Here is a 461,373-nt window from a genome sequence, read left to right as displayed (position 1 = left end):
TCGAAGGCCAGGTGGAGCGCTGCCGCACGATCCTGCGCGAGATGGTCGCCTTCGGTAAGGCGCAGCTGTCGCAGGTGCCCGAATGCACCACGCTGGACGGCTTCGTTCACGGTGCGCTGGAACGCTTCCAGCTGCTGCGCCCGGAAGCCGACCTGGAACTGCAGATGGACGACGACGCCGGCGAGATCGTGCTGCGCACGCCGCCGGGCCTGCGCCACGCGCTGCTGAACCTGCTCAACAACGCCTTCGAGGCGTCCGCGCTCAACCAGTCGCAGGCGGTGGACCTGATCGCCCACCGCGAAGGCGGCTGGCTGGAGTTCGTGGTGCGCGACCACGGCCCCGGCTTCACGCCCACCGGCGCGCCGGCGGTGGTGGGCCAGTCGCACAAACCCACCGGCCTGGGCATCGGCATCGCCCTGGCCGAAGCCACCGCCGAACGCCTGCACGGCGAGCTGACCGCCGCCAACACCCCCGACGGCGGCGCGGAAATGCGCCTGCGCCTGCCGCTGGCGGTGGTGGAGGCCAAGGACGGCTGACGGGACACTTCGCCGCGCCCCCGGCCCCGCCGGTCAGGCTTGCGCGACAATACGTGCGGCCAATCCCCCGGGAACCGCATTCATGACCGACCAGCAGCCCCTGCTCATCATCGACGACGACGCGACCTTCGCGCGCGTGCTGGCCCGGGCGCTGAGCTCGCGCGGCTTCGAGGTGCTCACCGCCGGCAACGCCGACGAGGCGCGCGCCCTCACCCGCCGCCACCATCCGCGCTACTGCGTGCTGGACCTGAAGCTGGGCGACGAAAACGGCCTGCGCCTGATTCCCGAACTGCGCGCCCTGGTGCCGGAGATGCGCGTGCTACTGCTCACCGGCTACGCCTCGATCGCCACCGCGGTGGAGGCGATCAAGCGCGGCGCCCACGACTACCTGGCCAAGCCGGTCGATGCCGACGCCGTGGTGCGCGCCCTGCTGGAAGGCGACGCCCCGAGCGCCGACGACGAACTGCTGGACGCCCCGGAAGCCCCGCTGGCCCTGCGCCGGCTGGAGTGGGAGCACATCCAGCGGGTGCTGACCGAGTGCGACGGCAACATCTCCGAGACGGCACGCCGGCTGGGCATGCACCGGCGCACTCTGCAGCGCAAGCTGAGCAAGCATCCGGTGCGGGAACGCCCGGACCAGGAATAAGCCGGGCGACAACCGGGTAAACGGAAACACGGCCTGCGACAACGCGCCGCCTTTTTCCTCACGGGAGCGCGGCTATCCTCGCAACCCTTGACCTGGGTCCAGGGTACGACTTTGAACCGACCGCTCCGCCTCCGCGTCCTCCCCCTGGCCCTGTTCGCCGCGCCTGCCTTCGCGCAGCAGGCCAGCACGCTGGAAGCCGTGCACGTGCACGCCAGCGACACCCAGGTGACCGAAACGCCCGGCGTGCAGGTGCGCGTCAGCCGCGAGCAGTTGCAGAAGCACAACGTCACCGACAGCTCCGACGCGCTGAAGTACGCGCCGAACCTGCAGGTGCGCAAGCGCTATATCGGCGACCCCAACGCGGTGATCAGCGGCCGCAACGCCGGCACCCTGCAGAGCGCGCGCAGCCTGGTCTATGCGGACGGCCTGCTGCTGTCCAACCTGATGACCAACGGCTACGACGGCGCGCCGCGCTGGGGCATGGTGGCGCCGGAGGAAATCGGCGCGGTCGACGTGCTGTACGGGCCTTATTCGGCGCTGTATCCCGGCAATTCGATGGGCACCACGGTGCTGATCCACACCCGCCTGCCGCAGACCTTCGTGGCCAGCGCCAGCGCCCAGGTGATGAGCCAGCATTTCACCGACCACTACGGCGCCGGCGGCCATTACAACGGCCGCAACTTCAACGCCACGCTCGGCAACAAGCAGGGCCGCTGGAGCTGGATGCTCGCGCTCAACAAGCTCGACAACGACGGCCAGCCGATGCAGTACGCCACCGCCACCGCGGGCGGCAATGCGGCGCGCGCGGTGCCGGTGCAGGGCGCCACGCTGGACCGCAACCCCAACGGTTCGCCGCGCCTGGTCTACGGCGCCAACACCATCGAGCACACCGAGCAGACGCAGGCGAAGCTGAAGGTCGGCGTGGATGTCACCGACAAGATCTCGGCGCTGTTCACCCTCGGCTACTGGCACAACCATGCGGACGACCGCACGCGCAGCCTGATCCGCGATCTCTCCGGCCAGCCGGTCTACAGCGGCGCGATCAGCGCCTACGGCCGCACCTGGAGCTTGCCGGCCAGCGGCCTGGCGCCTTCCGCCACGCGCGAGACGCATGCGCTGTACGGCGTGGAGTTGAACGGCCGCTTCGACAACGGCTGGCGCTGGACCGCGGTGGGCAGCAAGTACGACTTCGTGCGCTCGCAGACGCATACCGCCAGCCTCGCCCCGCCGGTCGGCCCGCTCGGCGGCCCGGGCACGGTGGCGGACCTCGGCGGCTCCGGCTGGGAAACCGCGGACCTGCGCAGTTCCGGCCCGCTGGGCGAACACCACACGCTGTACGCCGGCCTGCACGGCGACCGCTACGTGCTCGATTCGCGCGTGCGCCAGGCCAGCGACTGGCGCGGCGACGCCAACGGCGCGCAGACCAGCGCCTTCGGCGGCCGCACCCGCACTTACGCGGCGTATCTGCAGGACGTGTGGGGCTTCGCGCCGGCGTGGACGCTCACGCTCGGCGGCCGCTGGGAACAATGGCGCGCTTACGACGGCCTGCGCGCCAACGCCACCACCACGCTGCGCTACGCCGAACGCCAGCGCACCGACTTCTCGCCCAAGGCGGCGCTGGCCTGGGACTTCGCGGACGACTGGCAGCTGCGCCTGGCCGGCGGCAAGGCGGTGCGCTACCCCACGGTGAACGAGTTGTTCCAGGGCAGCATCTCGGCCAACGCCATCGTCAACAGCAATCCGAACCTGCGGCCGGAGCGCGACTGGTCCACCGACCTGACCCTGCTGCGCACGCTGGCCAATGGCCACTGGCGCGTGTCGCTGTTCCAGGACCGCATCGCCGATTCGCTGTATTCGCAGACCGACATCACGGTCACGCCGACGGTCACCAATATCCAGAACGTGGACAAGGTACGCGTGCGCGGCATCGAGGGCGAGCTGGCGCTGAAAGACGTGTGGATCGCCGGACTGGATCTGCAGGCCAGCGTCGCGTTCAACCACGCCAAGACGCTGAGCGATCGCCAGTATCCGCTGGCCGACGGCAAGTGGTTCCCGCGCATCCCGAAGGTGCGCGCCACCTTCGTCGCCGATTACCGCATCACGCCGGAATGGGACGCCTCGCTGGCCATACGCCATTCCGGCCGCCAGTACGGCTCGCTCGACAACAGCGATTTCGTGAATACCTACGGCGCGGTCAGCCGCTTCACCGTGGCCGACGCCAGGCTGCGCTGGAAATTCGCGCCGCAATGGACGGCTTCGGCCGGCGTGGACAACCTCACCAACGAGCATTACTGGGTCTACCATCCCTATCCCGGCCGCACCTTCTTCGGCGAAGTGCGCTGGGACTACTGATACCGGAGCCGCGCCATGCGCCTAGCCCTCACCCTGTTGTTCGGCCTTGCCGCGAGCGCCGCCGCGGCGCATGACATGGCGGGCATGCCGATGCCCAAGGGGCCGGACCTGGGCGCCAGCGCAGCGCTCGACGGCAAGGGCCGGCTGTGGGTGGTGGATGCGGCGGACGGCCACGTGCGCCTGCGCCATTCGGACGATTTCGGCCGCACGCTGAGCGCGCCGGTGCCGGTCAACGCGCAGGCCGAGCCGATCTACGCGGAAGGCGAGAACCGGCCCAAGATCGCCTTCGGCGCCAAGGGCGAGCTGTATGTGAGCTGGTCGCAGCCGCACGCCAGGCCGTGGACCGGCTTCGTGCGCTTCGCGCGTTCCACCGATAACGGCGAGCATTTCTCCGCACCGCTCACCGTGCATCACGACCGCGCCGAGATCACCCATCGCTTCGATGCGATGGCGGTGGACAGCAAGGGCCGCATCGTGATGGCGTGGATCGACAAGCGCGATCTGGAAGCCGCCACCGCCAAGGGCAAGCCGTACCGGGGCGCGGCGATCTACACCAGCGTTTCCAGCGACGGCGGCAACAGCTTCTCCGCCGAACGCAAGCTCGCCGACGAAACCTGCGAGTGCTGCCGCATCGCGTTGGCCAGCACGCCGCAGGGCGAGATCGCCGCGTTCTACCGCAGCATCTTCGGCGACAACATCCGCGACCACGCGTATGCAGTGCTGCATGCGGATGGCCGTCCGCTCGAACCGCAGCGCGCGACCTTCGATGACTGGCATATCGCCGGCTGTCCGCATCACGGCCCGGGGCTGGCGATCGGCGCCGATGGCGTGCGCCATGCGGTCTGGTACGAGGCGAAGGACAAGCCGGCCATCCATTACGGCCAGCTCGATCCGGGCAAGGCGCCGGCGCATCTGCAGACCATCGCCACCGCCGGCGCCAGCCATGCCGACGTGGCGGCGAGCGGCAAGCAGGTGTGGGTGGTGTGGAACCAGGTCAATGCGCAGGGCTTCGCGCTGATGCTGCGCGAATCGCAGGACGGCGGCGCCAGCTTCGGCGAGGCGCGCGAGATCGCGAACCAGAAGGGCGCCGTTGCCGCGCCGCAGCTGCTGCTGTGGCAGCACCGCGCGTTCGTCGCCTGGAATACCGCCGGCGGCTTCCGCGTGGTGCCGACGGAGGCGTTGTGATCCGGCGCGCGCTGCTCGCCCTGTGCCTGGCCTTGCCGTTCGCGGCGCAGGCCGGCGCACCGGTCGCCTTGACCGCGGAAGACGTGCCCGCCCTGCTGAAGCCGCCCGCTCATGGCGTGCGCGTGCTGGCGCTGTGGGGGCTGGATTGCGCGTATTGCGAATCGAATCTGCAGGCGTTGCAGAAGCTGCAGCGGGCGCATCCGCGCGAGATCGAACTGATCGCCGTCGCGACCGACAGCGTGGCCGAAAACGCCGCGCTGGAACAGCGCCTGCACGCGGCCGGCGTCGATATGCTTCCCTCGCGCGCTTATGCCGATGCCACGCCCGAGCGCATCAACTACCTGATCGATCCGAACTGGGGCGGCGAGCTGCCGCGCACCTTGATCATCCGCGCGGACGGCTCGCGCAAGGGCATCAGCGGGCAGCTGACGCCGGAAAAGCTCGCCACGATTCCGTAGGTTGGGGTGAGCCGCAGGCGAACCCCAACATCGCCAGCGCCAAACGCCGCGTCTTGTTGGGGTTTGCCTGCGGCTCACCCCAACCTACGCCAGGCGGTGCGCTTTACTCCGCGCTGCTCTCCGATGCCGGCAGCGGATCGTGCGTGCCGTCATCCTCATCGCCATAAATGGCCACGTGCGGCTTCCCATCCTCGCCGATCCACCCGCGGAACATCCCGTCCGTATTGAACGGCATCGCCACATTCCCCTGGGCGTCCAGCGCGATCGCGCCGCCATTGCCGCCCATCGAGGGAATCTCCTGGTTGATCACCTCGGCCGCCGCGCGCTTCAGCGGCACGCGCATCTGCGTCACGCGCATGCAGATCTCGTGCGCCGCCACCGTGCGGATATAGAACTCGCCCCAGCCGGTGCCCGACACCGCGCAGCCGTTGTTGGCATAGGTGCCCGCGCCGATCAGCGGCGAATCGCCGATGCGGCCCCAGCGCTTGTTGGTCATGCCGCCGGTGGAAGTGCCCGCGGCGAGGCGGCCCTGCGTATCCAGCGCTACCGCGCCGACCGTGCCGAAATGCCTGGCGGTTTCCATGTCCTCGTGCTGGCGATGCTCGGCGTCTTCCTTCAGCGCCTTCTGCAACTGCTGCCAGCGCTCCTCGGTGCGGAAGTACGAAGGATCGACCAGTTCCACGCCCACTTCTTTGGCGAAGGCCTCGGCGCCGTCGCCGGCGAGCATCACATGCGGGCTCTTGTCCATCACCGCGCGCGCCAGCAGGATCGGGTTCTTTACGCGGTGCACGCCGGCGATCGCGCCGGCCTTGAGGGTGAAGCCGTCCATCACCGCGGCATCGAGTTCGTTCTTGCCGTCGTGGGTGAACACGGCGCCCTTGCCGGCGTTGAAGTTGGGGTCGTTCTCCAGCACGGTGATCGCCGCCGTCACCGCATCCATCGCCGGCTTGCCGGCCTTGAGCTGGCCGTAGCCGTTCTGCAGGGCCTGGGCCAGCGCGGCGCGCACGGCCTTCTCGCGGGCGGGATTCATATCGCGCTTGATCACGCCGGCGCCGCCGTGGATGACCAGCACCGGGGTCGTGGCATGGCTCATGGCGGACGCTCCCAGCAGCGCAAAGGCGGCAAGCAGGCAAGGCAACTTCACGGTCGTTCTCCCCGAATGGTCGGGGCGAGTATAGCCAGCGGAATGGCCGTACTCAGCCGAATGTGCCCTGTCCGCGGGCATGTCGCGGCCGCCGCCGCAAGCGTCCTGGACCTTGGTACAGCATGAGCCGGCGCCGATCCGTCGTATCCTTGGCAGCTGGCTCTCCCTGCTAGAAGGCATCGCAATGGACAAGGTTTATGCAAGCGCGGCGCAGGCCCTGGACGGTCTGCTGTTCGACGACATGACCATCGCCGCCGGCGGCTTCGGCCTGTGCGGCATCCCCGAGAACCTGATCGCCGCCCTGCTCGCCAAGGGCACCAAGGGGCTGACCATCGTCGGCAACAACGCGGGCGTGGACGATTTCGGCATGGGTCCGCTGCTGAAGACCCGCCAGGTCAAGCGCGTGTATGCCTCGTACGTGGGCGAGAACAAGGAATTCGAGCGCCAGGTGCTGGCCGGCGAACTGGAACTGCACCTGGTGCCGCAGGGCACCCTGGCCGAGAAGCTGCGCGCCGGCGGCGCCGGCATCCCCGGCTTCTACACGCGCACCGCGTTCGGCACCAAGCTGGCCGAAGGCAAGGAAACCAAGATCTTCGACGGCAAGGAATACGTGCTGGAAGAAGCCATCCACGCCGACCTTTCCATCGTCAAGGCGTGGAAGGGCGACCGCCTGGGCAACCTGGTGTTCCGCAAGACCGCGCGCAACTTCAATCCGATGATCGCCACCTGCGGCAAGATCTGCGTGGCCGAGGTGGAAGAGCTGGTCGAAGTCGGCATGCTGGAGCCGGACCAGATCCACGTGCCGGGCATCTACGTCGACCGCATCATCCAGGGCCCCTCGTACGAGAAGCGCATCGAGTTCCGCACCGTCGCCGGCGCCAACACCGGCAAGGAAAGCCCGCTGCGCACCGCCATGGCGCAGCGCGCGGCGAAGGAACTGCGCGACGGCTTCTACGTGAACCTGGGCATCGGCATTCCCACCCTCGTCGCCAACTTCATTCCGGAAGGCATCGACGTCACCCTGCAGTCGGAGAACGGCCTGCTCGGCATCGGCCCGTTCCCGGACGACGCGCACGTCGACCCCGACCTGATCAACGCCGGCAAGCAGACCATCACCACCCTGCCCGGCTCGAGCTTCTTCTCCAGCGCCGAATCGTTCGCGATGATCCGCGGCGGCCATATCGACCTGTCGATCCTGGGCGGCCTGGAAGTCTCCTGCACCGGCGACCTGGCCAACTGGATGGTGCCGGGCAAGATGGTCAAGGGCCCCGGCGGCGCCATGGACCTGGTCAGCGGCGTCAAGCGCGTGGTGGTGCTGATGGAGCACACCGCGAAGGACGGCACGCCGAAGATCAAGAACGAATGCGATCTGCCGCTCACCGGCAAGCAGGTGGTGGACCTGATCATCACCGACCTGTGCGTGTTCGAAGTGGAGAAAGGCAAGGGCCTGACCCTGATCGAACTGCAGGAAGGCGTGACGGTGGAAGAGGTGAAGGCGAAGACGGGCTGCGATTTCGCGGTGGCGTCGACCTTGGGCTGATGCTCCGCCGGCGTAGGTTGGGGTGAGCCGCAGGCGAACCCCAACGATACGCAACGCACCGATATACCGATGTCGGGGTTCGCCTGCGGCTCACCCCAGCCTACGCGGCGCTCGCCGGCAGCGGCTGCGGAAAGCGGATGCGCGCCACGTGCTGGTTGCCGTCGCGCGTCTGCAGTTCCAGCGGCCAGGCGAAGCGCTCGCTGATGCGCTGCGCGATGGCCAGTTCGAAACCGTGGCGGTCCACGCCATCCGGCCCCATCTCCACGCGGTTGGTCACCGTCACCGCGCCGGGATGCACGGTGATCACGATGGTGCCTTCCTCCGCCTGCTGGCAGGCATTGCGGATCAGCTGCCAGCACAGCACGGCGAACACGCGCGGCGAACCGTGCAGGGCGAAGCGCGCGGGCTCGTCCAGGCGCAGCGTCACCGGGCGGCCTTCCAGCAGTTCGCGCACGTCGCGCAGTTCGCGTTCCAGCACGTCGTTGACCACGAAGTCTTCTTCGGTCAGGCCCTTGTCGGACTCGCGCGCCAGGATCAGCAGGGCTTCCACCAGCGCTTCCATCTCGCGCGTGGCGCGCTTGATGCGCTGCACGGAGCGCTGGCCGAACTCGCCCAGGGTGGGTTCGTCCGCCAGCATGTCGGCCGACATCTTGATCACCGTGAGCGGGCTGCGCAGCTCGTGGCTGGCGTCGCGGGTGAAGTTGCGCTCGCGCTGGTTGTAGCCGGCGATGCGGTGGGCGAAGCCATACAGGCCTTCGGCCAGCGCCGCCACGTCCGCATCCGCGCGGCTAGGCAGTTCGCCCGGCGTCCATTCGCCGATATCGGCCTTGCGCTCGTCCCAGCTGCTCACCGCCTTGGCCAGCCGCCGCACCTGGCGCCACTGGCGCCGCGCGATCAGCCAGCCCAGCGCGCCAAGCACCACGATCAGGCCCAGCACCGCCAGCGCCGGCAGAACCTGGGTCACGCCCAGCACGCACAGTGCGGCCACCGCCACCGTCTGCAGGCCGAAAAGCCAGGCCATGCGGCGATGGAAGGCGCCGCGGCGGGAGCCTTCCGTCGCCGGTGGTGAAAACGATGCGGCCATCGGGTTACTTCAGGAAGGCCACCTGGTTCTTGGACGAATGCCCTTCCGCATCCAGCGGCGAACGCGGCAGGTCCAGGCCGGACTTCGAGCCCGGGGTTTCCGCATCCAGGTCGGCCAGGCGATAGCCGGCGGAGTGGATGGTGTGCAGCAGCGCGCGGTCGAAGGGTTTGTCGATCACCCGGCGCAGGTTGTACAGGTGCGAGCGCAGCGTGTCCGAATCGGGCAGCGTGTCGCCCCAGATCTCGCGCTCGATGTCGCGGCGGCTCACCACGCGCGGCGATTCGCGCATCAGGATCGCCAGCAGCTTCAGGCCGATCGGCGAGACGGTCAGTTCCTTGCCCGCGCGGGTCAGGCGCAGCGTGGCGGTGTCCAGCGTCATGTCGCCGACGGTGAGCACTTCGGTGGAAACCTGGCGGCGGTCGCGGCGGATCAGGGCGCGCAGGCGCGCTTCCAGTTCGCGCACTTCGAAGGGTTTGACCAGGTAATCGTCGGCGCCGGATTCCAGGCCGACCAGCTTGTCCTCGAGGGTGTCGCGCGCGGTCAGCATCAGCACCGGCGTCGACTTCTTCGCTTCCTTGCGCAGCTTGCGGCACACCTCCAGGCCATCCATGCCCGGCAGCATCAGATCCAGCACCACCACGTCGTAGCTGTTGGTCACCGCCAGATGCAGGGCGCTGACGCCGTCGGAGGCGTAGTCGACCGAGTAGCCACGGCGCTCCAGGAATTCGCCGACCATTTCGGCGATCTGCCGGTTGTCCTCTACCAACAGGATCAGACCAGATTGTTCGTCGCGAGAACTCATCCTTTACCTCCTAGCACTTCACATTGGTGAAAGCTAACTTCGCGGCCGGTGAGTAGGGTGTGAAACGTTTTCGTATTCGTTCAGCGAATGACGCAAAAAGGCTACAGGTTCACTTTTTGGGACTTCCCTGCAGCAGCGGATGCAAGGCTTTCCAGACGTTGTCCAGCACCTTCGGCTCGCCGGCGGCGGTGGGATGCAGGCCGTCATCCTGCATCAGCGACGGATCGAGGGCCACGCCTTCGAGCAGGAAAGGCACCAGGGCGGTGTGCTTGTCCCGGGCCAGGTCCGCATAGATCGCACGCAGCCCGTCGCGGTACTGCGGCCCATAGTTCACCGGCAGCTCGATGCCCAGCAGCAGTACGCGGGCGCCGGACTTCTGCGCCGCGTCGACCATCGCCGCCAGGTTTTCCCGCAGCGCCGGCAGCGGCAGGCCGCGCAGGCCGTCGTTGGCGCCCAGTTCCAGCACCACCACGCCCGGGTGGTATTTCTCCAGCAGGGCCGGCAGGCGGTTGCGGCCGCTGAGCGAGGTTTCGCCGCTGATGCTGGCATTGATCGCCGTCCAGCCCGGCTCCATGTCGCCCAGACGTACTTCCAGCAGATGCACCCAGCCCTGGGCCGCCGCAATGTTGTGCGCGGCGGAGAGCGAATCGCCCAGGACCAGCACCGTACCGGGCTTGTCTGCCGCCATTGCGGCGCCCGCGCAGCCCAGCCACAGCAGCACCAGCCATAGGATCCGACGCATGAGCGAAATTTCCCGTCCGCTTCTCGAAGCCCGCGATGTTAGCAAGTCGGTGCGCGGCCCCGAGGGGCAGCTGGACATCCTGCGCGGGGTCAGCCTGCAGGTGCGCGGCGGCGAGAGCTTCGCCATCGTCGGCGCCTCCGGCTCCGGCAAGACCACCCTGCTGGGCCTGCTGGCCGGCCTGGACGTGCCCAGCAGCGGCCACGTCGGCCTGGACGGCAACGCGCTGGAAAGCCTGGACGAGGAAGCCCGCGCCGACCTGCGCCGGCGCCTGGTCGGCTTCGTGTTCCAGTCGTTCCACCTGCTGCCGGCGCTGACCGCCGAGGAAAACGTGATGCTGCCGCTGGAGCTGGAAGGCCGCGATGACGCCCGCCCGCGCGCCCGCGAGGCGCTGGAAGCCGTCGGCCTGTCGGCGCGCCGCCGGCATTACCCGGCGCAGCTCTCCGGCGGCGAGCAGCAGCGCGTGGCGATCGCCCGCGCCTTCGTGCACGGCCCGCGCCTGCTGTTCGCCGACGAACCCACCGGCAACCTGGACCAGCGCACCGGCCACCACGTCAGCGACCTGCTGTTCGCGCTCAATCGCGACCACCGCACCACCCTGGTGCTGGTCACCCACGACCCGCTGCTGGCCGAACGCTGCCAGCGCCGGGTGGAACTGCACGAAGGCCGGGTGATCGCCCGCGGCCCGGCGGAGCTCACCGCATGAGGCTGCTGCGCCTGGCCCTGCGCAGCCTGGTGCGCGAATGGCATCTGCCGGAACTGCGCACGCTGGCCGCTTCGCTCACCCTGGCAGTGGTGGCGCTCGGCGTGGTGGCCACCCTGGCCACGCGCATCGAGCGCGGCATGCTGGCCAATGCGGCCGAGCTGATCGGCGGCGACCTGGGCATCGGCTCGCCGCAGCACCTGCCGGAAACTTACGCCGCGCAGGCCCGCGACGAGGGCCTGTCGATCACCCAGGGCGCCGGCTTCCCCAGCGTGGCCTTCGCCCACGAACAAAGCCAATTGCTCGATGTGCAGGCCGCCGATGCGGCCTATCCGCTGCGCGGCCAGCTGGAACTGCGCGCCGCCCGCGGCGACTACATCGGCCACGGGCCGGCGCCGGGCGAGGTGTACCTGGATCACCGCGCCCTGGTCGCGCTCAGCCTGAAGCCCGGCGACAGCGTGCAGGTCGGCGGGCGCGACCTGCGCATCGCCGCCGAACTGCTGCGCCAGCCCGACGGCGGCGAGCTGTTCGCGCTGGCTCCGCGCGCCATCATGAATCTGGCCGATGCCGAACAGGCCGGCCTGCTCGGCGCCGGCAGCCGCGCGCGGCATCGCCTGCTGGTGGCCGGCGAACCCTCCCAGGTGGCGCGCTGGCGCAGCTGGGCGCAGGCGCAGAAGCTGCCGCAGGGCGCCGAGCTGATCACCCCGGAGCAGACCCAGGAACGCATGCGCAGCGCGTTCGACCGCGCCAGCGCCTTCCTGCGCCTGACCGCCTTGCTCTCGGCTCTGCTGGCCGGCGTGGCGATCGCGCTGGCCGCGCAGCGCTATGCGCGGCGCAAGACCACTGAAGTCGCCCTGCTGCGCGCCCTGGGCACGCCGCGCCGGCGCGTGCTCGGCCTGCTGCTGGGCACGCTGGGCGCGCTGGCGGTGCCGGCTTCGCTGCTGGGCGTGACGCTGGCGCTGGGCATCGCGCAGGCGGCGTGGTCGTTCGCCAGCACGCTGTTCACCAGCGTGCCGGTGGAACTGCCGCTGGGTCCGGCCTTCGCCGCCGCGGCGATGGGCGTGGCGGTGCTGGCCGGCTTCGCCCTGCCGCCGCTGGCGCGGCTGGCCGAAGTGCCGCCGGTGGCGGTGTTCCGCGAGAGCATGGCGCGCCGCGTGCGCCGCTTCGACGCGCTGTATTTCATCCCCGTGCTGGTGGCGCTGGCGCTGATCTGGAGCCAGAGCGGCTCGGCGCGCATGGCCGGCATCCTCGCCGCCAGCCTGGCCGGCGTGGCCGCGGTGGCCGCGCTGCTGGCGGCGGCGCTGCTGTGGTTCGCGCGGCGCGTCGCGCCCGGCGCGCATCCGGCCCTGCGCCTGGGCCTGGCCGCGCTGGCGCGCCGCCGCGGCATGAGCCTGCTGCAGGCCACGGCGCTGAGCCTGGGCCTGGTCGCGCTGCTGCTGCTGGCGATCGTGGCGCCCGCGCTGCTGGAAGGCTGGCGCCGCGAGCTGCCGTCCGACACGCCGAACTGGTTCGTACTGAACCTGCAGGACGACCAGCGCCCTGGCTTCGAGCAGGCGCTGGGCAAGCTCGGCGCGCAGCAGCTCAACATGCTGCCGCTGGCGGTGGGCAAGCTCACCGCCATCAACGGCCGCCCGATCGACCAGCTGAAATTCCAGGACGAGCGCGCCAAGGACTGGAGCGACCGCCAGCTGCGCCTGTCATGGACCGACGAGCTGCCGCCTTCCAACCGCGTGGTGGCCGGCGCGTGGAACGGCCCCAGTCCCGCGGTGGCCGAAGTCTCCGTCGACACCATGTGGCGTGACATGTTCGGCCTGAAGATCGGCGACACCATGAGCTTCAACGTCGGCGAAGGCACGGTGCAGGCGCGCGTGGCCAGCGTGCGGCAGGTGGACTGGAGTTCGTTCCGCGTGAACTTCTTCCTGCTGCTCGACCCCGCGCACGCAAAGGAGCTGCCGCACACCTGGATCGCCAGCTTCTACGTGCCGCGCGGCAACACGGAAGCGATGGCCCGGCTGTCGCGTGATTTCGGCAACCTCAGCCTGATCGACGTGGACGCCCTGCTCGACCGCGTGCGCGACATCGTCGACCGCGTGAGCCACGCGGTGCGCTGGGTGCTGGCCTTCAGCCTGCTGGCCGGCGCGCTGGTGCTGGCCGCAGCCCTGGCCGCCAGCGCGGCGGAGCGGCGCCACGAAGCGGCGCTGCTGCGCACCCTGGGCGCGCGCCGCGGACAGCTGCGCGCGGCGGCGGCCTGCGAGTTCGCCCTGCTCGGCCTGGTCGCCGGCCTCACCGCGGCGTTCGGCGCTGCCGGCGCGGGCTGGTGGATGGGGCGCGCGGTGTTCCGCATCGAAGGCTTCGTGCCGCCACTGGGGCCGCTGCTGCTGGCGGCGCTGGCCGCCGCCATCGCGGTGATGCTGCTGGGGCTGGCCGGCACGCGCAAAGTCACGCGTACCTCGCCGATGCAGCTGCTGCGGGAGTCGTGACGGCGCATGACGTAGGTTGGGGTGAGCCGCAGGCGAACCCCAACATGCGATGCGTCCCAGCGTGGCCATGTTGGGGTTCGCCTTTGGCTCACCCCAACCTACGGTGAGCGCTGGCGGCTAAGATCGCAGGGTCCACATCAGGGCCTTCCCATGTACACGCTCTACTACTCCCCCGGCACCGCCAGCATGGTCGTGCATCTGGCCCTGCTGGAAATCGGCGCGCCGTACCATCTGGAGCTGGTCGATTTCGAGCGCGACGCGCAGCACTCGCCCGAATACCTCAAGCTCAATCCCGGCGGCACCGTGCCGGCGCTGACCATCGACGGCACCGTGCGCTTCGAATCCGGCGCGCTGCTGCTGATGCTGGCCGAGCGCCACCCGGAAGCGAACCTGATCCCGCCAGCCGGTACGCCCGAGCGCGAGGCCTGGCAGCAGTGGGTGGTGTATCTGAGCAATACGCTGATGTCGGCCTACCGGCTGTGGTTCTACCCGCACGAACTGGGCTACGACGAACACCCGGCGGCGATCCGCGCGGCGATCCAGCGGCGCATCGAAAGCGTGTGGGACCGCCTTGACGCACAGCTCGCGGCGCACGGGCCGTATCTGCTCGGCGAGCAGTTCAGCGGCGCCGACCTGATGCTGACCATGCTGCTGCGCTGGTCGCGCAACATGCCGCGGCCGGCCACCGGATGGCCCGCGCTCAAGCGCCTGGCCGACCTGGTGCGCGCGCGTCCGAGCTGGAAAAAACTCTACGAGCTGGAAGGCCTCACCGAATGGCAGTAAGCGCCGGCAAAACCTGGCGCCAGCGCCTCAAGGACGAATGGCTGCTCGTCGCCTTCACTCTGCTGGCGCTGCTGCTGGCGCTGGCCGATCCGCAGCCGTGGAGCAAGTACGAACGCTGGCTGCAGCTGCCCACCATCGCCGGCCTGCTGGGTTTGATGATTGCGATTCAGGGCATCCGCGACAGCGGCCTGGTGCAGCACCTGGCCGGCCTGCTGGTGGCGCGCATGCATTCGCAGCGTGCACTGGGCCTGCTGCTGGTGAGCATCACCGCGCTGCTGTCGATGGTGCTGACCAACGACGTGAGCCTGTTCCTGATCGTGCCGCTCACGGTGGCGGCCGGCGGCATCTCCAACCTGCCGGTGCTGCGGCTGGTGATCCTGGAAGCGCTGGCGGTCAACGCCGGCTCCACGCTCAGCCCGATCGGCAATCCGCAGAACCTGCTGGTATGGCAATACCTGCGCCTGCCCTTTATGCAGTTCGTCGGCAGCATGCTGCCGGCCGCGGCCGCCATGTTCGCCCTGGTGGCGCTGCTGGCCTGGTGCTGGCTGCCGCGCGAAAAGGTGGAACTGCACGCCGAGCAGGTCGACGGCCATGCCGTGTCCGCCACGCAGGCGGGGCTGTCGATCGTGGCGCTGGCGATGATGGTGCTGATGATGGAGCACGGCCACGCCACCATCGGCGCCTTGTTGCTGCTGATTCCGTTCGCGCTGCTGGACTGGCGCCTGCTGCTGCGCATCGACTGGCTGCTGCTGGCCACCTTCGCCGCGATCTTCCTGGGCCTGGGCCATTTCGCCGCGCTGCCCTGGGTGGGGCAGCTGATGAGTGCGGTGGACTTGAACCAGCCGTTGCATCTCTACGCCAGCGGCATCCTCGCTTCGCAGCTGATCAGCAACGTGCCCGCCACGGTGCTGCTGCTGGAACGCGCACCGGATGCCATGGCGCTGGCGGTGGCGGCGAACGTGGGCGGCTTCGGCGTGGCGATCGGTTCGCTGGCGAACCTGATCGCCCTGCGCCTGGCGAAACAGCCGCAGGGGCTGCGGCTGTTCCATCGGGTGTCGATCCCGTTTCTGCTGGTGTGCGCGCCGCTGGTTTACCTCGCGGCGCGCTGGTTCAGCTGACGCGCTGATTCAGCTGACGCGCCGGTTCAGCTGATCAGTCGTCGCCGCGATCGCGCGGCACGTTGACCTTGCCGCGCACGCCCGAGTAGTTCACGTCGCCGCTGCCCTTGGCGCCCAGCGAGAGATCGCCACCCACGTTGCGCGCGGTGAGGTCGCCGGAGCCGATCGTGTCCACGCGCACGCTGCCGCCGACGTTGTTCACCGACACGTCGCCGGAGCCGATGCTGCCCACGCGCACGTCGCCCTTGATGTCCTCGCCCTTGAAGTCGCCCGAACCCACGGCGCCCAGTTCGATGCTGCCGACGTGGCTGGCATCCAGGTCGCCCGAGCCGATGCTGGCGCTGAGCGGGCCGTCCAGATCCTTCACGTGCAGGTCGCCCGAACCGACGTGGGCGTCGAGCCGCTTCATCCCTTCGACCCAGGCGTCGCCGGAACCGCCGTTCAAGGTGACCGGGATGGCCGGCGGCAGCTTCAGGTTGACCTCGAGGTTGGAGTAGCTGTGGCCGATGCTCCAATGCGTGTGCTCGCGGCCCAGCTCCACGATCAGCACGTCGCCCTGGCGGCGCTGGCTGACCACCAGGTCGTCCAGCAGCTCCTGGCTGGACGCGCAGGCGCGGCCGGTGAGTTCGCCGCCGCGCGCGCCGCTGTCGCCGCGCAGATGCAGGTCGTGGCTGCGCAGGTCGATCTGTACCGAGCGCACGCCGCCCAGGTCGAGCTGGAGATTGCGCGGGGCCTGGAATTTGCAGTCGTCGGCCTGCGCGGCGAGCGGCAGCAGCAGGAGGCAGGCTAGGAAGAGGTGACGCATGGGGTGGCTCCTTGATGGACGTTCGGCCTTCTGATGCGGCCGCCGGCCAAAAGGTTGCAAGGGCGCCCCGGCGGGTCAACCGCCAGTTGGCATGGGCGTTCTGCCAGCGCAATAACAACGAAAACGCAAGAACCGCTGTTTGCCCAGCGAGATGGAACTTGAGGCGCGAGGACCCCAGAACCTCGCGCCTCTTTATTTTGCGGACCCGGCCGCCCGGGCGCAGGTTGGGGTGAGCCGCAGGCGAACCCCAACGATACGGGGCGCTGCCATGTTGGGGTTCGCCTGCGGCTCACCCCAACCTACGCGGTGCTTTCGCCAGCCTTTACGCGTTGCCAAAGCGCCTCTTGCGCATCCAGGTCACGCCCCGCCAGCGGCACGCCTTCGTCGCGCGCGAGATCTTCCATGGCGCGGAAGCGCCGCTCGAACTTCGCGTTCGCATGCCGCAGCGCCTGCGAGAAATCGACATCCGCATGCCGCGCCAGATTCACCAGCACGAAGGCCACGTCGCCGATTTCATCCTGCAGGCGCGCCTTGTCCGCGCCGGCGGCGAATTCCGCCCGCACTTCCTCGATTTCTTCGGCCAGCTTGTCCAGCACCGGCTGCTCGTCCGGCCAGTCGAAGCCGACCTTGGCCGCGCGCTGCTGCAGCTTCAGCGCGCGCTTCCATTCCGGCAGGCCGCGCGACACGCCGGCCAGCGCACTGTCGTCGTGCGACTCGCCCTTGGCCGCGCGCTCCTCGGCCTTGATCGCTTCCCACGCGTCCTTCTGCGCTTCGACGTCTGCATAGCTCACGTCGCCGAACACGTGCGGATGGCGGCGGATCATCTTGTCGCTGATCGCATGCGCCACGTCGGCGAAATCGAACAGCCCCTGCTCCTGCGCCATGCGCGCATGGAACACCACCTGCAGCAGCAGGTCGCCGAGCTCGTCGCGCAAGTCGTGCCAGTCCTTGCGGTCGATCGCGTCGGCCACTTCGTAGGCCTCTTCGATGGTGTACGGCGCGATGGTGGCGAAGTCCTGCTGCACGTCCCACGGGCAGCCGGTCTGCGGGTCGCGCAGGCGGGCCATGATGGCGAGCAGGTCGTCGAGGCTGTGGCGCTTGGCTGTGTTCATGCGGTCAGACGTCCGCCGCGCGCAGGCGCGCGGTCCAGTCGATGGCCGTGTCGCCCACGGCGAGGAATTCGGGATTGAGCAGGGAATCCTTGCGGTTGTAGCGCAGCGGCTGGCCGGCCAGGTCCAGCACCGCGCCGCCGGCCGCCTCCAGCACGCATTGTGCGGCGGCGGTGTCCCACTCGCTGGTGGCGCCACGGCGCAGATAGACGTCCGCCGTGCCGCGCGCGAGCAGGCAGAATTTCAGCGAGGAACCCATCGGCGTTTCCACGAAATCGGCGCCGAGCAGTTCGCGCAGCAGCGGGGCGCCGTGGCCGCCATGCGAGCGGCTGCCGGCCACCACGGGCGGCTCCGTGATGGCGCGCGTGGCGATGGATGTCCAGGCGGCGTCCGCGCTTTCCTGCCGCCACGCGCCGCCGCCTTGTTCGGCGGCGTAGAGATCGCCGGTCACCGGTGCCAGCACCACGCCGAGCACCGGCTGGTGCCCGTCGATGAGCGCGATGTTCACGGTGAACTCGCCGTTGCGCTTGACGAACTCGCGCGTGCCGTCGAGCGGATCGACCAGCCAGTAGCGTGGCCAGCGCTGGCGTTCGCTCCACGGCGCGATGCGCGATTCCTCGGACAGCACCGGCAGTTTTTCTTCCAGCGCGTCGAGCCCGGCCACGATCACGCGCTGCGCGGCGAGGTCCGCATCCGTTACCGGCGAGTGATCGGCCTTGCGCTGGACTTCGAACTCCTGCGCGTACACGGCGAGGATCGCCGCCGCCGCATCGCGCGCGATCGCCGCGACCTGCCGCAGCAGCGGGGAAACCAGCTCGCTCATGCGGGCTTGAACCGGCCGGCGAGATACTCGCGGGCCATGAACAACGCGGCGATGGAGCGGCCTTCGGTAACGTCGTCGCGCACGATCAGCTCGTGCAGGTTGGACAGCTTCCACGGCACCACTTCGAGCTCTTCCGGCTCGTCGCCTTGCAGGCGCTCCGGATAGAGCTCCTGCGCCAGCACCACGTGCGCCATATGCGTCATGTACGAAGGCGACAGCGACAGGTTGTGCAGGATCTTCAGCTTGCGCGCGCCGAAGCCGATTTCTTCCTTCAGCTCGCGGTCGGCGCCCTGCTCCACCGTCTCGTCCTGGTCCAGGCGGCCCTTGGGCAGGCTCAATTCGTAGCGGCCGACGCCGGCGCCGTATTCGCGTACCAGCAGCACGGTGTCGTCGTCCTGCATCGGCACGATGATCACCGCGCCCAGGCCGCTGCCTTTCAGGCGCTCGTAGGTGCGGCGCTCGCCGTTGGAGAATTCGAGGTCCAGCTGTTCGACGCGCAGGAAATGGCTGTCGTGGACGTCGCGGGTGGCATGGATGATGGGTGGCTTGGGCATCGTTCGATTCTAGCGCTCTGAGGTTGCACGGAACCGCGCCAGCACCGGCGCATGCAGGGCCGGCGTGCCGGCCAGCACGCTGCGCGTGTCCAGCGTGAGCGGCTGGCCGTCCAGGTCGGTGAACACGCCGCCGGCCTCGCGCACGATCGCGGCCAGCGCGGCCACGTCCAGGATGTTCACGTCCGACTCGATCACCAGATCCAGCCCGCCGCGCGCCAGCAGGTGGTAGTGGCAGAAATCGCCGTAGCCGCGGATGCGGTTGCTGTCGCGGATCAGCGCGCCGAGTTCCGTCCAGCGCGCATCCATCGTCAGCGTCTTGATGTTGCCGGTGGAGATCGAGGCCTGCGCGATGCTGTCGGTGGCGGCCACCTGCACGCGCTCGGGTCCCTCCTCACCCTGGAACCAGGCGCCATGGCCGGCGCTGGCCCACAGGGTTTCGCCGTAGATCGGCGCGCTGGACACGCCCAGCACCAGTTCGCCGCGGTACATCAGCGCGATCTGGGTGGAGAAGAACGGCGTGCGCCGCACGAAGCTCTTGGTGCCGTCCAGCGGGTCGACCAGCCACAGCAGCTGTCGCGCGCTGTCGTCCAGGCCGAATTCCTCGCCATAGATCGCCGCTTCCGGCAGCGCCGCCTGCAGCACCTTGCGGATGGCCAGTTCCGCTTCGCGGTCGGCGATGGTGACCGGAGTGGCGTCGCTCTTGATCTCCACGTCCACGCCGCGCCGCCAGTAGTGGCGGATCACTTCCGCCGCCGCTTCCGCCGCTTCGCGCGCCGCGGACAGGGCCCGCGCCAGATCGGGTGCAGTCATTGTTTCCCCTTGCCCATGATGGCGGCCAGGCCGCCGCTGCGTTGCAGATGCATGCTGCCGTCGGCCGCGAGGCGGCCGAAGCCCGAAAGCCAGTCGCGCAATGCCGGATCGGGCTCGCGCGGTCTGGCCTTGATGTCGTATTTCCAGCCCAGCGGACTCAGCGCCAGATGGCCGGCCAGCTGCAGCGGGCCGTTGCCGTCGTCTTCCAGCGTGGCGTTGACCACGCCGGCCGTGCCGCTGGCGCGCAGCTGGAGATTGCCGAAGACGAGCTCGCGCTGCGCGCCCTGCAGGCGCGCGCCGGTCCACTGCGCGGCGGCGTCCAGCTCCACCGGCCAGCGGCCTTGCAGCACGATGCGGGCGTTGTCGATGCTGAGGCGGCCATCGAGCCGGTCGGCCTGCGGCGCCAGGCGGGCGGACAGCGTGGCGAGGTCGCCGTCCAGCTGCACCTGGCTCCATTCCTCGCGCTTGCCTTCGAGCTGGCGCAGCTGGCCGCTGAGATGGCCCCACGGACCGCGGAAGGCGACGCCCAGCCGGGTCTCGCCCAGCAAGGCGCGGCGCGACAGCTGCCAGTCGAACTGGCCGAGGTCGCCGCCGCTCGGGGCCAGCACGCGCTCGGCATGGCCGTCCCACAAGGTGCCGCTCAGCCCTTCCAGGCGCAGGCCGTGCAGGCGCGCCTCCAGCTGCGGCCGCACCCAGCTTGCCGGCAGGTACGCCACCAGCCAGGCCAGGGCACACAGCAGCAACAGGAACAACAGAACGGTGCGCAACCGGATCAACAAATCTGACTCCAGGGGGAGCTCCAACGGACAGGCGGGCTTGAGGCAGCCGGCGCCGAACCCCGATCATACCCGGATGAGCCCGAACGAAAGCCGCAACCAGACCCTCGCCGCGCGCGACCTCCGCCATCTGTGGCACCCCTGCACCCAGATGCACGACCACGCCGGCGCCGTGCCGCTGCTGCCCATCGTCCGCGGCGAAGGGCCGTGGCTGGTGGATGCGGACGGGCGGCGCTATCTGGATGGCATCAGCTCGTGGTGGACCAACCTGTTCGGGCATGCGAACCCGCGCATCGGCGCGGCGCTGAAGGAACAGCTGGATACGCTGGAGCACGTGATTTTCGCCGGATTCACGCATGAGCCGGCGATTGAACTGGCGGAACGGCTGGCGGCGATCACACCCGCCGGATTGGAGCGGGTGTTTCTGGCCGATAACGGTTCGGCGGCGATCGAAGTCGCGCTGAAAATGAGTTTCCATTACTGGCTGAATCAGGGCCGCGGGCAGAAAACGCGGTTTATTGCGTTGAGCGGGAGTTATCACGGCGAGACGCTGGGGGCTTTGTCGGTCAGCGACGTGGCGCTTTATCGGAAGACCTATGCGCCGCTGTTGCTGACGCCGATCCTGGCGCCTTCGCCGGATGCTTACGAAGCGGAAGCCGGGGAAAGCGCGGAAGCTTATGCGGCGCGGCGGCTGGGCGATCTGCGGGCGTTGCTGGAACAGCATGCGCATGAAACTTGCGCGGTGATCGTGGAGCCGCTGGTGCAATGCGCGGGTGGCATGCGGACGTATCACCCGTCGTATCTCACCGGGCTGCGTGCACTGTGCGATGAGTTCGGGGTGCATTTCATCGCGGATGAAATCGCGGTGGGTTTTGGGCGTACCGGCACCTTGTTCGCGTGCGAACAAGCCGGGGTGTCGCCGGATTTCATGTGCTTGTCAAAAGGGCTTACCGGCGGTTTTCTGCCGCTGTCGGCCGTGCTCACCACGGAGCCGGTATACGAGGCGTTCTACGCCGAATACAACGCCGGCAAGGCGTTCCTGCATTCGCATAGCTATACCGGCAATCCGCTGGCCTGCCGTGCGGCCTTGGCGACGCTGGATATTTTCCGCGATGAGCCGGTGCTGGAGCGCAACCGGGTGCTGGCGGCACAACTGGCGCGCCGACTGGCGCCGCTGCGCGAGCATGCGCATGTGGCCGACGTGCGGCAGACCGGGATGATTGCGGCGGTGGAGCTGGTGCGGGACAAGGCAACGCGCGCGCCCTATCCGTCAGAGGAACGGCGCGGCCTGCGGGTGTACCTGCACGGACTGGAGCATGGCGCGCTGCTGCGGCCGCTGGGCAACGTCGTCTACTTCATGCCGCCTTATGTGGTGAGCACGGACGAGCTGGATCACCTGGTCGACGTGGCCATCGCCGGCATCGAGCGCGCCATCGCCCAGCCTTAGTGTCCGCCCACGCTCGGATCCAGCTTCCGCAGCGCCGGCCCAAGCTTCTGTTCGCCCGTGCGGTCGATGTCCTGCTTGTTGTAAGTCCGGCCCGGCGCGGGAATGCACTGGCCCTGCTTCGGCGGGATATGGCTGCCGGTCTGGCGCAGGCAGTTGTGATCGGTACCTACCTGCTGGCCGCCATGGGCGCTGCTCGCCGGTGTCGGATACGGCATGGTTTCCAGACCCTCGATGCGCCGGGTGCGGGCATCCTGGGTGGGCACCTTGGCGTCCTGCGCCGAGGCTGAACTTGCCAGCATGGCCAGCAAGGCGGCGATAAGCAGGGGGGACTTGGACATGACTCGGCCCTCAGGAAGCCGTGGGTTCAACGATGCTGCGCCTGCCGGACGCCATCGGCAACCGCCTGGAGCCGGAGGCGATACCGTCGTTCAGCTCCATCGTCGTGGGTAAAATAGCGCTTTCCCGAAAGCTTCCCGCCATGCGCACCATCCGCATCCACGTCGACCAGCCCCTCGCCATCGATACCGAATTCGCCCTGCCCGCCCAGGCTGGCGAACACGTGGCGCGCGTTCTGCGCATGACGGTTGGCGACGCGCTGGTGCTGTTCAATGGCGATGGGCAGGACTATGCGGCCGTCATCGTTGCGGTGGGCAAGCGCGAAGTGAGCGTTCGCGTGGCGTCCAGCGAGCGCGTGGATAACGAATCGCCGTTGCGGCTGACGCTGGCCCAGGGCATTGCGCGTGGCGAGAAGATGGATCTGATCGTGCAGAAGGCCACGGAACTGGGCGTGGCGCGCATCGTGCCGCTGCATACGGAGCGGTCGGAGGTGAAGCTCGATGCTGCGCGGGCGGAGAAGCGCCTGGCGCATTGGCGGGCGGTGGCGCAGAGCGCATGCGAGCAGAGTGGGCGCGCGGTGGTGCCGGAGATTGTGCCGGCGTTGTCGCTGGAAGCCTGGTTGCGGGATCTGCCGGCGGATGATGGGGCCTTGCGTCTGGCGTTGTTGCCAGAAGGTACGGTGCAGGCGCGGGCGTTGGATTTTCCGGCGAGTGGTGGGGTGTTGGTGGTTGGGCCGGAAGGTGGGTTGGGGGGAGCGGGATGGGGGGGGCGCTAAGTACGGCGGCGTTTCAGGGGTTGCGGTTGGGGCCGAGGATTTTGCGGACTGAGACGGCGGGGTTGGCGGCGTTGGCGGCGTTGCAGGCGTTGCATGGGGATATTTGAAGCGGCTCAAGGTAGTCCAGCGAGAAGTTCCTTTGCGTCTTCATCACCCAACTTCTCGGCGATGAGCAGCCAATAACGCGCCCATCTGAAGTTATCGCGATTCAAATAGCTTATGCCGAGGTTGTAGGCGGCTTCGGGGCTTCCTTGGTCGATGGCGCGTTTGTACCAATAGCGCGCAGCTTCGAAATCTCGTTTAACGCCGTCTCCAGCATCGTAGATATTGGCGAGATTGACCTGCGCCTCGATCACTCCATCGGAGGCCGCCTGTCTGAATAATTTGATGGAGCGGCGCCGCTCTCCGCTTTCATAAAGATCGCAAGCTGCTTCCAGGACCTTCCGCGGATCGCTCTCGCGCGAGGTGGCAATGCGTGCTTTCGACATGATGTTCCTATCACCGCACGAGATATCTGCAATACAGACCATGGCATGCCATCGTGGCGCTCCGCGGCCCAAGCTTTGGACAGGTAGTGGCGCTTACCTTATGTAGCGGCACCTGGCTTCGCCTCGGCGGAGCCGTGTGACCATGTCTTGGACGACTTCGCGATCCGATTGGGCGAAGGCTGGCATGGCGGCGACGGAGAGAACCAGCAGGACGGCGGTGGATATCCTTTGCATATGTCTTTCTCCTTGGCTGTTGGCCGGGGCGAGAGTAGCAAGGGTGTGTTAACACTTGGTGATCCCGTTAGCGCTCAGCCCCGACGTGATAGTTGCTGAGTACAACAGCAACGCCGAAGTCCGCGAGATCGCCCAGCAACGCAGGCGAGAGAGTGGGACCTCCATCAAACGATTGCTGGAAGTGACCGCACCACCAGCAAACGTCGAAGCGCTCCGCATACGATGCGATAAGCGCCTTCTTCGGACGAAGAATCTCCATCAAGCTCACCAGCCCAGCTTCAAGCGAGGACCATTCATCCGCATGAGTGCCCGCATATGACCAGACGCCGCTCTCGAATGTGCTCGATGCACCTCGCCGCTCTCCCTTGCTTCTTACATGCGTGGGCTGGATGTCCATCGCCTTCGTGATCTCAGAAGGCGACAGTTCCATTCCGGAAATGCGAAGTTCCACTGTGTAGCGATCTGCAGTATGCGGCATGGAAAATTACTCACGCGGATCGTGCGGATTTGCAAGCCGGCCACGGCCTCATATCGGGCGAAACGATAAGTCAGTACACCCTTCCCTGTCGCCCGCGCCCCGTATTGAACTCCATGGCGAACGAATCATCCCGCCCTTCGACCAGTGCCACCAACCCCTCCGCCAATGTGGACAGCTGCGCGTAGTCGGTGGCTATTTCAACGAAGGTATAGCTGCGAATGGTCTTCCCATCATCCGACGGCTCAGCCACCGCCGCCCGCAAGCCGATTTCACCCAGGAATCCCGTGGAGCGCACCGATAGATCGACGTGCCGCCACCTCAGTTTCGTCAGATCATTCGCATCCAGATACCCGCCGAAAAATTCCACCCCATGCTCCGGCAGAGGATAAACCGCCATTTCCTTGGCCTTTTCCAGAAGGAACCTGGGGTCGAAATACGCAGAGCCACGCCCCGCATAGAGACCGGATTGAAGTTCCATGCACAACTGACACGAGCCATCGTCGTCATGCTTTATCTCGAAACCGATTAATTCCCTCATAAAGCCCTCAAATTTCCAAATGTCAGGTCTACGGCGCGAGAGATCGCGTCGCTCGAAGTAGCAGCGGCCGTCCGGTTCCGCGCGCAGGACTTTGCATGCTGCATATGCCTGCATAGCCGTGGTTGTAACAGCAACCAGGCCGTGCTCGTAGTGTTCTACGACGGCATGATTATCAGATGTGACGAAGCGCCCAATCGTCGTCGGCACCGTATAGGCGCAGTCTGAAAATTAAAGAGCAGGGAGTGACCGGGTAGTTGGCGACTGATTGAGGAGCAGAAATTTTGTCGCGTAGAAGACTTTCAAGAGTTCTATCCAAGGGTGCGCAACAGGCGCGCGCACCTATTGCGAGGCTTCGGACTTTTCTAGCGTCTCCAAGGAGAACGGTTCCGACGGAATATTGCACTTGGCAATATCCACAAGGATTAGTCTGAATAACTGAGTTCGGCTCGCACCGCTGCCGATCACTTCATCCAGTAAATAGAGGAACTGCCACTCGTCAGTGGTGTGAATGATGACCGTCTTGCTGGGCCTAGCGTACTCGGATAGCGATCCGACGTAGTCCTTCCACTCTCCATCCACATCCCGCTGCAGCACGATGGAATTGGGATGGACCATCCAATACTTCTCCGCCCTGACATCCGCATACAGACTGACAGGCTTACTTGCCCCGTTCGATATGACGAAGACGCCATAGGAGAACTTGCCTCCTTCAATGTCCAGCTCTTGCCGGGCGACAGGCTTGATGCTTACTCGCGATTCGCGATCCGCGCAGTCAACAGCGCTCGATGGAGCAGCAACCGCGGATCCGCAGGCCAGAAGGACGAGGCCAATAAAGGAGGATGGCAAGATTGCTCTCATAGACTCAGCCATAAAGGTGAGAGGCCGACAGAGGCGACAAGAAACTTGTCCCGCCCCCATCCATAGCGCATCTAGCATTCTTAATTCTTAACTCTTCATTCTTCTTTCTGAAGAGCTACATCATTCTCCTCCAGATGAACTAACCCAATTTCTACCGTTTCTATGAGAACTCCATGCTTCAAGTATGAAGCCCATTGATCTCTCGGATACTTTTCCATGTACTCGCTCGTATCCACAGAGCAAACTACGACTCCAGTGAGATTAGGTTCAAATCTCACTCGATCACCGAGTCTAACCATGCTCCCGTCTGCGTACTTCATGCGATGTCCTAAGGCAATACGAACGGTTTCGCCTCTATCGCCCCAGCCGGTGGCGGGGTCTCGATGACCCTTTCACTCTTAGGCTTTAGCGGCTGCCACATACATTGACAATTATTGGGATTTTGCTTTGCCACAAAAAGATGGTAGTGGCTGCCTGTAAAAGGCCAGTGAGGTTCACTTGGAGGCACTTGATCATAGCGGTAACCAATTGTGCCGACGGCTACTTGGGTTCCATCAACCATCATGCAAGGCGAACAAGGCTTGTTGTCGTCGCACATTTTATCGGCGATAGCATTACCAACTATGCCGCCACCGATTGCACCAGCTACACCCCCGGTCGTTGAACCTGCCCCTGCCCCCACCACACTACCCGCAATGGTGCCACCAGGCCCAACAGCGCTGCCAACGAGAGCACCTCCTCCGGCGCCCAAGGCTCCGCCGACCTCAGAGCCTGCTAGACCGCCACAGATAGTACCAGCGGTCGTTAGTACAGCCCGGCACACCGAAGTTAGCCCAAGGGGATCAACAAGACCAAGGGGATCTCCACCCACATACGCATAGCTATTGAGTCCGCCCCGAAGCCCCGCGGGATCACTCTGCGCATATCTTCCAGTGAGAGGGTCGTAGTACCTGTTTATGTTGTAACTCAACCCAGACTCCACGTCGAAATACTGCCCTGGCAATCGCAGGTTGAAGATCAATGCCCCCGGAGCAGCCAACTCGCCAAAGGGGTTGCCCTGATAAGGCCATTGCCAAATAGTTGCTCCCGCGCCATTGGTGACGACGCGCGGAGTACCAAGCCCGTCCGCGTGTACATAGCTCATTGAAACTACCGCTCCACTGCTATCGAGCACAGCGACTGGCATGCTGTTCAACCAAATATAGCTGCGATTCGCCGCCCCATACTCACCCAATAGCTGATTGTCCTCGTCATAGGCAAATCGCTGTGTGCCCCTTGCATCTTTATATGTTCGCTGCCCCATCGCGTTATAGATGAAGCTCGCAACAGTCTGCTCGTTACGCTGCACCACCGTCATGCGATTGCGGTCGTTGTAGCCGTAGCCAAACGTGTCACCACCCGTCCCATTACCCGTGGTGTTGCCGTTGGCGTCGTAAGTGCGAGCGCTGCTGCCGATGCTTGTCAGCCAGTGCGTACCCGCCTGATAACCATAAGCACCGGTAGCCAACCCGTTGCTTGCTTTGCTTAGGCGGTCGCCCGTCTTGTTATAGGTGTAGGTCTCGATGGCCTGACCTTGGGCATCCTTGAGTCCCAGCAAACGATAGAGCGGGTCGTAGCTATAGGTCTCGATCGCCGGATTGGCGCCTGGCGCATTACCCAGCGCCGTGATGTTGCCCATCGCATCGCGCGCGAAGTGCAGATTCAGTGCCGGGCTGACGACATCCGTTACGGCGTAGTTAGCGTCATAGCTACGCGTGATCGTCTGGCCATTACCCAATGTGTAACTGGCAATTGGACCGAACGGCAGGTAGCTGACATTGGTTACCACGTTGCCGGCGCTGCCCGCACCCGGCAGCTGCGCAGTGACCACGTTGATGCGCCCTAAGCTGTCGCGGCCGTATTGGATGAGGGTTCCATCAGGCGTGCGAGTACTAGCGAGGCGATCCGCCGCGGTATAGGTGTAGCTGACCGTATCGACGTTGGTGCCTTGGGTCTGGCGCTTCTGCACCACATTGCCACGGAGGTCATAGCAGTAGACCGTGGTGACTGCTGTTTCCACCATGCTGGTCAAACGGCCGGCCGGATAGGAGCCTGTGCAACCGGTAACGCTATCGGCTTCGTCATAGCGATAGCTGACATTGGCCGAGCTGGTCGGATAGGTGGTCCCGGTAATGCGGTTCAACGCATCGTAGGTGCTATGGCTGACCACGCCCCTCGCATCCGTGGCCTGAATGCGATTACCCGCCGCGTCGTAAACATAGGTGGATGTACCGGTGTCCGGACTGTGCAGACCGGTGGCATTGCCCAGCCCGTCGTAGTCGTACGTCGTATTCAGGCTATCCGGATCGCTCACGCCCTGCAGCTCATCGCGCGGGCCATAGGCGAACACGCTCTGGGTGTTCTGCGTGGCGGTGTCGGTGCCGTTGTAGTTGTCGATCGTGCTGACCAGGCGGTTCAGCGCGTCGTAGCCTTGCTTGCGCTGGATGCCCAGCGCATCGGCGCTACGCACGAGATTGCCGTTGCCGTCGTAGCTGTCGCTGAAGCTCGCGTCGAAGACCGTGCGATTGAGGCCATCCTTGATACCAGTCAATTGGCCCAGCGTGTTGTAGCTGCGGGCCAGCGAGCGGCGCAGGGTGTTGCTGGCGTCGAAGGTCTCTTCCTTGGTCTTGTTGCCGGCGGCATCCAGCGTGTAGTGGATGCGGTTGCCCAAGGCGTCCGTGATGTCGGTGAGGCGATGGGCGGCGTCATAGGTGTAGGTCACCTGCACGCCGTCCGGGTCCTTGATCGAGGCGACGGCACCGTAAGGCGTGTAGCCGATCTGCGTGACGGCATCGTTCGGCGAGGTACTGCCGTCCGCGTTCGCGCGGACGGTGCGAGTCGACAGCCAGCCGCGCGGCGTATAGATCGAATCGGTCAGGACGCCATTGGCGTCGCGCTGACGGACGACGCGGCCGTTCTTGTCATAGGCCACCATGGTGGTGACTTGCCCAATGGCATTGGTGACCTGATAAAGATCGCCCGCCCGGTGGCAGGCGCCGCCGGCCGCACCGCAGCCCGACTCATCGGCACTCATGTAGTAGCTGTACTGCACGGTGCTGGCGACGTTGGTGCGCGGTCCGGTCGCACTCAATAACAAGCCAACGACAGGGCATCGCACGCCATCGACAGCTGTGCAGTAGCTATAAGTCCAGCGGCTGATTCCGGCAGGGGCCGCGCCAGTTGTTGCGCAGGTATAGGACACTGCCCCGGCCACCCCGGGGTCAGCCTTACAACTGGCCAGCAGCTGACCGGCGGCGTTGTATAACCAACTGGTCCTGGCCACCAGATTGCCATTGCTGTCCAGCACGGAGCGGCTCATTGGCTTCCGCAGCGAAGCGTCCCAAGTAATGTTCGTCGTACGCTGATTGGCTTGCCCCTGAGCCTCGACGAGCTGAGTGCGAAGGCCATTCGAGTCGTAAGCGCTCGATGCGACAGCTCCTTGGCCATCGGTGCTCGTCGAAACTCTTCCATTGGTCCCGAAGGTGTAGTACTTCGACATCGACACGCAGCCTGCGCAGCTGGCCACAGATTGTGTCGGTCGATTTACCCCCAGACTCGACTGGAAGTTGAAGCTTTTTGTTGCACCAAGAGGATCGGTGACCACAGCGCTAGCTACATCAAATTTTGATTCGGAAACCTGGACAGTGGTGTATGCAACGGCATAGGACGCGACGCCACCGGCCATATAGTTAGTGATGACGCGGCCCTGCGGATCATAGAAAGTCTTGGAATAAACGATGCCATCTTCATCAATGACACTCGTGAGTGCATTCGGGAGACTCGCGCCTGACGTATTGGCGGTCTCGCCATAGTTGTACTGAATGGTCTTTCCGTCAGGGTACGTGACGATCTGCAAATTATTATTTGCGTCGTACACGAAGCCGATAGTACCGCCATCGGGTTGCACCAGGGTTTTGATGCGCCCGTTGTCGTCATAAGCGAATGACAGCGCACGTCCAGAGCCGTCCTGCACGGAAGCCAACTGACCAGCACCATTCCAGCTCAGCGTCTGTAGATGACCACTACGGTCAACAATCGACTGGAGATGCCCGATGGCATCGTACGTTTCCGTCTCGCCGTTGGCGTTGAGAAAGGTCAGCGAGGTGAAATTTCCGCTCGAATCCTGCGTTGACGTCAGTACACCATCAACATCAGCCTCGAGGGCCCACACGCCGTTGACAAGATCCGCAATGTAGGTCTTGCCGTCCTCTCGCAAGAGGTATGCGGAAGTCGCGCTGCCATCCGGCACTCGATACACACGAGCTAACTTTAGATAGTTGGCTGTCCGATTCGCGCCCAGCACGTTTTCTGCAGGCGAGGAAATACCGCTAAAACCTAAACTGTTATAAACCCAGCTGAAGCTCAGCGGGAAGGCATCGCCACCAGCATATTCGGTCTTTACCTCGAAGACATTGCCTGTGGCGACATTAATCGGATCACCGCAGACGACGCACGGGCTCGTCGGCGCGCCACGACTCTTGTCTGGACTCACGCCAGGGAGTGCCTGACATGGACCGCCTGCATAACGACCTACCGGACCTGGAGCAGAGGAACACGACGACCATTGCTCCATAACGGAATGGATATTGTATCCCGGGCCGTTCAGTACCTCATTGCTGCCGCACCACAATTCCTCGCTATATGGCGTCCATATAGCGCCGTCCGTATACCCGTCCACATGCTCTATTTTTGCGCCAAGCAAGACTCCGTACCACGTATGATTGGAGCCCGGAAAGCAGCCATTGGTAACGCCCCAGCCAGCCTGCAATGCCGACATGGCACTCGGATACCGAACCTTCGTGGCATCTTGGTCGTAATTTGCGCTAGCAAAAAAATTGATTGGCGCATGATCCGCTGAAGCCTTCATCGCGATTCCCGCCATTACTATGAATAGCAGGCATAGCAACCATCTGTTCATGCGCCAACTCCCTTTTGATGCCGCCATGAAAAAAGGCCGACCCCGCCAAGGTGTCGACCTTTCATATATTGCCACCCGGCTTATGACAACTTGGGCGGTAGAAAGTACTAGCGAGTAGACGCGACGTTAGCTCGCCAACTCCAACATCTCCGTCAACTGCTCCTCAATCCCCTCAAGATCCGGAATCACCGCCACGTCATCGCGCACCAGCACCTGCGCTTTCACACCCGGCGGCAACTCCGTCCCATCGTGGGTCGGAATGATCAGCTCCGCGTTCAACGTCGTCAGTCGCGGAAAACCCTGCGTGACCACCGCCAAGAACGGCAGCTTCGGATTGCCGCCCAGCGCCTTCAGCACGGCCACGCGCATCGCCAGCGACGGGTCGCCCTCTTCCGCGCCGGCCAGCTTGGTGAACGACACCAGCGGTACGCGCCAGCCGCGCCAGGCAATGCGCCCGAGCAGCCACTCCGGCGCGCCGTCCACCGTCTCCGGCGTCGGCAAGGTGATCACTTCGGCCACGGTCGCGTTGGGCAGCAACAGGCGCAGATGGCCTACCGGCACCAGTACGCAACGGATCTCGCGCGGCAACGGCTGCTCGCTCATCGCTGGACTTCCTCTTCGATCAAACGTGCCGCCAGTTCGAACGGCGTTCCGGTGAAACTTGCCAGGCGTTCGGCTTCCACGCCGTGCACCATGTCGGCGTAATGGTCGCCGGAGGCCCGCTCGACCCACACGCGGCCGCCGCGGTCGTGCACGGCCTGCGCGCCCGCTACCGCATCGGTGCCGGGGCCGGCGAAGACGATGGCCACGGCATCGCGGCCAAACACATTGGCCGCCGTGGTGAACGCGCTGTCGATGGACGGGTTCTGGAACGAAGCCACATCCACCGCCTCGCATTCGATACGGCCATCGCGCAGCAAGCGCACCTGGCGGTTGGCAGGCACCAGCAGCACTTCGCCGGCGCGGGCGCGCTGGCCGTGGCTGGCGATGCGCACGGGCAGTGCGGAATGCTTGGACAGGCGCTCGGACAACATATCGACCGAAGCGGCGCCCTGATGCTGTGTCAGCAGCACGGCCATGCGCAGGCTGGACGGCAAGGCGGCAAGGAACGCGCAAACCGAATCCGTGCTGTCCACCGTCGCGCCCAGCAGCAGCACGCGGCCCAGCGCGCTGTCGAGTTCGCCCAGGTGCACTTCGTGCGAGTACTCCTCGCGCGGCGCGATGGCTTCCTCGATGGAGACCAGCTCCAGCGTCATGCCCGGTTCGATCAGCGGCGCCTCGTCCACCAGCTCCACGTCGGGCGCGAGGAAGTCGGCGGCGCTCACTTTCTCGATGGCGAACTCCGGCGCGGGCGCCTCGGCCAGCGGGGCGTCCTCGTCGACCAGCGACCAGCTCGCATGCAACGCTTCGGCGGTGGACATCTTCTCCACCTTGATCGGCGTGTCGGCCGGCATGAAGCTGTCGTCCAGCGGCGCCAGCGCGAGATGGTCGAGCTGGAACGACGGACGCGGCGCGCTCGGCGGCGCAGCCAGCGGCTCGTCGGGAAGGCTGGCGGTGAGTTCTTCGCGCACCGGCGGCGGCACCGCGGCGACGAGGCCCTCGTGTACGGGCGGCAGCGGCGCATGGCCTTGCGTGTCGGCGAGGAAGTCCGCGCCGAAGTCGGCGCCGAACATGCCGTCGTGCAGCGGCGGCGCGTCTTCGGCGATGGGCTTCAGGCCGCTGCCGAAGTCGTCGTCGGCCGGCTCGTCCGTATCGGCGGCGAGCAGTGCTTCGAGTTCGGCGGCGAGCGATTCGGAAACGTCGGCGGCTTCGCCGACCACCGGCGAAAGCAGGATCTCCGGCGCTTCGTCGATCAGCGTGAGGTCGGCCACCGGCTCGATCTCGGCCAGCGTGGCCGGCTCGGCTTCGGCTGCCGGTTCTTCAAACGTTTCTGCCAACGCTACGGCAGCGACCGGAGCCACAGCAGCCACCGCTACCGGCTCCTGCACCACCGGCGTTTCGACCGCCAGGGCATCGGCCGGACGCGGCGGATCGATATCGCCGTCCGCCAGCACTTTCACCGCCAGATGGCGGGCCCAGCGCGCGCGGTCCCAGCCGTCCAGGCCGCGGCTGGCCTGGGCGTCGTTGAACACCACGCGTGGATGGTCGCCGTCGATCACGTCGTAGAGGCGGTCGATGCCGTCGGCCGCTTCGTCGTCGAGGTTCACCACCACCACCTGGGCGCCGGTGCCGTGGATCACTTCGCGGCTCAGCGTACCCAGCGCGCCTTCGTGCACGATGCGTGCACCGCGCTCGCGCAAGGCTTCGCGCAGATGCGCCCCGAGTTCCGCGTCGTCGAACAGCAGAGCGACTGCCGGGGCTTCAGCCATGGGCGGACTCCGTGGCCTGGTCCTGCAGCGCACGCTGCTCCAGCACTTCGCTGATCTGCGCCAGCAGCTCGATTTCCTGGTACGGCTTGCCGAGGTAGCGGTCCACGCCGATGTCGAACGCGCGCTGGCGATGCTTATCGCCGGTACGCGAGGTGATCATGATGATCGGCACGTTGCGCAGGCGCGGGTCGGCCTTCATCTGCTCGGCCAGCTCGAAGCCGTCCATGCGCGGCATTTCGATGTCGAGCAGCATCAGGTCGGGCACGCGCTCGTGCAGTTTTTCCAGCGCATCGAGGCCGTCCTTCGCGGTGTGCACTTCGTATTCGTGGCGTTCCAGCACGCGGCCGGTGACCTTGCGCATGGTGATGGAGTCGTCGACCACCATCACCAGCGGACGCACGCGCTCTTCTTCCACCACCGGCATTTCGACGGCGCTGAGGCCTTCGGCCAGGCGCTCCTGGCGGCGCACGATACCGTGGCGCACCAGCGGCGGCAGATCGAGAATGATCAGCACCGAGCCATCGCCCATGATGGTGGCGCCGAGGATACCCGGCACCGAACTCACCTGCGGGCCGACCGACTTCACCACGATCTCGCGCGAGCCGATCACGGCGTCGATGCGGATCGCCGCGCGCAGGTCGCCGGCGCGGGTCAGCAGCAGCGGCAGCTGCTCGTCGCCCGGATGGCCGGCGGGAATGCCCAGGAGTTCCGCCAGGTCGTGGATGCCGTACTGCTCGCCCGAATACGGGAAGCTCGGCTCGTACGCGGCCAGGCGTTCGGTAAGGTCGGCCGGACTGATGCGGGCCACGCCCTGCACCGAAGTCATCGGGATGGCGAAGTTGGATTCGCCGATGCGCACCAGGATCGCCTGCGTCACCGCCAGGGTGAACGGCAGGCGCAGCACGAAGGTGGTGCCCTGGCCGGCCTGCGATTCCACCGCGATGGAGCCGCCGAGCTGCTTGATCTCGTTGGCCACCACGTCCATGCCCACGCCGCGTCCGGCCAGCTGGGTGACGCTGCTGGCGGTGGAGAAGCCCGGCTGGGTGATCAGGGCCAGCAGCTGGTCGTCGCTGGGCTTGGCGTCGGCGCGCAGCAGGCCGCGCTCGATGCCGCGCTTGCGCACGGCCTCGCGGTCCAGGCCGCGGCCATCGTCGGTCACGCGCACCACCACCTCGGTGGCTTCGCGCGCCACGCGGATGCGCACCGCGCCTTCGGCCGGCTTGCCCGCCTTGCGGCGTTCTTCCGGCGACTCGATGCCGTGCGCTACGGCGTTGCGCAGCATGTGCTCGAACGGCGCCTTCAGGCGGTCCAGCAGGGTGCGGTCCATTTCGCCGTGCGCGCCTTCCACGAACAGCTGCGCGCTCTTGCCCTGCTCCTGCGCGGCCTGGCGCAGGGTGCGGCGCAGGTTCGGCACCATGGTGTCGAACGGCAGCATGCGCGTGCGCAGCAGGCCGTCCTGCAGTTCGGAGCTGACGCGCGACTGCTGGATCAGCAGCGTTTCGGCCTGGCGGGTCAGTTCGTCCAGCATGCTCTGGATGGAGACAAGGTCGGATACCGACTCGGCCAGCGCACGCGAGTACTGCTGCAACTGCGAGTAGCGGTCCAGCTCGAGCGGATCGAACACGCTCATGCCCGCTTCGCGGTGCTCGCGCTGGAAGCGCGCGATGATCTGCGCTTCGGTTTCGATTTCCAGCATGCGCAGCTGGCTGCGCAGGCGCTGCACGGTCTGGTCCAGCTCGACCAGGTTGAAGCGGTAGCCGGCCACCTGCTGTTCCAGGCGCGAACGGTAGATCGCCACCTCGCCGGCATGGTTGACCAGGGTGTCGAGCAGTTCGGAACGGACGCGGATCTGTTCCTGCGGACCGCGCATTTCGTCGAACTGGCCTTCTTCCGGCAGCAGCTCGGGCAGATGGGCGCGATCGGCCGGTTCGGCGGCGAGGCCGGCCGGTTCGGCGTGTGCGGCCGAGGGCTTCGCTTCGCCGGCCAGGCCGAGGAAGCGGTCGATCATCGCCTGCGGGTATTCCACGCCGCGGCCCTGCGACACGCGCTGCACCAGTCCGTGCAGGGCGTCGAAGCCGGCTTCGAGCGCGCGGATCAGCTCGCCCTGGCGCGCCGGATCGTGGCCGGCCGGGCTTTCCAGCAAGGTTTCGATGGCGTGGGTGAGATCGCCCACCGGCACCATGCCGGCGATGCGCGCACCGCCCTTCAGCGTGTGCAGGTCGCGCTGCAGGCTGGCCATGTGTTCCGGCTCGGCCGGCTCGGCACGCCACTGCGCCAGCACGCTGTCGGAGTGGTCGAGGATCTCGCGCGCCTCCTCGGCGAAGATCTCCAGCAGGTCCGGGTCGATCTGGTCGTTGGTCCAGCTGCCGGCGTATTCGGTGCTGAGGTCGTGCTGCGGCGCGCGGGTTGCTTCGGGCGCAGGCTCTTCGATCTCTTCGGCCTTGAACGGCTCCGCCTCAATGTGCGCCGCCTCGATGCGCTCCGCCTCGATATGTTCCGGCTCGACATGAGCGGGCTCGGCGTGCACGGCCTCGACGTGCTCGTGTTCGACCACCGGCCCGGCATCGGCCAGCGAGGTCTCTTCGACGTGCGCCGCTGCGGCCGCCGGCTCGTCGGCCAGCCCCGCGACCGGCTCGGCGAGATTCGCCAGCGGCTCGGAACTGCCGAGGAAATCGGCCAGCTCGCTCTCGATCACGTCGCCGACTTCGATCTCTTCGATCTCGCCTTCGGCCAGCGCCGGTTCCAGCGTCGCATGCGTGAAGGCTTCGGCCGACTGCTCCGTCCCGACCAGCGCGTGGGCATCGACCAGGTGCGCTTCGGCCGGCTCGACGGCGTCGAGCGAGAGTTCGATGTGTTCGGCGGCGCCCGGATGCGCGCCGGAAAGACCGATCGGTTCGATCGCGTGGCCATCGAAGGACAGCGTGTTCTCGACCACGATCTCGTTCGGGTCTTCCACCGCTTCCGCGTGCTGCGGCTCCTCGGCGGTGAGGTCGCCGTAGAGCGCGGCGAAATCGTCTTCTTCCGCCACCGGCGCGGCGACGTGGTGCGTCGTGCCGGCTTCGTGCACCGGCAGTTCGGCGTCGAAGCTGCCCAGCGCGGCCATCAGCTCGGCGGTGAATGCGTCCACCGGCGCTTCGGCCGCCGGCGCGGCGTCGTGCGGCGCGTGCGTCTCGCCCGGCTGCACCGGCATGGCGGCGTCCAGCGCGGCGGCGAGCGCGCCTTCGTCGGCCTCGCCTTCCGCGGCGAGGTCGTCGGCCAGCGGCTCGAACAGCACGTGGGCCACCTGCGGCTCCGGCTGCGCGTCGCGCAGCTCGCACAGGCGGCGGATCAGCGCGTCGAGCTCCGGCAGCTGCGGCTGCTCGGCGTCGAACTGGCCCATGATGTAGTCGACTGCATCGGCGCTCTTGCCCAGCAGGTTCACGCCCTCGGCGGAGAGCGGATGGCCGGCCGCGCGCAGGCGCTTGAGCAGGCTTTCCAGCGGCGACAGCAGCTGGGTCAGCAGCGGGATGTCGACCATCGCGATGGCGCCATGCAGCGTGTGCACGGCGCGCAGCAGGCCGTCGTCCACGCGCAGTTCGGCGTCGACGCGGTTGATCGCGTGGCGGATGGTCTGCAGGTACTGGGCGACTTCGCTGCGCAGGATTTCCAGCAGCACCGGGTCGACCGGCGGCAGCACCGGCGCGGCGATGGTCTCGTGCACCGGCGTGTGCACCACCGGTTCCGGCGCCGGCTCGACGTGCGCGAGCGTGGCCGGCGGGATCGCCTCGGCGGCGAGCTGCGAACGCGGCACGCGGCGGCGCACGGTGCGGCGCACCGTCTCGGTGCCGGCGGGCTTGAAGTCCTCGATGCTGGCGTGTTCGCTGCCGCCGGAGAGGCGGTCGGCGGTTTCCATGATCGCGGCCAACGGCGCGGTCGGCGCGCCCTCGCCCATCAGCGCGGAGCGCAGCTGCGGCAGCGCCTCGATGGCGTGGCGGATCAGCGCCTGCACATTGGCATTGGCGGGAATCGACTGATCGAGCACGCGGTTGAGCATGTTCTCGATCTTCCACGCGTACTCGCCCAGCGCCGAGGCGCCGACCAGGCGGCCGGAACCCTTCAGCGTGTGGAAGGAGCGGCGGATCGGGGTGAGCGCCTCGAGGCGCTCCGGATCGGCCAGCCACTTCTGCTCGGCGTCGCGCAGGTTGTCGATCTCTTCCTGCATTTCCTCCAGGAAGATCTCGCGGATCTCGTCGTCGATGCCGTCCGCGCTGACCTGGAAGCCGGCGTGGGCATTGATGGCGTCGGCGGAGGGCACCTGCTCCAGCACTTCTTCTTCGATCTCGACCCAGTCGTCGTCGTCGTTGGCGCCGGACGCGGCGAGCGCGGGCACGTGCTCGGTATCGACCAGGCGCAGGCCGGCCAGCTCGTGCGCCGACGGCATCGGGGTGACAGCTTCGCCGATCACCAGGCCGCCGAGGTCGTTGCCGGTGGCGAGGCTGACGGTTTCGGTGAGTTCGTGGTCGGTGCCCAGGTCCGGCGTGAACGCGGCGGGCGCCGCTGCCGGCGCGGGCGCGGCGGCTTCCGGCTCGGCGTCGGCCAGCACGGTGCGCACCGGCGGCGGCGGCCAGTAGCCGAGCGTGCTGAGGCTGTGCTCGGCCACGTCCAGGATGTGTTCCAGGCCGCCGCGGTGTTCGCGCGCCGCTTCCAGGTAGTACTCCAGCGCGGCCAGCGCGTCGGCCAGGTGGTCCATCTGCGCGCTGGTGGGCACGCGGCGGTCGCTGAGCAGTTCGTTGCCTACGAAGCGGCCGATGCCTTCGGCCAGTTCCGCCGGGCGCGGCGCGGTGAGCATGCGCATGGCGCCGGACACTTCGTCCATCAGGCCCGGCACGTCGGTCAGTTCCTGATGGCGCCAGCCGGATTCGATGAAGGCGACGATGGCGTCCTTCACCTTGCCGGTGTTGGCGGTGGCTTCCTGCATCAGGGTGGACAGGATGTGCCGCGCCTCGCTGCGCGGGAGCATGTTCACCGGCGCTTCGGCCGAGGGTTCCTCGTCGGCGCCCAGGCTCTCGATGTGGTCGTCGAGCGAGGCTTCCACGTAGAGCAGCGCGCCGGCCACGTCGAGCAGCAGCTCTTCGTCCGGGGCGCGCATGCGGTTGGCGATGTCTTCCAGCACGCGGCGCTGTTCGGTCACCACGCGGCGCGGCACGCCCAGGGCGAGCATGCCGAGGGTGTCGCCGACGCGTTCGAGCACGCCGGTCTGTTCGCTGAGCTGGGCGGGATCGGCGTTGGCCTGGCGCAGGAACAGGTCCAGCGCCTCCTTCACGCGCAGCAGGTCTTCCTTGATGGCCTTGGCCACCGAATCCAGCAGGGCGCGGTTGTGGCCGGACATGGAGCCGCGGGCGTGTTCCAGCTCGCCCTCGTCGGGCAGCAGGCGGTCCAGGCCGTAGGTGCGCACCAGCAGGTCCATGCGCGCGCTGCGCTGCCTGGACTGGGCCACCACGTAGAGCAGCTTGCGCGCCAGCTCGTCGGCGTCGCCGCCGCGCATGGACGCTTCGCCCTGTTCGATCAGCTGGCGGATGCTGCGATCGACCTTGCCGATCAGCTGGCGCACTTCGCCCGCCTGGTTCTTCAGCACGCCCTGCTGCAGGCCTTCCAGCACGCCGGCGGTGATCCACCACAGGCGGCGGCCCGGCACGCTGTAGCAGCGCGCGGCGATCGCATCGAGGGTCTGCACCATGGCGCCGAGCTGCTGCTCGGCCGACTGGCCGCGGAACCACGCCAGCAGCTGCTGCTGGAAACGCAGGCGCAGTTCGGCGATGCGGCCGTGCATGCGCTCGGCCTCTTCCTGGTTGAGCGCGGCCGGCGCGCTGTCGGGCAGCGCGGCTTCGAGGTTGGGCGCGAACAGCGCCGACTCGTGCAGCGCCTGCTGCCCGCGGCTGGCGCGCAGCTCGTTGAGCAGCGGCAGCAGCACTACCGGCACGTCGCGATGGCCGCCCGAAAGGCGTTCCAGGTAGTCCGGCAGCTGCATCAGGCCGCGCATCATCGCGGCATAGGCTTCCTCGCGCTGGGTGACGTGGCCTTCGAGCAGGGCGATGGCGAGGTTTTCCATTTCCTCGGCCACCAGCGCGGCGCCGTACAGCTCGACCATGCGCAGGGTGCCCTGCACCTGGTGCAGGCTGTCGGCGCACGAGCGCATGACGGCGCGGTCGCCCGGATTTTCGACGTAGGACTCCAGCGCCTCACGGGCGATGGCCAGCGTCTCGTCAAGCTCGGGCTTGACCCACTGCAGGGTGGTGAAATCGATGTGGTCTTGAAGTCTCATGCGCCCCTCTCAGCGGCCGCGCAACGCGTGTCACGCAACCGTCGAGGTTGCCCCCCTGTCCTCGGACGCGCTCATGGGAATGCGCGCGCCCGTACCTGTTTCTTGTCGTCAGCCCGGCAGCTTGAAGTGCGCCACCGAGCGCCGCAGATCGCTGGCCAGCTGGGCCAGGTAGCCGATCGACTCGGCCGTCTGGCTCGCGCCCTGCGAGGTCTGCGAAGTGATTTCCTGGATCGCGTTCATCGACTGCGAGATGTCCGTCGCCGCGATGGACTGCTCGCGCGCCGCGGCCGAGATGTTCTGAATCAGCGCGGACAGATCGTGCGACACGCGTTCGATGTCGCCCAGCGCGCTGCCCGCGTCCTCGGCCTTGCGGGCGCCGGCCACCACTTCCGCGGTGGTCTGCTCCATGGAGTTGACCGCTTCGTTGGTGTCGGACTGAATCGCCTGCACCAGCGTTTCGATTCGCTTGGTCGCGCTGGCCGAGCGTTCGGCCAGTCGCTGCACTTCGTCCGCCACCACCGCGAAGCCGCGGCCCGCCTCGCCCGCCGAGGCCGCCTGGATGGCGGCGTTCAGCGCGAGGATGTTGGTCTGCTCGGCAATGTCGTTGATCAGTTCCACGATCGAGCCGATTTCCTGGGAGGACTCGCCCAGGCGCTTGATGCGCTTGGAGGTTTCCTGGATCTGGTCGCGGATCGAGTCCATCCCGGAGATGGTTTCGCGCACCACTTCGGCGCCGCGCGAGGCGATGCGCACCGAGCGTTCGGCCACGTCGGCCGATTCGGCGGAGTCCTTCGACACGTTGTCCATCAGGCTGGCGATCTGGTTGATCGCCGAGGTGGCCGTGCTGATGCGCGCCGCCTGGCTCTGCGCCGCGTCGGCCAGGTGGCGCGCGGTGGTCTGGGTTTCCTGCGCCGACGACGACACCTGCTCGGAGGTCTCGTTGATGGTGGTCACCAGGGTGCGCAGCTCGTCGATGGCGTAGTTCACCGAGTCGGCGATGGCGCCGGTGATGTCCTCGGTGACGGTGGTCTTCACCGTCAGGTCGCCTTCCGCGAGCGAGCCCATTTCATCCAGCAGGCGCATGATCGCCTCCTGGTTGCGCTGGTTCAGCTCGGCCGATTCCTGGAAGCGGCGGCGCTGGTCGCGGACCAGGGTGAACACCAGCAGCACGGCGAAGGCGGCGGCGCCGCCGGCGCCCAGCACGCCCCACCACACGTTCGGGAACAGGCGGCGCAGCGGCAGCTTGCCGATCTGCTCCGAGAGTTCGTTCGCGCGCAGCAGCACGTTCTGCGAATCCAGCGAAGCCTGGTTGCCCGCGCGCTTCACTTCGGACAGGTTGCCGGCCGCGCCGACCAGCTTGGTCACCGGGTCCTGCAGGCTGTCCCACTTGATCTGCATGTCGCCCAGGATCTTGCGGGCGTTGGCGTCGTTCATCGAACGCACGCCGACTTCGGCGTTGCCTTCCTGCAGGCCCTTGAGCACGCCGCCGTAGAGCTGGCCGTCGCGGGCCAGGCCGTCGGCCGCCGGCTGCGAGGCGTCGCCGCCCTGCAGGATCTCCTGCACGCGGCGGATCATGCGGTCGGCCAGCAGCATCTGGCGCGCCGAGGTGTAGGTCTGCTCGGCGCTGCCGCCGCGCTGCTGCAGGATGTTCACCACCTGCTCCATGCTGGAGTTCAGCACGGGCAGTTCGCGCGACAGGGTGCCGGCGCGCTGGGCCGAATCCAGCACCAGGGCCTTGTTCGACAGGATCTTGCCGATGTCCGCGTCCAGCTGCTTCCAGGCATTGCTCAGCGCGGCCACCGCGCGGCCGGCCGGGGAGGCGCTGTTGTCGGCATAGGCCTTCATGCCGCTCTTGGTGTCGCCGGCATTCAGGCGCTGGACCGCGGAATCGATCGCGTTGCGATTGGTTTCCAGCTCCTTGAAGGAGTCGACGTTGCCGTCCGACGCCTCCAGCGCGTACTTGGCGGTCTGCTGCGACAACACCTGGATCTGCGTGGTCAGGCCGATGGCCTGGCGGTCCTCGCCGTTCTTCGCGTTAAGCATGAAGAAGTCCAGCGCCGCGAAGCCGATCGCGACCACCAGCAAGACGATGAGGCCGGTATAGCCCCGCTCCTTGCCGACGCCCCCTGTAGTGCTCATGTGCGTTACCTCACCCGTCTACGCCACGCCGTCGTTGCGGCATCGGTTGGGAATTTCAAAGCCCGTCAATCCGGCCGCGACCCGGCACCGGTCCTACTCACTACCGGTTACTGCCTCAGGCCGCGGCCTGGCGGAAGTCCGGGGCACGCACCAGGCGTCCCATGCTGAAAACCGCCAGCCGGGGTTCTCCTACCCTTTCCTCGACGAAGCGCGACAGGCGCGGATCGTCTTCCTGCTCGGCCGCCCGGCGCGCTTCGGTATCCACCGTGCGCTGGCCGAACACCTCGTCCACCAGCAGCGCCACGCTGCCGGCGCCCTGGCGCACCACCAGCAGGCGGCTGCGCTCGGTGTGCAGGGTGCGCTCGGCGAACAGGAAGCGCCCCAGGTCCACCACCGGCACCAGGTTGCCGCGCACGTTGGCCACGCCCAGCAGCCAGGCCTGGGTGCCGGGCACGGGGGTCAGCGAAGGCACGGCGAGCAGTTCGCTGATCTCGTCGATGCCGCTGACGAACAGGCGCGAACCCACGCGGTAGCCGATGCCGCGCCACAGGCCGGGCGCTTCCAGCTTTTCGGGCGTATCCGAAGCATGGGTCAGCGACAGCCGCTCGTAGCGCGCGAGGATCTCGAACGGGGACAAGGTCTGGCTCATCGGGTAGACCTCAGGCCGCGTTGGGCAGCAGATCGTTGATGCACGCCAGCAGCTCCTTCTCGTTCACCGGCTTGGTGATGAAGGCGCGGGCGCCCTGGCGCAAACCCCACACGCGGTCGGTCTCCATGGACTTGGTGGTGATCATCACGATCGGCACATCCTTGGTCACAGGGTCGCGCGTCAGCGTGCGCGTGGCCTGGAACCCGTTCATGCCGGGCATGATCACGTCCATGATGACCAGGGCGGGCAGTTCCGAGCGCACGCGCTCGATGCCCTCCTCGGCGTTGTTGACGGAATCGACCGTATGCCCGGCGCGCTCCAGCAGCGTGGTGAACACGCGCACGTCGGTCGGCGAGTCGTCGATGATGAGAATATTGGCCACAGGTCCCCCTCAGCCCCTGTAGTCGATGGTGGTCTTACACCGTGACATGGCGATGGATGGCTCCAAGCAGTTCGTCGCGCGTGAACGGCTTGGTCAGATACTGCTCAGCGCCGACGATGCGGCCGCGGGCCTTGTCGAACAGGCCATCCTTCGAGCTCAGCATGATCACGGGCGTCGACCGGAATTGCGGATTGTTCTTGATGAGCGCGCAGGTTTGGTAACCGTCAAGGCGCGGCATCATGATGTCGACGAAGATGATGGCGGGCTTCTGGTCCGAGATCTTGGCGAGCGCTTCAAACCCGTCGACGGCCGTGAGCACGTCGCAACCTTCCTTCTTCAGCAAGGTTTCCGCCGTGCGACGGATCGTTTTCGAGTCGTCGATCACCATGACCTTCAGACCGGCCAGGCCATTTCCACTTATGTTCAAGTTCACACACCCCCCTGTGACCCGCCCCAGGCTCAGGTAGACACGAAGCCGACAGCGCCAGGGCCGTCGGCTCCATGTGGACGAAAAGAATCCCGCAAGATTGCCCACCTATTCATCCGCTCGTGGGCGGACGATTGTCCGTGCTGTTTACCGCCTGCCCGCCGTGGCGTCAAGCCAAATTCCTCGCGGTTGAGCCGTGCGGCACGACTTCACATAGCTTGCCGGCCGTGACGCGGCTCGGCGAACATGCGCGTCTTCCCACCCGATCGACCTGGTGCGCCGCCGGCCCGGCAAGAACGCGCCAGTCTACGGGGCACCCACTACCGGAGAATGACGATGGCCCTTTCGGTCGCCGTGCTGATGGACCCCATCCGCGCCATCAAGATCGCCAAGGACACCACCTTCGCCATGCTGCTGGAAGCCCAGCGCCGCGGCCATGCGCTGCTGTACATGGAACAGGGCGACCTGGCCGTGCGCGACGGCCGCGCCTGGGCCCGGCTGGCCCCGCTGACCGTGAAGGACGACCCGTCCGGCTGGTTCAGCCTGGGCGAGGCGCGCTGGCAGGAGCTGGCCGGGGTGGACGTGGTGCTGATGCGCAAGGACCCGCCGGTCGACTCCCAGTTCATCTACGACACCATGGTGCTGTCGCTGGCCCAGCGCGCCGGCGTGATGGTGGTGAACGACCCGCAGGCGCTGCGCGACTGCAACGAGAAGATGTACGCGCTGGACTTCGGCCAGTGCATGGCCCCCACCCTGCTGTCCCGCGACAAGGCCGACCTGCGCCGCTTCGTGGCCGAGCACGGCGAGGTGGTGCTCAAGCCGCTGGACGGCATGGGCGGGCGCGGCATCTTCCGCGTGCGCGCCGGCGACAGCAATCTCAATTCGATGCTGGAAACCCTGCTCAGCGGCGGCCTGCACAGTGCCCAGGCGCAGTTCGTGATGGCGCAGAAGTTCATTCCGCAGATCAGCGCGGGCGACAAGCGCATCCTGGTGGTGGACGGCGAGGCGGTGCCCTATGCGCTCGCACGCATTCCCCAGGGCGACGAATTCCGCGGCAACCTGGCCGCCGGCGGCCGCGGCGAGGGCGTGCCGCTGACCGAGCGCGACCGCTGGATCGTCGCGCAGGTGGCGCCGGAGCTGCGCAGGCGCGGCCTGTGGTTCGTGGGGCTGGACGTGATCGGCGACTACCTCACTGAGATCAACGTCACATCGCCAACCTGCGCGCGCGAACTGGACAAGCAGTTCGGGCTTAATATCTGCGGCCAGCTGTTCGACGTCATCGAACACCACATCCACGGAAAGCGTTCCGCGTGAGTCAACCCGCACCCCGGGGCGCCGACCTGATCGGCGCCACCCTGCTGTTCTCGCTGTTGCTGCACGGCGTGCTGCTGCTGGGCATCACCTTCGGCTACGTGAAGCCGAAGCCGGCCCTGCCCACGCTGGACGTGACCCTGGTGGACGTGGCCAACCGCGAGAAGCCCGAGCAGGCCGACTTCCTGGCCCAGGCCAGCAACCGCGGCGGCGGCGAGCAGGACAAGGCGGCGCGCCCGTCGCAGCCGTTCTCCGGCCCGCTGCCCAAGCCGGACCCCGGCGTGGCCGAGCGCGCCCAGCAGGCCACCGCGGCGCGCCCGCAGGACGCCACCCAGGACCGCCTGCTCACCACTACCGGCAACAGCCGCTTCAGCGTGAACTCCGACAGCGCCCAGCCGCAGCGCAGCGACAGCGCGCTGCCGGCCTCCGACGCCGACCGCGTGCAGATGGAAGCCGCCCAGCTGGCGGCCGAGAAGCGGCGCATCCAGGAGGCCTACGCCAAGCGCCCCAAGAAGAAGTTCATCTCCTCCAACACCAGCGAGTACGCCTACGCCGGCTACATGCGCAACTGGGTGGACCGGATCGAGCGCGTGGGCAATCTCAACTATCCGGACGCCGCGCGCCGCCAGAAGCTGCACGGCGACGTGCTGCTCACGGTGACCCTGGACCGCGACGGCAAGGTGATGGACATCGAAGTGATCAGCAGCTCCGGCCAGGAACTGCTGGACAAGGCCGCCGAGCGCATCGTGCGCCTGGCCGCGCCGTTCCCGCCGCTGCCGCAGGGCGGCGAGCGCGTGGACGAACTGCACATCACGCGCACCTGGCAGTTCCAGGAAGACAACGTGCTGCATACGCGCTGAAACGGCCCCGCCTGTCCGCGGCTGCACGTTCCGCCAACCTCGTCCTCACCCTACCGGCACCCCCTGCGCTTACAATGCGGGGCATGAGCGCCGTCCCTCCCTCGTCTCTCGCCGGTCATTTCCTGATCGCCATGCCCAGCCTGGCCGAACCGCCGTTCTCGCGCGGCGTGGCCTTCATCTGCCAGCACGACGAAGATGGCGCGGTGGGGCTGCTGGTCAACCAGCTCTCCGAGTACCGCCTGGGCGACGTGCTCCGGCAGATGAAGCTCGAATGCGACGACCCGGAAGTCTCCGACCTGCCCGTGCTGATCGGCGGCCCCGTGCAGCAGGAGCGCGGCTTCGTGCTGCATCGCGAGGAAGGCCACTGGGAATCCAGCTACCGCATCAACGACCACTGGTCGGTGACCACCTCGCGCGACATCCTCATCGCCATCGCGGCGGGCACCGGTCCGCGCCAGGCGCTGATGGCGCTGGGCTACGCCGGCTGGAGCGCCGGCCAGCTGGAGCAGGAGCTGAAAGACAACAGCTGGCTCACCGTGGAGGCGAGCGAGCGCATCGTGTTCGACACCCCGCTGGAGGAACGCTGGAGCGCCGCCGCCGGCCTGGTCGGGGTCAATCCGCTGCAGTTGCCGGGCTACGTGGGTCACGCATGAGCTGTGTGTTCGGTTTCGACTACGGCAGCCGGCTGCTCGGCGTCGCGGTCGGCAACCGTTTCACCGGCCTGGCCCGCGCCCTGGCCGTGGTGCCGGTGCGCGACGGCGAACCGGACTGGAACAAGCTCGACGCCCTGCGCCGCGAATGGCAGCCCGACACCCTGGTGATCGGCCTGCCGCTGACGCTCGAAGGCGACGAACAGGCCGCCAGCCGCGGCGCGCGCCGCCTGGCCGAGCGGCTGGGCCGGCGCTATGCGCTGCCGGTCGCGCTGATCGACGAACGCCACAGCTCGCAGGAAGCGGCCCGCCGCTTCGCCGGCGCCCGCGCCGCGGGCCTGAAGAAACGCCGCGACGCCAGCGCCATCGACGCCGAAGCCGCCGCGGTGATCCTGGAGCGCTGGCTGGCCCAGCCAGCCGACGCCACTTCCACCCTTGCCGATCCGCCCCCGCCATGACACCTCGCCTGCGCCACCTCACCACGCTCGAAAACATGCCGCGCGCCACCATCGAGCGCCTGCTCGACCGCGCCGTCGCCATGCGCGACGCCTGCGCGCACGGCACGCGCAAGCTGGACCTGCTGGGCGGGCGCACCATCCTGAACCTGTTCTTCGAGCCGTCCACGCGCACGCGCACCTCGTTCGAGCTGGCCGCGCGCCGGCTCGGCGCCGACGTCATCAACTTCGACATCGGCTTCTCCTCCACCAGCAAGGGCGAGGAGCTGTACGACACCCTGCACACGCTGGAAGCCATGCACCTGGACGCGATCATCGTGCGCCACAAGATCTCCGGCACGCCGGACGAGCTGGTGCGCCACGCCATGAGCGGCGTGTCGGTGGTCAATGCCGGCGACGGCAACCGCGCCCACCCCACCCAGGGCCTGCTGGACATGCTGACCATCCGCCAGCACCGGCCGGAGTTCGAGAACCTGGGCGTGGTGATCTGCGGCGACGTGAAGCACTCGCGCGTGGCGCGCTCGGACGTGCACGCGCTGGCCGCGCTGGGCGTGCGCGACATCCGCCTGTGCGCCCCGGCCGCGCTCATGCCCACCGAGCACGAGATGCCGCACTGCCAGCGCTTCACCGATTTCGACCAGGCGGTGGAAGGCGCCGACGTGGTGATCATGCTGCGCCTGCAGAAGGAGCGCATGGCCGCCACCGACCTGCAGGACGAGGCCGACTACTTCAAGCGCTACGGCCTGGACGCGCGCCGCCTGGCGCGCGCCGCGCGCAATGCCCTGGTGATGCACCCGGGCCCGCTCAACCGCGGCATCGAGATCAGCTCCGAGGTGGCCGACGGGGCGCAGTCGCGCATCCTGGAGCAGGTCGGCAACGGCGTGTTCGTGCGCATGGCCGTGCTGGCCGAGATGCTGGCGCGCCCGTAAGCCCCGCGTAGGGCGCCGCCCCTCCCCGAACGCCCGGGAATGCCCACTGTTTCGCCCGCAAGTGCCGAGCGAAACGGGCATAATGCGCGGCGCTACACCTTCTTCTATCTATCTCAGGGAATCGACATGCGAGTGAGTAAGCGCTACCTGGCGCTGGCTGTCGCCGGCGTGCTGCTGGCGGCCTGCGGCCACAAGGACAAGGACGCCCCGCTGGCCTTCGTACCGGCGGATACGCCGTACGTGGTGGCCAACCTGGAGGTGCTGGACGAGGACACCCGCAATGCGCTGATCGCGCAGGCCGACGCCCAGCTGCCGGGCCAGCTGGCCCAGCTGAAGGCTGCCGCCGAGGACCTGAAGGAGAAGGACGCCGACACGGCCAACCTGCTCAAGGCCTTCATCGCCGAACTCGACGGCAAGAGCATCGGGGCGTTCGCGCAAAACGTGGGCGTGAACATGAAGGGCCATTCGGCCATCTACGGCTTGGGGCTGGCCCCGGTGATGCGCTTCGAGCTGGCCGACGGCAAGGCCTTCGACGCCTTCATCGGCCGCCTGGAAACCGCCTACGGCAAGAAGCTCGACACCGCCACCGAAGGCGGCGTCACCTACCGCAAGCATGCCTCCGCCGAGGCCGGCACCCAGGTGATCCTGGCCGTGGTCGGCAAGCAGGCGGTGGCCGCGGTGCTGCCGGCCGACGCGCCGCAGCCGCTGCTGCGCCAGGCGCTGGGCCTGGACCGCCCGGCCAAGAACCTGCAGGACGACGGCCGCCTGGAACAGCTGGCCAAGGACAAGGGCTACAAGCCCTGGGCCGTGGGCCAGGTCGATCTCGCCCGCCTGCTGCCGCTGGCCGCCAGCGGCAAGGACCCGCTGTTCGCCGCCATGTACAAGGCGCACCAGCAGGCCGAATCGGCCAAGACCGGCGAGCCGGTGGCGACCCAGCCGGGCATCTCGCCGGCCTGCGAAGCCGACGCCGTGCGCATCGCCGGCCGTGTGCCGGCGATGAGCTTCGGCTACACCAAGCTCGATCCCAAGCACCAGGACCTGCGCTGGGACGTGGCCCTGGCCGACGACGTGACCAAGGCCTTCACCGGCCTCAAGGTCGAGCTGCCGGGCCTGGGCGTGGCCGCCGACGCGCCGATGGACATGAGCCTGGCCCTGCCGGTCGGCACGCTGCGCACGTTCTGGGCCGCCCAGGCCGAGGCCGTGGCGGCCAAGCCGTTCGGCTGCGCCTCGCTGGCCAACCTCAACGAAGGCTTCGCCAAGCTGGGCCAGGTGGCGCAGCAGGCCGCGATGCCGCCGTTCGGCGACCTGCTGGGCCTGCGCGTGTCGCTGGACAGCTTCGACGCCAGCAGCGCCACGCCGAAGTTCACCGGCCGCGTGCTGGTCGGCACCACCAATCCGGCCGGCCTGGCCGCGATGGGCAGCATGGCCTCGCCGGCCCTGGCCCAGCTCAAGCTCACGCCCGACGGCAAGCCGGTGGCGCTGCCGCCGGACATGACCGCCGCGCTCGGCCAGCCGGTATGGCTGGCGATGGGCGACAAGGCCCTGGCCATGGCCATCGGCGAAGGCCAGGACGCCAAGCTCGGCGCCATGCTCAAGGCCCCCACCGGCGACGCCGGCCAGATGGGCCGCGTGCACCTGAGCGGCGACATGTACGTGTCCTGGATCAAGGCCATGGAAGAGAAGTCGGACCGCCTCAAGGAGCTGACCGATTCCATGAACCACGAGGACGGCGACGACGCCAACAAGGAAGAGACCGCCAAGGCCCAGGCCGCGGCCGAACGCGCCAAGGCGCAGTTCGAGACCATGCGCCAGCAGGCCGAGCGCATCAAGTCGATCAGCGGCGAGGTGCACGTGGAAGCCGGCGGCATGGTGATGACCACGCAGACCGAGCTGAAGTAATTCGCCATCCACCGGCGATTCGAGAACAAACGGGGCGCCTTGGCGCCCCGTTTCTGTTGGAACGCCGGCGTGCCTTGACACCCCGTTTCATTTTTCTCCGGCCGGGCGTATTTTCACCGCCATTCAACATTTGGCCCCCATAGAATCGCCGGGGCATCGCATCCACAGGGGGCGCGATCGCCACGGCAGACCAGCGCAGTTCGTCCCGGTCCATTGCACAGGAGGTGTCAGATGGTCATCGCTTTGTGGAACGACGCTCCGCCCCGCTACACCTCGCCGCACTGAACCTTACCGGCTGATTCCAGCCACCCCCTTTCACGCGCACCGCAGCGACCGCCGGCCCGTCCGGCACCGTCCGCGAATGCGCGTGCTGCACGTCCGGGGCTCATAGGAGAGCCCCGTCAACACGCAGTACAGCCGCCCGGCACCGGCTCACTCGACAGGGGTACAACATGAATCGCATTTACCGGCTCGTCTGGAACCGTACGCTGTGTGTGGTTTTCGATGGTCACGGTCAAGTCGCCTCCGAACTGGCTGATGCACCATGCACCGCGGTTCCGCCGGGAGGAACGCGCCGCCTGCCCGCGCGCCGCCTGCTCGCGCTGTCCTGCCTCGCCGCATGCGCCGCCGTGCCGCCGCCATCGGCCATGGCCGCCTGCTCGCCGATCAATCCCACCAACGGCGCCACCGTCACCTGCTCGGGCGCGGCCAATCCGCTGGCGCCTTCGTACGCCAGCAGCGCCGACAACCTCACCGTCAACGTCAACGCCGGCGGTTCCACCGGCGTGCTGCTCGGCCTGGGCGGCACCGCGATGTCGCTGACCGGCAACGGCACCACGCTCAACAACGCCGGCACCATCGATCCGTCCCTGCTCGGACTGCTCAGCCTCTTGTCTTCGGGCACGGTGATCGGCAATCCGAATCTCGGCGCCTCCATTCCGGGCAGCACCGTGACCGTGAGCAACCAGGGCACGATGAAGGGCACCACCGGGCTGCTCGGCCTGAACCTGGCCGACCTCACCGGCATGGCGCTGGCCGTGCGCAATGGCGGTGGCGGCACCACCACCATCACCAACTCCGGCAGCATCGGTTCCTCCGCCCTGCTCGGCGTCACCTTGCTCGGCTCCGATGCACCGGTGGTGGCTGCCTACGGCGGCGCGCAGGTCAACTTCACCAACACCGGCACCGTCACCGGCCGCACCGCGTTCGAAAGCTCCGCCGCGGGCAACACGTACATCAACGCCGGCACCATCAGCGGCAGCGTGTCGATGGGCACCAACAGCACCAATACCTTCACCGCGGTGACCGGCTCCAACGTCAACGCCGGCGGCAGCCTGGGCCTGAACCTGCTCGGCGTGCTCGGCATCAATCTCAACTTCGCGCCCACCGGGCAGATCGACGGCGGCGCTGGCGGCAACAACACGCTGACCTTGCAGAACGTGGTGGCCGGGCCGGGTTCCGGCGCCACCGGCACGGGTAGCGCCGCCTCCGGCACCTACGTCAATTTCCAGCACCTGATCGTGAACAGCGGCACCTGGAGCCTGTCCGGCGCCCTGGTCAGCGGCGACGCCGTGCTCAATGGCGGCGTGGCCCAGTTCGACGCCGACGCCAACTTCGGCAGCGCCGCCAGCATCGCTTCCAATGGCGGCGGCCTCGCCGCCAGCACCGCCGGCTCGACGCTGAGCAAGGCGGTGCTGCTCAACGCCGGCGGCCTCACCGTCACCGGCGGCAACGACTTCACCTTGTCCGGCGTGCTGTCCGGCACCGGTGCGCTGACCAAGAGCGGCACGGGCACGGTGAGCCTGAGCGCCGCCGAGACCTACACCGGCGGCACCACCATCAACGCCGGCACGCTCGCGCTCAGCGGCAACGGCGCGCTGGTGGCCGGCGGCGCGGTCAATCTGCAGAACGCGGGTTCCGGCTTCGATATCTCCGGTGCCAGCGGCAATCGCACCATCGGCATGCTGAGCGGCGGCACCGGCACCACGATCGCACTGGGCGCGCGCACGCTCACGCTCGGCGACAGCGCCAACAGCACGTTCGCCGGCGCGATCGGCGGCACCGGCGGCATCGCCAAGCAAGGCGCAGGCACGCTGACCCTGGCCGGCGCCAACACCTTTACCGGCGGCACCGCGATCAATGCGGGCACGCTGGCGCTCAGCGGGACCGGCACGCTCGCCGCCACCGGCGCGGTGGCGCTCAACAATGCCGGCAGCGGCTTCGACATCAGCGGCGCCACCTCCAGCCGGACCATCGGCGCGCTGTCCGGTGTGGCCGGCACCCAGGTCGCGCTGGGTGCGAACACGCTGACCCTGGGCGATGCGACCGGCAGCAGCTTCGCCGGCACCATCGGCGGCACCGGCGGCATCCTCAAGCTAGGCGCCGGCACGCTGACCCTGAGCGGCGTGAACACCTACACCGGCGGCACCACCGTCGGCGCCGGCACGCTGGCGCTGGGCGCCGGCGGCGCGCTTGCGCCCAGCGGCGCGGTCAGCCTGGCAGCACCGGGCGCCACGCTCGATCTCTCCGCCGCCGGCGCGCAGAGCCTTGCCAATCTCTCCGGCGTGGCCGGCAGTTCGGTGGCGCTGGGCGCGAACGCGTTGACTCTCGCACCCGCCGGCAGCAGCAGCTTCGCCGGCACCATCAGCGGCACCGGCTCGGTGACGATCAACGGCAGCGGCACGCAAACCCTCACCGGCGCCAACACCTATAGCGGCGGCACCAGCATCCTCAATGGCACGCTGGCGCTGGGCGTGGGCGGCGCGCTCGCCGGCGGCAGCGCGCTGACGCTGGGCGCGGGCGGCACCTTCGATATCTCCGCCGGCGGCAACAAGACCATCGGCGCGCTGGCCGGCGCCGGCGGCACCGTCAATCTCGGCGCCAACACGCTCAGCGTGGGCGGCAGCGGCGGCGGCAGTTTCGATGGCGTGATCCAGGGCACCGGCGGCCTGACCAATACCGCCAACGCACTCGTGCTCAACGGCGTGAACACCTACACCGGCCTGACCACCGTGCAGGGCGGCAGCCTGACGGTCGGCGATGCCGCGCATGCCGGTGCCTCCATCGGCGGCGACGTGAGCGTGGCCAGCGGCGCTTCGCTCGGCGGCTTCGGCACCGTCGCCGGCAGCGTCACCGTGCAGAACGGCGGCCATCTCGCGCCGGGCAATCCCACCGGTTCGCTGACGGTGAACAGCAACCTCACCCTGGCGCAAGGCAGCGTGCTCGACTTCTCCTTCGGCGCACCCGGCCCGGACTTCACCACGCCCGGCACCGGCCACAACGTGGTGGTCAACGGCAACCTCGCCATCAACGGCGCCACGCTCAATCCCATCGATGCCGGCGGCTTCGGCCCCGGCCTGTACAACCTGTTCACCTACGGCGGCACGCTGACCGAAACCAATGGCGGCATCGCGCCGCCCTCGGGCTTCACCATCCAGAACCTCACCGCCAGCAAGCAGATCAACCTGATCAACACCAACGGCCTGACCTTGAATTTCTGGAACGCCAACGGCCTGGCCAACAGCACGCGCATGGGCGGCGGCAGCGGCATCTGGTCGGTTCCGCAGGCGAACTGGACGGATGCCGTGGGCGCGGTGACTTCCTCGCGCCAACCGGCCGATGCCTTCGCCATCTTCGGCGGCGACGCCGGCACGGTCACGGTCGACAACACCGGCGGCGCGGTGACGGCGCTGGGCATGCAGTTCGCCAACGACGGCTTCCACCTGGTCGGCGACGCGCTCGGCCTGGTCGCGCCGACGCCCGGTGCGCTCAGCGAGATCCGCGTCGGCGACGGCAGCGCGGCAAGTACCGCATGGGTGGCCACGGTCGACAACACACTGACGGGCCTGGGCTTCAACAAGACCGGCGCCGGCACCCTGGTGCTCGGCGGCAGCAACACCTACACGCAAGGCACCATGCTGAGCGCGGGCACCTTGTCGGTCAGCACCGATGCCAACCTCGGTGCCGCCAGTGCGGGCCTGGATTTCGAAGGCGGCATCCTGCAGGTGACCGGCACGGCATTCCAGTCGACCGCGCGCGCGATCACGCTCAGCGCGCCGGGCGGCGGTTTCGATATCGCCGATGCCGCCAACGTGTTCACCGTCAACCAGGCGCTCGGCGGCACCGGTGGCCTGAGCAAGCTCGGCGCGGGCACGCTGGTGCTGACCGGCGCGAACACCTACAGCGGCGGCACCACGGTCAGCGCGGGCACGCTGCAGGGCGATGCGGCCAGCCTGCAGGGCAATATCCTCGACAACGCGGCGCTGGTGTTCGATCAGGGTGCGAACGGCACGTTCGCCGGCAGCCTCTCCGGCACCGGCACGGTGACCAAGCTCGGTGCGGGAACGCTGACGCTCAGCGGTGCCAGCAGCTACACCGGCGGTACGACGATCAGCGCGGGTGCGCTGCAAGGCGATACGAGCAGCCTGCAGGGCAACATCACCGACAACGCGTCGCTGATCTTCAACCAGGGCACGGACGGCACCTTCACCGGCGCCATCGCCGGCAGCGGTTCGCTCACCAAACTCGGCACCGGCACGGTCACGCTGAGCGGCGCGAACAGCTACAGCGGCGGCACCACCATCAGCGCCGGCGCGCTGCAGGGCGATACCACCAGCCTGCAGGGCAACATCACCGACAACGCTTCGCTGATCTTCAACCAGGGCACGGATGGCAGCTTCGCCGGCATCGTCAGCGGCAGCGGCTCACTGACCAAGCTCGGCGCCGGCACGGTGACGCTGAGCGGTGCGAATACCTATAGCGGCGGCACCACCATCAGCGCCGGCGCGCTGCAGGGCGACACCATCAGCCTGCAGGGCAACATCACCGACAACGCCTCGCTGATCTTCAACCAGGGTGCGGACGGCACCTTCGCCGGCACTGTCAGCGGCAGCGGCTCGCTGACCAAGCTCGGCGCCGGCACGCTTACCTTGAGCGGCGCGAACAGCTACAGCGGCGGCACCACCATCGGCGCGGGCGCGCTGCAGGGCGACAGCACCAGCCTGCAGGGCAACATCACCGATAACGCCTCGCTGATCTTCAACCAGGGCGCCGCCGGCAGCTTCGGCGGCGTCATCAGCGGCACCGGCTCGGTGACCAAGCTCGGCGCCGGCACGCTCACGCTGAGCGGCGCGAACAGCTACAGCGGCGGCACCACCATCAGCGCGGGCGCACTGCAGGGCGACAGCACCAGCCTGCAGGGCAATATCACCGACAACGCCGCGCTGATCTTCAACCAGGGCACGGACGGCACGTTCAACGGCACGCTGTCCGGCAGCGGTACGCTGCTGAAATCCGGGGCCGGCATGCTCACGCTGGACACGGTCAATCCATTGTCGGGCGCCACCACGGTCGCCGCCGGCACGCTGATCGTCGGCGACAACAGCCATCCCGGCGCCACTCTGGGCAGCAACGTCACGGTGAACGGCGGCGCCACGCTCGGCGGCATCGGCACCATCGGCGGGCTGGACCTGTCCGGCACGGTGATTCCCGGCAACACCACCGGCACGCTCACGGTGACCGGCAATGCGGTGTTCCATCCCGGCTCCAGCTACCAGGTGGGTGCCACGCCGCAGGGCCAGAGCAGCCGCATCGTGGTCGGCGGCACGGCCTCCATCCTCGGCGGCAGCGTGCTGGTACTGGCGCAGCCGGGCAATTACGCGCCGCGCACCGACTACACCATCCTCACCGCCGCACAGGGCGTGAGCGGGCAGTTCGGCGCGGTCAGCGCCAACCTGACCTTCCTCACGCCGCTGCTCAGCTACACCGCCAATGCAGTGAATCTCTCGCTGCAGCGCAACGACGTCAGCTTCGAAAGCGTGGCGGACACCAAGAACCAGAAGAGCACCGCCGGCGCGCTCGATCATCTGGACCCGAGCTCGCCGCTGATCGACGCCCTGCTCGGCCTGGACCCCGACAGCGCACGCCACGCCTTCGATCAGCTCTCCGGCGAGATGCACGGCAGCATCACCACCGCGCTGTTCGACGACAGCCACTACGTGCGCGACGCCATCAACAACCATCTGCTGGGCGCGAACTACGGCGGCCAGAGTGCCGAAGGCGCGACGGGCGCCGGCAACATGGTGTGGAGCTCGCTGTGGGGCCACTGGGGCAACCATGACAGCGACGGCAATGCGCACGACATGAACGCCAACGGCAGCGGCCTGCTGATCGGCGCGGATACGGAAGTCGGCGACGTGCGCCTGGGCGGTGTGCTCGGCCACGGGCAGAACAGCCTCAACGTGCGCGAACTCGGTTCGACGGCGCATGCGAAGGCCAACTATGCCGGTGTCTACGCCAGCTGGAACCTGGGCAATTTCCGCCTGCGCGGCGGCGCGGCCTATGCGTGGCAGAAGATCTACACCACGCGGCGCATGGCCTTCGGCCCGTTCTCCGGCACGGCGCAGGCCAGCTACGACGCCAACACCGCGCAGGCCTACGTGGACGGCGGCTACGTGTTCCAGTTCGGCCGCGGCACGCTGGAGCCCTACGTCAACCTGAGCCAGGTGCACGTGCGCACCGATGCGTTCACCGAGCACGGCACCATTGCCGCACTCAGCGTCGACGGCAGCTCGTCCAATCTCACCGCCGCCATCGGCGGCGTGCGCGGCTCGCTGCAGCTGGGGCCGGGCGGCCTGCACGCCTATGCCGGCGTGGGCTACCAGCACGCCTGGGGCGACACGGTGCCGGAGCGCCGCCAGCGCTTCGTCGCCGGTGCGGACAGCTTCAACGTGTATGGATTGCCGGTGGCGAACAACGCGGGCGTGCTGGATCTTGGGTTGCGCTTCCCGCTCGGCCACGCGGTGACGGTGGATCTCGGGTATCACGGGCAGTTTGCGAGCGATGCGCGGGATCAGTCGGCGCGACTGACGGTGAACGTCGCCTTCTGAGAAACACCGGCCAGGACGGATGAGGGGTGGGTGCTCGCGACGACGCTTCCGCGAAGAGAAGAAAAGCTTTTGAGCTTTCTCGCCCCTCCGCGCATCGCTCCGCCCGCCCCCTCACCCCGGCCCTCTCCCCGGAGGGGAGAGGGGGATGCAGGGCGCGGCGAAAATCGAGCGAAGAGCTCGCGGCGCAGCCGCGGCGTTCCGCTGGTGCGCTTCTGCTCTTGATCTACCGGGTCCCCTTGGCGCCGGCGGTGAGGGCTGGACGAAAAGGCCCCGCAGGGGGCGGGGACACGATGTCCCCGCCTTTTTGATCAGGGCATGGATGCCCTGTCAAAAAGCCCGGCCAGCCCTCACGGACCCTCAGCAGCGCAGCTGCTGAGGGCGCCAAGCAGGGTGCCCTTTCTTCTTGGTTACTTCTTCTTTGGGCAACCACATGAGATCCAATATAGACTTCGTAGCTTGCTCAGGGATCGATGCTTCACGTGGACACAAACATCAAGGTCTATAGCTATTTACGCTTCAGTGATGCTCGACAGTCCGCCGGCAGCAGTGCCGATCGCCAGACCGAGTATGCGGCCAACTGGGCCAAGCGCCGGCAGTTGCAGCTCGATGCTTCGCTCTCCCTCCGCGACGAAGGATTGAGCGCCTACCACCAGCGCCATGTGAAACAAGGAGCCCTGGGCACCTTCCTCAGCGCCGTGGATGAGGGCCGGATTGCCGCGGGGTCCGTGCTAGTCGTGGAAGGCCTGGATCGACTGAGCCGCGCCGAACCTCTCCTGGCCCAGACACAGCTCGCCCAGATCATCCATGCAGGCATCACCGTAGTGACGGCCAGCGATGGGCGGGAATACAACCGGGAACGACTGAAAGCCAATCCCATGGAGCTGATCCACAGCTTGCTGGTGATGATTCGGGCCTATGAGGAAAGCGACACCAAGAGCAAGCGGGTCAAGGCCGCCATTCGTCGTCAGTGCGAGCGGTGGCTGGACGGCGCTTACCGCGGTCGCATCCGCAATGGCAAGGATCCCCAATGGCTGAAATGGCAGTCGGATGGCTGGCACCTTATCCCGGAACGGGTCGACGCCGTCCGGATGGCCATCGACTTGTTCCGGGCCGGGCATGGGGCGGTGGCCATTGTGGATCGCCTCAATGCCGCGGGACTTTCAGTCTCGAACAAAGGGACTCGGGCGACGCATCTATATAAGGTGTTCCGCCTGCCCGCCCTGCGCGGTACCAAAACCCTGTCGGTCGATGGGGTCGACTACGACCTACTCGATTACTATCCGGCCATCCTGAGCCCGGCCGCGTTCGACGAGCTGCAGGGCCAGATCCGGCAGTCGGGCCGGCGCAAGGGCAAGGGTGAACTGCCGGGCATCATCACCGGCCTGCGCCTCACCCAGTGCGGGTACTGCGGGTCGGCCATGGTGGCCCAGAATCTCATGAGTCGAAAAAAGGACGATGACGGCCGGCTCCATGACACCTATCGTCGCCTGTCGTGCGGTTCCGGACAGGCCTATCGTCGTTGTTCAGTGGGTGGCAGCACGAGCATTGTCCCGATCGAGCGGGCACTGTTGGACTTCTGTTCGGACCAGATCAATCTCGATGCCCTGCTGGAACGCGGCACTGTAGATCCCCCGGCTCGCCAGAAACTCGCCGCCGCCAAAGCACGCGTTGCCGACGTGGAGATGCAGCTCAAGCGCTTGACCGACGCGCTGATGCAAGATGACGGGGCAGCGCCCGCGATCATCCTGCGCAAAGTCCGCGAACTTGAGGAAGAACTGGAGCGACTGCGGCGCGAGGTGGCCGACGCCGACGCGGAATGGGCCGCCGTGTCCCGGAAGGCGCCGACGACCGCCGAAGCTTGGCGCGAGCTGGTGCTCGGGGTGAAGAGTCAGGATTACGATGCGCGGCTGAAAGCCCGACAACTGGTGGCCGACACCTTTGCCCGCATCGTGGTGTACCGCGTGGGTGTCGAGCCTGGCGAGCCTGCTAACTCCGCACTAGACCTGGTCCTGGTGCCACATGGTGGTCACCCGCGGGCGCTACGCATTCACCGCAAGACGGGGCAATGGCTTGGCGCAGAAGAGGTGAGTACCCAACCTTTAGCCGGCTGATCCGCATATATCCCTGCGTCGCGAACTGCAGTCGACTCGAAATCAGGCGTACGTGCACTGGGTTCGAATCCCACTCTCTCCGCCAGAAATGTAAATAAGCCCATGAATTAATGGGCTTTTTTATTGCCCACTATCCACCGTCCCGACTTTCGTCCCTACTTCACAACCCGATTGTGCGCGGACGGCTAAGGATACAGATGGCCGCGACGTATGCGGTGATTTCGCAGTGCGATGACTGCGGGACAGTAGGTAGGTACTGCCCTCCCCGTGCGACACGTTCCTGCACATGCCTGCATGGGTTACGCGCAGCCTATAAAGATCGAACGCGCCCAAGCGTAGGCCATTGCCTCCACGTCAGCATCGCCAGCACGATCTTTCATGCGCTCGATACCGCCGCTATGCTTCGGGTACACCGAACCGGGATGCGGGCTCTCTATGGCGAAGCAAGGTGCATTCAAGCTCGGCGATATCGTCAAGCTCAAATCAGGCGGCCCGGACATGACGGTGAATGAGATTATTCTCAGCTATCCGGCGAAGCAGCCGACGGGTGAATACCGTTGTCAATGGTTTGCTGGGAAGAAGCTAGACACGGGAGTTTTCCCTGTTGAATCTCTCGAACCAGTTCAAGCACATAAATAATGAGCGCCACCGACGCCGCGCAGTGGATGCAGGCACAGGTCGACATTCACGGCTGCCTCTACCAAGATGATGTTGTCGATTATTTGGTTAAATCAGGTCAAGAAGACCTGTTGCATGAAAACGCAGACGGCAACCTTGTGGTGGGAACTGCACTGCTGAATGCGTTTCGCAAGCTAAACGCGGAAACCGTCGTCTGGGTCAAGCCAGATTTCTATTGGCGAACACGCGTTGCTGAGGACGAGCCAGGACGTGAGGCGCGCGGCTAAAGCAGTATTTTAGGCACTCAAGCTGCACGCAATGCAAAAGATTCAGCCGTCATAGGGGAAACGACGTGGCGCAAGCAAAAAGAAAGGGTGGGAAACCCGCCGCCAAATCTGCAAAAGTCACCAAGGTTGCGAGAAAGCAGCAATCAGCCAAGCCTGACGAGAAGCGTGTCTATTTCAGGCAAGCAGACTTTCCGCTAACGACGCTCCAGCAAGCTCAGAAAATTGCTTCGACCCTAGTGGATAATTTCGCGGGTGACTCTGCCTCGCCGCCCGACGTTGCGCTCGCACTTGGTATCAGCCCAACGAGCAGCAGTTGGCCGAACCTCACAGGCGCATCCATTGCTTATGGGTTAACAGATGGCGGAGTAAATGCGAACGTTATCAAACTTACCGCATTGGGAAAACGCCTCGTTGCCCCGGAAGAAGAAGGGCAGGATGTGGCTGCCCGCCGCGAGGCTATTTTGAAACCTCGCATTTTGAAAGAATTTTTTGAGAAATATCGCCGCGCAAAATTGCCGAATGAGACAATTGCAATCAATGTCCTGAAATCGCTCGGCATTCCAGATGATCGAGCACAAACTGCGTTCGAAATCATAAAGGCAAACGGAAGCTATGCTGGCATCATTCGTGAAACTCCTACCGGCCCGTTCATAAACCTTGATTCTCCCGGCGTTCCTTCGCCAGCGACCACTCAAGATATAGACGGCCGCCAGCAAGATCATGCAGCGGACGTGGTGACGACTGATACAGGGGTAGAAGTTGGTCATCATTCGCCAGTAACACCTGCGACCAAGGCGAACGTTCAGCCTGACGCCAAGGCGAATCGCGTATTCATCACTCATGGGAAGCAGCGCGCGATTGTTGGCCAAATCAAAGAGCTTCTGACGTTCGGAAACTTCGAGCCAATCGTATCGGTTGAGCGCGAAGCGACAGCTATCCCAGTACCAGAGAAAGTATTCGAAGACATGCGTTCGTGTGGAGCGGGTGTGCTTCACGTTGGAGCTGAAGGCAAGTATCTGGATAGAGATGGGAACGAGCACGTCAAGATTAATGACAACGTGCTGATCGAAATTGGCGCGGCCATGGCGCTTTACGGAAAACGCGTCATCCTGCTGGTGGAGAAAGGAGTTGTTCTTCCATCGAATCTCCAAGGTCTCTATAGGTGCGAGTTCGAGGGCGATAAGCTCGACTACGACTCGACCATGAAGCTTCTTAAAACCTTCAGTCAGTTTCGCTAGTGGTGACAGTGGGGCGGCGCATGCCGCCCTTCATATTTCACTTCCACCGCGTAGCCGCCTCGATGCGCAGCGGATGCCGCACTGGCTCGATCATGATGATGTGGCCTGCCAGGTTGGCTAACCTGGGCTCACTAAAGGGCCGGAATAGACCGCTCCGACTTACCACGCTAATCTGATGTCCTTCATGGCAGCGGCCAATTGCCTCAAGCGCTATGCCTTCTCAGATCGGCTCAGTTCGATACCATAAATCTCCCCTTCAGGCGGCGCAGGCTCTGAGGGAGTCCTTCGCTTGGGGCCAGTTCATTCGCTACATCGAGCTTGGTGACGATGGCTTTGCATCGAGGCAAGTTGACGAGTACGCGAACGGTTATCTCACACGGTATGACCGCAAGCACTGGGACGATCAGTTTGGCACGCTGGCCGATTTCCGGTTCGGTGAGACTTGGCGCAAACATTGGGGCGAGCCAGTCGTCATTAGCCAAAACATGTTTCAGAAGCTATGGACGCGGGCGGCTATCTCTCCGCCATTTCGCCTTAGAGCAGCCTCTCCCAGCCAGCAAGCTCCTTGGCTCATGCTGTTCGAGGCGGGGCGATGGCGAGGGCAGCCATAACTGTTCGCTCAAACAGGCCGTCCGCAGGATTGACGAGTCCTTTTCTGCAAAAGGAAGTTATGGCACGGCGTTGCGCAATGTCCGCTATGGGTCGGAAGCGGACATGCCTTCAGTGATTTTAAGCAGACAATTTATTGGATTCCTTGACGGGAAATTCAGCAGCTTGGCGGGGAAGAGACGCTACGTGGATCTGGCCGATCAATCACGATATGGGTCAAACCACTATCACTTACATCGATCAATAATGCATGAAGGGCTTTTGTTCCGGCCTGAGTCTCGATACCACCTTCAACAAATATGCGTAAAACTGGCTCGGGCACTTGCAGGGCCGCGATGGTGAGTCTGGCGCGGACTCCCTGCTCATCTTGCACGTCTCCGCAAAATCGGTAAGAGCCCTCCTTAGTGACCGTTACCACCAGACCCTGCTCAGGCCTTCCACTGACTACATGATCGGTAGCCTGAGCCACCGGCAATCCCAAAGCGAGGCTCATTGCCGCCGCCACCATCAAAGAAATATTCTGTTTCATCCCTGGCTCCAGTGAATTTCGAACAGGTTGCAATGAGCGCATCTAAGTCCGCATGGGGTTGCGACTTCAGCCAAGATGATTCAGGACTGATGGAGCGCGCTTAAAGGCCCCCTCTGGTGGCAAGCCTTTCTTCTGCCTCTTCCAAGCGATCCGATAGAGGAGGATAGGATCCCGCAACTTCAAACTCACCAGTTGCCTTGGACACAAGGTAGGGTCCATTTCCAGCGAGTGCGTGAGAAACGTTACGTGTGACCGCCCAAAGTTTTGTTTGATAATAAACAACCCACGTGCGCTCACGCTCGTCCACCCGCACCACTACAAACTCTGGCTTATCAGGCCAGTCCGGTCTTGGTAGATTGATGTTCCGATAGCAAATTTCGCTAGCCTGTTTTTCGCTTATCAAATCCATGGGCTCTCCTTAGCCGAAAAATAAGCTTTGTACAGGCCACCTATGTGCCTACTAGCGAAATGATCGCACCTATCCAGAGAAGAGCCAGCACAAATCAGCATCTACTCATCCTCCCACGGCAAACTCGCAGCCTACATGTCAGAGCGTCCGCTTCGGGTCGAAAGCAGACATGCGGAGTGTTCCAGGGCCACCCCAATCACAGCAAGTCCCTTCGTGCTGAAGGTGCACCTGTGTGTGCCTTCTCACATAGTTTGGCCGCACGTGTCTCGCGTAGTTTGGCCGCTCGAGATGTGTTTAAGGCTGCTACGCACCAGGCCTCCTACACGCATAACGAAGGATGGCTAATTGGTGTCAGAAAAGAGTGACCGCTGAAAGCCCAGGGTTCGCTGGGGCGCGGCCGAGCCTCTTAGCTCAATCATCCCGGTCATCCAGTCTTCTCTCGTCTGCGCCGCACACACATCGCGATACTTCGATAGAGAGCTACCAGTGAGAAGAACTGGCAAGGCAAGGCGAACAAAAGCTTGCCCAACTAACTGAGCACGGAACAAGACCGGATAGCTTGCCTCAATGGATTCCGAATAGCTGTAACGAACGACCGAAGTAACTTGAGATGCGCCAACCGGATTGCTGCTGACCAAGTTGCGCGCTGCGCGATGATCAATCGCCTCATTGTGCCGCTGCGACATCAGTGAATGCGACGACTTGCAGATTAAAGCGTAGTGTGAGCGCTTCTGTAGCCCAAGTTCGGATTGCCCTCTACTGGTCACTAGCATGTGAGGAGGCAGCAGCTCTGTCTCTCCTTGTTCGGACACAAATCCCAGCCACATAACGATGGATGTCGGGGCCACATCTATGGACTTTGGTGCGGCCTTCATCGGCGTGAATAGCGTCTCGAGGTCCGGGACGCTCTTAGTGGACCGTGCATATCGAATTGCAGGCCCGACGGAATTGCCGATACCCCAGGCAAAGATGCCTTCTCCACACTCCCGCTCGAGTTCCTTCCGTCGGATGATGTCGGTTAGCTGCTGACCAGCCTCGGCGCCCATTTTCGTCCAGCAAAACACCGAAGGAACCCGGGCCTGGCGGGCTTTGGACGCTGGTGATTGAACCAGGGATCTAGTCGGCGAAGACATGGTTGGCTAAGGGATTGAACGTTGTTTAGTATAGTGAAAAGATAGCGGCAAAATTCGCGCGGGGTCACCCCTCGAGCGTCGAAGGACTTCTTGGGGCCTGTTTTTTTGGCCCCTCCACGGCAGCTTTTCCGCATGCCCGGTCGTTTTGTTGAGATCGTTAGATTTTGTACTCCGCAGCAGAATTGAAGACTACGGGTACTCGCTCCGAGTTCGCCCGGTGCGAGTGCGCGGCAACGCGGAAACTGTGGGGCACGTCGTTTACGTCGCATACCACGGTAAGAATGTGTGGTAGTGCATTGGTGAAGGGGGTGCGCCGTGACGGAGAACGCCGCTGACTTCAAGGCAAGACTGATTCGCAAGGCTGGCCTCAGCGAGGCCGCCGTGAATGCTGCGTGGCCCGAGTGGTGGAGTGATGCTGCTGAAGCGTCACCATCCGCCAGCGCTGAACTTCGCTTTAGCGGACTCGCCACGGGTATGTATAGCTACTACCAATATCCCCATAACTGGCTGAGTTACATCGGCAGTGCCGCCCGCGCGTATGACAACAACGGCAACACGACCGCCAGCTCGGTGGGTGGCGAATCGTTTGGGTTCGGCTACAACGGCCGGAATCGGATGACCATTGCGCAGCGCAATGGCAGCACCGTCGGCACCTATACCTATAACGCCCTTGGCGAGCGCGTCGCAAAGGTGGCCACACTGCCGGCGTCGCTGAGCCAGCGCTTTGCTTATGACGAGAGCAGTCAGCTCATCGGCGAGTACGGTGGGACCACCCGCGATTACATATGGCTAGAAGATCTCCCGCTGGCCGTCATCGATACGCAAGGCACGGTGAGCACCACCAACTACGTGCATGCCGATGGCCTCAACACGCCGCGAGCGATCACTGACAGCACTGGCGCAACGATATGGCAATGGGCGTACCAGTCCAATCCGTTCGGTGAGAACCAGCCTACCTCGACCAGCGGATACACCTTCAATCTGCGCTTTGCAGGGCAGTATTACGACTCCGAGTCGCGCATTGCGTACAACGTCAATCGTCACTACGAGGCCGCAACCGGTCGTTACCTTCAAAGCGACCCAAAGGGACTGGATGGCGGACCCAGCACATATGGCTATGCTTACCTAAGTCCCTTCATCTACAGCGATCAGCTTGGATTGCTTCCGAAGCCGCTTCCTCCTTCAAGACAGAAGACCGACAAGTGCAACAACGCCGAGCTTGCAGAATGCGAAGCGCGCTGCCAGGAGACCGGCATGCAAAGCTGCCGTGTGAATCAAGTATTCAGAACCACCAGGTTGACCGGTGAGCTTGAACTCAAGGAATGGGCCGATCGCCGACTGAGTTGCTCGTGCAACGACCCAGATGGGCATAATCCGTTTGTCGTCCCCGAGACCGAAACATCAAGCAAGCGATCAGTATCCCCTGGATGCAATTGCACCGACCCTATTGAATGCACGACCCACTAGGAAGTTCGCAGATGCTTACCTTTGAGAAACGCGAGTTACAGCAAAATGCCCAACATGTTGATAGCGATCAGTTAATCGCTGGCACCGACTACTACATGGTCAGCTACGCGGCTGATGACTTTAGTATTCCAGTCATGGAGTCGCTAATCTTTCTCGGCGTTAATATTGTTGGCGAAGAAGAAAAGGACATGTCGTATCTTTACTTTCAGGATGCAGAATCCTACCGGGATGGGGTCCGCATGAACGAGAAGCCCGAATCCGGCACCTACAATCTGTATCGCTTCACACCAGATCAGCTTGACATGATCTACGAGTTTGAGAGAGCACTAGATGAACTCCTGAAGTGCTCTATTCAGAGAAATAAAAATAAGCGATAGAAACATCTCGCGCCGATAAAGATTATATCGGCGCGAGCTATCGCGATTGCTTCAAGTGAAAGGCGGCCAAATGGCCGCCTTCTTTGCTAATGCCATTAACATCAATGGCACAACAAGGAAACCCATGCCATGCTCAAGTTCGATCAACGAGAAATCCCACCCTACGCACGACCGATTCCGAGTGACAAGCTCATAGAAGGCGAAACCTATTTTCATGTCCTATACGCTGATAAGGGCATGAAAATTCCAACGATCAGCTCACTTGTCTACGTCGGAAAGAACTTCGGTGACGACGAAGTAAGCACCCTATATTTTCAGGATGTTCGTTCCTATCTAGCCGGCGTGCGCATCACAGATGAGAACCCCGACCCAGATAGTGCCAGGTTTGAAAGCGGGTCTGTCCTAGATTTTGTGTAAACGGGCCTTTGGCAGGAAACTGCCATCTGACCCGGAGACACCATGAGTCCACGCAAACACGAAGTGCCCGACGAGCTTCTTAGCAGCCTGTTGGCCAACTATCAGAAGCCCGAAGATCTCGTCGGCGAGAACGGCCTGCTTAAGCAGCTGACCAAGATGCTGGTCGAGAAAGCGCTAAATGCCGAGATGACCGAGCATCTGGGGCATCAAAAGCACGAGCCGGTGGCAAACGCCTCGGGCAATACGCGCAACGGCCACAGCCGGAAAGTTCTGAAGGGAGATTTCGGTGAGTTGCCTATCGAGATCCCGCGCGACCGTGATGGCACGTTCGAACCTCGGCTCGTCGCCAAGCACCAGACACGCTGGAGTGGCTTCGACGATAAAATCATCTCTTTGTATGCCCGAGGCATGACCGTTCGCGAGATCCAGGCCCATCTAGAAGAGATGTACGGTGCCGAGGTGTCCCCAAGCCTGATCTCCTCGATCACCGACACCGTGATTGATGAGGTCAAGACCTGGCAGAGCCGTCCACTGGATGCGGTTTATCCGATCGTCTATATGGATTGCCTGCATGTCAAAGTCCGAGAAGGCAGCGTGCGAGTAAAAGCGGTTTATCTCGCCATCGGCATCACGATGAACGGCGACAAGGAGGTCCTCGGCCTATGGCTTGCGCAGACCGAAGGCGCCAAATTCTGGCTGAGCGTTGTCACGGAACTTCGTAATCGTGGCGTGCAAGACATTTTCATTGCGTGCGTCGACGGCTTGAAAGGCTTTCCCGACGCGATCGAAACGGTCTTTCCTCAGGCAACGGTGCAGCTATGCATCGTGCACATGGTGCGACACAGTCTGAACTATGTTTCCTGGAAGCGGCGCCCCGAAGTGGCTGCGGATTTGAAGCGTATCTACACCAGCGCAACCGTCGACGAAGCCGAGCTTCAACTCACGGAGTTCGAGGACCGGTGGGGCAAGGAGTATCCGCCCATTGGTCAATCGTGGCGCCGAAACTGGACGCACCTGGTGCCATTTTTTGATTACCCGCCCGAGATTCGCAAAGTGATCTACACGACCAATGCCATCGAATCGGTGAATATGAGCTTGCGGAAGTTGACCAAGTATCGAGGCGCCTTTCCAACGGACGAGTCGCTCATCAAGCTCCTCTACTTAGGGCTGCGCAACATCAGCAAAAAATGGACGCTTCCCATCCACGATTGGAAGGCAGCGCTCAACCGCTTTACCATCCAGTTCGAAGGCCGCTTCCCTCAGCTTTAAAACGATCCCGTTTACACAAAAGTCTGTACAAGCCCTCCATGGGTGCGCCCCTTCGCATCCACGGCGCTCATCATCAACGGGCCCTCGCATTACCTACCGTTGGAAAGCCGAGCCTATCGTGGGTTGGCAAATACGGGACAGAGATGGGACCATCGGCGATCATCACGAAGGGATGCTCCCATTGCTTCAGTCCCTCATCTGGCGCCCGATCCAGCGGATCTTGGACTTCGTCTCAGGCTCGGCTTCTGGAGGATTTGCCCTTATGGGGGCAGCGGCCTGTGCCCTCGCCATCGCCAACTCTCCTTGGCGAACCGAGTATGAAATCCTCCTCGCCAAGGAGCTTGGCCCCCTCAGTATCCTGCAATGGATCAACGACGGTCTTATGGCCGTCTTCTTCCTGCTTGTCGGCCTCGAAATTAAGCGCGAAGTGATCGATGGAGAGCTCGCGGACAACCGTCGTCGAATCCTACCTGGGCTCGCTGCCGTTGGCGGGATGGTCGTGCCGGCGCTGATCTACGTATTGTTCAATGGCATCACCAGTGAGGCGTTCAATGGCTGGGCTATTCCCTCGGCCACCGACATCGCGTTCGCCCTAAGTGTCGCCACTCTTCTGGGCGAGGGTGTCCCCGCATCCCTCAAGGCGTTCCTCGCCGCCCTTGCCATCATCGATGATCTTGGCGCCGTCGTCATCATCGCCACGTTCTACACACCTCACCTCGACATCACCTACCTTGGAGGCGCGCTCATCGTTGTTGGCGCGATGGTCATACTCAACCTGAGTGGGGTACGTAAGCTCTGGCCGTACCTGGCGCTGAGCGTTGCTCTCTGGCTATTGACTCACGCCTCCGGGGTTCACGCCACGCTAGCTGGCGTCGCCACGGCGTTCTGCATCCCACTGCGCGATGAGCAGGGCCGCCCGCCGTCAAATGGTGATTGCACGCATTCCCCCCTTTTGCGATTAGAGCATGCTCTCCACCGCTTTGTGCCACTCACCGTGATGCCACTCTTCGGCTTCGCCAATGCGGGGATTGGCCTTACCAATATCGGCCTCTCACATTGGATTGCCCCGGTAACCTTGGGCGTGGGCCTTGGCCTCGCTCTCGGTAAAGTTATCGGGGTATTCTCTGCGACAATGATCACCATTCACCTCGGCTGGGCACCCATGCCGCGCGATGCCGGGCGACGTGAACTGCTCGGCACAGCAATGCTATGCGGGATCGGCTTTACCATGTCGTTGTTCATAAGCATGCTGGCCTTTCCTGGCCACGTGACGCTGCAGAACGAAGCTAAACTTGGCATTCTCGCCGGCTCGATCACTTCGGGTATCGCCGGCTGGCTTTGCCTGCGACGTAACAATCGAATCGCGTCTTCGGCCCACTAGACGACATCACGTCACAGCCAGCCTATGGCCTCCAATCGCGAAGCAATAGGCCGATGATCAGATCAAGCCCTAAGACCAGTATTCGCTAAAGTTACATCGCCCATCGACCAAGGTCATCGCTCAACCGCTGCTCAAAAGGTATCTTTCCGCGCTGTTTATCGCACGGGTGACTTCACGACAGTTACGCATGACTCATGCAGGTCGGAACGTGATCGCACTTGCCAAGACGTTGGGCGCGGAGCGTTCAATCAATCGTCGCCAATCGCCCGGCGCCATGATTGAGTTCGCAGAAAACCCTCTACCGAGGGTCGATCGCCGCGCATCTTCCACGTAGATAGGTGAGGCCCCCTCTGAACGCGGAGCAAAGCGGCCCGTAATCGGTTCAGCACATTTGCATCCAGAAGCCCCCTTTGGCACTCTCCGCATGCTCGTTGGCCAAAACGAGAGACTTGACATGCCAACGCAGATTTGGCGCATTGCGTGGCCTGCAACTGCCACGCTCGCCCCGTAATCAGCGGCACGCCGAGCTAGGGGGAGTTTTGAAACAGTGGTATTTCCTGGCATTGCTAACAGCCCTGCTGATCGTTGCGTGCTCCGACCGAACGGCCGAGCGTCAAAGACTAGAGCAGGCGCATCGTGTGCGAAGAGCTGGTTACGTCATCGCCGAAGCAAAAATTCTGTGCAACGTGCCAGAAAAGCGATTGAGTGCGTTCAAGGCCTCGGCAGCAGAGGGCGCTAGTGGCGACCTCATGCTAGAGGCACAGTTTATGGCGGGATGGACGAAGGCCGAGGATGACTACAACATCCTCCTACGCAAAGGGGACATTCCTAGCGTGAGAGAAAGGGCTTGCCCGAGACTGCTCCGAGCCATTGATGGCTATGGATCCTCCAATACCCTTGACCTTCTCGATTGTGGCAATCGTTGCGCGGAGCTATCGTCAGCTAGATAGTTGGCCTACAGGTGAGGTGCGCGTTGACCATGCGCTTCCGATGCTCTCTAGTTTTCGGCGGCGCAGCTGCACACCGAGTCGCGCAAGGTTGACAGGTAGGCAAACATTTCCCTTCGAATAGCAGACTGATCAGCAAATATTTTATCGTAGCGCCCGATCGATCGAGCCTGCATCGCATATCTCAACGCCTCATTAAGTGCGTTAACGCCAAATTCGCAGTCTCCATGCTCGTCAGACGTCCTTACCAGGATCGGGCCGCAGCGAGAACAAATGCGGACGACGCCAGCCTCGACCGCCAATGTTCTCACCGCCGTAGTCCTTGCATAGAACATCACTACCTCAGCTTCTCATTGCGAAAACTTCAGTAACTAGAGTCATCCTTGACCAATCAAGTACAAGTCATGGAAGAGGCTGGTATCCCGCTATCGGTCGCTTGGTGACGGATACTTCCCCTCCTTCAAGCCCGCTTAAGCGGGTCGATTCGAGACGGCGTCGACCATATCATCAACGGGGCGTCAGACCAGGACAGCAAGACCTCTCCATCCTTTAATTGGCCGATGATTCAGTGCCGGAAGCTATTATGCAGGACTGTGCGGCGGCCATTACGGAAGCCAGTGTTGTCAGACGATAGGGCTTTTGCAGAAAAAGGTTATAACTTGCTCGATGCACCGGAAGTTCCAATTCGGGCATAGCGCTGCAAAGGATGATGCCCCCTGCATACTGAGCATCGCGCGCCCGCCCAATCATTTCTAATCCGGACATCACCGGCATCATGAAGTCGGTGATCACCAATGCTGGGCGCTGATGCAAGATGCACTGGAGACCGATGTCGCCACGATGGGCCAGGCTCACCTCGAATCCAAGATACTCGAGCATGGCCTTAGATACCTCCGCGACTTCAAGACTGTCCTCCACCAAAAGGACGTGCATGAGCCTGCCCTCACCTCACCATATGGAATGAGGATAGCACTCTCAAAACGAAGCCTTGATTGTCGAATAGACGTCGTGACAATCAGCGCCAGGGATATCCAGTCCCGCCGAACTGGGCTTGTACAGACTTTTGTGTAAACGGGATCGTTTTAAAGCTGAGGGAAGCGGCCTTCGAACTGGATGGTAAAGCGGTTGAGCGCTGCCTTCCAATCGTGGATGGGAAGCGTCCATTTTTTGCTGATGTTGCGCAGCCCTAAGTAGAGGAGCTTGATGAGCGACTCGTCCGTTGGAAAGGCGCCTCGATACTTGGTCAACTTCCGCAAGCTCATATTCACCGATTCGATGGCATTGGTCGTGTAGATCACTTTGCGAATCTCGGGCGGGTAATCAAAAAATGGCACCAGGTGCGTCCAGTTTCGGCGCCACGATTGACCAATGGGCGGATACTCCTTGCCCCACCGGTCCTCGAACTCCGTGAGTTGAAGCTCGGCTTCGTCGACGGTTGCGCTGGTGTAGATACGCTTCAAATCCGCAGCCACTTCGGGGCGCCGCTTCCAGGAAACATAGTTCAGACTGTGTCGCACCATGTGCACGATGCATAGCTGCACCGTTGCCTGAGGAAAGACCGTTTCGATCGCGTCGGGAAAGCCTTTCAAGCCGTCGACGCACGCAATGAAAATGTCTTGCACGCCACGATTACGAAGTTCCGTGACAACGCTCAGCCAGAATTTGGCGCCTTCGGTCTGCGCAAGCCATAGGCCGAGGACCTCCTTGTCGCCGTTCATCGTGATGCCGATGGCGAGATAAACCGCTTTTACTCGCACGCTGCCTTCTCGGACTTTGACATGCAGGCAATCCATATAGACGATCGGATAAACCGCATCCAGTGGACGGCTCTGCCAGGTCTTGACCTCATCAATCACGGTGTCGGTGATCGAGGAGATCAGGCTTGGGGACACCTCGGCACCGTACATCTCTTCTAGATGGGCCTGGATCTCGCGAACGGTCATGCCTCGGGCATACAAAGAGATGATTTTATCGTCGAAGCCACTCCAGCGTGTCTGGTGCTTGGCGACGAGCCGAGGTTCGAACGTGCCATCACGGTCGCGCGGGATCTCGATAGGCAACTCACCGAAATCTCCCTTCAGAACTTTCCGGCTGTGGCCGTTGCGCGTATTGCCCGAGGCGTTTGCCACCGGCTCGTGCTTTTGATGCCCCAGATGCTCGGTCATCTCGGCATTTAGCGCTTTCTCGACCAGCATCTTGGTCAGCTGCTTAAGCAGGCCGTTCTCGCCGACGAGATCTTCGGGCTTCTGATAGTTGGCCAACAGGCTGCTAAGAAGCTCGTCGGGCACTTCGTGTTTGCGTGGACTCATGGTGTCTCCGGGTCAGATGGCAGTTTCCTGCCAAAGGCCCGTTTACACAAAATCTAGGACAGACCCGCCGAACTTCGAATAGCAAGCGTACCGTACAGTGGCGACGCAGAGGGACGCACCTGATCGCACACTTACGTTTCCGCGAACGCTTCCCAAGCTCCCAGTCGCGACGAACTAGCAGCGCAACAACACGTCATTTTTTCGCACAGTCTAGGGGCCTAAGCGAAGCGCATTAAGCGATATCATATCCCGGCATACCATTCATAACCCTGATCTTCCCAGTATCCACCCTTACCGTCCCCAATATCCTCGAATGAACTGACCACTTCGATGCGGGCGAGGTATTTCGCTTGCTTGTAGCCGAGCTGGCGCCCGATCCGTAGGCGCAGCGGGGCGCCATTCGCCACGGGCAGCGGCTTGTCGTTCAAGGCAAATGCCAGCAGAGTTTGCGGGTGCATGGCCTCCGTGAGGTCAATGCTTTCGTAGTAAGGCGTGTCCTCTTCCATGTCGTCAAAGCAGTGGAATACGACGAAGCGCGCCCGCGGGTCGACGCCGACCTGATCGAGCACCGCGGAAAGCGCTGTTCCCTGCCATTTGCCGATGGCGCTCCAGCCCTCCACGCAATCATGCCGCGTAATCTGCGTGCGTACATCGAGACGCATCAGGTCATCGATCGAGAGCATGGCCGGCTGCCGCACCAATCCGTCCACCTGCAGTTTGTAACCGCGGAAGTTATCGGCCATCAGGGCCTGATAGGCAGGTGTGGCGGGCATGGTGGTGCCATTGGGATGGAACACCGGCGATATGTCGGCTTCGGTGTATTCCTTCGCCATGCTGCTCGAAGGCGACAGCAGCGTCTGCACGCGGCGATTCAAGCCTTCTGCCTTGCCCATGACGTCAGGTCCCCACATCGTCTGGGAGATGCGATCGCAGCCGACGACGAGTACGCCCGCCGCGCCCACCATCGTCATGCGAAGGAACGATCGGCGATCAGCCATGGGGGCGATCCTCTGCTGGCGCGGGCCCACTCGGCGGCTCCGGAGGCTGCACATCGGCTGGCCGGACATGGATCACGTAATACCCGGTGATCATGCCGCGCAACTGGTTGAACACACCGGTGATCAGCACTTCGAACAGGTGAATCAACACGAAGGCCACGAAACCCCAGGCGATGATGAAGTGGATTGTCCGGGCCGACTGCCGGCCGCCGACGGCCTCGACCATGGGCGAAAGCACGGCATCCATGCGCGGCGACATGGCCAGGCCCATGAGCACGATGCCGGCGCCGAAGATGAAGACGACGACCAAGTACGCTAGCCGCTGCAGGATGTTGTAGCGCATCGCCTCTTCGCCATGGGGATGTTTGAAGCGCAGATGATCGACGATGGATCGGCCGATGCCACGCCAATCCGATCGCGTGGGCCACAAGTCGCGCTGCAGGTGTCGCGTGGCCATCGCGTAGCTGACGTAGCACAACCCATTCAGCACGAATACCCAAGCAAAGAAGAAATGCCAGCGCCGCCCCATCGCCAGCCATTGTGGGCCAGGCACGGTGAGCCATGACGGGAACCCGCGGACCTGCGGACTACCGTCTCCTCCGCTCGATACCCCAAGCACGCCGGTCGTCGTGAACGCATGCTTTCCGATACGGGTGACGCCTTGGAGTTTCCCCGCGGCGTCATGACGAGCATCCAGGGCGAAGATGGCCGTGCCCTCGTCAGATCGATTGCCCCAGTAAAGACGTGGATGCGCGTTGAATATCTGCAGCCCGCTCAGAAACATCAGCGTCAGCGCAAGAACATTGACCCAATGCATGATCCGGATTGGCAGCGGGTGCCGATAGACCACTTTGCGCGATTTGGAGCCCACCATAGGCGTCGACGAAGATGCGGGGGCATTCAGACTTTCCGTACTCATGGCCATACCCCACAAAGCGGAACGCGTGGATCGGCATATTTGTCAGTCTACTCGCCCCCCACAGCCATTGCGCTAGCTGCTAATGATTTCCAGGCAGGGCATAGGGGAGATCGATGGAGTCAGGCCGCGCAAACTCATCTAATCGGCCAGACAAGCTCCCCCGGTTTATGAGCGAACGTCTGCTTTGCTTGACGACAACCATCAAGAACGCTCATCCCTCCGGGCGCGCGTCATAACTCGATAGGTCAAACGAGGAGCGTGAGACCGGCGGGCAAGGCCGCCGGCGTAGGCTCTATGCCCAAGACAACAGCAACCCGGTTACACCAAGTTGTGTTCGGCCCGGGAGTGTGTTGAGGGCAGCCCCCCCTCGAATAGCCAAAGAGGTTGCCCTTGCACGAGAGCTGGCAAGCCCCTGAAATACGCGGTTACCCCCGCCGCACCCGCGCACCCTTTGGAGGTCGATTTCGACGAAGCTGCCCACCGAGGGCGGAAGGTCCTACGACGCCTACGATGCCCCCTTAACCTGTGCGACGCGCGACGCGATATGACGCAGCTGAGGGGACGTAGTCATCAAAAGTGAGCGTGGCGGGGCTGACCACTCGACACCACATGCTTTTGTCTCGATTTCGCACTATCTCGAACGCCAAGCAGATGCCCAGGGGATCATACAGAGCTTGCCCAGGCTTAGCTGTCGAGCACGCGAAGCTCACATGTAGGCTCGTAGTGTGAGCATCTGTGCGGCCTCAAGTGATGAGGGGGTGGACTCTTCGAGACCTCGGCCTATGTGGGCGCATGTCATGTCGGAGGCGTTCGCCGCCGGAGTAGCCCATGAACGAAATGCCCCTGCGCCACCCGGTCGGCATCCCCTGGTTCACCAGCGACGACTACGACGCATTCCGCCTGCTTGTTCCCCAGCGCAGTTGGCACGCGACGTTCGACCATTGGGAGATAGCTGCCACCAAGGTTCTAGATCAGCAGCGGCGTGCCGGTGTCATCGTATTCAAGGTGGAGGTGCAGTCCGGCGCCTTCGCCCTTTGGTGCTTGAATACTGGGCGCGAGGCCGATCGCCAGGCACTCTCAGTGTACGCTAGCGAGTTCGCGCACAGGCTGCTTGCTTCGAATGACAACGACTGAAACGTCATCTCAGCCCACCCCTTCCATGTGCAACCGCTGCTCGCCTGAGGCAGGCAGCATTTATCGCGACCATCCGCGAGGCATGTGGACCAGCTAGACAGCAATCGAGCACCTGGCCGACATGAGTCATCAATTCATGACATAGTGGAGGAGGCGCAACTGCACGCCATCAACCTCACTGGCCTCCGGAGTTACTTCATGCCTACTAGGGCCAGCTCGATCGAGATCATTGATGAGTGGGGGCTTCGGGACGTCGCTTGGTCGCTCACACTGATGATTCGCGTCGGAACCGTTGCCGATCCGGATGCCATGGAAGAAGGTCCCGTCGGATACCAGCTCTCGGACGGCACCGTGCTTAATGTCATCGACGGCGGTTTCGAGGCCCCTGATGGCAAACGCCGCTTCAAACGCGCATAGCGATCGAAGCCTCAGTTACCGCACACCTGCCTATCGGTATCGTAAAGCGGCATCCATCGATACCTACCGCGAGACCTCACCCTGTCCAATGAATGCCTTGCCAGCCGCCCACGCCTCCGCTTTGGACAGAAACCCGCGCGCGTGATCGCCGATCTCGCTGTTGAAGCGACCGCCGCCAAGGGACATACGAGCGCCAAATCGATATGTAGTAACTCTCGGGCTGGTGGAGTGCCTGATCTCAGTAAGAGATAGCTCCCAGTCTCCAATCATCTCGCGACGAATAACGCCGTTCATAGCGTCGCCCCTGTGAGCTGGACTATGACCCAAGTCACGGCCGCTGAACGAAACTGTCTATGAAAGTTGCGCCTCACACCTTCGGTGCAACTCGCTACCCCTCAATGACGACGTATGGGCAAGCATATGCCGCCATCCAAACCTAACTTCTGAGTTCAACCCGTAGCCGGAGCAAGATCGCTCGAAGCAAGGAACAGGCATGACAGCAGGCTCGGTCGGCAATGACGCCACTCATACCCCCTCAACACGAAGGGGTATTCACTGAATCACTTATGCAAGAGCCTAAGACCCTGCCGCAGGGCAGCCTCTGTACTCAAACTAACCAACTGCCTGCGCGTATATTCACCCCGGGTGTCGGCGCGATGCATCAACGCTGCAAGTTCTTGGCAAGCAAAATCCAATGCGATACGTAGTGAACTGCATTCGCTGACCAGTGCCGCGTACTCGGCGTTATCCATTAGCCTTCCAATCTCCGCTCGCACCTTATCTGGGTCGTCTCGGTTCATGGGCAGCCACCCCTGGTAGTTGATCGCCTGATGATCGTAGCACTCCACCAGGAGCATCAGCGCAACCGGTGAATCAAAGACAACTCGCGGAATCAATCTGCGACCTGCGCGTTAGGAAATCAACTTCCATTCTTCCACGCCGGTTCACGCCCCATCAGTTGAAGGACTGGTACGCCCCCGATTCCGTAGACACCTGATAGTGCTTATTGAAGATCGGAGGATCTACGGCCAGCAAAGCGCTACAAATGACGCTGATGCCGCGCCAGCCAAGCGAGGAACTGATGACCAAGACATGCATGCAGGCCTGCCAGTAGCAACTGGGCGGAGCTGGCCTTCTGGCCAGCATGCGCCGCAAGGGCATGCCCCCTGCGCAGCCCCCACCCTTGGCGATCGGCCTGTGGTCCGGGAGTGGGGGCGCCCAACCGTATCGACATCACCGTGCTAGCACCTGCGCCAAATAACGCAGGTGCTAAGCGGAGATTTCCGCTCGCCGCCCCCCCTAAACAAGATTTTCACTTTCTAAGCCGCGATCGTGGACAAGACTCCCTTGTGACAGTTTTCTAGAGCCCTGCCCGGGACCTAAAATCGCACTGCCGAACGGCAGTGGAGGAGCCTATGCCCTCAGCTAATGACCCGCGACAGAATCGGCTACTCGCCGCATTACCAGAAGCAGAATTGGCGCATTGGCTGCCGCATCTTGAGGCGGTGGAAATGCCACTCGGCAAAGTGCTCTATGAATCTGGTAGCCGATTGACTCATGTGTACTTTCCAACCACCTCGATTGTGTCGTTGCTATACGTGATGGAAGACGGAGCCTCGGCGGAGATTGCTGTCGTCGGCAACGAGGGCATTGTCGGCATTTCGCTCTTCATGGGAGGGGAGTCGACACCGAGTCGCGCCTTAGTACAAAGCGCTGGTCAGGGATATCGGCTTAAGGCTGCTCTCATGCTGCAGGAATTCAGTCGAGCCGGTGCTGTCATGCATCTCCTGCTTCGCTACACCCAGGCCCTTATAACGCAGATGGCGCAGACGGCAGTATGCAATCGCCATCACTCCCTGGATCAACAGCTGTGCCGATGGCTCCTTCTGAGTCTAGACCGACTGCACTCCAAAGAGCTGGTGATGACGCAGGAACTGATTGCCAATATGCTGGGCGTTCGTCGTGAAGGTGTCACGGAGGCCGCTGGCAACCTGCAGCAAGCTGGGCTGATCCAGTATCAGCGCGGCCATATCACGGTGCTCGATCGCGAAAAACTGGAGCGGCGAACCTGTGAATGCTATGCCGTGGTCAAGAAGGAGTACGACCGCCTTCTCCCTCCTCCGACAGCGATGTAAGTGATGCTACGGAATCAACTTCTCGTGCACAGGAAGATCGTGGCGCTACTCAATAGTGGGCGCGCAGTGATCCCGCAAACGTCATGGCGGTAGGCGGCGCGCCAGGCAGCAAAGGCCAGGGGGAGGGCATGACACCGATCATGGCCGCCTCAAACGATCGCAACCTCCAGATATCACGCCGCGCTTCGGCATGCGATGCAATTAGCGAGCCACGGCAAGGATGACAAAGAGCGCAGAACGATCCATGACAACCAAGCGTAAGCTTTGCCTCATTTGCTGAGGCCTTTCCAAGGCAGCTCACCGGCGACTGACAATCCCATGTGATTCTGTGGAATCGATTTGCCGATAAGCTCGCCCCAAAGAGCGTTCCACGGATCGAATCTGCAAGGCACCGGACGGATGCTGTAACAACTCACGCCTCAGTAGCTCGTTCTCTTGCATGATGCGCTGGTTCTGGTCAAGAAGGGTATCAAAACGCTTCTCCAGGCCAGTGAAACCAGCTTCTTTGGAGATCGTCATAGCTGTCCTCGGCGGATTCGATCGACGAACCAACTTGAGCGCCAGCACAGGCTGGCTCACCCAAGGGCCGTACTCTGCGGCGCCGCGGCGATAATGTCGGTGCGCTAGCGTACCTTGCATGTGGGAGCCAGTCTGCGATCGTGCCACTCTTAGGGATGCCGCACCGATCGCGAATGACTGAAATCCACATGGTTCTGCTAATCGCGATCTTTGCCTCTATCCTGCCTGTCGTTACGACGCCCCCTCTTATCAATGTTCGAAGCCGCACATTGCCACTCTGGTGTGCGCTGCCGCACCGATGCGAAGCTCTCGGCGCGCGTACTGTTCCCGCGTCGGGAGGAAAAGGGACTTTCCTTCCGGCCTGCGATCATTGCGATTGTCAAGGTGCCCGCCGGAGAGATGCTGTATAGCAGCGTTGCCAGTGCCATCAAAAGCCGGCTCTACGCCCGCGCTGAGACGCCTTATCTACTGCAAGAGTTGTCATCGTGCTTTACTACGCACTCATATTCTTTGCTGTTGCACTGGTATCCGGAACCCTTGGCTTCACAGGCATCGCCGGCGCCACCGCTGGCGTCGCCCAGTTCATCTTCTTCGGATCCTTGGCTTTGTGCGTCACTTTATTCATTTTCAATAGGCACGGGCATTCCGTTACGGTCAGCTGGCATGACACTGACGACAAGTCATAGCCCCCATCTACTTCTCGCGGATAGCACTTATGGGGCTGACCAGTAAGTCTCGCTCTATAAATGGCACGACGCCAGGCGATGATGTGATCGCCGAACAAAGGCGGCAATGCCATGCCCACCCCGGGAAGCCGCTTACAGCTAGCGCTTGAAAGTACGCAACTAGGCAGCTCAGGCACGCCGTGCAAGCGATGAGAAGTGCGTCGATAGCTACTGCATCAAGCCTTGCTGACCCAGGCACACTCAATGCTGTCCTTGATGACCTGCTGCAGATCAGCTATCGACAGTTCAGAGACGTCGAAGACTCTCCCATGCCGTGCCCCCCTATAGCCACCGTCAAGGCGAAACGTCGCCGCCCAGACAACGCTGTTCAAGACAGCTGCGACATACATGGCTGTGTAGTCGAAACCGTCGCTCGTCACCCCTGCAATATCAGACATGGTTGCAACCTCTCCGGGTGAGATGCTGATAGGTAGCCTTGCCGCCTTACAGGTTTGGCTCACTAACTGCGATGCTGGCTTAAGGCATCGATTCCCAAACCTCCGCGTGCGTAGCAGCCTGGGCGCCGATCCGCTTTCGTGTAATGCCCGCCCCGTGGCTCTTCATGCCGATCGACCTGGGATCATCAAGTGTGCCGAGCAGCTCAAATGGCGGCCTGACCAGGCTGCGCACATCATTCGATCTGCCCTCGCCGTGAACATGTTGGTTAGCTTGCCCTGGCTAGTATGCCGAGCTGAACTTTGTTGGCCAGCATCGTCGCGCAGCACACCCCGAAAGTAATGCTTTGGCTAGGCACGGTGTGTGGTTGCGAGATACGTTGGCCGGCGAAAGACAGAGCGTCTTCCAGTCATTGTCGCTATGGCAAGCTGGGCGCCGAAGCAGGCTGCTTGCCAGCCATACGTACCGTGCATATCAGGGCCGCTTGGAAGAAACCGCTATCCTTGTTTAGTGGGCATCTGGCTTGGCATGGACGGTGTCATTTCATCGTCAGAAGCAAGCGCATGGCCACCCTCTGACACAAGGTCATTCAGCGCATGAGCCAAGCTCCACTCCGCTGCCTTAACAGACCTACGGTTATCTTCGGCCCTGGTGTCGGTAGGGGCATGGATTAAAGTCGATTCGCCGGCGTCGCCATGGTTCTCATCCACACGCACGGTTGCGCCACGCGCGCCTAGCGCCCATGCGAGCGCTGATACCGGGTTCATGCTATCGACCATTGAACTAGGAATGAGGATGGTGGTACCGCGCTCCTTAGTCGTCTCATAGATGATATTCATAGCGCGCAACTGGAGTGCCGTCGGCTGATCGGAATAGACCTTCGCCGCGCTGACGAACTTGCTCGCAATCTCGGCCTCGGCTGACCCAAGGATAATGCGAGCCTGCTTCTCTCGTTCGGCTTGAGCCTGCCTCGACATAGCGTCTTGCAGCGCCACAGGAATAGCTACGTCGCGTATTTCCACTGAGCGCACCGTCACCCCCCATTCGGTGGTCTTGTTCCCGATTTCAGTGCATAGCGCCAGATCGGCGGATTGGCGGTCCGAAAGCAGAGATGCCAGCATCGACGAACCAATCATCTCGCGCAGTGACGTTTGAGCCACACGGGCGATGGCCTTCTGATAGTCCGTAATGGCTAACGCGGCTTTTCTGGCGTCATGCACGTGCCAGAAGATGATGGCATCCACGTTTACAGGTACCGTGTCGCGCGTGAGCGCCTGCTCAGCGTTGAAGGCCGTCGTCTGGATGCGCTCATCAATGACCGCTACCACCCGATCGATCACTGGGATGATGAGGAATAAGCCAGGCCCACGCACCCCCAGTAGTTTTCCTGCTCGCAGAACGACAAACTTCTCCCAAGTGTTGGCCATCTTTAGCGATTGCGAAACGATTGCGGCGAAGCCCAAGAAACCAATAGCCATGCCCACATTGCCGCGATACATGAACAGGCCGCCCATGGCGGTCAAGACGGCAACGATGAATAGGGTAATGGTGTTCACGACGTCACCTCGCTTGCCAGTGGCGAGTGAATGGCAGTGACTTACGTTGCCGTCGAAGTGGTCGCCTGTCGGTGCGCTGGCGCACGCACACGCTCTTCCTTACATCGATTCAAATGAATTGGGTCATGGCCTCGGGCCATCGCGCCCTCCCGGCCTTTGCGATTATCCGATGCATCGAGCCCGACGACTGCATCGACCGCCCAGGGTGAGGCATCGCTCAGACCACGTTGACAGATACGTGGTTCTTTAAGGGGCGCTGAGTGCCTCGCTATAAACCACACTCATTCAGCCAGCCCATGCAGCTGAGGACGCGAACGTCCACATTAACCGCTGAGGAGAATCAATAACGTTCGATGGGCAGGATCGTACAATCGACGCACCGCGTGGCTTTGTGCTTCGCCTAGCTGGATCGTTCCCAGACAAGCTCAATGTCGTCCATAACGGCTTCTCGAAGCTCGCTAAGCGATATCCCTAGAAGTTCATTGATGCCACCATGTCGCATGCCAAAGAAGATTCCATCACGCCGGTAGGTGGCGCTCCACCTGACACGATCCGAGTGGGTGAGCTCGTATTCGCCGTCGTACGTAAAGCCATTCGTAGTTTTGCCAGATACATTGGTCATGACGACTTCCTTCGACAGTGATCATCCCTGCACCCAGGGCCTCTCGACAGACACGGGCGCAAAGATCAACCATCGTATAGCGACGCGGGCGCCCATCGATCACGATGAGCCACGGGTTGTACTGGGTGCTCCATCGTCGTCCATGCGATCCGAATCGATACGATCTCGGGCCCTGGCCGATGCCAACTGGTCGAGCTTGGGTGCGCCGCCATCTTGTTGGCGTGGCGGCAGAGGTGTCGCCGGGGAGGGTGCCGTCCACACTGAATGGCCCGAAAATCGCTGTGTGCGGCGATCATTATTCGCAACGTCCATGATCGGCGAGAAGTGCATCTTGTGAGGGTAAAAGTAGAGCAAATTAAGTTGATTGAGGATGTACATGGAAAGGCCTCGAGTGCGGACCTGCGTCCTGCAGGGCGTGCGCATGCATCAGCCACAACTCCGATCAGGGCGGAGGAGGCTCAGAGACCTTGGAAGAAAAATCACGGGCAGTCTGAGGTGCCGGAGGCATGACAGCCTGAGCCGCGGCGCGTCTTCAACATGCGCTTTCTTTCGTTACGCCGCCGTAACGTGTCGTCAAGCCCCTTGCGCCCCCGGGCTTCGACAGGCATCCAAGGCGATCGCGTCAGATAGCACGTTTGCCTCGCCCCTCGCGTTACCCCCACCTAACAACGACAGGAGCATGCTGCGTTGGCGCCAGGTAGACAGCCTCCTCCTTGGCAGGCGCCTCAGTCACGCGGTCCTATCCCTAACGCCATCTGAGTACTTCTCCGATCCTTATCGGAGTTGCGGTTTCGGCCGCTCCAGATCCGCCACTCGGATCACCACTCAAGGCACATGTATGTCCAACCCTGACTTCAATACCGCTCAAGCCCCTGGCAAGAACATCGTCGAGACAGCTGCCGCAAATGGATCCTTCCATACGCTGGGCAAAGCTCTCGAAGCTGCGGAACTCACCCAGACCCTGAAGGAATCAGGCCCCTATACCTTTTTTGCGCCAACGGATGCGGCGTTCAAGAAGCTGCCGGAAGGCACCCTGGAGAACTGGCTAAAGCCAGAGAACAAGGCGGAGCTTATCTCCGTGCTGAAGTACCACGTGCTACCTGGAAGGGTATCGTCTACCGACGTCGAGAAACTGACCACACCGAAGATGATGCAAGGCCAGACGGCAGCGATCACGAAAGACGGCGATAAGCTCCGCATCGGTGGTGCGACCATCACTGGGCGAGACATCACCTCAAGCAACGGCATCATCCATGCCATCGATGCGGTGAACGTACCCGCCAAGAAGTAACCACCAGGAACTGGTGGTGGGGCCTGCCTCACTACCAGTTTCATCACGCACCGGCCCACTACCTGACTTCGACTGCTGTTTCGACTTGGAGAGGTTCATCCATTGAGGCGACCGCCATGACCACTCATATTTCACGCACCGCCCATCGTCCCATGTCACTGCTTGGCAAATGGGTCACACACCTGGGTGATCTGTTCGATCATCTGACCAAGACACCTCCTTTGAAACCTTTGCCGGTGATGTCTCGAAGGCAAAAGCTCGCTGCAGTGGTAGACGCCGCGAAGCGGATCAAACGAGGCAGCCATCGATGATTCTGGGCACATTTGCGAGATTCACCTACTTCTTCCGCCCTTTCCGACGGGGCGCATACCGTCACGCGCCATCGATTGAAGAGTTGGCCAGGATGCGCCAAAAGCACACAGGATGGATGCGGCAGGCAATTCGCCTGTATCAATCGCCATGGCGCCGGTCAACCTTAGAGCCCGCGCGCGTCGTGAAGTCGCGTCGCGAATAGGAACAAAGGAAGGTCTCGTTCGGCTGAAGGCGCTTCAAGGGTAAGGACGTCGCGACGGCGACTCATTTCTACTCAATGCCACCCAACCGAATTGTCATAGTTCTTCCGGCCGATGTCTGCACTTGACCGGCCTGTCATGCGCCATCTTTTATGATACTCGGGTGTCCAGGTCGTTAGCCGACTCGCCCCCGAGTCACGACGGATGGAGGCCTCTATGAATGGCAATCCACTGATTGATTGGTGTGAAAAAGTGGCAGCACCGGCCCTGGAGGCGGCGGCGGCCGGGCAGCCGATCAGCTTTGCAGCGAAGCAAGCACTTCTTCGCCTATCGGACATACTGGCATCGCAAGATATAAGCGAAGGCGGATCATCCGCCGAAAGCGGTCGTCACCCGCTTGATCAGTTCGGCGTTCTAGAACGGTTATCTGGCACCCGCAAAAGCTGAGTGCCCACTGGAATTAACGCGCTACACATGTCGATAGGACTACACCAAGGAAGGCCTTGGTGCTTATAGGCCACCTGTCACGTGCATGGTCAACGATTGGTATGCCTGACTCGCCTTTGCTTCAGTCGCTGGAGATCTCGATCATGACAGGCATTCAAGGCTCATACCGAGGCTTGATCTACATCGCCATCTACCGCCGTAAAAGGGACGCCGTGAGCTGGTCGGCGAGTCTTGAAGACGACGACGGGGAAGTGACGTTTGTCGCAAACCGCTTCCTCTGCAGCCTTGGAACAGTCGACTGCGAAAGTGCAGTTCGCCAGCGAATTCTGACCAGCATCGACGACTACCATCGCCGCCACGAGACACCGATTCTCCACTAATGCCAGGAGAAGAAGGCCGTTAACGCTTCGGGGTGGCGGCGACATCACCAACCCGATTCTTGCGGACGACATGACAGACAACGCCTTGCCTCAAGGTAGCCACTGGGTCATCCATCTTCCGACAGACACCACAACCTACAGTGGTGTCATTTCCAGTACGAGAACGCTCATCGTCGAATCGCGCAGCTGCCTCCATTCTTGCGGAGCCATAGCGCGTCCACGATGGGGTTCGTGGCACCGCCCCAGAAATGAAGCTCCGTGCAGACAAAGCCCACGCCCCGCTGAGCATCAGACTCGAAGCGGCGCGTCAAGAGGGCGCGGATAGAGCAGTTGGGAGGGCGCTTCGACGCGCGCAGGAGAACATGCTCCTGGCCTGCGCGGTTACCCCCGCCGCACCCGCGCACCCTTTAGAGGTCGATTTCGACGAAGCTATCCACAGCCCGCCGGAACCGGCCTGCTGCGGCATGTAGGGTATGAAGTGCGAGACCGTGGCGACGCACTTTGACGCACGCGATAGACGCCGATGCCACCGCACGATCATTCCTGACGGTGAATGCGCAGGTTAGGCACGTGCCAACGAAAACGATCCGCGTCGAGGGGAGTTCCGACAACCCGAGGATCCCGCAGCGGCCGCCTTCTGCCCTGCTTCGGCGAGGCTTTCTAGGCCATCCGTCGCAACGCTTTCCCGCGGGGACCCTGGCTGCACCGGAAACAGGTAATCGAGGTAATCCGCCGCTTTTTGGCGCTCAAACCATTGATTCCACGCAGATCAATGATTACCTCCAAGAGGTAATTCGAGGTGACCCCAAAGGTAATCACTTTCTAAGTGATTGATCTTTCGTGGCCAGCCCCATCTGCATGATTACCTTTTAAGGAGGTAATCCATCACCTTCTAATTACCTCAAAGATTACCGTTCAGACCCGCCTTTATCGCATTGATCTCACGCGAAAAACCTATCTACGAAAAAGCATGATCACCTTGATTACCTTTTTCCGATGGAGTCACACATTTTCCAACTCATGAAAGAGCGACGCGTCCCCATCCATCGTGATCGACGACAATCTCCACGAGCGCGCAGTCGCACGCCGCCGGTGGTACTCGGGTGGCACTCATCAGAACGCCACCGCCCTTTGTCCCATAGCACGCTCCTACCGATAGCGTCGCGTCGTCGCCTCCCTCGCCGCGCCATCGCTTGTGTACAAGTCCACTCATACACCTCAACGAGCTTGCCCAGGTGGCTCGCCGTGCCGACGATTGTGGCCTCATCCACCACGCTTCCCCCCCTATGCCGCACACCCATGGTTCTGGGAGACCTCATTCAGAACGGCCTCTCCTTGCCCAACTTCGCGACGACCGTAATGCTGCTTGTCATCACCATGACCGCGCTCGTGGATGTCACCGCACCTCCCCGGTGACGTCCGCCGAAGCGCTCGTATTCCGTCCCTTCCCCTTGCTGGAGCGTGCATGATCGGCATCCCCTCAACCGGCAGTCTGACTCAGGCTGTCCTTACCGCGGTCTGCTTCGAAGGCCTTTCTGCTGAGACCCGGGAGGGACGTAAAGCGACACTCGCCATCATCGACGAGAACGGAAAGGTCATCGAAAGAGGCCCCGCCGTTGCGCGGGAGGCCTGGAATGTCACGCTTGCCTGCTACAAGAATTTCCTGGTGGGACAAGGACACCTTCGGGTGTTCTCTGGTCCACCGAGCGCTGCAAACTGAGACACTACAAAGCGGCCTGATGGCCGCTTTTTTTCGCACTTGCGAAAAGTTTATATAGACTTGACTTTGGGCACGCAAAGAAGAAGTAACTCGCCCCGCGGCAGCGGGGCGAAACCCTCGCCAAAGGCGAGACCCACCAGCGCCAACGCGACAACCAAGCGATACCGCCACTGGATCCCGGCCTACGCCGGGATGACGAAAATGAGACGGCGAGGCAAGACCGTTGCCCCCTCCCCGGAGGAGAGAGGGTCACGGAAGCATGTCAGCCGCCGCGTGCCGCACGCAGTTGCGGCCATCCGACTTCGCGCGATACAGCGCCCGGTCCGCCGACGACACGAGCTGCTCAAAGCTCGCGCCACCCGCCCCGACGGCAACCCCGATACTCGTAGTCACCCGAAGGCGCTGCCCGTTCACGATCACCGACGAACCATCCAGCGCCGCGCGCAACCGCTCCGCCAGCTCGCTCGCCGCCCGCAGGTCCGCGCCCGGCAAGGTCAGCAGGAATTCCTCGCCGCCGTAACGGCCCGACGCGTGCCCCGGCCATGCCACCACCTCGCGCAGTACCGCCGCGGCATGCACCAGCACCGCATCGCCGCCCTCGTGCCCCCAGCGGTCGTTGATCTGCTTGAAGCGGTCCAGGTCCAGCGCCAGCACCGCGAAGGGCTGGCCGTGCAGCCCGCTCGCGGCCAAGGCGCGGCGGCCTTCCGCCAGCATGGCGCCGCGGTTGAGCAGGCCGGTCAGCGCATCGATCGAGGCCGCGCGGCGCAGGTCGACCATCAGGCGCTCGGTGATCAGCAGCAGCAGCGCGAAATAGGCGGCGAGGCTGATCACGATGCCGGCGACATAGGTCATGGTCACCGGCGCGCCGCCGCGCAGCAGGTCCTGCCCCGCGTCCGGACTCAGCGGCACGAACGGGCGGATCATGAACAGCACGGCGTCCGCCGCCAGGATCAGCGCCAGGATGCGGCAGCTCAGGCGGATCTCGCGCGGCGCATGACGCAGCAGCAGATAGATGGACCAGAGATTCCAGATCAGCGCCTGCACGCTCGCCAGCACGATGCGCACATGCAGGTCCGGCTGCGCATAGGCGAACCAGGCGATCCCGGCGGCATAGGCCAGCACGATCGCCAGCGGCGCGCGCCAGCGCAGGCGCCGCTGCATATGCACGGCCAGGCCCTTCACCATCAGGGCGCCGGCCAGCGCGATGGCGCCGTTGGCCAGCACGATCGAGATGAAGTCCGGAATCTGTCCGCGCAGCGAGATCAGCGCGATGCCCGCGGTGGACACCCACAGGCTGGCCACCCAAACCCGCAGCGCCGCCTGTCCGCGCAGCACCAGCATCAGCGACGTGAAGCCGATCGCCGCGCTGATGGCGGCGAGGAAGCTGACGAAGATCAGGGTGGGAAGGTCCAGGTGCATGAGAGCCTCGCTCCGTCTGGCGCTTGCAGGTCGGCCGCTGTAGCGGCGGCATCGGCGGGAACTTAAAGGGAAGCGCGGCCGCTGCGCAAAAAAAAACCACCGGCGGCTGCCGGTGGCTTCGTGCTTCGGTCTGCCGAAACCGGCCCGGAGCCTTGCGGCGCCGGGCCGTTCCGTCCGCTTAGAAGTCGTAGCGGGCGGTCACGCGGAAGTAGCGCGGATCGGTGTAGTTCAGCTCACGGCCGTACAGCGGGTTCACCGTGGTGCGGTTCAGCGCGTAGCGATAGTTGTACATCGTCGCCGTCTGGCGGTTCAGCACATTGATCACGTCGAGCTGCAGGGTCAGCTTGTTGTCCAGCCAGCCCGGCGTGTAGGCCGCATTGAGGTTCAGCTGGTAGGTCCACGGCGTGGTGCCCTTGGAGCCGCGCGGCGAGATCGCATAGCCAGGCTGGCCCGGCAGGCCGCAGAACCAGTACGTGGAGCTGTTGTACAGGCCGGCGTCGGCGGTCGGGTAGAAGCTGGTGCAGTTCTTCGGGCGGCCCGAAGCAGCGACCAGGGTCGCGCCGAAGCGCCATTCCTGGTTCAGCTGGTAATAGCCGAACGCCTTCACCTGGTGCGCGCGGTGGTTCGGCAGGGTGCCGTTGGAACCGACCATCAGCTGCGGCAGGTCCCAGTCCTGGGTGCGCGACACGTCGGTCTGGCCGCCCGCGCCGGTATCCAGGTCGGAGGCCAGCTGGCCTTCGGTGTTGCCGTAGTTGCGCGAGAAGGTGTACTCGACCTTGCCGTACCAGCTGTCGGCGAACGGATGTTCGACGAACAGATCCACCGCGTAGTACTTACGCTTCAGGTCCGGCAGGTTCAGGTCCTTCTGGCTCAGGTGCACTTCCTTCAGGCTGCCGTCCGCCTGCGCCACCATGAAGGTGTTGCCGCGGCCCGGGTTGAAGGTGAGGCACTTGTTGCCGAGCGCCTGGATGCAGGTGTCGTCGATCGCGCTCATCAGCTTGCGATAGGTCAGCTTCGCGCCCCAATTGAAGGTCGGGGAGATCTGCTGCTCCATGCCCAGGATGTACTCGTCCTGGAAGTGCGCGCGCAGGCCCTTGGCGGCCACGGTGCGCGGATCCGGCGCCTGGCCGCATTCCTTGTTGGACGACACGCCGCCGGTGCTGGCGCAGATGAACGGGCTGGCCGGGTTCACCGCGATCGGGTTCAGGCCGAGCGGCACGCCGCTGACCGGGTCCACGCCGGTGTAGGTGAAGTACTGGTTGCTGATCAGCGAACCGGACACGCTGCGCACGGCGGCGTTGTTCGGCACGGCCAGGTGGTAGCGGCCGGCATTGGCGAACACCTTCAGGCTGGAATCGCCGAACACGTCCCAGGACGCGCCCAGGCGCGGCGCCAGCTGGTGGCGCTGCTTGATGTAGGCGTCGCCGTTCTTGTTGTAGTTGGTGAACTGCTCGTTGCGCAGGCCGATGGAGAGCAGCCAGCGATCGTTGACCTGCCAGCGGTCTTCGATGAACTGCGCCGCCTGGTCGGTTTCCACGCCGGCACGCTGGGTGTTGTACGCCTTGTAGACGTAGTAGCCCTGCGCGCCCAGGCCGCCCGCCGAAGCCGGCGAACCGGTCACGCCCAGGCCCGGGTCGATCGCGGTGGCCGGGTTGGTCTGCTTGGCGTACACCCAGGCGTAGCCGCCGGCGTATTCCTTGCCGGTGAACGACTTCGCGTTCTGCGCGTCGTAGCCGAAGCGGATGTCGTGGTCACCGAGGCGGTACTCGATGTCCAGGCGCCAGCCCTTGGTCTTGTCGTTCGCGCCGTCCAGCGGCAGGGTCGAGGTGACCGCGGTCTGGCAGCTGTTGTAGGTGACGCCCGGGGCCTGCGCGTTCGAGCCGACCGAGATGTACGGGCAGGCCGGATTGAAGCCGTAGTTGGTCTGGACGTGGTTGATCTTCTGCGTGCCGTACAGCGCCGACACGGTCAGGTCGTCGGTGATGTAGCCGGTGTACTTGGCGATGTAGAGGTCGCCGCCGTCCTTGGTGTAGACGCCGCCGGTCTGCGTGTTGCCGTGGCTGAGCGTCTTGTAGTCGTACGCGTAGCGATCCGAGGTGTACTCGGTCTTGTCCGACACGCCCGTGAATTCGAGGATGTGGTTGTCGGTGATGTTCCAGTCGATCTTCGCGGTCCAGCGCGGCATCTTGTACTGGTAGTCGCTGTAGCCGATCTTCGAGGCCGAGGCCGCGGAGTTCGAGAACGAACCGACGCTGGCGCCTTCCTGGCGGTTCACTTCGGCGTCGATGTAGTAGAACAGGCGGTCCTTGATCAGCGCGCCGCTGATGTACGCGCCGACGGTGGACTTCCAGTACTGGTTGCGGTTGCGGTACTGGTACAGCTTGCCGTCGGTGGCGGCGTTGGTGGCCGCGCCGGTCTGCGGGAAGTAGTTGTTGCGCGGGCTGGCGCGCAGCGCTTCCGGTTCCCAGATGGTGTAGATGCCGCCCTTGGTCTGGTTCGAGCCGCGCTTGGTGACGATGTTGATCACGCCGCCGGTGGAACGGCCGAACTCGGCGCCGTAGCCGCCGGTCAGCACCTGCTGCTGGTCGATCGCGTCGAACGGCAGCTTGGTGAAGCCGATCGAGGTCAGCGGGTTGGTCACGGCGTAGCCGTTGATGAAGTACGCGTTCTCCGACGAGGCCGCGCCGCCGAAGCTGGGCACGCCGTAGCTGGAGTTGGCGACCACGCTCGGCGCCAGCATGGCGGCGGCGGCGATGTCGCGGTCGATCGGCAGCTTGGCCAGCTGCTCGGAGGTCAGCACGGTGCGGGTGTCGACCGAGGACACGTCGATGGCCGGCAGGGCCGAGGCCACCACCGAGACGCCGTCCAGGTTCTTCGCGTCGGTCGCGGCCGCGGCGGAGGCGCCGAAGGACACTTCCGTGCCGCCGGCGATGCTCAGCTCGACGTTGTCGCGGGTGCTGACGGCGGCGCCGTTGTTCTTCAGCGTCACGCTGTAGCGGCCGGTCGGCAGCGAGCTGAAGCGGTAGCGGCCCTGCTCGTCGACGGTGACCGAACGGGTCAGGCCGGTGTCGACGCTCTTGATCTCGACGGTATTGCCCGACTGCGGGGCGACCTGGCCGAAGATCGAGCCGGTGATGTTGGACTGAGCCAGGGCGCCGGTGCCGGCCAGAGCCAGGGCAACGGCCAGGGCCAGGGACGAACGTCCCTTAGGCCGCTTGGTGAAAGCAGCGAGGTAACTCACAGGTTGTACTCCCATCAACTTGTTAGCAACGCAAGATCCGCAAGCGGGTGCGGACCGGGGATGTGGGTCGTGCGAGCCCGGGGAAGGGCCCTGCTCCGAGGAATGAAACGTGCCCCCGGATGGCTAACCAGATGCGGCTCGACGAGCCCCCCTCTCGTATCCATCCAGCCCCGAAGAGCAGCGGGCTGTATAGCGCAACAAAGTACGATTCTCAACGAATTTGTAACGCGATTTTTTTCACCCGGTCACTAATTCCGCCGCATGCGCGGGCCGGAAAACCCCGTAAATCGCTGTAGAAAATGAGAATTCGCACGTGCTGCGGCGCGACATGCAAGCTTCGTGAAAGCTTGCGATTCAGCTCGCACAAGCGCACGAAACCTTCGCATTGGCGATCGCGCCCTGAACGTCTCCACGCGCTTTCGAAGCGCTGTTCACACCCGACCTGCTGGTATCGATGACGGACGTTCGAAACACCGCGTCCGGCTGTCTCCCCCGGACAGCGTCCCCTTTCTCAGGAGAGTTGCCATGCAGACTTCCAACCTGTTCCGTAAGACCCTTCCTGCCGCCGCCCTGGTCGCGCTGCTCGCCGCCTCGCCGCTGGCCCAGGTCGCCGCGCAGGATGCAGGCGCCACGCAGAAACCGACCAGCAACCAGACCGTGCCGGACAAGGCCGCCGACGGCTGGATCACCACCAAGGTGAAATCGGAGCTGGCCACCACCAAGGGCATCAAGAGCGGCGACCTGTCGGTGAACACCACCGACGGCGTGGTCACCATCACCGGCACCGCCGCCACCTCGGGCGAGAAAGCCAAGATCGAGGCGATCGCCAAGAAGGTCAAAGGCGTGAAGAGCGTAGACACCGGCGGGGTCACCGTCAGCGACAACGCGAAGTAAGCGCCGCGCCCCGCTCCCTGCCAGCGCGGGGCGCGCGGAAACGAGAAAGGAGCCCGCGGGCTCCTTTCTTTTTGCAGCGACCGGTAACGCGCCGCGTCAGCGATACAGCATGCCGCCGCCCAGCTGGTTGGTGTCGCGCGTCTCTTCCAGCTCCACGCCATCCAGGCCCTGCGACAGCGTGTGCGCGTCGCCGCCCTGGGCCAGCTTGATGCGCAGGCGCACTTCGTTGGAGCTGTCGGCGTGGCGCAGCGCGTCCTCGTAGGAGATCTCGCCGGCGTGATAGAGCTCGACCAGGCTCTGGTCGAAGGTCTTCATGCCGAGGTTGGTCGATTCCTTCATCACTTCCTTGAGCTTGTGGATCTCGCCCTGGCGGATGTAGTCCTGCACCAGCGGCGTGCCCAGCAGGATCTCCACCGCCACGCGGCGCGCCTTGCCGTCCGGCGTGGGAATGAGCTGCTGCGCGACCACGCCCTTGAGGTTCAGCGACAGGTCCATGAACAGCTGCGAGCGCCGGTCTTCCGGGAAGAAGTGCAGGATGCGGTCCATCGCCTGGTTGGCGTTGTTGGCGTGCAGGGTGCACAGGCACAGGTGGCCGGTTTCGGAGAAGTTGATGGCGTGTTCCATCGTTTCGCGCGTACGCACCTCGCCGATCATGATCACGTCCGGCGCCTGGCGCAGGGTGTTCTTCAGCGCGTTGTCCCAGCTATCGGTGTCGATGCCCAGCTCGCGCTGCGTGATGATGCAGCCCTCGTGCTTGTGCACGTATTCGATCGGGTCCTCGATGGTGATGATGTGCCCGGTCGAGTTGGCGTTGCGGTAGCCGATCATCGAGGCCAGCGAGGTGGACTTACCGGTGCCGGTGCCGCCGACGAAGATGATGATGCCGCGCTTGGTCATGGCCAGCTGCTTGATCACCGGCGGCAGGCTCAGTTCCTCGATGGTCGGGATCTTGGACTCGATCCGGCGCAGCACCATGCCGACGCAGTTGCGCTGGTAGAAGCACGACACGCGGAAGCGGCCCACGCCCTGCGCCGAGATGGCGAACTGGCATTCGTGGGTCTTTTCGAACTCCTCGCGCTGCGAGGGCGTCATCACGTTGAGCACCATGTCGCGCGACTGCTGCGCCGACAGCGGGCTCTGCGTGATCGGCACGATGCGGCCCTGCACCTTCATCGACGGCGCGACGCCGGCGGTGATGAACAGGTCCGAGGCCTTCTTGTGGACCATCAGCTTGAGGAAGGAGGTGAAGTCGAAGTCGCTCATGGCGTGGCTCCCTTGGAGCGGGGAACGGGGAACGGGGAACGGGGAACTTGAAGGGCATCACGGAGCGCGGCGCACTGCTTCAACCGCACCTCACGGCGCGCGCGTGCCAAGGCTCGCGACAAGCACCATGTTCCCCGCTCCCCGTTCCCCGTTCCCGTTTTCACTTGAAAACCTCTTTGTTCCTGGCGTACGCCGCGGCCTGCTGGCGCGTGATCAGGCCGCGCTTGACCAGGTCCTGCAGGTTCTGGTCGAGGGTCTGCATGCCGTACTGCTGGCCGGTCTGGATGGAGGAGTACATCTGCGCCACCTTGTCCTCGCGGATCAGGTTGCGGATGGCCGGGATGCCGACCATGATCTCGTGCGCCGCCATGCGGCCGCCGCCCACCTTCTTCAGCAGCGACTGCGAGATCACCGCGCGCAGCGATTCGGACAGCATCGAGCGCACCATCGGCTTCTCGCCGGCGGGGAACACGTCGATGATGCGGTCGATGGTCTTGGCCGCCGAGCTGGTATGCAGGGTGCCGAACACCAGGTGGCCGGTTTCCGCGGCGGTCAGCGCCAGGCGGATGGTTTCCAGGTCGCGCAGCTCGCCCACCAGGATGAAGTCCGGGTCTTCGCGCAGCGCCGAGCGCAGCGCCTCGTTGAAGCCGTGGGTGTCGCGGTGCACCTCGCGCTGGTTGACCAGGCACTTCTGCGAGGTGTGCACGAATTCGATCGGGTCCTCGATGGTGAGGATGTGGCCGTATTCGTTCTTGTTGATGTGGTCGACCATCGCCGCCAGCGTGGTGGACTTGCCCGAACCGGTCGGGCCGGTGACCAGGATCAGGCCCTGCGGCTGCTCGATCAGCTCGCGGAAGATGCGCGGGGCGCCGAGGTCTTCCAGGGTCAGCACTTCGGACGGAATGGTACGGAACACGCTGCCGGCGCCGCGGTTCTGGTTGAACGCGTTGACGCGGAAGCGGGCCAGGCCGGGAATCTCGAAGGAGAAGTCGACCTCGAGGAATTCCTCGTAGTCGCGGCGCTGCTTGTCCGACATGATGTCGTAGATCAGCGCGTGCACCTGCTTGTGCTCCAGCGCCGGGATGTTGATGCGCCTGACGTCGCCGTCCACGCGGATCATCGGCGGCAGGCCGGCGGACAGGTGCAAGTCCGACGCCTTGTTCTTCACCGAGAAGGCCAGTAGTTCGGCGATATCCATGCGTTCCCCTTCGAGCGTTCACTTTGGGCGGTACGGCGTGGGGAACGGTCGCGGGCGGCCTGGCTCGGCCTGAGCGCTGCCACCCTGGCGGGTCCCCCTCGCAGCGGCCCGATACTACTCGCGGCGCGGCGACAGGAGCCAGTCTTTCGGGTGGCCGATGTTTGAAAGTGATAACCCCGTAATGGCGCCGTAGGCTGGGGTGAGCCGCAGGCGAACCCCAACGCAGCCAGGACCCGAACCCGGATGATCCGGCGGCGTCCGTTGGGGTTCGCTGCGCTCACCCCAACCTACGGGTAAGGTATGGCCCCCACGTCCCCCAAGGAACCCGCATGACCCGCATCGCTTTCATCGGCGGAGGCAACATGGCGCGCAGCCTGATCGGCGGCCTGCTCAAGACCGGGATCGCGGCCTCCTCCGTCAGCGTGGCCGAGCCGCGCGCCGAGGCGCGCCAGGAGCTGGGCCGCGAATTCGGCGTGGCCTGCTATGCCGATGCCCGGCCCGCCGCGGCCGAGGCCGACGTGGTGCTGCTGGCGGTGAAGCCGCAGGTGATGCCGGCGCTGCGCGCCGAACTGCAGGACGTGCTGCGCCAGCATCGCCCGCTGCTGATCTCGATCGCCGCCGGCGTGCGCATCGACCAGCTCGAACGCTGGTTCGGCGCCCTGCCGATCGTGCGCTGCATGCCCAATACGCCGGCCCTGATCGGCGCCGGCGCCACCGGCCTGTGCGCCAACAGCCGGGTCAGCCCGCCGCAGCGTGCCGTGGCGCAGCGCATCCTGGACGCCGCCGGCCTCACCCGCTGGCTGGAAGACGAGTCGCTGATGGATACGGTGACCGCGCTGTCCGGTTCCGGCCCGGCCTATTTCTTCGCCCTGGTCGAAGCGCTGGAAGACGCCGCCGTGGCCCAGGGCATGCCGCGCGAAACCGCGCGTGCGCTGGCCGCGCAGACCTGCCTGGGCGCCGGCCGCATGCTGGCCGAAAGCGGCGAGGACCCGTCCGAGCTGCGCCGCCGGGTGACCTCGCCCAACGGCACCACCCAGGCCGCGCTGGAAAGCTTCAGCGCCGACGGGCTGCCGCGCATGGTGGCGCGCGCCGTCGCCGCCGCTACCCGCCGCGGCGAGGAACTGGCCGCCGCCCTGGATGACGCCCCGTGAGCTATCTGCTGAATGCCGTTTCCTTCCTGGTCGACCTCGTCTTCGGCGCGGTCTGCACGCTGTTCCTGCTGCGCCTGCTGGCCGAGGCCACGCGCGCGGACTTCAACAATCCGCTGAGCCAGTTCCTCTACCGCTACACCAATCCGGTGCTGGCGCCGCTGCGCCGCGTGCTGCCGAACTGGCGCCGCATCAACCTGGCCTGCGTGCTGCTGCTGTGGGTGCTGATGCTGCTGCAGCGGCTGGTGACGTTCGCGCTCTACGGGCAGGCGCCCGATCCGCTCGGCCTGCTGGTGCTGGGCCTGGCCGACCTGCTCGACTTCGTGCTGCTCACCTACCTGGTGCTGATCTTCATCTGGTCGCTGCTGAGCCTGTTCCCGATGGACCAGCGCCACCCCGCGCTGCGCCTGGTCGGCAACCTGGTGGCGCCGGTGCTGCGTCCGCTGCGCGGCAAGCTGGTGGCCGGCGGACTGGATTTCTCGCCGTGGATCGCGGTGATCGTGCTGGTGCTGCTGCGCATCCTGGTGGCCGCGCCGCTTACCGCGCTGGGCGTGCAGCTCGCGCTGGGGCGCTGACGCCATCGGCGCAGGTTGGGGTAAGCGCAGCGCACCCCAACGTGGCGATGGCGTTGGAGTGCGCTGCGCTTACCCCAACCTACGCCGCTATTTCGCGGCCCAGGCGGCGATATGCCGATGCATTTCGCTGAGCCCGTCGAACAGCGCGGCCGGCCCCGGCTGCAGGATGAGCGGCGACTTGATCTCCACCACGTCGCCGCTGCGCACCGCCGGGATCGCGTCCCAGCCTGGCCTTGCGGCCACATGCTCGGGCCGGAAGCGCTTGCCGCACCACGAGCCGAAGATCACCTCCGGCGCCGCGCGCACCACCTCGCCGGGATCGGCCAGGATGCGGTGCTTGGCCAGCGACTCGCCGGATTGATGCGGAAACACGTCCTCGCCACCGGCGATGCGCACCAGCTCGGCCACCCAGCGGATGCCGGTGATCAGCGGCTCGTCCCACTCCTCGAAATAGACGCGCGGATGCTTCGGCAGCGCTTCGGCGGCCGCGCGGATCTTCGCGATATGGCGTTCGGCTTCCTGCGCATAGGCCTCGGCCTTGGCGCCCGCGCCCACCATCGCGCCGAGCCGGCGGATATAGGCCAGGATGCCGTCCACGCTGCGATGGTTGCTGATCCACACTTCCACGCCGGCCTTGATCAGCTCGCGCGCGATGTCGGCCTGCATGTCGGAGAAACCGATCACCAGGTCCGGCTCCAGCTTCAGGATCTCGCCGATCTTGGCGCTGGTGAAAGCCGACACCTTCGGCTTCTCCTTACGCGCCCGCGCCGGCCGCACGGTAAAGCCGGAGATGCCGACGATGCGGTGCTCCTCGCCCAGCGCGTAGAGGACTTCGGTGGGTTCTTCGGTGAGGCAGACGATGCGGTGCGGAAATGCGTCGGTGGGCATGGTCTCGGCGAAAAAAGCGCGGGGTGAAAGCGCAGGTGCGGCTCAGTGACCCAGCACGGTCACGGTGACCTTGCGCTGGTGCGGATCGTGCCGGTGCTCCCACAGGTACACGCCCTGCCAGGTGCCCAGCAGCAGCTTGCCGCCGTGCACCGGCAAGGTGAGGCTGACGCCGGTGAGGATGGAGCGCACGTGCGCCGGCATGTCGTCCGGGCCTTCGGCGTCGTGCCGGAAGATCGCGTCGCCGTCGGGCACGGCGCGGGCAAACCAGCGCTCCAGGTCGTCGCGCACCGCGGGGTCGGCGTTCTCGCTGATCAGCAGCGAGCAGCTGGTGTGCGTGGTAAAGACGTGGGCGATGCCGGTATGCACGCCCGCCGCCATGACCGCCTCGGTCACCTTGTCGGTGATCTCGCTGAAACCGCGGCCGCGCGTATGCACGGTGAAGCCTTGCTGGGCGACGTGTCCGGCGGGCGCGGCTCGGGTCATGGCTGCAGTCTCCTCCAGGGATAAAGCTTGCGGCGCAAGCTTCAGGGATAAAGCATGCGGTGCGTCCAGGTCTGGCCGTGGCGGCTCCAGCGGACGCGTTCGTGCAGGCGGTATTGCGCGCCGTACCAGAACTCGATCATGTCCGGCTCCACCACATAGCCGCCCCAGTGCGGCGGACGCGTGACGTCGCGGCCATCGAACTCCTGCTCGTAGCGCGCCACGCGCTGCTCGAAGGTGTCGCGGTCCGGCAGGGTCTGCGACTGCAGCGAGGCCCAGGCACCGATCTGGCTCAGGCGCGGCCGGCTGGCGAAGTAGGCATCCGACTCCTCTTCCATCAGCTTGCGCGCGGCGCCTTCGATGCGCACCTGCACACCGTCGCGCAGCAGCTTCCAGTGGAAGCACAGCGCCACCTGCGGATGCGCTTCGAGCTCGCTGCCCTTGTCGCTCTGGTAGTTGGTGAAGAAACGGAAGCCGCGCTCGTCGGCGCCCTTGAGCAGCACCACCCGCGAGCTCACGCGGCCGCCGGCATCGGCGGTGGCGAGCGTCATGGCGGTGGGCTCGGGGTCGCCGCTGGCCCGGGCACCCTCCAGCAGCTGTTGGAAGGTCTCGAGGATTTCGGGTTTCAGCATGGGTCTTGAATCGTGGCCGGCGCGCGTCATCATGCGCGGATGGTTAACGATGCTATCACGCAGAATTCGACCCTGGCGGGACTCCTGCTGGATCAGTACGCCGGCCGCATCGCCCGCTCGCGGCGACCCTACCTGCTGGGCATCTCCGGCCTGCAGGGCAGCGGCAAGAGCACCCTGGCGCGGGAGGTGAAGGCCCAGGCCGAGGCGCGCGGCCTGGCCACCGAGGTGCTGGCGCTGGACGACTTCTATTACAGCCGCAGCGAGCGCGAATCGCTCGCCCACCAGATCCATCCGCTGCTGAAGACCCGCGGCGTGCCCGGCACGCATGAGATCGAATTGCTGATGTCGGTGCTGGCCGCCCTGCCGCATGCGTCGGAGAAGCTGCCGGTCACCTATCCGCGCTTCGACAAGGGCCGCGACACGCGCATGCCGCCCTCGCGCTGGCCCCGGATCACCCGCCCGCCCAAGCTCATTGTGCTGGAAGGCTGGGCGCTGGGCATCAAGCCGCAGCTGCAGTCGGCGCTGGACGAGCCCGTCAATGCCATGGAACGCGACGAAGACCCCGACGGCACCTGGCGCCACTGGGTCAACAAGCAGCTGCGCGGCTACCAGCCGCTATGGCGCAAGCTGGACGCGCTGGTGGTGCTGCAGGCGCCGAACTGGGAAGTGGTGCGCCAGTGGCGCAGCCAGCAGGAAGAGGAACTGCTCGCCCGCCATGCGCCGCTGGCCATGGACGCGAACGCGATGGAACACTTCCTCGCCCACTTCGAACGCCTGAGCCGCCACGCCCTGGCCATCCTGCCCGCACTGGCCGACACCTGCGTGGAGTACGACACGCAGCGGCACGTCACCGGGCTCAGCCATTTCTGAAGCCGGCGGCGCGCGGGCCCGGCATGGCCCGCGCATCCGGCTCAGGACAAGGGTTCGACCATCACGGCGGTGCCGTAAGCCAGCACCTCGGTCACCCCGGCCATGACCTCGTTGGCGTCATAGCGCATCGCCACCACGGCGTTGGCACCCAAGTCCCCAGCATGTCGAAGCATCGACTCGAATGCTTCCCTGCGCGCCTTCTCGCACAGATCGGCATACAGCGAAATATTGCCGCCGATCAGCGTCTGCAGGCTCGCGCCCAAAGTACCGACAATGCTGCGCGAGCGCACGGTAAGTCCGCGCGCGATGCCCAAGGGGCGGACGACGCGGTAGCCCGGCAGATCATTGCCGGTGCTGATCAGATGCAAGCGGATATGAGACATGCGCACTCCTTTTCGATGAATGGAGCGCGGATGCTTTCATGGCCTCCAGCCGCGGGACGTATGCCAGAAGATTTTTGAACCCGGCATCCGGTCGACAGGCGACGCTTTCCGGTCGCCTGCGAACCCCGCGCGGCACCGCAGCCTCAGGTGAGCGGCTCGACCAGCACCGCCGTCCCATACGCCAGCACCTCGGTAACGCCTTCCGCCACGTCGTTGGCGTCATACCGCATCGCCACCACCGCATTGGCACCGTGCTGTCCCGCATGCTGCAGCATCAGCTCGAACGCTTCCTCGCGCGCCTTCTCGCACAACTCGGTATAAATCGAGATATTGCCGCCGACCAGCGTCTGCAGCGCCGCCCCCAGATTCCCGACGATGCTGCGCGACCGCACGGTAATCCCCCGCACGATACCCATCGGCCGCACGACGCGATAACCCGGCAGCTCGTTGCCGGTGGTGACCATATTCGGAGAAACGTGTGCCATGGATCGCTCCTTGGTGGTGGTGAAGCGCCGATGTTCCCATAGCCTCGGAGCCTCGGGATGTGCCACCTGACGAGGGCCGGATTTCTATGAAAGCAGGCGGAAAAGCTTTCAGCACACCGCGACCTGCAACACCCCGCTCCGCCCGGCCCCTCACCCCGACCCTCTCCCCGGAGGGGAGAGGGAGAAGTGCGGTGGTGGGGCATACAGGGGCGAAGAGCAAAAGCTGGCCTCGGTTCTTGAACGTCCTCTCGGCAACGGCACGTTGAAGCACGCGTTACGTAAACGCACTGCCGTTTCGTGTAGACCCAGGTTAATCAGGTTACCGCGGCCGCCCACCGCTCCTTCTAGTCGCGTCGCGAGCCTTTGCTCTGAGGCTATTTCTCTTTGGTTACTTTCTCTTTGAGCCAGCAAAGAGAAAGTGACTCGGGCGCCGGCAGGCGTCCGAAATGCCCGCTGCATAAGCGGCCCATTCGCGATAACGCGAAAACCAAGCGATACCGTTACTGGATCCCGGCCTACGCCGGGATGACGAGCCCCCTCATCACGATCCCCGCAGCAACGCGCGATACCCCTCCCGCGCATCCGGCCACCCAACCACAAACCCACTCCCCCGCAACCGCGCATTACTCAACCGCTTGCTGCCAACCCCCAGCGGCGCCCCCCCACCCGCCGGACACGGCGCCCCCATCAACCCTGCAAGGTGCTCATACAACACATGCATCGGCAACGGCGCATCGTCCACGCCGACATACACGCGCTCAGGCGCAGCCACACCCAGCAAATGCACGACCGCCCCCGCCGCATCATCCACATGAATGCGATTCGACCAATGCGGCGGATCCCGCGGCACCCGCGCCTCGCCCGCGCGCAAGCGTTCGAGCAACTGCATGCGCCCCGGCCCATAGATCCCCGCCAGGCGCAGGCTGATCGACGGCACGCTCTGCGCGGCGAGCCACCGCTCCGCTTCCAGCAACACGCGGCCATTGAAACCCGGCGGCGACGGCGGCGTCTCTTCGTCCACCCAGGCATCGCCATGCTCGCCATAGACCGCGCTGGAAGAAACAAACAGCACGCGTTCCAGCGGCGCGGCGGACAGCGCCCCGAGCAGACCCTTCAAGCCATCGACGAAGACCGCGCGATACGCGGCCTCCTCGCGCACCCCGGGCGTCGGCGCATACACCACCCGGGTGATCCCCTCCGGCAGCGCGCGCAGACTCTCCGGCTGCGTCAGATCGCCGCGCACCCAGCGCACACCATGCTCGCCGTCACGCACAGGTGAACGCCGCAGCGCCCATACCTCGTCGCCGCGCGCCAGCAGACGCTGCGCCACGCGCAGCCCAAGATCGCCGCATCCGGCCAGCAGCACCCGTCCGGTCATGCGTGGCCTGCTGTTAAAGTCGGCATATGAATCCCTCGTGCAACCTGTTCATGGTCGGTCCGACCGGCGCCGGCAAGACGTCGATCGGCCGGCGGCTGGCCGCGCATTATGGGCTGGAGTTCCTGGATCTCGACCAGGAAATCGAGCGCCATTGCGGCACCACCGTGAGCACCGTGTTCGAACTGGAAGGCGAGGCCGGCTTCCGCCGCCGCGAAAGCACCCTGCTGGAAGCGTGCAGCGCGCGCCGCGGCGTGCTGCTGGCCACCGGCGCCGGCGCCGTGCTGGACCCGGCCAACCGCCGGCTGCTGGCCGAGCGCGGCTACGTGCTGTGGCTGCAGGCCACGGTGGAGCAGCAGCTCGAACGCCTGGCCCGCGACCGCAGCCGCCCGCTGCTGGCCGGCGAGGACCGCCGCGCGAAGCTTGAATCCATGGCGGGCATCCGCACGCCGCTGTATGCCGATGTCGCCGACCTGGTGATCCCCGGCGAGCACGAACTCGTGCTCGCCGCCAGCGAACGCAGCATCGCCCTGATCGACCAGCACTGGCAGCGCCAGCAGGCCGCATGAGCATGAACCACCACACCTCTTCCCCGCGCAGCATCGACGTCGCCCTCGGCGAGCGCGCGTATCCCGTATGGATCGGCCCCGGCCTGCTCGGCGACCGCGCGCGCTGGCGCGCCATGCTGCGCGGCCGCCATGCGCTGGTGATCAGCAACACCACGGTGGCGCCGCTGTATCTGGAGCGCGTGGCCGCGGGGCTGGAAGGCCTGCAGTGGTCGGCCTTCCTGCTCGACGACGGCGAGGCGCACAAGACCTTCGACAACGTGGGCCGCGCACTGGACGCACTGGCCCGGCTGGGCGCCACCCGCGACGCCTGCGTGGTGGCGCTGGGCGGCGGCGTGGTCGGCGACCTCGCCGGCTTCAGCGCGGCCTGCTGGATGCGCGGCATCGACTTCATCCAGATGCCGACCACCCTGCTGGCCATGGTCGATTCCTCCGTCGGCGGCAAGACCGGCGTGAACCTGCCGGCCGGCAAGAACCTGGTCGGCGCCTTCCACCAGCCGCGCGCGGTGGTGGCCGACATCGACACCCTCGCCACCCTGCCGCAGCGCGAATACCGCGCCGGCCTGGCCGAGGTGGTGAAGGGCGCGGCGATCGGCGACCTGCCGTTCTTCGAGTGGCTGGAACAGCAGGCCGACGCACTGGCCGCGCGCGACACCGCACCGCTGGTCGAGGCGATCGCGCGCAAGGTGCAGTACAAGGCCGGCGTGGTGGCCCGCGACGAAACCGAGCAAGGCGAACGTGCATTGCTCAACCTGGGCCACACCTTCGGCCACGCGCTGGAAACCGCCGGCAAGTACACCGCCCTGCTGCATGGCGAAGGCGTGGCGGTCGGCATGCTGCTGGCCGCGCGCCTGTCCGAGCGGCTGGGCATGAGCGTCGCGGCGGATACCGCGCGCCTGCAGCGCCTGCTGGAACGGCTGGGCCTGCCCACCGCGATTCCCGCCGGCATGGACCCGCAGGCCCTGCTCGCCCTGATGCGCCTGGACAAGAAGAACACCGCCGGCACGCTGCGGCTGATCCTGTGGCGCGGCATCGGGCGGGCGGAGATCGTCGGCGGGGTGGACGAAGGCGAAGTACTGGCCACGCTGCGCGAGGCGACTTCGGCCTGAGGCCCGCCTTCTGGCTAGAATGCCCAACTCGCGGCCCACCGCCCCCTATCCACCATGCAGCCTTCCATGCGCCTCTACCTGCAAACCGCGCCCAGCTCCGGCGAAGCGCCCCGCTACGTCCAGATCGTGCTGGAGCAGGATCTGCTCGGCGGCTGGACGCTGTACCGCGAGACCGGCGTGCAGGGCGGCAAGGCCAGCCTCAAGCGCGAGCAATTCCTGGAGCGCGACGACGCCATCGCGGCGTTCGAGAAGGCGCGCGACGCGCAGCTCAAGCGCGGCTACCGCCTGATGTTCAGCCAGGGCATGGACGGCCCGTACGGACGTTGAAATGAGCGAACCCCTGAAGAACGACCGCTTCCTGCGCGCCCTGCGCCGCGAACCCACCGACACCACCCCGATCTGGGTGATGCGCCAGGCCGGCCGCTACCTGCCGGAATACCGCGCCACCCGCGCCCGCGCCGGCAGCTTCATGGCGCTGGCGCAGTCGCCGGAACTGGCCTGCGAAGTGACCCTGCAGCCGCTGGAGCGCTTCGACCTGGATGCGGCGATCCTGTTCTCCGACATCCTCACCATTCCCGACGCGATGGGCCTGGGGCTCAGCTTCGCGCAGGGCGAGGGTCCGCAGTTCGCGCATCCGGTGCGCACGCGGGCCGACGTCGACAAGCTCGGCGTGCCCGACATGGACGGCGAGCTGCGCTACGTGATGGATGCGGTGCGCACGATCCGCCGCGAGCTGCACGGCCGCGTGCCGCTGATCGGCTTCTCCGGCAGCCCCTGGACGCTGGCCTGCTACATGGTCGAAGGCGAAGGCTCGCGCGATTTCGCCACGCTCAAGGCCATGTGCTGGAACGAGCCGAAGCTCGCGCACCAGTTGCTCGACACGCTGGCCCGCTCGGTGGCCGCCTATCTCGCCGCGCAGGCCGCGGCCGGCGCGCAGGCGCTGATGGTGTTCGACACCTGGGGCGGCATGCTCGGCCCCGCGCCGTACCGCGAGTTCTCGCTGCGCTACATGGCCCAGGTGGTCGATGCGCTGAAGGCCGACGCGCATGCGCGCGAGCTGCCGGTGATCCTGTTCTCCAAGGGCGCCCACCGCCACCTGTCGGCGATGGCCGACACCGGCTGCGCCGCCCTGGGCGTGGACTGGACCATCGACCTGGCCGACGCCCGCGCCGCCGTCGGCGGCCGCGTGGCCCTGCAGGGCAACCTCGACCCCGCCGTGCTGCGTTCCAACCCCGAGACCATCCGCCGCGAGGCGCGCGCCGTGCTGGACAGCTTCGGCAACCACCCGGGCCATGTGTTCAACCTGGGGCATGGGATTACGCCGGAGGTGGATCCGGAGCGCGTGAAGGTGCTGGTGGATGAAGTGCATGCCTATGGCCGCGTAGTACGCGCCAGGGCCTGAAGACGTACCCCCTCTCCCCTGCGGGGAGAGGGCCGGGGTGAGGGGTCGGCCGGAGCGTAGAAGCGGGAGCAGCAAGCAAGCCTCGCCCTGTCGATCCTCCATCGCGAGCCCCGCCCCTCATCCCGCTGCCGCCACCTTCCTCGCTCCTCGGAGCCGGGCACATCCCTGTGCCCTCCCCTCGTACTCCCCGGCAGGGAGAAGGGTTCGCATCCGGACAGGTCCGCCCCAGCCTGTTTTTGGCAGCCCCCAGCCCCCACCCTTACAATCCAGGGTCTTTATCCCGTTTCCACCCACGCGCCCGCCCCGGCGCGCCATGACGAGCCCCCGATGGACAAGAGTTTCGAGCCCCGCCAGATCGAGTCGAAGTGGTATGCGCGCTGGGAAGCCAGCGGCGACTTCCAGCCTTCGGGACACGGCGAGCCGTACTGCATCCTGCTGCCGCCACCGAACGTCACCGGCACCCTGCACATGGGCCATGCGTTCCAGCAGACCGTGATGGACATGCTGATCCGCTACCAGCGCATGCGCGGCCTCAACACGCTGTGGCAAGTAGGCACCGACCACGCCGGCATCGCCACGCAGAAGATCGTGGAGAACCAGCTTGCCGCCGCCGGACAGACCCGCCACGACCTGGGCCGCGAGGCCTTCGTCGAGCGCGTGTGGCAGTGGAAGGAGGAATCCGGCTCCACCATCACCAACCAGATGCGCCGCCTGGGCGTCGCCGCCGACTGGTCGCGCGAGCGCTTCACCATGGACGAGGGGCTGTCGTCCGCGGTGCGCAAGGTGTTCGTGGAGTGGTTCCGCGCGGGGCTGATCTATCGCGGCAACCGCCTGGTGAACTGGGACCCGGCGCTGGGCACCGCCGTGTCGGACCTGGAAGTGAACAACGTGGAGCGCGACGGCCACCTGTGGTCGATCCGCTATTACACCGTGGACAACAGCGACAGCGTCGTCGTCGCCACCACGCGTCCGGAAACCATGCTCGGCGACGTCGCCGTGGCGGTGCATCCGGAAGACGAGCGCTACGCGCACCTGGTCGGCAAGATGCTGCGCCTGCCGCTGTCGAACCGCGAGATTCCGGTGATCGCCGACGACTACGTCGACCGCGAATTCGGCACCGGCTTCGTCAAGATCACGCCGGCGCACGACTTCAACGACTACGCCATCGGCCAGCGCCACAACCTGGCGCCGATCAACATCTTCACGCTGGACGCGAAGGTCAACGAGAACGCGCCGGAACAGTACCGCGGCCTCGACCGCTTCGAAGCGCGCAAGCGCGTGCTGGCCGACCTGGAAACCGAAGGCCTGCTGGTCGAAACCAAACCGCACAAGCTGCAGGTGCCGGTGAGCCAGCGCTCGGACGCGGTGATCGAGCCGATGCTCACCGACCAGTGGTTCGTCGACCTCACCAGCGACAACGGCCGCAAGGCGATCACCGAGCCGGCGCTGGACGCCGTGCGCTCGGGCGAGATCAAGTTCGTGCCGGAGAACTGGAGCACCACCTACACGCAGTGGCTGGAGAACATCCAGGACTGGTGCATCAGCCGCCAGCTGTGGTGGGGCCATCGCATTCCGGCGTGGTACGACGAGGCCGGCAACATCTTCGTGGGCGAGAACGAAGCCGACGCGCGCGCACATGCCGCGGTGCCGCCGGTCGGCGCGCTGCGCCAGGACGAGGACGTGCTCGATACCTGGTTCAGTTCCGCGCTGTGGCCGTTCTCCACGCTCGGCTGGCCGGCGGACGGCCCGGTGAAGAACGAGCGCGGCGAAGTGGTGGCCGACTGGCAGGCGGACAAGATCTTCCTGCCCAGCGCGGTGCTGGTCACCGGCTTCGACATCATCTTCTTCTGGGTCGCGCGCATGGTGATGGCGACCAAATACTTCACCGGCCAGGTGCCGTTCCGCGAGGTGTACATCAATGCCATCGTGCGCGACGCCGAAGGCCAGAAGATGTCCAAGTCCAAGGGCAATACGCTGGACCCGCTGGACCTGATCGACGGCATCGAGCTGGAGCCGCTGGTGGAGAAGTCCACCAAGTCGCTGCTGATTCCGCAGGTGCGCGAGAAAGTGGAAAAGCGCATCCGCAAGGATTACCCGGCCGGCATTCCCGCGATCGGCACCGACTCGCTGCGCTTCACCTTCGCCGCGCTGGCCAGCTACAGCCGCACCATCAATTTCGACATCAAGCGCGCCGAAGGCTACAAGGCGTTCTGCAACAAGCTGTGGAACGCCGCGCGCTTCGTGCTGATGAACGTGGAGAACGGCGCCATCGCCGCGGCCGGCACGCCGCCGGCGACGGAAGCGGAGCGCTGGATCCTCACGCGCCTCAAGCAAACGCTGGGCGACGTCGAACAGCACTTCCTTACCTACCGCTTCGACCTGCTCGCGCAGGAGCTGTACGAGTTCGTCTGGAACGAGTACTGCGACTGGTTCCTGGAACTGTCCAAGCCGGCGCTCAACGGCGACGACGCGGCCGCCGCCGCTTCCACCCGCCGCACCCTGCTGGTGGTGCTGGAGACGGTGCTGCGCGCGCTGCATCCGATCGTGCCGTTCATTACCGAGGAGATCTGGCAGTCGGTGGCGCCGCTGCTGGGCCTCACCGAGGCGGCCCTGCTGCGCCGGCCGTGGCCGAAGGCCGGCGACATCGCGGCCGACGAGGCGGCCACCGCCGAAGTCGAGTGGTTCAAGAACGTGCTGAGCGGCATCCGCCGCATCCGCTCGGAAATGAATATCGCGCCGGGCAAGACCATCCCGCTGCTGCTGGCCGACGGCGACGCCGCCGATCGCGCGCGCGCCGCGAAGTTCGCCGCGCAGATCGCCTTCCTGGCGCGCGTGGATGCGCCGCAGTGGATCGACGCCGGCGCGGACGAGCCGGCCGCCGCGGCCGCGGTGGTGGGTTCGATGCGCGTGCTGATTCCGCTGGCCGGACTGATCGACGTGGGCGCGGAGAAGACGCGCCTGGGCAAGGAGATCGGCCGTATCGAAGGCGAGATCAGGAAGTGCGAGGGCAAGCTGGGCAATGCCAACTTCGTGGCGAATGCGCCGGCGGACGTGGTGGCGCAGGAGCGTCAGCGCATTGCGGATTGGGGCACGCAGTTGAGTGCGTTGCGGGAGCAGTTGTTGAAGCTTGGCTAAGTGAACTCTTCTCCCCTTCGGGGAGAAGATGCCGGCAGGCAGATGAGGGGCGGGTGCTCGCGATAACGCTTCTACGGAGTGAGCAAAAGCTTTTTGGGCTTGTAATGACCCTCAGCTCAACGCTCCGCCCGGCCCCTCACCCCAACCCTCTCCCCGGAGGGGAGAGGGAGCAAGAAGCGCGTCAGGGCGCGGCGAAATCCAGCGCCATGACGATCGCGTCTTCCCTGCCCTGCTTCGCCGGGTAGTAATTCGGGCGGCGGCCGATCTCCTCGAAGCCGATCGAGCGGTACAAGGTCTGCGCCACCGGATTCGACGGGCGTACTTCCAGGAACACCCGCTCGGCGCCGTTCCAGCGCGCCACGTCCAGCAGGCGGCGCAGCAGGTGCCGGCCCAGGCCCAGGCCGCGGTGGTTCTGGCTGATGCACAGGTTGAGCACGTGGGCCTCGCCGGCGGCGACGGAGAGCACGCCGTAGCCGGCCATCTCGCCTTCCACCCATAGCACCCAGGCCGGATGCCCGGCTTTCAGGCAGTCGCCGAAGATGCCTTCGCTCCACGGGAAGTCGTAGGCAGCGCGTTCCAGCGCGGCGACGCCGGGCAGGTCTTCGCGGCGCATGGCGCGGACTTCGGCATGGGGCCGTGCGACCGCGACCATGGCCTCAGCCCGCGGTCTCGGCCAGGGCGCGGCGCAGGCTGCGCAGCGCCGTCCATAAGCGCCGCTTGCCGGCGCCGGAACCGTGCACCGCGCCGGGCTCGTCGGCCAGCACGATATGCGCCTGCTGCAGCATCGCCGCGGGCAATTCGCGGCCCAGCGCATGCGCCTGGGCCTCGCCGAACACCAGGTAGGCCTTGGCCAGCGGCACGGCGGCGAGGCGCCCGTCGCGCACCTCGATGCGCGCGGCACGGGCCAGCGCCGGGCCGAAGGCGGTCAGCGCGCGGCCGAGCAGGTCCAGCGCGCGCGGCTCGCAGCCGGCGGGCAGCAGCACCACGCAATGGCCGGCGGCGGTTTCCGCGGCGGGCGCATCATCCGTGGGCGTGGACGGCATCGACGGCGCGTCGCGCCGCACCCACGGGGTGACGCCCAGCGCGCGCAGCACGCGCGAACGATGCATGGAACCGGACGGCGCCATCGCGCTCATGCCGCTCCGCGGCGGCGGCGGGTGGCGCGGCCCCACAAGGTGAGGGCCGGGCCGGACAGCAGGTACAGGGTGAACACCACGAACAGCACGCGCGGCGGATCGACCAGGAACGGGATCAGGATCAGCACGCCCACGATGATCCACAGGAACGGCACGCGGTCGCGCTCGCCCATCGGCAGCGACTTGAAGCTGTAGTAGCGGAAGCGGCTGACCATCAGCAGGCCCACCAGCACCGCCATGAACGGGGTGAAGAAGCACAGCTCGTCGCCGCCCACGCCGAACTTGTCCATGCTCCACACGAAGGACATGCATACCGCGGCGGCGGCCGGGCTGGCCAGGCCCTGGAAATAGCGCTTGTCGGCCACGCCCACCTGGGTGTTGAAGCGGGCCAGGCGCAGCGCCGCGCAGGCGGCATAGATGAAGGCGGCGGCCCAGCCCAGCTTGCCCCACAGCGGGCCATAGGCTTTGAGCGTGGACAGCGACCAGGTGTACATCACCAGCGCGGGCGCCAGGCCGAAGCTGACCAGGTCGGACAGCGAGTCGTACTGCACGCCGAACTCGCTCTGCGTGCCGGTGAGGCGCGCCACGCGGCCGTCCATGCCGTCCAGCACGGCGGCCACGAACACCGCGATGGCCGCGTCGCTGTAGCTGCCGCCGATGCTGGCCACGATCGCGTAGAAGCCGGCGAACATGGCTCCCGTGGTGAACAGGTTGGGCAGCAGGTAGATGCCCCGGTGGCGCGGCGGGCGGACGGGCGTGGTCTCGCTCATGGATCAATCCGTGACGGAATGCGCGCAGTGTAAACCATCGCTTGAGTCCTATCCGTGCGGGTGCTAACAAGGGCGCCGAGCGTTTTTCCGCCCTGTCCCGCCTTCCAGTTTCCCCGGAGAAGACCATGCGTCGCCCGCTGATCGCCGCCGCCCTGCTGCTCGCCCCCCTGGCCTTCGCCCTGCCGGCCGCGGCCCAGCAGGTCTACAAATGGACCGACGCCAGCGGCTCCGTGCACTACTCCGACACCCCGCCGCCGAAGGGCGGCACGTCCAAGAAGATCACCCTGTCCGGCATTCCGCAGTCCTCGTCGTCCGCGCCGGCCCAGCCGGCCAAGGAAGGCAGCGGCCGCGAACAGACCACCGGCTCCGCCGAGGGGCCGGCCCAGGCGCCGGTGGCCGACACCCCGGAAAACCGCAAGAAGCTCTGCAGCACGCTCAAGGGCAACCTGGACATCCTGCGCGACAAGAAGCCGGTGGTGGTGCAGGAAGGCAACCAGGCCAAGGTGCTGGACGACGCGCAGCGCAAGCAGCAGCAGTCCACCGCCGAGGCGCAGTACAAGCAGTACTGCCCGAACGAGTAAGCCGCGCATCGATCGCCGCGACGTTGAACCCCTCTCCCCCTGGCGACCCGTAGGTAGTCCCTGTGGGAGAGAGGGGTTGGGGTGTGGGTGCGGGCGGAGCGCGAGATTGATGTGCACCGCTCCGCCCGCACCCTCATCCGGCTGCCGCCACCTTCTCCCGAAGGGAGAAGGGTTCGCCTTGGGAAGATCGAGGAAATCAGGCCAATCGGGAATCGCTATACTCGGCTTCTTTACCCGCCGGAACGCCCCCCGCATGCGCCTCAGCCAATACCACCTGGCCACCGTCAAGGAAGTGCCCGCCGACGCCGAGATCGCCAGCCATCAGCTGATGCTGCGCACCGGCATGATCCGCAAGCTCGCCGCCGGCCTGTACACCTGGGCGCCGCTGGGCCTGCGCGTGATGCGCAAGGTCGAGCAGGTGGTGCGCGAGGAAATGGACCGCGCCGGCGCGATCGAGCTGCTGATGCCGACCATCCAGCCGCGCGAGCTGTGGGAAGAAACCGGCCGCTGGCAGAAGTTCGGCGGCCAGCTGCTGAAGATCAAGGACCGCAAGGAGCAGGAGTTCTGCTACGCGCCCACCGCCGAAGAGGTGATCACCGACTTCGCGCGCAACGAGCTGAAGAGCTACAAGCAGCTGCCGGTCAACTTCTATCAGATCCAGACCAAGTTCCGCGACGAGATCCGCCCGCGCTTCGGCGTGATGCGCGCGCGCGAGTTCGTGATGAAGGACGCCTACTCCTTCCACCTCACGCAGGAATCCCTGGGCCAGACCTACCAGGCCATGTACGACGCCTACGCGCGCATCTTCACCCGCCTGGGCCTGAAGTTCCGCGCGGTGCAGGCCGACACCGGCGCCATCGGCGGCAATGCCAGCCACGAATTCCAGGTGCTGGCCGATTCCGGCGAGGATGCCCTGGTGTTCTCGGATGGTTCCGATTACGCAGCGAATATCGAGAAGGCCGAGGCGCTGGCGCCCGTCGCCGCGCGTCCGGCGCCTTCCGCCGAACTCAAGCGCGTGGACACGCCTGCGCAGAAGACCATCGACGAAGTGGCCGCCTTCCTCAAGGTCGAGCCCAGCCAGTGCGTCAAGACCATCCTGGTCCAGGGCAGCAAGGGCCTGGTCGCGCTGTGCGTGCGCGGCGACCACGAGGTCAACGAAGTGAAGGCCGGCAAGCTGGCCGAGATGCCGGGCGAATCGGTGCTGGCCACCGAGGCGGAGATTCTCGCCGTTACCGGCACCCGCCCCGGCTTTATCGGCCCGGCCGGCCTGCCGGCGGAGATCCCCGTGATCGTCGACCGCAGCGCCGCCGTGCTGGCGGACTTCGTCTGCGGCGGCAACCAGGACGGCACCCACTACACCGGCGCGAACTGGGAGCGCGATGCCCGCGTCACCCGTGTCGAAGACATCCGCAAGGTGGTCGACGGCGATCCTTCGCCGGACGGCAAGGGCAGCCTGCGCATGGGCCGCGGCATCGAGGTCGGCCATGTATTCCAGCTCGGCGGCAAGTACGCCGAAGCGCTCAAGGCCACCGTGCTGGACGAGAACGGCAAGGCCCAGGTGATGCTGATGGGCTGCTACGGCATCGGCATCAGCCGCATCGTGGCCGCCGCCATCGAGCAGTGCCACGACGAGGCCGGCATCATCTGGCCAGAAGCCATGGCGCCGTGGCGCGTGGCCGTGTGCATGATCAATCCCAAGGGCCTGCCCGAGGTCACCCAGGCCGCGGAGGCGCTGTACGCGCAGCTGCGGCAGCGCGGCATCGAGGTGCTGCTGGACGACCGCGGCCTGCGCCCCGGCGCGATGTTCGCCGACATGGAGCTGATCGGCATTCCGCACCGCGTGGTGGTCAGCGAGCGCGGCATCGCCGCCGGCACGCTGGAATACCGGGCGCGCCATGAGGCGGAAGCCCGGGCGATTAATACCGAGGAATTGTTCTCCCTGCTCGGCTGATTCTTTCCGGGTGAAGTGTGCGCAGAACGGCCGCCTTGTGCGGCCGTTCTCAATTTTGTGACGCGCAAGGCATGAAAAACGGCAGCCAAGCCAGGCCGTCCCGCCCAATTACGGGTTAATCATCCGCTTCCGAATTAGGAATCGGATGAATAATGCCCCGTTAAGCTGGCGCGAGTGCATTACCGGGGAATAACTCCGGTATTTTGCAATTCCCGAACGGATCATCCAGAATCCCCCGCGCAATACCGATTCGATCCATTGCACCTAAAACAACCATAATGCCGTTAATGGCTCATCACCCGGGAGTAGTCATGGCTGTCGATATCAAGAATCTCAACCATAACCAGCTCAACGACCTGATCGCCAAGGCGCAGTCGCGCCAGACCGAACTGCGCAAGGACAAGGTCGTCAAGCTGCGTGAAAAGATCCACGCCCTGATCAAGGCCGAAGGCTTCGCGTTCGACGACGTGTTCGGCCAGGGCCGCGCGGCCAAGGGCCCGCGCAAGAGCGGCGGCATCGTGCCGCCGAAGTACCGCAACCCGGCCGATCCGGAACAGACCTGGTCCGGCCGCGGCAAGCGTCCGCGCTGGTTCAACGACGCGCTGAAGGCGGGCAAGAAGGAAAAGGACCTGGCGATCTGATCGCCGCGCTCCGCGTAAAAGAAAACGCCGGCCTTGCGCCGGCGTTTTCTTTTCCATTCGCGTCATTCGAAGTGCATCGTTTATGCAACATGGAACATCTGCAACGCGTCACCGCATCCGGCATTAACCCGGCGCACCCGGCAGGTTAATCGCGGCGGCTACAGCGAACGCCGCGGCGCCACCAGCAGGTCGCCGAACAGCAAGCCGGCCACCAGCGAAATCAGCAGGGTCACCAGCAATACGCCGGTATCGAAACCCAGCACCGTATCGCGCTCCAGCAGATACGACACGCTGCGGAAACTTACGCTGCCGGGCACCAGCAGGATAATCCCCGGCTCGCGCACGACCGCGCCCGGCCGGTGCGCAAAGCGCGCATAAACATTGGACAGCGCGCCCAGCAGAAAGCCACCGAGAAACACGCCGAACGGCGCCGCCGGCAGATGCCCCGCGACCAGGCCGCCCCAGCGCGTGGACGCATAGCCCACCACCACCGCACCCATCACCACCAGCCAGTCGCGCCGCGCCGCGCGGAACGCCATGGCGAAGGCGATCGCGGCCACCAGCAGCGCGGGCAGCTCGGTCCAGGCGGGCAGCGGCGGCAAGGAGAAGTCGCGCGGATAGATACCGACCGCGGCACACAGCTGCGCGCCGGCCACGGTGCCGAAGGTCAGCTTGAGCAAGGTGGCGAGCGCGCCGCCCATCCTGGCCATGCCGGCCACCAGATGCTGGCTGGAGATCTCGCGCACCGCGGTGGTCAGCGCCATGCCGGGCATCAGCATGATCAGGCCGGCCAGGATCACCGACTTGATCGCCAGCGGCACCACCAGCGCGCTGACCAGGATCGCGAACACCGTGCCGACCAGCGCGCAGATCGCCTCGCTCGCCACCGCCAGGCGCGGGCGCGTGGCCGACAGCACGCTGATGGTGCCGATCATCAGGCCGATCACCGCGGTGGTCAGCAGGTCGGCCCAGGAGCTGTGCAGCAGCAGCGCGACGATGCTGGCGGCGGCGAGGCCATAGCTGGCGATCACGCCGGCCTGCGCGCGGCGCGTATCCGGCCGGCCCAGTTCGCGCAGCAGGCGGAAGCCTTCGCGCAATTCGATCTGGCCGGCGATCACCTGGTCGGCGATCAGGTCGGCCTGGCACAGGCGCGCGAGATTCACGTCGCCCGGCGGCAAGCGCATCACCTGGGTCACCTGGGCCACGCCGTCGTCGCCCTGCGCCTGGTCGGAGAAGGAAATGATGATGGCGGTCGGGCTGGACCACACTTCCGCCGCCAGCCCCAGCCGCGCCGCCGAACCGGCGATGGCCATTTCCAGGCGCGGCGCCGAGGTGCCGTACTGGTGCAGGCGCCGCGCCAGCTCCACCAGGAAGGCGATGCGCGTGTTCAGCGCCGCGGTGGCGAAGTTCAGCGTGGGCGCGGCGAAGCCGGCGGGCGAGGAAGGCGGGAAGCTCATGCCCGCATTCTCACCCGGAAGGCGTCGGCTTGAATACGTTTGGCCGTCCGAATGGCGGCCTCACGCGGCCGGCTTCACCTGCAGCGTATTGCCCTCCACCGCCACCACTTCCACGGTGGCGCCGGCCGGCAGGTCCGGTCCGCTCACCAGCCACAGGCCGTCGCCCACGCGTGCCTTGCCGCGGCCGTTGACGATGGCCTCGGCCAGCACGTACTGCCGGCCGATGTTCTGCTCGCCGCGGCGGTTGAGCCGCGACTCGCTCTGGTCGGTGCGCCGCATGCGCGGGCGCACCTGGTACCAGTAGATCGCGCAGGACAGAAAGGCCAGCACCACGAAGGCGATCGCCTGCGCCAGCATCGGCAGCGGCGCCACCAGCACCAGCAGGCCGGTGGCCGCCGCGCCGATGCCGATCCACAGCAGGAAATAGCCCGGCAGCAGCACCTCGGCGCCGATCAGCACCAGGGCGACGATCCACCACAGGTAATGCGTTGCGATATCCGGAAACATGGCCAACCCCCTTCGACGATGCGGCGCTTCAGACCGGCGGCGGCGTGCGGCGCACCGTGTTCTTCTCCTGCTGCTGGCCCAGCGACTCCTTGGCCAGCTCCGCGATGCCGGCCAGCGAGCCGATGATGCCGGTGGCTTCGACCGGCAGCAGCAGCATCTTCTGGTTCGGCGAATGCGCCATCTCCTTCAGCGCCTCCACGTACTTGTTGGCGACGAAGTAGTTCAGCGCATTGACGTCGCCGTTGGCGATCGCGTTGGAAACCAGCGTGGTCGCCTGCGCCTCGGCCTCGGCCAGGCGGATGCGCGCCTCGGCTTCGCGGAACGCGGCTTCCTTTTTGCCTTCCGCGGAAAGGATCGCCGACTGCTTCTCGCCCTCGGCCTTGAGGATCGCCGACTGGCGCAGGCCCTCGGCCTCCAGGATCTGCGCGCGCTTCTCGCGCTCGGCCTTCATCTGGCGCGCCATCGAATCGACCAGGTCGCGCGGCGGCGCGATGTCCTTGATCTCGATGCGGTTGACCTTGACTCCCCACGGATGGGTGGCCTCGTCGACCACGCGCAGCAGCTGCGCGTTGATCGCATCGCGCTGGCTCAGCGATTCGTCCAGATCCATCGAGCCCAGCACCGTGCGGATATTGGTCATGATCAGCGCCAGCGCAGCCTGTTCCAGATTGGACACTTCATAGGCTGCCTTGGCCGCGTCCAGCACCTGGTAGAACACCACGCCGTCCACGCGCACCACCGCGTTATCTTTGGTGATGACGTCCTGCGAGGGCACGTCGAGCACCTGCTCCATCATGTTCACCTTGCGGCCGACGCTGTACATGATGGGAATCAGGAAATGCAGGCCCGGCGTGAGCGTATGCGTGTACTTGCCGAACTGCTCCACCGTCCATTCGTAGCCCTGCGGCACGATGCGTACCAGCTTGGCGATCATGATGACCGCAACCACCACGACCACCAGCGCTAAAAGCGAACCCATGGCCCAACCTCCTGTCCGTGACGATGGCGCGGAGTATAGGGGAGGTCCAGGCAGGGGGCGGTTACGTTATGACGTCACTATGCGCGCGGGCCTCAGGCCAGCTTCAACGGCAACAACAAACTAACGCGCAGCCCGCCTTGCTCGCGATTGGCGAGGGTGATGCGCCCGCCATGCGCCTCGACGATTTCGCGCGCCAGGGCCAGCCCCAGGCCGGTGCCGGAACGCTTGGTGGAATAGAACGGCAGCAGCGCCTGCGCCAGCACGGTCTCGCTCATGCCGGGGCCGCGGTCGGCCACTTCGATGCGCACGTCGCGGCCGATCACCGTCAGCGACACGCTGACGCCGTCTTCGGCACTGCCGGATTCGTGCGCGTTCTTCACCAGGTTGATCAGCACCTGCTCGATCTGCGCCGCATCGAACCAGCCTTCCTGCTCGGGCAGGCTGCCCTCGACGCGGAACTTGCAGTGCAGGGCCAGGCTGTCCAGGAACGGCCGCCACGGAATCGACACCGGCTGCGGCGCCGGCAGCTTGGCGAAATTGGCATAGCCGGCGATAAAGCCATGCAGGTGCCGCGCGCGCTCGCCGATGGTGGCGAACACGCCGGGCAGGCGTTCGGTCTGGCCGCGGCGCGCCAGCTCGGCGCCGGAATGCGCCAGCGAGGAAATCGGCGCCAGCGAGTTGTTCAACTCGTGGCTGATCACGCGGATCACGCGCTTCCACGTCGCCACTTCCTGTCGCGACAGCTCGCGCGTCATGCGGCGGAACAGCTGCAGCCGGTGCGGGCGCCCCTGCAGGCGGAAGCTGCGCTGCGACAGATGGAACGTTTCTTCGCTGCCATCCATCTCCACCGTCAGCAGCGCGTCCTCGCCGCCTTCCACCGCGCGGCGCAGCGCATCGGGCGCATCGGCCAGCAGCTCGAGGAAATCCAGCCCGTGCAGCGTGCGCCCTTCGTTGAACAGATGGCGCGCGGCGATATTGGCGTAGGTGACGCGGCCGATGCTGTCGGTCAGCACCAGCGCCACCGGCGTGTTCTGCACCACCGTGTCCAGCAGCAGTTCGCGCTGGGCCAGGTTCTGGCGCTGCTCGCGCAGGGTCTGGCCCAGCGCGTTGTGCATGCGGATCAGGTCGCCGAGTTCGTCATGGCGCCGCGCCGCGATGGAGAAACTGAAATCGCCGTCGCGATAGCTGGCCACCGCGCCTTCCAGCGCGCGCAGCAGGCGGTTGAGCGGATGCATCACCCGTCCCGCCAGCCAGATCGACAGCGGAATCGCCACGCCCGCGCTCACCGCCAGCCCGCCCCACACGCCCAGGTGCGAAGGCGGCTGCACGGTCACGCCGAGATCGTGCTTCATCCACTGCAGCAGCTGCGGCAGCGGCCATTGGGTAATGCCGATATACAACAGCGCGCCCGACACATAGGCCAGGCCCAGCAGCAGCGCCAGGCGGGTCTGCAGGGTGTCGAGGCGCCGCAGCACTCAGCGGCCCTGGCCGGAACCCAGCGACCGTTCCTGCTTGCAGGCGGCGTTGGCGGAATCGCAGACCGATTGCGGGCCGCGACTGTTGCGCTGCGACGACCCTTCGACCTTGAAGCGCGACTCGCCGGGCTTGTCGTCCTTGAAACGGAAGGCGCTCTGGCCATCGCGCGTACCGGCGGCCGGGCTGCTGCCATAGGCCACGCTGGACGGCGGCGCCGGCCGCTGCCAGCTGTCGCTCGCCTGTGGCGCGGATTGCGCGTGCGCCGCGAAGGTTGCCGCGATGAAGCCCAACATCATCCATCGACGCATGCTCGTTCCCCAGGAGGCTCAGGATCGCGGCATCTTGATATGCGGCGGGTGCGGCGGGCAACCATCTTTAGGCATGGCCACGCTTCTGCCCCCTCTCCCCTCCGGGGAGAGGGTTGGGGTGAGGGGCCGGGCGGAGCAGTGAGCAGAAGGTCGCGAAAACCAAAAGCTTCTGTTCTCTTCGTAGAAGTGCTGTCGCGAGCACCCGCCCCTCATCTGCCTGCCGGCATCTTCTCCCCGGAGGGGAGAAGAGCTTCGTCTTCAGGTGCCCTGAGTCGCCAGGCCATACCGCTCCATCCGCCGATACAGCGCCTGCCGCGACAGCCCCAGCGCCTGCGCCGCTCGGCTCACCACGCCGTCGGCCTTGTCCAGTGCCGCCTCCACCGCTTCGCGGCTGGGCTCGTCCAGATTGCGGTTGGCGGCCGGTGCGGCCTGCGGCAGGTTGAGCAGTTCGGGCTGGATGCGGCCGTCGGCCGCGAGCAGTGCGGCGCGCTCGATCGCATTCTTCAGCTCACGCACATTGCCCGGCCACGGATAGCCGAGCAGCGCCTCGCGCGCGGCATCGGTGAGTTCCGCGCGGCCGTCCAGGAAATGCTCGGCCAGCGGCAGGATGTCGTCGACACGATCGGCCAGCGCCGGCAGGTTCACCTCGATCACGTTGAGGCGGTAGTAGAGATCTTCGCGGAAGGTGCCGGCGCGGATCATCGCCTTCAGGTCCGCGTTGGTGGCGCTGAGCACGCGCACCTTCACCTGGCGCGTGCGGCCGGAGCCCAAGCGTTCGAACTGCCCGGTCTCCAGCACGCGCAGCAGCTTCACCTGGCCGGACAGCGGCAGGTTGCCGATCTCGTCCAGGAACAAGGTGCCGCCGTCGGCCAGCTCGAAACGGCCTTCGCGCGCCTTGTTGGCGCCGGTATAGGCGCCGGCCTCGGCGCCGAACAGCTCGGCCTCGATCAGCTCGCCCGGCAAGGCGCCGCAGTTGACCGCCACGAAGGCACCGCGCTTCACCGCCGAGTTGGCATGCACGATCGCCGCGATGCGCTCCTTGCCCGCGCCATTGGGGCCGGTGATCAGCACCGGCACTTCCGAGCGGGCCACCTGGCAGGCCAGTTCCAGCGTGCGCGCCATTGCCTCGGAGGAGAACACCAGGCCGGTGAGGTCGTAGCGGCGCTCCAGGTCCTCGCGGCGGCGGCGGCGCTCGTTGCGGGCGCGGTTCACCTCGCGGGTGGATTCCGACAGCTCCAGCAGGTTCTCCACCGTGGCCAGCAGCTTGGCATCGTCCCAGGGCTTGGCCAGGTAATCCGCGGCGCCGGCCTTGACCAGCTCCACCGCGGTTTCCAGGTGGGTCCAGGCGGTGAGCAGGATCACCGGCAGGTCGGTGTGGCGCTGGCGCAGGGCGCGGAACAGCGCGATGCCTTCCTCGCCGGAGGTGGTGTCCGCCGTGAAGTTCATGTCCTGGATGACCACGTCGATGCGTTCGCGCTCGAGCAGCTCCAGGCCCTGCTCCGGCGTCAGCGCGGTCAGCGGGCGGATTTCGTGCAGGGACAGCGCCAGCGAGAGCGCCTCCCCCACGGCGGGGTTGTCGTCGATGATCAGGACGGTACGCATGTGGCTCTTGGGCATGCCGGAACAGATGCATCCTGCCGGCAAAACGTTGTAATGACCATTGGCCTATTCAGCCGTCAAGGCGCCGCGGTGGGGTGGGCCGGCGCCTTGCCGGACTTCACCGCGGCGATCCAGGCGTCGGTGCGGGCCTCCAGCACGTCCAGCGGCAGCGCGCCGCCGCCCAGGATCTGGTCGTGGAAGGCGCGGATGTCGAAGCGCTCGCCCAGTTCCTTCCTGGCCCGCTCGCGCAGCTCCAGGATCTTCAGCTGGCCCATCTTGTAGCCCAGCGCCTGGCCCGGCCAGGTGATGTAGCGGTCGGTTTCGGCCTGGATGTCCGGCTCGTCCTGGCTGGAATGGGCGTGGAAGAAATCCACCATCTGCTGGCGCGTCCAGTGCTTGTAGTGCACGCCGGTATCCAGCACCAGGCGGTCGGCGCGCAGCAGTTCGTCGGACAGGCGGCCGTAGTCGGAGAGCGGGTCCTGGTAGAAGCCGATGTCCTTGCCCAGCCGCTCGGCGTACAGCGCCCAGCCTTCCACGTACGCGTTGTAGCCGGCCTGCTGGCGGAACGGCGGCAGCTTGGGCAGCGCCTGCGCGATCGAGATCTGCATGTGATGGCCGGGAATCGCCTCGTGATACGCGGTCGATTCGATGGTCAGCGTGGTGCGGTCGGCGAAGTCGCCGGTGTTCACGTAGACCTGGCCGGGACGCGAACCGTCCGGCGTGCCCTGGTGGTATTCGGCGCCGGGGGCTTCCTTCTCGCGGTACTGCTCCACCGCCATCACCTGCACCTTCGTCTTCGGCAGCAGGCCGAACAGCTTGGGCAGTTCCGGCTGCATCTGCGCGATAAAGCCGCGATAGCGGTTGAGGATGTCCTCGCGCGACGTCGGATGCAGCTTGGCGTCATGCTTCAGCGCCTCGCGGAAGCTGGCCAGGTCCTTATAGCCCTGCCCCTTGGCGATCGCCGTCATCTCCTCCTCGATGCGCTTCACCTCGGCCAGGCCGATCTCGTGGATGCGCTGCGGGGTCTCCCTGGTGGTGGTCATCTGCTCCACGTCGAAGCGGTAGATCGCCTCGCCATTGGCCAACTGCCACACGCCCGGCTCGGTGCGCCCGTGCGGTGCATAGTCCTTGGCCACGAACTCGCCGAGCTTGCGGTAGGCCGGGCGCACTTCGTTGTCGATGGCGGCGACGATGGCGTCGTGCAGGCGCTTCCGGTCGGCGGCGGATACCGTCTTGGGGAAATGCTTCAGCGGCTCGGCGAAGGAGTTTTCCTCACCCGCCGGCTTGGCGATGCTGTCGATCTGCCCGACCACTTTTTCCAGCAGATAGCGCGGCGGCATCATGCCGTCCTGCAAACCCCGGCGCGCCACCTCGGTCACCTGCGCCAGCACGCGCGGCACGGCGTGCAGGCGCGCGAGATAGTCCTCGTACTGCCTGGCGTTGTCGAACGGAATGGAGCTGACGAAGCCCGGCAGCTGCAGGTGCATGCCGTTCATCTGGTCCAGCGGCATCTCGTTGAGCTTCAGGTCGTAGCTCTGCAGCCCGTCGCGCAGCTGGCGCACCATCAGCTGCAGATTGAGCTTGTCCTCGTCGGAGAAGCCGGTGGTGTCGATCGCCTCGAAGCGCTTGAGGAAATCCGCATTGACCTTGCGCTCGGCCGCCTGGTGCGCCAGCGAGAGATCGCTCCAGCGATCGTTGTAGCGCAGGTCGCCCAGGATGGTGGCGAACTCCGGCGCGTTCTGCAGCGAGTGCTGCCACTGTTCGGCCAGCAGCTTGTTGAGCGCATCCACCCGGGCGGTAACGCTGGCGGGCGTGGCGGCGGCCACCGGCGCGGCCACGGTCACCGAGCCCAGCAGGCTCGCGCAGATCATCCAGGACACCAGCTTCATGCAAACCCCTCAGGCGGCAAAGCGATCCACGCACTGTAGCCGGTTGCGACCAGCGTGGCAGCTCTCGCCAGCCAGCTCACGCCGCGCTTATCGCGGGATAACCGCAAGTTCCGTCAGAGGCGGGGGACGGCCGCACGCTCCGCACAGTGCCGTACCGGCTGCCCGATGCGACGGCAAAGGTGCCCTTCCCGCCTCATGGTCCGGACAGTCCCGGCCTATGCCTGTCTGTTGGGGCCGATCCCATCGAGGCATCACCCTGATGACCAGACCCATCCCGATCTCCATGGCTGCACGGGCCGCCGGTGCGGCGGCCCTGCTGGCGGCCTCGCCTTGTTTTGCGTCGCTGCAGCCGGCGAAAGACGCGCCCTTGGCGCTGAAGTACACAGCATCCTGCCGTGTCCATGCCGACCTCAGCGAAGACTGCACCAGTACATCGCACTACGACATCCTGACCGCGGCGGGCCGGGACGCGCTCTCGCAGGTCAGCCTGCCCTCGTTGGACAACCAGACGATGTCCGGCCTCCAGGCCTATGTGATCAAGCGCAATGGCACGCGCGTCCGCCTGCCGGACAGCCAGATCGTCAGGAAATCCGGCACCGGCTCCGATCAGGGCATCGACAACAGCACGAACACGATCCTGCTGTTCCAGGGCCTGGAAGTAGGCGACGCCATCGAATACAGCACCAGGGACGTCAGCAAGGCATCGAAGGGCGCGGCCGATTTCTACCGAGCCATAAGCCTCCAGCCTGCGGCTCTGCGCTATGAGAGCTTCCATCTCCAATACAGCGCGGACAGGCCGATCATCTGGCGCGGCGAAGAACTGGAAGCCTTCAACGTAAAGCCTTCGGAAGACGGCAGGAAGGTCACCATCGACCTGGCCAAGCCGCGTTATTTCAACACCGTGAACGAAGACGGCTTCATCATGCGCAGGTTCCCGCGCATCGAGCTCGCCTTCAGCGACAAGCTCGATGATCACTACGGCAAGCTGGTCGGCATCTACAACAAGATCCTGTCCGCGCCGTTGCCGCCTCAGGCGGCCAAGGAGGTGGAGCGGCTCAAGCACAAGCCGCAACAGGAACAGGTCCAGTCCCTGATCCGGTTTCTCGGCACGCACTATCGCTACCTGGCCGATTACCGCCTCGACAGCCGCGGCCTCATACCGCTGGACCTGGCGCAGATAGAAAAGAACGGCTACGGCGACTGCAAGGACCTCGCGATGCTGCTGGCAGCCATGCTGCGCGGCCTGGACATGGCCGCGGAACCCGCCTTCGTGGTGCGGGGCGACTATGCGCCTGCCCTGCGGATACCCGGCATAGGCGCTCCCGATCATGCCATCGTGCGCGCGGTCGTCGACGGCAAGACCTGGTGGATCGATGCCACCCATCCGGTGCTGCTGCCCGGCTACACGCCGGCGGATCTGCAGGATCGCTGGGCCATCGTGGCCGGCAAAGACGGCAAGCCACGGCTGGATACCATCCCCCTCGCCGAAGCCGCCGTGGCGGAGGACACCACTCAGCAGAACCGCTTCCATCCCGACGGAACGTCGGACACGGATGCCAGCGGCCTGTTCGACGGCGCGAAGCTCCTCACGATGATGCTGCTCGAGCACAACCAGGGCGCGAATGCGCTCGACCGGGCTCTCTGCGCAGGCAATGAGGATTGCAGCGTGACACGGCCCGCCATGGATCAGATGAAGGCGCCCTACGCGGTGAAGATCCATTCCCCGGGACAACCCGCGTCCGCACGGCATGAAGGAAAGTACGCGGGCAACCTGGGCGACTACTTCAACCTCGACCTCGAAGAGCTGAAAAATTATCGCCGGACGGGTGGCATGGGCGACTTCAACATCGGTGTCCCCATGGTCCGCCAGATGTCGATCAAGATCAGCGGCATCGCACTCAGCCGGCCCATGAAGACCTGCCACGTGCGTTCCCGCTGGTTCGACTATGACGCCGAGGCCCGGCGGGAAGCCGACGGCATGCCGGCCTACCGGACTCGCTCCGTCGAAAAAGTGTCCTGGATCAGCCATGCCGAACTGGTGAGCGATGAATTCGGCAAATTCCTGAAGGAGGCCGAGGCTTGCTTCGAAGGCCTCACCTATTCCTACACCACCGCTCCCGCCGCATCGCGGGCCGGCAAATAGTCAATCCGAAGAGCCTGCCTCGCGCAGGCTCTTCGCTTTTTTCCTCAGCCCGACCGCGTCGCCACCACCGGCGGCACCGCCGCCGCGCGCAGGGCCGGGCCCAGCACCGCGATCTGGCCCAGTGTCCACAGCGCGGCTGCGCCGATCGGCAGGTAACGCAGCGGCAGGTGCGGCAGTTCGTAGAACTTCATCAGCGCCAGGTTGAGCCCGAAGGCCATGACCATGCCCAAGCCGATGCCGCCGCTGACGATCAGGAAGTTCTCGGTCTGGAAGTAGCGCAGGATGTCGCCGCGGGTGGCGCCGATCGCGCGGCGGATGCCGATCTGCTTGCGCCGCTGCTGCACCCAGAAACTGGCCAGGCCGACGATGCCCAGCGCGGTGACCAGCAGCAGGGCGACGATCACGCCGACCAGCATGAAGGCCATGATGCGGTCCTGCTGGAAGAACTGCGCGCGCAGGTCGCCTATGGTCTGCGAACCTTCCTGGTCGAGCACCGTGTCCGGCGCCACCTTGGCGACCAGCGCGCGCGCATCGCGCAGCACGCGGTCGATGTCCGCCGGCGGCGCCTTGATCAGATAGCTGCCGGCCAGGCTCGGCCCCGGCTGCGCCGGCACGAAGGCCGACCAGCCCGGCGCGCTGCGCCCGGCCCAGTCCGGCGCGGGCGTGGCCAGGTGGTCGACGATGCCGACCACGCGGTACGACCACTTGTCCACCCAGATCACCTTGCCCAGCGGATCGGCGCCCGGCCACAGGTGCTCGGCCAGTTCGCGCGCCATCAGCACCGGCGCGGAGCTGGGAAACACCCCGGTGAACGGCTGGTAGTCGTCCGCCTGCAGGGCGCGGCCGGCCACCAGCTTCAGGCCCATCGCCTCCGCGCTGCCGGGGCCGCCGAGGTACAGCTCGATCACGCCGCCGAACTGCTTGCCTTCCGGGTCGGTGGTGATGCCGACGCGGCCGCGGTGCTCGCCGAACGGAATCGAGTTGAGCACGCTGGCCGACTGCACGCCGGGAATCGTGCGCAGTCCGGCCAGCATGCGCGCGTTGACGTCGCTGGCCTGCTTCTCGTCGAAGCCGCTGATCTGCAGCGTGGCCAATGACGCCTCTTCCACGCCGCTGTTCACCCGCATCGCGTCCATGCGGTTGGCGATCAGGAAGCAGGCGTTGCACAGCACCGCGCAGGCCAGCGCGATCTCCAGCGCGATCAGCAAGGTGGCGAGGCGGTGCTTGCGCAGCGCGGCCAGGATGGGTTGGATCTCCATGCGCACCTCAGAGCGTCTTCAGTTGGAGGCCGGGCGCCACCCGGCTCGCCCGCAGCGCCGGCAGGAGGCCGGCCAGCAGGCTGGTGGCGATCGCCAGCGCGAAGGTCAGCGCGAACATGCGCGCATCCAGATGCACCATGTCGGCGAACGCCACCGGCTGCCGCCGCACCAGGCTCAGGCCCAGCAAGGTGAGCAAGAGGCCGCCCAGGCCGCCGATCAGGCCGATCATCCCGGCCTCCACCAGGCACTGCTGGAAGATCGCGCCGCGGCTCGCGCCCAGCGCGCGGCGCACGCCGATCTCGCCGCCGCGGCGCAGGAACTTCGCCAGCAGCAGGCCGATGGTGTTGAACAGGCAGATCGCCAGGAAGCCGAACGCCAGCCAGGCCTGCAGGCGCACGTCGCTGGGCACCACGCCCTGGTAATCCAGCCATTCGACCAGGTTGCGCAGCCGCGTGTTCTGCGGCCGGGCGATGCGCCCCAGCGCCTGCTGCTGGGCCGCGTAACCGTCGAGGAAACGGCGGAACGAGGCGACCTTGGCGGGGCTGTCCAGCTGCACCCACACGGCCAGCCACACGCAGGGCGCGTTCTGCAGATGCCCCGGCGATGGCGGCAGCTGCCAGCAGCTGTACTGGTAGAAGTTGCCGTCGTTGATCTCCAGCGCGCTGCTGAAGGGAGTGAACACGTCCTGCGGCCTGCCGTAGTAGTCCGCGGTCTTGCCGCCGGAGAAGCGCCCGCCGGCGATGTTGTAGAAGCGCGGCGACGGCCGCCACGGCGCCAGCACGCCGACGATGCGCACGTCGGTCTCGCGCAGGCGCAAGGTGCGCCCGACGCTGTTGGCGCCGCCGAACAGCTTGTCGTTGAGATCGCTGGAGATGATCGCCACCCGCGAGCGCGCCGCGTCGTCCTCCGCGCGCCAGGGGCCGCCGTAGCGGAACGGCACGTCGAACATGGCGAAGAAATCCGCGGTGGTCGACAGCATCGACGGCATCAGCGGCGGCAAGGTGGTGTCGGGCGCGCGCAGTTTCACCGGGCTGTCCACGATGATGGTCTGGCGGTCGGCCTGGTGGGCGCTCCACAGGTCCATGGCCGACTGGTAGGTCATCACGTCCATCGGCTCGGTCTGTTTTTCCGGCAGCGGGTTGTCGTCCACCTGCGCGTAGAACAGCTTGTCGCTGCGCCCCGGCAGCGGATCGCCGGACAGCAGGTGCATCACCGTCAGCGTGGTCATGCTGGCGCCGATGCCGACGGCGATCGCCAGCACCATCAGCGCGGTCAGCACCTTGTTGCGCTTGAGGCTGCGCAGGGCAAGGTCGAGGTAGTAAGCGAACATCCTTCTCTCCTGGAAAGCGTCAGACCGAACGCGTCGCCACCACCGGCGGCACCGCCGCGGCGCGCATCGCCGGCCCCAGCACCGCGGCCTGCCCGATCAGCCACAGCGCCAGCGCGCCGATGGGGAAATACACCGCCGGCAGCCGCGGCAATTCGTAATGCACCATCAGGAACAGGTTGATGCCGTAGGCCAGCACCATGCCCAGCGCAATGCCGATCGTGGCGAGCAGGAAGTTCTCGGTCTGGAAGTAGCGCAGGATGTGCCCGCGCGTGGCGCCCAGCGCGCGGCGCACGCCGATCTGCCGGCGCCGCTGCGCCACCCAGAAGCTGCCCAGGCCGACGATGCCCAGCGCGGTCACCACCAGCAGCGCCACGCACACGCCGATCAGCAGGCCGGTCATCGAGCGGTCGCCGTCGAAGAAGCGCTGGCGCACTTCGTCCCAGGTGCGCTTCTGCCAGAAGATGCGGTGCGGGTTGTTTTTCTTCATCGCCGCGATCGCCGCGGCCAGCACGCGTTCGCGTTCGCCCGGCGCGGTGCGGATCAGGTATTGGTTATCTTCCACCTGCATCGGCACCATCATGCTGTACTGCGCCTCGGCGTCGTTCCAGATCGACGGGCGCACCAGGTGCTTCACCACGCCGACGATCTGCAGCGGCACTTCCGAACCCAGCCAGATCGTCTTGCCCAGCGCCGGCTGCCCCGGGAACAGACGCTGCGCCATCGGCTCGGTGATCACCACCAGGCGCGGCAGGCCTTCGAGCTTGCCTTCCTTGAAGGCCTTGGAGGCGTCCTTGATGCTGACGTAGTCCTCCGGCTGCAGCAGACGTCCGGCCACCAGCTGCACGCCGAGGGTCTGGCCGATGTTCTCGCCGAAATAATTGGTGGCGTTGAGCGTGGGCTTGTTCTGCTTGGGGTCCAGCTTGATGCCGCTGTTGTTGGACGAACGGCCGAACGGAATCTGGTTGACCGAAGCCACCTCGGTCACGCCGGGAATCGCGCGCAGCGCGGCCAGGTCGGTGAGCGTGCGCGCGTGTTCGTCGGGCTTGGCGCCGATCTCGGCCAGGGCGACCTGGATCAGCTCGTGCTCGGCCACGCCGCTGGGCATGTGGATGCGCTCGATGCGCTGGCTGACCAGGAACACTGCGTTGCACACGATGGCGCAGGTCAGCGCGATCTCCAGCACCACCAGCAAGGCCGTGGTCTTGTGCCGGCGCAGGGTCGACAGAATGGGGCGGATGGCCATGGCGTCTCCTTACTGGCTCTTCAGTTGCAGGGCGGGCGCGACCTGGCAGGCGCGCAGCGCGGGCAGCAGGCCCGCAGCGACGCTGGAGCCGACGGCAAGCGCAAAGGTTGCCCCGAGCATGGCCAGGTCCAGCCGGGCCAGCGAGGCGTAGTCCGCCGGCTGCTGGCGCACCAGCCACAGGCCGAGGAAGGCCAGCACCAGTCCGCACACGCCGCCGGCCAGGCCGACCACGCCGGCTTCGATCAGCAACTGCTTGAAGATCTCGCGCTTGGACGCGCCCAGCGCGCGGCGCACGCCGAGCTCGCCGGCGCGGCGCAGGAACTTGGCCAGCATCAGGCCCACCGTATTGACCAGGCACACCACGAGAAAGCCGATCGCCAGCCAGCTCTGCAGGCGCACGTCGCTGGGCACCACTTTCTCCTGGTCCAGCCATTCCATGACGTTGCGCAGGCGCACGTTCACCGGGCGCTGGAAGCGGCCCAGGGTCTTCTGCTCGCGCGAGTAGTTCTCCAGGAAGGCCTTGTACGCCGGCGCGTCGGCGGCGCTGGCCAGCTCCACCCAGAACTGCATCCACACGCAGGTGGCGTTTTCCATGTGGTCGCCGTCGTTGCCGCCGCCGCGGCCCCAGCAGTCGGTGCTGCCGTTGCGCGGCAAGGTGAGGTCGCGCGAGGTGGACAGTGGCACGAACACTTCTTCCGACTCGGTGTAGTTGCCCACGTTGAGGTCGTAGAAGTGCGGATTCGGGCGCCAGTCGTCGAGCACGCCGACCACGCGGAACGGCGTGTCCTTCAGGCGCACCACCTGGCCGCGGCTGTCCTTGCCGCCGAACAGTTTCTCGTTGAGCTTGCGCGTGATCACCGCCACGCGCGCCTTGCTGTCGTCGTCGGCTTCGTTCCAGCCCTGGCCGTACAGGAAGGGCGCGTCGAACATGGCGAAGAAATCGGCGGTGGTGTAGCGCGAGTCGCTGAAGAACGGCTCCACGTCGGCCTGCGCCGGCTGCACCGGCACGGCACCGCCGGTCATCAGGGCCTGGCGCCTGGCGCGCTTGGCCTTGAGCAGGTTCATGCCGTCCACCCAGGTGAGCTGCTCGGGCGGCTCCTCGCCTTCGCGGTAGCCGTCCATGTCCTGCGGGTCGAGCTGCGGATAGAACAGCCGCGCGCTCTTGGACGGAATCGGATCGCCCGACAGCACGTGCAGCACGGTCAGCGTGGTCATGCAGGCGCCGATGCCCAGCGCGATGGCGACCACCATCAGCGCGGTAAGCACCTTGTTGCGCCGGAGGCTGCGCAGCGCCAGCTCCAGGTAATACGTGAACATGCCCTCTCCCCTTTGCTTCCCTTAAGGCACCGCGCGCTCAGACCGAGCGCGTGGCCTCCACCGGCGATACCTTGGACGCGCGGATCGCCGGCGCCAGTACCGCCCCTTGTCCCAGCAACAGCAGCAGCAGCACGCCCGCCAGCACGTAGAACAGCGACAGGCGGTGCATCTCGAAACGCGTGACCAGCCACAGGTTCATGGCGATCGCCAGCAGCGCGCCGGCGACGGCGCCACCCACGCTGATCAGCAGGTTCTCGGTCATGAAATAACCGAGGATGTCGCCGCGCGTGGCGCCCAGCGCGCGGCGCACGCCGATCTGCCGGCGCCGCTGCCCCACCCAGAAGCTGGTGAGGCCGACGATGCCGGCGGCGGTGATGGCCAGCAGCACCAGGCTGATGATGCCCATCAGCACGGCCATGCCGCGGTCGCTTTCATAGGCGGCCGAGCGCACCTCGGCGAAACTCAGGATGCCCTCGCGCTCGTCCCACACGCGGCGCGGATTGTCCGCGAACAAGGCCTTGCGCGCGGCCCGCATGGCCGGCTCCAGCTGGCCGGGCTGGGTGCGCACGATATAGAACGCGCCTTCGGCGATCGCCATGCGGCGCGGCACGATCACCGAGCGGTAGGCGAAGTTCGAGGCCCAGCGCGCCACGCTCTGCGCCTGCAGCAGGTCGACCACGCCGACGATGGTGGCGGGACCGCCGACCAGATACACCGTCTTGCCCAGCGCGCTTCCATTCGGAAACAGTTTGTCGGCCAGCGCGCGGGTCACCATGATCACCGGCGGCGCCAGGCGGTCGCGCGTGCTCATGGGTTGGATCTCGTCGGCGCGGAAGTTGCGGCCGGCGGTCAGCTTCAGGCCGAGCGTGTCGAGGAAGCGTTCGTCCGCGAAGTAGATCGTCGCATCCGAGGTGTCCTCGATCTGCTCGGCGCTGAGCCGCACGCCATCGTCCCAGCCGCCGCCGCGCAGCGGATAGGAGTTGCTGGTGGTGGCGTCCTGCACGCCCGGCACCCGGCGCAGCACGTCGAGATCGGTGCGCAGTTTCGCGTCCGCCTCGGCGCTGGTGACCTTGCCGACCCACTCGTTCTGGATCACGAAGATGTTCGGCTCGTCGATGCCGGTGGGTTCGGACAGATGCGCGACGCGCTGCTGGATGATGAAGAGCGCGTTGCACACGATCGCCAGGGTCAGCGCGATCTGCATCGCGATGAGAATGGTGCCGGCCTTGTGCTGGCGCAACGCGGCGAGAATGGGCTTGATTTCCATGGCCTGGTCTCTCCGCCTCAGTTGGACTTCAGCTGCCAGGCGGGCTGCACCTGCGCCGCCCGCCAGGTCGGATAGAACGCGGCCAGCACCGTCGCGGCGATCGCCACCAGCAGGGCGAGCGACACCAGCGACACGTCCAGCCGCGCCAGGTGGGCGATCTCCGGCGCGAAGACCAGGCCCACGCCCAGCATGCCCACGCCGGTGAGCACCACGCCGAGCAGGCCGCCGGCGAGGCCGACCATGCCGGCCTCGGCGAGGAACTGCCGATAGATGTCCCCGCGCGAAGCACCCAGCGCGCGGCGCACGCCGATCTCCGACGAACGGCGCATGAACTTCGCCAGCAGCAGGCCAATGGTGTTGACCAGGCAGATCACGAAGAAGCCCACCGCCACCACCAGCGCGATGCGGCTTTCCGGCGGCACCGCATGCTTGTACCCGAGCCAGCTGGGCACATCGCGCAGGCGCACGTTCGGCGCCCAGTTGAAGCGTCCGGCGCGGCGCTGGTCGTCCGCATACGAGGTCAGGAACTGCCGGTAGCGCGCCACGTCGGCCGCGCCGTCGAGCTCGACCCAGGGACTGATCCAGACGCACTGGCCGTGCAGCCAGCCTTCGCGGTCGTCGCCGCGCTTGCCGCCACCGCCGCAGTTGTTGTTGCCGGCGGTCTCGATCTTCAGGTCCATCGCGCGGTTGAACGGAACGTAGACCTGCGACGGCTCGGAATAGGCATTGCCGCTGAACATGTCGAAGAAGCGCGGCTTGGGATCCCACTGATCGGCGACGCCTACGATGCGGTACTGCTGGTCGTCCAGCACGATCTCCCTGCCCACGCTGTTGGCGCCGCCGAACAGCTTCTGGTTGAGGCTGCGGCTGATCACGATCACCGGGGCATGCGCTTCGTCGTCCGCGGCGCTCCACCCCGAGCCGTACTGGAACGGAACGTCGAACATCGGGAAGAAATCGCCCGTGGCCGCATAGCCCGGCACCTTGAACGGCGCCTTCTGCGCGTCCTCCGGCATCACCGACAGGCGCACCGCGAACAGCACCGTCTGCCGCTTCGCCTGGTGCGCCTTCATCAGCGCCACGGCGTCGGTGTAGTTGAGCGCATCCGGCGGCTCGCCGGCGTTGTTGTACTGCGGCCCGCGGTTGTCGATCATCGGCACGAACAGCCGCGAGGATTTCTGCGGGATCGGATCGCCCGACACGGCGCGGAACACCGCGTAGGTGATCATCGACGCCGCCACGCCGAAGCCGATCGCCATCACCATCAGTGCGGTCAGCACCGGGTTCTTGCGCAGGCTGCGCGCGCCGAGCCGCAGGTTGTGGGCAAACATTCCGCTCATGATTCTCTCTGCAGGGGAAGCTTCAGGGTCCACGCGCTCACACGGAGCGCGTGGCCTCCACCGGCGGCACCTTGGCCGCGCGCATCGCCGGCGCCAGCACCGCGGCCTGGCCGAGCAGCAGCAGGGCCACCACGCCGACCACCACGTAGAGCATCGACAGGCGCGCCATCTCGAACTGCGAGACCATCCACAGGTTCATGCCGATCGCCAGGCCCACGCCGATCACCACGCCGGCCACGCCGATCATCAGGTTCTCGGTGAGGAAGTAGCTGAGGATGTCGCGCTTGGTCGCGCCCAGCGCGCGGCGCACGCCGATCTGCTTGCGGCGCTGGCCGACCCAGAAGCTGGTCAGGCCGACGATGCCGGCGGCGGTGATGGCCAGCAGGATCACGCAGATCACGCCCATCAGGATCGCCATGCCGCGGTCGTTCTTGTAGGCATCGCCGCGCACCTGGTCGTAGGTGCGCACGGCGCGCTCGCCGGAGATCACGCGCATGCGGCTGGTCTTGAGCAAGGTGGCCGGCGCGCTCTTCACCACGTCGGCCAGCTGGCCCGGCTTGGCGCGGATCAGGTAGATGGTGTAGTTGCTGGTCAGCTGCACCGGCAGCAGCATGGCGTTGTCGTTGAAGTTGTCGGACCAGGTACCGTTCCACGGCACCTGCAGGCGCGCCACGATGCCGATGATGGTGCTGGGCGGGATGTCCTTGCCGCCGAGATACAGCTGCTTGCCCAGCGCATCGCCCTTCGGATACAGCTTGTCGGCCAGCGCCTTGGTGATGATCACCTGCGGCGTGGACTTGATGTCCTTCGGGTCGGCGGTGATCACTTCGTCCGCGGTGAAGTTGCGGCCGGCGATCAGCTGCGCGCCGTAGGTGGCCAGCGCATGTTCGTCGACGAAGTACAGCGTGGTCTGCGCCGCCGACTTGCCTTCGTTCTTCGGCGCCAGGTTCACTCCGGTGGACCAGCCGCCGCCGCGCAGCGGGAACGAGTTGGTGGCGAAGGCATCCTGCACGCCGGGGGTCTGGCGCAGCGCCTGCACGTCGGCCTTGATCAGCGGCGCGGTGTCCTTGCCGTCCACCGAGACCCAGCGGTTCTGGATCGCCAGCACGTTGTTCTCGTCCATGCCGGTAGGCCGCGAGATGCGGTCCACGCGCTGCTGGATGATGAACAGCGCGTTGCACACGATGGCCAGGGTGAGCGCGATCTGCATCGCGATCAGCAAGGTGCCGGCCTTGTGCCGCTTCAGGGCGGCGAGAATGGGCTTGATCTGCAGCATGGTCGTCGCCTTGGGTCAATTGGGCTTGGATTAATTGGACTTGAGCTGCCACGCCGGCTGCACCTGAGCGGCGCGCCAGGTCGGATAGAACGCCGCGATCACCGTGGCCAGGATCGCCACCAGCATGGTCAGCAGCACCAGCGGGAAATCGAGCTTGGCCAGGCGCGCCACCTGCGGGTCGAAGATCAGCGAGATGCCGTACACGCCGACGCCGGTGAGCAGCAGGCCGAGCACGCCGCCGGCCAGGCCGACCGCGCCCGCTTCCATCAGGAACTGCGTGTAGATCTCCTTGCGCGAGGCGCCCAGGGCGCGGCGCACGCCGATCTCGGAGGAGCGGCGCAGGAATTTCGCCAGCAGCAGGCCGATGGTGTTGACCAGGCAGATCACCAGGAAGCCCAGCGCGACCAGCAGCGAGATCTTCGCCTCCGGCGGCACCACCTTCTGGTAGTCCAGCCACTCCACCACGTTGCGCAGGCGGGTGTTCGGCGCCCACTTGAAGCGGCCGGCGCGCTGCTGCTCGGCGCAGTAGCCGTTGAGATAGTTGCGGTAGGCATCGGCCTCGGCCTTGGTCGGCAGTTCCGCCCAGAAGCCCAGCCAGATGCATTCGGAATGCAGCCAGTTGTCCCAGCCGGTGCCGGGGTCCTTGTTGCAGTTGTTGTTGCCGTTGGTGCTGACCTTCAGCTCGATCATGCGGGTGAACGGCACGAACAGCTGGGTCGGGTCGTCGAAGCCGCCGGTGTTCACTGCGTCGAAGAACAGCGGCTGTGGATCCCAGTGATCCATCACGCCGACGATGCGGTAAGCGCGGCCGTCGAGGTTGATCTCGCGGCCGACGCTGTTCTCGCCGCGGAACAGCTTCTCGTTGAGCTGCTGGCCGATCACCGCGACCTGCGCGTGCGCGTCGTCGTCGGCCTGGGTCCAGCCGCGGCCGTACTTGAACGGGATGTCGAACATCGGGAACGCGTCGGCGTACACGCCGTAGGTGTTCTCGCGGAACGGCAGCTGGCTGGCGTCGGCCGGCACGATGGACAGGCCGGCCGGGTACAGCGCGGTCTGGCGCGCGGCCTTGCGGTCGCGCATCAGGCCGATGGCGTCGGTGTAGCTCATCGCCCGCGGCGGTTCGCCCTGGTTCTGCTGCGCGTCTTCCGGACCCCAGTTGTCGATCTGCGGCACGTAGAGCTGCGAGGACTTGTGCGGAATGGGGTTGTTGGAGGTGGCGCGGAACACCGAGTAGGTGGTCATCGACGCCGCCACGCCGAAACCGATCGCCATCACCATCAGCGCGGTGAGCAACGGGTTCTTGCGGAGACTGCGCAGGCCGAGCTGGAAGTAGTAGGCGAACATGGAGGCGTCCGATGAGTGATGCAGTGTCCGGGTTCCGATCCCTTCTCCCCTCCGGGGAGAAGGTGCCGGCAGGCGGATGAGGGGCGGGGCTTGCGGGAAAGGCTCTACAAAGCGCGACCTGCTTCAGGTCGATCCTTCACCGCTCCGCCCGTCCCCTCACCCCAACCCCTCTCCCCGGAGGGGAGAGGGGCTTCAAAAGCTTTACGCCGGCGCGCCAGCGCGCGACTGGTGCTGGTGGAAGCGCGGGTCTTCCGCCAGATCCACCACCTGGCCGTCGATCACGTGCACGTTGCGCTGAGCGCGGGTGGCCAGTTCCGGATCGTGGGTGACCATCACGATGGTGGCGCCCTCGCGGTGGATCTCTTCCAGCAGCTCCATCACGCCGCGGGCCATCTGCGTATCGAGGTTGCCGGTCGGTTCGTCGGCGAGCAGCAGGCGCGGCGAGCCGGCCAGCGCGCGCGCGATCGCCACGCGCTGCTGCTGGCCGCCGGACAGTTCGGCCGGGTAGTGCTTGGCGCGCGAAGCCAGGCCCACGCGCTCCAGCGCGTCCATGATGCGCTGCTTGCGTTCCGGCGCCTTCATGCCGCGATAGCGCAGCGGCACTTCGACGTTGTCGAACACGTTGAGGTCGGGGATCAGGTTGAAGGCCTGGAAGATGAAGCCGATCTTCTCGTTGCGGATCTTGGAGCGCGCGTTGTCGTTGAGGTTGCTCACCTCCACGCCGTCCAGGTGGTACTCGCCGCCGGTGAAGGTTTCCAGCAGGCCCGCGATGGTGAGGAAGGTGGTCTTGCCGGAACCGGACGGGCCGGTCACCGCGACGAACTCGCCTTCCTTCACGTCGATGTTGAAGTCGCGCAGCGCGTAGGTCTCCACCACTTCGGTGCGGTAGACCTTGGACAGGTGGGTCATCTTGAGCATGGAATGGCTCCTTCGGGCCAGGGAATAGGGAACAGGGAACAGAGAATCGGTGTGGACGTCGCGGTGAGCTTTGGGCTCTTCACTATTTCCTATTCCCGATTCCCGATTCCCTCGCAATCAGCGGCTGATGGCGACGCGCGCCGCGTTCTTGAAGCTGTCGGTACCTGAGATCACGATGCGGTCGCCTTCCTTCAGGCCGTCCAGGATCTCCACCTTGTCGATGCTGCTGGCGCCGACGCGGATCGGGTGCTTCTCGGCGATGCCGTCGTGCACGATGTAGGCGTAGGCGCCGCCGGATTCGTCGACGAAGGAGCCGCGCTGCACGGCCAGCACGTTGTCGCGGCGGTCCAGCAGGATGCGCACGGACAGGCGCTGGTTCTGGCGCAGCTGCTTGGGCGTGTCGCCGTCGAAGCGCAGGCGGGCGGCCACTTCGCCGTTCACCACTTCGGGCGAAATGGCGCTGACCAGGCCCTTCCAGGTATTGCCGTTGCCGCTGATCTCGCCGCCCATGCCGATGCCGAGGTCGCGGGCGAAGCTTTCCGGCACCTTCATTTCCACTTCCAGCCTGCTCAGGTCGATCACGCTGAGCAGCTGCGCGTCCTTGGCCACGGTGGCGCGTTCGGCGATGAACAGCTGGCCGACCTGGCCGTCCACCGGCGACTTCACGTTGAGTTCGTCGACCTGGCGCTGCAGGTCCTTCACCAGCAGCACCTGGCGGTCGTGGGCGAGCTTCTTGGACTTGATGTCGAAGTCCAGGCTGGCGCCATCGTTGGCGAGGTCGGCCTTGGCGTGCTCGACGGTGATGCGCGCCTTCTCGACGTCGTCCTTGGCCTTGTCCACGTTCATGCTGGGCACCGCGCCCTGCGAGAACGCCTTCTGGTAGCGCTGCAGGTCGCGCTGCGCGCTGGTCTGGTCGATCTGCGCGTTGTCGAACGCTTTCTGGAGTTCGCCGCGCTTCTTCTTGGCGTCGATCTGCGAACGCAGGAAGTCGACTTCCATCGCGTCGGCCGCGCTCTGTTCCTGCGCCAGCTTGTTGGTGAGTTCGGGGCTGACGATGGTGGCCAGCACCTGGCCCTGCTTCACCACGTCGCCGGCGTGCACCTTCAAGGTGACCGCGCCGCCGGAAGTGGCGTACAGCGTCGGGCTGACCGCCGCCACCACCTTGCCCTCGGCGGCGATGTCGCGCACGAACAGCCCGCGCTCGACCGTGCCGAAGGCAAGGCGCGAGCCGCTGACCGAGGCGTCGGCGGAAAACAGGCGGCTGGCCTGCGGCAGCACCAGGGCCAGCACGGCCACGGCGGCCACGCCGGCACCGATGAAGACGAGCCGGCGCTTGCGGCTGGGCTTGACCTCGACCAGGCGGTCTTGAGCGGAGGTATCGCGAATCATGATCGGTCCTAAGGCCACGGACATGAGTGGCCCCTGGACCTGTATCAGCAAGCGCTATGCCAACCGCTCAGGCGATCGATTCGGTTTGTTTATCAGGTAGTTGGAGGAGCCGTCCGCAGAAGACAGGCTGTCCGCGGACAGATCGACGGACAGGCGGACAAGTGTCCGGACGCCGCGGACGGACGAACCTACAGCGCCTCGGCGCGCAGCACTTCCTGGGCGATGTCGCGGCCGAGCGCGGAGAGTTGCGCGGCGTCCCTGCCGCCCAGCACGTCCATATTGCCCAGGCGCCGCTGCGTGAAATGCAGCAGGCGCGCGCCCGCGGCGCGGAACGGCCGCTGCACGCGGCGGAACGCGGGGGCGCCGGCCGGCACGGCGGCGGACAGCAGCACGTCCCAGGCCAGGTAGTCGGTATCCGGCAGCAGATGCAGGCGAGCGCGCAGGCGGCCGGCGGCGTCCACGCATTCCAGCCATTCGCGCGGGCCGTCGGCGCCGATCACGCAGGAGGCGAGCAGCCATTGGGTATGCAGCAGCGGGGCGAGGTCTTCGCCTTCGGCCAGCCAGCCGCGCGCGGGGTGGTCGGGCGAGGCATCGCCGCGCATCGGCAGATACAGCACGGTGCCGAGCAATGGCAGGCGCGCGGCCAGCGCGGCGGGGGCCACGCGCAGCCAGCGCGGCGGGCAGGACGGCGCCTGCGAATGCGGACAGACCGCGGCAAGGGTATGGGCCAGCCAGCCGAACATGGCGCGCTCCTGGAAAGAGGAGACCCGGCTGGCGCGCTGCGGGGAGGGCAACGCGGCGCTGGCGATAGGCCTGAAGGGAAAACCGGCGAGGCGCCGGACGTGCGGGCTTACTTGGTGAGGATCAGCTTGTCGTTGCGGGTGAGCCGCAGGTGGTACTCGCTGCCCTGGTGGGTGATCACCAGTTCGCGCTCGCCGGCCAGCAGGTTCTGGCTGGAGATGCGGCGTGCGCCGGGTTCCGGCGTCACCGCCTGGGGCTTCAGGCGCAGCAAGCCGAGCGGGCGCGACAGCAGGTCGGCGGGGGTGGGCAGTACGGCGGTGGTGGACATGGGCAGGCTCCGCGTTGGTCAGAGGCGGAGTTGATGATAATCGTTCTCATTTACCTGTCAACGGCCGAAGTGTGAATCCGGCCGGGGCAGAACGCCGCGCCCTGCCCCGCGCCGCTCAGGCCACCGCCTGCTCGATCCGCGCCAGCACATCCGGCGTCAGCCGCGGCAGCAGGCGCAGCACGTCGAGGTTGTGTTCCAGCTGTTCCAGTCGGCTGGCGCCCAGCATCACCGTGGACACGTGCGGATTGACCAGGCACCAGCCGATCGCGAGCTGCGCCTGGCTCACGCCGAGCTCGGTGGCGATCGGCGCCAGCCGCCGCACCTTGGCGATGCGCTCGCCGCCCTGCTCCAGCACCGCCTGGCGCAGCCATTCGTAGCCGGGCTGGGCCAGGCGCGCGTCGTTCGGCACGCCATCGTTGTACTTGCCGGTGAGCAGGCCCGAGGCCAGCGGCGACCAGATCGTGGTGCCCATGCCGAAGTCGCGGTACAGCGGCGCGTATTCCTGCTCCACCCGCTCGCGGTGCAGCAGGTTGTATTCGGGCTGCTCCATCGTGGGTGCATACATGTGGTTCTCGCGCGCCACGCGGTGCGCCTCGGCGATCAGCGCGGCCGGCCATTCGCTGGTGCCCCAGTAGAGCACCTTGCCCTGGCGCACCAGGGTGTCCATCGCGGCGACGGTTTCCTCCACCGGCGTATCCGGATCGGGGCGATGGCAGAAGTACAGGTCCAGGTGATCCACGCGCAGCCGCTGCAGCGCCTGGTGGCAGGCTTCGAGCACGTGCTTGCGCGACAGCCCGCGCTGGGTCGGCGCGGGATTCGCCCGCGCGCCGAAGAACACCTTGCTCGACACGCAATAGCTGTCGCGCGGAAAGCGCAGATCCGCCAGCACGTCGCCCATCAGCGTCTCCGCCACACCGTGGTTGTACACCTCGGCGTTGTCGAAGAAATTCACGCCGTGGTCGTGCGCCATCGCCAGCATGTCGCGCGCCAGCGAACGCCCCACCTGCTGGCCGAAGGTGACCCAGGCGCCGAAGGACAAGGCCGACAGCTGCAGGCCGCTTTTGCCGAGACGACGGTATTGCATGGGGAAGCTCCTTGGGGGGAAAGCGAACCGCGCGAGCATGCCAACTCGCCCGTGCAGCGTCCAACCGGCCTATTGACAGCGGAATTGTTTCGTTCCTACTGTACTAGTACACACAGTACAGTCAGGAGCCACCGATGGCCCGCCAGCAAGCCTTGATGATCGACATCGCCACCGGCGACGTGCGCCCCATCAGCAAGCAGATCGTCGACGCCGTGCGCCTGAAAGTGGCCACCGGCGAACTCACCCCCGGCTGGCAGCTGCCCAGCGTGCGCGGCCTGGCGCAGCAGCTCACCATCAATCCCAACACGGTGGCCAAGGCCTACGCCGAGCTCACCGCCGAAGGCTGGCTGGAATCGCGCCCCGGCCTGGGCCTGTTCGTGGCCACGCCGCGCCAGCGGCTGAGCCCGCGCGAACGCGAGCGCCGCCTCGACGACGCCATCCAGCGTTTCGTGCACGACGTGGTCTCGCTCGACTACCCCGCCGACACCGTGCTGGCGCGGCTGGGCGACGAACTGCGCGCGCTCGCCACGCGCAAGAGCGCCTGAGGCCCCGCCATGAGCGACTACGTCATCGAAACCGAGCAGCTCAGCCGCAGCTTCGGCCGCAAGCGCGCGCTCAACGCCTTGAGCCTGCGCGTGCCGCGCGGACGCATCCACGCCATCGTCGGCGCCAATGGCGCCGGCAAGTCCACGCTGTTCCGCGTACTGCTGGGCTTCCTGCCGCCCAGCGACGGCGCCTCGCGCGTGCTCGGCCGCGACAGCCAGGCGCTGACGCCCGAACACCGCGGCCGCATCGGCTTCGTCAACGAAGAACACACCCTGCCCGGCTGGATGAGCGCCGAAGCGGTCACCGCCATGCAACGACGCCACTACCCGCGCTGGAACGAAGCGATGTACCGCCACGTGCTCGGCCACTACCACGTGCTGCCCCACCAGAAAATTTCGCAACTGTCGCGTGGCGAACGCGCCGGCCTCAATCTCGCCCTGGCCCTGGCGCAGTCGCCGGAGCTGCTGATCCTGGACGAACCCACGCTGGGCCTGGACGTGGTGGCCAAACGCGCGTTCCTGCAGGCGCTGCTGGATTCCAATGCCACCGAGCACTGCACCGTCATCTACTGCTCGCACCAGATGGAAGAGATCGAACGCTTGGCGGACAACCTGATCATCCTCGAGCGCGGCGAGCTGCGGCACATGTCCTCGCCGGAGGATTTCTGCGAACGCATCCGCCACTGGGTGGCCGACATCCCGTTCCGCGCACCCGACCAGGCCGACGTTCCCGGCCTGCTGCTGGCGCAGAAGATCGACCAGCTCTACCACTACACGGTGCTCGACCAGGCCGAGGACTTCGGCGCCTTCCTGCGTGCGCAGGGCGCGCGCTACGTGCAAAGCATGCCGGTCAGCCTGGACAGCGCGGTCAACGGCTTCCTGGCCAAGAACCATATCGCCCCGGCGGCCTGAAGGAGCCCTCCGTGAACGAACTCTTCAAAGCCGAACTCGGCCGCTTCCTCAAGGCGGGCCTGCTCTACGGCATGCTGCACCTGTTGCTGCTGGCCTTCATGACGCGGCTGGTCGACCTGCTGCAGCAGCCGCTGCTGGTCTATCGCGTGGCCGCGCTGGTGTTCGCCTTTACCGGCCTGCTGCTGGCCGCGTATCAGATGAGCCAGCACCGCAAGCCGGGCGCCTGGGTGTATCTGCTGCATCGCCCGCTGCATCCGGCGCGCATCGCCATGGCGCTGGCCGGCGCCGCGGCGGTGCTGCTGTTCATCGCCGTCGCGCTGCCGCTGCTGCTGGACATCGGCGGCGTGGCGCTGTTCTCCGCGCGCATCGTCGACACGCGCCACTGGCTGCTGCCGCTGTGCGCCTGGGCCATCGCCTTCGGCGTCTATCTATGCGGCGCCTGCGCCATGCTCGCGCCGCGCCGCGGCATGGCGCTGCTGCTGTGCCTGCCCCTGCTGAGCCTGGCCGCGCCGGCCAGCGGCGGCGGCGCACTGGCGGTGCAGCTGCTGGCAGTGCTGCTCGCGGCCGGCCTGCTGCTGACCTTGTTCCATCCGGACCTGACCAGCCTGCCGCGCGCCGCGGCTGCGCGCGTGGCGATCGTGCTGGTGATGCAGGTCGGCCTGTCGTTCGCGCTGTACTGGGTGCTGACGCTGGGCGTGGAGTTCGGCCTGATGGCACTGGGGCGCCATCCCTTGAACGGCATTCCTCCCGCCGGCGGCTATGCGGAAGCCGAACGCGCCGACAGCGCCGCGCTGCTGCGGGCGGGGCTCGGCAACGACGCGCGCTTCGCCCTGCTGCGCGAACAGGCCGGCGTGGCGGAACAGGCCGCGTGGGGGCCGGGCGCCGCGGATTATCCGCGCTACGGGCAGCTGACCAGCCCGATGCCGCTCGAATTCGACGACGCCACCCGGCACCTGCGCTGGAGCTTCAGCCATGACCGCGGCCTGTTCCATGGCGTGGACCTGGCCACGCGCAAAGACGCCGGCTGGCTCGGCCGGCGCGGCATCGTGCAGGGCGCGGCCGCCGCGGCGGACCGTTTCGAACAGCCGCCGCTGGTGTTCGACGAACGCTACCTGGTCACGCCGCACCGCCTGTACCAGTTCAACGCGATCGACCAGAGCGTGCACCTGCGCATCGCGCTGCCGGAGGACGAGTACTTCACCGCCGCGCCGCGCAAGCTCGGCACGCGCGTGCTGGTACTGGGTTCGCGCCGCCTGCACGTCTACAACGGCAGCGAATTCCTCGCCGGCACCAGCCAGGTCAAGGACCTCCACACGCTGCCGCTGGACGGCGCCATCGACAACATCGGTCGCATCGATGCCGCCGAGCTTCTGGACGGCTATCTGGTTTCGCTGCTGCACGGCCGCCAGAGCTATCACCAGGACGTGCCCGCCTGGCAATCGGTATTCCGCCTGCACGAGGATGGCCGCGTCGAAGCGCTCGCCCGGCGCGAAATCGGCCGCGATTACCCGCTGCTGTTCCGCCACCTCGGCTGGGTGGTGACGCCGTTGTGGTACGCGCTGCAGTACCGCCTGGGCTGGATCGTCTCGGGCGATGCCGAAGGCCTGCCGCGCGCGGTCTGGCTCGCCATCGCGGCATTGGCCGTCGCCTGCATGCTGGTCACCGCGTGGCAGGCCAGGCGCGCCGGCCTGCGTCCGCGCGAACGCCTGCTGTGGATCCTTGCCAACGGCGTCACCGGCCTGCCCGGGCTGCTGAGCTTCCTGTTGCTTTATCCGCCCGCCGTGCAGCGGCGCGAACGCGGCATGACGGTGCTGCACACCACCGCCTGATCCTCCACGCACCGGCACCGCCGGTGCCTTTTCGAGAAACAACATGCGCAAGCAACCGACCTCCCGGAGGGCGGCGGCCTCGCTCGCCCTGGTGCTGCTGACGCTCACCGCGGCGGCGCGCGGCGACGATACCTTCCGCTCCCGCGTCGCCGCCTCAGAACGCGCGGCCGCCGCACCGCTGCTGCCGCGCGACGATTTCCAGACCCGCACCGGCGTGCGCGCCATGCGCCTGGCGCTCGACGGCAGACACCTGGCATGGCTGTGGGTGCAGCCGGAGCGCACCAGCCTGTGGCTGCTCGACATCGCCAGCGGCGAACGCAGGCAGGCGCTCGCCGCCATCCAGGCCACCTCGCTGGACTGGAGCAGCGACGGCCGCTGGCTGCTGATCGAACAGCGCAGCCGCATCGCCGCGCTGCCCCTGGATGGCGGCGAAGCGCGCCTGCTGGCGGCGCTGGACGAAGCGCGCGGGCAAGCCTACCTCGGTGCCGATCCGCTGTTGCCCGCGCGTTACCTGCTGCGGGACAAAGATCCGGCGAGCCACCGCTTCCGCCTGCTGCGCAAACGCATCGATGGGGCGGACGAACTGCTGTACGAAGGCGATGCCGCTCCCACCGACGTGGCCTTCGACCGCCAGGGCCAGGCGCGTTTCATCGGCACCGCCGGCAAGGGCGGCCGCGATCTGCTGCAGCGGCGCGATGGCCGATGGCAACTGTTCCAGCACTGCGGCGCGCTGATCCACTGCACGCCGCTGGCGGTGCACGACGATGGCCGCCTGGTGATGCGCGGCGGCGGCGCCAATCTGCAGCAACTGGTCGCCATCGACCCGGCGACACACACCACGCAGACCTTGCATGCCGACCCCGAAGGCATCGCCGATCTCGCCGACGCCCTGCTCGATCCGCGCACCGCGCAAGCGCTGCTGGCCGCCTACGACACCGACCGCCACCACGTCTATGCCGTCGATCCCGCCCTGCGCGCGCCGGTAGCCTGGCTCGACCGGCGCTTCGCCAACGCCAACCTGGACCTGGACGTCGCCAACAACGGCCTGATCCTCGTCACCGAGCGCAGCGATCGCCTGCAACGCGAACGCTACTGGCTGCTCGATCCACGCAAGCTTCCCGGCGCCGATGCACTGAGCGGCATTGCCGAAGACCAGCAGGCTCCTTCGCGCAGGCTTCCCGAGAGCATGCTGGCCCAACGCATCCCCGTCAGCTGGCGCGCCAGCGACGGCATGCGCCTGTACGGCTTTCTCAGCCTGCCGCCGGGACGCGACGCGGCAAAGCTGCCGCTGGTGCTGCGCCCGCACGGCGGCCCCAAGGCGCAGACACGGCCCGGCTACGACATGCTCACGCAGTTCCTGGTCAATCGCGGCTATGCGGTGTTCGAACCGAACTACCGCACGTCCACCGGCTACGGCCGCGCCTATCTGTTCGCGGCCAGGGGCGACTATGCGCACGGCCGCGTCTATCGCGACATGCTCGACGGCATGGACTGGCTGCTCGCGCACGGCGTCGGCGATGCCGCGCGGCAAGCCATCACCGGCCATTCCTACGGCGGCTTCGCCACCCTGCTCGGGCTCACCTACGACAGCGCGCGCTTTCGCGTCGGCGTGGGCATGGCCTCGCCGCCCGATCTTGCGCTGGCGTTTGAAACGATTGCCGACAACCCGGTGCAAGATGCCACCGTGCCGGTAGCGGAAGAACTGGCCGCGTTGCACGCCAACGATGCGGCCACCCTGGCGCGCCTGCGCGAGCAGGCGCCCGCGCGCATGCCGCAACGCATCGCGCAGCCGCTGGTGCTGATCGCCGGCGCCAAGGACGAACGGGTGCCGGTCCGCAGCGTCGCCAGCTATGCGGCTTCGCTCAAGGCACTGGGCAAGCCGGTCAGCTTGCTGGTCGATCCGGACTCCGGCCACCAGCTCGAAGCGCCGATGGCGCGCCTGGCCACGCTGTATCTGCTGGAGACCGCGCTGCAAGGTCCGCTCGGCGGCCGCGCGGACGCTACGCGCAGCGCCGAGTTGCAAAGCTATCTGCAGCGCAACCTGCGCCTGGATACGATGCAATCACCCGGCGCTGCGCAATAATCGCCGCGCCTCCGCCACGAGACCTTGCCCATGAGCCACCCTCGCAGCCCGCTCGCGATCTGGCAGAAGCTTTCCGCCCGCCCCGGCGGCGCCTGGCTGTTCTCGCGCCTGATCTGCCTGAAGGCGCCGTACTTCGGCAGCATCAAGCCGCGCTTCGAGGAACTGCGCCCCGGCTATTGCCGCATCCGCATCGCCAAGCGGCGCGCGGTGCTCAACCATATCGGCACGGTGCACGCCATCGCGATGTGCAACCTGGCGGAGCTGGCCGGCGGCACCATGACCGAAGTGACGATCCCGCCGACGCACCGCTGGATCCCCAAGGGCATGACGGTGGAATACCTGAAGAAGGCGACTACCGGTGTGGTCGGCATCGCCGAACCGGTGGCGCCTGAAATAAGCAGCGAGGCGGCGGATTATCCGGTGCGGGTGACGGTGGCCGATGCGAACGGCGAAGCCGTGTTCCGCGCCGTCATCACCATGTGGGTCAGCCCCAGGCGGTAAGGCTTAGCCCGACGCCGAGCACGATGGCGGCGAACACCCCCGCCACCACGTCGTCGACCATCACCCCGGGACCGCCCTTCAGGCGGCGGTCCAGCCAGCCGATCGGCCAGGGCTTGGCCACGTCGAACAGGCGGAACAGCACGAAGCCCGCCAGCACCGCCCACCACGGCGCGAACAGGGCGGGCACCAGGGCGATCCATTGCCCGACGAATTCGTCCCACACCAGGCTGCGATGATCGTCCACGCCCAGCGCGCGCCCGGCGACATTGCACGCCCATACGCCCAGCGCGAACGCCAGCACGATCACCAGCGCATACAGCGGCAGCGGCAGCTGGCGCAGCAGCAGCCACGGCAGCAGCGCCGCCAGCGAACCGAAGGTGCCCTGCGCCTTGGGCGCCAGGCCGGAGCCGAAGCCGCAGGCGATCCAGCCGGCGAAGGAAGACGTCAGCACGCGGCGCTGTTCGGGGGTAAGGATTTTTTTGTCGCTCATGCGGCGAAATGATCCCAGCCCTGGTGCGCCGGTTCCAGCCAGGTGCCGTCTTCCGCGCGCACCTGCACGCCCTCGCCTTCCACGATGCGGCCGATGCGCGTCGCGCCGCAGCCCAGGCGCGCGAGATCGGCCTGCACTTCGGCGGCGCGCGCGGCGGGCACGGTGAAGCACAGTTCGTAATCGTCGCCGCCGCTCAGCGCGAAGTCGCGGGCGGAGGCGTCGTCGAACAGGTCGAGCAAGGCTGGCGAACGCGGCAGCAACGCGCTTTCGATTTCCGCGCCGACGCCGCTGGATGCGCAGATATGGCCGAGATCCGCGGCCAGGCCATCGGATACGTCCAGGCATGCGCTGGCCCGTTCGCGCAACGCCAGGCCCGCGGCTATCCGCGGCGTGGGTCGATGCAATCGCTCCACCAGATACGCCGCCTGCGCACCGTCCACGCCGCCACGCTGCAGCAGATGCAACCCTGCCGCGGCGTCGCCGAGCGTGCCGGTGACCATCACCACGTCGCCCGGCTTCGCTCCCGCGCGGCGCAAGGCCTTGCCCGGCGGCACGAAGCCATGCACCGCCACGCTGATCGTGAGCGGGCCGCCGGTGGTATCGCCGCCCACCAGCGCCAGCCGATGCGGCTGCGCCAGCTGCGCAAAACCTTCGGCGAATGCGTCGACGAAACGCTGCCGCGCCTCCGCCGCGCCGCTGCGCGGCAAGGTCAAGGCGAGCAAGGCCCACGCGGGCGTGGCGCCCATCGCGGCCAGATCGGAAAGATTCACCGCCAAGGCTTTCCAGCCCAGGTCCGCCGGCGCGGTATCGCGCGGAAAATGCACGCCCTCGACCATGGTATCGATCGCCACCGCCAGCTCCTGCCCTTCGGGCACGGCCAGCAGCGCGGCATCGTCGCCGATGCCTAAGCGCACATCGTCGCGCCCCTGCGCGGTGCGCTCGCGGATGCGGTCGATCAGGCGGAATTCCATGGCGTTCCTGCGGCGGGCGGCAGCGGCAAGCAGACCATCCGTGGACGCGTCATGCAAGGTCGGGCCACATGCAAGCGCCGCCCCTGCCGCCAGTCATGCGGGCGGCCGCGGCATGCGTGGCTAGAATCGGCGGACTACAGCCCACGGAGGTCCGTTCATGCACGTCCGCCGATCCTCGCTGTTCCTCGCTGCCTGCGCCGTGCTGGCTATGGCCCCGGTACACGCCGCGACTCCCGAAGAGAAAGCCGTGCTCGCCCCGTTCCAGACCCTGCTCGACGGCATCGGCAAGCGCGACCACGACATGATGCGCTCCGCCCTGCTGCCCGGCGGCATGATCACGCTCACCCGCGCCGACAAGACCCAGCAGCTGCACTACGACGCGTTCATCGAGCACATTCCCGCCACCGGCACGCAGAAGCTGGAAGAGCGCATCCACGATCCGCTGGTGAAGATCGACGACAACATCGCGATCATCTGGGCGCCGTATGAGTTCCTGGTCGACGGCAAGGTCGACCATTGCGGGACGGATATCGCGCATCTGGTGAAGCAGAACGGGAAGTGGTTGATCGCGGGGATTGCGGACAATGGGCGGAAGGAGTGTGGGGCGAGCAAGTAGCGTCTCGCTTCGCCCGGCCCCTCATCTGCCTGCCGGCATCTTCTCCCCGGCGGGGAGAAGAGTTCGAACTGGGAAGCTCACCCTCACGATCACCTCAACGTACCCCCTCTCCCCTCCGGGGAGAGGGCTGGGGTGAGGGGCCGGGCGAAGCGAAACCTCCACGCCCGAAAAACCCCGCTCTTACCCTTCGCGCCTGAACACAATCGTCGGCTCACCGTGATAAACGCTGCGCTTCCATTCGCGGAATCCAGCTCTCTCGGCAACTCGGATCGACGCCAGATTCCCCGGCGCAATGATGCATACCGAGCGCATCCCGGGCAGCTGCTCCGCCGCCCATGCCGTGGCCGCCGCCACCGCCTCGCTCGCATAACCCTTGCCATGCGCCGACGGCGCCAGGATCCAGCCGAATTCCAGCATGCCGCGCAGCGAAGGATCGAGCTCGCGGCGGAAATCGGCAAAACCGATATCGCCGACATAGCGCCCGCCGTCCTTCTCTTCCACCGCCCAGAAGCCGTAGCCGAGCATGCTCCACAGCCCGCGCCACGACAGCATGCGCCGCCAGACTTCCTCGCTGGTAAACGCACGCCCGCCGAGAAAACGCGTGACCTCCGCATCGCCCCACACCGCCGCGCAGGCGGCGTGGTCGTCCGGGCGATGGCCGCGCAGCCGCAGCCGCGCGGTTTCCAGCACCGGCACGTCATGGGCCGGCGCGGCGGCCATCAGCCTTTCTTCTCCACCGCGCGCAGCTGCATGGCCAGCTTGTCCAGCACGCCGTTGACGTAGCTGTGGCCGTGGTCGGCGCCGAAGCGCTTGGTCACTTCGATGGCCTCGTTGATGATCACGCGGTACGGCACGTCCGGGCGGTACTTCAGCTCGTAGGCGGCCATGCGCAGCGCGGCGCGCTCGATCGGGTCGATCTGCTCGATCTCGCGGTCGACGTAGGGCTTCAGGCTCTCGTCGATGGCGGCGAGGTTGCGCTCCACGCCGTGCAGCAGGTCCTCGAAGTAATCGAGGTCGGCCACTTCCATGTCCTGCTCGTGCTGGAACTGCTGGATCACCGCGTTCATGCCGCTGCCGCTGACCTGCCAGGCGTACAGCGCCTGCAGCGCGCGGCGGCGGGCGCGCGAGCGCGCGGCCAGGTCGATGCCGTCGGGACGCGGGCTCATCACAGCTTTCCGTACAGGTTGACCATCTCCAGCGCGGCGATGGCGGCGTCGGCGCCCTTGTTGCCGGCCTTGGTGCCGGAACGCTCGATCGCCTGCTCGATGCTGTCGGTGGTCAGCACGCCGAACGACACCGGCACGCCGGAGCCATAGGCCGCGCCGGCCAGGCCCTTGGCGCATTCGCCGGCGACGAAGTCGAAGTGCGGGGTGGAACCGCGGATCACCGCGCCCAGCGCGATGACGGCGGCGTACTTGCCGGAATGGGCCAGCTTGTGGCCGGCCAGCGCGATCTCCCAGGCGCCCGGCACGCGGATCAGGTCGATCGCCTCGTCCTGCACGCCGTGGCGCACCAGGGCGTCGCGCGCGCCGGCCACCAGGGCCTCGACCACGAAGCCGTTGAAGCGGCCGGCGACGATGGCAAAGCGGCCCTTGGGCGTGGAGAAATCGCCTTCGATGATGTTCATGGGTATGCGGTTCCTGGGGCGTGCGGCCCATGTGGGCCGGTCATTTTACGGGATTTGGGGCAGCGTGCCCGGATCCGGCCGCGGCTGGGGCCCGGCCAGGTGGGGATAAGCGCCGAACGACAGCTCGGCCGTGCCGCCGGCCACGCGCAGGCGGGCCGCGGCGCCGAACGGCAGGGTGAACTTGTCCGGCTCGTGGCCGAACGGCAGCCCGCGCACCACCGGCACGCGCGCCACCCGGCCGATCTGCTCGAACGCGGCGGGGACGTCGTAGCCGTTGTCGTAGGCGGCCGGGCGGCAATGGGTGAAATGGCCCAGCACCAAGGCGCGCTGGCGGTCCAGCACGCCGGCCAGGTGCAGCTGGTACAGCAGGCGCTCGATCCGGTACGGCGGCTCGCCCACGTCCTCGACGAACAGGATGCCGCCGTCGATGCGCGGAAAATACGGCGTGCCCAGCAGGCTGCACAGCACGGCGAGATTGCCGCCCCACAGCGGGCCTTCGACGTCCAGCTCGCCCTCGGTGGGCGTGGACCAGGCCGCGGTCGACCGCGGCGCGGCCACCGTGCGCCAGAAGTGTTCCCACATCAGCGGGTTCAGTTCCGGCGCGCCGAAATCCGGCCCCAGCATGGGGCCGCCGAAAGTCAGCAGCCCGCACCGGGCGTAGAGCGCCAGCTGCAGCGCGGTGAAGTCGCTGTGCCCGACCAGCACGGTGGCGCTGCCGGCCAGGCGCTCGCGCAGCGCGCCGTAGTCCAGCTGCTCCAGCAGGCGCGTGGCGCCATAGCCGCCGCGGATGGCCAGCACGATCTCCGGCAGCGTGTCCGCATGGGCCAGCGCATTGAGCTCGGCCGCGCGCTGCGCGTCGGAACCCGCATAGCGCAGCTCGGTGCGCTCGAGGGCTTCGAGGCCGTCCAACGTGCAGCCGGCGGCGTGCAGGCGCGCCACGCCGCGCTGCATGGCGGCGCGGTCGTGGGGGTAGCCGGAGGGAGCGATCAGGCGGATCGAAGTCATGGCGTCGGTTAAGGAGTTGAGCGAAGCCGGCAGTATGCCGCGCGCGCCCTGGCCGCCAGAGGGCGGCGCCCGGGCGCGCGGCGGATCACACGTGCTCGACCACCTCCAGCCCGAAGCCGCCCAGGCCGACCAGCTTGCGCGGCGTACCCAGCACGCGCAGGCGCTGCACGCCCAGGTCCGCCAGCATCTGCGCACCCAGGCCCAGCTGGCGCCATTCCTGCTGCTGCGCTTCTTCCGGCGCCTGCGCCGAGGGCTGGCGGTTGAGGCGGCGCAGCAGGGCGTCGGCGGTGTCCTCGCCGGACAGCACCAGCAGCACGCCGCGGCCTTCGTCGGCGATGCGGCGCAGCGCGGAGGTCACCGTCAGGCCCAGGTCGTCGCGCTGCAGATGCAGCACGTCGGACAGCGTGTTGCGCACGTGCACGCGCGTCAGCACCGGCGCGCCGTCGTCGACCTTGCCGCGGGTCAGCGCGAAATGCAGGCCGTGGTGGATGGCATCGCGGTAGGCGACCAGATGGAACGGACCGAACTCGGTGTCCACCTGTTCCTCGTGCACGCGCTGCACCGTCTTCTCGGTTTCCAGGCGGTAGCGGATCAGGTCGGCGATGGTGCCGATCTTCAGGCCGTGCTTCTGCGCGAATACTTCCAGCTCCGGCCGGCGCGCCATCGAGCCGTCCTCGTGCAGGATCTCGATCAGCACCGCCGACGGCTCCAGCCCCGCCAGCGCGGCGAGATCGCAGCCCGCCTCGGTATGGCCGGCACGCGTCAGCACGCCGCCCGGCTGCGCGGTGAGCGGGAAGATATGGCCGGGCTGCGACAGATCCTGCGGCCTGGCATCCGACTTCACCGCCACCTGGATGGTGCGCGCGCGGTCGTGCGCCGAGATGCCGGTGGTGACGCCTTCGGCCGCCTCGATCGAGACGGTGAAGTTGGTGTGGTACGGCGAGGTGTTGTCGCTGACCATCGGGCGCAGGCCGAGCTGGCGCGTGCGCTGCTCGGTCAGCGTGAGGCAGACCAGGCCGCGCGCCTCGCGCACCATGAAGTTGATGTCCTCCGGCCGCACCATCTGCGCGGCCATGATCAGGTCGCCTTCGTTCTCGCGGTCCTCGTCGTCGAGGATCACGACCATGCGGCCGGCGCGGATGTCTTGGAGGATTTCGGGGATGGTGTTGAAGCTCATGGGGAATCCAGATAGCTCGAGAGTGTGGTTTTTAACCGTCATGCCGGCGCAGGCCGGCATCCAGTAGCGACAGCGCACGAAATCACCGCCAACCAAAAGCGATGTGCGCTCTCGCTCGACCATGCCTTACCGTCACTGGATGCCGGCCTGCGCCGGCATGACGGCCTTGTGGGGTCACGCGAAGCCGTGCTTCTTCAGGAAATCCTCATCCAGCCGCGGCGAACCGCCACCGCCGCCCATCAGCCTTTCCACATAGCGCGCCACCACGTCCACCTCCAGGTTCACCGCATCGCCCGGGCGGCGCGCGTGGAATACTGTGTGTTCCACCGTGTGGGGGATAAGGTTCACGCCGAAACGCAGCCCGTCGACCTCGTTCACGGTGAGGCTGGTGCCTTCGATGCAGATCGAGCCCTTGGCGGCGATATAGCGCGCCAGGTTGGCCGGCACTTCGAAGGTCCAGCGCTGCGAGCGGCCGTCGGGCGCGATCGAGACCACCTTGCCCACGCCGTCGACGTGGCCGGAGACCAGGTGCCCGCCGAGGCGGTCGGCCAGGCGCAGCGCCTTTTCCAGGTTCACCGGGTCGCCGGCCTTGAGCTTGCCCAGGGTGGTGAGCGACAGGGTCTCGTTGGAGACGTCCGCGCTGAAGCCGCGCGGTTCCAGCGTGACGGCAGTGAGGCAGACGCCGGAGACGGCGATGCTGTCGCCCAGCTGCACGTCGGCGAGATCGAGTTGGGCGGTGTCGACATACAGGCGCACGTCGCCGCCGCGCGGTTCGAGCCGCGCGATGCGGCCCACGCTCTGGATGATCCCGGTGAACATCAGCGCACCTCCGGCACGGAGGCGGCGTTGGAACGGTCGAGGTTTTTCATGAAACGTTTCCCGCATCGAAGGTCAGCGAAAAACGCCCCAAGGCGCATGGCAGGCGCACACCGCGAGGGCGCACGCCGTACCGTCTTCTCTCATCCGGACTTTCCGGAGATGTCGCTGCAAAAAAGCAGGAAATCCCCGACCGTCGGCTCCGGCATCGGACCGGATCTGCTGACCTTCCGCACTGGGAGCGGAAGCGCTCGCGGGCTTGTCTCGGAGACCCTCGCAGGCCTCGTCCACCTACCGCCGGTGGGGAATCGCACCCCGCCCTGAAGACGTCGTAATGGTTGTCGCCGGGTCGCCCCGACCGCGGAAGTCTAGCACCGGCCGGCGTTTCCCGTGGCGCACGCTGCGTGCGCTTTTCGGAGGCAACCTAGAGTTCGGACGACAGGAAATCGATCAATGCGCGCAGTGCGGGCGCCCGGTCCGCGCCCGGCAGCCAGACCAGCTGGATCGGCGAGGTGCTCAGTTCCCACTCCGGCAGCACGCGCACCAGCTTGCCGCGTTCCACCAGCGGGTCGGCCATGTAGTCGCCCTGGATGCCGATGCCCACGCCGGCCAGCAGCGCATCGCGGGTGGCCATGGAATCGTTGCAGGTCAGCACCGGGTCGATGCGCACCGAGCGGCGGCGGCGGCCCTGGCTGAACTGCCACAGCGTGCCGGTGCGCAGCCCGCTGAAGGCGACGCAGCGGTGCGCTTTCAGCCCGGCCGGATCGGCCAGCGCCGGCGCGGAGGCCAGATACCCCGGCGCCGCGCACAGATAGCGCCGCATGCTGCCCACGCGCCGCGCCACCAGCTGCGCATCGGCCAGGCGGCCCACGCGCAGGGCCAGGTCGATGCGGCCGGCGACCAGGTCCGCATAAGCGTCGTCGTATACCGCCTCGATGCGGATCTGCGGATGCCTGGCCATGAAGCGCGCCAGCACCGGCGCCACCCGCAGCCGCCCGTACGAACCCGGCAGATGCACGCACAGGCGCCCCGCCGGCTCGCCGCCCCGCGGCCGCAGTTCCGCCGCCATCGCCAGCATCACCGCGTCCAGCCGCTCGCAATGCGCCAGCAGCTGCTCGCCGCGCGGCGTCAGCGTCACCCGCCGCGTGGTGCGCAGGAACAGCTTGCCGCCCACGGCCTGCTCCAGCGCCGCGATGCGCCGGCTCAGCACCGACGGCGTGCAGCCGGCCTCGTGCGCCGCGCGCGAGAAGTTCAGCAGCCGCGCCGCGATGGCGAAGCCGCGCAGCTCGCGCAGGCGGTTCGGGGTGAGCTCGAAGGATTGATTCATGGGACGAACAAAAGATATGCGATATCGATGGATTATCGCCACTGCATCCGCGGCCCACCATGGCACCCATCACCCATCACCCATCACCCGCCTCCATCCAGGAACCCGCCATGCGCGCCTACCAGCTCAACCAGTTCGGCACCGAGCATCTCGCCATCGTCGACCAGCCCGCCCCGCACCCCGGCCCCGGCCAGGTGCTGGTGAAGATGGAAGCGGCCTCGCTCAACTTCCGCGACCACCTGATGGTCAACGGCCAGCTCTACCGCGACGTGGCGCTGCCGATGACGCCGGTGTCAGACGGTGCCGGCACTGTGCTTGAGGTCGGCGAAGGCGTCACCCGCTTCAAGCCGGGCGATCGCGTCAGCACCTTCTACAAGGCGCGCTGGCTGGCCGGCGGCATGCGGCCCGAATGGGAAGGCGCCGACCTGGGCGGCCCCGGCCCCGGCGCGATGCGCGAGCTGGCCTGCTACGACGCCTATGCGCTGGCCCATGCGCCCGCGCATATGAGCGCCGTGCAGGCGGCCACGCTGCCGATCGCCGCGCTTACCGCATGGACGGCGCTGGAGCAGGCCCGGCTCACCACCGGGCAGAGCGTGCTGCTGCTCGGCACCGGCGGCGTGTCGCTGTTCGCGCTGCAGCTGGCGAAAGCGCGCGGGGCGAAGGCGATCCTGCTGTCGTCCAGCGACGAGAAGCTGGAGCGCGCCAAGGCGCTGGGCGCCGATATCGGCATCAACTACGCGAAGCTGCCGGAGTGGGGCGCGGCGGTGCGCGAAGCCAATGGCGGGCGCGGCGTGGATGCGGTGATCGAAACGGTGGGCGCGTCGACGTTCGCGCAGTCGGTGGACGCGGTGGCGATGCATGGCTTTATCGGCATCGTCGGTTTCATGGGCGGCCGCGAGGCGGCGCTGCCGCTGGTGCCGGCGATTCTCAAGCGCGTGCATCTGCAGGGGATTTCCGTCGCCTCGCTGGAGGAGCACGAACGGATGGTGCGGGCGCTGGAGGCGATGCGGCTGGAGCCGGTGGTCGATGCGGTATATGGGTTTGGGGAGTTGCGCGAGGCGTTCGAGGAGATGGCCGGAGGGAAGCACTTCGGCAAGATTGCGATCGATTTCGCGAGGTGATCCTCAACCTGCACGGAGGAATCCTTCTCCCTCCGGGAGAAGGTGCCGGCAGGCGGATGAGGGTTCGGCCGAAGCGGTGCACATCACTCTTGCGCTCCGCCCGTACCCTCACCCCAACCCCTCTCCCAAGGGGAGAGGGGCTTCAGCACTAGGCACCGATCGCCTGCCCCGTCTTCCGCCGATACGCCCGCAACACCTGATCCATCACCCACGTCGTGCGCGCGCCGCTCTCGGCAGTCGAAGGACACACGCCCTTCTCCCCCAGCAACTCCCGCACGATCGTCTCGATCAACGGCTGCTGGATATGCGCAGGATTCGCTACGCGATACTCGCGCACACCCTCCTTCGTCTCCACCACGATCGGCCCGTCGCCGAAGGTGGCAAAGCGCATGCTGCCCTTGTCGCCGATCACCTCGATGCAGTCGTGGTGCTTGTAGCTGTCGAAATTCCACAGCCCCGTGCCCAGCACGCCGCTGTCGAAGGCGAACGACATCGCCACCGTATCCTCCGGCGGATACGCGCCCAGCTGGTTGCCCGCATGCCCTTCGGCCGACACGATCGGCCCGAACAGCCAATCGAGGATGTCCAGCGTGTGGCAGCCGATATCCATGAACACGCCGCCGCCGGAAATCGAAGGCACCACGTGCCAGGGCAGGTTCGCGCCGTCGTGGTAGCGCGGATGGTGCGGCTCGTACAGCACGGTGTTGACCACGCGCGGCGCGCCGATGGCCTGCTCGCCGAACAGCAGCTCGCGCACCCGGTGGAAGCGCGGCAGCATGCGGCGGTAATAGGCGACGAACACCGGCACCTTCGCTTCCGCACCGGCGCGCAGGATCGCCTCGCACTCCGCGTGATCCAGCGCCATCGGCTTTTCCACATACACCGGCTTGCCCGCGGCGATGCTCATCAGCGCGTACTGCTTGTGCGTCGACGGCGGCGTGGCGACATAGACCGCATCCACTTCCGGATCGGCTATCAGCGCCGCCGCATCGTCATACCAGCGCGGCACGGCATGGCGCTGCGCATAATCCCTGGCCTTGGCGCCATCGCGGCGCATCACCGCCACCAGCGCGGAATGCGGCGCCTGCTGAAAACCGGGGCCGCTCTTGACCTCGGTGACGTTGCCGCAGCCGATGATGCCCCAACGGATCATGTTTGCTTCGCCGCTCATCGGATCTCGAATTCCTTGCTGATGAATTGCTGGTGCCAGGCGTGGTACTGGTCCACTTCCGGATGGCGCGCGCGTTCGGCGATATGCGCTTCCAAGGCGGCGCGCACATCCGGCGCCAGGCTCGCCAGGTAATCCGGCGTGTACTGGCGATGGTCGAGCACGCCGAAGTGGCAGGTCGGCGCATGCGCGCTGGAATGGAAGCCCAGGTGGATGGTGATGCGCCGCTGCCGCAGCACGCCGGCATAGCCGCGATGCACGGCGTAGTTGTTGTAGAACGCCGCCTGCCCGGGCTGCAGCACCAGCTGCATGCCCTGCGCCAGTTCCGGCTGCGCATCGACCGGCGCGATGCGCGGATCGCCGCCGAAGATGCGCCGCTCCGCTTCGTCGTACGGGCGGCGATGGCTGCCGGGCACGATCCACAGGCAGGGGTCGCAGGTGAGCGGGATATTCACCTGCACGTAGTTGTAGCGGTACGCGTCGCTGAACCAGCGCGGGTCGATCTGCTCGTCCGGCACCTGCATCAGGTCGCGGTGCCAGCCCTGGCGGTAGTCCACGCCCGCATCGGCGTAGAACAGCGAAGCGCCGTCGATCACGATGCCGTCGCCGAGCAGGTCCGCCGCGATGGCGCGCAGGGCCGGATGGCAGATCACGTCCTGGATCGCGCGCACGTCCTTACCCGGCTGCAGGAACTGCAGGTTCATCATGCGGCCGCGCTCGCCGCGTTCGGCGCGGGCGCGTTCCACGCCGCCGACGTAGCGCGCGACGTCGTCCGCGCTCAAGGCGTCGCGGATCAGATAACCCTGGCGATGGAACTGTTCGCGCTCCGCCGCGGTGAGCATGCAGCGCACTCCTGGAAAGACTTGCTGGGCGCCTCGGCGCCGTACTGGCCGGCGATTCTGGGCGCGGGCTCTCGCAGGGTCAATCGCGCAGCGGTCAATCGCGCGCCGGACGCAGGCGCAGGCGCAGGTCCTGGCCCAGCATGCGCTGGTCCTGCACGCGCAGGTTCCAGCGCGCGCCCATGTCCTGCAGCGTGGGCAGGTGCAGCAGCGGACGCGCGCTGTCGCCCAGCAGCATTGGCGCGACATAGAGCAGCAGCTCGTCCGCCAGGCCCGCCGCGAGCAGCGCGCCGCACAAGGTGGGGCCCGCTTCGACATGCACCTCGTTGCAGCCGCGCGCGGCGAGCAGGGCCAGGGCGGCGGACAGGTCCAGGCCGCCATCGGCTGCCGGCACGGCGGCCAGATCCACGTTCTGCAGATGCGCCGGCACCACGGCGCCTTCCGCATGCAGCAGCAGGGTCGGCGCACTGCCGTCCAGCACGTGGCTGCCGGCCGGCGTGCGCAGGCTGCGGTCCAGCACCACGCGCAGCGGCGGCGCGAACGGTGCGTCGATGCGCGCGGTGAGGCGCGGATCGTCCGCCAGCACGGTGCCGCTGCCGGCCAGGATGGCCGAGCTGCGCGCGCGCCAGCGCTGCACGTCGGCGCGCGCGGCTTCGCCGGTGATCCACTTCGATGCGCCGTTGGCCAGCGCGGTGCGGCCGTCCAGGCTCATCGCCAGCTTCACGCGCACCCACGGGCGTCCCCGCTCGATGCGGCTGAAAAAGCCGACGTTCAATTCGCGCGCAGCCTCGCGCATCAGGCCGAGTTCGATCGCGATGCCGGCATCGCGCAGCTTGCCGATGCCGCGGCCGGCCACCTGCGGGAACGGATCCTCGGCCGCCACCACCACGCGCGCCACGCCGGCGGCCACCAGCGCATCCGCGCAGGGCGGCGTGCGGCCATGGTGGGCGCAGGGTTCCAGGGTGACGTAGGCGGTGGCGCCGCGGGCGCGTTCACCGGCGGCGCGCAGCGCGAACACTTCGGCATGCGGCTCGCCGGCGCGCGGGTGAAAGCCCTCGCCCACCACCGTGTCGCCATGGGCGATCACGCAGCCCACGCGCGGATTCGGCTGGGTGGTGAACAGGCCGCGCTCCGCCAGCCGCAGGGCCTGCGCCATCAGGGTGTGATCGGTGGGGGTGAAGCTGGACATGGCGTCCCCTTGTGCGTGGGACGAAAGAGTCTATGCGAAGCCGCGCCGGCGCCGCGCCGTCATTTCTTGCCGCGGCGCACGCCCGCCTCACCCAGCAGCGAGAGCTGCAGGCTTTCCAGCCCCGGCAGGTCGCGCTCGAGCTTTTCGATTTCCTCGCGGAAGGCCTGCACGTCCTCGAACTTGCGGTAGACCGAGGCGAAGCGCACGTAGGCCACCTGGTCGAGCTTCTTGAGCTCGCGCATCACCAGCTCGCCCACCTGGCGCGAAGGCACTTCGCGCTCGCCGCTCTTGCGCAGGTCGTTGACGATGGTGCGTACCGCCACGTCCACCGCGTCGCTGGCCACCGGCCGCTTCTGCAGGGCGCGCTCGAAGCTCACGCGCAGCTTGCGTTCGTCGAAGGTCTCGCGGCGCTCGCCGCTCTTGACGATGGCGGGCAGCTTCAGCTCGGCGGTTTCGAAGGTGTTGAAGCGCTCGCCGCACTGGGGGCATTCGCGTCGCCGGCGCACCGTGGTGCCGTCGTCGGCCAGACGCGAATCGATCACACGGGTGTCTTCATGCTGACAAAAAGGGCAATGCATGGGGCGCCATTAGACGTTCAGTTGAGCCGCCGTACAACCCGGCGTGCTTCCGGCGAGGCCGGAAGCGCGCGGGATGCGGGGACTTTTACGACGATCGGCCCCTTTTCCGGATCGTCGCAACGCGCCCGCTGGCGGCGAGGATGTCAGCCGTAAACCGGGAACTTACGGCACTGCGCCGTCACCTGCTCGCGCACCTTGGCCAGCACCGCCTCGTCGTTCGGCGCGTCCAGCACGTCGCAGATCCAGCCGGCCAGCGCGGCCACGTCGGCCTCCTGGTAGCCGCGCGTGGTGACCGCCGGCGTGCCGATGCGCAGGCCCGAAGTGACAAACGGCTTGCGCGGGTCGTTCGGCACGGCGTTCTTGTTCACCGTGATGTGCGCCTTGCCCAGCGCTTCTTCCGCGTCCTTGCCGGTGACGTCGCGGCCGATCAGGTCGACCAGCATCAGGTGGTTCTCGGTGCCGCCGGACACGATCTTGTAGCCGCGCTCGATAAAGGTGCGCGCCATGGCCTTGGCGTTCTTCACCACCTGCTGCTGGTAGCTCTTGAACGACGGGTCCAGCGCCTCCTTGAAGGCCACCGCCTTGGCGGCGATCACGTGCATCAGCGGGCCGCCCTGGATGCCGGGGAATACGATCGACTGCAGCTTCTTTTCGATTTCCTCACCCGCGTCCTTCGCCACGATGATGCCGCCGCGCGGGCCGCGCAGGGTCTTGTGGGTGGTGGAGGTGACCACGTGGGCGTGCGGCAGCGGGCTGGGATACACGCCCGCGGCGATCAGGCCGGCGACGTGGGCCATGTCCACGAACAGGTAGGCGCCGACCTTGTCGGCGATGGCGCGGAAGCGCGCCCAGTCCATCACCTGCGAGTAGGCGCTGAAGCCGGCCACGATCATCTTCGGCTTGTGCTCCAGGGCCAGGCGCTCGACTTCGTCGTAGTCGACCAGGCCGTGCTCGTTCACGCCGTACTGCACGGCGTTGAGGATCTTGCCGGACAGATTGACCTTGGCGCCGTGGGTAAGGTGGCCGCCGTGGGCCAGGCTCATGCCGAGGATGGTGTCGCCCGGGTTGAGCAGGGCGAAGTACACCGCCTGGTTGGCCTGCGAGCCGGAATGCGGCTGCACGTTGGCGTAGGTGGCGCCGAACAGCTCCTTCAGGCGCTCGATGGCGAGGCGCTCGGCCACGTCCACGTATTCGCAGCCGCCGTAGTAGCGCTTGCCCGGGTAGCCTTCGGCGTACTTGTTGGTCAGCACGCTGCCCTGGGCCTCCAGCACGCGCGGGCTGGCGTAGTTCTCGGAGGCGATCAGCTCGACGTGGTCCTCCTGCCGGCGCGCCTCGTCGGCCATGGCCTGGGCCAGCTCATCGTCGAAGCCGGCGATCGTCTCGTTCTTGGCAAACATCCTGACCTCTGCGGGTGGCGGCGGGGAGTGGAAGCCAGAAATTGTAGCGCCCGGGGGGTTGGGGGGCCACCTTGGGAAGGCTCCGAAACCGCATACCGGCGCCAACCTCCGGGGGGAATCCTTCTCCCTCCGCGAGCACGCGGGGAGGGCACAGGGATGTGCCCGGCTTTGAGGAGCGAGGAAGGTGGCGGTAGCCGGATGAGGTTACGGGCGGAGCGGTGCACATCACTCTTGCGCTCCGCCCGCACCCTCAACCCAACCCCCTCCCAGGGGGAGAGGGGCTTTACGGCGGGCCACCGCCGACACCATCACGTAGCTGATGATCATCAGCAGCAGCCAGGAGCCGAGCTTGCTAAGCGGGACCACGCTCCAGCCGTCCCGCTGAGCCGGATAGCGCCAGGCCGCGGCGAAGGTGCCCACGTTCTCGGCCAGCCAGATGAACGCGGCCACCAGCACGAAGCCCAGCAGCAGCGGCATGCGCCGGTGCTCATGGCGCACGCGGAAATGCACCCAGGTGCGCCCGAACAGCACCGCCACCGCGCCGAACAGCAGCCAGCGCAGATCCGCCGCGAAGTGGTGGGTAAAGAAATTGACGTAGATCGCCAGCGCCAGCCACGCCGTCGCCGCGAACGGCGGATGCCGCACGAAGCGGAACTCGAACAGCCGCCAGGCCCGCGCGATATAGCTGCCGACCGCCGCGTACATGAAGCCGGTGAACAGCGGCACGCCGCCGATGCGCAGCAGCGAGGGCTCCGGGTATTCCCACGAGCCCATGGCGGTCTTGAACACTTCCATGGCGGTGCCGGTGAGGTGGAACAGCAGGATGACGGCCGCTTCCTCGCGCGTCTCCAGCCGCAGCGCCAGCAGCAGGCACTGCAGGGCGAACGCGGCCAGCACCAGGAAGTCGTAGCGGGCCAGCCAGGCGCCGGCCGGGTAGCACGCCCAGGTCAGCAGCAGCAAGGCCAGCATGCAAGCACCGAACAGGCAGGCCCAGGCCTGCTTGAGGCCGAAGCAGACCAATTCGTGCAGCGCCAGCGCCCAGGCGCCGCGCGGCGCGGCCCAGCCCTGCGCCCAGGCGTCCAGCCGCCACAGGCCGCGGGGTGCGGCCGATACCAGGGAATCCATGCGGGCGCGCTCCATAGCGGGTGATGGCGCGCCAGCCTGCGGGCCGGGCATGGCCCTGGTGCGCCAAGGCATGGCGCGGGCCGGGCGCGGCGCGGGCCGTCACCGGGACGACGCGCCGACCGGCTATAATCCCGGGTTTCACCCAACGCCCTAGCGCCTCCGTCCGCCTCGCGGGCCGGCGGCGCACGCCTCCGGAGGCTCCATGCAGTACATCTACACCATGAACGGGGTCAGCAAGATCGTTCCCCCGAAGCGCCAGATCATCAAGGACATCTCCCTCTCGTTCTTCCCCGGCGCCAAGATCGGCCTGCTGGGCCTCAACGGCGCGGGCAAGTCCACGGTGCTGCGCATCATGGCCGGCGTCGACACCGATTTTCAGGGCGAGGCCCGCCCGCAGCCGGGCATCAAGGTCGGCTACCTGGCGCAGGAGCCGCAGCTGGACGCCGAGAAAACCGTGCGCGAGGCGGTGGAAGAAGGCGTGTCGGTGATCATGGACGCGCAGAAGCGCCTGGAAGAGGTCTACGCGGCCTATGCCGAGGAAGGCGCCGACTTCGACAAGCTCGCCGCCGAGCAGCAGGAGCTGGAGAACATCCTGGCGGTGAACGACGCCCACGCGCTGGAGCGCCAGCTCGAAGTGGCCGCCGACGCGCTGCGCCTGCCGCCGTGGGACGCCAAGATCGGCCCGCTGTCGGGCGGCGAGAAGCGCCGCGTGGCGCTGTGCCGCCTGCTGCTGTCCAAGCCCGACATGCTGCTGCTGGACGAGCCTACCAACCACCTGGACGCCGAGTCGGTGGACTGGCTGGAGCAGTTCCTGCAGAACTACCCCGGCACCGTGGTGGCGGTCACCCATGACCGCTACTTCCTGGACAACGCCGCCGAGTGGATTCTCGAGCTGGACCGCGGCCGCGGCATTCCGTGGAAGGGCAACTACACCGAGTGGCTGGAGCAGAAGGACGCCCGCCTGAAGCAGGAAGCCAGCCAGGAGAAGTCGCGCCAGAAGGCGATCGAGAAGGAGCTGGAGTGGGTGCGCTCGGCCGCCAAGGGCCGCCAGTCCAAGGGCAAGGCGCGCCTCAACCGCTTCGAGGAGCTGAACTCGGTCGAGTACCAGCACCGCAACGAAACCAACGAGATCTTCATCCCGCCGGGCGAGCGCCTGGGCCAGGAAGTGATCGAGTTCAAGAACGTCTCCAAGGCCTTCGGCGACCGCCTGCTGATCGACGACCTGTCGTTCAAGGTGCCGCCGGGCGCCATCGTCGGCGTGATCGGCCCGAACGGCGCCGGCAAGTCCACGCTGATGAAGCTGATCACCGGCAAGGAGCAGCCCGACTCCGGCGAAGTGAAGCTCGGCCACACCGTCAAGCTGGCCTACGTCGACCAGTCGCGCGGCATGCTCGATGCCAAGAACAACGTATGGCAGGAAGTGTCCGGCGGCCTGGACATCCTCAGCATCGGCAACTTCGAGATCCAGTCGCGCGCCTATATCGGCCGCTTCAACTTCAAGGGCACCGACCAGCAGAAGATCGTCGGCAACCTGTCGGGCGGCGAACGCGGCCGCCTGCACCTGGCCAAGACCCTGCTGCAGGGCGGCAACGTGCTGCTGCTCGACGAGCCGTCCAACGACCTGGACGTGGAAACCCTGCGCGCGCTGGAAGACGCGCTGCTGGAATTCCCCGGCTGCGCGATGGTGATCTCGCATGACCGCTGGTTCCTGGACCGCATCGCCACGCACATCCTGGCGTTCGAGGGCGACTCGCACGTGGAGTTCTTCCCTGGCAACTACAACGAGTACGAGGCGGACAAGAAGCGCCGCCTGGGCGACGAGGCGGCCAAGCCGCATCGTGTGAAGTACAAGAAGCTGGCGTAAGCACTCCGACTCCCTCTCCCCTCCGGGGAGAGGGTTGGGGTGAGGGGCTGGGCGGAGCGTAGAAGCAGAAGCAGCAAGCAAGCCGCACCCTGCTTATCCTTCCCAACAAGCCCATACCCTCAAAAAGAGCCACGCTCCAAACACCCGTTACCGCAAGACCCGCCCCTCACCCTGCCCTCTCCCCGGAGGGGAGAGGGGTGAGAGGATGAGGCAAGGGAGTAAAGACATGCACTTCATGCAATCCCTGCAAGCCGCATGGCATCGCCACCGCTCCCTGGTCTGCGTCGGCCTCGACCCCGAGCCGGCAAAATTCCCCGCCCATCTGCGCGGCGACGCCGACGCCGTCTTCAAGTTCTGCGCCGCCATCGTCGACGCCACCGCCGACCTGGCCTGCAGCTTCAAGCCGCAGATCGCGCACTTCGCCGCTCTCCGTGCGGAAGACGCGCTGGAACGCCTGATCGCGCACATCCACGCCAAGCACCCCGGCGTGCCGGTGATCCTCGACGCCAAGCGCGGCGACATCGGCAGCACCGCGCAGCATTACGTCACTGAGGCGTTCGAGCGCTACGGCGCCGATGCGGTGACGATCAACCCGTACATGGGCCGCGATTCGGCGCAGCCGTTCCTGGACCGCGCCGACAAGGGCGTGATCCTGCTCTGCCACACCTCCAATCCCGGCGCGTCGGACCTGCAGGATCTCGACGTCGGCGGCCGCCCGCTGTACCAGCGCGTCGCCGAAATGGTCGCGCGCGAGTGGAATACGCACGGCAACTGCGCCCTGGTCACCGGCGCCACCTGGCCGGAGCAGCTGGCCGAAGTGCGCGCGCTGGTGGGCGACGTGCCGCTGCTGGTGCCGGGCATCGGTGCGCAGGGCGGCGACGTGGAGGCGGTGGTCAAGCATGGCCGCAGCGCCGACGGCACGGGCCTGATGATCAGCTCCTCGCGCGCCATCCTGTATGCCGGCCAGGGCGAGGATTTCGCCGACGCCGCGCGCAAGGCCGCGCAGGAACTGCGCGACGGCATCAACCGCTACCGCTGAGCGCTTTTCCCGCCGCGCGCCGCGCGGCATAGTCGGGTCTTTCTTTTCGCAGGGAAAAACGCATGCGCGCTTTCGATCCGAACCGGCGCCAGTGGCTGCGCGCCGCCGGCTTCGGCCTCGCCGCCACCGCCGTCGGCGCCCTGCCCTTCGCCGCTCGCGCCGCCGCGCGCTCCCGCCTGATCCTGCTCGGCACCGCCGGCGGCCCCACGCCGAAGCCCGACCGCGCCGCGCCCGCCAGCGCCGTGGTGGTGGACGGCGTCATCTACGTAGTCGACTGCGGCAACGGCGTGGCGCGGCAGATGGTGCAGGCGAAGCTCGACCTCGGCGCGATCCGCCACGTCTTCCTCACCCACCAGCATTCCGACCACGACGCCGACTACGGCAACCTGCTGTGGCTGGCCTGGGCCGCGCGCCTGCATACGCGCGTGGACACCTGGGGACCGCCGCCGCTGGCGGCGATGACGCGCGACTTCCTGCGCATGAACGACGTCGACATCCAGATCCGCATCAAGGACGAGGGCCGCCCGCCGCTGGCGCCGCTGATCGTGCCGCATGAACTGAATAAGGGCGGCGTGGTGCTGCAGGACGAGCGCGTCAAGGTCACCGCCGCGCTGGTGGCGCATCCGCCGGTGGTGCCGGCGTTCGCCTATCGCTTCGACTGCCCGGATCGCTCGATCGTGTTCTCTGGCGATACGCGCCCCACGTCCGCGCTGATCGAACTCGCACGCAACGCCGACGTACTGGTGCACGAGGTGATGTATCAACCGGCGCTGGAAAAGCTGATCGCCTCCGAACCGAACGCCGCCCGCCTGCGCGAACACCTGCTGGCCAGCCACACCACCACCGAGCAGGTGGGACGCGTCGCCACCGAAGCCGGCGTCAAGACGCTGGTGCTGAATCACTTCGTGCCGGGTGGCGATGCGTCGCTCACCGATGAGGTCTGGCGCGACGCCGTGGCCCCGCACTTCAAGGGCCGGCTGGTGGTGGGCCGCGACCTGATGGAGCTGTAAGTCAGTCCGTCGCGGCCACGGCCGCACCGATAGCCGGGCGGGGACGCTGCAGCCGCGCACGCAACCACCGCTCGCACGGCGCCGACAGATAACGCTCCACCGCCACGCCGAGCAGCCAGCACAGCAGCAGCGCGGGCACATACCACAGCCACCCGCGCGACATGTCGCCGCCACTGGCGCGGAACAGCCGCACCGCGCCGTACACCACGAACATATGGGTGAGGTAGATCTCGTAGCTCAGCTGCCCCCAGCGGCGCAGCCAGCCGAAGCCCGGCAGCGGCCGCGCCGCCCCGCGCTGGCGGCAGGCCACCAGCACGCACAGCGTGGAGAAGGTAAGCAGCAGCATCACGCCGTCCTGCAGCAGCGGCCACCAGAACGGCATGGCGATAAACACCGCGAACAGCCCGCTGGCACCGAGGATGCCCAGCGCCAGCGTGGCCCAGCGCGGCGCCTTCCAATGCGCCACCGCCAGCGCGCCGAGCACGCCGGTGCCGATCGCGGACATGCCGGGCAGATAGGCCTTCTCTTTCCATATCTCGCTGGCGTCGTCCAGCGACGACAGCAGCCACGGCAGCGCCATGGCCAGCGCGCACAGCAGCAGCGCCATCAGCGCATCGCGGCGCAGCAGCAGGCAGGCCAGCGGGAAGCCGAGGTAGAACACTTCCTCGATCGACAGCGACCACAGCACGTCCCAGTTGCCCGGCAGATAGCCGGTCTGGCCTTCGTACCAGTTCAGATGCAGGCCCAGCGCGGCCAGCACCGCGCGCGGCAGCGACTGGCCTTCGCGGTTGATCGCGTAGTCCTGCGCGCCGACCAGATGCAGCACGCTCAGCACGCCGACCAGGGCCAGCAGGCAGGGCACGATGCGCGCGAAACGCCGCGCATAGAAGTCGCGCAGGTCGATGCGCTCCAGCGCGCCCCAGCGGCGGATCGCATTGCCCGCGATCAGGAAACCGGAGATCACGAAGAACACGAATACCGCTTCGTAGCCGTTGAAATTCAGCGCGCTCAGCAGCCGCGCCGGCAGCACCTCGGCCAGCGCGGTCTTCTTCAGCGGTATGCGCAGGCCGAGGTGATGCAGCACCACCAGCAGGATGGCGATGCCGCGCAGCAGGTCGATGCCGGGATTGCGTTCAAGAGGCGAAGGCTTTGACGATGGCATCGACGGGTTTGCGCAACAGGGATTCGTTGAACATTAGCATCAGGCGGCCGTCGCGCGGCTCGACGATCATGATGTCGGCCTTGGCCAGGCGTTCCCGCAGGCCTTGCCGCCGCGGCTCGGCGATCTCGACGAAATGGATATTGGTGCCGTGCTCCACGCGGCGCACGGTGTAGCCGTCCAGCTTCGCCAGGCCGTCGAGCAGGCGGTCGCCGGCGGCGCGCACCCTGGCGAAGCGCTCCTCGAAGCCATGGAGCGCATCCAGCGCCAGCAGCGCGGGCTGCCAGCCGTGGTAGATGGTGCCGCCGAAGATATGCCGCGTATCGCGTGCCTTGGCCACGTTGGCCTTGGTTCCGGCGAGGATGGCGCCGAACGGCGCGCCCAGGTATTTGTAGAGCGACACGTAGACCGTATCGAACGGCGCCGCGTACTTCGCCGCGCCGAAGCCTTCGGCGCCGCTGTTCAACAGCAGGCGCGCGCCATCCAGATGCATGCCGATGCCCTTGGCGCGGGCGCGCTCGGCGATCGCCTGCACCACCTCGAACGGCACCATCGCGCCGTCGGCGCGGCGCACCGGGCTTTCCAGCGAGATCGCGCCGATCGGCAAGGGATAGGCGGCCTTCTCCGACACGGCGATGGCCGCGTTCACTTCGTCCAGCGTCGGCGCCGCGCGGTCCGGCGCCAGCGGCACCAGGTTGATCGCGCTCAGCGTGGTCACCGCATCGCTTTCGTCGCAGTAGACGTGGCTTTCCTGCTGCACCAGGGCGCGCTTCTTGTCGCCGCACAGCAGGCGGATGGCAACCTGGTTGGCCAGGGTGCCGGTGGGCATGAAGGCGGCGTCCTCCTTGCCCAGCAGCTGGGCGAAGCGCTGCTCCAGTTCTTCCACCGCGCCGCGTTTCAGATAGGCATCGCCGGCCTTGTCGCGGGTCTGCAGGATGGCATCCATGCGGGCGAGCACGTCGCGCCCGTAATGCGGCAGGTCGTCGCCCATCAGGATGACGCTGCGGTTGATGTGCTCCGGGTCCTGCGGACTCTTAGGCGAAGCGGCGGCCCATGCGGCTGGCGCGGCGGCCAGTGCGGCGAGCGAGCCCGCGGTCAATGAGGAACGGAGAAAGTCCCGACGGTCCATTGCTTGCGCCCCCGCTTGGCTGGTTGTCGGGGAACCCTAGCACTGGAAGCGGGCGGGCCTATCGGCCGAAGGTCATGGCGGACTAAGCCCCTCTCCCCTCGGGAGAGGGGTTGGGGTGAGGGTACGGGCGGAGCGCAAGAGTGACGTGCACCGCTCCGACCGAACCCTCATCCGGCTGCCGCCACCTTCTCCCAGAGGGAGAAGGATTCCAACTTGGAGACTGAGGGGCTAGGGGCTCGCCGCCGGCAGATCCGAAATCATCTGCTTCGCCAGCCCTTCATAGTCGTAGTCGAAATGATGATCGCCCGTCTTGCGATACACCTTGATCCACGCCGGCAAACCGGCGGTGGCGCAGATGGTGTCGTCCTCGTCGTCCTTGCCGTAGTAGCACGTCACCGGCGGATGGCCGTCCAGGGCGAGCAGCGGCGGGCGGGCGTCGTAGTGCTTCACCGGGTTGAGCAGCTGGAACAGGTTCTGCGTCTGCGTCTTGAACCAGCCCTCGACCATATAGCCCTGCATCTCGATCTCGTAGCTGACGTCCTTGCTCGGCGACAGCAGCACCAGCTGCGCGACGCGGGCGCGGTTCTCGGGCTTCAGCTTTTCGATGACCGACGGCAGCACGTCGGCGCCGAAGGAGAAGCCGATCAGCCACACGCGCTGCTTGCCCAGCCGGGCGGTGGACTGTTCGATCAGCGCGTCCAGGTCGGCAGCCGAGGCATCGGCATTGCTCTGGCGCCAGTAGTACTTGAGCAGGCTCACGCCCATCACCGGCACGCCGTGCTGGGCCAGGATGGCGCCGAGCTGCTTGTCCAGGTCGCGCCAGCCGCCGTCGCCGGAATAGAAAATGGCGACCACGTCGCCGCGTCCTTCCAGCGGCTTGGCACCCGGCGCGGCCGGCAGTTCGACCAGGGATTCGGCCATCGTCGCGTGGTGCCAGGGCTGCCACACGAGCGCGCCCGCGGCCGCGGCGGCGAGCACGAGGCCGCCGATGATCTTGGTGATTCGTTTCATCGGCGCACCATACCCGATAGGCCGCCGGAGATCAGGCTGGCGATATTGGCCAGCACCAGCGGCAAGGCGATGCCGGCGGGAACCGCGAGATAGCGCGGCTCCCACTCGGGATCGAATTTGTCCTTGTACTTGTGCAGGCCGCGGAAGTTGTAGAAGCGTTCGCCGCGGCCGAACACCAGCGCGCCCAGGCGGCTCCACAGCGGCGCGGTGCGCCGGTTCTGCAGGCCGGAGAACGGCGCCATGCCGAGGTTGAACCAGACGTAGCCTTCGGCGCGCGCCCACTGCATCAATTCGATGAACATGAAATCCATCACGCCGGACGTGCCGTCCGGCAGGTGGCGCATCAGATCCACCGAGGCTTCTTCCTTGCTGTCGGTGAGGAACAGGTTGGCGAAGGCCACCAGCTCCTCGCCCTTCCACACCAGGGCCATCGGCGTGCGCGCCAGGTAGGCCGGGTCGAAGGTGCCGAGCGAGAAGCCTTTTTCGCGCACGCCCTTGTCGCGCATCCAGGCATCGGAGATCGGCTTCAAGCGCGGGATCAGCGCGCCCACCTCGTGCGCCGGCACGATCTGCAGGCGCATGCCTTCGCGGGTGAGCTTGTTGATGGTGTTGCGCAGCACCTTCTTGGACTTGCCGTCGAGGTTGAAGCCGTCCAGCTTGACGCGCGCCTCCTCGCCGATCTTCAGCAGGTTCATGCCCACTTCCAGATACAGGTCCAGGTCCTGCGGCCGCACCTGGTAGAACAGCGGCCAGCCGCCGGCGCGTTCGCATTGCTCGCGGAAGGTCCACACCAGTTCGCGGCGCGCGTCTTCGTCCTCGCCGACCGGATCGCCCATGGCGACCCAGCTGCGGCCTTCCACGTCGTACATGATGAAGGCCCTGGCCTCGGCATCGAACAGCAGGGTCTTGTCGCCCATCAGCGCCAGGTGCGCCTGCGCCGAGGAATAGTGCTTGATCAGCGGCAGCGCGCGCGCCAGTTCCTCTTCGCCGGGCAGGTGCAAGTCGGGCCGCGCGGGGCGGATCAGATTGGCCAGCGCGAACAGCATGCCCACCGCCGCCGCGCCCACCAGCGCACGCAGCGCGCGCGGCGCACCGCCGTGATAGAAACTGAATTCCCACCACAGGTTGGTGCTGTACTCGACGTGCTTGTAGCTGAAGGACACCAGCCAGCCCGCGCAGCCGAGCACGGCGAGGATGGCGATGATCCAGCCCACCGAGAAGGTGGCGCTGAACAGCGAGGCGCGGCGATAGAACAGCCGGTGCGCCGGCGCCAGGCCCAAGGCCAGCAGCGAGAGCAGCGTGGCTTCCTCGTAGTCGATGCCCTTGAGCAGCGACAGCACCGCGCCGAGCAGCAGCAGCACCAGGGTCAGCACATAGGCCGCATCCAGCCGGCGCTGCAGGCCGCGCGCCAGGATCAGCAGCAGCATGCCGACCATGCTGGCCAGGAAGTGCGAGAACTCCAGCACCGGCAGCGGCAGCACGTGGCGCAGAATCTCCATGCGTCCCGGCAATGCGGACGTCGCACCGGAGAACAGCAGCACCGCGCCGGAGACCAGGGTGAGGCCGGCGAAGAACGGCGGCAGCAGGCCGGTGAACCACGGCGCCAGCGGCACCTTGCCGGCCACCCCGCGCGCCTCGCGCGCCAGCACCACTACGGTGGCGGCGCACAGCGGCAGGAAGTAGTAGATCAGGCGGTACGCGGCCAGCGCGCCGAGGATCGGCGCCTCCAGGCCTTCGTTGCCGGTGGCGCCGAAGCCGGCCAGCATCACCGCCTCGAACACGCCCAGGCCGCCGGGCACGTGGCTGACCAGGCCGGCGATCTGCGCCAGCACGAAGATCGCCATGAAGTGGCCGAAGCCGGTGTCCACCGCATTCGGCATCAGCAGGTACAGCACCCACGCGGCCAGGCCCCAATCCACCGCGCCGGTAAGAATCTGCCGCGCCGCCGTGGGCGTGGACGGCCAGCTCACGCGCCATCGCCACAGGCGCAGCGGCTGGCGCAGCACCTGGCTGCCGGCCAGCCACAGCACGGGAATGAGGGTGAGCACGATCGCCACCGGAATGCGCAGGCTGGCCATCGGCACCGTCGGCGGCACCGGCACCAGCAGCAGGGTCACGCCGGTGAGCGCGAACAGGCCGAGCCAGAAACTGGCCGTGCAATACAGCACCACCTTGGCCACCTCGGCGGTGGACAGGCCGGCCTGGATATAGAAGCGGTAGCGGATCGACCCAGAGATCAACAGGGCCATGCCCAGCGCGTTGCTGAAGGCGTAGCTGATGAAGGAGATCAGCGTGACCTGGGCGCGCGGCAGCTTGCGGCCGATCGAGGCCAGGCCGAACCAGTCGTACAAGGTCATCACGCCGTAGCTGGCCGCGGTGAGCAGCATGGCCAGCACGATGCGGTGGTTTTCCAGGCCGTGCACGTAGCGCGCGACTTCGCGGTAGCTGACCTGGCTGGCCAGCGAGCGCAGCGCCCACAGCGCCAGGCAGAGCATGCCGACCGAAAGCAGCGGACCGGCGAGCCGGCGCAGCCACGCCCCGCGAGGGCGCGTCAGGGCTTCTGCCGGCTCTGGAGCGTCCGCCCCTCTCTGCTCCACCACTCGACCCAAGGCCTCCACGAATGATTCAAGGCATGCGCCTGCACGCCGGGCGTTACTGCCACCGGTCCGCGCGCCATGCGCCTGGCGGCCGCGAGCACGAAGCCTCGTCCACCACGGTCGGCAAGCATAGCGTGTCGAACCTGTCTGCGGTCCGTCGTTTCCCGGCTGTCCCCCTGGCCGCCGCGCTGCGCGGGCATGGAGCACATGCGGGTGCGCGGCCGCGGAACGGTCGCGCCAGTGTAAGACGAACAACGCAGCGGAAAATGACAACGGCCGGACAAGCCGGCCGTCGTCTTCCCGGCCGCCGGTTCACCGGCGGTATGGGCAAGGAATTACGCGTTCGCGCTGCCGCGCGCCAGGCGGGCCACCCAGCGGTACAGCACCACCACGATCGCGATGAAGGCCAGGCCGCCGAGGACCTCCGCCGTATTGGCGAACGAGGGCGATACCAGGGCCAGCGGCGCGCCCTTGCCGGAGAACGCCACGATCGCGGCAATCACCACGCCGATGATGCTCTCGCCCACGATCAGGCCGGAGGCGAGCAGCACGCCCAGCTGCTTGGTGGCCTCGGGCTTCGGACCGCGGTCGGCGCGGCGGTCGAACAGCCAGCCCACCACCGAGCCGACCACCACCATCAAGGTGCTGGCCGTGGGCAGGTAGATGCCCAGGCCCACCGCCAGCGGCGGGATGCGCATCCTGGTGGTGCGCGCCAGGATGGCGTCGACCACGATCACCGCCACGCCGATGCCGATGCCGGTGGTGATCAGGCCCCAGTCGATGTTGTTGGTGATCACGCCCTGCGCCAGCGCCGAGATCAGGCCGGCCTGCGGCGCGGGCAGCGCGGCGGGGCCGGCGCCGGGCACGCCGGCGAAACCGTAGGCCTTGTTGAGCAGGTCCAGCACCGGCGGGATCACCGCGGCGCCGGCGATCACGCCGATCACCAGCGCCACCTGCTGGCGCCACGGCGTGGCGTCGACCAGCTGGCCGGTCTTGAGGTCCTGCAGGTTGTTGTTGGCGATGGCGGCCACGGTGAAGATCACCGCGGTGGTGAACAGCGCGAACGCCACCAGCGCCTTGCCGGCCTCGGCCGGCACGTACGGCTTCACGCCCGCCACCAGCAGCAGCGCGGCGCCGATCACCACCAGGATGCCCACGCCCGACAGCGGGCTGTTGGACGAACCGATCAGGCCGGCCATGTAGCCGCATACGGTGGACACGAAGAAGCCCATCAGCACCACGTAGGCCACGCCGCCCACCGCCAGCACGGCGAGGTGGTCGCCCAGGCCGCTGCTGTTGGCGAAGTAGCCGAGCAGCCAGGCGATCGGCACGAAGCAGGCCAGGGTGATCAGGCCGACGATGCCGATCGGGATGTCCTGCTCGGTGCGCGGCAGCGAAGCGGCGTTGCCGGCCTTGCGCACGCGCGAGGCGGCCATGGCCGAGGTGAGGCCGCTGATCACCGGCTTGACCAGCTTGGCCAGGGTCCAGATGGCGGACACGCCGATGGCACCGGCGCCGACGTAGCGCACCTTGTGGCTCCAGGTGGCCTGGGCCAGCTCGGCCACGCCGCCGGCGACGTGCTCGAACGGCGAATAGAACGGCACGCCCCAGCCCCAGCCGATCAGCGCGCCGACCAGCATGGCGATACCGACCGACAGGCCGACCAGGTGGCCGATCGCGAACAGCGCGAAGGAAAGATTGAAGTCGAAGCCGCTGACCGAGCCCTTGTCGCCGACGCGGAAGTAGCTGATCACGTCCGAGGCGAACACCTGGGTGGCCACCACCACGGCGAACACCGCCGAGACCACCGAACCCCACAGCACCGCCAGCAGGCCGGCCCTGCCCTCTTCCACGCTGCCGCCGGCCTCGTGCTCGCCGCTGCCGACCTTCAGCACTTCGGCGCAGGCGATGCCTTCCGGATACGGCAGGTCGGAATTGGTGACCAGGGCGCGGCGCAGCGGGATCGAATACATCACGCCCAGGATGCCGCCGAGCGCGCATACCGCGAACGAGGTCCAGAACGGGAAGCCGGTCCACCAGCCGATCATGATCATGCCGGGCAGCACGAAGATGATCGAGGACAAGGTGCCGGCCGCCGAGGCGATGGTCTGCACCACGTTGTTTTCCTGGATGGTGGATCCGCGCATCGCGCGCAGGATCGCCATCGAGATCACCGCCGCCGGAATCGAGGTGGCGAAGGTGAGGCCGGCCTTGAGGCCGAAGAAGACGTTGGCGGCGGTGAACACCAGGGTGAGCAGTACGCCGAGGATCACGCCGCGTACGGTCAATTCCTTGCGCACGTCGGCGACAGCCGGCAGCGCGCTCACGAGTGCTTTCCTTTCATGCTGGAGTTCTCCCCATGGAGTAGTAGTTCGGTTTTATCGGCGGCATTGGAATGAGACGGCGGCCGCTCGCCGATCACTGTCCTGAATCGTCCTAGATTTGCCACATTTTCGCCCTGGAGCAAAGAGCGTGTGCGGCAAAGGCCGTACCGTAGCCTGTCGCCGCCTGCATCCGAACCATCAGGAAAAAGCCCAACGTCCCGGAAAATCGGAAACTGCCTACCAGAAAACTTGATTCTCCCTTGCCGGGCGCCGCCGCATACTCGCGGCTCCCCATGGACCCGAGGTATCCCCATGCCCGCCCCGCATCCCGACGCCATCGACGGCCTCGACACGCACTTCGCGCCGGAACATCCGCTGGCCGCGCTGAGCGGCTTCTACCGCGCCTTCAACCAGCGCGACCTGGAGGCGATGGCGCGCAACTGGTCGCACGACGAGGCGGCGTCGATGAGCAATCCGCTGGGCGGCATCGAGCGCGGATGGTCGCGCATACGCGCGGTGTACGAGCGCATCTTCCTGGGCGAGGCGCACGTGCGCGTGGTGTTCCACGACTACACCTTGCATGAATTCGGCTTGCATGAATTCGGCGACGCCTTCCTCGCGGTGGGGCGCGAACGCGGCGTGCTGGAGCGTGGCAATACCAAGCTGGAACTGGCCATCCGCACCACGCGCCTGTACCGGCGCGTGGACGGACAGTGGCGGCAGTTCCATCACCATGGGTCGTTCGAGGATCCGGCGCTGCTGGAGGCCTACCACGAGGCGGTGCGCTGAGCGCTCAGCCCGCACCGGCGCTGCTGCGGCTGCTCGCCACCGAGATGCGCCCCGGGAATTCGCCGCCGGCCCTGCTCTGTTCGAACCATTGGCGGCCATGCAGGCTGGCCAGCTGCGGGTGCGCGAGGTAGCGCCCCGCGTAGTCCGCCAGCTGGCGCCAGCGCTGCGCGTCCTGGCGCAGCTGGGTGAGGTGGGCGCGCAGCTGGCCGCCGGACGGCGTGCCCAGCCAGCCGGCGCCGGCCCATTCCCGTACGAACTGGCGCAGTGCGACCGCCGCGGTCCAGGCTGCGGATGCCTGCGCCAGCGCGTTGGCGCGGATCGCCTGCAGGCGCTCGGGCTGGAAGCGCGCCAGCCCTTCGTCCTCCAGCGCCAGCGGGCTGTTGCCCTGCAGGTCGTTGAGCAGGCGGTCGAGCTGGGTGTTGGGATAAATCCGCGAGGTATCCGCCTCAGGATTGCTCCGTACTCCGAAAATTGCCTTCTCCATCTTGCTTTCCTCGCACTTTGCTACTAGCGAATAAATCTAATAAATACAAGGAAATACCATCACAAGTTGACAATCTAAACAATTAGAAATTGCCTACTCGGCGGGTCAGATCATCAACAATGGCGCTCGTCTTACGTGCTCGACCACCGTTGTTTCCGACCCCCGCGCAACGTGCCGCCCAGGCCGTCCGCGGCACCGCGAGAAGGAGCCTCTTTTGGCAATGAACGGGTTTTCCCAGCGTCTGCATCTGGCCATGGACCTGATCGGCATGAGCAAGGGCCGTGGCCGCACGACCCGCCTGGCCGACATGTTCGGCGTATCGCGCGAGACGGCACGCAAATGGCTCAGCGACATGGCCCGCCCCGAAACCAAGCGCATGACCGAAATCGCCGGACGCTTCGGCGTCAGTTTCGAATGGCTGGCCACCGGGCGCGGCGAGCCGAAGGGCTTCATGAAGGTGCAGGACGCCGCGGCGCCGTACCGGGTGGACCATCGCGAGCAGGCGCGCCTGTTCGGGCTGATCGGCCGGCTTACGCGGGATCAGCGCAAGGCCTTGCTGGTGATCCTGGAGCAGATGGTGAAGAAGGAATAAGGCCTGGCACGGCGCATGAAAAAAGCCCGCTCGTTCGAGCGGGCTTTTTTCTTATGCAGCAATGCGCGGGCGATCAGTGCGCGTTGACCACGATGTCCACGATCAGGCCGGTGGCGACGGCGGTGAGGAAGATCTGGCCGTCGTCGTCGCGCACGTAGCGATAGCCCGGTTCCGGACGGCGCAGGTGGTAATGCTCGTAGTCGGTCACGTAGTAGGTGCGCTCGTAGTAGCGGTCCGGCAGGCGCTCGCCGCGGCGGTAGGCGTGCTTCTCCCAGCCGCGGTGCTGGCCGTTGTCGTGGCGGCCTTCGTCCTTCGGATTGTGGCCGCGGCCATGATCGTGGTCGTGATCCCAATCGTGGTCCTGCGGCGCGGCCCAGGCGGCGGCGCTGGTGACGAGCAGTGCGATGGCGGTGGTCAGACCCAGCAGGCGTTTCATGGCGGCTCCGTACCCTCGAGGGGCGTTGATGGCATGCGGCTGCGTGGCAGCCGGGAGCGATGCTAGCGCCGGCAAGCTGAATTGCCCTGGCTGCCGCGCGCAACCGCGGCTGAACCGGATTGTGGATTGGGCAAAAAATAAGGATCCGCGTCGCCGCGGATCCTTCGATTGGTGGGCCGTGACAGATTCGAACTGTCGACCAACGGATTAAAAGTCCGCTGCTCTACCGGCTGAGCTAACGGCCCATGCGCTCAAAAAGCCAAGCGCGCGATTTTAAGGTCAGCGCGCCTGGGGCACAAGCAAACCGCCTCAGGCGTAGCGCGTGGGATCGGGCAGGCCGGCTTCGCGGAAGCCCTGCGCGCGCAGGCGGCAGGCATCGCAATGGCCGCAGGCGCGGCCCTGCGCATCGGCGTTGTAGCAGCTCACGGTTTCCGCGAAATCCACGCCCAGGCGCGCGCCTTCGCGCGCGATGTCCGCCTTGCTCATGCGCATCAGCGGCGCGTGCACGCGGATGCCGGCGCCTTCGACGCCAGCCTTGGTGGCCACGTTGGCAAGCTGCTCGAAGGCCTCGATAAAGGCCGGCCGGCAATCCGGATAGCCGGAATAATCGACCGCATTGACGCCGCACCAGATGTCGCTGGAACCGAGCACCTCGGCCCAGCCCAGCGCGATCGACAGCATGATGGTGTTGCGCGCCGGCACGTAGGTAACCGGGATGCCGCCGGCTTCGCCGTGCAGGTCGGCGTCGAGCGGCACGTCGATGTCGGCGGTGAGCGCCGAGCCGCCGATCGAGCGCAGGTCGACCTGCACCGTCTTGTGTTCCACCGCGCCGAGCAGGCGCGACACGCGCGCCGAGGCTTCCAGTTCCGAACTGTGGCGCTGGCCGTAAGCCACGCTCAGCGCGTGCACCTGGTAACCCTGTTCGCGTGCGATGGCGATGGTGACGGCGGAATCCATGCCGCCGGAGACGAGCACGACGGCCTTGCGGGGAGAACTTTCAGACATGGCGACATCCACTTCAGAGTCAGGCCGGTCACCGGCCGGAGAGCGCCACCGGCAGCACAGGCCGGCGCGCGGAAACTGCTATGCGCCAGCGCGCCTCGGCGCGCGGACGAATCAATGCCCCGGCGCGTCGTTCCACAGCAGCTTGTGCAGCTGCAACTGGAAGCGCACCGGCAGCTTGTCCTCGATGATCCATTCGGCGAGCTCGCGCGGGTTCACCTTGCCGTGCACCGGCGAGAACAGCACCATGCAGCGCCGGTCGATGGCGTGCGTGGCGACCGCTTCGCATGCCCATGCGTAGTCCGCGCGGCTGGCCAGCACGAACTTCACCTGGTCGTGCGGCAGCAGGTGGTCCAGGTTGGACCACAGGTTGCGCGCGCTCTCGCCGGAGTCCGGCGCCTTCAGGTCCATCACCTTGCGCACGCGCGGATCGACCGCGGCCACGTCGAGCGCGCCGGAGGTTTCCAGCGATACCTCGTAGCCGGCATCGCACAGCCGCTGCAGCAGGATCAGGCAGCGCTTCTGCGCCAGCGGCTCGCCGCCGGTGACGCAGACGTGCTTGGCGCCATGCGAGGCCACCTCGGCGAGGATGTCATCGATGTCGCGCCAGCCGCCGCCGTAGAACGAATACTCGGTGTCGCACCACACGCAGCGCAGCGGGCAGCCGGTGAGGCGCACGAACACGGTGCGCCAGCCGATCGCATCGGCCTCGCCCTGGATCGAGTGGAAGATCTCGGTGATGCGCAGCCGCTCGGCCATGGCCGGCGTCGACGTGGTGGACGCCACGTTCGCGTTGCCTTCGCTCACCGCCGGAACCTCAGTTGGCCGGCTGCTGCTGCAGTCGGCGCAGCCGCTCCTGGGCCAGGCTGGCGGCCTTGGAACCCGGATACCTGGTGGTCACCGACTTCAGCGTGGCCTTGCCCTGCTCGGCCTGCTTCAGTTCCAGCTGGCTGTAGCCGAGCTTGAGCATCGCATCGGGCGCCTTGTCGCTCTGCGCGTACTGCGAGAGCAGGCGCTGGAAGGTCTCGGCCGCGAGCGGGTAGTTCATGGTCCCGTAGTAGGACTCGCCCAGCCAGTAGAACGCATTCGGCATCAGCGGGCTGTCGGGGTACTGCTGGATGAAGCCGCGGAAACCGCGCGAGGCGGCCACGAAGTCGCCGTTGCGCAGCGACTTGAAGGCGGTGTCGTAGGCGGCCTGCGCACCGGTCTGGTCGCCCGGCGCGGCGGCAGGCGCCTTGGTGTCGCCGGGCTTGCCCTTGGTGTCGGCAGCTGCAGCCGCCGCGGCGGGCGCGGCATGGGTGCTGCCGGCGGAGGCAGGCGCGGCGTTCGCGTCGCTGCCGGTGGCGGCGGCATGGTTGCCGGCGCCGCTTTCGAGGCGGCCGATACGCGAATCGAGATCCGTGTACTGCGCCTTGTTGGAATCCTTCAGTTCCTGCAGCTGGTGCTGCAGTTCTTCGATCTGGCCCTGCATCTGCCGCATCTGCGCCTGCAGTGCCTGCATCTGGTTGACCATGCCGACGCCGCCCTGGTCCTGGTTCTGCGCCTGCTGCTCGAGCCGCGCGACGCGGTCGGCAAGGCTGAGGCGGGAATCCTGCGCCAGTGCGGGAACGGCAAAAAGCATGGCGGACGCTATCGCGCCCGCCATGCCGAGCCGCCTGGCCGTGTAGCTGTTAGCCAGTCGCTGCTTCATGCTTACTTCGCCGTGTAGACGATCTCGACGCGGCGGTTCTTGCCCCAGCAATCCTCGTTGTGCTCACGGCACACCGGCTTCTCCTTGCCGTAGCTGATCACGTTCAGCTGGCTGGCCGAACCGCCGGCGGCGGTCAGGGCGCTGGAGACAGCGTTGCCGCGGCGCTCGCCGAGGCCCAGGTTGTACTCGCGGGTGCCGCGCTCGTCGGTGTTGCCTTCCAGGCGGATCTGGGCAGTCGGGCGGTCCTGCAGGTACTTGGCGTGGCACGCCATGATCTGCTGGAACTCCGGCTTGATCTCGTCCTTGTCGAAATCGAAGTACACGACGCGCTGACGCAGGCAAGCGTCACGGTCGAGATCTTCCGGGGTGTACTTGCCCGAGGTCGGCTGCTGGCTGGTGGCCACCGGGGTGGTGTCCGCCGGGGTCTGCGGCTTGACTTCCTGCTTCTTCGAGCATGCGGCCGCGCCAACGCAGAGCAGGGCGACCAGGGCGACGCGAACGGTCTTATTCATGGTGGACGTTCCTTCAAACGGGTTTGAGTTCCGACAGTCAATAGCGATTGCGGTTACAGGACAGTGATCGCCGGTGGACCGGCTGTTATTGTGACACCTTGGTACCGGCGCCGCGGCTGGCCGCTGCGCCGGCCACCCGCCAGGCCCAGGGCCCGAAGGGCGACCGGGCCGGCAGCAGGATCTTTGCCCCACCACCGCCCCTGATCTTGCGGGCCGCTGCGCCTCGAGGCGCGCGGCCGCTCATTCAACGCTGCCGGTACGGACCCCAGGACGGTTCGCGCACGTCGCCATCGGCAAGCACGAGGCGCTGGCGAACCTGACCATCCGCCGAAACGGCATAAAGCACGCCGCGCCGTCCTTCGGTAGCGGCATACAGCAGCATGCTGGCGTTGGGCGCGAAGCTCGGGGACTCATCGATCGGGCCCGGCGAGAGCGGACGCACCTGCCCACCCAGACTGCGGTCCATGACCGCAATACGATACACGTTCCCGTTGCCCTGCACCATGGCGACCTGCTTGCCGTCGTAGCTGACGTCGGCGCTCAGGTTGTTCTGGCCCTGGAAGCTGATGCGGTTGGCGCCGCCGCCGGAAGCCGGCATCTGGTAGATCTGCGGGCGGCCCGAGCGGTCCGAGGTGAAGTAGATGCTCTGGCCGTCCGGCGACCACACCGGCTCGGTATTGATGGCCAGGCTCTTGGTCAGGCGGGTCTCCTGGCGGCTGGCCACGTCCATCACGTAGATCTCGGGGTTGCCCGAATAGGACAGGGACACCGCCAGCTTGGTGCCGTCCGGCGACCAGGCCGGGGCGCTGTTGATGCCGCGCGGACGAGCCGAGACCAGCTGGCGCTGGCCGGTGGTGATGTCCTGCACGTAGATGGCCGAGTTGCCGCTTTCGAACGAGACGTAGGCGATCTTCTTGCCGTCCGGCGACCAGTGCGGCGACAGCAGCGACTCGCGCGAGCGCGCCACCACCTGCGGGTTGAAGCCGTCCGAATCGGCCACGATCAGCGAGTACGTGGTGTTGTTGCCCAGGCCCACCGCGGTGATGTACGCGATGCGGGTCCAGAACGCGCCGCGCACGCCGGTGATCTTTTCGTAGATCTGGTCGGCGATCTGGTGGGCCACGCCGCGCAGGTCGCCGGCCGGGGCGGTGAAGGCCTGGGCCAGCAGGCTCTGCTGCTTGTTGACGTCCCACAGCTCGTACTCGACGCGCAGCATGCCGCCGCCGGCGTCGCTGATGCGGCCGATGGTGAGGAAGTCCTGCTTGAGCAGGCGCCAGGTCGGGAACTTGATGTCCGCGCCCTTGGACGGCGTCTCCACGATCTCGCTCTTGGCCAGCGAGCGGAACTTGCCCGAGCGGTTGAAATCGTTGCGGATCACGTCGGCCACGTCGGTGGGCAGCGGCGCGCCGCCGGCCTGGGCGAACGGCACCACCGCGATCGGCGTGGCGGTCTTGAGGCCACCGACGATGTCGACGTTGAGCGACTGGGCTGCGGCCTGGCCGGCGAAGAGACCGGACAAGGCCAGCAGGACGATGGCGAAAGCTGAGCTCAATTTGCGCATGGGCTTGGTCACTGCGGCCTGAAAGTGAAGTCGATATTGCGTTTGAACACGCTCTCGAACCCCTTGTAAGGCAGGGGCTGGGCGCGAAGGACGGCGTTCTCGATGGAGCGCTTGCCGGCCTCGTCGTAAGGACAGGAGGCATCGACTTTGGCACTCATCACGTCGCCGCCGGGCAATTGCACGATGTGCACGACGCACGGAGCGTTCGGCATGTTATCCGGGCGGAGCCAATTCTGAGTGACGGCGTTCTGAATCGCGGCTTGATACTGGGCCAGCAGGCTGTTGTCCGGGCCGTTCTGGCCGGTCTGGCGCTGGTCGGCGCGAGGCAGGTCGGCCTGGCCGTTGTCCTTGGCGTCCTTGATGTCTTCCAGCTGCTGCTTGGCCTGCTTAGCCTTGTTTTCCAGCTTCTGGCGCGCCTGGTCGGCCTTGTCCATCTGGGCGAACAGGTCGTCCAGCTTCTTCTTTTCTTCCTTCTGCTTGGCCGCCTGGGCGTCCAGCTCGGCCTGCCGCTGGCGCTGGCGCTCTTCCTGTTCGCGCTTGGCGTCCTCTGCCTTCTGCAGGGCGTCGGCCACCACTTTTTCCTGGTCCTTGATGTCCGGACGCTCGGGCGGCGGCGGCAAGGTCTTCACCACCGGGGCTTCCTGCGGCGGAGTCGGCGGCGTCACCGTGGGCGGCGGCGGCGTGGTGTCCGGGATCGGCTTGGCCTTGGTGGCCTTCGGCGGCGGCGCGCCGGTGGGGCCGATCAGGGTGGCTTCGATGATCTGGCCCGGCAGCGCGATCGGCTTCGGGCAGGCCAGCAGGTTGAGGCTGGGCGGCAGATGCAGGGTCTCGAACACTTCTTCGTAGAACGAGCAGGGCACGATGGCGAGGGCCAGAAAGCCCACCAGGCCCAGATGCAGGATGGCGGAAAGAACGACCGCCTTGGGCGTGCCTTTACGGTCGTCCATGCTTCCCGCTCGACTCGGGCTGGCTCATCAGGCCGATCTTCGACACGCCCGCTTCCTGCAGCACCGGCAGGATCAGATAGACCTTGCCGTAATTGGCCCGCTCGTCGCCGGCCACCAGCACCTGCAGGTCGGGGTTTTCCTTCTGGAACGCGGTGATCTTGGCCTTGAACTCCTCGGCGCTGACCGGCTCGCGCTTGGAGCCCTGCGAGCTGAGATAGATCTGGCCGCTCTCGTCGACCGAGACCACCACCGGGTCCTTCTTGTCCTGCAGCGACTTGGCCTGGGTCTGCGGCAGCTGGATGTCCACGCCGAGATTCATCATCGGCGCGGTCACCATGAAGATGATCAGCAGCACGAGCATCACGTCGATGTACGGCACGACGTTGATCTCGGACTTGAGCTTGAAGCGCTTGTGGCGCGCGGAACTACGCATGAGGAAGCCCTTAGAGCCTGTTCATGGTCTTCCCGTGCCCCGCGCCGGGATCGGTTTGCGCGCAGGGCAAGGAAGAGTGAAGGAGTGTACGTCCGTACACGACTGAGCGATGACGCCGCCATGCGGGCAAACCGACCCGGCGCGAAGGGTTGCCGTTGAGTGGCCGCCATGCGGCAGCGCGCGGCTTGGCCTGGCAGCCAGCCAGGCCGGCGCCGCGCACTACCACCTGACAGCCACTCAACGGCAACGCGGGGTACGGGAAGACCATGAGGCTCTCAGCTCAGGCCGCGTCGTCGGTCTGGATCTGGCGCTGCAGGACGGAGGAGAACTCCTCCTGGAACACCTCGTAGCGCGACGCCACCCGATCGACCTTGTTGGCGTAGCGGTTGTAGGCCCACACCGCCGGAATGGCGGCGAACAGGCCCATGGCGGTGGCGATCAGCGCCTCGGAGATGTGCGGCGCGACCACGGCGATGGTCACGTCCTTCATCTCGCCCAGGCCCTGGAACGCGCCCATGATGCCGATGACGGTGCCGAACAGGCCGACGTAGGGACTGATCGAACCGACGTTGGCGAGGAACTCCAGGTTGCGTTCCAGGCGGCCGATCTCGCGGGTGCCGGCCACGCGCATGGCGCGCTCGGTGCCCTCGATGACGATGCGCAGGTCGTGGGTGCGGCGCTGGCGCTGGCGGGCGAATTCGCGGAAGCCCGACTCGAACACCGTCTCCAGGCCGCCGTTGTTGCCGGCGCCGCGCCCGCTCACCTCGCGGAACAGCTGGGCCAGGTCGGCGCCGGACCAGAAGCGCTCCTCGAAGCTCTCCGCCTCGTCCATCGCGGACTTCAGCTGCTGGTGCTTGCGGATGATGATCACCCACGACAGGAAGGAGAACACCAGCAGCACCAGCATCACGGCCTGCACCAGGATGCTCGCTTCCGCGACGAGCTTGAAAATGTTCAATCCACCGTTCATTGCTTGAGCGTTCTCCGCCGCGGGTTACTTGATTGGGGGTAGGCCGGGGATCAGGCCGGCGGGGATCTGGGCCGGGCGCATGCGTTCCAGGTCCACGCATGCCACGCGCACCTGCGCGCGGATCAGCGTGGTGCCATCTGCCCGGCTGATCGTCTGGCCGAACAGGATACTGGCAGCGCGCCGTTCTTTGACTTCGACCGTTACGCTCAGTTCATCGTCCAGCACGGCGGCCTTGAGGAACTCGATGTGCAGGTCGCGCACCAGGAAGGCCAGTCCGGTGGCCGCCCGCACCGCCGACTGGTCCACGCCCTGCCCGCGCAGCCATTCGGTGCGGGCGCGCTCCAGGAAGCGCAGGTAGCTGGCGTGGTACACCACGCCGCCGGCGTCGGTGTCTTCCCAATAGACGCGGACCGGCCAGCGGAAGCTGCCCGGGTCGAAGGCCGGCGCGGCGTCAGACATCGGTATCGCCCGTGAACAGGTCGGCGGCCTGCGGCTGGCGCGGCGGCGGGGTCAGGCCCAGGTGGCGCCAGGCCTTGGCGCTGGCCATGCGGCCGCGCGCGGTGCGCACCAGGAAGCCCTGCTGGATCAGATACGGCTCGACCACGTCCTCCAGGGTGCCGCGGTCCTCGCTGAGCGCGGCGGCCAGGGACTCCACCCCGACCGGGCCGCCGTCGAAGTTCTCGACGATGGTGGCCAGCAGGCGCCGGTCCAGTTCGTCGAAGCCCTCGGCGTCCACCTTGAGCATGTCCATCGCGGCCTGGGCCGCGGCGCAGGTGATCTGGCCGCCCGCGCGCACTTCGGCATAGTCGCGCACGCGGCGCAGCAGGCGGTTGGCGATGCGCGGGGTACCGCGCGAGCGGCGCGCGATTTCCTGCGCGCCTTCCAGCTCACAGGGAATGCCCATGATGCGCGCCGAGCGGCGCACGATCGCGGTGAGCTCGTCCGGCGAATAGAACTCCAGCCGCTGCACGATGCCGAAGCGGTCGCGCAGCGGCGCGGTGAGCAGGCCGGCGCGGGTGGTGGCGCCGATCAGGGTGAACGGGGGCAGGTCCAGCTTGATCGAGCGGGCCGCGGGGCCTTCGCCGATCATGATGTCGATCTGGAAGTCTTCCATCGCCGGATACAGCACTTCCTCCACCACGGGGGACAGGCGATGGATCTCGTCGACGAACAGCACGTCGTGCGGTTCCAGGTTGGTCAGCAGCGCGGCCAGGTCGCCGGCGCGCTCCAGCACCGGGCCGGAGGTGGAGCGCACGTTGACGCCCAGCTCGTTGGCAATCACGTGCGACAAGGTGGTCTTGCCCAGGCCCGGCGGCCCGAAGATCAGCACGTGGTCCAGCGCGCCGCCGCGCTTGCGCGCCGCTTCGATATAGATGGAAAGCTGTTCGCGCACCGCCTGCTGGCCGAGGTATTCCGCCAGCCGCTTGGGGCGGATCGAAGCCTCCAGGGCCTCGTCGTCCAGCTGGGCGGCGGACGTGATGATGCGGTGATCGGCCATGGGGGTGGGAATAGGTCCGGGAACAGGCGGCAAGCGCGATTCGCCGGGCATTCTACCGGACGTAGGTTGGGGTGAGCGCAGCGAACCCCAACAGAACGGCCATCGGGCGAGGTCCGTTGGGGTTCGCCTGCGGCTCACCCCAACCTACGCCGAGACGGGGCTCAGATCTCGACCTGCGCGCCCAGCTCGATCAGCCGGTTGCCCGGGATCTGGAAGAAGGCCGTGGCCGGCAGCGCGTTGCGCGCCATGAAGGCGAACAGCTTGTCGCGCCACAGCGCCATGCCGGGGCGGCGCTCGTCGGCGATGATGGTTTCGCGCGACAGGAAGAAGGTGGTGTCCATCATGTCGAACGGCAGGCCCACCTTGGAGCAGCGCAGCAGCGCCTGCGGGATGTTCGGGTCCTCGGCGAAGCCGAAGCGCAGCCCCAGGCCGTAGAAGTTGCCGCCCAGCGGGGTGAGCTGCACGCGCTCGTCGTACTCGGCCACCGGCGTTTCCAGCATTTCCACCGTCAGCAGCACGTTGCGCTCGTGCAGCACCTTGTTGTGCTTGAGGTTGTGCAGCAGCGCATGCGGCACCGCGTGCTGGTTGGCGGTGAGGAACACCGCGGTGCCCGGCACGCGCAGCGGCGGATGCTCGCCCACGTTCTCGATGAAGGGCTCCAGCGCCAGGCCCGACTGCTTGATCTCGCGCACCACCAGCTCGCGGCCGCGGCGCCAGGTGGTCATCACCACGAACACCGCCACGCCCAGCACCAGCGGGAACCAGCCGCCGTACTCGATCTTGATCACGTTGGCGCTCAGGAACGACAGGTCGATGGTGAGCAGCAGCACGCCGGCCAGGATCACCGTCAGCCGGCTCCAGTGCCACTGATAGCGCGCCACCACCAGGGCCAGGATGGTGGTCACCGTCATGGTGCCGGTCACGGCGATGCCGTAGGCGGCGCTCAGGTTCTCCGAGCTGCGGAAGCCCAGCACCGCGATCAGCACCATCACCAGCAGGAAGGTGTTCACCCAGGGCACGAAGATCTGGCCGGACATCTCGCGCGAGGTGTGCACGATCGGCATGCGCATCGAATAACCCAGCGACATCGCCTCGCGGGTCATCGAGAACGCGCCGGAGATCACCGCCTGCGAGGCGATGACGGTGGCGATGGTGGCCAGGCCGATCATCGGATACAGCATGACCTTGGGCACCAGCTTGAAGAACGGGTTGTCGATGGCTTCCGGATGGTTGAGCAGCAGCGCGCCCTGGCCGAAGTAGTTCAGCACCAGGGCCGGCAGCACGAAGCCGAACCAGGCCATGCGGATCGGCTTCTTGCCGAAATGGCCCATGTCGGCGTACAGCGCCTCGGCGCCGGTCAGCGCCAGCACCACGCCGCCCAGGGCGATGAAGGCCTGCAAGCCGTGGCTCATGAAGAACTTCACGCCGTACATCGGGTTCAGCGCCAGCAGCACATGCGGATTGAGCGCGATCATCTGCACGCCCAGCCCGGCGATCACGATGAACCAGATCACCATCACCGGCCCGAACAGCTTGCCCACGCGCTCGGTGCCGTGGCGCTGCAGCGCGAACAGGAAGAACAGGATCACCACCGAGGTCACCGGCACCACCCAGTGCGGCAGGTCCGGCACGGCCACCTTCATACCCTCGACCGCCGACAGCACCGAGATCGCCGGGGTGATCACGCCGTCGCCGTAGAACAGCGCCGCGCCGAAGATGCCCAGGATGGCCAGGATCCAGCGCATGCGCGCATCGCCGCGCGAGCTGCGCAGGGCCAGCGCGAGCAGGGCCATGATGCCGCCTTCGCCCTTGTTGTCCGCGCGCATGATGAAGACCACGTACTTCAGCGAGACCACGATGATCTGCGCCCAGAAGATCAGCGACAGCACGCCGAAGATGCTCTCCGGCGTGGGCTTCATGCCGTCGTGGCTGAGCGTGGTCTGCAGCGTGTACAGCGGGCTGGTGCCGATGTCGCCGTACACCACGCCGATCGCGCCCAGCGCGAGGGCGGCGAGGCGCCGCTTGGTGTCGGCATCGACGCCGTGAAGGTTGTCCTGGCTCACGGGCTCAAGCTCCTAATGCGGCGCGCAGCGCCTTGCGGATGATGGCTTCGGCGTTGTCGCCGTCGGCGGCGACCTTCTGCACCAGCCGCGTGACTTCGGCGGGTTTGTAGCCGAGCTGCTGCAAGGCCACGGTGGCCTCGCCGGCGGGATCCAGCGGCGCCGCGCCCTTGCCGGCGGTGCCGGGCAGGCTCACCGCCAGGCCGTCCACGCGGTCGCGCAGCTCCACCACCATGCGCTCGGCGGTCTTCTTGCCGATGCCGGGGATCTTGGTCAGCGCCACCACGTCGCCGGCCTGCACCAGGCGCGCGAAGTCGTTGGTGGAAACGCCGGACAGCACGGACAGCGCGATCTTCGCGCCGATCCCGCTGACCTTCTGCAGATTGCGGAACAGCGCCCGCTCGGCCTCGTGCAGGAAACCGTACAGCGCGACGCTGTCCTCCTTCACCGCGTAGTGGGTGAGCAGGGTCACTTCCTTGCCGGTGGGCGGCAGGTCGTAGATGGTGGACATCGGCGCTTCCAGCTCGTAGCCGACGCCGCCGACTTCCACCAGCAGCCACGGCGGCTGCTTGGACACCAGCACCCCGCGCAGGCGGCCGATCATCGGCGCCTCCAGGCGGTGCGCGGAATGCCGACGCGGGCGAGGCTGGCGCGGGTGTGCGCGTGGGTGACGGCGATGGCCAGCGCATCCGCGGCATCCGCCTGCAAGGGGCCCTTGAGGCCGAGCAATACGCCGATCATGTGTTGCACCTGGGTCTTGTCGCCACGGCCGCTGCCGACCACCGACTGCTTCACTTCCGTCGCCGCATATTCGTGCACCGCGATTCCCCGGCTGACCACCGCGCAGATCGCGGCACCCCTCGCCTGCCCAAGCTTCAGCGCCGAATCGGCGTTGCGCGCCATGAACACGCGTTCGATGCCGCACTCCTCCGGACGATGCTCGCCGATGATGTCACACAGCTCGTCAAAGATGCGTTTCAGGCGCAGCGGAAAACTGGCTTCGCCGGCCACCGCCAGCGCGCCATGGAATACGTGCGAGAGCTTGCCGCCGCCGTCCACGTCGATGATGCCCACGCCGGTGCGCTGGCTGCCGGGGTCGATGCCGATGATGCGTGTCATGACCGCGGCGTTACGGATCGCGTGAATGCGTAAAGTCCGTAGCGGACCTTACGCATCCCCGGCCGGCAGCACGGCGTTGTGATAGACCTCGTCGACGTCGTCCAGGCCGTTCAAGCGCTCCAGCAGCTTCTCGAACTGCTCCAGCGCTTCGCCGGATGGAGTGACCAGCGGGCCGTTCGGACGCATCACCACGTCGGAGCTGTCCACCTCGAAACCCGCGCCGGCCAGCGCCTTGCGCATGGCTTCGACGGCGATCGGATCGGCGGCCAGCAGCACGTAGCCCACGCCGTTCTCGATCACGATGTCCTCGGCGTTGTTCTCGATCGCCGATTCTTCCAGCTTCGCTTCCAGCGCGGCGTCGCCGCCGGTGTGCACCACCACCTGGCCCACGCGGGTGAACTGGAACGCCACCGAGTTGGTGGTGCCCATGTTGCCGCCGTTCTTGTTGAGCGCGGCACGCACGTCGGCCACGGTGCGGGTCTGGTTGTCGGTGACGCAGTCGACGATCAGCGCGGTGCCGGCGGGGCCATAGCCCTCGTAGCGCACCTCGTGCATGTCCGCGCCGCCTTCGGCACCGGAGCCGCGCTTGATCGCGCGCTCGATGGTGTCCTTGGTCATGTTCGCCGCCAGCGCCTTGTCGACCGCCGCGCGCAGGCGCGGATTGGCCGCCGGGTCGGGCGCGCCGCCGCGCGTGGCGATGGTGATTTCGCGGATCAGCTTGGTGAACACCTTGGCGCGCTTGGCGTCTTCGGCGTTCTTGCGACCTTCGATGGACGGGCCTCTACCCATGACGTGTTCCTGGATGATGCGGGCGGAAAGTGGCGAATTTTATCCCTTCCGCATGGCGCGCTGGCAAGGCGGCCACTTCCGTGCCCCCGGCGATACCGCGCAAAGCGCGCCGTGGCGCGGCTTCTCAGGCCTGCTCGCGATCCGCCGGGACGCGGCCGAAATGGCCCTGGCGCAGGAAACCGGCGATCAGGCGTCCGGTTTCCACCGAAAACAGCAGGCCCGTATGGTTGGCTTCCACCACGCAGTGGTCGGCGATGCCGGGCAGGCGCGTTTCCTCCACCGCCACGCTGCCGTCGTGCTCGCCGTCGAACTGGCCCAGCACGTGGCCCAGGCCGAACGGACTGCGGCCGGCGATCACGCCCACTTCGCGCGCGCCGGTCCACTGGTCGAAACCGTCTTCCAGCAGGGCACGGTTATGCCCCAGCAGGGCACCCCCGCCGCGCCCGCCCAGGTTGGCGAACGCACGCGCCGCCGCACTGCCCTTGAGCGGGGAACCGAGGCAGACGATGCGCCCTTCCGGCAGGCCGCGATCGTCCAGGCAGGCGCGCAGCGCCAGCAGGCCGCCCAGGCTGTGGCCGACCAGGTGCACCGCACCGCCTTCCGGCGCCGCCTCGCGCATGCGCGCATGCAGGCGACCGATGGTCTGTTCCTGCGTCGCCGCCACGCTCATGTAGTCGAAGCGATGCACGCGAAAACCCGCTTCCATCAGGCGGCGATGCAGCATCAGCAGCGCGAAGCCGCGCATCCACAGGCCGTGCAGCAGGATTACGTGATCGGTCATCGGCGACAGCGCGGGTCCGCAAAAAGCCAGGCAACGATAGAACGGATCAGCCCTGAGGCGCTGACCCGCCCATCACACATCACGGTCATCACACATCAAAGCATGGGACCGCGAAAGCGCTCAGCCGTTCGCCGGCTCCGCCGCCACCTTCACGTGCAGCTCCTTGAGCTGCGCGTCCGGCACCAGCGAAGGCGCGTCGGTCATCAGGTCCTGCGCGCTGGTGGTCTTGGGGAAGGCGATCACGTCGCGGATCGACTCGGTGCCCGCCATCAGCGCCGCGATGCGGTCGATGCCGAAGGCCAGGCCGCCGTGCGGCGGCGCGCCGAACTTCAGCGCCTTGAGCAGGAAGCCGAACTTCGCTTCCGCCTCGTCCGCGCCGATGCCGAGCAGCTCGAACACCGCGCTCTGCATGTCCGGGCGATGGATACGGATGGAGCCGCCGCCGATCTCGGCGCCGTTCAGCACCATGTCGTAGCCGCGGCTCACCGCATTCGCCGCGTTGGCGCGCAGGTCGGCGATGTCGTCGACCTTCGGCGCGGTGAAGGGATGGTGGAGCGCGACGAAGCGCTGTGCTTCCTCGTCGTACTCGAACATCGGGAAGTCGGTGACCCACAGCGGCTTCCAGGCGTTTTCCACCAGGCCGCGGTCCTTGCCGAGCTTCAGGCGCAGCGCGCCCATGAAGTCGGTGACGGTCTTCCACTTGCCGGCGCCGACGAACACGATGTCGCCGCTCTGCGCGCCGGTGGCCTTGAGCAATGCATCGAGCGCGGCGTCGTCGAGGAACTTCGCCACCGGCGAATTGATGCCGTCGCGGCCCTTGGCCAGGTCGTCCACCTTCAGCCAGGCCAGGCCCTTGGCGCCGTACCGGGCCACGTATTCGGTGAGCTGGTCGATCTCCTTGCGGCTCAGGCCCGCGCCTTCCGGCAGGCGCAGCGCGGCGACGCGGCCGGCCGGGTCGTTGGCCGGTTCGGCGAAGACCTTGAATTCCACGTGCTTGAGCGCGTCGGCGACGTCGGCCAGTTCCAGCGCGATGCGCAGGTCCGGCTTGTCCGAACCGAAGCGGCGCATGGCTTCGGCCCAGGTCATGCGCGGGAAGGCAGCGTCCAGTTCCACGCCCTGCACTTCCTTGAACACGTGGCGGATCAGCTCCTCCACGAAGTCCTGCACGTCCTTTTCTTCGACGAAGGCGAATTCCAGGTCGAGCTGGGTGAATTCCGGCTGGCGGTCGGCGCGCAGGTCTTCGTCGCGGAAGCAGCGGGCGATCTGATAGTAGCGGTCGAAGCCGGCCATCATCAGGATCTGCTTGAACAGCTGCGGCGACTGCGGCAGCGCGTAGAACTGGCCCGCATGCACGCGGCTGGGCACCAGGTAGTCGCGCGCGCCTTCCGGCGTGGCCTTGGTCAGGATCGGCGTCTCGATGTCCTGGAAGCCGCGCGCATCCAGATAGCGGCGCAGCGCCTGCACCAGCTTGATGCGGGTGCGCATCATGCGCTGCATCTCGGGGCGGCGCAGGTCGAGGTAGCGGTAGGTCATCCGCATGTCCTCGTTGGGATTCTCGTGCAGCGCGAACGGCAGGTCCTTCGCGGCGTTGAGGATCTCCACCTTATGGGCCAGCAGCTCGACCGTGCCGGTCTTGAGCTTGTCGTTGGCCGCCAGGCGCTTGCGGATGGTGCCGGTCACGCGCAGGCAGTACTCGTAGCCGATCTGACCGGCCACCGCGAACGCATCGGCATTGTCCTTGTCCACCACCACCTGGGCGATGCCCTCGTGGTCGCGCAGGTCGACGAAGGCGACGTGGCTCTGCAGGCGGATGGTGTTGACCCAGCCGCACAGGGTGACGGTCTGGCCGACCAGGGCCTCGTCGATGAGGCCGCAGTAATGCGTGCGCATGCGCTTGGAACTCCGGGCCGCCCGGGGCGGCGTGAGACGTGGAAAAGACCGGGAATGGTAGCAGGGCCGGCCGCGCGCCCAAAGGAAAGGGCCGGGCCCCGCTCGCGCGAAGCCCGGCCCTCGATCATGCGGACTTACCAGCGGCGATCGATCTGGAAGATGCCGCGGCAGCCGTCGTCCACCCACACGCCGCGGCGATCCCAGCCCCAGGTATCGCCTTCGCGGCAAGGCGAGTCGGACAGGCGGCGCACCAGGCGGACCCGGCCGCCGCGCCCCAGATCCACCGGGCAGTACTGGCGGCGGCCACCGTTGCTGTCGCAGCGCACCTGGGCGGAATCGTCGCCCCAGCCCGGGCGGTCGTCGCCCCAGCCGGGACGGTCGCCACCCCAGCCGCCGCCCCAGCCACCGCCGCGCGCCGGTTCGAAGATGGCGCGGCAGCCGCGGTCGACCCACACGCTGCCGCGGTCGTTGCCCCAGGTCTGGCCATAGACGCAGCGGGTATCCGACAGCTGCCGGGCCAGCTGCGAGGCCGGCCACGGCGTGCGGCAGCGGGTGAAACGCCCGTCGTTGCTGGAACAGCCGATCGAACCCTGGTCCCACTGGGCATGCGCGGTCGGCGCCGCCATGGAAGCCATTCCCGCGGCCAGTACCACGGCCGCCCACATCCCCTTGCCGATCGCGCTCATCTTGATGTCCACCCGGTGTTGAAGGTGGCGCCAAGCTACCGCAGGCAGGGCAACCGCACTTGAATATTTTGCGATCCGATCGCCGGAAATTTCGAGGCAGGCGGCGGCGGTTCAGTCGCTGCTGGCGGGGGCCGGCGCGGGTGCGGGGGCGGGCGCCGCCGCCGCCGGGGCAGCCGCGGCATTGTCCCCGGCCAGATTGCGCTTCTTGTCGCCGTCCTTCTTGAAGTCGGTCTCGTACCAGCCGCCGCCGGCCAGGCGGAATTGGGGCGCGCTCAGGCGGCGGTGGACGGTGCCATCCGCCGCGCACTGCGGGCAGGCGCTGGGGTCGGCGTCGGACATCTTCTGCAGGCGGTCGAAACGATGGCCGCAGCCGCCGCATTCGAATTCATAGATAGGCATGGTGGCTCCGTATTCCGGGCCGGCGCGGACGCCGGCAGGCCGTCATTATCGAGACGAATGGCAGGATTTCAATGTCCGGCGCGGGCGTGCATGCTGGCCCCAAGGGGGAGGCGACGGCCTCTTTCCGCCGCCCGCGCCAACGGGACATGCGGATGGTATGGACGTCTAGACGGCTATTGACGAAGCGCCGACGCGGGGTCTAGCCTGCATTGACGCGTCGCAACAAACCATATCGAAGAAGGGAACTCAGATGCATCAGCGATACAGCACGCTCGCGTCCGCCCTGCTGCTGGCCCTGTCCGCCAGCGCCGCCGCGCAGGACGCCGCGCCCGCGGCCAGCACCGACAAGGCCAAAAACCTCAGCACGGTGATCGTCACCGGCACGCGCGTCGACAACCGCACCGAAAGCAGCTCGCTCACGCCGATCGACGTGGTCTCGGCCAAGGTGCTGCAGCAGACCGGCACTACCGAGCTCTCCACCGCGCTGTCGCGCATCATCCCCTCGCTCACCTTCCCGCGCCCCGCCGCCGCCGATACCGCCGATTCGCAGCGCCCCGCGCAGCTGCGCGGCCTGTCGCCCGACCAGGTGCTGGTGCTGGTGAACGGCAAGCGCTGGCATCCCGGCGCCATCCTGCTGACCAACGGCGTGCTCGGCCGCGGCTCGCAGGCGGTGGACCTCAACACCATCCCGATGGCGGCGATCGACCATATCGAAGTGCTGCGCGACGGTGCTTCCGCGCAGTACGGCTCCGACGCCATCGCCGGCGTGATCAATATCGTGCTCAAGGGCGGCGCCGACGGCGGCGCGGTGGAACTGAGCGGCGGCCAGTATTCGGCGGGCGACGGCCGGCAATGGAAAGGCTCGGCCAGCTTCGGCCTGCCGCTGAACCACGACCAGGGCTGGCTGCGCTTCACCCTGCAGGACGGCCACCAGGACTACAGCAACCGCGCCGGCCCCAACCGCACCCGCGCCTGGGAAGGCACCACCCAGCGCTACGGCGATCCGGAAGTGGGCGACCACAACCTGTTCCTCAACGGCCAGTACAAGCTCGGCGAATCGGCGGAGCTTTACACCTTCGGCCACATCGGCAAGCGCGACAGCACCTCGCCGGCATTCTTCCGCAACCTGGCCAACAGCAACTCGGTGCCGTCGCTTTACCCGAACGGCTACCTGCCGCTGGAGAACGCCGACTCGCTCGACCAGTCCCTGGTGCTGGGCGTGCGCGGCAAGACCGCCGGCGGCTGGCGCTGGGACGTCAGCGCCAACTACGGCGGCAACCGCGTGTCGTACGCCACCAACAACAGCGTGAACCGCGCCTTCCTGCACGACTTCGGCAGCAGCCCCACCAGCTTCCACGACGGCATCCTGTCGGCCTCGCAGCAGGCCTTCGACGTGGACCTGGCCAAGGAGTTCTCCACCGGCTGGCTGCCCAATCCGGTGACGCTCGCCTTCGGCGCCGAATACCTGCGCCAGACCTACAAGATCGACGCCGGCGATCTGGCCTCGTACTACACCGGCACCTCGGGCACATCCGGCGGCGCGCAGGGTTTCGGCGGCTTCCAGCCGGCCAATGCCGGTTCGCATGCGCGCCACGACGTGGCCGAATACGTCAGCCTGGAAACCAACCTCACCGACAAGCTCGGCGCCTCGCTGGCCGGACGCCACGAGCACTACAGCGATTTCGGCAACACCACTTCCGGCGCGCTGGCGCTGCGCTACGACTTCACCGACCGCTTCGCCCTGCGCGGCAGCGCCTCCACCGGCTTCCGCGCGCCGTCGCTGGCGCAGCAGAACTACTCGTACGTGTCCTCGCTGTTCTTCGGCGCCGGCAATTCGCTGGGCCTGCCGCAGGGCATCTACAACACCGGCATCGTGCCGGCCACCAGCAAGGTGGCCACCCTGCTGGGCGGCGAGCCGCTGAAGCCGGAGAAGTCGCGCAACCTCACCGTGGGTGCGGTGTGGAATCCGATCGATCCGCTGAACCTCAGCATCGACGTGTACCAGATCAAGATCGACAACCGCATCGTGCTGTCCAGCAACCTGGCCACCAGCTCGGCCACGGTGCACAACTACCTGGTGGCCAACGGCGTCACCGATCTCAACTACAGCGGCATCGCCTACTTCACCAATGCGGTGAACACGCGCACGCGCGGCGTGGACCTGGTCGGCAGCTATCTGTTCGACTTCGGCAACGCCGGCACCCTGCAGGCCACGCTCAGCTACAACTACAACAAGAACAAGGTCACCGACCTCAAGGCCAATCCCGCCGCGCTCAACGCGCTGGGCCTCAACCTCAAGCGCATCGACCGCCGCGACCAGTACGGCCTGCTGGCCGACACCACGCCGCGCAGCAAGCTGATTCTCAGCGGCCTGTACAGCGTGGACCGCTGGAGCCTGAGCGGCGCGCTGACCCGCTACGGCAGCTTTATTTCCTACAACTCCACCACCGCCACGCTGGACCAGAAGTTCGACAGCAAGTGGCTGCTCGACCTGGCGGTCAACTACAACCTCGACCGCTGGACCTTCACCCTGGGCGCGGACAACGTGTTCAACACCTATCCGGACCGGGTGATCCCCGCCAACGACAACAACGGCACCCTGCCCTACTCGGTGTTCTCGCCGTTCGGCTTCAACGGTGCGTATGTGTACGGGAAGCTCGCCTACCGCTGGTAACCCGCTCTTGCAGGTTGGGGTGAGCCGCAGGCAAACCCCAACCATGCGAGGCGTCTGAGGTTGGCCATGTTGGGGTTCGCCTGCGGCTCACCCCAACCTAGGCCGTTGCCGCGGCGAGCAGCACCGCGGCTTCGGTCAGTTCCGCCAGGGCGCCGCAGGTGTCGCCGGTCATGCCGCCCAGGCGCCGCAGGCAGGCGCGGCGCCACAGCGCGAACAGCGCGATGGCGACGAGCAGCGAGGCGATGCCGCGACGTCCGGCGCAAGCGCATCCCGCGGCCACCAGCATCAAAACGACTAGGTCGATCGCGCGCGACGAACCGGCCAGCCCCTCGCCCAGGCCGCCCGCGCGCACATAAGGCACGAACAGGAACGCCGCCACCAGCGCGGCGCGCGCCAGCAGCGGCGCAAGCAGCAGGCCCGGCCACGCCGGCGCGCTCGCCAGTGCGGCGAACTTCAGCAGCAAGGTCAGCACCAGCGCGACCACGCCCATCGGACCGCAATTCGGATCCTTCATGATCGCCAGCGTGCGCGCGCGGTCGCCGATGCCGCCCACCCACGCGTCCGCGCTGTCGGCCAGGCCGTCCAGATGCAGCGCACCGGTCAAGGCCACCCATGCCGCCAGGATCACCGCGGCCGACAGCAGCGGCGGCCAGCCATGGATCGCCCACGCCAGCAGGTAAAGCAAGGCGCCGATCAGCACGCCCACCAGCGGATACCAGGGCAGCGAACGCACGCGCGCGTCCGCATCGCCGAACACGGCGTGCGGCACCGGAATGCGCGTGAGAAAACCGATGGCCACCAGCAGGCCGCGCATCACGCGTCCGCCTCCACGCGCCACGGCAAGCGGTGCAGCGAAGCATGCGGCACGTCGATATTCGCCATCTCGCCGAAATCGCGCCCTTCCGCGCGACAACGCAACAGGCGGATCGCGCCGCCGTGCGTCACCACCAGCACGTCGCGTCCGTGCGCTTCGGCGGCGACATCGTCCAGCGCCGCGCCAAGCCGCGCATGGAACTGCGCGAACGTCTCCGCCTGCGGCGGCGGATGCGCCACCGGGTCGGCCCAGAACTTGGCCAGCGCCTCGCCCTGCGTTTCCGCCAGCGTCTCGATCGGCACGCCCTGCCAGGCGCCGAAGTGATATTCGGCCAGGCGCGGATCGATGCGCAGCGGCAACTCGCGCGCCGCCGCCAGTTCGCGCGCGAAATCCGCGCAGCGCCGCAGCGGCGAGGAAACGACCATGGCCCATGCGCGCTGCGCCACCGCCGCGCGCAGCTGCGCCCAGCCCAGCTCGCTCAGCGGATCGTCGAGCTGGCCGCGATAGCTGCGCTGCCCGGTATCGCCATGGCGCAGCAGGTCGATGCTCATGCCTGCGCCACTCCCGCCTCGGCAAACGTCGCCATGTCCGCATGCAACGCGCAGGCCAGCCGCAGCAGCGGCACCGCTACCGCGGCGCCGCTGGCTTCGCCCAGGCGCAGCTGCAGGTCGAGCAGCGGTTCGGCCTCCAGAGCTTCGAGCAGGCGTGCATGGCCGCGTTCCTGCGAGCGGTGCGAGAACAGCATCCAGGGACGGCAGGCCGGCTGCAGGCGCGCCGCCACCAAGGCCGCGGCGCTGGTGATAAAGCCGTCCACCAGCACCGGCATGCCGCGCTGGGCGGCGGCTATGTAGGCACCTGCCAGCGCGGCCAGCTCGAAGCCGCCGACGCAACGCAGCCAGGCGATCGGCGCAGCCGCTTCACCATGCAAGGCGAGCGCCCGCTGCACCGCCGCGGCCTTGCGCGCGACACCGGCTTCATCGAGTCCCGTCCCCGCACCGGCCAGCGCATCGGGCGCTTCGCCGAGCAAGGCGCAAGCCAGCGCCGTGGCAGCGGTGGTGTTGCCGATGCCCATCTCGCCGCCGATAAACAGCTGGGCGCCCGCTTCATCGGCGAGCCGCACGCTCTGCGCACCTGCCTGCAAAGCCAGCGCGAGCTGCGCGGTCGACATCGCCTCGCCCCGCGCAAAGTTCGCCGTCTGCGCGGCAATCCACGCGCGCCGCACGCCGGGCAGCTCGCCCACATCGTTGACCGTGCCCAGGTTCACCACTTCCAGCGAAGCGCCCAGCTCGCGCGCCAGCACGCTGATCGCCGCGCCGCCCTGCGCGAAGTTCGCCACCATCGCGCCGGTCACCGCCTGCGGGAAGGCCGACACGCCTTCCTCCGCCACGCCGTGGTCCGCCGCGAACACGCTGATCCACACTTTTTCCAGCGACGGCTTCACCGCGCCCTGCAAGGCCGCCAGCTGCACCGCCGCGTTTTCCAGCGCGCCCAGCGAACCCGGCGGCTTGGTCAGTTGCGCCTGTCGTTCCAGCGCGGCCACGGCCGCCACCGCATCGGGCGCGCGGCAAGGCAGGTCCAGCCAATCGAGAGTTTCCATGGTCATGCAAGATTTCCTTTGAGAGCCAGCGGCAGGCCTGCCGCGACGAACAGCACGCGTCCGCACACCGCGGCCAGCGCTTGATGCAGGCGGCCGGCTTCGTCGACGAAGCGCCGGCTCAGTTCGCCCATCGGCACGATGCCGAGGCCGACTTCGTTGCTCACCAGCAGGATGGTGCCGGGCAGATCGGGCAGCACGTCGAGCAAGGCCTGCCGCTCGCGCGCGAAGCGTTCGCCATCGGCATCGCCGAGCAGGTTGCTCAGCCACAGCGTGAGGCAGTCCACCAGCACGCAGCGATCCGCCCGCGCATGCGCGCGCAGCGCATCGGCGAGCGCCAGCGGCTCCTCCACGTCGTGCCAGTGCGGCGGCCGGCCGGCGCGATGGTGCGCGATGCGCGCCGCCATCTCCGCATCCAGCGCCTGCGCCGTAGCGAGATAGACCACATCGAGCCCGCTCTCCGCCGCCATGCGCTCGGCCAGCGCACTCTTGCCGGAACGGGCGCCACCGAGGATCAGGCTGCGCATGCGTCGTTCACTCCCAGCAGCGCGGCCAGGCGCGCGGTATCCAGATGCGTTTCCACCGCGTCGGCGAGCCGCTCCAGGCTCGCTTCGCGCAAGGCGCGCACGTCGACGGCGAGGGGCGCGTGCAGGCCGGCCCAGCGCAGCAGCGCCTGCAGCGCGGCGGGCTCGTCGAACAGGCCGTGCAGATAGGTGCCGAGCACTTGCCCGTCGGCGGAGATCGCGCCGTCGGCGCGGCCATCGGCCAGCAGGCAGGCCGGCGCATCGAGCGCGGGGCCGGTGCTGCGGCCGCAATGGATCTCGTAGCCGGCGACGTCCGCGTCGTCCAGCGCGAGCTTGCCTTGCGCGCGGCGCAGCTGCTTCTCCGGCTCCAGCACCGTCTCCATCGCCAGCCAGCCCAGGCCCGCGCTGGAACCCGCTTCGCCTTCGATGCCGTGCGGATCGTGCACCGCCTGTCCCAGCATCTGGAAACCCCCGCAGATGCCGATCAGCTTGCCGCCATAGCGCAGGTGCCGCGCGATCGCCTCGGCCCAGCCCTGTGCGCGCAGCCACTCCAGGTCGGCGCGCGTCGCCTTCGAACCCGGCAGCACGATCAGGTCGCACGGCGGCCACGCCTCGCCCGGCCCCACCAGGCGCACGTCCAGCTGCGGATGCGCGCGCAGCGCGTCGAAATCGGTGTGGTTGCTGATGCGCGGCAAGGCCGGCACCGCCACGCGCAGCAGTGCGTCTTCGCGCCGGCCCGCATCGCGCGGCAGCGCGTCCTCCGCTTCCAGCTGCAAGCCATGCAGATACGGCAGCACCCCGAACACCGGCTTGCCGGTCTCGCGCTCCAGCCAATCCAGGCCCGGCTGCAGCAGCGCCAGATCGCCGCGGAAGCGATTGATCACGAAACCGGCCACCCGCGCCCGCTCGCTCGCCGACAGCAGGGCCAGGGTGCCGACCAGATGCGCGAACACGCCGCCGCGGTCGATGTCGGCCACCAGCAGCACCGGGCAGTCCACGGCTTCCGCGTAACCCATATTGGCGATATCGCGGTCGCGCAGATTGATCTCGGCCGGACTGCCCGCGCCTTCGACCACCACCGCCGCGTAGCGCTGCGCCAGGCGCCCATGCGAAGCGAGCACCGCGTCCATCGCCACCTGCTTGTAGCGGTGGTAGTCGCGCGCATCCATGTTGCCGACCGCGCGGCCATGCACGATCACCTGCGCGCCGGTATCGCTCTGCGGTTTCAGCAGCACCGGATTGAAATCGGTATGCGGCGGCACGCCCGCCGCCTGCGCCTGCACCGCCTGGGCGCGGCCGATCTCGCCGCCGTCCTCGGTGACGGCGGCATTGAGCGCCATGTTCTGCGGCTTGAACGGCGCCACCGCCACGCCCCGCCGGCGCAGCCAGCGGCATAGCGCGGCGACCACGGTGCTCTTGCCGGCGTCGGAGGTGCAGCCCTGGATCATCAATACCCGTGCGCTCATGGCGCGACCTCCTGCTTTCGATCGATCGAACGCCAGCCGGCCAGCGCCGCATCGAGCCGCGCGAACGCCGCGTCGTCGCCGGGCAGGCCGAAGCGCAGGCTGTGCGGCTGCTCGAAGCGGCGCACCAGCACGCCCTGCCGTGCCAGCGCGCGTTGCAGCGCCGCCGCGCGGTCGTCGCGGCGCCAGTGAAAGAACGCGCAGCCGGCATCCGGAGCCAGGCCATGGTGTGTGAGCAGCTTCGACAGGCGCGCGGCGGTGGCGTGCAAACGCTCGCGCTGCGCCGACTGCCAGGCTGTATCGGCCAGTGCCAGCTTCAGCACGTGGCGCGCCGGTCCGCTCAAGGTCCATGGCCCCAGGCGCTCCCGCAGCGCCACCAGCAGCGCGGGTTCCGCGCAGACGAAGCCGGCGCGCGCGCCGGCCAGGCCGAAGAACTTGCCCACCGAGCGCAGCACGATCAGGCCGGGCAGCGCATGCGCCGCGCACAGGCTGCGTTCGGGCGTGGCGTCGATAAACGCCTCGTCCACCACCAGCCAGCCGCCGCGGCGGGCCAGCGTGGCGTGCAAGGCAAGCAAAGCGTCGAGCTCGAAACGTTCGCCGCCGGGGTTGTTGGGATGGATCAGCACGACCACGTCGTAGCGCGCCGCACGGGCGAACAGCGCATCGGCGGCGGCGCGTTCCACCTTGTGTCCCGCGCGCTGCCAGGCATGCGCGTGTTCGGCATAACCAGGATCGAGCACGCCTACGCGCGAGCGCTCGCGCAGCGACGGCAAAGCCTGGATCGCCGCCTGCGAACCGGCCACCGGCAGCAGCGAAGGATGCCCGTAATAAGTGCGCGCGATATCGATCAGGCCGTCATCGTCTTCCGGCAACCGCTGCCATGCGGATGCGGGCAGCGGCGGCACGGGCCATGCGTATGGGCTGACGCCAGTGGAAAGGTCTAGCCATTGCTCCGCGGGAATACCGTACTCGTGCGCGGCGCGCAGCAGGCGTCCACCATGTTCAAGCATGATGATCTCCGAGGATCGGCACGAGACACCAGATCGCCGCCAGCCACAGCAGCACGCTCCGCCGCACCAGCCGCAGCGCGCGCCGGATCGCCGCGGCATTCGGCGCATCGCCGTCGCCCAACGCCGGACGCTCCTCCCAGACGCCTGCATAAGGTGCGGCGCCGCCAAGGCGCACACCCAGCGCACCCGCGCCGGCCGCCATCACCGGCCCCGCGTTCGGGCTGTCCCACGCCGGCGCCTGCCGGCGCCAACAATGCCATGCGCGCAGGAAGTCGCCGAGCAGCGCATAGCTCAGCGCCGTCAACCGCGCGGGCATGAAATTCAGCACGTCGTCGATCCGCGCGGCGGCCCAGCCGTAGCGCTCATAGCGCTCATTGCGATAGCCCCACATCGCGTCCAGCGTATTGGCCAGCCGGTACAGCACCGCTCCCGGCGCGCCCAGCAGCAGAAACCAGAACAGCGCGCCGAACACCGCATCGCTGCCGTTCTCCAGCACCGATTCCGTGGCGGCCGCCGCCACTTGCCGCTCATCCAGCAAGGCCGTGTCGCGGCTCACCATGCGCCCCACCGCCGTGCGCGCCGCGGCCAGATCGCCGCGCTCCAGCGCATCCGCCACCGGCAGGGCGTGCTCGCCCAGGCTGCGCAAACCTACGGCGAGATAAAGCATCGCCGCGCCGAACAGCAGGTCGCCCCAAGCCGGCAATACCCTCGCTATCGCCCACGTCGCGACTACCCATGGCAACACCGCCACGCACCACGCCAGCACACCCGCCCCACGCTTGTCGCGGTGCAGCCGCGCCTCGATCGCCCGCGCCCAGCCGCCGAACGCCACCAGCGGATGCGCGCGGCGCGGTTCGCCGAGCAGCGCGTCCAGCAGCAGCGCCAGGGTGAGCGCCAGCGCGCTCATGGCAGGAACAGACGCAGGGCCGCTTCCGTTGCGGAGGGAAAGTACAGATGCACGAAGCTCGCCGTGAGCCGTGCACGCCGGTACACCGCTTCCTTGGCGGGGCCACCGTCGGGGTTGCTTGCATGTACCAGCGGCGGCTGGGTGATCTCCGCATGCGCGTAGTGGAAGGTGTGGCCGCGCAGCGTGCCTTCCGGCAGCTCGACGGATTGCATGCCCAGCCCCGCCAGCCGCTCGCGCACCACCGCCCAGCCGGGCAGCAGCCCCGCCATGGTGTGCGCATCGCTTTCGCGCGTGGCCAGGGCGTCGAGCAGGCTGAGCATGCCGCCGCATTCCGCCAGCAAGGGCTTGCCCGCATCGACGTGCGCGCGCAGCGCGGCGTGCAGGTCCTTGCGCCCGGCGAGCCGCGCCAGATGCAGTTCGGGATAGCCGCCGGGCAGCCAGGCCGCATCGCAATCGGGCAAGGCATCGCCGGCCAGCGGCGAGAACCAGCACAGCTCCGCGCCGGCCTGGCGCAGCACGTCCAGGTTGGCGGGATACAGGAAACAGAACGCGTCGTCGCGTGCGATGGCGATGCGCCGGCCTTCGAGCAGGCGCGGCACCTGCGTTGCTTCGACCGGGCTGAACGCGACCGGCGGCGGAAGATCCAATCCGGCATGCAACTCCATCGCATCGGCCAGCGCATCCAGGCGCGCATCCAGGTCGGCCAGCTCGCCCGCGGCGACCAGGCCGAGATGCCGTTCCGGCAAGGCCAGCGCCGGATCGCGCGGCAAGGCGCCGAACCAGTGCAGCTCCGGCGGCAGGCTCCCGGCCAGCAGCTTCGCGTGGTAGGCGCCACCGATGCGGTTGGCGGCCACGCCATACACCTGCAAACCTTCGCGATAACGCGCCAACCCCGTCGCCACCGCGCCGAAGGTCTGCGCCATCGCCGAACCGTCGATCACCGCCAGCACCGGCAGGCCGAAGCGCTGCGCGAGGTCGGCGCTGGACGTGCCGCCGTCGAACAGGCCCATCACGCCTTCGACCAGGATCAGGTCGGCCTCGCCCGCCGCCGCATACAGCCGCGCGCGAACATCGGCTTCGCCGCACATCCACAGATCCAGCTGATACACCGGCGCACCGCTCGCGCGCTCCAGCACCATCGGATCGAGAAAATCCGGCCCGGTCTTGAACACCCGCACGCGCCGTCCGCGCCGCGCATGCGCGCGCGCCAGCGCTGCGGTGAACGAGGTCTTGCCCTGCCCCGAAGCCGGCGCGGACACCAGCAACGCCGGCACCCGCCGCACGGCGTTCACAGCTCGACTCCCAGCTGCGCGCGGATGCCCGCCTCGAACGCATGCTTGACCACGCGCATCTCGGTCACCGTATCGGCCACCGCCACCAGCGCATCGGGCGCGCCGCGGCCGGTGATCACCACGTGCTGGCCGGCCGGACGCGCGGCCAGCGTGGGCAGCACCTGCTCCAGCGTCACGTACTGCTTGACCAGCGCGATATTCAGCTCGTCCAGCAACACCAGCCGGTAGCGCTCGTCCGCCAGCATGCGCGCGGCGATCTGCCAGGCGGCCTGCGCGGCGGCGACGTCGCGCGCCTTGTCCTGGGTTTCCCAGGTAAAGCCCTCGCCCATCACGTGGTAATCGACCATGTCCGGAAAGCGGCGGAAGAACGCTTCCTCGCCGGTGGAGAAGCTGCCCTTGATGAACTGCACCACGCCGCAGTGGAAACCGTGGCCGAGCGAGCGCGCCAGCATGCCGAAGCCCGACGAGCTCTTGCCCTTGCCGTTGCCGGTGTTCACCACCAGCACGCCGCGGTCGATGGTGGCGCGGGCGATCTTGCGGTCGACCAGCTCCTTCTTGCGCTGCATGCGCTCGCGGTGGCGCAGTTCTTCGTCGCTCATGCCCGGGTTCCTGCCTGGCGAGTGGAGTTCACGCGCGCCAGCGCCCAGTACGCCGCCAGCGCCACGATCACATAGGTCAGCGTGGTGCGCACGAACAGCGGGCCCCACTGCCACAAGCGGGCAACGTACTCGCCCAGGTGCGGATTCGCATAGCGCCCGCCCAGCCAGTAGAACGCGCCGTTGGAAATGGCGAACGAGACCGAAGCCGCCACCAGCGCCACGCCGAACGCACCGGCCAGCGCCAGCGGCGCCGGCGCCATCCGCGCTGACCACAGCCGCCCCGCGTACCACAGCACCGCATACGCGGGCAGCAGGAACGAGTAGGCCGGCGTCACGCAGAAATCGCTGACGCCGGCATACGACACCGACACCCAGTCCAGCACCACCGCCAGCGCCATGAACGCGGCAAAGGCCAGGTGCCGCCGCAGCCACAGGCCGCCGAGGAAGAACAGCGCCATCGAGGCATCGGGCAGATGCAGCGCGGTGCCGAAGTGATGGAAGCGCGTGGCGATCATCACCGCGGCGAACACGATGGCGAGCGGTACGGAGAAGCGTGGCATGGCGGTGGACATGGTGCGGTCCTCGGGGCGGAAGGGATTCACTGCGCGGGCCGGTAGCTCACGCTGAGCATCGCGGTGCGGCCGGGCTGGTTGTAATAGGCCGCGGTCTCGTAGTGCTTGTCGAAGGCGTTGCGCACGCTCAGCTGCACTTTCCAGTCGCGGTCCAGCGCATAGGCCAGGCGCAGGTCGGTGAGCGCATAGCCGCCCAGGCGATAGCCGTTCGCCAGGTCGTCGTAGCGCTTGCCCGCCGCGTACACGCTGGCGCCGATGCTGAAGTCGCCGAAGCCGCGGTCCGCATCCACGCGCGCGCTGCGCGGGGCACGGCGCGGCAGCAGCTTGTCGCGGTAGGTGTCGCTGCGGTTGCGCGGGTCCAGCCAGGTGGCGGTGCCGCGCAAGGTCCAGCCGGCCAGCGTGGTGGAAGCCACCGCTTCGGCGCCGCGGATGCGCGCGCGGTCGACATTGCCCGGCACGCCGCGCGAGGCGTCGTAGGCGATCAGGTCGCGGATGCGGGTTTCGAAGGCATTGAGCGACCACAGGCCCCAGCCCGGCGTGCCGCGCAGGCCCAGCTCGTAGCTGCGCGAGCTTTCCGGCCGCAGCGCGGTATTGCCGTAGCCGGGGTAGTACAGCTCGTTGAAGGTCGGCGCCTTATAGGCGGAACCGGCGCTGGCGGTGAGGCGCATGCCCGGCGTGAAATCCCAGCCCCAAAGCAGGCTGCCGGTGGTCTTGCCGCCGAACTGCTGGTTGTCGTCGTGGCGCAGGCTGGCCTGCAGCGACTGCGCGCCGAACGCCTGCTGCCACTGCGCGAACAGGCCGCGGTTGAGGCGCTGGTCGCGCGCATAGCTGGTGTTGCTGTCGACGCGGTCGCGCTGCCAGTCGTAGCCCAGGCTCCACAAGCCGCCGCCGAGATTGAGGTCGCCCTGCAGCGAGCCGAGATCGCGGTGCGTATCGAAGGTGCTGGTGTAGCGGCCGTTGAGGTAGTTGTCGCCGAGGTCGGCGCTCTGGCCGGCGCTCGCGGTGAGCGTGAAATCGCGGCTCGGCCGCCAGTGCACGCGTGCACCGTAGACCTGCTGCACCACGTCGGACTGGTTGCTGGTGGAGCCGTCGTAGGCGTTGTAGCCCCAGCTGCGCAGCCACTGTGCGTCGGCATCCCAGGCGTCGCTGAAGCGGTAGCCGCCCTTGAGCGAGACGGAGCTGTCGCGGAAGCCGTCGCGGTCCGGTTCGTTGACGAAGCAGCCCGCGCCGCGCGGCGACGGCTTGCCGCGGCAGGCGTTGATGCCGTCGGTGTCCTCGTGCGTGGCCTGCACCGCATACCAGCCCTCGCCGACCTTGCCGGCCAGGCCGGCGGCGCCGCGGAAGCTGTCGTTGCTGCCGTAGCCCAGCTCCAGGTTCGGCTCGAAGGCGCCGCTGGGGCGTCGGGTAAAGATCTGGATCACGCCGCCCAGCGCTTCCGAACCGTAGAGGCTGGAGAACGGACCGCGCACGATCTCGATGCGCTCGATCTGCTCCACCGGGATGTTCTGGATCGACGGCTGGCCCAGGGTGGCCGAGCCGATCTTCACGCCATCCACCAGCACCAGCACGTGGTCGGCCTCGGTGCCGCGCAGGAACAGCGAGGTGGCTTTGCCCGGGCCGCCGTTGTTGGCCATCGACAGGCCCGGTGTGCCTTGCAGCAGGTCCGCCACGGATTGCGGCTGCAGGCGCTCGATCTCGGCGCGGTCGATCACGGTGACGGCGGCGAGCGTGGCCGATTCGCTCTGCTCGGTGCGGGTGGCGGTGACCACCACGCCCTTGAGGTCCTGCGAAGGCTCGTCGGCCTGCGCGGCGGTGGAAAGCAAGACAAGGGAAAACGCGGCCGCAAACGCGGACCGGCGCAAGGACGGAACATGCAATGACACTGGTGGCTCCTGGACCGCGCCTGCCCGCGCGGAATCGCTTCGGTTGCAGGACAGGCGGAAGGAGCTCCGGACGGACGCACGACGAGGGCGCGCTCGCCAGGAGCACGCCCACCGCATGTCCGGTTCACCTCGAGGCCGGTCTCCGGGCTCGCGAGCGAAGGCTGATGCCTCCCCGACCGGCGCCTTCCCATGCTTCGCAGCACAGTGGCTTCCGCCGATCGTGTCTCGCCTACCGTTGCGGGGGCAGCTCCGGAATAGCCGTCAATACGGCGCACCGGATTCCCGTTTCAACCACCGGCCAGGCCAGCGGTCACCTCAGGCCCGGGCATCTTAGCAGTACGACAAGGGGGTGCTCGTCATGACGAGTAGGAGGTGTCGTGGCGAGCCCCGACCCCTCACCCCGACCCTCTCCCCGGCGGGGAGAGGGGGATGACGGGTGGGGCGAAAATCGAGCGAAGAGCTCGCGGCGCAGCCGCGGCGTTCCGCTTGTGCGCTTTTGCTCTACCGGGTCCCCTTGGCGCCGGCGGTGAGGGCTGGACGAAAAGGCCCCGAAGGGGGCGAGGACAGGAGTCCTCGCCTTTTTGATCAGGGCATGGATGCCCTGTCAAAAAGCCCGGCCAGCCCTCACGGACCCTCAGCAGCTGCGCTGCTGAGGGCGCCAAGCAGGGTGCCCTCTCTTTTTGGTTACTTTTTCTCTGGGCACGCAGAGAAAAAGTAACTCGCCCCGCGGCAGCGGGGCGAAACCCTCGCCAACGGCGAGACCCATACGCGTCAACGCGACAACCGAGCACCATCGCCACTGGATCCCGGCCTACGCCGGGATGACGAGTAGGGGGCGGCAAGGCGCGCCACTCGCTAGCCCCCTTCACCCCCAGTCCACCATGTGTCTCCCCACTGACGCACAGCTGGCAAGGCACTGCAACACCACTGCGATTAGCTAGCCACAGCCCGCAATCAGGCAGCACCCGAGCGCCCCCATGAGCGAAATCGACCCCAAGCGACGCCGATTCCTGCAGATGACCGCCGCCGCCGCCGGCGGCCTCGCCGCAGCCTCCCTGCTCCCCGAAACCCTGCGCCAGGCCCTGGCCGCCCCCTCCCCGACCGGCACCGGCAACCTCACCGACGTCAAGCACGTGGTGATCTTCATGCAGGAAAACCGCTCCTTCGATCACTACTACGGCAGCCTGCGCGGCGTGCGCGGCTTCGGCGACCGCGTGCCGGCGCCGCTGCCCGGCGGCGCGCGCAGCGTGTGGCAGCAGCCCTACACAGGAAATACGGACGGCTATCTGCTGCCGTTCCGCATGAACACCGCGACCACCAGCGCGATCTGCGCCAATGCGCCGGCGATGAACTACCCGGTGGACACGGCGATCTTCAACAAGGGCAAGTTCGACGCCTGGAACACCGCACGCGCGGCCGGCCTCGGCATGGGCCATTTCGAGCGCGCCGACCTGCCGTTCTATTACGCGCTGGCCGACGCCTTCACCATCTGCGACCACTACTTCGCCGCCACCCTCACCCAGACCAACCCCAACCGCCTGCATGCGATGACCGGCAGCAACGGCCTGTCGGTGGGCCAGGCGGCGGTGCTGGACAACACCGAGCCGAGCGCGGGCTTTACCTGGACCACCTATGCCGAGCGCCTGGAAAAGGCCGGCGTGAGCTGGAAGGTCTACCAGGAAAGCAACAACTTCGACGACAACGCGCTGGCCTGGTTCAAGAACTTCAAGCAGGCCAAGCCGGGCACGCCGCTGCATGACAAGGGCATGGCGACGCAGGCGGACATGGTCGCCGCGTTCGCCCAGGACGTGGCCAACGACACGCTGCCGCAGGTGTCGTGGATCGTGGCCGCCGATTACCTGTCCGAACACGCCAGCTTCAAGCCGGCCTACGGCGAGGACCTGAGCGCGCGCCTGCTCGCCGCGCTCGCCGCCCATCCGGCGGTATGGGCCAAGACCGCCTTCATCCTCAACTACGACGAGAACGGCGGCTTCTTCGACCACGTGCCGCCGCCGACGCCGCCGGCTTCGTCCAACGACGGCTTGTCCACGGTGAGCGTGACGGGCGAGATCAGCAACGGCCAGCCGATCGGCCTGGGCTTCCGCGTGCCGCTGATCGTGGTGTCGCCGTGGACGCGCGGCGGCTGGGTGTGTTCGCAGGTGTTCGACCACACCTCGGTGCTGCGTTTCCTGGAGCAGCGTTTCGGCGTGATGGAGCCGAATATCAGCGCCTGGCGCCGCGCGGTGTGCGGCGACCTGCTCAGCGCCTTCGATTTCAGCGGCAGCAACAGCGGCTGGCCCGGCTTGCCCTCCACCACCGGCTACACCGCCGCGGCGGACCAGCAGTGCAAGAACCTGCCGGCGCCGAGTATTCCCTCCACACAGGCGATGCCGGCGCAGGAAGCGGGTACGCGGCCGGCGCGCGCGCTGCCTTACACGCTGCGTGCGGATGGCCGGGTGGATGCGGCGGCGGGGCGCTACTGGATCGACTTCCATAACGACGGTGCGGCCGGCGCGGTGTTCCAGGTGTATGCGGCGAACCGCAGCGACGGGCCATGGCGCTACACGGTGGAGGCGGGCAAGCAGCTGTCGGATTACTGGAGCGCGGCGCGTTACACCCAGGGCGTGTACGACCTGGAGGCGCATGGGCCGAATGGTTTTCTGCGGCAGTATCGCGGCAGCGTGGCGACCGGGATGGGCGCGGCGCCGGAAGTGGCGGCGAGCTACGACGCCGCAGGCAATCGCCTGCGGCTGGCCGTGACCAATAACGGCGGCGCGGCATGCACCGTGACGGTCAGCAATGCTTATGTGGAGGGCGATGTGCGGATTTATTCGGTCGCCGCCGGGGCTACGGTGAATGACAGTTGGGCACTGGGTGGCCATGCCAACTGGTACGACTTGAGCGTGACGGTTGCTGAGCTGGCGGGTTATTGGCGGCGGTTGGCGGGGCATATGGAAAACGGCCTGCCAAGTATCAGCGAACCCCGCTAGCGAACTCTTCTCCCCTCCGGGGAGAAGATGGCGGCAGCCAGATGAGGGGCCGGGGCTCGCGGGAAGGGTTCGACAGGGCGCGGCCTGCTTGCTGCTTCTGCTTCTCCGCTCCGCCCGACCCCTCACCCCAGCCCTCTCCCCGGAGGGGAGAGGGGGAAAAAGAAAAGGCGCCCTGTGGGCGCCTTTCTTTTTTTACTGCGTGCGAAACACCAACTGCCCGCCTTCCGCATCCACCCCGATGACATCGCCCGGCGCGTACCGGCCTTCGAGAATCTCCTTCGCTAGCGGATTCTCCAGCTGCTGCTGGATCGCCCGCTTCAGCGGCCGCGCGCCATACACCGGATCGAAGCCCACATTGCCCAGCAGGTCCAGCGCCTTCTCGCCGATCTCCAGGCGCAGCTGGCGTTCGGCCAGGCGCTTTTCCAGGTGGATCAGCTGGATCAGGGCGATCTTGCGGATCTGCTTCTTCTCCAGCGGGCGGAACACCACCAGCTCGTCCAGGCGGTTGATGAACTCAGGACGGAAGTGCGCCTGCACCACGCCCAGCACCGAGGCCTTCATCTGCAGGTAGTCGGCTTCGGAATCGCCGGCCTGCTCCTGGATCAGCTGCGAGCCCAGGTTGGAGGTCATCACGATCACGGTATTGCGGAAATCCACCGTGCGGCCCTGGCCGTCGGTGAGGCGGCCATCGTCGAGCACCTGCAGCAGGATGTTGAACACGTCCGGATGGGCCTTCTCCACCTCGTCCAGCAGGATCACGCTGTACGGACGGCGGCGCACCGCCTCGGTGAGATAGCCGCCTTCCTCGTAGCCGACATAGCCGGGGGGCGCGCCGATCAGGCGGCTTACCGAGTGCTTCTCCATGAACTCGCTCATGTCGATGCGCACCATCGCGTCCTGCGTATCGAACAGGAATTCGGCCAGCGCCTTGCACAGCTCGGTCTTGCCCACGCCGGTAGGGCCCAGGAACAGAAAGGAGCCATACGGGCGGTTCGGATCGGACAGGCCGGCACGCGCGCGGCGGATCGCGTCGGACACCGCGCGCACCGCTTCGTCCTGGCCGACCACGCGCTTGTGCAGCGCCTCTTCCATATGCAGCAGCTTCTCGCGCTCGCCTTCCAGCATCTTGCTGACCGGGATGCCGGTCCAGCGCGATACGACCTCGGCGATCTCCTCGTCGGTGACGCGGTCCTGCACCAGCTTGAACTCGTGCTTCTCGGCGGCCTGCGCGGCGGCGAGCTGCTTTTCCAGTTCCGGCAGGCGGCCGTACTGCAGCTCGCTCATCTTGGCGTAGTCCTGGCGGCGCTGCGCGGCTTCCAGCTGCACGCGGGCCTGCTCGATCTGTTCCTTGATCTTGGTCGCGCCCTGCAGCAGCGCCTTCTCCGACTTCCACACTTCGTCGAGGTCGGAGAACTCGCGCTCGAGTTTTTCGATATCGCTTTCCAGGTCGGCCAGGCGCTTCCTGGACGCCTCGTCGGTTTCCTTGCGCAGCATTTCGCGCTGGATCTTCAGCTGGATCAGGCGGCGCTCCAGGCGGTCCAGTTCCTCCGGCTTGGAATCGATCTCCATGCGGATGCGGCTGGCCGCCTCGTCCATCAGGTCGATCGCCTTGTCCGGCAGCTGGCGGTCGGTGATATAGCGGTTGGACAGCGTGGCGGCGGCGACGATGGCCGGATCGGTGATCTCCACGCCGTGGTGCACCGAATAGCGTTCCTTGAGGCCGCGCAAAATCGCGATGGTGTCTTCCACGCTGGGCTCGCCCACGAACACCTTCTGGAAGCGGCGCTCCAGCGCGGCGTCCTTCTCGATGTACTTGCGGTACTCGTCCAAGGTGGTGGCGCCGATGCAGTGCAGCTCGCCGCGCGCCAGCGCGGGCTTGAGCATGTTGCCGGCGTCCATGGCGCCGTCGGCTTTGCCGGCGCCGACCATGGTATGCAGCTCGTCGATGAACAGGATCACCCGGCCTTCCTGCTTGGACAGGTCGTTGAGCACGGCTTTCAGGCGCTCCTCGAATTCGCCGCGGAACTTGGCGCCGGCGATCAGCGCGCCCATGTCCAGCGCCAGCACGCGGCGGTCGCGCAGGCCTTCGGGCACTTCGCCGTTGACGATGCGCTGGGCCAGGCCTTCGACGATGGCGGTCTTGCCCACGCCGGGTTCGCCGATCAGCACGGGGTTGTTCTTGGTGCGCCGCTGCAGCACCTGGATGGTGCGGCGGATTTCCTCGTCGCGGCCGATCACCGGATCGAGCTTGCCGCTCTCGGCGCGCGCGGTCAGGTCGACGCAGTATTTCTCCAGCGCCTGGCGCTGGTCCTCGGCATTCTCGCTCTGCACCTTTTCGCCTCCGCGAATCTTGTCGATCGCCTGTTCCAGGTTGGCTTTGTGGGCGCCCGCGGCCTTCAGCGCCGCGCCGAGATCGCCTTTGTCCTCCAGCGCCGCGAGCACGAACAGCTCGCTGGCGATGAACTGGTCGCCGCGCTGCTGCGCGAGCTTGTCGGTGAGGTTGAGCAGGCGCGTGAGGTCGTTGCCGATATGCACGTTGCCTTCGTCGCCTTTGACGCGCGGCAGGCGGTCCAGCGCTTCGCCCACGCGCTGGCGCAAGGTGGGCACGTTGACCTGGGCCTGGGTCAGCAGCGGCGCGGTGGTGCCGCCCTGCTGGTCGAGCAGCGCGGCCATCACGTGCACCGGTTCGAGCATGTTGTTGTCGCGGCCCACCGCCATGGATTGCGCGTCGGCCAGCGCTTGTTGGAAGCGCGATGTCAGTTTGTCCATCCGCATAGATAGAACCCCGCAAAGATAAAGATTCGGCAGCCCCCGAGGCCGCTCACTGCCCGATGAGATGCGGTCCGACCTCAACGATTCAAGTAGGTTGGGGTGAGCGCAGCGAACCCCGATGCGGCGGCACCGTTGGGGTTCGCTGCGCTCACCCCAACCTACGTTGATTCATGCAGACACATCCAAAGCTGATCTTCACATTCGCCCTGCTAGGCTCGTTCTGATGTCTTTTTCCCCCGCCTTCCCCCGCATGCCTGCTGCGACCCCGCTTCCGGCACCGCCCCTGCCCGGCACCGGCGACCGCTGGGCCCTGTTCCTGGACGTCGACGGCACCCTGCTCGAGTTTGCCGAGCGCCCCGGCGACGTGCGCGTCGATCCCGAGCTGTACGCGCTGCTGGCCGAACTCTACGCCTATCTCGATGGCGCGCTCGCGCTGGTGAGCGGGCGCAGCCTGGTCGGCCTCGACGCGCTGTTCGGTTCGCCACCGTGGGCGATGGCCGGCCTGCACGGCCTGCAGCTGCGCCACGCCGACGGCGAGCGGCGCGAGACGCGCGTCAGCGCCAGCCGGCGCACCCTGGTGCTGCATGCGGCGGAGTCGATCGCGCGCGCGCATCCCGGCGTGCTGGTGGAGAACAAGGACCTGGCCGTGGCCCTGCATTGCCGCGCCGCGCCGGCCGCATACGAAGCGCTGCGCGAAGCCGTGCTGGCGCTGCTGCCGGGCCTGCCGGGCTACGAGCTGCAGGCCGGCAACCTGGTGCTGGAACTCAAGCCCGCCGGCATGGACAAGGGCAAGGCGGTGACCGAGCTGCTGGAACGCCCGCCGTTCGCCGGCCGCCTGCCCGTGTACCTCGGCGACGACCTCACCGACGAACACGGCTTCGCCGCCACCAATCTGGAGAACGGGATCAGCGTCCGCGTCGGCGAACGCGAACCCACGCTCGCCCAATACACCCTGCCGGGCCCGTCGTCGGCACAGGCCTGGCTGCAACGTGTCTTGAACGTGCTCAAGCAAGGAGTCGAACCCCATGCCCATGCCCTTGGAGGGAATGCCTGAACCCCGCACCAGGTCCGACGACACCGGACCTGGCGGCAGCGATACCCGGGCCAATCCGCAGACATTGGCTCTGGGCGTGATCGGCAACGGCAGCGTGGCCGCGCTGATCGACGGCATGGCCCGCATCGTGTGGTGCTGCCTGCCGCGCTTCGACAGCGACGCCAGCTTCTGCGCCCTGCTCTCGCCCGCGTGCGAGGGGGGCGACTGGAGCGTCGAGCTGGAACATGTCGAACGGGCCGAGCAGGAATACCTGCCGAACACCGCGGTGCTGGTCACGCGGCTGTACGACCGCCACGGCAACGCCATCGAGATCACCGATTTCGCGCCGCGCCACCGCACCCGCGGGCGCTTCTACCATCCGGTGATGCTGGCCCGGCGCATCCGGCCGATCCAGGGCAATCCGCGCATCCGCATCCTTCTGCGACCGCTGTGCGACTACGGCGCGCGCCAGCCCGACACCACCTCCGGCAGCAATCACCTGCGTTTTCTGCTGAGCGACGTGGTGCAGCGCCTGACCACCGACGTGGCGGTGCCGCTGATCGAGCGCGGCCTGTTCTTCCACCTGGACCGGCCCGCCAACCTGGTGTTCGGCCCCGACGAAACGCTCGCCACCAGCCCTGCGGATTTCATCCACGGCACGCTGGAATACACCATCGCCTACTGGCGCGACTGGGTGCGTTACCTGTCCATTCCCTACGAATGGCAGGCGCCGGTGATCCGCGCCGCGATCACCTTGAAGCTGTGCCAGTACGAGGCCACCGGCGCCATCATCGCCGCGCTGACCACCTCGATTCCCGAAGCGCCGGGCACCAGCCGCAACTGGGACTATCGCTACTGCTGGCTGCGCGACGCCGCCTTCGTGGTGCGCGCGCTCAACCGGCTGGGCGCCACGCGCAGCATGGAGGAATACATCCGCTACGTGTTCAACATCGTCTCCGCCGAAGGCGATCATGAAGTCGGCCCGGTGTTCGGCATCACCTTCGAGCGCGAGCTGCCCGAGCGCGAGGCGGAAGGCCTGGCCGGCTACCGCGGCATGGGGCCGGTGCGCATCGGCAACGACGCCTGGCGCCAGCGCCAGAACGATGTGTACGGCTCGGTGGTGCTGGCTTCCGCGCAGCTGTTCTTCGACCAGCGCCTGGAGAATCCGGGCGATGCGCGTACCTTCGAGCGCCTGGAAAGCATGGGCCGCATGGCCCTGCGGATGGCGGAGGAACCGGATGCCGGGCTATGGGAATTCCGCGGCCGCGCCGCCGTGCACACCTATTCGGCGGCGATGTGCTGGGCCGCCTGCGACCGCCTGGCGCATATCGCCACCGAGCTGGGCCTGACCGATCGCGCGCGCTACTGGCACGACGAGGCGGTGGCGCTGCACGAGCGCATTTCCGCGCGCGTCTGGAACGAACGGCTGGGGCATTTCGTCGACGCCTACGACGGCGAGCACCTGGATGCCAGCCTGTTGTTGCTGGCCGATATCGGCTTCGTGCGCGGGCGCGATCCGCGCTTCATCGCCACGGTGGATGCGATCGGCAAGGCACTCGGCCGCGGCGATTACCTGTTCCGCTATATCGCGCCGGACGACTTCGGCACGCCGGAAACCAGCTTCAATATCTGCACCTTCTGGTACATCGAGGCGCTGGCCGCCACCGGCCGCAAGCGGCGCGCGCGGCAGATGTTCGAGCACATGCTGTCGCAGCTCAATCCGCTGGGCCTGCTGTCGGAGGATCTGGCGCCGGGCACCGGCGAGCACTGGGGCAATTTTCCGCAGACCTATTCGCTGGTGGGCCTGGTGCAGACCGCGATGCGCTTGTCGCGCCGCTGGGAGGACGAGCTATGAGCGTGGTGCCGTCACGCACCGGCCGCCTGATCGTCGTCTCCAACCGGGTCGCATTACCTAAGCAGACCGCCACCGGCGGCCTCGCCTCGGCCATGCGCGCGGCGCTGCAGGAAGCCGGCGGCTTGTGGTTCGGCTGGAGCGGCAAGATCGCCGGCGAGACCGCGGCCACCGTGCACCACCTGTACGACGGCCCCGTGCACTACGCCACCATCGACCTGTCGCGCGACGACCACGACCATTTCTACGACGGCTTCGCCAACCGCACCCTGTGGCCGCTGCTGCATTACCGGCCGGACCTGGTCGATTACAACCGCGGCCATCTGGACGGCTATCTGCGCGTCAACCGCGTGTTCGCCGAACGCCTGGCCGCGCTGGTCGAGCAGGACGACGCGATCTGGATCAACGACTACCACCTGATCCCGCTGGCCTCGATGCTGCGCGCGCGCGGCGTGCGCAACCGCATCGGCTTCTTCCTGCATACGCCGCTGCCGCCGGCCGGCCTGCTGATCGCGCTGCCGCGCCATCGCGAGCTGCTGGAAACGCTGGCCGCCTACGACCTGGTGGGCGTGCACACGGCGCGCGACCTGCGCGCGCTGGAGGAATACTTCGTGCACGAAACGGGCGCCCGCCTGCGCGGCGGCCATCGCCTGCGGCTGGGCCACCGGCGTTTTCGCGCGGGCGTGTTCCCGATCGGCATCGACACGCGGCAGGTGGCCGAGGCGGCGGCGAAAGCCGGTACGCTGGATCCGATCGAAGACCTGCGCAGCAGCCTGGAAGGCCGCGCGCTGATCATCGGCGTGGACCGGCTGGACTACTCCAAGGGCCTGCCGCAGCGCTTCGACGCCTACGCGCGCCTGCTCGAACGCATGCCGGACTGGCACCGCCGCGTGAGCTTCCTGCAGATCGCCCCGCCATCGCGCAGCACCGTGCCGGAGTACCGGCAGATCCGCCGCGACCTCGAACGCAAGGCCGGGCACATCAATGGCGTGTACGCGGCGCCGGACTGGGTGCCGATCCGCTACGTCAACAAGTCGTTTCCGCACAGCGTGCTGAGCGGGTATTACCGCAATGCCAAGGTGGGACTGGTGACGCCGATGCGCGACGGCATGAACCTGGTGGCGAAGGAATACGTGGCGAGCCAGAACCCGGAGGATCCGGGGGTACTGGTGTTGTCGCGGTTCGCCGGCGCGGCGCAGGAGCTGGACGAGGCTTTGCTGGTGAATCCCGCGGATACCGAGGAAGTGGCCGATGCGCTGGAGCGCGCGCTGGCGATGCCGCTGGAGGAAAGGAAGATGCGCTGGCGGGCGATGATGGATGTGCTGGAGCGGCAGGACATTACGGCGTGGCGGAGGAGTTTCCTGGCGGCGCTGCGGGAGTGAACTCTTCTCCCCGCTGGGGAGAAGATGCCGGCAGGCAGATGAGGGGCGGGTGCTTGCCGCAACAGATCGACGAAGCGTCGCCCGCTTTTCCCATCCCGCTTCTACGCTCCGTAGGTCCCCCTCACCCCAACCCTCTCCCCGTTGGGGAGAGGGGGCAGAAGCGCGCTACGCCAGCCAGATCAGCGTGGCGAAGCGGCCGCTGCGTGCGGCGTCGCGGCGGTACGAGTAGAAGCGCGGATCGGCCAGGGTGTCGAAGCCGCCGCCGTAGATGGCGCAAACGCCGGCGCGCTCCAGCCGGCGGCGCGCCAGTCCCGCGAGGTCGCACAGCCAGTGGCCCGGACGGGTCGGAACGAAGCAGGCTCCGGCACCCGCATCGTCGGCGATAAAGGCCTCGCGCACTTCCGCACCGACTTCGTACGAAGCCGCACCGATGCACGGCCCCAGCCACGCCATCACTGCGCCGGGCCGGGCGCGCAGATGCCCCAGCGTCGCCTCCAGCACACCGGCCGCGAGGCCGCGCCAACCGGCATGAGCCGCGGCGACTTCGCCGCCATCCACCGCGCAGAACAGCACCGGCAGGCAATCGGCGGTGAGGATGGCCAGCGGCTCGCCGCGCGTGCGGGTCACCGCGGCATCCGCTTCCGGCTCGTCTTGCGCGCCGGTGTCGGCCACCGCGATGCCATGCACCTGCCGCAGCCAGCGCGGCGGCGCCGGCAAGTCGAGCATGGATGCCAGCGCCGCCCGGTTGGCGGCTACCGCCTCGGCCGCGTCGCCGCAGCGGCTGCCGAGGTTGAAGCGCTCGAACGGGGATGCCGAGGCGCCGGGCACGTCGCGGGTGCTCACCGCCGCATGCACGCCGGCCGGCGCCGGCCAGTCCGGGCGCAGCCAGCCCTCAGTAGTCATCGTAAGGATCCGCGTGGGCGGCATCCTCGCGCAGGGTGTTGATCAGCGCGTCCAGGTCCGCCGGCCGCGCGGCCGTGAACGACAGCGGCTCGCCGCTGACCGGGTGCTCGAAGGCCAGCCGCTCCGCATGCAGGGCCTGGCGGCGGAAGCCGCGCAGCGCCGCCACCAGCTCGGGCGAGGCGCCCTTGGGCAGGCGCAGGCCGCCGCCGTACAGCGGGTCGCCGACCAGGGGGTGGCCGATATGCGCCATGTGCACGCGGATCTGGTGGGTGCGGCCGGTCTCCAGGCTGCATTGCAGCAGGGCATGGGCGCGGAAGCGTTCGCGCAGGCGGTAGTGGGTGACGGCGCGCTTGCCGTCCTCCTCGTCGCGCACGGCCTGGCGCAGGCGGTCGCCCATATGGCGGCCGATCGGCGCGTCCACCGTGCCGCCGGCCACCAGCAGGCCCATCACCACGGCCTCGTACTGCCGCTCCACCTCGTGGCGGGACAGCATGTCGACCAGGGCGGTATGGGCCGCCAGCGAGCGGGCCACCACCATCAGGCCGGAGGTGTCCTTGTCCAGGCGGTGCACGATGCCCCCGCGCGGCAGCTCGGCCAGCTTGGGGTCGTGGTGCAGCAAGGCGTTCAGCAAAGTGCCGGCCGCATTGCCGGCGCCGGGGTGGACCACCAGGCCGGCCGGCTTGTTCAGCACCAGCAGGTGCTCGTCCTGGTGGACCACCTCCAGCGCGATATCTTCCGGTTCCAGCTCGACCTCGGCCGCAAGCTCCGCCTCCAGCCGCACCTGCTCGCCGCCGCGCAGCAGGTGGCGCGGGGGCGCGGCGGCGCCGTCCAGGGTCACCGCCCCGGCCTTGATCCACGCCGCCAGGCGGGATCGCGAGTAGTCCGGGAACATCTCGGCCAAGGCCCGGTCGAAGCGCCACCCGGCTGCCGACAGCGGCACGGTGGCCTCGTGGCGGATGGTCGTCATGGCCGGCCGCCCGGGTTTCCGGTGGTTTCGGCTATCATCCCTTTTCGATCAAACATCTGAACCCTTTCCCATGCGCGTAACCAAGCTGCAGGTCTTCAAAGTACTGGTGGTGCTCGCCGTCGTCGCCACGATGAGCGCGTGCTCCATGTTCCGGAGCAAGAAGGAAACCATCGACACCATGCCGGTGGAGAAGCTGTACAGCACCGCGCACGACTCCCTGGTCCATTCCGACTACGCCGCCGCGACCAAGGCCTACCAGCGACTGATCGCGCGCTTCCCGTCCGGCGACTTCAACGAACAGGCCCAGCTTGACCTGGCCTATTCGCAGTACAAGGACAACCAGCCGGACGACGCCTACTCCACGGTCAACCGCTTCATCAAGACGTATCCGACCCACAAGCATGTGGATTATGCCTATTACCTGCGCGGCCTGATCAATTTCGATCGCACCGGCGGCTTTATCGAGCGCGTGTTCCAGCGCACCGAGAGCCAGGCCCGCCGCGACCAGGGCTACAACCTGCAGGCCTTCGACGACTTCTCCGAGCTGACCCGCCGCTTCCCGGACAGCGCCTACTCGGCCGACGCCCGCCAGCGCATGATCTACCTGCGCAACGTGCTGGCCCAGTTCGAGGTCAACGTGGCCGAGTTCTACCTGCGCCGCAAGGCCTACATCGCCTCGGCCGACCGCGCCCAGTACGTGATCGAGCACTACCAGCAGGCGCCGCAGACCGGCGACGCGCTGGCCATCCTCACCCGCAGCTACATCGGCCTGGAGCGTCCGCAGCTGGCCGAGCAGACCCGCAAGGTGCTGGCGCTGAACTACCCGAACCACCCCTACCTGACGGACGAGAAGTGGCCGCACGCCCCGTCCACGCTGCGCAAGATGGTGCCGTTCTCCGGCCACCACTAAGCCGCATCGCCAAAGCCGGGATCAACCCCCGCATCCGAAAACGCCACGGCCAGCGCCGTGGCGTTTTCGTTTGCGCGGCCGCTCACCGCGTTACACCGATCAACTCGCCGAAACGATGGAACCCGGCCCGCGCATACACGCGGTGTTCGTTGCCGGCCGCCGTCATCAGGAACGGCAAGCTCACGCCCTGCACGAACGCGTGGTCCGCCAGCAGCGCGGTGACCGCGCCGCCGATGCCGCGGCCGCGCGCGTCCTCGCGCACGCCGATCGCCGCGATCTCGGTAACACCCTCCAGCGGGGGCGAATACAGCCCCGCGCCGAGCGCATCGCCGCTGTCGCGGCAGCGGGCCAGGGCGACCGCGCCGCCCTTTTCCACCACGCCGGCCAGCCGCTCCACGTCGGCCGCGCAGGTGCCGGATACGCCGTAGGCGGCGTTCTGCACCTCGGCTGCCGCGTGCAGTTCGTGCTCGCGTTCGGCCAGCAGCCACTCCACGCCGTCGAGATCGCCATCGGCGGCCAGGCTGTCGGGCGTGCAGGTCATCAGCGCCAGCGGCTCCTCGCGGAAGAAGCCGGCGTCGAGCAGGCGCGGCAGCACCTCGGGGGCCATGTCGTGGATGTATTCCAGGCGCGGCTTGCGCTGCTTGCGGTCGAACAGGTCGATCAGCGAGGCCAGTTCGTGCGCATTCGGCGCGGCGCCGTCCACCGGCGTGGCGTAGTTCCATCCGGGTTCGCTGCTCGCCGCATCGAGCGTGACGTGGAACGGTTGCAGGCAACGGTTGCCCTGCTGCAGCGCCATGCGGGCGCGCAGATAGGCGGAGACACGGCTGAGCGCCGTGCGGTCATGCATTGTCATGGATTGAGTACTCAGTCTCGTCCCGGCGCGGGCAGCGACAGGACATGCCGGATCGCCCGAACCGCCAGGCTCGGGTACGGATGCGGGGGCCGCCAGCGCGGCCGTCAGAACGAACTAAAGTGAACGGTCCAGCGGAGAAAACCGGTGGACGGCGTCAGCAGGCAGCGATCTGCGCGGCAGCGGCGACGGCGGACTTGCGTGAGGCGATGACAATCATGGCGCACCTCCATTTCCGGAAGGCCGCGGATCGTTCCAAAGACTGCCCTGCGCTGTCAAGCGCAGGATGCAAAAACGTGACATCGACAGCTGGGTGAGCCTCAACGCCACCCGGATGTAATCGGATAACGACGCTCGCGCCCGAACGCACGCGTGGTCACGCGCGGCCCCGGCGCCGACTGCCGGCGCTTGAATTCGTTGAGCAGCACCAGCCGCACCACGCGGCGCACGGTGTCGCAGTGGAAACCCTGCGCGGCGATCTCGGCCTGCGACAGCTCGCCTTCGATAAAGCGCTCGAGAATCGCATCGAGCTCGTCGTACGGCGGCAGCGAATCCTGGTCGGTCTGGTTGTCGCGCAGCTCGGCCGACGGCGGACGCTCGATCACCGCCGGCGGAATCACCTCGCCGCCGCCGAAGCGCTCGGCATCCGCATTGCGCCAGCGCGACAGGCGGTAGACCACGGTCTTGTAGACGTCCTTCAGCGGCGCATAGGCACCGCACATGTCGCCGTACAGCGTGGCGTAGCCCACCGCCATCTCGCTCTTGTTGCCGGTGGCCAGCAGCAGGCGGCCGTGCTTGTTGCTCAGCGCCATCAGCATGGCGCCACGGGTGCGCGACTGCAGGTTCTCTTCGGTGAGGTCCGCCGGCTTGCCGCCGAAGGCGGGCGTCAGCGCCTCGATGAAACTCTGGAAGGTCTGCTCGATCGGAATGATGTGGTACTCGACGCCCAGCTGCTCAGCCTGCGCGCGCGCGCCGTCCAGCGACAGCTGCGAGGTGTAGCGCGAAGGCATCATCACCGCGGTCACGCGCTGCGGCCCGAGCGCATCGACGGCCAGCGCCAGCGTGAGCGCCGAATCGATGCCGCCGGACAGGCCCAGCAGCACGCCGCCGAAGCCGTTCTTCTCGATGTAGTCGCGGATGCCGCGCACCAGCGCGGCGTACAGCGTGGCTTCCGGCGCGTCGTCCAGCCGCGCGGGCCAGGCGTCGGCACGGAGCGTGCGCGACTGCGCGTCGAAATCCGCCCATAGCAGGGCTTCGGTAAACGCCGGCGCGCGCGCGGCGATGCTGCCGTCGCCGTTGACCAGCAGCGAGCCGCCGTCATACACGACTTCGTCCTGCCCGCCGACCAGGTTGAGATAGACGATGGCGCAGCCGGTTTCCTGCGCGCGGGCGCGCAGCACCGCTTCGCGCTCGGCCTGCTTGGCGCCGTCCCACGGCGAGGCATTGATCACGACGATGAGTTCGGCGCCGGCACGCGCGGCCTGCGCGGCGGCTTCCGGCTGCCAGATGTCCTCGCAGATCAGCAGGCCGACGGTGACGCCTTCGATGGTGCTCACCGCGGTCTCGTGGCCGGGCCGGAAGTAGCGCTTGTCGTCGAACACGCCGTAGTTCGGCAGTGCCTGCTTGTGCGCGGTCAGTTCGATGCGCCCTTCGCGCAGCAGGCTGGCGGCGTTGTACACCTCGCCCTCGCTGTGCGGATGGCCGACCAGCGCGGCCACGCCGTTGGTGGCGGCGGCCAGCGCGTGCAGCTCGCTGTCGCAGGCGGCCAGGAAGCTGGGGCGCAGCAGCAGGTCTTCCGGCGGATAGCCGCTCAGGGTGAGCTCCGGATACACCACCAGGTCGGCCCCGCCGTCGCGCGCCTGCGCCAGCAGGTCGCCCACGCGGGCCGCATTGGCGGCGACCGCCCCTACCGGAAAATCGAACTGGGCGAGGGCGAGGCGCAGGGTGGTCATGCCTGGGAATCCATGGGGAATGGCCGCTCATGATACTCGCAGCCCTTCCCCGCCGGCGCGGGTCAACCCAGCGGCCGGGTCAGCAGCAGCACCGCCAGTGTCACCATGAAAGCCGCCACCAGCACGTCGAACACGCGCCACGCCATGGGGCTGCGGAACACCGGCAGCAGTGCGCGCGCGCCATAGCCCAGCGCGGTGAACCACAGCACGCTGGCCGTGCACGCGCCGCCCGCGAACGACCAGCGCCCCGCGCCTTCGTAATGCGTGGACAGGCTGCCCAGCAGCACCACCGTGTCGAGATAGACGTGCGGATTGAGCAGGGTGAAGGCCAGGCAGGCCAGCAGTGCGCGGCGGCGGCCGGCGGAGCCGTCTTCCGACGGCTGCAGGCCGCTCTCGCCGTTCCAGGCGCGGCGCAATGCCAGGGCGCCATAGGCGAGCAGGAAGGCCGCGCCGGCATAGCGCAGCACCTGCAGCAGCGCGGGCATCTCCTTCACCAGCAGGCCCATGCCGGCCACGCCGAGCAGGATCAGCGCCGCGTCGGCCACGATGCACACCAGCACCACCGGCCCGACGTGCCGGCGCTGCAGGCCCTGGCGCAGCACGAAGGCGTTCTGTGCGCCGATGGCGATGATCAGGCCTGCGCCGGCGGCGAGGCCCGCTAGATAAGCGGAGGTGTGCATGGGGTACCTGTGTTGGTGCGTTAGCGAGAGAGATGCCGCGACGTGAGCCCCTCTCCCTCCGGGAGAGGGGTGGGGGTAAGGGGTGGGGGTGAGGGTTCGGGCGGAGCGAGGCGCCCCGCTCCGCCCGAACCCTCATCCGGCTGCCGCCACCTTCTCTCCCACGGGGACTACCTTCGGGTCGCCGGAGGGAGAAGGGTTCCAGCTTGGGGATTGAGTCCAGGATGCGGCCAACCTGCATTTCAGTAAAACTAAATCAACTTACCTTTGATTAGATTTGCTTCATCGTGGAATCCCCATGACCCTGCTCAATCCCCAGCTCGCCGCCTTCGCCGCCGTGCTCGGCGAAGGCAGTTTCGAAGGCGCCGCGCGGCGGCTGTCGGTGACGCCATCGGCGGTGTCCCAGCGCATCAAGGCGCTGGAGGACCGGCTGGGCCAGGTGCTGATCCTGCGCCAGGCGCCCTGCCGCGCCACCGCCGCCGGCGAACACCTGCTGCGCAGCGTGCAGCAGATGCAGCTGCTGGAAGCGGAAACCCTGCAGGCCTTCGCGGTGGAGCGCGCGGCGGACCAGGCGCCGGCCACGCTGGCCATCGCGGTGAACGCAGATTCGCTGGCCACCTGGTTCCTCGGCGCGCTGGCCACGCTGCACGAACGCCACGGCCTGCTGTTCGACGTGCGGGTGGAAGACCAGGACCACTCGCTGGACCTGCTGCGCGACGGCAGCGTGCTCGGCGCGATCACCGCCGACGCGCATCCGGTGCAGGGCTGCGCCGCGCGTCCGCTGGGCGCGATGCGCTACCTGCCGATCGCCTCGCCCAGGTTCGTGGCGCGCCACTTCGCGCATGGCGTGGATGCCGCCGCGCTGGGCAGCGCGCCGATGGTGGTGTTCAACCGCAAGGACGCGCTGCAGCGGCGCTTCATCCGCAAGATCACCCGCGCCCGGCTGGCCCCGCCTACCCACTACCTGCCCTCCTCCACCGGCTTCGTCGATGCCGCGGGGCTGGACCTGGGCTGGTGCATGGCGCCGGAATCGATGCTGCGCAAACCGCTGCGCGAGGGCACCGTGCAGGCCATCGCGCCCGGGCGCTGGCTGGACGTGCCGCTGTACTGGCAGCACTGGTCGGTGCGCTCGGCCACACTGGAGCGGCTCACCGCCGCCCTGCTCGCCACCGCCGCCAAACAGCTGCGCCAGCGCGACGGCGCTTAAAGAACGGGCCGGCTCCGCCGATCAAGGAGAGAGATCCCATCACGTCTCCACCGCATGCCCCGTCCGCTCCTGCTCGCCCTGCTGCTGTTGCCCTGCGCCAGCCTTGCCGCCACCGAATCCACCACGCTCGAGGTCAGCCTCACCATCCAGGAAAGCTGCCGGATCGACCGCCGCGGACAGGAACGCGAGCCGCCGGTGGTGAACTGCGCGCTGGATTCCCCGTACCGCGTGCAGGCAAACGATCCCAAGCGCGCGCCTTCGTCGACGCGCCGCCTCGCGCCGGCCCGCTGGGAAATAACCTTCTAGAACTCGATCGTCGCCGTCACCGTATCGCCGTAGCTCCCGGGCCTCGGCGTCGCCTGCGACGGCACGCGCCCGTACACCGTGACGCTTTGCGCCAGCCCCGTGCCGGTGCCGGTGGCGCGCGTGGTGCCGCCGGTGCCGTCGCCCCAGGCCAGGGTGCGCGCGCTGTCGGTATACAACTGGTAGTTGACGGAACCTCCCCCGCCCGTCCGCTGCATCACGCGCGCCGCCACGTTGCCGCTGCCGCCGCCGTTGATCGAGATGCGCCAGGCGTCGTTATTGGTGCAGGTCACGCTCAGGCTGCTGGTCGCATTGATGCCCGCGCCGATCAGGCCGGCGGTGCCGAAGCTGAGGTTGGTCGCGCTGATATTGCAGTTGTTGGTCACCGTCGCGCTGACGGTGAACGGAAAGCTTCCGGCCGAACTGAGCGAAGCGCAGCTCGGCGCCGTCAGCAGGTAGTAGCCGTAGGACAGCACCGTCTCCGCATTGAAGCTCTGGCTGTACACCGTGCTCGCATTGCCGGTGGTGGGCACCGTGGTCTGGCCGGCGGTGATCTGGCCGTAGTAGTTCACCGTTGCATTGCCCGCGGTGCCGATCAGCGGCTTGGCGATGGATACCGAGATCGGCGTATTGCCGCTGACGGTGGAGCCCCAGGTCTGCGTATTGCCCGCGTCCTGGAACAGGCCGTACTGCATGGTGCTGGCGCCGTTGGCCATGGCGCGCGTGGTCGCGGTGCTCAGATTGAGGCAAACCAGCGCATTGGGCTGCAGCGAGATCAGCGTCCAGTTGCAGGTGACATTGATGGTGCCGGTGCGCGCCACCGCGGCGCCGGCGATCGGGTTGACGTTGCCGAAGTCGAGATTGCTCGGCGTGGCGGTGCAGGTCTGCGCGCGCGAAGCACCGCACCACGCCAGAGCGCAGCCGAACAGCAGCAAGGCAAGCCAGCGCGTCATCGCGCGGACTCCGGCTGCTTCGGGCAGCTCAGCGGCCCGATGCGCGGCAGCGAGCCGTCCGCCGGGCGGCGGTAGTCGAAGGCCACGGCGCAATGCCAGCCATCGCCGTCGAGCTGCAGCCGGTTGCGCTCGCGCAGGCCGCTGACGAAGGTGATGCCGTCGTAACCCACCACGGTGTCCATGCCGCTTTCCGCATGATGCACGCGCGTGCCCGCCGGCAAGGGCTGGCCGGTCCCATCCACCAGCACGATCGACGCCGCCGCATAGCGCGACAGCGGGAAATGCGCGAGCACGCCCGAACGGGCCTGCGGCACCACGTCCTGGGCGACCGAATCCACCTGCGTATCGGCCGGCAGCGACAGGCTGTCGATGGCCAGGCGGTTCGCCTGGTAAGCGTTGAGATCCGGCACCAGCAGATGGCCGCCCTGGTCGGTGCGGCCGATCGGGCGGTTTTCGTGCAGCACCGGCACGCCGGGCACGCCGTCGGTGGAGACCAGGGCGAAGCCGTCGTAGATGCGGCGCGCCGGCTGCAGGCTGCCGTCCATCCAGACCAGGGCGCCGTAGGCATCGAGCGAGGCGGTGCGATGGCCATCGGTGTCCTGCACCAGCGCGGTGAGCTGGCCCGCGCTGCCCAGGTATTGCAGCTGCGCCTGGCGGAAGTTCAGCCCGCCGCTGCGCCCGTCCTGCACGCCCCAGCCCCAGCCGCCGCTGTAGTCGGCCGGACGCAGCGCCTGCAGGTTGCGATACGGCTGGCCGCCCTGGCTGCCGCCGAGCGCGCTGGCCGTGATGCGCCCGTCCAGCGAGAGATTGAGGCTGAGAAACGCGCCCTGGGACGAAGGCCGCGCGAAGTCGCGGTAGGCGCTCAGGTTGAGCGAAGCCCAGCGCGCCACCGACCAGATCCAGGTCAGTGCGCCGATGCGCGAAGGCGAGGCACCCGGCGAACGCAGGGCGATATAGCTGAGCGCCACGTTCTGGCCCGGCGCGAACGGCAGCGACACGGTGAACCGCGCCAGCCGCCGCGGCGCGGGCGCACCTTCGCGCGAGGCGAGGTCGGCGTAGTCCGGCGTGCGCTCGGTCAGTTCCGCATCGATCGCCACGTCGGGCCGGATCCACTGGTAGCCGAAGCTGGCCTGCCGTCCCGTCTCGCGGCCGCCGCTCAAGGACAGCGAACCGCTCAGCACGCCGGCCTGCCCGAGCCGCACCAGCGCGCCGCCGCCGGCATTGGCCAGGCCCGCGCTCGCTTCGCCATGCACTTCGACAGTGAACGCATCGCTCACGCCGTGCCGCCACGAACCGCTGGCGGAAGGATGCGAGGCGTAATCGAACGAAGCCAGCCCATAGCGCCGCCGCACGAAACCCGCCTCGACGCCGTAGCTGTCCAGCCCTTCGGCGAGCATGCGCGCATCGATATACAGCGGCAGCGCGGTGGTCACCGTGCGGCCCAGCGCATCGCGTGTCACCAGCGTGGCCTGGCCCGCGCCGCTGATGCCCGGCGCCTGGTTCAGCACGAACGGGCCGCTGGGCACGTCCACGCTGGCGCGCCGCACGTTGTTGACGTACAGGTCTACCGCCGACGGCACCGCCGCCGAGCCGCCCAGCGACGGCAGCGGAAAAGTGATCAGGTCCGGCCGCAGGCCGAAATCGCTGCGCCACTGCACGCCGGCGAAGCGCACGGGACGCGACCAGTTGAGCGCGGAGGTGATGCTGTCGCCGAGCTGCAGCACGCTGGTGGTGGCCGGGTCCGAGCGCGTCCACGCAGTGTCGTAGCGCAGGTAGCGGTGCTGGCCGCCGCCGTCGTAGTACGTGCCGGTGTTATCGAACACGCCGGAGGGCGCGAAGTAGCGCAGCTCCGACCACAGCGCCAGGCGCGCGTCGCTGCCGCTCTGCACGTAGGCGTCGTAGTTGATCAGCAGGCCGCGCCCGCTCTGCGCCGGCGGCGTGCGGCCGAGCTGGCGCGCGTCGGCCACGAAGGGCAGGCGCAGGCTGTCGGCGGCGGTCAGTTCCACCCGCTGGGTGGCGGCGTCGTAGTGGTAGGACAGGCCGGGCACGTCGTCCAGCGGCACCTCGCCGGTGCGGCCCAGGCGTGCGGGGTCCAGCCCCAGCGAGGAGAGTTCCGCCGCGTCGCAGGCCAGGCGCTCGCCGGTGGCGCGAAAGCGCAGGATCCGTCCGCTGGGCTGGCCGTTGAGGATCACGTCGAGGAAGACCTCCTGCGGTTGCGCCATGTCGAGCGCGGCGGGCAGCGGCAGATCGTCGGCCCGCGCCGGCAGCGCCAGGGCCAGTGCGCAGCAAAGGAGGCAGCGGCCCACGCCCGTCCGGCGTTCATCCGTTCGCGCCGTTCCATCGGGGCAGCGCGCCGGATGCATGCGTCATGGCCGCGCGGCGACGCTCAGCTCCGTCTCGATGGGCTGGGCGTTGAGGTTGGCGCGGAGCTTCAGCGGCCCGTGGGCCGCCAGCTTGTCGTCCAGCGCGATCGTCCATTGCCGCGTCCTCCCCGCCAGCACGTAGCCGAGCAAGCCCGGGTTGATTTCCTGCGCCGCGCCGTCGGCGCCCACCACCCGCACGGCGGCGAGCTGGGCGCGGCGTCCGCCCGTATTGCTTACGCGCAGCTGCCATTGCGCGCCTTGGCGGCGCAGCTCCCAGCTGAGCTTGGGCAGCGCGGGCGCGCCGGCGGGTTCGAGGAACACGGGCACGGAATAGCGCAGGCGGATGTTCACGCCGTTGCCGGGCGCGGCGTCCAGGTTGGGCACCTCGTCGACCAGCACGCGGTAGTAGCGCTCTTCCGCCACGGCGGAGCCGTCGCGGCGCACCAACCGCACCAACTGCTCGCCCTGCGGCTCGATGCGGATCAAGGGCGGGCTGGCGACCAGGTCATCGCTGGGTTCCAGGCGGTCGTCGTCCGGCGCCTGGTCCCAGCGGAACACGCGTACCTGGCCGTAGACCGGCTCCTTGCCCGGGTTGCGCAGGGTCAGGGCGGAGGCGTTCTGGCCGGGCGGCAGCTCCACCGTCACCGGCGAGATCTGCAGCGACGAGGCGTGCGCCGCCAGGGCGGCGCCGGCAGCCAGCGCGGCGGCGGTCAGGCGCCGCATGGCCTCAGAAATAGACCGTGGCGGTGACGGTGGTCTGGTAGGTGTCCGGCTTCGGCGTGGCCTGGGCGGGCACCTGGCCGTAGACATTGATCGACTGGGCCGAGCCGCTGCCGGTGCCGGCGACGGTATCCGTCCCCTGCGTATTGCCCCAGATCGTGCTGTGGCCGGCGTCCTGATAGAGCTGAAAGCCGACGGTGGTGCTGGTATTGCCGGCGGTGGTGCCGGCCATCAGCCGCGCGGCCACGGTGGAGCCGCTCACCCCGCCCGCATCCAGGCCCACGTTGTAGGGCGTGGTGTTGGTGCAGGTCACCTGCACCGTAGTCTGCTGGTTGATGGCCGAACCCAGCACGCCGTAGCTGCCGAAGGCCAGCGCGCTGGCGCCGATGGTGCAGTTGGCCTGCAGCGTGAGCGAGACGGTAAAGACCGCGGGGCTGGTGCCGTTGTTGTAGACGGCGGCGGGTGCCGCGGAGGCGGCCCCGGCAAGGATCAAGGCGGAACACAGCTGCTGCGAGCGCTTCATGACGACCCCCTGAGGTACGTGAGCGATGCGAGTGCTGTCCGGGCGGTGCCGCCGTCCCGGGCGTGCGCGGCGCTATGTGTAGACCCGAACCAAACGTTTAGTCAAATGCCGGGGATCGGGGAGCAGGGATCGGGGAACCCCGCCTTCCCCGTTCCCCGATCCCTGTTCCCCGTGCCCCAAAAGAAAAAGGCCGCGGAAACCGCGGCCTTTTTCGCCACCCATCAAGGATGACTTAAGCAAGGATGACTTACTTCTTCAGCAGCCCCGCCAGGGTCTTGCCCAGGTCGGCCGGGGACTTCACCGTGGTGACGCCCGCCTTCTCCAGCGCAGCGAACTTCGCCGCGGCCGTGCCCTTGCCGCCGGAGATGATCGCGCCGGCGTGGCCCATGCGCTTGCCGGCCGGAGCCGAGGCGCCGGCGATGAAGGACACCACCGGCTTGGTCACGTACTCGCCGATGAACTCGGCGGCGTCTTCCTCGGCGCTGCCGCCGATCTCGCCGACCATGATGATGCCTTCGGTCTGCGGGTCGTCCTGGAACAGCTTCAGGCAGTCGATGAAGTTCAGGCCGTTGATCGGGTCGCCGCCGATGCCGATGCAGGTGGACTGGCCCAGGCCTTCGTTGGTGGTCTGGAACACGGCTTCATAGGTGAGTGTGCCGGAGCGCGACACGATGCCGACCTTGCCCGGCTGGTGGATGTGGCCCGGCATGATGCCGATCTTGCACTCGCCCGGGGTGATGATGCCGGGGCAGTTCGGCCCGATCAGCACGGTTTCCGGATGCTGCGCCAGCACGTTCTTGACGCGCAGCATGTCCAGCACCGGGATGCCCTCGGTGATGGCCACGATCACCTTGATGCCGGCGTCGATCGCTTCGAGGATCGAGTCGGCCGCGAACGGCGGCGGCACGAAGATCACCGAGGCGTCGGCGCCGGTGTCGTCGACCGCTTCGGCCACGCTGTTGAAGACCGGCAGGCCGATGTGCTCGCTGCCGCCCTTGCCCGGGGTGACGCCGCCGACGACCTTGGTGCCGTAGTCCAGCGCCTGCTGCGCGTGGAAGGTGCCCTGCTGGCCGGTGAAGCCCTGCACGATCACCTTGGTGTTCTTGTTGACGAGAACGCTCATGCTCGATTGCTCCTCACTTCGCGGCGGCCACGGCTTTCTGCGCCGCGTCGTTGAGATCGTCGGCCGGCGTGATCGCCAGGCCGGAGTTGGCCAGCAGCTCGCGGCCCAGCTCCACGTTGGTGCCCTGCAGGCGCACCACCACGGGGATCTTCAGGCCCACTTCCTTCACGGCCGCGATGATGCCCTCGGCGATCATGTCGCAACGAACGATGCCGCCGAAGATGTTGACCAGTATGGCCTTCACCTTGTCGGAGGAGGTGATCAGCTTGAACGCCTCGGTCACGCGCTCCTTGGTGGCGCCGCCGCCGACGTCGAGGAAGTTGGCCGGCTCGCCGCCCGCCAGCTTGATCACGTCCATGGTGGCCATGGCCAGGCCCGCGCCGTTGACCATGCAGCCGATGGTGCCGTCCATGGTCACGTAGTTGAGGTTGTGCTGCACGGCAGCCGCCTCGGCCGCGTCTTCCTGGCTCAGGTCGCGCATGGCGGCCAGGTCGGCGTGGCGGAATTCGGCGTTGTCGTCGGAGTTGACCTTGCCGTCGAGCGCGGCGAGGTTGCCGTCCTCGAGGATGGCCAGCGGGTTCAGCTCGACCAGGGCCAGGTCCTTCTCGTTGAACAGCTTGTACAGGCCCAGCATGATCTTGGTCAGCTGGCCGACCTGCTTGGCGTTGAGGTCCATGGCGAAGCCGAGCTGGCGGCACTGGTACGGCTGCAGGCCTTCCACGAAGTCCACCACGATGGTGTGGATGTCTTCCGGGGTGTCCTTGGCCACCTGCTCGATGTCCACGCCGCCGTGCTTGGAGGCGATGAAGGACACGGACTTGGTGTCGCGGTCCACCAGGATCGACAGGTACAGCTCCTTGGCGATGTTGGTGGCGTCGGTGACCAGCACCAGGTTCACCGGCAGCGCGCGGCCGGCGGACTGGTAGGTCTCCATGTGGGTGCCCAGCATGCCCTTGGCCGCTGCGCGCACGTCATCGAGGCTCTTGCAGAACTTCACGCCGCCGGCCTTGCCGCGGCCGCCTGCGTGGATCTGAGCTTTGACCATCCACTGCGAACCACCAAGGTGCTTGGCGGCGTCGACAGCGGCATCGGGAGAGTTGGCGACCTTGCCCGGGGGCACGGCGATGCCGTACTTCGCGAACAGTTCTTTGGCCTGGTACTCGTGGAAATTCATTCGATACCTCGAGCGAACGGGGAAAAACATGGCGCCCGTGCGGGGAAGACCGGACGGGCTTGAGGGGGACGGACGGCGACGGCGTCGAATGCAGGCGCTACCGGGGGTTGCAGTGCGCCGCCATGTCTCGACATGGCGAAAACCGCGCAATACGGCCCGGTATTTTCGCGGAAGGCGGGCGGGATGGCAATGTAATGCCCCTTTTCCGCCGGGGGAGGGGGTGGGAGGGGGGCGGAATCCGCTTTTGCTCGGTCATCCCGGGGTAGGCCGGGATCCAGTAGCGACTAGGTGTGGTTGTCGCGATTTGGCCGCTTATGCAGCGGGCATTTCGGACGCCTGCCGGCGCCCGAGTCACTTTCTCTTTGCTGGCCCAAAGAGAAAGTAACCAAAGAGAGAATGGCCTAAGAGCAAAGGCTCGCGACGCGACTAGAAGGAGCGGTGGGCGGCTGCGGTAACTTGATTAACCTGGGTCTACACGAAACCACAGTGCGTTTGCGTAGCGGGTGCTTCAACGTGCCGTGGCCGAGAGGACGTTCAGCGACCGGGGCCAGCTTTTGCTTTTCGTTCCTGCCTACCTCACGCCATCACCCCTCTCCCCTCCGGGGAGAGGGCAGGGTGAGGGGTCGGGCGGAGCGCAAGCGTGACGTGCACCGCTACGCCGTTCCCGCGAACTCCCGGCGGGAGAAGGACTTGAACGTCAGAACTGAGGATTGACCTGAGTCGCACCTATACTGCGCACCGACCCGCCCGCCGAGAGTGCCAGGCCCCGTGCCCCATACCGCGCCGCCCGCCTTCGCCCCCTCCCGCGCCGCCACCGAGGCCGTGCGCCACGAGCTGTTCTTCCTCAACTACTTCCGGCTGGCGCAGGCCCTGGTCTATGCCGGCCTGGCCTTCAGCCCGCCCGCCCTGGGCTGGCCGCACCTGAACGACACGGACGCCGCCCGCGTGGTGGCGCTGTGCTTCCTGGGCTTCGCCATCGCGGTGGCCGCGCTGACCCGGCGCACCATGCCGTGGACCCGGCTGGTCACCTCGGCCTCGCTGGTGATCGATATCGTCGCCGCCGTGCTGGCCACCGGGGCCATGCAGGACGCGCGCATCGGCATCGCCATGATGCTGGCGGTGAACCTGGCCGCCGGCGCCCTGCTGCTGCCGCTGCGCCTGGCGCTGTTCTTCGCCGCGCTGGCCACCTTGGGCATGCTCGGCCATTCGCTGCTGAACCCGCAGGGCGACGCCGGCGTAGCCGACCGCCAGCTGCTGGAGGCCGGCCTGTTCGGCCTGGCCTATTTCGCCATCACCATGCTGTGCTACGTGCTGAGCCGCCAGCTGCGCGCCAGCGAGGCGCTGGCCGAGCAGCGCAGCATCGACCTGGCCAACCTGGCCCAGGTCAACGAGCTGATCATCCGCCGCATGAAGACCGGCGTGATGCTGGTGGACGACGCCAACCACATCCACCAGATCAACGAATCGGCCTGGATGCTGCTGGGCAACCCCAGCGCCGACCAGCGCGACCTCGGCCGCGTGGCGCCGGAGCTCTCGCGCCGCCTGTACCACTGGACCACCTCGGGCAAGCTCGATGAGACCGCCACCCAGCTCGCCGACGGCGTGCCGGAGGTGATCCCGCGCTTCAGCCGGCTGGCGCCGAACGACGACGCGCTGGTGCTGATCTTTCTGGACGACACCTCGCTGGTCTCGCGCCGCGCCGAGGAACTCACGCTCAGCTCGCTGGGCCGCCTCTCCGCCTCGATCGCGCACGAGATCCGCAACCCGCTGGCGGCGATCCGCTATTCGGCGCAGCTGCTGGCCGAGTCGCGCGACCTCGGCGGCACCGACCTGCGCATGGTGGAGATCATCAACAACCACTGCGTGCGCCTGAACGACATCATCGAGAACATCCTGCAGCTGTCGCGGCGCGAGCGCTCGCGCCCGGAAACGCTGGACCTGGGCCGCTGGGCCGAGAACTTCGTCGAGGAATACCGCCAGGGCAACGACCTGGGCAACGACACCTTGCGGGTGATCAGCAACGGCAGCGAGCCGGTGGCCGCGGTGGCCGATCCGCAGCAGCTGCAGCAAGTGGTGTGGAACCTGGTGCAGAACGCGCTGCGCTACGGGCGCATGCCGGGCGAGCCGGCACGGGTGATGGTGGTGGCGCGCCACGGCGAGCACGCGGTGCCGATCCTCGAAGTGATCGACCGCGGCCCCGGCATTGCGCCGAAGGTCGCCGCGCAGATTTTCGAGCCGTTCTACACCACGCACGAATACGGCACGGGGCTGGGGCTGTACCTGGCGCGCCAGATGGCCGAGGCGAACCAGTCCTCGCTGGAATACGTGCGCGTGGCCGGCGGCGGCAGCTGTTTCCGCCTGGTGCTGACCCCGCCCGCGCGGGTGCCGGGCAGCGATGCCATCGCGGCGGCGTAGGTTGGGGTGAGCCGCAGGCGAACCCCAACATCGCCACCTTCAAACGCATCGCATTGTTGGGGTTCGCTGCGCTCACCCCAACCTACGTCGACTACGTCGCGCGGACGATCAGGCTCACCGGCAGCACTTCGGATTGCGCGGCCTCGTCGTGGATCATCGCCAGCATCTTGCGCGCGAGCAGGCTGCCGCCTTCCTGCCAGTCCTGGCGCACGGAGCTCAACGGCGGCTGGAAGCTGGCCGCCAGCGGCATGTCATCGTAGCCCACCACGGAGACATCGCGCGGCACGCGGCGGCCCAGTTCCTGCAGCGCGCGCACCGCGCCCATCGCCAACAGGTCGCTGCAGGCGAACAGCGCATCGAACGTCACGTGGCGCGCGGCCAATGACTGCACCGCATCCATGCCGGAGGCGAGAGTGAATTCGTCGCGGCGGATCAGCAGCGGCTTCACGCCGTGCTCGGCCAGCGCATCGACGAAGCCGCTCAGGCGCTCGAAGATTTCCGGATGCCCGGGATTGCCGACGAAAACCGGATTGCGCCGCCCCAGCCCGATGAAATGCGCGGCCACCGCGCGGCCGCCCTGGCGGTTGTCGCTGCCCACCACCACGTGGTCGTCGTGGTCGCCCTGCGCGCCCCACACCACCATCGGCAGGCCGAGCTTGTCGAAACGGCGCACCGCGTCCTGCCGCACGCCCTGGCCGAGCAGGATCATGCCGTCGGCGGCCTGCACCGCCGCGGCGCTGGCGCCCTGGCGGGTGGTCAGCAGCACGCTGTAGCCGGCGGCGGTGAGCTCCTGCGAGATGCCGCCCAGCAGCATCAGCGGGTAGGGGTCGAACATGGTGCGGTCGTTGCTGGGCTTCATCTCCACGATCACCGCCACCGTGTGGCTGCGGCGCAGGCGCAGGTTGCGCGCGCTGACGTTGAGCTTGTAGCCCTGCTCGCGCGCCAGGTCCTGGATGCGCTCGCGGGTTTCGCGGTTGACCAGCGGACTGTCGCTGAGCGCGCGCGAGACGGTGATCTTGGAGACCCCGGCCAGCTTGGCCAGGTCGGCCATGGTGAGGTTGGCCGGCGTGCCCGCTCGTGGAGGTTTTCGTTTGCTTCGACTCACGACCGGACCTCGGCCACTTCCATCGCTGTGCTCCAGGGATTGCGCGTCCGCAGCAGCGCGCAGTGTGTCGATTTGCGCCCGGTGCGTCCAACGGATGGCCGAGACGCTGTCCCGCTCCCGCCTGTCCGCGATGCCGCCGGCGAGGCTGCGGCAGCCCGGCTCAAAGCCGCGTGATTCCGCGCCGCAGCAAATGATATCGATATCTTGATATCGATATCATTTGCTGCGAAGCTCCGCCCCCAACGGACCGGCAGCGCCCGCAGGCGCCCCGCCGAGAACAACCAAAAGATTGCTGGGGACTTCATGCTCGACCGTCTTGCCACCGCGCCCGCCGCGGCCGTCAACGTCGTGCCCACCTCCGTGGTGGGTGCCGCCGGCGTGCCGGATCCCTGGACGCTGATCCGCCGCGGCACCGACCCGGCCGGCTTCGCGCAGGACGAAAGCCTGTTCGCCCTGGCCAACGGCGCGCTGGGCGTGCGCGGCGGGCTGGAAGAAGGCGACAGCCCCAGCCAGGCCAGTTTTCTGTCGGCGGCGTGGGAACGTACGCCGATCGACTACCACGAGCGCTTCCCCGGCTTCGCCGCCAGTACCGACACGCGCATTCCGGTGGCGGACGCCACCCGCATCCAGCTGCGCCTGGGCGACGTGCCGGTGCGGCTGAGCGAGGGCGAATGGCTGGATTTCGAACGCCGCCTGGAACTGCGCGACGGCTGCTACCGCCGCTTCCTGCGCTGGCGCTCGCCGGCGGGCGAAACACTGGAGATCGAAGCCCAGCGCATCGTCAGCCTCGACGAACCCGGCCTGCTGGCGCTGCGCTACCGCGTGCGTTCGCTGGACTACAGCGGCCCGATCACCCTCGAATCCTCGATCAGCACCGCCCGCGACGCCGCCGAACAGGGCGACGACCCGCGCATCGGCACGCGCCTGGACGGCGGCCTGCACACCGTCGACGCCGCGGCCGAAGCCGACGTCGCCTGGGTCACCCAGCGCAGCACCCACAGCGGCATCCGCCTGGCCTGCGCGCAGACGCACCGCGCACAGGACGGCAGCCTGGACTGCCACCTCGCCAACCTCGCCCAGCACGGCGTGGTGCAGACCTATACCGGCGCGCTCGCGCCGGGCCAGGCGGTGACGCTGGAAAAATACGTCGCCTACGCCTGGACCGAACCGCACGGCGACGATGCGGACGAAGCCCTGCTCGCCCGCACGCGCAGCATCCTGGCCGCCGCCACCCACCTCGGCTACGCCAACCTGCTGGAACGCCAGCGCCAGGCGCTGGCCCCGCTGTGGGACGCCGCGGATCTGGCCATCGACGGCGACGCCGCCACCGAACAGGCGCTGCGCTTCAACCTGTTCCACCTGTTCCAGTCCAGCTGCCGCGACGGCCACGGCAGCGCGGCGGCCAAGGGGCTTACCGGCGAAGGCTACGAGGGCCACTACTTCTGGGATGCCGAGGCTTTCATCCTGCCGGTGCTCGCCACCGTCGCGCCGGAACTGGCGCGCGGCATGCTGCTGTACCGCCACCGCATCCTGGAGCGCTCGCGCCTGCATGCGCGCGAACTCAATCATCCGCGCGGCGCCTTGTACGCCTGGCGCACGATCAGCGGCGACGAGTGTTCGGCTTATTACCCCGGCGGCTCGGCGCAGTACCACATCAATGCGGCCATCGCCTGGGCGATCCGCCTGTACGTGGATGCCAGCGGCGACACCGATTTCCTGCGCGACCACGGCGCCGAGATCCTGTTCGAGACCGCGCGGGTGTGGCTGGACATCGGCCATTTCAACGCGCGCCGCGGCGGCGCGTTCTGCATCCACGAAGTGACCGGGCCGGACGAATACTCCGCCCTGGTCGACAACAACCACTACACCAACCGCATGGCGCAGCGGCATCTGCGCGACGCCGCCGACACCGCGCTGTGGATGGCCGGCGCCGCGCCGGTGGCCTACGCCGCGCTGTGCGCGCGTATCGGCCTGGGCGAGGACGAAGTGGCGCAATGGCGCCGCGCCGCCGACGCCATGTATCTGCAGGAAGACCCGCGCCTGGGCGTGTTCGCGCAGGACGACGGTTTTCTCGAGCGCCCGCGCCTGCCCGCGCACCTGGCCGCCAAGCCGGGCGAAGGCAAGCATCCGCTGCTGCTGCGCCTGCATCCGCTGACCATCTATCGCCACCAGGTGTGCAAGCAGGCCGACACCTTGCTGGCCCTGATGCTGGCCGGCGACGGCGTCGATCGCGCAGCCAAGCGGCGCAACTTCGACTACTACGAAGGCGTGACCGTGCACGACTCCACCTTGTCCGCCTCCACCTTCGGCGTGATCGCGGCGGAAGTGGGCCTGGCCGGCAAGGCCTGGCGCTATTTCCAGGACAGCCTGCGGGTGGACCTGGACGACTCGCACGGCAACGCCGCGCACGGCGTGCACATGGCCGCGATGGCCGGCAGCTGGCTGGGCCTGCAATGGGGCTTCGGCGGTTTCCGCGTGATCGACGGCCAGCCCGCGCTTTCGCCAAGCCTGCCCGCCGCCTGGCACGGCTACCGCTTCGGCCTGCGCTGGGGCGGCGCGCAGCTGCGTGTGGAAGTGGACGGCTCCGGCGTGCGCTACACGCTGCCGCGCGGCGATGCGCTCAGCTTCCGCCACGACGGCCGCGCATACACCTTGCATGCGGGCGAAACGCTGCAGTTGCCGCGCGCCGGCGCCACGCCGGGCCGCGGCGCGCAGCCGCCGCTCGCCGCCGTGATCTTCGACCTCGACGGCGTGATCGCCGACACCGCCGTGGTGCACGACGCCGCGTGGCGCCGCCTGGCCGAAGAAGCGGGCCTGCCGTTCGACGCTTCGATCGGCGAGCGCCTGAAGGGCGTCGACCGCATGGGCTCGCTGGAAATCCTGCTGGAACGCGCCGGCCGCACCTACAGCGACGAAGAAAAACACGCGCTCGGCGAACGCAAGAACGACTACTACCGCGAACAGATCCAGCGCTTCGGCCCGGACCAGCTGCTGCCCGGCGCGCGCGAGGCGATCGCCGCGGTGCGCGCCGCCGGCCTCAAGGTCGGCCTGGCCTCGGCCAGCCGCAACGCGCCGCTGCTGCTGGAGCGGCTGGGCGTGGCGCACCTGTTCGACTACATCGTGGACGCCGCGCGGATCCAGCGCTCCAAGCCGGACCCGGAGATCTTCCTGGCCGCGGCCGCGGGCCTGGGCGTGGCGCCCGCCGCCTGCCTGGGCGTGGAAGACGCCGCGGCGGGCGTCGCCAGCATCCACGCCGCCGGCATGGCCGCCGTCGGCATCGGCCAGCCAGCCGCGCTGGCCCAGGCGGACACCGTGCTGCCGGGACTGAGCGCGTTCCGCATCGAGGATTTCATCAGCAGTGAAGAAGCGTCGCACGCCGCCTGAAGGGGAAGCGGCCAGCGATTTCGCCACATAAAGCCCGACAACATGGGTGGGGAGGTTCGACCATGCATCGCCAAGGCATCACTCGACAGTTGCTCGCCGCGGCCATCGCCGCGGCGCTAATGCTCGGCACCGCGCACGCGCAGGACACGGCGCCGAACAGCGCATCGTCCAACGCACAGCAGCAGCCCCCGGCGCCGCCCGCGCCGCCGGCTCCGGCGCCGCCGCAGGGCAAGAAGGACACCAAGACGCTGGAACAGGTGGTGGTCACCGGTACGCCGACCATCGGCGGCATCCGCAAGATCGACGCCGCGTACTCGATCACCGCGGCCGACGCCGAGGCGATCAAGCAGGCCAATCCGAAGAGCACCGCGGACCTTCTGAAGATCTCGCCCGGCCTGTGGCCGGAATCCACCGGCGGCCAGACCGGCGCGAACATCGAGATCGCCGGCTTCCCGGGCGGCGGCGATGCGCCCTACTTCACCACGCAGATCATGGGCTCGCCGCTGTACGGCATGCCCACGCTGTCGTTCATGGAAACCACCTCGATGTTCCGCCTCGACGACACCGTCGAGCGCGTGGAAATCCTGCAGGGCGGCCCGTCCGTGGTGTTCGGCGACGGCCAGATCGGCGCCACCGCCAACTTCATGCTGAAGCAGGGCACGGCCAAGCCCTCGGGCAGCATCGGCCTCACCTACGGCAACGAAGGCCTGTGGCGCGCCGACGGCTTCCTCGGCTTCAAGGTGGCCGACGACTGGTTCGGCAGCGTGGGCGGCTTCTGGCGCAAGTCCGATGGCGTGCGCGATCCGCAGTTCGCCGCGGACAAGGGCGGCCAGTTCACCGCCACTCTCTCGCACACCATGGAGAAAGGCTCGCTGGTGCTGTGGACGCGCGTGCTCAACGACCGCAACCAGTTCATCACGCCGATCCCGCTGCTGCAGCACGGCAGCGACAATTTCTCGGCCTATCCGGGCTTCGATCCGTTGACCGACACCTACAACAGCAAGTACATCCAGCACGTCAATCTGCCGGGGTATCCGGGCGGCGGCACCAGCGCCAACCTGGCCAATGGCCGCGGCGCGAAGATGCGCTTCTTCGGCGGCAACTTCGACTACGACCTGGACGGCGGCTGGAGCATCTCCGACAAGTTCCTGATCGACCAGGGCGACATGGACACCAATGCCCTGTTCTCCGGCTCCAATCCGGACACGCTCAACGGCACGCTGTACACCACCTCCAAGGATCTCGGCGGCCTGCAGATCGCGCCGGGCGCCACCGCCACCTATATCAACGGCGGCGGCGTGGTGGATCCGAACCAGAGCGTGATCCACCAGGGCTGGTGGTACATCCACAAGCGCCTGAAGAACATGAACAACGATTTCCGCCTGAGCAAGGAACTGTTCGAAGGCAATACGCTCACCGCCGGCCTGTACCTGGCGCACTACACCATGAACGACAAGTGGGCGCTGGGCAACCAGATGCTGATGACCAACACGCCGAACGCGCGCCCGATCAAGGTCGTCGCCGCCAACGGCGACCAGGTCACCGACTACCAGGGCTTCCTCGACTACGGCGCGTACAACATCGCCGAGAACGGCACTTCCACCAACAAGGCGTTCTATCTGTCCGACGTGTGGAAGCTCGACCGCTGGATCTTCGACGTGTCCGCGCGCCTGGAGAACCAGGACTCCACCGTGCACGTGTGCAACCTGCACAACGTGAACCTGGACGGCAACAATGCCACGCTGTACGACAACGCGGTGCCGGTGTGCGACGGCACCTTCGCCACCACCAAGTACGACAAGACGCATACCTCGTGGACGGTCGGCGCCAACTACGAGCTGGCCGACAACATGAGCGTGTACGGCCGCGTCAACAAGGGCGTGCATTTCGGCGACTTCGACAACGCGCTGCGCGGCAACACCACCGGCAACACGCCGCCGCTGCAGAAGGTGCAGAACTTCGAAGCCGGCTTCAAATACCAGTCCAAGCTGCTGTACGCCGACATCAGCGTGTACCACCGCCAGTTCAACGGCCTGCCCTACCAGCCGACCAATGCGGCCGGTGCGCCGGTGGGCGCGCAGCTGCTGTACGGTTCGGATTCGAAGGGCATCAACCTCAGCGGCGCGGTGATGCCCATCGACAACCTGAAGCTGGCGGTGGTGGCCAATTATCTGGACGGCCACTACTCGCACTATTCGGCCTGCATTCCCTACGTCAACCAGGTAGCGGGCAACGGCTGCGCCTTCATCAACGGCAAGCAGCTGCAGCGCCAGCCGAAGGTCCGCTACATGTTCACGCCGAGCTACCGCTTCCTGTTCCCGTGGGGCGACATCACCGCCTTCGTGACCTACACCCACGTCGGCGACCACACCCAGGACCTGTCCGGCCTGCAGCAGCTGGGCTCGTACGACACGCTCGATTTCGGCGTGGTGGCCAATGTGCAGGACCACTGGGAACTGCGCCTGCAGGGCACCAACATCACCAACGAACTGGGCCTGACCGAGAGCAACTCGCGTATCTTCGGCTCGGCGGCCGGCGCGGGCGGCGTGATCCTGGCGCGTCCGCTGGAAGGGCGCGAGGTGAATTTCCAGGTCAAGTACAACTTCTGATGCTTTCGTTTTTCCCTGAAGGCGGTCCGGGCGCGCGACAACCCGGACCGCCCTTTTTTGCCGTATGACCCGACCCGCAAGCGAGTGGCCATGAACCGATTCCGCATGATCGCTGCGCTCGCGCTGATCTACATGATCTTCGCGATCCTGCTCAACAGCGTCGGCACGGTGATCCTGCAGACGATCCACACGTTCGGCATCGACAAGCCCCAGGCCAGCCTGCTGGAGCTGTTCAAGGACCTGCCGATCGCGGTCACTTCCTTTCTGGTCGCCTCCTTCCTGCCCATGCTGGGCTATCGCCGGGCGATGATGATCGCGCTGGCCATCGTCGGCTGCGCCTGCGCGCTGATGCCGCTGTATCCCTCTTTCCACACCACCGAGCTGCTGTTCACCTGCGTGGGCGTCGCCTTCGCGCTGACCAAGGTCTCGGTGTATTCCTCGATCGGCCTGCTCACCCGCGGCCGCGCCGAGCATGGCCGCCTGACCAATACCATCGAAGGCCTGTTCATGCTGGGCGTGCTGCTCAGCGGCTGGATCTTCAGCGCCTTCATCGACCATGCGGATCCGGCCAACCCGGTGTGGTTCCGCGTGTACTGGCTGCTGGCGGTGCTGTGCGTGCTGGTGTTCGTGCTGCTGGCCGGCACCCGGCTGGACGAATCGGCCGCGCATGGCGGCGGCGTGCAATCGCTGGGCGGTTCGGCCGCGGCGATGTTCAAGCTGATGCTGCGGCCGCTGGTGAACGTGTTCCTGATCTCGGCCTTCCTGTACGTGCTGATCGAGCAGAGTTTCGGCACCTGGCTGCCCACCTTCAACAACGAGATCCTGCACCTGCCCAATGCCATGAGCATCCAGCTCGCCAGCATCCTGGCCGGCTGCACCGCGCTGGGCCGCATCGCCGCCGGCCAGGTGCTGCGGCGCATGCCGTGGCACACGCTGCTGAATCTGTGCGTGATCGGCATGGGCGTGCTGGTGCTGCTGGTGCTGCCGCTGGCGCAGCACACCGTGGCGCGGCCGGATATCGGCTGGCTCAATGCGCCGCCGGCGGCCTATCTGCTGCCGCTGATCGGGCTGCTGATGGCGCCGATCTATCCGGTGATCAATTCGGTGGCGCTGAGCTCGCTGCCCAAGCCGCTGCATGCGGCGATGACCGGCCTGATCGTGATCTTCTCCGCGCTGGGCGGCACCCTGGGTTCGCGCATCACCGCGGTGGTGTTCGCCAGCTTCGGCGGCATCCACGCCTTTTATTTCTCGCTGGTGCCGATGAGCCTGGTGCTGGTGGCGCTGTTCTTCTTCAAGCGCGAGGCCGACCGCGCGGGCGCGCTGCCCGCGCCGTCCGACCTCGCCCCGGAATAAGCCCTGCAAGGATTCGATGATGGGAGTAGCCATGCCAATACGCTGTCGCCGCCTGGGCCTTGCCGCCCTGCTCATGCTCGCCGCCGCCGGCCCCGCCCTGGCGCAGGACGCGAACAGCGACCCGAGCTTCGTGCTCACCGGCACCTCGGCCGACTTCGACAGCTACTTTCCCGGCTACCTCGCCAACGGCTATTTCTCCAGCATGACCACCGCCCGCGGCACCGAGCCCGCGATGGGCTATATGGTCGCCTTCATGGACTACGCCCGGGACGATATCGCGCGCCCCGCCGCGATACCGGGCTGGAGCGAGATCGACTACAACCCCGGCGGCGGCTGGCTCAATTCCACCCGCCTGGGCAAGGAAATCTTCACCGGCTACGCACAGACGCTGGACATGCGCGACGCCACGCTCGCCACCAGCTACCGCTTCGTCTATGCGAACAAGTCCACCGACGTGAAGGTCACGACGTTCGTCAGCCAGGATGCCAGCCACCTCGCCGCGACGCGGCTGACGATCACGCCGCAGTTCGACGGCAGCGTGCAGCTGACTTTTCCCATCCGCCTATGGTCCGAGCACCAGCCGCGCTTTCCCATCGGCAAGCTCACCGGCGACCAGATGATCGAGTCGGTGATCGCCAGCGGCCAGAACCTCAACAACAAGCCGGTGCCCACGCCGGACCGCGCCGCCGTGTGGTACCACGGCGTGACGCGCATCGGCGCCAGCGACGGCGACAGCAAGGACCTCACGCTGTGGCTGGACGGCCGCGCCGAGCAGGGCCTGGATATGGCCGAAGCGATTGCCGTCAGCCTGCCCGCCGGTTTGAACGTGGAAGACGTGAAGCTGGAGAAGACGCCGTTCCGCCTCTCGCTCAACGTCACCGCGCGCGTGCAGAAGGGACGCACCTACGCCTTCACCAAGTATGCCGCCTTGTCGCGCCAGGGCTGGGGCGGCGATGCGAAGGCCACGCTGGCGCTGGCCAAGCAGGCGCGCGCCACCGGCTTCGACCAGCTGCTGGCCGCGCACAAGGCCGCATGGCATGAGCTGTGGAAGTCGGACATCGTGGTCGACGGCGATCCGGCCGTGCAGAAGGCCGTGCATTCCGACCTCTATTACCTCTTGGCCAATTCCACCGTCGGCACCGCCTGGCCGATGGGCGCCTGCGCGCTGACCCCGGGCTATGCCGGCCATGCGTTCTGGGACAGCGATTCCTGGGTGTTCCCGGCGCTGCTGCTGCTGCACCCGGAGCGCGCCAAGCCGATCGTGATGTTCCGCCACCGCACCATGCAGCCGGCGCGCGAACGCGCCAAGCAATACGGTGCGGGCGGCACCATGTATCCGTGGGAAGCGGATCCGGAAACCGGCAAGGACTACACGCCGCATTTCGCCTACGACGTGTACCGCGAGATCCACGTCAACGCCGACGTGGCGATCGCCCAGTGGCAGTACTACCAGGCCACCGGCGACGAGGCCTGGCTGAAGCAGTACGGCTGGCCGGTGATCCGCGAGGTGGCCGAGTTCTGGGTCAGCCGCGTCACCTACGACAAGGCGCACGACCGCTACGAGATCCACCACGTCACCTCGCCCGACGAGGCTTATAACGACGTGCCGAACGACTCCTTCACCAATGCCGCCGCGGCCAAGGCACTGCGCATCGCGCAGGAAGCGGCCAGGAAGGTGGGCGAGACGGCGGACCCGAAATGGGCCGAGATCGTCGCCAAGATGTATATCCCGTTCGACCAGCAGAACCAGCGCCATCTCGATTTCGACGCTTCGGTGCCGCACGACAAGATCACCTGGATGGGTTCCTCGCTGATCTGGCTGATGTATCCCAACCTCGACCTGCCGATGACGCCGCAGATCCGCCGCAACAACTTCGACTTCCAGCTGCACGAGCTGAAGGTGCATGGCGACGATCCGAACGAGATGATGATGGTGATGCTTGCGGTGGGCGCGGCCGAGCTGGGCGATGGCAAGACGGCGGGCGAGTGGATCCATCGCAACCTGGCCGGGTTTCTCAAACCCCCGTTCAATGTACGCACGGAGACCGTGGCGAATAACGCGGGTTACATCCTGTCCACCTCGGCGGGCTTCGTGCAGAGCTTCGTGTATGGCCTGAGCGGATTGCGCATCGACGACAACGGGCTGAGCGAGGCCTACGCGCCGGTGCTGCCGCCGGCGTGGAAGTCGGTGAAGCTGCAGGGGGTGCATTACCGCGGGAAGGTGTTCGACATCGGCATCGAGCATGGTGCGGATGGGAAGGCGAAGCTGACGCGTGTCGCGCGGCCCGATTGATCGCGGCCTGAAGCCCCTCTCCCCTTGGGAGAGGGGTTGGGGTGAGGGTACGGGCGGAGCGCAAGTGTGATGTGCACCGCTCCGCCCGGACCCTCATCCGGCTGCCGCCACCTTCTCCCGGAGGGAGAAGGGTTCGAGTTTGAGGACTGAGGACAAGCAATTCCCGAAGCGAGGACCCCACCCATGACCCGCTCTCCCCACTTGCTACGCATCGCTCTCTTCGCCGCAACGTTCGCCGCTGCCACTGCGTACGCTGCAACGCCCGACCCCGCCAAAACCCGCACCTACATCGACAAGGCCTGGACCACGCTCACCCGCTCCCAGGACCAGTGCAACGCCTTGACCGACCCCAAGATCGTCGGCCACCCCGTGCTCTACGTCCCGGCGGAAATGAAGGTCCCGCCCGCCCTCGCCGACATCGGCAAGCGCTGCGGCGTCGACATCCATCCCTTGCCGCGCGTCATCCAGCAACTGGGCGACATCGACGCCACCAGGCTCCCCGCGCAAGGCCTGCTCTACCTCCCGCACCCCTACGTCGTGCCCGGCGGTTTCTTCAACGAGATGTACGGCTGGGACAGCTACTTCATCGTGCTGGGCCTGGCTGCCGACCAGCGCGGCAAGCTGGCGCGCGACATGGTGGACAACGCGCTGTTCGAAGTGGAGCACTACGGCGCGGTGCTCAATGCCAACCGCACCTATTACCTCAGCCGCTCGCAGCCGCCCTTCCTCACCGCGATGATGGCCACCGTGCTGGACGACCCGGACGCCTTCGCCTCCGACGCCGAGCGCAACACCTGGCTGGCGAACGCCTACCCGCTGGCGGTACGCAACCACGACGTGTGGACGCGCGAGGAACACCGCGCCGGCGATACCGGCCTGGCGCGCTACTACGACCTGGGCGACGGCCCGGTGCTGGAAGCGCAGAACAGCGACGACTTCTACGTGAAGGTGATCAAGTGGCTGCGCGCGCATCCCAAGGACGATCCGGGCTATCTGCTGAAGGGCGCGCAGAGGCCTGACGATGCCGAAGCCGCGCGGCTGGCCAGGGAAAGCTGCGACGTGCGCGCTTCGAAGGTGTGCCTGGGCAACTGGTACGACGGCTACCGCCTCACGGCCGACTACTACCATGGCGACCGCGCCATGCGCGAATCCGGCTACGACACCAATTTCCACTTCGGCCCGTTCGGCGGTTCCACCCATCACTACGCTTCGGTCGATCTCAACAGCCTGCTCTACCGCTACGAGCTGGACCTGGCCGCCTTCGCCAAACGCCTGGGCAACGTCAGGGACACCGAACGCTGGACGGCTGCCGCCGCGGCGCGCAAGCAGGCCATGGATAAATACCTGTGGCGCGCCGAAGACGGCATGTACCGCGACTACGACTTCGTCGCCGGCAAGCCCTCGCCCACGCCCTATCTCAACACCTACTACCCGCTATGGGCCGGCGCTGCGTCTCCGCAGCAGGCCGAAGCCGTGCGCGGCAAGCTGCCGGTGTTCGAGCGCCGCGGCGGACTGTCGATGGACAACCAGCCCGCCGGCGTGCAATGGAACGATCCGTTCGGCTGGGCGCCGACCAACTGGCTGGCGATCAAGGGTCTGGACGACTACGGTTTCCACGACGACGCGCGCCGCCTCGCCGGCAAGTTCACCGCCACGGTGGACCGCGGCCTCGCCGACGACGGCACCATCCGCGAGAAATACAACATGGCCAAGGGCAATGCCGACGTGCGCGTCAGCGCGGGCTACAGCGAGAACGTGATCGGCTTCGGCTGGACCAACGGGGTGTATCTGAAGCTGCAGGAGATCCTGCAGAAGAACGCGCCGGCGCAGAAGCAGCGCGCCACCGGAACCGCACCATGAAGCGGGGAGCCTTCGCCATGCGCACGTTCCGGCTTGCCTGCGTCGCCGCCGCGCTGCTGTCCGGCGCCAACCTCGCGAGCGCCCAGGCCGCGCCGCCGGCCACCGGCTACAAAGCCGACGCCAGTATCTTCATCGGCAATGCCACCGTGCCGTATTCCGTGTTCGCCTCCCCCGAGTCGCGCGCGTTCTTCCCGAAAATGCTGGCCGAAGGCGACAAGGCGCCGCCGCTGACCGCGCCGATCGAGCAGAACCGCGCGTTCTACGACCGCATGAACAGCGCCCGCGCTGCGCGCATGCAGCAGATCTACCCGGTGAAGATCGCCGCCGGGCGCATCGCCAACGTGGCGGTGGACGTAGTGCTGCCCGCGCAAGGCGTGGCGCCGGCGAACCAGGCGCGGGTGCTGATCAACCTGCACGGCGGCGCCTTCCTGTGGGGCGCGCACAGCGGCGGCCTGGTCGAGGCGATCCCTATCGCCGGCGTGGGGCGCGTGAAGGTGGTGACGGTGGATTACCGCGAAGGCCCCGAGCACGTCTTTCCCGCCGCCACCGACGACGTGGTGGCGGTGTACCGCGAGCTGCTCAAGCACTACCAGCCGGCCAACGTAGGCATTTACGGCTGCTCCGCCGGCGGCATCCTCACCGGCGAGGTCACCGCCAGGCTGATCCACGACCGGCTGCCGCTGCCCGGCGCGATCGGCATGTTCTGCGCCGGCGTCACCCCGCTGGGCGGCGACGAGAGCTATATCGCCTCGCCGCTCAACGGCAAGCCGATTCCCCCGCGATCGATGCAGCTCGGCGACCTGCCCTACTTCAAGGGCGCCAGCGCGGACGATCCGCTGGTATTCGCGGCCAACTCGCCCGCGCTGCTGGCGAAATTCCCGCCTACCCTGCTGATTTCCGGCACGCGCGACATGGCCATGAGCGCGGTGATCCACAGCCACACGCTGCTGGACCGGGCCGGCGTGGAAGCGGAACTGCACGTGTGGGACGGCATGTGGCATTCGTTCTTCTCCGACCCCGACATGCCGGAATCCAAGGATGCCTACCGCGTGATCTGGCGTTTCTTCGACCGGCACCTGGGACACTGAAAACGCGCCGGACGGACAGGCTTTGCCCCTCGGGGAGGGGGCGGGTATCCTAGCCCGCACCTGAAAGCCAGCTGGATGACATGAGCCAACAGACCGTCCTCGTCATCGACGACGAGCGCGATATTCGCGAACTGCTGACCATCACCCTGGGTCGCATGGACCTGCAGGTCGATGCGGTGGGTACGGTGGCGGACGCGCGTCGCGCCCTGGAAGAGCGCACCTACGACCTCTGCTTCACCGACATGCGCCTGCCCGACGGCACCGGCCACGAGGTGATCGAGCTGATCGCCGCCAAGCACCCCGACATGCCGGTGGCGATGATCACCGCCTACGGCAACGTCGACGCCGCGGTGAGCGCGCTGAAGGCCGGCGCCTTCGACTTCGTGTCCAAGCCGGTCGACATCCAGATGCTGCGCCAGCTGGTGCGCACCGCGCTGCGCCTGGCCGAGGAAAAGCGCGCCGGCGGCGGCGCGGCCAAGGCGCCCAATGCCGGCGACCGCCTGATCGGCGACTCCCCCGCGATGGCGCAGGTGCGCGCCACCATCGGCAAGCTGGCGCGCAACCAGGCGCCGGTGTACATCGCCGGCGAATCCGGCGTCGGCAAGGAACTGGTCGCCCGCCTGATCCACGAGCAGGGCCCGCGCGCGGCCGGCCCCTTCGTGCCGGTGAACTGCGGCGCGATTCCGTCCGAGCTGATGGAGAGCGAATTCTTCGGCCACCGCAAGGGCAGCTTCACCGGCGCGGTGAGCGACAAGGAAGGCCTGTTCCAGGCCGCCAACGGCGGCACCCTGTTCCTTGACGAAGTGGCCGAACTGCCGCTGCACATGCAGGTGAAGCTGCTGCGCGCGATCCAGGAAAAGGCCGTGCGCCCGATCGGCGCGCGCGAGGAGATCCCCGTCGACGTGCGCATCCTGTCGGCCACGCACAAGAATCTCGCGGCCCTGGTCGAGCAAGGCCAGTTCCGCCAGGACCTGTTCTACCGCATCAACGTGATCGAACTGCGCGTCCCGCCCCTGCGCGAACGCCGCGGCGACGTCCCCCTCCTCGCCGGCTACATCCTGCGCCAGCTCTCCATCAAGAGCGGCGGCAACCCCGGCCGCCTGCTGCCCGCCGCGCAGCAGGCCCTGGACGGCTACGACTTCCCCGGCAACGTGCGCGAGCTGGAAAACATCCTCGAACGCGCCATGGCCATGTGCGAAGGCGACGAAATCGACGTAGCCGACCTGATGCTGCCCCAGCGCACGGCACGCGCAGCCGATACAGCAGTTCCGCCCCCACCCGGCGCCCCCGCATCCGGCCCCACCCAACCGGCACCATCGCCCACCGCCGACGGCGGCCTCGACGACTACATCAGCAACATCGAGCGCACGGCGATCATCAAGGCACTGGAAGAGTCGCGGTACAACAAGACCGCGGCCGCGAAGAAGCTGGGCATTACGTTCCGCGCGTTGCGGTACAAGCTGAAGAAGCTCGGGATCGACTGACCCCACCTCCCCTCTCCGCCCGGCCCCTCACCCTGCCCTCTCCCCGGAGGGGAGAGGGGTGATGGCGTGAGGTAGGCAGGAACGAAAAGCAAAAGCTGGCCTCAGTTCTTGAACGTCCTCTCGGCCACGGCACGTTGAAGCAGCCGCTACGTAAACGCACAGTCGTTTCGTATAGACCCAGGTTAATCAAGTTACCGCAGACGCCCACTGCTCCTTCTAGTCGCGTCGCGAGCCTTTGCTCTGAGGCCATTCTCTCTTTGGTTACTTTCTCTTTGGGCCAGCAAAGAGAAAGTGACTCGGGCGCCGGCAGGCGTCCGAAATGCCCGCTGCATAAGCGGCCAGTCCGCGGCACCGCAAAAACCAGGCGTGGTCGTTACTGGATCCCGGCCTACGCCGGGATGACGGGTAGGAGAGGCCCGCCTCAACCCTCTCCATCCAGCGCCTCGCGCAAAGTCCCCAACAACTTGAAAGTAGCCACCGGCTTATCCACCAGATAGAGGCGCTCAACCTCAGGCATCTCGTCGAGATCCGGCGGCGCATCCGGCCGCGTCAACAACACCACCGCCCGCCGATACCCATGATCGATCAACGCCGCCAGCGTCCGCACCCCGGTAAACAGATTCATATCGGCATCCATCAGCACCAGATCCGGCACCCCATGCGCCTCGATCCACTGCAACGCCGCCGTACCGCTCTGGCTGGCATGCGCCTGATACCCCCACGCATCCAGCGTATCCACCAGCAGCGAGAGCTGGGCCGCCTCCTCCACCACCACCAGCACGCGCTCGGCATTGCCCAGCAGATGCTCGTCGTCCTCGCCCTCGGGCATCTCTTCGAGCTGCGCGCCCAGCGGCAGATAGAGATGGAACCCCGTGCCCTGCCCCAGCGCACTCTCCACGCGCATCGCGCCGCCGTGGCTGGCCACGATGCGCTTGCACGAGAGCAGCCCCAGGCCGGTGCCGCCTTCCTTGGTGGTGTAGAACGGCTCGTACAGATGGGCCAGCGTGGCCTCGTCCATGCCGCAGCCGGTGTCGATCACGCTCAGGCGCAGATAGCGGCCTTCTTCCGCGCTCTCGCCTTCCTGGAAGAAATCGGCCGCCAGCAGCTGCTGCCCCGCCTCGATGCGCAGCTCGCCGCCGCCGGGCATGGCCTGGATCGCGTTGAGGCTGAGGTTGAGCAGGCATTGCTGCAGCTCGGTATGGTTGCCCGAGAAGCTCAGCTCCGGATCGTCCACCGCCAGCTCCAGCGCGACATTGCGCGGCACGCTGCCCTGCAGCAGCAGGTTGAGCGCATCCAGCAGCGCGCCCACCCGCACCTGTTCGGCGCGGCGCGCGCCGCGGGCGAAGGACAGCATCGACTGCACCATGTCCAGGCCGCGCCGTCCGCAATCGCGCACCAGCTTGCCCAGGCGCGCGAGGCGCGGGTCGTCCTGGTAATCCTGCAGGCTTTCGCCAGCCAGCAGCAGTGGCTGCAGCAGGTTGCGCAGGTCGTGGCTCAAGCCGCCGGCCAGCATGGCCAGGCTTTCGAAACGCTGCGCGCGGATCAGCTCCGCCTCGGCGCGCCGCTGCGCCTTCTGCGCTTCGTGCTCACGCAGGGCGCGGCGCACGGCGCTGGCCAGGCGCGCGGGGTTCTGCTTCAGGATGTAATCGGTGGCACCGTTGCGCAGCGCCGCGATCGCCGCTTCCTCGCCGAGGGTGGCCGAGACATAGATGAAAGGCAGGTCGCGGTCGTGCTCGCGCAGCAGTTCCAGCGCGCGCTCGCCGGAGAAGCCGGGCATGCTCAGGTCCGACAGCACGATATGCGGCTTGAAGTCCTCCAGCTCGCGCAGATAGCCGGTCTCGTCGTCGACCAGGCGCACCTCGAAGTCGATCGCGTCGGCTTCGAGTTCGGAGATCACCAGCTCGGCGTCGGGCAGGCTGTCCTCGATCTGCAGCACGCGGATGCGCGGAAACGGCGGCGGCTGGGGAATGTTCGGTTTATCTGGCATGTAAGCAATACCTTCGCGGCGCGGCGCCTTCAATCCGGCGCCTGGTTCAGCACCGCCCAGAACTGCCCGAGCGTGCGCACCGCTTCGAAAAACTGGTCGACGTCGACCGGCTTGATCACATAGGCATTCACGCCCAGGTCCCAGCTGCGGGCCAGGTCGCTTTCTTCGCGCGAGGACGACAGCACGACCACCGGGATGCGCCGCAGGCGTTCGTCCGCGCGCATCTCGGTGAGTACTTCCAGGCCGTCCACGCGCGGCATCTTGATGTCCAGCAGCACCACCGCCGGATCCAGCGGCGGGCGTCCGGCCCAGGCGCCGCGGCCGTGCAGGTAATCCAGGCAGTCCACGCCGTCCTCGACGTGCACGATGGGATTGGCCAGATTCGCGCTGCGCAGCGCCTCCAGCGCCAGCTCGGCATCGGCGGGGCTGTCCTCGGCCAGCAGGATGCTGCGCAGGACACCGTGCGCCGGCGCGTTGCGGGTGACCGTACCCAGGCTCATTGCCGTTCCTGCGCGAACGCGTCGGCCAGGTCGGAGGCCGGCAGGGTGAAGTGGAAACGCGCCCCCTCGCCCGGGCTGCCCTCGGCCCACACCTTGCCGCCGTGGCGCTGCACGATGCGCCGCACATTGGCCAGGCCGATGCCATTGCCGGGGAATTCCGAAGCGCGGTGCAAACGCTGGAACACGCCGAACAATTTTCCGGAATACTGCATGTCGAAGCCGGCGCCGTCGTCGCTGACCACGAACTCGTAGTCGCCGTTGTCGCCGCGGCGCATCTCCACGCCGATATTCGCCACCTCGCACTTGCCGGTGTACTTCACCGCATTGCCGAGCAGGTTCTGCCACACCGTGCGCAGCATGTTCTCGTCGCCGATCACGATCGGCAGCGGCGCGATCGACCACAGGATGCGCCGGCCGTGCACCTCGGATTCGGCCAGCACGCGCGCCTCTTCCGCCAGCGACTGCATGTCCACCGGCTGCAGCCGCAGCGCGCCGCGGCCCAGGCGCGAGAACACCAGCAGGTCGTCGATCAGCTGGGCCATGCGGCGGGCGGCGTCGCTGATCACGTCGATATAATGCTGCGACTTGTCGTCCGCGCCCTCGCCCAGATGCTGTTCCAGCTTGCTGGCGAAGCCGGCGATATGGCGCAGCGGCGCGCGCAGGTCGTGCGAGACCGAATAGCTGAAGGCTTCCAGCTCGCGGTTCACGTCGGAAACCTGGGCCACCTTGCCCTCGAGCTGGCGGTTCAGTTCCTTCACCTGCTGCTCGACCAGGGCGCGCGCGGTGACGTCGCTCACCGTGAGCAGCAGCACCGGCTCGCCGCCGTCGTCCTGCTGCAGGCGGCGGGCGTTGATCACCACGTGGCGGTCGACGCCGTCGATGGTGCGCTGGAGCAGTTCGTAGTCCCACAGCTCGCGGTCCAGCAGCAGCACGTCGTTGAGGCGCTGCTGCAAGGCGCTGTCGCGCCAGGCGCCATCGCCGATCTCCACCAGCGGCAGCGAATGCCGGTTCGACGGCGGAATGCCATAAAGCTCGCCGAACGCCGCGTTGACCAGCAAGGTGCACAGCTTGCTGTCCAGCAGCGCGATCGGCTCGCGCACCGCCTGCACGATCAGCTGCGAGCGCTGCACCGCCTGGCCTTCGCGTTCTTCCGCCTGCAGGCGCCGGCTGATCTGCCGCTCGGACACGATCACCACGATGGCCAGCAGCAGCACCTGCGCGCTGGCGGTGATGGTCAGCGCCAGGCTGCTGTTGGACGAAGCGGCGCGCGCCTGGCTGCGCCGCGCCAGCAAGGTGTCGTCCTCGCTCTGCACGATGCCGTCGATCAGGTCGTCCATCTTGAACAGGGTGCCGGAATCGCGCAGCGCATCGTTGGCGGCGCGCACATCGCCCTGGCGATAGCGCAGCATGGCCTGGTCGAGCAGGGCCAGGCGGCCGCTGACCATGCTGCCGAGCGCGCCGATGCGCGCCTGCTGGTCGGCGTTGTCGCGGGTCATGTCGCGCAGCTGCGCGAGCAGGCCGGGAATTTCCTTGCTGGCCCGGCCGGCGCGCACGCGCACCTGCGGGTTGTCGTCGCCGTCCAGCAGCCGGTACAGCGCCGCCTCGCCGTCGCGGGTGACGTAGGCGATGCGGTAGGTCAGCGATTTCACTTCCGAGGAATGGGTGACGCGGGCATTGGCATCCAGCGCGTCGCGCGAGCCGCTGCGGGTCACCATGTAAGGCAGCGCCACGATCACCAGCACCGCGAACAGCAGGCCGCCCAGGCGCCAGCGCAGCGCCACGCGATCCCGCATCCGGGGTCGGGTGACCGGCGTAAGTTTCCACGGGGAGTGCGGCATACGCCGATGGTTACAGAATCATCTGATGCCTGCCAGCGGGGATGTCACGGCGCGGCGATTTGCCTGCGGCTTTGCTCCCTCTCCCCTTCACGCTAACTCCCTCTCCCCTCCGGGGAGAGGGTCGGGGTGAGGGGCCGGGCGGAGCGTGGCGCGAAGGTTCGCGACAAGCTCAAAAACTCTTTACTTCGCCCCGTTGATACGTTGTGGCGAGCCCCGGCCCCTCATCCGCCTGCCGGCACCTTCTCCCCGGAGGGGAGAAGGTTTCTTTTCTTTTACTTCCCGTAAGCACTCATCGCCGCCGGCCTCGCCGCAGCCGCCTGCCCCCAGCTACGGTCCGGCTGCGCCTGCATGCGAAAGTGCAGCTCGCCGCCGGCCAGGATCTCGCCGTGATGGAGGAACACGCGGTCCAGCGGCTTGCCGTTGAGGGTCACCTCGCCCACGTAAGGATGGGCGTCGTCCAGCGGCTCGGCGGACACCGTGAAGGTCTTGCCGCCATGCAGATGCAGCGTGGCCTTGCGCACGAACGGACGGCCGATGGCGTACTCGTCGCTGCCGGGCGCGACCGGGTAGAAACCCAGCGCGGTGAACACGTACCAGGCCGACATCTGGCCCAGGTCGTCGTTGCCGGCCAGGCCGTCCGGGCGCGGCGCGTACTGGCTGTCCATGATCTGCTTCAGGCGCTGCTGGGTCTGCCACGGCGCGCCGGCGTAGTCGTACAGGTAGGCCAGGTGATGGCTGGGCTCATTGCCGTGGGCGTACCAGCCGATCAGGCCGGTGATGTCCTCCACATGGGCGAACTGCTTGGGATCGACCTTGGCGTCGAACACGCTGTCCAGCTTCCGCACGAAGGCCTGGTCGCCGCCCATCGCCGCGATCAGCCCGGCCACGTCCTGCGGCACGTACCAGCTGTACTGCCAGGCATTGCCTTCGGTGTAGTCGCTGCCGTAGCCGGCCACGTCGGGATTGAACGGTTCGCGGAACTGGCCGTCGGTCTTGCGCGCGCGCATGAAGCCGGTCTTGGCGTCGTAGGCGTTGCGCCAGTTGCCCGCGCGCCTGGCGAACTGCGCGGCCACGTCCTGGCGGCCCATGGCCTTGGCCATCTGCGCGATGGTCCAGTCGTCGTAGGCGTATTCCAGCGTCTTGGAGGCGCCTTCCGGCTCCTTGTCGATCGGCACGTAGCCGCGCTGCATGTATTCGCCCAGGCCCCCGTACGGCGCATAGGTGGCGCTGGCCACCATCGCGTCCAGGCCGGCCTTGGCGTCGAAGCCGCGGATGCCCTTCACATAGGCGTCGGCGATCACCGGCACCGCGTGGTAGCCGATCATGCACCACGTCTCCAGGCCCTGGTACGCCCATACCGGCAGGATGCCGAACGGGCTGGCCTCGCGCGCGGCGATCAGCGACTGCACGAAGTCCACGCTGCGCTGCGGCTGCAACAGCACCATCAGCGGCTGCTGCGCGCGGTACACATCCCACAGCGACCAAGTGGAATGGAATTCGAAGCCCTGCGCGCGGTGCACGGCGTTGTCCGGGCCGCGGTAGTCGCCGTTGACGTCCATGCTCAGCGTCGGCGACAGCATGGCGTGGTACAGCGAGGTATAGAAGCTGGTGCGCTGCTCCTTCGGCGCGTCCACATCGACCACGCCCAGCACCTGGTTCCACGCGTTGCGCGCCTCGGCGCGGCGGGCGTCGAAGTCCCAGCCCTTGCCGTCGGTGTCCAGGTTGGCCAGCGCATTGGCCTCGCTTACCGGCGAGATCGCCACCTTCACCTGCAGCGGCTGCTTGAGCTGGCCGAAGTCGAACACGCCGACGATGGCGCGGCCTTGCTGCGCGTCCTGGTCTTCCGGCTGGTGGCCCGGGCCCTTGAAGCCCTTGTAGGCCACGTCGGTCTCGCGGTCGTACAGATGCCGCGCGGCCAGCGGCTGCGAGAAGCGCATGGCGAAGCACAGCTCGCGGCCCGGCGCCCAGCCGCGGGTCTGGCGGCAGCCGGTGACGGCGCCGTCCTTATGCACGCGCAGCGACGACCACAGCACCTTGCCGGCGTAGTCGTAGATGCTCGGGCGCAGGTCCAGCAGCAGATGCGCCGGCTGCCCGGCGGGGAAGGTGTAGCGGTGCCAGCCCACGCGGCGGCCGGCGGTGAGTTCGGCGCGCACCTGGTAGTCGCTGAGGGTGACGGCGTAATAGCCCGCTTCCACCTTTTCGCTGTCGTGGCTGAAGCGCGAGCGGTAGCCGCTGCCGGGCTGGGCCGGGTCGCCCGGTTCCAGCTTCGGCTCGCCGGCCACCGGCATCACCAGCACATCGCCCAGGTCCGAATGGCCGGAACCGGAGAAATGCGTATGGGAGAAGCCGAGCAGGCTGGTGTCCCCGTACTGGTAGCCGGCGGCCCACTTATAGGCGTGCTTGAAATCCGGCATGGCCGTGTCGGGCGAGAGCTGGATCATGCCGAACGGCACCGTGGCGCCCGGGAAGGTATGGCCGTCGCCGCCGGTGCCGATGCGCGGGTCGACGTCCGCGGCGTGGCCCGGCTCGGCGGCGTGGCCGGCCCCCGCCGCCAGCGACAAGGCCAGTGCCAGCAGGGCCGGCGCGAAGCCCGGCTTAAACGAAAACTTGACCATCGGCATCTCCCCAGGACGTGGTTTGCGGCGCAATTCCGGTCGACCGAGGTGCCTGCTGCTTGGTCGACCGTCCTGGCCGGCAAGTTTGGATCGTTCCAAACCGGGGAAGCTAACACCCCACCGATGGCCGGTGCATGCTGCAGTGCGAGATCACTATCCTTATGGAATCGACTACTTTTGGATCGTTCTAATGGCCGCGAGAACCATGGAAAGCTCGACCTCGATCCGCCGCAAGATCACCCTGAACGACATCGCCGCCGGTTGCGGCGTGTCGCGCGCCACTGTGTCCCTCGTGCTGCGCGGCAGTCCACTGGTGAACAAACACACCCGGGCGCGGGTGGAAGAAGAACTGCGCAAGCAGGGCTACGTCTACAACCGCGCCGCGGCCAATCTGCGCCGCCGCACCTCGTCGAGCATCGCGCTGGTGCTCAACGAACTGGGCAATCCGTTCTTCGCGGAATTCGCCGCGGGCGTGGATGAAACGCTCGGCCAGGCCGGCTTCGTCACCTTGCTCGGCAGCACCGGCGAATCGGTGGAGCGCGAGCAGGCGGTGCTGAGTTCGCTGATCGAACATGGCCCGGGTGGAATCATTCTCTCCCCCGCCGAAGGCAGCGCCGCCGAGCGCGTGCTCGCCGCGGTGGGCGCGCAGACGCCGGTGCTGCTGTTCAACCGCGAGCTCGGCGGCAACCTGCCGGAGTACGCGCACTGGGACCGCCTGATGCTGGACAACCAGCGCGGCGCCAGGCTCGCCACCGAACACCTGATCGCCCAAGGCCACAAGCGCATCGCGTTCTTCGGCGGCCATGGCGATTCCAGCTCGTGCCGCCAGCGCCATGCCGGCTATGTCGAAGCGATGAACGCGGCCGGCCTGCCGATCGCGCCGCGCTGGCGCGTGGAAACGCTGCCGACGCGCATGGACGCCGCGCGCGCCTGCGCCGACCTGTTCGCCGCCAAGCCCGCGCCTACCGCGGCGGTCTGCTACAACGACGCGGTCGCGCTGGGCCTGATGCTCGGCCTCAATCAGCGCGGCATCCAGCCGGGCCGCGATTTCGCGCTCACCGGCTTCGACGACGTGGCCGAGGCGGCCTTCAGCATGCCGCCGCTCACCACGCTGGCCACCGATCCGCGCGCCCGCGGCCGCCAGGCCGCGCAACTCCTGCTCGCGCGCCTGCGCAAGCCGCAGGCCGATGCCACCACCACGGTCGCGCAGGTGACCCTGGTGGTGCGCGAAAGCAGCGGCGCACCGCGCACGACCTGATTCCTACTCCGAGGAAACCACCCATGGCTTTCGCCTCACCACCCGCCCCGTCGAACACTGCGCTCCCCGGGGCGGCCAAGGAGCGCTACACCGATTACCCGATGGCGATGGGGGTGCTCACCAGCATCTTCTTCATGTGGGGCTTCCTCACCTGCCTCAACGACATCCTGATTCCGCATCTGAAGGCGGTGTTCCAGCTCAATTACGCCGAGGCGATGCTGGTGCAGTTCACCTTCTTCGGCGCGTATTTCCTGATGTCGCTGCCGGCGGGCCGGCTGGTCGCGCACCTGGGCTACAAGAAGGGCATCGTCGCCGGCCTGGCTATCGCCGGCGTCGGCGCCGCGGGTTTCTGGCCCGCCGCGGCGATGCATTCCTACGACGCCTTTCTCGGCGCGCTGTTCGTGCTGGCCACCGGCATCACCGTGCTGCAGGTGGCCGCCAATGCGTATGTCGCCCTGCTCGGTCCTGAGAAAACCAGTTCCAGCCGCCTCACCCTGGCGCAGGCGCTCAATTCGCTCGGCACCTTCCTGGCGCCGAAGTTCGGCGGCCTGCTGATCCTCTCGGCCGCGGTGCTGAGCGCCGAGCAGATCGGCAAGCTCTCGCCCGCCGAACAGCTGGCCTACCGCGCGCAGGAAGCGCAGACCGTGCAGGGCCCGTACCTGGGCCTGGCCGTGGTGCTGTTCCTGCTGGCGATCTTCGTCTACCTGTTCCGCCTGCCCACGCTGAAAGAAAGCACCGAGCAGGCCGACACCGGCCATCACACGCTGATCGATGCGCTGCGCCACCCGCACGTGCTGTTCGGCGTGCTGGGCATCTTCTTCTACGTGGGCGGCGAGGTCGCGATCGGCAGCTTCCTGGTCAATTACCTGTCGATGCCGGACATCGGCAACATGAGCGAACAGGCCGCCGCGAACTGGGTGGCCTATTACTGGCTGGGCGCCATGATCGGCCGCTTCATCGGCTCGGCGCTGCTGGCCAGGCTGTCGCCGCGCAAGCTGCTGGCGATCTTCGCCGCGATCAACATGGCACTGGTGCTGACCACCATGTCGACCAAGGGCCCGGTCGCGATGTACAGCGTGGTGTCGATCGGCCTGTTCAACTCGATCATGTTCCCCACCATCTTCTCGCTCGGCATCGAACGCATGGGCCCGCTGACCGGCAAGGCGTCCAGCCTGCTGATCATGGCCATCGTCGGCGGCGCGCTGGTGCCTTACGTGCAGGGCCTGTTCGCCGACCGCATCGGCGTGCAGCACGCGTTCTTCCTGCCGCTGCTGTGCTACGCCTACATCGTTTTCTACGGCCTTTACGGCTCGCGCATCAAGAGCGACACCCCAGTCGCCGCCACCCACTGAGATCCCCATTCGATGGCACGCAATATCCTGTGCTTCGGCGAAGCACTGATCGACTTCCACGCCGAGGGGCGTGACGCGCAGGGTTTCCCGCGCAGCTTCATTCCTTTCGCCGGCGGCGCGCCCGCCAATGTCGCCGTGGCCGTGGCGCGGCTGGGCGGCCCGGCCGCCTTCGCCGGCATGCTGGGCCAGGACATGTTCGGCGACTTCCTGCTGGACAGCCTGCACCGCGCCGGCGTCGATACCGGCGGCGTCGCGCGCACCGGCGAGGCCAACACCGCGCTGGCCTTCGTCGCGCTGGACAGCCACGGCGAGCGCAGCTTCAGCTTCTACCGCCCGCCCTCGGCCGACCTGCTGTTCCGTCCCGCACATTTCCGCGAGGAAAGCTTCCGCGACGCAGCCGTGTTCCACGTCTGCTCCAACAGCATGACCGAAGCCGCGCTGGCCGAAGCCACCCGCGAAGGCATGCGCCGCGCGCATGCGGCCGGCGCGTGGGTGAGCTTCGATCTCAACCTGCGCCCCGCGCTGTGGCCGCAGCAGAGCGCCTCGCACGACGAACTGTGGCCCGCGCTGCACCTGGCCGACGTGGTGAAGCTCAGCGCCGAGGAATTCCACTGGCTGGCCGGCGACGCCGGCGAGGAAGCCGCGCTGGAACGCCTGTGGGCCGGCCGCGCGCGCCTGCTGGTGATCACCGACGGCTCGCGCACCTTGCGCTGGTTCCATCCCGACGCCTCGGGCGAAATGCCGGTCTACGCCGTGCCCACGGTGGACAGCACCGCCGCGGGCGACGCCTTCGTCGGCGGCCTGCTGCATCGCCTGGCCACGGTGGAGAAAGGCGACGGCCAGCTCGACCACCTCGTCGCCGAACTCCCGCGCCTGCACGCCATGCTGCGCTTCGCCGCCGCCTGCGGCGCCCTCACCGTTACCCGCCTGGGTTCGTTCGCCGCCATGCCGGACGAAGCCGAGGTACTTGCTTTCATGGACGCCCACGCATGAATTCCCCCGTCAACACCCCGAATTTCGGTAGCGAAGCCTTTCTGCGCGCGCATATCGCGCACACCATGGCCTTCTACCATCCGCACGCGATCGACCCCGCCGGCGGCTTTTTCCATTACTACAAAGACGACGGCACCATCTACGACCGCAGCCACCGCCACCTGGTGAGCAGCACGCGCTTCGTCTTCACCTACGCCATGGCCGCGCGCGAATTCGACGACAAGCGCGCCGAATACCTCGACGCCGTCCGCCACGGCCTGCGCTACCTGCGCGAAGTGCATCGCGACGCCGCCAGCGGCGGCTATGCCTGGACCATCCGCGACGGCAAGCCGGAAGACCGCACCTATCACGCTTACGGCGTGGCCTTCGTGCTGCTGGCCTACTCCACCGCGCTGAAAGCCGGCCTCACCGAAGTGCGCCCGTGGATGGACGAAACCTGGGAGCTGCTGGAAAAGCGCTACTGGGACGCCGACTTCGGCCTGTACCGCGACGAGGCCGACGAGCACTGGAACTTCAGCGGCTACCGCGGCCAGAACGCCAACATGCATATGTGCGAGGCGATGCTCGCCGCCTACCAGGCCAGCGACGAGCCGCGCTATCTCGAACGCGCGCTCACCCTGGCCGACAACATGACCCGCCGCCAGGCCGCCAAGGCGGAAGGGCTGGTGTGGGAGCACTACGACGTCGACTGGAATATCGACTGGAAATACAACCTCGATAATCCCAAGCACCTGTTCCGCCCCTGGGGTTTCCAGCCCGGCCACCAGACCGAATGGGCCAAGCTGCTGCTGATCCTCGAACCGCTGCTGCTGGAGCGCAACCGCGAGGAGAAGTGGCTGGTGCCGACGGCGCAGCATCTGTTCGACACCGCGCTGGATCGCGCCTGGGACAAGGAATACGGCGGCATCGCCTACGGTTTCGCGCCGGATGGCAGCGTGTGCGACGACGACAAGTATTTCTGGGTGCAGGCGGAATCGCTGGCCGCGGCGGCGCTGTTGCATGCGCGCACGGGCGAGGCGAAGTACGACGAGTGGTATCAGAAGCTGTGGGCTTACTCGTGGGAGCACTTCGTCGATCACAAGTACGGTGCGTGGTTCCGCATCCTCACGCGTGACAACCGCAAGTACGACGATGAAAAGAGCCCGGCGGGCAAGGTGGATTACCACACCATGGGGGCTTGCTATGAGGTGATGGAGCTTATCCGCGCGGGCGGCAAGCCCTGACCTGGCACCCATCTGGCGTAGGTTGGGGTTCGCCTGCGGCTCACCCCAACCTACGCCGCCAGCGCCAGTTGTTACAGATCGAGCACCGCCTGCGGCGTATTGCGGAAACTGATCGCCATCCGGTTGTACGTATTCATCAAGCCAATGGCGATAGTGAGATCCACCAGCTCCCGCTCATCGAACAGCTTGCGCACCGCCGCATAATCCGTATCGGGCACTCCGGTTTCCGCCACCCGCGTCACCGACTCCGCCCACGCCAGCGCCGCACGCTCGCGCTCGTCGAACAGCTCGCCGGCTTCATGCCAGGCCTGCAGCAAGGCCAGCTTCTCCACCTTCACGCCCTTCTTCAGCAGATCCCGCGTATGCATATCCAGGCAATACGCGCAGTTGTTGATCTGCGAGACGCGCAGATAAACCAGGTCGACCAGCACCGGCGGCAAGCTGCTCTGCGTCACATAGCCATACACACCGCCCAGGGCTTTGACGCCGCCCGGCGCGACCTTGCTGTAATCCAATCGGTTGCTCATCTGCAGTTCCTCGGGTTGTTGTCGAATAATCGGCGCCGGCCAGAACCAGCGCGGCAAAACGTTGCGATAGCGGCGGAGAGGTTCTCGGCCGCGGGTCTCCTCGGGACCTGCGCAGTGTGAGCCGCCCCTGGGCCATCGCACAGAACCAAGAATCAACTTTCCGTGTGTACCATGGCGCCATGGCCAAGCCCCTGCAGATAGCGCTGGACCGGTCCGCCCGGACGCCGCTGGCCGAACAGATCCGCGCCGCCATCGCTGCCGCGATCGAAGCCGGACTGCTGGCCCCGGGCGCGCGCCTGCCGTCGTGGATCGACCTGGCCACGCAACTGGGTGTTGCCAGGGGCACGGTGCGCCAGGCCTATGAGCGGCTTGCCGATGCGCAATTGATCGAAGCCTCGCGCACCAGCGGCACCCGCGTCGCCGACCGGCCGTCCAGCCCGCCGAAAAAACTCGAACAGCCCTCCGCCGGCCCCTCCATGGAGATGTACGAGGAACTCACCGCGGGGCCGGCGATTTTCCAGATGGGCGTGCCCGCGCAGGAAACGCTGCCGGCCAAGCTGTTCACCAACGTGCGTTCGTTTGCGCTGCGGGCGGAATCCAATGCGTCGGTGGTTTATCCCGACCCGCGCGGCGAACAGGAACTGCGCCGCGAGATTGCCGCCTACCTGGCCATTGCGCGCGGCATCCATTGCCTGCCGGCGCAGATCGTCATCACCAGCGGTTTCAGCGGCGGCCTTGGCCTGACGCTGCGTGCGCTGGGGCTGGACGGCAAAAAGGTCTGGATGGAGAACCCCGGTTTTCCATTCACCCGGCACGGCCTGGAACTGGCGAAGCTTCAGATCGCACCGGTGCCCGTCGATGCCGAAGGGCTGAATGTCGACGCCGGCATCGAGCGTGCGCCGGATGCGGCCCTGGTGGTGGTGACACCCGGACAACAAGCGCCACTCGGCCCCACGCTTTCATTGGCCAGGCGTCTGCAATTGCTCGACTGGGCCGGACGGCAAGGCGCCTGGATTATCGAAGACGATTATCTGAGCGAACTGCAGCTCGCCTCGCGCGCCGCACCGGCACTCGCCTCGCTGGATCACGGCCAGCGCGTCATTCACCTCGGTTCGTTCAGCAAGACCATCAGCCCTGCCCTGCGCCTGGGCTTTATCGTCGTCCCGCTCCCGCTGGTCGCGCAGTTCGCCGAAGTGGCCGCCTGCCTCGCACCGGCGCCGTGGCCGGCCGTGCAATTGGCGGCCGCGCACTTCATCCGCGACGGCCACTACATGCGCCATCTGCGCCGCATGAAGAACCTCTATTCCGCCCAACGCAATGCCTTGCTGGCCTGTCTTGCCGAACGCGATTTCGAAGTATCGACAACAGGCCTCGCCGTACTGCTGCACCTGCCGGACGGCACGCCGGATATGGCGATCATCAAGGCCATGCTGCCGTTCGGCCTAGCTCCCGCACCGCTGTCGCCGTGGTATGCGCAACCGGATGCGGCAAAGTCAGGGCTTCTGCTGGGCATTGCAACGTCGCCGGAAAAACATGTGGCGCGATCGTGCGACCGCATGGAAGAAGTCATCCGCCGCTTCGTCTGAGCGCCAACGAAAAACAACGATGCCGGGAAGGTTTGCGGCCGGAGCCGCGGGTACAGGGCGCTGCCCGCAAACCCGACCCGTGGCCTCCGGTCGCAAGCCTTCCCGGCGTCGAAGCGGGAATGATGCGCCGCATGCTTGTAAAGAAGCGATGCGGCGCGGGTGGTTAGGTATATAGATGCCGTAAAAGTTCAAGCCAACGAAATGCTTGCTACAGAGTCCCTTCTCCCCTCCGGGGAGAAGGTGGCGGCAGCCGGATGAGGGGCCACTCTTGCGCTGACGTTTCTACGAAGCAAAGAAAAGCTTTTCAGCTTTCTCGACCCTCAGCTCACTACTCCGCCCGCCCCCTCACCCCAACCCTCTCCCCGACGGGGAGAGGGGGATGGAGGGTGTCGCTCGAAGGCTCGCCCATCGCCTGAAATAACGCCGCCGTATCCACCAACCGCTGCGCCGTCGCCTGGATCTCCTGCAAACGCGCATTCTGCCAACGCTGCTCGCCGGCCAGCGTCATCGGATACGACACGGAACCCAGCCGATAACGACTACGCGCATCGTCAAACGACTGCTTCGCCGACACCGACCCGCTCTGCGCCGCCTGCAACGCCAGCGCATCCTGCTCCAGCGCCGTCAAGGTATCGGCCACGTTCTGAAATGCTCCCAGCACCGTTTGCCGATACTGCGCCAGCGACGCATCGTAAGAAGCGATAGCCGCCTTACGCTGCGCCCACAGCGCACCGCCGTGGAAGATCGGCTGCGTCAGCGAAGCGGTGGCGCCCCAGATCGTGCTGGCCCCGGTAAACAGCTTCGAACGGTCGAACGCCGCCGAACCCAGCGAAGCCGACAGCGACAGGTGCGGAAACAGATTGCCGGTCGCCACGCCCACTTCCGCGGAAGCCGCACGCACCGCCGCTTCCGCCGCCAGCACATCCGGCCGCTGCTGCAGCAGTTCCGAAGGCACCGACACGGGTACCTCGGCCGGCAGCTTGAGCTCCGCCAGCGGAAACACCTCCGGCGCCTGATCCGGCGTACGCCCGAGCAGCACCGCCAGGGCGTGGCGCTCGCGCAAGGCCTGCGCACGCAGACCCGGCAGGCTGCCTTCGATGGAAGCCGCATTGCGCTGCGCCGCGAGCAGATCCTCGTTCGCCGCCGCGCCCAGCCGATACGCCTTGCCGGTCAGCTCCACCTGCTCGCGCGCCAGGGCCGCCAACCGCTCCGTGGCCTCGACCTGCTCCGCCAAGGCCGACGCCGTCACCGCCGAGATCACGATATTCGCCGCCAGCGCACGCCGCGCCGCATCGAACTGATACGACTGCGCATCCACCTGCGCCGCCGCCTGCTTCACCTCATTGCGCGAAACGCCGAACAGGTCGAAGTCGTAGCTCAGCTGCAGCTGCCCGGCATACACGTTGTAGATATTGGTGGGCTTGCCGACATTCGGCAGTCCCAGCGCACGCTCGCGTGTCGCCTGGCCACCCGCATCGAGCGATGGCCACAACGCATCGCCCACCACCGCCCGGTACTGCTGGCGTACCGATTCCAGCGTATGCCGCGCCGCTTCCAGCGAAGGACTGCGCTGCAGCCCTTCGTCCACCAGCGCATCGAGCTTGGCTGATCCGTAAGCCTTCCACCACTCCGGCACCGCGCGCTGGCCAAGGCTGAAGCGCTGCGCCACGCCACCGGCTTCCGCGGTGGACTCCGGCGTCGGCGCCACCGCGTAATGCTCCGGATCAGCCATCTTCGGCGGCTTCGCCGACGGCGCGAACGAACACCCCGCCAGCGCAACCACCACACCCATCGCAGCCACATGGGCCCAACGCATGCGCATCATGGCCGCACCTCCTTCGATACTTCATCCGATTTGACGCGATACCAGGCCGCATACAGCGCCGGCAGATAGAACAAGGTGAGGATGGTCGCCACCGTGATGCCGCCCATCAGCGCCGTCGCCATCGGGCCGAAGAAGTTGCTGCGCAGCAAGGGAATCAGGGCCAGCACCGCCGCGGCCGCGGTCAAGGTAATCGGCCGGAAACGCCGCACCGTGGCGCCGACGATCGCCTCCCAGCGCGGATGCCCTTCGCGGATATCCTGCTCGATCTGGTCCACCAGGATCACCGAGTTGCGCATGATGATGCCGAACATGGCGATCGTGCCCAGCATCGCCACGAAGCCGAACGGCTGGCGGAACACCAGCAGCGACACGATCACGCCGATCAGCCCCAGCGGCGCGGTGAGCACCACCATGAAGGTACGGCCGATGCTCTGCAGCTGGATCATCAGCAAGGTGAGGACCGCGATCACCATCAGAGGCATCTGGTCGTTGATCGAACCCTGCGCCTTGGCGTTCTGCTCCACCGAACCGCCCACTTCGATGCGATAGCCCACCGGCAGGCCCTTGCGCAGCTCGCCCAGCTTGGCATCGATCGCATTGGTCACGTCCAGGCCCTGCGCGCCGTTGCGCGTATCGGACTGCACATTGATCGAGGCCTGGCGGTCGCGCGCCCAGATCACGCCGTATTCCAGGCCGTAATGCACCTTGCCCAGTTGCGCCAGCGGAATGGCCGCGCCACCCGGGGTGGGCAAGGCCAGCCGCTCGATCTGATCCGGATGCACTCGCTCGTTCTTCGGCGCGCGCAGATCCACGCCGATCAGCTTGTCGCGCTCGCGGTACTGCGTGATGGTGGTGCCGGACAGCGACATGGCGAGGAAGTCGGCCACGTCCTGCGAACTCACGCCCAGGCGGCGCGCCGCGGTCTGGTCGATCTCGAAGCGCACCGAGCGCTCCGCCGGCTCGTCCCAGTCGAACTGCACGTTGCGCGTGCGCGGGTCGGCGCGCATCACGCCGGCAATCTTCTCGGCGATGCCGCGCACCGTGGCGATATCGTCGCCGCTGACGCGGAACTGCACCGGGAAGCCCACCGGCGGGCCGTTCTCCAATCGGCTGACACGCGTGCGTACGGCGCTGAAATCGCGAGCCAGCACGCCGTCGAGCACCTTGGCCAGCGCCTCGCGGTTCTCCACGTCTTTCGCCGTGACCACGAACTGCGCGAAGTTAGGCTGCGCCAGCTGCTGGTCCAGCGGCAGGTAGAAGCGCGGCGCGCCGCTGCCGACGAAGCTGACGTAGTTCGCCACTTCGTTGCGGTCCTTCAGCACGTGCTCCATGCGCTTGACCTGTACGAGGGTGGCGTCGAACGAGGCGCCTTCGGGCAGGCGCAGGTCGACCAGCAGCTCGGAGCGGTCGGAGCTGGGGAAGAACTGCTTCGGCACCAGGCCGAAACCCGCCATCGACACCACGAACAGCGCCACCGTCACCACCAGCACCAGCACGCGGTGCTTCAGGCAGTAATCGAGCATGCGGCGGAAGCGCTGGTAGAACGCGGTGTCGTAGATCTCGATATCGCCGCCATGCTCCGGCCGCGTCTTCGCCTTCGCCCGCCGCGCCTCGTTCCAGCGCGCCGGCATGAAGCGCGCCCACCACTCGCTGCCCGGCTGCACACGCGCGTGGTGCTCCGGCAGGAAGTGATAACCGAGCAGCGGGATCACGATCACCGCCGCCAGCCAGGACAGCAGCAGCGCGATCGCCGATACCTCGAAGATCGAACGCGTGTACTCGCCCGTGCCCGACTTGGCCAGCGCGATCGGCAGGAAGCCCGACACCGTCACCAGCGTGCCGGTGAGCATCGGGAACGCGGTGCTGGTATAGGCAAAAGCGGCGGCACGCGCCCGGCTCCAGCCCTGCTCCAGCTTCACCGCCATCATCTCGACCGCAATGATCGCGTCGTCCACCAGCAGGCCCAATGCCAATACCAGGGTGCCCAGCGAAACCTTGTGCAGGCCGATGCCCATCAGCTCCATGCACAGCGCGGTGGCGGCCAGCACGAAGGGAATCGAGATCACCACCACCATGCCGGTGCGCAGGCCCAGGCTGAGCAGGCTGACCAGCAGTACGATCGCCACGGCTTCGGCCACCGACTCCAGGAAATCGTCCACCGAATGCGCCACGGCGTGCGGCATGCTGGTCACTTCCGCCAGCTTCAGCCCCGCGGGCAGGCGCTGCTGCAACTTGGCGGTGGCTTCGTCCAGCGCCTTGCCCAGATGGATCACGTCGCCACCCGGCTGCATGGTGATGCCCACGCCCAGCACCTGCTGCGACATGAAGCGCATCTGCTGGCCGGGCGGGTCGTCGTAGCCGCGGCGGATGGTGGCGATATCGCCGAGGCGGAAGGTCTGCCCGCCGGCGCGCAGCAAGGTGTTCTCCAGCGCGGCCATGTCGTTGAACTGGCCACTGGGGCGCACATACACGCGGTCGTCCGCCGTGCTCATCACGCCGGCCGAAGCCACCGCGTTCTGCGCATTGATCGCCTCGGCAATCTGCTGCGGGCTGATGCCGAGTTTCGAAAGGCGCGCGTTCGGCATCTCGATGGTGATGCGCTGGTTCTGGTCGCCGAGGAAATCGACCTTGCCCACGCCCGGCACGCGCAGCAGTTCGGCGCGCAGCTGGTCCGCGTAATCGTGCAACTGCGCCGGCGTAAAGCCGTCGCCTTCCAGTGCGTAGATGTTGGTGTAGACGTCGCCGAATTCGTCGTTGAAGAACGGCCCCTGCACGCCCGGCGGCAGCTGCGCGCGGATATCGCCCACCTTCTTGCGCACCTGGTACCAGGTGTCGGGCACGCTGGAAGCCGGCGCGGAATCCTTGATGTTGAAGAAGATCAGCGATTCGCCCGGACGCGAATAACTGCGCAGGAAATCGATCGACGGCGTTTCCTGCAGCTTGCGCGAGATGCGGTCGGTGACCTGGTCCTGCACCTGCTTGGCGTCGGCGCCGGGCCAGAAGCTCTGGATCACCATCACCTTGAAGGTGAACGGCGGGTCCTCCGACTGCGACAGCCGGCTGTACGAGAGCATGCCGAAGACGGTGATCATCACCATCAAGAAGATCACGAAGGACTGATGGCGCAGCGCCCACGCGGAGAGATTGAAGCGGCCTTCTTCGTGGCCGCTTTCCTGGCTGGACGGCTGCGTCATAGCGGGCTGTCCTCGGCATGCGGCGGCGCCATCGGGGCCACCTTCTCGCCCGCGCTCACCGCATGCACGCCCTGCATCACCACGCGCTCGCCGGCTTCCAGGCCGCTGCCGACCAGCACGTCGCGCTCGCCGTAGCGCAGCACGGTGACCGGGCGCAGTTCGAGCGTGGCATCCGCGGCGCGCACCACCCAGACCGCGGGGCGTTCGCCTTCGTGGAACAGCGCGGTGACGGGCAGGCGCACGGCCTTGGCCGTGGGCGCATCGCCCGCGAGCGCAACGTCGGCGGTCATGCCAAGCCGCACGTGCGGATCCGGTGCATCCAGGCCGAGCTTCACGCGATAGGTGCGCGTCTGCGGATCGGCTGCCGGCGCCACTTCGCGCACGTGCGCGGCCAGCGGCTGGCCCTGCACCGACAGCAGGCTCACCTTGGCCGGCTGCCCCGGCTGGATCTTGGCGACGCGGTCTTCCGGCACGTCCACGTACACATCGCGCTCGCCGGACCACGCAAACCCGAACACCGCCTGCCCCGCCGCCAGCACCTGGCCCACTTCGGCGTGCTCGCTGGTAATGGCGCCGTCGCGGTCGGCGACCAGTGCGTTGTAGCGGCTCTGGTTGCGCGCCAGTTCGTACTGCTGCTTGGCTTGCGTCTGCGCGGCCAGCGCGGAGGCGTAGGCATCGCGCGTCTGGTCCAGCTGCAGCTGGCTGATCAGGTTTTCCTTGGCTTGCGCCTCGTCGCGGTCGCGCTGCTGGGTGGCGAAGCTCAGGCGATGTTCGGCCGCGTCCAGCGCGGCGCGGGCGGCCGCTTCGTTCTTGCCGGCGTCGGCATCGTCGAGGCGGGCAAGCACCTGGCCCTTCTTCACCGTGTCGCCCAGGCGCGCTTCGCGGGAGATCAGCTGGCCGGGTACGCGGAAGGCCAGCGGCATTTCGTAGCGGGCATGGATTTCGCCGGGGAAGCGCAGGGTCTGCGCGCCGTCGGCGGCAGGCGCCGGCAGCGCGATCACCGGCCGCGCGGCCTCGGCGTCCGGGGCCTTGTGGCCGCAGCCGGCCAGCAGGGCCAGCGCCGCGGCGGCAGCCAGCCACGCCGCGGGGCGGCGGGCGCCCGCTGTGGATAGGGGGTAGGTCACGAGCCAACTCCTGGTAAGGCGGGGACGGGGGTGCCGGCGCCGGGCCATGCCGCTGCCGGCGCCTTGATACGTCGCCGCACTCTAATACAGTGTTGTATTTGAATTCAAGAGAGCATCCAAATGGTGACTTTCGGCCTACGTGCTAGGATCGCCCCATGGCACGTAAACGACTGACCCGCGAAGAAAGCCGCGACCAGACCAACCAGCGTCTGCTCGAAGCGGCCGCCCATGTGATCGCCAGGAAAGGCTTCGCCGCCGCCAGCGTCGAGGACATCGCCGCGCACGCCGGCTATACCCGCGGCGCGTTCTATTCCAACTTCAAGAGCAAGGCCGAGCTGTTCATCGCCCTGCTCAGCCAGGACCACCAGTGCGTGCAGCAGGATCTGCAGAAGATCCTCGACGCCCCGCTGTCCATCGCGGACATGCAGGCGCAGATCTCGCAGTACTACCTGCAGGTCTACCGCGACGAAAAGAATTTCATCCTGTGGGCCGAAGCCCGCGTGCTGGCCCTGCGCGACGCCAAGTTCCGCGCGCGCCTCAATGCCTATTGCCTGGAAAAGCGCGACGACATCGCTTCGATCATCGAGCAGTTCTACAAGATGATGGGCACGGAGCCCCCCGCCCCGCCGAAGGACCTGGCGTTCGGCACCATGGCCTTGATCGACGGCATGCGCTTCTTCAACGAGACGATCCCGAAGGAGCTGACGGACGAGGCGGCGATGCATGTGCTTGGGGTGATGTTTAATTCGACGTTCTTTAAGTAATCGCCGTGACGGCGATGCCTGCCGTAGTGGTGATGGGCGTAGCCGGTTGCGGCAAGTCCACGGTTGGCATTGCGCTGTGCGAACGTGTTGGCGCGCGCATGATCGAGGGCGACGCGTTTCATCCGGAAAGCAATATTCGCAAGATGAGTGCGGGCATTCCGCTGGACGATGCGGACCGCGCGGGGTGGTTGGCGCGGCTTGGCGAGGAGTTGGCCAAAGCGGTGGCCGGTAGCGAAAGCGTGGTGCTGGCTTGCTCGGCGTTGAAGCGGCGCTATCGGGACATGCTGCGGGCGGCGGTGCCTGAGCTGGGGTTTGTGTATCTGGAGTTGACGCCGGATGAGGCCAGGGAACGGGTGGCGCATCGTCGTGGGCATTTCATGCCGGCGACGTTGATCGAGAGTCAGTTTCGGGATCTGGAATCACCGCACAACGAGCAGCATGTGTTGTCGGTGCGCGCGACTGCTCCTTTGGAAGCGATCGTCGAAAATATCGCCGCCTGGTGGTGCTGACAGCCCCATAGAAAGAACCCCTTCGCCCCTCCGGGGAGAAGGTGGCGGCAGCCGGATGAGGGGTCGCTCTAGCCACGGCCTTCCTACGAAGTGAGGGAAAAGCTCTTAGGCTTTTTTGAGCCTCGGCTCACCGCTCCGCCCGGCCCCTCACCCCAGCCCTCTCCCCGGAGGGGAGAGGGAGCAAAGGCGGGCGGCTCGCGAGAATTCTTGATGCGGTCTTGATATCCGCCGCCAAAATCCACCGCCGTCTTTAGACGGCCATTCCTAGCATCCGCAGCAGTTTCCACTCGGTGCGCAAGCCCGCTCGCGCACCGCTTCCTGCGGATGATCACGATGAACCACGTTTCTTCTCTCGCGCTGGCCGTGCTGCTAGCCGGTGCCGTCACGCAAACCCATGCGCAAGACGCCAGCGCATGGCAGGCCACCTTCAACGCCGGCGCGCAATCCGATTATGTTTTCCGCGGCATCAGCCAGACCAACGAGCGCCCCTCTGGCTTCGCCGGCGCCGACGTCACCTATGACAAGCAGTGGTATCTCGGCGCGTGGACATCGAACGTCGACTTCTCGCCTTCCGGCGACACCCGCACCAGCCAGGAAATCGATCTCTACGGCGGCTGGCGGCCAACCATCGCCGGCATCAACTTCGACTTCGGCTACATCTACTACGGCTACCGCCACCAGCCCCGCGGCCTGCGCGAGTCGTACGCGGAAACCTATCTGCGCGCCTCGCGCATCTTCGGCCCGGTCACCCTAGGCGTGGCCGCCTATCACTCCCCCAACTTCCCAGGCATCTCCAGGCGCGCCACCTACGGCGAGGCCAACATCAGCTATGCCATCAACGCCACCTGGAGCGCCTCCGCCGCCTGGGGCCGCCAATCCATCGCCCACGCCACTGTCCACGAAGACGGCAGCGCCAGCCGCTTCGCCTACAACACCTGGAACCTCGGCCTGACCTGGGCCATCAACGGCCACACTTCGCTCGACTTGCGCTACTGGGATACCAGCGCGCATGGCTCCGGCGATATCTACGGCTCACGCGTGGTGGCGGGCATCAAGGCGACGTTCTAGCGGTGGCATGGCGGGCACGGTGTCTTCGCGCCGGATGCCCGCCAGCCGATAACCCACCTGCAGCTCGGTAATCAGATGGCAAGGACGTGCCGGATCGTGTTCCAGCTTCTGGCGCAGGTTGTTCATATAGACGCGAACGTAGTGGGGCCGGTCGGCATAGCCCGGCCCCCATACGGCCATCAGCAGCTGCCGATAGGTGAGCACCTTGCCGTGACCGCGGATCAGCGCCGCGAGCAGACGGAATTCGATGGGCGTGAGGTGGACTGGTGTGCCGTGGCGTTGCACTTCGTAAGTGGCGAGATCAACTGCCACTTCGCCGAAGTGGATAGTCGACAGCTCCGCGCCATGCTGCGCAACGAGGCTCGCCCGGCGCAGATGGGCGCGCACGCGTGCAATCAGCTCCACCACGCCGAATGGCTTCGCCAGATAATCGTCGGCGCCGGCTTCCAGCGCCGCCACCTTCTCCTGCTCATGCTCACGCGCCGACAGCACCAGCACCGGTGCGCTGGACCAGCCGCGCAGGTCGAGAATGAAGTCCTTGCCGTCGCCATCAGGCAGGCCCAGGTCGAGAACGACGACTTGCGGTTGCCGAGTGGCAGCGGCGATCCGGGCATCCCACACATTGCCCGCTTCGAACACCGCCATCCCTTCGCGCTCCAGCGCCAGCCGCACGAAACGGCGGATATCCGGCTCGTCCTCCACCAGCAGGATGCGTGGCCGGTTCATCAGTCGCGCTCCCGTTCGATGGAAGGAGGGCGTCGCAAAGGCAGGCGTATCTCGAAGCGGGCGCCGGCGAGAAGCCCCGGGACAGCATGCATCGCACCACCGTGGGCTTCCACGATGCGCCTGCATAGCGCCAGACCCAGCCCCGAGCCACCGATGGATGACTCGCGCACGCCACGCGTGAATGGCTGGAACAGCGCTTCAGGCGCCATGTCACGCGGCAAACCGGGGCCGTCATCCTTCACATGCAGACACAACTCTTTGCCCACCACGCAAGCTCCAATCTCGATCGTCGCGTCATGCGGGGTGTACTTAGCCGCGTTATCCAGAAGGTTGATCAACACGCGCTCGAACAGGCAGGCATCGATCTCCACCAACGGCAACGCCGGTTGCATATCAACACGAATCTTTCGCTCGCCAAGGCCCACCACCACCGCCAACGCACACTCGACCACCTCGCCGATCGCCTGCCACTCCAGCTGCAGCCGCACGCCCTGCTCCTGCATCCGCGCCATATCCAGCAGATTGCCCACCTGCCGATGCAGCGCATCCGCCTGCTGGCGAATGGAACGTGCCACTTCGGCTTGCCTTCGATCCGCCGATTCCAACGTCTCGGCCAGGCCACGTATCGCCGTGAGCGGCGTCTTCAGATCATGCGAAACCGCAGCGAGCAAGGCATGCCGCAACCGCTCCCCTTCCACCCGCAACCGCGCTTCGCGCGCCAGCTCCGCACTGCGGCCGGTGACGAACGCCACCGCCACGGTGAGCGCGAAGGTGAACAGGTATTGCGCATCCGATACATGGAAGGAATAAACCGGCGGCACGAAGAAGAAATCGAAACTGAGCACACCCACCAGCGCCGCCGCGGCACCGGCCAGCTTGCCCCAGTGCAATGCCACCAGCACGACGGTGAACAGGAACAGCGCGACCACGTTGGAGAGGTCGAACACTCGCAGCAGCAGGCCAGCCGCCGCGGTGGCGAGTGCGCAGGCGACCACGGCGGAAAGCAGGCCGCGCAACGATGAGCGGGGCGTCCGCGCGAGGATGGAATGCATGCCGCCATTGTGGCGGCGGCGCGCATAAAGAAGCGGTATGCGCTAAACCGAAGCGCGTATAGAAGGCATAAAGAAAGCCCTCCCTACTCGTCATCCCGGCGCAGGCGGGGATCCAGTAGCGAGGCGGCGCATCCGGGCGAATGCGTCCAACGTTTTTGCCCTTGAAGTTCTTCGCGACAATCTGACTATGCCGCCACTGGATCCCGGCCTACGCCGGGATGACGATGGGGCGGTGTCGGCGCGACACAGCTTGCCGCGTCGCCCCCTCACCGCCCCTTCTGCAAAACCAACTCCTCCTCATGCCCCGCCCACAGCGGCCCACCGGCACGATCGAGTATCCCCACCGCCAACGCCAAGAATTCCTCGAAATCCCCAACCGCCGCCTTCGCATAAGCCTGCGCAACCTTCGCCGACATATCCTGGACGATCGCCTCCCCATACCGCACCGCCCACTTCCCCCGATGCCGCCACGTCCGGCTCGACAGAAACAACAGCTGCAGTAACGACGGATACACCCCCGTCGCCACCATCAAGGCCTCCTCCGGCACCAGCCCACCGGAGATATCCAGCAACTGCGTAGTAACGAAGTGGCGCAGCGTATCGATCAGCCTCGGATCGGCCGCCCGCGGCCCCGCTGCAAACGCCGCGGTAAAGCGGTGCTTGATCGTTTCCGCTTGCCCGTGCGAATCCACCAGCACCTCGCCATGCGCGATCGGCAACAGCACCGTCGCATTCCCGTGCCGGCGCGAGAAATGGATGATCGGGTCGATCCCGTCCGCACCGAAGATATGCGCCTCGATCGGCACGCCGTCGAATATCAGGCAGCGGCTGCGCAGCGCCGTGCTTTCGGGGAGCACTATGACCAGGTCGAGGTCCGAGTGTGGGCGAAAGTTATCGCTGAAGGCGGAGCCGAAGCCGTAGGCGGCGATGGCGTCGGGGTGGTGGTGCTGGATGAATTGGCGAGAGAGGGCCAGGGCTTCGGTGCGGGAAAGCTGCCCTTTTGCTACGGACTCGGATGCGGCGGGATAGGCAGCCTGGAGTAGACGGGAGCTTGTCGGCATGGGGTTTCTTGGATCAAAGGCTGGCGTAGTAAGCACGCATCGTGCAGTAACTTCAAAAGCCCCGCTACTGAACTCTTCTCCCCTCCGGGGAGAAGATGCCGGCAGGCAGATGAGGGGCGGGTGCTTGCGGTGGCGCTTCTACAAGGCGAGGAAAAGCTTTGGCGCCTGTAACGACCCTCCGCGCACCGCTCCGCCCGGCCCCTCACCCCAACCCTCTCCCCGGCGGGGAGAGGGAGTTGAGAGGGTGTCGCCAGCGGGTTTATGAGGCATCCGGATCGGCGTCGGTTGTCGCGCAAGCGGCATCGCGCTCCACCTCCAACCACTGCATCCGCAAATGCGCCTGCGCCGCACACCTTGCGCCCATATCGATAAACACCCCGATCCCCTCCAGCATCACGGGCAAGCGCTTCGTATCGATATCGCGGTCCTCTTGCACCAAATCCGCCAGAACCCGAATCGAGTGATAGGCGTACTGCAACCACTCCGTCGCATCGTTCAACAAAGCATCCGGCCCCGCTTCCGGGTCGGAATAATAAACAGCGTTACGCACGATCCACGGTTCGCCAAACATATCCATAAGCAACTCCTTGCTAAGCACCGCGCCCCGCCGCGTAAAACGGCGCGCCGCCAGACAGCACGACGCGCCGCCGACCTTACGGGCTCGGGGTTTACCGGCGGCCCCTGGAGGGGGCGCCGGGCGGCTTGATTGAGGAAGTGGGTTGCGGCGTCAGAGGTTTTCGCCGTCGCGCAAGGCGACGTGCCGGGTAAGACGGCTCGGATTCTTTCCTACGAAAACTCTTAAACCGCGGTTCTTCAACCGCGTCCGCGCGGTCGTCGGACGGCCCGGATGGCCGGTGGGTGTGTCGCCCTGGGGATCGGCGAGCGTGCGAATCCCGTATGATCTGGCACAGCCATGATCAACTCCTGGTGTTGGTGATGGTCAGCGGGTCGTAGGAGGTGCGAACTCCTGCGATCCGCGCTTCTCACAGCATTGCTGCCATGGCTGCTCGCGACACGCCTTGAAAACACACCGCGAGCAACGCCTGCGAAACTATCAAATCGATTTTGGGTTGTCTGTAGGGGCACCCATGCGTTGTGCCCAATTGGCACCATTTACAGACATATCCGATGGCATTGCAGGGTTGACGTGAAGCAGGAACGCATGTCTTGCACCGCCTTGAACGACCTCACAGATGAAGAGCCACAAGGAAGCCAGCGATACCGCCGGCAGCAAACCTCTTCTGTGCCACCACTGTTAGAACCATATCCCCAAAAAAAGGGCCGGAGGTAGTTAAACGAAAAGACGGCTCTTTAACTACCTCCGGCCCTTTATCGGACCTTATCGAATGCCCCCTTAAAGATGCCTCCTCCATAATCCCTTCTAGCTGCGACTTATCTTCTGGATGTAAGAGCACATACTTGTCGCAAGCCTCATGAAGAAATTTTGACAGATCCTCCTCTGTTAGCAATTTCTCGCTATCCATCAACCCAACCTTCACTCCACTGAAGTGGTACTCAGGACTCGGATCGGAATCGTCAGGGAAAAAACAGTAATCCTCATTAACACCACAACCCTTCCTTTCCAAAATCAACGGAAGAGCCCAAAGGAAACGACCTTGGAAATAAATTGAGTTGAAGAACTCTTTAACGATCCAATCTGGATCCGTCCTTGAGTCGACTTTTTCAAAGATGTCGCCGCCCATACCGCTCACCGTGGATGAAAATTAGTTATGAGTCCCCAAAAATGGCCGGAGGTAGTTAAATGAGCAGACGGCTCTTTAACTACCTCCAGCCCTTTATCGGCCTGTCGTCGGTGGCGTAGCTCATCAACCTCTCCGTGCGTGACATCGGTAGCAGATCATCGCGCTACCGATGTCACGTGCTCGTCGTGGGCCGCCGATTCAGCCGACATAGCCAGATTCGACCGAGGCCAGGAACCCAACAGGTCCTCGGTGCGGCCTTCGGCGACCAGCTCTAGTGCAGTCTTGCCGCCAAACGTCGCGATCGGCTCCTGCAGCCAGGCAACAGCTCGATCGTGGTCGCGCGATATCCCCTCGATTACAGCGAGAACATCAATCAGCTGATGCCTTAGAGACATCAATATCCAGTAGCCTTAGTAGTCGGACCTCCGCTCTCCAACCTGTCCAAATTTGTCGATTCGCGCCACTCGTAAGCCCGATGGGAGAAGCCTCTCTCGGACTAGCTTTTCAATGAGCTCATCGCCCAAGTCCATGCCATTTCCCCGGGCACTTATTCGGACCCAGAACGGCCGGTCCGAATGATCCTGGTCATCGGAAAGCATGACCTTAACCTCAACCTGATCGGTTTCGCCAAGAAAATAGCGCTCTTCCACATAATGGCTACCAAAACGCTCTTCATAAGACGCAACACCAAGCAGCGGAAATATCTTCGCTGCCAGCGTAGCCATCGTCTCTTCCGGCACCGAGGCCATTAACAGATTCACATGCTTCATTGCGGCTTAACCAAAATAGCAGGAGTTGACGGAAGCGCGCCCGGTTTCCAGGCGGCGGGGGATACTGGCCTACCAAGTATCTCACTCCATTTTTGACTCCATGCGTCAAGATTGGGATAGGCATCGATCATGCGATCAGGGTGTATGAAGTTCGGCTGGTTCTTGAATGCAGACACCACATCCGAACTTTCGACAAAAAGATCAATGTCGCTTGATGGACCAAATGGCTGTCCAAACGTCGGGCTTCGCGGATTGCTGCCAAAGCCGGTGACTGAGCTTCCTCGCACACCAACAGTCGCATCGTTAAATCCATTCTCAGCCATCGCATCTATAAGCTCTTGCGAAGCAGCGTGGAATTGGGTCTCAGATTCAAACCCAAGCGGAACGCTCCTAGTGGCCCCATTGATCGGCACGCCAGTAAGTCCCGTGTTTGGAACTGGAGGTGTACTGTTTGGAACAGCTTCCGGTGCCTCAGGCATCTCGCCTGGGGCTTCTGGGCCCGGGAGAGTATCGACGCTGCCAGCCGAACCACGCAAGTTATCGAGCAAGCCTCCTACCGACTTGCCCACATCTCCGGCCAGGCTACCAACATCACGTCCTAGGATTGGCGCAATGGAAACCGCTCCCTTGGCGAGATAGCCGATACCAGCGCCAGCCACTTTGCCTCCTACTATTCCGACAACCCCCTGCTCGACGCTGTCGGGCATAAAGGTCTGATAGAAGGAGTATTTAATGCCCCCCCAAACAAAAGCGGCCTGATTGCCGTCATGAAGATCTTGGGCTCCTTCGTCCGCCAGTTCGTTGCGAACGATTTCATTGAATCCATGAATTTGATCGTCCGCCTGGCTGAGCCAGGATGGATTGCCCTGTGAAAATACGTTCGACGGGTTGAGATTGACCACCGTTGCGGGCGATTCGTCTTGTGACGCAAACGTTTCTGCCGACTGATAGGCAGGCAATGTGTAGTCGAGCGGATGCAAAGAGTAAACGGGACCACCTTGATAGTCCGCTGGCCCAACACCGAGTAAATCTCCCTGATAGCCGCCGTAAGGAATTGCGCTCATAGCGGTACTACCGACGCTGTTATTGCCTGGCGCTATGAAATTGCTCAGCTCCGAGCCACCAGACTGGCTAGATGACTCCAAAGCCGCTGCGGCCCACACATCCTGCTGACTCTGCAGATTGATATGGCTAACGTCAGGATCTGACCACGAATTCATGGCCCCAACGGTCATAGCGCTTGCCAATGTACTCCCAAGCTGCGTCGCCTCTGCCTGCGCCTGCTGCGCCTCCTGCACCGCCTGCTGATACTGCCCCTGATACTGCGCATACTCCGCATTAGCCTGCGCCTGCGCATCGTTCGCCTGCGTCACCTGCTCATTCGACACCGCAATCTGCTGCACCGACGCCGCTATCTGCTGCTCCGAATCCGCAATCTGCTGGTCATCCAGCGCAATCTGCTGCTCATACGGCGAGGGATCGTCCGACGTGGTGTCACCGCTGTTATCGGCAGCGTCATTGCTGCCGGTTTCATCGGTGCTACCCGTATCGCCCGAACCCCAATCATCGGCGCCCCAATCGTTGCCGTAAGAACCATAGTCATACGACGACCCGGTGTCGTAATTGCCGCCGAAGTAATTGCCGAAACCGCCCCAGCCATCGTCGGAGCTGCCCCAGCCATCATCGCCGCCCGAGCTGTCGTCGAAGTTCAGGTCGCCGCTGATATCGATGCCGTCGTCGGCAGGAATCGGCGGGATATACGAGGAGTTGAACGGGTTGGTGACGGTATTGCCACCCCCGCCGGATCCGAACAGCCCGGCAATCGCATTGCCGGGATTCGCCGCATCCGCTGCAGCCTGGTCCGCCTGCTGCTCGGCCTCCTTCTGCCTCGCGTCGTCCTCCGCCTGCTGCGCTGCCTGCTTCGCCGCCAACGCCACCTGCACCGCGGCTTGCGCCGACGCCGCATGCGCCGCCGCCATCTGCGCCGCCGCGGCCGCCTTCGCCGCGGCCTGCTGCGCCGCCAGCGCCGCCGCCTGCTGCGCGGCCCACTGCTGCGCGGCCTGCTCGATCTGCGCCACCGTCTTGGCCAGGGCCGACTGCTGGCTCAGCTGCGCCTCGATCGACAAAGCCACCGTCTGCCCGGCCGTATCGAACGCCGCCGCGCCGCCGCCCAGCAAGGTGCCCTGCGAGTACGGCTGGAAGTTGTCGTAGGCATTGGTGCTGGTGGTGACCTGCGGAATGCGCAGCACCATGCCCAGCGGCAGGGTGCTGTCGATCGACAGGCCATTGGCTTCGGCCAGGATGTAGTCGTAGTTGCTGTTGCCGTACACCGCCATGGCGATGGAACGCAGCGTGTCACCCGCACGCACGGTGTAGTTCTGCGCGCCCTGTGTGCTGTTGCTGTAGCCGCCGGTGGTGCTGAGCACGTTGATGGCGCCGGCCGTATCCACGCTGCCCAGCTGCTGCTCGTTCACCGACTCGTAGGTGGTGGTGACGGTGCCGCTGCTGGTGGTGGTGCTCTGCTGCGCCATCTGGCCGCCGGCGGTGTAGGCCATCACCTGGGTCTGGCTGGTGCCGTTGACGGTGCCGGTGGTTTTGCTCAGTTCGCCCAGGTCGTTATAGGTGTTCACCGTGGGCTGATTGACCGTGCCGCCGCCACTGATCAGCGTGGGCGTGGTGCTGGCGAGCAGCAGACCGTTCTGCTTGATGTAGGCGTTCTGGTAGCCGATGGTGCCGCTCACCGGGCTGCCGTTGACCACCGTGGAGACGCTGCCGGTGGTGACGCGGTAGCCGAGCGCATTGCCATCGGCGTCGTAGCCATAGCCGGGGCCGGCCGCCGCGTAGTTCTTCTCGGTGGCCAGGTACAGCGAGCCTGCCGTGGCGCCGCTGGGTGCGCTAGGCGCGGTGGTGTCCTGGTAGCTCGTGGCGACGTTGTTGCCGTACTGGTTGATCAGCGCCTGCGCGCCTTCCTCGGCGTATTCGCTCTGGTCGACCAGTTCGCCGTCGGCGTTGTAGCTGTAGAAGGTGTCGGTGGCGACCCAGCCGGCGTCGTTGAAGGTGACCACGTTGCCGTTGAGCGTGCCTGCGCCCTGGTGGCCCGGCAGGTTCCAGGTGACGTCGCTGCTGAGGCGACCGTCCAGGTCGTAGCTGCGCGTTTCGTAGGTAGCGAAGGTGGAGCTGCCCGGCGCCTCGTTCTGGATCATGGTCAGCTGATTCAGCGCGTCGTAGCTGTTGCGCTGGGTGGTGTACTGGCCGGCGCTCTGCTCCGTCGTATAGGTCACCACGTTGCCCGCCGCGTCGTAGGCGTTGGACGCGGAGTTGGTGGCCGTGGTCATCAGGATCTGGCCGTTCTGCAGCGCGCCGTTCGCCACCACCACGCGGTTGTCGGCGTCGTAGGTGTACCAGTCGGCGACGACGTTGGGCGTGGTGGCCTGGGTAGCTTGCGCGGTCTGGACCGACATCATTTCCGGCGCCGGGCTGGATGCGTCCGCGCTCATGGTCTGCGCGGACAAGGTGCCGATGCCGGTCAGGATCTGGATGCGCAGAGGCACGCTCACAGACAGACTGTCTGCAGGGTCCCAAGCCACGACGCTGCAGGAGTACCCCTGCTTCAACGCACTTGCCGGCACGTTGGCGGTGATCACGCCGGAAGGGCTCATTTCAACGCCTGGCGGCTTGTTGCCCTGGAGGTTGTAAGAAAGCGGACGCCCCATCGGATTGCTGAAAGCGCCGGCGGGTACGGTCCAGGTTTCCGAATCACCCGCATTGAAGGTGATGCCGGTGGGCATGCCTCCGTTGTATACCGGCGCCGAAGCCGCGCCCACGGTGATGGTAAACGTCGTCGACGCCACCGTATTCGCCGTCGACGTGGCGGTATACGTCACCGTCCACGTCCCTGCCGTCGTCGGCGTACCGCTGAAGATGCGCGACGAAGGATCGAAGCTGATCCCCGGCGGCAGATTGCTCGCGCTGTAGCTGATGGCATAGCCGTTGGCGTCAGTGGCGGTCGGCGCCTGGTACGAATTCATCACCACGCTGGCCGTGCCACTGAGATTGCTCACGCCACCGGTGAACACCGGCGTCACCGCCGGCACCGTGATGGTGAACGTCTGCGACGCCGTGGTCCCCGCGCTCGACGTCGCCGTATACGTCACCGTATACGTGCCCGCCGTGGTCAGCGAACCGCTGAAGGTGCGCGTGGAGGCATTGAAGCTGATCCCCGACGGCAAGCCGCTGGCGCTGTAGCTGACGGTATAGCCATTGGCGTCAGTTGCTGTCGGCGCCTGGTAGCTGAGCGAACCGCCCGGCTGCACCGTCTGGTTGGTCATGCCGCCGGTGAACGCCGGCGCCACCGCCGGCACGATGATGTTGAAGCTGGTGCTGACGCTGGTGCCGGAAGTCGACGTCGCCTTGTAGGTGATGGCATACGTGGCCGCCGCGATGGAACTGATAGTGCCGCTGATCGTCCGCGTCGAAGCATTGAAGGTCAGGCCCGCCGGCAAACCCGTGGCGGTATAGGTGACGGCTTCGCCGTTGTTATCCGTGGCCGCTGGCGCCGTATAGCTCATCCCCGCGCCCGGCTGCACCGTCTGGTTGCTGACGGCACCGCTGAACACCGGCGCCACCGCCTGCACCGCCACTGCAACCGTCGTGCTGACCGTATGCCCCAGCGCATCCGTCGCCACCACCGTGATGGTGCTGCTGCCCACCGCGGTCGGCACCGGCGGCGTACCGGTAAAGGTCTGCGACGTCGCGTTGAAGCTCAGCCAGCTCGGCATGCCGCTCACGGCATAGCTCAGGCCCATGCCCAGCACATCGTTGAAATTGCCGCCGATGGCGTAGTTCAGCGCCGTGCCGGGCGGCACGCTCTGCGCCGTGAGCGCCGTTGTCAGCGTCGGCCCGCCGGCAGTCAGCGGAATCGGCGTCGCCGCCGCGCCATTGGGGCCCGCAGCATTCGCCGTGAACACCGCGCGGCGATTGCCTGCGGCGTCGTAGACATACACGCTGCGCATGGTCGCCACGGTGCCGGCGGCATTCTCGACGGTCACTTCCTGCACGCGGTTGTGGCTGTCGTAGCCGATAAGCGTCTGATTGCCGACCGCCGTGCCGCCGCCATCCTGCGTGGCGACCGTGGCACGCACCACGTTGCCGTTGGCGTCGTAGCTGTAGGTGTAGTTGGAGGCTGCACCATTGACCACTTCATTGAGGCTGGCCACCTGGCCGTCCGCCTCGTAGGTAAAGGTCAGCGTGGAGGTGGTGCTGCCGGCCGGCCCGGTCGGCGACCAGTTGCTGGTCTCGGTCGCCAGCAGGCCGGTGGTGGCGTTGTAGGTGTAGTTGTAGGTGGCGCCGCTTTCGTCGACGTGGCTCTGCACGCGGCCGAAGGCGTCGTAGACCCAGCTCTGGCTGTTGCCGTTGGCACCCACCTGGTGGATCAGATAGCCGTTGACGTCGTAGCCGTAGGTCTTGGACTGGCTGTTGGCATGCTGCAGGGCCGTCTGGCTGCTCAGCACGCGCTTCTGGCCGTCGTAGGTGTAGTAGCTGCTGTTGCCCAGCGCGTCGGTGACCTGGATGCGGTCGCCGTTGGCATCGAGCACCAGCGTCTGCTGGGTAACCATGCTGCGCGCGGTGCCCGCACCGTTGAGCTGGAAGTAGCCCTGCCCCGTCACCTGGTTGAGATTGTCGTAGCTGGTGAAGGTGATCTGCGCCACCGTGCCGGTGGCGGTCTGCGCCGGCGGCGTCTGCTGGGCCACGGCGCGGCCCAGTGCGTCGTAGGCGGTATAGGTGCGGTTGCCCACGCCATCCTGCGCCATGGTCAGGTGGCCGGCGCTGTCGTAGGTCTTCCACAGCCACACGCCGTTCTCGTCCTTGCTTCCCATCAGCTCGCCGTTGGCGTTGTAGGCGCTGACGGTGGTGGAGCTGGCGTTGGCGTAGTTGCCCTGCGCGGACACCACCAGGGTGCTGGCCTCGGTGGTCTGGAACAGGCGGTCCTGGTCGTCGTAGGTGTAGGTAGTGGTATTGCCGTTGGCATCGGTGCTGCTGATGACATTGCCCCAGCGGTCGTAGCCGTAGCTGCTGTGCGCGGTATTGGCGCCGCTGGTGGCATTGGTGGCCGGCAACAGGCGGGTGACGACGCGGCCGCTCAGGTCCAGCGTGCTGGTGGTGGCCTGGCCCGATGCGCTATCGGAAATCAGGTGACCGGCCAGGTCGTAGCTCATGGTGTGGACGACGCCGGTCTTGCTGTCCGTGGACGTCAGCAGCTGGCCGGCGACGTTGTAGGTGTAGCTCAGCTCGTAGCCGTTGTTGTCGCCCTTGGCCGAGATCTCGCCGAAGGCATTGCGCTGCTGCTGCATGTAGCTGTCGTAGGTTGCCGTGCCGCTGCGCTGCACGGTGGTGCTGAGCAGCTGGTCGTTGCCGTCGTAGGTGTTGGTGGTGGTGACGGTGGTGGAACCGGTCAGCGTGTAGCTGTCGGTGCGCAGGTTGCCATTGGCATCGTAGGTCTTGCTGTGGCGCGTGCCGTCGGCATCGGTGGACGAGGTCATCCGGCCCGCCGCGTCGAAGACGGCCAGGCTCTGCTGCGACAGTCCGCCGGCGGCCACGGTGGTGCTCAGCGCATGGCCCTGCGCGTCGTACACGTAGCTGGTGACGGGGCTGACCGAGGTATACAGCGAGGCGGTGGTGAGATCCCAGCCGGGGTTGCTCTGCAGCAGCGCCGCCCAGTTGCTGACCAGCGCCTGGCGCGCCGGATCGGTCACCGTCGCCACGCGGCCCAGCGCGTCGTAGGTGGTGGTGGTGACAATGCCGTTGACCGACTTGCTCAGCACGCGGCCTTCGCCGTCGTAGGTATAGCTGGTGACGCTGGCGCTGATCGCGTCGGTCGGGTTGCCGCTGCTGAGCGCACCCTGGGTCGCACCGTTGCTGGTGACATAGCCCACGTCGCCGGTCAGCGTCTGACTCAGCACGCGGCCGATCGCATCGTAGGCGTAGGTGGTGACGCGGTTGTCGCCGGTGGTCTGGTTGCCCGCCGGCGGCAGCGCCGGCATGGTCGACGTGCTTAGGCCGCTCGCACTGATCGCCTGCGCATAGTCCGTACGCGTGGCGACTTCGCCGAACGCGTCGTAGGCGGTGGTGGTGACATAGCCCTGCGGGCTCGTATAGCTGCCGGTGGGCGTCACCACCATCACCACACGGTGCAGTGCGTCGTAATAGGTGTTGGTGGTCGCCCATACCGCTGGCGAGCTGGTGCCGCCCACCGTCAAGGCCGGCTGCAGCAGCACCGCGCTGGTGACCAGGTTGCCGTAGGCGTCGTAGGTATAGACGGTGGTTGGCGCGGCAGTGGCGCTCTGCCCCGCCAGCGGCCCCATGCCCAGCGTCATCGAAATGGCGGCTTGCGTTACCTGGGTCTTCTGGTTCCACTGGTCGTAGGTGGTGCTGGTGATGCGGTCGCCGCTGGAAGTGCTTGAGTTGAATTGATCCGGCGTGACCGGCTGCCCGGCCGTCCAGCTGCCGCCCAGCCCGGCGAAGGGCGCGGCGTGCTGCGCGGCGCTGACCGCATTGCCGTAAGCGTCGTAGCTCCACGAGGTGATGCCGCCCGCGCCATCGATGGCGCCGATCAGGCGGCCGTCGTTGTCGTAGACGCGGTAGTCGTAGTTGCCGTTCGCGTCCTTGCTCACCACCTGATCGCCGAAGGCATCGTAGGTGGCGGTGCTGACGCCGCTCATCGCGTCCGTGGTCTGCACCCTGTGCCCCGCGGCATCGTAGGCGTAATGCACGGTGCTGACCGCGGTGATCGCGGTCGGTGCGGTGCCATAGCCTTGGGTAACGCTGGTCGCTTCGCCGAACGTGTCGTAAGCGGTGGTGGTGTAGAGATACTGGTTCGCGGCGCTCTGCAGGGCGCCGCCGGTGTTGTAACTGCCCACGGTCACCGCGGGGCTGCCGGTCTGCACCAGGCGGCCTGTGGTGTCATAGCTGTAGGTCCATGCCGCGCCGTCGCGGTTGGTGGCGCCGGTCTTCAGCCCGCGGCCGTCGTAGCTGTAGGTGGTATTGACGCCCAGCGCATCGCCGGTGCTGAGCACGTTGCCGCGCGTGTCGTAGGTGGTGGTGCTGACGCGGGCACCGGTGGCGCCGCCCGCGGCTGCCACGGCGGCGGCAATGGTTGCCGCGGTGATGCTCGCCGGCACCGTGATCGCATGCGCGTACTGCTGCACCGAAACCGTGCGGCCAAAGGCGTCGTAACCGTTCTGGGTGACGTCGCCGAGCGCGTCGACGTGATAGATCTCGCGGCTGTCCGCGTCGTAGACCGAACTGGTGATCTGCATGCCCGCAGCCGGCGTGCCCGCCACCGCGCTGGCCACACTCGCCGTGTTCAACTGCGCGCTGAGCGGCTGGCTGGTGCTCAACGCCAACGTGTTGGCATAAGCGATCCGCGCAACTATGTTGCCGTTGGCGTCGTAGCGCTGCTCGGTGACGGCGCCCACCGTGCCGCCCTGGTTCTGGCGCACGGTGAAGCGCTGGCGGCCGGCGCTGTCGTAGAGATAGAGCGTGGCCTGGGCGTTGGCATCGGTATTGCCCGCGGCGCTAACCGCGGTGGCCACCTGCGCGAGCGTTCCCGGCACGCCCGCCACCGCATTCGCATAGCCCAGTACTTCGGTGACGCGGCCGGCCGCGTCGTAGCGGGTTTCCTTGACGTTGCCCATCGCGTCGATGGCGTAGCGCTGCTCGCCGGCCGCGTCGTACACCGCGTAGCTGTGGCGATCGTAGTTGCTGGCGGTAAGCAGGCCATGGATCTGCGTATCGGTCGGCGCATTGCCCAGGCCGGCGAGCTGTGCTGGCGTCAGCGCGTTGATATAGGCCGTGGTCGCGGTCACGCGGCCGTTGGCGTCGTAGCTGGTCTGCGTCACTGCGCCCGTGGCGCCGACGGCGTACAGCTGCTGCCCGAGCCCGTCATATGCCGCATAGCTGCTGCGATCGGCGGCACTGGTGGTCACCACCGCCGCGACCTGCGCCGCCGTCGGCGCACTGCCGAGCGCGGCCAGCTGCGCAGCGGTCAAGGCTGTTGCGTAAGCGATGCTGCGCGTGACATTGCCGTTGGCATCGAACACGCGCTGGGTAACGCCGCCCGTGCCGTCGATCTGGTAGACCGCCTCGCCATTGGCATCGTAGGCGCTCCAGCTCTGCAGGTCGCTGCTGCCGGCCGTGATGTATGAAGCAACGGCAGTCGAGGTCGCCGTGGGGCTGATGCTGCCGGTCGACAGCGGCGCGGCATAGCGGCGCACCTGGCTGACCTGGCCGTCCGCGTTGTAGCTGTACTGCGTGGCGTTGAGCGTGGTGCCGGACAGCGCGTAGGCCACCTGGCCGTCGGCGTTGTAGACGCTCTGCTGATAGCTGTCGCTGGCGGTATTGGTGACATCGGCCGCCACGGCGGCCAGGGTCGGCGCCACACCCAGCGCGCTGAGCTGGTTCGCCGTCAGCAGCGTGGCGTAGCCGCGCGTGGTGGTGAGGCGGCCGTCGGCGTCGTACCACATGCGAGTGACGGCGCCGGTGGGATCGATGGTGAAGACCTTCTCGCCCGCCTCGTCGTAGACATAACGCGTCACGTTGCCGCCGGCGTCGGTGACGCTGAGCAGATGGTTGTCGCCGTCGTAGGTGTAGCGCGTGCTCAGGGCGAGGTTCGACGGATCGTCGATCTTCTGCGTCAGGCGGCCGAGGTTGTCGTAGACGTACTGAGTGGCAGTGGCGGCGGACGTGCCCGCGCCGTGCGTCACCGTCAGCACGTTGCCGGCGCCGTCGTAGCTGTAGGTGGTGGTGATGTTGAGCTTGCCGCTGCCGGCGTCCTGCACCTGGGTGAGCGTGTTGCCGTCGGCGTCGTAGCTGTAAGTGGTGACCGTGCCCAGCGGGTCGGTGACGCTGAGGCGGCGGCCTTCGCCGTCGTAGGCATAGGTGGTGACCGCGCTGCCCGGGTCGACGGTCTGCGTCAGCACGCGCCCGGCGGCGTCGTAGGTGTAGCTCACATCCTTGTAGGAGAAATTGCTGCCGACGGCGTAGGCGGTCTGGCTCAGGTTGCCGTCAAGGTCGTAGTGGTTGGTGCGGACATTGCCCAGCGCGTCCGTGGTGGTGAGCAGGCGGCCGTCGGCGTCGTAGGTCGAGGTGGTGACGTTGCCGGCGCCATCGGTCACGGTGAGCGTGTCGCCGAACGGGTCCTTGGTCACCACGGTGTGGATGCCGCCCGGGGTGATGATGGTGGTGGTCAGCCCGGTCGGGTCGTACTGGTAGGTGGTGGTGTTGCCCACCCCATCCACCGCGGTGAGCACGCGGCCGATGGCGTCGTACGTAGTCTGCGTGGTGCGCACCTGGCCCTGCACCGTCTGGCTGCTCCCGACCTGGCGGCCCAGCGGGTCGTAGCTGTAGGTGACCACGTTGTTGTTGGCGTCGGTGCGGCTGGTGACGCGGCCGAAGGCATCGTAGGTGGCCGAGCTGGCTTGCGACGCGGCACCGCCCACGCCATCGGTTTCCTGTACGCGCTCGCCGCGCGCATCGTAGGCGTACTGCGTCACCGTGCTGTTGGAACCGCTGAGCGCGCTGCCGGCGCCGCTCAGCTGGCGGGTGACCTGGCTGACGTCGCCGAACGCGTCGTAGGCGGTGGCGGTGTGGTAGCCGTCGCCGCTGGTGACCATCACCACGTTGCCATCGGCGTCGTAAGTGGTGCTCACCTGCTGGTTGGGATCGGCAGCGCTGGCAGGCAGCGCCGCAACCGCCGCCGCCACGTCCGCCGTGCTGGCGGCATTGGCATTGAGTGTGGTGCCGCTACTGCTGCCGCTGGTGACCAGGCTCAGCAGGCTGGCATACGCCGTGCTGGCCGTGACCTGGCCGAAGGCGTTGTAGGTGTAAGCCGTGACGCTGGCCAGCGCATTGAGCGTGCTGCCGCTGGATTGCCCCTGCACAGTGTAGGCGAGGCGCTCGTCGCTGCCGTAGTAGTACCAGGTGATATTGCCGGCGGCGTCCCTGGACTGGGTCTTCTGGCCCAGCGTGTTGTAGGTGTAGCCGGCGAAGGCGTTGACCGGATCCGTGGTGCTGACCAGGTCACCGTAGCCGTCGTACACGGTGATGGTCGAACGCTCCGCCGTCAGCGCCACGCCCGAGGTGGTCAGCTTGATCCGCGCCTGGCGGCCGGCGCTGTCGTAGGAGTACTGCGTGTAGGTGGTTTCCGCGCCGTTGATGGCATCGACTTCCGCCAGGCGGCCGTCGGCATCGTAGAAGCGCTGCACCTGCTGCAGGGCGGAACCCGCGGACTGGCCCGCCGCGGCGGCAGCGGCGACCAGGTCGCTATAGCCCGGATGGGCGGGCAGCGCGGCAATCTGCGCCGCGGTCAGCGGCTGCGCATAGCGCATGTCGCTTTCCATGCGCACGGCGGTGGGATAGGACGCCGTGGTCAGCTCCTGATAGCTGCGCACCGTCAGATAGCCGGCCGGGTCGATGCTGCCGACCAGCTGGTTCTCGCGGTCGTAGTAGTTGCGGGTGATCTGGTCCGTACTGCTGCTCGTCACCACGGCCTGCAGCGAAGCCAGGGTTGGCGCCGTACCCAGGCCGCTGCGCTGGCTCGGCGTGAGCGCGGTGGCGTATGCGGTGACCAGCACCGCATTGCCGCTGTTGTCGTAGCTGGTGATGGTGACGTAGCCCGCCGCGTCGATGCTGGCGACTGCGCGGCCGTCGGCGTCGTAGACGGTCTGCGCGAGACGGTCGGCACTGTTGCTGGCCAGTACGGCGTTCAAGGCCGACAGCGTCGGCGGCGTGCCAAGACCCGCGCGCTGCGTGGCGGTGAGCGGCGTGGCATAGGCCAGGCTGCTCAGCGCGCGGCCGGCGCCGTCGTAGCTGACGGTGACCACGTTGCCCAGGCCGTCGATGCTCGCCACCGCGCGGCCGGCGCTGTCGTACACGCTGTCGGCGATACGGTCGTCCGCGCTGCCGCTCGGCACCGGCAAGGCCGCGGGCAGGCTTGCCGTCAGTGCGCCGCCGCTGATCCAGCCACTGGTGCTGACCGGCGTGGCGTAGTCGGTGGTGCGTACGACACGGCCATCGGCGTCGTAGGCGTAAGCCGTCACCGCGCCAGTGGCATCCACCGTGCCGGTGACGCGGCCATCCGCGTCATAGAAGGTGAAGCTGCCGTTGCCGGCCGGGTCGATGGTGGCGACGGACTGCCCCGCCGCGTTGTACAGGTAACTGGTGACGCGGCTGGGCTGCCCCGTCGCCGCCTGCGTGCGGCTGACCAGCTGGCCCGCGCTGTTGCGCACCTCGGTGGTGACCAGGCCATTGGCCTGGTGGATGGCCAGCGTGTTCTGGCTGTCGCTGTAGGTGTAGCTGGTGACGTAGCCCAGCGCATCGGTGCTGCCGATCAGCCGGCCCATGCCGTCGTAGGCGTAGCTGGTGGTGGCCAGGGACGAGCGATCGGTACCGCTGCGACGGATCGTCTGCAGCAGGCGGCCGCTGGCGTCGTAGGTGTAGCTGGTCTGCACCGCGTCGTAGGCGATATTGCCGCCCTGCATGGCGCCGGTGCCATCCGCGGCCAGCGTGCCCCAGACCGTGCTGGAGGCCAGCTGGCCGCGCACGTCGTAGCTGTAGTCGGTGCGCGTGGCCTGCGCCAGCGTGTTCTGCACCGGGCTGCTCGCCACCCAGGCCTGCAGGTTCGCCAGGCTGGGCGGGTTGGCGGGCGTGGCGGCGCTGGTGTCGTAGGAAGCGCCGAGGTACGTCCGCGTCGTGCTCAGCTCGCTGAGGCCGGCGGCCGACACGGTGTAGTCGTGTTCCGTCACGGCGCCCAGCGGATCGACGGTGAAGTTGAGACGGTCGCCGGCGTCGTAGACGTAATAGGTGGTCTGCGCGCCCGAAGGCGCCACGTAGCCGCCCTGCCCCGGCGTGCCTTGCGCGGCGACGGCGTAGACGGTCTTGCTGGTGACCTGGTTGTCGGCGTTGTAGGTGTAGCTCACCGCGTGGCCGGTGGCATCGGTGACGCTCAGCAGGTTGCCGTTCGCGTCGTAGCTGTACCGCGTGGCCGCGCCGTTCGCATCCACCGACTGCAGCAGATTGCCGCTGGCGTCATAGCTGTAATGCGTGGCGGGACTGGCGCCGTTGACGCTGGGTGCGGTCACCTGCGTGAGCTGGCCAGCGGCGTTGTAGCCGTAGGTCCACGCCTGGCCGAGCGCATTGCTCACCGTGGTGGTGTCGCCGTTCAAGTCGTAGCTGAAGTTGACCGTCTGCGCGGACGCGCCGGTACCGGTGGTCGCGCTGGCGACGCGGTACACGCCCTGGCTGTCCTGCGCATAGGTGTAGCTGGCCACCGTGCCGTCGCTCTGCGTCACCGACGCCACGCGGTCGCTGCTGCCATCGTAGCCGTAGGTGGTGGTGTAGCTGGCGGAGCTGGAGCTGTTGGTGTCGGAGGCGAGCGTGGTGGTGACGGTCCCGAGGCGGCCCTGCGCGTCGTAGGTGTAGCTCACCTCCTGGCGCGTCACGACCGCAGTCTGGCCGGGCGGCACTTCGGTGACGGAGATGCTGCCCAGTCGGCCGTTGCCGTCATAGCCGAGCGTCAGCACATCGCCATCGCTGGCGGTGATCGTGGTGAGCTGGTTGCCGTTGTAGCCGAAACTGTAGCTGGCGCCGCTCTCGGGGGAGCTCAGCCCGGTCAGCTGGCCGGCGGCGTTGTAGGTCTCCTGCTGGCGGCTGGCGCCATCGGTGCGGGTCCAGCTGGAGCTGGCGGCATTCCAGGTGAGCGTGTCGACGCTGCCGCTCTGTCCCGTGCTGAGGTAGGCGCCGGCGCTGGCGTTGTAGGCGTAGCTCACCATGGAGCCGTCATCCGCCACGCGCGACACCGTGCTGCCTGCCGTGTTCACCGTCCCGGCCAGCCCGCCGATGCTGCGGCTGAAACCGAACAGCCAGCCCTGGCTGCCGCCGCCGGGACTCAAGCTGTTGTAGGTGCGCAGCTGGTTCAGCGGCAGGTCGTCGAACAGCAGGCCCTGGTCCTGCCCCTGCAGCACCAGGTTGCCGTTGGCTGCATTGACGTACTGGCGCGACTGCGCCTGCCCCAGATTCGATGCGCCTCCTTGCGCCTGGCCCAGCTGCGTCAGCGAGGTATTGCCCAGCCCCAGACCATTTCCTGCAATCACGGCAACCATGAAGTCTTCCTGGATGTTCGAACGAAGAATGCGCGGACCGTTTTTCAGTCCGTCCTTCTGTCTCAATCCAGGAATGCGGGGAAAAGTTTAGGGTGAATTTGCGTGATGACGCGAAGTATTTTCTTGCGTTATTTTCTTGCGCCGTAAATAAAAACGCTTGAGCTGCAGTGCATGGTCCAAACTGCTCAGGTCAGTGCATTCGCCTCGATCTGAAACTCAGGGGCAGCCACCAACGCAGGGACCGATGCACATCTGTTCGACTTTCTGCTCGGATAGACAGACAGCGCCATCGAAAAACTCGCTCTTGTTCCATCTGCTTTCGAGCAGGAAGGGAACCGCCTTGCGCAGAGCTGGCGCATCGAACTGAATAGCTTCGTCGTAGTGCTTGACGACTTCGCCCGCATCTTTCCAAACTGAAGTTTTTCGGCCGTACTGACTAAAGAACGGGTAGATCAGCAGCGAAGCGACAATCTGCTTGTCACGAGCGATAAGCGCTCGCTGAAAACGCAGAGCAACCGCTTCATTGGCCTTCCTATCTGCATCGTATTCCGACTTGATGGCAGTCACTCTGAGCAACTTGACGTCTTCTTCAGCCAATCCATTTCTTAAGTACACGCCATCCAGTTCAAGACATCCATTTGCATCCGGGCTATGGATGGCAGCCAGACTGTCCACTGCACGCAACCTCAACTGATCGCTACGGCCGTTCTTGCCCGCGATATGAATCGTGACGGCTTCACCATCTGGTTGACTGGGGATATCGTGCGAAATCGAATCGCCGCTGATGCCGTACATACCTGACACTTGTTGCGAGAGCGCATCGAATTGAAGAGTCAACCTGATCTGCCTGTTCCCAACCTCCCCGGCATACACGACATGGTCATGGGCGAACAGCGGATTGCTCAGGCAGCTGGCAGATGCACTTCCGCAGAAAAATATGCAGGCCAGCAAGGTCAGGAATTGCTTGCAACACCTGAAGGTTCCGATCAACCGTGGACGCCACACCATGATACGTCGACAGTGCACGCGGATATCGCCAATGACAGCCTCTACTTTGTATTCCAGGATGGGTGAGGCAAGTGCCATGACATAGCTTCCGATTATTTTTTCTCGATGGAACAAACGAGACCAAAACCCTCTTGCTTGAACATCGATCGATTGAATTCGTTCACAACAAGCGGCGAATACAACGACAAGGATGCCGGATACCGCGATCCATTCGACTGCCATTGGGCGTAGTAGGTCTGCCCTCTGTAGAAGAACGGATACCCCAAGGCCGACGTCCCCTTCCCCCAGTAAGGATCCAACTCCCCGTTGGCCGCCTCCACGTAAACAGCCGGAGACGCCGGATTCGAGAACCACTCAGGCTCGCAGCTCGTATTGTCCACGACGTATATGTTTCGGACATGGCCGCCGTTATCGGGATCCAACCTGGTGGCGTAGATCCTCACCTCCGAAGAACGAATGATGTCATCCGCACGCTGGCCGGCCTTGTCGCTCGCCATGGGTGCACCGGTGATCATCAGCATCTCGATGAGCAGCTGCCGATGATCCTGAAGATCGATCTTTCGTAAACTTGCGGACGACAGACCTTCTCGGTTGCCAGAGATATCCATCCTTCTGCGGCACACCGGCATTCGCACATCGACGATGGCGCCCTTATTGAGTGCCTTTGTCATCGCGACGCAGACCGGCTCGCGAGAATAATGCGGGTCAATCCTGTATTCCGCGCCCACTGCCATGGTCGCCACCGCGAACGAAAACAGTCTGAAGGCACCTCTCAACCGCATACTTCATCTCCCCGCAGCACGGGAAGCCAGAGCGTAAATCGCGTGCCGGCCTCTCCGGATACCCATTCGACCCGCCCATTGATCACCTGCGCACGCCGCTGCTGATTATGCAAGCCGCGGCCGCCGCCGCGCGACAACGCGGCCGCCACATCGAAGCCCTGCCCGTTGTCCTCGATGATCACCTGCACACCATCGCCTTCGACGGCCGTAGCAACACGGATAACCGTGGCCCGCGTATGGCGCAACGTGTTCGCAACGCTCTCCTGCACAATGCGTAGGATATTCAACGCGCTCGACGGATCCAGCCAATCCAGCGCTGGCAGTTCTTTTACGTCCCACACCAGCGCGACGTTGGCGCTTTCCATGCGAGGTTCAAGGCGGTAGCGCAACGTTGCCAACAACAAGAGTAAGTCCGCTTCCACCGGCTCCATCGAGTCGATTGCCAGCTTCAGGTCATCCATGCAGTCCTTGAGCAACTGCGAAACTTCGGCGTCGCGCATGCGGCCCTGCTCCACCGAGCGGATCGCGCTGATCAGCGTGGAGCCCAGGCCGTCATGCATGTCCTGCATCAGGCGTTGGCGTTCGTCGCTCAGCAACTGGCGCTGTTCGATCTCGCGCAGGCGCTGGTGGCTTGCTTCCAGTTCGGCCTCGCGCAAGCGCAAGCGTTCGGCCAGGCTCGCATTCACCCGCTCCACTTCTTCGATGGCTCGCACATAGCGCCGATACATCAGCAGCCCGAAGAAGATGAATGTCACGCCATTGGTGTACGCGCCGAGGAACCAGCCCTCCGGCCCCACCACATTGTTGTGCAGCATCCAGTCGGACATGCCGAGCAGCTCGCAGATGGCCAGCGCCACCACCACCACCCGCCCCTCCCGCGATGCACGCCAGGTGGCGGCGCCGCCCACGATGCAGATCGCCAGCGCCATCAGCAGCTCGAGCGCGTAGATCGTCGCCAGCATCGGCGAGGAATTGGGCAAGGCCCATGGCAGCGGCATCGTCGCCAAGCCGATCAGTACCACGGTGGCCACCACCGCACGCCCCAGCCAGCGCAGCGGGCGGCCGTGCAGCAGCCGCAGGAAGAAATGCAGCGAGGTCAGCCCCCAGCACAGCGAGTTGATCACCAGCCAGCCGAACCAGTCGCGGGCGATCGGCAAGTCCACGTAGTAATGCAGATGGCCGGCGAAGGCGGTGGCGGCGAGGCAGAAGAACAGCAGATAGCTGGCATCCTCGCGGCGCCTGAACCACACGAACAGCGCGAAGATGCCTACCGCCAGGAACGCCGCGTTCAACATCGCCGGCAGTCCCGACTGCAGCCATTGGCGCACCTGGTAGCGGCCGCGCAAGGCATCGGCTGGCCCGAGCCACAGCGAAGACACGGCTACGGGATAGCTGGACGTGTGCTGCAGGCCGATCAGGATTTCATGCACCGGCGCATCGCTCGTGCCGGGTTCCAGGTTCATCCACAGCGGCATGAACAGGCTGTTCCACTGCTGGCCGCGCTGCTGCGCGCGATAGGCCAGCTTGCCGTTGATATAGATCGCGATGGGGCCGTCGGTCTTCAGGCGTACGCCGTACAAGGCGCGCGAGGCGGTGAGCGCTTGCGCCTCGTCGACCGCCAGCCTCACCCAGGTGGTGAAGTACGCGGACGTATCCGCAGCCTTGACACGCGTCGGCATCGCCAATGGCAAGCGGGTGTCGTGCCAGCCGGATGGAAGGCTCCGGCTGTCCTGCGTAGCCGGCATCGCACCGAAACCCGTCGCCGGCACCGCCTGCCAGCTGGCCTGCGTCAGATGCAGGCATTCGCCGGAGCGCTCGATGCCGCTCACCGCCAGCGAGAGAAAGGCGCCGAGCGCGGCCAATAACGCCACCGAGAAAAACAGCGCCGCCGCCGCGGGGACGCTTTTCAAGGGCGGACGCGGCGCCCGCTCATCCACCGCATCGGCTTTGCCGGTCGAGTCAGCCGTCCAGAATCCCCTGATTCCTGGCCTCATAAATCGCTTCCGCCTTGGATGTCACATTCAACTTGCTGTAGATACGCCGCACGAAGCTGCGCACGGTGAAAGGCGACAACGACATCAGCCGGGCGATTTCATTCGCCGTGAAACCCTTGGTGATGAGTTCCAGCACTTCCTTCTCGCGCGCGGACAGCAGTTGCGCTGCCTCGTCCGGCTTCTGGGCGCGGCTTGCACCCCCTGCCCCCAGCTGCCGGAACCGTGCCAGCACCTGGCGCGCAATGATAGGGCTGATCGGGCTGCCGCCGCTGGCCACGCTGCGGATCTCGTCGACGATGCGGGCAGGCGAACTGTCCTTCAGCAGATAGCCGGAGGCGCCGGCCTCGATCGAGCGGATGACGTGGGTCTCGTCGCCGAAGTTGGTGCTGACCACCACGCTGCAGCTGCTCCACTGCTGCACCGCGGCCTTGATCACGTCGATGCCGGAACCGTCCGGCAGGCCCAGGTCCACCAGCAGCACGTCCACCGGCGCGCCCAGCAGCAACTGCAAGCCTTCGGCGCGCGTGCCGGCGACGCCGGCCAGGCGCAGGTCCTGCGTGCTGTCGATGGCCTCGCTGAGGGCGCGCCTGAAACCCAGGTCGTCCTCGACGATCGCCACGTGGATCAGCGGCGGAGTCTGGCCGGCGGCCGGTGATTCCATGGTGGATCCCTGGGTTCCTTGAAGAAGCGCATTGTGCGCGGCGGCCGGCGGCGGCACCTGTAGCGTGTTTGTTCTACAGACAAGCCGGCGCCCCCTTCCCACGATACCGGACCACGGCAGGTCGCATCGACAGGGGCAGGAGCATGCACACCTTCTGGCAGGATCCGCTCCGCGGCGACGCGGCGCGCACAGCCGCGTGGGCGCGGCACAAGGAACAGGGTTCCGCGGACACCGCGCTGAGCCGCCAGCGCTTCAGCGTGGCCGGCGAACCCAGGGAACGGCAACTGCCGGCCTGGCGCGACCGGCTGGCCGGCATGCTGGAGGTGCCGGTGGCGCCGGCGCAGATCGCCGGCGGCTTCCATGCCGAACTCGATACGTATGTGCTGCCGGACATCGTCTACCTGGACAGCCGTACCGGCCCGACCATGCTGCAACGCTCTGCGCAAAAGATCGCCGCCGACGACATGCGCGACTACTGCTTCCACGTGCTGATGGAAGGCATTGCCGAGACCGAAATCGGCACCGCGCAGCGACGCCCGATCACGCAGTTCGTACCGGGCATTCTCGCGCTGGACATGGGCCGGCCGATGACCATGCGGCGCCCCACGCGCACACGCGCCCTGGCCTTCTTTCTTCCGCGCGCCGTGGTGGAAGCGGCGATTCCGCAGCACGATCAGCTCCGGCACGGGCCTCGCGGTGCAGGCGGCCCTGGCCACAAGCACGGTCCGGAACAGCGCGGGCGGCGTCATATCCGGCGGAGCAGGTGCGATCCGCCTGCAGTACGGCGGCAGCGTTACCAATGAAGGCGCCGGCAGTTCCATCTTGTCCAGCAACGGCATAGCCATCGAAGTGACCGGCCAGCCCGGCGCGGTCACGAACGGTGGAGGCGCCACGATCTCGGCGGCGGCCACGGCGGTCTACCTGCAGCACGGCGGCAGCGTGACCAACGATGCCGGCTCCACCATCGCAAGCACCGGTACGCGCGCCGGGGACTGCCCGAAGTCCGGCGGCTGCGCCATTTTCGTCGCTTCGGAATACCTACCCGCAGGCAATGCCGGTGGAGCGCTGGTGCTGACCAACGCGGGCACCATCATCGGTGATGTGAAATTGCGCGAGAACGCGAACAACGCCGTCCTGTTGTCGGCCGGCAGTTCCATCCGCGGCGACCTCGACGTCGGCGTAAGCTCGAATTCCACGCTGACCTTGACCGGCGCAGCAGGAAGCGTGCGCTCGTATGCGCAGACCGTCACCGGTAAAAGCCGCTTCTACGGTGACATGACGGTAGCGAACGGCGGCACCTGGGTCATCGACAACGACAATCTCATTCCGCGCAGCGTAACCATCGACGGCACCGGACCCGATGGCACCACGCTGCAGATCGGCGATGGCGGCTCCAAGGGCTCGCTTGGCCTGGGCGGCAATATCGCGATCCATTCCGGCACCTTGGTATTCAATCGCAGCGATGATGTCACTTTCGCGAGCAGCATTTCGTCCGTGGGAGATGGCGCGCTGATCCATGCCGGCAGCGGTAAGTTGACGCTGGTTCCATGGAATCAGGTGCTCCGTCCCTCGCGGATCACGATCGAGCGCGGAACGCTACAGATCGACAACAGCGGCGACATCCCAGGCAGCGCAACCGGCAATTTTTCGTTCGAGGCGCCGGTGCTGAATAAAGGCGCCCTGCTCTTCAATAGCGCGCGGAATGTTTTTGCCAGCGGCGCGATCTCCGGGCCGGGCTCCGTCACGCAGAACGGCCCGGGCGAGTTGATCCTGCAGTCACCGGACAATACGTACACCGGGGGGACGACGATCAACCAGGGTTCCATCAGGACTGCTTACGCATTGCCGGGCAATGTCAAGGTGAATGGCACAACCACGCTGGAAGGCTACGCGAACGGGGGAGCCGCCCAGCTTGCCGGTGTCGCCGGCGACCTCTACAACTCCGGCAGGGTCGTCGTGCGCGGCGGCGACACCCACATCGGCGGCAGCTACACCAATACATTCACCGGCACCCTGGCCGTGAGCCTAGGCAGCAAGCTCGTGGTCGACGGCAACATTCTGGTGAGCGGAGGCACGCTGGAAATTATCGGTGCCGATCAAGGCTACGTCGCCAATTCCCACACCGAGGTCTTTACCACCACGAAAGGCATTTCGTTTGGTGGCAGCTTCACCCGACTGGCCAAAGCCGCAGGAGTGGTCTTCATCTCATCCAGGATTTACTACGACTCCCACAGCGCATGGCTGGATACCACCGGCCTCGATGTGACGACTGCGGCGGCGGGTGGTGGCGTGACGTATACGCCTTTGTCGCTCGGCAGCGCGCAGCGCGTACAAGGCGCCTTCACCCAACTCAATAGCAAGATCGCCAGCGGCAACCTCTCCAGCGTGTCGAGCGATTTCGTGCAAGCCGCCGGCGAGTTCCAGCAGGCCCCCAACCTGGAGGCTGCACAGGCCTCGCTGCAAAGCCTCTCCGGCCAGCTGCACGCCGCCAGCGCGGCGATGACGTTCGAGGCAATCGACGCCTCCAGCCGTGCGCTGGCCGACCGCTTCGACGACCTGCTCGGCCGCAACACCGGCTACGGCATGTGGACACAGAGCCTCAACGTCGGTGGCGGCATGGGCCGTTCCGGTTATGACGGCGTCGGCTTCCAGTTGAACGGATGGCTGGTAGGCAGCGACCGGAAGATCGGCAGCTCGGGCGTGGCGGGTTTTGCCTTCGGACAGAACCAGGGGCAGCAGCAGCTAGACCAGGCGTACGACCGCAATCGCAGCCGCAGCACCGAGGGCATGGGTGAACTCCGTAATCAGATCGCGACCTTTACTCTGCTCCCATCGCAGGAGCACGACGATGTCCGCCAGTTTGTTGCGGATCGTGTTGACCGCTGCCGCTGCGTTACGCAGCTGAGTCGTTACGAAGAGTGTCGGATAGAAGAGCGGCAGGCCTTGGGTGTCGTGGAGCATCGGCACACGTTCGCCACCGCTAAGCACATGGACTGAGAGCCTAGGCACCGATCACCTTTATCACCCGATCTCACATGAGATCGACTATATGGACCGGTTTCAAACCGTCAAGAGACAAATAAAAAAAGAAAAGCCCCTAAAATTCAGGGGCTTATCTAATCTTTTTCACCAATCTAGCTTAGGTGTTGTCTAGAACGGAATATCGTCATCATCAAAACTGTTGTTCTCCACCGGCGGCGGAGAAGACTGGCGCGAGCCGTAGTCGTTGCCGCCGCGGTTGCCGCCGCCGCTGGCGCCGCCACCGAAGTCGCTGCCGCCGCGATTGCCGTAATCGCCGCCACCACCGCCACCGCCGCGGTTGCCATAGCCACCACCGCCGCCACCCTGGCGCTGACCGCCACCACCGCCGCCCTGCGAACGCTGGTAACCGCCGCCACCGCCACCCGCGCCGCCGCCTTCACCGCCGCCACCGCCCAGCATCTGCATCTCGTTGGCGATGATGTCGGTGCTGTAGCGCTCGACGCCGTCCTTGTCGGTGTACTTGTCGGTGCGCAGGGAGCCTTCGATATAGACCTGGCGGCCCTTCTTCAGGTATTCGCCGGAGATCTCGGCCAGCTTGCCGAACAGCTTCACGCGGTGCCACTCGGTGCGCTCCTGGCGCTCGCCGCTCTGCTTGTCGGTCCACTGCTCGGAGGTGGCGATGCGCAGGCTGGTGATCGCGGTGCCGCTGCTGGTGTAGCGCGTCTCGGGGTCGGCGCCCAGGTTGCCGACGATGATGACTTTATTGATGCCACGGGCCATGGAATGGGTTTCCTCGATTGGCCGGCCGTAAATAGGGAGGAGTACGGCCGGGGTTGATATGGCCGGTCATAATACCGATCGCGGTCTCAAGAGTCAGGACGCCGCGCCTTCGCCCCGGGTAAGGCTCAGGCCGCGTGCTGCGTAGGCAGGTGCCCGTCCTCGGCGTCGGCGCCTTCCGGCGGCAGCCGCAGGATGGCGAAGCCGGCCGCTTCCCAGGCGTCCAGGCCGCCCAGCAGGGGGCGCACGCGGCGATATCCTTGCTGCATCAGGTTCTTGGCGGCGACGGCGGCGGAGGCCTCGTTGGGGCAGCTGCAGTAGATGACCAGCTCGGCGTCCAGCGGCACGTCGTGCACGGCGCGGTCGATGCCGGCCACGTCGGCCAGCAAGGCGCCGGGAATCACGCGGGTGTCGACCATGCGGGCGGCCGGCGAGCGCACGTCCACCAGCACCGGCTCCAGGCCTTCGTCGATGGCGCGCTTGAGTTCGTCCACGGTGATGCGCGCCATGCGCAGGGTGGCGATCAGGCGGTGGCGCTGCCACCACTTCATCAGGATGTACAGCGCCAGCAGGCTGCCGACCACTTCCAGCGCGATGGTGCCGGCATTGCCCAGCGCCACCAGCACCTGGTCGATCTGCGGCGCCAGCACATAGCCCAGGCCCACGGCCAGGCCCAGCCACAGCAGGGAACCCAGGCCGTCCATCAGCACGAACATGGCCGGGCGCAGGCCCAGCGCGCCGACCAGGGGCGGGGCCACGGTGGACAGGCCGGGCACGAACTTGGCCACCAGCAGCACCTGCCCGCGCCAGCGCTGGAAGCGCAGCTCGGATTGCTTGACGCAGGAATCGGGGGACAGGGAAATGCGGCACAGGGTGCGCATCACCCCCGCGCCGTAGCGGCGGCCGGCCCAGTACCAGACCAGGTCGCTCAGCAGGCAGGCCAGCAGGGCCAGCCCCACCACGCCCATCAGCGGCAGCTGGCCATTGGCGGCCAGGGCGCCGGCCACGACCAGGGTGGGCACCGCCGGCACCGGCGCGCCGGCCTGCTCGACCAGCACGTTGAAGAACACCAGCACCAGGCCGTATTCGGCCAGCAGGGCAATGATTTCATGGGCCATCGTCGGCACCCCGGGATAGCCGGCGCGAGGCCGGATCGAATGCGCTGATGATTGGGGCGCGGCGGCCGGTTTGCAAACGTTCCAGCGGGGAAACAGGCTGTGTCTCCCGGCGCACCATGACCTTCCGGCGGCGAAATGGCGCGCCCTCCCCCTATAATCATTCGCTACGAAGCCGCGACCCCGCCATGACCACGATGCCCGCCACCGCCATCCGCCCGACCGATTTCGCCGACGTGCGCGCGCTGGCCGACGACGACATGAAGCGGGTGGACGGCCTGATCCGCCGCCGGCTCTCCTCCGACGTGGTGCTGATCAACCAGATCGCGGACCACATCATCGCCGGCGGCGGCAAGCGCCTGCGCCCGATGCTGCACGTGCTGGCGGCCGGCGCCGCCGGCTATGGCGGCGAGCAGCACATCAAGCTGGCCGCGGTGATCGAGTTCATCCACACCTCCACCCTGCTGCACGACGACGTGGTCGACGAGTCCGACCTGCGCCGCGGCCGCAAGACCGCCAACGCGGTGTGGGGCAATGCGGCCAGCGTGCTGGTGGGCGACTTCCTGTATTCGCGCTCGTTCCAGCTGATGGTGGAACTAGACGACATGCGCGTGATGCGCATCCTGGCCGACACCACCAACACCATCGCCGAGGGCGAGGTGCTGCAGCTGCTCAATATCGGCAATGCCGACGTGGACGAAGCCGCCTACCTGGCGGTGATCGAGCGCAAGACTGCGGTGCTGTTCGCCGCCGCCACCGAACTGGGCGGCGTGCTCGGCGGCCTGCCGGAAGACCAGATCGCCGCGCTGCGCCGCTACGGCATGGAACTGGGCTATGCCTTCCAGATCGCCGACGACCTGCTGGACTACGTCAGCGACGCCGACACCCTGGGCAAGAACATCGGCGACGACCTCGCCGAGGGCAAGCCGACCCTGCCGCTGATCTACGCCATGCAGAAGGCCGACCCGGAGCAGGTGCAGTCGCTGCGCCACGCCATCGAGCACGGCGGGCTGGATTCGCTGGAGCGGATCATCGCGGCGATCCGCGATTCCGGTGCGCTGGACCGCACGCACGAGCACGCCGTGTTCCATGCGCATGCGGCGCGGGATGCGCTGGAAGCGCTGCCGCCGTCGCGGTATCGCGATGCGCTGGCGGCATTGGCTGATTATTCGGTGCAGCGGAGCTATTGATCCGCGCATCGCACCGCTGGCGTAGGTTGGGGTGAGCCAAAGGCGAACCCCAACATCGCGGCCTTCATGCGTCTGGCAACTGACGCTCTTGCCCCCTCTCCCCTGCGGGGAGAGGGTTGGGGTGAGGGGGGCCTACGGAGCGGTGAAGCGGACGCTGCAAAGCGAGCGGTACTTCGTCGATCTTTTACCGCGAGCACCCGCCCCTCATCTGCCTGCCGGCATCTTCTCCCCGGAGGGGAGAAGAGTGCTTCGTATGCAGGTTACGGCGTGTTGCTAAAAGCCCCGCGCAACCAATCCCCCATCATCCGATAGCTCCGCTTCGCCGCCCGCTCGTCATACGCGCAGCCTTCGCGGTGCTGGTCCGTCTCGGTGAAGCAATGCACCGCATTGCCCAGCACCACGAACTGCCAGTCGGCCTTGCTGCCGCGCATCTCGTCCATGAACTTGTCGGCGTCGGGCATGGTGCCCTTGTCGTCGGCGCCGTTGAACACCAGCACGCGGGCCTTGATCTGCCTGGCCAGTTCCGGGTTGTCGGTGGCCAGTCCGCCGTGGAAGGAAACCACCGCGGCCACGTCGGCGCCAGCGCGGGCCAGATCCAGCACGGCGGAGCCGCCGAAGCAGAAGCCGATCGCGGCCAGTTTCGACACGTCGATCGGCGCGTCCTTGGCCTGCGCCTTCAGCTGGTCCAGCGCGTAGGACACGCGCTTGCGCATCAGCGCGCGGTCGCCGTACAGCGGCTTTACCGCGGCCTGCGCTTCCTGGTCGCTCTTCGGGCGGACGGTGGCGCCGTACATGTCGGTGACCAGGATGACGTAGTCCTTGCCGGCGATGCCTTCGGCCTTGCTCAGCGCCAGGTCGTTCACGCCGTACCAGTTCGGCACCATCACCAGCGCGGGGCGCTTGGCGGATACCGCGTCGTCGTAGACCAGCACGCTGTGGAAGCGGGTGCCGTCCAGCGTCCACTCCACCGGCTTGTGCACCATCTTCGCCTGCGCGGCGAAGGCCAGACCGGACAGCAACAGCAGACAACCGAGTCGTGCGATACGCATGATCCACTCCTTGACGGTGTGCGAAGAAAGCTTGCAGTGACGGCGGCTCAGCGCCCGGCGGCATGCTCCGCGAGGCGGCGCTTCAGCGGCGACAGCTGGTCGACCAGGCGCACGCCAACGCCGCGCGCGGCGATCAGCGGCGAAGCGCGCCAGCTGTAGATGCGTGCCAGTGCGTCGAAACCCAGCGCGTCCAGCGTGTCGGCGCTGCGCCGGCGGCGCGCGTAGCGGCGCAGCACGTGGGCGGCGGCGATATCGCGGTGGGCTGCGCGCGCGGCGAGCAAGGTGTCGCGCAGTTCCAGCACGTCGCGCAGGCCCAGATTCACACCCTGCCCCGCCAGCGGATGCACCGCGTGCGCGGCGTCGCCGAGCAGCACGAAGCGGTCGGCCTGGTAGGTTTCGGCCAGCTGCAGCTTGAGCGGGAAGGCCGCGCGCTTCGTGGCGCCGACGATGCGGCCCAGGCGGAAATCGCTGGCGGTGCCGAGTTCGGCAAGGAAGGCTGCGTCGTCCAGCGCGAGCACGCGCTTGGCTTCGTCTTCCGGCAGCGACCACACGATGGAGCTACGCCCGTCGGCCAGCGGCAGCAGCGCCAGCGGGCCGTCGGGAAGAAAGCGCTGCCACGCGGTGCCTTCGTGCGGCCGCTCGGTGCGCACGTGCGCCACCACCGCGCGCTGCGCGTAATCGCGGCCGCGCGTGCCGATGCCGGCGAGCTTGCGCAGCGGCGAGCCGGCGCCGTCGGCGGCGACCAGCAGGCGGGCGGCGATGGATCGGCCGTCGGCCAGATCGAGCTGGATGCGGTCTTCCTGCGCTTCGAAGCCCTTCACTTCCGCCGGGCACAGCCGCTGCACGCCGGCCGCATCCAGCGCCAGCCACAGGCGCCACTGCACCAGGCTGTTCTCGACGATATGGCCGAGCAGGTCGCGGCCTTCGTTGGCCGCGTCGAAATGGATGGCGGCGCCGCTTTCGGCGTCCCACACGTGCATATGCGCGTAGGGGCTGGAACGCGAGTCGCGGATGGACGCCCACACGCCGAGTTCGTCGAGCAAGGCGATGGACGAAGGCGCCAGGCCCACCACGCGCAGATCGACTTCCTGCTCGGCCGACCACGGCGCCGGTTCGCGCGCCTCGATCAAGGCGGTGGCGAAACCGGCACGCGCCAGCGCAAGCGCCGCAGCCGCGCCGACCATGCCGCCGCCGACCACCGCCACATCCAGCGCCGGGCCACGGCGACGCGCGTCACCACGTGCAGTCGTCTGAGTCATGGCAGACGCTCCAGCACCGCCTGCGGCGGCTCGGCGCGGAAGCCCATGCCCTTGCGCGCCAGCAGGCTGCGCAGCGGCGGCACGCGGTCGCAGGCCAGCAGGGCCAGCGAGCGCAGCGGGCCGAGCAGGGGCTGTTCCAGGCAGGCCAGCTGCACCAGGCCGTGGCTCATGCCCATGGTGCCTTCGCGGTCCGGCGCGCGGCGCGCGGCGTAGTGCTCCAGCAGCGCGGGCGCGCCGGGGTCGGCGGCCGCGGCGACCAGTTCCGCCAGGGTCAGCGCATCGCGCAGGCCGAGATTGAAACCCTGCGCGCCGATCGGATGCACCGTCTGCGCCGCATTGCCCACCAGCACGGCACGCGGGCCGGTAAGCCGCCCCGCCGCCACGCGCCTGATCGCATACGGATGCCGCTTACCCGCCCGCGCGAGGCGGCCCAGCCGCCAGCCGAAGCGCTGCTGCGCGAAGGCGAGAAAACCTTCGTCGTCCAGCGCCGTCACCTCGGCGGCCTGTTCGGTCGGCACGGTCAGCACCAGGCCGCAGCGGCGCTCGGCCAGCGGCAGCAGGGCCACGGGGCCGTGGTCGGCGAAGCGCTCGTAGGCGCGGTTGGCGTGCGGGCGTTCGGGAGTAACGGTGCAGACGAACAAGGTCTGGCCGTAGTCGTACGTTTCGGCGTCGATGCCGAGGCGGTCGCGCACCGACGAGGCGGTGCCGTCGGCGCCGACCAGCAGGGCCGCGTCGATCTCCTGCGTGCCTGCCGCCGTGCTCACCCGCGCGCGCCAGCCTTCGGCCAGCGGCTCCAGCGCTTCCAGCCGGGCCGGGGCGAGGCGGCGCAGGCGCTGGCATTCGTCCAGGCGGCGCAGCAGGGCGTTGCCGAGTTCGCGCGCGGGCAAGGTCCAGCCCAGGGCGTCGACGCCTTCGCGTTGCGCGTCCAGGCGCACGCTGCCGAAATCGCCGGCGCGGCTGACGTGGATATGCCGGATCGGCGTAGCCAGCGCAGCGGCATGCCGCCACACGCCGATCGCCTGCAGGCCGTTGACCGTGGCGCGGGACAGCGCGAGGTTGCGCTCGTCGTAGCTGGGCTGCGCATCCGCGCGCGGCGCGGCGGCCTCGACCATGACGGCATCGACCCCGGCCGCATCCAGCGCGATGGCCAGGCTGGCACCGACCAGGCCGCCGCCGACGATGAGCACGGGGGAGCGGGTGGAAGAAGGCGGGGACGAAGTCATCGCTGGCGGGGCACCGGGGGAAGGGTCCCGGGATGATACGCGCTCGGCCGGCCTCTCTTGGCTCAGTCCTCAAGAGCTAGCCCTTCTCCCTCCGGGAGCACGCGGGGAGGGCACAGGGATGTGCCCGGCTTTGAGGAGCGAGGAAGGTGGCGGCAGCCGGATGAGGGTTCGGGCGGAGCGGCGCGCATCACTCTTGCGCTCCGGCCGTACCCTCACCCCAACCCCTCTCCCAGCGGGAGAGGGGCTTACCGCCAGCCTCGCCCAATCAAGCCCGCGCCCACTTGCGATAGACTTCGCGTCTGCATTTTCTCGCGACACTTTCTTCTGGAGCAGCTCATGGCTACGACGCAATCCCAGCGCCTCGGCATCTTCGCGGCCCTCGCCCTGGTCATGGCCGCCACCCGCGTACATATCTCGATCCTGCACCACGACGTATGGGACGCCTCCTGGGGCGTGTTCTTCCTGGCCGGCTTCTGGCTGCGCGGCTCGGCGCGCTGGGCCTTCCCGCTGCTGATGGCGCTGGCGGTGCTGGCCGACTACTTCGTGATCACCGGCCAGGGCATCAATTTCTGGGAGCACTACTGCGTCTCGGCGGCCTACTGGTTCCTGGTGCCCTCGTATTTCGCGCTGTGGATGGGCGGCAGCTGGTTGGCCGCGCGCAAGCCGGGCCTGAACCTGCGCGGCCTGGGCCTGGCGGTGGGCGCCCTGCTGGTGAGCTGGGCGGCCTGCTATGTGGTCTCCAACGGCAGCTACTACTGGCTGAGCGCCACCGTGCCGCAGCCGCGCAGCGTGGCGGCCTGGTTCGCCAACATGGCCGACTGGTACCTGTTCTTCCTGGAAACCACCGCGCTGTGGGCGGGCCTGGGCCTGGTGGTGCATGCGCTGGCCACCCAGCTCTCGCGCACGCTCGGCCATGCCGACCATTCCAAGCTGACGCGCTGAGTTCCGGCGTGGGCAATCGTCTTTCCAAGATCTACACGCGCACCGGCGACGACGGCAGCACCGGCCTCGGCGACGGTTCGCGCGTGGCCAAGGATTCGCTGCGCGTCGGCGCCTACGGCACGGTGGACGAGCTCAACAGCACCATCGGCATGGTGCTGGCCAGCGACGGCGTGGACGACGCCGTGCGCGAGGCGCTCACCCAGGTGCAGCACGACCTGTTCGATCTGGGCGGCGAGCTGTGCATTCCCGGCATGGCGATGATCGACGACAGCGACATCGACCGCCTGGAACAGGTGCTCGACGGCTTCAACGAACCGCTGCCGCCGCTGAAGGATTTCATCCTGCCGGGCGGCGGCATGGCCGCCTCCTGCTGCCACCTGGCACGCACCGTGTGCCGCCGCGCCGAGCGCGAAGTGATTGCGCTGGCCCGCGTGGAAGCGGTGCGTCCACAGGCGCAGCGCTATCTGAACCGGCTGTCCGATCTTTTGTTCGTGATCTGCCGCGTGCTGGCGCGCGCCGGCGGCCACGGCGAAGTGCTGTGGCAGCACGAGCGCCGCCGCAAGCCCGCCGCGGGCTGAGCCGCCGCATGCTGCGGCTCTACACCCATCCGGCCTGCCTGCAGCACGATCCCGGCGAAGGCCATCCCGAATCGCCCTCGCGCCTGCGCGCCGTGCTGCGCGCGCTGGACCACGACCGCTACGCCGGACTGGACCGCATCGAGGCGCCGCGCGCCACGCGCGAGCAGCTGCTGCGCGTGCACGCGGCGGAACACGTGGAGCGCATCCTCGCCATCGCGCCGGCCGACGGCACCGTGCGGCTGGACGAGGACACCCTGATGTCGCCCGGTTCCGCCGAGGCCGCCCTGCGCGCCGCCGGCGCCGTGGTGGCGGCGGTGGACATGGCCATGGCCGGCGGCGGACGCGCGTTCTGCGCGGTGCGCCCGCCGGGCCATCACGCCACGCCGGATCGCGCGATGGGCTTCTGCCTGTTCAACAACGTGGCCGTGGCCGCGGCGCATGCCATCGCCGAGCATGGCCTCAAGCGCGTGGCCATCGTCGATTTCGACGTGCACCACGGCAATGGCACGCAGGACATCTTCGAGCGCGACAGCCGCGTGATGTACGTCTCCAGCCACCAGTCGCCGCTGTATCCGCAGACCGGGCGCGCGGACGAGCGCGGCGTCGGCAATATCGTCAATGCGCCGCTGGCCGCGGGCGAGGGTTCCGAGGAATTCCGCGGACTGTGGGAAGGCGCGCTGCTGCCGAAGCTGTTCGCCTTCAAGCCGCAGCTGGTGCTGGTCTCGGCCGGCTTCGACGCCCACCGCGCCGACCCGCTGGCCCAGCTGCAGCTGGGCACCGAGGACTACACCTGGATCACCGGACGCCTGCTCGACCTGGCCCGCGCGCACGCCGCCGACCGCCTGGTCTCGACCCTGGAGGGCGGCTACGACCTCCAGGCCCTGGCCGCCAGCGTCGGCGCGCACGTCGCCGAGCTGATGGACTGAGTTCTTACGAACCGGCCGGCTTGAAATCCAGCGCCGCCGAATTGATGCAGTAGCGCAGGCCGGTCGGCTGCGGGCCGTCCGGAAAGACGTGGCCCAGGTGCGAATCGCAATGGGCGCAGCGCACCTCGATACGGCTCATGCCGTGGCTGTCGTCGGCGTGCTCGGTCACCGTGCCCGGTTCGATCGGCTGGTAGTAGCTGGGCCAGCCGGAGCCGGAGTCGTACTTGGCGTCGGAGCCGAACAGGCGGCTGTGGCAGGCGGCGCAGACGTAGGTTCCCGCGTCGTGGTGCTGGTACCACTTGCCGCTGAACGGGCGCTCGGTGGCGGAACAGCGGCAGACGGCGTACTGCTCGGGGGTGAGCTCGGCGCGCCACTCGGCATCGGTCTTGGTCAGCTTGGTCTCGCTCATGCTGAATCCTCAGGCTGGGGATGGGGGTGTTGCCTGCCGTATATGGGGTCTTTCTGCTAGCTTAACGACCTTTCCGAAACCAGCAGACCGCCATCGTGACGCCCAAGCCGACCTCGCGCCACCTGCCCCCGCGCCGCCTGCTGGCGGTTGCCGCGGCCCTCGCCCTGATGGGCGGCCAGGCCGAAGCCCAGTCGACCTCCGACGGGACCCAGGGCGCCGAGAACCAGGCCCCCGACACGCCGTCCTGCCCGCTCGGCTCGTTCCACTGCAAGCCGCGCCCGCTGAACTACACCATGTGCCGCCCGAACGCGCTGCTGGAGTTCTACGACCCGGCACTGCCCAAGGACACCACGCTGCGCGACACCGCCAACACCGAGGTGTACGCCGAGCAGGTCGACAGCTCCGACCAGACCGTCTACCACCTGCAGGGCCGCGTGCTGATCGAGCGCGCCGACCAGAAGCTGCAGTCGGACACCGCCGACTACAACAGCGACAGCACCGACTACGACGCACGCGGCAACGTGCGCTACCAGGAAGCCGGCCAGCTGTTGAACGCCGAGCACATCCGCGGCAACACCGACTCCAGCACCGGCATCGCCGACACGGTGCGCTACCAGATGCTCGCCTCGCGCGGCAACGGCACGGCCCAGCAGGGCCAGATGCTGGACGCGCAGCGCACCCACTACACCCGCGTCAGCTATTCCACCTGCGACGTGGGCCACCACCTGTGGGAAGTGCGTTCGAAGGACCTGCGCATCGACAAGGAAACCGGCGTGGGCACGGCGCACGGCGCCACCATGCGCTTCGCCAACGTGCCGTTCCTGTACCTGCCCTACTTCACGTTCCCGATCGACGACCGGCGCAAGAGCGGTTTCCTGTATCCGACCTTCAGCAACTCCAACCGCTCCGGCTTCATGCTGGGCGCGCCGTACTATCTCAACCTGGCGCCGAACTACGACGCCACGCTGGAGCCGCGCATCTACACTTCGCGCGGCCTGATGCTGGCCGGCGAGTTCCGCTATCTGAACCTGATCCCGGGCACCACCGGCCAGCTGAATATCGAATACCTGCACAACGACCGCGGCGCCAACGACCCGGACAGCGTGGAGCAGACCAAGGGCGACGACCGCTACCTGGTGAAGTTCAACGACCAGTCGCACCTGATCGGCCCGTGGACCTTCACCACCAGCATCAACCGCGCCTCGGACCGCAACTACCTGCGCGACTTCGGCAACGACCTGTACACCTCGGCGATCGGCACGCTGACCTCCAGCGCCTACGTCGTGGGCGGCGGCAACTGGTGGACCGCGACGTTCGGCGCGGATAGCTACCAGAACGTCGACCCGACCCTGCCGGACAGCGCCGTGCAGTACAAGCGCTGGCCGCGGGCGACCTTCAACGTCAACCTGCCGCTGCAGAAGTGGCTGGAATTCGGCGCCAGCACCGAGGCGGTGGCGTTCCGCAAGGACGACGTGGTCGAAGGCAACCGCCTGGACCTGTACCCCTACCTGGCGGCGGATTTCCGCGGCGCGGCGTGGTTCATCCGGCCGAAGGTGGCCTACCGCTACACCACTTATGAACTGAGCGGCGGCTACGACCGCTACGGCTACTACACGCCGCTGAGCACGGGCCAGACTTCGCCGTTCACCAACCGCTCGCCCAGCCGCTCGGTGCCGATCACCAGCCTGGATACCGGCCTGGTGTTCGACCGCCTCACCACGCTGTTCGGCAAGGGCTATACGCAGACCCTGGAGCCGCGGCTGTACTACCTGTACGTGCCGTACCGCAACCAGAACAACCTGCCGCTGTTCGACACCAACCTGATGTCGTTCGACTACTGGCAGCTGTTCTCGCCGAACCAGTATTCCGGCGCGGACCGGCAGATGAATGCGAACAACCTGACCGCGGCGCTGACCACGCGCCTGCTGGACGACAACGGCGTGGAACGCCTGTCGGCCAGCTTCGGCCAGATCCGCTACTTCAACCAGCAGCGCGTGCAGCTGCCGAACAGCAACAACACCACCGGCGCGCCGACCGACTGGTCCGGCTCCAACTACGTGGCCCAGCTGAACATGCAGCTGGACGACGACTGGCGCCTGAGCACGCAGTACCAGTGGGACCCGCACAAGCGCCAGCAGGGCGGCGTCGACATCACCGGCAAGGCGTACTTCATCGGCCGCAGCACCGACCTGGCCGCGTTCAGCGTGCAGCGCCGGATCGGTACGGACGGCATCCTCAACTTCTCCTACCGCTACCGCCGCGGCCTGCTGGAACAATACGACGCCTCCGCGGTCTACCCCGTTTCCGAACGCTGGCGCCTGGTCGGCCGCTGGACGTACTCGGTGATGGAGAAGCGGACGGTGGAAGCGCTGGCCGGCGTGGAATACGACAGTTGCTGCGTCGCGGTGCGCGTGGTGGGCCGCCACTACGTCAACACCTACAACTTCGCCACCGCCAACGCCCGCGCCAACAACGCCATCATGTTCGAGCTGCAGTTCAAGGGTCTGGGCGCCTTCAACGGCCAGACGGAAGGGGTGCTGCGCCGTGGTATCCTTGGCTATCAATAACTTCCCGGTCGCCGCCTGAGGCGATTGAAGGTCCCAAACGTAATGAAACAGCCTTTCGCGTTGTTCCTGCTCGCGGTTGCCGCAGCCGTCGTCGTTCCCGCCCACGCCCAGCTGCTGCCCGGCGCCCAGGCCAACCAGCCGCTGGACCGCATCGTGGCCGTGGTGGACGACGGCGTGATCCTGCAGAGCGAACTCAATGACGCCGTCCGCTCGGTGCAGCAGCAGTACGCCAGCCAGCCGGGCCAGCTGCCGCCGATGGACGTGCTGCAGCGCCAGGTGCTCGACCGCCTCGTGCTGATGAAGCTGCAGGTGCAGAAGGCCGACGACCAGGGCATCCGCGTGTCCGACGCCGACGTCGACCAGGCCGTGGGCGCCGTGGCCCAGCAGAACAAGATGTCCGCCGACCAGCTGCGCGCCGCGGTGGAACAGGAAGGTTCCAGCTTCGCCGCGTTCCGCCAGCAGCTGCGCGAGCAGCTGATCGCCCAGCGCCTGCACGAGAGCGTGGTGCGCGATTCGGTCAACGTCACCGACAGCGAGATCAACAACCTGCTGGCCAGCCCCACCTACAAGGCCGGCGAGATCCACCTCGCGCACATCCAGATCGGCGTGCCCTCCGGCGGCGACGCCGCGGCGATCGCCGCGGCGCAGAAGAAGGCCGAGGAAGCCATCAACGCGGTGCACGGCGGCATGGATTTCAAGGCCGCGGCGATCCGCTACTCCGACGCCCAGGACGCCCTCGAAGGCGGCGACCTCGGCTGGCGCCGCATGGACGAAGTGCCGCCGGCCTTCGCCGACGCCGTCGCCGGCATGAAGGTGGGCGACGTCAGCCCGGCCCTGCGCGGCCCCACCGGCTTCCACATCATCAAGCTGATGGAACAGCGCGCGCCGACCCGCCAGGTGGTGCCGGAATTCCACGCCCGCCAGATCCTGATCAAGCCCAGCGAAATCGTGACGCCGGAGCAGGCCCGCCAGAAGGCCGAGGACCTGTACAACCGCATCGTCAACAAGAAGGAAGACTTCGCCAAGCTGGCCAAGGACGAGTCCAAGGACAACACCACCGCCAACAACGGCGGCGACATGGGCTGGTTCCCGCAGCAGGCCTGGGGCACCACCATCGCCCAGCAGATCGGCGACCTGAAGGACAACGAGGTCTCCAAGCCGTTCCAGAGCGAAGCCGGCTGGCACATCATGCAGCGCCTGGGCATGCGCCAGAGCGACCTGACCGACCAGATCGCGCGCGACCAGGCCCGCCAGGCCATCGGCAACCGCAAGGCCGAGCAGGCCTACGAGGACTTCCTGCGCGACATGCGCTCCAGCGCCTACGTCAACATCCTGGTGCCGGAACTGCGCGACCCCGCGCCGGGCAAGTCCTCCTGAGGGATGCCTTGAACGCGGTCGCGCTGCCCCGGCTCGCCGTCACCGCTGGCGAACCGGCGGGCGTCGGCCCCGAGCTGCTGATCCGATTGGCCGCCACTTCGCTGGCGGCCAATTTCATTGCGGTCACCGATCGCGGCCTGCTCGAGCGCGCCGCGCGGCGCTGCGGCAGCAGGATCGAACTGATCGACGACGATGGCGCGCCACTCGGCGAGCGCCCTGCCGGCACGCTGCGCGTGCGGCATATCCCGCTGGCCGCCGAGGAACGCCCCGGCCAGCCGGATCCGCGCAATGCCACCCACGTGCTGACCACCCTGGCCGAAGCCGCCGACGGCTGCATGAGCGGCCGCTACGAAGCCGTGGTCACCGCGCCGCTGCAGAAGGCCTCGATCAACGACGCCGGCATCCGCTTCAGCGGCCACACCGAATTCTTCGCCGAGCGCAGCCGCAGCGACGTGGTGATGATGCTGGCCAGCCCGGAACTGCGCGTGGCGCTGGCCACCACGCACCTGCCGCTGGCCGCGGTGTCCGCCGCGATCACCGCCGCAGGCCTGACCCGCACGCTGCGCATCGTGCACGCGGAGCTGCGCGACAAGTTCGGCTTCACCGCGCCGCGCATCGCGGTGCTGGGCCTGAATCCGCATGCCGGCGAGGCCGGGCACCTGGGCCGCGAGGAGCTCGACACGATCGCGCCGGTGATGGAAGCGCTGCGCACCGAAGGCATGCAGCTGCTCGGCCCGCTGCCGGCCGACACCGCCTTCGTACCCGCGCAGCGCGCCGGCTACGACGCGGTGGTGGCGATGTACCACGACCAGGCGCTGCCGGTGCTCAAGAGCGAAGCCTTCGACCGCACCGTCAATCTCACGCTCGGCCTGCCCTTTATCCGCACCTCGGTGGACCACGGCACGGCGCTGGACCTGGCCGGCAGCGGCCGCGCCGATCCGTCCAGCCTGATCGCCGCCGCGCGCATGGCGCTCGACCTGTCCGCCCGCCGCGCCGCACGCGGCTGAGCCCGCTTTCCGGAATGCCATGAACGCCCGCCCCAAGAAAAGCTTCGGCCAACACTTCCTCCACGAGAAGCGCTACATCGAGCGCATCGTCAGCTCGATCGCGCCCAGGCCTGCGGACGTGGTGGTAGAGATCGGCCCCGGCGAGGGCGCGCTCACCCTGCCCCTGCTGGCCGCGGCCGGCAAGCTCACCGCGATCGAGCTGGACACCGACCTGATCCCCGGCCTGCAGGCACGCGCGGATGCGGTGGGCGAGCTGCGCATCGTGCACTCCGACGTGCTGAAGGTGGATTTCACCGCGCTGGCGCGCGAGCTCGGCGTGGAGCGCGTGCGCATCGCGGGCAACCTGCCGTACTACATCTCCAGCCCCATCCTGTTCCATTGCGTGGACCACGCCGCGGCGATCCAGGACATGCACTTCATGCTGCAGAAGGAAGTGGTCGACCGCATGGCGGCCGAGCCCGGCAGCAAGGTGTATGGACGTCTATCCGTGATGCTGCAGCTGGCCTGCCGGGTGGAGCCGCTGTTCACCGTACCGCCCGGCGCGTTCCGCCCGCCGCCGAAGGTGGACTCGGCCGTGGTGCGCGTGGTGCCGCTGCCGCCGGAACAGCGCCACGACGCGGATCCCGAGCGCGTCTACGCCATCGTCAAGGCCGCCTTCGCGCAGCGGCGCAAGACCCTGAGCAACGGCCTGAAACAGTTGATGGACGCGGCCGCGATCGAAGCGGCAGGCATCGACCCCAAGGCGCGCGCCGAAACCCTGGCGCCGCTGGATTTCGTCCGGCTGGCCAAGGTGCCAACCGCGACGTGACAAGCGCGCCGCGGGCATGCCCGGTTCAGGCGTGCGCGGTCAGGCTTGCTCCATGCGTGTCGGCAAGCCTTACAATCCCGTCATGACCGAGAAAGCCTCCTACACGATCGACGTGCAGGTCGAAACACGCTTCGTCCCCGACCAATCCAAGCCCGGCGACAACCGCTATGTGTTCGCCTACACCGTCACGCTGCACAACGCCGGCGACGTGCCCGCGCGCCTGATCGCCCGCCACTGGGTGATCACCGATGCCAACGGCAAGGTGGAGGAAGTGCGCGGCGAGGGCGTGGTCGGCGAGCAGCCGTGGATGCGTCCCGGCGACGACTACGAATACACCTCCGGCGCGGTGCTGGAGACCGCGGTAGGCATCATGCAGGGCAGCTACCAGATGCTGGCCGACGACGGCACCCATTTCGAGGCACCGATCGCGCCGTTCACCCTGTCCATCCCGCGTACGCTGCACTGATGGCTACGTATGCGATCGGCGACGTGCAGGGCTGCCTCCCCGAACTGCAACGCCTGCTGGAAAAACTGCGCTTCGACCCGGCCGCCGACCGGCTGTGGTTCTGCGGCGACCTGGTCAACCGCGGCGGGCAGTCGCTGGAAACCCTGCGCCTCATCCACAGCCTGCGCGAGCAGGTGGTGCTCACCCTGGGCAACCACGACCTGAGCCTGCTGGCCATCGCGCAGCGGCGGCCGGAGGCGCAGTCCAAGGTCAATCCCGAGCTGCGCGAAGTGCTGTTCGCGGACGACGCGCCGGTGCTGTTCGAATGGATGCGCTCGCAGAAGCTGATGCACCACGACGAAGCCCTGGGCTGGACCATGGTGCACGCCGGCCTGGCGCCGATCTGGACCCTGCGCCAGGCGCTGCGCTCGGCGCAGGAAGTGGAGCGCGAGCTGTCCAGCCCGCGCCACGGCCGCATCCTGAAGAACCTGTTCGGCAACCGCCCGGCGGCCTGGACCAGCCGCCTGCAGGGCATCGAGCGCATGCGCGCCTCGATCAACACCTTCACGCGGATGCGCTACTGCGACATCCACGGCCGCATCGATTTCGAGAGCAAGGACATCCCCGGCACGCAGAAGCCGGGCATGTATCCGTGGTTCGAGGTGCCGGGCATGAAGCGGCGCGAGAGCCGCATCGTGTGCGGGCACTGGTCGGCGCTGGGCCGCTTCGCGGGCTTAGGTGTTTATGCCATCGACACCGGCTGCGTGTGGGGCGGCAAGCTCACCGCGCTGCGCCTGGACAGCGAGGAGCCGCAGTACATCACCGTGGATGCCGAACCGCACCGCAAGCGGGTGCCGGGCGAGGACTGAGCTCCAGCGCCGATGCGGAAAAGGAAAAAGGCGGCCGATGGCCGCCTTTTTCGTGCGCGATGCCGGCTGGCGTCAGCTCAGCTGGCCATGGCAATGCTTGAACTTCTTGCCCGAGCCGCAGGGGCAGGGATCGTTGCGGCCGACTTTCGGGCCTTCGTTGCCCGCGGCCACGGCGGCGCTGAGGCTGCCGGCGGCCACGGCTTCCGGATCGGCGCCCAGCGCACCGACCGGGGCGCCGCCGCCGGTGGCCTGCATCTGGCGCGACAGGCGCTCGGCCATGCGCTGCTGCTCGGCCTCCATCGCGGCGACTTCTTCCTCGCTGCGGATGCGGATGCGCGCCAGCATCTGGATCACTTCGGTCTTGATGCGGTCGAGCATGTTGGAGAACAGCTCGAACGACTCGCGCTTGAACTCCTGCTTGGGCTGCTTCTGCGCATAGCCGCGCAGATAGATGCCCTGGCGCAGGTAATCCATGCTGGCCAGGTGCTCCTTCCAGGCGTTGTCCAGCACGCTGAGCATGATGTGCTTCTCGAGCTGGCGCATGGTGTCGGCGCCGATCTGCTCTTCCTTGGCCTTGAACAGGTTCTCGACCGCCTCGCGCACGTGCTCGAGGATCATGCCGGCGTCGACGTCGTCCTGCTTCTCGACCCAGTGCTTCACGTCGAGCGGCAGGCCGAATTCGCTTTCCAGCTCGCGGTCCAGCGCGGGCAGGTCCCACTGGTCGTCGATGCTGTCGGCCGGCACGTGGCGGCGCACCACGCCGCTGACCACGTCGTCGCGGATGTCGGCGATGGTGTCGGCGATGCTGTCGGTTTCCAGCAGTTCGTCGCGCTGCGCATAGATGACCTTGCGCTGGTCGTTGGCGACGTCGTCGAATTCCAGCAGGTGCTTGCGGATGTCGAAGTTGTGCTGCTCGACCTTGCGCTGCGCCTTTTCGATCTGGCGGCTGACCATGCGGTCTTCCAGCGCCTCGTTTTCCTTCATGCCGAACATGCGCATCCAGCGGCCGACCCAGTCGCCGGCGAAGATGCGCAGGAGGTTGTCCTCCAGCGACAGGTAGAAGCGCGAAGAGCCCGGGTCGCCCTGGCGGCCCGAACGGCCGCGCAGCTGGTTGTCGATGCGGCGCGATTCGTGCCGCTCGGTGCCGACGATGTGCAGGCCGCCGGCTTCCAGCACCTGCTCGTGCTTCTTCTTCCACTCGGTCTTGATCTTGGCGCGTTCGGCGTCGGTGGCGGTTTCCGGCAGCGCGGCCAGGGCCGCCTCCAGGCTGCCGCCCAGCACGATGTCGGTACCGCGGCCGGCCATGTTGGTGGCGATGGTGACCGAACCCGGCGCACCGGCCTGGGCCACGATGTGCGCCTCGCGCTCGTGCTGCTTGGCGTTGAGCACTTCGTGCGGAATCCTGGCCTTGTTGAGCAGCTTGGACAAAAGCTCCGACACCTCGATCGAGGTGGTGCCCACCAGCACCGGCTGGCCGCGCTTGTGGCAGTCGGTGATGTCCTCGACCACGGCGTCGTACTTGGCCTGCTGGCCGAGGAAGACCATGTCGGCGTTGTCCTTGCGGATCATCGGCTTGTGGGTGGGGATGACCACCACTTCCAGGCCGTAGATCTGCTGGAACTCGTACGCTTCGGTGTCGGCCGTACCGGTCATGCCGGCCAGCTTCTTGTACATGCGGAACAGGTTCTGGAAGGTGATGGTCGCCAGCGTCTGGTTCTCGCGCTGGATCGGCACGCCTTCCTTCGCTTCCACTGCCTGGTGCAGGCCGTCGGACCAGCGGCGACCCACCAGGGTGCGGCCGGTGAATTCGTCGACGATCACCACCTCGCCGTCGCGGACGATGTAGTCCACGTCGCGGTGGTAGATGGCATTGGCGCGCAGTGCGGCATTCAGGTGATGCACCACGGCCAGGTTCTTGGAGTCGTACAGGCCGGTCTCGCTTTCGATCACGCCGGCGCGCTGCAGCAGTTCTTCTGCGTGCGACATGCCCTCTTCGGACAGGTGCACCTGCTTCTGCTTCTCGTCGACGAAGTAATCGCCCGGTGAGTCTTCCTTCTCCTGGCGGATCATCTTCGGCACGATCTTGTTCACCGCGATGTACAGCTGCGGGGAATCCTCGGCGGGGCCGGAGATGATCAGCGGGGTGCGCGCTTCGTCGATCAGGATCGAGTCAACCTCGTCGACGATGGCGTAGTGCAGGCCGCGCTGGTAGCGCTGGTCCTTGCTCGAGGCCATGTTGTCGCGCAGGTAGTCGAAGCCGAATTCGTTGTTGGTGCCGTAGGTGATGTCGGCGGCGTAGGCCTCGCCCTTGTCGGCGTGATTCATGCCGGGCCACACCACTCCCACGGTCAGGCCGAGGAAGTTGTACAGCTTGCCCATCTGGGCGGAGTCGCGGCGGGCCAGGTAGTCGTTCACCGTGACCACGTGCACGCCCTTGCCTTCCAGCGCATTGAGGTACACCGGCAGGGTGCCGACCAGGGTCTTGCCCTCGCCCGTGCGCATTTCGGCGATGCGGCCCGAATGCAGCACCATGCCGCCGATCATCTGCACGTCGTAATGGCGCATGCCGAGCACGCGCTTGGCGCCTTCGCGCACCACGGCGAAGGCTTCGGGCAGCAGCTTGTCCAGCGCTTCGCCGCCGGCGATGCGCTCCTTGAACTCGTCGGTCTTCGCGCGCAGCTGGGCGTCGCTCAACTTTTCGAACTCGGGCTCGAGCGCGTTGATGCGGGCGACAGACTTGGAAAGCTGCCGCAGCACGCGGTCGTTGCGGCTACCGAAAAGGCTGGTCAGGGCGCGATTGAGCATCGATCTTCCGGATCTGCATGAGTCGTAGACGCCCGCCGCCGGAGAAGGGGCGGGACGAAAGGGTTGATGATACTAGGGTCGCCGGGCGATCCCAAACGAACGCGGGCCGGGGCTTGCCCCAGCCGGTGGCCCGTATCGGCCGCAACCTCTTGCGGCAGACCCCGTCATCCTTCCCGGTGGAGTGTTTGGCGGCGCTGGAGGGGTGTTTCAAGAGGCCCCGGCGCGCGGGGCCCTGGGCTTCCGCGAGATCAGCGATGGTTGCGCACGTAGGCGAGCGGATTGACCACGTTGCCCTTGTACCAGACCTCGAAATGCACGTGCGATCCGGTGGAACGGCCGGTGGAGCCGGCCTTGGCGATCACGTCGCCCACGTGCACGCGCTGGCCCGGACGCACGATCAGCGAGCTGTTGTGCGCGTAGCGGGTCATGTAGCCGTTGCCGTGGTCGATCTCGATCACGTCGCCGTAGCCGCTGCGCAACCCCGCGAAGGTGACCATGCCTTCGGCCACCGCATGCACCGGCGTGCCGGTGGGGGCGGAGATGTCCAGGCCCGTGTGGTAGGCCGCGTGTCCGCTGAACGGATCGGGGCGGCCGCCGAAATACGAGGAGATATAGCCTTCGACCGGCATGCCGGTGGGCTTGAGATTGGATTCGATCTTGGCGTCGAGCAGCAGGCTCTGCAGCGCGTAGAGCTGGGCCTGCTGGCTGTCGAAGCGGCTGGCCAGCTGGTCGATGCCGGCATCCAGCGCCTGCGGCAGCGCGTAGGCGCTGTCGTTGACGTCCTCGACGCCGCCGACCGGGGGCTGTTCGTCGAAATTGAATTCGGTGCTGTCGAGCTTGCCCATCTGCGCCAGGCGCTCGCCCAGGGCGTTGAGGCGGGTGGACTGCGCCTGCAGCTGGCCGAGCTTGGCGGCGAGCGCATCGATGTCGCGCTGCGCGTCCTTGCGGACGTCGCCCAGCTGCACGTTCTGCTTGGACACCTGCTGATGGAGCTGGCTGATTTCGGCCAGCGCGCGGTCGCGCGGACTGGCTACCGCAAGGGCCACGGTGGCGCCGAGCGCCGCACAGGCCAGCACCGCCGCGACTGCCGTTGCGATCAGCCGATAGCGCAGGCGCCGGTCGGCCAGATCGAGGGTTTTCGGCACCCGCTTGGTGCGTGACACGAGTATGATTTGCATGTTTTTCCACGTCGAAGATGTCGGCACCCATGCAGCGCGACGTTCCCTACGCTCCCCGCCGCACCGGCTCAGGACTGAAATCCCTTACCGAATGTGGCCCCTTCGCCAAGCTGGCCCGCAAGGCCAGTGAGCTGGAGGCGTTGGATCGTGCACTGCGCCAGACGCTGCCGTCACCGCTCCGCGAGCAGGTGAGATTCGCCAACCTGCGCGACGGCCGTCTTGTGTTCCTGGCTCCTACGCCGGCGCTGGCTTCGAGGCTTCGTCTTATGCAGACGCAAATCCTCGCTGCCGCGCATGCCATCGGCGTGCGCGCCGGATACCTCACCGTGAAAGTGGCCCCCCTACCACCGGCTGAAACCTTGCCGGATCGGTCAAAACCGCTTTCGCCTGCTGCCGCAGACCACTTGAGGGCCGCGGCGATCTCTCAGACAGACAGCGAATTGCAGCGTCTGTTCCTCGAGCTGGCGTCCATCGCCGAAACTGCTGATTCCCGCAAACCGAAGGGCTGAGTTCGACTCGCCGCCCGGTTCAGACAAGACATCCTGCGATCGCCAGCGGCCGGTTCGCCCGCATTGCCCGATCGGCAGTGGCGGGTTTATAGCATGGCTCCACGGTCACGTAAGACGTTGACATCCCGAATACGTGAGTCGTGCCAGGACGAAGGGGCGAGGTATATCACAAAACAAACGGCCGCGTCCCGGAGGACGCGGCCGTTCAGTTTGTTCAGCTTCGCCCGGAGGCGAATGCTTCAGATCGCCTGGGCGGGATGCGCGTAGGAGATCGGAGCCGTGGCGGGATCGTCCTGGTAGACGACCTCTTCCCACGCGGTGGCGTCGGCCATCAGCGTGCGCAGCAGCTTGTTGTTGAGCTCATGGCCGGACTTGTGCGCGTAGTAGGCGCCGATCAGGCTGTGGCCCAGCAGATACAGGTCGCCGATGGCGTCCAGGATCTTGTGCTTGACGAATTCGTCCTCGTAGCGGAGGCCGTCTTCGTTGAGCACGCGGTAGTCGTCCAGCACCACGGCGTTGTCCATCGAACCGCCGAGCGCCAGGTTGTGTTCGCGCAGCATCTCGATGTCGCGCATGAAGCCGAAGGTGCGCGCGCGGCTCACTTCCTTCACGAACGAAGTGGTGGAGAAATCGATCTCCGCCTTGGAAGTGCGCTTGCTGATGATCGGGTGGTTGAACTCGATCGAGAAGCCGACCTTGAAGCCTTCGAACGGCTCGAAGCTGGCCCACTTGTCGCCGTCCTGCACCTTGATCGGCTTCTTGATGCGGATGAAGCGCTTGGCGACGTTCTGCTCTTCGATGCCCGCCGACTGCAGCAGGAACACGAAGGGACCGGCGCTGCCGTCCATGATCGGCACTTCCGGCGCCGACAGATCGACGTAAGCGTTGTCGATGCCGAGGCCGGCCATCGCCGAGAGCAGATGCTCCACGGTGGAGACGCGCACGTCGCCGTTGACCAGGGTGGTCGACAGGCGGGTGTCGCCGACGTTGTCGGGACGGGCGGGAATTTCCACCGGCGGATTGAGATCCGTGCGGCGGAAAACGATGCCGGTGTTCGGCGCGGCGGGGCGGAGCGTCATGTAGACCTTGTCGCCGGTATGCAGACCGACGCCGGTGGCCCGGATGATGTTCTTGAGCGTACGCTGCTTGATCATTTTTTTGGTACCTGCAAGGGGCAGCAGCCAACAGGAGACGGATGCTAACACAGTCTTAACCACTGAAAATAGCAAACCGGCCCGTACAGTCTGTTCACGCTTTCATGCCATTTTCATCCTTGTGAAAAGCAGAAGGCGGTCCAGGCGGCGAAATACCTCAATTCCGTCAGCTAGTTAGGGTCGACACGACGCCCGCACCGGGACGGGAAATCCGGTGGCGGGCGTCGGACCGGCCGGGGCGGAAATACCCCGGTCAAGTCGTGCGTCATCCCGGACGCACAGTCTTGTCATGTTCCTCCAGGAGCACGCAGACCGGCGTCAGCACACTCCCCCGCCCCTGGGCGGGAGAACGCACAAGCGACCAACTTTGCAGCAGCCGCCAGGCACGTAATGTGACTGACAAGTCAATCTGACGTTTGTTCACTCCTTTTTGAACATTTTTTTTCTATTGACCGAACTCAATCCGCCTGGCGGCGCAGGAAGGCCGGGATGTCCAGGTAGTCGAAGCTCGGGTCGGCGCCCTTGGCCGGGGCAGCGTCGCTGCGGCTGGCCACGACGTCGGGCTGGGCGTAGTCCACCACTTCGTTGCCGGTGCCGGTGCGCAGCACCACCGGGCGCGGACGCTGGCGCATCTCCACCTGCTGGGTCACCTGCGGACGCTGCGGCTGGCGCACGGCCGCGGCGCGGTTCAGGCCCGTGGCCACCACGGTGACGCGGACGTCGTCCTGCATTTCCGGGTCGAGCGAGGTGCCGATCACCACGGTGGCGTCTTCGCTGGCGAAGTCGTGGATCACGCGGCCGATCTCGTCGAACTCCCGCATGGTCAGGTTCGGACCGGCGGTGACGTTGACCAGGATGCCGCAGGCGCCATTGAGGTTGACGTCTTCCAGCAGCGGGTTGTTGATGGCGGCCTCGGCGGCGGCCTGCGCGCGGTCGTCGCCGCGGGCGGTGCCCGAGCCCATCATCGCCATGCCCATTTCGGACATCACGGTGCGCACGTCGGCGAAGTCGACGTTGATCAGGCCCGGGGCCGTGATCAGGTCGGCGATGCCCTGCACCGCGCCCAGCAGCACGTCGTTGGCGGCCTTGAAGGCGTTCAGCAGGGTGACTTCGCGGCCGAGCACCGACAGCAGCTTCTCGTTCGGCACGGTGATCAGCGAGTCGACGTGCTGCGACAGGTCCTCGATGCCCTTCATCGCCACCTGCATGCGGCGGCGGCCTTCGAAGGGAAACGGCTTGGTGACCACGGCCACGGTCAGGATGCCCTTTTCCTTGGCCAGCTGGGCAACGACCGGCGCCGCGCCGGTGCCGGTGCCGCCGCCCATGCCGGCGGTGATGAAGACCATGTCCGCGCCCTCGAGCATTTCCTCGATGCGCTCGCGGTCTTCCAGGGCGGCCTGGCGGCCCACTTCGGGGTTGGCGCCTGCGCCCAGGCCCTTGGTGACGTTGGCGCCGAGCTGCAGGTGGGTACGCGAACCGCAAGTCTTCATCGCCTGCGAATCGGTGTTCGCCACGACGAATTCGACGCCTTCGATGTTGGCGCCCAGCATGTGGGCCACGGCGTTGCCGCCGCCACCGCCCACGCCGATGACCTTGATGACTGCGTTCGGTGCGAGTTTTTCGACCAGTTCAAACATTTCCCGTCCTCCGTAGAGCTTTCGTTGTCGTTGTAACCCGCGGGTTCCGCTCCTTGCGGTCTCGCGAGTGGTGGGCGACTTCCCGTCGCCCGCGGCTGCGCGTCCTGCGCCGCCGATATCGCTTCGAGCTGCCGGGCCTTGCGGCCCGCCGGCTCAGAAATTCTTCGCCAGCCAGCCGCGCAGGCGATCGACCAGCCCGCCCACGCTGCCGCCGGAGGAACCGCCCGCGCGCATGCCGCCGGCGCGCGCGCCGTGCAGCAGCAGGCCCACGCCGGTGGAATGCAGCGGGTTGGTGACCACTTCGCCCAGGCCGCTGACGTGCTGCGGCACGCCGATGCGCACCATCTTGTGGAAGATCTCCTCGGCCAGCTCCAGCGCGCCTTCCATGCGCGAGGCGCCGCCGGTCAGCACCACGCCGGCCGCCACCAGGCTTTCGTAGCCGGAGCGGCGCAGCTCGTCCTGCACCATCTCGAAGATTTCCTCGTAGCGCGCCTGCACGCTCTGCGCGAGCGACTGGCGGGCCAGGCGGCGCGGCGGGCGGTCGCCCACGCTGGGCACCTGGATGGTTTCCTCGGCGTGCGCCAGCTGGGCCAGCGCGCAGGCGTACTTGATCTTGATCTCTTCGGCATGCGCGGTCGGCGTATGCACGCCGTAGGCGATGTCGTTGGTGACCTGGTCGCCGCCCACCGGCAGCGACTTGGTGTAGCGGATCGAGCCCTGTGTATAGATGGCGATGTCGGTGGTGCCCGCGCCGATGTCGACCAGGCACACGCCCAGCTCGCGCTCGTCGTCGGTCAGCACCGACTTGGCGCTGGCCACCGAGGAAGGCACCAGCTCGTCCACGCTCAGGCCGCAGCGCTGGATGCACTTGCTGATGTTCTGCACCGCCGCGGCCGCGCCGGTCACCAGGTGCACGCTCGCCTCCAGGCGCACGCCGCTCATGCCCACCGGCGAGCGGATGCCGTCCTGGCCGTCGATGCGGTACTCCTGCGACTCCTTGTAGAGCACCTTGCGGTCGGCCGGGATCGCCACCGCGCTGGCGGCTTCCAGCACCTGTTCCAGGTCGCCGGGGGTCACTTCGCGGTCGCGGATGGCGGCGGTGCCGTGCGAGTTCTTGGTTTCCAGGTGGCTGCCGGAGATCGAGGCGTAGACCGAGCGGATATCGCAGCCGGCCATCAGCTCGGCCTCTTCCACCGCGCGCTGGATCGAGTGCACGGTCGATTCGATATCCACCACCGAGCCGCGCTTGAGCCCGCGCGACACATGCGTGCCGATGCCGATCACTTCGATCGGCTCGCCCGGCTCGTACTCGCCCACGATCGCCACCACTTTCGAGGTGCCGATGTCGAGGCCGACGACCAGTTGCTTGTCGTTGCGGGTTTTCATGTGCTGGGCGTGCCTTTGGTGGTGACGGCGGCCGGTACTTGCGTCTGCGGCCAGCGCACGGCGAATCCGTTGGTATAGCGAAGGTCTGCGTAGGCGAAGCCGTCGGGACGGTTCGCCATCAATTGGGGGTAGACGTCGAGGAAGCGGCGCAGCCGGCGGCCGGCCTGGTCGCGGTCGCCGAGCACGATCTGCGCGCCGCTGGAGGTGCCGAGGCTCCAGCTGCCGCGCTCGGTCAGCGACACGCCGGTGATCTTCAGATGCGTGCTGCCGAACGCCTTCTGCGTCTCGGCATAGAAGCTCACCACCTCGGCCAGGCGCGCATCGGGGCCGCGCAGCTGCGGCAGGCTGTCGAAGCCGTCGGCGCCGGGCGCGTCGAACACCAGGCCCTGGCGGCTGATCAGCTGCTTGTCGTTCCAGCGCGCGAACGGCTGGCGCTCGTAGATGCGCAGGATCAGGGTGTCCGGCCAGCGCTTGCGCGCCTCCACCGATTCCACCCACGGCAGCGCGGCCACGGCCTTCTGCACCGCGTCGAGGTCCAGCGCGAAGAAGCCCTTGCCCAGGCGCGGCAGCACGGTGGCGCGGATGGCGTCCGCGCTCACGTGCTTGAACTCGGCCTGCACCGTCAGCTGGGTCACCGGCCAGCGATTGGCCGCGAACCATCCGCGCAGCACGCCGACGATCGGCAGCGCCACGAGCGCGATGGCCAGACACCAGGCAACGAGGCGAATCGCTCCCCTCACACGCCCTCCCGGAAGCTCGTTTCCAGCACGCGCCAGCACAGCGTCTCGTAGTCGATGCCGACCACCTTGGCCGCCTTGGGCACCAGCGAATGCGAAGTCATGCCGGGGGCGGTGTTCACCTCCAGCAGCCAGTTGCGGCCGTCGCGGTCGCGCATCACGTCGACGCGGCCCCAGCCGCCGCAGGCCAGTGCGTCGAACGCACGCAGCGCCAGCGCCTGCATCTCGCGCTCGGCCTCGCCTTCCAGGCCGGGGCAGATGTACTGCGTGTCCTCGGCGATGTACTTGGCGTTGTAGTCGTAGTACTCGCCCTTGGGCACGATCTTGATCGTCGGCAGCACGTCGCGACCGAGAATGCCCACCGTGAACTCGCCGCCTTCGATCAGCGTTTCCATCAGCATGTCGCCGGGATAGCGCTGCGCCAGTTCCACCGCGGCGTCCAGATCTTTTTCCTCGAACACGCGGGTGACGCCCACGCTGGAGCCTTCCCAGGCCGGCTTCACGATCAGCGGGAAGCCGATCTCGCGCGCCGCGGCATGCACGTCGGCGCCGCGCGGCAGTGCCTTGAAGCGCGGCGTCGGCAGGCCCAGCGCCTGCCACACCAGCTTGGCGCGGATCTTGTCCAGCGACAGCGCGGAACCGAGCACGCCGGAACCGGTGAACGGAATGCGCAGCGACTGCAGCGCGCCCTGCAGCTCGCCGTTCTCGCCGCCGCCGCCGTGCAGGATGTTGAACACGCGCGCGAAGTGGCCGGCGCGCGCCGCATCGAGCAGCGCGGGGATGCCGTCGATCGCCTCGGCGTCGACGCCGCGCGCGCGCAGCGCCTTCAGCACGCCGTCGCCGGAGTTGAGCGAGACCTCGCGCTCGGCCGAGCTGCCGCCCATCACCACGGCGACGCGGCCGAACTGCGCGGGGTCCCTGACCGTCTTCGACTCGTCCTTCTTCTGCGCCGTCACTTCTTGCTCCTCAGGTTGCCGGCCGCAGCCAGCTCCACCGCCGCCGCGCCGATATCGCCGGCGCCGAGCAGCAGCAACAGGTCGCCGTCGCGCAGCAGCGCCGGCAGGGTCTCTTTCAGTTCGCGCGGATGCTCGACCAGCACCGGATCGACCTTGCCGCGCGCGCGCACCGCGCGCGCCAGGGCGCGGCCGTCGGCGCCGGCGATCGGTGCTTCGCCGGCCGGGTAGACGTCGGTCAGCACCAGCACGTCGACGTCGCTCAGCACATTGGCGAAGTCGTCCAGCAGGTCGCGCGTGCGGCTGTAGCGGTGCGGCTGGAACGCCGCCACCAGGCGGCGTTCCGGCCAGCCGCCGCGTACGGCGGAGAACACCGCGGCCAGCTCGCGCGGATGGTGGCCGTAATCGTCGACCAGCAGCGCCGTGCCCTTGTCCAGCGCGATCTCGCCGCGGCGGTGGAAACGGCGGCCCACGCCTTCGAACTGCTCCAGCGCGCGCGCGATCGAGCCGGCTTCCACACCAAGCTGCCAGCCGATGGTGGCGGCGGCCAGCGCGTTGAGCACGTTGTGGCGGCCCGGCAGGTTGAGCTTCACGTGCAGCGCTTCGTTGCGGCCGGGCAGCCACAGGTCGAAGTGCATCTCGAAACCGTGCTGGGTGAGATTGCTGGCGCGCACGTCGGCGTCGGGCGAGTCGATGCCGTAGGTCATCACGCGGCGCGTGGTGCGCCTGGCCAGCGCGGCCACTTCCGGATCGTCCACGCACAGTACGGCCAGGCCGTAGAACGGCAGGCGGTGCAGGAAATCGTCGAAGGCCTTCTTCACCAGCGCGAAGTCGCCCTGGTAGTTCTCCAGATGATCGGCGTCGATATTGGTGATCGCCGCCACCACCGGCGACAGCATCAGGAAGGAGCCGTCCGACTCGTCGGCTTCCGCCACGATGTACTGGCCGGTGCCCAGGCGCGCATTCGCGCCGGCCGCGTTGAGCTGGCCGCCGATCACGAAGGTCGGGTCGTAGTTGGCTTCGGCCAGCACGCTGGCGGTGAGGCTGGTGGTGGTGGTCTTGCCGTGCGTGCCGGCGATCGCCACGCCGCGGCGGAAGCGCATCAGCTCGCCCAGCATCTCCGCGCGCGGCACCAGCGGGATGCGCGCCGCGCGGGCGGCGACCAGCTCGGGGTTGTCCTGGCGGATCGCGCTGGAAGTAACCACCACGTCGGCATCACCGATGTGCTCGGCGGCGTGGCCGACGTGCACCACGATGCCCAGCGCGGCCAGGCGCTGCGCGGTCGGCGAGTTCGACTTGTCGGAACCGGACACCTGGTAGCCGAGGTTGTGCAGCACTTCGGCGATGCCGCTCATGCCCACGCCGCCGATGCCGATGAAATGCACGCGGCGGAAGGTGGTCATCAGGTCTTCGTGGGCCAGCAGGCGGCGGGGCGTCATGCGCGCACCTCCAGGCAGGCGCGCGCGATCGCCGCGGCGGCATCGGGCTTGGCCAGGGAGCGCGCGGCGGCGGCCATGGCCACGGTGCGCGCGCGATCGTTCAACAGCGCATCCAGGCGCTGGGCAAACTGCTGTACGTCCAAATCTCGTTCCTGTACGACTTCGGCGGCGCCAGCGGCCACCAGGGCCTCGGCGTTGCGGGTCTGGTGGTCGTCCACCGCATGAGGGAAAGGCACCAGCACGGCGCCGAGGCCGGCGGCGGTGAGCTCGGCCACGGTCAGCGCGCCCGCGCGGCACACGGCCAGGTCGGCCCAGGCGTAGGCGCCGGCCATGTCTTCGATGAACGGCACGATCTGCGCGTCGACGACGGCCTTGGCATAGGCCTCGCGCGCTTCGTCGATGCCGCGGTTGCCGCACTGGTGCAGCACCTCGGGGCGGGCCGCCAGCGGCAGCTGCGCCAGCGCCTGCGGCAGCGCCAGGTTCAGGGCGCGCGCACCGAGGCTGCCGCCGAGCACCAGCAGGCGCGGCCTGCCGTCGCGGCCGGCCATGCGCGCCTCCGGGGCCTGCAGCGCCGCGATGGTGGCGCGCACCGGATTGCCCACCCACTCCGCGCCCGGCAGCGTGCCGCTGAAACCCACCAGCACACGTGCCGCGTGCGTGGCGAGCTTGCGGTTGGTGAAGCCGGCCACGCCGTTCTGTTCGTGCACCAGCAGCGGCTTGCGCAGCAGCCACGCGGCGATGCCGCCGGGGCCGGCCACATAGCCGCCCATCGACAGCACGCTGCGCGGCTTCACCGCACCGACCACGCGCAGCGAGGCGAGCAGCGCGCGCGCCAGCATCAGCGGCGCCAGCACGCGGGTCTTCAGGCCCTTGCCGCGCAGGCCGCCCACCGGCACGGTGCGCAGCGGCACGCCGTGCGCCGGCACCACCTTGGTTTCCATGCCGCCGTCCGCGCCCAGCCACACCACCGGCACGCCCTGCGCGCGCAGCGTCTCGGCCACGGCCAGGCCGGGGAAGATATGGCCGCCGGTGCCGCCGGCCATGATCAGCACGGGTGCGTTGCCCGCGCTCATGCGGTCACCGCCTCGCGCGCCGTGGCCGTGCTGGCGTCGGCCACCGCCAGCGCCGGCACGCGCGTAGCCATCTGGCGCGCGTCGATCGCGCGGTTGATCTCGTAGGTGGCGCGCAGCAGCACGCCGGCCATGGCGCAGGTCAGCACCATCGACGAGCCGCCGTAGCTGATCAGCGGCAGGGTCAGGCCCTTGGTCGGCAGCGCGCCGAGATTCACGCCGATCGACACCATGGTCTGCAGACCGATCATCAGCGAGATGCCGAAGGCCACGTAGCCGGCGAAGCGCTGGCCCAGCTCCACGCCCTTCAGGCCCAGGTACAGGCCGCGGCCGACGGCCAGCGCGAACAGGCTCATCACGCCGAGGATGCCGGCCAGGCCCAGCTCCTCGGAGATCACCGCGAAGATGAAGTCGGTATGCGCTTCCGGCAGGTAGGAGAGTTTCAGCACACTCGAACCCAGGCCCACCCCGGTCCATTCGCCGCGGCCGATCGCCATCAGCGACTGGGTCAGCTGGAAGCCGTCGTTGAACGGGTCCTTCCACGGATCCATGAACGAGGTGAGGCGCTTCATGCGATAGCTTTCGCTGGTCGCCGCGATCGCCAGCAGCGGCATCAGCGGCAGGCCCATGCCGAACAGGAAGATCGGCCGCGCGCCACCCAGCCACACCATGGCGATGGTCACCGAGATCACCAGCATGGCCGAGCCGAAGTCCGGCTGCAGCAGCAGCAGCACGACCATCAGGCCGGCCACCATGATGGGCTTGAGCAGGCCGAGGAAGCGCGTTTCCACGCTTTCGCGGTGGCGCACCAGGTAGCTGGCGATATAGACCACCAGGATCAGCTTCACCGCTTCCACCGGCTGGAAGCTGGTGACGATCAGATTGAGCCAGCGCCGCGCGCCGTTCAGGCGCATGCCCAGGAACGGCAGGAACACCGCCAGCAGCAGGATGAAGGCCAGCAGCAGCAGCAGGAAGCTGTGCTTCTCCAGCACCTTCAGCTCGGTGCGCATGGCCGCGCCGGCCAGCACCATGCCCAGCCCCAGGAACATCAGATGCTTCTTGAGGAAATAGAACGCACCCAGGTGCTGGCTGTCCGCCACCGCGATCGAGCTGGAGGTGATCATCACCAGCCCGACGCAGGCCAGGCCGACGAGCGCGATCAGCAGCGGCAGATCGAAGCTGCCCTGCGGACCTTGCCGGCGTTTGGCCTGGGTGGCGTCGAATAGCATCAGCGCACCTTCAACGTGGCGAGGCCGATCAGCACCAGCACGACGCTGATGATCCAGAAGCGCACGATCACCCGCGGCTCGGGCCAGCCCTTCAATTCGAAATGGTGATGGATCGGCGCCATGCGGAAGATGCGCTTGCCGGTGAGCTTGAAGCTCGCCACCTGCAGCATCACCGACACGGTCTCCATCACGAACACGCCGCCCATGATCAGCAGCACGATCTCCTGGCGCACGATCACTGCGATCGCCGCCAGCGCCGCGCCGATGGCCAGCGCGCCGACGTCGCCCATGAAGACCTGGGCGGGATAGGTGTTGAACCAGAGGAAGCCCAGGCCCGCGCCGGACAGCGCGCCGCAGATGATGGCCAGCTCGCCGGCTCCGGGAATCGAGGGAATGCCCAGGTATTCGGAGAACACGCGGTTGCCCGCAAGGTAAGCGAACACGCCGAGCGCACCCGACACCAGCACGGTGGGCATGATCGCCAGGCCGTCCAGGCCGTCGGTGAGGTTCACCGCGTTGGAGAAGCCCACGATCATGAAATAGGTCAGCACCACGAAGAACAGGCCCAGCGGCACAGCCACCTGCTTGAACAGCGGCACGAACAGCGCGGTCTCGGCCACTTCCTTGATGCACACCGGCGCGGCATTGGCCGGCGGCTCGAGGGTGAGGCGGCTGTCCAGCGCGGTGGCGGTGGTCTCCACGTGCTGCACCACCGCCGGCACGGCCGGGCGCGCGCAGGGCGGCGGCGTGGTCGGCGCGGTGAAGTACAGGAACAGCGCGGCGATCAGGCCGAATACCGATTGCCAGAAATACTTCCAGCGCGAGGCCAGGCCGCGGCTGTCCTTCAGCACCAGCTTCTTGTAGTCGTCATAGAAGCCGATCACGCCGAAGCTGAGCAGCACGGCCAGCACCACCCAGACGTAGCGGTTGTGCAGATCCGCCCACAGCAAGGTGGCGATGGCCACCGCCAGCAGGATCATCACGCCGCCCATGGTCGGCGTGCCGGCCTTGGACAGATGCGTCTGCGGGCCGTCCTTGCGCACCACCTGCCCCGCTTTCAGCGCCGCCAGCTTGCGGATCAGCGCGGGGCCGAACAGCAGCGACATGGCCAGGGCGGTGAGCGCGGCCATGATGGTGCGGAAGGTGATGTACTGGAACAGATGCAGCGCCGTGAAGTGGCGGGCCATCCAGTCTGCGAGTTCAAGCAGCATCGGATGCGCCCTCCTTCGGTTGTGCATTGCGAAGCGCGGCCACCACCTGTTCCATGCCCGCCGAACGCGAGCCCTTGACCAGGCAGGTCACGCCGCCGTGTAGGTGTTGCTGCAGCGAAGCCACCAGCGCGGCCTTGTCCGCGTGGTGTTCGCCGTGGGCGCCGAACGCGGCCACGGTGGCGGCGCCGAGCGGGCCGACCGCGAACAGCCGCTGGATGCCGCGCTCGCGGGCGCGCGTGCCGATGCCGGCGTGCAGCGCCTTCGCGTCCGGGCCAAGTTCCGCCATGTCGCCGAGCACCAGCCAGCGCTCGCCGTCGGCCAGCGCCAGCGTGTCGATGGCCGCGCCGACCGAACCGGGGTTGGCGTTGTAGCTGTCGTCGATCAGGGTCCAGCCGCCCGGCATGCGCTCCAGCTTCAGGCGGCCGGCGACGCCGGGCACCTGCTCCAGGCCATCGACGATCGTGGCCAGCGGCACGTCCAGCGCCAGCGCCAGCGAAGCCGCCGCCAGCGCATTGGCGATGTTGTGGCGGCCGGCCAGCGGCAGGTTCACTTCGGCGTCGCCGGCCGGCGTGGCCAGCACGAAGCGCGAGCCGTCCACACGCTGCTCCAGGATCTCGGCCACCACCTCGGCCGGATGATCCAGGCCGAAGCGCAGCTGGCGGCGGCCGGTGGCCAGGCCTTCGAAGAACTTGGCGAAGGCGTCGTCGGCATTGATCACCGCCACGCCGTCGGCCGGCAGCGCCTGGTACAGCGCGCCCTTGGTCTCGGCCACACCTTCCACGCTGCCCATGCGCTCCAGGTGCGCCGGCGCCACCGTGTTGACGATGCCGATATCCGGCCGCGCGATGGCGGCGAGATAGGCGATGTCGCCCGGCTTGCCCGCGCCCATTTCCAGCACGGCGTATTCGGTGTCCTGCGGCATCGCCAGCAAGGTCAGCGGCAGGCCCAGCTCGTTGTTGTAGTTGCCGGCGTTGACGTGGGTGCGGCCGTGGCGCGACAGGATGGATGCCGTCAGCGTCTTCACCGTGGTCTTGCCGTTGGAGCCGGTGATGCCCACCACGCGCACATTGCTCTGCGCGCGCACCGCGCTGGCCAGGTCGCCCAGCGCCAGCTCCGTGTTGTTCACCACCACCTGGGCGATCGGCGCATCGACGCGGCGCTCCACCAGCGCGGCGACCGCGCCGGCGGCAGCGGCCTGCGCCAGGAAATCATGGCCGTCCACGCGCTCGCCCTTGATCGCGACGAACAGGTCACCCGCGCGCAGCTTGCGGGTATCGATGCCCACGCCCAGGACTTCCACGTCGGCACCGTGCAGGTGCCCGCGGGTCCACAGGGCGATGGCGGACAAACGCATCATGCGTGCAGCTCCAATGCAGCACGGGCGACTGCAAGATCGTCGAACGGGCGCTTGCCGTGCGCGCCCTCCTGATAGGTTTCGTGGCCCTTGCCGGCGATCAGCACCACGTCGCCGGACCGGGCCAGCTGCAGCGCTTCGGTAATCGCCAGCGCGCGGTTGCGCTGCACGCGCGCGGCGTCCGGATGCGCCAGCCCCGCCACGATCTGCGCCACGATGGCGTCGCCGTCTTCGCCGCGCGGGTTGTCGTCGGTGATGATCGCCACGTCGGCCAGCCGCTCGGCGATCGCACCCATCAGCGGACGCTTGCCGGCGTCGCGCTCGCCGCCGCAGCCGAACACGCAGATCAGCCGGCCTTCGCAGTGCGCGCGCACGGCGTGCAGCGACTGCTCCAGGGCGTCCGGCGTGTGCGCGTAGTCCACCACCACCAGCGGCAGGCCATGCTGGCCGCCGAGGCGGCTCATGCGGCCGTTGACCGGATGCAGCGCCGACACCGCCTCGACGATGCGCTCGAACGATTCGCCCAGCGCACCCAGCACCGCCACCACGGCGAGCAGGTTGTCGACGTTGAAGCGGCCGATCAGGTGCGTCTGCAGCGCACGCGAGCCCCACGGCGTGTGCAGGTCGAAACGCAGGCCTTCGGCCGAGGTCAGGATGTTGCTTGCGCGGATATCCGAAGCCAGGTCGCCGGCCGCGCTGATGCGCAGCTTGCGCACGTGCTCCGGCGTGCGGCCCAGCAGTTCGCGGCCGAAGGCGTCGTCCACATTGATCGCCGCATGGGTCAGCGTGGGCCAGGCGAACAGCTTGGCCTTGGCGTCGCCATAGGCCTGCATGCTGCCGTGGTAGTCCAGATGGTCGCGGGTGAGATTGGTGAACACCGCGGTGCCGAATTTCACCGCGCCGACGCGGCCCTGCTCCAGCGCATGCGAGGACACTTCCATCGCCACGTGCGTGGCGCCCTGCTCGCGGAACGAAGCCAGCAGCTCCTGCACGTGGATGGCGTCCGGCGTGGTGCGCTCGCCCTCCTCGACCCGGCCGTGCAGGCCGGCGCCGAGCGTGCCTATGGTGGCCGCGCTGTGGCCCAGGTGGTGCAGCGCCTGCGCGATCAGCTGCACGGTGGAAGTCTTGCCATTGGTGCCGGTGACGCCCACCACCTGCAGCGCTTCGGACGGACGGCCGTAGAAGCGCGCGGCGATCTCGCCCACCTGCGCGTGCAGGCGCTCGATCCAGAGCACCGGCACGCCGAGCGCGGGCGCCGCCGTGGCCGGCGCCTCGGCCAGTACCACGCGCGCGCCCTGCGCCACCGCGCCGGCGGCGAATTCGATGCCGTGGCCGCGCGTGCCGCGCAGCGCGAAGAAGGCCTCGCCCGCGCGCACGCGGCGCGAATCCAGCGCCAGGCCCGAAACGACGATATCGCCGGCACTTTGCGTGTCGGCGATACCGTGCAGCAACTGATCGAGGCGCTGGCTCATGGGGTCGCTCCCTCGACCGGCGCGTCCTCGACCAGCGGCGCGTCCGGCGGCTTGCTGCCGACCAGTCCGTTATTGCCCTGCACCGGACCGCCCACGTACCAGCGGCCGATGTTGTCGGGCGGCACATCGAGCAGGCGCAGCGCGCCGTCCATCACCTTGGCGAATACCGGCGCCGAGACCAGGCCGCCGTAGTAGCTGCCCTTCTTCGGATCGTCGATCACCACCACCGCGGCCATGCGCGGATTGCTGGCCGGCACGATGCCGGCGAAGGCGGCGCTGTAGTTGTTCTTGGCGTAGCCGCCGGCTTGCGCCTTGTGCGCCGTGCCGGTCTTGCCGGCTACCGCGTAGTTGGCGATCCACGCATACGGCGCGGCGGTGCCGCCCGGCTGGGTGGTGGATTCCAGCATGGTGACCAGCTTGCGCGCGATTTCCGGCGCGATGATCTGCCGGGTCTCGCCGGCGGCGCCCTTCACGAAGGAAGGCTCGTGCATCAGGCCGCCGTCGCCGATGGTGGCGTAGACGTTGGCCAGCTGCAGCGCGGTGACGTTGAGGCCGTAGCCGTAGGCCATGATGGCCTTTTCCAGCGGACGCCAGTCGCGGCCCACCTTGAGGTAGCCGGAAGCCTCGCCGGGAAAGCCGCTGTTGGTGCTGCTGCCGAGGCCGAAGGCGCGGTAGGTGTCGTAGAGCAGGCCGGTGTCCAGCGTCATCGCGATCTTGGCGGCGCCGATGTTGCTGGATTTCTGGATCACGCCGGTGGGCGACAACATGCCGTAGGCATGCGTGTCGCGGATGTCATGGGTCATGTAATAGAAATGACCGTTGCCGGTGTCCACCAGCGGGCCGTTCGGCGTGTATTTGCCGCTGGACAGGGCCGCGGCCATGACCACCGGCTTGATGGTGGAACCGGGTTCCACCACGTCGGTCATCGAGCGGTTGCGCCGCTGCGAGGCCGTGCTGCTGCGCAAGGCGTTGGGGTTGTAGGTGGGCAGGTTGACCATCGCCAGCACTTCGCCGGTGGTGATGTCGAGGATCACCATCGAGCCGGAATCGGCCTGCGACTGCTCCAGCGTGTTCTTCAGCTCGTTGTAGGCGAGGAACTGGATGCGGCGGTCGATGCTCAGCGTGAGGTTGCGGCCCGGCTGCGGCGCGCGCACCTGCTCCACGTCTTCCACGATGTGGCCCATGCGGTCGCGGATCACGCGCTTGGCGCCGGGCTTGCCGGCCAGCCAGTCGTCGAAGGCCAGTTCCAGGCCTTCCTGGCCGTGGTCGTCGATATTGGTGAAGCCCAGGATGTGCGAGGTCACTTCGCCCGACGGGTAGTAGCGGCGGTATTCGCGCTGGCCGTTGACGCCGGGGATGCCCAGGTCCAGCACGGCCTGCGCCGCGTCCGGGCGCATCTGGCGGCGCAGGTAGACGAACTCGCGCTCGGAGCGCTGCATCAGGTATTGCTTGAGCTCACCCGCATCCATGCCGATGGCCTTGGCCAGCTGCGGCAGGCGGTCCTCGCTTTCCAGCACTTCGGACGGGTTGGCCCAGATCGACATCACCGGCGTCGACACCGCCAGCGGCTCGCCGTTGCGGTCGAAGATGGTGCCGCGCGAAACCGCGATCGGCACTTCGCGCAGGAAGCGCGCGTCGCCCTGGCTCTGGTAGAACTCCTTGCGCACCACCTGCAGGTCGAACGCGCGCGCGACCAGGCCGAGCGAGGCCAGCGACAGGATCGCCACCACCGCGATCATGCGGCGGCGGGGACTGGGGCCATGCTGGCGGCGGCGGGCGGTGGGCTGGGTCGGGAAGCGGGGGCGCATGTTCATCGGCGCACCAGCTGGATGTCTTGCGGCTTGGGATTGACCATGCCCAGCTTCTGGCGCGCCTCGCTGTCCACGCGGCGCGGCTCGGCCCAGGTGGCCTGCTCCAGCTCCAGCTTGCCGTATTCGATATTGAGTTCGTCGCGCTGGTTCTGCAGGCGGCTGAGCTCGACGAACAAGGTGCGGCTCTCGTGGCGCGTCCACACCACGCCCACCGCGCTGGCCAGCGTGGCGCCGAGCAGGAGCAGCAGGAAGAGAGTGCCGATCACTTTCATGAGAGCTTCTCCGCCACGCGCAGCACCGCCGAGCGGGAGCGCGGATTGGCGGCCTGCTCGGCCTCGGACGGGAACTGCGCCTTGCCCACCGCGGCCAGGCGCGCGGGCGCGGCGGCGACGGGCGGGCCGCGGCGGCTGCCCTGCACGCGGCCGGAGTGGTCGCGGATGAAGAGCTTGACCGCGCGGTCTTCCAGCGAGTGGAAGCTGATGATCGACAGGCGGCCGCCGACGTTCAGGCGCTCCAGCGCCGAGGCCAGCCCCTGCCTGAGCGAGTCCAGCTCGCCGTTCACCTGGATGCGCAGCGCCTGGAAGCTGCGCGTGGCCGGATGCTTGCCGGGCTCCCGGCGGCCGATCACGCGCTCGATCAGCCCGGCCAGTTCGCCGGTGCGCGTCAGCGGATGCCCGGCGCGGTCTTCGACGATGGCGCGGGCGATCTTGCGGCTGAAGCGCTCCTCGCCGTAGACCCACAGCACGTCGGCGATCTCGCGCTCGTCGGCGCGGGCAAGGAAGTCGGCGGCGCTTTCGCCCTGGGTCGGGTCCATGCGCATGTCGAGCGGCGCGTCAGCCATGAAGCTGAAGCCGCGCGCGGCTTCGTCCAGCTGCGGCGAGGAGACGCCCAGATCCAGCAGCACGCCGTCGAGGCCGGCGGCGGTTTCGTCCCACTCGGCCAGGCTGGAGAAATTGGCGTGGCAGATCGACACGCGCGCGTCGGCGGCGAATTCGGCCTGGGCGGTGGCGATGGCGGCGGGGTCGCGGTCCATCAGCAGCAGGCGGCCGTCGGGGCCCAGGCGCGACAGCACGGCGCGGGCGTGACCGCCGCGTCCGAAGGTGCCATCCAGATAACGCCCGCCAGCCCGCACGGCGAGACCCTCCACTGCTTCACCCAGCATCACCGGGATGTGCCGCAACACTTGCTCGGCCATGCCGCACTCCCGCTCCCGTCCCATGTACTGCTGCGCTGCGCCGCCACCGTGTCCGGTTACAGGCGCAGGTCCGCCATTTCGTCAGTGATGTCGTCTTCGCCCAGGGTCTGGCGGATCTTGGCCAGGTGGGCCTGTTCGCTCCACAGCTCGAACTTGTTGCCCATGCCCAGCAGGACCGCTTTCTTCTCGATGCCCGCCGCCGCCCGCTGGCTCGCCGGCAGCAGGACGCGCGCGGCGGAATCCGGTTCGACGATGGCCGCGGCGCCCACCAGCTTCATCTGCATGTCGCGATGGGCCGCCTTGACCTTGGGCAGGGCGTTGACCTGGTCGCGCACCTGCTCCCACTCCGCGTACGGGAAAACCCACAGGCAGCCCGCGTCGAAGGGGTTGTAGGTGATCACCAGGCGATTCGCGCACGCGTCCGCCACCTGATCCCGATACGCGGTCGGGATGGCCAGGCGGCCCTTGTCGTCGACGGTGATGGCGGTTTCGCCCTGGAACACGGCCCGATAACTCCCACGAATTCCCACGATTTCACACGGGAACCCACGATAGTCTCGCCCCCTGAGACTGTCAAGGGAATTTTGCTTGTGAATCAATGAGAAAGGCGGAGGTGTGGCAGTAATTCCAGCCTTTTCTTAGGAAATACCCCGAGGTATTTGAATGGCTAGGAAATTTTGGAAAACTTGCGAACCATTTCGCAGTCCTGGAGGCGGGCGCACGAGCCTGCCGCATGAACCCGCGTTCATGCGGCCTGCCACTCCAGGAAATCCCACGCGAGATCCTTCCAGGCCACCGCCAAGGGGCCTGCGCGCGGGAGAAAAAAGAGGCGGAGTCGGCCTGTAAGCCGGGTTCTGTACGCCTTGCGGCGCGACAGTCATTCCTCTCGGCCTGGCGTCGCCGCCAGGCTCCAGCAACCTACCCGGGAACAACGCGGGCCGCGTTATCGTTCCCCTATTTGGTCTTGCTCCGAGTGGGGTTTGCCGTGCCACGCGGCGTTGGCCCCGCGCGCGGTGCGCTCTTACCGCACCGTTTCACCCTTACCACGCGCATCGAAGATGCCGTTCGGCGGTTTGCTCTCTGTTGCACTTTCCGTCGGCTCGCGCCGCCCAGGCGTTACCTGGCACTCTGCCCTGTGGAGCCCGGACTTTCCTCGATGCGCTTGCGCGTATCGCGACTGCCCGGCCGACTCCGCCAGCCATTGTAACCGCAGCGGCATCTCCGCGCTTCAGTCGCCGCCTTCATATAAAGCGCGGCGCGAGGCGCCGGTGATCGATGCGGCAAGCTTGGCGGCCCGCGTCGGCGGCATTTCCTCGCGCAGGATGGCGAAGACCCGGCGGCCTTCGGCCACGCGCGCGTCGGCATCGTCGCCGCGGCCATGCACCAGCAGCACGCATTCGCCGCGCTGCTGGTCCGGATCGGCCGCCACGCGCGCGGCCAGCGCAGCGAGCGGCTCGCCCAGCACGGTTTCGAACAGCTTGGTCAGTTCGCGCGCCAGCACCGCCTCGCGCGCTTCGCCGAACACGTCGCGCATATCGGCCAGGCTTTCGGCGACGCGGTGCGAGGACTCATAGAAGATAAGCGTGCGCCCTTCCCCTTCCAGCTCCTGCAGGCGCGCGCGGCGCGCGGCGGACTTCGGCGGCAGGAAGCCCTCGAACACGAAGCGGTCGCTGGGCAGCCCCGCCACCGACAAGGCGGCGATCGCGGCACAGGCGCCCGGCACCGGCGCGCAGCGGATGCCGGCGGCACGCGCGGCACGCACCAGGCGGAAGCCCGGATCGCTGACCAGCGGCGTGCCCGCATCGGAAATCAGCGCCACCGATTCGCCGCCCTGCAGCCTGCGCACCAGCGCATCCACCGCCTCGCGCTCGTTGTGCTCGTGCAGGGCCGTGAGCGGCGTGCCGATGTTGTGATGCATGAGCAGCGGCCGGCTGTGCCGGGTGTCTTCGCAAGCAATCACGGCGACGGAGCGCAGGGTCTCGATGGCGCGCGCGGAGATGTCGTCGCGATGACCGATCGGCGTGGCCACCACCCACAGACAACCGGGCTTAAGCTGAGACATGGGCGGCAGTTCCTCTGACATAAGCGGTCGGCACGATCGGCTATGATCGCCCAATTGTTCTTCGTGTCGACAGATCCAAGGACGTTTGCATGCGCCTGATTCGCGCCACAGGCCTCGGCCTGATGATCTCGCTGGCGCTCGCCGGCTGCGTGCCGCCGAGCGCGACGCGCACTCCCGCCGAAGTCTCCGCCGAGGAGAGCGCCGCCGCGATGGCGCGCGATGGCCGCTTCGACCAGGCCGCGCAGGCTTATCTCGCCCTGGCCGGCACCTCGTCCGGGGCCGCCGACCACTACCGCCTGCTGGCCGGCGAGGCCTACCGCCAGGAAGGCCGCCTGGAACAGGCCGCCGCCTTCCTGCCCACCATCAAGCGCGCGCGCCTGAGCGGCGACGAGCCGGTGCGGCTGGATCTGCTGCAGGCCGAGCTCGCGCTGAAGCAGAACAACCCGCAGCGCGCGCTGCAGCTCACCACCCAGCCCGGCGTCGCCGTGCCGGCCAACCTGCAGCTGCGCCAGCTGGAACTGCGCGCCAAGGCCATGGACGCCACTGGCGATGCCTGGGGCGCCGCGCGCAGCCGCGTGGAGATGGACGAGCGCCTGAGCGGCCTGGATCAGACGCAGAACCGCAAGCAGATCCTGGCCCAGCTGGCCAAGCTGGGCGTCGACCCGCTCAAGCAGCGCGCCGCCGCCATGCAGCAGGGCGACCGCATGCTGCCGTGGATCAACGAGGCGCTGAGCCAGCTCGGCGTGGCCGTGGCGCGCCCGCAGCCGACGCTGGAGCAGCAGGTCGGCACCATGATCCCCGGGCAGGACGCCAACGTGCGCGAGGGCTACAAGATGCCCGAGCGCGTGGCCCTGCTGCTGCCGGCCAGCGGCAGCTTCGCCGCGGCCGGCGCCACCATCCGCGAAGGCTTCTTCGCCGCTTATGCCGATGCCGCGCGCAACCGGGCGCCGCGTCCGCCGGTGAAGGTCTACGACAGCGGCGGCACGCCGGCCGGCGCGGTCAAGGCCTATCAGCAGGCGGTGGCCGACGGCGCCAAGCTGGTGGTGGGCCCGCTCACCCGCGGCGAGGTGTCGGCGCTGTTCGGCCAGGCCGAGCTGCCGGTGCAGCTGCTGGCGCTGAACCATCCCGACGACAAGAGCCTGCCGGCCGGCGGCGTCGCCGAATTCGGCCTGCTGCCGGAAACCGAGGGCGCGCAGGCGGCGGACCACATGGTCGAGCGCGGCCTGCTCACCGCCTATGTAGTGGTGACCGGCGAGGACTACGGCCAGCGCGCCGCCAATGCCTTCAAGGCGGAGCTCGAAGCGCGCGGCGGCAAGGTGACGCGCATGGCCACGCTCAACGGCAACGGGGTCAATTACGCCTCGCTGATCGCCGGGCTCAACGCGGCCGATGCGGGTTCCGATGCCGGCGTCTTCATCAGCATGCGTCCGCAACAGGCGCGCCTGCTGCTGCCCCAGCTGCGCCTGGCCCGCGTGAACCTGCCGGTGTTCGCCACCTCGCACGTGTATGCGGGCGTGGACGACGCGGGCGCCAACCACGACCTGGAAGGCGTCGAGTTCTGCGACGCGCCCTGGCTGTTCGACGCCCAGCCCGGCCTGCCCGACCACGCCGAGATCGCCGCGCAGCTGCCCAGCGCGCGCGGCCCCGCGGCGCGGCTGTTCGCCTTCGGCATGGATGCGTGGAACCTCATTCCTTATGTCGACTGGCTGCGCGAGCACGCCGGCAGCTACCTGCCCGGCGCCAGCGGCCAGCTCACCGCGGACCAGTTCGGGCGCGTGCGCCGCGTACTGGTGTGGGCGAAGTTCCAGGACGGCCTGGCGCATCCGCTCAGCGGCAGCCTGCAGATGGACAGCGCGCCCGCCCAGCCGCCCGCCCCCGCCGGCAGCACGGCGCCGCCGCCCGGCCAGGGCTGATCCGGCACCGATGCGCGCCGCCGGCGCGCTGTTCGAGCAACGCGCCTGCGCGGCCCTGCAAGGGGCCGGGCTGGCGCTGCTGGCGCGCAACTTCACCACGCGCCACGGCGAGCTCGATCTGGTGATGCGCCAGGGCGACACCGTGGTCTTCGTCGAAGTGCGCCACCGCGTGCGGGCCACGCATGGCGATGCGGCCAGCTCCATCACTGTGGCAAAACAGGCCAGGCTGATCAGCGCCGCCCGGCTATGGCTGGCCGCGCACCCGAAGCACGCACAGAGCCCCTGCCGCTTCGACGTGGTCTGCTACGACGGGCCGGCCGAAGCGGCGCGGATGTCGTGGTGGCGCGATGCCTTTCAGGTCAGTTGACCAGCCTTCAGGAATGGCCTGAAAAGCGCGCCGCAACAAGGCAGTTGTTAAGGCTGGACGTTTAGACGTCCAAATGCCCAAGCCACTGTTTTATGGCTGATTTACGACAATGTTTCAAACGCTAAGCAAAAGCTGTACCTACACACCGCGTTGCCAAATTTAGGCGCACTGCGTCACAATCCGCCCCTCGGGGTCTGGCCCCCGGAGATTAATGTGCGGTTTACTTGTAATAAGTGTGCTGGCCGCACATCCAACCGCCCGCATGCAAGGTTTAAGGACGGTCGCAAGAAGCCAGACTAGACAGGGAGTCTGAATGGAATCGATGCACATCACTTCGCGGGCGCTTGCGTCGCCCGCCATCGCCGTAGCGCGACAGGGGAAAACAACCGGCGGCTCGACCGCCTGCCTCCGCACCGGACCTTCGGGGACTCCGGCGCGTTCTCGCGCACCGACGCTTCTTCGCTTGCTCTGAATCTGACGCCGCCGGCCTGCGCCGGTGTCATCGGCATGCCCTGGTTTCAGGGTATTGCGGACCCTGCGGCGAACGATTCACGGCTCGATATCGGCTTTCCTTACAACTTGTGGGTACGACGTGAAAAAGGATTTCTTCAAACCGGCCCTGCTGGGCGCCTCGTTGCTCGCCACCCTGGCACTTTCCGGCTGCGGCACTACGCCGGCCAAGGACTTCGGCGGCTCCTGGAAACAGGTCAACCGCTTCCAGGACGCGCCCACCGAGATTCCGCTTGCCAAGAACTACACGTTCTACGCCTCGCCGATGGACGAGACGCTCAAGAACATGCTGACGCGCTGGTCGCGCGACACCGGCATGCAGTTGTCCTACCAGCTGCCCTCCGACTACACGCTCTACAAGCGCGTAAGCGACCTGCACACCACCGATATCCAGTCCGCCACGGCCGAGCTGTCGTCGATCTACGCCAGCCAGGGCGTGTCGGTGAGCGCGGACGAGCGCCAGATCCTGGTGCAGGCGGCGGGCGGTTCCGTCGGCGCGCCGGCGGATGCACCGAACAGCCCGGCGCCCAGCGCGCCGAGCGCGAAGTAATCACAGGGGATTAGTCGTGAATTCCGTTATGGGTTTCCGCCGATGCTGAAGCGCACATCGAGCAAGAAGATCGACGAGGCCGTCGCCAAGTCGGTCAATTTCGAGGTGACCGTCGCCGACCTCGCCAAGCGCAGCGAACGCCGCGCGTGGTGGGTGGCCGGTTCCTCCGTGGTGATGTCCCTGATCCTTGCCGGCGGCTATTTCTACATGCTGCCGCTGAAGGAAAAGATCCCCTACATGGTGATGGCCGACGCCTACACCGGCACCGCCACCGTGGCGCGCCTGACGGAGGACTTCACCAACCGCCAGATCAGCACCAGCGAAGCGATCAACCGCAGCAACGTGGCGCACTTCGTGCTGGCGCGCGAGTCCTTCGACGTCGCCACCATGACGCTGCGCGACTGGGGCACCGTGCTGGTGATGTCGGCGCCGGACGTGGCCGACGCCTTCCGCGTGCTGCATGCGGCCAATAACCCGACCAGCCCGTACAAGCTGTACGGCCGCGAGCGGGCGATCCGCGTGAAGATCCTCAGCATCGTGCTGATCGGCGGCGGCCAGGGCCAGACGCCCAAGGGCGCCACCGTGCGCTTCCAGCGCAGCATCTACAACAAGCAGTCCGGCACGCTGCAGCCGCTGGACAGCAAGATCGCCACCATCGAATTCGCCTACAAGGCGAACCTGAAGATGGACGACCAGTACCGCATCGAGAACCCGCTCGGCTTCCAGGTCACCAGCTACCGCGTCGACAACGACTACGCCACGGCTCCGCCGGAGGAAGTCCCGGTGCCGGCGGCCGCGCCCGACCCGAATGCCGAGCAGGCCGCCGCCGCGCCGGCAGGCGCCGCGCCGGCCGAAGGCACCATGACCGTGCAGCCGGGCGCCGCGCCCGACGACGGACTGCGCACCGCTCCCGTTCCGCAATCCCCGATTCCGGAACGCGAAGCCCCCAGGACCACGGCACCGGCGCCCGCCGCGCCGGCGCCCCGTAACACCGCGAATGGAGTCGGCCGTCGATGAACCGAACGAGGAAACTAGCCCTGGCTGGCGCCATCTGCATGGCCGCCATGGGCCTTGCGCCCCACGCTCACGCGCAGGTGGTGCAGCAGTACGAGTACCAGCCCGACCGCATCTACCAGGTGCGCACCGCGCTGGGCATCACCACGCAGATCGAGCTCAGCCCGAACGAGAAGATCCTGGACTACAGCACCGGCTTCGCCAACGGCTGGGAGCTGTCGCGCCGCGACAACGTGTTCTACCTGAAGCCCAAGAACGTCGACGTCGACACCAACCTGATGATCCGCACGGAGACGCATTCGTACATCTTCGAGCTGAAAGTCGTCGCCACCGACTGGAAGGCGCTGGACCAGGCCAAGCGCGCCGGCGTGCAGTACCGCATCAGCTTCACCTATCCGGGCGACACCGCGTTCGCGGACGAGGCGGTGAAGACCGCCGCCGTGCCGGAGCAGAGCACCGAACTGCACAAGGACCGTGTCTACAACTTCGACTACGACTACGCCACCCGCGGCGGCAAGAAGTCGCCCTGGCTGATTCCGGTGAACGTCTACGACGACGCGCACTTCACCTACATCAAGCTGCCGGACCTGGCGAAGTTCCCCACGGGCGACTTCCCGGTGGTGTACATGCGCGAACGTGAGCATGGCGAAGACTCGCTGGTGAACACCACCGTCGAGGGCAACACCATCATCGTGCACGGCACCTATCCCTACCTGGTCATCCGTCACGGCGACAACGTCGTAGGCCTGCGAAGGAACACCAAAAAGTGAGCTCGAACAATCCATACGAGGGCGGCCAGGGCGCGCCGCAGGACAATCCGCAAGGCAGCGGCGAGCCGTTGTCGAGCAATCCTTATCACACCAATTACCAGCAGCAGCAGTCCGTCCCCGACCTGGACGCCAACGCGCCGCAGCTGCGCTCCAACGACCTGAAGCGCATGAACCGCCGCGCGCTCGGCTTCATGGGCGGCATCCTGGCGCTGCTGGTAGTGCTCGCGTTCTGGCTGGTCAACGGCGCCACCTCGCGCCATGAGCAGCCGAAGAAGGCGAAGGAAGAAACCGTCACGGTGCCGGACGCGCCCAGGCCGATCCCGCTGCCGCCCCCGCCGCCGCCGCGCCAGGCCGAGCCGATCCAGGTCGCGCAGACGCCGCCGCTGCCGCTCAACCCCACGCCGCAGCCCAAGCGCGAGGAAGGCCCGCGCGGCCCCAGCCTGGTCGAGCGCCGCATGATGACCGGCAACTCCGCCGCGCAGGCGGCCGATGCGCAGGGCAATCCGGTGCCGGCCGGCAATCCCTATCTGCAGGGCCTGCCGGGCATGGGCAATCCGAACCAGCCGGCGCAGCAGCAGGGCGACCCGAACCGTCCGGACTTCGGCTTCAACTCGCTGGACAAGAACGCCAGCGCGCAGACGGTGCACAACCCCGACACGCTGATGCAGCGCGGCACGTACATCCGCTGCGTGCTCGAAACCCGCATCATCAGCGACTTCCCGGGCTTCACCACCTGCATCGTCACTGAGCCGGTGTACTCCTTCAACGGCCACAAGCTGCTGCTGCCGAAGGGTTCGAAGGTGCTGGGCAAGTACCAGTCGGTGCCGAAGGGTCCGCGCATCGCCGTGATCTGGGACCGCATCATCACGCCCAACGGCGTGGACGTGAACATGTCCAGCCCCGGCATCGACAACCTCGGCAGCTCCGGCCACCCCGGCCAGTACGACGCGCATTGGCCCAGCCGCATCGGCGCGGCCCTGCTGATCAGCCTGCTCAGCGACGCGTTCAAGTACGAGGCGGCCGAGCACGGCCCGCGCCAGACCACGGTCAGCAATGGCGTGGTGACGCAGTCGCCGTTCGAGAGCAACACCGCGGCCACCATCCAGAGCCTGGCCAACCAGGCCGTGCGCGAAGCGGCCAACCGGCTGCCGACGGTGACCGTCAACCAGGGTACGGTGCTGTATGTCTACGTCGCCAAGGACGTGGATTTCAGCGGCGTGGTCTCCCGGCTTTGAGGAACGAGACGAACCGGTATGGATGACGGCGCAGTCGCACAGGTTTCCAACGAATTCCTCGATTACCAGTACGAGGTACTGGGCATCAAGGAGTTCATGGCCTCGCCCGAGGTCACGGAAATCTGCATCAACAGGCCGGGCGAGCTGTACCTGGAAAGCCGGGGCGGATGGCAGAAGATGGAAGTCCCGTCGCTGACCTTCGACCGCGCGCGCCAGTTCTGCACCGCCGTCGTCAACGAGAGCAACACGGGGCAGCGCATCACCGACGCCGACCCCGTGGTGTCGCTCACCTTCCCTACCGGGCAGCGCGCGCAGTTCGTGATCCCGCCGGCCGTCGAGGCCGGCAAGGTCTCGATCACCATCCGCCTGCCGTCCAAGCAGACCAAGACGCTGGCGCAGTACCACGACGACGGCTTCTTCAGCGAGATCATCGAGGACGCGCACGGCATCAGCAGCCTGGACCAGGAACTGCTCGACCTGCGCGCGCAGCGCCGCTACGCGGATTTCTTCCGCCAGGCGGTGCTGTACAAGAAGAACATCGTGGTCTCCGGCGCCACCGGCAGCGGCAAGACCACCTTCATGAAGTCGCTGGTGCACCACATCCCGCACCACGAGCGGCTGGTGAGCATCGAGGACGCGCGCGAGCTGTTCCTGGACCAGCCCAACGTGGTGCACCTGCTCTATTCCAAGGGCGGCCAGAGCACCAGCAACGTCACCGCGAAGAGCTGCATGGAAGCGTGCCTGCGCATGAAGCCGGACCGCATCATCCTGGCCGAGCTGCGCGGCGACGAATCGTTCTACTTCATCCGCAATTGCGCGTCGGGCCATCCGGGTTCGATCACCAGCTGCCACGCCGGCAGCCCGGAACAAACCTGGGACCAGCTCGCCCTGATGGTGAAGGCCTCGGCCGAAGGCTCGGGCCTGGAGTTCGCCACCATCAAGCGCCTGCTGCAGATGACCATCGACATCGTGGTGCACATCAAGGCGCACGCGGGCCGGCGCTACATCACCGGCATCGACTTCAACCCCGCCCGCCAGTTCGCCGGCGGCTGACGGCACAGGAGCACAGGGACCGACCATGCTGACCGGACTGGAAATGATGGCCTGCCAGAACCTCGCCGTACCGGCGGAGGTGATGCAGCACGTCGTCAATGTCGAGTCGAGCTCCAATCCCTTCGCCATCGGCGTGGTGGGCGGTCAGCTGGTGCGCCAGCCGCAGAACCTGGACGAGGCGATCGCCACCGTCCAGATGCTGGAGAACAAGGGCTACAACTTCTCGGTCGGCCTGGCCCAGGTCAACCGCAGCAATTTCGGCAAGTACGGCCTGGACACCTACGAGAAAGCGTTCTCGATGTGCGGCAACCTGATCGCCGGCTCGCGCATCCTGGCGCAGTGCTATGCCAGCGCGGGCGGCGACTGGGGCAAGGCCTTCAGCTGCTACTACTCCGGCAACTTCACCACCGGCTACCGCGACGGCTACGTCCAGAAGATCTACGACTCGATGGGCCGCGGCATGCGCCTGGCCAGCAACACCCAGGTGGCCCAGGCCATTCCGCTGCAGAGCCAGGGCCAGAGCCAGGCCATGCCGCAGAACGCCAACCGCCGCGTGGTGCCGCCGGTGGTCAATACGCAGATCGACGACGCTTCGTACCGCGTGGCGCTGCGCAGCGTGGCGATCGACACCGCCGCCACGGCGGCGGTGAATGCGGTGGCCGCGCGCCTGGGCATGCAGCCGGCGCAGCAGCAGGTCAACGCGCTGCCGCAGCAGGCCATGCCGCAGGGCGTGCCCAATCCGAATTTCGCGCAGACCGTGCAGCAGGCCATGGCGCCCAACGGCCAGGCCAACGCACAGGTGGCACCCCAGGCCATGCCGGGCAACTTCCAGGGCCAGGCCAACGACAACCAGCCGATCATGGCCGGCGTCGTCGGCGCCGCTCCCGCCGGCAATCCGGTCGCCGGCCCCGCCGGGCAGGGCGACGAGGTGTTCACGCCGCAGGTGCGCGGCCCCAACGACCGCGCACCGCAGCAGCAACAGCAGCAGCCGCGCCAGGCCAACGCCAACGTGGCGCCGGGCACCGACCGCGCCGACATGCGCCAGGGAGGCAGCGATGCCGCCTTCGTTTTCTGACCTCTTCCGGCTGCCGCCCGCGGGGCGCGGCCACCACGATTCGCGCGCGGGTACGCCTGGCCTGCCGCGAAGGCCCTCGGGCCGCCAGCAAGCTCCGGCCCAGGCCGGGCCGTCCGTCGTATCACCAAAGCCCGCGGGCTGACGCCCGTCACCGAACCGCCCAGAAGGAACCGTCCAATGGCAAACAAGCTCAACATCCCGACCAACATGAACACCAAGAACATGCTCGCCATGATGATCGTGGGCCTGGTCCTTGTCGCTACCATCGCCATGCCCGACCTGGCGTTCGCGCAGGACTTCGCCGGCACCGACACCAAGGTCTGCGGCTTCTTCAAGAACATCAACGGCCTGCTCAACATGGCGTCGATCGCCGTGGTGACCATCGCGGTGATCTTCTCCGGCTACCAGATCGCCTTCGCGCACAAGCGCATCGGCGACGTGGCTCCGATCCTGATCGGCGGCGTGCTGATCGGCGCGGCGGCCCAGATCGCCAAGATGCTGATCGGCGACACCGGCAACACCTGCTCGGCCGCCGTGATCCACATCCTGCAGCACTATGCATAAGAACGCGCTCTTCCGGGGCTGCACGCGCCCGCCCATGTTCATGGGCGTGCCGTACATACCCTTCTTCATCGGAGCGGGAAGCGGACTGCTGTTGGCCATGTACTCCGGCAACATGCTGCTGCTGGCGATCATCCCGCCGATCGTCATGGTGATGCGCCAGATGGCGCGCCGCGATGAGCTGATCTTCCGCCTGCTGGGGCTGCGGCTGCAGTTCCGGACCCGGGTGCGCAACCTGCAGCAGAACGAAGGCATGTGGGTGTTCACCCCCAATGCCTATCGGGATCACAAAGACAAGTAACACAAGGGCCCCTCGGCGAAGACTTTCGCCGGGGGCGGCCTTTTTCGACACATCACCGGTCATCGAGCCATGTTCACGTCAGACGCACCCATCAGCGAATTCCTGCCACTGTCCACCCATGTATCTCCGACCGTGCTCAAGACCACGGGCGGCGACTACATGCTCGTATGGCGGCTGGAAGGCCTGCCCTTCGTCGGACGCGAGGAATGGGAACTCGAGCACCGGCACAACACCTTCAACCGCATGCTGCAGACCTTGCGCGCGCCGGACTTCGTCAACGTGGCCTTCTGGGTCCACGACGTGCGCCGCCGCCGCAAGCTGGTCAACAACAGCAAGTTCGACCACACCTTCAACCAGGGCCTGTCCGACGCCTACTACAGCGCGCTGTCGGCCCAGAAGCTGATGCAGAACGAGCTGTATCTCACCCTGATCTACCGTCCGGTGGTGGCCGGCAAGCGCTTCGCCGACAAGTCGGACAACGTCAGCCAGCTCGAAGCCGAGCAGCAGCAGGCGGTCGCCACCATCCTGGAGCTGGCCGGCAACGTCGAGGCGGTGCTCAAGGAGTACTCGCCCACGCGCCTGGGCATGTACGAAGCCAGCAACGGCATCGTGTTCTCCGAGCCGCTGGAATTCTTCGGCTACCTGCTCAACCGCATCGACGAACCGGTGCCGGTGCTGCAGGCGCCGGTGTACCGCTACCTGCCGGTGAGCAAGCAGCGCTTCTCCGCCAAGACCGGCGACTTCGTGATCACCACGCCCACCGGCGTCAATCACTTCGGTGCGGTGCTCAACATCAAGGAATACCCGGACGGTACCTACCCGGGCATTCTCAACGGCCTGAAGTACCTCGACTTCGAATACGTGGTCACCCACTCGTTCAGCCCAATGGGCCGCCAGGACGCGCTCAAGGCGCTGGAGCGCACCAAGGGCATGATGATCTCCTCCGGCGACAAGGCGGTGAGCCAGATCATCGAGATGGACCAGGCCATGGACCAGCTCGCCTCCGGCAACTTCGTGCTGGGCGAGTACCACTTCATGATGACCATCTACGCGGCCACGCACGAACTGCTCTCGCAGCAGATCGCCGCCACCCGCGCGGAGCTTTCCAACGCCGGCTTCGTCTCGATCAAGGAAGACCTGGCGGTCACCGCGTCGTACTACTCGCAGTTCCCCGCCAACTGGAAGTTCCGCACCCGCCTGGCCAACGTCAGCTCGCTGAACTTCCTGGGCCTGTCGCCGCTGCACAACTTCGCGCTGGGCAAGAAGGAGAACAACCCCTGGGGCGATTGCGTCACCACGCTGCAGACCACCAACGGCCAGCCGTACTACTTCAATTTCCACGCCACCCACCCGGGCGAGAATTCGCTGGGCGAGAAGGCGATCGCCAACACCATGGTCATCGGCAAGTCCGGTACCGGTAAAACCGCGCTGATCAACTTCCTGCTCAGCCAGGTGCAGAAGCTCAAGCCCGCGCCGACCATCTTCTTCTTCGACAAGGACAAGGGCGCGGAGATCTTCGTGCGCGCCTGCGGCGGCAATTACCTGTCGCTGGAGAACGGCCAGCCCACGGGCTTCAACCCGTTCCAGTGCGAGCGCAACGAAGGCAACGTGCAGTTCCTGTCCGACCTGATCAAGGTGCTGGCCGGCAAAAGCGTGTACAGCTCGCGCGAGGAGGACGACATCTTCCGCGCCGTCGAGGCCATCCTCGACACGCCGATGCACCTGCGCACCATGACCAACTTCCAGAAGAGCCTGCCCAACATGGGCGACGACGGCCTGTTCGTGCGCATGCGCAAGTGGACCGCCGGCAACTCGCTGGGCTGGGTGTTCGACAACCCGGTCGACACCATCGACCTGCAGAAAGCCAACATCATCGGCTTCGACTACACCGACATCATCGACAACCCCGAAGTGCGCTCGCCGGTGATCAACTACCTGCTGCACCGCCTGGAGTCGCTGATCGACGGCCGCCGCCTGATCTACGTGATGGACGAGTTCTGGAAGATCCTGGACGGCAAGGGCGGCCTGAAGGAATTCGCCAAGAACAAGCAGAAGACCATCCGTAAGCAGAACGGCATGGGCATCTTCGCCACGCAAAGTCCCGAGGACGCGCTGGCCAGCGACATCTCCGCGGCGCTGATCGAGCAGACCGCCACCATGATCCTGCTGCCCAATCCCAACGCCAGCCGCGAGGACTACATCAACGGCCTCAAGCTGACGGAAGCGGAATACCAGGTGGTGGTGGGACTGGACGAGCGCTCGCGCTGCTTCCTGGTCAAGCAGGGCCATGCCTCGTCGGTGTGCCAGCTCAACCTGCGCGGCCTGGACGATGCGCTGGCGGTGATCTCCGCCTCCACCGACAACATCGAGATCATGCACCAGGTGCTGGCCGAACACGCCAATGCCGCCGGCGTGCCCGCCGGCGATCTCAAGCCCGACCAGTGGCTGCCCACCTTCTACGAGCGCCGCAAGGGCAGCGGCAAGGGCCGGCCCAGCTCGCCGGCCGGCGCCAACCAGAACACCCCCCGCCGCACCGCGGCCGGCTGACCCCAACCCTCGACTACGGACAACGTGCCATGACCAAGCAAACGCGCACCCCCCGTCTTCTGAAGCTTCCGGCTACCGTGGCATTCGCGGTGGTTTCGCTCAGCGGCTTCTACGCCAATCAGGCGCAGGCGCAGTGGGCGGTCATCGACCCGGCGCATATCGCGCAGGATGCGGCGAACTTCCTGCAGACCGCGGCGCAGTACGGCAAGGAGCTCGCGCAGTACCAGGCCGTGCTGCAGCACTACGCGCAGCAGCTGATTTCGTTGCAGAGCATGAGCTTCAGCAGCGTGCTGACCCTCAACACCACCTACACCAGGGTCGATCTGAAAGACGGCGTGGCGGATGCGTGCCCCTCCTCCAAGGATGGCATGCCCAGCATCTCCGACCTGATATCCCTGGCCATGCCCAGCATGAACGAGCCGGTGGTCGACGCCCAGCTTAAGATCTGCCAGCAGATCGTGATGCGGCGCAACCACCAGTACAACCTCACCGTCGACATGCTCAACCGCATCAACACCGTCTACGGCGGCTACATGCAGCAGTTCGAGCAGATATCGCAGATGGTCGGCACCAGCCAGGGTGCGCTCGCCGGCGCGCAAGCCAATATCGTGCGTGGCCAGGCCAGCATGGATGCCGAAGTCCGTCTGTGGCAGGTACAGGTCCAGGCCGACGAACAGATAATCCAGTATCTGCAAAGCCAGCAGGCCCAATTAGGCCAAACGGCGATGAAGGGCAAGAGTTCGCTGCTGGGTACCCTAGTCCAGGCCGGCACGCTGAAGCTCGCCTTCGATCATCTCAACAACGGCAACTGAGCCGTTCTGCATTGATGCCATTCGCGACACGAACCTAAGGAACTGGGTGCTATGGTGCAGCCTGCCGCAACTACCGGCGATTATATTTTCTTCTCGCTGGTCAACAGCTATCTGAAAAGCCAGATCGCCCATTTCCAGGAAGACGTCCTCGGACGCATGTCTCTGTGGGTGTCGACCTTCGCGGTCATCCTGGTCACCCTCTGGATCATGATCCAGGGCTATCGCATGGTCACCGGCCAGAGCCGCGAGCCAATGATGGCCCTGGTCGCGAACATGGCGAAGATAGTATTCATCGTCTCGGTGGCGACCACGCTCGCCGTTGCCGGCAATGACATCCAGGAATTGCTTACCACCGACCTGGGCAAGCACATCAACTTCCTGTTCACCGGCAGCGACAGCTCCCCGGAAGACATGATCGACAAGAACCTGGCCAAGACCCAGCTGGCCTTGTCGGCGATCAATGTGATCAAGGTCAACCCCACCGACATCGAAATGGCCAGCGAGAAATCCAAGGCCGAACTGTTGGCCACGTTCGGCACCGCCAGCCCGCCCATGACCGCCGGCGCGATGCTGCTGCTCTACCAGTTCGCTATGGCGTTATTCATAGGATTGGGACCATTGTTCATCCTGTGCCTGATCTTTGAGCAGACCAAGGAACTATTCCGAAAATGGTTGATGTACGGCATCGGCACGCTGTTCTCGATGGCCATGCTGGCGGTGGTCACCTCGATCGCCATGCGGCTATGCCTGAGCGTCGCCGAGGCACTATGGGCGGCCAATATGATCAATAGCCTTATCCCTGGAGCAGAAGGCACTGAGGGCTTGTCGAGCCTCGCCTTGCAGCAGGGCGGCATCGGCCTGCTGATGACGGCGCTGATTATCAGCGTTCCGCCCATGGCTTCGCTGTTCTTCCAAGGCACGATGGGCAACTTCATGTTCAATTCGGCCTTCGGCGGTTCCTCGTCTCAAATGAGCCCCAGTGGCCAGCAGATGCCGTATGCGGCGCCGCCGCCGCAGATCCAGAATTCCGGAAGTTCGCAACAAGCGATCCCTCAAGGCGCCACGTATAACCCGAATGCGGGCACCCGCGTCATAGGCACCACGACGGCGGCAGCTTCCGAGGACAAAGTCAAAGCCTTTGAGCCAAGCCAGAGGACATAGATGTGAAAGCAAGAATTCTCCTGCTGATCTGTCTTATTGGCCTTAGCGCCGGGGTACGAGCACAGGTCTCCTGCCCTCCAGGCATGATTCCCTATGGAACGGCCCAGGATCAAAGCGTTTGCGGGCCCGACCCCAACGCCCAGCAGCAGCCTCAGCAACCGTCGCAGCCCCCTGTGCGCTGGGCTTCGCGCTGGGGAGCGGTGGTGTCGGACCAGGGTGCCTTTGGCATCGTGTCCGACATGCCAGACAAAGAAAGCGCGATCTCTTCCGCGATGCAGGAATGCCACAACCGTGGCGGCGCCAACTGCACGGTCAACAACGTGTACGCGAACGCCTGTGTCGCGGTGATGGCGAATGGACAGATCATCTGGACCGAAAATGCCCAAACATCGGATGACGCATCCAGGCTAGGCATGAAGAACTGCTCCTCGAAAGGCTCTGCAAAGTGCTGGGTCTATTACTCCGGATGCAGCCTGGCTCGGCGCATTCAGTAACGCGATAACGCGAACGACAAGCACTGCTGCAGTTTCTGCGCGGGAAACGGCGTGCTGAAGCCAGCCCATGAAAATGTACTGGAAGCAGCGTTCCCGCTAACGCATCCGTCAATCCCATCTCACGCAAAGGAATGCCCATGAAGAAAGCACTGCTGCTCATCCTGCTCCTGGCCGCCAGCACCACCGCGTCGGCGCAGTTCTTTAAGGCCATCCCCTACTACGGGAACAACCCCTATCTGTTCTGCACCCTCGGCATGCCCTCGGACTGCTGGCTGCCCTCCAATCCGGTGACCGGCTCGTTCACGGTCACGGACTGGGAGTGCTTCAACCCGACGTCCGCACTCGTCTACGAGGAAATCTGCCCGAAAGCGTTCCCGGGCGCATCGACGACCGGCAACCTCGGCAGCTCGCTGGAACCGGTGCCGCCCGCGAACCCCGCGAACGGCGTGTCCGACTCGACCCAATCCAGCCGCTGAACGTTTGCACGACGGAAAGATGCCGCCCACCTGCCCGCAGGTGGGCGGATGAGACGAAGCGCACGACGCAGAGCAAATTTCAGGCAATTCCGCACATCCCTTGCACTTGCCTTACGCCACCGCGGCATTGAAACTCGCCGACGGCAGATTGAAAGGACCCATCGATCCATGAGCCCAAGGAAGCTACTGCTCGTCGCGCTGCTCGCTTCGCTGAGCGCGTGCGGCTCATCGCAATCGGCCGATCCTTCCGCCGCGTCGTCGGCGAAGGCACCGGCAGCAGCGGCTTCCGCGCCTGCGGTGCATGCCGCCGCCGAAACTCAAGGAAAGAGTGCCATGTCTCCCCTGCAGAACCTTCTTGGCGTATTCGCCGCCACCAACGCCTCGCCCTGGGCGGCCTTCGACGCCGTAGCCGGTGTGCAGTGGCGCGACGCCAAGCCGCTGGACAACCCCGACGCCACCGGCCCCGACATGTCGCACTACCGCAGCGGCAACCTGCTGCTGGCGGGCTTCGGCATGGTCGACGTGCCGGACGGCAAGACGGGCGGCGAGGCCGGCACCAGACAGGACAACGAGGGCAACGCCGGCGCCACGCTCAACGGCGACGCGGCCGCGGTGCAGTCGATCGCGCTGGTGAAGTTCTATCCCAGCGAGAACTACCAGGAAATCCTGCAGCACCAGCTCAGCGGCGATGCCGCGGTCAAGCCCATCGGCGGCTCCTGCGCGCTGGACTTCGGCACCACCGCCGCCAACACGCAGAAGAATGCCTTCTACCAGATCACGCTCGGGGCCAACGCTGCGCCCGTCTTCGCCGAAGCTTATATCGACGACGACGGCGGCAACCAGGGGCCGGGCAGCACCACGTTCGTGTTCTACCGGAGCAAGCCGGCGCAGCGGATGGAGGCCATGCGCTGTAAGGAGTCATAAAACCTCCACCTACAACTCAACCAGCATCGTCATCCACTAAGGAGTAAGCAATGGCTGATAGACGAGAGCACGCAGTGGCCACTGCGCAGGCATACCACCAGGGCAACATCGCCGGTCTGGACGACGCGATGACCCGCCGGCTCGTGGCTTCCGTCGTCATGACGGAGAGCAACGGCGGCAACCTCAGCGTGACCAACAAGCAAGGCTATGTCGGCCGCTACCAGGCCGGCGCCGGCTGGCTGGCGGACGCAGGCTACATCGACAAGGAAAAACTGCAGGAAGCCATGAAGGGCAGCCGCAGCGAATGGGCATGGGCCTCCAAGGGCGGCATGACCGAATTCCTCAACGATCCTTCCAACTGGAAGAACGGCCTGAGCCTGGAGAAGTACAAGGGCTCCGCCGAGCTGCAGGACAACGCCTTCCGCATCAACAGCGACCACGCCTACAAGCAGGCGCTGAAGAACGGCGTGCTGCACGAGGATGACAAGCCCGAAAAGATCGCCGGCTTCCTCAAGGCGCGCCATATCGCCGGCTACGGCGGCGCCGTGGCGGCGGTCACCGGCGGCCGCGTGATGCGCGACAGCAACGGCACCAGCAATTACGACTACATGCACGACATCACGCGCAACCGTGATGGCCTGGACCAGCTGATGAAGCGCGCACCTGGGCAGCACGCCCCGGAACCGGCCCGCGACAGCGCGCCGGGTGTGCTCAAGCAGGGTGCGCATGGCGCCGAGGTCGGCAAGCTGCAGGAGGAACTCAACCGCCTGGGCTACGACCTGAAGGCCGACAAGCAGTTCGGCCCGCAGACCGAAGCGAAGCTCAAGGCCTTCCAGCACGACCACGGCCTGAAGTCCGATGGCCAGTACGGCCCGCAGACCAAGGCCGCGCTCGACCGCGAGCTGAAGCAGCACGCCGGGCGCGACGGCAAGCACCTCGGCGACCAGGCGCACCCCGCGCACGGCGTGTTCAAGCAGGCGCTGGACGGCGTGCACAAGATCGACGCCGACCGCCAGCGCGCGCCGGACCAGATCAGCCAGAACGTGGCCGGCTCGCTCGCCGTCGCCGCGCAGCGCGCCGGGCTCAGCCGCATCGACCACGTGGTGATGAGCGAGGACGGCAGCCGCGTCTACGCCGTGCAGGGCGACCTCAACTCGCCGCACAAGCGCATGGCAGAGGTACCGACGCAGCAGGCGGTGAACACGTCGCTGGAGCAGAGCAGCCGCGAGATGGCCAAGCTCGGCGAACAGCAGGCCGCCGGCAAACCGCAGACGCAGACGCACGAGGCTCAGCAGGCCCAGGCGACTACGCCGCAGCACAGGTAATCGCTGTGCCGCGGCCGGAACAGGCGCCGGCCGCGGCCCAGTCAACCGACTGTGAAAGTCCCTGAACAACCTGTCGAACTTCGATGCCCGGCACGCGGCCGTTTCTCACGCGACAGCCGCTCCCGCTCCGCACCACCGCAAACCCGCTCCGGAAGGAAACATCAACATGACCGTCAGCCGATCCAGCCTCCGCCTCCTGCCCTGCCTGCTGCTGGCAGCGTGCAGCCATTCGGCGAGCGAGGGCCAGCTGCCGGTGCCTTCCGGCGAAGCCGCTGCCACGCCACCGGCCACCGCCGTTTCCGCCCGGCCGGCACTGCATGCACCCGCACCGGCCGGCACCGCGCCGGCCGCCGATGCCTCGGTGCCCAAGGACATGTCCATGGAAGGACCGCTGCCGCTACCTGTCGCCAACCTGCCGGGCATTGCCTGCACCCAGAAGAAAAAAGACTGGGCGCCGGAATGCACGGCCGGCGAGTACCAGATCGTGGTGAACACGGAAGGCTGCGGCACGGACGGCATCTACGGCCAGATCCAGGCCAACGACCAGCCCTCCGCGGTGCTGGCCACGGCGTTCCCGCCCTTCCCGTCCACGCCGGTGGCCAGGCTGCACGACATGCAGTTCGTCTGCGTCATGGCCAACGCGCACAAGCAGGCGGGGCAGCCGGAATGGCACTACGTGGTGGCGATCCCGGCGGAATCCGTCGCGGCCTGCAAGCACAGCGAGCTGTGCGGCGAGCCCGGCGCGCCGAAGGTGGAGTGGATCAAGCCGGCGCCGCAGGGCGCCTGCCGGCTGGAGCACGGGCAGTACGTGGATTGCGCCGCCGGCTGGGTAAGCGCATCGCAGTACGCAGAGTTCTCGATGGGACTGTAAGCAGCCTTTCTTTCTGACCACTCGGAGGATGTATGGGTCGCGAAATTCTGGATGAGGCTTACCGTCATTTTGCGCAGGAAGGCCGCAAGTACGAATACGGCCGCGGCGACATGAGCCTGAAGAACGGCTCCCCCAATCACCGCTCGGATCCGAGCCGCACCGAGCAGGACCTCGACAAGGACGGCTACTACGGCGTCGATTGCTCGTCCCTGGTCTGGCGCGGCATGAAGAACGCCGGCTACGACGTCGGCAACGAACCGTTCGCCACGTCCAAGCTCTACGACGGTGGCTTCACCGGCTACGCCAAGCAGCACTTCGACATCGTGCCGGCCGAGGACGCGCGCAAGACGCCCGGCTCGCTGCAGCCGGGCGACCTGCTGATGTTCGACAGCAAGCACGGACGCCACGTGGCCATCTTCAAGGGCTACGACGACAAGGGAAACATCGAGTTCTACGGCTCCCAGGTCAGCACCGGCCCCGCGCTGAGCAAGGCGATGGGCCCGACCGACACCAAGGAGGGCTACTGGAACGGCGGCGATTTCAAGATCGTCGGCGCGATGCGCCCCAAGCCCGAGTTCCAGGTGCACCAGCCGCTGCACGGGCATGAGAAGGTCAATATCCCGGAGGCGCCGAACGGCCCGATGGTCACGCGCCATCACCCGGCCGGCCATCACGCGCCCACGCCGCCGAGCCACGGCGCAGCCCCGCACCCGCCCGCCACGCCGGCAGCGCCTGCGCACCAGCCGCCGGCTCATCCGGCGGAGCACAAGCACGCGCAGGAGAATTACCTGCACAAGGGTGCCCGCGGCGGCGACGTGATGAGCCTGCAGCAGGAGCTGACCAGGCTCGGCTATCCGGTGCATCCCGACGGCAAGTTCGGCGGCCTCACCGACGAGGCGCTGCGCAAGTTCCAGCACGATCACAAGCTGGAACCCGATGGCATTGCCGGGCCCAGGACCATGGACGCGGTGCGCCACCAGCTCGAGCAGCAGAAGCACCACGGCCAGGACCCGAAGGCGCCGATGCGCCTGGACAACCCGGCCCATCCGGAAAACGCCCTGTACAAGCAGGCGCTGGACGCCGTGCACCGCCTCGACGCCGCCCACCAGCGCGAACCGAACCACCAGAGCGGCCAGCTCGCCGGCTCGCTCGCGGCGCGCGCACGCGAGGAAGGCCTGCAGCGCATCGACCACGCCGTGCTCAGCGACGACGCCAAGCACACCTACGCGGTGCAGGGCGATCTGAACTCGCCGTTCAAGCGCGTGGCCGGCGTGGACACCGCGCAGGCGGTGAACACCCCGCTGGAAAAGAGCACCACGGCGCTGGAGCATGCCGCCAGCACGCAGACGCAGAACGCGCAGCAGAAGCAGCAGCAGGCGCCCGCGCAGGCGGGCCCCAGCGTTTCCCACTAACCGGCAACGCCCGGGCCTGTCCGCACGGACAGGCCCGGCTTCTTCCGCAGAGACCAGCCATGTCGATCAGAACCGCATCACTCAAAACCGGGAAGGGCTTCACTCTCCCGCTGCTGCTGTTGCTGCTGCTCGTCCAGGGCGCATCGGCTGCCGATACCAAGGACACGGCGCCGCCGAAGCCCGCCGCAGTCGGCGCACCCTCCGCCGCCAGCGTGCCGCAGGGCTTTTCCTCCTATGCGGCGGAACCGGCCGGGGACAACAAGCAATGCGTGGTCGGCGCCGTCGCCGACGCGGACGGCATGAACCAGAAGCCGTTCGTCTACGTGGAGGACACCGCCGCCAACCGCGTGCTGTGGACCCGCCCGCTGGAGCTGCCGTCCAACACCTTCCAGGGCCGGGCCACCCACTGCCTGCACAAGGGCGGCACCGTCTACGTGCTGCTGCAGGCCGACACGCAGGCGGCGCAGTCGCTGTCGCAGACCCAGCTGCGGGTGATCGAGCTGGATGCCGCCACCGGCAGCGTCACCGGCAACCGCGAGGTGCCGATGCCCGGCGCCGCCGAAGCCACCTCGGCGTGGGTCGACAAGGGCGAGGACGCCTTCCGCCTCGCCGGCAAGAACGGCCTGGCCATCAGCGGCGAATACTTCCGGCTGGCCGACCCGGACAAGCATCTTACGTTCACGGTCACCCTGCACTGAGCATGGGTGCCGCCGTGCATCCGCGATCGCGCCGCGCCGTCCATGCGCTGCTGCTGGCGCTCGCGTCCACCACCGCTTTCGGTTCTCCCATGAAGACTCCAGAGATCAAGCAGAACCCGCATCCGAAGAAACGCTACGAGCTGACCCTCAGCATCGAGGGCGCACCGGGGCCGTTCGATTCCATCAAGGGCACCGTGCACTACAAGGTGCAGAACGAACGCTGCGTACCGGCCACGCCGGTCAGCGGCGCCACGCTCACGCCGGAGCAGGACGTCGCCATCGACTTCGTCCGCATCAGCGACCATGAGTACAAGGGCTCGCTCTACGCCGACCTGCTGCAGGACGAGGACTACTACGGCATGGGCGTGTGCCACTGGGCGGTGAACACCGCCTGGGCCACGCTGCGCATCAAGGGCGTGGAATTCTCGCCCGCGATGGATTCGCGCGAACTGCTGGCCCAGAAGCCGGTGCCCACGTATTTCGTGCGCAGCGAATACTTCAACAGCAGCGATGAGCGCACCGCCTTCGGCACACCCAACCGCGCGCTGTTCAAGCCCACCACGCGCACCGACATCTTCTCGATGACGCTGACGGCCAGGGAAACGGCCCCATGAGCACGGACAGCACCGGCACCGGCATCAGCACCACCGACTACGCCCTGCTCGCGCGCGACGCCTACCAGGACCGCCAGATCAACCAGACGGTCGAACTCGGCGGCGTCAAATACCGCATCTTCGACCACACCGACGACCCGCGCACCGGTTACCAGGGCACCGCCTACCAGCGCGTGGACACCGGCGCGATCGTGATCGCCCACCGCGGCTCGGAATTCGACCGCGAGCTGCTGCAGGACGGCGGCACCGACGCCGGCATGGTGCTCACCGGCCTCAACGCGCAGGCACCGGACGCCACGGCGTTCACCCAGCGCGTGATGGACAAGGCGCACCAGCAATCGGAACAGCTGGGCGTGCCGTACGACGTCACCGTCACCGGCCATTCGCTCGGCGGCACCCTGGCCGAACTCACCGCCGCGCGGCTGAACCTGAAGGGCGAAACCTTCAACGCCTACGGCGCCGCCGGCCTGCTCTACGGCCTGCCCGAGGGCGGCCACCAGGTGATCGACCATATCCGCGCCGGCGACCTGGTCAGCGCGGCCAGCCCGCACTTCGGCGAGGTGCGCATCTATGCCGCGCCGCAGGACATCGACACCTTGAGCAAGGCCGGCTACCGCGACGACAGCGGCCCGCTCAGCCCGCGCAATCCGCTGAAGGCCACCGACTTCAGCGCGCACGCGATCGACAATTTCGTGCCGGACAACAAGCTGCTCGGCCATTCCATCGTCAGCGCCGGGAACGCCGCCCTGTACCAGGAACACAAGGGCATGATCGACCGCTACCGCGAGGACGTGCGCGACATCCGCACCGTGCTGTCGGCGCCGTGGGAAGTGCCGCGCGCCGTGGTGCACGGCGTGGAGCACGTGGCGCAGGAGGTGGGCAACGCGGTCAGCCACGCGGTGCACGAGGTGGAGGAGAAGCTGGAGCACTTCGGCGACCGCGCCTCCCACGCCCTCCATACGCTCACCCACCCCGGCGAGTGGCATCACGCCAAGCCCCCGCTCGACCAGCCCGGCCACCCGGACCATGCCCTGTTCCAGCAGGCGCGCGATGCGGTGCACGCGCTGGACGCCTCGCGCCAGCGCGCCTCCGACCAGCAGAGCGACAATCTCTCCGGCGCGCTGGTGGTGGCTTCGCGCAAGGCCGGCCTGGAGCGCATCGACCGCGTGATGCTCAGCGAAGACGGCAGCCGCGCCTATGCCGTGCAGGGCGATCTGAACTCGCCGTTCAAGCGCGTGGCCGAGGTGCCGACCCAGCAGGCGGTGAACACGCCGGTCGAACGCAGCAGCGCCCAGCTGGAGCAGGCCGCAGCGCAGCAGCAGGCGGCCAGGCCGGGGCAGCAGCAGGGGCCGGCGCCCGGCCAGCCGCAGCACCAGGGCGCCTGAGGCTGAGTTAGCGCGGACGCGAAGGCGATCACCGGACCTGTCACCGAAACCCGTTTACACTAGGTCCAATGACAGTACGAAGGGATGCCGCGGCGGGGCCTGCTCCCACCGCGGCATGGCAAGAGCACAGGGGCCGAAGCACCTTGGCTTCGGAGCAATGGATGCGAGTCAGGTTCTCATGAGCAAGACGAAATGGTATTGGGCCGCCGGCCTGCTGCTGGCCGCCCTCGTCGGCGGCATGTTCTTTTCCGGCTGGCTGGTGCGCCTGCTGCTGAAAGTGGAGGTTCCGCTGTCGTGGAACACCTACTACCAGTATGTGGCGGCGCTGAAGCTGCCGGACTACCAGGCCTATGCCGGCCGCATCAAGGCCGCCGGCTACATCGGCTTCGGCACCCCCGTGGCGCTGTGGATGGTGGTGTTCTATTTCATCGCCCGCACCCACAAGCCCTCCATGCACGGCGACGCGCGCTTCGCCCACGGCGGCGACCTGCGCAAGGCCGGCATGTTCAAGGAGCAGGCCAACGGCATCCTGGTCGGCAAGTACAAGGGCGACCTGGTGCGCCTGGGCGGGCAGCAGTTCGTGATCCTGGCCGCGCCGACCCGTTCGGGCAAGGGCGTGGGCGTGGTGATCCCGAACCTGCTGGACTACCAGGAATCCATGGTGGTGCTGGACATCAAGCAGGAGAACTACGAGCTCACCTCCGGCTGGCGCGCCAGCCAGGGCCACGAGATCTACCTGTTCAACCCCTTCGCCGAAGACCGCCGCTCGCACCGCTGGAATCCGCTGAGCTACGTGTCCAAGGACCCGTCCTTCCGCGTGTCCGACCTGATGAGCATCTCCGCCATGCTCTACCCGGACGGCGCGGACGACCAGAAATTCTGGGTGAGCCAGGCGCGCAACGCCTTCATGGCCTTCACCCTGTACCTGTGCGAGAAGTGGGAGCACGACGAGCAGAAGGGCCTGCCCCTGGTGCTGCGCGACAAGCCCACCCTGGGCGCGGTGTACCGGCTCTCTACCGGCGACGGCACCGACCTGCGCCAGCTGTACCAGTGGATGTCGCAGCAGCCCTTCCTCAGCAGCAATGCGCAGTCGGCCTTCGCCAACCTGCTGTCGCAGGCGAACGAAACCTTCGCCTCGATCCTCGGCACCTTCAAGGAGCCGCTCAACGCCTGGATCAACCCTGTGCTGGACGCCGCCACCGGCGACGACGACTTCCTGCTCACCGACGTGCGCAAGAAGCGCATGACCATCTATATCGGCATCCAGCCCAACAAGCTGGCCGAGAGCCGGCTGATCGTGAACCTGTTCTTCAGCCAGCTGATCAACCAGAACACCAAGGAACTGCCGCAGAACAACAAGGCGCTCAAGCACCAGTGCCTGCTGCTGATGGACGAATTCACCTCGATCGGCAAGGTGGACATCATTTCCTCCGCCGTGTCGTACATGGCCGGCTACAACATCCGCCTGCTGCCGATCATCCAGAGCGTGGCCCAGCTGGACGCCACCTACGGCAAGGAAGTGGCGCGCACCCTGATCACCAACCACGCGCTGCAGATCGTCTACGCGCCGCGCGAGCAGCAGGACGCCAATGACTACTCCGAGATGCTCGGCTACACCACCGTGCGCAAGGAGAACATCACCCGCGGCAAGGGTGGCGACCGCTCGCGCAGCGAGTCCGAGGAACGCCGCGCGCTGATGCTGCCGCAGGAACTGAAGGCCATGGGCGCGGACAAGGAAGTGTTCCTGTACGAGGGCATCCCGCATCCGGTGATGTGCGAGAAGATCCGCTACTACAAGGACAGCTACTTCACCTCGCGCCTGCTGCCCAAGGTCGACATTCCCACCTTGAAGATCTGAGGCCGCGAACCGGGCCGATCCGGGCCAACTTGGACGAACCCGGGCGGCGTCGGCGCTAGACTTGGCGCATGACGCTGCCCTCCGCCCTGCTCGAGGCCCTCCATGCCAGCTTCGCCGGCGACGCCCTGTCGCTGGCCGAAGCCGAGCGCCTCGCCTACGCCTACGACAACTCCCGCCGCAACGCCCTGCCCGACGCCGTGGTGTTTCCCACCACGCACGAGCAGACCGAAGCGCTGGTGCGCGCCTGCCGCGCACACGGCGTGCCGCTGGTGGCGCGCGGCCGCGGCACCAATACCACCGGCGCCACGGTGCCGGTGGGCGGCGGCGTGGTGGCCAGCTTCGAGCGCATGAACCGCATCCTGCGCATCGACCCGGACAACCGCCTCGCTGTAGTCGAACCCGGCGTGCTCAACGGCGACCTGCAGCAGGCCTTGAAGCCGCACGGCTTCTTCTGGCCGCCCGATCCCACCTCCTCGCCCTGGTGCAGCATCGGCGGCAACCTGGCCTGCAATTCGGCCGGCCCGCGCACGGTGAAGTACGGCAGCCCGCGCGAGAACACCTTAGGAATGCGCGCGGTCGCCGGCACCGGCGAAGGCTTCCGCTGCGGCACCTACACCAGCAAGGGTTCCACCGGCTACGACCTGACCCGCCTGCTGATCGGTTCGGAAGGCACGCTGGCACTGATCACCGAGGCCACGCTCAAGCTCACGCCCAAGCCCAGCGGCCTGCGCACGCTGCGCGCCACCTATCGCGACGTCGGCGCCGCCGCCCACGCGGTGGCGCGCATCATGGCCCAGCCGGTGACGCCCTGCGCGCTGGAATTCATCGACGACGTGGCGCTGAAGCTGGCCCGCGACCACGGCGGCGACAGCGTGCCGCTGGCCGGCGCCATGCTGATGATCGAAGTCGACGGCGAGCCGGACACGCTCGACGGTGCCGTGGAAGCCGTCTCGCGCGCCGCCCGCGGCGACGGCCTGGACAGCCTGCAGGTGGCGCAGACCGCCGAGGAAACCCAGGCGCTGTGGTCCGCGCGCAAAGCCTTGTCGCCGGCGCAGCGCACCATCTCGCCGAACAAGATCAACGAGGACGTGGTGGTGCCGGTCAGCCGCCTGCCCGAGCTGGTCGACGGCATCAAGCGCCTCGCCGCGAAGCACGACGTGCTGATCGTCAGCTTCGGCCACGCCGGCAACGGCAACCTGCACGTGAACCTGCTGCCGCGCGACGACGCCGAACGCGAACGCGCGCATGCCTGCCTGGCCGAAGTATTCGAACTGGTGATCCGCCTCGACGGCACGCTGTCCGGCGAACACGGCATCGGGCTGGTCAAGCGCGAATTCATGCCGCTGGCGCTGCAGCCGTCGACGCTGGGGCTGATGCGCGCGGTGAAGGCGGCGTTCGATCCGGACGGGATTCTCAATCCGGGCAAGTTGTTGCCCTGAGCGCTGCACCGCGACCCGGCTTTTCGATCGCTTCGTCCTAGGAGCACGACCCGGATTACGCCTCGCCTGGGGCGACCAGCGTGTCCGCCAAGCCGATGCTCGCTGGTGCCCTGATGAGAAGCCGGCCTGCCCGCCGCACTCGAAACACCGCGAAGTACTCCTAATTCATCGGCAAATCCATATCGCCCGCATCGGGCAGCTGCTTTAAATATCGCGCCACACCCGGGTACGGCTTCCATTTATCAAGGGCACGATATTCATGAAAATACGTCGCACCTCACTCCTACTGATACCCGCATTGCTGATCAGCACGGCATGCCTGGCCATAACCGCAACCACCTCGCTGACACCCTCCAACATTCCCGATGGACAGCTGCCGAGTGGATATGCGGGCATTCTTTTTAATTTCACCCAAGGAGAGCAGCCCTACATACTGAAGCTTCCACAGAACCCCAAGGACCAGGATTGGGTTCTCTTCGGCACGGATGGAAGCAGCAGATACACCGTGCACAGCGAAAAACTCGATCTGCCGCGCAACAGCGTCGCAATCTGGGCTTGCGGTGCCTTTTGCCAGTTCCGCTACGAGAAAAAAACTGGCTTGTGGAGCGTCACCGGAACAAAGGTCAAATACTATTCCTCCGAACGGAGCTCCATTCCTGCGGGAAACGGACCGTATACCGTCTACGACATAAAACCCGGCGACAGCCATCCGCGCATCTCGCTGCCCGCCACCGCGGTGGCTGGATCGATCATCTATATCCGATCGTCGTCGCAACTTTCGTCACGGATAAACCCGGATGACCTGCTCCATGCATCCACGGCCACGATCGAGAATGGCGATGCATACATGCTCCGCTATGTCGCCGACTTCAAGAAATGGGCGATAGAGAAATCTCCGGAGCGATTGATCGACCTGAAATCGCCCGACGCCCGCACCAAAGCGCCACGCTCCGTCTTCACGCTGACCGACGACGGCTGGATTCCCAACATCAAGCTGCCGGCAGGTGCCGGCGACCGCGACCGCATCACGATTCGATCGTCGACCGCGCGAAACGCGCTGATCGAAGGAGGCGGCGTCGAGGAAAAAGGCATGTTCGGCCTGAGCCGCGGCCAGGAGTATACGTTCATGTATATCGCCGAGAAGAAGCGCTGGGTCGTCATGGACGCGCCAGACACGATCTATACGGCAGCGAATCTGCGTAAGGGGGTCATGCCTGACCCAGCCACTCCGCGCACTATCTACGTGTCGGATCGAGCGTCCTATGTGCCGAACATCCAGCTGCCGCAAGGGCCGCAGAAGAAAGGCGCGCGGATCCTCTTCAGGGGCGAGGCCTCCAACCCTTTCAACGTGCTCCTGGCGAGCGACGGAAGCAGCACACCGCATTCGGTCGGTATCGGCGAAACGCCCGCGTTCGTGAGCGATGGCCAGAAGTGGATGCCGGAAGCCGTCACCATCGACGTCCTTGCCGTTTACAGCAGCGCCGCGGCCTCGACCTACGGCGAGGAATACATGCGCAGCCGGCTGCTCAGCGGAATCCTGGCTACCAACCAGGCACTGGAGAATTCAGGCGCTACTTTCACGATGAGACTGGTCGGTTTCAGGAGAATCAATGCGCCGGCCGCCTGGAAGGATCTATCGGCGGTATCGCAATTGATCGGCAGCCATCCTCAGGTAGCGAAATGGCGGGATAACCTCAAGGCGGACTTGGTTTACTACGAGGGGACCGAGAAGCAGGAAGGCTCTTGCGGGGTCGCTTATGCCGTCGGCCCATCAGAAAAATCTTTTGCAGCAGCGGGATCAACCCATTGCTCCACGTCGGTGATGCGGCATGAATTAGGCCATTTGCTCGGCATTTACGATGACACGCCGCCTTGGGCATACGGCCGGTCCGGCTACCCGCTGGTCGGCACGATCATGGCCGGCAACAAGGTCGCGTTCTATTCGACACCGCATCGATACACGCGGGATTACGGCCTGCCTATGGGAATGAAGGACCGCTACGACGCCATGGACGCAATGAATGAATTTTCGCCCTACGTGTCCGGATATCGGTGAGGTTCCAATGAATCATTCCATCTATCGCACCCTCGCTGCGTTCACGGCATGTCTCGGTCTGGCCATTCCCGTTCATGCGTCGTACGCCCAGAGTCCGCCCATCTTCCAGGCCGGCGTGGACAAGTACGCCGTCGAACACAGCGGCCGGGAGTCGGCCTGGCTGTTCCAGCAGCCGTTAAGGCCGAATTTTTACTTCCCCTACGTCATCTACGAGGGCGACAAGATATCCAGGCTCACGCCGGGAGCATCCTTCACGGCGCAGCTCGGCCTGGACTATGCCGGCGCGGTGACGTTCCTGGTCAACTGGGAGGAAACCGCGCAACGGGCGCAATCCTCCTATCGGAGCCTGCACGGTGAGATCCGGTCGACGCAGCCGGGCGGTGCGAAGCTGGGCGTATTTCGATTCACCATGAGAGTCGGAGGGACCGAAATGACCGGATGCCTGCAACTGCAGGATCGATCCTATTGCTTCGCGGGCAAGGACGGGGTTGGCTGGCTGTCCTGAAGACCCATTGCCGGCCTTGGCGCCATCTCATCAGTGGAGGTGGCGCCAAGGCTTTCGCTCAGCACACGATCGGCGGCCATCGGACCCGTCACGCTGCGCGGTTACCTGTCCCGCGCAGGATCAGGTGCAGCCCGAACAGCACGAACACCGCCCCGGCGAAGCCATCGATCCAGCGGACCAGCCGCAGATAGCCGCGGCGCATCGCCGGCAGCGCGAAGAACGCCGCGACCAGCGAGAACCATAGAAACGTCTCGGCGATGATCATGCCCCACAGGCCCCAGCGCGCCGCCGCGCCCACGCCGTCGCCGACGAAGGCCGAGAACACCGAGCCGAAGTAGACCAGGGCCTTGGGGTTGGCCAGGTTGGTGAGCAGGCCGGCGCGCAGGGCGGCGAAGTCGCTGCGCTCCACCACCACGGTCCGGGTAGCCCCGCCGGCCGGCGCCTTCCACGCGCCGCGCAGCATCTTCACGCCCATCCAGGCCAGGTAGAGGCCGCCGGCGATGGCGATCACGCGCGACAGCCATGCCATCTGGTGCAACACGATCTGCAGGCCCAGCAGGGCCAGCGCCGCCCATACCAGCGCGCCCAGGGTAATGCCGGCCACGCCGAACATGGCCTGCCGGCGCGAGCGGCTGACCGCGGTCTGGGAGACGAAGAAGAAATCCGGGCCGGGGCTGGCCAGGGCGATCAGCTGGATCGCGGCGATGGTGAGGAACAGGCTCATGGGGTCACTCTCGGCGTGGAAAGGACGCTCGGAATAAGGCACGGGTATTTTGCGGCTGCGCAACTTGTTCCCGCCGGGCCGATTCCCTACGCTGGCGGACGTTTGGCCAGGACCTAAGACCAGTCCTAGGCCGCCCGCGGGGGATCAGCGCGTTCACCGGAAGGGCAGCACCAGCTCGGCTGGCTGCCCCGCCCGGCGTGTGCCCGACGGACCGCTCCGCGATATTAACGAATCACCAGGACCGATAAAGCCCGATGAGCATCAAACTCCGCCTCGTCATCATGTACTTCCTGCAGTTCTTCGTATGGGGTTCGTGGCTGCTGACCATCGGGGCGTACTGGTTCCAGAACAAGCATTGGCCCGGCACCCAGTTCGGCGCGATCTTCTCCACCATGGGCATCGCCTCGCTGTTCATGCCCTCGATCGCCGGCGTGATCGCCGACAAGTGGATCAACGCCGAGAAGCTGTTCGGCCTGATGCATATCGGTGGCGCGATCATGCTGTTCATCGTGCCCAGCATCAATTCGCCCGGGCTGATGTTCTGGGTGATGCTGCTGAACATGATGTTCTACATGCCCACGATCTCGCTCTCGATCGCGGTGGCGTACAACGCGTTGAAGACAGGCGGCGAAGACATCGTCACGGTGTTTCCGCCGATCCGCGTGTGGGGCACGGTGGGTTTCATCGCCGCGCTGTGGACGGTGAGCCTGCTGCACCTGGAAACCACCGAAGGCCAGTTCCACGTGGCCGGCGCCGCCGCCCTGCTGCTGGGCCTGTACGCATTCACCCTGCCCAAGTGCCCGCCGCGCTTCGAGCGCAAGGAGCACCAGTCGCTGCTCGATACGCTGGGCCTGACCTCGTTCGCGCTGTTCCGCAACGCGCAGATGGCGATCTTCTTCGTGTTCGCCATGCTGCTGGGCGCGGCGCTGCAGCTCACCAACGCCTACGGCGATACTTTCCTGCACGACTTCGCCACGATGGACCCGTACAAGGACCTGCTCGCCGTGCGCTATCCGGCGATCATCATGTCCATCTCGCAGATTTCCGAAACGCTGTTCATCCTGGCCATTCCGTTCTTCCTGAAGCGCTTCGGCATCAAGACGGTGATGCTGATCAGCATGCTGGCCTGGACGCTGCGCTTCGGCCTGTTCGCCTATGGGGACCCGGGCGCGGGGCTGTGGATGATCGTGCTGTCGTGCATCGTCTACGGGATGGCCTTCGACTTCTTCAATATCTCCGGCTCGCTGTTCGTGGAAGGCCAGGCCGACCCGTCGATCCGCGCCAGCGCGCAGGGCCTATTCATGCTGATGACCAACGGCATCGGCGCGGTGCTGGGCAGCTCGGTCAGCGGCTGGATGATCGATGCCTTCTTCACCCATGCCGACGGCAGCAAGAACTGGCACGGCATCTGGACGGCGTTCTCGGCCTACTCGCTGGTGGTGGCGGTGCTGTTCGTGTTCCTGTTCAAGCACAAGCACGATCCAAAGGCGATGGCGGCGGCGCGCGCGGCGCACTGAAACACATGGCGTAGGTTGGGGTGAGCCGTCAGGCGAACCCCAACATGGCCACCCGCATACGCCTAGCACTGTTGGGGTTACTGGCTGCATCAGCAGCCCGCCCTTCGGGCCATCCGCTACGCGGATGTTCGCTACGGCATCCTGCCTTCGCAGTCGCCTGACGGCTCACCCCAGCCTACGTCTGGCGGGGCCGGCGCATGAATTTGTGGTGAGAATTATTCTCATTTAAGATGCCCGTTTTCACGGCCTCCTAACACCATGCCCCGTCTTTCCCGCGCCATCGCCCTGGCCCTGCTGGCCAGCGCCGCCTCCGCCCATGCCGCCGATGACACGCCGGACCAGCAGCAGGCGAAGGACCTGGCGGCCGTGCGCGTCACCGGCGACTGGCTGGGCGATGCCACCGCGCGGGACGTGCAGAACCACCCCGGCGCGCGCACCACGATCCGCCGCGAGCAGATCGTCGAAGCCGCGCCTACCCAGGTGCGCGACATCCTGCGGCGCATTCCCGGCGTGCAGATCCAGGAAAGCAACGGCACCGGCGGCAGCGACGTGTCGCTGAACGTGGGCGTGCGCGGCCTGACCGCGCGCCTGTCGCCGCGCTCCACCATCCTGCTCGACGGCATCCCCGTGGCGGTGGCGCCGTACGGCCAGCCGCAGGTGTCGATGATGCCGATGGCGGTGGCCAACCTCGAAGCGGTGGACGTGGTGCGCGGCGGCGGCTCGGTGCGCTACGGGCCGCAGAACGTGGGCGGCATCGTCAACTTCGTCACCCGCGGGATTCCCGAGACCTTCGGCGGCAGCGCCGGCGTACTGCTGCAGGGCGGCGCGCATGGCGGCATCCAGACCCAGAGCAACGCTTTCATCGGCGGCACCACCGCGCAAGGACTGGGCCTCGCCCTGCTCTACTCCGGCACCAAGGGCCCGGGCTACCGCGAGCACGAGAACAACACCAACATCGACGACGTGATGCTGAAGTCCAGCTACCGCCTCAGCGCCACCGACACGCTCAGCGGCAGCCTGCACTACTACCGCGGCCAGGCCGGCATGCCCGGGGGCTTAAGCCAGGCCGACTACGACGCCAACCCGTTCCAGTCGCGCCGCCCGTTCGACGACTTCCGCGGCCTGCGCAAGGACGCCGTGCTGAAGTACAGCCACGTCGACGACACCCGCAGCTTCGAGGTGCAGACCTACTACACCGACAGCTTCCGCGGCAGCCACATCGAAACGATCACGCAGAACGCCAAGACCGGCATCTACACGCACCAGCTCAACGCCTACCCGCGCAACTACCACACCTTCGCGATCGAACCGCGCTATTCGCAGCTGTTCGATTTCGGCGGCTGGACGCAGGAAATCGGCGTCGGCTACCGCTATCTCAACGAAGCGATGCACGAGCGCACGCTGCGCAACAACAAGTACGACTCGCCGCTCTACTACACGCCGTTCGACAGCAATCCGTACAACGGTGCATACGTGCGTTCGGGCAACAACGTCGGCGGCACCGAAGCGCATGCGCTGTACATCGACGACACCATCAACGCCGGCAGCTGGACCATCACTCCCGGCCTGCGCTACGAGCGCATCAACACCTGGTGGCGCGCCCTGCCCGACGCCACGGTGATCGTGAAAGGCCCGGCTTTCCGGCGCGAGAAATATTCCAAGCCGCTGCCGTCGCTCAATGTGATCTATCACCTGTCCGAGCGCTGGAAGCTCTACGCCAACGCCGAGACCTCGTTCGGCAGCCTGCAGTATTTCCAGATCGGCCAGAAGAACGCCGACAACCAGTTCGCCAGCGGCCTGGCCCCGGAAACCGCGCGCACCTACGAAGCCGGCACGCGCTACGACAACGGCGCCTGGGGCGCGGAAGCCACGCTGTTCCGCATCAACTTCGACCATGAGCTGCAGCTGGTGGGCAAGATTCCCGGCGTGGCCGATTCGCACGACGGCTGGACCAACCTCGGCGCCACCACCCACAAGGGCCTGGAAACCGCCGCCCACCTCGATGCCGGCGCGTTCGATCCGAACCTGCGCGGCCTCACCCTGTGGAGCACCTTCACCTACACCAAGGCCACCTATAACTACGGCTCGTTCGCCGGCCGCGACCTGCCGTTTTATTCGCGCCGCACCGCCAACCTCGGCGTGCGCTACGAGCGCGGCCCGTGGACGCTGAACCTGGATGCCTTCACCCAGTCGCGCCAGCATTCGCCCGGTTCGCCCAGCTTCGATCCGACCAGGCCTTCGCAGTACATCACCGTCGGCACGCCGGCGGGCGACTACGGCGACATCCCCGGCTGGACCAGCTGGAACCTGCGCGGCGAGTACCGCTTCGGCCCGGCGCTGTCGTATCTGAAGCTCGGCGTGGGCGTGAAGAACCTGTTCGACCGGCGCTATTTCACCCGTTCCACCGACAACAACAACGGCCTCTACGTGGGCCAGCCGCGCACCTTCTTCGTGCAGGCTTCGGTGGATTTCTGACCGGCGGGGCCGCTCCCGGCTAAAATGGCCGGATGCAGATCGGCCCCTACCGCATCGACCCGCCCGTGGTGCTCGCGCCCATGGCGGGGGTCACCGACAAGCCCTTCCGCCTGCTGTGCAAACGGCTGGGCGCGGGCCTGGCCGTGTCCGAGATGACCACCGCCGACCCGCGCCTGTGGCAGACGCGCAAGTCGCTGCACCGTATGGACCACGCCGGCGAACCCGAACCGGTGAGCGTGCAGATCGCCGGCTACGACCCGGCCATGCTGGCAGAGGCCGCGCGCTACAACGCCGGGCACGGCGCGCAGATCGTCGACATCAACATGGGCTGCCCGGCCAAGAAGGTCTGCAACGTGTGGTCCGGTTCCGCCCTGCTGCAGGACGAGCCGCTGGTGGCGCGCATCGTCAAGGCGGTGGTCGACGCGGTCGACATCCCGGTGACGCTGAAGATCCGCACCGGCTGGGACCGCCAGAACAAGAACGCGCTCACCATCGCCCGCATCGCCGAGGACGCCGGCATCGCCGCGCTGGCCGTGCACGGCCGCACCCGCGCCGACAAATACGAAGGCGAGGCGGAGTACGACACCATCGCCGCGGTCAAGGCCGCCGTGCGCATGCCGATCTTCGCCAACGGCGACGTCACCACGCCGGAGCAGGCCAAACACGTGCTCGATGCGACCGGCGCCGACGCGGTGATGGTCGGCCGCGGCGCGCAGGGCCGGCCGTGGATCTTCCGCGAGATCGCGCATTACCTCGCCACCGGCGAGCGCCTGCCCGAGCCGGGTCCGGCGGAAGTGGCCGCGATCCTGCTGGCGCATCTGGAACATCTGTACGCGTTCTACGGCGAGCAGTCCGGCGTGCGCATCGCGCGCAAGCACCTGGGCTGGTACGCCAAGGATCGCCCGGAAAACGCCGCCTTCCGCGAGGTGGTCAACCGCGCCGAAAGCGCGCAGGACCAGCTGCGCCTGACGCGCGAATATTTCCAGGCACTGGAAAACGGCCTCGAACTCGCCGCGTAGGTTGGGGTGAAACCCCGACGCCATGCCTGCGCACCGAGCGGGTTTCCGCGCGCATCGTCGAGGTTACTGGCTGCATCAGCAGCCAGCCCTTCGGGCCATCCGCTACGCGGATGTTCGCTACGGCATCCTGCCTTCGCAGTCGCTTACGCCTACCCCCACGTGCGCCAATCTTGAGCGCGCCATGGCCGAGGCCTAAGCTTTCCTTCCAGCCCCGCTGCGGAGGCCCCATGGCCACCGAACCCACCGGCGATTTCCCCTATATCCACGGCTTCTCGACCGAGGAACAGGCCCGCCTGGTGCGCCAGGCGCGCATGTTCGAACCCAGCCTGTTCAGCCACGTGGATTACAGCGACGCCACCCGCCTGCTCGAAGTCGGCTGCGGCGTCGGCGCGCAGACCGAGATCCTGCTGCGCCGCTTCCCGCAGCTGCACGTCACCGGCATCGACCGCTCGGCGGCCCAGCTCGCCGCCGCCGAGCGCAACCTCGCCGCCACCGCCTGGTGCGAGGCGCGCTACACGTTGAAACAGGCCGACGCCACCGACCTGCCGTTCGGCGAACGCAGCTTCGACGCCGCCTACCTGTGCTGGGTGCTGGAACACATGCCCAGCCCCGCGCGCGTGCTGAGCGAAGTGCGCCGCGTGCTGAGCCCGGGCGCCACCGCCTACGTCACCGAGGTGCTGAACGCCTCGTTCTTCCTCGACCCGTATTCGCCGCACCTGCTGCGCTACTGGCTGGCCTTCAACGACCACCAGTACGACGCCGGCGGCGATCCCTTCATCGGCGCCAAGCTCGGCAACCTGCTGCTGGCCGGCGGCTACCACGACGTGCATACCGAGGTGAAAACCATCCACCTCGACAACCGCCAGCCAGGCCGGCGCAAGCACATGATCGAGTTCTGGGAAGAACTGCTGCTGTCGGCGGCCGATGCCCTGCTCGACGGCGGCCAGGTCGATGCAGCCACCGTCGCCGGCATGCGCAAGGAACTGCAGGCCGTGCGCAACGACCCGAACGCAGTGTTCTTCTTCGCCTTCGTGCAGGCGCGGGCCAGCGTGTACTGAGCGTGCCTTGCCGTAGGTTGGGGTGAGCCGCAGGCGAACCCCAACGTCGAGACCTCCAAGCGCGCCGCAACGTTGGGGTTACTGGCTGCATCAGCAGCCAGCCCTTCGGGCCATCCGCTACGCGGATGTTCGCTACGGCATCCTGCCTTCGCAGTCGCCTACGGGCTCACCCCAACCTACGCCGTATCACGGTGCGTTGGCGGCAGGCTGCTTCGCCTTGAAGCCATACGAGGCCAGCACCGGGCGCAGCGCCTGGATCCACAGCGCATAGCCGGCCGGCTTCATATGCAGGCCGTCGTCGCGGAACAGCTCCGCGCGCGGCTTGCCCTGCGCATCGAGCATCAGCGGCGCGATATCCACGAAGCGCACGCCGCGCTGCGTCGCCGCCCAGTCGCGGATCAGGCCGTTCGCCTGGCTCATCGCCGGCCACAGCGACCAGCGCGCCACGCTCGGCTTGATGGAGATGTACACCACCGGCACCGCCGGCAGGTCCTTGCGCACGCGCGCCACGAAGGCCTTGAAGTCGTCCGCCACCTGCTGCGCGGAGTGGCCTTCGTAGACGTCGTTGTCGCCGGCGTACATCACGATCAGGCGCGGGTGGTACGGCGTGACGATGCGGTCGGCGTAGTAGGTGCTGTCCTCGATCGCCGAACCGCCGAAGCCGCGGTTGATCACCGGCACGCCGGGGAAATCCTCGGCCAGCGAATGCCAGTAATTGATCGAGGAGCTGCCGATGAACAGCACGGCCTGCTGCGGCGGGGGCTGGGCCTGGTCCTGCCTGGCGAAGGCGTCCATCGCGGGCAGCCATTCGGCCGGCCCCTTGGTCTGGACGGTCTGGGCGGCGGCTGCCGAGGCCAGAAGCAGCCAGGCCAGGGCCAGCAGCCAGCGGGCGGGATGGATGGTGTGGTTCCGGGTCATGCAGGCCTCCGCGAGTCGTGCCGATCCGCCCGAATGTAGCGGATCGGGCCCGGAAATCCCCGGCCCACCTACCCGCAGCGCAGCAACGGCCGGGACGGCCGTGAGCTATCCTCGGGCGCTTGCGCGGCCGCCCGGCAGGCCGCCGGAAGCCTGCGACATTCGGCCTCCTGGCCGTCCAAACGGCTGAATCGGCATGAAATCGTCACCTGCCGGCCGCATGCTGTAGCTGCAAAACCGGGGGCCGGCATGTATCATGCCGCACCCTCTATTTATCTCTCTATCCGTAAGGAAGGATATAACCCGCGATGAGCAACTTCCTCTTCACCTCCGAATCGGTTTCCGAAGGCCATCCGGACAAGGTCGCCGACCAGATCTCCGACGCCGTCCTCGATGCCATCCTGGCCCAGGATCCGCGTGCGCGCGTGGCCTGCGAGACCCTGGTGAAGACCGGCGTGGCCATCGTGGCCGGCGAGATCACCACCAGCGCCTGGATCGACCTCGAGGCGCTGACCCGCAAGGTCATCGTCGACATCGGCTACAACTCCTCCGACGTCGGCTTCGACGGCGAGACCTGCGGCGTGCTGAACCTGATCGGCAAGCAGTCCCCCGACATCAACCAGGGCGTGGACCGCAAGAAGCCGGAAGAACAGGGCGCCGGCGACCAGGGCCTGATGTTCGGCTACGCCACCAACGAGACCAAGGACTACATGCCGGCGGCGGTGTACTACTCGCACCGCCTGGTCGAGCAGCAGGCCAAGGTGCGCAAGGCGAAGAAGTCGCCGCTGCCGTGGCTGCGCCCGGACGCCAAGAGCCAGGTCACCCTGCGCTACGAGAACGACCAGGCCGTGGCGATCGACGCCGTGGTGCTGTCGACCCAGCACGATCCGGACATCAAGCAGAAGGACCTGGTCGAGGCCGTGCGCGAGCACATCCTCAAGCCCGTGCTGCCGGCCAAGCTGCTGCACAAGGGCACCAAGTTCCACATCAACCCGACCGGCAAGTTCGTGATCGGCGGCCCGGTGGGCGACTGCGGCCTGACCGGCCGCAAGATCATCGTCGACACCTACGGCGGCTGGGCCCGCCACGGCGGCGGCGCGTTCTCGGGCAAGGACCCGTCCAAGGTCGACCGTTCGGCCGCCTACGCGGCGCGCTACGTGGCCAAGAACATCGTGGCCGCCGGCATCGCCGACCGCTGCGAAGTGCAGGTCTCCTACGCCATCGGCGTGGCCGAGCCGACCTCGATCTCGGTGACCACCTTCGGCACCGGCAAGATCTCGGACGACAAGATCGAGAAGCTGATCCGCAAGCATTTCGACCTCCGCCCGTACGGCATCATCAAGATGCTGGACCTGATCCATCCGATGTACCAGCAGACCGCCAGCTACGGCCACTTCGGCCGCTCGCCGTACGAAGTGAAGGGCCCGGACGGCAAGACCTACACCGCTTTCTCCTGGGAGAAGACGGACAAGGCCGAGGCGCTGCGCGCGGACGCCAAGCTGAAGTAAGCGGACGCTTCATCCGCTGCACGAAAACGGGCCGCGCAAGCGGCCCGTTTTCGTCGGAGCCCCGCGCAACGGCTACAATGCGCGGATGTCCCTGATCCAACTCCAGCGTGTCGACTTCAGCGTCGGCGGCCCCCTCCTGCTCGAACACGTCGATCTGTCGATCGAGGCGAACGAGCGCGTGTGCATCGTCGGCCGCAACGGCGAAGGCAAATCCACCCTGCTCAAGCTGATCGCGGGCGACCTCAAGCCGGATGACGGCGAGTTGCGCCTGCAGACCGGCATCGTGGTCGCGCGCATGGCGCAGGAAGTGCCGCAGGACACCGCCGGCAGTGTGTTCGACGTGGTCGCGGCGGGCCTGGGCGATCTCGGCGCGCTGCTGGCGCGCTACCACCACCTGCTCGCCGAGCACGACTTCGACGCGCTGGGCGACGTGCAGGCGCAGATCGAGGCGCGGCACGGCTGGGATCTGGACCGCCGCGTCAACGAGGTGCTGGAGCGGCTGGAACTGCCGGCCGACACCGACTTCGCCGCGCTGTCCGGCGGCATGAAGCGCCGTGTGCTGCTGGCCCAGGCGCTGGTGCGCAAGCCGGACGTGCTGCTGCTGGACGAGCCGACCAACCACCTGGATATCGAGGCGATCGGCTGGCTCGAGGGTTTTCTCAAGTCCTTCGCCGGCAGCCTGATCTTCATCACCCATGACCGCTCGTTCCTGCGCTCGCTGGCCACGCGCATCGTGGAGATCGACCGCGGCCAGCTGACCAGCTGGCCCGGCGACTACGACAACTACCTGCGCCGCCGCGAGGAACGCCTGCACGCCGAGGCGCAGGCCAATGCGCTATTCGACAAGAAGCTGGCGCAGGAAGAAGTGTGGATCCGCCAGGGCATCAAGGCGCGCCGCACCCGCAACGAAGGCCGCGTGCGCGCGCTGAAGGCGCTGCGCCGCGAGCGCGCCGAGCGGCGCGAGCTGGGCGGCAACGCCAGGATCACCCTGGCCAATGCACAGGCCTCCGGCAAGAAGGTGATCGAGACGCGCGGCGTGCACCAAGCCTACGGCGGGCGCGTGCTGATCGACCAGCTCGACACCGTGATCATGCGCGGCGACCGCGTCGGCATCGTCGGCCCGAACGGCGCCGGCAAGAGCACCCTGCTCAAGATCCTGCTGGGCGAACTCACGCCGCAGCGCGGCGAGGTGACGCTGGGCACCGGGCTGCAGATCGCCTACTTCGACCAGCACCGCAGCCAGCTCGACGACACGCTCAATGCGCTGGACAACGTGGCCGGCGGGCGCGAATACATCGAGCTCAACGGCCAGCGCAAGCACGTCATCGGCTACCTGCAGGATTTCCTGTTCTCGCCCGAACGCGCCCGCGCACCGATCACCCGCCTCTCCGGCGGCGAACGCAACCGCCTGCTGCTGGCCAAGCTGTTCGCCCAGCCTTCCAACCTGCTGGTGATGGACGAACCCACCAACGACCTGGACGTGGAAACGCTGGAGCTGCTGGAAGAACTGCTGACCGAATACCAGGGCACTTTGCTGCTGGTGTCGCACGACCGCGAGTTTCTCGACAACGTGGTCAGCAGCACGCTGGTGCTGGAAGGCGAAGGCCGGGTCGGCGACTACGTCGGCGGCTACAGCGACTGGCTGCGGCAGCGGCCGGTGGCGAAGGCGGTGGAAGCCGTGCCGGTGCCGGCGAAGCCCGCCGAAGCGCCGCGCGCCGCGGAGCCGAAGCGCAAGCTCAGCTACAAGGACCAGCGCGAGCTGGAGCAGCTGCCGGCGCTGATCGAAAAGCTGGAGACGGAGATCGCCGAGCGTTCGGCGGCGATGAACGATCCGGCGTTCTACCAGCAGGACAACGCGGCGATCCAGCGGCACAACGAGGCGCTGGCGAAGCTGCAGGCGGAGCTGGAAGTGGCGTACGCGCGGTGGACTGAGCTGGAAGGCTGAGAACTGAAACTCTTCTCCCCTCCGGGGAGAAGATGCCGGCAGGCAGATGAGGGGTGGGTGCTCGCGGTAGCGCTTCTACGAAGAGAGGAAAAAGCTCTTGAGCTTATCGAGACCCTCCACTCACCGCTCCGCCCGGCCCCTCACCCCAACCCTCTCCCCGGAGGGGAGAGGGAGTGAAAAGCTCAATGCTCCTCGCGCTTCGCGCTCTGCATCAACCGGTCCGTCCACGCGATACCGATCGCCGACACGATAAACACCAAGTGGATGATGGTCTGCCACATCACGCCCACCGGCGTGAGCGTGGCGCATTTCAGCGCCGTGCCCGGGCCATTCTCGGCAATGCTCGCCAGCATCTCCGCCGAGCAGAACGGCAACCCCGTCAGCGAGCCGGCGGCGATGAACGTCTTCAGCAGGTGGATCGAGGAGATGCCGATGATCGCCATCGCCAGCTTCACCTTCAGCACCGAGGCGTTCACGTGCGACAGCCATTCCGGCTGGTCCGGATGGTTCTCCAGGCGCAGGCGCGAGACGAAGGTCTCGTAGCCGCCGACGATCACCATCACCAGCAGGTTGGAGATCATCACCACGTCGATCAGGCCGAGCACGATCAGCATGATCTCCTGTTCGCCCAGCGACGGCGCTTCGTGGATCAGATGCCACAGCTCCTTGGCGAACAGGAACACGTAGACGCACTGCGCCACGATCAGGCCCAGATACAGCGGCAGCTGCAGCCAGCGGGAGCCGAAGATCAGCCAGGGCAAGGGGCCGAGGCGGCGGGGAGCTTCATGCATGGGAAAAACTCGCGGTCTAAAGCGTCCAGCCTAGCGAGATCGAAAGATTTTGCGCAAGCTCCCGGCAGGCCTCTCCAGCGCGGCCTTTCAACCCGTGTTCTGCAGCCCCTGCGATACGCCGTTCACGCAAGCGACCAGCGCGCGCAGCAACGCATCGTCCTCGCTGCCGCCCGCGCGCCAGCGGCGCAGCAGATCCACCTGCAGCAGGCTCATCGGATCGATATAGGGATTGCGCAGGCGGATCGACACCTTCAGCTTCGGCGCATCGCGCAGCAGTTCGTCCGCCCCTTTCAGGCGCAACACCCAGCGCGTGGTGCGTTCGAATTCCTCGCGGATCAGCGCGAAGAACGGCTCGTGCAGTTCACCGGCCAACTGCGAGAAGGCCTCGGCGATATCCAGGTCGCTCTTGGCCAGCACCATCTCCACGTCGTCCAGCATATTGGCGAAGAACGGCCAGTCGCTTGCCATCTCCGCCAGCGCCTCCTCGCCGAAAGCCGCGGCGCCCTGCTCCAGCGCCGTGCCCAGTCCGTACCAGCCGGTGATGATCGAGCGGCACTGCGTCCACGCGAACACCCACGGGATCGCGCGCAGATCCTGCACGCCGCGCATGCTGCGGCGGCGCGAAGGACGCGAGCCCAGGGTCATGCGCTCGATCACGTCGATCGGCGTGGCGCTGCGGAAGTAATCGATAAAGCCGTCGCGGTCGACGAAGGCGCGATACGTCTTACGGCTGTTCGCCGCCAGCTCGCCCATGCGCTCGCGCCACACCGCCTCGCGCTCGTCCTGCTCGCGCGGACGCAGGCTGGCGCGCAGCACCGCGCCCACGGTCTGTTCCAGATTGCGCAGCGCCAAGGCGCGGATGCCGTACTTGCGATGGATCACCTCGCCCTGCTCGGTCACGCGCAGCACGCCGGCCACCGAACCGCGCGGCGAGGACATCAGCGCCGGCGCGATGCGCGCACCGCCGCGGCTGGCCGAACCGCCGCGGCCATGGAAGAACGACAGCCGCACACCGGCCTCGTTCGCCACTTCCAGCAGCTCCACCTGCGCGCGCTGCAGGCCCCAGCGCGAGGCCAGCGTGCCGCCGTCCTTGCCGCTGTCCGAATAACCCAGCATCACCCACTGGCGGCCGCCGCGCTGGTCGAGATGGGCACGGTAGACCGGGTCGCCGAACAGCGCGCGCAGGGTTGCCGGCGCATTGGCCAGGTCGTCCACGGTTTCGAACAGCGGAGCCACGTCCAGCGGCACGCGGTCTTCCTCGGCCACCAGCCCGCCATGCCGCGCCAGCGCCAGCACCGCCAGCACGTCGGCGGCGGAGCGCGCCATGCTGATGATGTACAGGCCCACCGCATCGCTGCCGTAGCGCTTGCGCGCATCGCGCAGCGTGGCGAACACCGCCTTCAATGATTGCGCGCCGGCATCGTCGCTGTCGCCGAACGCGCGTTCGCCGCTCGCATACGGCTGCAAGGCTTGCGCACGCGCCGCGTCGTCGCGCTCGGGCCAGTCCGCCTCGCCGAACAGGGCGGCGAGCGCATCGTCGTGCACGCGCGAGTCCTGCCGTACGTCCAGCCGCGCCAGGTGGAAGCCGAAGCTGCGCACGCGCCAGATCAGGCGCTGCACCGCGTACGCGCCGGCATGCAGGCCGCGATGATCGAGCAGGCTGTCGGCAATCAGCTGCAGATCGGCCAGCAGGTCCTGCGGCGACGCATAGGCTTCCGGATGATCGTCGTCGTGCGTGGCCTGCAGGCGCGCCTTGACCACGGCGAGGAAGGCGCGGTACGGCATGTCCGCATGGCGCGGCCGCACCTGCGCCGCGGCCTCCGGGAAACGCTGGCGATAATCGGCCAGGCGCCGCGCCAGTCCGTCGTCGACGCCCACGCGCCCCTCGGTCTGGCTGAGCAGCCGCGCCAGTCCGGCGATGTCGTCGATGTAATGCTCCAGCACGTGCGCGCGCTGGTTGCCGAGGCTGGCCGCGATGGTGTCCGCGCCCACGTTCGGATTGCCGTCCATGTCGCCGCCCACCCAGGTGGCGAACGACAGCAGGCGCGGCAACGCCACCGCCACGCCGTAGACCTGCTGCAGCGCATCCGCCAGCGACTCGTACAGCGCCGGCACGATGCGGTAGATCGGATTGGCCAGGTAGAAACCGACGTGGTGATGCTCGTCCTGCACGCTGGGCCGCACGGGTGAAGCTTCGGCGGTCTGCCACGCGGAGGACAGCGCCATGAAGATGCGGTCGTCGTCTTCCTTGCGTTCCTGCGGCGTGCGGCTGGGATCGAAGTTGTCGATCAGCGCGCGCACGATCGCCTGTTCCTTCTCCAGCAGCGAGCGGCGCATCGCTTCGGTCGGATGCGCGGTGAACACCGGTTCCACCCGCAGCCGCGCCAGCCATTCCAGCAGCTCGGCCGCACCGACGCCCTGCTCCTTCAGGCGGCCGAGCGCATCGAGCAGCGATTCGGGCTGCGGCGCATGGTCCTCGCGCTGGTAATCGCGGCGGCGGCGGATGCGGTGCACGCGCTCGGCGATGTTCACCGCCTGGAAATAGGTGGCGAAGGCGCGCGCCAGCGCTTCGGCATGCGCGGTCTCCACACCGGTCAGCGGTTCCGCCAGCAGAGCCAGCGGCGCGCCCTCGTGGCGGCGCGCGATGGCAGCGGTGCGCACGCGTTCGACTTCATCGAGGAATGCCGGCGCCACCTGCTCGGCGAGCATGTTGCCGACCAGGGTGCCTAAACGGCGGACGTCTTCGCGCAGGGGGGCATCGTGCGGAGCGAACTCGGGACTGCGCTGCTGGGCCATCGGAACCTGGGTCGGCGGATGTCTGGACTTCCAAGACTACCCCGAACGAATGGCCTTTTGTGCGGCGCCGCATGAGCTCGCAAAGTTGCTTATGAAACGAATGAGCCGGGGTAGGTTGGGGTGAGCCATAGGCGAACCCCAACATCGGTGCCCTCGTACGCTTCGCGATGTTGGGGTTCGCCTATGGCTCACCCCAACCTACGCCAGGCGTTGGCGCCAAGCGTCAGTGTGCTGGCGGGTTCTTCACATACCGCTCCAGCCAATCGTTGGACTCCGCCAGCATCTGCATGATCGATTCGCGCGCGCGGTACGCATGCGCTTCGTTCGGCAGCATCACCAGCCGCGCCGTACCGCCCAGCCCCTTCACCGCCGCGTACAGGCGCTCGCTCTGGATCGGGAAGGTGCCGGAGTTGTTGTCCTGTTCGCCGTGGATCAGCAGCAGCGCGTCCTTGATGTGGTCGGCATAGTTGAACGGCGACATCGCGCTGTACACGTCCTGCGCCTGCCAGTAGTTGCGCTCCTCCGACTGGAAGCCGAACGGCGTCAGCGTGCGGTTGTACGCGCCGCTGCGCGCGATGCCCGCCTTGAACAGCCGCGTATGCGCGAGCAGGTTGGCGGTCATGAAGGCGCCGTAGGAATGCCCGCCCACCGCGATGCGGCCGCGCTCGGCCACGCCGCGGCGCACCACTTCGTCCACCGCCGCTTCCGCGCTCGCCACCAGCTGCGGCACGTAGGTGTCGTTAGGTTCCTTGCTGCCCTCGCCGACGATCGGCACGGAGAAATCGTCCAGCACCGTATAGCCCATCGCCAGGAACGCCTGCGGGCTCCAGTAGCTGATGCGGTTGAAGCGGTACGGCGAATCGGTGACCTGCCCCGCCGCGTCGGCCGATTTGAACTCGGTGGGATAGGCCCACATCAGCATCGGACGCGGGCCGTCCTTCTTCGGGTCGTAGTGCGGCGGCAGGAACAGCGTGGCGGTGAGCTCGACGCCGTCCTTGCGCTTGTAGCGGATCTGCTCCTTCTTCACGTCCTTCAATTGCGGCGTGGGATGCGCGAAGTGCGTAAGCGCGCGTGGCGCGCTGCCGGAGGCCAGTTCGCGCACGTAGAAGTTCGGCGTCTCCGTGGGCGCTTCGCGCGAGGTCAGCGCGCGCTTACCCTGCGCATCGAGCAGCACCTGCGGCGCTTCGTAGTACGGCGCCTGCGAATGGAACAGGCGCTCGCTCCTGCCGCTGTCCAGGTCGACCTTGTCGATAAACGGACGGTCGCCCTCCGGCGAGGCGCCCTTGCCCAGGCGGAAGATGCCGTGCCCGTCGGCGGTGACGACCAGCCGCTGCTCGCCGTGCTCGTCGATCGCCGTCGCCGGCAGGCCCGGGTCCTTGTAGCGGTCCTCGGAGGAACCTTCGCGCACCAGCTTCGGCGCCTGCTGCGGACGGTCCGGCGCGATGCGCCATTCCTTCACCTGGCGCGTCTTCCACCAGAACTCCTCGATCAGCGCCAGCTCGCCCGAGCCCCAATAGGCGCCGGCATAGCGGCTGCCCAGGCGCGCCAGCACGGTGGGCTCCTGCGTGAACGGCGCCGCCTGCGTCTTCACCAGGTCGCGCACGTCGGCCTGGCGCGCGGGGTCGCCGCCATCTTGCGCCTCGGCCCAGACCAGGGTGGCGGGTGCGTCGGCACGCCACTCGATCTCGCGCACGCCGGTGCGCACGGCGTCGTTGCCGGTGGGCAGGCCGTCGATCACCGGCTGGTGCGCGATCTCCTTCACCAGCTTGCCGTCCAGATCCAGCACTTCGATCCGGCGCGGGAAGTAATCCACCGGCACCAGGTAGGAGAACGGCCGCTCGACCCGCTCGCGCAGCAGATAGCGGCCGTCCGGCGAGGGCGCGAGCGACAGCGTGAGCGCGGGCTCGCCCAGCCTGGTCACCTTGCCGTCGAGATCGACCAGCGCCGCCTGCGCGCGCAGGTAGTGCTCCAGCACGCGTGCATCGTTCTCGTTGTGCAGCAGATCCTGATAGGTCGGCAGCGACTTCACGCCGCCGCCGGCGCGCGTCTCCTGCACGTTCGGGCCGGTGGGAATGCCGCCACCGGCCGGCGCCTCGCCCTGCCCGTCCGGCCGCAGTTCCACCAGCAGGCGCTTGCTGTCGGACATCCAGCGGTAGCCGCGGCCGGAGACGGTATTGAGCGGCAGTTCGGTCAGGCGGCGTGCGTTATGTGCGGCGACGTCGACCACCCACAGCTCGTTGCGCCCGGATTTCGCATCCACCTGGTTGAAGGCCAGGAAGCGCTGGTCCGGCGACCAGCTGGTGGTGGCGATCGACAGCGGCGCCGGCAGGCCCTGCAGGCGCTGCTCCTTGCCGCTGGCGATGTCCAGCAGCCACAGGTCGGTGCCGAAGGAGAAGCGGCTCTGCGCATAGGTGCGCGGATTGATGCGCAGGCCGGCCAGCTTCAGCTCGGGCTGGGCGACCAGGTCGATGCCGGGCAGCGCAGGGGTCTGGATCAGTGCCAGCAGGTCGCGGTGCGGGCTGATCGACAGCTGCGGCGGGCGCGGTGCATCCACCAGCGCCTGCAGCGGCGCGGGCGGCAGGCGGTAGCCGTCGGCCGGGGCGGCCGCCGCGGGCGGGGCCAGCGGGGTGCGGGCGGAGGTGGCCAGCGGCAGTGCCGCCAGCAGGAAACCAACGAGGGCGAGGCGCCGGAGCGGACGGTTCATGGGGGCAGACGGCCTATGGACGAAGAAACTTGCGACGTTACCGGCCCGGCGCCGGCCGGGCCTAGGCCATCCGTCATGGTCCAGGCCGCCTGGGCACCCGGGCCGGCGTGACGAATCCCGAACGCCGCAGCGGCTATACTTCCGAACTCCCATCGAGGGGCGCTGCGACCGCGGCTGTGTCTTGCCCAGTTACAGGGCGGCACGAGTCCGGCCAGGCTCGATGGTTTTCATCGTCAAACGGCGCCCGGTCAACCGATGCGGCATTCGCTGCCGCACAAATTTCCGGAGCCACACCATGAACGCAGTAAGCAAAGAAGCCGCCGGCCAGGACTTCAAGGTCCGCGACATCTCCCTCGCCGACCTCGGCCGCCGCCGCATCCGCATGGCGGAAGAGGAAATGCCGGGCCTGATGCAGATCCGCGCCCGCTACGCCAAGGAGCAGCCGCTCAAGGGCGTGCGCCTGTCCGGTTCGCTGCACATGACCAAGGAAACCGCGGTCCTGATCGAGACCCTGAGCACCCTGGGCGCCTCGGTGCGCTGGGCCTCCTGCAACATCTTCTCCACCCAGGACGACTGCGCCGCGGCCATCGCCGCCGCCGGCATCCCGGTGTTCGCCTGGAAGGGCGAGACGCTGGAGGAATACTGGGACTGCACGCTGGACATGCTCACCCACCCGGGCATGCAAGGTCCGGAGCTGATCGTCGACGACGGCGGCGACGCCACCCTGCTGATCCACAAGGGCCTGGACATGGAGAACGGCGACGACTGGGTCAACACGCCCAGCGGCAACCATGAGGAGCAGGTGATCAAGGACCTGCTCAAGCGCACCGCCAAGGAGCGTCCCGGTTTCTGGAAGAAGGTCGCGGCCGACTGGAAGGGCGTCTCCGAGGAGACCACCACCGGCGTGCACCGCCTGTACCAGATGATGGAAGCGGGCAAGCTGCTGGTGCCGGCGATCAACGTCAACGACTCGGTCACCAAGAGCAAGTTCGACAACCTGTACGGCTGCCGCGAGTCGCTGGCCGACGGCATCAAGCGCGCCACCGACCTGATGGTCGCCGGCAAGGTCGCCGTGGTGTGCGGCTACGGCGACGTGGGCAAGGGCTGCGCACACTCGCTGAAGGGCTTCGGCGCGCGCGTGATCGTCACCGAGATCGACCCGATCAACGCCCTGCAGGCGGCGATGGAAGGCTTCCAGGTCACCACCGTGGAAGACACGCTCGGCATGGCCGACATCTATGTCACCACCACCGGCAACAAGGACATCATCACGCTGGAGCACATGGCGGCGATGAAGAACAACGCCCTGGTGTGCAACATCGGCCACTTCGACAACGAGATCCAGATCGACCGCCTGAACGGCGCCAAGGACGTGTCGCGCGAGACCATCAAGCCGCAGGTCGACCGCTACACCTTCAGCAAGACGGGCCACAGCATCTACATGCTGGCCGAAGGCCGCCTGGTGAACCTCGGCTGCGCGCACGGCCATCCGAGCTTCGTGATGTCCAACAGCTTCTCCAACCAGACGCTGGCGCAGCTCGACCTGTGGAAGAACAAGGACGTCTACGAGAAGACCGTCTACCGCCTGCCCAAGCAGCTGGACGAGGAAGTCGCCCGCCTGCACCTGGAGCAGATCGGCGTGAAGCTGACCAAGCTGACCCCGGATCAGGCCGCCTACATCGGCGTGCCGGTGGAAGGCCCGTACAAGCCGGACCACTACCGCTACTGAGCGGCGGTCCAGCGGAAACGAAAGGCGCGCGGTGCGAACCGCGCGCTTTTTTTATGCCCGCCACCGCCTCATCGACCGGCGTAGGTTGGGGTGAGCCGCAGGCGAACCCCAACATCGCAGGCTTGGCCAGGCCGCGCATTGTTGGGGTTCGCCGGCGGCTCACCCCAACCTACGCCGTGGTTGCGATCCATCCATATATCGCTTCATCGCGACCAAGAGATATATACTCGCCCGCATCGCCCACCGAGACTCCGACGATGCCGGCCATCAGCTTCGAATTCTTCCCGCCCAAGACCGACGAGCAACGCGACCAGCTCGACCGCACCGCCCGCCTGCTGAAGGGGCGCGGGCCGGACTATGTCTCGGTGACCTTCGGCGCCGGCGGTTCCACTCTCAGCTACACCGGCGAGACGGTGGCGCGCCTGCACCGCGAGCACGGCCTGGACGTGGCGCCGCATCTGTCCTGCATGGGCGGCACCCGCGCCGAGATCGCCGAACTGCTGGACGGCTACCGCGCCGCCGGCTACCGCCGCCTGGTGGCGCTGCGCGGCGACCTGCCCTCGGGCATGGCCTCGCCCGGCGACTTCCGCTACGCGGCCGAACTGGTCGGCTTTATCCGCCAGCACAGCGGGGAGCATTTCCATATCGAAGTGGCGGCTTATCCGGAAACCCATCCGCAGGCCGACGACGCGCTGGCCGACCTGCGCCACTTCAAGAGCAAGGTCGACGCCGGCGCCAATGGCGCGATCACCCAGTACTTCTACAACGCCGACGCCTACTTCCGTTTCCTCGACGACGTGCGCCGCCTGGGCGTGGACGTGCCGGTGGTGCCGGGCATCATGCCGATCGGCAATTTCTCGCAGCTCAAGCGCTTCTCCGATGCCTGCGGCGCGGAGATCCCGCGCTGGATCGCCAAGCGCATGCAGGCGCATGGCGACGATGCCGAATCGATCCGCGAACTGGCCGCCGACGTGGTGGCGCAGCTGTGCCAGCGCCTGCTGGACGGCGGCGCGCCGGGCCTGCACTTCTACACGCTCAACCGCGCCAAGGCGACGCAGGCCGTGCTGGAGCGGCTGTCGATTTAAGCGGCAGGTCGAGCTTTCAGTCAGGCCGCGCGGGTTATCCTGCGCGGCATGCGTCTCTTCCTCGTTGCTTCCGCGCTGTTCCTCTCCCTCTGGCTGCTGCCCGCTCCCGCCAACGCGCAGGAGGGCGTGCACCGCTGCATCGGCCCCGACGGCAATCCGCTGTTCACCGACCAGCCCTGCGCCGCACTGAAAGCCACACCGGTGCAGGCCGCGCCGAAATCCGCCGCTCCCGCGCCCAACGCGCCGGTGGCCTCCGCGCCGCCGCCGATCCTGTGCGCCACCAGCGTGGCCGAGCTGCGCCAGAGCGTCACCGACGCCTTCGCCACGCGCGATCCCAACCGCCTCGCCGGCCTGATGCTGTGGGAAGGCGCGGGGCGCAATGCGGTGGTGTCCGACATCCGCTCCCTGGGTGCGCTGATGAAACGCCCGCTGCTGGATTTCGGCGAACAGAGCGCGGCGGAGCAGACCGGCGGCAACGATCCCGATGCGCCGCCCGCCGAACATCCCGCGCCGCAGGAGCGCCAGCTGGTGGTGCACACCGCCTCGGACGACGCCAGCGGCGAGCCGAAGGAAACACGCTTCGACATCGTGCGCCGCTCCGGCTGCCTGTGGCTGCGCAGCGCCGGCTGAGCCGCGCATCGCCGCGATTCGAACGAGCGCTTGAACCCCTGCAAGGCGGCTGAAAGATGAGGCCGCCCGGCAGCGGTTATCATGTCGCTCATTTTTCGGAGAATCGATATGGCGCAGCAGTATCCCGAATGGATCTGGCAGAACGGCCAGATCAAGCCCTGGCGCGAGGCCACCACGCATGTGATGTCGCACGCGCTGCATTACGGCTCGTCGGTGTTCGAGGGCATCCGCAGCTACGCCACGCCGGACGGCGCCGCGATCTTCCGCCTCACCGACCATCTCAAGCGCCTGTACCAGTCGGCCAAGATCTACGACATGGTGCTGCCCTATTCGCAGGACGAGATCGCCGCGGCCTGCCGCGACGTGATCAAGAAGAACGGCCTGGGCGCCGCCTACCTGCGCCCTGTCGCCTACCGCGGCCTCGGCGGCTTCGGCCTGTCGGCGGAAACGCCGATCGACGTGGCGGTGGCCGCGTGGCCGATGGGTCCGTACCTCGGGCCGGAAGCACTGGAAAGCGGCATCGACGCCTGCGTGTCGAGCTGGCAGCGCTTCGCGCCGAACACCATTCCGGCCGGCGCCAAGGCCGGCGGCAATTACCTCTCCGGCCAGCTGATCGCGCGTGAAGCGCGCCGCCTGGGCTTCGGCGAAGGCATCGCGCTGGCCAATACCGGCCTGCTCAGCGAAGGCGCGGGCGAGAACCTGTTCCTGGTCTTCGACGGCGTGCTGCACACCACGCCGGCCAGCGCCTCGATCCTCACCGGCATCACCCGCCACACGCTGATGACGCTGGCACGCGAAGACGGCATCGAAGTGATCGAGCGCGACATCCCCCGCGAGTACCTGTACTTGTGCGACGAGCTGCTGATGTGCGGCACCGCCGCGGAGATCACCCCGATCCGCTCGGTCGACGGCAAGAAGATCGGCTCGGGCAAGGCCGGCCGCGTCACGCGCCGGATGCAGGAGCTGTTCTTCGGGCTGTTCACTGGCAAGACCAACGACCAGTGGGGTTGGCTGGAGCCGGTGTAATACCGGTTCCCTGCCGCAACTTCCCACTCTCGTCATTCCGGCGCAGGCCGGAATCCAGTGACGATATCGATCGGTTGTCGCGAAAGCCTGGACGTCAGCGCTTTCGCATATCCACATGTTGTCGTTACTGGATTCCGGCCTGCGCCGGAATGACGCTATAGGCAACGCATCAGTCGACCGCCAACGTCACCGCCGGCTCGACCTCGCGCCTGCGATGCGCCGCCTGCTCGCGCAACACCCCCATGAACGCCTGCTCCAGCGCATCCACCTGCGCCGCGCTCATGCACTGCTCCTCGCCGATGAACACGAAGCGCAGCCGACCGTGCAGCGCGAACGCCACCAAGCCCAGCGGACGCACGCCGAAGGAGCGCACCGACAAGGTGAAATCCTCCAGCCGGAACGGCGCCTGCGCCTCCAGCAGATCGATCGGCCCCAGGTTGGAAAAGGAAAACTGATTCCAGTTGCCATTGCGGCTGAGCGCATCGCCCAGCCGCACGATGGCGTTCAACTTGTGCTCCGACGGCGGCTTCAGCATTTCGCAGAAGCGGTACTTGCCGGGAATCGCCAGCAGTTCCTGCTCCATCTTGCCGGCCATCTCGCGATAGATGTCGCGCGCCCGCTCCCACAGGTCCGCGCCGCGCTCGCGCCCCACTTCGATCTTGAAGCTGCCGCCGCCGAAGAACAGCATGTCGTCCTTCAGCTGCGCCAGCCGGCCGCGGCGCGCGTCGATCGGATTGTCGATGCGCGTGGGCGCGCGCTTGCCCAGCGCCGACTGCAAGGCCAGGTCGAGGATCGCCAGCAAGGCCGCATGCATCGACACCTGCTCGACCCGGCAGCGATGCTTCAACACCGCGGTCAGCCCCGCATCCACATGCCATTCCCGCCGCAAGGTGTCGTGGCGCGGCGGCCGGCGCGAGGGCGGGATCACCGCGATCAGCCCGTTGATCACCGCCGCGACCATGCGCTGCCTGCGTTCTTCCGGGCCGCCCGGCGGAGCGGCGACATCCAGCGGACTGATCGGCGCATACGGCAGCAGCGGCGCGTCGCTGTGCAGGCCGGCCAGCAGTTCGCGCGCCAGGGTGAGGATGCTCATGCCGTCGCAGATGCGGTGCGCGGTGGTGATCAGCAGCACGCCGCCGCGCGCCGTGCGCAGCCAGGCCACGCGCAGCAGCGGTTCGTCGGGCGCGAAGACGCTGGCCTCCTCGCGCGCGATCTCGCCGGCCAGCACCTGCTCCGAGGTGCAGATCGCCACGCGCAGCGGCACCGGGCCGGCCGCGTCCAGCGCGTAGTACAAGCCGTCGCTTTCCTCGCGCAGCAGCATGCGCAGCGCCGGATGCTTGCGCTGCACGCGGTCCAGCGCCGCGCGCAGGCGTTCGACCGGCAGCGCGCCTTCGATGGTGAGGCGATAGGTGATATTGCCGTCGATCAGCCGCTCGATGGTGGTGAGCTTGCGCATCATGGCGTCTGCTCCGTGGCGACGGTGGCAGCGCCGGCAAGCGCCCCGCTGCGCGCCGGCTCCTTCTTGCAGAACGCGGCGATGCGCGGATGCAGGTCTTCGAAGGCGCCCAGCCGGCCGCGGCGCCCGTCGACGTAGCCGCAGGCAATCGCCAGCACCTTGCGCAGCTTCTGCGGCTCGAACAGCAGCACGTTGAACGCCTGGTGCAGCGCGAGCAGTCCGCCCAGCCAATGCAGCCCCCAGTGCGCGCGATACAGGCGCAAGGTATACACGCCGTTGCGTGCGCCGTAGTAGCGGCGCCACGCCGCATGGTTGGTGGTGAACAGGCGGCCGTGGCGCTCGATCTGCCCGGTGGTCTGGCGCATCGTCACCGCCGCGTTCATGCGCACCGGCACACCCTGCGTGTTGGCACGCAAGCCGTATTCGATATCGATGTACTCGATAAAGAAATCCTCGCGGAACGCACCGAGCTGGCGGTATGCCTGCGCCGAGATCGCCGAGCCGGACGAGATCACGAACAAGGTGTCGTACACGCCTTCCGTCGGCTCGCGCATCTTCTGCGGCTTCGGCCAGCGCCGTCCCGGCGGCATCACCACCATGAACTTTTCCAGGTTGATCTCGTAGATCTTCGGCCCGAGGATGAAAGCCTCGCCCGGTTCGCGCTCGCAGGCCTGCATCATCGCGGCGAAAAAGTCGTCGCCGATATCCGAATCCTGATCGAGCAGGAAGATCACCTCGCAGCCGCGTTCGAGCAGCAGCTCCGCGCCGCGGTTGTAGGCGCCGGCCAGGCCGCCGCGATTGGCGTTGTGCAGCACCGTGCAGCCCTGCCGCTGCAGCACGTCGTACAGCGCCAGATCCGGCTGCGGCGAGTTGTCGATCGCCACCACGTTCTGCCCCGACGCCGCCGCTTTCTCCAGATGGCGCAGGAAGGCCTCGCTGGGGTGGTACAGCACGAAGATCACGCCATAGCTTTTCATACGCTTTCCACGGGTACGGGAGCGGACAAGCCGGCCGCGGCCGGCGCCGGCAAGGCCGAAGCCGCCTGCAGCAGCTCCATCGCCAGCTGGCGGATCTGCGCGGCCTGCGCGCTGGGCAACGAGCTTTCGTCCGAGATCAAGGCGAGGTCCAGGCGTTCGGCGAAACCGACGATGGTGATCAGGCTGGCCGGCGTGGGTTCGAGCAGGGCCGAGGGCGCGTGGATCGCTTCCAGGCGGACACCGCCTTCGTCGCGCGAGGAATCGTCGAGGCGGCCCAGGTAAGAAAGCGACACACCGCCGCCACTGCGCTTCGAACGCGACCACGCAAGCAGCTGGTCGAACAGCGGGTGCAGCCGTTCGAGTCCCAGCAACTGCTCGTGGACCGCCGGCCCGAGGCGGTCGATCTGCCGCCGCATATCCTCGTGCAGCGCACGCGCCAGCACCCAGAAATCCGCATCGCGCGACTTGCGTCCGCCGAAGGTCAGCCGCACCGTCGGCGCCATGGTGAACAGGGCGCCGCCCTGCAGCGCCGGCAGATAGCGGCGCGCATCGACCGGCGCGACGAACTTCTCCACGCCGCGGACGCCGCGCACCGACCAGCAGGCCAGCATGAAAGCCGTGCACAGCGCCGCGAACACGCCGACCTCGGCGTCCTTCGCCCGCCGCACCAGCGCCTGCACCGCCGCCGGTTCGATCGACCAGCGCTGCGTATAGGCGGCGCCGTAGCTCACCGGCGCGCCGATGCGCCGCGTGCGGATAAAGGCGCCGAACAGCGCGGCCTTCAGGCGCGCGCGCCGCTGCAGCCAGCGATTGCGCAGGGCTTCGGGCGGCACCACGTCGGCGCCGCCCTGCAGTTCGAAGCGCGGCCCCAGCCTGGCGTCGGGGCGGCCGCACACGGTCAGGATGTCGCGCAGCAGATTCACCGCCGACAACCCGTCGCAGATGCAGTGATGGCAGCTCAGCAGCAGATCGCTGCGCCCGGCGCCGCGCAGCCAGACCATGCGGATCAGCGGCTCGCGCCTGCCGTCGAACAGGCGCTCGCATTCCAGCCGCGCCTGCTCCTGCCAGTCGTCATCGCCCTGCCGTTCGACGATGCGCAGCGCGATCGACGGGGGCACGTCCTGCTGCACGAACCACGGACGTCCATCGGCGTCGTGCTCCACCAGGCTTTGCAGCACGGCATGCCGCGCCTGCACGCGCTCCAGCGCCAGGCGCAGGCGCGGTTCGTCGAGCGTGCCGGACAGCGTGGCGGGCAGCACCAGCGCCACCGCACGCTGGCCGTCCAGATACATGCCGCGCTCGAACAGCGCGAATGGCCGGCGCGCGCTCATGCCACGCTCCGCTGCGGTTCCATCGCGGCCTCCATCATTTCAACTTCCTCCAGCAAGCCCCAGCGCCGCAGATGCCGCAGCGCTTCGCCCACGCCGTCCTCGGCACGGATCGCGCGGCCCAGCGCTTCGGCCTCGCGCAGCATCTCCGGCTGCGCCATCGCGGTGAGCGCCGCGGCCAGCGCATCGGCGTTCAAGCTGCGCCGGTCCAGCGCGGCGGGCGCCACGCCGCGGCGCTGCAGGCAGCGCGCCCAGAACGGCTGGTCGCCGTAGAACGGCACCACCGCGGCCGGAATGCCGGCGCGCGCCGCCGCTGCCGTAGTGCCCGCGCCACCGTGATGCACGGCGCCGGCCATGCGCGGAAACAGCCAGTCGTGCGGTGCCTGGCGCAGGCCATAGATCTGCTCGTCCAGCGCGCCTTCGGCGATCTCCAGCCCGCCCCAGCCCGCCGCCAGCACCGCGCGGCGCCCGCTCTTGCGCACGCCGTCCAGCACGATGCGGGTGAACTCGGCGGCGCGGCTGCTCACCATGCTGCCGAAGCCGATATAGACCGGCTTGGGGCCGGCAGCTAGAAACTCGGCAAGTTCCGCCGGCGGCGTCCACGCCGGCGGATCGAAGAACCAGTAGCCGGTAACCTGCGAGCTGTCCGGCCAGTCCGCCGGCCGCGGCAGCACGTGGCGGCTGAAGCCGTTGATCACCTTTTCGTCCAGCGCATGGCGGCCCAGATAAGGCCCATGCCAGGGATAGCGCGGCAGGCCCAGCCGCGGCCGCACGATGTCGTTGATCGCCGGCCGCATCACATGCCACACCAGCAGCCACAGCAGATGATGCGCGGCCAGGCTCACCGGGCCGGGCAGGCGGTCGCGCGAACCGCTCAGCACCATCGGCGGCAGCAGGCGCGAGGGCGTCAACGGCTGCAGGCGCGCGATGGCGAACGGCACGCCGCGCCGCTCCGACAGCGCCTTGGCCAGCAAGGTGCTGTTGCTCACGCCGATCAGCAGGCCCGCGCCTTCGCTCGCCGCCATGCCTTCCTCGGCCCAGTGCTCGGCCCACAGCGCATAGCGCTGGCGGAAGATGCGCGCCATCGCGCGCAGGTTGAGGCCCTGCTCGGCGATGCTGCGGTCGGCTTCCAGCATGGCCTGGAAATCGGCGGTGAGCGGAAAGAATGCCAGCCCCGCTTCGCGCACCAGCGGCTCGAAATTGCCGCTGGTGGCGATGCGCACCGGATAACCCGCGCGCTGCAGCCCCTGCCCCAGCGCCACGCAGGGCCGCACGTCGCCTTGCGTGCCGATGGTGAAGATGACGATCGGCCTGGGCGCGCTCATGCGGCGGCCAGCCCCGGCTGCGGCGCCAGCGGCGTGGCGGCGCCCGCGCGCTCGTCCGGGATATCGAACAGGCGATGGCGCAGCACGGTGCCGATCGTCTCCGCCGGCGCCGCCTCCAGCACCGCCTCGTGATGGCAGGCCAGCTCCTGCACCTCGATGCGCCAGCCGATGAAGGGCCGCCACGCCGAGGGGCGGTGGTCGAGGATGCCGCCCAGGTCGCCCTCGCGCTCGGTGGCGTGGAAGAACAGAAGGTCCACGTTGATCCGGCGCGGCGTGTACTGGCGCGCCAGCTCCAGGTTGTTGCGCATCACCGCGAACAGATGCTCGATGAATTGCGGGTGGCTCTTGATGATCTCCTGCACCAGCGGGATCGAGCGCGCGTTGTAGCTGTGCAGCAGCAGCGAGGCCAGCTCCTTCAGCGTCTGCGGCGCGTCTTCGCCGGCGTGCTGGTGCAGGCCGAGGAAGTTCAGCGCGGCGCGTACTTCCTTGGCTTCCTCGCGCGGGCGCGAACGCTCGCCGGCGGTGAACAGATAGCTGTCGATCATCGCCAGCAGCTCGACGCGCTCGCCCATCGCCAGCAGCTGCTCGGCGATGGCGTGGCCGATCAGTCCGCCCATCGAACGCCCGACCAGGCGGTACGGCCCCTCGGGCTGGATGCGCCGGATCTGCGCCAGATAATCCGCCGCCACTTCCTCGATGCTGCCGGGCAGGCGCAGGTCGCCGCGCAGGCCGCGCGACTGCAGGCCGTATACCGGGACGGCCGGATCGAGATGCCGCAGCAGCGCGGAGAAGCCCAGGCTCAGGCCCATCATCGGATGGATGCAGAACAGCGGCCGCGCCGGCGCCCTGCCCACTTCGCGCAACCGCGGCGGCGCGCGCAGCACGATCACCTCGCCGAGCGGATCGTCGCTGTCGCCGCCGAGGCGGTCGACGAAGGCCGCCAGGTTGGCCACCGTCGGCGCTTCGAACAGGCTGCCCAGCGGCAGCTCCACGCCGAATTCCGCGGGGAAGCCCACCGCCATCTCCGCCGCGGTGAGCGAATCGCCGCCGAGCTCGAAGAAGTTGTCGTGCAGGCCGACGCGTTCGATGCGCAGCAGGCGCTGCCATAGTTCCGCCAGCTTGCGTTCCACCGGCGTGGACGGTTCCACGAACGCGGCGCGCGCAATGCGGTCCGGCGCCGGCAGCGCGCGGCGGTCCAGCTTGCCGTTCGGCGTCAGCGGCAGCGCGTCCAGCAAGGTGAAGCTGGACGGCAGCGCGGGCTCCGGCAGGCGGCGCGCCAGGAACACGCGCAGCTGGTCGGAATCGACGGCGGCGGGCTCGCGCGGCACCACATAGGCGGCCACGGCGAGACTGCCGTTCGCATCGCGGAACGTGGTGACCGCCGCAGCGGCGACGCCGGCGTGCTGGGCCAGCAGGTTCTCGACCTCGCCCAGCTCGATGCGATGGCCGCGGATCTTCACCTGGCTGTCGGCGCGCCCGATGAATTCCAGCAGGCCGTCGTCGCGCCAGCGCACCAGATCGCCGGTGGCGTACATGCGGCTGCCGTCAGCGGCGAAGGGGTCGGCCGGGAAGCGTTCCTCGGTGAGCTGCGGGCGATGCAGATAGCCCTTGGCCACGCCCGCGCCGCCGATATACAGCTCGCCGATCGCGCCGGTCACCACCGGCTGCCGCGCGGCATCGAGCACGTACAGGCGCGTGTTGAGGATGGGGCGGCCGATCGGCGGAATGCCGGAGCCGATCACTTCCAGCTCGTAGGCGGTGGACCACACCGTGGTTTCGGTAGGGCCATAGAACTGCGTCACCCGCGCCGCCGCGGCCTTGAGCCGCGCGGCGAGTTCCGCGCCCAGCGCTTCGCCGCCCACCATGGCATGCACTTCGTCCAGCCTGGTTTCCGGGCTGCCCAGCAGGATGCGCCACAGCGACGGCGTCGCCTGCACATGGGTGACGCCGCTGGCGCGGATCAGCCGCGCCAGTTCCACCGGCTGCTGCGCGGCGCCGCTGCCGGCCATCACCACGCAGGCGCCGGCGGTGAGCGGCAGGTACAGCTCCAGCCCCGCGATATCGAAGATCACCGTGGTAACGGCAAGGAAGCGATGGCCGGGTACGGGTTCCAGCAGGCGCGCCATGCCCTGCAGGAAGTTGGCGAGATTGCGGTGGGTGACTTCCACGCCCTTGGGGCGGCCGGTGGAACCGGAGGTGTAGAGCACGTAGGCGACGCCGTCGGGATGGCTCAGGTCCGGCTCGTGCGCGGCTTCCAGCGCGCGCGCGTCCAGCTGTTCCGGCAGCAGCTGCATGCCGCCGCCCATGGGCAGGCGCTCGTGGATGGCGCGGGTGGCGATCAGCGCGATCGGCGCGGCATCGTCCAGCAGCAGCGCGATGCGCTCGGCCGGGCCGTCCGGATCGATCGGCAGATACGTGGCGCCGGTGCGCATGATCGCCAGCAGCACGATCAGCAGCTGCTCGTTGCGCGGCAGCGCCACGGCCACGATGTCGCCGGGCGCGATGCCGTCGTCGATCAGCTGCCGCGCCTGCGCCACGCTGCGCCGGTGCAGCTCGCGGTAGCTCAGCACGGTGTCGCCCGCGATCACCGCCGGCGCCTCCGGCCGCAGCGCCGCCTGCTGCGCCACGTGCGCGGGCAGGCCGCTCAGTTCGATCGGCGCGGCGGTGTCGTTCCAGGCCACCAGCAGGCGGTGGCGTTCTTCGTCGCCGAGCAGGTCGAGGTCGCGCAGGCGCGCCTCCGGTTCGGCCAGCACGCCGTCGATCAGGCGGCACAGGCGGCGGCGGTGCTCGTCCAGTTCGTCCATGTCGTACAGCAGCGGGTTGGCGTCGAGGTCGATGCGCAGGCCGGCATCGGTGCCGCGGTCGTAGACGAAGACCATCAGGTCTTCCGCCGAACTGTTGGACATGTTGTGCGAGGACGTACCCGCGCCGGCGAAATCGAGCTGGTAATCGAACGGCTCAATATTGATGCCCAGCCAGGCCACGGCACGGCCCTGCCCGACCAGGCCCAGGTCGCGGCGCAGGTCTTCGTAGCGGTACTGCTGGTGGCGCAGCGTCTGCCGCACCGCGCGGGAGACCTGTTCGAACAGGCCGCCGGCGGTGAGCTCCGCGGCGAACTGCAGGCGGATCGGCACCACGTTGGCGAAGATGCCCGGCATGCGGCGCGCCTCGGCATTGAGCCGCGCCGTCACCGGCATGCCGAACACCAGGTCTTCCGCACCGGTGACGCGGTGGTAATACGCCGCGACCAGGCCGATCAGCACCTGCGGCAGGCTGGCGCCGGTGGCCTTGCCCAGTTCGGCCAGGCGGCGCGAGGTTTCCGGCGGCAGGATCGCCGTGCTGCGGCACAGGCGGTCGGCCAGGCCGGGGCGATGCTGGCGGCGCGACAGTGTCACCGCCTCGGGCAGGTCGGCCAGCAGCTCCTTCCAGTAGTCGCGGTCGCGGCGGAAGCGGTCCGATTCGCGATACGCGCTTTCCAGTGCACTGGCGGTGGCGGCGGGCGCGAACTCGCACGGCGGCGGCTCGCTGCCCTGCACCAGGGCGGTGTACAGCTCGGCCAGGCGCCGCGCGAGCAGGCCGCCGCCGTAGCCATCCAGCACGATGTGGTGCGCGCGCTGGTACCAGACGTAGTGGTCGTCGGCGAGCTTGAACAGCACGCTGACCCACAGCGGGTCGTGTTCGAGATCCGGGTTGCGCGAGTACTCCTCGTGCATCCACGCCTCGGCGGCCGCGCGCGGATCGGCTTCGGCGCTCATGTCGAAATAGGGAAACTGCCCGCCGTAGACCTGGCGCACCACCAGCAGCGGCTTGCCGTCGCGCTCGATCACGTTGGCGCGCATCATCTCGGCCTCGTAGACGAGGCGGTACAGCGCCTGGCGGAACAGCGGCGGCTGCACCGGGCCGCGGATATCCACCGCCTCGGCGATATTCATGATCGCGCCATCGCCGCCGATCTTGTGGTTCATCCACAGGCCGCGCTGGGCGGTGGTCAAAGGCAGCAGCACGTCGTCGCGCACATCGCTCATGGTTTTTCCCCCTGCGGCCCGCTCCGCCGCACGATCCTTTGCGGCACGAAAAGCAGGCACGCGTCAGCCGGCGTTAATCGCCCAGGTAATGCATTTGAAATATCGGATAATCGCGACCGAAACGGTCCGCCACGGCCAATACGGCCATGTTTCAAAATGTCGCGTACCATCGATTTTTATGACGCAGACGGCTACCAGCACCGGCATCGCAACGGCCGGGACAAGCTGTGACGGATCTGCTGGGTGACGCGGGTGACGGAATGGGGGATTCCGCATGACGTATTGGAAAATACGCTAAGACTTTTCCCCTACCCTGTTCCCGGCTTCGAGTGTCCATGCCTGAACGGGAGCTTGTCCATCGGGGGAAATGTGCTTCGCATCACAGATTGTGCGGCGCAGCAAGAGTTTGCCAGGAAAATGAGAAATTAATGGCGAAGGATTTGTCAACGACGCGCGGAATTAATGCGGACTATTGCGCCGCATGAAAATCGCGTCAATGCGCGGATTATCTGTCCGCATTATCCGGCCGGTCATGAAATGGCCGTCAATTCACTAATGTGAAATCACGCATCGGCATGACCTGATAATCATGCCGATGTGCCGCGTCACTGAAACACGATGCAGGCGATCGCCCCGTTGGTATCCGGCCGCGGACGCATCGACACGTCCCAGCCATACAGCTCGCACAACCGCCGCACGATCGCCAGGCCCAGCCCCGCGCCGCTGCCGCCGGCGCCTTCGCCGCGCACGCCGCGCTGGAACAGGCGCTCGGCGTCTTCCGGCTTGATGCCGGGGCCGGTGTCGATCACTTCGATGCGGTCCTTCTCGACCTTCACCGTGACCTGGCCTTCCAGCGTGTACTTGATGGCGTTGCCGATCAGGTTGGTGAGCGCGACCGACAGCACCGAGGCCGGCGCATTGATGCTCAGGCCGCCGTTCACCACCAGCTCCAAGTTGAGCGGCTTGTCGCGCATCTGCGGGCGCTGGCTTTCGATCACGTCGGAGGCGACCTTGGCCACCTCGGTGGTCTCGCCACGCGTGGGGCCGCGGCGTTCCGCCCGCGACAGCAGCAGCAGCGCTTCGATCAGTTCGGTGGCCTGGCGCGAGGCGCGCTCGATGCGCTTCAGGCGCTCGCGCAGCTTGTCGGTAAGGTCGGGCGAACCCTGCAGCAGTTCCGTGGTGCTGGCGATCACCGCCAGCGGCGTGCGCAGCTCGTGGCTCACGTCGGAATTGAATTCGCGGTCGCGCTCCACCATCGAGGTCAGGCGGTTGGCGTATTCGTCCAGCGCCAGCGCCAGCTCGCCCACTTCGTCGTCGGCGAAATGGGGCGCCAGCGGCTCGGCCTTGCCGTTCTTGCGGAACTCGCGCAGGCGCTGGGCCAGTTCGCTCACCGGCTTGAGCACCTTGCGCGACAGCCACAGCCCCAGCGCCAGCGAGATCAGGCCGAACAGGAACACCGCGGCGAGCACCGCGGTGAGCAGCTGGCGCTTGCCCAGTTCGTCGCGCGAGACGTCGTACTGCACGAAGCTGATCACGCCGTCCTTGCGGCGCACGGCCAGCTTGTAATGATGCGGCTTGCCGTCCGGACCGGTCTCGAACAGGTCGTGCACGCCGGTATCCAGGGCCTGCCAGGACAGCGGCGCCTTATAGATGGTGCGGTCGCTCCAGGATGCCGCCTTGATGATTTCGAACGCAGGCGCCCGGTCCGGGTGGGCCAGGACTTGTTCGTTGAGGCGGTCCACCTCGTCCTGCAAGGCCGAGGTGATGAGCTGGTTCTCGACGCGCTCGCGGATGTTGAGCGCTGCGAAGGCAAACAGGGCGCTGAGGCCGAACCCGAACAGCGCGAAGCTCAGGACCAGGCGAAAACGAAGCTTACGTCTGGACCGCATCCGGGTCGACCATGCGATATCCGATACCGTGCCGCGTGTGGATCAGCGGCTTGTCAAATGGTTTGTCGATCGCCGCGCGCAGGCCGTGGATATGCACGCGCAGGCTGTCGCTGTCGGGCAGTTCCTCGCCCCATACGCGCTGTTCCAGATCCTGGCGGGTGACCACCGAAGGGCTGGCTTCCATCAGCGCCTGCAGCAGCTTCAGGCCGATCGGGTTGAGCTGGATCGACTTGCTGTCGCGGGTGACGGTGAGCGTGTCCAGGTTGTAGGTGAGGTCGGCCACCTTCAGCACGCGGCTCTGCGGGCCCTTGCCGCGGCGCGCCAGTACTTCCAGGCGGGCGGCCAGTTCCTGCAGGGCGAACGGCTTGGTCATGTAGTCGTCGGCGCCGGACTCGAAGCCGGTGAGCTTCTGCTCCAGCGCGTCGCGCGCGGTGAGCATCAGCACCGGGGTCTGCTTGTGCGCCTCGTGGCGCAGCTTGCGCGCCACGTCCAGGCCGTCCATGCCGGGCAGGGTCAGGTCCAGCACGATCACGTCGAATTCGTTCACCACCGCCAGGTGCAGGCCGGTCACGCCGTCGCCGGCGAAATCGACCACATGGCCGCGATCCTCCAGGTAATCGCCGATATTGGTCGCGATATCGCTGTTGTCTTCGATCACCAGTACGCGCATACGCCACTCCGTGTCGCCGCCGGCTTGGGTCCGGCCATGGCGGCAAGCTTAACAATTTGCGCCGGGGAAGGTGGGCGCGAGGCCGGCAGCAGGCTGCAATCTCTTGCGCGGCCGTGAATCGGGCCCAAAAGAAAAGGCCCGGAGGCGCGGCGGGAAGCCGCTCCATCCGGGCCCAAGCTACTGCCCCGATACCGTAATCTGCTGTCACTAGACCATAGCGGTTGAAGTGCCAAGCAAATTGCAGTGGGACCTTTATAGGGGCGGTGGAGTTACGGTGTGGTTAACCCGTACTGAGGCCACCGTTAACCGTTCAGCGTGCGGCGGCTTTCCGCTGATGCTGCTCGAGGTGCTTGATGATGTGCGCCGACACGTCGACGCCCGTCGCCGCTTCGATGCCCTCCAGTCCGGGCGACGCATTCACTTCGAGAATGAGCGGCCCGCGCCTGGAACGCAGCAGGTCGACGCCGGCAATGCCCAAGCCCAGCGCCTTGGCCGCGCGGATCGAGATCTGCCGTTCTTCGGCGCTGAGTGTCGCCGCCTGCGCGCTGCCGCCGCGATGCAGGTTGGCGCGGAAGTCGCCGGGGCTGGCGTCGCGCTGCATCGCCGCCACCACCTTGTTGCCGACCACGAAGCAGCGCAGGTCGCTGCCGTTGGCCTCGCCGATGAACTCCTGCACCAGGAAGTTCGCGTACAGGCCGCGGAAGGCCTCGATCACGCTCTGCGAGGCGCTGCGCTTTTCCGCCAGCACCACGCCGGTGCCCTGGCTGCCTTCGTTGAGCTTGATGACGTGCGGCGGGTCGCCCAGCATGGCCAGCACGTCGGCGGTGTCGTCGGGGTTGTCGCCGAACACCGTCACCGGCATGTCCAGGCCCTGCGAGGCCAGGATCTGCAGCGCGCGCAGCTTGTCGCGCGCGCGCAGCACGGCGTCGGACGGGTTGGGCGTGTACACGCCCATCATCTCCAGCTGGCGCAGCACCGCGGTGCCGTAGAAGGTGCTGGTGGTGCCGATGCGCGGGATCACCGCATCGATGTCCTTCAGCGGCTTGCCCTTGTAGCGGATCGCCACGTCGCCGGGCGCGATGCGCACGTAGCAGCGCAGCGGGTCGAGCACGCGCACCACGTGGCCGCGCTCGCGCGCCACCTCGACCAGGCGCTGGGTGGAATACAGGCGGGAATTGCGCGAGAGGATGGCGATCTTCATGGGACATCCGTGGCCGCGAGGGGATGGCGCGGTTGGGTGTAGGAGAGGGCCGGGTCCACCGCGAAGCGCCCGTGCAGCGCCGTGCGTCCCAGCAACATGGGAAACAGCATATGCCGCCGATCGGTCAGATTGACGTCGACGCTGAAGCTGCGCCCGGCCAGTACCAGGCCGGTGCGGATGAACCAGCGTTCGGTGCGCCTGCCGCCGGTGTCGATGACCACGCGCCGGTCGTGCGCCGGCGCCTCGCACAGCCGCCCCACGCGATGGCCGCGGCCGGTGCGCACGACGAAGCGCAGCCAGGTGGCGCCGTCGCGTTCGAAGGTTTCCAGTTCTTCCACGTGCAGCGCGCTGCTGCGCGCGCCGGTGTCGAGCTTGACCTTGAGCGAGTGAATGCCGAGGTCCGGCAATGCCAGGCGCTCCCGCCAGCCGAGTGTGATCACATCCGCCATCTTCAGCGCACTGATTCGGGAGAGGGGCTCGGTGGGGCGAGGGCGGGAATGGAGCGGGTGAAGGGAATCGAACCCTCGTCAGTAGCTTGGGAAGCTACAGCTCTACCATTGAGCTACACCCGCAACGACGGCGGATGGTAACCGGGAGCCGTGCGCTTGGGAACAACCCGGCGGCGGCTGCCCCGCGGACGCGTCCGAACGCGCGGTGAACCGCAGATGGCGGCCGGCTGAATCGCGCGCGGGACTGAACGAATTCCTTGCGCACGGCGCGCAGCGCGGCATGCACATAATCGGGCCGTCGGCGTCCGGCCATCCCATGCGTTCTTACGGACGTCATCAACGCGCAACGCTCTGGAGAACGTCATGCGTCTTCCCTCTTCCTTCATGGCACGCGCCTGGCCGCTCGCCGCGGCGGCGCTGTTATGGTGCGCGGCCGGCCTGGTCCAGGCCCAGTCGCAGCCACCCGACAGCGACGCCGGCGATCCGCCGTCGCGCGTCGCCCGGCTCTCCTATGAATCCGGCGACCTCGGCATGCTCCCCTCCGGCACGCAGGACTGGAGCGATGCCAGCCTCAACCGCCCGCTCACCAGCGGCGACCGCCTGTCCACCGGCGCCGACGGCCGCGCGGAGCTCGAACTCGGCGGCGGCAGCCTGCGCATGGCGCAGAACACCGATTTCGGCCTGCTCGATCTGAACGACCAGGTCGCCCAGGTGGAACTGACCCAGGGCACGCTCAACCTCGCCGTGCGCAACCTCGGCGAAGGCGAGAGCTACGAGATCGACACGCCCACCGCCGCGCTGGTGATCACCCAGCCGGGCACCTTCCGCGTCGACATCGACCGCGACGGCCACACCACCGACGTTACCGTGTTCCGCGGCCAGGCCACGCTGTACGGCGAGAACAATGCGCAGCGCATGGTCAATGCCGGCACGCGCTACGTCATTGGCGATGCGGCGCTGAACCAGGTGTCGCTGGAGGACATCGGCGACCGCGGCGACGCCTTCGACGACTGGTGCTACCAGCGCGACCAGCGCTATGCGAATTCGCCGAGCCGCCGCTATGTCTCCGACGAAGTGGTCGGCTATCAGGACCTGGACGACCACGGCGACTGGCAGACCGATCCCGACTACGGCGCCGTCTGGTACCCGTCGCAGGTGGCGGCCGACTGGGCGCCGTACCGCGACGGCCACTGGGCCTGGGTCGCCCCCTGGGGCTGGACCTGGGTGGACGACGCGCCCTGGGGCTTCGCCCCGTTCCATTATGGCCGCTGGGCCTTCGTCGGCCACCGCTGGGGCTGGGTGCCGGGGCCGGTGGCGGTGCGTCCGGTGTACGCGCCGGCGCTGGTCGCCTTCGTCGGCGGCGGCAACTGGAGCGTGTCGATCGGTATCGGCGGCGGCGCGCCGGTGGGCTGGTTCCCGCTCGGCCCGCGCGAGGTCTACAACCCGTGGTACCGCGCCAGCCGCAACTACTACACCAACGTCAACGTCACCAATATCTATGTGCGCAACGTCAACCGCACCACGGTGATCAATAACATCAACAACCAGTACAACTATTTCCGCAGCGGACGCCCGGCGCCCAACGTCGCCTACGCCAACCGCGGCGTGCCGCACGCCTTCAGCGCCGTGCCGGGCCGCACTTTCGCCAGCGCGCAGAACGTGCGCCGCAACCTGGTCCAGGCCGATCCGGGCCGCTTCGCCGCCGCGCCGGTGCTCGCCCGCGGCGTGGCGATCCAGCCGACCCGCGCCAGCTTCGCGCCGCCGCGCCCGGCCAATGCGCGGCCACTGCCGGCGGCCGGCTTCCAGCGTGAAGTGGTGGCGCGCCGCGCACCGCCGGCCAACCCCATGGCGCGCCCGGTGGCCGACGACGTGCGGCCGAACCGCCTCGGCCAGCAGCGCCCCGGCATGCCGGTGGCGCCGCCGTCGAACGTGCGCGTGCTGGGCAGCGCCGGTCCGGTGGGCCCGAACGGTGCGAATCGTCCGATGCCAGGCCGCGACACCGCCGCCACCGTGCCGGCGCGCCTGCCGCCGGTCGGCAACCGCCCCGATAACGCCAGCGTCGACAACGCACCGCGCCGCATCGAAGCCAATAACCGCCCGGACAACGCCGCGAACGCGCCGAACGCACGCCCGGACATGCGCCCGAACGAACTGCCCTCGGCCCGCTTCGCCCACCCCGACGCCGCCGACCGCGCCGCCTGGCAGAACCGCCGCGATGGCGGGCAGCCGATCGGCAACGACAACGGCCGCGGCAACAACCCGCGTCCTGGCGTGAGCTTCGTCACCAACCCCGAGCAGGACCGTGCCCGCCAGGCGCAGATACAGCCGCAGCCGCAGGCCACCCCGCAGCCGCGCACCCTGCCCGACGTGCAGCGCTTCAACCGCCGCGACGAGCCGGGCGCCGCGCCCGAAGCGCGCCAGCCGCGCTACGAGCCGCAGCCCAACCGCCAGGACGACCGTCCGCAGCCGGAGCGCCAGCTGGACCGCCCGCAGCCCATGCCGCAGAACGCCGCCCCGCGCGACTTCCGCCAGGCGCAGCCGCAGCCCTCGTTCCGCCAGGAGCGCAATGAACCGCAGCCGGAGCCGCGCATCGAACGCGCCCCGCCGCAGCGGGCCGAGCCGATGCCGCAGCCCAGCCTGCGCGAAGCGCGGCCTGCCTACGAGCGGCCGAACCCGCCGCCGCAACCGCAGCCGCGCGAACAGGCCCGGCCGCAGCCGCCCCAGAACCAGAACCACGGCGGCGAACACCGTCCGCCGCCGCGCGGCAAGGAAGAGCACCAGAACTGAAGCGCCCCAAGAGCCCGGCACACGCCGGGCTCTTTCTTTGGGCATCACGCCGGCAGCGGCTACAATGCCGCGATGCAGATCATGCTCAATGGCAGCCCACGCGACTGCGCCAACGCCATCACCGTCGCCCAGCTGCTGCAGGAAGCCGGCTACGGCGACCGCCGCGTGGCGGTGGAAGTGAATCGCGAAATCGTCCCCCGCAGCATGCACATCCGCTGGGTCCTCGCCGAGGGCGACCAGGTCGAGATCGTGCACGCCATCGGCGGCGGCTGATGCCCCGCCCCTCCCCCGTGTCCGAGACCCCATGAACACCAAGACCCACGACGTCGCCGACCCGCTCGTCATCGCCGGCAAGAGCTACGGCTCGCGCCTGCTCACCGGCACCGGCAAGTACAAGGATTTCGACGAAACGCGCCGCGCCACCCAGGCCGCCGGCGCCGACATCGTCACCCTGGCGATCCGCCGCGTGAACATCGGCCAGGACGCCAGCCAGCCCAACCTGCTCGACGCACTGCCGCCCAGCGAATTCACCCTGCTGCCCAATACCGCCGGCTGCTACAACGCCGTCGACGCCGTGCGCACCTGCCGCCTCGCGCGCGAACTGCTGGACGGCCACAAGCTGGTGAAGCTGGAAGTGCTCGGCGACGAGCGCACCCTGTTCCCCGACGTGGTGGAAACCCTGAAAGCCGCCGAGACCCTGGTCGCCGACGGCTTCGACGTCATGGTCTACACCAGCGACGACCCGATCCTGGCCAGGCGCCTGGAACAGATCGGCTGCGTGGCGGTGATGCCGCTGGCTGCGCCGATCGGCTCGGGGCTGGGCATCCAGAACCGCTACAACCTGCTGGAAATCATCGAGAGCGCCAAGGTGCCGATCATCGTCGACGCCGGCGTGGGCACCGCCTCGGATGCCGCCATCGCGATGGAACTGGGCTGCGACGGCGTGCTGATGAACACCGCCATCGCGGGCGCCAGGGACCCGGTGCTGATGGCGCACGCGATGAAGCTGGCGATCGAGGCCGGCCGCGCCGCCTTCCGCGCCGGCCGCATCCCGCGCAAGCGCTACGCCTCGGCGTCCAGTCCGATCGACGGCACCATCGGCTGAGCATGGGCGAGCACAGCGAAGACAGCGCGCCGTACCTGCGGCGCATCCGCAGCTTCGTGCTGCGCGAGGGCCGCATGACGCCGGCGCAGCAGCGCGCCTTCGACGAACACTGGGCGCGCTTCGGCATCGACTACAGCGCCACCGTGCAGGACTACCCCGCGCGCTTCGGCCGCCAGGCGCCGCTGGTGATGGAGATCGGCTTCGGCAACGGCGAGGCGCTGGCCTGGGCCAGCGAGCACGATCAGGCGCGCGACTATCTGGGCATCGAGGTGCACGGCCCGGGCGTGGGCCGGCTGATGAATGCGCTGGCCGTGCGCGATGCCGCCAATGTGCGCCTGTACAAGCACGATGCGGTGGAAGTGCTCGAACACGAGATCGCCCCCGGCACCCTGGCCGAGGCGCGCATCTGGTTCCCCGATCCCTGGCACAAGAAGCGCCACAACAAGCGCCGCATCGTGCAGCCGGAGTTTGTCGCGCTGCTGGCCTCGCGCATGGCGCCCGGCGGCCTGCTGCACCTGGCCACCGATTGGCAGCCCTACGCCGAGCACATGCTCGAAGTGATGGAAGCGGCGCCCGACTGGCGCAACGACGCCGGCCCCGGCCAGTACGCGGAGAAACCCGCATGGCGCATCGAGACCCACTTCGAGCGGCGCGGCCTGAAGCTGGGCCACGGCGTGTGGGATCTGCTCTATCGCCGCGCCTGAGGTGCGGCGTGTCCCCAGGGACGGCTCCGATTCACCAGTGAAGCAGTGGCACCGCCTATACTCGCCGGCCAGAGCAAGCTGACAAAAACAGGGACGAGTCTTCGCAGCGTGACGCAAGCACCGCCCAACGCCATCCACCTTCGCCCTCTGGTCCGACAGGAAGCCAGCTAGTGGGACTCTCGCTCACCCCCGAAATGATCCTGGTGCTCGGGCTGGTGGGCTTCACCATGCTGATGCTGGTGCTGGAGTGGATCCGCGCCGACGTGGTGGCGCTGCTGGTGGTGGTGGTGATCGGCCTGACCGGCCTGATTCCCTCCGACCGCGTGTTCAACGGCTTCGCCGGCAACGCGGTGATCGCCATCATCGCGATCATGATCATGGGCGCGGGGCTCGACCGCGCCGGCGTGCTCGGCCTGACCGCCAACTTCGTGATGCGCATGGCGCGCGGCGTGGAATCGCGCCTGGGCGTGGTGATCAACCTGGTCACCAGCCTGTTCAGCGCGGTGATCCCCAGCCAGGCGCTGGCCGCGCTGATGATCCCGGTCACCAGCCGCCTGGCCGCGCGCACCGGCGTGCCGCTTTCGCGCCTGCTGCTGCCGATGGCGTTCTGCATCCTCACCGCCACCAACACCACGCTGATCGCCAACTCGCCGCTGATCGTGCTCAACGACCTGATCGCGAGCGCGAACGCCAACCTGCCGCCGGGCGCGCACACCATTCCGAAGTTCGGCCTGTTCAGCGTGACCCCGGTCGGCCTGGTGCTGGCGCTGTGCGGCGTGCTGTTCTTCTACCTGTTCACGCCCAAGCTGCTGCCGGAGCGCGAGGACGAGCGCCTGAAGGTGACGCCGGGCCGCACCGAGAGCTACTTCGCCGAGACCTACGGCATCGTGGGCGAGACGGCCGAGCTCACCGTCACCGCGGAAAGCCCGCTGGTCGGCATGAGCATCGGCGAGGTGGAACAGCTGTACGGCGCGCCGCTGATCCTGGCGATCAAGAGCGGCACCGAGGCGCGCATGGCGCCGCCGGTGGACCACGTGATCTGGGTGGGCTCGGTGCTGGGCGTGCTGGGTCCGCGCGAGCAGCTCAGCCAGTTCGCCAACAACCAGCTGTGCAAGCTGTCGCCGCGCATGCGCCAGCTGGGCGAGCTGTTCAATTCCAGCCGCGCCGGCATTTCGGAGGCGGTGATCCCGCCCAGCTCGCGTTTCATCAAGCAGAGTGTCGCCGAGCTGCGCCTGCGCAAGCGCTACGGCATCTCGGTGCTGGCGGTGAACCGCGGCGACCAGGTGTTCCGCGACGACGTGCGCGCGGTAAGCCTGCGCGCCGGCGACACCCTGGTGCTGCACAGCAGCTGGCGCGACCTGGGGCTGGCGTCGGAGGACAAGGACCTGGTCGTCGTCACCGACATCCCGAAGGAGGAACAGCGCCCCGGCAAGATCTGGCAGGCGGTGGGCTTCTTCGTGCTGGCCAAGTGCCTGGCCCTGTTCACCCACCTGGATCTGTCGGTGGCGATGATGACCGGCGCCATCGGCATGCTGCTCACCGGCGTGCTGAACATGGACGAGGCCTACAAGGCGATCAACTGGAAGACCATCTTCGTCACCGCCTGCCTGATTCCGCTGGGCTGGTCGATGGACGCCACCGGCACCGCCGCGTGGCTGGCGCAGGAGGTGCTGCAGCACCTGGGCAATGCCTCGCCTTACGTGCTGCAACTGTGCCTGGCGATCCTCACCCTGCTGTTCTCGCAGGTGATGTCCAACGTCGGCGCCACGGTGATGATGGTGCCGATCGCCATCAGCGTGGCGGTGGCCACCGGCGGCAACCCGTCGGCGTATGCGCTGATCGTGGCGGTGTCCTCGTCCAACACCTTCCTGCTCACCTCCGGCCACCCCGCCCTGATGATGGTGGCCGGCCCCGGCGGCTACCGCGGCAAGGATTTCCTGCGCGTGGGCCTGCCGCTGACCGCGATGGTGCTGGTGATCACCCTGGTGGCGATCAACCTGATGTTCCGCTGAGTCAGCCGAGGCGCACTTCGCCGTCCACCACCTCCACCGCCACCGCGTGCAGGTGCTCGCCGCGGCAGGGGCCGCCGATGCACAGGCCGTCGGCGGTATTGAAGCTGGCGCCGTGCGCGGCGCAGACCAGCACGCCGTCGCGGATCAGGAACTTGCCCGGCGCCCAGTCCAGCCGGCGCCCCGCATGCGGGCAGATATTGAGATAGGCCTGTGCGGCGCCGCCGTGGCGCACCACGATCAGGCTTTCCTCCCCCTCGGGCAGCGCGGCGTCGACGGCGATCGCCTCGCCGTCGATAATTTCGTCAAGGCGGCAGAGTGGCTGGGCGGGGGTGGCTGTATCCATCGGCACTTGTCTCTCGGGCGTGAAAGCCCCATCGTTACGCACGTAAGTCATTGATTTTACCACACGGATTTTTAACACATGCGCTTCACGCTGCCGTCTCCGCGTCGTTCCCGCCACCCGCTGGTCCGTGCCCTGTCGCTGCTGGTCGGCGTGGCGCTGGTGGGCGTGCTGCTGGTGTTCGGTCTGGTCGTGGCCGGCGTGCTGCTGGTCGGTGGCGGCCTGTGGCTGGCCCTGCGCCACTGGACCCGCAAGAGTAATGCCTCCGCCGCGGCGCCGCGCGCCGCCGGCACGCACCAGCCGGAAGTGCTGGAAGGCGAGTTCGTGGTGCTGCACCAGTCGCACCACCACGCCGCGCGCTGAGCGCGTTCGCGCAAGAAGCGGATAGTCCCGCCCATGCCGGATGGCTAGCCTGATGGCATGGACATCCGCACCGCTCCCATGAACCACCGCCAGGGCACCGAAGCCGCGCTCGAACGCGCGCGTGCGCTGATCGAGGAAGCCGAGCAGGCGCCCAGCCTGGACACCCTGGCCGAAGCCGCGGGCTTGAGCCCCACTTATCTGCAGCGCGCGTTCCGCCGCCGCTATGGCATGAGTCCGGCCGAATACCACCGCGCCCGCCGCTTCGGCCAGTTCAAGGCCTCGCTGCGCGATGGCGCGGCGGTGACCGACGCGGTCTACGACGCCGGCTTCGGCTCCGGCAGCCGCGTCTACGAGCACAGCAACCGCCTGCTCGGCATGACCCCGGCCAGCTACCGCGCCGGCGGCCTCGGCGCCAGCATCCGCTACACCACCACCGACACCCCGCTGGGCCGCCTGCTGGTGGCGACCACCGCGCGCGGCATCTGCTCGGTGACCCTGGGCGACGGCGACGCCGACCTGCAGCGCCGCCTGCGCGAGGAATTCCCCCAGGCCGAACTGGAACGCGTCGACGCCGGCCGCGAGGAATGGCTGGACGCGGTGATCGCGCGCATCGCTTCCGAACTGGGCTGGACCGACGCCACCGCGCCGGAACTGCCGCCGCTGGATATCGCCGCCACCGCGTTCCAGTGGCGCGTGTGGGACGCCCTCACCCGCATCCCCGCCGGCAGCACGCGCAGCTATGGCGAGATCGCCGCGGACATCGGCCTGCCGAAGGCGGCGCGCGCGGTAGGCCAGGCCTGCGGCAACAACCGGGTGGCCCTGATCGTGCCCTGCCACCGCGTGGTGCGCGAGGACGGTTCGATCGGCGGCTGGCGCTGGGGTGTCGAACGCAAGCGCGAGCTGCTGGCGCGGGAACGGCGGCGGGTTTCGGCCTGAGCCTAAAACCGGGTAATTCCGGCTGCGCCTTGATGCTCCCTCAAGGTAGCCTTGCAAACCGCTCGCTACTCGCCGTCCGGGCCACGCATTATCTTGCTGGGTCGCTAGACTAGTCGCCGCGCCCCTTCCCTCCCGCGCCATCCCCGCCATGACCGACCAGTCCGTTTCCAACGCCGCCCGCGCGGCGCAAGGCCCGTTCGCCGACACGCGCGTGATGATTCCGCTCGCGCTGTTCGCGCTGTACATCATCTGGGGTTCCACCTATCTGGGCATCCGCCTGGCGCTGGAAAGCTATCCGCCGTTCCTGCTCGCCGGTATCCGCTTCCTGTGCGCCGGCGTGCTGATGTTCGGCCTGCTGCGCCTGCGCGGCGTGGCCATGCCCACCGCGCGGCAGTGGCGCAATGCCGGCATCACCGGCGTGCTGCTGCTGGGCTTCGGCAACGGCCTGGTGTGCTTCGCCGAGCAGAGCGTCAGTTCCGGTATCGCCGCGGTGGCGGTGGCCAGCCTGCCGCTGTTCGCGGCGCTGTTCTCCGGGCTGTACGGGCAGTGGCCGACCGGGCGCGAAACCGTCGGCCTGGTGATCGGCTTCGCCGGCGTGGTGGTGCTCAACCTGGGCAGCAGCCTGTCGGCGTCGCGCATCGGCGCGATCGCGCTGATCGTGGCGGCGGCGAGCTGGGCCTTCGGCTCGATCTGGAGCAAGCGCCAGGACATGCCCGCCGGCCCGATGAACACCGCCGCGCAGATGCTGGTGGCCAGTGTGGCCCTGCTGCTGGTGGGCTTCGGCACGGGCGAACGCCTGCCCGCGCATCCCACCCTGCACGCGACGCTGGCGGTCGGCTACCTGGTGGTGTTCGGTTCGCTGATCGCCTTCAGCGCCTACCTCTACGTGCTCAAGAACGCGCGCCCCGCCGTGGCCACCAGCTATGCCTACGTGAACCCGCCGGTGGCGGTGCTGTTCGGCGTGCTGATCGCCGGCGAGCACGTGGGCCCGTACGACATCGCCGGCATGGCGGTGATCCTGCTCGGCGTGGCGATCATCACGCTGTTCAAGCAGCGCGCGAAGGGCTGAGACCAAGATCGTATTGCCGCTGTGCGCGGCTTGCGCCACCCTCCCCGCATTTGGGGAGGGCGGTCATGCCGAATGCGAACGAAGGTGCCCTGGCCCGCGCGGCCCTGCGCAGTTCCGCCTGGGCCGAACGCTGGTTTCCCGATGCATGGGTGTTCGCCGCGCTGGGCGTGATCCTGGTGGCCGGCGCCGCGCTGGCCTTCGGCGCCACGCCCACGGTCACCGTCAATGCCTTCGGCGACGGTTTCTGGAGCCTGATTCCCTTCACCATGCAGATGGCCTTCGTGGTGATCGGCGGCTATGTGGTCGCCACCGCGCCGGTGGTCGCGCGCTTTATCGAATTACTGGCGCGCGTGCCGCGCAGCGGCCGCGGCGCGGTGTGCTACGTGGGCCTGGTCAGCATGCTGGCTTCGCTGCTGTCCTGGGGTTTCTCGCTGGTGTTCGGCGGTCTGCTGGTGCGTGCGCTGGCGCGGCGCGGCGAGCTGCGCATGGACTATCGCGCGGCCGGCGCCGCGGCCTACCTGGGCCTGGGCGCGGTGTGGGCGATGGGGCTTTCCTCGTCCGCCGCGCAACTTCAGGCCAATCCCAAGAGCATGCCGCCGGGGCTGCTCAACATCACCGGCGTGCTGCCTTTCAGCCAGACCATTTTCCTGTGGCAATCGATCGTGCTCACCGCCGTGCTGATCGCGGTGTCGCTGCTGATCTGCTGGTTCACCGCGCCGTCGGAAGCGAGCGCGCGCACCGCGGAAGATTTCGGCGTGGGCGAAGCCGCCGCCACGCCGCCGCTGCCGCCGCGCACGCGGCCCGGCGAATGGCTGGAATACAGCCCGCTGCTGTCGCTGCTGATCGGCCTGCTCGGGCTGGGCTGGCTCGGCTATGAGTTCGCCAGCAAGCCGGCGGTCACCGCCATCGCCAATCTCAATACCTACAACTTCCTGTTCCTCACCGTCGGCCTGCTGCTGCACTGGCGTCCGCGCAGTTTTCTCAACGCGGTGGCGCGTGCGGTGCCCAGCACGGCCGGCGTGCTGATCCAGTTCCCGCTGTACGGCGGCATCGCCGCGCTGCTCACGCATGCGCCGGGGCTGGGCGGCGACACGCTGGCGCATCGCCTGTCCGGCCTGTTCGTGCACGTCGCTTCCACCGACAGCTTCACCCTGGTGATGGGCGCGTACTCCGCCATCCTCGGCTTCTTCGTGCCGTCCGGCGGCGGCAAGTGGCTGGTGGAGGCGCCATACGTGATGCAGGCGGCGAACGACCTGCACGTGCACCTGGGCTGGGCGGTGCAGGTCTACAACGCGGCCGAGGCGCTGCCCAACCTGATCAATCCGTTCTGGATGCTGCCGCTGCTGGGCGTGCTGGGCCTGAAGGCGCGCGACATCGTGGGCTTCACCTTTATCCAGCTGGTGGTGCACGTGCCGCTGGTGCTGGGCCTGCTGTGGCTGCTGGGCATGACCCTGACTTATGTGCCCCCAGTGATGCCATAACGCACAGCGCAGGTTGGGGTGAGCGCAGCGAACCCCAACGGATGTCCCGATGTACCCGGGCGCCGCGTTGGAGTTCGCCTACGGCTCACTCCAACCTGCACATCAGGCTGCGTTGACGCTGGATTTGAGGGCCGCGGCAAGAATGCGCACCGCCTCGCGCGTGCGCGGGTCGGCGGCGCGCTGGTGCAGCACGATGCGCGTCAGCGCCAAGCGCGGCAAACCCAGCGGCTCGCCCACATCGACGATCGAAGGCGGACATACGCGCCTTGGCAACGGCGCCACCGCCAATCCCGCGCACGCAGCCGCCACAACCGCAGGCAAGCCGCCACCGACGAACACCTCGGTCCACGCCACGTCCGCATCGTCCAGCGCCTTCAAGGCCATCGCGCGCACCGCGCAAGGCGCCGCGAGTGCGGCAAGACGCAGCGGCTCGCCCGCCGGCTGCTTCCAGTCCGGCAGCGCGTACCAGGCATACGGCTCGCTGAAGAGCAGCTTGCCGCCCGGACGCCCGTCGGCGCTGCAGACGATGGCCGCGTCGAGTTCGCCGTTGTCATAGGCGGCCATCACGCTGACCGAGGAACCGATGCGTACCTCGATGCGCAGCGAGCGGTCGTAAGCGCCGATCTTCGCCAGCAGCTGCGGCAGCTCGGTGCCGGCCGATTGATCGCTGATGCCGACGCGCAGGCTGAGCCGCGCTTCCGTGCGCCCATGCAGCGCGCGCTCATGGGCTTCCAGCAAGTCGCGGGCGGCATCGAGAAACGCCGCGCCTTCCTGCGACAGCCGCACGCGCCGCGGCGTGCGCTCCAGCAGCCGCCGCCCCAGCCGTTCCTCCAGCCGCTTGAGCTTCAGGCTGACCGCCGACTGGGTGGTATCCAGCGCCTCGGCCGCACGGGTGAAGCTGCTCAGATCCGCCACCAGCACGAAGGCCTGCACCGCATCGAGATCCAGCGGCCGGATCAATGAACCATTTTCGATCGTCATGATTGAAATATCCTTCGATCAGTTTTTCTTATCTTAAGCCGGTACTACGCTGCACGCCATTCCCACCTCCTTCCCCACCGAGGAGACCGCCATGACCCCGACCGACGCGGGCGACCCGCGCCGCTGGTTGGCCTTGCCCGTGCTGCTGACCGGCGCCTTCCTGCCGCCGCTGGATTTCTTCATCGTCAACGTGGCCCTGCCCTCGATCCGCGGCGCACTGCACGCCAGCGCCGCCCAGACGCAGTTCGTGATCTCTGCCTATGCGGCGATCTACGCCGTCTGCCTGATCACCGGCGGCCGCCTGGGCGACCTGTTCGGCCGCCGCCGGCTGTTTCTCCTCGGCATCGCCGGCTTCGTGCTGGCCTCCCTGCTGTGCGGCCTGGCCTGGTCGGCGGATGCGCTGCTGGCCGGCCGCCTGCTGCAGGGGCTGGCCGCGGCCGCGCTGGCGCCCCAGGTGCTCGCCTCTATCCGCGTGATGTTCCCCAGCGCCGAGCAGCCGCGTGCGCTGGCGCTGTATGCGGCGACGTTCGGCCTGGCGGCCACGCTCGGCCAGGTGCTCGGCGGCGTGCTGATCGCGGCCGGCTGGTGGGGCATGAGCTGGCAGTGGATCTTCCTGGTGAATCTGCCGGTGGGCATCGCCGCGTTTGCCGGCGGCCTGCGCTGGCTGCGCGAATCGCGCGAGGCGCAGGCGAAGAAGCTCGATCCCGGCGGCATGGCCCTGCTCTCCATGGCGCTCGCCGCGCTGGTCTATCCGCTGGTGGAAGGCCGCGAGCAGGGCTGGCCGTCATGGACCTGGGCCATGCTCGGCGCCTCGCTGCTGCTGTTCGCGCTGTTCCTGCGCTTCGAGGCGAAGCTGGCGCGCCACGGCGGCGCGCCGCTGGTCGACGTGAGCCTGCTGCGGCATGGCGAATTCATGCTCGGCATCGTCGTTACCCTGGGTTTCTATCTGACCTCGGCTTTCATGTTCACTTATGCGGCCTATCTGCAAGGCGGCCTGGGCCGCGATGCCTTGCATACGGGCCTGGCGACGCTGCCGTTCACGCTCGGCTATCTGTTCGCCTCGGTCACTGCCGCGCCCGTGATGCACCGATTGGGACGCGCCACGCTGCCGCTGTCGCTCGCGGTGCAGGCGGTTGGCTTCGCGCTGATCATCGCCGGCATCAGGAATGCCTCCGCCATGCAGACGGGCCTGATCGTCTCCGGCATCGGCTTCGGCTTCGCGTTCCCGTCGCTGATGCGCGCCGTGCTCGGCAGCGTCGATGCGCGCCACGCCGGCCTCGCCTCCGGCATGGTGATCACCGCGCTGCAGATCAGCGCCGCGCTCGGCGTGGCGGTCATCGGCGGCGTGTTCTACAGCACGCTGGGCGCGGCGCGCGACCCGTCGGCGTACGCGCACGCCTTCACCACCGGCCTGGGCTGCAACGTCGTCGCGCTCGCCGTCATCGCGCTGCTGGCCAGCCTGCTCGGCCGCCACGGCGTGGCGAATGCCAGCGTGCAGGTGGCGCCGGAGGCATAAAAAAAGGGCCGCGATGCGGCCCTTTTTCTCCAACTTCGATTCGGCGCATCACAGCTCGCGCAAGGCCGTCGTCACCGGCAGCCGCGCCGCGCGCACCGCCGGGAACAGGCCGCCCACGAAGCCGATCGCCAGCGCCCACTTCACGCCGGTCCACAGCAGTGCCGGCGAGACGTGGAACTCGAAGGTGAGCTGCCCCACCGAGCCCTGCGCCAAGGTCGAGGCGGTATAGCCGTTGAAGATCAGCCACGCCAGCGCGCCGCCGAGCACGCCGCCGAGCAAGGCCAGCAGCATGGTCTCCAGCATGATCGCCACCACCACCGGCAGGCCGCGGAAGCCGATCGCGCGCAGCGTGGCGATTTCGCGGGCACGCGAAGCCACCGCCGCGAACATGGTGTTGAGCGCGCCGAAGATCGCGCCGATCGCCATGATCAGGCCCACCGTGATGCCGATGATGCGGATCACCTTGCTGGTGCCCTCGGACTGCTTGTTGAAGTAGTCCAGCGTGGTGCTGGTATCGACCTTCAGGCGCGGGTCGGCGGCCAGGGTGGACTCGAACGCCTTGAAGCCGTTCGGGTCGGCCAGCTTCACGATCACCGAGGCGCGGCTGGAGCCGCGGCGGTAGGTATCGGACACCACCGAGGCATCGCCCCACACTTCCGATTCCAGCGCGTCGTCGCTGGCGAACACACCGACCACGGTCCATTGCTGGCTGCCCAGCTTGATCTCGTGGCCCGGCTCCAGGCCGGCGAACTGGCGCTGCGCACCCTTGCCCACCACCAGCTCGCGCATGCCGGGATTGAACTTGCGGCCGGCGACGATCTTGAGGTTGGGCCGCAGCTCCCAGCCTTGCTGGTCGATGCCGCGCAACTGCACGCTGCCCTCGTCGTCGGCGCCCTTGCCGCCCTTCACCGGCAGGTTGGCGGCGACCACGATTTCGGACGACGCGATCGGCTCGCCCTTGGCATTGCGCGCGATGCCCGCGGTCTGCGGAATCACCACCACGCTGTCGCGGTCGAGCACCGACATCACTTCGCTGGCCGAACCGCCGCGCATCACGATGGCGGTATCGGCGCTGCCGGTCTTGCGCAGCGTCTCGGCGTAGCCTTCGCCCATCGCCAGCAGCGCGACCAGCACACCGACCACGCCGGCAATGCCGATCACCACCACCGCGGAGGAACCGAGCCGCGACTTCAAGGTGCTGATGCCCACGCCGGTCACCGAGGCGGCCTGCCTGCCGCGGCGGGTCAGGCCCAGCCAGAGCGCGAAGGCCAGCACCAGCACGCCGACCATGAGCGGCGGCAGCTTGATCCACACCGCCAGGCACACGATCACCAGCACGAAGAGGCCGAAGCCGAACAGGAAATTCTTGGATTTGGACATGGCGTCGGCTCCTCAGCGTCCAGCCAGCGCATCGACAATGTTCAGGCGCATCGCGCGGACGGCCGGCAGCGCACCCACCAGCAATCCGATCAGCACCATGATCCCCAGGCCGAGCATCCAGCTGCCGCCGGTCACGCCGGGCAGGTTGAGCATGCCGCCGCTGCCCTTGGCCACGATCGGAATCAGCAGCGAGGCCAGGCCCAGCCCGATCACGCCGCCGATCAGCAGCAGCAGCACCGACTCGGCCAGCACCATCATCAGCACCGAGGGGCTGGTGAAGCCGATGGTCTTGAGCACCGCCAGTTCCGAAGTGCGCTCGCGCACCGCCTGCATCATGGTGTTGCCCGACAGCAGCAGCAGGGTGAAGAACACCGCGCCCATGATCGCCCCGACGATCAGGCCGATATCGGCAAGCTGCTTCATCCACGCCGCGGCCGCAGCCTGTTCGGTCTGCGTGCGCGTCTCATGGTCGGAGTTGGCGGAGATCGCATCGATCGCCTTGGCCACGCGGTCGGCCTGGTTGACGTCGCTGATGCGGCTCACATACCAGCCGACCATGCCGCGGTTGTACGCGGTGCCTTCGTCGAAGTACTTCCAGTGCATCAGCACGGTCTGGTCGTACCAGCCCGCGCTGGCTTCCTTGGCCTTGAGCGTGCCGACGATGTCGAAGCTCCAGTTCTTGCTGCCGTCATGCAGCGGAAAGATGGTCGACTGCAGCGGGATCTTGTCGCCCACTTTCCAGCCGAAGCGCTGCGCCAGCTTCTCGCCCACCAGGATGCCGGTGCGCGTGTTCTGGAACGCCTTGCGCGCCTCGGGGCTGGCTTCGATTTCCGGGAACTGGTCCAGGTAGTTGTCGCTCACCGCGAAGCTGAAGACCTGGTTGTGCGGGTCCTGATAGGCGCCGCCGAACCAGTTGGCGAATGCCACCGACTTCACCCCCGGCACCTGCACGATCTGGCCGTTGAGGCCCGAAGGCAAGGTCTGGATGAAGGACAGGCGCGAGCCGGTCTGCAGGCGCTGCGCGCCGTTCGCGCTCTGGCCGGCCTGATCGAACGAGGTGCGCACCGCGTCGAGCATGCCGAACAGCAGGAACGCGGTGACGATCGAGACCAGGGTGAGGATGGTGCGGGTCTTGCGACGGAACAGCGCCGCCCAGATCAGATGAAGATATTTCATCGCGGCATCCCCTCAGGCCAGCGCCTGCTCGACCAGGGTGCCCTTGTCGAGGTGCAGCGTGTGGTTGGCGTAATCGGCCGCCTTGGGATCGTGGGTGACCATCACGATGGTCTTGCCGTGCTCGCGGTTGAGCGTGCGCAGCAGGCCGAGCACGTCCTCGGCGGACTGGCGGTCCAGGTCGCCGGTCGGCTCGTCGCAGACCAGCAGCGTGGGATCGGACACGATCGCGCGCGCGATCGCCACGCGCTGCTGCTGGCCGCCGGAAAGCTCGCTCGGCTTGTGCGTGGAGCGCTCGTCCAGGCCCACCAGCTGCAGCGCGATGGCGGCGTTCTTGCGGCGCTGCGCGGCCGACAGCCTGGTCAGCAGCAGCGGCAGTTCCACGTTGCGCTGCGCGGTGAGCATCGGCATCAGGTTGTAGAACTGGAACACGAAGCCGACGTTGGCCGCGCGCCACTTGGCCAGCGCGCCGGCGCCGAGCTGGTCGATGCGCTGGCCGCCCACGCTGATGCTGCCGCCGGTCGGCGAATCCAGGCCGCCGATCAGGTTGAGCAAGGTGGTCTTGCCCGAACCCGACGGCCCCATCAGCGCGAGGAAGTCGCCCTCGGCGATATTGAGGTTGATGTGGTGCAGCACTTCCACTTTCTGCTTGCCGCGCTCGTACACCTTGGAAAGATCGCGGACTTCGATCAGCGTGCCCATGCTCATGCCTGTTCTCCCGAAACTGCGTTGGCTTTCGTCGTGATCTTGCGCGGCACCGGCCGCGCTCAAGGATTGGCCGCGCTCTTTACGCGCATGCCGTCTTTCAGTGCTTCCGGCGGCGAGACCACCACCGTGTCGCCGGCCTGCACGCCGGCCGGCAGCAGGCGCATCTCGCCGTAGGCCTGCGGCGCCGGCTGCACCGCGCGCTCGTGGGCGGTGTCGCCGCTGACCACGAACACGGCGTCGTGACCGTCGCGCTGCGCGATGGCGCCGGCCGGCACCAGCACGCCCTTGGGCGGCTCGGCGGCCTGCTTCGGCGCGGCCTTCTCCAGGAACGAGACGCGCACACCCATGTCCGGCACGATGCGCGGGTCCTTCTGGTCCAGCGCCACGCGCACCTTCACCGTGGCCTTGCCGCGGTCGGCGGCGGGCACGATGGCGATCACGTGGGCGGGGATCTTCCAGTCCGGGTAGGCGTCGAGCACGGCCTCGGCCGGCATCGCCGCCTGCACGCGGCCGATATAGGCCTCGTTGACGTCGACGTCGATTTCCAGCGAATCCATGTCGACGATGGTGCCCACGCCGGTGCGGGTGAAACCGCCGCCGGCCGACAGCGGCGAAATGATTTCGCCGACCTGGGCCGCCTTCACCGTGATCACGCCAGTGAACGGCGCGCGCACCACGGTGTAGTCGAAGTTCACCTGCGCCTGCTTGGCCTGCGCCTGCGCGGCCGCCGCCAGCTTGCGCTGCGCATTGAGCTGGGCAGCGGTGGTGTTGACCAGGGTGCGCGCCTGCTCGTCCTGCTGCTTGGGCACCAGGCCGCTCGTCGCCAGCGTATGCGCGCGCACCGCGTCGCGGTTGGCCTGGTCGAGCTGGGCCTGCAGCTGCAGCACCTGCGCCTCGGTGGCGCGCGCGTTGGCTTCGGCGGCGTCGAGCGCGGCGCGGTAGGCGTTGTCGTCCAGGCGCGCCAGCACCTGGTCCTTCTGCACGCGGTCGCCTTCCTCGATCAGCACCTCGGTCAGCGTGCCGGTGATCTGCGCCGACACCGTGGCCTGGCGGCGCGCGGTGATATAGCCGGTAGCCTGCAGCACCGCACCGGGGCCGGCCGCGGCGCTGGGCGCGACGGCGGCGGCGGTCTTCACTTCCAGGGCCGGGTGGCCCCACAGCATCCAGCCGCCGGCACCGGCCGCCAGCACCACCACCAGCACGCCGCCCGCAATCCATGGCCAGCGCCCGGGACCGTGCCCATGGTCCTCGCGCTCGTGGCGCTCGATGCGCAATTCCTTCAGCAGTTCCGCGTTCTTCACACCCGCTCCCCAAAAGCCGGTTCCCACCGGCTACCGATGGCCGGCACGATGAAGCAAGCCCGCATGGCTTTGCAGAACGCCTCATCAGCCGATGGCAATGACAGCTGTCATCCGGGCCGAACAAGCCCTGGCGATGACTGCTGCTTCCCTTACGTCGAACGGCGCCGCGCGAAATCGACAGGGGTATAGCGCTCTGCGCGCGCGGGCGATAGCTGACACGGCACGTATCCCTGCCGGGCCGCCCCGCCTAGCTGCTACCCTTCCGCGCATGACCTACGCCATCCCCGCCCCGCTCCAGCCCAGCCTGCCGGTGTACGGCAGCGACCTGCGTTTCCCCGTGCGCCGCGTGTTCTGCATCGGCCGCAACTACGCCGACCACGCCCGCGAGATGGGCGCGGTGGTGGAGAAGGATGCGCCGCTGTTCTTCTGCAAGCCCGCCGACGCCATCGTCACCGACGGCGCCGACGTGCCCTACCCGCAGGCCACCCAGGACCTGCACCACGAAGTGGAGATGGTGGTGGCGCTGGGCGCGGGCGGAAAAAATATTCCGGCCGAACGCGCCGCTGCCCTGATCTGGGGCTATGGCGTGGGCCTGGACCTGACCCGCCGCGACCTGCAGGCGCTGGCCAAGGCCAAGAGCCATCCCTGGGACGTGGCCAAGGGCTTCGACCATTCGGCGCCGGTGTCGGCGCTGCGCCCGGCGGCCGAAGCGCAGCTGTCGGCGGCGACGGGCCTGAGCCTCAGCGTCAACGGCGCGGTGCGCCAGCACAGCACGCTGGGCGAGATGGTGCACGACGTGGCCGGCATCATCGCCATCCTGTCGACCCTGTTCGAATTGAAAGCCGGCGACCTGATCTTTACCGGCACGCCGGCCGGCGTCGCCGCGCTGCAGCGCGGCGACAGTTTCCATGCGGCGCTGGAAGGCGTCGCCACCTTGGACGGCCGCATCGCGTAAACGGCATCGCAACATCGGCGGCGGCAAGCTGGCGCGCGGAATGCGTCGGGCCGGCCGCCCATCGCAGGGGGCAACAACATCCACTGAAGAGGGAGAGCAGCAATGGGCATGATGAAAGAGTTCAAGGACTTCGCCATGCGTGGCAACGTCGTCGACCTGGCGGTCGGCGTGGTGATCGGCGCCGCGTTCGGCAAGATCGTCACCTCGCTGGTCGACCAGATCATCATGCCGCCGATCGGCCTGCTCACCGGCGGCGTCGATTTCTCCGCCATGAAGTGGGTGCTCAAGCCCGGCGACGACAGCGATCCCAAACACAAGGTCGCCGAGGTTGCGATCCAGTACGGCGCCTTCTTCAACGTGGTGATCCAGTTCGTGATCATCGCGTTCGCCATCTTCCTGGTGGTCAAGGCGATCAACCGCCTCACCCGCCGCGAGGAAGCCGCGCCGGCCCCGCCGCCGCCGACCGAGACCCTGCTGACCGAGATCCGCGACTTGCTCAAGAAGCAGCAGTAGCTGCTGCTTCTTCAGCGGGAATAGAGAGTCGGGAATCGGGAATCGGAGGAGCAGGGCGCCGCGACCGTGGGCGTTTTTTGCTCGGGTAAACAGGGCGAATCGGGACATCGGGAGCGCTGTTCTTCCGATTCCCGATTCGCCACTCCCTATTCCCGCCCCAACCGTGACTTCTGGCCTAAGCGGCAGCACCGACCGGCGCCATAATCGGGGTTTACACCGAGGAGTCCCCGATGCGCCGCCTGCCTCTCACCCTGCTCGCCGCCAGCCTCGCCTTCGCCGCGGGCGCCGCCAGCGCCGCCGACAAGGCCACCACTATTCCGCAGTCCGCCGTAAAGACGGCCGAACAGCTGCGCGACAAGGCCATGGCGGACGACACCGGCTACAAGATCGTCGAATCGCTCACCACCGAAGTCGGCCCGCGCATCGCCGGCGGCCCGAACGACCAGCGCGGCCGCGAATGGGCCATCGCCAAGTTCAAGGAACTGGGCTACGACAAGGTCTATACCGAGACCGTCACCTACCCGCTGTGGGAACGCCGCAGCGAGCACGCCGCCATCGTCGGCCCCTACCCGCAGCCGCTGACCGTGATCGCGCTGGGCTATTCGGCCGGCACGCCCAAGGGCGGCCTCACCGCCGAGGTGGTGAAGTTCGACAGCCTCGACGCGCTGAAGAAGGCCGACCCGGCCAGCGTCAAGGGCAAGATCGTCTTCGTCGACGCCAGGATGCAGCGCCACAAGGACGGCCACGACTACGGCATCGGCTCGGCCGTGCGCACCGGCGGCCCGGTGATCGCCTCCAAGATGGGCGCCGCCGCTTTCCTGCTGCGCTCGGCCGGCACCGACGAGCACAGCCGCACGCCGCACACCGGCGTCACCGGCTTCCGCGATCCGAAGGAAGCCATCCCCGCCGCCGCGCTGTCGCTGCCGGATGCCGACCAGCTCGACCGCGTGCTGGCCTCCGGCAAGCCGGTGAGCATCAAGCTGGACCTGGACTGCGGCATCACCGGCACCTACACCGGCGCCAACGTGATCGGCGAGATCACCGGCAAGAAGTACCCCGACCAGATCGTGCCGATCGGCGGCCATCTGGATTCCTGGGATCCGGGCACCGGCGCGATCGACGACGGCGCCGGCGTGGCGATCGCCATGGCCGCGGGCAAGATGATCCTGAGCCTGCCGCAGCGTCCCGACCGCACCATCCGCGTGATCGCCTTCGCCAACGAGGAAATGGGCCTGTTCGGCGGCCGCGCCTATGCCGACAAGCATGCCGCGGAAGTGGGCAAGCACCAGCTCGGCACCGAGTCCGATTTCGGCGCGCGCAAGATCTGGCGCATGACCGCCAGCGTGAAGCCGTCGGCGCGCGGCGCCATCGAGCAGATCGCCAAGGTGATCGAGCCGGTCGGCGTGGCCTACGACAAGGAGCATCCGGGCGGCGGCGGTTCCGACCTGTCGCAGATGCACGCCAAGGGCATGGCTGCGCTCACCCTGACCCAGGACGGCACCGACTACTTCGACTACCACCACACCGCCAACGACACGCTGGACAAGATCGACCCGCGCGAACTGGCGCAGAACGTGGCGGTGTATGCGGCGTTCTCGTACATGGCGGCGCAGGCGGAGGGGGATTTCGGTTCGGCGCCGGGGGCGTTCAAGAATGATGGGGCGCGGGATTGAACGTTTGCTTCATGACATAAAAGAAAGCGGCCGCAAGGCCGCTTTTTTTTATTGAGGAGCGGAGCTATCGAACTCTTCTCCCCTGCGAAAAGCACGCGGGGAGCGCACAGGGATGTGCGCGGCTTTGAGGAGCGAGGAAGATGCCGGCAGGCAGATGAGGGGCGGGTGCTCGCGGTAATGCTTCCACGGAGCGAGTAAGAGCTGTTGAACTTACAGCGGCCCTCCGCGCATCGCTCCGGCCGACCCCTCACCCCGGCCCTCTCCCCGGAGGGGAGAGGGGGATGCAGGGCGGCGCGAAAATCCAGCGAAGAGCACGCGGCGCAGCCGCGGCGTTCCGCTTGCGCGCTTTTGCTTTTGATCTTCAGGGTCCCCTTGGCGCCGGCGGTGAGGGCTGGACGAAAAGGCCCCCGCAGGGGGGCGAGGACAGGAGTCCTCGCCTTTTTGATCAGGGCATGGATGCCCTGTCAAAAAGCCCGGCCAGCCCTCACGGACCCTCAGCAGCTTGCTGCTGAGGGCGCCAAGCAGGGTGCACTTTCTTCTTGGTTACTTCTTCTTTGTGCACGCAAAGAAGAAGTAACTCGCCTCGCGGCAGCGGGGCGAAACACTCGCCAACGGCGAGACCACCACGCGCCAACGCGACAACCAAGCGCAATCGCCACTGGATCCCGGCCTACGCCGGGATGACGAGCTAAGCCGCAGGCTTCGCAGAAAACCGCGCCTGCACCCGGTCCAGATAGAGGTAAATCACCGGCGTCAGATACAAGGTCAGCACCTGCGACACCGCCAGGCCGCCCACCACCGCCAGGCCCAGCGGCCGGCGCGTTTCCGCGCCCGCGCCGATGCCCAGCGCGATCGGCAAGGTGCCGGCGAACGCCGCCATCGTGGTCATCATGATCGGGCGGAAACGCACCTTGCAGGCTTCGTAGATGGCATGCGCGGGCGCCATGCCTTCGTCGCGCTGACGCTCCAGCGCGAAGTCGATCATCATGATCGCGTTCTTCTTCACGATGCCGATCAGCATCACGATGCCGACGAAGGCGAACAGGTCCAGCGAGGCGTTGAAGATCACCAGCGTCAGCAGCGCGCCCACCGCCGCGGCCGGCAGGCCGGACAGGATCGTCAGCGGATGGATGAAGCTCTCGTACAGAATGCCCAGCACCAGGTAGATCACGAACACTGCCAGCAACAGCAGCAGGCCCATGCCCTGCATCGAATCCTGGAACGCCTGCGCGGTGCCCTGCACGCTGCCGCTGATGGTGGCGGGCAGGCCGATCTTGTCCATCGATGCATCGATGCGCTGCACCGCCTGGCTCAGGCTCACGCCGGGCGCCAGGTTGAACGACACCGTCACCGCCGGCAGCTGGCCCTGGTGGTTCACCGTGAGCACCTGCGGCTGGCGGCGGAACGTGGCCACCGTGTCCAGCGGCACCAGGGTGCCGCTGGCGGAGGTGACGTACAGGCGCGACAGCACGTCCGGATCGTTCTGCAGCGTGCGCGACACCTGCAGGATCACCCAGTACTGCGTCGCCGCGCCGTAGATGGTGGAGATCTGGTTCTGGCCGAAGGCGGAACCCAGCGCCGACTGCACCTGGGCCATGGTCAGGCCGAGGGTGGCGAGCTTGTCGCGGTTGACGTCGACCATGATCGACGGGCTGTTGAGATCGAGGTCGTTGGTGACGTCCTGGAAACCTTCCAGCTGGGTGAAGGCCTGGGTGATGCGCCCGCTCCAGTCGTACAGCAGCGGCAGGTCGATCGACTGCAGCGTGTACTGATACTGCGCCTTGGACTGGCGGCCGCCGACCTGGATCGACGGCGGGTTCTGGATATAGGTGCGGATGCCCGGCACCTGCGCGAACTTCTTGCGCAGCTCCTGGATGATGCCGTCCGGTCCCAGCTCGCGGTCGTGCGCGGGCTTCAGCAGCAACAGCAGCGAACCGTTGTTCACCGTGCTGCGCGGGCCGCCCGCGCCGACGCTGGACATGTAGCCGGCGATGTTCGGATCGTCAGCCACGATCTCCGCCAGCTTCTGCTGGCGCGCCACCATGCTGTCGAACGACACGTCCTGCGGGCCTTCAGTGGTGACGCGCAGCTGGCCGGTGTCGCCGGCGGGGATGAAGTCCTTCGGCGTCACGTAGAACAGCAGCGCGGTGGCCGCCAGGCTCAGCGCGAAGCCGGCCAGCACCAGCAGCGGACGCTCCATGCACCAGCGCAGGCTGCCGGCATAGCCGCGCTGCACGGCGTTGAAGCCGCGGTCGAAGCCGGCGATCAGCCAGTTCTTGTTCTCGTGGTCGTGCGCGCGGATGAAGCGGCTGCACAGCATCGGCGTCAGCGTGATCGCCACCACGCCGGAGATCAGGATCGACACGCTGATGGTCACCGCGAACTCGTGGAACAAACGCCCCACGATGCCGCCCATGAACATCACCGGGATGAACACGGCAATGAGGGACAGCGTCATCGAGAAGATGGTGAAGCCGATCTCGCCGGCACCCTTGAGCGAGGCCTCGTACGGCGACAGGCCGGCTTCCATGTGGCGCACGATGTTTTCCAGCATCACGATGGCGTCGTCCACCACGAAGCCGACCGCGAGCGTGAGCGCCAGCAGGGACAGGTTGTCCAGGCTGTAGCCCAGCCCGTACATCACGCCGAAGGTGCCGATCACCGAGATCGGCAGCGCGATGGCCGGAATCAGCGTGGCGGAGAGATTGCCCAGGAACAGGTAGATCACCAGCACCACCAGCACGCCGGCCAGCACCAGGGTGAACTGCACGTCGTCCACCGAGGCGCGGATCGACAGCGAGCGGTCGTACAGCGTGTTGAGCTTCACCGACGGCGGCAGGCCGGCGGTAAAGCCCGGCAGCAGCGCCTTGATGCGGTCCACCGTTTCCACGGTGTTGGCGCCGGGCTGGCGCTGGATCGCCAGCACGATGGCGCGCTCGCCGTTGTACCAGCTCGCCGCCAGGTCGTTCTGCACGCTGTCGAAAGCTCGGCCCAGGTCGCGGATGCGCACCGGCGCGCCGTTGCGGTAGGCCACCACCACGTCGTTGTAGGCGTCGGCGCGCATCAGCTGGCCTTCGCTGCGGATCGGCAGCTGCTGGCGGGTGCCGTACAGCGAGCCGGTGGCCTGGTTGACGTTGGCCGCGGCGATCGCCGCCTGCACCTGGTCGATGCCTACGCCCGTGCCGACCAGCCGCGCCGGATCCACGCTCACGCGCACGGCATATTTCTGCGAGCCGTACACGTTCACCTGCGCCACGCCGTCGACCATCGACAGGCGCTGCGCCAGTTCGGTCTCGGCGTATTCGTCCACCTGCGACAGGGGCAAGGTGGACGAGGTCATGGTGAGGAACAGGATCGGCGCGTCGGCCGGATTCACCTTGCGGAAGGTGGGCGGCGTGGTCATTTCCTTCGGCAGCTGGCGCAGCGCGGCGGAGATGGCGGACTGCACGTCCTGCGCGGCGCCGTCGATATTGCGGTCCAGCTCGAAGGTCAGCGTGATGCTGGTGGAACCCAGCGCGCTGGTCGAACTCATCGAGCTGATGCCGGCAATGGTCGACAGCTGGGACTCCAGCGGCGTGGCCACCGCGGAGGCCATGGTCTCCGGCGAGGCGCCCGGCAGGCTGGCGCTGATGCTGATGGTGGGAAAGTCGACATTCGGCAACTCGTTCACCGCCAGCCGCGGATACGCCGCGATGCCGAACACCAGCAGCGCCGCCATCAGCAGCGTGGTCATCACCGGTCGGCGGATGCACAGCTCGGGCAGGCTCATGGCGTCAGCCGCCTCCCGCCTTGACCTTGGCGCGGGCACCGTCGACCAGCAGCATCTGGCCCTCGGTCACCACCTGCTCGCCGGCATCCAGGCCCTTGTCGACCACCAGCCGCTGGCCGGCGGTCGGCCCCGGCGTGATGTAGCGCTGCTGCACCTTGCCGTCGTGGCCCAGCACGAACACGAAGCTGCCCTTGGCCGAACTCTGCAGCGCTTCCACCGGCACGCTCACAGCATTGGCGATACGCGTGGTCGGCAGGGTCACCTGCACGAACTGGCCGGCGGTGAGGCGGTGGTCGGTGTTCTCGAAGCGGCCCTTCACCACGATGGTGCCGGTGGTGGCATCCACCGCGTTGTCGATGAATTCCAGCGTGCCGGCCAGCGGCTGGCCCTTGTCGCCGGGAATCGCCGCCTGCACGGCGACCTGCCCGCGCGCCTGAGCGGCGCGTAGCGCGGCGAGGCTTTCCTCGGGAATGCTGAAGGCGATGCGCATCGGTTCGATCTGGTTGAGCACCACGATGTCGGTGCTGTCGGCGGTGATCTGCGCGCCGGGCCATACCAGCGGCGAGCCGATCACGCCGTCGAACGGCGCCACGATGCGCGCGTAGTCGAGCTGGGTCTGCGCGGTTTCCTGCAGGGCCAGGTCGCTCTGCAAGGTGGCCTTGGCCACGCCGAGGTTGGCCTGGTAAGTGTCGTAGTCGGCCTTGGACACGAAGCCCTTGGCCAGCATGTCGGTGTAGCGCTGCTGGTCGGCCTGCGCCTTCACCCATTGGGCCTGGTCCTTGGCCACGGTGCCACGCGCCTGGTCGAGCTGCGCCTTGAGCAGGCTGGGATCGATCTGGATCAGCAGCTCGCCCCGCTTCACCTGCGCGCCGGGCTTGAAGGCCAGGGTCTGCAGCTGGCCGGAAACGCGCGAGCGCAAGGTCACGGTGGAAAAGGCTTCGGCGCGGCCGACCAGCTTCAGGCTGAGGTCGACGTCGCCGTGCGTGGCGGTGGCCACCTGCACCGGCACTTCGCCGGCCTGCGCGCCGCCGCCCTTGCCCAGCGCAGGCGTGGTTTCTTGGCGGCCGCGGAACACGAGCATGGCGACGCCAAGCAGCGCTACCGCCAGCACGATAAGGAGCAGTTTCTTCCAGGGCATGGGAACTCTCGGACTTGTTCGGCCGGCGCCGCGCTCCCTCCCAGGATCGCGACGCATGCTGACCCGCGATCCTTCGCCGGGACTTCGGAATGGCGGCAACCGTGCACGCCCAAAAGACCCGTACTATGCCGGGAGAATTCCTAAAGTCTCACAAGGACCAATGGCACTGGCACGACCATCGTAAGCATGGCGTAAGGTTAGCCGGTCGCAGGATCTTCCGAGTCGCCGGGCTGGTCCAGCGCCTGCAGGTTGTCCTTAATGCGGTTGAGCACGTCCATGGCCTGCTGCATCTCGTGCAGTTCGATGCCCTTGGTAGCGTCCTTGCGCAGGCCGCGTCCGATCAGCTCCATGTCCGCGATTACCCCGCGCGCCTGCTCGGTCACGTAGAGGCGCCAGGCGCGGCGGTCGCGCGGATCGGCGCGGCGCTCGACGAAACCGGCCGCCTGCAGGCGGTCGATCACGCGGCCCACGGCGATCGGCTCCATTTCCAGGAATTCCGCCAGCTCGGTCTGGCGCAGGCCTTCGCGGTGGTACAGCACCTTGGTCGCGCGCCACTGCGCGCGCGTCAACCCGAATTTCACCGCGCGCCGGTCGAAATGCTTGCGGAACAGCAAGGTGACGTCGTTGAGCAGATAGCCGAACGAGATGTCTTCAGTCTTCATGTGTTTCCCGAACCCTCCGCCCCTCCGGGGCGCCCCGGCGGCAAGCATACGGCGCAAAAACCTGCGAAACCACGCCGATCACGACATAGCGGCTTTCGTTATAGCGTTTATCGCCATGGCCATCGAAATCATCATCGCCGATATCACCCAGCTCGATGTAGATGCCATCGTCAACGCGGCCAACCCCGGCCTGCTCGGCGGCGGCGGCGTGGACGGCGCCATCCACCGCGCCGCCGGCCCCGCCCTGCTGGAAGCCTGCCGCGCGCTGCCGCAGGTCTCGCCCGGCGTGCGCTGCCCTACCGGCATGGCGCGCATCACTTCGGGCTTCGCCCTGCCCGCGCGCTATGTGATCCACACGGTGGGGCCGGTATGGCGCGGCGGCCGCGCGGGCGAACCTGCGCTGCTGGCAAGCTGCTATCGGGAAAGCCTGCGCCTGGCGCGCTCGCGCGGCATCGCCGGCATCGCGTTTCCCGCCATCAGCTGCGGCGTCTACGGCTATCCGCCGGAACAGGCCGCGGCGGTGGCGATCGCCGCGCTGCGCGACGACCTGCGCGAGCACGGCGACCTGCGTGTCCTGCTGTGCTGCTTCGACGCACGTATGGCCGCGGTGTGGCGCGCCGCGCTCAGTCCAGCTTGAACGGATAAAGCGGCGGCAGGCCGGAAGGATCGGCCGGCGGCGGCGCCGCGGCATGCCACTGGAAGCCGTCGCGGAAGGCCGCAGCAAGCGCCTCGCCGGAAGGCGCGGCGCCGTCGGTCGCATACAGGCGCTTCTGCAGGGTGGCGATGGCTTCGCGCTGCGGCGCCGAAGCGAGCGCCGCGGCGAGCGCGCCGAGATTCACCAGGCCAGGACGCTCGGCCTGCGCCCACGCAAGCAGGCTGTGTGCCTGGGCCGCCGCGTCGTTGCCGCGCGCGGCGGCGAGGAAGGCGGCACGGCGCTGGCGGTCGCTGGCCGGGGCTTCCGCCGCGGGCTTGCGCTGCGCCGGCGTGGCGCGGCGCAGCGCCCACCAGCCGAGCAAGGTGAGCAGCCACAGTCCGATGCTGCCCAGGGCGATCCAGCGCCACGGCGTGGCGTCTGCCGACGTAGTAACAGCGACCGGCGCTTCCGTCGCTTCCGGTGCCGCGGCCGACGCCGCCGTGGCAGGTGCGCCCACCGCCGGCAGCACGGTGTAGCGATGCTCGGGAATGGTCGCGACCTCGGCCTTGTCGGTCTGCGTATTCCACCAGGTCAGCGTGGTGGCCGGAATCACCAGCTCGCCCGGCTTGCCCGGCACCACCGCGAACGACTGCTGGCGCCGCCCGGACAACCAGGCGCCATCGACGCGCGTGCCGTTGACCGGCTTGTCCGGATACACCGTGGCGCCGTCGATCCGCGGCAGGCTCAGCGCGGGCAGCGATTCGTACGGCAGGCCGGTGGCCTGCACCGTCATGGTGAGATTGAGCGGCTGGCCGGCGCGTAGCTGGGTAGCTTCCGGCGGCGCTTCCATCGCCAGCGACAGTGCGCGCGCGGGCAGCCAGGCGGTCTTGCCCGCGGCGGCGGGCACGGCGCGCACGTCGATCGATACCGGCGCGGATGCGGCCGACATCGCGCGCGTGCTGCCGAAGAAACTGTTGGGGTCGGCCATGTCGATCAGCTCGCCCTGGAACGAGACCGGGCCGACCTGGATATGCCCCGCATGCTGCGGGATCAGCGCGTAGCGGCGCTCGATCACGTTGTAGCGGCGGCCGCCGCGCTCGGCCTGGTAGTTGCTGTCGTCGCCGAGCTTGCTCAGCTCCGCGCCGTCGGCCTGCGGCTCGTCCATCGCGCCATTGCTGAGGCTGGCGGCGAAAAACAGCCGCACCACGAAGGACATCTGCTGGCCGACATAGGCATTGCGCGGCTCGGCCACCGCTTCGACGAAGACGTCCTTGCCCGCGGCCGCGGCGGCCTGCTGATCGGGCGCCGTCACTTCCAGCTGCACCGGCTCGGTGCTGCCGCCGGCAAGCGCGATCGCAGGAATGGTCAGGCGGCCGACATGCTTGGGCCGCAGCGCGATGCCGTAGGTGAATTCCGAAGTGCGCTTGCCGTTGACGATGCTGAGGCTGGAATTGCTCGAGGTGCCCAGCACCTCGAAATCATTGTCGAGCACGGACAGATCCGGCGTGCCGACCGAACCGCCGGAGACCTTCAGATTCAAGGTGACGGTTTCGCCGAGCTGCACGCTGCCGCGGTCGAGCACCGCGCGCACGTCGGCCGCGGAAGCCAGCCAGGGCAGGCAGCACAGCAGCAGGCACAGCCACCAGCGCAGGCGCGACGAAGCCATCAATCTTCCTCCCCGGCGCCGCCATGGCGCTGCCGGTATTCCAGTTCGAACTTGCGGCGCAGCAGTGCGCCAGGGTCGTCGGGTACGCGCTGCAGCGCGCGGCGCACGTCGGCGGGCAGCTTGGCCTGCGGGTCGTCCGGCGACATCGCGCCGAGTTCGTGGGTGCCTTCGCGCTGGCCTTGCTTGCCTTCGCGCAGCGCCTGGTCCATCTGCGCGCTCAGCGCCTTGCGGGCTTCTTCGGCGCGCGCTTTCTGTTCGGCCTGTTCCTGCGCCGAGGGCGGCTTGGCTTCGCCCTGGCCGGGCTTCTCGGCCGCGTTGCCGTCCTGCTTGGCCTGGCCGGAGGCGTCGCGCTTGGAATCGGAGCCGCCGCCGTCTTTCGATTCGTTCTGGCCGGGCTTCTGCTCGCCTTCCTTCTTTTCGTCGGGACGGTCGTCGCCCTTGCCGGCCTGGTCCTTGTCGCTGCCCTTGCCGTCGCCTTTCTTCTTCTGCTTGTCGTCCTGCCCGGGCTGGTCCTGCGGCGGATGCTTGCGCAGCCATTCTTCGACGGCGTCGCGGTTGGCCTTGGCGTCAGCATGCGCGGGATCGGCTTTCAGCGCGCGGTCGTAGGCCTCGATGGCTTCCTTGTAGCGGCCCTGTTTGGCCAGCGCGTTGCCGAGGTTGTAGGCCGGATCGGCGCCGGCCTTGTCCTGCCACGCGGCCGCGGCACCCGCGTAATCGCCGTTGCGGTAGGCCGCGGCGGCGCGCAGCGAGGGATCGCGCGCCATTTCCTGCGCGCGTTTCGCATCGCCCTGGCGCAGCGCGGCGGCAGCTTGTTGATCCGGCCGGCGCCACAGATCGCTCCAGCTGCCGGCCTGCGCGGTGGACGGCAGCAGCGGCAATGCCACCAGCGGCACCAGCAGCAGCCAGCCGCGGCGGAACGCCAGCGCGAGCACCGCCAGCAGCGGCAGCAGCAGCCAGGGGCCGCGGTCCTGCCATTCGTCGCCGTGCTCGCCGTCGGCGCGCACGATGGCCTGGGTGCCGGTGTCGCCCGGCTTGAGCGCGGCGATGTCGCGGTTGTCGTCGCTCATCGGCACGTAGCGGCCGTTGCCGGCGGCGGCCAGCGCGCGCAGCGCATCGTCGTCGCGGCGCGTCACCACGACTTCGCCGTGCGCGTCGCGCAGCAGGCCGCCGTCGCCGTCGGGCACCGGACTGCCCTGCGGCGTGCCGACGCCCAGCACGGACACGCTGATGCCCTCGTTGCGCACCTTGCGCGCGGCTTCCTGCGCAGCCGTGTCGGCGGTGTCGGTAATCAGCACGATGCGGCCGCTGCCGGCCTTGGCCGCGCGGATCATGCCGGCGGCGCGCTCGATCGCCGAGGCGGCGTCGTTGCCGTCGGTGGGCATGGTGTCGGGGGCGAGCGAGTCGAGCAGGTCGTCGAGCGCGTTGGCGTCGGAGGTGAGCGGCGCCACGCTGAAGGATTCGCCGGCATAGGCGACCAGCCCGTTGAGGCCGCCGCGGTTCGCCGCCAGCAGGTCGCGTGCCTTGTAGCGCGCGCGGTCGATGCGGCTGGGCGCGACGTCCTTGGCCAGCATGTGCCGCGACAGCGACACCGCCACCACCTGCGCCGCGCGGCTGGCGTACAGCGGCGAGGCCACGCGGTCCCAGGCCGGGCCGGCCAGCGCCAGAAAGCCCAGCACCGCGCCGGAGGCCAGCAAGGCCGCCGGCCAGCGGCTGTGGCCGCCCTGCCCGTACAGCACGTGCGGCAGCAGCTCCGGATCGACCAGCCGCGCCAGCTCGCGCCGCTCCTGTCCGCCGCGCGCGGCCAGCGCATAGGCCAGCGGCGCCAGCAGCAGGCCGAGCAGCCACCACGGATGCAGGAAGTGGAAGTCGTGCAAGGCGGCCATCATGCGGCCGCCCTGGCGCCGCTGCGGCGCCGGGTGAGCACGATGGCGAACACGAAGCAGACCATGCCGGCGAGCAGCGGGCGGTCGAACAGCTCATGCCGCGGGCGCAGTTCCGGGCCGTGCTGCGGCATCGGTTCGAGCGTGTCGATGGTGTGGTACGCCGCGGCCAGTTCGCTGGTGTCGGTGGCGCGGAAATAGCGGCCGCCGGTCTGCGACGCCATGGTCCGCAGCATGCCTTCGTCCAGGTCGGCGGAAGGATTCACTACGCGCGAACCGAAGAAATCCGGCACGCGCATTTCGGTGGCGCCGATGCCGATGGTGTACACGCGCACGCCGGCGGCCTTGGCGGCGCGCGCCGCATCCAGCGGCGCGATGCTGCCGGCGTTGTTGACGCCGTCGGTGAGCAGCACCAGCACGCGCGCCTGTTCCGGCAGCGCGGACAGGCGCTTCACCGCCACCGCGACCGCATCGCCGATCGCCGTCTCGGTGCCGGCCAGGCCGACGGTGGAACCCTGCAGCTGCGCGCTGACCGCGCCGAGGTCGTAGGTGATCGGCGTGACCAGGAAGGCGCGCGTGCCGAACAGGATCAGGCCCATTTCGTCGCCGCTGCGGCGCGCGATGAAGTCGGTGGCGATCGCTTCGACCGCGCCGAAGCGGCTGACCGCCTGGCCGGCGAGCTTCATGTCTTCCAGGCGCATGCTGCCGGACAGGTCGACCGCCAGCATCATGGCGCGCCCGCTGCGCTGCTGCGCCTGCGGCGGACCCACCCACTGCGGCCGCGCGGCGGCGGCGACCAGGCAGATCCAGGCCAGCACCAGCCACCACATGCGGCCGCCCTCGCGCGCGTTCTGCGCGACCACCGCCAGGCGCAACTGCGGATGCGGCAGATGCAGCGCCTGCCCCGGCGCGGCCGGGCGCAGCCAGCGCCACAGCAGCCAGGGCAGCGGCAGCAGCAGGGCGATCCAGGGCCAGGCGAATTCAAGCACGGCTGGCCCCTTGCGCGGCGGCGGTCAGCCGTTTCGTCCGGCGCGGCTGCAGCGCAAGTGCAAGCCAGCGGCGCGTGGCAGCGGCGATGTCGGCGATGTCCGTGCTGCGCGTGGACGGGCGGAACATGGCGTCTTCGAGTGCGATGAGGCGATCCAGCGTTGTTGCATCGACGGGAATCCGTGCGAGGCAGCGGCGCCATGCGTCGCCGCGATGATGCGTGGCCGCCGGATCGTAGGCGCGCGCCGCGCGCCGCAGCAGCTGATGCAATTCGGCGGCAAGGCGCTGCGGCTGTTGCGCATGCGCGCGTTCGAGCGCGTCGATGCCGGCGAGCGCGGCGGCGATGCGCTCGCGCTGCAGGCGGCGCCGGCGCAGCAGCCACCAGGCCAGCGCGCCGGCGATCAGGAGCAGCGCGGCGAGCATCCACCAGCCGGGTGCGGGCGGCCACCACGAAGGATCCGGCGGCAGATGGATATCGCGCAGGACCGGGCCATCCGGCGGCGGCGTGGCGGCGGGCATCATGCGCCGGCCTTGGCGCCGGCCAGCAGCGCGGCGACGGGATCGAGCGGATCGGCGACGGTGTCGATCACGCGGTGCGGCAAGCCGAGCGAGCGCGCCAGCGCGGCCAGCTTCATCTGCCCGGCGCCGAGCGCCTGCTGGAAATCGCGGCGCTGGCGATCGCCGAACAGCACCACTTCGCGGCGCAGGCCGCCGTGTTCCAGCGGATAGCGGCCGGGCGGCGCGGAGGCCAGTTCCAGCGCATCGCCGACGATCAGCACGGACACGTCGGTATGGCGGGCGAGGTCGATCAATCGGCCCTTCGCGGCTTCGTCGGCGCTGAGGCCGTCGCTGATCAGCAGCACGCGGCTGGCGCCGTGCATCAGGCGGCCGGCGCGCATCAGCGCTTCGGACAGCGGCTCTGCCGCGGCGGCGGTGCTGCGTTCCGCATCCCACGCCGCCAGCGCACCGCACAGCGCGAGCGCGCCGCGCGTGCTGCCCTGCGGACGCAGCAGATGCCGGCGTTCGCCGAAAGCCAGCGCGCCGACGCGCTCGCCGGCACGCGCGGCCAGCCATCCGGCCAGCGCCGCGGCGCGTGCCGCCTGCACCGACTTGAAGCGGGCGCGGGTACCGAAGCGCATGCTGCCGTGCGTATCCAGCAGCACCAGCAGGCGGCCTTCGCGTTCTTCCTGGAACAGCTTGGTGTGCAGCTTTCCGCTGCGCGCGGTGAGGCGCCAGTCGAGCCGGCGGATGTCGTCGCCGGGCTGGTAGGCGCGCGATTCGGCGTAGTCCATGCCGCGGCCATGCACGCGGCTGGCCTGCGGGCCGGACGGCGTGGCGCGGCTGCGGCGCGGCGACAGCGGCTTGCGCGCCGCGCGGGCACGCAGGGCGAGCAGTTCGGCAAGCGCGACGCTGGCGCGTCCGTCGCCGTCCGCGGCGGGTGGCAGCACGGCGCTCACGGCAGGGGCACGAGCTCCAGCAGGCGCGTCACCACCTGGTCGCTGCGGATGCCTTCGGCTTCGGCCTCGTAGCTGAGCAGGATGCGATGGCGCAGCACGTCGTGGGCCAGCGCGTGCACATCTTCCGGCAGCACGTAGTCGCGGCCGGCCAGCCAGGCCTGCGCGCGGGCGCAGCGGTCCAGCGCGATGGTGGCGCGCGGGCTGCCGCCCCAGGCGATCCAGCGCTTCAGCTGCGGGCCGTAGGCGCCGGCATCGCGGCTGGCCAGCACCAGCTGCGCGATATACGACTCCAGCGCCGGCGCCATATGCACCGCCAGCACCGCTTCGCGCGCGGCGAACACGTCGGACTGGCTCAAGGTGGGCGGCGGCTCCGGCTGCGGATGCAGGCTGCGCCGCGCCTGTTCGCGCGCCAGGCGCAGGATGGCCAGTTCCGCGGCGGCATCCGGATAACCGATGGTCACGTGCATCACGAAGCGATCGAGCTGCGCTTCCGGCAGCGCGAAGGTGCCTTCCTGTTCGATCGGATTCTGCGTGGCCATCACCATGAACAGCTCGGGCAGCCGCCAGGTGCTGCGGCCGATGGTGATCTGGCGCTCGGCCATGGCTTCGAGCAGGGCGGACTGGACCTTGGCCGGCGCGCGGTTGATCTCGTCCGCCAGCACGATGTTGTGGAACAGCGGGCCGCGTTCGAATTCGAAGCTGCCCGACTGCGGACGGAAGATGTCGGTGCCGGTGAGATCGGCCGGCAGCAGGTCCGGGGTGAACTGCACGCGGTGGAAATCCGCCTCGATGCGCCCGGCCAGCGCCTTCACCGCGGTGGTCTTGGCCAGGCCCGGCGCGCCTTCCACCAGCAGGTGGCCGTCGGCGAGCAACGCGACGAGCAGGCAGTCGATCAGATGCGGCTGGCCGACGATGCTCTGCTGCAGTTCTTCGCGCAGACGCGTGAAGGCCTGCTGCAGCCGCGACGACGCTTGACTCTCGGGCATATCCATCGGGTTTCCATCCGGCTTGATCCGCCTACAGACAGCGGCAGGTTCCGGAAGTTTAGCGAGGCGCAACCGGCGCGGGGGCGCGACTGATGGCACAGCAAGGGCGATGCCCGACGCTCCGCACGAAGAAAAAGGCGACCAGCGGCCGGCGCAAAAAGAAAGGGCGGCCGGTGGCCGCCCTTCTTCGTTCGATCGTCTGCTCCGCTCAGCGCAGGCTGTCGCTCAGGATGCGCGGGGTGACGAAGATCAGCAGCTCGGCCTTGTCGTTCTGGCGCGAGGTCTTGCGGAACAGCGCGCCGAGGCCGGGGATGTCGCCGAGGCCAGGCACCTTGGTGATGGTGTTCTGCTTGGTGATCTCGTAGATGCCGCCGAGCACTACGGTCTGGCCGTTGTCCACCAGCACGGAGGTGTTGATCTCGCGGGTGTCGATCTGCGGCACCTTGCCGTTCGGCGTATCGACGAACTGCGCCAGCGCATCCTTCTTCACGTTGATGGCGAGGTAGACGCGGTTGTCGGCGGTGATGGTCGGGGTGACCTTCAGCTCCAGCACGGCGTCCTTGAACTGCACGGACGCGGTCGGCGCGGTGCCGCCGGCGGTGCCGCCGCTGTTCTGGTAGGTGACGTAGCCGATTTCCTGGCCCTGGCGGATCACCGCTTCCTGCTGGTTGGCGGTGATGACGCGCGGGCTGGAGATCACTTCGCCGCGGCCTTCGGTCTGGGCGGCCGACAGTTCCAGGTCGACCAGGTAGTTGCGGCCCAGGATCGCCAGGCCCAGCTGGCCGGCCGGGTTGGACACCGGAAGATTGACGTTGTAGCCGTTGTTGCCGCCGGTCTGGTAGGTGATGGTGCCCGGCTTCGGCGGATTGCCGACGCGGCCGCCGTTGATCCAGTTCTGCAGATCGTAGGCGTACTGATTGCGGACGTTGCTGGTGTTGATGCCCAGTCCGGAAGCGTTGTCGCCGCTCGGGCTGGTCGAGATCACGTTGCCGCTGTCGGTGGTGTGCGTGGCCTGCACACCCCACTTCACGCCGAGCTCGCGGGTGAAGGTGTCGGTGGCCACCACAATGCGCGACTCGATCAGCACCTGCTGCACCGGACGGTCGAGCACCGAGATCAGTTCGCGCAGCTCGCGGATCTTCTGCGGGTTGTCGTTGATCAGCAGGGTGTTGGTGCGCTCGTCGAAGGAGACGCTGCCGCGCGAGGACAGGAAGCCGCGGCCGCCGCCATTGCCGCCACCGCTGCCGCCGGTACCGGTCATGCTGCCCTGGGTCAGCAGCTTGGCGATGTCCTGCGCCTTGCCGTAGCTGATCGGCACGTAGTCGGTGACCAGCTCGGCGGTGTCCTCGGCCTTCAGGCGGGCCTCGGCCACGCTCTGCTCGTACTTGGCCAGTTCTTCCTGCGGAGCGATCCAGATCACGTTGCCGTTACGGCGCTTGTCCAGGCCCTTGGCGCGCAGCACCACGTCCAGTGCCTGGTCCCACGGCACGTTGACCAGGCGCAGGGTGATCGCGCCGCCGACGGTGTCGGAGGCCACCAGGTTCTGGCCGGACATGTCGGCGATCAGCTGCAGCACCGAGCGGACCGGGATGTCCTGGAAGTTGAAGGTGACGCGATTGCCGCTGTAGGTCGGCTCCTGGCCGCGCAGCGGCTTGCCGTCCGGACCGGTGCCCGGGGCCACCTTCTTCGGCGCGACCTCGACCACGTACTGGTCGCCGGTCTGGTAGGCCGAGGTGTCCACGTTGCCCTTGATGGCGATTTCCATGCGGGCGCCGCCGCGCGTGCCGGCCTTGGTGGTGACCGACTGCACCGGCGTGGCGAAGTCGAGCACGTCCAGGCGCTGGGCGAGGTTGGCGGGCAGGTTCACGTGGTCGAGGTTGACCACCACCTTGTCGCCTTCGCGCTTCATGTCCGCATTGGCGCCGGCGCCGCTGAAGTTGATCAGCACGCGGCCTTCGCCGTTCGGACCGCGGCGGAAGTCGATGTTCGACACCGCGGGACCGGCGGCCGAGGACGGCAGCGCCTTGGACGGGTCGATGGTGGACGCCGTGGTGGTGGTCTGCGCGTCGGTGCCGTTGTTGACGGTGAACACCAGGCTGTTGCCTTCGACGCGCGAGCGGTAGGACGAGTCGCGGATCAGCTCGACCACCACGCGGGTGCGGCCGCCGGCGGCGATCGCCGAGACGCCCATGGTCGAGCCCTTGCCGATGTCGAGATGGCGCGCGGCCGAGTTCTCGGTGTCGGGCAGGTCGATCGCGATGCGCGGCGGATTGCCGGTGGTGAAGATCTTCGGCTCGGGCACGGGGCCCTGGGCGAAGTTCAGGTGCAGCTCGATCTTGCCGCCCGGCAGGGTGTCGTAGCTGATCTCGCGCAAGGTGTTGGTCGCGGCAGCCGCGATTCCCGACCACGCGGCGCCTGCGATCAGCAGTGCGGTGAACAAGCGACGACTCGCATGGCGCATGACACGGCCCTGGACTGGTTTGTTGAGGTTCGTCATTGCATCAGCCCCTGTGATTCTTATTTCTCGCCAAGCGCGATGCTGGCTGAGCGTTCCATCCAACCGCCGTTGCCGTTAGGCACCAGTTCGACCAGCTCGATGTGGTCTTCGGCGATGGCGGTGACGTGTCCGTAGTTCTGGCCCATGTACTCGCCGCGGTGGGTCCGGTGGATCACCCCGGTGGGATCCTTGATGAGCACTTCGATGCCGTTGCCGGTGCCGACCGTGCCGACCATCTTGAGGCTGTCCAGCGCGAACGCTTCCAGCGGCTCCTTGGTACGGTCCTGGTCGGGGCGCGGCCCGTTGGAGGCGCCGTTGTCCAGCTCAGCGGTGCTGGGGCTGAACGGGTCGCGGCGGTCCTGGTCGTTGTAGAGGAAGGTTTCGAAGGTCTTGATGACGGGCAGCGGCGGAATCGGCGCACCCTTCTTCTGCTTCTCCTGCGAAACCCAGTCGCGCAGGTCCGACATGCCGCGGGTGCAGCCGGCCAGCATCAGTACGGCACCGATGGCCAGCGCGACGCGTGCGGCGCGGAGGGCTGTGGTCTTGCTCATTTCTGCCCCCCGTTCTTGGCACCGGACGACTTGGCATTGGCGGCCTTGGCCTCCGCGCTTTCGTCGTCTTCCAGATAGCGATAGGTCTTGACCGTGCCCTGCAGCACCAGGGTGCCGCCCTTGTCCTTCGGCGTCAGCGAGACGTCGTGCAGGGTCAGGATCACCACGCGCGGCAGCGAAGCCACGCCGCTGATGAAGGTGCCGAACTGGTGGTAGTTGCCCACCATGCGCAGCTGGATCGGCTTCTCGGCGTAGAAGTCCTTGGGGATCTCGGCGCCCGGCTGGAACAGCTCGGTCTCCAGGCCCGCGGACAGCGCCGTCTGGGAGATGTCGACCAGCAGCTCAGGCATCTCGGTGCGGCTGGGCAGCTGGCGCAGCAGCTGGCGCAGCATGTCCTGCATCTCGTCGAGCTGCTGCTGCAGCGCTTCGAGATTGACCGCCTTGGCCTGCTTCTGGGCGAACTCCTGCTTGAGCTGTTCTTCCTTGCCGGCGAGCTGGGTCAGCTCGTCCTGCTGGTTGCTGATGATCGAGTACCAGCCGATGAAGCTGACCACCGCGAACAGCAGCACGATGAAGGTGATCTTGGCCGACTTGGGCCAGCCGCCGATGTTGTTGCGGTCGAGGTTGCGCAGATCGCTGATGAAACTCATGGCTTGGCCCCCCCGTTGGCCGGCGCACTGGGCGGCGCGTTGGCCGGCTTGGGAGCCTGCGGTGCGGCAGCGGCGGGCTGGGCGGGCTTGGCCGGCGGAGCGGTCAGCGCCTGCGCGGCGGAGCCGAGAGCCTGGCGGGCCGCGGTGCCGGACGGAGCCGGCGCGGCGGGAGCCGCGGCGCTGGCGGCGCCGGCCGGCTGCACCGGCGTGTGCTCGGCGTCCGCGCCCTCGTCGGGCTTGGGCTTGCTGAGCGCGACGTCGAGGCCGAACACGTAAGGCATGCGCGAATCGCCGTGGGTGTTCTCGGTCTTGCGCAGGTCCGCGTGGCCCATCCACGGCGAGGCTTCGAGGTTGCGCATGTATTCGGCGACGCTGGCGTTGGACTGGGCGACGCCGTCGAGCGACATCGACTCGCCGACCTGCTTGAGGCCACTGAGGCGGGCGCTGGCGGGAATGGTCTTCACCAGTTCGTCGAACAGGTGGACCATCTGCGAACGGTTGGCCTGCAGCTGCTCGATGATCTGCTTGCGCGCCAGCAGGCGCTCGCGGACTTTCTCGAGATCCTTGATCTTGGCGATGCGTTCGTCGAGCTGCGCGATCTCGCCCTGCAGATAGGTATTGCGCTCGTTCTGGTTGCCGATGCGCTGGTCCATCCAGGTCATCCACACCAGCACGAACAGGATCGCCGCGACGATCGCCGCGCCGAGCTGCATGAAGAACTCGCGCTCGCGATGCTTGCGGCGTTCCGCGCGCCAGGGAAGTAGGTTGATGCGTGCCATCAGTCGAAGCTCCTCATGGCGAGGCCGACCGCGATCATCAGCGCCGGCGCATCCTGGGCCAGCTGCTGCGCCTGCACGCGCGGCGACAGCGACATGCGCGCCAGGGGATTGGCCACCACGCAGGACACGCCCAGCTGCTCCTCGAGCATCGGGCACAGGCCTTCGATGGAGGCGCAGCCGCCGGCGAGCACCACCTGGTCGACCTTGCTGTATTCACTGCCTGCGAAGAAGAACTGCAGCAGGCGGCTGATCTGCTGGATCAGCGATTCCTTGAACGGCTCCAGCGCCTCGGTCTCGTAGGACTCCGGCAGGCCGCCCTTGCGCTTGGCGCGGCCGGCTTCCTCGTAGGAGAGGCCGTAGCGGCGCATGATTTCGTCGGTGAGCTGCTTGCCGCCGAACACCTGCTCGCGCGAGTAGATGGTGCGCTGGTTGCGCAGCACCGACAGCGTGGTCATGGTGGCGCCGATGTCGATCACGGCGACGAGCGCGTCGCGGCCGACGTTGAGCTGGTCGGCCACCATCGCGAAGGCGTTCTCCATCGCGAAGGCTTCGACGTCGACCACCTTGGCGCTGATGCCGCCGAGGTCGAGCGCGGCGACGCGCATGTCGACGTTCTCGGTGCGCGACGCGGCGAGCAGCACGTTGTTCATTTCGGGGTTGTCGCGCACCGGACCCAGCACCTCGAAATCGAGGCTGACTTCCTCGATCGGATACGGGATGTACTGGTTCGCTTCGACCTGGATCTGTCCTTCGAGATCTTCTTCGGACAAATCACTGGACATCGGGATGATGCGCGTGATCACCGCGGAACCGGCGACGGCCGCGGCAGCGTGTTTGAGCTTGGTGCCCGAACGGGCCACCGCGCGCCGGATCGCTTCGCCCACCGCCTCGACTTCGACGATGTTCTTTTCGACCACGGCATTGGGGGGCAGTGGCTCGACCGCGTAGTGTTCCACGCGATAGCGGCCACCGGCCTGGCTGAGCTGCAGCAGCTTGACGGCGGTCGAACTGATGTCGACGCCAATCAGCGGCGGCTTCTTGGGTGTAAAGAGCCCCACGATTTTCCCCCTTGCCCCTGGACGCCTGCACCGTATTTGAGTGGTGAGTGCGCGACGGCATTAAATCCAAAAATTAACGTATTGGCAACGGCCTACACGAACTATCTCGACTGTTTTGGCGTGACGGCATCCACAATTAGCGCCAATCACGTCCCGGCCTTTTTTGTGACGTAACAGTGACCCGCAGGTGGGAATCTGCCAGCCGGTACCGTTAAGCAAATGGTGCTACATCTATACTGTGCCGTGTTTTGACTCAGGTCTCGCAATATCCACACCATGCAAATTCTCAAGCGTCTGCTGCGCTGGGTGCTGATCCTTGCTTTCACCGGATTGCTGCTGGCGGTCGCCGCAGTAGGTGTGGCGTATTGGCTGGTCTCGCCGCGCATCCCCTCGGTGGCGGTCCTGAAGGACTATCACATGCAGGTGCCGCTGCGCGTCGTCAGCGCGGACGGCAAGCTGATCGCCACCTTTGGTGAAACCCGGCGCATCCCCGTCGGCATCGCCGCGGTGCCCGACCGGCTGAAGCACGCGGTGCTGTCGGCCGAGGACGGCGATTTCTACCGCCACCCCGGCGTCGACTGGCACGGCATCGCCCGCGCGGGCTGGCACGTGATCGTCTCCGGCGGCGACAAGGGCCCCGGCGGCTCGACCATTACCCAACAGGTTGCGCGCAACTTCTTCCTGAGCCCCGAGAAGTTGTATTCGCGCAAGCTCACCGAAATCTTCATCGCCCTGCGCATGGAGAACGAGTTGAGCAAGGACCAGATCCTCGAGCTCTATCTGAACAAGATGTTCCTCGGCCACCGCTCCTACGGCGTGGCCGCGGCCGCCTCGTACTACTACGGCAAGTCGCTGGACCAGCTCAGCGTGGCCGAGTGCGCGATGATCGCCTCGACCTTCCAGCTGCCTTCGGTGGTCAATCCGATCAACAACCCCAAGCGCGGCCTGATGCGCCGCAACTGGGTGCTGGGGCAGATGCTGGCGAACCGCTACATCACCCAGGCCGAGTACCAGCAGGCCATCGCCGAGCCCAACAACGCCTTCCCGCACGAGCCGCCGATCGAGGTGGACGCGCCCTACCTGGCCGAAATGGTCCGCCTGCAGGCGCTGGATCGCCTGGGCAACGATGCCCTCACCGAGGGCTACGTGATCAAGACCACGGTGCAGAGCGCCCGGCAGCAGTCCGCCGTGGACGCCATGCGCGCCGGCCTCATCGACTACGACCGCCGCCATGGCTGGCGCGGCCCCGAGGACCACCAGGAGCTGGCCGAGAACGCCGGCAACGAGGACTTCGACCGCATCCTCTCCAGCTATACCGACATCGCCGGCCTGCGTCCGGGCGTGGTCACCGGGGTGGGTGCCAGCGACGCCACGGTCTACCTGTCCACCCGCGAGCAGGTGCAGCTGGGCCAGGACGCGGTGGCCTGGGCCAAGCCCTACGTCAACGAGACCCGCGTCGGCGCCCCGCCCAGGAACGTGGCGGCCGTGCTCAAGCGCGGCGACATCATCCGCGTGGCGCGCAATGCCAAGGGCGAGTGGGAACTGGCGCAGATCCCCAAGGTGCAGGGCGCGCTGGCCTCGGTGAACCCGGAGGACGGCTCGCTGCAGGCCCTGGTCGGCGGCTTCAACTTCCTGCGCAGCAAGTTCAACCGCGCGGTGATGGCGGCGCGCCAGCCGGGTTCCAGCTTCAAGCCCTACATCTACTCGGCGGCGTTCGAGCGCGGCTTCACGCCGGCCTCGATCGTCAACGACGCCCCGCTGGCCCTGCCCGACCCCTCGCGCCCGGACGGCCTGTGGACGCCGTCCAACGACGACGACAAGTTCGACGGCCCGATCCGCCTGCGCGAAGCGCTGGTGAAGTCGAAGAACCTGGTCTCGGTGCGCCTGCTGGACGCCATCGGCGTGCGCTATGCGCGCGACTACGTCACCCGCTTCGGCTTCTCGCCCGACGCCCTGCCGCCGAATCTTTCGATGGCCCTGGGCACCGCCTCGGTATCGCCGATGGGCATGGCGCGCGGCTATGCGGTGTTCGCCAACGGCGGCTACCTGGTCACGCCGTACTTCATCAGCGAGATCGACGACCGCGACGGCAAGCCGGTCTACGTGGCCAACCCCGCGCGCGCCTGCCGCACCTGCCAGGAGCGCCTGCTCGACACCCGCCCGCCGGGTCCGCCCTCCTCCAGCGCCGCCCCGGCCAACCCGGTGGCGGCCGCCGGCACGCCGGCCGCCGCCGCCACCACGGGCGGCGCGGTGCTGCCGGCCGACGCGCACGAGGGCAACCACCCGCCGACGCTGGCACCGCAGGTGATCGACGTGCGCAACGACTTCCTGGTCACCTCGCTGATGAAGGACGTGATCCGGCGCGGCACCGGCGCGGCCGCCATGGCCCTGGGCCGCGACGACCTGGCCGGCAAGACCGGCTCGACCAACGAGCACCGCGACGCCTGGTTCGTCGGCTTCAACGGCGACCTTTCCACGGCCGTCTGGGTGGGCTTCGACGACTTCGGTTCGCTCGGCCGCGGCGAATTCGGCGCCAAGGCGGCGCTGCCGATCTGGATGGACTACATGGGCGCGGCCCTGAAGGACCACCCCTCCTCCACCTTGTCGATGCCCCCGGGCATCACTACGGTACAGATCGACCGCTCCAGCGGCCTGCCCTCGGAACCCGGCAACCCCAATGCGATGCCGGAAATGTTCAAGGTGGAAGACGTGGACCGCCTGCGCCAGCAGGCTACCCAGCAGCAGGAGGATCCCGACCAGCAGCACGCGTACGACATCTTCTGACGCGACAGGCGGGTGGCCCGGTCCACCCGCTGCGCCGCGAGGCCGTCAGCGAACGGCCGCACCTCCAACCAACGACCAGGAGGGACCAGGATCATGGCTCGAGGCGAGCATCACCGCATCCACGCGCAGGACCGCGTCCAGCGCAACCGCCTGCGTATCGCCCAGGAGGCCGCACGCCTCATGAGCGAGCATGGCATCCGCGATTTTCATCACGCCAAGCTCAAGGCCGCCGAGCGGCTCGGCATCTTCGACACCCAGGCACTGCCCCGCAACAACGAGATCGAGGAAGCGCTGCGCGAGCACCAGCGCATCTTCCAGGCGCACAGCCAGCCGCAGCTTTTGCAGAAGCGCCGCGAGGCGGCCCTGGAAGCCATGCGCTTCCTCAGCGACTACGAGCCGCGGCTGGTCGGCGCGGTACTGGAAGGCACTGCGGACAGCCATTCGGCCGTGTGCCTGCACGTTTTCAGCGACGATCCGGAAGCCGTCATCCTGCACCTGCGCGAACACGGCGTGCCGGTGGAAACGCAGACGCGCCGCCTGCGCCTGAGCCGCGACGAACAGGCCGAATACCCGGTACTGCTGTTCGCCGCCGACGAACTGCCGTTCGATCTCACCGTGCTGCCGGTGAATTCCCTGCGCCAGCCGCCGCTGGACCGTATCGACGAGAAACCGATGCGGCGCGCCTCGCTGGCCGGGGTGGAAGCCCTGGTCGCCGAGGGCGGCGAAGACGACGACTTCGAACGCAAGCTGGCGTCGGCGCTGCGCTGACGCCTTCCTCCCACGCAAAAGAAAACGCCCGGCATGGCCGGGCGTTTTCGCGTGGCGGGGTCTTAAGCGCTCAGCGCTTGTCGGCCGGCACGTAGTTGCGCACGTCGGCGCCGGTGTAGATCTGGCGCGGGCGGCCGATGCGGGCGCCGGGGGTTTCGTGCTGCTCGATCCAGTGGGCGATCCAGCCGGCGGTACGCGCGATGGCGAACATCACCGTGAACATCTCGGTCGGGATGTTGAGCGCCTTGTAGATGATGCCCGAGTAGAAGTCGACGTTCGGGTACAGCTTGCGCTCGACGAAGTACTCGTCCTTCAGCGCCGCCTCTTCCAGCTTCAGCGCCACTTCCAGCAGCGGGTCGTTGACGCCCAGCTCGCCCAGCACCTTGTGGGTCATCTCGCGGATGATCTTGGCGCGCGGGTCGAAGTTCTTGTACACGCGGTGGCCGAAGCCCATCAGGCGGAAGTTGTCGTTCTTGTCCTTGGCGCGCTTGACGGCGGTTTCGACCTTGTCGGCCGTACCGATCTCCTCGAGCATCTTCAGCACCGCTTCGTTCGCGCCGCCGTGCGCCGGGCCCCACAGCGCGGTGATGCCCGCGGCGATGGAGGCGTACGGGTTGGCGCCGGTCGAACCGACCAGGCGGACGGTGGAGGTGGAAGCGTTCTGCTCGTGGTCGGCGTGCAGGATGAACAGCAGGTCCAGCGCCTTGGCGGCAACCGGGCTGAGGGTCAGCGGCTCGCTCGGCACTTCGAACATCATGTGCAGGAAGCGGTCGACGTATTCGAGGTTGTTGCGCGGATAGCGGAACGGCCAGCCGATCGAATAGCGGAAGCAGGCAGCGGCGATCGTCGGCATCTTGGCGATCAGGCGGATCGCGGCCAGCTTGCGGTCTTCGGCGTTATCGACGTCGATATCGTCGTGGTAGAAGGCCGACAGCGAGGCGACCGAGGCGGCCAGCATGGCCATCGGGTGCGCGTCGTGGTGGAAGCCCTTGAAGAAGTCCTTGAGCGACTCGTGCATCATCGTGTGATGGGTGATGTCGTCTTCGAACTTGGCGAACTCGCCCTTGCTGGGCAGCTCGCCGTTGAGCAGCAGGTAGGCCGTCTCGAGGAAGCTCGACTTCTCGGCCAGCTGCTCGATCGGGTAGCCGCGGTACAGCAGCACGCCCTGGTCGCCGTCGATGTAGGTGATGGCGCTCTTGGTGCTGGCGGTGCTGCCGTAGCCCGGGTCGTAGGTGAAGTGGCCGGTGTCCTTGTACAGGTTGCCGATGTCGATGCAGTCCGGGCCGAGCGTGCCGCTCAGCAGGGGCAGCTCGCTGCTGCGTTTGTTCGACTCATCCACCAGCTTGACGGTCTTGGTATCGGACACGGAAACCTCCTTCAGCGAATGTCGCCGCCGGTCACCGGGGGTGGTGCGCCAGGCGGGGGAATTAAGCGCAGCGCGCTGGGGAAGGCGCGATGCAACGCCGGCCATTATCACACATCACCCGGCGAACATCCCTTGGCGAATGGTCGGATGACAGACGCGAAAAAGCATGGGGCGAGCTTGCGCTCGCCCCATGCTCCGTGTACTGGCTTGGCTTTATCGCCAGCCGGAAACCCGGCTGACCGGTCGCGCGAAGATTACTTCTGCGCGTAGCGGCGGCGGAACTTGTCCACGCGGCCACCGGTTTCGATGGTCTTCTGCTTGCCGGTGTAGAACGGGTGGGAGTGGCTGGAGATATCCACCTTGACCAGCGGGTACTCGTTGCCGTCCTGCCACTTGACGGTTTCCTTGGTGGCGATCGTCGAACGCGTCAGGAACGCGAAGTCGGACGAAAGATCCTGGAACACCACCGGGCGGTAATTCGGATGGATATCGGGCTTCATGACGGACTCAAAGCGGTGGGCGAAAGAGCGGCATTATAGCGACCCTTTCGACCCAAGGGCAAGCGCGTCAGTCACTTGCCCCGGGACCGGCGCTCAGGCCGCGCCCAGCGCGCGTCTCACCATGGCCGCGAAGCGCGCCTGGTCCACGTCCAGCACGATGCGCGCATTGGCCGGATGGCCCAGGCGGCCGCCCCAGTCCACCACGGTGGCGCCGCGGGTAAGGCGGCCGTCCAGCTCCACCGCGACGTGGCGCTCCTCGCTGCGGGTGACGATGGAGGGGTCGATCGCCACTGCCATGGCGAGCGCGTCGGCCGCGATGATGCCGCGGCGCTTGCTGCTGGCATTGAAGGCGCGGGCGGTGCGGAACACCTGGCCGAAGAATTCGGCGCGATGGTCGCCGGCGGCCAGCCACTGGTCGAATTCCGCCTCGTCGAAGGCATGGCGCAGGGTGGCTTCCCAGTCGACCAGGTCGAACTGCGGGAAGGCCTCGAACACCACGTGAGCGGCTTCCGGATCGAAGCCGACGTTGAATTCCGCCGGAATGTTGCCGGTATTGCCATGCCCGGTGACCGCGCCGCCCATCACCACCAGGCGCTTCACGCGCTGCGGCAGGGTCGGGTCCAGGCGCAGCGCCAGGGCCACGTTGGTGAGCGGCGCCAGCGCCACCAGGGTCAGCTGGCCGGGGCGCTCGCGGGTGAGCCGCAGCAGGGCCAGGGCGGCCTGCTCCGCTTCGGCCGCCGCGGCCGGTTCGGCGAAGCCGACGTCGCCCAGGCCGTCCATGCCGTGCACGAAAGCGGCGTCTTCCTCCGGCCCGCGCACCAGCGGCGTGGGGCAGCCGGCAAACACCGGCACGCCGCCGCCGACCAGATCGACCAGCGTGCGCGCATTGCGCACGGTATGCCCCAGGCCCACATTGCCGGCGGCGATGCTCAGGCCGGCGATGTCGGCATGGGCATGGGCCATCAGGATCGCGAGCGCGTCATCCACGCCGGGGTCGGTGTCGATCAGGAGCTGGGGCTTGGTCATGGGCTTTCCTTCGGTTAGTCGGATAGCTTAAGACGGGGAACGGGGAGCAGGGAACGGGGACTTGCGCGGTTGCGCGAGGATGGATGTCGCGTTCCCCGTTCCCCGCTCACGCATGCGCATAGCGCGCCGCGCCGCCGATCCAGCGCTCGATCAGCCGCTCGGCCTGGGCGGCGTGGTGGCGCAGCATCTCGGCGCCCACTTCCTGCACCGCCGGCAGCAGGTGCGCGTCGCGGGAAAGGTCGGCGATGCGGAAGCTGAGCTGGCCGGTCTGGCGCGTGCCGAGCACTTCGCCGGGGCCGCGCAGTTCCAGGTCTTTCTCGGCGATGCGGAAGCCGTCGTTGGTGTCGCGCATCACCTGCAGGCGCTCCTTGGCCAGCATGCCCAGCGGCGGCTGGTACAGCAGCACGCAGTTGGAAGCCACCGCGCCGCGGCCCACGCGGCCGCGCAGCTGGTGCAGCTGGGCCAGGCCCAGCCGCTCGCTGTTCTCGATCACCATCAGGCTGGCATTGGGCACGTCCACGCCCACCTCGATCACCGTAGTGGCCACCAGCACGGCCAGCTCGCCGGCCTTGAACGCGTCCATTACCGCCTGCTTTTCCTTCGGCTTCATGCGGCCGTGGATCAGGCCTACCTTGCAGTCCTGCAGCGCTGCGGAGAGTTCCGCGTGCGCCACTTCGGCGGCCTGCGCGCGCAGCTGCTCGGTCTCCTCGATCAGGGTGCACACCCAGTACACCTGGCGCCCTTCGCGGCAGGCGGCATGGATGCGCTCGATCACGTCGATGCGGCGCGCGTTGGAAATGGCGATGGTCTGCACCGGCGTGCGGCCGGGCGGCAGTTCGTCGATGGAGGAGACGTCCAGGTCGGCGTACGCGCTCATCGCCAGGGTGCGCGGGATAGGCGTGGCGGTGAGCACCAGCTGGTGCGGCACCTGGTCGCCTTCCAGCCCCTTGTCGCGCAGCGACAGGCGCTGCTGCACGCCGAAGCGGTGCTGCTCGTCGACGATGACCAGGCCCAGTCGCGCGAACTCCACCCCCTCCTGCATCAGCGCATGCGTGCCGATCACCACCGGCGCGCCGGCGGCGACGCGCTCCAGCGCGCGCGTGCGCGCCTTGCCGGTGACCTTGCCGGCCAGCCATTCCACCTCGATGCCCAGCGGCTCCAGCCAATGCCTGAAGTTGCGCAGATGCTGCTCGGCCAGCAGCTCGGTGGGCGCCATCAGCGCCACCTGGCGGCCGGATTCCACCGCGGCCAGCGCGGCCAGCGCGGCGACCACGGTCTTGCCGCTGCCGACGTCGCCCTGCACCAGCCGCAGCATGGGATGCGTCCTGGCCATGTCCTTCGCTACCGCCTCGCTGACGCGCTGCTGCGCGCCGGTAAGCCGGAACGGCAGGCTCTGCAGCAGGCGCTCGCGCAGCACGCCGTCGCCGCCCAATGCCGGCGAGTGCCGCTGCTTCACCGCGGCGCGCATGCGCTTGAGGCTGAGGTGCTGGGTGAGCAGTTCCTCGAAAGCCAGGCGCTGCTGCGCGGGATGGCGGCTCTGGGTGAGCTCGCCCAGGTGCGCATCCGGCGGCGGGCGATGCACGTACAGCAGCGCTTCGCGCAGCGACGTGAGGCCGTGGCCGGCGCCGAGCGCAGGCGGAATCAGCTCCAGCTCGCGGTCGGGCGGCAGCAGCGCCAGCGCCTTGGCGATCACGCCGGCCAGGCGCCTGGTGCCCAGGCCTTCGGTGGTGGGATAGACCGGCGTGAGCCGCTCCTCCACCGCGGGCTCGGCCACGCCCTCCAGGCGCTGGTACTGCGGATGCACCATCTCCAGCCCCTGCGCGCCGTGGCGCACTTCGCCGTAGACCAGCAGCCGCACGCCGGGCCGCAGTTGCTCGGCCTGGGCGCGATGGAAATGGAAGAAGCGCAGCACCAGGGTTTCGCGCGAATCGTCGGTGATGGCGACCTTGAGCTGCGGCCGGTAGCGAAAACCGCGTTCCACCGCCTCCACCACGCCCTCCACCTGCGCCCGCTCGCCGACGTGCAGGTCGGCGATGGTGCTGATCTGGGTGCGGTCCTCGTAGCGCAGCGGCAGGTGGAACCACAGATCCTGCACGCGCTCCAGCCCCAGCTTGGCCAGCGTCGCCGCCAGCGCCGGACCGATGCCGGGCAGCGACGAGACCGGCGCGAGACCGGGAGCGATAGCGGTGGAAGCGGGTGCAGCTGACATTGCGGAAAGCCTAGCGGAGGCGTGCGCCGGCGCGTAGCGGCGATGGAGACCGCGCGTGTCGGCGCATGCCCCGCCGCCGGGTCAGTCGATCACCAGCACCGCGTCCACTTCCACCTCGGCGCCCTTGGGCAGGGCCGAGACCTGGATGGTGGAACGCGCCGGATACGGCGCCTGGAAATACTCGGCCATCACCGCATTGACCGTGGCGAAGTTGGCCAGGTCGGTGACGTAGATGCCCACGCGCACGATCGCCGACAGCGAACTGCCGGCCGCTTCGGCCACCGCCTTGAGGTTGTCGAACACGCGCCGCGTCTGCAGCGCGATATCGCCCTGGACCAGGTTGCCGGTGGCCGGATCCAGCGGGATCTGTCCGGAGAAGTACACGGTGTTGCCGGCACGCACGGCCTGCGAGTACGGGCCGATCGCGGCCGGCGCCTTGTCGGTGGAGATGATGCTGCGGGACATCGCGGGAACCTCGGGCGGGGAAAGCCCGAAGTGTAAAACGGAAATCCCGGTACCGGCCTAGAGCGGGTAGCGGTACGCGCCGCTCACCACGCCGGTGCGGCGCACGCGGCGGATCACGTCGGCCAGGTGCTTGCGGTTCTTCACTTCCAGCGCGAACAGCAAGGTGGCGGCGGCGCTGTCGCGCTCGACGTATTCCACGTTCTCGATATTCGAATTCGCCGCCGCGATGGCCGCGGCCACCGTGGCGAGCACGCCCGGCCGGTTGATGACCTCGATGCGCAGCTCGGCGCGGTAGTCGCCCTGCACGTCGCGGTCCCATTCGATGGCGACGCAGCGCTCCGGCGACTTGCGCAATTCCACCACGTTCGGGCATTCGATCCGGTGCACCACGATGCCCTTGCCGGTGGAGAGATAGCCGATGATCTCGTCGCCCGGCAGCGGGTGGCAGCAATTGCCGAAGCTGAGCACGCCGCGCTCGGCGCCGGTGATGCGGATCTTTTCCACCGCATGCTGGGCCGGCGCCGCACCGCCCTTCTGCTTGCCGCGCGCGGCCAGCAGCTGGCCGGCGACCACGTCGGGCATGCGGTTGCCCAGCGCGATGTCGGCGAGCAGTTCTTCCAGGCGCTTGAGCTTGGCGGCTTCGAGGAAACGGTCCAGCACGGCCACGGGAATGGCATCGAGGCTGGAGCCTTGCGCATCGAGCGCACGGTCGAGCATGCGGTGGCCGAAGTCGACGGCGTCTTCGTGCTGCAGATGCTTGAGGTACTGGCGAATGGCGGTGCGCGCCTTGCCGGTGACCACCGATTCCAGCCAGGCCGGGTTCGGCACCGCCGACGGCGCGGTGATGATTTCCACCAGCTGGCCCGATTCCAGCCGCGTGCGCAGCGGCAACAGCTTCTTGTCGACGCGCGCGGCCACCGCGTGGTCGCCGACGTCGGTATGCACCGCGTAGGCGAAGTCCAGCGCCGTGGCGTTGCGCGGCAGCGAGAGGATGTCGCCGCGCGGGGTGAACAGATAGACCTCGTCCGGGAACAGGTCGATCTTGACGTTCTCGATGAACTCGGACGACGACGCGGTGTTGGCCTGGCTGTCCGCCAGCGACGACAGCCACTCGCGCGCCCGCGCCTGCGCGCTGTTGGCGGGGCCGCTGTCGGTCTTGTAGGCCCAGTGCGCGGCCACGCCGCGTTCGGCCACGGAGTCCATCTCCGCGGTGCGGATCTGCACTTCGATCGGCGCGCCGAACGGCCCCAGCAGCACGGTGTGCAGCGACTGGTAGCCGTTGGCCTTGGGGATGGCGATGAAATCCTTGAAGCGGCGGTCCACCGGCTTGTACAGCGAGTGCACCGCGCCCAGCGCGACGTAGCAGCTCATCGCGGTGTCGACCACCACGCGGAAGCCGTAGACGTCCATCAGCTGGGCGAAGCTCTTGTGCTCGCTGCGCATCTTCGAATAGATGCTCCACGGCGACTTGATGCGGCCGAGCACGCGCGAGGCCAGGTGCTCGCCGGCCAGGCGCGAGGACAGCGCGGCCTCGATCTTGCCCATGGCCTCGCGGCGGTTGCCCAGCGCGGCGCGGATGCGCTCGCTGATCACGCGGTAGCGGTCCGGATGCAGGGCGCGGAAGCCCAGGTCCTGCAGCTCGGCCTTGAACTTGTTCATGCCCAGGCGCTGCGCGATCGGCGCGTAGATCTCCAGCGTTTCGCGCGCGATGCGGCGGCGCGACGCGGCATCCTTGGCGCCGAGCGTGCGCATGTTGTGCAGGCGGTCGGCGAGCTTGATCAGGATGACCCGCAGGTCGCGCGCCATCGCCAGCAGCATCTTGCGGAAGCTTTCGGCATCCGCTTCCTGGCGGCTGCTGAAGCGCATCTTGTCCAGCTTGGTGACGCCGTCGACCAGGTCCGCCACGGTCTCGCCGAATTCGCCGGCCAGCTCGGCGCGGCTCAGCGCGGTGTCTTCGAGCGTGTCGTGCAGGATCGCCGCGATGATGGTCTCGGCATCCAGGCCCAGTTCGGCCAGGATGCCGGCGACGGCCACCGGATGCGTGATGTACGGCTCGCCGCTTTTGCGCGCCTGGCCTTCATGCGCCTGCGCGCCGACCTCGTAGGCGCGCAGCACGCGCGCCACCTGCTCGGGCGGCAGGTAGGCGATGCGCTCCTTGAGCGCCAGTACGTAGGGGGGCAAGGACGACGTATCCACGGGATCGGGATGCGTAGTCGCGCTCACGGGGCGCTGGCCGCCGCTCAGGCAGCCACCTCGTGTCGCTGATCGGGGTGAAGCAAAGAGCCGGCTGGCTGGCGGCCGCGCGCCGCACCGGCGATGCCGGCGCGTGCGGGGCCAGGTTTACAGCCGGCGCCATCCATCAGTCGTCGCCGCCCTTGGAGAGGTCGTCGTCGACTTCGGCCGCGGCCCATTCCAGCGCCTCGCGCTCGGCGCGCTCGCGCTCGGCGCGGTCGATCTCGTCGATGGTGGCCTGGTCGATGCGGCGGTCGGCGATTTCGCGCAGGGCCACCACGGTCGGCTTGTCGTGATCGGGATTGACCGCCGGCTCGGCACCCTTGGCGAGCTGGCGGGCGCGCTTGGTCGCCATCAGCACCAGCTCGAAACGGTTGTCGACTACCTCGAGGCAGTCTTCCACGGTAATGCGTGCCATGTGAAATCCTTAGGGAATAAAGCGACTTATAGGTCGCCAGTGTAGCCAGGGGGCGCTTTCCTGGCAATGCAGCATGGACGTATCATGCGCGGTTCAGCCAGCCTGCAGCGCCAGCGGGCGAGACTCGCCCGCTGTACACAATATAAAAACCAGGCAGTACACTTAATCGTTGTCCCTCAAATCCGCAGCGGACAGGACCCCCGACGCCGATGTCTTCTTCGATCCGACTCTTCCTGCTGCGCCTGCTCCCCCTGGCCGCGATCGCCCTGCTGGCCGGCTGCAGCATCGCCAAGCCGCGCACGGACGATCCGCACGAGCAGTTCAACCGCAAGGTCTACGCCTTCAACGACTCGCTCGACCAGGCGGTGATCCGCCCGGTGGCCGTCGGCTACCGCAAGGTGACCAATCCGCCGGTGCGCCGCGCGGTCAGCGACTTCTTCACCAACATCAAGATGCCGATCACGGTCGCCAACGACCTGCTGCAGGCCCGGCCGCTGCAGGCCGCGCGCAGCACGGGGCGCTTCCTGGTGAACCTGACCCTGGGCGTGGGCGGCTTCTTCGACCCGGCCAGCCAGCTCGGCCTGCCGCTGGAAGACAACGATTTCGGCATCACCCTCGCCCGCTGGGGCGTGCCGGAGGGCGACTTCCTGATGCTGCCGTTCGTGGGCCCGACCACGGTGCGCGACGTGTGGCGCCTGCCGGTGGACAGCTACTTCTTCGACCCGCTCAGCTATTTCTCGCGCAACCACGAGTTCCACTACGGGCAGTACTACATCCCGCAGGTGCTGTACCTGGTCACCATCCGTTCGCGCGCGATCGACGCCGAGAGCTTCCTGAAGTCGGCCTACGACCCCTACGTGTTCCTGCGCGACGCCTACCGCCAGCAGCGCATCTACCAGATCTACGACGGCAACCCGCCGGCGGAAGTCATCGAGCAGATGCAGGGCCTGAAGGAAACCAACTTCGACCCGGACGAGCTGCTCAACGAGCAGCACCAGTGGGAACAGAAGCAGTCGCAGGAACCGCCCGCGGCGCAAAAGCCCAGCCAGAACTGAGCACACGAAAAAGGGGCCGCAAGGCCCCTTTCTCTTTGCCGCGTTGCCGGCGCGCCGGCTCAGCCGAGCAGCTGGTCCACTTCGCATACCGAGGCGAGCACGCGCATGCCCTCGGGCACGTTGCGCAACGCCAGCGGACGGCCGCTCTCCACCGCCCTGGCCAGCACCGCCAGCACGCAGGCCAGGCCGGCGCTGTCGCTCTGGCTGACGCCGGCCAGGTCGACCTGGCGGCAACCCCCGGCCGCTGCCGCGTCGATCGCGGCCAGCGCCTGCGCCGCCGTGGCGAAGGTCAGCGCGCCGGATACCTGCACGGCATCCGGCGCGGCGCGCGTCACCTGGAAGGCGGCGGCGCTCATCCCTGCTTGCCGTCCTTGTCCATCTGCTTGAGCGCGTCGGCGCCCTTGGTCTTCAGGTCGGAGATGAGGTTGTCCAGGCCGCCTTTCTTGATTTCGGCGTCGACCTGGTTGCGGTAGTTGGTGATGTACGAGATGCCTTCGATGATCACGTCGTAGGCCTTCCAGTCGCCTTCGCGCGACTTGCGGAACGCGTAGTCGACCGACACCGTCTTGCCGTCGTCCAGCACCACCTGGGTGCGCACCACGGTGCGCTTGTCATTGAGGTCGCCGCTGAACGGCAGCACCTTCACGCGGCCCTGGGTGTAGCTGAGCAGGCCTTCGGCGTAGCGGTGGGTGATCGAGTTGTAGAACGCGCGGGCGAATTCGGCGCGCTTCTCCGGCGTGGCTTCGCGGGCGTGCTGGCCGAGCACCAGGATCGAGGCGTAGTCGATGTCGAAGTGCGGCAGGAACACATCGTCGATCACCGAGATGAGCTTTTCCTTGTCCTTCTTCAGCTCGGCCTGGTGGCCGTCGATGGCCTTGCCCAGCTGGTCGACGATGGTCTGGGCGACCTGCTGGGGGGTCTGGGTGGAGGCCGGCGCCTGGGCGGCGGCCTGGGCGTGGACCGGGGCGGCAACGATGCCGGTGAATGCGATGGCGGTGGCGAGAGCCAGACTGCGCAGCATCATGGGGAAACTCCTGGGAAGTGGCGGCCGGCTCAGTGCTTGCCGGCCGGAGAGGAAGAGGAGGAAGCGGGGGCGCCGTCCGGTTTCTTGTCGCCCGAGCCGCTGACCAGGAACTTGCCGATCAGGTCTTCGAGCTGCAGGGCCGACTGGGTCAGAACCAGCTCGTCACCGTCCTTCAGCGCATCCGGCGAGCCGCCGGGCTGGATCGCAACGTACTGCGTGCCGATCAAACCGCTGGTGAATACCGCGGCCGCCGAATCGTCGGGAATCTGCGCGTATTTCTTGTCGATCGACAGCTCCACCAGGGCGTCCAGCTTGACCGGATCGGCCAGCACCGACTTGACGCTGCCGATCGCCACGCCGGCCATCTTCACCGGCGCGCCGGCGGAGAGCGCACCGACGTTGGTGAAGCGCGCCTTCACCGTGTAGCTGCCGCCGAGATTGTCGGCCGCGCCGCCGGCGCCGAAGAACTTGCCGAGCATTTCCTCCAGCTGCTGCGCCGGGCGCGTCAGCGCCAGGGTGCCGCCGTTGGCCAGCGGCTTGGCCGAGCTGCCGTACTGGATGCCCACGTACTGGTCGCCGAGCAGGCCGCTGGTGAAGATGGTCGCCACCGAATCGGTGGGGATCTTGTCGTAGCGCTGGTCGATGGCCAGCTTCACGTCGGCGGTTTCCTTGCCGGGATCGAGCACGATCGACTGCACCTGGCCGATGCGCACGCCCGCCACCTTCACCGGCGCGCGCTCCTTGAGCTGGCCGATGTTGGCGAAGTGCGCCTCGACGGTATAGCTCGGCCCGCGGCTGGTATTGGCCACCGAGGTGGTCTGCGTGGCGAGGTAACCGAGCGCGGCGAAGCCGAGCACGATGAACAGGCCGGTGCCGACGGCATAGGACGGTCTCTGGCTCACGGCACGATCCTCACAGGCGAATGGATGGTTGCAATAGTGATCTGCGTAGTCATGGGCATCACATCAGGAAGGCGGTGAGCACGAAGTCCAGCGCCAGGATGGCGATCGACGAAGCCACCACCGTGCGCGTCGTGGCATAGGCCACGCCCTCGCTGGTGGGCGGCGTGGTGTAGCCCTGGAACACGGCGATCAGCGACACCACGCCGCCGAACACCACGCTCTTCCACAGCACGCCGTTGAGCACGTCCTTCACCAGGTCGACGGTGGCGGTCATGTTCGACCAGAACGTGCCGTTGTCGATGCCCAGCCAGCTCACCCCGACCAGGTGGCCGCCGAAGATGCCCAGCGCGCAGAACACGCAGCACAGCAGCGGCATGGCGATCACGCCGGCGAGGAAACGCGGCACCGCCACGTAGGCGATCGGGTCCACCGCCATCATTTCCATGGCGGCGATCTGGTCGGTGGCGCGCATCAGGCCGATCTCGGCGGTGACCGAGGTACCCGCGCGGCCGGCGAACAGCAGCGCCGTGACCACCGGCCCCAGCTCGCGGTAGATGGCGATCGCCACCACCGTGCCGGTGGCCGAGGTGCCGCCGAAGATCGACAGCACGTCGTACAGCTGCAGCCCCAGCACCATGCCGACGAACAGGCCGCAGACCATGATGATGATCAGGCTCATCGCGCCGACGAACCACAGCTGCCGCACCGTCTCGCGCGCGTGGCGCAGGCTGCGCGGGATCGCCGCCAGGATCTGCAGCAGGAACAGCCCGCAGTCGCCGATCTGGGCCAGCGAGCGGGTGACGATGTTGTCGCGTGGCGCGCTCATGCGCCCCCCTTGAAGCCGAGCGACGCGGCGTAGTCGCCGGCCGGATACTGGAACGGCACCGGGCCGTCGGCCTCGCCGCCGAAGAACTGCCGCGTCCACGGCGAGCCGTCGTCGGCGATGGTTTTCGGATCGCCCTGCGCCACCACCTTGCCGTTGGCAATGAGGTAGACGTGGTCGGCCACCTGCTGCACCGCGGCCAGCTCGTGCGCCACCAGCACGCTGGTGATGCCCAAGGTCTGGTTGAGCGTGCGGATCAGCTTCAGCACCTGGTTCAGCGCGATGGGATCGAGGCCGACGAAGGGTTCGTCGTAGAGGATCAGCATCGGGTCGAACACGATCGCGCGCGCCAGCGCCACGCGCCGGGCCATGCCGCCGGAAAGCTCGGTCGGCATCAGCCTGGCCGCGCCGCGCAGGCCGACCGCCTGCAGTTTGGTCAGGACGATATTGCGGATCAGCACTTCCGGCAGTTCGGTGTGCTGGCGCAGCGGAAACGCCACGTTCTCGAACACGTCGAAGTCGGTGAGCAGGGCCGAGTTCTGGAACAGGTAGCCGATGCGCTCGCGCAGCTCGAACAGCTGCTCGCGGCGCAGCGCCGGCACGTTTTTGCCGTCCACCCACACCTCGCCCGACTGGCCGCGCATCTGGCCGGTGATGTGCTTGAGCAGGGTGGTCTTGCCGGTGCCGCTGGGACCCATGATGGCGGTGACCTTGCCGCGCGGGATATCCAGGTCCATCGCGTCGAAGATGGTCTTGCCGTTGAGCACCGTGGTCAGGCCACGGACGCGCACGATGGCGCTGTCGTCTGGCTTGGCACGAACGGAGTCGGTCATGGGCGAAACTGCCAGGGGAAAGGCGCCCAAAGTAGCCGAAGACGGCCATGAAGGCTATGCGAGGCCGCGCCCCGCCTCGGTTTGATGGCTGCCGTTCAGGCGAGCCGCCGCGCCCGCCGTTATGCGAGCAACTCGGCGATCAGCGCCTCGTGCCGCCGCCATTGCAGCTCGCTGCGCTGGCGCACCGCCCGCACGATGGACTGCAGGTCGCCCAGCGCCTCGTCGAAGCTGTCGTTGACGATGATGTAGTCGAACTCGTGGGCATGCGCGATTTCCTCGCGCGAGTTGTGCAGCCGGCGCTCGATCACGTCCGCGCTGTCCGAGGCGCGCCCGCGCAGGCGCCGCTCCAGTTCCACCCGCGACGGCGGCAGGATGAACACGCTGACGCAGTCCGGCTTGGACTGGCGGATCTGCCGCGCGCCCTGCCAGTCGATCTCCAGCAGCACGTCGCGCCCCTGGCACAGCAGATCGGACACCGTGGTGCGCGAAGTGCCATACAGATTGCCGTGCACCTCGGCATGCTCCAGGAAGATCCCGTCGGCGATCTCGCGCTCGAATTCCGCGCGCTCGACGAAGTAGTAATGCCGCCCGTACTGCTCGCCCGGCCGCGGCGGCCGCGTGGTGTGCGAGATCGACAGCGAGATCGCCGGCTCGCGCTCCAGCAGCGCATTGACCAGGGTGGACTTGCCGGCGCCCGAAGGCGCGGCCACCACGAAAAGGGTGCCTTCCGGAATGCCGGCGGCGGTATCGCTCGCGCTCATTCGATGTTCTGCACCTGCTCGCGCATCTGCTCGATCAGCACCTTCAGCTCCACCGCCGCATTGGTGCTGCGCGAATCCACCGACTTGGAACCGAGCGTGTTCGCCTCGCGGTTGAATTCCTGCATGAGGAAATCCAGGCGGCGGCCGACCGGTTCCTTCAGGCCCAGCACGCGGCGCGCTTCGGCGATGTGCGTGGCGAGGCGGTCCAGTTCTTCGTCGACGTCGATGCGGGTGATCTGCAGCACCAGTTCCTGTTCCAGGCGGCCCGGATCGGCCGGCTGCTTGAGGTCCGCCAGGCGCTGCTCCAGGCGTGCGCGCAGGCCTTCGCGGATCTGCGGCATCCAGCCGCGCACGTCGCCGACGATGCGCTCGATGCTGTCCAGGCGCTCGCCCAGGATGGCGCCGAGCTTGGCGCCCTCGCGTTCGCGGGTGGCGGTGAGCGCCTCCAGCGCGTCGTCCAGCACGGCGACCAGGGCGGCCTGCAGCTGGTCCTGGTCCACCTCGGCCTGCTGCAGCACGCCGGGGAAGCGCAGCAGTTCGGTGAATTCGATCTGCAGGCGCGGGAAGCGCGCTTCCAGGTCCATCGACAGCTCCGACAGCTTGCCCAGCACCGCATGGTTCACCTGCAGCGCGTCGCCGCGGGCTTCGCCGCGCAGGCGCACGGTGAGGTCGACCTTGCCGCGCGACAGGCGGGCGGCGATGCGTTCGCGCAGGGTGCTCTCGAACACGCGCAGGTCGTCGGGCAGGCGCGGGCTGAGTTCCAGATAGCGGTGGTTGACCGTGCGCAGCTCGCAGCTGAGGGTGCCGACCGGACCGGTGGTCTCGGCGAAGGCGTAGGCAGTCATGCTGCGGATCATCGGAAAATCCCTATCTGCAGCCGCGGGCGGCCGGAAAGGGCGCAATGGTAAACTCTCCCGCCCTGCCTTGCCCAATCAGGCCACCGCCCCTCATGAATGCCGTCAGCCGCCCGAGCGGCCGCGCCAGCGACCAGCTGCGCCCCGTCACCATCGAACGCCACTACACCCGCCACGCGGAAGGCTCCGTGCTGGTCAGCTTCGGCGACACCCGCGTGCTGTGCACCGCCAGCGTCGAAGACCGCGTGCCGCCGTGGCTGCGCGGCAAGGGCGAGGGCTGGGTCACCGCCGAATACGGCATGCTGCCCCGCGCCACCTCCAGCCGCACCCAGCGCGAAGCCGCCCGCGGCGGCCAGGGCGGGCGCACCCAGGAAATCCAGCGCCTGATCGGCCGCAGCCTGCGCGCCTGCGTTGACCGCCAGGCCCTGGGCGAACGCGTCATCACCCTGGACTGCGACGTGATCCAGGCCGACGGCGGCACCCGCACCGCCGCCATCACCGGCGCCTACGTGGCCCTGGTCGATGCGGTCAACGTGCTGATGAAGCGCGAGAACCTGCGCCGCAACCCGGTGTTCGGCGCGATCGCCGCGGTCTCGGTCGGCATCTACCAGGGCACGCCGGTGCTCGATCTGGACTACGCCGAAGATTCCAACTGCGATACCGACATGAACGTGGTGATGAACGACGGCGGCGGCTTTATCGAGGTGCAGGGCACCGCCGAGGGCCACGCCTTCCGCCGCGACGAAATGGACAGCCTGCTGCTGCTCGCCGAGAAGGGCATCGGCGAGCTGGTCGCCGCGCAGCGCGCCGCCCTGGCGCAGGGTTGAACATGGATCGCATCGTCCTGGCCAGCAGCAACCCCGGCAAGCTCGCCGAGTTCAGCCAGCTGTTCGCCGGCGTCGGCCTGGAAGTGGTCGCGCAGGCCAGCCTGGGCGTGGCCGATGCGGACGAAACCGGCCTGACTTTCGTCGAGAACGCGCTGCTGAAGGCGCGCAACGCGGCGGCCGCCACCGGCCTGCCCGCGCTGGCCGACGACTCCGGCATCTGCGTCGACCACCTGCGCGGCGCACCGGGCCTGTATTCGGCGCGCTACAGCGGCGGCCACGGCGACAACGCGGCGAACAACGCCAAGCTGCTGCGCGAGCTGGACGGCTTGCCGGACGAGCAGCGCGGCGCCTTCTTCATCTGCGTGCTGGCCCTGGTGCGCCACGCCGAAGACCCGGCCCCGCTGATCGCCGAAGGCCGCTGGCACGGCCGCGTGCTCACCGCGCCGCGCGGGCCGGGCGGCTTCGGCTACGACCCGCTGTTCCTGCCCGATGGCATGGCGCACAGCGCGGCCGAGCTGGAGCCGGCCACCAAGAACCGCCTCAGCCACCGCGGCCAGGCGCTCGCCGTACTGCATGCGCGGCTGGCCGGCTGGCAGCGCGACCGGACCTGAGATGCCGCTGCTCGCGCCGCCGCTGTCGCTGTACGTGCACATGCCTTGGTGCGTGAAGAAGTGCCCGTACTGCGACTTCAACTCGCACGGCCTGCGCGGCGAGCCGCCGCCGTACGAGCGCTACGTGGACCTGCTGCTGGCCGATCTCGACGCCGACCGCGCCGACTTCGCCGCCGCGCTGCACGGCCGCAGCGTGCACAGCATCTTCTTCGGCGGCGGCACGCCCAGCCTGTTCGCGCCGGAACTGATCGCGCGTTTCCTGGACGGCGTGCGCGAACGGCTGCCGCTGGCGCAGGACGCTGAAATCACCCTGGAAACCAACCCCGGCACGGTGGAGCACGGCCGTTTCGACGGCTATCTCGCCGCGGGCGTGAACCGCCTGTCGTTCGGCATCCAGAGCTTCGATGACGACAAGCTGCGCCGCCTCGGCCGCATCCATTCCGCCGGCGAGGCGGAGGCCGCGGTGAAGTCCGCGCAGGACGCCGGCTACGCCAACATCAACCTGGACCTGATGTACGCGCTGCCGGAGCAGACCCTGGAGGGCGCGCTCGACGACGTGGCGCGCGCCGTCGCGCTGGCGCCGACGCATATCTCGCACTACCAGCTCACGCTGGAACCGAACACGGCATTTGCCGCCAATCCGCCGCCGCTGCCGGACGACGACCACGCCTGGGCCATGCAGGAAGCCTGCGAGCAGGCGCTCGCCGCCGCCGGCTACGGCCAGTACGAAATCTCCGCCTATGCGCAGCCCGGCCGGCGCTGCGCGCACAACCTCAATTACTGGCGCTTCGGCGACTACCTCGGCATCGGCGCGGGCGCGCATGGCAAGCTCAGCGACGCGGCCACCGGCGAAGTGCGCCGGCGCTGGAAGACGCGCCACCCGCGCGCCTGGATGGAAGCGGCCGCCGGCCCCGGCCGCATCGGCGGCGACCAGGCGGTGGACGCGGCCGAGCTGCCGTTCGAATACATGCTCAATGCGCTGCGCCTGGTCGACGGCGTGCCGATGGCCGAGTTCGAGGCGCGCACCGGCCTGCCCGCCGGGCGCATCGCCCCCGCCCTGGCCAGGTGCCGCGAGCGCGGCTGGCTGGCGGACAACCCCGCCCTTCTTCACACCACCGGGCTGGGCCAGCGCTTCCTCAACGACGTGATCGCCGCCTTCCTGGACTAAGGCGGCCGGCCTGCACCTTCGGCCGATGGCAGCCCCGCCGCCGCGGGCCTAGACTGCGCCCGTCCACAGGGGAAAACGGCGGAACTGCCATGGATGTCGAACAGGGTCGACGTCAACCGCTCGCGCCCGGCCACGGCGCGCAGCCCGACGGCCACGGGGCCTGGAGCCTGCGCGCGCGCCGCCTCATCGAGGAAACCCACGCGCTCTGCGACAGCTGGCTGGAAGCACCCTTGCGCGCCTGCCTGCTGGACGCCGAGCACAAGCTATTCGGCCAGGCCGAGCAGGCGCGCAACCATCTGGACCAGCAGGTCCACATGAGCGTGCGCCAGCGGCTGCAGAGCCATCGCGACATGCTCGAACAGCGCTTCTTCGCCGAAGTGGCCAGGCGCTTCGAGCGCATCGGCATCCAGCCGGAAGAAACCGCGCCGCTCACGCTGTCGCTGCTGGACGACGGCGAGGACGACGAGCGCGCCGCGCTGGAACAGTCCGGCGTGCGCAGCGAGGCACGCCATGCGCCGGCGCTGTTCGAACTGAGCTTCCGCTTCGGCGCCCTGGCCAGCCTGCCGCCGATGGAGGGCGAGGATCTGCCGCTGGGCGCGCAGGCCTTGTCGCGCTGCTTCCTGGAGGCCTTGCGCGACTGGGAGCTGCCGGTGCGCCACCGCCTGCTGCTGCTCGATGCGTTCGACCACATGGTGGTGCGCCACCTGGCCTCGCTGTACGAAACGGTCAATCAGCACCTGGCCGGCGAAGGCATCCTGCCGCACCTGCACGCTTATCGCGTGGCCCGCCCCGGCGACGCCCGCGGCCTGCGCAGCCCTGCCGCCGCCATCCCCGGCAGCGTGCCGGCCGGCATCGGCGGTCCGCAGGTGGAACTGGGCGAGCACATGCTCGACATGCTGCGCGAACTGCTGTCGCTGCAGCGCGCCGCGGCGCCGCCGCCCGCTCCCGTGGGCCAGGCGCTGAGCGACGAACAGCTGCAGCATCTGCTGGCCGCCCTGCAATTGCCGCTGGCGCAGGCCGCGCAGCAGGTCGCCGCCGAAGGCCAGGCCCTGCGCCTGCGCGAGCAGCTGCTGGCCCTGCTCAATGCCGGCACCGAACATTCCACGCCCAAGCTCTCGCTCAGCCCGCGGCAGGACGACACCGTGCAGCTGGTGGCCCTGCTGTTCGAGCAGATGGCCGGCGGCATGCAGCGCGGCAGCCACGCGCAACGCATGCTCGGCGAATGGGAAGTGCCGCTGCTGCGCATGGCGCTGGCCGACCGCGACGTATTCGACCAGCGCGAACATCCCGCACGCCGCCTGCTGGCGGCGATGTCCGAGGCCGCGCACGACTGGCTGGATGGCGGCGACGCCGACGTCGACCGCTCGCTCGCCACCAAGCTGGCCCAGCTGGCCGAGCGCGCGCAGCGCGAGCCGCCGAGCGCCGCGCTGTACGCCAGCCTGCTGACCGATATCGAGCACCACCTCTCGCTGCTGTCGCGCAAGGCGCAGGCCACCGAGCGGCGCCAGGTGGAAGCGATGCAGGGCCGCGAGCGCCTGGAGCATGCGCGCCACCATGCCGCCGAGCTGATGGCCGAACGCTTCCGCGCCGCGCCGCCACGCGGGCTGGTGCGCACCCTGCTCGAACGCGCCTGGTCCGACGTGCTCGCGCTCACCCTGCTGCGCAACGGCGAAGAGAGCGACACCTTCGCCGCGCGCCTGCGCATCACCGACCAGCTGCTGGGCCTGGCGCCGATCGACGACCGCAACAGCCTGCTCGACGACATCCAGACCGGCCTGCAGCAGATCGGCATGCAGGCCGAGGAAGCCGCGCAGGTCGCCCGCCGCCTGCTCGGCAACGGTGACGAGACGGCAGCGGACGATAGCCTCACCGCCACCGGCGTGGCGATGAAGCTCAAGCAGCACCAGCGCCTGGGCGAACACCAGGCCACCGAAGCCGCCACGCCGCCGGAACCGGCGAAGACCGCGGTGCCGCTGGACGACGAAGAACGCCGCATGCATGCGCATGTGCTCACCCTGCCCTTCGGCACCTGGTTCGATTTCCTCGACGACGCCGGCCAGGTCGCCCGGACGCAGAAGCTGGCCTGGTACTCGACCGTGTCCGGGCGCTGCCTGTTCGTCACGCGGCGCGGTTCGCGCGGCGACGAACTGGCGCTGGAACAGCTGGCGCGCCAGCTGGTGCAGGGCCATATCCGCGAGGCGGTGGCGCCGCGCGAGAACCTGTTCGACCGCGCGCTGCGCGCGCTGATGGAGAACCTGCGGCCCGGCGCCGCGCATGCCGGAGGCCGCCAGTGAACACCCCTGCCAGCGCGATCGAACAGCGCCGCGCGCAGCGCAAGCGCGCCAACTACACGGTGGCGGTCACCGACGTCATCAACGACCGCCCGCTCGGCCACCTCGGCAATCTGTCGGCCACCGGGCTGCTGCTGATCGGGCCGGAGACGCCGCGCAGCGAAGCGATTTACCAGGTGAGCCTGGGCCTGCCGGGCCTGAGCTTCCCCGGAACGAGCGCCGCGGCGCTGAGCATCGAGCTGGGCATCCAGGAACAATGGCACGACGATGCGGCCACGCCAGGCCAGGTGTGGTCCGGCTTCCGCATCGTCTCGATCAGCCCCGCCGACGCCGCCCTGCTGGAAGCCTGGCTGGCCTTGCCCGGCGGCACCGATTGACGCCATCCGGAACGGCCGTTCGGTGCGAATAATCCCAAAGTGAGGCTTTCTGCTGCGCGATAGTGGTGCCGGCCTCGTGCGAAGCACCACACTCGCCGCGATCCCCATCGCGCACGCCGCAGGAACCTCGCCATGCCCCCGCAAGCCTCCGCCGAGCTGGAAACCGCCACCTACGCCAAAGTGACGCTGCGGCTGCTGCCGTTCCTGTTCGTCTGCTACGTGGCCGCCTATCTGGACCGCGTCAACGTCGGCTTCGCCAAGCTGCAGATGCTCAGCGACCTGCGTTTCAGCGAATCGGTGTACGGCCTCGGCGCCGGCGTGTTCTTTATCGGCTATTTCCTGTTCGAGGTGCCGAGCAACATGCTGCTGCACCGGCTGGGCGCGCGGCTGTGGATCAGCCGGATCATGGTGAGCTGGGCGCTGGTGTCCGCCTCGTCGATGTTCGTGACCACGCCTGCGGCGTTCTACGTGGTGCGCTTCCTGCTCGGCGTGGCGGAGGCCGGCTTCTTTCCCGGCATCGTGCTGTATCTCACCTACTGGTATCCGTCGGCGCGGCGCGGGCGCATGAATGCGCTTTTCATGATCGGCATTCCGGTCGCCGGCGTGCTCGGCGGCCCGCTGTCGGGCTGGATCATGCATGCGTTCGGCGGGCTGCACGGGCTGGCGAACTGGCAGTGGCTGTTCCTGCTCGAAGCACTGCCTTCCTTGGCGCTGGGCATCGCCACGCCGTTCGTGCTGCCCAATGGCATCCGTGCGGCGGCGTGGCTGGACGAGCGCGAGAAGCAGTTGCTCGAAGCGAACATGGCCAGCGACGGCGATGCGGGCGCCGAAGCGCCGCTGCGCAGCGTGCTGGCGGACGGCCGCGTGTGGCGGCTGGCGGCCATCTACTTCTGCTGCATGATGGGCCTGTACGGCGTGAGCTTCTATCTGCCCACGCTGATCGCCGCGGCCGGGGTGAGCGATGCGCTGGACGTGGGCTTGCTGACGGCGGTTCCGTACGCGGTCGCCGTGGTGGCGATGATCCTGGTCGCGCGCAGCTCCGACCGGCGCAACGAGCGCCGCTGGCATCTCGCCGTGGCGAGCCTGGCCGGCGCCGTCGGGCTGTACGCGAGCACGCTGTGCGCGGGCCAGCTGTCGCCCGGCCTGATCGCGCTGTCGATCGGCACGGCCGGCGTGCTGTCGACCATGCCGGTGTTCTGGACCCATCCCAGCCGCGTGCTGGCCGGCACGGCGGCAGCGGCCGGCATTGCGATGATCAATTCGATCGGCAATCTCGCCGGCTTCGCCAGCCCGTCGATCATCGGCTGGATCAAGGATCTGACGCACAGCACGAATGGCGGGCTGGTGGTGGTCGCGCTGGCGCTGGTCGCCGGTGCCGCGCTGGCGCTGACCGGGCGCTCCGCTGCCGCGCCGGGGCGGGCCTGATGCCATCTCTTCACGAAGCAAGCGCAGCACGGCTCGCGGCATGCCGCGGGATCGTCGGCGCGCGGCACGTGCTCACCGGCGATGCGAAGACGCGCCGCTACCGGCAGGGCTACCGCTTCGGTAACGGCAAGGTGCTGGCGGTGATTCGCCCGGGCAGCCTGGTGGAGCAATGGCATGCGCTGGCCGCATGCCTCGCCGCCGGTGCGGTGGTGATCACGCAGGCCTCGAATACCGGCTTGACCGGCGGCTCCACGCCCGACGGCGACGACTACGGCCGCGACGTCGTCATCGTCAGCACCACGCGCATCCGCCGCGTGCATCTGCTCGACGGCGGCCGGCAGGTGGTCTGCGTGGGCGGCGCCACGCTGGACCAGCTCGAACGCGCCTTGAAGCCGCTGGGGCGGGAGCCGCATTCGGTGATCGGCTCCTCGTGCATCGGCGCCTCGGTGCTGGGCGGCATCTGCAACAACTCGGGCGGCTCGCTGGTGCAGCGCGGGCCGGCCTACACGGAAATGGCGATCTATGCGGCCGTCGACGCAGCGGGCGTGTTGCGGCTGGTCAATCACCTGGGTATCGAACTGGCCGGCACGCCCGAAGAAGTACTGGCGCGTGTCGAAGCCGGCGCATTTGTGCAAGAAGAGATCCAGCCCGGCGCGGCAGCATCGGATCACGCATACGCCAGCCACGTCCGCGATATCGACGCTGCGACACCCGCCCGCTTCAACGCCGACCCGCGCCGCCTGTTCGAAGCCTCCGGCTGCGCCGGCAAGATCATGGTGTTCGCGGTGCGGCTGGACACGTTCCCGGCCGAGCGCGGCGCCAAGGTTTTCTATATCGGCACCAACACGACATCCGCGCTGACGGAACTGCGCCGCCACGTGCTGGCGAATTTCGAGTACCTGCCCATCGCCGCCGAATACATGCACCGCGATGCCTTCGACGTCGCGCACCGGTACGGCAAGGATCTGTTCCTGGTGATCGACCGCTTCGGCACGCAGCGCATGCCTGCGCTGTTCAACCTGAAGACCCGCTGCGATGCCTGGTTCGACCGCCTCGGCTTCCTGCCGGCGCAGATGAGCGACCGCA

375 protein-coding genes, 2 tRNA genes, 1 other RNA gene, 5 pseudogenes and 3 riboswitches (2 of these 386 running past the window's edge) are annotated in these 461,373 nt (G+C 67.2%); of the genes and pseudogenes, 158 read left to right on the top strand and 225 right to left on the bottom strand.

The features are described 5' to 3' along the window. The 5 genes from ISN75_RS04670 to ISN75_RS04650 all read left to right on the top strand — a co-directional run. Window positions 1-536 carry the 3' end of an ATP-binding protein gene (locus tag ISN75_RS04670; protein WP_168648179.1) on the top strand. 751 nt of this gene lie to the left of the window's left edge, so the window shows 536 of its 1,287 coding nt (coding positions 752-1,287); its start codon lies off the left edge, out of view; the stop codon is at window positions 534-536. An 82-nt stretch (window positions 537-618) separates the two neighbouring features. Further along, on the top strand, window positions 619-1,182 hold the full coding sequence (locus ISN75_RS04665) for a response regulator transcription factor (protein ID WP_343819636.1): 564 nt from the start codon (window positions 619-621) through the stop codon (window positions 1,180-1,182). A gap of 111 nt (window positions 1,183-1,293) precedes the next feature. After that, window positions 1,294-3,534: a TonB-dependent receptor gene (locus ISN75_RS04660; protein ID WP_343819635.1), complete on the top strand. Its 2,241-nt coding sequence runs from the start codon at window positions 1,294-1,296 to the stop codon at window positions 3,532-3,534. A gap of 15 nt (window positions 3,535-3,549) precedes the next feature. Beyond that, a complete protein-coding gene (locus ISN75_RS04655) occupies window positions 3,550-4,719 on the top strand; it encodes a sialidase family protein (protein WP_343819634.1) in 1,170 nt (389 codons plus the stop codon). Next, the gene (locus ISN75_RS04650; RefSeq protein ID WP_343819633.1) at window positions 4,716-5,177 is read left to right on the top strand and encodes a hypothetical protein; all 462 of its coding nucleotides are present in this window, start codon (window positions 4,716-4,718) and stop codon (window positions 5,175-5,177) included. Before ISN75_RS04655 ends, ISN75_RS04650 begins: the two co-directional genes overlap by 4 nt. Before the next feature lie 103 nt (window positions 5,178-5,280). Here the strand turns inward: ISN75_RS04650 and ISN75_RS04645 are convergent, their stop codons facing one another. Then, entirely contained in the window at window positions 5,281-6,270 is a 990-nt protein-coding gene (locus ISN75_RS04645; protein ID WP_167252266.1) for an isoaspartyl peptidase/L-asparaginase family protein, read from the bottom strand. Between the two features lie 235 nt (window positions 6,271-6,505). On the opposite strand from ISN75_RS04645, the gene ISN75_RS04640 reads away from it, so the two are divergent. Then, window positions 6,506-7,861, top strand: coding sequence for a 3-oxoacid CoA-transferase subunit B (locus ISN75_RS04640; RefSeq protein ID WP_167252267.1), 1,356 nt, complete (start codon window positions 6,506-6,508; stop codon window positions 7,859-7,861). Between the two features lie 100 nt (window positions 7,862-7,961). Here ISN75_RS04640 and ISN75_RS04635 read toward each other — a convergent pair whose 3' ends face one another. From ISN75_RS04635 to ISN75_RS04625, 3 genes and pseudogenes are all read right to left on the bottom strand, one after another. Beyond that, the gene (locus tag ISN75_RS04635) at window positions 7,962-8,945 is read right to left on the bottom strand and encodes a histidine kinase dimerization/phospho-acceptor domain-containing protein (RefSeq protein ID WP_167252268.1); all 984 of its coding nucleotides are present in this window, start codon (window positions 8,943-8,945) and stop codon (window positions 7,962-7,964) included. 103 nt (window positions 8,946-9,048) lie between these two features. Then, window positions 9,049-9,747 (bottom strand): annotated as a pseudogene (locus ISN75_RS04630) (response regulator transcription factor); the annotation flags it as partial. Between the two features lie 109 nt (window positions 9,748-9,856). Continuing rightward, the gene (locus tag ISN75_RS04625) at window positions 9,857-10,489 is read right to left on the bottom strand and encodes an arylesterase (protein WP_167252269.1); all 633 of its coding nucleotides are present in this window, start codon (window positions 10,487-10,489) and stop codon (window positions 9,857-9,859) included. Between ISN75_RS04625 and ISN75_RS04620 the strand changes: the two genes are divergently transcribed. The 4 genes from ISN75_RS04620 to ISN75_RS04605 all read left to right on the top strand — a co-directional run bounded on the left by ISN75_RS04620 (window position 10,488) and on the right by ISN75_RS04605 (window position 15,570). Continuing rightward, entirely contained in the window at window positions 10,488-11,192 is a 705-nt protein-coding gene (locus ISN75_RS04620; RefSeq protein ID WP_167252270.1) for an ABC transporter ATP-binding protein, read from the top strand. The two genes, ISN75_RS04625 and ISN75_RS04620, sit on opposite strands and share 2 nt — an antisense overlap. Then, complete coding sequence (locus tag ISN75_RS04615) at window positions 11,189-13,669, top strand: ABC transporter permease (protein ID WP_343819632.1); 2,481 nt, start codon at window positions 11,189-11,191, stop codon at window positions 13,667-13,669. The genes ISN75_RS04620 and ISN75_RS04615 overlap by 4 nt, the downstream gene beginning before the upstream one ends. A 150-nt stretch (window positions 13,670-13,819) precedes the next feature. Further along, complete coding sequence (locus tag ISN75_RS04610; RefSeq protein ID WP_167252272.1) at window positions 13,820-14,452, top strand: glutathione S-transferase family protein; 633 nt, start codon at window positions 13,820-13,822, stop codon at window positions 14,450-14,452. Continuing rightward, window positions 14,443-15,570, top strand: coding sequence for an SLC13 family permease (locus ISN75_RS04605; RefSeq protein ID WP_343819631.1), 1,128 nt, complete (start codon window positions 14,443-14,445; stop codon window positions 15,568-15,570). The genes ISN75_RS04610 and ISN75_RS04605 overlap by 10 nt, the downstream gene beginning before the upstream one ends. 34 nt (window positions 15,571-15,604) lie before the next feature. On the opposite strand, the gene ISN75_RS04600 is transcribed toward ISN75_RS04605, so the two are convergent. The 6 genes from ISN75_RS04600 to ISN75_RS04575 form a co-directional block, all read right to left on the bottom strand. Further along, window positions 15,605-16,375, bottom strand: coding sequence for a DUF4097 family beta strand repeat-containing protein (locus ISN75_RS04600; protein ID WP_167252274.1), 771 nt, complete (start codon window positions 16,373-16,375; stop codon window positions 15,605-15,607). A gap of 299 nt (window positions 16,376-16,674) precedes the next feature. Continuing rightward, the gene (gene mazG, locus ISN75_RS04595; protein WP_343819629.1) at window positions 16,675-17,487 is read right to left on the bottom strand and encodes a nucleoside triphosphate pyrophosphohydrolase; all 813 of its coding nucleotides are present in this window, start codon (window positions 17,485-17,487) and stop codon (window positions 16,675-16,677) included. Between the two features lie 4 nt (window positions 17,488-17,491). Continuing rightward, window positions 17,492-18,307, bottom strand: a complete 816-nt coding sequence (gene cysQ / locus ISN75_RS04590) for a 3'(2'),5'-bisphosphate nucleotidase CysQ (protein WP_167252276.1) — start codon at window positions 18,305-18,307, stop codon at window positions 17,492-17,494. Then, window positions 18,304-18,861, bottom strand: coding sequence for an ADP compounds hydrolase NudE (gene nudE, locus ISN75_RS04585; RefSeq protein ID WP_168648170.1), 558 nt, complete (start codon window positions 18,859-18,861; stop codon window positions 18,304-18,306). Before nudE ends, cysQ begins: the two co-directional genes overlap by 4 nt. Before the next feature lie 9 nt (window positions 18,862-18,870). Beyond that, window positions 18,871-19,671, bottom strand: coding sequence for an inositol monophosphatase family protein (locus ISN75_RS04580; RefSeq protein WP_343819623.1), 801 nt, complete (start codon window positions 19,669-19,671; stop codon window positions 18,871-18,873). Then, on the bottom strand, window positions 19,668-20,450 hold the full coding sequence (locus ISN75_RS04575) for a type II secretion system protein N (RefSeq protein WP_168648168.1): 783 nt from the start codon (window positions 20,448-20,450) through the stop codon (window positions 19,668-19,670). The genes ISN75_RS04580 and ISN75_RS04575 overlap by 4 nt, the downstream gene beginning before the upstream one ends. Before the next feature lie 73 nt (window positions 20,451-20,523). Here ISN75_RS04575 and ISN75_RS04570 point away from each other — a divergent pair, with 73 nt between their 5' ends. Then, window positions 20,524-21,894 (top strand): adenosylmethionine--8-amino-7-oxononanoate transaminase, encoded by a 1,371-nt coding sequence (locus tag ISN75_RS04570; RefSeq protein WP_343819620.1) that lies wholly within the window; start codon window positions 20,524-20,526, stop codon window positions 21,892-21,894. Here the strand turns inward: ISN75_RS04570 and ISN75_RS04565 are convergent. Beyond that, entirely contained in the window at window positions 21,891-22,232 is a 342-nt protein-coding gene (locus tag ISN75_RS04565) for a hypothetical protein (protein ID WP_343819619.1), read from the bottom strand. The genes ISN75_RS04570 and ISN75_RS04565 overlap by 4 nt on opposite strands. 140 nt (window positions 22,233-22,372) lie before the next feature. Between ISN75_RS04565 and ISN75_RS04560 the strand changes: the two are divergent. After that, window positions 22,373-23,112 (top strand): annotated as a pseudogene (locus tag ISN75_RS04560) (16S rRNA (uracil(1498)-N(3))-methyltransferase). Between the two features lie 6 nt (window positions 23,113-23,118). Here the strand turns inward: ISN75_RS04560 and ISN75_RS04555 are convergent. The 12 genes and pseudogenes from ISN75_RS04555 to ISN75_RS04500 form a co-directional block, all read right to left on the bottom strand. Further along, window positions 23,119-23,493, bottom strand: a complete 375-nt coding sequence (locus tag ISN75_RS04555; RefSeq protein ID WP_343819618.1) for a tetratricopeptide repeat protein — start codon at window positions 23,491-23,493, stop codon at window positions 23,119-23,121. A 301-nt stretch (window positions 23,494-23,794) separates the two neighbouring features. Then, window positions 23,795-24,205 carry a DUF4279 domain-containing protein gene (locus tag ISN75_RS04550; RefSeq protein ID WP_343819617.1) on the bottom strand — a complete coding sequence of 137 codons (411 nt, stop codon included), beginning with the start codon at window positions 24,203-24,205 and terminating at the stop codon, window positions 23,795-23,797. A gap of 70 nt (window positions 24,206-24,275) precedes the next feature. Further along, window positions 24,276-24,950, bottom strand: coding sequence for a hypothetical protein (locus tag ISN75_RS04545; protein ID WP_343819616.1), 675 nt, complete (start codon window positions 24,948-24,950; stop codon window positions 24,276-24,278). A gap of 132 nt (window positions 24,951-25,082) precedes the next feature. Continuing rightward, a complete protein-coding gene (locus ISN75_RS04540) occupies window positions 25,083-25,601 on the bottom strand; it encodes a hypothetical protein (RefSeq protein WP_343819615.1) in 519 nt (172 codons plus the stop codon). A gap of 328 nt (window positions 25,602-25,929) precedes the next feature. Then, window positions 25,930-30,558, bottom strand: coding sequence for an RHS repeat-associated core domain-containing protein (locus tag ISN75_RS04535; RefSeq protein WP_343819614.1), 4,629 nt, complete (start codon window positions 30,556-30,558; stop codon window positions 25,930-25,932). A gap of 126 nt (window positions 30,559-30,684) precedes the next feature. After that, window positions 30,685-31,161, bottom strand: coding sequence for a chemotaxis protein CheW (locus ISN75_RS04530; protein WP_343819613.1), 477 nt, complete (start codon window positions 31,159-31,161; stop codon window positions 30,685-30,687). Further along, window positions 31,158-32,927: a chemotaxis protein CheB gene (locus tag ISN75_RS04525; RefSeq protein WP_343819612.1), complete on the bottom strand. Its 1,770-nt coding sequence runs from the start codon at window positions 32,925-32,927 to the stop codon at window positions 31,158-31,160. Before ISN75_RS04525 ends, ISN75_RS04530 begins: the two co-directional genes overlap by 4 nt. Continuing rightward, window positions 32,920-39,228: an Hpt domain-containing protein gene (locus ISN75_RS04520; protein ID WP_343819611.1), complete on the bottom strand. Its 6,309-nt coding sequence runs from the start codon at window positions 39,226-39,228 to the stop codon at window positions 32,920-32,922. The genes ISN75_RS04525 and ISN75_RS04520 overlap by 8 nt, the downstream gene beginning before the upstream one ends. A gap of 108 nt (window positions 39,229-39,336) precedes the next feature. Next, window positions 39,337-40,575 (bottom strand): annotated as a pseudogene (locus tag ISN75_RS04515) (methyl-accepting chemotaxis protein); the annotation flags it as partial. Window positions 40,576-41,482: 907 nt separating this feature from the next. Then, window positions 41,483-42,016, bottom strand: a complete 534-nt coding sequence (locus tag ISN75_RS04510) for a chemotaxis protein CheW (protein WP_167252293.1) — start codon at window positions 42,014-42,016, stop codon at window positions 41,483-41,485. 10 nt (window positions 42,017-42,026) lie between these two features. Continuing rightward, window positions 42,027-42,398, bottom strand: a complete 372-nt coding sequence (locus tag ISN75_RS04505) for a response regulator (protein ID WP_167252294.1) — start codon at window positions 42,396-42,398, stop codon at window positions 42,027-42,029. 34 nt (window positions 42,399-42,432) lie between these two features. Next, complete coding sequence (locus ISN75_RS04500; RefSeq protein ID WP_026633542.1) at window positions 42,433-42,786, bottom strand: response regulator; 354 nt, start codon at window positions 42,784-42,786, stop codon at window positions 42,433-42,435. A gap of 375 nt (window positions 42,787-43,161) precedes the next feature. On the opposite strand from ISN75_RS04500, the gene gshB reads away from it, so the two are divergent. The 11 genes and pseudogenes from gshB to ISN75_RS04445 all read left to right on the top strand — a co-directional run bounded on the left by gshB (window position 43,162) and on the right by ISN75_RS04445 (window position 60,070). Beyond that, window positions 43,162-44,139 (top strand): glutathione synthase, encoded by a 978-nt coding sequence (gene gshB, locus ISN75_RS04495; protein ID WP_167252295.1) that lies wholly within the window; start codon window positions 43,162-43,164, stop codon window positions 44,137-44,139. Beyond that, window positions 44,136-44,996 carry a TonB family protein gene (locus ISN75_RS04490; RefSeq protein ID WP_167252296.1) on the top strand — a complete coding sequence of 287 codons (861 nt, stop codon included), beginning with the start codon at window positions 44,136-44,138 and terminating at the stop codon, window positions 44,994-44,996. Before gshB ends, ISN75_RS04490 begins: the two co-directional genes overlap by 4 nt. 83 nt (window positions 44,997-45,079) lie before the next feature. After that, window positions 45,080-45,649 (top strand): YqgE/AlgH family protein, encoded by a 570-nt coding sequence (locus ISN75_RS04485; protein WP_167252297.1) that lies wholly within the window; start codon window positions 45,080-45,082, stop codon window positions 45,647-45,649. Further along, window positions 45,646-46,104, top strand: a complete 459-nt coding sequence (gene ruvX, locus ISN75_RS04480; RefSeq protein ID WP_343819608.1) for a Holliday junction resolvase RuvX — start codon at window positions 45,646-45,648, stop codon at window positions 46,102-46,104. The genes ISN75_RS04485 and ruvX overlap by 4 nt, the downstream gene beginning before the upstream one ends. Further along, window positions 46,101-47,030, top strand: a complete 930-nt coding sequence (locus ISN75_RS04475) for an aspartate carbamoyltransferase catalytic subunit (protein WP_167252299.1) — start codon at window positions 46,101-46,103, stop codon at window positions 47,028-47,030. The genes ruvX and ISN75_RS04475 overlap by 4 nt, the downstream gene beginning before the upstream one ends. A 126-nt stretch (window positions 47,031-47,156) precedes the next feature. Continuing rightward, a complete protein-coding gene (locus tag ISN75_RS04470) occupies window positions 47,157-48,929 on the top strand; it encodes a hypothetical protein (RefSeq protein WP_167252300.1) in 1,773 nt (590 codons plus the stop codon). 1,781 nt (window positions 48,930-50,710) lie between these two features. After that, window positions 50,711-55,816 (top strand): annotated as a pseudogene (locus ISN75_RS04465) (autotransporter-associated beta strand repeat-containing protein); the annotation flags it as partial. 479 nt (window positions 55,817-56,295) lie between these two features. Beyond that, window positions 56,296-57,927, top strand: a complete 1,632-nt coding sequence (locus ISN75_RS04460; protein ID WP_343819605.1) for a recombinase family protein — start codon at window positions 56,296-56,298, stop codon at window positions 57,925-57,927. A gap of 378 nt (window positions 57,928-58,305) precedes the next feature. Beyond that, a complete protein-coding gene (locus tag ISN75_RS04455; RefSeq protein ID WP_343819603.1) occupies window positions 58,306-58,566 on the top strand; it encodes a YodC family protein in 261 nt (86 codons plus the stop codon). Continuing rightward, on the top strand, window positions 58,566-58,832 hold the full coding sequence (locus tag ISN75_RS04450) for a DUF6953 family protein (protein ID WP_343819601.1): 267 nt from the start codon (window positions 58,566-58,568) through the stop codon (window positions 58,830-58,832). Before ISN75_RS04455 ends, ISN75_RS04450 begins: the two co-directional genes overlap by 1 nt. Window positions 58,833-58,897: 65 nt before the next feature. Beyond that, window positions 58,898-60,070, top strand: a complete 1,173-nt coding sequence (locus ISN75_RS04445; RefSeq protein WP_343819599.1) for a TIR domain-containing protein — start codon at window positions 58,898-58,900, stop codon at window positions 60,068-60,070. 766 nt (window positions 60,071-60,836) lie between these two features. Here the strand turns inward: ISN75_RS04445 and ISN75_RS04440 are convergent. The 3 genes from ISN75_RS04440 to ISN75_RS04430 all read right to left on the bottom strand — a co-directional run bounded on the left by ISN75_RS04440 (window position 60,837) and on the right by ISN75_RS04430 (window position 62,663). After that, a complete protein-coding gene (locus ISN75_RS04440; protein WP_343819598.1) occupies window positions 60,837-61,208 on the bottom strand; it encodes a hypothetical protein in 372 nt (123 codons plus the stop codon). 100 nt (window positions 61,209-61,308) lie between these two features. After that, complete coding sequence (locus tag ISN75_RS04435; protein WP_343819597.1) at window positions 61,309-61,617, bottom strand: YrhB domain-containing protein; 309 nt, start codon at window positions 61,615-61,617, stop codon at window positions 61,309-61,311. 341 nt (window positions 61,618-61,958) lie between these two features. Then, complete coding sequence (locus tag ISN75_RS04430) at window positions 61,959-62,663, bottom strand: hypothetical protein (RefSeq protein ID WP_343819595.1); 705 nt, start codon at window positions 62,661-62,663, stop codon at window positions 61,959-61,961. A gap of 402 nt (window positions 62,664-63,065) precedes the next feature. Between ISN75_RS04430 and ISN75_RS04425 the strand changes: the two genes are divergently transcribed. From ISN75_RS04425 to nhaA, 5 genes are all read left to right on the top strand, one after another. Then, window positions 63,066-64,217 carry an RHS repeat-associated core domain-containing protein gene (locus tag ISN75_RS04425; protein WP_343819593.1) on the top strand — a complete coding sequence of 384 codons (1,152 nt, stop codon included), beginning with the start codon at window positions 63,066-63,068 and terminating at the stop codon, window positions 64,215-64,217. Window positions 64,218-64,228: 11 nt separating this feature from the next. Then, window positions 64,229-64,594 carry a hypothetical protein gene (locus ISN75_RS04420; protein ID WP_343819591.1) on the top strand — a complete coding sequence of 122 codons (366 nt, stop codon included), beginning with the start codon at window positions 64,229-64,231 and terminating at the stop codon, window positions 64,592-64,594. 129 nt (window positions 64,595-64,723) lie between these two features. Beyond that, window positions 64,724-65,011: a hypothetical protein gene (locus ISN75_RS04415; RefSeq protein ID WP_343819589.1), complete on the top strand. Its 288-nt coding sequence runs from the start codon at window positions 64,724-64,726 to the stop codon at window positions 65,009-65,011. 42 nt (window positions 65,012-65,053) lie between these two features. Then, entirely contained in the window at window positions 65,054-66,280 is a 1,227-nt protein-coding gene (locus tag ISN75_RS04410) for an IS256 family transposase (protein WP_423385128.1), read from the top strand. Window positions 66,281-66,461: 181 nt separating this feature from the next. After that, window positions 66,462-67,661, top strand: a complete 1,200-nt coding sequence (gene nhaA / locus ISN75_RS04405; protein ID WP_423385129.1) for a Na+/H+ antiporter NhaA — start codon at window positions 66,462-66,464, stop codon at window positions 67,659-67,661. A 1,496-nt stretch (window positions 67,662-69,157) separates the two neighbouring features. Here nhaA and ISN75_RS04400 read toward each other — a convergent pair. The 4 genes from ISN75_RS04400 to ISN75_RS04385 all read right to left on the bottom strand — a co-directional run bounded on the left by ISN75_RS04400 (window position 69,158) and on the right by ISN75_RS04385 (window position 72,834). Beyond that, window positions 69,158-69,541: a response regulator gene (locus ISN75_RS04400; protein ID WP_343821943.1), complete on the bottom strand. Its 384-nt coding sequence runs from the start codon at window positions 69,539-69,541 to the stop codon at window positions 69,158-69,160. A 149-nt stretch (window positions 69,542-69,690) separates the two neighbouring features. Beyond that, window positions 69,691-70,917: an IS256 family transposase gene (locus ISN75_RS04395; protein ID WP_423385128.1), complete on the bottom strand. Its 1,227-nt coding sequence runs from the start codon at window positions 70,915-70,917 to the stop codon at window positions 69,691-69,693. Window positions 70,918-71,159: 242 nt separating this feature from the next. Then, complete coding sequence (locus ISN75_RS04390; protein WP_343819313.1) at window positions 71,160-71,915, bottom strand: molybdopterin-binding protein; 756 nt, start codon at window positions 71,913-71,915, stop codon at window positions 71,160-71,162. Beyond that, the gene (locus ISN75_RS04385) at window positions 71,908-72,834 is read right to left on the bottom strand and encodes a cytochrome b/b6 domain-containing protein (protein ID WP_343819314.1); all 927 of its coding nucleotides are present in this window, start codon (window positions 72,832-72,834) and stop codon (window positions 71,908-71,910) included. The genes ISN75_RS04390 and ISN75_RS04385 overlap by 8 nt, the downstream gene beginning before the upstream one ends. 828 nt (window positions 72,835-73,662) lie before the next feature. On the opposite strand from ISN75_RS04385, the gene ISN75_RS04380 reads away from it, so the two are divergent. The 3 genes from ISN75_RS04380 to ISN75_RS04370 all read left to right on the top strand — a co-directional run bounded on the left by ISN75_RS04380 (window position 73,663) and on the right by ISN75_RS04370 (window position 76,520). Then, window positions 73,663-73,968, top strand: coding sequence for a hypothetical protein (locus ISN75_RS04380; RefSeq protein ID WP_343819315.1), 306 nt, complete (start codon window positions 73,663-73,665; stop codon window positions 73,966-73,968). Between the two features lie 198 nt (window positions 73,969-74,166). Next, window positions 74,167-74,385, top strand: coding sequence for a hypothetical protein (locus ISN75_RS04375; protein WP_214573043.1), 219 nt, complete (start codon window positions 74,167-74,169; stop codon window positions 74,383-74,385). A 1,415-nt stretch (window positions 74,386-75,800) separates the two neighbouring features. Further along, window positions 75,801-76,520: a Crp/Fnr family transcriptional regulator gene (locus tag ISN75_RS04370; RefSeq protein WP_343819316.1), complete on the top strand. Its 720-nt coding sequence runs from the start codon at window positions 75,801-75,803 to the stop codon at window positions 76,518-76,520. Between the two features lie 297 nt (window positions 76,521-76,817). Here the strand turns inward: ISN75_RS04370 and ISN75_RS04365 are convergent, their stop codons facing one another. After that, entirely contained in the window at window positions 76,818-77,039 is a 222-nt protein-coding gene (locus ISN75_RS04365) for a hypothetical protein (RefSeq protein ID WP_343819317.1), read from the bottom strand. 485 nt (window positions 77,040-77,524) lie between these two features. Between ISN75_RS04365 and ISN75_RS04360 the strand changes: the two genes are divergently transcribed. Further along, window positions 77,525-77,725, top strand: coding sequence for a DUF1328 domain-containing protein (locus ISN75_RS04360; RefSeq protein ID WP_214573046.1), 201 nt, complete (start codon window positions 77,525-77,527; stop codon window positions 77,723-77,725). A gap of 215 nt (window positions 77,726-77,940) precedes the next feature. On the opposite strand, the gene ISN75_RS04355 is transcribed toward ISN75_RS04360, so the two are convergent. Beyond that, window positions 77,941-78,162, bottom strand: coding sequence for a hypothetical protein (locus tag ISN75_RS04355; RefSeq protein ID WP_343819318.1), 222 nt, complete (start codon window positions 78,160-78,162; stop codon window positions 77,941-77,943). Window positions 78,163-78,657: 495 nt separating this feature from the next. After that, on the bottom strand, window positions 78,658-79,716 hold the full coding sequence (locus ISN75_RS04350) for a slipin family protein (protein WP_343819319.1): 1,059 nt from the start codon (window positions 79,714-79,716) through the stop codon (window positions 78,658-78,660). A gap of 1,460 nt (window positions 79,717-81,176) precedes the next feature. Here ISN75_RS04350 and ISN75_RS04345 point away from each other — a divergent pair. The 4 genes from ISN75_RS04345 (at window position 81,177) to ISN75_RS04330 (ending at window position 84,688) form a co-directional block, all read left to right on the top strand. Next, entirely contained in the window at window positions 81,177-81,629 is a 453-nt protein-coding gene (locus tag ISN75_RS04345; protein ID WP_214573049.1) for a fasciclin domain-containing protein, read from the top strand. Between the two features lie 728 nt (window positions 81,630-82,357). Next, the gene (locus tag ISN75_RS04340) at window positions 82,358-82,588 is read left to right on the top strand and encodes a hypothetical protein (protein WP_214573050.1); all 231 of its coding nucleotides are present in this window, start codon (window positions 82,358-82,360) and stop codon (window positions 82,586-82,588) included. A gap of 101 nt (window positions 82,589-82,689) precedes the next feature. Further along, complete coding sequence (locus ISN75_RS04335; RefSeq protein WP_214573051.1) at window positions 82,690-82,968, top strand: hypothetical protein; 279 nt, start codon at window positions 82,690-82,692, stop codon at window positions 82,966-82,968. Window positions 82,969-84,433: 1,465 nt separating this feature from the next. Beyond that, window positions 84,434-84,688: a hypothetical protein gene (locus ISN75_RS04330; protein ID WP_343819320.1), complete on the top strand. Its 255-nt coding sequence runs from the start codon at window positions 84,434-84,436 to the stop codon at window positions 84,686-84,688. 249 nt (window positions 84,689-84,937) lie between these two features. Here ISN75_RS04330 and ISN75_RS04325 read toward each other — a convergent pair whose 3' ends face one another. Further along, entirely contained in the window at window positions 84,938-86,107 is a 1,170-nt protein-coding gene (locus ISN75_RS04325) for a GGDEF domain-containing protein (RefSeq protein WP_343819321.1), read from the bottom strand. Between the two features lie 178 nt (window positions 86,108-86,285). Then, window positions 86,286-89,348, bottom strand: a complete 3,063-nt coding sequence (locus tag ISN75_RS04320) for a TonB-dependent receptor (RefSeq protein ID WP_343203548.1) — start codon at window positions 89,346-89,348, stop codon at window positions 86,286-86,288. Between the two features lie 525 nt (window positions 89,349-89,873). On the opposite strand from ISN75_RS04320, the gene ISN75_RS04315 reads away from it, so the two are divergent. Further along, window positions 89,874-90,242, top strand: a complete 369-nt coding sequence (locus ISN75_RS04315) for a BON domain-containing protein (RefSeq protein ID WP_167252304.1) — start codon at window positions 89,874-89,876, stop codon at window positions 90,240-90,242. A 96-nt stretch (window positions 90,243-90,338) separates the two neighbouring features. Here ISN75_RS04315 and ISN75_RS04310 read toward each other — a convergent pair whose 3' ends face one another. Next, window positions 90,339-91,505, bottom strand: coding sequence for a PilT/PilU family type 4a pilus ATPase (locus ISN75_RS04310; RefSeq protein WP_168648154.1), 1,167 nt, complete (start codon window positions 91,503-91,505; stop codon window positions 90,339-90,341). Between the two features lie 160 nt (window positions 91,506-91,665). Then, window positions 91,666-92,703 carry a type IV pilus twitching motility protein PilT gene (locus ISN75_RS04305; RefSeq protein WP_167252306.1) on the bottom strand — a complete coding sequence of 346 codons (1,038 nt, stop codon included), beginning with the start codon at window positions 92,701-92,703 and terminating at the stop codon, window positions 91,666-91,668. Between the two features lie 329 nt (window positions 92,704-93,032). On the opposite strand from ISN75_RS04305, the gene proC reads away from it, so the two are divergent. Continuing rightward, window positions 93,033-93,854, top strand: a complete 822-nt coding sequence (proC, locus tag ISN75_RS04300) for a pyrroline-5-carboxylate reductase (RefSeq protein WP_343819322.1) — start codon at window positions 93,033-93,035, stop codon at window positions 93,852-93,854. Continuing rightward, complete coding sequence (locus tag ISN75_RS04295) at window positions 93,851-94,426, top strand: YggT family protein (protein ID WP_167252308.1); 576 nt, start codon at window positions 93,851-93,853, stop codon at window positions 94,424-94,426. The genes proC and ISN75_RS04295 overlap by 4 nt, the downstream gene beginning before the upstream one ends. Before the next feature lie 87 nt (window positions 94,427-94,513). Here the strand turns inward: ISN75_RS04295 and ISN75_RS04290 are convergent, their stop codons facing one another. Genes ISN75_RS04290 through pdxH form a run of 3 tightly spaced genes read right to left on the bottom strand, consistent with a single transcriptional unit; the run spans window position 94,514 to window position 96,426 of the window. Beyond that, window positions 94,514-95,314, bottom strand: coding sequence for a cobalamin-binding protein (locus tag ISN75_RS04290; RefSeq protein WP_343819323.1), 801 nt, complete (start codon window positions 95,312-95,314; stop codon window positions 94,514-94,516). Window positions 95,315-95,356: 42 nt separating this feature from the next. Then, the gene (locus tag ISN75_RS04285; RefSeq protein ID WP_167252310.1) at window positions 95,357-95,797 is read right to left on the bottom strand and encodes a secondary thiamine-phosphate synthase enzyme YjbQ; all 441 of its coding nucleotides are present in this window, start codon (window positions 95,795-95,797) and stop codon (window positions 95,357-95,359) included. Window positions 95,798-95,838: 41 nt separating this feature from the next. Continuing rightward, window positions 95,839-96,426 (bottom strand): pyridoxamine 5'-phosphate oxidase, encoded by a 588-nt coding sequence (gene pdxH, locus ISN75_RS04280; RefSeq protein WP_167252311.1) that lies wholly within the window; start codon window positions 96,424-96,426, stop codon window positions 95,839-95,841. Between the two features lie 39 nt (window positions 96,427-96,465). Here pdxH and ISN75_RS04275 point away from each other — a divergent pair, with 39 nt between their 5' ends. Next, window positions 96,466-97,296, top strand: coding sequence for a kinase (locus tag ISN75_RS04275; protein ID WP_167252312.1), 831 nt, complete (start codon window positions 96,466-96,468; stop codon window positions 97,294-97,296). Window positions 97,297-97,337: 41 nt separating this feature from the next. On the opposite strand, the gene ISN75_RS04270 is transcribed toward ISN75_RS04275, so the two are convergent. The 3 genes from ISN75_RS04270 to ISN75_RS04260 all read right to left on the bottom strand — a co-directional run bounded on the left by ISN75_RS04270 (window position 97,338) and on the right by ISN75_RS04260 (window position 99,542). Beyond that, window positions 97,338-97,679, bottom strand: coding sequence for a YbjQ family protein (locus tag ISN75_RS04270; protein ID WP_167252313.1), 342 nt, complete (start codon window positions 97,677-97,679; stop codon window positions 97,338-97,340). A 143-nt stretch (window positions 97,680-97,822) separates the two neighbouring features. After that, window positions 97,823-98,164 carry a YbjQ family protein gene (locus ISN75_RS04265; RefSeq protein ID WP_167252314.1) on the bottom strand — a complete coding sequence of 114 codons (342 nt, stop codon included), beginning with the start codon at window positions 98,162-98,164 and terminating at the stop codon, window positions 97,823-97,825. A 541-nt stretch (window positions 98,165-98,705) separates the two neighbouring features. Continuing rightward, window positions 98,706-99,542, bottom strand: a complete 837-nt coding sequence (locus tag ISN75_RS04260) for an SDR family oxidoreductase (RefSeq protein ID WP_343819324.1) — start codon at window positions 99,540-99,542, stop codon at window positions 98,706-98,708. A 26-nt stretch (window positions 99,543-99,568) separates the two neighbouring features. On the opposite strand from ISN75_RS04260, the gene ISN75_RS04255 reads away from it, so the two are divergent. The 5 genes from ISN75_RS04255 to ISN75_RS04235 all read left to right on the top strand — a co-directional run bounded on the left by ISN75_RS04255 (window position 99,569) and on the right by ISN75_RS04235 (window position 105,751). Next, complete coding sequence (locus ISN75_RS04255) at window positions 99,569-100,108, top strand: shikimate kinase (protein WP_343819325.1); 540 nt, start codon at window positions 99,569-99,571, stop codon at window positions 100,106-100,108. Further along, window positions 100,105-101,214, top strand: a complete 1,110-nt coding sequence (gene aroB, locus ISN75_RS04250; RefSeq protein ID WP_246866714.1) for a 3-dehydroquinate synthase — start codon at window positions 100,105-100,107, stop codon at window positions 101,212-101,214. The genes ISN75_RS04255 and aroB overlap by 4 nt, the downstream gene beginning before the upstream one ends. A 66-nt stretch (window positions 101,215-101,280) precedes the next feature. Further along, complete coding sequence (locus tag ISN75_RS04245; protein WP_167252317.1) at window positions 101,281-101,541, top strand: WGR domain-containing protein; 261 nt, start codon at window positions 101,281-101,283, stop codon at window positions 101,539-101,541. A 1-nt stretch (window position 101,542) separates the two neighbouring features. Beyond that, the gene (gene hemE, locus ISN75_RS04240) at window positions 101,543-102,616 is read left to right on the top strand and encodes a uroporphyrinogen decarboxylase (RefSeq protein ID WP_343819326.1); all 1,074 of its coding nucleotides are present in this window, start codon (window positions 101,543-101,545) and stop codon (window positions 102,614-102,616) included. A 327-nt stretch (window positions 102,617-102,943) separates the two neighbouring features. Beyond that, entirely contained in the window at window positions 102,944-105,751 is a 2,808-nt protein-coding gene (locus ISN75_RS04235) for a valine--tRNA ligase (RefSeq protein WP_343819327.1), read from the top strand. Window positions 105,752-105,932: 181 nt separating this feature from the next. Here ISN75_RS04235 and rimI read toward each other — a convergent pair whose 3' ends face one another. From rimI to ISN75_RS04220, 3 genes are read right to left on the bottom strand one after another with little or no spacing between them, the layout of a single operon-like run. Beyond that, on the bottom strand, window positions 105,933-106,403 hold the full coding sequence (gene rimI, locus ISN75_RS04230; protein ID WP_167252320.1) for a ribosomal protein S18-alanine N-acetyltransferase: 471 nt from the start codon (window positions 106,401-106,403) through the stop codon (window positions 105,933-105,935). Window positions 106,404-106,407: 4 nt separating this feature from the next. After that, on the bottom strand, window positions 106,408-106,887 hold the full coding sequence (locus ISN75_RS04225; RefSeq protein ID WP_167252321.1) for a hypothetical protein: 480 nt from the start codon (window positions 106,885-106,887) through the stop codon (window positions 106,408-106,410). Beyond that, window positions 106,884-107,657 carry a CDP-alcohol phosphatidyltransferase family protein gene (locus ISN75_RS04220; protein WP_167252322.1) on the bottom strand — a complete coding sequence of 258 codons (774 nt, stop codon included), beginning with the start codon at window positions 107,655-107,657 and terminating at the stop codon, window positions 106,884-106,886. The genes ISN75_RS04225 and ISN75_RS04220 overlap by 4 nt, the downstream gene beginning before the upstream one ends. A gap of 125 nt (window positions 107,658-107,782) precedes the next feature. Between ISN75_RS04220 and ISN75_RS04215 the strand changes: the two genes are divergently transcribed. From ISN75_RS04215 to ISN75_RS04205, 3 genes are all read left to right on the top strand, one after another. Next, a complete protein-coding gene (locus ISN75_RS04215; protein WP_167252323.1) occupies window positions 107,783-108,238 on the top strand; it encodes a DUF4124 domain-containing protein in 456 nt (151 codons plus the stop codon). A 253-nt stretch (window positions 108,239-108,491) separates the two neighbouring features. Further along, the gene (locus ISN75_RS04210; protein ID WP_343819328.1) at window positions 108,492-110,189 is read left to right on the top strand and encodes a proline--tRNA ligase; all 1,698 of its coding nucleotides are present in this window, start codon (window positions 108,492-108,494) and stop codon (window positions 110,187-110,189) included. Between the two features lie 311 nt (window positions 110,190-110,500). Continuing rightward, window positions 110,501-110,830, top strand: a complete 330-nt coding sequence (locus ISN75_RS04205) for an H-NS family nucleoid-associated regulatory protein (protein WP_167252325.1) — start codon at window positions 110,501-110,503, stop codon at window positions 110,828-110,830. A 158-nt stretch (window positions 110,831-110,988) separates the two neighbouring features. On the opposite strand, the gene ISN75_RS04200 is transcribed toward ISN75_RS04205, so the two are convergent. The 7 genes from ISN75_RS04200 to ISN75_RS04170 all read right to left on the bottom strand — a co-directional run bounded on the left by ISN75_RS04200 (window position 110,989) and on the right by ISN75_RS04170 (window position 119,045). Further along, window positions 110,989-112,287: a threonine/serine ThrE exporter family protein gene (locus ISN75_RS04200; protein WP_167252326.1), complete on the bottom strand. Its 1,299-nt coding sequence runs from the start codon at window positions 112,285-112,287 to the stop codon at window positions 110,989-110,991. 60 nt (window positions 112,288-112,347) lie between these two features. Beyond that, window positions 112,348-112,794 carry an NfeD family protein gene (locus ISN75_RS04195; protein ID WP_167252327.1) on the bottom strand — a complete coding sequence of 149 codons (447 nt, stop codon included), beginning with the start codon at window positions 112,792-112,794 and terminating at the stop codon, window positions 112,348-112,350. A 28-nt stretch (window positions 112,795-112,822) separates the two neighbouring features. Beyond that, window positions 112,823-113,773 carry an SPFH domain-containing protein gene (locus ISN75_RS04190; protein WP_168648146.1) on the bottom strand — a complete coding sequence of 317 codons (951 nt, stop codon included), beginning with the start codon at window positions 113,771-113,773 and terminating at the stop codon, window positions 112,823-112,825. Between the two features lie 92 nt (window positions 113,774-113,865). Beyond that, window positions 113,866-115,248 carry an ATP-binding protein gene (locus ISN75_RS04185; protein ID WP_167252329.1) on the bottom strand — a complete coding sequence of 461 codons (1,383 nt, stop codon included), beginning with the start codon at window positions 115,246-115,248 and terminating at the stop codon, window positions 113,866-113,868. Continuing rightward, entirely contained in the window at window positions 115,249-115,557 is a 309-nt protein-coding gene (locus ISN75_RS04180; RefSeq protein WP_343819329.1) for a hypothetical protein, read from the bottom strand. It abuts the gene before it with no gap. A gap of 258 nt (window positions 115,558-115,815) precedes the next feature. After that, window positions 115,816-117,159: a sigma-54-dependent transcriptional regulator gene (locus tag ISN75_RS04175; protein WP_167252331.1), complete on the bottom strand. Its 1,344-nt coding sequence runs from the start codon at window positions 117,157-117,159 to the stop codon at window positions 115,816-115,818. 74 nt (window positions 117,160-117,233) lie between these two features. Further along, on the bottom strand, window positions 117,234-119,045 hold the full coding sequence (locus ISN75_RS04170; RefSeq protein WP_343819330.1) for a DUF885 domain-containing protein: 1,812 nt from the start codon (window positions 119,043-119,045) through the stop codon (window positions 117,234-117,236). A 259-nt stretch (window positions 119,046-119,304) separates the two neighbouring features. Here ISN75_RS04170 and ISN75_RS04165 point away from each other — a divergent pair, with 259 nt between their 5' ends. Continuing rightward, complete coding sequence (locus tag ISN75_RS04165; RefSeq protein ID WP_343819331.1) at window positions 119,305-121,188, top strand: DUF3857 domain-containing protein; 1,884 nt, start codon at window positions 119,305-119,307, stop codon at window positions 121,186-121,188. Between the two features lie 44 nt (window positions 121,189-121,232). On the opposite strand, the gene ISN75_RS04160 is transcribed toward ISN75_RS04165, so the two are convergent. From ISN75_RS04160 to ISN75_RS04100, 13 genes are all read right to left on the bottom strand, one after another. Then, on the bottom strand, window positions 121,233-122,447 hold the full coding sequence (locus ISN75_RS04160; protein WP_343819332.1) for an ABC transporter permease: 1,215 nt from the start codon (window positions 122,445-122,447) through the stop codon (window positions 121,233-121,235). Window positions 122,448-122,454: 7 nt separating this feature from the next. Continuing rightward, on the bottom strand, window positions 122,455-123,777 hold the full coding sequence (locus ISN75_RS04155) for an ABC transporter permease (protein WP_167252335.1): 1,323 nt from the start codon (window positions 123,775-123,777) through the stop codon (window positions 122,455-122,457). Between the two features lie 19 nt (window positions 123,778-123,796). Then, the gene (locus tag ISN75_RS04150; protein ID WP_343819333.1) at window positions 123,797-125,020 is read right to left on the bottom strand and encodes an ABC transporter permease; all 1,224 of its coding nucleotides are present in this window, start codon (window positions 125,018-125,020) and stop codon (window positions 123,797-123,799) included. A 9-nt stretch (window positions 125,021-125,029) separates the two neighbouring features. Next, the gene (locus tag ISN75_RS04145; protein ID WP_167252337.1) at window positions 125,030-126,337 is read right to left on the bottom strand and encodes an ABC transporter permease; all 1,308 of its coding nucleotides are present in this window, start codon (window positions 126,335-126,337) and stop codon (window positions 125,030-125,032) included. A 37-nt stretch (window positions 126,338-126,374) separates the two neighbouring features. Next, complete coding sequence (locus ISN75_RS04140) at window positions 126,375-127,604, bottom strand: ABC transporter permease (protein WP_343819334.1); 1,230 nt, start codon at window positions 127,602-127,604, stop codon at window positions 126,375-126,377. A gap of 17 nt (window positions 127,605-127,621) precedes the next feature. Further along, window positions 127,622-128,935, bottom strand: a complete 1,314-nt coding sequence (locus tag ISN75_RS04135; RefSeq protein WP_343819575.1) for an ABC transporter permease — start codon at window positions 128,933-128,935, stop codon at window positions 127,622-127,624. A 46-nt stretch (window positions 128,936-128,981) separates the two neighbouring features. After that, complete coding sequence (locus ISN75_RS04130) at window positions 128,982-130,220, bottom strand: ABC transporter permease (protein WP_343819335.1); 1,239 nt, start codon at window positions 130,218-130,220, stop codon at window positions 128,982-128,984. A gap of 30 nt (window positions 130,221-130,250) precedes the next feature. Then, window positions 130,251-131,564: an ABC transporter permease gene (locus tag ISN75_RS04125; RefSeq protein ID WP_343819336.1), complete on the bottom strand. Its 1,314-nt coding sequence runs from the start codon at window positions 131,562-131,564 to the stop codon at window positions 130,251-130,253. A 201-nt stretch (window positions 131,565-131,765) separates the two neighbouring features. After that, on the bottom strand, window positions 131,766-132,482 hold the full coding sequence (locus ISN75_RS04120; RefSeq protein ID WP_168648139.1) for an ABC transporter ATP-binding protein: 717 nt from the start codon (window positions 132,480-132,482) through the stop codon (window positions 131,766-131,768). Between the two features lie 117 nt (window positions 132,483-132,599). After that, entirely contained in the window at window positions 132,600-133,871 is a 1,272-nt protein-coding gene (locus ISN75_RS04115; RefSeq protein ID WP_168648138.1) for an efflux RND transporter periplasmic adaptor subunit, read from the bottom strand. 188 nt (window positions 133,872-134,059) lie between these two features. Further along, a complete protein-coding gene (locus tag ISN75_RS04110; protein ID WP_167252342.1) occupies window positions 134,060-134,614 on the bottom strand; it encodes a hypothetical protein in 555 nt (184 codons plus the stop codon). 107 nt (window positions 134,615-134,721) lie between these two features. Next, the gene (hemP, locus tag ISN75_RS04105; protein WP_243867809.1) at window positions 134,722-134,940 is read right to left on the bottom strand and encodes a hemin uptake protein HemP; all 219 of its coding nucleotides are present in this window, start codon (window positions 134,938-134,940) and stop codon (window positions 134,722-134,724) included. A gap of 115 nt (window positions 134,941-135,055) precedes the next feature. Continuing rightward, the gene (locus tag ISN75_RS04100) at window positions 135,056-136,024 is read right to left on the bottom strand and encodes a potassium channel beta subunit family protein (RefSeq protein WP_167252343.1); all 969 of its coding nucleotides are present in this window, start codon (window positions 136,022-136,024) and stop codon (window positions 135,056-135,058) included. A gap of 134 nt (window positions 136,025-136,158) precedes the next feature. Between ISN75_RS04100 and ISN75_RS04095 the strand changes: the two genes are divergently transcribed. Genes ISN75_RS04095 through ISN75_RS04075 form a run of 5 tightly spaced genes read left to right on the top strand, consistent with a single transcriptional unit; the run spans window position 136,159 to window position 141,894 of the window. Continuing rightward, window positions 136,159-136,569, top strand: a complete 411-nt coding sequence (locus ISN75_RS04095; protein WP_167252344.1) for a GntR family transcriptional regulator — start codon at window positions 136,159-136,161, stop codon at window positions 136,567-136,569. Window positions 136,570-136,578: 9 nt separating this feature from the next. Further along, entirely contained in the window at window positions 136,579-137,481 is a 903-nt protein-coding gene (locus ISN75_RS04090) for an ABC transporter ATP-binding protein (RefSeq protein WP_343819337.1), read from the top strand. 11 nt (window positions 137,482-137,492) lie between these two features. Next, window positions 137,493-139,310 (top strand): hypothetical protein, encoded by a 1,818-nt coding sequence (locus tag ISN75_RS04085; RefSeq protein ID WP_343819338.1) that lies wholly within the window; start codon window positions 137,493-137,495, stop codon window positions 139,308-139,310. Between the two features lie 43 nt (window positions 139,311-139,353). Then, entirely contained in the window at window positions 139,354-141,393 is a 2,040-nt protein-coding gene (locus ISN75_RS04080; RefSeq protein ID WP_343819339.1) for a S9 family peptidase, read from the top strand. Window positions 141,394-141,423: 30 nt separating this feature from the next. Further along, window positions 141,424-141,894, top strand: coding sequence for a hotdog fold domain-containing protein (locus tag ISN75_RS04075; RefSeq protein ID WP_343819340.1), 471 nt, complete (start codon window positions 141,424-141,426; stop codon window positions 141,892-141,894). Here the strand turns inward: ISN75_RS04075 and ISN75_RS04070 are convergent. Continuing rightward, window positions 141,878-142,384, bottom strand: a complete 507-nt coding sequence (locus ISN75_RS04070; protein WP_343819341.1) for a phosphatidylglycerophosphatase A — start codon at window positions 142,382-142,384, stop codon at window positions 141,878-141,880. The two genes, ISN75_RS04075 and ISN75_RS04070, sit on opposite strands and share 17 nt — an antisense overlap. Continuing rightward, a complete protein-coding gene (gene thiL, locus ISN75_RS04065; protein ID WP_343819342.1) occupies window positions 142,381-143,355 on the bottom strand; it encodes a thiamine-phosphate kinase in 975 nt (324 codons plus the stop codon). The genes ISN75_RS04070 and thiL overlap by 4 nt, the downstream gene beginning before the upstream one ends. A 157-nt stretch (window positions 143,356-143,512) precedes the next feature. Between thiL and ISN75_RS04060 the strand changes: the two genes are divergently transcribed. Further along, window positions 143,513-143,971 carry a nuclear transport factor 2 family protein gene (locus ISN75_RS04060; RefSeq protein WP_167252351.1) on the top strand — a complete coding sequence of 153 codons (459 nt, stop codon included), beginning with the start codon at window positions 143,513-143,515 and terminating at the stop codon, window positions 143,969-143,971. A 180-nt stretch (window positions 143,972-144,151) separates the two neighbouring features. On the opposite strand, the gene ISN75_RS04055 is transcribed toward ISN75_RS04060, so the two are convergent. The 7 genes from ISN75_RS04055 to ISN75_RS04025 form a co-directional block, all read right to left on the bottom strand. Beyond that, on the bottom strand, window positions 144,152-144,691 hold the full coding sequence (locus tag ISN75_RS04055) for a GNAT family N-acetyltransferase (RefSeq protein WP_167252352.1): 540 nt from the start codon (window positions 144,689-144,691) through the stop codon (window positions 144,152-144,154). Then, the gene (nusB, locus tag ISN75_RS04050; RefSeq protein ID WP_167252353.1) at window positions 144,691-145,137 is read right to left on the bottom strand and encodes a transcription antitermination factor NusB; all 447 of its coding nucleotides are present in this window, start codon (window positions 145,135-145,137) and stop codon (window positions 144,691-144,693) included. The genes ISN75_RS04055 and nusB overlap by 1 nt, the downstream gene beginning before the upstream one ends. Further along, window positions 145,137-145,604, bottom strand: coding sequence for a 6,7-dimethyl-8-ribityllumazine synthase (gene ribE, locus ISN75_RS04045; RefSeq protein ID WP_343203555.1), 468 nt, complete (start codon window positions 145,602-145,604; stop codon window positions 145,137-145,139). The genes nusB and ribE overlap by 1 nt, the downstream gene beginning before the upstream one ends. A 39-nt stretch (window positions 145,605-145,643) precedes the next feature. After that, a complete protein-coding gene (ldcA, locus tag ISN75_RS04040; RefSeq protein ID WP_343819343.1) occupies window positions 145,644-146,603 on the bottom strand; it encodes a muramoyltetrapeptide carboxypeptidase in 960 nt (319 codons plus the stop codon). An 85-nt stretch (window positions 146,604-146,688) separates the two neighbouring features. Then, a complete protein-coding gene (ribBA, locus tag ISN75_RS04035; RefSeq protein WP_167252356.1) occupies window positions 146,689-147,780 on the bottom strand; it encodes a bifunctional 3,4-dihydroxy-2-butanone-4-phosphate synthase/GTP cyclohydrolase II in 1,092 nt (363 codons plus the stop codon). 174 nt (window positions 147,781-147,954) lie between these two features. Beyond that, window positions 147,955-148,599 carry a riboflavin synthase gene (locus tag ISN75_RS04030; protein ID WP_343819344.1) on the bottom strand — a complete coding sequence of 215 codons (645 nt, stop codon included), beginning with the start codon at window positions 148,597-148,599 and terminating at the stop codon, window positions 147,955-147,957. Window positions 148,600-148,727: 128 nt separating this feature from the next. After that, a riboswitch (FMN riboswitch) is annotated at window positions 148,728-148,928 on the bottom strand. Window positions 148,929-149,020: 92 nt separating this feature from the next. Next, entirely contained in the window at window positions 149,021-149,923 is a 903-nt protein-coding gene (locus ISN75_RS04025) for a LysR family transcriptional regulator (protein ID WP_167252358.1), read from the bottom strand. A 110-nt stretch (window positions 149,924-150,033) separates the two neighbouring features. Here ISN75_RS04025 and ISN75_RS04020 point away from each other — a divergent pair, with 110 nt between their 5' ends. Next, window positions 150,034-151,044: an NAD(P)-dependent alcohol dehydrogenase gene (locus tag ISN75_RS04020; RefSeq protein ID WP_343819345.1), complete on the top strand. Its 1,011-nt coding sequence runs from the start codon at window positions 150,034-150,036 to the stop codon at window positions 151,042-151,044. Window positions 151,045-151,192: 148 nt separating this feature from the next. On the opposite strand, the gene ISN75_RS04015 is transcribed toward ISN75_RS04020, so the two are convergent. From ISN75_RS04015 to ISN75_RS03990, 6 genes are all read right to left on the bottom strand, one after another. After that, complete coding sequence (locus ISN75_RS04015) at window positions 151,193-152,215, bottom strand: Gfo/Idh/MocA family oxidoreductase (protein WP_343819346.1); 1,023 nt, start codon at window positions 152,213-152,215, stop codon at window positions 151,193-151,195. Then, the gene (locus ISN75_RS04010; protein WP_343819347.1) at window positions 152,212-153,054 is read right to left on the bottom strand and encodes a phytanoyl-CoA dioxygenase family protein; all 843 of its coding nucleotides are present in this window, start codon (window positions 153,052-153,054) and stop codon (window positions 152,212-152,214) included. The genes ISN75_RS04015 and ISN75_RS04010 overlap by 4 nt, the downstream gene beginning before the upstream one ends. A gap of 94 nt (window positions 153,055-153,148) precedes the next feature. Continuing rightward, window positions 153,149-154,207 (bottom strand): bifunctional diaminohydroxyphosphoribosylaminopyrimidine deaminase/5-amino-6-(5-phosphoribosylamino)uracil reductase RibD, encoded by a 1,059-nt coding sequence (gene ribD / locus ISN75_RS04005; protein WP_423385164.1) that lies wholly within the window; start codon window positions 154,205-154,207, stop codon window positions 153,149-153,151. Between the two features lie 92 nt (window positions 154,208-154,299). Continuing rightward, on the bottom strand, window positions 154,300-154,818 hold the full coding sequence (gene nrdR, locus ISN75_RS04000) for a transcriptional regulator NrdR (protein ID WP_167252362.1): 519 nt from the start codon (window positions 154,816-154,818) through the stop codon (window positions 154,300-154,302). A gap of 143 nt (window positions 154,819-154,961) precedes the next feature. Then, complete coding sequence (gene glyA, locus ISN75_RS03995) at window positions 154,962-156,215, bottom strand: serine hydroxymethyltransferase (protein WP_343819349.1); 1,254 nt, start codon at window positions 156,213-156,215, stop codon at window positions 154,962-154,964. Between the two features lie 225 nt (window positions 156,216-156,440). After that, window positions 156,441-157,340: a DUF817 domain-containing protein gene (locus ISN75_RS03990; protein WP_343819350.1), complete on the bottom strand. Its 900-nt coding sequence runs from the start codon at window positions 157,338-157,340 to the stop codon at window positions 156,441-156,443. Window positions 157,341-157,542: 202 nt separating this feature from the next. Here ISN75_RS03990 and ettA point away from each other — a divergent pair, with 202 nt between their 5' ends. The 3 genes from ettA to ISN75_RS03975 all read left to right on the top strand — a co-directional run bounded on the left by ettA (window position 157,543) and on the right by ISN75_RS03975 (window position 161,253). Next, window positions 157,543-159,204, top strand: a complete 1,662-nt coding sequence (ettA, locus tag ISN75_RS03985) for an energy-dependent translational throttle protein EttA (protein ID WP_167252365.1) — start codon at window positions 157,543-157,545, stop codon at window positions 159,202-159,204. Window positions 159,205-159,430: 226 nt separating this feature from the next. Next, window positions 159,431-160,243 (top strand): orotidine-5'-phosphate decarboxylase, encoded by an 813-nt coding sequence (gene pyrF / locus ISN75_RS03980; protein ID WP_343819351.1) that lies wholly within the window; start codon window positions 159,431-159,433, stop codon window positions 160,241-160,243. A 62-nt stretch (window positions 160,244-160,305) separates the two neighbouring features. Next, complete coding sequence (locus tag ISN75_RS03975; RefSeq protein ID WP_343819352.1) at window positions 160,306-161,253, top strand: MBL fold metallo-hydrolase; 948 nt, start codon at window positions 160,306-160,308, stop codon at window positions 161,251-161,253. Window position 161,254: 1 nt separating this feature from the next. Here ISN75_RS03975 and ISN75_RS03970 read toward each other — a convergent pair whose 3' ends face one another. The 5 genes from ISN75_RS03970 to ISN75_RS03950 all read right to left on the bottom strand — a co-directional run bounded on the left by ISN75_RS03970 (window position 161,255) and on the right by ISN75_RS03950 (window position 169,476). Continuing rightward, entirely contained in the window at window positions 161,255-162,415 is a 1,161-nt protein-coding gene (locus ISN75_RS03970; protein WP_343819353.1) for an acyltransferase, read from the bottom strand. Further along, window positions 162,387-163,541 (bottom strand): threonine aldolase family protein, encoded by a 1,155-nt coding sequence (locus ISN75_RS03965; protein ID WP_343819354.1) that lies wholly within the window; start codon window positions 163,539-163,541, stop codon window positions 162,387-162,389. The genes ISN75_RS03970 and ISN75_RS03965 overlap by 29 nt, the downstream gene beginning before the upstream one ends. A 228-nt stretch (window positions 163,542-163,769) precedes the next feature. Next, window positions 163,770-164,552 carry an AcvB/VirJ family lysyl-phosphatidylglycerol hydrolase gene (locus tag ISN75_RS03960; RefSeq protein WP_343819355.1) on the bottom strand — a complete coding sequence of 261 codons (783 nt, stop codon included), beginning with the start codon at window positions 164,550-164,552 and terminating at the stop codon, window positions 163,770-163,772. After that, window positions 164,549-167,149, bottom strand: a complete 2,601-nt coding sequence (gene mprF, locus ISN75_RS03955) for a bifunctional lysylphosphatidylglycerol flippase/synthetase MprF (RefSeq protein ID WP_423385163.1) — start codon at window positions 167,147-167,149, stop codon at window positions 164,549-164,551. Before mprF ends, ISN75_RS03960 begins: the two co-directional genes overlap by 4 nt. Window positions 167,150-167,484: 335 nt before the next feature. Continuing rightward, entirely contained in the window at window positions 167,485-169,476 is a 1,992-nt protein-coding gene (locus ISN75_RS03950; protein WP_167252372.1) for an OPT family oligopeptide transporter, read from the bottom strand. 309 nt (window positions 169,477-169,785) lie between these two features. Here ISN75_RS03950 and ISN75_RS03945 point away from each other — a divergent pair, with 309 nt between their 5' ends. Then, window positions 169,786-170,262, top strand: coding sequence for a YybH family protein (locus ISN75_RS03945; protein WP_167252373.1), 477 nt, complete (start codon window positions 169,786-169,788; stop codon window positions 170,260-170,262). Window positions 170,263-170,266: 4 nt separating this feature from the next. Here the strand turns inward: ISN75_RS03945 and ISN75_RS03940 are convergent, their stop codons facing one another. Continuing rightward, on the bottom strand, window positions 170,267-170,746 hold the full coding sequence (locus tag ISN75_RS03940) for a hypothetical protein (protein ID WP_343819356.1): 480 nt from the start codon (window positions 170,744-170,746) through the stop codon (window positions 170,267-170,269). A gap of 220 nt (window positions 170,747-170,966) precedes the next feature. On the opposite strand from ISN75_RS03940, the gene ISN75_RS03935 reads away from it, so the two are divergent. Beyond that, entirely contained in the window at window positions 170,967-171,338 is a 372-nt protein-coding gene (locus tag ISN75_RS03935) for a transcriptional regulator (protein ID WP_167252375.1), read from the top strand. A 73-nt stretch (window positions 171,339-171,411) separates the two neighbouring features. Here the strand turns inward: ISN75_RS03935 and ISN75_RS03930 are convergent, their stop codons facing one another. The 20 genes from ISN75_RS03930 to ISN75_RS03835 all read right to left on the bottom strand — a co-directional run bounded on the left by ISN75_RS03930 (window position 171,412) and on the right by ISN75_RS03835 (window position 188,111). Beyond that, window positions 171,412-171,774 (bottom strand): RcnB family protein, encoded by a 363-nt coding sequence (locus ISN75_RS03930; RefSeq protein ID WP_167252376.1) that lies wholly within the window; start codon window positions 171,772-171,774, stop codon window positions 171,412-171,414. Window positions 171,775-171,943: 169 nt separating this feature from the next. Further along, a tRNA-Lys gene (locus ISN75_RS03925) sits at window positions 171,944-172,019 on the bottom strand. Between the two features lie 64 nt (window positions 172,020-172,083). Then, complete coding sequence (gene queC / locus ISN75_RS03920; RefSeq protein WP_167252377.1) at window positions 172,084-172,779, bottom strand: 7-cyano-7-deazaguanine synthase QueC; 696 nt, start codon at window positions 172,777-172,779, stop codon at window positions 172,084-172,086. A 111-nt stretch (window positions 172,780-172,890) separates the two neighbouring features. Then, window positions 172,891-173,535 (bottom strand): 7-carboxy-7-deazaguanine synthase QueE, encoded by a 645-nt coding sequence (gene queE, locus ISN75_RS03915; protein WP_168648192.1) that lies wholly within the window; start codon window positions 173,533-173,535, stop codon window positions 172,891-172,893. Window positions 173,536-173,593: 58 nt separating this feature from the next. Beyond that, window positions 173,594-174,466: a tol-pal system protein YbgF gene (ybgF, locus tag ISN75_RS03910; protein ID WP_210427748.1), complete on the bottom strand. Its 873-nt coding sequence runs from the start codon at window positions 174,464-174,466 to the stop codon at window positions 173,594-173,596. A gap of 2 nt (window positions 174,467-174,468) precedes the next feature. Then, the gene (pal, locus tag ISN75_RS03905) at window positions 174,469-174,978 is read right to left on the bottom strand and encodes a peptidoglycan-associated lipoprotein Pal (RefSeq protein ID WP_167252378.1); all 510 of its coding nucleotides are present in this window, start codon (window positions 174,976-174,978) and stop codon (window positions 174,469-174,471) included. Window positions 174,979-175,222: 244 nt separating this feature from the next. Continuing rightward, window positions 175,223-176,539: a Tol-Pal system beta propeller repeat protein TolB gene (gene tolB / locus ISN75_RS03900; protein WP_167252379.1), complete on the bottom strand. Its 1,317-nt coding sequence runs from the start codon at window positions 176,537-176,539 to the stop codon at window positions 175,223-175,225. A gap of 8 nt (window positions 176,540-176,547) precedes the next feature. Beyond that, window positions 176,548-177,486: a cell envelope integrity protein TolA gene (locus ISN75_RS03895; RefSeq protein WP_167252380.1), complete on the bottom strand. Its 939-nt coding sequence runs from the start codon at window positions 177,484-177,486 to the stop codon at window positions 176,548-176,550. Next, window positions 177,473-177,919, bottom strand: a complete 447-nt coding sequence (gene tolR, locus ISN75_RS03890; protein WP_167252381.1) for a protein TolR — start codon at window positions 177,917-177,919, stop codon at window positions 177,473-177,475. Before tolR ends, ISN75_RS03895 begins: the two co-directional genes overlap by 14 nt. 280 nt (window positions 177,920-178,199) lie before the next feature. Then, a complete protein-coding gene (tolQ, locus tag ISN75_RS03885) occupies window positions 178,200-178,889 on the bottom strand; it encodes a protein TolQ (RefSeq protein ID WP_167252382.1) in 690 nt (229 codons plus the stop codon). Window positions 178,890-178,913: 24 nt separating this feature from the next. Then, window positions 178,914-179,348, bottom strand: coding sequence for a tol-pal system-associated acyl-CoA thioesterase (gene ybgC / locus ISN75_RS03880; RefSeq protein WP_167252383.1), 435 nt, complete (start codon window positions 179,346-179,348; stop codon window positions 178,914-178,916). Beyond that, entirely contained in the window at window positions 179,341-180,387 is a 1,047-nt protein-coding gene (gene ruvB / locus ISN75_RS03875) for a Holliday junction branch migration DNA helicase RuvB (RefSeq protein ID WP_167252384.1), read from the bottom strand. Before ruvB ends, ybgC begins: the two co-directional genes overlap by 8 nt. Window positions 180,388-180,548: 161 nt before the next feature. Next, window positions 180,549-182,450 carry a potassium transporter Kup gene (locus tag ISN75_RS03870; protein ID WP_343819357.1) on the bottom strand — a complete coding sequence of 634 codons (1,902 nt, stop codon included), beginning with the start codon at window positions 182,448-182,450 and terminating at the stop codon, window positions 180,549-180,551. 4 nt (window positions 182,451-182,454) lie between these two features. Next, window positions 182,455-183,051 carry a Holliday junction branch migration protein RuvA gene (ruvA, locus tag ISN75_RS03865; protein ID WP_167252386.1) on the bottom strand — a complete coding sequence of 199 codons (597 nt, stop codon included), beginning with the start codon at window positions 183,049-183,051 and terminating at the stop codon, window positions 182,455-182,457. Beyond that, entirely contained in the window at window positions 183,048-183,566 is a 519-nt protein-coding gene (ruvC, locus tag ISN75_RS03860) for a crossover junction endodeoxyribonuclease RuvC (RefSeq protein ID WP_167252387.1), read from the bottom strand. Before ruvC ends, ruvA begins: the two co-directional genes overlap by 4 nt. Before the next feature lie 48 nt (window positions 183,567-183,614). Then, window positions 183,615-184,355 carry a YebC/PmpR family DNA-binding transcriptional regulator gene (locus ISN75_RS03855; protein WP_167252388.1) on the bottom strand — a complete coding sequence of 247 codons (741 nt, stop codon included), beginning with the start codon at window positions 184,353-184,355 and terminating at the stop codon, window positions 183,615-183,617. Window positions 184,356-184,479: 124 nt separating this feature from the next. After that, entirely contained in the window at window positions 184,480-185,136 is a 657-nt protein-coding gene (locus ISN75_RS03850) for an alpha/beta hydrolase (protein WP_343819358.1), read from the bottom strand. Window positions 185,137-185,256: 120 nt separating this feature from the next. After that, window positions 185,257-187,026 (bottom strand): aspartate--tRNA ligase, encoded by a 1,770-nt coding sequence (aspS, locus tag ISN75_RS03845; protein WP_343819359.1) that lies wholly within the window; start codon window positions 187,024-187,026, stop codon window positions 185,257-185,259. A gap of 134 nt (window positions 187,027-187,160) precedes the next feature. Next, on the bottom strand, window positions 187,161-187,712 hold the full coding sequence (locus ISN75_RS03840; RefSeq protein ID WP_167252391.1) for a DUF3011 domain-containing protein: 552 nt from the start codon (window positions 187,710-187,712) through the stop codon (window positions 187,161-187,163). 111 nt (window positions 187,713-187,823) lie between these two features. After that, window positions 187,824-188,111, bottom strand: coding sequence for a zinc ribbon domain-containing protein (locus ISN75_RS03835; protein ID WP_343819360.1), 288 nt, complete (start codon window positions 188,109-188,111; stop codon window positions 187,824-187,826). A gap of 250 nt (window positions 188,112-188,361) precedes the next feature. Here ISN75_RS03835 and ISN75_RS03830 point away from each other — a divergent pair, with 250 nt between their 5' ends. Next, entirely contained in the window at window positions 188,362-190,785 is a 2,424-nt protein-coding gene (locus tag ISN75_RS03830) for a TonB-dependent receptor (RefSeq protein ID WP_343819361.1), read from the top strand. A 97-nt stretch (window positions 190,786-190,882) separates the two neighbouring features. Here ISN75_RS03830 and ISN75_RS03825 read toward each other — a convergent pair whose 3' ends face one another. From ISN75_RS03825 to btuB, 11 genes are read right to left on the bottom strand one after another with little or no spacing between them, the layout of a single operon-like run. Continuing rightward, on the bottom strand, window positions 190,883-191,602 hold the full coding sequence (locus ISN75_RS03825; RefSeq protein ID WP_167252394.1) for an adenosylcobinamide-GDP ribazoletransferase: 720 nt from the start codon (window positions 191,600-191,602) through the stop codon (window positions 190,883-190,885). After that, window positions 191,599-192,150: a histidine phosphatase family protein gene (locus ISN75_RS03820; RefSeq protein ID WP_167252395.1), complete on the bottom strand. Its 552-nt coding sequence runs from the start codon at window positions 192,148-192,150 to the stop codon at window positions 191,599-191,601. The genes ISN75_RS03825 and ISN75_RS03820 overlap by 4 nt, the downstream gene beginning before the upstream one ends. Beyond that, on the bottom strand, window positions 192,147-193,196 hold the full coding sequence (gene cobT / locus ISN75_RS03815) for a nicotinate-nucleotide--dimethylbenzimidazole phosphoribosyltransferase (protein ID WP_343819577.1): 1,050 nt from the start codon (window positions 193,194-193,196) through the stop codon (window positions 192,147-192,149). The genes ISN75_RS03820 and cobT overlap by 4 nt, the downstream gene beginning before the upstream one ends. A gap of 2 nt (window positions 193,197-193,198) precedes the next feature. Continuing rightward, window positions 193,199-193,720: a bifunctional adenosylcobinamide kinase/adenosylcobinamide-phosphate guanylyltransferase gene (gene cobU / locus ISN75_RS03810; RefSeq protein ID WP_343819362.1), complete on the bottom strand. Its 522-nt coding sequence runs from the start codon at window positions 193,718-193,720 to the stop codon at window positions 193,199-193,201. Further along, entirely contained in the window at window positions 193,708-195,183 is a 1,476-nt protein-coding gene (locus tag ISN75_RS03805) for a cobyric acid synthase (RefSeq protein ID WP_343819363.1), read from the bottom strand. Before ISN75_RS03805 ends, cobU begins: the two co-directional genes overlap by 13 nt. Beyond that, window positions 195,180-196,190 carry a threonine-phosphate decarboxylase CobD gene (gene cobD / locus ISN75_RS03800; protein ID WP_343819364.1) on the bottom strand — a complete coding sequence of 337 codons (1,011 nt, stop codon included), beginning with the start codon at window positions 196,188-196,190 and terminating at the stop codon, window positions 195,180-195,182. The genes ISN75_RS03805 and cobD overlap by 4 nt, the downstream gene beginning before the upstream one ends. Further along, window positions 196,183-197,097: an adenosylcobinamide-phosphate synthase CbiB gene (gene cbiB / locus ISN75_RS03795; protein ID WP_343819365.1), complete on the bottom strand. Its 915-nt coding sequence runs from the start codon at window positions 197,095-197,097 to the stop codon at window positions 196,183-196,185. Before cbiB ends, cobD begins: the two co-directional genes overlap by 8 nt. Continuing rightward, window positions 197,094-198,389: a cobyrinate a,c-diamide synthase gene (locus ISN75_RS03790; protein ID WP_343819366.1), complete on the bottom strand. Its 1,296-nt coding sequence runs from the start codon at window positions 198,387-198,389 to the stop codon at window positions 197,094-197,096. The genes cbiB and ISN75_RS03790 overlap by 4 nt, the downstream gene beginning before the upstream one ends. Then, window positions 198,386-198,988: a cob(I)yrinic acid a,c-diamide adenosyltransferase gene (cobO, locus tag ISN75_RS03785; protein ID WP_343819367.1), complete on the bottom strand. Its 603-nt coding sequence runs from the start codon at window positions 198,986-198,988 to the stop codon at window positions 198,386-198,388. Before cobO ends, ISN75_RS03790 begins: the two co-directional genes overlap by 4 nt. Beyond that, complete coding sequence (locus ISN75_RS03780; RefSeq protein ID WP_208399569.1) at window positions 198,985-199,560, bottom strand: hypothetical protein; 576 nt, start codon at window positions 199,558-199,560, stop codon at window positions 198,985-198,987. The genes cobO and ISN75_RS03780 overlap by 4 nt, the downstream gene beginning before the upstream one ends. A 26-nt stretch (window positions 199,561-199,586) precedes the next feature. Further along, complete coding sequence (btuB, locus tag ISN75_RS03775; protein ID WP_423385127.1) at window positions 199,587-201,443, bottom strand: TonB-dependent vitamin B12 receptor; 1,857 nt, start codon at window positions 201,441-201,443, stop codon at window positions 199,587-199,589. 116 nt (window positions 201,444-201,559) lie between these two features. Further along, window positions 201,560-201,776: riboswitch (cobalamin riboswitch) on the bottom strand. A gap of 644 nt (window positions 201,777-202,420) precedes the next feature. Between btuB and ISN75_RS03770 the strand changes: the two genes are divergently transcribed. Beyond that, window positions 202,421-204,433: a phosphocholine-specific phospholipase C gene (locus ISN75_RS03770; protein ID WP_343819368.1), complete on the top strand. Its 2,013-nt coding sequence runs from the start codon at window positions 202,421-202,423 to the stop codon at window positions 204,431-204,433. Between the two features lie 192 nt (window positions 204,434-204,625). Here ISN75_RS03770 and clpB read toward each other — a convergent pair whose 3' ends face one another. After that, complete coding sequence (clpB, locus tag ISN75_RS03765) at window positions 204,626-207,208, bottom strand: ATP-dependent chaperone ClpB (protein WP_343819369.1); 2,583 nt, start codon at window positions 207,206-207,208, stop codon at window positions 204,626-204,628. Window positions 207,209-207,455: 247 nt separating this feature from the next. Between clpB and otsB the strand changes: the two genes are divergently transcribed. The 3 genes from otsB to otsA are packed head-to-tail and all read left to right on the top strand — an operon-like array spanning window position 207,456 to window position 211,472. After that, entirely contained in the window at window positions 207,456-208,259 is an 804-nt protein-coding gene (gene otsB / locus ISN75_RS03760) for a trehalose-phosphatase (protein ID WP_343819370.1), read from the top strand. Beyond that, complete coding sequence (locus tag ISN75_RS03755; protein WP_343819371.1) at window positions 208,252-210,093, top strand: glycoside hydrolase family 15 protein; 1,842 nt, start codon at window positions 208,252-208,254, stop codon at window positions 210,091-210,093. The genes otsB and ISN75_RS03755 overlap by 8 nt, the downstream gene beginning before the upstream one ends. Next, complete coding sequence (otsA, locus tag ISN75_RS03750; RefSeq protein ID WP_343819372.1) at window positions 210,090-211,472, top strand: alpha,alpha-trehalose-phosphate synthase (UDP-forming); 1,383 nt, start codon at window positions 210,090-210,092, stop codon at window positions 211,470-211,472. Before ISN75_RS03755 ends, otsA begins: the two co-directional genes overlap by 4 nt. A 165-nt stretch (window positions 211,473-211,637) precedes the next feature. On the opposite strand, the gene pgeF is transcribed toward otsA, so the two are convergent. Continuing rightward, entirely contained in the window at window positions 211,638-212,375 is a 738-nt protein-coding gene (gene pgeF / locus ISN75_RS03745) for a peptidoglycan editing factor PgeF (RefSeq protein WP_343819373.1), read from the bottom strand. Then, entirely contained in the window at window positions 212,365-213,342 is a 978-nt protein-coding gene (gene rluD, locus ISN75_RS03740) for a 23S rRNA pseudouridine(1911/1915/1917) synthase RluD (protein WP_167252407.1), read from the bottom strand. The genes pgeF and rluD overlap by 11 nt, the downstream gene beginning before the upstream one ends. Before the next feature lie 70 nt (window positions 213,343-213,412). Here rluD and ISN75_RS03735 point away from each other — a divergent pair, with 70 nt between their 5' ends. Continuing rightward, a complete protein-coding gene (locus ISN75_RS03735) occupies window positions 213,413-214,252 on the top strand; it encodes an outer membrane protein assembly factor BamD (protein WP_167252408.1) in 840 nt (279 codons plus the stop codon). Window positions 214,253-214,334: 82 nt separating this feature from the next. On the opposite strand, the gene ISN75_RS03730 is transcribed toward ISN75_RS03735, so the two are convergent. The 3 genes from ISN75_RS03730 to ISN75_RS03720 form a co-directional block, all read right to left on the bottom strand. Beyond that, window positions 214,335-215,105 (bottom strand): GNAT family N-acetyltransferase, encoded by a 771-nt coding sequence (locus ISN75_RS03730; protein WP_343819374.1) that lies wholly within the window; start codon window positions 215,103-215,105, stop codon window positions 214,335-214,337. Window positions 215,106-215,422: 317 nt separating this feature from the next. Further along, complete coding sequence (locus ISN75_RS03725) at window positions 215,423-217,054, bottom strand: NAD+ synthase (protein ID WP_343819375.1); 1,632 nt, start codon at window positions 217,052-217,054, stop codon at window positions 215,423-215,425. A 62-nt stretch (window positions 217,055-217,116) separates the two neighbouring features. Next, complete coding sequence (locus ISN75_RS03720) at window positions 217,117-217,734, bottom strand: LysE/ArgO family amino acid transporter (RefSeq protein WP_343819376.1); 618 nt, start codon at window positions 217,732-217,734, stop codon at window positions 217,117-217,119. Between the two features lie 295 nt (window positions 217,735-218,029). Between ISN75_RS03720 and ISN75_RS03715 the strand changes: the two genes are divergently transcribed. Both ISN75_RS03715 and ISN75_RS03710 read left to right on the top strand, forming a co-directional pair. After that, on the top strand, window positions 218,030-218,938 hold the full coding sequence (locus ISN75_RS03715) for a LysR family transcriptional regulator ArgP (RefSeq protein WP_343819377.1): 909 nt from the start codon (window positions 218,030-218,032) through the stop codon (window positions 218,936-218,938). Between the two features lie 54 nt (window positions 218,939-218,992). Beyond that, complete coding sequence (locus ISN75_RS03710) at window positions 218,993-219,244, top strand: hypothetical protein (RefSeq protein WP_343819378.1); 252 nt, start codon at window positions 218,993-218,995, stop codon at window positions 219,242-219,244. Here the strand turns inward: ISN75_RS03710 and ISN75_RS03705 are convergent. The 6 genes from ISN75_RS03705 to sucC form a co-directional block, all read right to left on the bottom strand. After that, a complete protein-coding gene (locus tag ISN75_RS03705; protein ID WP_167252414.1) occupies window positions 219,241-220,194 on the bottom strand; it encodes a Csu type fimbrial protein in 954 nt (317 codons plus the stop codon). The two genes, ISN75_RS03710 and ISN75_RS03705, sit on opposite strands and share 4 nt — an antisense overlap. Beyond that, window positions 220,191-222,500: a fimbria/pilus outer membrane usher protein gene (locus ISN75_RS03700; RefSeq protein ID WP_343819379.1), complete on the bottom strand. Its 2,310-nt coding sequence runs from the start codon at window positions 222,498-222,500 to the stop codon at window positions 220,191-220,193. The genes ISN75_RS03705 and ISN75_RS03700 overlap by 4 nt, the downstream gene beginning before the upstream one ends. A gap of 60 nt (window positions 222,501-222,560) precedes the next feature. Further along, the gene (locus tag ISN75_RS03695) at window positions 222,561-223,280 is read right to left on the bottom strand and encodes a molecular chaperone (protein WP_343819380.1); all 720 of its coding nucleotides are present in this window, start codon (window positions 223,278-223,280) and stop codon (window positions 222,561-222,563) included. Between the two features lie 4 nt (window positions 223,281-223,284). Continuing rightward, window positions 223,285-223,800, bottom strand: a complete 516-nt coding sequence (locus ISN75_RS03690; RefSeq protein ID WP_168648098.1) for a Csu type fimbrial protein — start codon at window positions 223,798-223,800, stop codon at window positions 223,285-223,287. A 247-nt stretch (window positions 223,801-224,047) separates the two neighbouring features. Next, window positions 224,048-224,923 (bottom strand): succinate--CoA ligase subunit alpha, encoded by an 876-nt coding sequence (sucD, locus tag ISN75_RS03685; protein ID WP_167252418.1) that lies wholly within the window; start codon window positions 224,921-224,923, stop codon window positions 224,048-224,050. Between the two features lie 13 nt (window positions 224,924-224,936). Beyond that, the gene (sucC, locus tag ISN75_RS03680; protein WP_167252419.1) at window positions 224,937-226,097 is read right to left on the bottom strand and encodes an ADP-forming succinate--CoA ligase subunit beta; all 1,161 of its coding nucleotides are present in this window, start codon (window positions 226,095-226,097) and stop codon (window positions 224,937-224,939) included. A gap of 768 nt (window positions 226,098-226,865) precedes the next feature. On the opposite strand from sucC, the gene ISN75_RS03675 reads away from it, so the two are divergent. After that, window positions 226,866-228,512, top strand: coding sequence for an ATP-binding protein (locus ISN75_RS03675; RefSeq protein WP_167252420.1), 1,647 nt, complete (start codon window positions 226,866-226,868; stop codon window positions 228,510-228,512). Between the two features lie 91 nt (window positions 228,513-228,603). On the opposite strand, the gene ISN75_RS03670 is transcribed toward ISN75_RS03675, so the two are convergent. Then, window positions 228,604-229,563 (bottom strand): LacI family DNA-binding transcriptional regulator, encoded by a 960-nt coding sequence (locus ISN75_RS03670; protein WP_167252741.1) that lies wholly within the window; start codon window positions 229,561-229,563, stop codon window positions 228,604-228,606. Window positions 229,564-229,920: 357 nt separating this feature from the next. On the opposite strand from ISN75_RS03670, the gene pgmB reads away from it, so the two are divergent. From pgmB to ISN75_RS03635, 7 genes are all read left to right on the top strand, one after another. Beyond that, window positions 229,921-233,001, top strand: a complete 3,081-nt coding sequence (gene pgmB / locus ISN75_RS03665; protein ID WP_343819381.1) for a beta-phosphoglucomutase — start codon at window positions 229,921-229,923, stop codon at window positions 232,999-233,001. A gap of 62 nt (window positions 233,002-233,063) precedes the next feature. Beyond that, complete coding sequence (locus tag ISN75_RS03660; RefSeq protein WP_343819382.1) at window positions 233,064-235,610, top strand: TonB-dependent receptor; 2,547 nt, start codon at window positions 233,064-233,066, stop codon at window positions 235,608-235,610. Window positions 235,611-235,700: 90 nt separating this feature from the next. Continuing rightward, window positions 235,701-236,963 carry an MFS transporter gene (locus tag ISN75_RS03655; RefSeq protein WP_243867810.1) on the top strand — a complete coding sequence of 421 codons (1,263 nt, stop codon included), beginning with the start codon at window positions 235,701-235,703 and terminating at the stop codon, window positions 236,961-236,963. Between the two features lie 31 nt (window positions 236,964-236,994). After that, on the top strand, window positions 236,995-239,256 hold the full coding sequence (locus ISN75_RS03650) for a glycosyl hydrolase family 95 catalytic domain-containing protein (RefSeq protein ID WP_343819383.1): 2,262 nt from the start codon (window positions 236,995-236,997) through the stop codon (window positions 239,254-239,256). A 183-nt stretch (window positions 239,257-239,439) separates the two neighbouring features. After that, window positions 239,440-241,116 (top strand): trehalase family glycosidase, encoded by a 1,677-nt coding sequence (locus ISN75_RS03645; protein WP_343819384.1) that lies wholly within the window; start codon window positions 239,440-239,442, stop codon window positions 241,114-241,116. Next, a complete protein-coding gene (locus ISN75_RS03640) occupies window positions 241,113-242,204 on the top strand; it encodes an alpha/beta hydrolase (RefSeq protein WP_343819385.1) in 1,092 nt (363 codons plus the stop codon). The genes ISN75_RS03645 and ISN75_RS03640 overlap by 4 nt, the downstream gene beginning before the upstream one ends. Window positions 242,205-242,284: 80 nt before the next feature. Next, window positions 242,285-243,688, top strand: a complete 1,404-nt coding sequence (locus ISN75_RS03635) for a sigma-54-dependent transcriptional regulator (protein WP_167252426.1) — start codon at window positions 242,285-242,287, stop codon at window positions 243,686-243,688. Between the two features lie 421 nt (window positions 243,689-244,109). Here ISN75_RS03635 and ISN75_RS03630 read toward each other — a convergent pair whose 3' ends face one another. The 4 genes from ISN75_RS03630 to ISN75_RS03615 form a co-directional block, all read right to left on the bottom strand. Further along, window positions 244,110-245,675, bottom strand: coding sequence for a response regulator (locus tag ISN75_RS03630; RefSeq protein WP_168648093.1), 1,566 nt, complete (start codon window positions 245,673-245,675; stop codon window positions 244,110-244,112). 29 nt (window positions 245,676-245,704) lie between these two features. Next, window positions 245,705-246,175, bottom strand: coding sequence for a response regulator (locus ISN75_RS03625; protein WP_167252428.1), 471 nt, complete (start codon window positions 246,173-246,175; stop codon window positions 245,705-245,707). After that, a complete protein-coding gene (locus ISN75_RS03620; RefSeq protein WP_343819386.1) occupies window positions 246,172-247,968 on the bottom strand; it encodes a sensor histidine kinase in 1,797 nt (598 codons plus the stop codon). The genes ISN75_RS03625 and ISN75_RS03620 overlap by 4 nt, the downstream gene beginning before the upstream one ends. A 317-nt stretch (window positions 247,969-248,285) precedes the next feature. After that, the gene (locus ISN75_RS03615; RefSeq protein WP_208399572.1) at window positions 248,286-250,628 is read right to left on the bottom strand and encodes a GH92 family glycosyl hydrolase; all 2,343 of its coding nucleotides are present in this window, start codon (window positions 250,626-250,628) and stop codon (window positions 248,286-248,288) included. A gap of 205 nt (window positions 250,629-250,833) precedes the next feature. Here ISN75_RS03615 and ISN75_RS03610 point away from each other — a divergent pair, with 205 nt between their 5' ends. The 4 genes from ISN75_RS03610 to ISN75_RS03595 all read left to right on the top strand — a co-directional run bounded on the left by ISN75_RS03610 (window position 250,834) and on the right by ISN75_RS03595 (window position 255,454). Continuing rightward, complete coding sequence (locus ISN75_RS03610; RefSeq protein WP_167252431.1) at window positions 250,834-251,886, top strand: LacI family DNA-binding transcriptional regulator; 1,053 nt, start codon at window positions 250,834-250,836, stop codon at window positions 251,884-251,886. Window positions 251,887-251,987: 101 nt separating this feature from the next. Further along, on the top strand, window positions 251,988-253,238 hold the full coding sequence (gene fucP / locus ISN75_RS03605; protein ID WP_246866718.1) for an L-fucose:H+ symporter permease: 1,251 nt from the start codon (window positions 251,988-251,990) through the stop codon (window positions 253,236-253,238). 12 nt (window positions 253,239-253,250) lie between these two features. Beyond that, window positions 253,251-254,231, top strand: a complete 981-nt coding sequence (locus tag ISN75_RS03600; RefSeq protein ID WP_167252433.1) for a carbohydrate kinase family protein — start codon at window positions 253,251-253,253, stop codon at window positions 254,229-254,231. Beyond that, window positions 254,228-255,454: an AGE family epimerase/isomerase gene (locus ISN75_RS03595; protein WP_343819387.1), complete on the top strand. Its 1,227-nt coding sequence runs from the start codon at window positions 254,228-254,230 to the stop codon at window positions 255,452-255,454. The genes ISN75_RS03600 and ISN75_RS03595 overlap by 4 nt, the downstream gene beginning before the upstream one ends. Before the next feature lie 71 nt (window positions 255,455-255,525). On the opposite strand, the gene ISN75_RS03590 is transcribed toward ISN75_RS03595, so the two are convergent. Further along, window positions 255,526-255,981, bottom strand: a complete 456-nt coding sequence (locus ISN75_RS03590; protein ID WP_168648090.1) for a carboxymuconolactone decarboxylase family protein — start codon at window positions 255,979-255,981, stop codon at window positions 255,526-255,528. Between the two features lie 179 nt (window positions 255,982-256,160). Here ISN75_RS03590 and ISN75_RS03585 point away from each other — a divergent pair, with 179 nt between their 5' ends. Then, window positions 256,161-257,567, top strand: a complete 1,407-nt coding sequence (locus ISN75_RS03585) for a PLP-dependent aminotransferase family protein (RefSeq protein WP_343819388.1) — start codon at window positions 256,161-256,163, stop codon at window positions 257,565-257,567. A gap of 328 nt (window positions 257,568-257,895) precedes the next feature. On the opposite strand, the gene ISN75_RS03580 is transcribed toward ISN75_RS03585, so the two are convergent. Genes ISN75_RS03580 through ISN75_RS03570 form a run of 3 tightly spaced genes read right to left on the bottom strand, consistent with a single transcriptional unit; the run spans window position 257,896 to window position 263,710 of the window. Continuing rightward, on the bottom strand, window positions 257,896-259,392 hold the full coding sequence (locus ISN75_RS03580) for an efflux transporter outer membrane subunit (protein ID WP_343819389.1): 1,497 nt from the start codon (window positions 259,390-259,392) through the stop codon (window positions 257,896-257,898). Further along, window positions 259,389-262,586, bottom strand: coding sequence for an efflux RND transporter permease subunit (locus ISN75_RS03575; protein WP_343819390.1), 3,198 nt, complete (start codon window positions 262,584-262,586; stop codon window positions 259,389-259,391). The genes ISN75_RS03580 and ISN75_RS03575 overlap by 4 nt, the downstream gene beginning before the upstream one ends. Then, a complete protein-coding gene (locus tag ISN75_RS03570) occupies window positions 262,583-263,710 on the bottom strand; it encodes an efflux RND transporter periplasmic adaptor subunit (protein WP_343819391.1) in 1,128 nt (375 codons plus the stop codon). The genes ISN75_RS03575 and ISN75_RS03570 overlap by 4 nt, the downstream gene beginning before the upstream one ends. A gap of 155 nt (window positions 263,711-263,865) precedes the next feature. On the opposite strand from ISN75_RS03570, the gene ISN75_RS03565 reads away from it, so the two are divergent. The 3 genes from ISN75_RS03565 (at window position 263,866) to ISN75_RS03555 (ending at window position 266,051) form a co-directional block, all read left to right on the top strand. Beyond that, window positions 263,866-264,474 carry a TetR/AcrR family transcriptional regulator gene (locus ISN75_RS03565; RefSeq protein WP_167252439.1) on the top strand — a complete coding sequence of 203 codons (609 nt, stop codon included), beginning with the start codon at window positions 263,866-263,868 and terminating at the stop codon, window positions 264,472-264,474. 14 nt (window positions 264,475-264,488) lie between these two features. Further along, window positions 264,489-264,983 carry a gluconokinase gene (locus ISN75_RS03560; protein WP_343819579.1) on the top strand — a complete coding sequence of 165 codons (495 nt, stop codon included), beginning with the start codon at window positions 264,489-264,491 and terminating at the stop codon, window positions 264,981-264,983. 333 nt (window positions 264,984-265,316) lie between these two features. Next, entirely contained in the window at window positions 265,317-266,051 is a 735-nt protein-coding gene (locus ISN75_RS03555) for a TorF family putative porin (protein ID WP_343819392.1), read from the top strand. Here the strand turns inward: ISN75_RS03555 and ISN75_RS03550 are convergent. The 12 genes from ISN75_RS03550 to ISN75_RS03495 form a co-directional block, all read right to left on the bottom strand. Then, complete coding sequence (locus ISN75_RS03550) at window positions 266,016-266,777, bottom strand: response regulator (RefSeq protein ID WP_343819393.1); 762 nt, start codon at window positions 266,775-266,777, stop codon at window positions 266,016-266,018. The two genes, ISN75_RS03555 and ISN75_RS03550, sit on opposite strands and share 36 nt — an antisense overlap. Beyond that, complete coding sequence (locus ISN75_RS03545; RefSeq protein ID WP_343819394.1) at window positions 266,777-267,829, bottom strand: sensor histidine kinase; 1,053 nt, start codon at window positions 267,827-267,829, stop codon at window positions 266,777-266,779. The genes ISN75_RS03550 and ISN75_RS03545 overlap by 1 nt, the downstream gene beginning before the upstream one ends. 266 nt (window positions 267,830-268,095) lie before the next feature. Further along, window positions 268,096-268,890 (bottom strand): nucleotidyltransferase domain-containing protein, encoded by a 795-nt coding sequence (locus ISN75_RS03540; RefSeq protein ID WP_343819395.1) that lies wholly within the window; start codon window positions 268,888-268,890, stop codon window positions 268,096-268,098. A 259-nt stretch (window positions 268,891-269,149) separates the two neighbouring features. Continuing rightward, window positions 269,150-269,467, bottom strand: a complete 318-nt coding sequence (locus tag ISN75_RS03535) for a hypothetical protein (RefSeq protein WP_167252444.1) — start codon at window positions 269,465-269,467, stop codon at window positions 269,150-269,152. Window positions 269,468-270,077: 610 nt separating this feature from the next. Then, entirely contained in the window at window positions 270,078-270,593 is a 516-nt protein-coding gene (gene cdiI / locus ISN75_RS03530; RefSeq protein WP_343819396.1) for a ribonuclease toxin immunity protein CdiI, read from the bottom strand. 155 nt (window positions 270,594-270,748) lie between these two features. Beyond that, window positions 270,749-270,988 carry an antitoxin Xre/MbcA/ParS toxin-binding domain-containing protein gene (locus ISN75_RS03525; protein ID WP_167252449.1) on the bottom strand — a complete coding sequence of 80 codons (240 nt, stop codon included), beginning with the start codon at window positions 270,986-270,988 and terminating at the stop codon, window positions 270,749-270,751. Window positions 270,989-271,003: 15 nt separating this feature from the next. Then, window positions 271,004-271,363 (bottom strand): hypothetical protein, encoded by a 360-nt coding sequence (locus ISN75_RS03520; RefSeq protein WP_167252450.1) that lies wholly within the window; start codon window positions 271,361-271,363, stop codon window positions 271,004-271,006. Beyond that, entirely contained in the window at window positions 271,360-285,519 is a 14,160-nt protein-coding gene (locus ISN75_RS03515) for a putative Ig domain-containing protein (protein ID WP_343819397.1), read from the bottom strand. The genes ISN75_RS03520 and ISN75_RS03515 overlap by 4 nt, the downstream gene beginning before the upstream one ends. A 216-nt stretch (window positions 285,520-285,735) precedes the next feature. Next, on the bottom strand, window positions 285,736-286,605 hold the full coding sequence (locus ISN75_RS03510) for a hypothetical protein (RefSeq protein ID WP_343819398.1): 870 nt from the start codon (window positions 286,603-286,605) through the stop codon (window positions 285,736-285,738). 14 nt (window positions 286,606-286,619) lie between these two features. Next, window positions 286,620-287,261 (bottom strand): hypothetical protein, encoded by a 642-nt coding sequence (locus ISN75_RS03505; protein ID WP_168648076.1) that lies wholly within the window; start codon window positions 287,259-287,261, stop codon window positions 286,620-286,622. A 38-nt stretch (window positions 287,262-287,299) separates the two neighbouring features. Next, window positions 287,300-289,219, bottom strand: coding sequence for a sensor histidine kinase (locus ISN75_RS03500; protein ID WP_343819399.1), 1,920 nt, complete (start codon window positions 289,217-289,219; stop codon window positions 287,300-287,302). Window positions 289,220-289,268: 49 nt separating this feature from the next. Next, window positions 289,269-289,964, bottom strand: a complete 696-nt coding sequence (locus ISN75_RS03495) for a response regulator (RefSeq protein ID WP_168648074.1) — start codon at window positions 289,962-289,964, stop codon at window positions 289,269-289,271. A 143-nt stretch (window positions 289,965-290,107) separates the two neighbouring features. Here ISN75_RS03495 and ISN75_RS03490 point away from each other — a divergent pair, with 143 nt between their 5' ends. Next, window positions 290,108-290,767: a hypothetical protein gene (locus ISN75_RS03490; RefSeq protein ID WP_343819400.1), complete on the top strand. Its 660-nt coding sequence runs from the start codon at window positions 290,108-290,110 to the stop codon at window positions 290,765-290,767. Between the two features lie 19 nt (window positions 290,768-290,786). Next, the gene (locus ISN75_RS03485) at window positions 290,787-292,961 is read left to right on the top strand and encodes an autotransporter-associated beta strand repeat-containing protein (RefSeq protein ID WP_343819401.1); all 2,175 of its coding nucleotides are present in this window, start codon (window positions 290,787-290,789) and stop codon (window positions 292,959-292,961) included. A 153-nt stretch (window positions 292,962-293,114) separates the two neighbouring features. Here ISN75_RS03485 and ssb read toward each other — a convergent pair whose 3' ends face one another. Then, entirely contained in the window at window positions 293,115-293,726 is a 612-nt protein-coding gene (ssb, locus tag ISN75_RS03480; protein WP_168648069.1) for a single-stranded DNA-binding protein, read from the bottom strand. A 125-nt stretch (window positions 293,727-293,851) separates the two neighbouring features. Then, window positions 293,852-294,841: a DedA family protein/thiosulfate sulfurtransferase GlpE gene (locus ISN75_RS03475; protein WP_167252460.1), complete on the bottom strand. Its 990-nt coding sequence runs from the start codon at window positions 294,839-294,841 to the stop codon at window positions 293,852-293,854. 185 nt (window positions 294,842-295,026) lie between these two features. Here ISN75_RS03475 and ISN75_RS03470 point away from each other — a divergent pair, with 185 nt between their 5' ends. Further along, on the top strand, window positions 295,027-296,028 hold the full coding sequence (locus ISN75_RS03470) for a polyprenyl synthetase family protein (protein ID WP_168648068.1): 1,002 nt from the start codon (window positions 295,027-295,029) through the stop codon (window positions 296,026-296,028). A gap of 260 nt (window positions 296,029-296,288) precedes the next feature. On the opposite strand, the gene ISN75_RS03465 is transcribed toward ISN75_RS03470, so the two are convergent. From ISN75_RS03465 to ubiH, 3 genes are read right to left on the bottom strand one after another with little or no spacing between them, the layout of a single operon-like run. Beyond that, window positions 296,289-297,077, bottom strand: coding sequence for a dienelactone hydrolase family protein (locus tag ISN75_RS03465; protein ID WP_168648067.1), 789 nt, complete (start codon window positions 297,075-297,077; stop codon window positions 296,289-296,291). A gap of 47 nt (window positions 297,078-297,124) precedes the next feature. Further along, a complete protein-coding gene (locus ISN75_RS03460; RefSeq protein WP_168648066.1) occupies window positions 297,125-298,336 on the bottom strand; it encodes a UbiH/UbiF/VisC/COQ6 family ubiquinone biosynthesis hydroxylase in 1,212 nt (403 codons plus the stop codon). Further along, window positions 298,333-299,559: a 2-octaprenyl-6-methoxyphenyl hydroxylase gene (gene ubiH, locus ISN75_RS03455; RefSeq protein WP_343819402.1), complete on the bottom strand. Its 1,227-nt coding sequence runs from the start codon at window positions 299,557-299,559 to the stop codon at window positions 298,333-298,335. Before ubiH ends, ISN75_RS03460 begins: the two co-directional genes overlap by 4 nt. A 336-nt stretch (window positions 299,560-299,895) precedes the next feature. On the opposite strand from ubiH, the gene ISN75_RS03450 reads away from it, so the two are divergent. From ISN75_RS03450 to ISN75_RS03440, 3 genes are read left to right on the top strand one after another with little or no spacing between them, the layout of a single operon-like run. Then, window positions 299,896-300,501, top strand: a complete 606-nt coding sequence (locus ISN75_RS03450) for a hypothetical protein (protein WP_167252465.1) — start codon at window positions 299,896-299,898, stop codon at window positions 300,499-300,501. An 8-nt stretch (window positions 300,502-300,509) separates the two neighbouring features. Beyond that, on the top strand, window positions 300,510-301,079 hold the full coding sequence (locus ISN75_RS03445) for a cob(I)yrinic acid a,c-diamide adenosyltransferase (protein WP_167252466.1): 570 nt from the start codon (window positions 300,510-300,512) through the stop codon (window positions 301,077-301,079). Between the two features lie 11 nt (window positions 301,080-301,090). Continuing rightward, window positions 301,091-302,005, top strand: coding sequence for a histone deacetylase family protein (locus ISN75_RS03440; protein ID WP_208399600.1), 915 nt, complete (start codon window positions 301,091-301,093; stop codon window positions 302,003-302,005). A gap of 4 nt (window positions 302,006-302,009) precedes the next feature. Here ISN75_RS03440 and msrB read toward each other — a convergent pair whose 3' ends face one another. After that, complete coding sequence (gene msrB / locus ISN75_RS03435) at window positions 302,010-302,414, bottom strand: peptide-methionine (R)-S-oxide reductase MsrB (RefSeq protein WP_167252468.1); 405 nt, start codon at window positions 302,412-302,414, stop codon at window positions 302,010-302,012. Window positions 302,415-302,509: 95 nt separating this feature from the next. On the opposite strand from msrB, the gene ISN75_RS03430 reads away from it, so the two are divergent. From ISN75_RS03430 to ISN75_RS03405, 6 genes are all read left to right on the top strand, one after another. Then, complete coding sequence (locus ISN75_RS03430) at window positions 302,510-304,981, top strand: LPS-assembly protein LptD (RefSeq protein ID WP_343203552.1); 2,472 nt, start codon at window positions 302,510-302,512, stop codon at window positions 304,979-304,981. Between the two features lie 42 nt (window positions 304,982-305,023). Then, a complete protein-coding gene (locus ISN75_RS03425) occupies window positions 305,024-306,358 on the top strand; it encodes a peptidylprolyl isomerase (RefSeq protein WP_168648063.1) in 1,335 nt (444 codons plus the stop codon). A gap of 8 nt (window positions 306,359-306,366) precedes the next feature. Continuing rightward, on the top strand, window positions 306,367-307,365 hold the full coding sequence (gene pdxA / locus ISN75_RS03420) for a 4-hydroxythreonine-4-phosphate dehydrogenase PdxA (protein WP_168648062.1): 999 nt from the start codon (window positions 306,367-306,369) through the stop codon (window positions 307,363-307,365). 19 nt (window positions 307,366-307,384) lie between these two features. Continuing rightward, complete coding sequence (gene rsmA / locus ISN75_RS03415) at window positions 307,385-308,173, top strand: 16S rRNA (adenine(1518)-N(6)/adenine(1519)-N(6))-dimethyltransferase RsmA (RefSeq protein ID WP_167252471.1); 789 nt, start codon at window positions 307,385-307,387, stop codon at window positions 308,171-308,173. Between the two features lie 82 nt (window positions 308,174-308,255). Continuing rightward, complete coding sequence (gene apaG / locus ISN75_RS03410; RefSeq protein WP_167252472.1) at window positions 308,256-308,639, top strand: Co2+/Mg2+ efflux protein ApaG; 384 nt, start codon at window positions 308,256-308,258, stop codon at window positions 308,637-308,639. After that, window positions 308,639-309,487: a symmetrical bis(5'-nucleosyl)-tetraphosphatase gene (locus ISN75_RS03405; protein WP_343819403.1), complete on the top strand. Its 849-nt coding sequence runs from the start codon at window positions 308,639-308,641 to the stop codon at window positions 309,485-309,487. The genes apaG and ISN75_RS03405 overlap by 1 nt, the downstream gene beginning before the upstream one ends. A gap of 72 nt (window positions 309,488-309,559) precedes the next feature. Here the strand turns inward: ISN75_RS03405 and secA are convergent, their stop codons facing one another. Together secA and ISN75_RS03395 are read right to left on the bottom strand one after the other, a co-directional pair. Next, window positions 309,560-312,292, bottom strand: coding sequence for a preprotein translocase subunit SecA (secA, locus tag ISN75_RS03400; RefSeq protein ID WP_167252474.1), 2,733 nt, complete (start codon window positions 312,290-312,292; stop codon window positions 309,560-309,562). A gap of 248 nt (window positions 312,293-312,540) precedes the next feature. Continuing rightward, window positions 312,541-313,470 carry a M23 family metallopeptidase gene (locus tag ISN75_RS03395; RefSeq protein ID WP_167252475.1) on the bottom strand — a complete coding sequence of 310 codons (930 nt, stop codon included), beginning with the start codon at window positions 313,468-313,470 and terminating at the stop codon, window positions 312,541-312,543. Window positions 313,471-313,499: 29 nt separating this feature from the next. Between ISN75_RS03395 and ISN75_RS03390 the strand changes: the two genes are divergently transcribed. Next, a complete protein-coding gene (locus ISN75_RS03390; RefSeq protein WP_167252476.1) occupies window positions 313,500-313,979 on the top strand; it encodes a DUF721 domain-containing protein in 480 nt (159 codons plus the stop codon). A gap of 239 nt (window positions 313,980-314,218) precedes the next feature. Here ISN75_RS03390 and lpxC read toward each other — a convergent pair whose 3' ends face one another. From lpxC to rsmI, 17 genes are all read right to left on the bottom strand, one after another. After that, window positions 314,219-315,133: a UDP-3-O-acyl-N-acetylglucosamine deacetylase gene (lpxC, locus tag ISN75_RS03385; RefSeq protein WP_167252477.1), complete on the bottom strand. Its 915-nt coding sequence runs from the start codon at window positions 315,131-315,133 to the stop codon at window positions 314,219-314,221. Between the two features lie 458 nt (window positions 315,134-315,591). Further along, a complete protein-coding gene (gene ftsZ / locus ISN75_RS03380) occupies window positions 315,592-316,770 on the bottom strand; it encodes a cell division protein FtsZ (protein WP_167252478.1) in 1,179 nt (392 codons plus the stop codon). Window positions 316,771-316,923: 153 nt separating this feature from the next. Next, window positions 316,924-318,156 carry a cell division protein FtsA gene (gene ftsA / locus ISN75_RS03375; protein WP_167252479.1) on the bottom strand — a complete coding sequence of 411 codons (1,233 nt, stop codon included), beginning with the start codon at window positions 318,154-318,156 and terminating at the stop codon, window positions 316,924-316,926. Next, a complete protein-coding gene (locus ISN75_RS03370; RefSeq protein ID WP_167252480.1) occupies window positions 318,153-318,896 on the bottom strand; it encodes a cell division protein FtsQ/DivIB in 744 nt (247 codons plus the stop codon). Before ISN75_RS03370 ends, ftsA begins: the two co-directional genes overlap by 4 nt. Beyond that, on the bottom strand, window positions 318,893-319,849 hold the full coding sequence (locus tag ISN75_RS03365; RefSeq protein ID WP_343819404.1) for a D-alanine--D-alanine ligase: 957 nt from the start codon (window positions 319,847-319,849) through the stop codon (window positions 318,893-318,895). Before ISN75_RS03365 ends, ISN75_RS03370 begins: the two co-directional genes overlap by 4 nt. Then, the gene (murC, locus tag ISN75_RS03360; RefSeq protein ID WP_167252482.1) at window positions 319,846-321,285 is read right to left on the bottom strand and encodes a UDP-N-acetylmuramate--L-alanine ligase; all 1,440 of its coding nucleotides are present in this window, start codon (window positions 321,283-321,285) and stop codon (window positions 319,846-319,848) included. Before murC ends, ISN75_RS03365 begins: the two co-directional genes overlap by 4 nt. Then, window positions 321,282-322,358 (bottom strand): undecaprenyldiphospho-muramoylpentapeptide beta-N-acetylglucosaminyltransferase, encoded by a 1,077-nt coding sequence (gene murG / locus ISN75_RS03355; RefSeq protein ID WP_343819405.1) that lies wholly within the window; start codon window positions 322,356-322,358, stop codon window positions 321,282-321,284. Before murG ends, murC begins: the two co-directional genes overlap by 4 nt. Beyond that, window positions 322,355-323,584, bottom strand: coding sequence for a putative lipid II flippase FtsW (ftsW, locus tag ISN75_RS03350; protein WP_343819406.1), 1,230 nt, complete (start codon window positions 323,582-323,584; stop codon window positions 322,355-322,357). Before ftsW ends, murG begins: the two co-directional genes overlap by 4 nt. Beyond that, a complete protein-coding gene (mraY, locus tag ISN75_RS03345) occupies window positions 323,584-324,795 on the bottom strand; it encodes a phospho-N-acetylmuramoyl-pentapeptide-transferase (protein ID WP_167252484.1) in 1,212 nt (403 codons plus the stop codon). The genes ftsW and mraY overlap by 1 nt, the downstream gene beginning before the upstream one ends. After that, window positions 324,785-326,152: a UDP-N-acetylmuramoyl-tripeptide--D-alanyl-D-alanine ligase gene (locus ISN75_RS03340; protein ID WP_167252485.1), complete on the bottom strand. Its 1,368-nt coding sequence runs from the start codon at window positions 326,150-326,152 to the stop codon at window positions 324,785-324,787. Before ISN75_RS03340 ends, mraY begins: the two co-directional genes overlap by 11 nt. Then, window positions 326,149-327,621: a UDP-N-acetylmuramoyl-L-alanyl-D-glutamate--2,6-diaminopimelate ligase gene (locus ISN75_RS03335; protein ID WP_343819408.1), complete on the bottom strand. Its 1,473-nt coding sequence runs from the start codon at window positions 327,619-327,621 to the stop codon at window positions 326,149-326,151. The genes ISN75_RS03340 and ISN75_RS03335 overlap by 4 nt, the downstream gene beginning before the upstream one ends. Then, window positions 327,618-329,435, bottom strand: coding sequence for a peptidoglycan D,D-transpeptidase FtsI family protein (locus ISN75_RS03330; RefSeq protein WP_246866710.1), 1,818 nt, complete (start codon window positions 329,433-329,435; stop codon window positions 327,618-327,620). The genes ISN75_RS03335 and ISN75_RS03330 overlap by 4 nt, the downstream gene beginning before the upstream one ends. Next, window positions 329,432-329,695: a cell division protein FtsL gene (gene ftsL / locus ISN75_RS03325; RefSeq protein ID WP_167252748.1), complete on the bottom strand. Its 264-nt coding sequence runs from the start codon at window positions 329,693-329,695 to the stop codon at window positions 329,432-329,434. Before ftsL ends, ISN75_RS03330 begins: the two co-directional genes overlap by 4 nt. Window positions 329,696-329,700: 5 nt before the next feature. Then, window positions 329,701-330,627 carry a 16S rRNA (cytosine(1402)-N(4))-methyltransferase RsmH gene (gene rsmH / locus ISN75_RS03320; RefSeq protein ID WP_343819409.1) on the bottom strand — a complete coding sequence of 309 codons (927 nt, stop codon included), beginning with the start codon at window positions 330,625-330,627 and terminating at the stop codon, window positions 329,701-329,703. A 56-nt stretch (window positions 330,628-330,683) separates the two neighbouring features. Further along, window positions 330,684-331,130, bottom strand: coding sequence for a division/cell wall cluster transcriptional repressor MraZ (mraZ, locus tag ISN75_RS03315; protein WP_167252488.1), 447 nt, complete (start codon window positions 331,128-331,130; stop codon window positions 330,684-330,686). Window positions 331,131-331,454: 324 nt separating this feature from the next. After that, window positions 331,455-331,820, bottom strand: an RNA gene (gene rnpB / locus ISN75_RS03310) — RNase P RNA component class A. Window positions 331,821-331,855: 35 nt separating this feature from the next. Next, window positions 331,856-332,689 (bottom strand): 16S rRNA (cytidine(1402)-2'-O)-methyltransferase, encoded by an 834-nt coding sequence (gene rsmI, locus ISN75_RS03305; RefSeq protein ID WP_167252489.1) that lies wholly within the window; start codon window positions 332,687-332,689, stop codon window positions 331,856-331,858. Between the two features lie 89 nt (window positions 332,690-332,778). On the opposite strand from rsmI, the gene ISN75_RS03300 reads away from it, so the two are divergent. The 26 genes and pseudogenes from ISN75_RS03300 (at window position 332,779) to ISN75_RS03175 (ending at window position 360,615) form a co-directional block, all read left to right on the top strand. Then, a complete protein-coding gene (locus tag ISN75_RS03300) occupies window positions 332,779-334,602 on the top strand; it encodes a penicillin-binding protein activator (protein ID WP_168648056.1) in 1,824 nt (607 codons plus the stop codon). Between the two features lie 10 nt (window positions 334,603-334,612). Further along, window positions 334,613-334,969 carry a YraN family protein gene (locus ISN75_RS03295; protein WP_343819410.1) on the top strand — a complete coding sequence of 119 codons (357 nt, stop codon included), beginning with the start codon at window positions 334,613-334,615 and terminating at the stop codon, window positions 334,967-334,969. Between the two features lie 592 nt (window positions 334,970-335,561). Further along, on the top strand, window positions 335,562-336,029 hold the full coding sequence (locus tag ISN75_RS03290) for a hypothetical protein (protein WP_423385126.1): 468 nt from the start codon (window positions 335,562-335,564) through the stop codon (window positions 336,027-336,029). A gap of 42 nt (window positions 336,030-336,071) precedes the next feature. Beyond that, window positions 336,072-337,046 (top strand): virB8 family protein, encoded by a 975-nt coding sequence (locus ISN75_RS03285; protein WP_168648055.1) that lies wholly within the window; start codon window positions 336,072-336,074, stop codon window positions 337,044-337,046. Next, window positions 337,043-337,813: a TrbG/VirB9 family P-type conjugative transfer protein gene (locus tag ISN75_RS03280; RefSeq protein WP_168648054.1), complete on the top strand. Its 771-nt coding sequence runs from the start codon at window positions 337,043-337,045 to the stop codon at window positions 337,811-337,813. Before ISN75_RS03285 ends, ISN75_RS03280 begins: the two co-directional genes overlap by 4 nt. Then, window positions 337,810-339,048, top strand: coding sequence for a TrbI/VirB10 family protein (locus ISN75_RS03275; RefSeq protein ID WP_167252494.1), 1,239 nt, complete (start codon window positions 337,810-337,812; stop codon window positions 339,046-339,048). The genes ISN75_RS03280 and ISN75_RS03275 overlap by 4 nt, the downstream gene beginning before the upstream one ends. A gap of 18 nt (window positions 339,049-339,066) precedes the next feature. After that, complete coding sequence (gene virB11, locus ISN75_RS03270; RefSeq protein ID WP_167252495.1) at window positions 339,067-340,101, top strand: P-type DNA transfer ATPase VirB11; 1,035 nt, start codon at window positions 339,067-339,069, stop codon at window positions 340,099-340,101. Window positions 340,102-340,126: 25 nt separating this feature from the next. Beyond that, window positions 340,127-340,550, top strand: a pseudogene (locus tag ISN75_RS03265) (lytic transglycosylase domain-containing protein); the annotation flags it as partial. Window positions 340,551-341,353: 803 nt separating this feature from the next. Further along, window positions 341,354-341,740: a TrbC/VirB2 family protein gene (locus ISN75_RS03260; protein ID WP_423385125.1), complete on the top strand. Its 387-nt coding sequence runs from the start codon at window positions 341,354-341,356 to the stop codon at window positions 341,738-341,740. Further along, window positions 341,733-342,038 (top strand): type IV secretion system protein VirB3, encoded by a 306-nt coding sequence (locus tag ISN75_RS03255; protein WP_167252497.1) that lies wholly within the window; start codon window positions 341,733-341,735, stop codon window positions 342,036-342,038. The genes ISN75_RS03260 and ISN75_RS03255 overlap by 8 nt, the downstream gene beginning before the upstream one ends. A 69-nt stretch (window positions 342,039-342,107) precedes the next feature. Next, window positions 342,108-344,585: a VirB4 family type IV secretion/conjugal transfer ATPase gene (locus ISN75_RS03250; RefSeq protein WP_167252498.1), complete on the top strand. Its 2,478-nt coding sequence runs from the start codon at window positions 342,108-342,110 to the stop codon at window positions 344,583-344,585. 29 nt (window positions 344,586-344,614) lie between these two features. Continuing rightward, the gene (locus ISN75_RS03245) at window positions 344,615-345,397 is read left to right on the top strand and encodes a hypothetical protein (RefSeq protein ID WP_343819411.1); all 783 of its coding nucleotides are present in this window, start codon (window positions 344,615-344,617) and stop codon (window positions 345,395-345,397) included. 51 nt (window positions 345,398-345,448) lie between these two features. Then, complete coding sequence (locus ISN75_RS03240) at window positions 345,449-346,558, top strand: type IV secretion system protein (RefSeq protein WP_167252500.1); 1,110 nt, start codon at window positions 345,449-345,451, stop codon at window positions 346,556-346,558. Between the two features lie 2 nt (window positions 346,559-346,560). Beyond that, complete coding sequence (locus ISN75_RS03235; RefSeq protein ID WP_167252501.1) at window positions 346,561-347,052, top strand: DUF4189 domain-containing protein; 492 nt, start codon at window positions 346,561-346,563, stop codon at window positions 347,050-347,052. A gap of 137 nt (window positions 347,053-347,189) precedes the next feature. Next, entirely contained in the window at window positions 347,190-347,528 is a 339-nt protein-coding gene (locus ISN75_RS03230) for a hypothetical protein (RefSeq protein WP_167252502.1), read from the top strand. 333 nt (window positions 347,529-347,861) lie between these two features. Continuing rightward, on the top strand, window positions 347,862-348,452 hold the full coding sequence (locus ISN75_RS03225) for a hypothetical protein (RefSeq protein ID WP_168648052.1): 591 nt from the start codon (window positions 347,862-347,864) through the stop codon (window positions 348,450-348,452). Between the two features lie 50 nt (window positions 348,453-348,502). Beyond that, complete coding sequence (locus ISN75_RS03220; RefSeq protein ID WP_246866709.1) at window positions 348,503-349,777, top strand: XVIPCD domain-containing protein; 1,275 nt, start codon at window positions 348,503-348,505, stop codon at window positions 349,775-349,777. Between the two features lie 166 nt (window positions 349,778-349,943). Continuing rightward, the gene (locus tag ISN75_RS03215; protein WP_168648051.1) at window positions 349,944-350,648 is read left to right on the top strand and encodes a hypothetical protein; all 705 of its coding nucleotides are present in this window, start codon (window positions 349,944-349,946) and stop codon (window positions 350,646-350,648) included. Between the two features lie 32 nt (window positions 350,649-350,680). Next, window positions 350,681-352,060, top strand: a complete 1,380-nt coding sequence (locus tag ISN75_RS03210) for a peptidoglycan-binding domain-containing protein (RefSeq protein ID WP_343819412.1) — start codon at window positions 350,681-350,683, stop codon at window positions 352,058-352,060. A gap of 59 nt (window positions 352,061-352,119) precedes the next feature. Then, window positions 352,120-352,758 carry a hypothetical protein gene (locus ISN75_RS03205; RefSeq protein ID WP_167252506.1) on the top strand — a complete coding sequence of 213 codons (639 nt, stop codon included), beginning with the start codon at window positions 352,120-352,122 and terminating at the stop codon, window positions 352,756-352,758. Window positions 352,759-352,847: 89 nt separating this feature from the next. Continuing rightward, window positions 352,848-353,372, top strand: coding sequence for a hypothetical protein (locus tag ISN75_RS03200; RefSeq protein ID WP_168648049.1), 525 nt, complete (start codon window positions 352,848-352,850; stop codon window positions 353,370-353,372). Next, window positions 353,369-354,757, top strand: a complete 1,389-nt coding sequence (locus ISN75_RS03195; protein WP_343819413.1) for an XVIPCD domain-containing protein — start codon at window positions 353,369-353,371, stop codon at window positions 354,755-354,757. The genes ISN75_RS03200 and ISN75_RS03195 overlap by 4 nt, the downstream gene beginning before the upstream one ends. Before the next feature lie 178 nt (window positions 354,758-354,935). After that, window positions 354,936-356,615: a type IV secretory system conjugative DNA transfer family protein gene (locus tag ISN75_RS03190; RefSeq protein ID WP_343819414.1), complete on the top strand. Its 1,680-nt coding sequence runs from the start codon at window positions 354,936-354,938 to the stop codon at window positions 356,613-356,615. A 68-nt stretch (window positions 356,616-356,683) separates the two neighbouring features. Then, the gene (locus ISN75_RS03185) at window positions 356,684-358,054 is read left to right on the top strand and encodes an FAD-binding oxidoreductase (protein WP_343819415.1); all 1,371 of its coding nucleotides are present in this window, start codon (window positions 356,684-356,686) and stop codon (window positions 358,052-358,054) included. A 259-nt stretch (window positions 358,055-358,313) separates the two neighbouring features. Then, a complete protein-coding gene (locus tag ISN75_RS03180) occupies window positions 358,314-360,110 on the top strand; it encodes a zinc-dependent metalloprotease family protein (RefSeq protein WP_343819416.1) in 1,797 nt (598 codons plus the stop codon). Window positions 360,111-360,117: 7 nt separating this feature from the next. Next, complete coding sequence (locus ISN75_RS03175; RefSeq protein ID WP_167252512.1) at window positions 360,118-360,615, top strand: hypothetical protein; 498 nt, start codon at window positions 360,118-360,120, stop codon at window positions 360,613-360,615. Between the two features lie 88 nt (window positions 360,616-360,703). Here the strand turns inward: ISN75_RS03175 and ISN75_RS03170 are convergent, their stop codons facing one another. Beyond that, window positions 360,704-361,339 (bottom strand): homoserine/threonine efflux transporter, encoded by a 636-nt coding sequence (locus tag ISN75_RS03170; RefSeq protein WP_343819417.1) that lies wholly within the window; start codon window positions 361,337-361,339, stop codon window positions 360,704-360,706. A 254-nt stretch (window positions 361,340-361,593) separates the two neighbouring features. On the opposite strand from ISN75_RS03170, the gene ISN75_RS03165 reads away from it, so the two are divergent. The 4 genes from ISN75_RS03165 to ISN75_RS03150 all read left to right on the top strand — a co-directional run bounded on the left by ISN75_RS03165 (window position 361,594) and on the right by ISN75_RS03150 (window position 367,408). Continuing rightward, window positions 361,594-362,856, top strand: coding sequence for a nucleoside permease (locus tag ISN75_RS03165; protein ID WP_343819418.1), 1,263 nt, complete (start codon window positions 361,594-361,596; stop codon window positions 362,854-362,856). 258 nt (window positions 362,857-363,114) lie between these two features. Continuing rightward, window positions 363,115-365,331, top strand: a complete 2,217-nt coding sequence (locus ISN75_RS03160) for a TonB-dependent siderophore receptor (RefSeq protein ID WP_343819419.1) — start codon at window positions 363,115-363,117, stop codon at window positions 365,329-365,331. A 32-nt stretch (window positions 365,332-365,363) separates the two neighbouring features. Beyond that, entirely contained in the window at window positions 365,364-366,350 is a 987-nt protein-coding gene (dusB, locus tag ISN75_RS03155) for a tRNA dihydrouridine synthase DusB (RefSeq protein ID WP_168648042.1), read from the top strand. 227 nt (window positions 366,351-366,577) lie between these two features. Further along, on the top strand, window positions 366,578-367,408 hold the full coding sequence (locus ISN75_RS03150; RefSeq protein WP_343819420.1) for a class I SAM-dependent methyltransferase: 831 nt from the start codon (window positions 366,578-366,580) through the stop codon (window positions 367,406-367,408). 186 nt (window positions 367,409-367,594) lie between these two features. Here ISN75_RS03150 and ISN75_RS03145 read toward each other — a convergent pair whose 3' ends face one another. Beyond that, a complete protein-coding gene (locus tag ISN75_RS03145; RefSeq protein ID WP_343819421.1) occupies window positions 367,595-368,326 on the bottom strand; it encodes an SGNH/GDSL hydrolase family protein in 732 nt (243 codons plus the stop codon). A 305-nt stretch (window positions 368,327-368,631) separates the two neighbouring features. On the opposite strand from ISN75_RS03145, the gene metK reads away from it, so the two are divergent. Together metK and ISN75_RS03135 are read left to right on the top strand one after the other, a co-directional pair. Beyond that, window positions 368,632-369,831, top strand: a complete 1,200-nt coding sequence (metK, locus tag ISN75_RS03140) for a methionine adenosyltransferase (protein ID WP_167252519.1) — start codon at window positions 368,632-368,634, stop codon at window positions 369,829-369,831. Window positions 369,832-369,916: 85 nt separating this feature from the next. Further along, window positions 369,917-371,776, top strand: a complete 1,860-nt coding sequence (locus ISN75_RS03135) for an ATP-binding cassette domain-containing protein (protein ID WP_343819422.1) — start codon at window positions 369,917-369,919, stop codon at window positions 371,774-371,776. Window positions 371,777-371,958: 182 nt separating this feature from the next. On the opposite strand, the gene ISN75_RS03130 is transcribed toward ISN75_RS03135, so the two are convergent. From ISN75_RS03130 to ISN75_RS03120, 3 genes are all read right to left on the bottom strand, one after another. Continuing rightward, the gene (locus tag ISN75_RS03130; RefSeq protein ID WP_167252521.1) at window positions 371,959-372,567 is read right to left on the bottom strand and encodes a TIGR00645 family protein; all 609 of its coding nucleotides are present in this window, start codon (window positions 372,565-372,567) and stop codon (window positions 371,959-371,961) included. A gap of 87 nt (window positions 372,568-372,654) precedes the next feature. Next, on the bottom strand, window positions 372,655-375,363 hold the full coding sequence (ppc, locus tag ISN75_RS03125; RefSeq protein WP_167252522.1) for a phosphoenolpyruvate carboxylase: 2,709 nt from the start codon (window positions 375,361-375,363) through the stop codon (window positions 372,655-372,657). Window positions 375,364-375,586: 223 nt separating this feature from the next. After that, entirely contained in the window at window positions 375,587-378,067 is a 2,481-nt protein-coding gene (locus tag ISN75_RS03120) for a S9 family peptidase (RefSeq protein ID WP_343819423.1), read from the bottom strand. A gap of 148 nt (window positions 378,068-378,215) precedes the next feature. Then, a riboswitch (S-adenosyl-L-homocysteine riboswitch) is annotated at window positions 378,216-378,320 on the top strand. Between the two features lie 42 nt (window positions 378,321-378,362). Here ISN75_RS03120 and ahcY point away from each other — a divergent pair. From ahcY to ISN75_RS03100, 4 genes are all read left to right on the top strand, one after another. Then, window positions 378,363-379,796, top strand: coding sequence for an adenosylhomocysteinase (ahcY, locus tag ISN75_RS03115; RefSeq protein ID WP_167252524.1), 1,434 nt, complete (start codon window positions 378,363-378,365; stop codon window positions 379,794-379,796). Window positions 379,797-380,053: 257 nt separating this feature from the next. Then, entirely contained in the window at window positions 380,054-380,881 is an 828-nt protein-coding gene (metF, locus tag ISN75_RS03110) for a methylenetetrahydrofolate reductase [NAD(P)H] (RefSeq protein ID WP_167252525.1), read from the top strand. 48 nt (window positions 380,882-380,929) lie between these two features. Next, on the top strand, window positions 380,930-381,511 hold the full coding sequence (locus ISN75_RS03105) for a DUF4124 domain-containing protein (protein ID WP_168648036.1): 582 nt from the start codon (window positions 380,930-380,932) through the stop codon (window positions 381,509-381,511). Between the two features lie 108 nt (window positions 381,512-381,619). Further along, window positions 381,620-382,537 (top strand): branched-chain amino acid transaminase, encoded by a 918-nt coding sequence (locus ISN75_RS03100; RefSeq protein ID WP_343819424.1) that lies wholly within the window; start codon window positions 381,620-381,622, stop codon window positions 382,535-382,537. A gap of 169 nt (window positions 382,538-382,706) precedes the next feature. Here ISN75_RS03100 and ISN75_RS03095 read toward each other — a convergent pair whose 3' ends face one another. The 10 genes from ISN75_RS03095 to ISN75_RS03050 all read right to left on the bottom strand — a co-directional run bounded on the left by ISN75_RS03095 (window position 382,707) and on the right by ISN75_RS03050 (window position 395,980). After that, a complete protein-coding gene (locus ISN75_RS03095; RefSeq protein WP_343819425.1) occupies window positions 382,707-383,996 on the bottom strand; it encodes a condensation domain-containing protein in 1,290 nt (429 codons plus the stop codon). Beyond that, window positions 383,993-384,970: a glycosyltransferase family 2 protein gene (locus ISN75_RS03090; protein WP_343819426.1), complete on the bottom strand. Its 978-nt coding sequence runs from the start codon at window positions 384,968-384,970 to the stop codon at window positions 383,993-383,995. Before ISN75_RS03090 ends, ISN75_RS03095 begins: the two co-directional genes overlap by 4 nt. After that, window positions 384,967-386,301, bottom strand: coding sequence for a condensation domain-containing protein (locus tag ISN75_RS03085; protein WP_343819427.1), 1,335 nt, complete (start codon window positions 386,299-386,301; stop codon window positions 384,967-384,969). The genes ISN75_RS03090 and ISN75_RS03085 overlap by 4 nt, the downstream gene beginning before the upstream one ends. Beyond that, complete coding sequence (locus tag ISN75_RS03080; RefSeq protein ID WP_167252531.1) at window positions 386,298-387,623, bottom strand: glycosyltransferase; 1,326 nt, start codon at window positions 387,621-387,623, stop codon at window positions 386,298-386,300. Before ISN75_RS03080 ends, ISN75_RS03085 begins: the two co-directional genes overlap by 4 nt. After that, window positions 387,620-391,648 carry an amino acid adenylation domain-containing protein gene (locus ISN75_RS03075; RefSeq protein WP_343819428.1) on the bottom strand — a complete coding sequence of 1,343 codons (4,029 nt, stop codon included), beginning with the start codon at window positions 391,646-391,648 and terminating at the stop codon, window positions 387,620-387,622. The genes ISN75_RS03080 and ISN75_RS03075 overlap by 4 nt, the downstream gene beginning before the upstream one ends. Before the next feature lie 605 nt (window positions 391,649-392,253). Next, a complete protein-coding gene (locus ISN75_RS03070; RefSeq protein ID WP_343819429.1) occupies window positions 392,254-393,537 on the bottom strand; it encodes a HAMP domain-containing sensor histidine kinase in 1,284 nt (427 codons plus the stop codon). After that, a complete protein-coding gene (locus ISN75_RS03065; protein ID WP_026633768.1) occupies window positions 393,521-394,207 on the bottom strand; it encodes a response regulator transcription factor in 687 nt (228 codons plus the stop codon). Before ISN75_RS03065 ends, ISN75_RS03070 begins: the two co-directional genes overlap by 17 nt. A 310-nt stretch (window positions 394,208-394,517) precedes the next feature. Then, window positions 394,518-395,408 (bottom strand): 30S ribosomal protein S6--L-glutamate ligase, encoded by an 891-nt coding sequence (rimK, locus tag ISN75_RS03060; protein ID WP_167252534.1) that lies wholly within the window; start codon window positions 395,406-395,408, stop codon window positions 394,518-394,520. Continuing rightward, entirely contained in the window at window positions 395,405-395,857 is a 453-nt protein-coding gene (locus tag ISN75_RS03055; RefSeq protein WP_167252535.1) for an ATP-dependent zinc protease, read from the bottom strand. The genes rimK and ISN75_RS03055 overlap by 4 nt, the downstream gene beginning before the upstream one ends. Window positions 395,858-395,906: 49 nt before the next feature. Next, window positions 395,907-395,980, bottom strand: a tRNA-Gly gene (locus tag ISN75_RS03050). A 240-nt stretch (window positions 395,981-396,220) separates the two neighbouring features. Here ISN75_RS03050 and ISN75_RS03045 point away from each other — a divergent pair. From ISN75_RS03045 to ISN75_RS03025, 5 genes are all read left to right on the top strand, one after another. Beyond that, window positions 396,221-398,644, top strand: a complete 2,424-nt coding sequence (locus ISN75_RS03045; protein WP_343819430.1) for a DUF6600 domain-containing protein — start codon at window positions 396,221-396,223, stop codon at window positions 398,642-398,644. A gap of 72 nt (window positions 398,645-398,716) precedes the next feature. Further along, window positions 398,717-398,917, top strand: a complete 201-nt coding sequence (gene thiS, locus ISN75_RS03040; RefSeq protein WP_026633771.1) for a sulfur carrier protein ThiS — start codon at window positions 398,717-398,719, stop codon at window positions 398,915-398,917. 31 nt (window positions 398,918-398,948) lie between these two features. Next, window positions 398,949-399,749, top strand: a complete 801-nt coding sequence (locus tag ISN75_RS03035) for a thiazole synthase (RefSeq protein WP_167252537.1) — start codon at window positions 398,949-398,951, stop codon at window positions 399,747-399,749. A 2-nt stretch (window positions 399,750-399,751) separates the two neighbouring features. Beyond that, window positions 399,752-400,453 carry a tRNA (guanosine(46)-N7)-methyltransferase TrmB gene (gene trmB, locus ISN75_RS03030; protein ID WP_343819431.1) on the top strand — a complete coding sequence of 234 codons (702 nt, stop codon included), beginning with the start codon at window positions 399,752-399,754 and terminating at the stop codon, window positions 400,451-400,453. 194 nt (window positions 400,454-400,647) lie between these two features. Continuing rightward, complete coding sequence (locus ISN75_RS03025; RefSeq protein WP_167252752.1) at window positions 400,648-402,465, top strand: SLC13 family permease; 1,818 nt, start codon at window positions 400,648-400,650, stop codon at window positions 402,463-402,465. A 1-nt stretch (window position 402,466) separates the two neighbouring features. Here ISN75_RS03025 and ISN75_RS03020 read toward each other — a convergent pair whose 3' ends face one another. Then, window positions 402,467-402,808 (bottom strand): Rieske (2Fe-2S) protein, encoded by a 342-nt coding sequence (locus tag ISN75_RS03020; protein WP_167252539.1) that lies wholly within the window; start codon window positions 402,806-402,808, stop codon window positions 402,467-402,469. A 78-nt stretch (window positions 402,809-402,886) separates the two neighbouring features. On the opposite strand from ISN75_RS03020, the gene ISN75_RS03015 reads away from it, so the two are divergent. From ISN75_RS03015 to ISN75_RS03000, 4 genes are all read left to right on the top strand, one after another. Continuing rightward, window positions 402,887-403,168, top strand: a complete 282-nt coding sequence (locus ISN75_RS03015; RefSeq protein WP_167252540.1) for a hypothetical protein — start codon at window positions 402,887-402,889, stop codon at window positions 403,166-403,168. Window positions 403,169-403,246: 78 nt separating this feature from the next. Beyond that, the gene (locus tag ISN75_RS03010) at window positions 403,247-404,104 is read left to right on the top strand and encodes a methylated-DNA--[protein]-cysteine S-methyltransferase (protein ID WP_343819432.1); all 858 of its coding nucleotides are present in this window, start codon (window positions 403,247-403,249) and stop codon (window positions 404,102-404,104) included. A gap of 148 nt (window positions 404,105-404,252) precedes the next feature. Continuing rightward, the gene (yedA, locus tag ISN75_RS03005; RefSeq protein WP_167252542.1) at window positions 404,253-405,173 is read left to right on the top strand and encodes a drug/metabolite exporter YedA; all 921 of its coding nucleotides are present in this window, start codon (window positions 404,253-404,255) and stop codon (window positions 405,171-405,173) included. A gap of 65 nt (window positions 405,174-405,238) precedes the next feature. Continuing rightward, entirely contained in the window at window positions 405,239-406,654 is a 1,416-nt protein-coding gene (locus ISN75_RS03000) for a short-chain fatty acid transporter (protein WP_208399576.1), read from the top strand. A 102-nt stretch (window positions 406,655-406,756) separates the two neighbouring features. Here the strand turns inward: ISN75_RS03000 and ISN75_RS02995 are convergent, their stop codons facing one another. Then, window positions 406,757-407,635, bottom strand: coding sequence for a LysR family transcriptional regulator (locus ISN75_RS02995; RefSeq protein ID WP_343819434.1), 879 nt, complete (start codon window positions 407,633-407,635; stop codon window positions 406,757-406,759). 91 nt (window positions 407,636-407,726) lie between these two features. Between ISN75_RS02995 and ISN75_RS02990 the strand changes: the two genes are divergently transcribed. Continuing rightward, window positions 407,727-409,151, top strand: a complete 1,425-nt coding sequence (locus ISN75_RS02990) for an MFS transporter (protein ID WP_343819435.1) — start codon at window positions 407,727-407,729, stop codon at window positions 409,149-409,151. A 48-nt stretch (window positions 409,152-409,199) separates the two neighbouring features. On the opposite strand, the gene ISN75_RS02985 is transcribed toward ISN75_RS02990, so the two are convergent. The 4 genes from ISN75_RS02985 to ISN75_RS02970 all read right to left on the bottom strand — a co-directional run bounded on the left by ISN75_RS02985 (window position 409,200) and on the right by ISN75_RS02970 (window position 413,713). Further along, on the bottom strand, window positions 409,200-410,531 hold the full coding sequence (locus ISN75_RS02985) for an ABC transporter permease (protein WP_168648024.1): 1,332 nt from the start codon (window positions 410,529-410,531) through the stop codon (window positions 409,200-409,202). Window positions 410,532-410,543: 12 nt separating this feature from the next. Next, complete coding sequence (locus ISN75_RS02980) at window positions 410,544-411,707, bottom strand: ABC transporter permease (RefSeq protein ID WP_343819436.1); 1,164 nt, start codon at window positions 411,705-411,707, stop codon at window positions 410,544-410,546. A 12-nt stretch (window positions 411,708-411,719) separates the two neighbouring features. Continuing rightward, a complete protein-coding gene (locus tag ISN75_RS02975) occupies window positions 411,720-412,406 on the bottom strand; it encodes an ABC transporter ATP-binding protein (RefSeq protein ID WP_167252754.1) in 687 nt (228 codons plus the stop codon). 65 nt (window positions 412,407-412,471) lie between these two features. Beyond that, the gene (locus ISN75_RS02970) at window positions 412,472-413,713 is read right to left on the bottom strand and encodes an efflux RND transporter periplasmic adaptor subunit (protein ID WP_168648022.1); all 1,242 of its coding nucleotides are present in this window, start codon (window positions 413,711-413,713) and stop codon (window positions 412,472-412,474) included. A gap of 268 nt (window positions 413,714-413,981) precedes the next feature. Between ISN75_RS02970 and ISN75_RS02965 the strand changes: the two genes are divergently transcribed. From ISN75_RS02965 to ISN75_RS02955, 3 genes are all read left to right on the top strand, one after another. After that, window positions 413,982-414,668, top strand: a complete 687-nt coding sequence (locus tag ISN75_RS02965; RefSeq protein ID WP_167252548.1) for a fumarylacetoacetate hydrolase family protein — start codon at window positions 413,982-413,984, stop codon at window positions 414,666-414,668. A gap of 102 nt (window positions 414,669-414,770) precedes the next feature. Further along, on the top strand, window positions 414,771-415,181 hold the full coding sequence (gene mscL / locus ISN75_RS02960) for a large-conductance mechanosensitive channel protein MscL (RefSeq protein WP_167252549.1): 411 nt from the start codon (window positions 414,771-414,773) through the stop codon (window positions 415,179-415,181). A gap of 230 nt (window positions 415,182-415,411) precedes the next feature. Continuing rightward, a complete protein-coding gene (locus ISN75_RS02955; protein ID WP_343819437.1) occupies window positions 415,412-416,854 on the top strand; it encodes a M20/M25/M40 family metallo-hydrolase in 1,443 nt (480 codons plus the stop codon). A 688-nt stretch (window positions 416,855-417,542) separates the two neighbouring features. Here ISN75_RS02955 and ISN75_RS02950 read toward each other — a convergent pair. The 3 genes from ISN75_RS02950 to ISN75_RS02940 form a co-directional block, all read right to left on the bottom strand. Continuing rightward, window positions 417,543-420,623 carry an efflux RND transporter permease subunit gene (locus ISN75_RS02950; RefSeq protein ID WP_168648019.1) on the bottom strand — a complete coding sequence of 1,027 codons (3,081 nt, stop codon included), beginning with the start codon at window positions 420,621-420,623 and terminating at the stop codon, window positions 417,543-417,545. A 4-nt stretch (window positions 420,624-420,627) separates the two neighbouring features. Further along, window positions 420,628-421,761, bottom strand: coding sequence for an efflux RND transporter periplasmic adaptor subunit (locus tag ISN75_RS02945; RefSeq protein ID WP_343819438.1), 1,134 nt, complete (start codon window positions 421,759-421,761; stop codon window positions 420,628-420,630). A 197-nt stretch (window positions 421,762-421,958) separates the two neighbouring features. Then, on the bottom strand, window positions 421,959-422,423 hold the full coding sequence (locus ISN75_RS02940) for a MarR family winged helix-turn-helix transcriptional regulator (protein ID WP_167252553.1): 465 nt from the start codon (window positions 422,421-422,423) through the stop codon (window positions 421,959-421,961). A gap of 115 nt (window positions 422,424-422,538) precedes the next feature. On the opposite strand from ISN75_RS02940, the gene ISN75_RS02935 reads away from it, so the two are divergent. After that, entirely contained in the window at window positions 422,539-423,060 is a 522-nt protein-coding gene (locus ISN75_RS02935; protein ID WP_343819439.1) for an O-acetyl-ADP-ribose deacetylase, read from the top strand. On the opposite strand, the gene ISN75_RS02930 is transcribed toward ISN75_RS02935, so the two are convergent. The 11 genes from ISN75_RS02930 to ISN75_RS02880 form a co-directional block, all read right to left on the bottom strand. Then, window positions 423,047-424,723 carry a BatD family protein gene (locus ISN75_RS02930; RefSeq protein ID WP_343819441.1) on the bottom strand — a complete coding sequence of 559 codons (1,677 nt, stop codon included), beginning with the start codon at window positions 424,721-424,723 and terminating at the stop codon, window positions 423,047-423,049. The genes ISN75_RS02935 and ISN75_RS02930 overlap by 14 nt on opposite strands. Next, window positions 424,723-426,609, bottom strand: a complete 1,887-nt coding sequence (locus ISN75_RS02925; protein ID WP_343819442.1) for a VWA domain-containing protein — start codon at window positions 426,607-426,609, stop codon at window positions 424,723-424,725. The genes ISN75_RS02930 and ISN75_RS02925 overlap by 1 nt, the downstream gene beginning before the upstream one ends. After that, on the bottom strand, window positions 426,606-427,592 hold the full coding sequence (locus ISN75_RS02920) for a VWA domain-containing protein (RefSeq protein ID WP_168648014.1): 987 nt from the start codon (window positions 427,590-427,592) through the stop codon (window positions 426,606-426,608). The genes ISN75_RS02925 and ISN75_RS02920 overlap by 4 nt, the downstream gene beginning before the upstream one ends. After that, window positions 427,585-428,112 carry a DUF4381 domain-containing protein gene (locus ISN75_RS02915; RefSeq protein ID WP_168648013.1) on the bottom strand — a complete coding sequence of 176 codons (528 nt, stop codon included), beginning with the start codon at window positions 428,110-428,112 and terminating at the stop codon, window positions 427,585-427,587. Before ISN75_RS02915 ends, ISN75_RS02920 begins: the two co-directional genes overlap by 8 nt. Further along, window positions 428,109-429,047: a DUF58 domain-containing protein gene (locus ISN75_RS02910; protein ID WP_167252559.1), complete on the bottom strand. Its 939-nt coding sequence runs from the start codon at window positions 429,045-429,047 to the stop codon at window positions 428,109-428,111. The genes ISN75_RS02915 and ISN75_RS02910 overlap by 4 nt, the downstream gene beginning before the upstream one ends. Then, a complete protein-coding gene (locus ISN75_RS02905) occupies window positions 429,044-430,039 on the bottom strand; it encodes a MoxR family ATPase (protein WP_343819445.1) in 996 nt (331 codons plus the stop codon). The genes ISN75_RS02910 and ISN75_RS02905 overlap by 4 nt, the downstream gene beginning before the upstream one ends. A 202-nt stretch (window positions 430,040-430,241) precedes the next feature. Beyond that, window positions 430,242-432,494 (bottom strand): type IV pilus secretin PilQ, encoded by a 2,253-nt coding sequence (gene pilQ / locus ISN75_RS02900; protein ID WP_167252561.1) that lies wholly within the window; start codon window positions 432,492-432,494, stop codon window positions 430,242-430,244. Between the two features lie 56 nt (window positions 432,495-432,550). Continuing rightward, entirely contained in the window at window positions 432,551-433,081 is a 531-nt protein-coding gene (locus ISN75_RS02895) for a pilus assembly protein PilP (RefSeq protein ID WP_167252562.1), read from the bottom strand. Beyond that, the gene (locus ISN75_RS02890; RefSeq protein ID WP_167252563.1) at window positions 433,078-433,731 is read right to left on the bottom strand and encodes a type 4a pilus biogenesis protein PilO; all 654 of its coding nucleotides are present in this window, start codon (window positions 433,729-433,731) and stop codon (window positions 433,078-433,080) included. Before ISN75_RS02890 ends, ISN75_RS02895 begins: the two co-directional genes overlap by 4 nt. Further along, complete coding sequence (locus ISN75_RS02885; RefSeq protein WP_343819449.1) at window positions 433,728-434,510, bottom strand: PilN domain-containing protein; 783 nt, start codon at window positions 434,508-434,510, stop codon at window positions 433,728-433,730. Before ISN75_RS02885 ends, ISN75_RS02890 begins: the two co-directional genes overlap by 4 nt. After that, window positions 434,510-435,568 carry a type IV pilus assembly protein PilM gene (locus ISN75_RS02880; RefSeq protein ID WP_167252565.1) on the bottom strand — a complete coding sequence of 353 codons (1,059 nt, stop codon included), beginning with the start codon at window positions 435,566-435,568 and terminating at the stop codon, window positions 434,510-434,512. Before ISN75_RS02880 ends, ISN75_RS02885 begins: the two co-directional genes overlap by 1 nt. A gap of 276 nt (window positions 435,569-435,844) precedes the next feature. Here ISN75_RS02880 and ISN75_RS02875 point away from each other — a divergent pair, with 276 nt between their 5' ends. After that, window positions 435,845-438,352, top strand: a complete 2,508-nt coding sequence (locus ISN75_RS02875) for a penicillin-binding protein 1A (protein WP_343819451.1) — start codon at window positions 435,845-435,847, stop codon at window positions 438,350-438,352. 93 nt (window positions 438,353-438,445) lie between these two features. Next, on the top strand, window positions 438,446-439,120 hold the full coding sequence (locus ISN75_RS02870; protein WP_167252567.1) for a hypothetical protein: 675 nt from the start codon (window positions 438,446-438,448) through the stop codon (window positions 439,118-439,120). 70 nt (window positions 439,121-439,190) lie between these two features. On the opposite strand, the gene ISN75_RS02865 is transcribed toward ISN75_RS02870, so the two are convergent. From ISN75_RS02865 to rpoZ, 7 genes are all read right to left on the bottom strand, one after another. Continuing rightward, a complete protein-coding gene (locus tag ISN75_RS02865) occupies window positions 439,191-440,486 on the bottom strand; it encodes a citrate synthase (protein WP_167252568.1) in 1,296 nt (431 codons plus the stop codon). Between the two features lie 254 nt (window positions 440,487-440,740). Continuing rightward, a complete protein-coding gene (locus tag ISN75_RS02860) occupies window positions 440,741-440,986 on the bottom strand; it encodes a type B 50S ribosomal protein L31 (RefSeq protein WP_167252569.1) in 246 nt (81 codons plus the stop codon). Between the two features lie 93 nt (window positions 440,987-441,079). Then, on the bottom strand, window positions 441,080-442,012 hold the full coding sequence (locus ISN75_RS02855; protein WP_343819453.1) for a nucleoside hydrolase: 933 nt from the start codon (window positions 442,010-442,012) through the stop codon (window positions 441,080-441,082). Window positions 442,013-442,118: 106 nt separating this feature from the next. Continuing rightward, the gene (recG, locus tag ISN75_RS02850; RefSeq protein WP_343819454.1) at window positions 442,119-444,221 is read right to left on the bottom strand and encodes an ATP-dependent DNA helicase RecG; all 2,103 of its coding nucleotides are present in this window, start codon (window positions 444,219-444,221) and stop codon (window positions 442,119-442,121) included. Between the two features lie 81 nt (window positions 444,222-444,302). After that, entirely contained in the window at window positions 444,303-444,686 is a 384-nt protein-coding gene (locus tag ISN75_RS02845) for a RidA family protein (protein ID WP_167252572.1), read from the bottom strand. Between the two features lie 57 nt (window positions 444,687-444,743). Then, a complete protein-coding gene (locus ISN75_RS02840; RefSeq protein WP_168648008.1) occupies window positions 444,744-446,909 on the bottom strand; it encodes a RelA/SpoT family protein in 2,166 nt (721 codons plus the stop codon). 136 nt (window positions 446,910-447,045) lie between these two features. Beyond that, entirely contained in the window at window positions 447,046-447,336 is a 291-nt protein-coding gene (gene rpoZ, locus ISN75_RS02835; RefSeq protein ID WP_026633813.1) for a DNA-directed RNA polymerase subunit omega, read from the bottom strand. Window positions 447,337-447,545: 209 nt separating this feature from the next. On the opposite strand from rpoZ, the gene ISN75_RS02830 reads away from it, so the two are divergent. After that, window positions 447,546-448,391, top strand: a complete 846-nt coding sequence (locus ISN75_RS02830; RefSeq protein ID WP_167252574.1) for an MlaA family lipoprotein — start codon at window positions 447,546-447,548, stop codon at window positions 448,389-448,391. A 59-nt stretch (window positions 448,392-448,450) separates the two neighbouring features. On the opposite strand, the gene ISN75_RS02825 is transcribed toward ISN75_RS02830, so the two are convergent. The 7 genes from ISN75_RS02825 to ISN75_RS02795 all read right to left on the bottom strand — a co-directional run bounded on the left by ISN75_RS02825 (window position 448,451) and on the right by ISN75_RS02795 (window position 453,591). Then, entirely contained in the window at window positions 448,451-448,747 is a 297-nt protein-coding gene (locus ISN75_RS02825) for an STAS domain-containing protein (RefSeq protein WP_343819457.1), read from the bottom strand. Continuing rightward, window positions 448,744-449,412, bottom strand: coding sequence for an MlaC/ttg2D family ABC transporter substrate-binding protein (locus ISN75_RS02820; protein ID WP_167252755.1), 669 nt, complete (start codon window positions 449,410-449,412; stop codon window positions 448,744-448,746). Before ISN75_RS02820 ends, ISN75_RS02825 begins: the two co-directional genes overlap by 4 nt. Window positions 449,413-449,444: 32 nt before the next feature. Then, on the bottom strand, window positions 449,445-450,317 hold the full coding sequence (gene mlaD / locus ISN75_RS02815) for an outer membrane lipid asymmetry maintenance protein MlaD (protein ID WP_167252576.1): 873 nt from the start codon (window positions 450,315-450,317) through the stop codon (window positions 449,445-449,447). Between the two features lie 58 nt (window positions 450,318-450,375). Then, complete coding sequence (gene mlaE, locus ISN75_RS02810) at window positions 450,376-451,143, bottom strand: lipid asymmetry maintenance ABC transporter permease subunit MlaE (protein ID WP_167252577.1); 768 nt, start codon at window positions 451,141-451,143, stop codon at window positions 450,376-450,378. Beyond that, the gene (locus ISN75_RS02805; RefSeq protein WP_343819459.1) at window positions 451,140-451,973 is read right to left on the bottom strand and encodes an ABC transporter ATP-binding protein; all 834 of its coding nucleotides are present in this window, start codon (window positions 451,971-451,973) and stop codon (window positions 451,140-451,142) included. The genes mlaE and ISN75_RS02805 overlap by 4 nt, the downstream gene beginning before the upstream one ends. 119 nt (window positions 451,974-452,092) lie before the next feature. Next, window positions 452,093-452,734 carry a guanylate kinase gene (gmk, locus tag ISN75_RS02800; RefSeq protein ID WP_167252579.1) on the bottom strand — a complete coding sequence of 214 codons (642 nt, stop codon included), beginning with the start codon at window positions 452,732-452,734 and terminating at the stop codon, window positions 452,093-452,095. Beyond that, window positions 452,731-453,591: a YicC/YloC family endoribonuclease gene (locus ISN75_RS02795; RefSeq protein ID WP_167252580.1), complete on the bottom strand. Its 861-nt coding sequence runs from the start codon at window positions 453,589-453,591 to the stop codon at window positions 452,731-452,733. Before ISN75_RS02795 ends, gmk begins: the two co-directional genes overlap by 4 nt. A 92-nt stretch (window positions 453,592-453,683) precedes the next feature. Here ISN75_RS02795 and rph point away from each other — a divergent pair, with 92 nt between their 5' ends. From rph to dld, 7 genes are all read left to right on the top strand, one after another. Then, entirely contained in the window at window positions 453,684-454,415 is a 732-nt protein-coding gene (gene rph, locus ISN75_RS02790) for a ribonuclease PH (RefSeq protein ID WP_167252581.1), read from the top strand. A gap of 2 nt (window positions 454,416-454,417) precedes the next feature. After that, on the top strand, window positions 454,418-455,026 hold the full coding sequence (rdgB, locus tag ISN75_RS02785; protein ID WP_343819462.1) for an RdgB/HAM1 family non-canonical purine NTP pyrophosphatase: 609 nt from the start codon (window positions 454,418-454,420) through the stop codon (window positions 455,024-455,026). A 1-nt stretch (window position 455,027) separates the two neighbouring features. Next, complete coding sequence (hemW, locus tag ISN75_RS02780; protein WP_343819464.1) at window positions 455,028-456,194, top strand: radical SAM family heme chaperone HemW; 1,167 nt, start codon at window positions 455,028-455,030, stop codon at window positions 456,192-456,194. 89 nt (window positions 456,195-456,283) lie between these two features. Beyond that, a complete protein-coding gene (locus tag ISN75_RS02775; RefSeq protein WP_343819466.1) occupies window positions 456,284-458,488 on the top strand; it encodes a DUF1631 family protein in 2,205 nt (734 codons plus the stop codon). Next, entirely contained in the window at window positions 458,485-458,862 is a 378-nt protein-coding gene (locus tag ISN75_RS02770) for a PilZ domain-containing protein (protein WP_168648003.1), read from the top strand. The genes ISN75_RS02775 and ISN75_RS02770 overlap by 4 nt, the downstream gene beginning before the upstream one ends. Before the next feature lie 132 nt (window positions 458,863-458,994). After that, the gene (locus tag ISN75_RS02765) at window positions 458,995-460,287 is read left to right on the top strand and encodes an MFS transporter (RefSeq protein ID WP_343819469.1); all 1,293 of its coding nucleotides are present in this window, start codon (window positions 458,995-458,997) and stop codon (window positions 460,285-460,287) included. Continuing rightward, a protein-coding gene (gene dld / locus ISN75_RS02760) for a D-lactate dehydrogenase (protein WP_343819471.1) crosses the window boundary here: on the top strand, window positions 460,287-461,373 show its 5' portion. The gene runs 617 nt beyond the window's last position; the window shows 1,087 of its 1,704 coding nt (coding positions 1-1,087); it begins with the start codon at window positions 460,287-460,289; the stop codon falls past the right edge of the window. The genes ISN75_RS02765 and dld overlap by 1 nt, the downstream gene beginning before the upstream one ends.

The sequence above is a fragment of the Dyella marensis genome (assembly GCF_049532885.1).
GTDB lineage: Bacteria > Pseudomonadota > Gammaproteobacteria > Xanthomonadales > Rhodanobacteraceae > Dyella_D > Dyella_D marensis.
Note: the sequence above shows the minus strand (reverse complement) of the source record. Positions and strands in the feature narration are given on the sequence as shown.

Coding starts and splice junctions, on each gene's coding strand:
- otsA (WP_343819372.1), top strand. CDS start 210,090: ATGAGCGTGGTGCCGTCACGCACCGGCCGCCTGATCGTCGTCTCCAAC.
- ISN75_RS03850 (WP_343819358.1), bottom strand. CDS start 185,136: ATGACCGATCACGTAATCCTGCTGCACGGCCTGTGGATGCGCGGCTTC.
- ISN75_RS03045 (WP_343819430.1), top strand. CDS start 396,221: ATGCGTCTTCCCTCTTCCTTCATGGCACGCGCCTGGCCGCTCGCCGCG.
- virB11 (WP_167252495.1), top strand. CDS start 339,067: ATGGATGACGGCGCAGTCGCACAGGTTTCCAACGAATTCCTCGATTAC.
- clpB (WP_343819369.1), bottom strand. CDS start 207,208: ATGCGGATGGACAAACTGACATCGCGCTTCCAACAAGCGCTGGCCGAC.
- ISN75_RS03655 (WP_243867810.1), top strand. CDS start 235,701: ATGAACCGATTCCGCATGATCGCTGCGCTCGCGCTGATCTACATGATC.
- pgeF (WP_343819373.1), bottom strand. CDS start 212,375: ATGACTACTGAGGGCTGGCTGCGCCCGGACTGGCCGGCGCCGGCCGGC.
- ISN75_RS02930 (WP_343819441.1), bottom strand. CDS start 424,723: ATGGCTTCGTCGCGCCTGCGCTGGTGGCTGTGCCTGCTGCTGTGCTGC.
- ISN75_RS03300 (WP_168648056.1), top strand. CDS start 332,779: ATGCGCCTGATTCGCGCCACAGGCCTCGGCCTGATGATCTCGCTGGCG.
- ISN75_RS03595 (WP_343819387.1), top strand. CDS start 254,228: ATGAATTCCCCCGTCAACACCCCGAATTTCGGTAGCGAAGCCTTTCTG.
- ISN75_RS03560 (WP_343819579.1), top strand. CDS start 264,489: ATGCCTGCCGTAGTGGTGATGGGCGTAGCCGGTTGCGGCAAGTCCACG.
- ISN75_RS03120 (WP_343819423.1), bottom strand. CDS start 378,067: ATGAACCGTCCGCTCCGGCGCCTCGCCCTCGTTGGTTTCCTGCTGGCG.
- ISN75_RS04390 (WP_343819313.1), bottom strand. CDS start 71,915: ATGGCTGATCGCCGATCGTTCCTTCGCATGACGATGGTGGGCGCGGCG.
- ISN75_RS04440 (WP_343819598.1), bottom strand. CDS start 61,208: ATGAAACAGAATATTTCTTTGATGGTGGCGGCGGCAATGAGCCTCGCT.
- ISN75_RS02945 (WP_343819438.1), bottom strand. CDS start 421,761: ATGCCCTGGAAGAAACTGCTCCTTATCGTGCTGGCGGTAGCGCTGCTT.
- nusB (WP_167252353.1), bottom strand. CDS start 145,137: ATGAGCCCGCGTCCCGACGGCATCGACCTGGCCGCGCGCTCGCGCGCC.
- otsB (WP_343819370.1), top strand. CDS start 207,456: ATGCCTGCTGCGACCCCGCTTCCGGCACCGCCCCTGCCCGGCACCGGC.
- ISN75_RS02845 (WP_167252572.1), bottom strand. CDS start 444,686: ATGTCCCGCAGCATCATCTCCACCGACAAGGCGCCGGCCGCGATCGGC.
- ISN75_RS03390 (WP_167252476.1), top strand. CDS start 313,500: ATGCAGCGCGACGTTCCCTACGCTCCCCGCCGCACCGGCTCAGGACTG.
- tolQ (WP_167252382.1), bottom strand. CDS start 178,889: ATGAACGGTGGATTGAACATTTTCAAGCTCGTCGCGGAAGCGAGCATC.
- ISN75_RS04555 (WP_343819618.1), bottom strand. CDS start 23,493: ATGTCGAAAGCACGCATTGCCACCTCGCGCGAGAGCGATCCGCGGAAG.
- ISN75_RS04420 (WP_343819591.1), top strand. CDS start 64,229: ATGCTTACCTTTGAGAAACGCGAGTTACAGCAAAATGCCCAACATGTT.
- ISN75_RS03180 (WP_343819416.1), top strand. CDS start 358,314: ATGAAAATACGTCGCACCTCACTCCTACTGATACCCGCATTGCTGATC.
- ISN75_RS02950 (WP_168648019.1), bottom strand. CDS start 420,623: ATGAGCCTGCCCGAGCTGTGCATCCGCCGACCGGTGATGACCACGCTG.
- aspS (WP_343819359.1), bottom strand. CDS start 187,026: ATGCGCACGCATTACTGCGGCCTCATCGACGAGGCCCTGGTCGGCCAG.
- ISN75_RS03535 (WP_167252444.1), bottom strand. CDS start 269,467: ATGGATATGTTTGGCGAACCGTGGATCGTGCGTAACGCTGTTTATTAT.
- ISN75_RS03090 (WP_343819426.1), bottom strand. CDS start 384,970: ATGAAAAGCTATGGCGTGATCTTCGTGCTGTACCACCCCAGCGAGGCC.
- dusB (WP_168648042.1), top strand. CDS start 365,364: ATGCAGATCGGCCCCTACCGCATCGACCCGCCCGTGGTGCTCGCGCCC.
- ISN75_RS03095 (WP_343819425.1), bottom strand. CDS start 383,996: ATGATGCGCAAGCTCACCACCATCGAGCGGCTGATCGACGGCAATATC.
- thiS (WP_026633771.1), top strand. CDS start 398,717: ATGCAGATCATGCTCAATGGCAGCCCACGCGACTGCGCCAACGCCATC.
- ISN75_RS04430 (WP_343819595.1), bottom strand. CDS start 62,663: ATGGGCGCCGAGGCTGGTCAGCAGCTAACCGACATCATCCGACGGAAG.
- ISN75_RS04205 (WP_167252325.1), top strand. CDS start 110,501: ATGGCTGTCGATATCAAGAATCTCAACCATAACCAGCTCAACGACCTG.
- ISN75_RS03085 (WP_343819427.1), bottom strand. CDS start 386,301: ATGAGCGCGCGCCGGCCATTCGCGCTGTTCGAGCGCGGCATGTATCTG.
- ISN75_RS04100 (WP_167252343.1), bottom strand. CDS start 136,024: ATGCAATACCGTCGTCTCGGCAAAAGCGGCCTGCAGCTGTCGGCCTTG.
- ISN75_RS03220 (WP_246866709.1), top strand. CDS start 348,503: ATGGCTGATAGACGAGAGCACGCAGTGGCCACTGCGCAGGCATACCAC.
- rimI (WP_167252320.1), bottom strand. CDS start 106,403: ATGGTCGCGGTCGCACGGCCCCATGCCGAAGTCCGCGCCATGCGCCGC.
- ruvA (WP_167252386.1), bottom strand. CDS start 183,051: ATGATCGGCCGCCTGCGCGGGGTGCTGGTGTCCAAGCAGCCGCCGTGG.
- ISN75_RS04255 (WP_343819325.1), top strand. CDS start 99,569: ATGAATCCCTCGTGCAACCTGTTCATGGTCGGTCCGACCGGCGCCGGC.
- ISN75_RS03770 (WP_343819368.1), top strand. CDS start 202,421: ATGAGCGAAATCGACCCCAAGCGACGCCGATTCCTGCAGATGACCGCC.
- ISN75_RS04600 (WP_167252274.1), bottom strand. CDS start 16,375: ATGCGTCACCTCTTCCTAGCCTGCCTCCTGCTGCTGCCGCTCGCCGCG.
- ISN75_RS04265 (WP_167252314.1), bottom strand. CDS start 98,164: ATGGCACACGTTTCTCCGAATATGGTCACCACCGGCAACGAGCTGCCG.
- rluD (WP_167252407.1), bottom strand. CDS start 213,342: ATGACGACCATCCGCCACGAGGCCACCGTGCCGCTGTCGGCAGCCGGG.
- ISN75_RS04550 (WP_343819617.1), bottom strand. CDS start 24,205: ATGCCGCATACTGCAGATCGCTACACAGTGGAACTTCGCATTTCCGGA.
- ISN75_RS04165 (WP_343819331.1), top strand. CDS start 119,305: ATGACCAGACCCATCCCGATCTCCATGGCTGCACGGGCCGCCGGTGCG.
- ISN75_RS04130 (WP_343819335.1), bottom strand. CDS start 130,220: ATGCTGCAGATCAAGCCCATTCTCGCCGCCCTGAAGCGGCACAAGGCC.
- pgmB (WP_343819381.1), top strand. CDS start 229,921: ATGCTCGACCGTCTTGCCACCGCGCCCGCCGCGGCCGTCAACGTCGTG.
- pyrF (WP_343819351.1), top strand. CDS start 159,431: ATGCACTTCATGCAATCCCTGCAAGCCGCATGGCATCGCCACCGCTCC.
- ISN75_RS02795 (WP_167252580.1), bottom strand. CDS start 453,591: ATGATCCGCAGCATGACTGCCTACGCCTTCGCCGAGACCACCGGTCCG.
- gshB (WP_167252295.1), top strand. CDS start 43,162: ATGGCCCTTTCGGTCGCCGTGCTGATGGACCCCATCCGCGCCATCAAG.
- ISN75_RS03600 (WP_167252433.1), top strand. CDS start 253,251: ATGGCACGCAATATCCTGTGCTTCGGCGAAGCACTGATCGACTTCCAC.
- ISN75_RS03000 (WP_208399576.1), top strand. CDS start 405,239: ATGCCGAATGCGAACGAAGGTGCCCTGGCCCGCGCGGCCCTGCGCAGT.
- ISN75_RS03020 (WP_167252539.1), bottom strand. CDS start 402,808: ATGGATACAGCCACCCCCGCCCAGCCACTCTGCCGCCTTGACGAAATT.
- ISN75_RS03695 (WP_343819380.1), bottom strand. CDS start 223,280: ATGCGGCGCCTGACCGCCGCCGCGCTGGCTGCCGGCGCCGCCCTGGCG.
- ISN75_RS03070 (WP_343819429.1), bottom strand. CDS start 393,537: ATGCGGTCCAGACGTAAGCTTCGTTTTCGCCTGGTCCTGAGCTTCGCG.
- ISN75_RS04345 (WP_214573049.1), top strand. CDS start 81,177: ATGTCCAACCCTGACTTCAATACCGCTCAAGCCCCTGGCAAGAACATC.
- ISN75_RS03990 (WP_343819350.1), bottom strand. CDS start 157,340: ATGGATTCCCTGGTATCGGCCGCACCCCGCGGCCTGTGGCGGCTGGAC.
- ISN75_RS03015 (WP_167252540.1), top strand. CDS start 402,887: ATGCGCTTCACGCTGCCGTCTCCGCGTCGTTCCCGCCACCCGCTGGTC.
- ISN75_RS03470 (WP_168648068.1), top strand. CDS start 295,027: ATGACCACGATGCCCGCCACCGCCATCCGCCCGACCGATTTCGCCGAC.
- metK (WP_167252519.1), top strand. CDS start 368,632: ATGAGCAACTTCCTCTTCACCTCCGAATCGGTTTCCGAAGGCCATCCG.
- ISN75_RS03550 (WP_343819393.1), bottom strand. CDS start 266,777: ATGAACCGGCCACGCATCCTGCTGGTGGAGGACGAGCCGGATATCCGC.
- ISN75_RS04475 (WP_167252299.1), top strand. CDS start 46,101: ATGACACCTCGCCTGCGCCACCTCACCACGCTCGAAAACATGCCGCGC.
- murG (WP_343819405.1), bottom strand. CDS start 322,358: ATGAGCGCGGGCAACGCACCCGTGCTGATCATGGCCGGCGGCACCGGC.
- ISN75_RS02980 (WP_343819436.1), bottom strand. CDS start 411,707: ATGAAATATCTTCATCTGATCTGGGCGGCGCTGTTCCGTCGCAAGACC.
- pdxH (WP_167252311.1), bottom strand. CDS start 96,426: ATGCTGAAACCCGAAATCCTCGAGACCTTCCAACAGCTGCTGGAGGGT.
- ISN75_RS03615 (WP_208399572.1), bottom strand. CDS start 250,628: ATGGTCAAGTTTTCGTTTAAGCCGGGCTTCGCGCCGGCCCTGCTGGCA.
- ISN75_RS02885 (WP_343819449.1), bottom strand. CDS start 434,510: ATGGCACGCATCAACCTACTTCCCTGGCGCGCGGAACGCCGCAAGCAT.
- ISN75_RS04525 (WP_343819612.1), bottom strand. CDS start 32,927: ATGGCTGAAGCCCCGGCAGTCGCTCTGCTGTTCGACGACGCGGAACTC.
- ISN75_RS04385 (WP_343819314.1), bottom strand. CDS start 72,834: ATGAGTACGGAAAGTCTGAATGCCCCCGCATCTTCGTCGACGCCTATG.
- ISN75_RS04640 (WP_167252267.1), top strand. CDS start 6,506: ATGGACAAGGTTTATGCAAGCGCGGCGCAGGCCCTGGACGGTCTGCTG.
- rsmA (WP_167252471.1), top strand. CDS start 307,385: ATGAACGCCCGCCCCAAGAAAAGCTTCGGCCAACACTTCCTCCACGAG.
- ISN75_RS04090 (WP_343819337.1), top strand. CDS start 136,579: ATGAGCGACTACGTCATCGAAACCGAGCAGCTCAGCCGCAGCTTCGGC.
- ISN75_RS04310 (WP_168648154.1), bottom strand. CDS start 91,505: ATGAGCGACTTCGACTTCACCTCCTTCCTCAAGCTGATGGTCCACAAG.
- ISN75_RS02995 (WP_343819434.1), bottom strand. CDS start 407,635: ATGACGATCGAAAATGGTTCATTGATCCGGCCGCTGGATCTCGATGCG.
- ISN75_RS03160 (WP_343819419.1), top strand. CDS start 363,115: ATGCCCCGTCTTTCCCGCGCCATCGCCCTGGCCCTGCTGGCCAGCGCC.
- ISN75_RS04215 (WP_167252323.1), top strand. CDS start 107,783: ATGCGTCGCCCGCTGATCGCCGCCGCCCTGCTGCTCGCCCCCCTGGCC.
- ISN75_RS03250 (WP_167252498.1), top strand. CDS start 342,108: ATGTTCACGTCAGACGCACCCATCAGCGAATTCCTGCCACTGTCCACC.
- ISN75_RS03735 (WP_167252408.1), top strand. CDS start 213,413: ATGCGCGTAACCAAGCTGCAGGTCTTCAAAGTACTGGTGGTGCTCGCC.
- ISN75_RS03835 (WP_343819360.1), bottom strand. CDS start 188,111: ATGCCTATCTATGAATTCGAATGCGGCGGCTGCGGCCATCGTTTCGAC.
- ldcA (WP_343819343.1), bottom strand. CDS start 146,603: ATGACTTCGATCCGCCTGATCGCTCCCTCCGGCTACCCCCACGACCGC.
- ftsZ (WP_167252478.1), bottom strand. CDS start 316,770: ATGTTTGAACTGGTCGAAAAACTCGCACCGAACGCAGTCATCAAGGTC.
- ISN75_RS03635 (WP_167252426.1), top strand. CDS start 242,285: ATGAGCCAACAGACCGTCCTCGTCATCGACGACGAGCGCGATATTCGC.
- ISN75_RS04325 (WP_343819321.1), bottom strand. CDS start 86,107: ATGCACCTGGACCTTCCCACCCTGATCTTCGTCAGCTTCCTCGCCGCC.
- ISN75_RS04450 (WP_343819601.1), top strand. CDS start 58,566: ATGAGCGCCACCGACGCCGCGCAGTGGATGCAGGCACAGGTCGACATT.
- ISN75_RS02855 (WP_343819453.1), bottom strand. CDS start 442,012: ATGACCAAGCCCCAGCTCCTGATCGACACCGACCCCGGCGTGGATGAC.
- ISN75_RS03215 (WP_168648051.1), top strand. CDS start 349,944: ATGACCGTCAGCCGATCCAGCCTCCGCCTCCTGCCCTGCCTGCTGCTG.
- ISN75_RS03730 (WP_343819374.1), bottom strand. CDS start 215,105: ATGACAATGCATGACCGCACGGCGCTCAGCCGTGTCTCCGCCTATCTG.
- ISN75_RS02940 (WP_167252553.1), bottom strand. CDS start 422,423: ATGAAGACTGAAGACATCTCGTTCGGCTATCTGCTCAACGACGTCACC.
- cysQ (WP_167252276.1), bottom strand. CDS start 18,307: ATGAGCGAGCTGGTTTCCCCGCTGCTGCGGCAGGTCGCGGCGATCGCG.
- ISN75_RS03575 (WP_343819390.1), bottom strand. CDS start 262,586: ATGACGCAGCCGTCCAGCCAGGAAAGCGGCCACGAAGAAGGCCGCTTC.
- ISN75_RS04160 (WP_343819332.1), bottom strand. CDS start 122,447: ATGGAGATCCAACCCATCCTGGCCGCGCTGCGCAAGCACCGCCTCGCC.
- ISN75_RS03190 (WP_343819414.1), top strand. CDS start 354,936: ATGAGCAAGACGAAATGGTATTGGGCCGCCGGCCTGCTGCTGGCCGCC.
- ISN75_RS03240 (WP_167252500.1), top strand. CDS start 345,449: ATGGTGCAGCCTGCCGCAACTACCGGCGATTATATTTTCTTCTCGCTG.
- hemW (WP_343819464.1), top strand. CDS start 455,028: ATGCCGCTGCTCGCGCCGCCGCTGTCGCTGTACGTGCACATGCCTTGG.
- ISN75_RS04395 (WP_423385128.1), bottom strand. CDS start 70,917: ATGAGTCCACGCAAACACGAAGTGCCCGACGAGCTTCTTAGCAGCCTG.
- ISN75_RS02820 (WP_167252755.1), bottom strand. CDS start 449,412: ATGCTGCGCAGTCTGGCTCTCGCCACCGCCATCGCATTCACCGGCATC.
- ruvC (WP_167252387.1), bottom strand. CDS start 183,566: ATGACACGCATCATCGGCATCGACCCCGGCAGCCAGCGCACCGGCGTG.
- ISN75_RS03165 (WP_343819418.1), top strand. CDS start 361,594: ATGAGCATCAAACTCCGCCTCGTCATCATGTACTTCCTGCAGTTCTTC.
- ISN75_RS04610 (WP_167252272.1), top strand. CDS start 13,820: ATGTACACGCTCTACTACTCCCCCGGCACCGCCAGCATGGTCGTGCAT.
- ISN75_RS03520 (WP_167252450.1), bottom strand. CDS start 271,363: ATGAAGCATGTGAATCTGTTAATGGCCTCGGTGCCGGAAGAGACGATG.
- ISN75_RS03100 (WP_343819424.1), top strand. CDS start 381,620: ATGGCGCAGCAGTATCCCGAATGGATCTGGCAGAACGGCCAGATCAAG.
- hemP (WP_243867809.1), bottom strand. CDS start 134,940: ATGTCCACCACCGCCGTACTGCCCACCCCCGCCGACCTGCTGTCGCGC.
- ISN75_RS04115 (WP_168648138.1), bottom strand. CDS start 133,871: ATGATTCGCGATACCTCCGCTCAAGACCGCCTGGTCGAGGTCAAGCCC.
- ISN75_RS04095 (WP_167252344.1), top strand. CDS start 136,159: ATGGCCCGCCAGCAAGCCTTGATGATCGACATCGCCACCGGCGACGTG.
- ISN75_RS04620 (WP_167252270.1), top strand. CDS start 10,488: ATGAGCGAAATTTCCCGTCCGCTTCTCGAAGCCCGCGATGTTAGCAAG.
- ISN75_RS02830 (WP_167252574.1), top strand. CDS start 447,546: ATGTCTTCTTCGATCCGACTCTTCCTGCTGCGCCTGCTCCCCCTGGCC.
- ISN75_RS03545 (WP_343819394.1), bottom strand. CDS start 267,829: ATGCATTCCATCCTCGCGCGGACGCCCCGCTCATCGTTGCGCGGCCTG.
- ISN75_RS03645 (WP_343819384.1), top strand. CDS start 239,440: ATGACCCGCTCTCCCCACTTGCTACGCATCGCTCTCTTCGCCGCAACG.
- queE (WP_168648192.1), bottom strand. CDS start 173,535: ATGGCCGAGCGGCTGCGCATCACCGAGATCTTCCACTCGATCCAGGGC.
- ISN75_RS03405 (WP_343819403.1), top strand. CDS start 308,639: ATGGCTACGTATGCGATCGGCGACGTGCAGGGCTGCCTCCCCGAACTG.
- ISN75_RS03515 (WP_343819397.1), bottom strand. CDS start 285,519: ATGGTTGCCGTGATTGCAGGAAATGGTCTGGGGCTGGGCAATACCTCG.
- ruvX (WP_343819608.1), top strand. CDS start 45,646: ATGAGCTGTGTGTTCGGTTTCGACTACGGCAGCCGGCTGCTCGGCGTC.
- ISN75_RS03625 (WP_167252428.1), bottom strand. CDS start 246,175: ATGAGCCTGGGTACGGTCACCCGCAACGCGCCGGCGCACGGTGTCCTG.
- ISN75_RS03805 (WP_343819363.1), bottom strand. CDS start 195,183: ATGAGCGCACGGGTATTGATGATCCAGGGCTGCACCTCCGACGCCGGC.
- ISN75_RS03690 (WP_168648098.1), bottom strand. CDS start 223,800: ATGAAGCGCTCGCAGCAGCTGTGTTCCGCCTTGATCCTTGCCGGGGCC.
- ISN75_RS04565 (WP_343819619.1), bottom strand. CDS start 22,232: ATGTCCAAGTCCCCCCTGCTTATCGCCGCCTTGCTGGCCATGCTGGCA.
- ISN75_RS03010 (WP_343819432.1), top strand. CDS start 403,247: ATGAACCACCGCCAGGGCACCGAAGCCGCGCTCGAACGCGCGCGTGCG.
- ISN75_RS03075 (WP_343819428.1), bottom strand. CDS start 391,648: ATGAGCGATGTGCGCGACGACGTGCTGCTGCCTTTGACCACCGCCCAG.
- pal (WP_167252378.1), bottom strand. CDS start 174,978: ATGAATAAGACCGTTCGCGTCGCCCTGGTCGCCCTGCTCTGCGTTGGC.
- ISN75_RS03280 (WP_168648054.1), top strand. CDS start 337,043: ATGAACCGAACGAGGAAACTAGCCCTGGCTGGCGCCATCTGCATGGCC.
- mazG (WP_343819629.1), bottom strand. CDS start 17,487: ATGAACACAGCCAAGCGCCACAGCCTCGACGACCTGCTCGCCATCATG.
- tolB (WP_167252379.1), bottom strand. CDS start 176,539: ATGCGCAAATTGAGCTCAGCTTTCGCCATCGTCCTGCTGGCCTTGTCC.
- ISN75_RS02905 (WP_343819445.1), bottom strand. CDS start 430,039: ATGGATATGCCCGAGAGTCAAGCGTCGTCGCGGCTGCAGCAGGCCTTC.
- ISN75_RS03495 (WP_168648074.1), bottom strand. CDS start 289,964: ATGGAATCACCGGCCGCCGGCCAGACTCCGCCGCTGATCCACGTGGCG.
- cobU (WP_343819362.1), bottom strand. CDS start 193,720: ATGCGCAGCCTGATCCTCGGTGGCGCCCGTTCCGGCAAGAGTGCGCTG.
- ISN75_RS03965 (WP_343819354.1), bottom strand. CDS start 163,541: ATGGACCGTCGGGACTTTCTCCGTTCCTCATTGACCGCGGGCTCGCTC.
- ISN75_RS04275 (WP_167252312.1), top strand. CDS start 96,466: ATGGTTAACGATGCTATCACGCAGAATTCGACCCTGGCGGGACTCCTG.
- ISN75_RS03855 (WP_167252388.1), bottom strand. CDS start 184,355: ATGGGTAGAGGCCCGTCCATCGAAGGTCGCAAGAACGCCGAAGACGCC.
- ubiH (WP_343819402.1), bottom strand. CDS start 299,559: ATGACTTCGTCCCCGCCTTCTTCCACCCGCTCCCCCGTGCTCATCGTC.
- ISN75_RS04455 (WP_343819603.1), top strand. CDS start 58,306: ATGCGCTCGATACCGCCGCTATGCTTCGGGTACACCGAACCGGGATGC.
- ISN75_RS04030 (WP_343819344.1), bottom strand. CDS start 148,599: ATGTTCACCGGGATCATCCAGAGCGTGGGCCGCATCGCGCGGCTCGAA.
- ISN75_RS04380 (WP_343819315.1), top strand. CDS start 73,663: ATGAACGAAATGCCCCTGCGCCACCCGGTCGGCATCCCCTGGTTCACC.
- ISN75_RS03640 (WP_343819385.1), top strand. CDS start 241,113: ATGAAGCGGGGAGCCTTCGCCATGCGCACGTTCCGGCTTGCCTGCGTC.
- ISN75_RS04180 (WP_343819329.1), bottom strand. CDS start 115,557: ATGCGTCGATGGATGATGTTGGGCTTCATCGCGGCAACCTTCGCGGCG.
- ISN75_RS03210 (WP_343819412.1), top strand. CDS start 350,681: ATGGGTCGCGAAATTCTGGATGAGGCTTACCGTCATTTTGCGCAGGAA.
- gmk (WP_167252579.1), bottom strand. CDS start 452,734: ATGAGCGCGAGCGATACCGCCGCCGGCATTCCGGAAGGCACCCTTTTC.
- pilQ (WP_167252561.1), bottom strand. CDS start 432,494: ATGCGCCATGCGAGTCGTCGCTTGTTCACCGCACTGCTGATCGCAGGC.
- ISN75_RS02875 (WP_343819451.1), top strand. CDS start 435,845: ATGCAAATTCTCAAGCGTCTGCTGCGCTGGGTGCTGATCCTTGCTTTC.
- ISN75_RS02935 (WP_343819439.1), top strand. CDS start 422,539: ATGGCCATCGAAATCATCATCGCCGATATCACCCAGCTCGATGTAGAT.
- ISN75_RS03425 (WP_168648063.1), top strand. CDS start 305,024: ATGAAACAGCCTTTCGCGTTGTTCCTGCTCGCGGTTGCCGCAGCCGTC.
- cobD (WP_343819364.1), bottom strand. CDS start 196,190: ATGCTTGAACATGGTGGACGCCTGCTGCGCGCCGCGCACGAGTACGGT.
- cbiB (WP_343819365.1), bottom strand. CDS start 197,097: ATGAGCGCGCTGGCGCTCACCCTGGCGCTGCTGCTGGACGCGCTGCTC.
- ISN75_RS04290 (WP_343819323.1), bottom strand. CDS start 95,314: ATGCCCACCGACGCATTTCCGCACCGCATCGTCTGCCTCACCGAAGAA.
- ISN75_RS02990 (WP_343819435.1), top strand. CDS start 407,727: ATGACCCCGACCGACGCGGGCGACCCGCGCCGCTGGTTGGCCTTGCCC.
- ISN75_RS04075 (WP_343819340.1), top strand. CDS start 141,424: ATGAGCCACCCTCGCAGCCCGCTCGCGATCTGGCAGAAGCTTTCCGCC.
- ISN75_RS04415 (WP_343819589.1), top strand. CDS start 64,724: ATGCTCAAGTTCGATCAACGAGAAATCCCACCCTACGCACGACCGATT.
- ISN75_RS04020 (WP_343819345.1), top strand. CDS start 150,034: ATGCGCGCCTACCAGCTCAACCAGTTCGGCACCGAGCATCTCGCCATC.
- ISN75_RS03135 (WP_343819422.1), top strand. CDS start 369,917: ATGTCCCTGATCCAACTCCAGCGTGTCGACTTCAGCGTCGGCGGCCCC.
- ribBA (WP_167252356.1), bottom strand. CDS start 147,780: ATGAGCTTCAACACCATCCCCGAAATCCTCCAAGACATCCGCGCCGGC.
- ISN75_RS04235 (WP_343819327.1), top strand. CDS start 102,944: ATGGACAAGAGTTTCGAGCCCCGCCAGATCGAGTCGAAGTGGTATGCG.
- ISN75_RS02890 (WP_167252563.1), bottom strand. CDS start 433,731: ATGAGTTTCATCAGCGATCTGCGCAACCTCGACCGCAACAACATCGGC.
- ISN75_RS04340 (WP_214573050.1), top strand. CDS start 82,358: ATGAATGGCAATCCACTGATTGATTGGTGTGAAAAAGTGGCAGCACCG.
- ISN75_RS04580 (WP_343819623.1), bottom strand. CDS start 19,671: ATGACTGCACCCGATCTGGCGCGGGCCCTGTCCGCGGCGCGCGAAGCG.
- ISN75_RS04370 (WP_343819316.1), top strand. CDS start 75,801: ATGCCCTCAGCTAATGACCCGCGACAGAATCGGCTACTCGCCGCATTA.
- ISN75_RS04335 (WP_214573051.1), top strand. CDS start 82,690: ATGCCTGACTCGCCTTTGCTTCAGTCGCTGGAGATCTCGATCATGACA.
- ISN75_RS04330 (WP_343819320.1), top strand. CDS start 84,434: ATGATCGGCATCCCCTCAACCGGCAGTCTGACTCAGGCTGTCCTTACC.
- ISN75_RS03720 (WP_343819376.1), bottom strand. CDS start 217,734: ATGCACACCTCCGCTTATCTAGCGGGCCTCGCCGCCGGCGCAGGCCTG.
- ISN75_RS03505 (WP_168648076.1), bottom strand. CDS start 287,261: ATGGCAGTGGGCGCGGAATACAGGATTGACCCGCATTATTCTCGCGAG.
- ISN75_RS02975 (WP_167252754.1), bottom strand. CDS start 412,406: ATGGGCACGCTGATCGAAGTCCGCGATCTTTCCAAGGTGTACGAGCGC.
- ISN75_RS04375 (WP_214573043.1), top strand. CDS start 74,167: ATGCCTACTAGGGCCAGCTCGATCGAGATCATTGATGAGTGGGGGCTT.
- ISN75_RS03970 (WP_343819353.1), bottom strand. CDS start 162,415: ATGCCATCGTCAAAGCCTTCGCCTCTTGAACGCAATCCCGGCATCGAC.
- ISN75_RS03395 (WP_167252475.1), bottom strand. CDS start 313,470: ATGCAAATCATACTCGTGTCACGCACCAAGCGGGTGCCGAAAACCCTC.
- ISN75_RS04400 (WP_343821943.1), bottom strand. CDS start 69,541: ATGCACGTCCTTTTGGTGGAGGACAGTCTTGAAGTCGCGGAGGTATCT.
- ISN75_RS03260 (WP_423385125.1), top strand. CDS start 341,354: ATGGCAAACAAGCTCAACATCCCGACCAACATGAACACCAAGAACATG.
- ISN75_RS03510 (WP_343819398.1), bottom strand. CDS start 286,605: ATGGCACTTGCCTCACCCATCCTGGAATACAAAGTAGAGGCTGTCATT.
- yedA (WP_167252542.1), top strand. CDS start 404,253: ATGACCGACCAGTCCGTTTCCAACGCCGCCCGCGCGGCGCAAGGCCCG.
- ISN75_RS03580 (WP_343819389.1), bottom strand. CDS start 259,392: ATGATGCGCATGCGTTGGGCCCATGTGGCTGCGATGGGTGTGGTGGTT.
- ISN75_RS03710 (WP_343819378.1), top strand. CDS start 218,993: ATGCCCCGTCCGCTCCTGCTCGCCCTGCTGCTGTTGCCCTGCGCCAGC.
- ISN75_RS03620 (WP_343819386.1), bottom strand. CDS start 247,968: ATGCGGGATCGCGTGGCGCTGCGCTGGCGCCTGGGCGGCCTGCTGTTC.
- ISN75_RS04530 (WP_343819613.1), bottom strand. CDS start 31,161: ATGAGCGAGCAGCCGTTGCCGCGCGAGATCCGTTGCGTACTGGTGCCG.
- ISN75_RS04245 (WP_167252317.1), top strand. CDS start 101,281: ATGCGCCTCTACCTGCAAACCGCGCCCAGCTCCGGCGAAGCGCCCCGC.
- ISN75_RS03630 (WP_168648093.1), bottom strand. CDS start 245,675: ATGCCAGATAAACCGAACATTCCCCAGCCGCCGCCGTTTCCGCGCATC.
- ISN75_RS03195 (WP_343819413.1), top strand. CDS start 353,369: ATGAGCACGGACAGCACCGGCACCGGCATCAGCACCACCGACTACGCC.
- ISN75_RS03200 (WP_168648049.1), top strand. CDS start 352,848: ATGAAGACTCCAGAGATCAAGCAGAACCCGCATCCGAAGAAACGCTAC.
- rsmH (WP_343819409.1), bottom strand. CDS start 330,627: ATGGCCGAGCAAGTGTTGCGGCACATCCCGGTGATGCTGGGTGAAGCA.
- cdiI (WP_343819396.1), bottom strand. CDS start 270,593: ATGGGCGGCGACATCTTTGAAAAAGTCGACTCAAGGACGGATCCAGAT.
- ISN75_RS04080 (WP_343819339.1), top strand. CDS start 139,354: ATGCGCAAGCAACCGACCTCCCGGAGGGCGGCGGCCTCGCTCGCCCTG.
- ISN75_RS03585 (WP_343819388.1), top strand. CDS start 256,161: ATGGCCAAGCCCCTGCAGATAGCGCTGGACCGGTCCGCCCGGACGCCG.
- ISN75_RS03105 (WP_168648036.1), top strand. CDS start 380,930: ATGCGTCTCTTCCTCGTTGCTTCCGCGCTGTTCCTCTCCCTCTGGCTG.
- ISN75_RS04210 (WP_343819328.1), top strand. CDS start 108,492: ATGCGCCTCAGCCAATACCACCTGGCCACCGTCAAGGAAGTGCCCGCC.
- ISN75_RS03975 (WP_343819352.1), top strand. CDS start 160,306: ATGCGCGCTTTCGATCCGAACCGGCGCCAGTGGCTGCGCGCCGCCGGC.
- ISN75_RS03055 (WP_167252535.1), bottom strand. CDS start 395,857: ATGGCGGATGTGATCACACTCGGCTGGCGGGAGCGCCTGGCATTGCCG.
- ISN75_RS04125 (WP_343819336.1), bottom strand. CDS start 131,564: ATGTTCGCCTACTACTTCCAGCTCGGCCTGCGCAGTCTCCGCAAGAAC.
- ISN75_RS03130 (WP_167252521.1), bottom strand. CDS start 372,567: ATGCATGAAGCTCCCCGCCGCCTCGGCCCCTTGCCCTGGCTGATCTTC.
- fucP (WP_246866718.1), top strand. CDS start 251,988: ATGGCGATGGGGGTGCTCACCAGCATCTTCTTCATGTGGGGCTTCCTC.
- ISN75_RS03945 (WP_167252373.1), top strand. CDS start 169,786: ATGCCCGCCCCGCATCCCGACGCCATCGACGGCCTCGACACGCACTTC.
- ISN75_RS04200 (WP_167252326.1), bottom strand. CDS start 112,287: ATGAGCTTCCCGCCTTCCTCGCCCGCCGGCTTCGCCGCGCCCACGCTG.
- ISN75_RS04535 (WP_343819614.1), bottom strand. CDS start 30,558: ATGAACAGATGGTTGCTATGCCTGCTATTCATAGTAATGGCGGGAATC.
- ISN75_RS04315 (WP_167252304.1), top strand. CDS start 89,874: ATGCAGACTTCCAACCTGTTCCGTAAGACCCTTCCTGCCGCCGCCCTG.
- nudE (WP_168648170.1), bottom strand. CDS start 18,861: ATGCCCAAGCCACCCATCATCCATGCCACCCGCGACGTCCACGACAGC.
- ISN75_RS04635 (WP_167252268.1), bottom strand. CDS start 8,945: ATGGCCGCATCGTTTTCACCACCGGCGACGGAAGGCTCCCGCCGCGGC.
- ISN75_RS04015 (WP_343819346.1), bottom strand. CDS start 152,215: ATGAGCGGCGAAGCAAACATGATCCGTTGGGGCATCATCGGCTGCGGC.
- ISN75_RS03080 (WP_167252531.1), bottom strand. CDS start 387,623: ATGAGCGCGCCCAGGCCGATCGTCATCTTCACCATCGGCACGCAAGGC.
- ISN75_RS03330 (WP_246866710.1), bottom strand. CDS start 329,435: ATGAACATGCGCCCCCGCTTCCCGACCCAGCCCACCGCCCGCCGCCGC.
- ISN75_RS04150 (WP_343819333.1), bottom strand. CDS start 125,020: ATGGCCATCCGCCCCATTCTGTCGACCCTGCGCCGGCACAAGACCACG.
- trmB (WP_343819431.1), top strand. CDS start 399,752: ATGGGCGAGCACAGCGAAGACAGCGCGCCGTACCTGCGGCGCATCCGC.
- ISN75_RS03335 (WP_343819408.1), bottom strand. CDS start 327,621: ATGAGCCAGCGCCTCGATCAGTTGCTGCACGGTATCGCCGACACGCAA.
- ISN75_RS03650 (WP_343819383.1), top strand. CDS start 236,995: ATGCCAATACGCTGTCGCCGCCTGGGCCTTGCCGCCCTGCTCATGCTC.
- ISN75_RS03540 (WP_343819395.1), bottom strand. CDS start 268,890: ATGCCGACAAGCTCCCGTCTACTCCAGGCTGCCTATCCCGCCGCATCC.
- ISN75_RS03960 (WP_343819355.1), bottom strand. CDS start 164,552: ATGAAACGAATCACCAAGATCATCGGCGGCCTCGTGCTCGCCGCCGCG.
- recG (WP_343819454.1), bottom strand. CDS start 444,221: ATGTCAGCTGCACCCGCTTCCACCGCTATCGCTCCCGGTCTCGCGCCG.
- rimK (WP_167252534.1), bottom strand. CDS start 395,408: ATGAAGATCGCCATCCTCTCGCGCAATTCCCGCCTGTATTCCACCCAG.
- ISN75_RS03940 (WP_343819356.1), bottom strand. CDS start 170,746: ATGGAGAAGGCAATTTTCGGAGTACGGAGCAATCCTGAGGCGGATACC.
- ISN75_RS04055 (WP_167252352.1), bottom strand. CDS start 144,691: ATGGCCGCCGCGCCGGCCCATGACGTGCCGGTGCTGGAAACCGCGCGG.
- ISN75_RS04500 (WP_026633542.1), bottom strand. CDS start 42,786: ATGGTGATCGACGACTCGAAAACGATCCGTCGCACGGCGGAAACCTTG.
- ISN75_RS04665 (WP_343819636.1), top strand. CDS start 619: ATGACCGACCAGCAGCCCCTGCTCATCATCGACGACGACGCGACCTTC.
- ISN75_RS04135 (WP_343819575.1), bottom strand. CDS start 128,935: ATGTTTGCCCACAACCTGCGGCTCGGCGCGCGCAGCCTGCGCAAGAAC.
- ISN75_RS04155 (WP_167252335.1), bottom strand. CDS start 123,777: ATGTTCGCTTACTACCTCGACCTTGCCCTGCGCAGCCTCAAGCGCAAC.
- ahcY (WP_167252524.1), top strand. CDS start 378,363: ATGAACGCAGTAAGCAAAGAAGCCGCCGGCCAGGACTTCAAGGTCCGC.
- metF (WP_167252525.1), top strand. CDS start 380,054: ATGCCGGCCATCAGCTTCGAATTCTTCCCGCCCAAGACCGACGAGCAA.
- ISN75_RS03205 (WP_167252506.1), top strand. CDS start 352,120: ATGTCGATCAGAACCGCATCACTCAAAACCGGGAAGGGCTTCACTCTC.
- ISN75_RS04365 (WP_343819317.1), bottom strand. CDS start 77,039: ATGACGATCTCCAAAGAAGCTGGTTTCACTGGCCTGGAGAAGCGTTTT.
- ISN75_RS03715 (WP_343819377.1), top strand. CDS start 218,030: ATGACCCTGCTCAATCCCCAGCTCGCCGCCTTCGCCGCCGTGCTCGGC.
- proC (WP_343819322.1), top strand. CDS start 93,033: ATGACCCGCATCGCTTTCATCGGCGGAGGCAACATGGCGCGCAGCCTG.
- ISN75_RS03780 (WP_208399569.1), bottom strand. CDS start 199,560: ATGTCCACCGCCATGCCACGCTTCTCCGTACCGCTCGCCATCGTGTTC.
- ISN75_RS04190 (WP_168648146.1), bottom strand. CDS start 113,773: ATGGGTTCGCTTTTAGCGCTGGTGGTCGTGGTGGTTGCGGTCATCATG.
- ISN75_RS03025 (WP_167252752.1), top strand. CDS start 400,648: ATGATCCTGGTGCTCGGGCTGGTGGGCTTCACCATGCTGATGCTGGTG.
- ISN75_RS03660 (WP_343819382.1), top strand. CDS start 233,064: ATGCATCGCCAAGGCATCACTCGACAGTTGCTCGCCGCGGCCATCGCC.
- ISN75_RS03225 (WP_168648052.1), top strand. CDS start 347,862: ATGTCTCCCCTGCAGAACCTTCTTGGCGTATTCGCCGCCACCAACGCC.
- ISN75_RS03145 (WP_343819421.1), bottom strand. CDS start 368,326: ATGACCCGGAACCACACCATCCATCCCGCCCGCTGGCTGCTGGCCCTG.
- ISN75_RS02985 (WP_168648024.1), bottom strand. CDS start 410,531: ATGTCCAAATCCAAGAATTTCCTGTTCGGCTTCGGCCTCTTCGTGCTG.
- ISN75_RS02805 (WP_343819459.1), bottom strand. CDS start 451,973: ATGACCGACTCCGTTCGTGCCAAGCCAGACGACAGCGCCATCGTGCGC.
- ISN75_RS03490 (WP_343819400.1), top strand. CDS start 290,108: ATGCACACCTTCTGGCAGGATCCGCTCCGCGGCGACGCGGCGCGCACA.
- ISN75_RS03895 (WP_167252380.1), bottom strand. CDS start 177,486: ATGGACGACCGTAAAGGCACGCCCAAGGCGGTCGTTCTTTCCGCCATC.
- mscL (WP_167252549.1), top strand. CDS start 414,771: ATGGGCATGATGAAAGAGTTCAAGGACTTCGCCATGCGTGGCAACGTC.
- rsmI (WP_167252489.1), bottom strand. CDS start 332,689: ATGTCTCAGCTTAAGCCCGGTTGTCTGTGGGTGGTGGCCACGCCGATC.
- rpoZ (WP_026633813.1), bottom strand. CDS start 447,336: ATGGCACGCATTACCGTGGAAGACTGCCTCGAGGTAGTCGACAACCGT.
- ISN75_RS03475 (WP_167252460.1), bottom strand. CDS start 294,841: ATGGCCCATGAAATCATTGCCCTGCTGGCCGAATACGGCCTGGTGCTG.
- ISN75_RS04060 (WP_167252351.1), top strand. CDS start 143,513: ATGCACGTCCGCCGATCCTCGCTGTTCCTCGCTGCCTGCGCCGTGCTG.
- ISN75_RS04195 (WP_167252327.1), bottom strand. CDS start 112,794: ATGTTTCCGGATATCGCAACGCATTACCTGTGGTGGATCGTCGCCCTG.
- ISN75_RS02965 (WP_167252548.1), top strand. CDS start 413,982: ATGACCTACGCCATCCCCGCCCCGCTCCAGCCCAGCCTGCCGGTGTAC.
- ISN75_RS03185 (WP_343819415.1), top strand. CDS start 356,684: ATGACGCTGCCCTCCGCCCTGCTCGAGGCCCTCCATGCCAGCTTCGCC.
- glyA (WP_343819349.1), bottom strand. CDS start 156,215: ATGTTTGCCAAGAACGAGACGATCGCCGGCTTCGACGATGAGCTGGCC.
- ISN75_RS03555 (WP_343819392.1), top strand. CDS start 265,317: ATGAACCACGTTTCTTCTCTCGCGCTGGCCGTGCTGCTAGCCGGTGCC.
- ISN75_RS03830 (WP_343819361.1), top strand. CDS start 188,362: ATGCATCAGCGATACAGCACGCTCGCGTCCGCCCTGCTGCTGGCCCTG.
- ISN75_RS03295 (WP_343819410.1), top strand. CDS start 334,613: ATGCGCGCCGCCGGCGCGCTGTTCGAGCAACGCGCCTGCGCGGCCCTG.
- mraY (WP_167252484.1), bottom strand. CDS start 324,795: ATGCTGCTTGAACTCGCAGACTGGATGGCCCGCCACTTCACGGCGCTG.
- ISN75_RS03565 (WP_167252439.1), top strand. CDS start 263,866: ATGGCACGTAAACGACTGACCCGCGAAGAAAGCCGCGACCAGACCAAC.
- ISN75_RS04470 (WP_167252300.1), top strand. CDS start 47,157: ATGCGAGTGAGTAAGCGCTACCTGGCGCTGGCTGTCGCCGGCGTGCTG.
- ISN75_RS03670 (WP_167252741.1), bottom strand. CDS start 229,563: ATGGCCGACCTGGCCAAGCTGGCCGGGGTCTCCAAGATCACCGTCTCG.
- ISN75_RS03150 (WP_343819420.1), top strand. CDS start 366,578: ATGGCCACCGAACCCACCGGCGATTTCCCCTATATCCACGGCTTCTCG.
- ISN75_RS04305 (WP_167252306.1), bottom strand. CDS start 92,703: ATGGATATCGCCGAACTACTGGCCTTCTCGGTGAAGAACAAGGCGTCG.
- ISN75_RS04435 (WP_343819597.1), bottom strand. CDS start 61,617: ATGGATTTGATAAGCGAAAAACAGGCTAGCGAAATTTGCTATCGGAAC.
- ISN75_RS03725 (WP_343819375.1), bottom strand. CDS start 217,054: ATGACCACCCTGCGCCTCGCCCTCGCCCAGTTCGATTTTCCGGTAGGG.
- ISN75_RS04120 (WP_168648139.1), bottom strand. CDS start 132,482: ATGCTCAAGATGACCCACCTGTCCAAGGTCTACCGCACCGAAGTGGTG.
- ISN75_RS04615 (WP_343819632.1), top strand. CDS start 11,189: ATGAGGCTGCTGCGCCTGGCCCTGCGCAGCCTGGTGCGCGAATGGCAT.
- ISN75_RS03340 (WP_167252485.1), bottom strand. CDS start 326,152: ATGATGCGTTTGTCCGCCATCGCCCTGTGGACCCGCGGGCACCTGCAC.
- secA (WP_167252474.1), bottom strand. CDS start 312,292: ATGCTCAATCGCGCCCTGACCAGCCTTTTCGGTAGCCGCAACGACCGC.
- ppc (WP_167252522.1), bottom strand. CDS start 375,363: ATGGCCCAGCAGCGCAGTCCCGAGTTCGCTCCGCACGATGCCCCCCTG.
- sucC (WP_167252419.1), bottom strand. CDS start 226,097: ATGAATTTCCACGAGTACCAGGCCAAAGAACTGTTCGCGAAGTACGGC.
- queC (WP_167252377.1), bottom strand. CDS start 172,779: ATGTCTGAAAGTTCTCCCCGCAAGGCCGTCGTGCTCGTCTCCGGCGGC.
- ISN75_RS03230 (WP_167252502.1), top strand. CDS start 347,190: ATGAAGAAAGCACTGCTGCTCATCCTGCTCCTGGCCGCCAGCACCACC.
- ISN75_RS03930 (WP_167252376.1), bottom strand. CDS start 171,774: ATGAAACGCCTGCTGGGTCTGACCACCGCCATCGCACTGCTCGTCACC.
- ISN75_RS04010 (WP_343819347.1), bottom strand. CDS start 153,054: ATGCTCACCGCGGCGGAGCGCGAACAGTTCCATCGCCAGGGTTATCTG.
- ISN75_RS04485 (WP_167252297.1), top strand. CDS start 45,080: ATGAGCGCCGTCCCTCCCTCGTCTCTCGCCGGTCATTTCCTGATCGCC.
- ISN75_RS04025 (WP_167252358.1), bottom strand. CDS start 149,923: ATGAATCAATCCTTCGAGCTCACCCCGAACCGCCTGCGCGAGCTGCGC.
- ISN75_RS04510 (WP_167252293.1), bottom strand. CDS start 42,016: ATGAGCCAGACCTTGTCCCCGTTCGAGATCCTCGCGCGCTACGAGCGG.
- nrdR (WP_167252362.1), bottom strand. CDS start 154,818: ATGCATTGCCCTTTTTGTCAGCATGAAGACACCCGTGTGATCGATTCG.
- ISN75_RS03820 (WP_167252395.1), bottom strand. CDS start 192,150: ATGAGCATCGACCTGCTGCGCCATGGCGATACCGGGCAGCGCAGCTAT.
- ISN75_RS03170 (WP_343819417.1), bottom strand. CDS start 361,339: ATGAGCCTGTTCCTCACCATCGCCGCGATCCAGCTGATCGCCCTGGCC.
- ISN75_RS03460 (WP_168648066.1), bottom strand. CDS start 298,336: ATGACTCAGACGACTGCACGTGGTGACGCGCGTCGCCGTGGCCCGGCG.
- hemE (WP_343819326.1), top strand. CDS start 101,543: ATGAGCGAACCCCTGAAGAACGACCGCTTCCTGCGCGCCCTGCGCCGC.
- ISN75_RS04570 (WP_343819620.1), top strand. CDS start 20,524: ATGAGCCCGAACGAAAGCCGCAACCAGACCCTCGCCGCGCGCGACCTC.
- ISN75_RS04645 (WP_167252266.1), bottom strand. CDS start 6,270: ATGAGCCATGCCACGACCCCGGTGCTGGTCATCCACGGCGGCGCCGGC.
- apaG (WP_167252472.1), top strand. CDS start 308,256: ATGACCGAGAAAGCCTCCTACACGATCGACGTGCAGGTCGAAACACGC.
- ISN75_RS04170 (WP_343819330.1), bottom strand. CDS start 119,045: ATGAAGCTGGTGTCCTGGATGATCTGCGCGAGCCTGCTGGGCTCGGTG.
- thiL (WP_343819342.1), bottom strand. CDS start 143,355: ATGGAATTCCGCCTGATCGACCGCATCCGCGAGCGCACCGCGCAGGGG.
- ISN75_RS03065 (WP_026633768.1), bottom strand. CDS start 394,207: ATGCGCGTACTGGTGATCGAAGACAACAGCGATATCGCGACCAATATC.
- ybgF (WP_210427748.1), bottom strand. CDS start 174,466: ATGAAGCAGCGACTGGCTAACAGCTACACGGCCAGGCGGCTCGGCATG.
- ISN75_RS03840 (WP_167252391.1), bottom strand. CDS start 187,712: ATGAGCGCGATCGGCAAGGGGATGTGGGCGGCCGTGGTACTGGCCGCG.
- msrB (WP_167252468.1), bottom strand. CDS start 302,414: ATGAGCGAGACCAAGCTGACCAAGACCGATGCCGAGTGGCGCGCCGAG.
- ISN75_RS04175 (WP_167252331.1), bottom strand. CDS start 117,159: ATGCGTACCGTCCTGATCATCGACGACAACCCCGCCGTGGGGGAGGCG.
- ISN75_RS04540 (WP_343819615.1), bottom strand. CDS start 25,601: ATGAGAGCAATCTTGCCATCCTCCTTTATTGGCCTCGTCCTTCTGGCC.
- ybgC (WP_167252383.1), bottom strand. CDS start 179,348: ATGTCTGACGCCGCGCCGGCCTTCGACCCGGGCAGCTTCCGCTGGCCG.
- ISN75_RS04220 (WP_167252322.1), bottom strand. CDS start 107,657: ATGAGCGAGACCACGCCCGTCCGCCCGCCGCGCCACCGGGGCATCTAC.
- ISN75_RS03465 (WP_168648067.1), bottom strand. CDS start 297,077: ATGCGTATCGCACGACTCGGTTGTCTGCTGTTGCTGTCCGGTCTGGCC.
- ISN75_RS04285 (WP_167252310.1), bottom strand. CDS start 95,797: ATGACCCGAGCCGCGCCCGCCGGACACGTCGCCCAGCAAGGCTTCACC.
- rdgB (WP_343819462.1), top strand. CDS start 454,418: ATGGATCGCATCGTCCTGGCCAGCAGCAACCCCGGCAAGCTCGCCGAG.
- ISN75_RS02955 (WP_343819437.1), top strand. CDS start 415,412: ATGCGCCGCCTGCCTCTCACCCTGCTCGCCGCCAGCCTCGCCTTCGCC.
- ISN75_RS03590 (WP_168648090.1), bottom strand. CDS start 255,981: ATGAGCAACCGATTGGATTACAGCAAGGTCGCGCCGGGCGGCGTCAAA.
- mlaE (WP_167252577.1), bottom strand. CDS start 451,143: ATGAGCGCGCCACGCGACAACATCGTCACCCGCTCGCTGGCCCAGATC.
- ssb (WP_168648069.1), bottom strand. CDS start 293,726: ATGGCCCGTGGCATCAATAAAGTCATCATCGTCGGCAACCTGGGCGCC.
- ruvB (WP_167252384.1), bottom strand. CDS start 180,387: ATGGCCGATCACCGCATCATCACGTCCGCCGCCCAGCTGGACGACGAG.
- ISN75_RS04260 (WP_343819324.1), bottom strand. CDS start 99,542: ATGACCGGACGGGTGCTGCTGGCCGGATGCGGCGATCTTGGGCTGCGC.
- aroB (WP_246866714.1), top strand. CDS start 100,105: ATGAGCATGAACCACCACACCTCTTCCCCGCGCAGCATCGACGTCGCC.
- ISN75_RS03175 (WP_167252512.1), top strand. CDS start 360,118: ATGAATCATTCCATCTATCGCACCCTCGCTGCGTTCACGGCATGTCTC.
- ISN75_RS04145 (WP_167252337.1), bottom strand. CDS start 126,337: ATGTTCACGTATTACCTGGAGCTGGCGCTGCGCAGCCTCCGGCGCAAC.
- ISN75_RS03450 (WP_167252465.1), top strand. CDS start 299,896: ATGGCTACGACGCAATCCCAGCGCCTCGGCATCTTCGCGGCCCTCGCC.
- ISN75_RS02860 (WP_167252569.1), bottom strand. CDS start 440,986: ATGAAGCCCGATATCCATCCGAATTACCGCCCGGTGGTGTTCCAGGAT.
- lpxC (WP_167252477.1), bottom strand. CDS start 315,133: ATGATCAAGCAGCGTACGCTCAAGAACATCATCCGGGCCACCGGCGTC.
- ISN75_RS03935 (WP_167252375.1), top strand. CDS start 170,967: ATGAACGGGTTTTCCCAGCGTCTGCATCTGGCCATGGACCTGATCGGC.
- ISN75_RS04110 (WP_167252342.1), bottom strand. CDS start 134,614: ATGTTCGGCTGGCTGGCCCATACCCTTGCCGCGGTCTGTCCGCATTCG.
- ISN75_RS04625 (WP_167252269.1), bottom strand. CDS start 10,489: ATGCGTCGGATCCTATGGCTGGTGCTGCTGTGGCTGGGCTGCGCGGGC.
- ISN75_RS04355 (WP_343819318.1), bottom strand. CDS start 78,162: ATGTCTGATATTGCAGGGGTGACGAGCGACGGTTTCGACTACACAGCC.
- cobO (WP_343819367.1), bottom strand. CDS start 198,988: ATGAGCGACGAAGAACTGCGCCACCGCGAGCGCATGCAGCGCAAGAAG.
- ISN75_RS03755 (WP_343819371.1), top strand. CDS start 208,252: ATGCCTGAACCCCGCACCAGGTCCGACGACACCGGACCTGGCGGCAGC.
- sucD (WP_167252418.1), bottom strand. CDS start 224,923: ATGAGCGTTCTCGTCAACAAGAACACCAAGGTGATCGTGCAGGGCTTC.
- ISN75_RS04410 (WP_423385128.1), top strand. CDS start 65,054: ATGAGTCCACGCAAACACGAAGTGCCCGACGAGCTTCTTAGCAGCCTG.
- tolR (WP_167252381.1), bottom strand. CDS start 177,919: ATGCGTAGTTCCGCGCGCCACAAGCGCTTCAAGCTCAAGTCCGAGATC.
- ISN75_RS03705 (WP_167252414.1), bottom strand. CDS start 220,194: ATGACGCGCTGGCTTGCCTTGCTGCTGTTCGGCTGCGCTCTGGCGTGG.
- ISN75_RS04140 (WP_343819334.1), bottom strand. CDS start 127,604: ATGGAAATCAAGCCCATTCTCGCCGCGTTGCGCCAGCACAAGGCCGGC.
- ISN75_RS03245 (WP_343819411.1), top strand. CDS start 344,615: ATGACCAAGCAAACGCGCACCCCCCGTCTTCTGAAGCTTCCGGCTACC.
- ISN75_RS04070 (WP_343819341.1), bottom strand. CDS start 142,384: ATGAGCGACAAAAAAATCCTTACCCCCGAACAGCGCCGCGTGCTGACG.
- ftsA (WP_167252479.1), bottom strand. CDS start 318,156: ATGAAAACCCGCAACGACAAGCAACTGGTCGTCGGCCTCGACATCGGC.
- ISN75_RS03525 (WP_167252449.1), bottom strand. CDS start 270,988: ATGTCTCTAAGGCATCAGCTGATTGATGTTCTCGCTGTAATCGAGGGG.
- ISN75_RS04270 (WP_167252313.1), bottom strand. CDS start 97,679: ATGTCTCATATCCGCTTGCATCTGATCAGCACCGGCAATGATCTGCCG.
- ribD (WP_423385164.1), bottom strand. CDS start 154,207: ATGGCGCAGGCCCTGCGGCTGGCGGAGCGCGGCCTGTTCACCACCCAG.
- ISN75_RS03610 (WP_167252431.1), top strand. CDS start 250,834: ATGGAAAGCTCGACCTCGATCCGCCGCAAGATCACCCTGAACGACATC.
- ISN75_RS04655 (WP_343819634.1), top strand. CDS start 3,550: ATGCGCCTAGCCCTCACCCTGTTGTTCGGCCTTGCCGCGAGCGCCGCC.
- ISN75_RS02825 (WP_343819457.1), bottom strand. CDS start 448,747: ATGAGCGCCGCCGCCTTCCAGGTGACGCGCGCCGCGCCGGATGCCGTG.
- ISN75_RS03285 (WP_168648055.1), top strand. CDS start 336,072: ATGCTGAAGCGCACATCGAGCAAGAAGATCGACGAGGCCGTCGCCAAG.
- murC (WP_167252482.1), bottom strand. CDS start 321,285: ATGACGCCCCGCCGCCTGCTGGCCCACGAAGACCTGATGACCACCTTC.
- ISN75_RS04520 (WP_343819611.1), bottom strand. CDS start 39,228: ATGAGACTTCAAGACCACATCGATTTCACCACCCTGCAGTGGGTCAAG.
- ettA (WP_167252365.1), top strand. CDS start 157,543: ATGCAGTACATCTACACCATGAACGGGGTCAGCAAGATCGTTCCCCCG.
- ISN75_RS02870 (WP_167252567.1), top strand. CDS start 438,446: ATGGCTCGAGGCGAGCATCACCGCATCCACGCGCAGGACCGCGTCCAG.
- ISN75_RS04605 (WP_343819631.1), top strand. CDS start 14,443: ATGGCAGTAAGCGCCGGCAAAACCTGGCGCCAGCGCCTCAAGGACGAA.
- ISN75_RS04225 (WP_167252321.1), bottom strand. CDS start 106,887: ATGAGCGCGATGGCGCCGTCCGGTTCCATGCATCGTTCGCGCGTGCTG.
- ISN75_RS02915 (WP_168648013.1), bottom strand. CDS start 428,112: ATGATGCCCGCCGCCACGCCGCCGCCGGATGGCCCGGTCCTGCGCGAT.
- ISN75_RS03255 (WP_167252497.1), top strand. CDS start 341,733: ATGCATAAGAACGCGCTCTTCCGGGGCTGCACGCGCCCGCCCATGTTC.
- cobT (WP_343819577.1), bottom strand. CDS start 193,196: ATGGAAACTCTCGATTGGCTGGACCTGCCTTGCCGCGCGCCCGATGCG.
- ISN75_RS02775 (WP_343819466.1), top strand. CDS start 456,284: ATGGATGTCGAACAGGGTCGACGTCAACCGCTCGCGCCCGGCCACGGC.
- ISN75_RS03035 (WP_167252537.1), top strand. CDS start 398,949: ATGAACACCAAGACCCACGACGTCGCCGACCCGCTCGTCATCGCCGGC.
- ftsW (WP_343819406.1), bottom strand. CDS start 323,584: ATGCTATTCGACGCCACCCAGGCCAAACGCCGGCAAGGTCCGCAGGGC.
- ISN75_RS02925 (WP_343819442.1), bottom strand. CDS start 426,609: ATGATGGCCGCCTTGCACGACTTCCACTTCCTGCATCCGTGGTGGCTG.
- ISN75_RS02895 (WP_167252562.1), bottom strand. CDS start 433,081: ATGAGCAAGACCACAGCCCTCCGCGCCGCACGCGTCGCGCTGGCCATC.
- rph (WP_167252581.1), top strand. CDS start 453,684: ATGAATGCCGTCAGCCGCCCGAGCGGCCGCGCCAGCGACCAGCTGCGC.
- ISN75_RS02765 (WP_343819469.1), top strand. CDS start 458,995: ATGCCCCCGCAAGCCTCCGCCGAGCTGGAAACCGCCACCTACGCCAAA.